The organism is Aliiruegeria haliotis, assembly GCF_003003255.1.
Classification (GTDB): domain Bacteria; phylum Pseudomonadota; class Alphaproteobacteria; order Rhodobacterales; family Rhodobacteraceae; genus Tropicimonas; species Tropicimonas haliotis.
Genome location: NZ_PVTD01000001.1, coordinates 1 through 461373, shown reverse-complemented (window position 1 = coordinate 461373; position 461373 = coordinate 1). Strand labels below are relative to the sequence as shown.

The following is a 461373-nucleotide window of genomic DNA, read 5'->3' as shown; positions in this document are numbered from 1 at the left end:
GCGGGGAAATAGCTCTCGGTCGCGTCGGTCGCGAGAATGCAGTCGAACCCCCTGTCGTTGGCCTCCCGCATGGTCGTCTGCACGCAGACCTCTGTGGTGACACCCGCCACGACCAGTTGGCGGATTTTCCGGGTGGCCAGCACCTCGGACAGGCCGGTCGCGTAAAACGCCCCCTTGCCCGGCTTGTCGATCACCACTTCGCCCGGCAGCGGCGCCAGTTCCGGTACGATTTCGGCGCCGGGGGCACCGGCGATCAGGATACGGCCCATCGGTCCGTCGTCGCCGATCCGCAACGCCGGGTCACCACGCAAGCGCTTGGAGGGCGGGCAGTCCGAAAGATCCGCCCGGTGGCATTCCCGCGTGTGGTAAACCGGCAGCCCCGCGGCCCGGAACCCGTCGAGCAGCCGCCGAACCGTCGGAATGATGGCCTGAAGGGGCGCCACGTCGTTGCCAAGGCTGGCGCCGAAGCCGCCCGGTTCCACGAAATCGCGCTGCATGTCGATCACCACCAGCGCGACCTGCGCCGGGTCGATGGCGAAGTCGAAGGGCTGTGCCGGGATCCGTGCCATCAGCCATGCCCCGCCATGTGTTGCCCGATCTCGGAGACATCCGCGGATGCGATCGGCGTCTCGAAGGCCACCCGCCCCTCGGACATCACGAGGATCCGGTCGGAAAGCTCCATGATCTCGTCGAGATCCTCGCTGATCAGCAGGATCGCCGTGCCGTTGTTGCGGGCCTCGACCAACCGGTCGCGGATCGAGGAGACGGCGGCGAAGTCCAGCCCGAAGCACGGGTTGGACACGATCAGCGCGTCCACCTCGCCCGTCAGTTCCCGGCCCAGCACCGCGCGCTGGACATTGCCGCCCGAGAGCGACGCGATCCGGGCCGCGGGCGAGGATGTCTTGACCTTGAAATCCTCGATCAGCGTGGACGCGTTGCGCGCAATGGCACGGTCGTCCTTCCAGAAGCGGGTGCGCCCGTTCCCGCCCGTGTCGAAGGTCCGGAAGGCAAGGTTCTCCGCTACGCTCATCCGCGGGGCGCAGGCATTGCGCAGCGGCTCCTCAGGCAGGTAGCGCAGCTTGTGCGCCCTGGCCTCGGCGCGTGTTGCGGCGAAGGGCTGGCCGTTCACCGTGATCTCGCCGCCGGTCATGCGGCGTTGCCCGGTCAGGACCTCCATCAACTCCATCTGCCCGTTGCCGGAGATCCCGGCGACCCCGAGGATCTCACCCGACTTCAGGCTGATCTCGTCGATCCGTATGGTCTTCAGGCCGGTGCGGTCCTGTGCCTCCACACCGCTCAGGCGCATGATCTCCCGCCCGTTGGTCGCCGCACGGGGCCGCTTGCTGACCTCCGGGGCCGTGCCCATCATGGCGCGGCTCATCTCCTCGACCGACATCTCGCCGACCTTGCCACCGCCCACGTAGCGCCCGCGCCGCAGGATCGACACCTCGTCGGCAAAGGCGGTGACCTCGCGGAACTTGTGGGTGATCATCAGCACGGTGATCTCGCCGGCCCGGGTCAGGGCGCGGACATGGCCCAGCACCTCGTCGGCTTCCGCCGGGGTCAGCACCGACGTCGGCTCGTCGAGGATGAGGAACCGGTTGCCGAGATAAAGTTGCTTGAGGATCTCCAGCTTCTGTTTCTCGCCCGCGGCGAGCCGGCTGACCGGCAGATCCAGCGGAACCGAGAACGGCATCGTCGCCATGAACTGCGCGAGCTTCTCCCGCTCGCGGCGCCAGTTGATCACGCCGGGCGCGTCGGCGCGGCTGATCACCAGGTTTTCCGCCGCCGTCAGCGACGGGACCAGCGTGAAATGCTGGTACACCATGCCGAGCCCCAGCGACTGTGCGATCTTCGGATCGGTCATGAAGGCTTCGCGGCCAGCAACCAGCAGTTCTCCCGCGGTGGCGTGGTAAAAGCCCATGATACACTTCACCAGCGTCGACTTTCCGGCGCCGTTTTCGCCCAGCAGCGCGTGAAACGACCCCGCCTGGATGTTGATCGAGACGTCGTCGAGCGCGGTGAACTCCCCGAACCGCATGGTCATGTGCAACGCCTCGACGCTGATCGCCCCGGCCTCTGTCGTCAGCGTGCGGGTCATCCCGGCAACCCGGCGATCAGGCTGGCGCTGTCGCTCACCGCGCCAAAGACGCCGCCCTGCATGGTCACCATCTTGATGGCGGCGGCATGGTTTCCGGGATCGGTGGCACCGCAGCAATCCTCCGCGATCACGCATTCGAAACCCCGGTCATTGGCTTCGCGCATGGTGGTGGAGACACAGACGTCGGTGGTGATCCCGGTCAGGATCAGGTTCTCGATCCCCCGCATGCGCAGGATCAGCTCCAGGTCCGTAGCGCAGAAACTGCCCTTCCCGGGCTTGTCGATGATGACCTCTCCGGGCAGCGGATACAGCTCCGGGATGATGTCCCAGCCGGGTTCTCCGCGCACAAGGATCTTGCCGCAGGGGCCGGGATCGCCGATGCCCGCGCCGATCTGTTGACTGCGCCAGCGCTTGTTCGCGGGCAGATCGGAAAGGTCGGGCCGGTGCCCTTCGCGAGTGTGGATGATGTGGTAGCCCTTCGCACGCATACCCGCCATCAGGGCCTTGATCGGCGCGATGGGAGCTTGTGTCAGCGACAGGTCATAGCCCATCGCATCCACATAGCCGCCGGTACCGCAGAAATCGGTCTGCATGTCGATCACGATCAGGGCGGTGTTGCCGGGCCGCAGATCGCCGTTGTATGGCCAGGCATAGGGGTGACTGTCGATCGTTGGCATCAGCTGGGGTCCTTTTCACCGAAGCTTCGGGATGGCGCGGGGAAGCCGCAGACCGTGCCGTCGGTCACGGCGACATCGTCCTCCCATGGCACGCGGTAGGCGCCCGCCGCGAGGTCGGTCATGTAGGTATAGGGGCAGTCCTGCGCCCCACCCTTCACGGCGACATAGCCGCGGTGACCAAACTGGTACGGGTTGTTCTCGACGCCCCAGCCGAGCCGCGCTTCCCGCACCAGATCGGGGCGCACCTCCGCGGTTATGATCTCGTCGGGGCGGCCGGTCTGCCCGTGTGCCAGGACGCTGCCATCGAAGTCCACGATCATGCCCTCGCCCATGCTGTCGAACGTGCCGTCCGATCCGCACATGCAGACATTTGCCGTGACCATCAGGTTGCAGAAGCTGTTGGCGCGGTTGGTGAAACGCCATGCCTCCCGGATCGGCGCCGTGTAGCCTGCGGTGCGGATCATGATCTCCGCCCCCTTGTAGGCCGCCTCGCGCGCCATTTCCGGGAACATGCCGTCGTGGCAGATGATCAGCCCGATCTTCGCACCGCCGGGGCCGGTGCAGACCGGAATGCCGGTGTCCCCCGGCTCCCACGGCTCGACCGGCACCCAGGGGTGCATCTTGCGGTAGTAGAGCTGCACCTCGCCGGTGTCGTCGATGATCAGGCCGGTGTTGTAGGGATTGCCGCCGGGATTGGCCTCCATGATCGAGAAACAGCCCCAGATCGCGTTGTCGATACAGGCCTGTTTCAGCGCCGCCACCTCCGCGCCGTCCATGGAGCACATGATCTCGGGGTTGGTGTCCATCGACAGGCCGTGCAGCATGTATTCCGGGAACACCACCAGATCCATCGTGGCAAGGTTGCGCCGCGCCTTGGCCACCAGCTCGACCACACGGGCGGTCTGCGCGGTCAGCTGGGCTTTGGTTTCCACCACCGGCAGCTGCAACTGCACAAGGCCGATTACCAGGCCGTTTTCCGATTTGTTCAGACCGCCTAGGCCGTTCATCTTGTGGTTCCTTACTTCGTGAGGCTGAGTTCGAGCGGCGCGCCCTGCATGGCGCGGTCGGGGGAGGAGGTCAGGATCAGCAGGCCCAGTGTCAGCACATAGGGTGCCGCGAAGAAGAGGTAGTATCCCTCTGAAATGCCGATCGATTGCAGGGCCGGTCCAAGCGCACCCGCCCCACCGAAGAGGAGCGACGCCCAGAAACAGTTTACCGGGTTCCAGCGGGCAAAAATCACCAGCGCGATGGCCATCAGGCCCTGCCCGGAGGAGATCCCCTCCGTCCAGCTTCCCGGGTAAAAAAGCGACAGATAGGCCCCGCCGACCCCGGCAAGCGCGCCGCCCATCGCGGTGGAAAGCAGCCGCACCCGGTCGGGATCGAGCCCCATCGCGCGAGCCGCGTCTGTGCTGTCGCCCACGACCCGCACCGTCAGCCCGACCCGTGTGCTGCGGAACATCCACGCCATGGCCAGCGCCAGCAGTCCGCCCAGAATGAACAACACGTTGACCTGCAACGCCGCGCGCACCTGCGGCACATCCGACCACCAGCCGAAGTTGATCGACGGCAGATCGGGCGCAACGGGCTGGATGTAGGGCTTGCCGAAAAAGAAGGCGAGCCCCATGCCGAGCAGCATCATCGCAATGCCCACGGCGATGTCGTTCACACCCTTGAACTTGCAGATCCAGCCGTGGAGCAGTCCGAAACAGGCCCCCGAAACCGCCGCGGCCAGAACGCCGGCGAAGGGCGAGCCGGTTTCGTAGGCGATGGCGTAGCCGCTCATCGCGCCGAACACCAGCGTGCCCTCCAGCCCGAGGTTGATCCGCCCCGACCGTTCGGTCAGGCATTCACCGAGGGAGACGAAGATGAAGGGGGTCGAGACCCGGATGGCACCGCCGAGGATGGCCAGCGGCACGCCCCAAAGGCCGATTTCAACCGAGTCCATCAGCGGCGCTCCCAGAAGGCGGGTGTGAAGATACGAAACCGTCCATAGAGCGCCTCGCTGAGAAGGATGATGACAAAGACCATGCCCTCGAACACCAGGATCGTGGCATCCGGCAGGTCCATCCGGCGCTGGATCAGTCCGCTGGAAGCCTCGAACCCGCCCAGCAGCACCGCGACCGGCAGAATCGCCAGCGGGTTGTGACGGGCAAGAAAGGCCACGAGGATACCGGTATAGCCATAGCCCGCGATCAGCGAGGCATTGGCGGAGCCGTGCACGGCGGCGACCTCGAAGAAGCCCGCAAGCCCGGCGAACGCGCCGCCAAGCGCTGTGAAACCGATGACCAGACGCGCCACCGGCAGGCCCTGCACCTGCGCGGCCCGGACGTTGTCCCCGGCGATGCGCGCCGCGAAGCCAAGCGTCGTTCGGTCGATCAGGACCCAGCTCACCAGGCAGGCCAGCACACCCGCCACGACGCCCCAATGGGCGGCGATCCAGGGCATGTCACCGACCCTGAGCGCCTCTGCCAACGGCGCGGTGGAGGGTTTGTTCAGGCTCGCCGGATCGCGGAAAGGGCCCTCGACGAAGTAGTTGAACAGCGCGATGGCGATATAGGCCATCAACAGCGAGGAGATGGTCTCGTTCACCCCGCGTCGAATTCGCAACGCGCCAATGGCACCGATCCAGAAGCCGCCGATGGCCATCGCGGCCAGCGCCATCAGGATCAACCCGGCATAGCCGGGCACGCCCGCGACCGCCGTTCCGGTCACCGCTGCTGCCAGCCCGCCGAGCACGATCGCGCCCTCGCCGCCGATGACGACGAGCCCGAGGCGCGCCGGCAGCGCCACGCAGAGCGCGGCCAGAACCAGCGGGGCGACGCGCGACAGGGTGTTCTGCCAGGAAAAGGCCGAGGAGAACCCCGCCTTCCAGACCAGCCCGTAGAACTCCGCCGGCGATTTCCCCATCACCAGCAGGAACAGGCTGAAGGCTGCGAAGCCAGCGAGGAGCGCGGCGAGCGGGATCGCCACGGCCTCCGCCCGAAGCGCCAGACCCGCAAGGATCCGGGCTCCGGGCAGATGCGCCCGTGTCGGTATCTGGTCGGCGGCGCTCATGTCAGCTGGTGGACCCCATGACACCGTCGACGAGGTAGTCCATGCTCTCCAGCTTCACATCCGTCTCCACGAAAGCTTCGCCGTCGGCCGCGATGATATTGCCCGCGTTGTCCTTCAGCGGCCCCTTGATCGCCGCGAACCCACCGGCCATGATCTCTGCCTTCACGGCCTCGAACTGGGCACGGCCGGCATCGGAAACGGCAGGACCGAGCGGGCTCATCTTGATGAACCCGTCCGCGAGCCCACCGCGCAGGAAGTTCGGGATCTCCTCCCCGGCCATGAAACTGGCGACGAGGTCGGTGTAGACGCCCGCCCAGTTCCACTCCGCCCCGGTAAGATACATGTCGCCGGCAAGGGGGCTCTGGTCGGCATGGTAGCCACAGACATAAGCGCCTCGCGAGACCGCCGTCTCGCAGACCACTTTCGGTCCGTCGACGTGGCAGGTGATGACGTCGCAGCCCTGGTCGGCCAGTGCGTTGGTGGCCTCCGCCTCCTTGACCGCCAGCGACCATTCTCCGGTGAAGATGACCTGGCAGGTGATCTCCGGGTCGACCGCCCGGGCTCCCAGCAGGAAGGAATTGATATTGTTGAGAACCTGCGGGATCGGCTTGGCGGCGACGAAGCCGATCTTCTTGCTCTTGGTGGCATGACCGGCGGCGATGCCGTTGAGGTACTGCCCCATACCGATGTAGCCGAAGTAGGAGCCTGCGTTGGTCGGATTGCCCTCGGCCCAGAGACCGCCGCAATGCTCGAACCGGACGTCCTGATATTTCGGCGCCAGTTCCAGGATATGGGGATTGAAATAGCCGAAGGAGGTCGGGAAGAGCAACGTCGCCCCATCGAAATTGATCATGGATTCCATGGTGTTCTGGACATCCTGGCTCTCCGGCACGTTCTCCTCTTCCAGAACGGTCACGCCTGCCATCGCCTTGACCGCCGCGGCGCCTTCCGCATGGGCTTGGTTGTAGCCGAAATCATCCTTCGGCCCGACATAGATGAAGCCCACGGACAGGTCGCCCGCCGCCTGCGCTGGCCGCGCCAGCCCGCCAAGAGCCGCCGCGCCGAGCGCCGCCGCCGTTGTCCCGAGGAAGCTCCTGCGATCGAGGTTTCTGAAAGTGGTCATGGCATTGCTCCAACTGCTGCCCGTGCGCCGGGTCCGGCGGCACATGTTCGGTTCTCGGAAACGGTAGACCGCCCGAGCGCTGTTGGCGTCTGCTAATAATTCCTCAAAGCGATGCAAAAAATGCACCACTCTAGGCAAGCTGCCGTCAGCGCTGGAAGTTTGGACTATCGAAAGGCCTCCAGCGCCTTCGCCAATCCCTGCGCGAAGCGGGCGGAGGCCACCGGCAGCGTGCGTCCTCGCATCTGCCCAAGGAGCAGGCTGCCCGCGGGCACATCGCGCGTGGAGATCGGGCGGACCGCCAACCCATCCTCGGGGCGCGGCTGCAAGCCGATCGGGATCTGGAAGGCAACCGCGTCCTCGTGGGCCACGTAGTGGCGCATGAAGTCGAAGCTGTCGGATTCGGCGATGGGCCGCAGCGGCCGCGACCCGCGCGTCGCCGCATCCTCCAGCAAGGCCCTGACGCCGTAGTGTCGTGTCGGCAGCACATGCGGATGATCGAGGCAATCTCGCAACCGCACCTCCTCCCGGTTCGCCAGCGGGTGCCCCTCCCGGATCAGCACGTGAATGATCTGCGGCACCGCCATGAGCACTTCGAAATCGACAAGGTGCACAGGCTCGAAAACCAGCGCCAGGTCGCTGCTGAAGGTGGCAAGGTCCCGTTCCGCCGCCTCACGATCCCGCACCGTCACCGAGAAACTGACGCCCGGGTGATGGGTTCGGTAGGCAGCGATCTGCCGAGGCAGGAAATAGGGGATGAGCGCCTGTGAACAGGCGACGCTCACATGGCCGCGTCGCTCGCCGGAGAGGTCGGCAACCTGGCTCTGGACCCGCCGCAGGTCCGATTCCTGCGCCCGGAAATGCTGGACCAGCAATTCCCCGGCCGGGTTGAGCCGGACCCCGCGCGGCAGGCGCTCGAAGATTTCCGAGCCGAACTCCTCCTCGAACCGCTGTATCCGGCGGTTGAGCGCAGACGCGGTGATGTTCATGTCATCTGCCGCCTTGCGGATCGACCCGGCGCGCACGACGCCCTCGATGTAGCGAAATGTCTGAAGGTGTTTCATCGCCCGCCTCGTCCGGTGCATTTTTTGCATCGCTTTTGTGAATTCTTAGCAGTTGCGTTGGGCGCTGCAACATCGAACCTGTGCGCAAGGCCCGGCCTGCCCGGTGCGACAACGAGCGAAGGAACCGAGCATGTCCGATATCCCGATGACCCTCCACGGTCTGCACGCGGCCTACGCCAGAGGGGTCAGCCCGGAGGCGGTGATCCGACAGGTCTACGCTCGTATTGCCGCCGTTGGCGATCCCGCGATCTTCCTCGCCATGCCCACCGAGGCCGAAGCCCTGGAGGCCGCCCGGGCGCTCGGGCCCTTCGACCCGTCGAAACCGCTCTGGGGTGTGCCCTTCGCGGTGAAGGACAATATCGATGTCGCGGGCTTTCCGACGACGGCGGCCTGCCCGGACTACGCCTATACCCCCGATGGCGATGCCTTCGTCGTCGCCCGGCTGAAGGCGGCGGGCGGGCTGTTTGTCGGCAAGACCAACCTCGACCAGTTCGCCACCGGCCTTGTCGGAGTGCGCACCCCATACGGCGCGCCGCTGAACTCCATCGATCCTGAAATTGTTCCCGGCGGCTCCTCGGGCGGCTCCGGCGTGGCGGTCGGCCATGGGATCGTTGCGCTCGCGCTCGGCACCGACACCGCCGGATCCGGCCGGGTGCCGGCGGCGCTGAACAATATCGTCGGGCTGAAACCCACCCTGGGCGCGCTTTCGGCAAGCGGTGTCGTCCCGGCCTGCCGCTCCATCGAGACCATCTCGATTTTCGCGCTGACGGTGCAGGACGCCTATGCCGCCTTCCAGGTCTGCTGCGCGCACGATCCGGCGGATGCCTTCGCAAAACCCTGCCCCGCACCGGCATTGACCGCCCCACCGGCGGCCCCCGTGATCGGCATTCCGAGCGCAGACAGCATACGGTTTCTAGGCGACACGGTGCAGGCGGCGTCATTTGCCGAAGCGGTCGACCTGTTGCGCGGCCACGGCGCCGAGATCCGGGAGATCGACTTCGCGCCGCTCTATGCCGTGGCCGAGATGCTCTATGAGGGTGCCTGGGTGGCGGAACGGTATACCGTGATCGAGGAGTTGCTGCGGCGGAAACCGGAGGCCATCCACCCGGTGACACGGGCGATCATCTGCAAGGCAGAGGCCTTGTCCGCCGCGGATGCCTTCCGCGGCATATACCGGCTGAAGGAACTTGCCCGCGCGGCGGAACCCGCCCTTGCGGGGATCGATGCGCTCTGCGTGCCGACCATCCCGACCTTCTACAGCACCGCCGATCTGGAGGCCGACCCGGTCACGCCGAACTCGAACTTCGGCACCTACACGAATTTCGTGAACCTTCTGGACATGTGCGGCATCGCGGTGCCGACCCCGGCCCGCAGCGACGGGCGCCCGGGCAGCGTGACCCTGCTTGCCGAAGCAGGCAAGGACGCGCTCGTGGCCGCGCTCGCACTGGATCTCGAAGCTGCTGGCAACCGGGCACTGGGCGCCACCACATGGGCGACCCCCGCCCCGGCTACGCTGCCGCCCGCCGCTCCGACGAGCCAGGGGCTCGCGGTCTGCGGCGCCCACATGACGGGCCTGCCCCTCAACCACCAACTGACGGAGCGCAACGCCGTGTTCCGGCGCACCGCCCGCACCAGCGACGCCTACCGGTTGTTCGCGCTGGCCGGCGGCCCGCCGCGCCGCCCGGGCCTCCTGCGCGGGAAGCCCGGCACCGGCGCGCCGATCGCGCTCGAAATCTGGGACGTCCCCTGTGACCAGGTTGGCAGCTTCCTGAAAGGTATCCCCGCGCCGCTGGGCCTTGGGACGATCGACCTGGAGGACGGATCGACGGTGCAGGGTTTCCTCTGCGAGGCGGTTGGAACCGAGGGCGGGGAGGACATCACCAACATCGGCGACTGGCGGGCATACATCGCCCGCACAGGCTGACCGCCGCGCCGCGCCCGTCGGCAAGCAGCCACTGCACGATGAGCGCCCCTTGTGCCGCAGCGGACCGGAACGGGACGGTCGACCCGACCCGCTGCGGATCCGCGCAGAACTTGCAGGGCTTGCACGAAATGTCGCCCGCGCCACCGGTGGTATCCATAGATAGCGCCATCTCCGCCGATCCCGTCCGCACCATCCCGCCCACGAAGCGCAAAGGACACCGGTGTTCTTCGCGCGACGTGGAGATCCCTGCGAGTATCTCCCCTTGGGGCGTGTTGATCGCGGCGCAGCAAGAGGCGCTCGGGCCATTCACTCAAGCCGCCACGAAGACGTGGGACCCCCACGCGGGGCCGCGCGACAGGTCGCGTCAGCTTCCGCACCCACGCCCTCGCATCCCGGCTCCCGGCCGCATTTACGTCAGGGCCGAGCTCAACCTCGCCGCGGCCTCGACGCCGTCGATCACCGGCACGGAGACCCGTGCCCGCACCTCGGCCGCCAGCCGCGACATGCCCCCACAGCCAAGGATGATGCACTGGCTCTCATCCTCGGCAATCGCCAGTTCCGCCTCCCGGGCGATCGTGTCACACGGCGCGGCACCCTCGCCCTCGGTCTCCAGAACCGACAGCTCGCTCGCCCGCACCCGGTCAAGCCAGGGAGCCATCCCGTAGCGCCGGATGTTTTCCTCGATCACCGGGACCGAAACCGGCAACGTCGTCACCACCGAGAACCGAAGCCCGCGCAGCATCGCCATGCAGAACGCCGCCTGACCGATCCCCAGCACGGGACACTCCGCGAGGTCGCTTGCCGCCGCCAGCCCGGTATCGTCGAAACAGCCGATGATGATGCAGTCGAACCGCGCCCCGGCCCGCGCCACCAGCTTCAGCAACGGCGGCTCGGCGCGCCTGCCATCGTCCGGCCCCTGGATCGCCGCCGGGGCGGCCCTCGATGTCCAGCCGGTGAAGTCGACGGACGGCGCAACCGCGCGGGCCGAGGCCAGCATCGAGGCCGTCATCGTCTCGGTGCTGTTGGGGTTTATCAGCAGAACGCGCGGCATTCAGAGCATGCCCTGCCCGGCGTCGGAGCCGCTTTGCGCACGGCGGCGGGACTGCACCCAGACCGCCAGCAGGAACACCGCGATCACGAGGAAAGAGAAGATTGTGGTCAGCGTGCCGAGGGCAAAGATCACCGGCGTCGTGACGTTGGTTGTCATGCCGTAGATTTCCAGCGGCAGGGTGTTGTAGCTGCCGGAGGTCAGCAGCGTCCGGGCAAATTCGTCATAGCTGAGCGTGAAACCGAAAAGCGCCACGCCGATGAGAGAGGGCGCGATGATCGGCAGCACCACGTGACGGATCGTTTGCCAGGCGCTGGCCCCGAGGTCGCGTGCGGCCTCTTCGTAGCTGGGATCGAAGCGGTTGAAGACCGCGAACATGATCAGCAGGCCGAAGGGCAGTGTCCACGTAAGCTGCGCGCCGTAGCCGGAGGTGGACCAGTGCACGTTCAGCCCCGATTGCGAGAAGATCAAACCGACGCCCAGCGACACGAGGATGGAGGGGATCACCAGCGAGGTGATCACGAGGTAGAAGATCACGGTCGAACCCGCGAACCGCTTGCGAAAGGCCAGCCCGCCCATGACCGAGACCACGATCGTCGTGACCATGACCATCAGCCCGAGCACCAGCGACCGCGAGAAGCTCCCCCAGATGTCGCCCACCGCCTGTTGCCGGAAGAGATCCGCGAACCAGTGGGTCGAGACGCCGCGCATCGGGAAGGTCAGCCCGCCCTCCGGCCCCTGGAAGGACAGGATCGCGATGGTCAGCGTCGGCCCGTAGAGGAACAGCAGGAACAGCGCGAAGAAACCGGCGAGGATGTAGAAACTGCGCGGACGTTTGGCGGACATCTCAAAGCTCCTTCCGGATATCGACGAAGCGAAGCAACACCGCGATGATCAGCAGAACCGTCGCCAGCAGCACCACGGCAGTCGCGGCGGCGGAAGGGTATTGCAGCAACGCGATGTCGTTTGAAATCAGCCGCCCGACATTCGCCGACTGGCTGCCGGACATGAACCGCACGGTGATGAAATCGCCCATCACCAGCGTGACCACAAAGATCGAGCCAATCATGATGCCGGGCTTTGCCAGCGGAATGATCACGTTGGTCAGGGTCTGGAAACCGGAGGCGCCATTGTCGTAGGCGGCCTCGATCAGGCTCCGGTCGATCCGCATCATCGTGTTGAAGATCGGCACCACCATGAACAGCGTGTAGAGATGCACGAAGGCCAGGATCACCGAGAAATCGGAGAACAGCAGCCACTCCACCGGCGCGTCGATCACGCCCCAGGAGATCAGGGTCGAGTTCGCCAGCCCGTTGCGGCCCAGGAACGGGATCCAGGAAATCATGCGGATGATGTTCGAGGTCCAGAACGGAATGGTACAGAGCAGGAACAGCGCGATCTGCCATGTGAGAGAGCGGACATGGAAAGCCAGGAAATACGCCACCGTGAAGCCGATCAGCAGGGTGAAAACCCATGTGATCGCGGCGTATTTAAAGGTGTTGAGGAACACCGAATACGTGACCGGAGAGCCGAAGAGAAACTGGTAGTTGTCGAACTGGAAGGCCGGGTAGATGGAAAATTCGGTCGCCCCCCAGAAGCTAACTACCACGATCATGACAATCGGCAGCACGAGGAAGCACAGCAGCACGAGCGACAGGGGCGCGGCCAGCAGCCAGCCTGAAAGGTGATTGTTTCTCAGAATTTTACGCATCGAAGCTCCGGCGAGAGGAATGTCGCCCCTTCTCCGCGAAACAGGAAGGGAGCGGGGCGGCGCGGAAGGGTCGGACGCCGCCCCGGGTCCGGGTCAGGCACCGTCAGGCGGCGATGAACTCGTTCCACTTGCGAACCATGTACTGGTTCTCGTCCATTACGGCGTTCCAGCAGGCCACTGCGCCCATGCGATCGTGGAAGGAACCGCCGTCGCGGGTCTCGCCGGCCTGCGCCAGCGGATCGCCGAAGGGCGAGGTGATGACGTCGGTGGCTTCCTTGCCCTCGAACCAGTAGCCCCATTCGTTCTCGGACATGAAGTTCTTCGAGGTTTCCGGAACGGCCGAGTAATATCCCTGCCGCATCAGGAACCCGCCGACCCAGCCGTCGAGATACCAGTTGATGTATTCATAGGCCGCGTCGAGCTCCAGACCGCTGAGCGACTTGGAAAGGCCGATGCCGCCGCCCCAGCTGCGATAGCCTTCCTTGAGCGGCTGGTAGACGCAGGGGATGCCACGGGACTTCACCGCCGTGATGGCAGGCGACCACATGGACTGGATCACCACCTCGCCAGAGGCCATCAGGTTGACGCTCTCGTCGAAGGTTTTCCAGAAGGCGCGGAACTGGCCGGATTTCTTGGCCTCGGTGAAGATCGCCATCGTCTTGTCGATCTCCTCCTTCGTCATGTTGCCCTTGTCGCCGTACTGGACCTCGCCCATCGCCTCGCAGACCATCGCCGCATCCATGATGCCGATGGAGGAGATGTCGAGGATGCTGGCCTTGCCCGCAAACTCCGGGTTCAGCAGCTCGGTCCAGCTCTCGATCGGGCGACCGATCAGGTCGGGGCGAATGCCGAGCGTGTCGGCGTTGTAGATGGTCGGGATCAGCGTCATCCAACCGGATTCGTTGTCCACGAATGCCTTGCCGTCCGGCCCGTCGACAAAGCCCACGCTGTGCGGCGCGGTGCCCTGGGCGATGGTGCTATCGGGCGTCAGCTTGCCATCGCGAAAGATGCCGACGATCTTGTCGTAATTCTTGATCTTGCTGGTATCCATCGCCTGAAGATTGCCCGTCGGCCAGACCTTCTTGCAGATCCAGTACTCGATGTCGGCAATATCAAAACTGTCGGGCTGGGTCGCGGCGCGCTGTGTCACCGCGTCGGAATCGAGCGCCGTCATTTCCAGCGTGAAACCGAGGTCTTCCTTCACCTTGTCGGCGACCTCATTGAGGTTGGACACGCCGGTGCCGAACTGGCGCAGCGTCACGTCCTTGATGTTCTGCGCCCAGATCATCGGCGCGCCGAGCGTGGAGGCGCCGGCAGCGGTCACCGTCGCCGCAGCGCCTTTCAGGACGCTGCGCCGACTCAACCTAGGGGTCTCGAAATCCTTCATGTCACTCTCCTGTTGCTGTTCGTGTTTCGTCCGATGTCAGACCGCGACCGGATGCAGCGCGCTGTCGTCCCACGACAGGCCCACATCCGCGCCCTGCTGCATCGGTTTGTCGAAATACGCGTCCTCGGGGACGATGGCGGCGATCTCCTGATCGCCTGCGGCCCGGACCGTCAGGAGCACGTGCCCCCCCTGGTACTCCACACCTGTCACCTGCCCGTCGAGCCGTCCCTGCGTGGCCGCCGTCAGGGAAACCCTGTCGCTGCGGATGGCGAAATGCCCCTGTGGCAGCGCGATCACGTTGTGCCCGCCCATGAAGCGGGCGACGAACTCCGTACGCGGCCGGTTGAAGACATTGCGCGCCGGTCCTGCCTGTTCGATCACTGCGTTGTTCATCACCACGATCTCGTCGGACAGTGCCAACGCCTCGTCCTGGCTGTGCGTGACGTGGATGAAAGTGATGCCCAGCTCACGCTGAAGCCGCTTCAACTCCGCCCGCATGCGGATGCGCAGGAACGGATCCAGCGCCGAGAGCGGTTCATCGAGCAGCAGCACCTGCGGGTTGGTGATCAGCGCCCGCGCCAGCGCAACGCGCTGTTGTTGTCCGCCCGACAGCTGGTCCGGCCGGCGGTCGGCATAGCGGACCATATCCACCAGATCCAGCATCGCGCTGGCCTTCTTGCGCCGCACGGTGGCCTCCACCCCCTTCATTTTCAGGCTGAAGGCAACATTGTCGATCACTGTCAGATGCGGGAAGAGCGCGTAATTCTGGAACATCATTGCGGTGCCGCGCCGTGCCGGCGGCATCCAGGACACGTCCGAACCGCCCAGCACGATCGAGCCGTCGGTCGGCGCCTCGTGTCCGGCGATCATCCGCAAGGTCGTGGACTTGCCGCAGCCCGACGGCCCCAGAAGGCAGGCGTAGGAACCGGCGCGAAAATGGTGGTCGATCCGGTTGACCGCCAGGGCCTCACCGTAGCGCTTGGTGAGGGAAACCAGTTCGAGATCCTGTCCGGTGGTCATGTTCGCTCCCGCTTGCCGTTGCCCGATCATTCGCCGGCAGCCCCGGAAAGCGGAAACCCGTTCGCCCCTCCGCGGGACGCCAGACAGCAACTGCCCAGCATCCGAGCGCCCTTTCCCGCCCTTCGTACAAAACGGAGGCTATTATTGTATACAATCCATCGCAAAGTTATCGACACGTCAGGCGAATCTTGCACTCATCCACCCGGACGCCCTATCAGGTGCTTGCAGAGGAGGAAGTATTCGTGACCGGTATCGGCAAAACCACACGCCAACGCGGCCGGGACGTGGCCGAGGGCCTCGCCACGGCGATACACGAGCACCGACTGTCCCCGGGAATGAAGCTCAACGAAGACGAGGTCGGAGAGATCTTTGGCGTCAGCCGCACCATCGTGCGCAGTGCGCTGCAATCGCTGTCGCACGAGCAACTCGTGGTGATCGAACCCAATCGCGGTGCCTTTGTCGCCCGTCCCAGCGTGCGGGAGGCACGCGAGGTTTTCGAGGCCCGCGCCCTGCTGGAGCCACGCACCGCGCATTCCGCGGCCATCCGCACGACGGCAAGGGATATTGCCTTGCTGCGGGGCCATATCGACGAAGAACACGCCGCCATTGACGCCGGGGATCACGGCCGTGCCCTGCGGCTTTCCGGTGACTTCCACAACGAGATCGCGCGGATCGCCAACCAGGCGACAATTGCCGCCTTCATCGGTCAACTTGTGGCGCGCTCCTCCCTGATCATTGCGCTCTACTGGCGCCGCAGACAGGCGACCTGCGAAAGCCACGCGCACCACGCGTTGCTGGACGCGCTCGAAGCGCAGGACGCAGACCGCGCCGAGGATCTGATGAAAAGCCACCTGGTGGATCTTGTGTCGTTGCTCGACCTGACCGAGCCCGCAGATGCCCCCAGCTCTCTGAAGGAGGCTCTAGGACCCCGATGAAGCTGCGTACCATGACCCGGTCGGAACTGCCGACGATCCTCGAATGGGCGGCCGCAGAGGGGTGGAATCCCGGGCACGATGACGCCCCGGCCTTCCACGCCGCCGATCCGGAGGGGTTCTTTGTCGCGGAACGGGATGGGCGGCTGGCGGCGGCCATTTCGGTGATCAACCATTCCGACAGCTTCGCCTTTCTCGGCCTTTACATCTGTCACCCGGAGTTTCGCGGGCAAGGCGTGGGACTGGCGCTCTGGAACCACGCTCTGGAACACGCCGGGTCGCGGATTGTCGGGCTCGACGGCGTGCCGGATCAACAGGCGAACTACCGCCGTTCGGGCTTCGTCGCGGCGTCCGAGACCACCCGTTTCGAGGGCACCCTGCCCGGGGCATCGCGCGCCGGCCTGCGTGTCGCGACCGACGCCGACACGCAAGAGATGATTGCGCGCTGTGCAGCGGCCAATGGCTATGGGATGGACAGGTTCCTCTCTGTCTGGTTCCGGCCGGAAGAGAGCCGCCAGAGCGTTGTTCTGGACGGCGCGGACGGCGGGATGGCAGGGTTTGCCACTTGGCGGCACTGCCGCAACGGGGTGAAGATCGGCCCGCTTGTCGCCGAGGATCTGGCGACCGCGACGGCACTCATCGACGGGATTGCCGCGCGTCACCCCGAGGTGAGGCTGGTGATCGATGTCCCCCGCGAGATGACGTCGCTGGCCGAGCATTGTAAAGCCGTCGGCATGACGAGCGCCTTTTCGACTGCCCGGATGTATCGCGGCACAGCACCTGTACCGGGTGCGGGAATACACACCATCGCCACGCTCGAACTTGGCTGATGATCGGCTTGCCACATGGGCGAATCGACGATGGCTGGTCGGTCGAAGCACACAAATTTTGACAGGCAAATTGTTGATTTGAAAATTTAAATGGCATTCGCCAGAATCGGCAACACACACCCGGCCAGAACATGCCATTTCCCACCGAGGCCGCGTATCAGCTATTGCCAGGCCACCCCCAACCTTGCCGCAACGTGTTTCGCTGCCACACTGACAGTAACGCCAGCCCCCTCGGGCGCCACGCGTGGACCCTACCGCGACCCAGCCATGCGAACAGAGCCTGCGCCCGGTGCAGGGGGCTAGGTCACCAACGCGATATCCCACGTCCTGCTGGTGCCCGATGCCCGTCGCGGCGTGCCCTTCCGTTGCCGCTGCCCCTCACCGGGGGCTTGCACGCGACCCGCCGACTTGTGTGGCGCTGCTCGCCGCACCATCCACCATTGCCCATCGCGCGCGGATCGGGGCGCACCCAACCTCGCCCGTCTGCCTGCCCACGGAACAGGTCCAGCCGCAGAGGCCGCTCGACCCACCGTGCGCGACCTGATCGGCGAGCGTTGCGGCGGGGAGGGCTTCGCCATGCTTGACGCCCTGCTGGACAACATCGAAGAAGAAGGAGCGGCCTGCCGCCGCCCGGGGCCTTTCACGGACATCGCATGACCCAAGACATCACCCGCGCCGAGGGTTCGGCGGACGACTTCACACTCACGATCAACGCCGCCGGTGATCGCGCCGCGCCCTGGACCGCGCGACAGAACGCGATTCTGAGCGATGCCGTATACACCGCCGCGCGGGACACCATTTCCGCCTGGCCCGGCTACGCGCCGACGCCCCTTCACGCCTTGCCCGCCCGGGCCGCCACGCTTGGCATCGCGGCGCTGCACTACAAGGACGAAGGCGGACGTTTCGGGCTTGGCAGTTTCAAGGCGCTCGGGGGTGCCTATGCCGTGGTACGCCTGTTGCAGAAACAGGTCGAGGCCCGGCTTGGCCACCCCGTCCCGATGGCCGAGATCATTAGCGGCGCCCATGCGGAGATCACCGCCGGGATCACAGTTTGCTGCGCCACGGACGGCAACCACGGCCGGTCGGTTGCCTGGGGCGCGCAGAGCTTTGGCTGCAATTGCGTGATCTTCATCCACGCCACCGTCTCCGAGGGCCGCAAATCGGCAATCGAGGCTTATGGCGCAGGGGTGCGCCGGACCGACGGCAATTACGACGACAGTGTCCGCGCGGCACAGGAGACCGCAGACCGCGACGGCTGGTTCGTGGTCTCCGACACCTCCTATCCGGGCTACATGGAGGTGCCGAAGGACGTCATGCAGGGCTACGAGATCATGGCAGCAGAGGCTTTCGACGCGCTTGAACAGCCGCCGTCCCATGTCTTCCTGCAAACCGGCGTCGGCGGTATGGCGGCGGCCGTGACCGCGCAGGCAAAGCGCCGCTGGGGGGCGGATCGCCCGGCCATCGTTCTGGCCGACCCCGACCTCTCGGCCTGTTGGCTGGAGAGCTTCCGCGCCGGTCGGCCTTCGGTGATCGATGGCGATCTCGACACGATCATGGCCGGACTGGCTTGCGGAGAGGTCTCGTCCCTCGCCTGGGAAATCCTGGAGCCGCATGCTGACGCCGCCCTGGCGCTGCCCGACACCTCCGCCATTCGGGAGATGCGGATGCTCGCCGCACCCCTCTCCGGCGACCCGGCCATTGTTGCGGGAGAAAGTGCCGTCGCGGGGCTCGCGGGCCTCGCCAATGTGCTCAAGGTGCCGGGGGCCAGTGCGGCGCTCGGGCTAGGCCCTGCCTCTCGCGTGCTGGTGTTCGGAACCGAAGGGGCGACCGATCCGGAGGTCTATCGCGCCATCATCGAAGGACGGGAGCCATAGGCGGACCCTCTCTGTCCGCCGCCCAGACGGGGCCCATCAACGGCGACGCGCCACGCACCTCCACCGGCGCGGACAATGGCGATGATGCGGCTTGCCCGGGAGCGCGACGCTCAATGCCTGTCCCGCACTTGCACTGACGACCTTGCTTCGGCGCCGGTCCCCGGTAGGTGACGCGCCGAAGTGCAGGTTCGGGACCGAGTTGGGTCAGTCGTGGCCCCCGGACTTGGCATCATGTACCACCTCGGCGAAGCGAAACGCACGCACCGGAGGAGGGCCAATTCAACACCTGGAACACGGTCGAAGCGGGTCATTGGAACGCGCCGCACGATCCGCTTCCAGTCGCGGAGAAGGATAAATTTATATTTACTACAGTGTGTTGAAGCAGGAAATTCACGCGCCGAAAACCCCGCCTTTCTTGGGCTCGGCATGCGAGTCCGCATCGACCACCACTGGTCCGAGACAGGCTCGGGCCTACGGAGACGGACGCAATCGCGCTGGCCCACTTGCCCCACTCCAAACAAACGCGAGCCCACCAAATGTTCCTGCAACGAGCTGTTGGTACAGCCGGAGTGTGCCCCGAGCGGGCTCTGCACCAGTGCGACCGCAAACGCTGGGTTGAAGGCAAGCAGGCACTTTGTCAGTGGCAGAATACGTGCGCGCCCTGCGCTGCGATCCCGGAACGTGCCCGGGTATGGGGCAAGTATATGGCCACCCGGATGGTCCTCTGGCGGTGCTCGGACAGAACGTCCCCGATCTCGACCAGCGACTTCAACCTGGGCCGGACGGTTTGCGCACCGCTGTCGGAGCCACAACCGCGCGGGTATCCGGGCCGACCGGAGCCCGCGCCAGCCCTCCGACCAGGTGTTTCCAAATGCGTCAGTTGGGGTAGACTCCCGCCAGGGAGCACTCCGGTTCCGAGCCTTGGGGAGATCACGATGACCCGCGATGACGTCAATGCCTTCTGTGCCACGCTGCCCGGCGCCGAGGTGAGCGCCCCCTTTGGCCCCGGTCATGACATCTGGAAGGTCGGCGACAAGATCTTCGCAGCCATGGGCGCGCAAGGTGTCGGCGTGTCGGTCAAATGCGCCGATGTCCCGACCGCGGAGATGCTGCGGGAGGCTGGCCCCTTCGAGAAAGCCCCCTATTTCCACCGTAGCTGGGTTCTGGCCCCTTTCGGCGCCGTGGAGCGTGACGAGGTGGAACACCGGATTCGTCTCTCCTACGACATCATCGTGTCGAAACTGCCAAAGAAGGTGCAGGCGCAGCTGTCCGGCGGCGTGTGATCTGCACGGCGGACCTTCAGCCCCGCCTCGACCGAGTGACCGCGGCAGCGCTTGCGAAGGAATGTGGGGCCTGTTTCACCGTTGATAGGACGCGGCTGTCCCCTACGCCGCCCGACACATGGATGGCCGACCGTGTAGCGCCGCATCGGGACTGGCGGTCAGACGACGGGACGGCGCAGTGCTGCAGGGCACCGGACGGCGCATCGGCAAGTTGCCCTGAGCGGTTGTCCGAACCGAAGGCGGATGGCCCGCCGCTCCCGATGCTGGAACGAATGGCGGATCGGCGTTCGCAGCCTCACCGCGTAGGGCGGGGATGCACCGCTCAGCCGACCGTCAAATGGGGGGTGTCGCTCTCCCCGGTGACTTCGCCCACGACACCAGCACCATCGAACCCATGGCGGCGGAAAATCTCCAGCACGCCGTCGAGCGCCGAGGGCGCGCAGGCGACCATCAACCCGCCACTTGTCTGCGGGTCGGTCAGAAGGGCGCGATCAATCTCGGAAAGCCCTTCTGAAAGAGCAACTTCCGCGCCGTAGCTCGCCCAGTTTCGGCCGGAAGCGCCGGTGATGAAGCCCCGCTCCGCCAGCTCGCGCACACCGGCCATGACCGGCACCGAAGCCCAGTCCACCCGCCCCGAACACCCCGCCCCGCGCAGCATCTCCAGAAGGTGCCCGCCAAGCCCGAACCCGGTCACATCCGTCAACCCGTGAACCCCATCGAGTTCGGCCAGTTCGGGGCCCGGCGTGTTGAGCTTCGTCGTGGTTGCGATCATCTGCGCATACGCGGCCCCGCCGAGTTCGTTCGCCTTGAGCGCCGCCGACATCACCCCAGCGCCAAGCGGTTTGCCGAGCACAAGTACGTCGCCCGGCCGGGCGCCGACGTTCTTCTTCACCAAATCCGGATGCACGAGGCCCAGCGCCACGAGGCCATAGATCGCCTCGACCGAGTCGATGGAATGGCCGCCGACAACCGGGATGCCGGCCTCCTTCGCGGCGGCGTTTCCGCCTTCCAGCACCCGGGCGATAGTGGCCTGCGAGAGCACGTTGATCGGCATTCCGACAAGCGCCAGCGCCATGATCGGACGTCCTCCCATGGCATAGACATCGCTCAGCGCGTTCGTCGCCGCGATCCGGCCGAAGTCGAAGGCATCGTCCACGATCGGCATGAAGAAATCGGTCGTCGCCACCAGCGCCTGGCTGTCGTTGAGCCGATAGACCGCGGCGTCGTCCGCATTGTCGGCGCCAACCAGCACCTCCTCAGGCAGCGTGATGGCGGTGGTCTGCCTGAGGATCTCCGACAGGACCGCCGGGGCGATCTTGCACCCGCAGCCCCCGCCATGGGACAGCGAGGTCAGACGGGGTTCGTTCGGCGTGTCCTGGATGGTCATGGCAGATCCTTCGCGAAGGTGGGCCGGGGGCGGGTCGCCCGGCGGTCGGATCCGGGCCTAGCCCTGGCGCCGGGTCCTGTCAACGCAGGCTCCGGCAAACCCGTGTGGCCCGCCGTGCATGGCCCGCACGCGCAGGGGCCAGGCATCTGTGGGAAGCGGCGGCGACGCCCGGTGTGCAGGCAGTCTGGACCGAAACCGCAAGCGGTTGCGACCCGGCGCGCGCGCGATTCATCCGCCCGGCGTGCCGAGGGCCAGAGGCCTCTGGACGCCGTCGGACATAGGGTGCGCGCCATACCGAACGGTGCCCGTGCCGCGCGCAGCGCGGCCACGCCCCAAGGCCCGGAGATGCCTGTGGCATCGATGAGCGAGGGGGAGCCCCCGCTAGAGTGTCGGCACCTCGCCGGACAACACGCGCGCGAACAGCGCCGCATCCACATTGCCGCCGCTCAGCACCAGCCCGACCTTGCGCCCCTGCATCCGCGCCCGCTCCTGCCTCAGCGCCGCAAGACCCGCCGCACCGGCGCCCTCGGCCACATTGTGCGTCGCGGTGAAATAGAGCCGCATCGCCTCGGCAATCTCCGCCTCGCTCACCGCGACGACCCGGTCGGCACCGCGCGAATAGATATCGAAGGCCGCCTGCACCGGCACCCGCACGGCCATCCCGTCGGCGATGGTCCGGGCCGAGTTGGTCTCCACCAGGGTGCCAGCCTCCACCGAGAGCTTGGCACAGGGCGCCTCTTCCGCCACCACGGCCACGATCTCGGTCGCCAGTCCCAGCGCATCCCGGGCAAGGATCGTCCCGCAGATCCCCGACCCGCAGCCAATGGGCACGTAGACCGTGTCGAGATCCCGCAGCGCGCTGAACAGCTCGAAGCCATAGGTGGCCACACCGCGCACCAGTTCCTCGTGAAAGGGTGGCACAATCTCCAGCCCCTCCTCGGCGGCAACGCGGAACGCCTCTTCCTTCGCCATGTCGAAATCCGACCCATGTACCACGAGATCGGCCCCGAACGCCTTCATGGCGGCGTTCTTTTCCACCGAATTGCCCTCCGGAACGTAGACCAGCGCCCGCAGTCCCGACGCGGTGGCTGCCCGCGCCTGGCTCTGCCCGTGGTTGCCGCGGGTCGCGGTGCAGATCCCCGGAACCCCGGGCCGGCTGCGCTTCAGCCAGTCGATAAACGTGATCCCGCCGCGCACCTTGAAAGCCCCGGTGGGGGCGTGATTCTCGTGTTTCACCCAGACCTCGGCCCCGGTTGCCTCGCTCAGGAGCGGCCAGTGATGATGCGGTGTGGGGGGCATCCGCGCGTGAACGAGGGCTGCGGCGGCCTCCAGCTCGGGAACGGTGAAACGCATGGGCGACTCCTGTGGGAAACGCCGGCAGCCAATCACTCCGCGCCTTCCTGGGCAAGGGCCGTTCCTCAGCGGCAGAACGTCCCCATGCCGGTTGAGGCACAGCGGACCGGCCGCCCGTACTGGTCCTCGAAACGTCCAGAGCCAAAGACCTTTTCCTCGATCTTCAGGCCCGGGTTGTGGTGGACCACCCGCCCGTAGACATCCGAGCTGCGCCCGGGCCCGTAGGCATTGTTGGTCACGATTCGCGGGTTTGTGTTCGGCACCCTGTCGCGCGGATCCCAGTCGGGGTTCAACGACTGCGGCGCCACAGGCCCGGGCGTTCCCGCAACCGTCCGTCCGGCGGATACCGCCGGCGCGCGCCTGCCCGTCTCGATGGCGAGGGACTGCTCCAGTCCGGGATCGGGCGCGGCGCAACCGGCAAGCACCAGCGCGCAGATCGCTCCCAACCACTTCGGCATCTGATCCTCTCCAATATCCATTCCTGAAACCTAGCACTGCGGGTTTGACAAACCACCCCCCCAAGGGCCCCATGCAGAGCACGCCTCCCGCGTCCGAACCACCCGGCGCGTACTTCCAACGCCCGGCACGCTGCGCGGGTCGATGCTGCCAAACCTGCCCGCCACGGGCGCACGCCCTGCGCCCCGGAATCCGCCACACCGAGAGGACCCTGCCATGCCCCACGATCCCGGCCCCGCCTTCCGCGCCCTGCACCGCCGCGGCGATCCCTTCATTCTTGCCAATGCCTGGGACGTGGGCTCGGCCCGGCTGCTGGCCGGACTCGGCGCGCCGGCCGTGGGCACCTCTTCGGCCGCGCATGCCTTCACGCTCGGCCGCCCCGACGGCGGCACGGTCACCCGGGACGAGGCGCTGGCCCATGCCGCCGACCTGGTCGCGGCAGTGAATGTTCCCGTGTCCGGTGATTTCGAGAACGGCTTCGGCGACGATCCGGAGACCGTGGCGGACACAGTTCGGCTCGCTGCCGAGGCCGGGTTGGCCGGGATCTGCATCGAGGACATCGCCTTTCCAGCCGGCACCGCCTACGCGTTCGACCTGGCTGTCGAACGGATCGCGGCCGCCGCTGCCGCCGCCCGCGCGTTGCCCCGCGATTTCTTCCTTCTGGCCCGTGCCGACGGAATCATGACGGGCGATTATGCACAGGACGAGGCTTTGCGGAGGATCCGGGCCTTCGACGAGGCTGGTGCGGACGGGCTCTACGTGCCCTTGCCGGAGACGCTGGAAGACCTTGCGGATATCTGCGCCGCGACCGAAAAACCTGTCAATGCGCTTGCCGCAGGTCCGTTCACGGCCGTCTCGCGCCAGAGTTTCGCGCAGATCGGCGTGGCGCGAATCTCGCTTGGGTCCTCACTGGCGCGGGCCACCCACCGGCTGATGGCCGATGTCAGCCGCGCCATGTTCGCAGAGGGCGATTTCACCCCGCTCGGGCAGTCGATCGACAGCGGCACCGTGGCCGCGCTGATGGACCGTGGCAGCGCATGAGCCAGGCTCTGGACAGAGCCCGTCCGGATCGGCAGAAACCACCGCCAAAGGGAGGATCGGAATGGAAGTGAGCAACGCGAAGGTCATCGTTACCGGCGGGGCGTCGGGACTTGGCCGTGCCACGGCGGAGGGGTTTCTGGATGCGGGTGCGGCGGTCACCGTGTTCGACCTTGCTGGGGAGGCGCCCGACGGCGCGGGGTTCCGCAAGGTGGACGTGACCGACCCGGAGGCCGCGGCAGCCGCCATCGACAGTGCCGCCGAGACGATGGGCGGGTTGAGCGTGGCGGTGAACTGTGCCGGAATCGCAACCGGGGAGAAGACCCTTGGCCGCGACGGCCCGCATTCCTACGAGGGTTTCCAGCGGACCGTGACCATCAACCTGCTGGGCAGTTTCAACATCGCCCGGCTCGCGGCCGCGAAGATGGCGCGCAACGCCCCGAATGAGGATGAGGAGCGGGGCGTGATCATCAACACCGCCTCCATCGCCGCATTCGAGGGGCAGAAGGGTCAGGCGGCCTACAGCGCGTCGAAGGCGGGCATCGCGGGGCTGTCGCTGCCGATGGCGCGGGACCTTGCGCGCGACGGAATTCGCGTCATGGCCATTGCGCCGGGTATTTTCTTGACCCCGATGCTCATGAGCCTGCCACAGGAGGTGCAGGACGGGCTTGCCGCCGACGTGACCTTCCCAAAACGTCTGGGCGACCCGCGCGAGTTCTGCGCGCTGGCCCGGTTCATCGTCGCCTGCCCCTACCTCAACGGAACGACGATCCGGCTGGACGGCGCCCTGCGGATGCAGTGAACCAGAGAACCCGAAGCACCCGTCGCGCCGACCAGTGGCTAAATTCAACCGACCGGATCGTGCCGAGGAGGGCTCGGCAATCGGCCACCTTGCCCATCGCCACACCGGTTCGACCCGCTGGGGGCGCTGTGAAGTCGTCCGGCACAGGCGGTCGTTCTGCGGCCTGCCCGAACGGCGAAGGGGCCCCGCAACTGCGGAGCCCCTTGTCATCGTTCGTGAGTGGTTGGGTCAGCCGATCATGCCACGGCCGGGGCCGTAGGTTTCCTCGTAGTGGCGGGCCAGTCGGGCGAGGCCGATGCGCAGCACGATCTTGCCCGAACGGGCCGACCATCCCATGGTCTTCTCGGTGGCTTCCAGCCCTTCAAGGAAGCAGCAACACCGCAACACCATGTCGCCGAGTCCTGGCCCAAGCTCATAGAGTGCGGCCTCAACCCGCTTGCGGGCGCCTTCGGGACCGGACAGCGGGTCGCCACCGCCAAAGCCGCCCCGGGTGCCGGCTGTCAGAAACCGCTCCCAGTTCTGGGTGACGCGCGGCCCCATCTGGGCCAGTTCGAAATCCTCGCGCAGGCGCTCGGCCGCGGCCACCTGTTCGGGCTCCAGGAAGGGCGTTCCATCCTTGTCGCGGCGCCGGGCCAATGACACGACGGGGCTTTCGGCCATGTTGTAGCGTACCCGGCGCGGACGGCGCGTTTCGTCCTCCTCCAGCACGACCTTGTGGCCCCATTCCCGGTGCTGGTCGCCGAAGGGCATCGGTGCCTCGGCAAAACCCTGCCGGCCGACGCTGTCCTCGCTGATCATCCGCTTGAGCGCCGAACGCCCGGAGGAGGTGATCCCATAGGTTGTCACCCGGCCCGCGCTCTTGCAGCTGATCCATTCCTTCAGCGCAAAGGCCTGTGCGACATGGCGGTCGACAACGGCCGTGCGGTTGGTGCCGCCTTCAGGCATTTCCCGAAGCACGGCGGCCTTGTCCATGTCCGGCGCGACGGCCAGCATTGCGCCGGGTTCGGCCATGCGGCGCAGGACACGGCGTCCCTCCCGCGCGATCGTGGCCTCGTCACAGACCGTTCGCGGTGCATCGGCAGGCGTGAAGTGGGCGGTCATATGGTCGATCTCCTCAGGTCCGGGGCGTTCCGATTGCTCGGTCCTGAAATGCACCTCCCCCAGCCGGGACAGGATCTCGTCGACCAGCGGATCGTCACGCCGCTGTTCGAACCGCCGGATACGGCGCAGGATCGTCGAGGCATGGCACCCCTCGGCCCGGGCGACCTCACGTATCGAGAGCCCCTGCTCGGTGTGCCGTAGGTAATGCATCGCGGCCTCTGGAACCCATCCGGGCAACCCGCCCGCCAGATCTTCTTTCAATTGGCCATCCATGCTGCCCCCTTGACGTCTCCTGTTCACCGTTTCCGTGTGATCCTTGCCCCACCTAGGGACGATATGGTTACCCACAGGTTAATTTCAGAACCTGTGGACAGAATTGTTGAAAATTCGCAAACAATTCTAAGTACTGCGCGCGGTCTTTTCCACAGAATCGCAACAGCGACCAAACCTGTGCCACGGTTTCGCCACATTCACGGAGAGACCTGACATGACCGACTTCATCCAAGCCCTAGGCGCGCTGCGCCGCCCTCGCCTGCTGATCCGCGCGGCGCGCCATGGTATTGGCGAGTACAACCACAGCCGAGATTTCAAGCGGGTGATGCGCAGCGACAGCACCCCTGCCCCGGAACGCGCGGTGCGAAAGCTCATGGATGCCGAAGCCGAGCTTGATCGGCGCCGGCGGGAAGGGGATGCCAGCTATTCACCCTCCCGCCATGTGGAGATCATGATCGCCCTGATGGCAGAGGCGCGGAGCCTCCTGCGGGGCCCCATGGCCGCGTGACGCCGCACGCGACGGAGCCTGCCAGCCCCGTCGCCCCCAATCGTGTTTCCCTCGACTTGCGCGGCCTCGTCAGAGTGCCGCGCCTTTTTTCAGGCACCCGCCTCTGCATCATCCCGCCCGGGCACTGCCTGCGCCTTTGGCGTACGTTTCGACAGTTTCAGCCAGATACCGTCCCTGGAGCGCAGCGTCAGGTGCGCGATCGGCACCGCCGGCCGATCCTGCACCAGCTCGAACCGGTAGGCACGCACCAGCATCGACAGGATCAGCGGACCTTCCAGCATGGCGAAGGCCGCGCCGGGGCAGACCCTCGGCCCTGCCGAGAACGGAATGTAGGCGTCCCGCATGGACGCCTTGCCCTCCGGCGTGGAAAACCGGTGCGGGCAGAACTCGTCCGGGCGATCCCAGATCCTGGTATGCCGGTGCATGTACCAGCTGCTGACGATGATCTGGCTGCCGGTCTTGATATCGCGCTCTCGGAAGGTTTCCGGGCAGGTTGTCTCCCGCACCATGTTGGGCACCGGCGGATAAAGCCGCAGTGTCTCGCGGAAAACATCGCGGGACAGTTTCAACCGGCTCACGACCGAGAACCGCGGCGCGTCCATTTCGATCTCGGCCTCGGCCTCCGCCGCGATCCTGTCTTGCCACTCCGGGTAGAGCGCCAGCATGTAGAGCGACCACGCCAGTGCCGACGCGCTCGTTTCGTGCCCGGCGAGGAAAAAGATGGACACCTGGTCTACCATTTCCTCGGTATCGAAACAGGCTCCGGTCTCCGGATCGGGCGTCGTCATCAGCTTTGTCGCAAGGTCATCGGGCGCGGTCCCGGCGGCGATTTCCGCGCTCCGCCGCGCGGCGATCTGGCGGATCAGCGCCCGGATACGCTCCGCCGCGCGCCGCGACCGCCGGGTCAGGAAACTCGGCAACCATTTCGCACGCGGAAAGAAGGTCGCGGTATTGGCCAGCGGCATGGAGCGTTGGTAATCGCGGAACTCCTCGAACACACCGGCGGCCACCTTGTCGGTGATCGGCAGCGAAAACAGGGTACGGAATATGACGTCGGCGGCCACGTGGGAGGTCATCGCCTCCACCTCGACCGGCGAGTCGCCCGCCTGCGCCTCCAGCCGCTCCATCGCGGCGACGGCACAATCCCACATCATCGGGAAGACCTCCCGCAGGCGCCCCCCCTCGAAGGCCGGATCGACGATGCGGCGCTGGTGCAACCAATCCTCCCCGCTCGACAGGAACAGCGAGTTTCCCAGCAGCGACGTCAGCCCGTCCCGGATCCGGGTCGATTTGGGAAACCGCGTCAGGCTGTTGTCCAGCACGGTTTTCACGAGATCGGGTTGGTTCAGCAGGTAGGTCCGGAACAGCGGCGTCCGGAATTCCGCCATCCACGCACCATACAGGCGTTCGGGCTGGGCAGAGAGCACGTCGCGCCGAAACATCAGCGCGTGCCTGAGCAGCGACACGTTCTTCGGACGGGACCGTGGTTTGGGCGGTAACGTGGTCATGGCGCCTGTCTGGATAGCCGCAATCTGCTTCCAACTGGTTGACCTGTTGCGCCTTTCCGCAAGCAGAGCAAGTGAATGTACAGATGGCGCGGCAATTCGTGCCAGCGATCAGACGGGCCGCGACACGGGGAAGGCGGCGCGGCATCTACGCCTTGGTGCAACCGCAGGGCACGCGCGCCGGGCCGTCCAGTGTGGTCGCGAAAGCGGGTTCCTGCGCCATCCGGTCACCGGCTCGGGGCCGTCCGGTCTCGGCTCTAGACGAAGGCGTCGGCCTCCGCGGCCTTGCGTTGCGCAACGAAGGCGTCCAGCTCTTCGCGAACAGCCGGGTCCAGCACCGGTTCTTGGTATTCCGACAACAGGCGCGCGACACGTTCACCCGCCAGCGCCATCGTGTCCCGCGCGCCCTCTTCTTCCCAGGTCTCGTAGGGCTTGTAATCCAGCAACTCGGACCGCCAGAACGCCTCCTTGAAGTTTCGCTGGGTATGGCCGCAGCCAAGGTAGTGCCCGCCCGGCCCGACCTCCCGGATCGCGTCCATGGCCTGCGCTTCCGCGTCGGCGCTCACCCCTTCGCCGAGCCGGTGCAGCACGCCAAGCTGGTCGGCATCCATGACGAATTTCTCGAACGAAGCGACCAGCCCGCCCTCCAGCCAGCCACAGGCATGCAACATGAAGTTCACGCCTGAATAGAGCCCTGCATTCAGGGAATTGGCGGTCTCGTAGGCGGCCTGTGCATCGGGAAGCTTGGAGCCGTTGAACGACCCGGCCGAGCGGTAGGGCAGACCCAGACGCCGCGCAAGCTGGCCCGCGCCATGTGTGATCTGCGCGGCCTCCGGCGTGCCGAACGTGGGGGCGCCGGAGTTCATGTCGATCGAGGTCACGAAAGCGCCCATGATCACCGGCGCGCCGGCCCGGATCAGTTGGGAATAGGCAACGCCGGCCAGCACCTCCGCCAACACCTGGGTCAGCGTACCAACGACAGAGACCGGCGCCATCGCACCACCGACGATAAAGGGCGATATAATGCAGGCCTGGTTGGCGGTCGCGTAGACTTCGAGCGCGCCCATCATCGTGGCATCGAAGGTCAGCGGCGAATTGATGTTGATGAGCGAGGTCATCACCGTGCGGTCGTTCAACCCGCCGAACAGAATCTCGCACATCGCGACGGAATCGCTGGCCCGAACGGGTTCGGTGACCGAGCCCATGAAGGGCTTGTCCGATAGCGTCATATGCGCGTGCAGCATATCGAGATGCCGCTTGTTCACGGCGATATCGGTGGGCTCGCAGACCGTGCCCCCCGAATGGTGCAGCCATTTCGACATGTAGCCGAGCTTCACGAAGTTCCTGAAATCCTCAATCGTGGCATAGCGGCGCCCGCCTTGCAGGTCGCGGACGAAGGGCGGGCCGTAGACCGGGGCCAGCACCAGCTTGCGACCGCCGATTTCGACCGAACGCTCCGGGTTGCGGGCATGCTGTACAAAGGACGACGGCGCCGTTTCGCAGAGTTTTCGTGCCAGGCCACGCGGGATGCGAACACGCTCCCCGTCGACATCCGCACCGGCGGCCTTCCACCGTTCCAGGGCGGCGGGGTTCTCGACGAAGGCGACGCCAATCTCCTCCAGCACCGTCTCCGCATTGTATTCTATGATCTCCAGCGTCTCGTCCGAGAGCATGTTCATGTCGGGGATATTGCGGTCGATGACCTTGGCGCAGTCGATCCTGAGCGCCGTCCGCTCTGCCCGGCGAGCCGCACCGCCGCCGCCACGTCCGCGCCGCCGTGCCTTCTCTTCCGCCATGTCACCCTCCTGAGCGTTTTCCGTCCCTGCGTTCGGATTTAGCCCGGGCGCGCGCATTCTTCCGCCGCGATTTGCGGCGCTTGCGGGGGAAAAGCGACATTGCATCACAGATGACGTCAGGAACGCGAGGGGGCCTCTGCCTGTCCTGTCATGTCCAGCACCACGGCCCCCGCCCGATGACGAGACTCGACCTTGGCATGGGCCTCGGTGATCTGCGAAAGTTGAAACACCTCGTCGATCACCGGACGCAAGCTTCCCTCGGCGATCATCTCCGTGAGGGCATCGAGGTCTTCGCGCCGGTCGCCGTTGACCCCGATCACCACCTTCGGACCCCGGCGGAACCGGTTGGTGAGCGCGGCAAAGAGGGTCGCCCAGTCCATATTGAGCGCCACGAACCGCCCGTCGGAGGCGAGCGCCTTTCGCGCCTCGCTCGGGGTGCTGACGCCGACGGGGTCGAGGATCACGTCCCATGTCTGACCGCTGTCGGCGAAATCCTCGGTCCGGTAGTCCAGCACCGTCTGTGCGCCGAGATCCCGCGCGAGTGCTGCATTCGCGGCACTGGTAACACCATCGACCCTGGCGCCAAGCGCCCGCGCGATCTGCACAGCGTAGGCTCCGACGCCGCCGGTCGCGCCAAGGATCAGCACCCTCTCGCCCGGCTTCAGCTTCGCGAAGTCTCGCAGGAAGACCAGCGCCGCCAGCGCGCCGAAGGGAAGCGCCGCAGCCTCACGAGCCGACAGCGACGCCGGCCTTGGCACAATGGCTGCCCCGGCATCCATCACCAGATATTCCGCATGCGCACCGATTCCACTGAACCCGTACACCGGATCACCCGGCTGAAATTCCGTCACCCCGTCGCCCACGGCATCGATCCGCCCGGCGAAGTCCCCGCCCAGCACCGGCTTGCGTGGCCGGCGCAGGCCGAACATCAGCCGTCCCGGCAACCATGTGAAGGAGGGGAAGGCCGCCGCGCGAAGCCGCCAGTCCGCCGTCGTCACCGAGCTTGCCTCCACCCGCACCCGGACTTGCCCCGGCCCCGGCTCCGGGCGCGCGATCTCCTCGATTTTCAGGACCTCCGGTCCGCCGTATTTCCTGTAGGTCGCTGCACGCATCACGCCGTCTCCTGTTTCCTGCCGTCGGGTTACCCCATGCAGCATCATCGTGAATATTGACCAAATCCGGCGATGTGGTATGCATTTTTGCATGGACTGGACATCCGTGACCTTCGACGGGAACCGCGCCCGGGCCTTTCTTGTGACCGCCGAGGAAGGGTCGCTCTCTGCGGCGGCGCGAGCGCTCGGGATGAGCCAACCGACGCTGGGACGGCAGGTCTCCGCGCTTGAGGAGGAGTTGGGCCTTGCCCTGTTCGAGCGGGACGGGCGCGGGCTGAGCCTCACCCCTGCGGGTATGGACCTGCTGGACCATGTCCGGCAGATGGGCCAGGCCGCAACCCGCCTGTCGCTGTCTGCCTCGGGCCAGTCGCGGCAGATCGAGGGGCCGATCTGCCTGACCGCCAGCGACATCTATGCCGCCTATCGCCTGCCCCGCATCGTCACAAGGCTGCGCCGCCTGCATCCGGGCATCCAGGTTGAAATCGTCGCCTCCAACGCCGTGTCCGACCTGCGCCGCCGGGAGGCGGATATCGCCATCCGCAACACCCGACCCGAGGACCCCGCGCTCATTGCTCGCAAGGTCGCGGACGACACCGCGCGTTTCTATGCCACCCCCGCGTATCTTGAAACCCTGCCGCACCCGATCACGCCTGAGACGCTGCGCCAGGCCGCCTTTGTCGGCTTCGATCACGGGCCGCGCTACATGGAACAGCTCGCCGGTGTCGGGCTCGACCTCTGTCCCGAGAACTTCCCGCTGATTACGGGCGACCACGTGGTGCAATGGCAGCTTGTGCGTGAAGGGGCGGCCATCGGTGTCGTGCCGACCTCGCTGGGGGACAGCGACCCGGCCGTGACCCGGGTTTTGCCTGACATGGAACCGATCACCTTTCCAGTCTGGCTGGTGGCGCACCGTGACCTTGCCACGTCGCTTCGGGTTCGCACGGTCTTCGACCTGCTGGCAGAAGAGCTAGCCAGCGGCTGATCCGCCCTCTGCCGTGACCTCGCGCGCACGGGCTGCCAACCTCCGCGCCTGGTCGCATGTCGAGGGAGCGCAGCGCCGGAGGCCCGCCGCAACGCACCGACCCGACATGTTGCAGGCAGGGTACGGGACCACGACACGACCTCATGGCACTGGCTCGGCACTGGCATACGCCCCCAAATGCGCCACGCCGTCGTCCCGAGCACGATGGATTCCTCCGCCGAGTCCGCCAAGCCGGGGTTGTCACCGGCACGGCCCCGGCCTAATGGTCCCGCATGACCAGCCAAGCCCATGACCGCCTTCTCATTATCGACTTTGGCTCGCAGGTGACGCAGCTCATTGCCCGCCGCCTGCGCGAGCTGAACGTCTATTGCGAAATCCACCCCTACCAGAAGGTGGATGCCGCCTTCATCGAGGCCATGGGGCCGAAGGCCGTGATCCTCTCCGGTGGCCCGGACAGCGTCACGCGAGAGGGCAGCCCGCGCGCCCCGCAGGCACTGTTCGACATGGGTTTGCCGATCCTCGGGATCTGCTACGGGCAGCAGGCCATGATGCAACAGTTGGGCGGGCGCGTGGAATCCGGTCACGGCACAGCCGAGTTCGGCCGCGCCTATGTCACTCCGACGCAAACCCGGCTCGACCTTCTCGAAGGCTGGTTCGAGGCTGACCGGGAACAGGTCTGGATGTCCCACGGCGACCACGTGAGCAAGATCGCACCGGGGTTCGAAGTCTTCGGAACCTCCCCCAACGCGCCCTTCGCCATCATCGCCGACCCGGCCCGCCATTTCTACGCGGTTCAGTTCCACCCCGAGGTGCACCACACGCCAAACGGCGCAAAACTCTACGAGAATTTCGTGAGGCTCGCCGGTTTCAAGGGCGACTGGACCATGGGCGCTTACCGCGAGGAAGCCATCGCCCGCATACGGGAACAGGTCGGCGACAAGAAGGTGATCTGCGGCCTTTCGGGCGGCGTGGACAGCTCCGTCACCGCGATCCTGCTGCACGAGGCCATCGGCGACCAGTTGACCTGCGTCTTCGTCGACCATGGCCTGCTGCGCAAGAACGAGGCCACGGAAGTCGTCGCGATGTTCCGCGACAACTATAACATCCAGCTGATCCACGCCGATGAAACCGAACTTTTCCTCGGCGAACTCGACGGCCAGTCGGACCCGGAGACCAAGCGCAAGATCATCGGCAAGCTCTTTATCGACGTGTTTCAGAAACACGCCGACACGATTCAGGATGCCGAGTTCCTGGCGCAGGGTACGCTCTACCCCGACGTGATTGAATCGGTCTCCTTCTCCGGTGGCCCCTCCGTCACCATCAAGTCGCACCACAATGTTGGCGGCCTGCCCGAGAAGATGGGCCTGAAACTGGTCGAACCGCTGCGGGAGCTGTTCAAGGACGAGGTTCGCGCGCTTGGCCGCGAGCTTGGCCTGCCGCAGAGCTTCATCGGCCGCCACCCCTTCCCCGGTCCCGGCCTTGCCATCCGCTGTCCCGGCGAGATCACCCGCGAAAAGCTCGACATCCTTCGGGAGGCCGATGCGGTCTATATCGACCAGATCCGCAAGCACGGTCTCTATGACGAGATCTGGCAGGCCTTCGTCGCCATCCTCCCGGTTCGTACGGTGGGCGTGATGGGCGACGGGCGGACCTATGATTTTGCCTGCGCCCTGCGCGCGGTGACGTCCGTCGACGGCATGACCGCCGACTACTATCCCTTTACCCACGAGTTCCTGGGCGAGACGGCGACGCGGATCATCAACGAGGTGCCGGGGATCAACCGGGTCACCTATGACATCACGTCCAAACCGCCGGGAACGATCGAATGGGAGTGAGCCTCTCCGGCCACATCGATATCCCCGCCGACCGGCTGCAGGAGATCGCGGCGGCCCTTCCCGAACACATCCGCCTGACACGTGCCGAGCCCGGATGCGTGCATTTTGACGTGACGCCGGATGCCGATGTGCCCGGGCGCTACATCGTGTCCGAACGGTTCGCATCGCGCGCCGCTTTCGAGGCCCACCAGGCGCGGACACGGGCTTCGGACTGGGGGCGGATCAGCGCCGGGATTCCACGCCATTTCGAAATCTCCGAGGACGGGGAATGACCGCGACCCTGCGAACCGCCGCCTGGATGATGGCCGCTGTCGGTTCCTTTTCCACCATGGCTGTCGCGGGACGCGCCGTCTCGCTGGAACATGACACGTTCGAGATCCTGCTCTACCGGTCGATCTTCAGCTTCCTGCTGGTGCTGACGATTGGCGGGATGGCGGGCAGCCTTCGGCAGGTGAACACGCAAAACCTCGGGTTGCACCTGCTGCGCAACCTGTTCCACTTCACCGGGCAGAACCTCTGGTTCTACGCGCTTGCGCTGATCCCGCTGGCACAGGTCATCGCGCTGGAATTCACCACCCCGATATGGGTCGCGCTCATGGCGCCGCTGGTTCTCGGCGAGCGTCTGACGCCAATGCGGATGATGGCGATCCTCTTGGGCTTCGTGGGCGTGCTGATCATCGTGCGGCCCGAACTCGGCGGCATCAGCCCGCCCATGCTTGCCGCCCTCGCCTCCGCCATCGGCTTTGCCGGCACGGCCATCGCGACCCGCAAGCTCACCCGCACCGCTTCCACGACGTGCATCCTTTTCTGGCTGACACTGATGCAAGCCGTCATGGGCCTGATCTGCGCCGGCGCCGACGGTGATGTAACGCTGCCATCGGCCCGCGCAGTGCCCTGGCTGGCAATCATCGGTGCCTCGGGGCTGTCTGCGCATTTCTGCCTGACGAAGGCGCTGTCGCTGTCTCCGGCGGGTGTCGTCATGCCGATGGATTTCCTGCGTCTGCCGGTTCTCGCACTGGTCGGATTGCTGCTCTACGACGAGCCGCTGGACCTGCTGGTGATTCTCGGCGCGGGAATCATCCTTTTTGCCAACTGGATGAATCTGCGGGGCGGCGGGCGCGTATTCCTAAAGAAAACAACGTGAACAACGCTCAAAAGTGATGCACCTGTCGCATCCTGCCGAAGTGAATTTTGTGACCCAGCGTAAAAATTGACCTGAATGAAAACCAATTCGTAGGGTCTGCGTCACAACAATGTCACCAAGTATCGCGCCGGGGCCTTCCCCGGCGCCAACTCACTCAAGGGACGAGGACGTATGAACAAGCTTTTGACCAGCGTTTCAGTCATGGTGCTGACGGCTGGGGGAGCCACCGCAGGTGGATTGGACCGCACGGGACAACCGATCCAGGCACTGTTCGAAGCCGGCGGAGAATCCGGCGGCTATGCCGAACTGGCGTTTGGACGCACCATCCCGCGTGTCTCCGGCGAGGGCGTGGGGATCGGCGCGGTCGGACTGCCAGCGGGAACCAAGTACGACAGTGTCGCGGAATCCTTCAATTCCGTCGGCGGCGCGGTGAAAATGAACTTCTCGGACCAATGGTCCGGCGCGCTGATCTATGACCAATCCTATGGCTCGGACGTCGTCTACCCCGGCGACATGGCTTCCACCGAGCTTGGCGGCACCTCCGCCATCGCCGACGGCGATTCGCTCACCGCCTACCTGCGCTACAAGTTCAACGATCGCTGGAGCGCCCATGGTGGCCTCCGCCTGCAGCGCATCAAGGGGGACATCGGCCTGTCCGGTCTCGCCTACGGATTGCCGGAAGCCACTGCGCAGGCTGCCTTCGCCGCGAACATGTCCGCCGCACAGGCCGCCGCCGCTGCCGGTGACCTTGCCGCCGCAGCAGAGTTCCAGGCTGCCGCAACCACCGCCGCAGGCACCGTGAACGGCTATTCCGTCACGCTCGAGGACAGCACCGCTCTGGGCTGGGTCATCGGCGGCGCCTACGAGATCCCGGAAATCGCCGCCCGGGTCTCCCTGACCTACAATTCCGAAATCTCGCACAACGTGAAGATGAAAGAATCCGGCCCCGATGTGATCGTCGGCGTCGACCCAACCACCGGCGCGCCCATCATCGTCCCGGCACTCGACGGCGAAGACGACGTCGAGGTGAAGTCGCCGCAGTCGGTGAACCTGGAGTTCCGCACCGGCATTGCCGCCGACACCCTGCTCTTCGGCTCGATCCGCTGGGTCGACTGGTCCGAGTTCCGGATAGACCCCACGAATTTCACCAACTACACCGGTGGCGGCCTCGTGGACCTTGAGGACACAACCACATACGCGCTTGGCCTCGGCCGCCGCTTCAACGAGCAGTGGGCCGGGTCGTTTGCCGTCAGCTATGAGGCTGCCGGCGACAATCTGGTGTCGCCGCTTGCGCCCTCCACCGGCCTCTGGGCGCTGGCGATCGGCGCTTCGTACACGGTCGATGCCTTCTCCATCACCGGCGGTGTGCGCCACACCTGGCTGGGCGACGCCAAGCCAGAGACCGGAACCCCCGACGTGGCTCGCGCCAATTTCGAGGGCAACAACGCAACCAGCTTCGGCATTCGTGTCGGATACAATTTCTGATCCACGCACCACTCACAATTTCCTGGATCGGATTGGCCCCGTCCCGCCGGACGGGGCCTGTTTTTTAGGCAAACGCGCGATTCTGCCGGGGTGAAACCGGAAACCGCCCGACATCGGATGGGCGCGCCCTCGGGCGGCGGATATGTTGGGCAGGACCCACGCGGGACCACCCCGCACCCGCACCAATCCGAGAGCCGCATGAAAGAACTGACCCCGACGACCCTTCGCCCGCCGTTTGCCCGTTATGCCCATGGCGTGGAGATCCCCGCCGGTCACCGTTTGATCCAGACCTCCGGGCAGCTGGGAATCGACGCGCAGGACGCCATTCCCCCCGACGCCTACGATCAGGCGATGATCTGTTTTGGCAACATTGCGGAGATCCTCGGCGCCGGTGGAATGTCGGCGGCGGATGTGGCGCATATCTCTGCCTATGTGACCGGCCGGGAGCACATGGCAGGCTACATGAAGGCGCGCGATGCATTCATGGCCCAGACGGGCCGTTTGCCGAGCTCGACCCTTCTCATCGTTTCCGGCTTCACCCGCCCCGAGTTCGTGGTGGAAGTCGAGGTGCTTGCGGCGGCGGTGTAAGGTGCCGATGGCCTTGCGGCTCCGCCCCGGATAGTTGCGCCATTGCAGACACGGCAAGCGATGACAGCGCCACGCGGGCGCGTGGCGCGAAGGCTCTGTGGAATGGCGTGGAAAGCGCAGATACCCTCCGCCGGTGCCGCCCGCCCGGGCACGGCAAAGGGTCACTCCTCCAGGTCCCCGTCCACCTCCGACACCAAACATGGCACGTCGCCGACGGATTCAACCGGGCCGCTCTGCCAGCAACTCTTCCGGACAGAATGCAATGGCCCACGACTGCTCGACGTGCTTCGTCACCATCGGTACGGGCTCCGCCGGTCCTTCGATCGCGGCGGTCAGGCATGATCAAAGGCCCCTCCTGCACATGTCTCGCCCATCCCCGACACCGAGCTTGCCGCGGCGCGGACAGTTTCGGCTGGGACGCTCTGCCAGCATCCCCACCGGACAAAGAAAGATCTGCCCACGGCCGCCCCCAATGCTTCGTCACCTTCGACGCGGACTCCGCGTAGTACCCGCGCTGCCGCATGTAGGCGCCGCCAATGACGGCGGTCAGCTATGACCAAACGCCTCTCCTCCGCACTTTTCGTCTATCCCCGGCCCCGGGCATGGCACGCCGCGGACGATCTCGGCTGGGGCGCTCAGCGAGCATCTCCGCCGCGCAGAGCGGAGGCGCCCTCGACCGTCTCACATGGTTCGTCACCATCGTTGCGGCTTCAGCGCGAAGCGGGCTGGGCCGCCATGTCCGGCGACGGACTTGCGAGCAACCGCCCCCACCGCGAACCGATGAACCGGGCGGCGCCCTTGCGGCATCCGGCCTCCGGGCCACAATCCCGCTGGAACACCGCGCGCGCGCCCGCTACCACTTGGCCCATGACCTACCTGCCCCGCCTGTATGCCTCCGCCGACGCCTGGGCCGCCGCGCCCGAGAAACGCCTGATGCTTTTTGGCATGTCGGGGCTGGGCAAGACCCATGTCTCGAACATGCTGCGCGGACATGGCGACTGGTTTCACTACTCGGTCGATTACCGCATCGGCACCCGCTACATGGGCGAGCTTATCGCGGACGAGTTCAAACGCGAGGCGATGAAAGTGCCGCCCCTGCGGGCGCTCCTGATGTCGGATTCGATCTACATCGGGTCCAATATCACCTTCGACAACCTTGCCCCGCTCTCCAACTACCTTGGCAAACCCGGCGACCCGTCACGGGCGGGGCTGAGCCTTGCGGAATATCGCAAGCGGCAGGACCAGCACCACGACGCCGAACGCGCGGCCCTGCTCGATGCGCCGCATTTTGCCAGGCGGGCCGGCGATATCTACGGCTACCCGCATTTCGTCTGCGATTCCGGCGGGTCGATCTGCGAAGTGGTAGACCCGAACGACCCCAAAGACCCGATCCTGCGGACACTCGCGGAAACGATGCTGCTGGTCTGGATCAAGGGCACCGATGACCACAGCGACGAACTCGTGCGGCGCTTCGAACGGGCGCCCAAACCGATGTGCTACCGCGACAGCTTCCTGATGGAATGCTGGGGTGACTTCCTTGCCGAACAGGATGTCGGCGAAGCGGAGGTCGATCCCGATGCCTTCGTCCGTTTTGCCTATCGCCGCGCCATGGCGGCTCGCCAACCGGCCTATGCCGCGATGGCCAGAAACTGGGGCGTGACGGTCACCGCCGAAGAGGTCGCCGCCGCGAACAGCCCCGCCAGTTTCGAGGCACTCGTGGCCACCGCCCTTGAGCGCGCGGCCTGATCGCCCTATCTCAGACGTTCCCAACCGCGAGAAACCCGATGCCCATCAAGATGCCATCCACCCTGCCCGCCTATGACGTTCTGCAGAACGAAGGCGTGATGGTCATGGGCGAAGGCCGGGCCGCGCGTCAGGATATCCGGGCGCTCAGGATCGCGTTGCTGAACCTGATGCCCAAGAAGATCCAGACAGAGACGCAGTTCGCCCGGCTCATCGGCGCGACGCCTCTCCAGATCGATCTTCACCTGATCCGGATCTCGTCCCACGAGACCAAGAACACTGCCGCCGAGCATATGGCGGAGTTCTACAAGCCCTGGAACGAGATACGGGACGAGAAGTTCGACGGGCTGATCATCACCGGCGCTCCGGTCGAGCATCTTCCTTTTGAAGCAGTGACTTACTGGGAAGAGCTCACGCAGATATTCGACTGGACGCAGACCAATGTGCATTCCACCTTCGGCGTCTGCTGGGGCGGCATGGCGATGATCAACCATTTCCACGGCGTGCCCAAGCACATGCTGGCGCAGAAGGCATTCGGCTGCTTCCGGCACCAGAACCTCGCCCCCGCCTCTCCCTATCTGCGCGGGTTTTCCGACGACCTGCTGATGCCAGTGTCGCGCTGGACCGAGATGCGTCAGGACGAGGTCGAGGCCGTCCCGGCACTGATCCCGCTCATCGGCTCGGACGAGGTCGGCCCGGCGCTGATCGAGGACCCCGAACACCGTGCGCTCTACATGTTCAACCACTTCGAATATGACAGCGGCACGCTGAAGGAGGAGTATGACCGGGATGTTGCGGCCTCGAAGGCGATCAACGTGCCGGTGAACTACTACCCCGACGACGACCCACAGAACGTGCCCACCAACCGCTGGCGTAGCCACGCGCATCTGCTCTACGGCAACTGGATCAACGAGATCTACCAGTCCACGCCGTTCAACCTGGATGCGATCGGCACCGGTCACTGGTAGGTCATGGCGCGCCGCGCAGCCGACCTTTACCCGCCCACGGGACGGTTGCTCGATATCGGCGGACAGCAGGTGCACGTGCATGAGGAAGGCGCGGGCCCGGTCGTGATCCTGACCCACGGGGCCAATGGAAACACCCGCGACTTCACCTGGGACCTCGTCCCGCGCATGGTGGATCGATACCGGGTGATCGCTTTCGATCGGCCCGGGCTCGGTCATTCCCAACCGCTCGAAACCGGAGGCGACAGCCCGGCCGAACAGGCTGCGGTGCTCGATGCGGCTGCGGCACGGCTGGGCGTGCAGCGCGCGGTGGTTGTCGGACATTCCTACGGCGCGTCCGTTGCAATGGCATGGGCCCTGGACCACCCCGAGCGCGTCGGCGCCGTTGTCTCGCTGGCCGGGGCAACGATGCCCTGGCCGGGAGAACTGGGGCCGTGGTACCGCATCGCATCCAACCGGGTCGGGGCGGCGATCGTCGTGCCGCTCGTGGCGGCGCTGTTGCCCCGCGCCCTTGCCCACCGCTCTGTCGGATCTGTCTTCGCCCCGCAACCGGCGCCGGATGGCTATGCGGAGCACATCGGCATCGACCTGACACTCCGGTCCGTGAGCCTGCGCGCCAATGCCCGGCAGGTGGGCGGGCTCAAACCCCATGTCACGGAGATGGCCCGGCGCTACCCGGCGCTCGACCTGCCGGTGGAATTGCTGCATGGCACCGCCGACACCATCGTTCCGATCCAGGTGCATGCGCGTCCGCTGAGCAAACTGTTGCCCGACGCAACACTTACCGAATTGGAGGGCGTCGGCCACATGCCGCATCACGTCGACCCGTCGGCAACGCTTGCGGCCATTGATCGCGCGGCCGGCAGGGCCGGATTGCGCTGACCCGGTCGCGCCGACATACTGTCCCGCGATCAAGAGGGTAAGAAAGACATGTCCAAGCTGCCGTTCGATGGTGCCATCAGCACGTTCTACAAGAAGCATGCCCCGGAGCATGTTCGGGAAGCCATCGCAAAGGCCAATGGCAAGCCGATCCTGAACGAGAGCTATCCCTATGACTCTCGCATGGATCGCAAGGAATATGACGAGACCCTCGCCAAGCTGCAGATCGAACTGGTGAAGCTTCAGGCCTGGGCGCAGAAGTCGGGCGAACGGATCGCCGTTGTCTTCGAGGGGCGCGACACAGCCGGCAAGGGCGGCGCCATCAAGCGGTTCATGGAACACATGAACCCGCGATCCGCCCGCGTGGTTGCCCTGTCCGCACCGACCAGCCGCGAGGCAAAGCAATGGTATTTCCAACGCTACGTGGAACAGATGCCCGCCGGCGGCGAGATCTGCCTCTTTGACCGGTCCTGGTACAACCGGGGCGTGGTGGAAAAGGTGTTCGGATTCTGCACCGACGCCCAACGTCAGGCCTTCTTCAAGCAGCTTCCGGATTTCGAGAAACTGCTGGTCGAGGATGGAATCCGGTTGTTCAAGATCTGGCTCAACATATCCCAGGCCGAACAGCTCAACCGGATGCTGTCGCGGGAGCACGACCCCCTGAAGCAGTGGAAACTCAGCCAGATCGACGTGGACGGGCTGAACTATTGGGACGAGTATTCGGAGGCGATCTCTGAGACACTGCACCTCACGCATGAGATCTACGCGCCCTGGACCGTGATCCGGGCCGACGACAAGCGACGCGCACGCATTGCCAGCATTCGGCTGGTGCTGAGCCAGATCGACTATGCTGGCAAGAAGGAAAAGATCGTCGGCACCCCGGACTCGCTCATCTGCGGAGGTCCTGCCCTGATTCATGCCTAAGAAACGGGGCTATCATCACGGCAATCTGCGCCAGGCGCTTGTCGACGCCGCGCTGGACCTGATCGATGCAAAGGGCCCGCAGGGTTTCACCCTGTCCGAGGCAGCCAAGGCGGCCGGTGTGACCCCGGCCGCGGTCTATCGCCATTTCCAGGGGCGAGAGGACCTGATAGCGGAGGTCGCGCGGCAAGGCTTCGAGATTTTCGCGGACCTTATGGAGTTTGCCTTCGACAAGGGTCAACCCTCGGCGCTGGCGAGTTTCGAGGCCACGGGCCGGGCGTACCTCGCCTTTGCGATGAAATACCCCGGTCACTACAAGGCGATGTTCGAAAGCGGCCTGTCGGTGAACCGCACGCCGGAGCTGGCGGCGGCGGCAACACGCTCCAAGCTGGTTCTGGAGCGTGCCGCGCAGGAATTGTCCGAGCATATCCCGCCCGAGAAACGCCCGCCGGCGCAGATGGTCTCGGCCCATATCTGGTCGATGTCCCACGGTGTCGTGGAGCTCTATGCACGGGGTGTCCCCGGTGGCCGCGCCCCCTTTCCGCCCGAGGATCTGTTGGAGACCGGTATCGGGATCTACCTGCGCGGGCTCGGGCTGCTCCCAAGGGACGAGTAGCGCCCACGACGTCGGGCGAGGCGAAATCGGCGGGCGCACAGTCCCGCTCTCCTGCGCCTGTCCTCGACCACAGGCCGTTCCGGACACTCGGAGCCTTGGGCTATGGCGCGGGCACACCGCCGGGACCTGATCCGATGACGGGCGAACCGATGCGCCGGACGTGCCATCAGACGAGGGATAATCGCCCCGGTTGAGGCCGGTCCGGAGGGCGCGCGAATCAGGTTGTACCTGCCCGAATCGCCGGCATCGATTCGCAGCTTCGGCGCCGGTGGATGTTGGCGCTAACTCCTTGAAAATGCCGCGTTTTAGCAATTCTCACGACATTGAAATAATCCATCCCGACCAGTGGTTTAGTTCAAAAATATCGACCGAAACGCAACAAAGTTTCCGCACCGCAGCAATTCTGCGGTAACGTCGGGGAAACAATCGCGCCAAGGGAGGAATGGATGACCTGGAGGGATTTACTGATGGACTGGCATGACCACATCGACCGCGTCGCAGACATCTTCCCCCATGCCGATCCCTGCGCGCTCGTGCGGTTCCGTGGAAACCGTGAGTTGCTGGCCGAATACATTGCCGACACCCACGACCTGACACCCGCCGAGGGGATCGAGGCGGTCGAGCTTCGGCTGCTGCCCGGCGCGCAGCCAGTGCCACGCCTGATTGCCGCCGAATAGGACCGCGGCCCCGGGCGCGCGGCGTCACGTCAGCGACGTCACCCAGAGAATGGTCGCATCTTCTGCGCTGACCGAAACCACGTTGTGCCCCATCGTTGCATCGTAATAGGCGCTGTCACCGCGCCGCAGCTCGATCGGGGCATAGAACTCGGTAAAGAGCCGGACCACACCAGTCAGGACCAGCAGGAACTCCTCCCCCTCGTGGCGCACCCAGCCGTCGAATTCTTCCATCGAGCGGGCACGGATGCGGGCGCGGTAGGGCAGCATCTTCTTGCTGGTGAGCTTGTCGGCGAGCAATTCATGTTCGTAGGTCGCGGTGGCATGGGCCGAACCTTCGCCGGCGGTGTTGACCACCATGCGGCCGTTGGCCTCCACCTTCGCGGGCGGGGTGAAAAGCTGAGGAACGGAGATCTTCAGCCCGTCGGCGAGTTTCTTGAGCGCCTCGTAGGTCGGCGACATCTGACCGTTCTCGATCTTTGACAGCGTCGAGCGGGCAAGCCCGGCCTGCCCCGCCGCCTGTTCCAGCGTCCAGCCCTGGGCCTTGCGCAATTCCCGCACGCGTTCCCCGAGATCGACTGGCGCGGCCTCTATGGCCTCGCCGCTTTCGCGGGCGATGCGGATCAGCGAGCGGGGGTCGGTCTCGTCATGGCGGTTCGAAGGCATGGGGCGGGTTGTAGGGTGCACGCGGGTCCTGCGCAATGGGGCCGGGGGGCTCCCGCCCGAAACCGCAGCGCTGGCGCGCCACAGTTTCCGTTGGGCCGGGCCCGCCTGCGGCGGGTCCTTGCCGTGCGCATCGGGCCGTCCGCCAAACAGGGTGACGCCCGCCCGGAGCTGCAAGCGCAACAGCCCCTGTGCGTGGTGCCGCCCACACGGCCTGCAACCTTGCGCGGCCACCGCCGCTTGCGTACCCAAAGGCCATGTTGTCGATCCATACCACCCCACCTGCCCCGCCTCCGCCTGACGCCTTCAACATGGCCGCCCATGTGCTGGATCCGGCGGAGCGGCTCGCGGACAAGACAGCGCTTGCGATCCTGTCGCCCAGCCGCGCCTCCCGCTGGCGCTACGGGGCGCTGGCGCAGGCGGTGGCAGGGATCGCGGCCGGGTTGCGGGCGCAGGGCCTGTCGCCGGGCGACCGGTTGCTCATGCGACTCGGCAACGAGGTGGAGTTTCCGCTGGCCTACCTCGGCGCGATCTGGGCCGGGATCGTGCCGATACCGGCCTCCGCCGCCCTGACCGTGCCGGAGATCAGCCGCATCGCGAAGGAAACCCGCCCGGCGGCCATCGTCGCCGCTCCAGAGATCTCTCTGCCGGAGGGGTGCGCGGCGCCGGTTCTGCCAAGCCTCGCGCTGCGGGAAATGGAGGCAACGCCGCCCATCGCCCCCGACCTTGGCCCGCCGGATCGCCCTGCCTACATTATCTACACCTCCGGCACATCCGGGTCGCCACGCGGTGTGGTCCATGCCCACCGCGCGGTCTGGGCGCGGCAGATGATGTGGGAGGGTTGGTACGGCCTGCGGGAGAGCGACCGGCTGCTGCATGCGGGCGCCTTCAACTGGACCTTCACGCTCGGCACAGGTCTGATGGATCCATGGGCCATCGGCGCCACCGCGCTGATCCCCGCCGAGGGCATCACGCCAGCGCAGATCCCGCTTCTCCTCAGGCGTCACGACGCCACGCTTTTTGCTGCGGCTCCGGGTGTTTACAGGCAGATATTGAAGCAAGCAACCCTGCCGGACCTGCCGAAGCTCCGCCACGGTCTTGCGGCGGGGGAAAAGCTCTCCGACCGCCTGCGCGCGGCGTGGGAGGCCGCCACCGGAACCCGGGTGCACGAGGCGCTTGGCATGTCCGAATGCTCCACCTACATCTCCGGCAGCCCGGCCCGTCCGGCCCCGCAGGGAACGCTCGGCTTCCCACAGCAGGGTCGCCGGATCGCCGTGCTTGGCCCCGACCGGAAGCCGGTAACGCTCGGCGCGCCGGGTACGCTGGCAATCTGCCGGAGCGATCCGGGGCTGATGCTTGGGTATCTCGACGCGCCGGAGGAGACGGCCGCCCGCTACGCCGCCGAATGGTTCCTGACCGGCGATACGGTGAGCCTCGGCGCGGACGGTGCCCTGCGATACCTTGGCCGCGATGATGACATGATGAATGCGGGCGGCTACCGGGTCTCGCCGATGGAGGTCGAGACCGTGCTCCAGCACCACCCCGGCATCACCGAGGTCGCCTGCGCCGAGGTCACGGTCAAGGCGGATACGCGTGTGATCGGCGCCTTCTACACCGGTCCCACTGCGCTCCCCGAAGCCGAGATCGCCGATTTCGCGGCCGAAACGCTGGCGCGCTACAAATGTCCGCGCGTCTTTGTTCACATGGAGAGCCTGCCGCATTCCGGCAATGGCAAGATCAACCGCGCCGCCCTGCGCGGCTGGTCACCGTCGCCCGATTGAGGGTCCGGCAGGTCGCCCCGGCGCCAAACGGACCTGCGGGGCGGGCGCGATCGATCTCGCCGGGCAATGCACGACGCACGCCGCCCCTGCACGGAGAACCGCCACGGGCAATCCCCAGACCGAAGCGGATCCGGCCGGTCAGCCCAAAAGCCATCGAAGGCGCGCGGGGCAAACGCCGATCCCGCAGCCCCCACGAACCCACCGGCCACCGTCCTTCGGACAAGATTTCCCTTGGCAGCGGCGTCCAGACTGCTACAGGGGCGGGATGATCAAGCTCGATATCCTCTCCGACCCGATCTGCCCGTGGTGCTTCATCGGCAAGTCGCTCCTTGACCGCGCGCTTCAGGAGCGGCCCGATCACCCGTTCAGCATCGAATGGCACCCGTTCCAGCTGAACCCCGACATGCCCGCTGGCGGCATGGACCGGCGGACCTACCTGGAGACGAAGTTCGGTGGCAAAGAGCAGGCCGTCGAGGTCTATGCCCGTATCGCCGAGGCCGCCGAAGCCGCCGGGCTGGAGATCGACTTCGGTGCGATCCAGCGCACCCCCAACACGCTCGACGCGCACCGGCTGATTCACTGGGCCGGGATCGAGGCGAAGCAGACCCCCGTCGTCGATGCGCTCTTTGCCGCCTATTTCCAGCAGGGCCGCGACATCGGCGATCACGACACGCTGGCCGATATCGCCGACAGCGTCGGCATGGATGCGGCGGCGGTGCATCGGCTGTTGGCTGGGACGGCGGATGCCGAGGATATCCGCGCCCGCGATGCCAACGCCCGCGAAAAGGGTGTGACCGGCGTTCCGACCTTCATCATCGCCAACCAGCACGTGGTCCCCGGTGCGCAGCAGCCCGACCTGTGGCTGAAGCTCGTCGACGAGATCAACGGACAGATGTGACGCAACACGGGATCGTCGGATGAGCGAGGCCACTGCGAATCACAGCCAGCCGCGCGCGCCGCTCGGACAGGCGGAGTTCATCGCCCTGATGGCGATGACCTTCGCGACCGTGGCCTTTTCCATCGACGCGATGCTTCCGGCGTTGCCCGACATCGCTGGCGAGATCAGCGCGGAGACCCCAAACCGCGCCCAGATGATCATCACCAGTTTCGTTCTGGGTCTCGGCGTGGGAACGCTTTTTACCGGCCCGCTGTCGGACGCCTACGGCCGCAAGCCGGTCGTCATGGCGGGGGCGGCGCTTTATGTCCTCGGTGCGACGCTTGCCTGGCAGGCGCACTCGATCGAGACCATGTTCGCCGCCCGGGTTCTCCAGGGGCTTGGCGCCGCCGGGCCGCGTGTCGTCGCCATGGCGATCATCCGCGACCTTTATGCCGGACGCAAAATGGCGCGGCTGATGTCCTTCATCATGCTGATCTTCACCATTGTCCCCGCCATCGCCCCGACCATCGGCGCCGGCATCATCTGGGCGGTGGGCTGGCGGGGGATCTTCCCCTGTTTCATGCTCTTTTCGGTCATCGCCACGAGCTGGATGATGCTGCGCCAACCAGAGACACTGCGACCGGAGAACCGCCGACCGTTTCGGCCACGCCCCCTGTTGGCCGGGATCCGGGAGATCGTCACCCACCGGGTCGTCGCCCTGTCCCTGCTCACGCAGTCGCTGACCTTCGGAATGCTCTTTTCCACGCTGTCCTCGACCCAGCCGATCTTTGACCAGACCTTTGGCCGTGGCGAGAGCTTCCATTTGTGGTTCGGCGCCATCGCGCTGGTCTCGGGCACGTCGGGGCTGATCAACGCGGCCCTGGTGGAGCGTCTTGGCATGCGTTTTCTGATCACCGCGACACTTGGCTGTCAGATCGTCTTCACCGGGATCGCGACGCTTCTGGTCGCAGTGGGCGGATTGCCCGAGATCGCGGTTTTCGGCATCTACGTGCTCTGGACCGCCGGTGTCTTCTTTCAGAACGGCCTGACCATCGGCAACCTCAATGCGCTGGCGATGGAGCCGATGGGCCACCTCGCCGGCCTGACGGCCTCTGTCACGGGGTCCGTCTCCACCGTCGCCGCGGTGCTGGTCGCCATCCCGCTCGGTTTGGCCTTCGATGGCACGCCGGTGCCGCTGATGATCGGCACATTGATGCTGGCCACCGTCTCCTATGCCGCGATGCTCGTGCTGCGCTGGACCGATCCACCCGATCTGCGCCGCTGAACCGCGTGCGCCCCCCGCCACAGGAGCTGGCGCACCGGCCCAGGCAGGCTGGACAGAGCCCTCCCCATCCGGCAGGGACAACCAGATGATTCGAAAAAACGACCTACAGACGGCGCACGGACATTCCGCGCGCCATCGCGACAGAATTCTTGGCAGCCGGATCTGCGGCTGCTTCTGCTGTCTCCGAACATTTGGTTCGGACGCGATCACCGACTGGACGGATGGCGGGGAGACCGCACTTTGCCCACATTGCGAGGTGGACGCCGTACTCGGTGACGGCTCTTTCCAGCCACTGACCGCCGAGTTCCTGACCCGGATGAACCGTCACTGGTTCCGGACCTGACACCCGGCGCGAACAGGCGCCCGACCTCTCCGGTTTCGCACCGACGCGCGCGCCGCCAACGTGCCGGTTTCAGACCCGTGCGACGTCGCAATCGGGGCGGACAGAGGCACCTGTCCGACCGACGCTGGACGGACCAGGGAGGCCAGCATGAACCAGTATTCCCGCGACCGCCGCAAGATCGACCCGGCCCGGGGGGGCACGCTTCCCGATGGCACGCCCAACGACAACGACCGGGTGGAGATCGGCCCGACGCTGCTGGCGCTTCGGGAGTGGGAGGCCGCGGGCCTTGCCCTGCCGGACCTTGCGGCAATGCGGAAATATCGCTGGACCCGCCTGACACAGCATATCGTCGCGCGCGACTATGGTGGCCTGTTGATGTTCGACCCGCTCAACATCCGCTATGCGACCGACACCACCAACATGCAGCTCTGGAACACGCACAATCCGTTCCGCGCCTGCCTGCTGTGCGCGGACGGCCACATGGTTCTATGGGAGTATAGGAACGCGCCATTCCTCGCCGACCATGCCCCGCTCGTGCGGGAGATCCGCTCCGGTGCCTCGATGTTCTATTTCTCCATCGGGGACAGGGGGCCGGACGCGGCGATGCGATTTGCCAGCGAGGTGGAGGAGGTCATGTCTGCCCATGCCGGTGCCAACCGCCGCCTCGCCGTGGACAAGATCATGGTGCATGGGTTGCGGGCACTGGAGGCGCGCGGCTTCGAGGTGTTCGAAGGCGAAGAGGTCACCGAACACGCGCGCTCGGTCAAGGGGCCGGACGAGATCGCGGCCATGCGCTGCGCCATTCATTCCTGCGAGGCCTCTGTCGCGGCGATGGAAGCACGCACGAAACCCGGCATGACCGAAGACGAGATCTGGGCGATCCTGCATGCGGAGAACATCAGGCGCGGCGGCGAATGGATCGAGACGCGGCTGCTCGCCACCGGCCCGCGCACCAACCCGTGGTTTCAGGAATGCGGCCCGCGCGTTCTTCAGAACAACGAGATCCTGGCCTTCGACACGGACCTGATAGGGCCCTACGGCATCTGCACCGACATGTCCCGCACATGGTGGATCGGCGACGGCAGGCCGCGGCAGGACATGGTTGCGGCGATGCGACATGCCCATGAGCACATCACCGAAAACATGGCCCTTCTGCGTCCCGGTGTGACCATCGCGGAGCTGGTCCACAATGGCCACCAGCTCGCGCCGGAATACTGGGCGCAGAAGTATTCCTGCAAGTTTCACGGCGTCGGGCTTTGCGACGAGTGGCCTCATGTGGATTACCCTGACACCTACCACGAAGGCGCATGGGATCATGCGCTGGAGGCCGGGATGGTGCTTTGTGTCGAGGCGCTTGTCGGCGAGGTCGGCGGCGATTTCTCGATCAAGCTGGAAGACCAGGTGCTGGTCACCGATGACGGGTTCGAGCCCCTCACCCGCTACCCGTTCGATGCGCGGCTGATGGGGCTGGTTTCCTGATCGCGCCCCCGGTGCGCGGCCAGCCCGTTCAGTACCGAACCACGAGGCCCTTGTGGTCCGAACCGAGCAATGGCCGGGCCTCGCTCGCCCCGCCCATGCCCCGGGGGATCAGGCTCTGGTCGATCGGCAGCGTGGTCACGCCCTTCAACGGGAAGCTGGGCCGCACGCGCCCGCCCGGCTCCGCGTCGATCGCACGCGCCGTACTGCGCAGGACATGGGACCAGCGCACCATGTTGAAATCGCCACCAAGCACTGCCGGCCCGTCCACCCGGTCAAGCACGGCGAGCAGCTTGCGGTGGCGTTCCGCTTGCGGCGGCCGGGCCGGCCAGGGCCAGCAGAGGTGCACCGATGCCAGCCACAGCGGCCCGTCCGGCGCGGCCACCTGTGCGATCGCCACTCCATGGGTCTCGCAGCAGGTGGTTCCCGCGACGAACGGCCAGCGGGAGGCGATGGCGACGCCGCCGACCTCCTCGTAGGGACACAGGAGCTGGTAGGGCAGGATATCGGCGAGCGACGTCAGCAGCTCCGCGTTGTCCTCGGTCACCTCCTGCAATGTCAGCAGGTCCGGCGCGACCTCCCGGATGTCCCGTGCCAGCGGCGCTGTGTCCTGCATCCGGAAGGACATGTTTTTCTGGTAGTGCACAACGGGCGCGTCCCGCATGGTTTCCCGCCGCAGGTGTTCCCGCGCAATCGTGGCGAAGGCAGCCCCACAGGGCAGCAGCAGCCAGCCGGACGGAAGGCCGCAGGCCATGCCCAGCAACGCCCAGCCCGCGCCGAGCACCGAAACCTGGCTGCGGAACACCGCCAGCGAATCACCGGCCGGGTAAAACCGGCCGAGGAACCCGCCCGCCAGCGCGACAAGGCCGAGCGCCGAGACGCCCCAGTAGATGAAAACGACCAATGCCACCTGCGCCTCCGGGTCCCCGACCGATTACGACTTGTCACCTTCCCGTGACGCGGCTGTCACAGGGCTTGGGATTGATGTGCCCCGGGGCCACCCTGTTGTGCAAGCCCGCCATCATCTCAGAGGTCCCCATGCATCGCATCACCTTTCCCGGCGCCGACGGTGACACACTGGCCGCCCGTCTCGACAGGCCGGAGGGCCCGCACCTTGCCACCGCGGTTTTCGCGCATTGCTTCTCCTGCTCCAAGGATATTGCCGCCGCGCGGCGCATCGCGCAGCGGCTGGCGGCAATGGGGATCGCGGTGCTGCGTTTCGACTTCACCGGGCTCGGCCATTCCGGCGGCGAGTTCGAGAACACCACCTTCCAGTCGAACGCCGGCGACCTGGTGGCGGCGGCGAAATGGCTGGAGGGCGAGGGCATGGCGCCGGAGTTGCTGATCGGCCATTCGCTGGGCGGGGCCGCGGTGTTGCGGGCCGCTGGAGAGATCCCCTCCTCCCAGGCGGTTGTCACGCTCGGCGCGCCTTTCGATCCCGGCCATGTCACGCACAACTTTGCCGACACCCTGCCCGACATCGCCGAGCAGGGCGTGGCGGAGGTCCGGCTGGGCGGGAGACCGTTCCGGATCGGGCAAGAATTCGTGGAAGATGTGCTGGATTGCGACCTGACCGATCGCATTGCCAATCTGGGCAAGGCGCTGCTGGTTTTGCATGCGCCGCTGGACGCCACGGTCGGCATCGACAATGCCGCGCGGATCTTCACCGCCGCCAAACACCCCAAGAGCTTTGTCACGCTTGACGATGCCGATCACCTGATCAGCCGTGCCGAAGATGCGGAATACGCCGCGGAGGTCATTGCCGCCTGGGCTGGCCGCTACCTCGATCTGCGTCCCCCTGCCCCGCCGCCGGGCGCCCCCGAAGGCGTGGTGCGCAGCTCCGAGGCGGACCCGGACGGGTTCCTTCAGGACATAAACGCGGGGCCGCTCCACCACGCCCTTGCCGACGAGCCGCTGGCCTATGGCGGCACCGACCGGGGCATGTCACCCTATGGCTACCTCTCGGCGGCGCTGGCCGCCTGCACCTCGATGACGTTGCGAATGTATGCGCGGCGCAAGGGATGGCCGCTGGAACATGTCGCGGTCGACGTGACCCACGACAAGGTCCACGCCCAGGACAGCGATCTGACCGGCCCCAACCGGATCGACCTCTTCACTCGTGAAATCCGCCTCGAAGGGCCTCTCGATGACGAGATGCGCGCGCGCCTGCTCGACATCGCCGACCGTTGCCCGGTGCACAAGACGCTGGAGGCCGGCGCGAAGGTGAAAACCGCTCTGGCCTGACCGGCGTGGCGAAGTGCCCAGGCCCCTGACCGAGGCTCGGCGGTTGGCGACGGATACCTCCGGACCTTGCAGCCGGCCAGCGTCCAGCCCCCCTCTCGTGGCTTGTCGGGCACCTGCAGGGGGCCGATCGTCGCTGACGATGTGGATCCGGGGCGCCAACCAACCGACGTCCGCGCCTCTCTTGCCGGGCGACAGTCCGAAACCATCGGCCGGTCGCGCAGCCTGCTGCGCCTGCAGCCATTCCGGCCAATCGCGCAATCGGGCGCCGGTATCCCGCCGACATCGCCGAAAAGATCCCGCCCCCCATTTTCATCCGCGCCGCCCCCCCCGCATCGGCCCTCTGGTTGCCTCATCCCGCCCGCGGGCGTAGCTTGTACGGTGTGGTTCCGCTGTGGGAGGCAGAGGCCCTGCAATTCGACGACGATTCTGCGCGGCGCGGCATCTGGCCCCCGCTTACCTACGCCCAGAAGCTCTTTCTGCTGGCGACCCTGCCGCTTGTCCTCGCGGTGGCGGCGATCTCAATCGTGGTCGCGGTCCAGTCCCGCTCGCTTGCCGAAAGCGAGATCAGGGAGCTGGAAACCCGCCTGACGGAGGCCAAGAAGCGGGAGCTGGAAAACTACGTCGCCCTCGCCCGCACCGCCATTTCCAAGGACTACGGCCGCGCCCTGCCCGATGACGAGGCGGCAAAGGAAAAGGTCATCCAGACGCTCGCGGCGATGATCTACGGTCAGGACGGCTATTTCTTCGTCTATGACTACGACGGCACCAACCTCGTCGCGCCACGCCAGACCGAGCTGATCAATACCAACTGGGCGGGGCTGACCGATGCCTCCGGCACGCCGATCGTCGACGAGTTGATTGCGATCGCCCGCCGCGGCACGGGCTACCACTCCTATGTGTGGACCAAGCCCTCGACGGGAGAAGAGGCGCAGATGGTCACCTACGTGGTGGGCCTTCAGGATTGGCAATGGGCACTCGGCACCGGCATCTTCATCGATGACGTGCTGGCCACGGTGGCCTCTGCCCGCGCGGTGACCGAGGCGCGGGTACAGGAGACCTTCGTCTGGATCGCTGTGATCACGATGGCCGCGCTGCTGCTTGTGTTCCTCTCCGGGGTCGGCCTGAACATCCGCGAACGCCGACTGGCCGATGCCAAGCTCAAGGCCCTGACCCAGCGGATCTTCGACACTCAGGAGGAGGAGCGTGGACGCGTGGCGCGCGAGCTTCACGATTCGATCTCCCAGATCCTCGTCGGTGTCCGCTATGCGCTCGAACTCGCGCGGCGCCGGTTGCGCACGGGCGACGACCGGGCCGAGGCCAGCCTGGACTCCGGTATCGACGCCCTCGGCGGCGCCATCCAGGAAGTGCGCCGGATCAGCCGCGACCTGCGCCCCGGCGTGCTCGACGACCTCGGGCTTGGTCCGGCGTTGCAGTCGCTGGTGGAGGAGTTCGGCGAGCGGACGGGCATCGAGACCGAGTTCGAGACCGCTGTCTTTCGCAACCGCCTCGACCAGGAGGCGAAGATCGCCCTCTATCGCATCGCACAGGAGGCCCTGACCAACGTGGAGCGCCATTCCGGCGCCACGCGGGTCAGCGTCCGGATCTTCGGCCATACCAGCGGCGCCACGCTCCGCGTCGCCGACAATGGCCATGGCATCATCACTCCCACGGGGCGCGCGCCCCACGACGAACCGGCGCAGGGTCTGGGCCTGCGCAACATGCAGGAGCGCATCGAGCGGCTGAATGGAACGTTGCGCATTTTCGGTGCCAGAGATGGAACGGTGATCGAGGCGCAGGTGCCCTTGAGCCACATGTTGCCGCCAGAGAGCGGATCGGATACCCCGCGCGATGCCGAAACCGAAAGGAAGAGCGCATGAGCGCCACCCGAGTGCTGATTGTGGACGACCACCCGATGGTCGTCGAAGGGATCGAGGCGATCCTTGAGACCTATGACGATATCGAGGTCGTGGGCACGCTGACCAATGGCCGGGAGGCCGTGGAACGGGTCTCGGAGCTGTCGCCGGATGTCGTGTTGATGGACCTGAACATGCCAGAGGTGAACGGCCTCTCCGCGACCGAGATCCTGATGGAGACGCGGCCCGACCTCAGGGTGTTGATCCTCTCCATGCATGACAGCCCGGAATACATCTCAACCGCGCTCGATCACGGGGCACGGGGCTACGTGCTCAAGGACGTGCCGACAGAGCGGATCAAGGAAGCCATCGACCAGGTGATGGCCGGCGGGCAGTACCTTTGCACCGGGGCCACGACCGCGTTGAAGCCGCGCGACACCGGCGGCCGCGAACCGCTGACCAGCCGGGAGCAGACGATCCTGCTGCAACTTGCACAAGGCAAGTCCAACAAGGAGGTGGCCATTGCGCTCGATATTTCCGTGCGCACGGTCGAGACCCACCGCAAGAACATCAAGCGCAAGCTGGGGATTTCCTCGACGGCCGGGCTCACCCGCTATGCGATGGAAAACGGCGTGTTGCAGGGAACCGGCGTTCGCCTCTGAGCGCTAGCGCGGCTTGTCCAGCTGCCACTGAAGATGTGCCTTCACCATCGGCCATTCCGGCGCCGTGATCGAATAGGCGGCGGTGTCGCGAATTGTGCCGTTGGCCATGCGCGAATGCGCCCGCAGGATCCCGTCCAGCCGCGCACCAAGCCGCTCGATCGCGCGGCGGCTCTGCTGGTTCAGGACATGGGTGCGGAACTCGACGGCAATACAATCGAGCGTCTCGAAGGCGTGGGTCAGCAGCAGCAGCTTGGCTTCGGTGTTCAGGGGACCGCGCTGCACGGCCTTGCGATACCAGGTCGACCCGATCTCCACCCGCCGGTTCACGGCGTCGATGTTCATGTAGGTCGTCATGCCGACAGCCTTCCCCGTAGCCGGGTCGAGCACCGCGAACGGCAGCATCGACCCCGTTGCCCGGAGCGTCAGGCGGCGGTCGATCTCGGCTTCCACCTCTTCGGGCGCCGGCACCGACGTGTACCAGAGGCGATGCAGATTGCCGTCGGCGACAGCCTCCCGGAGGTCGGGCGAATGCCGCTGTGCCAGCAATTCGAGACCGACATAGGTGCCGGAGAGCGTGACGGGATCGGGCCAGGGGCGCATTGTGAACCTGCTTTTGTGTGTGTCCCCGCCGCGTAGCGCGGAACGGGGGCACAGACAACCGGCTGGTCGGGCGCGACGCTTCGGAAACTGCGAAAAGCAGCATTCCGTACGCGCCGGACAACGCAGCGCCGCCCCGCGCGCCGGGCTCAGCTTTCAGGCGTGTACCAGATCGGCGAGGTATAGGCGCGCTCCGTGGTGATCATCGGCACGGTTTCGTCCATCTCCACTCCGAATCGCCTTGCCTCGTAGGCAGTCCAGCGCGGCGTCGGGATCTCGATCACGCGGGCGTAGTAGAACGCCTTCTGGGTCGGGTCGAAATCGGGGTCCTGCCAGACGCCCAGAAGCTCCGGCGCGCCAATGGTGTTGGTCCAGGTCGCATTCGCGACATCCACCGTGTTGCCCACGTCGGGCAGCTCGCCATTGGCATCCAGCGCCCGGTCTCCGGCCCAGACCGCGTTGTAGACCTTCTCCTGCGTCTCGCCATCGGCATCCATCCAGCCCTTGACGACCTGTATCCGGTCGAGATTGCCCGAATACTGGTCGCGCAGCGCAGCCATGAGGAACGTCGGCGCCGCGCCGTCGGGCCCGGCCGACAGATCGCCCCCCATGGGCACGCCCTTGCGATAGCCCGCATCGGCAGGAAGCCGGGTCAGCGTGTCGCCCTCGGTAAAGCTCCAGCCGCCAAAGAACCGCACCAGCATCCGCGATCCCGTGGTGGCATAGGTCTCCTTGCGCATCATCGCGTCAAAGATCGCCTCGCGGGTGTTTTCCTGCGCCCAGACACCGGCCAGCCCACCGGCGGCCTGTTTCCAGCCATAGATGGTGAGGTCGGGATCGGGCGCGGCAATCACCTCGTGCTTCCAGCGATCGGGTTCAGGCTCCACGCCGGAATGCTTGCCGAAGAAGTTGTCCTCCTCGAAACCGGACAGGGAGGTGTGGCTGTCGGTCGAGCCGATCATGCCGAACTTGAACGGGTTCACGCCGAGGGTCGACTCGATCTCCAGCCCCCGCTTCAACGCCGAGCGGGCATATTCGCCGGGCAGCATGTCGGGGGTCTTCAACTCGGTGCCGTTGAGGTTCGCCGCATCCCAGGTGTCGAAGTCGGCAAAGGCGTCCTCGGGGCTCAAGGCCGGGTGGGCCTCCCCGTCGCCCTTGATCTGGGTGGCCTCGTAAAGCGGCTCGAACCGGGCGCGGGCCTCGGCGATCTCCACCGTCAGTTCGGAGCCGTCATAGGCGTTCATCGAGAACATCCGGCCGTTGGAAAGGTTGCCATTGTGGGCGATGGCCAACACCTCGCTGCCAGTTCGCGCCTCGAAATCGGCCAGGTAGGTCCAGAGATCCTCCGGGTTCTTGCTGTCGTATTGCGAGAACGGGATCGTCCGGTTGGCATCGTCGGAATCGCCGCGGAAGAGCACGTTGCGGTGCAGGTTGTTGGCGCCTTCGGTCGTGTATTCATACCCGATGATCGCCGAAAAGACGCCTGGATCATTGTAGCGGTCTGCCAGCGCCGTATAGGCCTGCCAGGCTTTCTTGGTGGCCTTGGGGTTGTCGATCGGAACCACGTCATCCGACAGGGAGGCGACGATTTCCATGGCGGTGTCGAAGGCGAGCGCCGGGTCGCCCGCCGTCAGGTTCTCGTACCATTTCTTGCCAAGCGGGGTCGACAGGATCTCCGGGTCGCCGCTCAGAAGCTGTGGCATCAGCCCGTACATCTCCGCGTGGTCCGACACGACCACGAAATCGAGCGGCCGTGACAGTTTCGCGCGCAGCCCATGGGTCGTCGTGACCTCCTCCCCGCGGGCAAAGCGGAAGGCCTCCTCCTGGCCCAGCTTGTTCATCGTACCGGCGTCGACCGAAACGGCAGTGTGCAGATGCGTGTCGCCAAACAGGGGAACCGTCGGGAAGTCGCGCCCCGCATATGGCGAGTAATCCTCTCCGCCCAGCGTCTCGGTCACCTTGGCCCGGTCATGGGCATATTCGTTGGAAGTCGCGGACAATGGAAAAAGTGTGGTGGTGAGAGCCGCCGTCACCAAAACGGAACGTGTGGGCAAGTTCATCTGTCTCTCCCTGAACAAATTGACTCGGGTAATTCCGCTGCCGATTCCGGCGCGTCGCGGAGATGCTATCATGGCTTGGCCTGCTTTCGCCCCGGCGCCCGGTCGAATCCCCCTCAATGGCAGGGTTTTTTGCCGAAGAATGCGAAAGAAGGTCTGCAATGCAGACCCATCCTCGGAAAGATTGTTCCAATTTGACCGCTGCCTGCGTCATTTTCTCCGCAAAACCCGTTGACGCTCCCGGCGCCCGGTCATAAGGTCCAGCGCACGTAAGCAAAGGAAGCCCTGAGAATGGTCAGCATTCTTGTACTCGTAGGAGAAAGGCGCATGGGCCGGTAACGGACACCATAACGGTACCCCATGCGCCCTCGTCATCCTCGACGAGGGTTTTTTATTGCCGCAAACGCCAGACGTAGATGGAGAAGCAAGATGGCGCAGCAAATGTCCGGAGCAAGAATGGTGGTTCAGGCCCTGAAGGATCAGGGTGTGGACGTCGTGTTCGGCTATCCCGGCGGCGCCGTGCTACCCATTTATGACGAGATTTTCCAGGATCAGGGCATCAAGCACATCCTGGTGCGCCACGAACAGGGCGCCGCCCATGCCGCCGAAGGCTATGCGCGCTCGACCGGCAAACCCGGCGTTGTTCTGGTGACCTCGGGCCCCGGGGCGACCAACGCGGTCACCGGCATCACCGACGCGCTGATGGATTCGATCCCGATGGTTGTCCTGTCGGGCCAGGTCCCGACCTTCATGATCGGTTCGGACGCCTTCCAGGAGGCCGATACCGTCGGCATCACCCGGCCCTGCACCAAGCACAACTGGCTGGTGAAGGACACCGATGCCCTGGCCGGCACGATCCACGAGGCCTTCCACGTCGCCACTTCGGGCCGCCCCGGTCCGGTGCTGGTCGACATCCCGAAGGATGTCCAGTTCGCCTCCGGCACCTATGTCGAACCGCGCGAGGCACCGCAGGGCCACTACAACCCCCGGGTGAAAGGCGATATCGAGATGATCACGGAGATGGTCGCGGCGATGGAGACGGCGGAACGGCCGATCTTCTATACCGGCGGCGGCGTGATCAACTCGGGCAATGTCGCCAGCCAGTTGCTGCGCGAGTTCGTGGAGGCCACGGGCTTCCCGATCACCTCGACGCTGATGGGGCTCGGCGCCTACCCGGCCTCCGGCAAGCACTGGCTGGGGATGCTGGGCATGCACGGCCTCTACGAGGCCAACATGGCCATGCATGGCTGCGACCTGATGATCAATGTCGGCGCCCGTTTCGACGACCGCATCACCGGGCGCATCGCCGACTTCAGCCCGCATTCCGCGAAGGCGCATATCGATATCGACCCGAGCTCGATCAACAAGGTCATCCACGTGGATTACCCGATCATCGGCGATGTCGGCCATGTCCTGGAGGATGCCCTGCGCATCTGGAAGGCGCGCGGTCGCAAGGTGAACAAGGAAGGCCTGGCCAAGTGGTGGGCGCAGATCGAGGAATGGCAGGCCATCAACTGCCTGACATTCAAGAACTCCGACCAGATCATCAAGCCGCAACATGCGCTACAACGGCTGGAGGCGCTGACGAAGGGTCACGACCGCTACATCTGCACCGAGGTCGGCCAGCACCAGATGTGGGCCGCGCAGTTCCTCGGCTTCGAGGACCCGCATCGCTGGATGACCTCCGGGGGCCTCGGCACGATGGGCTATGGCCTGCCGGCCTCTATCGGCGTGCAGGTCGCGCATCCCGAAAGCCTCGTCATCAACGTTGCCGGCGATGCCTCCTTCCTGATGAACCTGCAGGAGCTGGGCACCGCGTCGCAATACGATCTGCCGGTCAAGCAGTTCATCATGAACAACGAGCGGCTGGGCATGGTTCGCCAGTGGCAGGAGCTGCTGCACGGCGAACGCTACAGCCATAGCTGGTCTGAGGCGCTGCCGGACTTCGTGAAGCTGGCCGAGGCATTCGGCGGCAAGGGTATCCAGGTCTCCGATCCCGCTGACCTGGACGACGCGATCATGGAGATGATCCGGTATGACGGTCCGGTGATCATGGATTGCCTCGTGGAGAAGCACGAGAACTGCTTCCCGATGATCCCGTCGGGCGAGCCGCACAATTCCATGCTGCTGGGCGATGCCTCGACGCAGGATGCCATCGGAACCACCGGCGCCGTCCTGGTCTGAGCCAGCGCGACAGGTAATTCGGCCAGCGGGCGTCGGGAAACCGGCGCCCGCTTTCCTTTGCCGACCGGCATGCGGATCCGCCGCCCATGCGCCGCCCCTTGCAACGAATGTCGCGCCGCCCCTTCCCTTTCCTCCCGGATTGGGCAAAGAGGACGCATGACCGAAAAGAAGACCTTTACCCTGCCCGAGGCGCTCGAACGCGCCGCATTCCTGGCCAAGCGCCCGCAGCGCCACGCCGAAGCCGCCGCGGTCTACCGCGCGATCCTCGCCCGCGTGCCAGACCACGCCGAGGCCCGCACAAGGCTCGCCGCCCTGATCGAGGTGATGGCCGCGCCGCTCAACGCCCCGCTCGAACGCATCCGCGGCCTGATGGATCGCGGCCAGTGGGCACAGGCGCAGCAGGCGCTCGATGGGCTGATGCGGGAGAACCCGCAGGTGCCGCTGCTGCCGAACCTCAAGGGGATCGTGCTTGCGCAACAGGGTATGCGCGGCAAGGCAATCGACTGTTTCCGCTCCGCGATCAGTATCGCCCCGGAATATGCCGAGGCCTACAACAATCTCGCGACCACGCTTCGCCAGTCAGGCAAGGCGCAGATGGCACTGCCGATCGCCGAGAAGGCCACCAACCTCCGCCCCGAGGCCCCCGCCTACCGGGCCGGGCTTGGCCAGATCCTCGCGGATCTCGGTCGGCCGGAGGACGCGCTTGCGGCCTTCGAGGCCGCGCTGGAGGTCCGCCCGGACATGCTGGCCGCGCATGACGGGATCTGTGGCCTGCATGCCGCTGCGGGCGATGTCGATGCCCTGCGCGCCGCCCTCGACCGCGCGGAAGGGGCAATGGACGCGCCCGCCGCGCCGCTGCGTATTCGCCGCGCCCAGATGCATGTGATGGCCGGGGAAGATCAGGAAGCGATCGACACCCTCCAACTGGTCCGTCCGGGCAACCTGCCGCCGGAAGCGCGGATTTCGCGGGCCGAAATGCTCGCCAGCGCCGCGGACCGCACAGGACAGACGGAGCTCGCTTTCGACAGCTTCACGGAGGCGAACCGCGCCGCGATGGCCATTGCCCACACGTCGACCGGCGAGGACAACCCATACCTGCAAACCCTCGCGGCCCGCCTCGACGATATTGCGCGCACCGAGTCCCGGCCCTGGCCGGTGGAGGCCGGCGCGGAGGGCGCCCCTGTCTTCGTGCTGGGTGTCCCGCCCACCGGGAGCCTTCTGGCCAATGTCCTGCGCGACCATCCCGGCACGTCGGTCGTTGTCGAGCAGGACCTGCTGCGCCCGGTCCGGAACACCCTAGACGATCCGAAGACCCTCGCGGAACTTGCAGCCCTTTCCGATGACAAGCTCGCGGAGGCCCGCCGCGCCTATTCCCAGGCCTTCGAGGCTGCGTTCGGTGGCCCGCCAACCGGGCTGAGGGTCGATGCGACCCCGCTCAACCTGGGCGATGCGGCACTGATCCACAGGGTGTTCCCCGGTGCCCGTTTCGTCCTGGCCCTCCGTCACCCGGCGGCTGCAGTCTTCGACGCATGGGCCTATCCGTTCCGCTCCAATGCCGCGACCGACAATGCGCTGACCCTGCATGGCAGTGCGCAGCTCTATGATCGGCTGATGTCGCTCTGGACCCGGACGGCCGCGCTCCTCGACCTTCCCGTTGTCGAGACTCGAGAGGACGCACCAGATGCCTCGGTTGAGGCGCTCTTTGGCGGGCTCGGGCTTGAGGCGGCTGGAGATATCCCCCTGTCGCCCGGTGCGGAGCCGCGCTGGAAACGCTACGAGGCGAAACTGGCCGACATTCAGCCGGATCTGGCCCGCTGGATCGCGCATTGGGGCTACACGGAGTAGCCTCGGCAAGCCGCAGATACCGTTGATGGAATCGCGCATGCGCACCCATGAGTTGCGCCAATCTACCCATGTTCCGGCACGCGGCGACTAGGCAGCCTTCGCAAATTGCACCTTCTCCCGGGCGAATGCGCCCGCGCGGGTGAAGTGGCGAATGACCAATGGTCCCAGAAAGGCGGCACGGTGCGGCGGAATTGTCCTTTCGCGGGGCTTCGTGGCGTTGTAAGGAAGGCGACGCATTCATAAAGCGCGCACCACTGTCGAGGAAAGAAAATGTCCGCATTGAAGATCAAGAAGGGCTCGTCGAAGCATTCGGCCTACGATCTGCGTAACCCCAATGCCGAGATCATCGAGACCCATACCCTGGCTGTGGTGGTGGACAACGAGGCCGGTGTGCTGGCGCGGGTGATCGGCCTGTTTTCTGGCCGTGGCTACAACATCGAGAGCCTGACCGTGGCGGAGGTCGACCACACGGGTCACCGCTCCCGGATCACCATCGTGACCACGGGCACGCCGCAAGTGATCGAACAGATCAAGGCGCAACTGGGCCGGATGGTGCCCGTGCACCGGGTTCAGGACCTGACTGTCGAGGGCCCCTCGGTGGAGCGGGAACTGGCGCTATTCAAGGTATCCGCAACCGGCGAGAAACGGCTTGAAGCTCTGCGCCTGGCCGACATCTTCCGCGCGAATGTCGTGGACTCGACGCTGGAGAGCTTCGTCTTCTCCGTGGCCGGTGCCACCGAGAAGATCGAGGCCTTTGCCGACCTGATGCGTCCGCTTGGCCTGATTGAAACCGCGCGAACGGGCGTCGCGGCGCTGACACGCGGGCCGGAGTGACCGGCCCGGCTCAGGCCGGCACCAATTCTGGATATCAAACTCCGGTCAATCGGGCCTGACGCGCGACCGACGCCCGCGACATGGCTCTTGGCGGTCGCGCGGTGTGGCCCGATTTCGTCCTATCGTTGGCGCGCCGCGGATTGCACCGCTGTAAGCGCGAAGGTCATTGCCCCACCTTGCCGTGGCGGGTGTAATACTGGTGCATGTCGTCGCCCACCATCTGGGTCAGGCCTTCGGCCGGGGGCTGCACGATCAGATCCTCTTCCGGCGTGACGACCCGGAAGCTCCAGCCTTCGGCCGGCGAAAGCTGACTGGCGAGATTGGCGGGATCGCCGTCCTTCACCTCTGCGCCGTAGGCATTCAGGATGTAGGTGTTGCCCTCCGGATCGACCAGTTCGTAGACCGGTCGCCCGGCCTTGAAGATCAGCGTCTGTTTCTTGGTGCTGGTGAACCCGGCGTAGGCCTGCGCGCTTTCGCTCTCCGCGAGCGCCTCAGCGGGCAGCGTGGCGCCATAGCGGGCCTCGATGCCGCCAAAGCTCTTCGTTTCGGCGAGGTTGATGGTCTGTTCATCCGTCGCCCAGAACTTCGGCCCATTGAGGAACGCCCCCCTTGCGCCATGCTCCTCAGCCAGCGCATCGACATCCAGCGCCTGCCACTTGTCCTCGGGGCATCCGGCGGAGGCGGAGGTGTTGTAGATGTCGGCCCCGTGGTCGAAGATCAGTCCGATCTCGCAATACCGCATCCCGCGAGCATCCTTGAGATAGAACTCTTCCATGGTGTGCTCGTCCTCGGCAGACGCCGTGGAGGCGGCCAGCGCGGTCGCCACAATCAGGCAATGGGCGGCTCCCGGCCATCGCACTCGCGGAGTTTTCCAGATCATTGTTTTCTCTCCTGTTTCATCGGATTTCCGACCGGAAGTGGACACTCGAGACCGGGCTCCCACCCGACCCGGTTGCCCCCGCCCCAGCCGGCTACTCCAGCCGTGTGTAGTATTGATGCAGGTCGTCACCCACCATGTGCACGGGCGTCTCTGAGCTTCCCCGGATCGTCAGGTCCTCCGCCGGGATCTGCACCTGGAACGCCCAGCCCTCTGCCGGCGAAAGCTGCGTAGCCAGGTTGGCCGGGTCGCCATCCTGCACCTCTGCGCCATAGGCGTTCAGGATGTAGGTGCTGCCGTCAGGACCGATCAGCTGGTAGACAGGCTGTCCGGCCCTGAAAACCATCGTCTGGTCCTTGGCGCTCGTATAGGGCGCGTAGGGTGTCGATCCGGTGCCCGAGCCAAGCGCCGAGAGCGGCAGCGTCGCGGCATAGCGTGCCTCAATGCCGCCGAACGTTCCGGTGTCGCCAAGGCCAATTGTCTGCTCGTCCATGATCCAGAAATGCGGGCCGTTCAACTGGACTTTTCCGACACCGTGAGCGGCCGCAATCGACGCGGTATCCAGCGCCTTCCACGTGTCCTCCGGGCAGCCATTCGAGGCAGAGGTATTGTAGATCACCACATCCTTGTCGGAGATCAGCAGGAACTCGCAGAACTTCATGCCGCGGATGTCGGTCAGATTGACGGACTCCATCTTTTGCTCCGCGACCGCGGGAAGCGTTGCCGCCACGGTACCAACCGCGAACAGAGTCGCCAGGGTTCCGACCGGTTTGATCTGACGCATCACGTATCCTCCCTTTTCAATGTCACTTCCAAAAGCCACAGCTCTGAAAGACTGAATTATTTTCAAACGCCTGGCCGTCTGGTAACGCCCCCGAATTGGCCTCAGAACTGTATCCGCGTGCGAAGTCCCCAAAGGACGACCTGATCCGCGTCCGGGTTCGCCGCCGGATCGCGCACCACTTGAACCGATGGCGTAAGCGCGAAGGACGCAAGAAGTTGCAGCCGATAGAAAACCTCCGCCGTGTACTGGTCCTGAAGCCCATCGGCAGAAGGGTCGCCCCACCCGGCGGCGACGCCGAACATGTCCGTCGACGGGCGGTTTCGGGTCGGGATCTTCACCCCGAGCCCGGCGACCAGATCCTGCTTGAAGATCGATGCGTTCCCGTCCGACCAGCCGCCGAAGGCAAAGGGGTACCAGATATCGTTGAAGAGGTAGCCCGCCTGTAGCGACACGCCGCTGGACGCCTCCAACCCCTTTTCCGCACGCGCATCCTGGTGCCAGACCTGGACCTTGAACGCGTCCCACTGCTGTTTCTCGATGCCCGACGGCAGGTAGCGCAATTCGGCAGCGTAGAAGTACTCGTGCTGCTTGATCGTCTCCAGCGGGTTCATGGTGGCCGTCGAGTTTGCATCGTGGACGCCGCCCAGCACCACGAGGTTGGGCGTGAACTGGTATGCGAGCCCGAAGCCCAGGCCGCGCCCGGGCCCCGGTTTGCTGAGGCTCGACTGCATGCCGGTATTCTGGAACCCCGACAGCGAGCCGGAGAGTGCGTGGGTGTTGTACCAGGCGATGGCGCTCATGTTGCCGAATATGAACCGCAAGCGACCGTCCATGAACGACTGGCGCCAGGCCAGTTCGTTCAATTCCATTCCATTGGACCCAAAGCCGGTTCCGGAATTGATGATACTGCCGAACTGGTAGGCGAGTTGCGAGGGCGGGATGTTCCCGTCCCACGCCTGCCGGTTCCGGATTCGGAACGTCAGCTTGCCGGGACTGGAACCGCCCCGGTCAACCAGTGTCCACGAGCCCTGTATCTGGCCTCTGGTCGCGGCGGCATTGTCCACACCGGTCAGCGTCTCGTCGGTTCGCTGGGCGAGCGTCTGGAAGCTGAAACTCAGTTGCAGGCCCAAATCGTCGTTCAGGCGCCGCTTCCAGGCGTACCATGGGTCAAAGGCCTTCAGCGTCCCGCGCGGCGAGAGCAGACCTCCCCTCACGGCGTCATCTTCGACAAGCGATGTCGTGACACCGTCGGGGCCTTCAAGCGACGCGGGCTGTGTGAATCCCGACTTGGTCGCGGAAGGTGGTTGCGCCACGCTGTCCTGCGCGGCAACCGGTGTGACGCCCGCCACGAGGATGGCAAGGGCTCTCAGCCCGTCGTTCAAAAGTCGCGTTGGCAATGTCCCATCCCGGCTGTGATTGTCAGGCCATACCATCAGCTTAGACCACAGGATCCGATCTATATTACCCTTGCGCGCCACATTCTTCGCTCGCGGGTTGGGTTTTTCGACCGCGCGTGGTTCTATGCCCGGTGGGGACTGCACCGCGAGAGACCTTTGACATGGCCAACCAGATTCCGGGGATCAGAGCCGCCGCGCTTGGACCGCTCTTTATCTGGATGCAGCAGAACCAACGCTCTCTGGATGCCTTGCTCGAACAGGCAGACCTTGGCTACGTGACCGCCAACGATCCTCTGCAAGTCATTCCGCTGCACAACCTGGCGGGTCTGCTCGTCAACGCCGCGCGGGAACACGGGCCGGATTTGTTGCTGAGGGTTGCTAAGGAGACGCCGGCACTGACCGACGCAATGATCGGCCCCTTTCTTGCTGCGGAGCGCACCCCGCGCAGCGCGCTGGCCCTGGTTTCGAACGCGCTGCCCTACCTGTCCTCCCACGAACATCTGGCGTTGGAAGCCGGTCCGGCGGAGGTGACGATCCGCCACTTCTGGGGCACGAGCCTCGATACCGAGGTGACGCACTACCTTCAGCAATTCACTGCCGCGATGCTCGAACTGCTCATCAGCAAAGTGTCGAACGGCAGCGGCTTCAGGCTCCGGATCGCCATGCTCCCGCACCCGACGGCCGGGCTCGATCATCTGCGAGACGGCATGCGCAGCGACCTCGTTCCCGGCAACAAGATCATGATGACCTCCGTAGCCAATGCCATCGTGGACGCACCCTTTCCCAATGCCCCCGGCAACGGCTCGAAACCGGAGATCCCTCCGGGGCTCGAGTGCCTGCGGTCGGCAGCGGGGATGACCGGGACGGTGCGGCTCCTGATTCGCGCCTTTCTGGAAGTCGGCACGCCGACCTCTGCGCAGGTCGCCCGCGCAGCCGGCATGAGCCAGCGGACCTTTCAACGCAATCTCGCCCGGGAGGGAACCAACTTCACGCGGCTGCTCGACGAGGTTCGGCGCGATGCCGCGCTGGATTGGCTGGAGCTGGACACCGGCCGGCTTGCCGACCTCTCGCACGCATTGGGCTACGCGCATCCGACGGCCTTCACCCGCGCCATGCACCGTTGGGTCGGGACGACCCCGCGCGGACAACGCCGGAAGATGCGGCCAGGCACGGCCTGATGGCATGCCGGGCGGCGCAGGCTGCCCTGACCCGGCCCGGTGGGCGCAAAGCCGACAGGCGCGATTTGGATCGGGCCCAAGACCGCTGGATCAGTTGCCCCGGGCTTCCTCGATCGCGGGCCGGATGGTGTTCTCCAGTACCGAGGAAATGATCGGCCCGGCGAAGCGGGTCACGATCCGGCCTTCGCCATCGACCACGAAGGTCTCCGGCACGCCGTAGACGCCCCAGTCGAGGCCCGTCCGGCCAGAGGAATCGGTGCCGCTCAGCGTGTAGGGATCGCCAAGCCCGGACAAGAAGGCCAGCGCCTTGTCGTCCTTGTCCTTGTAGTTGATCCCGTGGATCTCGATGCCTTCCTTGGCGAGTTCCACCAGCTGCGGGTGCTCCACCCGGCAGGGCGCGCACCAACTGGCCCAGAAGTTGACCAGTTTCACATCGCCATTGCGCAGGGCCTCGTCGGTCAGCAGAGGCTTGTCGGCAAGCGGTGCCAGTTCCAGCGTCGGCGCCTGCTGCCCCTTGAGTGCCGTGGGCAGGGAATCCGGGTTTTCCCGGTGCATGCCGGCAAAGAACAACCCCGCCACGGCGGCGAATATCGCCGGAGGCAAAATCATGAGAGGTGATATCCTAGCCATTCCCGGTGGCACTCCCCTGTTGCGCCGAAGCCTTTGCCTGGCGGGATTCCTCCACCTGCCGAAGGGCGGTGCGGGTCTTGCGGGACTGGCGCAATGACACGATGAGAAGAACGGCGATCAGGCCGAGAGAGACGGCATAGGCCGCCAGCACGTCGGCGGCGTACTTTCCAAGATCCGGCATCATGCCATGCGCTCCCGTGCAATCAGCGCTTGCAAGCGGCGCGCGCGCACCTCTGTCCGGGTCCGGATCAGGATCAGCAGGATGAAGAAGCCAACGAAACCCGCGATGCAGAGCAGCAATGGCCAGTAGAAGACATCCGAAACGTTCTCCTCCTTGTCGAGCGAGAGCGAGGCGCCCTGGTGCAGTCCCTGGTTCCAGAACACCAGCGCATAGCGGCTGAGCACGGCGAAGACAGAGCCCACGATGCACAGCACGGAGGTCAGCTCCGCCGCGGTATCGGGGTTCTCCACCGCCGCCCAGAGCGCCATGTATCCGAGGTAGAACAGGAACAGGATCAGGAAGGAAGTCAGCCGCGGATCCCAGGCCCACCAGGTGCCCCACATGGGCTGCCCCCAGATGGCGCCGGTCAGAAGCGCAATGACGGTCATGGTGGCCCCGATCGGGGCGGCGGCCTTGGCGGCCAGCGCGGAGACATGGTGCCGCCGGATCAGCCACACAAGCGAGGTGATCAGCATCATCAGCCAGCAGTTGATGGCAATCATGGCCGAGGGCACATGGACATAGATGATCTTCACCGTCGATCCCTGCCGGTAGTCGTCCGGGGTGAAGAAGAACCCCCACACAAGGCCGATCAGCAGCGTGGCGGCGGTTCCGATGGCGACCCACGGCAACAGGAAGCCCGAAAGGGCCATGAAGCGGCGCGGGTTGGCATATTCCCAAAGCGATGTGGGTCGTGTCAGGCGTTCAGACATGGCGCGGAGCCTATTCGTTCCTCTGGGGGTCCTCAACGTAGCCTAGTCGCACATTTTCACCGCAGGTTGATGCGGATTGCCGCAGCCGAGGCAAAAGGCAGCAGCGCGATGGTCGCCAGCGTGATACCGGCGAGGATCGCGAGCGGTGTATCGAGGGACATGCCCTCCGCCCCGCGCCGTGCAACTTCGGCGCCGAAGATCAACGTTGGCACGTAGAGCGGCAGCACGATCAGCGAGAGCAGCAGGCCGCCGCGCTTGAGCCCCACGGTGAGTGCGGCCCCGAATGTCCCGATGACTGAGAGTGCAGGTGTCCCGATCGCCAGCGATAGCGTCAGCCAGAGGTATCCGCCCTCGGGCAGGTTCAGCAGCACGCCAAGCGCCGGTGCCACCAGCGTGAGCGGCAGGCCGGTCGTCAGCCAGTGCGCCACGGCTTTGGTCGCGGCAACTCCTTCGAGCGGGATCGGGGCGGTGGCAAGCAGCTCAAGCGACCCGTCCTCGAAATCGAGCGCAAGGATCCGGTCAAGCGACAGCAGGCATGACAGCAGCGCCCCGAGCCACAGGATGCCCGCCGCGATCACCGAGAGCGTCGCGGAATTCGGCCCCACCGCGAAGGGTGTCAGCGTCACGACAATCAGGAAGAATGCCAGCGCGAGGCCGAACCCGCCGCCCGCCCGTACCGCAAGCGCAAGGTCGCGTTTCAACAGCGCGATCACAGGAAGGCCTCGTGGAAATCATCCGCATGCTGCGGGGCCTCGGCCTTGAAGGGGCCAAGCTGCAACACCTCGCCCTGCAACCCCAGATCGATATGGGTGGCGATCACGGCGCTCCCCCCGGCGTCGAGGTGGCGCGTGATGGCCGCGGCGAACAAGGCCACGCTGTCGGTGTCGAGCGAGACCGTGGGCTCGTCGAAGAGCCAGATCGGCCGGCCCGTGACCGCCATGCGGGCAAGGCCAAGCCGGCGCTTCTGACCAGCCGATAGCGACCCGCCCGGCCGCTCCACCAGTGTCTCCAGGTTGAAATCCCGAAGTGCCGCGCCGATGTCGGTCATCCCGTGCAGCCTGGCCCAGAAGGTCAGGTTTTCCCCGACGGTCAGCGTCGCCTTGTTGCCATCGGCATGAGAGGCATAGGCCATCGCCTCGGGTCCCGGATCGACGCTGCCCGCGTCGGCCGGTTGCAGCCCGGCCAGCGTCCGCAGCAAGGTCGTCTTGCCGATGCCATTGGGTCCGCGCAACACCAGCGCCTGGCCGGGAGAGACGCGAAAGCTCACCCCTTCCAGCACCCGAAGGCCGCCGCGGGTGCAGGCCAGGTTCGTCACGTGCATTTCCATGGCACCCGGTCTAGCCGAGCCATCGGCGAACCGGAAGGGACCGCGCCCGCGACATCGCGCGCGTCCCCTTCGGTTGGCCGTGGGGACACAGCGCGGGGAGGCTCCGACCATGCGGCATGGCGTGATGCGAGCGCCCAGAGGGGAGTTTTGCGGCACGCGGAAGGGCCTGCTGCGGATGCCACCGGATGCGCGGGGGCCATGAACCGGGCGGGATCGGAACCACTTCCGCCGCGACCATCACCAGGACCCGAAGCCTCGCCTTGGCAGCGAACATCGACCGGCGACACGGATTGCGGGCACCATCGGCCACCCGCCGGGTCCGACCCGGATCGACCGGCCGCGGTTCAGGCTCCGGCCGCGGCATCCTCCGCCGGCAAGGCCAGCACCACGGCCGCGACTCGCCGCCCTTCGCTCAGCAGGACGTTGTAGGTCCGGCAGGCGGAGGGGGTCGCCATCGGCTCTATGCCAATCCCGGCCTCCTCCAGCGCCGTGCGGAAAGCGGTTGGCGGGTGTGCGATCTCTGCCCCGGTGCCAAGTAGGATGAAGTCGATCTTGTCCACCAGCGCAAGGATCGGGGCCGGGTCGACATAGCCCGCCCAGGGCTGCACCCCGTCGCCCGACACGATCAGGCTGCCGTCGTGACGCTCTCCCCCGAGGGTGAAGAAACCGGGGCCGTAGCCCTCGAAAGGCAACGATCCGTCGAAAACGACCTCGTTCACGCGCATGGGGTCCTCCTTTTCAGAACACCGGCAGGGCCGCGATGGCGGAACCGGCGATGATGACATAGGCAACCGTGCGATACAGCCTTGCGTGCCTGGGGTCAAAGATCCGCGCGCCGAGCAGGTTGCCGATGATGTAGGGCACGATCAGGAGGACGCCAATCGCGAAGGCCTGCGGCACAAACAGCCCACGCAGCAGGAATGTGGCGGCCAGGAGAAACTCGAAGAGCAGCAGGAACAGCAACGTGTTGGCCCGGATCCGCTGGGCCGGATACTGGCCGCTCATGTAGGCGAAGACGACGGGCGGCCCGGGAAGGCCGGACGTGCCGCCCAGAAATCCACCCAGTCCACCGACGGCCACCAGCGCACGGCGATTCAGGACGATGTGGTGCCGCCAGCCGGACGCGAGGACGGCGACCATCAGCAACGCCAGTCCGGAGGCGATCCAGCGAAAGAGCGTATCGTCCAGCCGTTCCAGAACCATCGTGCCGAGCGGCAGCATGATGGCACAACCAAGCACGAGCGCGGCGACATCGCGGAGGCGTCCATCGCGGACGGCACGGGGGACAAGCGGCAGGGTCCCCACCAGATCGGCCGCCATGAGCGCAACGATCACCCAGACGGGATCGAGCACCAGCGAGCCGAGGGGGATGAAGATGAGCCCGGTGCCGAAGCCGGCAAAGCCGCGCACGAGGCCGGCGCCGCCGATGACGAGGGCGAGGTAGGCGAGGCCCGGCGTCTGCCAGGCCTCTGCCAGAAGGTCAGGCATCGATATTGGCGAACTGCGTCCCGGCCTTGCCGCCGTCACCGCTGTTCTTCGACCAGTCCCGCTTGACGCCAAGGCGCAACAGGATGGCGGAAGCCACGAAGACCGACGAATAGGTGCCGACCACGACGCCCCAGATCATCGCGAAGACGAACCCGCGGATCACGTCACCGCCCAGAATATAAAGCGAGATCAACGCGATCAGCGTGGTGACGGAGGTCATCACCGTCCGGCTCAGTGTCTCGTTGATGGAGATGTTGAGGACCTGCTTCAGCTCCGTCGACTTGTAGCGGCGCAGGTTCTCCCGAACACGGTCGAAGACCACAACGGTATCGTTGAGCGAGTAGCCCACGATGGTCAGCAGCGCCGCGATGATCGTCAGGTCGAAGCGGATCTGAAGGATGCAGAATATGCCGATGGTGACGGTAATGTCATGCACCAACGCCGCCACGGCACCGAGCGAGAACTGCCACTCGAAGCGCAGCCAGATATAGAAGAGCACCGCCGCGATGGCGAGGACCACGGCAAGGATCGCGGTCTGCACCAGCTCGCCGGAGACCTCCGGCCCGACGCTTTCGACGCTGGGGAAGGTGATCTCCGGATCGACACCCTGCAGGGCTGCCTCGATCGCCTGGATGGTGTCCGGCGTGATCGCCTCGTGGCCCTCCTGCGCCTGGATCCGGATCTGGGCGACCCGTTTGTCCGCGACGAAATCGGCATCGAACACCTCAGTGATCGAGATGTCACCGAGGTCCAGCGGACGCAGCGCCTGCCGGTATGCGCCGACATCGACGGCCTGCGTGCTCTCGGTGCGGATCGTCGTGCCGCCGAGGAAATCGATGCCGAAGTTAAGCCCGACCGCGAAGAACAGCATGACGGACGCCAGCATGGCGAAGACGGAGGCGCCGAAGGTGAGTTTCCAGCGCTTGAAGAAATCCCACTTGGTGTCCTTGGGAACCAGTTTCAGGCGCATATCAGACCTCGATCGTCTTGGGGCGGCGGCGTTCGAACCACATCACGATGATCAGCCGCGTCACGTAGATCGCGGTGAAGACCGAGGTGAGGATACCGAGGCCGAGCGTGATGGCGAAGCCCCGCACCGGGCCGGAGCCAAGCGCGAAGAGGATCACGGCGGTAATGAAGGTGGTGACATTGGCGTCCAGGATGGCCGAGAGGGCCTTCTCGTAGCCAAGCTCGATGGCGCGACTCGGGCCCCGTGCGGTCTTCAGTTCCTCCCGGATCCGTTCGAAGACAAGCACGTTGGCGTCCACAGCCATACCCACCGTCAGCACGATGCCGGCGATGCCGGGCAGCGTCAGCGTCGCCCCGATAATCGACAGCAGGCCGAAGATCAGCCCGACGTTGATGACCAGTGCAATGTTGGCGAAGATCCCGAACAACCCGTAGCTGAGCCACATGAAGACCAGCACTGCGACAAAGGCCACGATGGTGGCGATCTTGCCCGCGTCGATGCTGTCTTGCCCCAGCTCCGGCCCGATGGTCCGCTCCTGCAGGAAGGTCAGCTCTGCCGGCAGGGCACCGGCGCGCAACAGCACGGCAAGCTGGGTGCTGTCCTCCACCGTGAAACTGCCGGTGATGATCCCCGACCCACCCGGGATGTGATCCTGGATGACCGGGGCGGAAATCACCTCGTTGTCGAGGACGATGGCGAAGGGCGCGCCGATGTTCTCGGCCGTGTAGTCGCCGAACTTGCGCGCGCCGGTCGGGTTGAAGCGGAAGCTCACGGCGGGACGCCCGTTCTGGTCGAAGCTGGGCTGGGCGTCGGTCAGTTCCTCGCCGGAAACGACAGTGTCCTGCGACAGGATGTAGTAGACCCCCTCCTCGTCCATCGAGGGCGCGACGAAGTTCCGGGCCCCGGGCGCGGTGTCCGGGTCGGCGGTTCGGCTGACGACGCCGTGGAAGGTCAGCTTGGCGGTAGTGCCGATCAGCTCCTTGAGCTCGTCGGCAGACCCGATTCCGGGCACGGAGATGACGATCCGGTCCTCGCCCTGGCGCTGGATCGAGGGTTCGCGGGTGCCGACCTCGTCGACGCGGCGACGCACGATCTCAAGCGACTGGCGCACCGTGCGGTCGTCGGTGGCCAGTTTCTCGGCTTCCGACAGGGTGATCACCAGCGTGTCACCCTGACCGGAGACGTCGATATCGTTGGACCCCGTGCCGGTCAGGCTCAGGATCGGGCGGGACAGTTCGGAGACGACCTCCATCGCCCGTCCCATCGCTTCGGGATTGGCGATCTTCACATGCAGCTCGCCCGCCGGCCCGTCGACGCGCCGGATCGACCCGACGGTCTCCCGTTCGGCCCGCAACGCGTCCCGAACCTCCGGCCAGTAGCCGTCCATGCGGTCGGCATAGACGTCTTCGACCTTCACCTCGGCGAGCAAGTAGGCGCCGCCCCGCAGGTCAAGGCCGAGATTGACGAGGCTGGACGGAAGCCAGCCCGGCCAGGCACTCATGTCCGCGAGGCGCTCGGGCGTTTCGCCCTCGGCCTCGATCAGCTTCACGGCGTCGTTGTGACGTTCGACCCGCGGATAGAAGGCGTTGGGCATGGCCATGAAAAGGACCAGTACCACCACGCCCCAGATCAGCAGGCGTTTCCAGAACGGGATTTGCAGCATGTGGGGGAGCGCCCTTCAGCAAGTGGTGTTTGGGGCTCAGCCCTCTGCGGGCTCGGTCTTGCTGAGAACCTGCGCGACGGTGGAGCGCACGACGCGCACCTTGGTACCATCGGCGATTTCGACTTCCAGCTCGTTGTCGTCCTTGACCTTCGCGACCTTGGCGATGATGCCGCCCTGGGTCACGATCTGGTCGCCGCGGCGCAGCTCGGACACCATCTTCTGATGCTGCTTCATCTTCTTCTGCTGCGGACGGATGAGCAGGAAGTACATGATGGCGAAGATCAGGATCAGCGGCAGGAACTGCATGATGGCTCCGGGGCCACCGGCACCGGCAGCCTGGGCATAGGCGGGCGTTGCGAACATGGGTGTTACCTCTTGTCTGGGCGGAAGGCGCAAAACCCCCGCGGATTTGGCGCGCACCCTATGGATCGCATGCGCCAAGTGCAAGACGATGACATGTCCGCGAGGCATCTGTCGTCACAGGGGCGCCTTGCGATATGCTGCTGTGCGAGAGGATCACGCGCATGGTTTCGGGAAAACGCATTGCCGCCGCGCGGCTGCTGGCCGCCGCGGGCCTGGCCTTCGGCCTCGCAGGGAATGCGGCCGCGCAGGGGCTCTATGCCAATGCGGCACCGATTCCCGAGGAGGATCAGGGGGCCTGGAACGCGGTCGGCCGACTGAACCAGGCCGGCTGGAACGAGCGTCAGATGTGCACGGCGACCCTGGTGGCGCCCGACAAGGTGCTGACGGCGGCGCATTGCGTCTACGACTTCCGGACCGGGAAACCCTCACGACCAAGTGAAGTCCACTTCGTGGCCGGATGGCGTGGTGGCCCCTTTGCCGCGCATCGCAAGGGGGCACAGATTCGGCTGCACCCCGACTACGACCCCGGCGCCCCGCCGGAGGCGACACGCACCCATTCCGACCTCGCGATCATGACGCTCGACACCCCGATACCGGACGAGATCGCCCAGCCCATCCCGGCCGACGTCGCCCCCGGCGAGCACGAGGCGATCCTTCTGGTCGGCTATCGGCGGGACCGCCCCCACCTGCCGAGCCTCTACGACGCCTGCCCGGTCACCTGGCGGGGGCAAATGTCCTATGCAGTGAAATGCCGGGTTATCGAGGGCAGCTCCGGCGGGCCGGTGGTCGCCCTGCGCGGTGGCGAAAAACGCGTGGTTGGCGTGATTTCTTCCTACGTGGTGATGCACCCGACGATCGGCACCCGGGTGGCGGTGCCAAAGCTGGAGATGCTGCTGAACGAATGAGGGGCGCGGCCCTGCATGGCGCTGGAATTCCGCGCACGACGGCAGGTGGCACGTCGGCTCCTTCGCCTGCCCGTCTGCGCGCTGCACGCATCCTCCCCCTTCCCTCTCCGCCTGCTTTGAGGCATAGCGCGCCCACGTATCAACCGATGGGCCTGAAGGAGAGACCCGATGCACGACATTCGCTTCATTCGCGAAAACCCCGAAGTCTTCGACGCCGGACTGGCGAAGCTGGGCGTGTCCTCGATGTCCTCCGAGATCCTGGCCATCGACAGCGCACGGCGCGAGAAGATTACCGCGGCAGAGGCCGCACAGGCGGAACGCAACGCCGCGTCGAAGCAGGTCGGCGCAGCCAAGGGGCGCGGTGACGAGGCCGAGTTCGAGCGCCTGCGCGCGCTCGTTGCCGACAAGAAAGCCGAGATCGCGCGGCTCGACGAGGAAGCCAAGGCCGAGGATGCCCGCCTGGCGGAGCTTCTCACCACGCTGCCCAACCTGCCCCTAGACGAGGTGCCTGAAGGCGCGGACGAGAATGACAACGTGGAGATCCGCCGCTGGGGCACTCCGCGGGAGTTTGATTTCGCGCCGAAGGAGCATTACGAACTGGCCGCCGTGCAGGACGGCATGGATTTCGAAACCGCGGCGAAGCTTGCAGGGTCCCGCTTCGTGCTCATGTCGGGCGCTGTGGCCCGGCTGCACAGGGCACTGGCGCAGTTCATGCTCGACACCCATACCACCGAGCACGGCCTGACAGAGGTCAACGGCCCGGTCATGGTGCGCGAGGAGATGATGTTCGGCACCGGTCAGCTTCCGAAGTTCGGCGAGGACAGCTACCTGCTGCGCGAAGGCTGGTGGCTGATCCCGACCTCCGAGGTCACGCTGACAAATATCGTCAACGACACCATCATCGAGGAAAGCTACCTGCCGCGCCGCTACGCCGCGCATTCGCTCTGCTTCCGTTCGGAGGCCGGCAGCGCGGGCCGCGACACGTCCGGCATGCTGCGCCAGCACCAGTTCGAGAAGGTGGAGATGGTTTCCGTCACCCACCCCGACAAGAGCCTGGAAGAGCATGAGCGGATGACCCGCTGCGCCGAGGTGATCCTCGAAAAACTGGACATCCCCTACCGCACCGTCGTGCTCTGCACCGGCGACATGGGCTTCGGGGCGCGCAAGACCCACGACATCGAGGCCTGGCTACCCGGGCAGAACAGCTACCGGGAGATTTCCTCGGTCTCCGTCTGCGGCGATTTCCAGGCCCGGCGCATGAACGCCCGTTTCCGCCCCGAGGGCGGCGGCAAGCCGGAGTTCGTGCACACGCTGAATGGCTCCGGACTCGCCGTCGGCCGCTGCCTGATCGCAGTGCTGGAGAACGGCCAGCAGGAGGACGGTTCGGTCCACCTTCCGCAGGCGCTTCACCAGTGGCTCGGCGGCAAGACACGCATCACCGCCGCGGGCGAGCTGGTCTGATACCCCCCTGCCGGGCAGCCATCGGTTGCCCGGCGTCCCTGCCCTACCGTGCAACGACGGCAACCAACCACGCGCCCGCGTCGGAAATGACGCAACCCGCCCCCTTGCATCCGGCGCCCCGTTGCGGGAAATCCCTTTTCACCGACAGACATCAGGATATCCGACATGTTTCCCAGCGTTCCCCCGGAAAAGACCGCCCAAGGCAAGGCTCCGATCTTCCTGTTTGGCGTCGGCGCGCAGAAGGCGGGAACGACCTGGCTTTATGACTACCTCTACCAGAACCCGGCCGCTGTGCTGCCGGTGGAGAAGCAGATGGACTACTTCTCCGTCCGGTTTCAGCCGGAGCGTTTCAAGCACATCCTCGACTTCAAGATGCACAAATTGAAGCGCCTGGCGGATGAGCGCATCAAGATGGTGAAGAAGGGCGACCTCTTCGGCGATGCCGACGAGATCCTGTCGGTGATGGATTCGGTTTTGAACCAGTTCCAGCCCGACCGCTACATCCCGTATTACCAGAGCCTGCTGCGGAGCAAGGAAGGCGCCACGCTGACGGCCGACATCACCCCGGAATACGCCTGTTTCAATGTCGAGCAATACAGAAAGATGCGGACAATGGCCGTCGAGGGCGGGTTCCGCCCGAAGGTCGTGTTCCTGATGCGCGACCCGCTGGAACGCTGCTTTTCGCAACTGCGGATGCTCGACCGTTTCGTCGCCGAAAAAGGCGAAAGGCTGAAGGGCGACCCGGCCCACAAGCGATTCCTGAAGGCGATCAAGACAGACCGCTGCGAACGGTTTACCCGCTATGGCCGAACAGTGAGGTCGCTCGAAAAGGTCTTCAGGAAAGACGAGCTTTTCTACGGGCTCTACGAGGATTTCTTCAACAACGACGAAGTCCAGCGCCTGTGTGATTTCCTGGAGATTCCCTTCGTGGATCCGGATTTTAAACACCGCGCGAATGCCTCCCCCCGCAAGAAAGAGCCGTCAGAGGCCGACAAGGCCGCTGCACGCGAGTACTACGCGGAGGTCTATTCCTTCGCCCGCAAGCGCTTCGGCGAAGAGCGAATCAATCGCCTCTGGACGTTCTGAGCGAACCGGCCCCACGCGGGTAGGCAGGGGAACCGCTCACCGGGCACAGATACCGGACATGCCCGATTTCCGGGTCCGACAGCGGTCGTGAGGTCGGCGGGCCAGTAACTCTCCCCTGAGCCGTGGCACAATGTCGGAACGAGGGTGCACCCGTTCTCTGCCACGGGCCGAACGCGCTCGGAAACCCCGGTTCGTCCCCTGCAGCAGAAAAGGCAAAGAGCGCGTCGATCCGCCCTGGAACCACCGTGCTTGCGATGCTTCGCACGGCATGGCGATACCGGTCCACGACCGAATGTCCGCATCGCAACACATCTCTGGACGGGATGGAACGCAGCCTTGCGCCATGGCGCGGGCGTCCCGTCAGGCGTTTGGCGGCTTCTTCCCGAGGTGCTTGCGCAGCCGTGACGGCGTGGACTTCTTCTTGTCCTTGTACGGGTTCTTGTCCGACTGGCTGCGGAACGTCAGCCGGATCGGTGTGCCCGGCATGTCAAAGTCCTCTCGCAACCCGTTGACAAGATAGCGCTTGTAGCTATCGGGCAACTTCTCTGGGAAGGAGGTCATGATGACAAATGCCGGCGGGCGCGTCTTCACCTGTGTCATGTAGCGCAGCTTCACCCGGCGTCCGCCCGGTGCGGGGGGCGGGTGCGCCTCCAGCATTCCGGTGAGCCACTGGTTGAGCCGCGCCGTCGGCACACGGCGGTTCCAGACCTCGTGCGCCCGGACGATGGCGTCGTGCAAGCGGTCCAGCCCGCGCCCGGTCTTGGCCGAGACTGTGATCAACGGCGCGCCCTTGAGCTGCGGCAGCAGGCGGTTGAATGCCTCCTTCAGCTCCGCCAGCTTCTCCTGCTTCTCGTCTTCGAGGTCCCACTTGTTGACGGCGACGACGACCGCCCGGCCCTCCCGCTCCGCGAGGTCGGCGATGCGGAGGTCCTGCTGTTCAAAGGGAATCTCTACGTCGAGCAGCACGACGACCACCTCGGCGAACTTCACCGCCCGCAGCCCATCGGAGACCGAGAGCCGTTCCAGCTTCTCCTGCACCTTGGCTTTCTTGCGCATACCGGCGGTGTCAAAGACCCGCATATGGGTGCCATTCCACTCCACCGGCAGCGCGATGGCGTCGCGGGTGATGCCCGCCTCCGGGCCGGTCAGCAGGCGGTCCTCGCCGATGATGCGGTTGATCAGGGTCGATTTGCCGGCATTTGGCCGCCCCACCACGGCAACCTGCACCGGCCTTGCGCGGGTGATCAGCGGTGCATCCTCGCCCTCATCCTCTTCCGACACCTCGACATCGACCTGCGGGGCCTCCGCCGCGGCGCGTGCGTCGAAACCATCCGCCAGCGGCATCAGCGCGGCATGCAGGTCGGCCATGCCCTCGCCATGCTCCGCCGAGATGCGAATCGGATCGCCAAGGCCGAGGGAATAGGCCTCGTAGACGCCCGCGTCGGATGCGTTGCTTTCCGATTTGTTGGCGGCGAGCAGCACATGCTCCGACTTGCGGCGCAGGATATCGGCGAAAACCTCGTCGGCGGGGGTCACGCCCTGCCGCGCATCCAGCATGAACAGGCAGACATCGGCCATTTCCACGGCGCGCTCTGTCAGCCGGCGCATTCGGCCTTGAAGCGACTCGTCGGTGGCTTCCTCCAGTCCGGCGGTGTCGATCACGGTGAAGCGGAGATCGCCGAGACGGCCCTCCCCCTCGCGCAGGTCACGGGTGACGCCCGGCTGGTCATCCACCAGCGCCAGACGCTTGCCGACAAGGCGGTTGAACAGGGTCGATTTGCCGACATTCGGGCGACCGACGAGGGCCAGGGTGAAGGACATCTTGCGCTCTTGAAGCAGGGAATCGGGTGCGATCTGTTTCCTTAGACTGTTTCGCCAAGGCATTGAAGTCCATTCGCACGCGCGCGGACCGGTGCATAAGCGCCGGGGTCAGGATCACCCGAAATGCGCAGCCCGATGGCTAGCGATAGGCGATCAGCTTGCCCTTGGTGGTCACGAGGTAGAGCGTGCGATTGACAACGACCGGGTTGGAGGCCGCGCCATCCTCGATCGGCACGGCGGAGACAAGCGCACCGTTGACCGGGTTGAAGCTGCGGATATTGCCATCGTCGGAGGCGACAATCAGGCGCCCGCCTGCCAGCACCGGTCCGTAGTGGGCGAAGACATCGCGATACCGGCGCGGTTTCTCCTTCTTGAACCCCGGCAGGTTCTTGGCCCAGATCACCTCCCCTGTGCCGGCATTGATGCGGACGATCTGCTGCAAGTCGGTGACCGCGAAGACCGAGCCGCCGGCAACCCAAACCGGGCTCAACGCGCCTTCGGTGGCCGTCCAGCGCCGCTCGCCGTTGTTGACGTCGATCGCGGCAAGCCGGCCGGACGGAGACCCGGCATAGACAGTGTTGCCCACGATGACCGGATCGGCAGAGATGTCGGAGAAGCCGGCATAGGCATAGCCGAGGCGCTGTCCGGCGAGCGTCGACGACCACACCCGGATGCCGCCCTTGCGCAGGGTAGCGACAAGCTCGGCGGAGCCGAAGGGAAAGATGGCGACGCGGCTGTTCACCGCCGGGCCGGAGCCGTTCACGGTTGCCGATGGCGACGGCGCGGCGGGGGCTTCCCATTGCAGACGCCCGTCGGAGGCGCGCACGGCGAAGGCCCTGTTGTCTCGGCTGGAGACGTAGATCAGCCCGCCGGAATAGGTGGGTGCACCTGCCACGGGAGCGTCGAACTGCTGGGTCCAGAGGGTCGCGCCGGTGGTCGGGCTGAGCGCGTGGAGCTGCCCGAAGCCGGTGGTCACGAAAAGGCGGCCATCGCCGTAAGCCAGCCCGCCCCCGGAGGCATGTTTCCTGTTCTCCCACTCCGGTGTGAGATCACGCGACCAGATCGGCTGGCCGGAGGTGGTGTGTGCCATCGCGCCGCTGCGGGCATCGAGCGTGAAAACGCGACCACCCACGACAATCGGGTCGGCAGTGATCATTGCCTGCCGGCTGTTGCCCTCGCCGATGTCGGCGGACCAGATACGGGTCAGGCTGGCGCCGAGCGCCGGATGGGCAAGCCGGTGCTGGGCAGAGCCGCCACGGTGGGTCCAGGCGGTGTGGTTGACCTGTCGCGGTGTGGAGAAGGCCACGCTGCGGGACACCGCGGAGGCAGCGCCGCTGCCCTGCGCCGCCGCGCTGGAGGCCGGCACGCCGGCTTCGGAGACCGAAAGCGGGGTGCGCACGTCGTAGCGTTCGCCCGGCAGGGGCGGGTCGCCTCCGCACCCGGCGAGAATCACGGCCACCATGGCCAGTGCCGCGGTCCTACCCAATGCCATCACACACATCCCCCGTCTTTCCGTCCGCCGTGCGCAGGCACGCTCAGCCGGCCTCGTTCTCGTCTTCGGCGCCAAGCGCCAGCATCAGTTGCGAGACGCGCTGAAGCAAGCCCTGCGTGAGCGAAGGTTCCTCCAGCAGCACCCGGCCGGCCTCGATGGCGTCCTCGGTCTGTCCGGCAGCGGCAAGATCAAGCACCTGTTGTTCCATCGCCAGCGCACGGTAGGGAGCGCCCGGCTTCGCCAGCCTGTTGAGCACCTGGCTGCGCAGATCCGCCGTCATGCTCTCGGCGTCGATCAGGACCATCTTCAGCGCCGCAAGATCGCTGTAGGCCTGCGGGGCGGCCGAATCCTCGGCGAGCGGCTTCAGCAGTGCGGCGGCGGCCTCCGGGTCCTCGGCGGCAAGCGCCTCTGCGGCCGTCAGAAGCGCCAGCACGCCTTGCAGCTCCGGCGCGCCTTCAACGCCTTCCAGCCCGGCCATGCGTGCCTCTGGCGTGGCTTCGTCCAGCGCCGACAGGATCGCATCGCCCGTGGACTGGGCTGCGGACCGGTCGCTGGCCTTGCGGTACTCGTTGTAGGACGCACCGCCGACAAGCGCTACGACCACGAGTCCGGCGATCCAGCCGTACTTGCGCAGGGTCGCGTACAACCGGTCCCGGCGAACCTCTTCCGTGACCTCATCGATAAAGCTGTCTGTGTCGCTCATGCGTCCCTGCCTGTTCTGTGGCGCGGCCCCTGCCCCGCCAGGCGCCGGAAGCGCCTGAAAAGGCGGGCGTCCGGTCGCTGTCGAAAACGCCCCCTCTTACCCCGAAGCCCGGCGGGATGCCAAGACCCGGAAGCGCCGGGACACCACGGAGGCAGCGTTCTGCCCCATGGCCGGATGGCGGCTCGGGGCAGTACCTTGAGCCTCTCGGCCGTCAGGAGGTCGCGCCGGGACCCGGCGTGGCCCTTCCGGTGCACCGTTCCCCCGGCGACATCTGCCGTCGCGGCAAGCAGCCCGGAGACGCCGCTCGGGGCGCGCGCCTTGCGCCGCACGCGGCACACCGCGCTTGCGACCCCTTTGACGGAGATGTAATCTACTCCTGCAATTTCAACGTAAAACATATATCTGAAGGGCCCCACCCTTGCGCTCGTAGCGCTTTGGGTCCATCAGACCCGCAGCTTGAACGCTCGAAAAAGAAAACAGAAAGGCATTTCAATGCGGTGGTTTTCAGTGCTGCTCGCCTTGCTTGTCGCGAGTGTCGTGTACCTCTTTGTCATGGAGCGGGACTCCCTGCTTCGTTTCGCCGGAATGGACGGGAATGCCCCCGAGGACGTCGTCGCGGAAACCGTGGACGAGACAGAAGCCTCGGCCGACGACCGGGTTTCCGTTGTCGTCATGGCTTCGACCGCGCGTCTCATCGACAATGCGGTGCAGGTGCGCGGCCGGACCGAGGCCGCCCGACAGGTCGAGGTAAAAGCCGAGACCTCCGGCCTGATCGTCTCCGAGCCGCTGCGCAAGGGCGCCATGGTGGAGGCCGGGCAATTGCTCTGCGAGATCGACCCGGGCACCCGCGAGGCCCAGCTTGCAGAAGCACAGGCCCGTCTGGCCGAAGCGCAGGCCGGCCTTCCGCTGGCGCAGGCACGCCTCACGGAGGCGGAGGCCCTGTTGACGGAGGCGGAGATCAACGACCGCGCCGCGACGAAGCTGATCGAGGGCGGCTATGCCTCCGAAACCCGCGTGGCCTCGACCAAGGCGGCTGTGTCTTCCGCACGGGCGGGGATAGAATCGGCGCGTTCCGGACTGGAATCGGCAACCTCCGGCGTTCAGGCCGCCGCGGCCTCCGTCGCCGCCGCCGAGCGGGAGATCGATCGCCTGAAACTCGTGGCCCCGTTCGACGGCCTTCTGGAAACCGACACCGCCGAACTTGGCGCGTTGATGCAGCCGGGATCGCCGTGCGCCACGGTGATCCAGCTCGACCCGATCAAGCTTGTGGGCTTCGTGCCGGAAACGCAGGTGGAAGCCATCGCGGTCGGTGCCGCGGCCCGCGCCCGTTTGGTGACGGGCACCGAGGTGGAGGGCAAGGTCACGTTCCTGTCGCGCTCCGCCGATCCCGTGACCCGCACCTTCCGGGTGGAAATCGAGATCCCGAACCCCGCGCTCCGCATCCGTGACGGGCAGACCGCCGATATCGCCATTGCCGCCGCAGGCGTCACCGCGCATCTCGTGCCGGCCTCTGCGCTGACACTGGACGACGGGGGCCGGCTGGGCGTGCGGCTGGCAATCGAGGATGCCGACAAGGGCGTCGTGGCGCAGTTCGCCCCGGTGGACTTCCTCAAGGACAAGCAGGAAGGCGTCTATGTCGCCGGGCTCGACACCAATGTCGACCTGATCGTCGTGGGACAGGAATACGTGACCGACGGCGTGCCGCTGGAACTGACGTTCCGCGACGGCCCGGCCACCCAGTAGATCGGACCAGGAGACAGCGCATGACCGGCATCGTCGATTGGGCCTCTCATCACACGCGAATGATCCTCGCCTTCATCGGCCTCGCCATCGTGGCGGGGACGGCGACCTATATCGGGTTGCCGAAGGAAGGCGAGCCCGACATCGAGATCCCGGCAATCTTCATCTCCGTCCCCTTCCCCGGCATCTCCGCGGCCGACGCCGAGAAGCTGCTGGTCAAGCCGATGGAAACGGAGATGGCGGATCTCGACGGGCTGGAGACGATGTCCGGCACCGCCGTGGAAGGCTATGCCAACCTCGTTCTGGAGTTCGAGTTCGGCTGGGACAAGTCCGGCACCATGGCCGACGTGCGCGCCGCGATGGACAAGGCGGAAGCGAACTTCCCCGAAGGTGCGGAGAACTACTCGGTCGACGAGTTCAACTTCTCCGAATTTCCTATCGTCATCGTGAACCTCACCGGCCCGTTGCCGGAGCGCACGCTGCTGCGGATCGCCAACGACCTGCAAACCGACCTTGAGCGACTGGAGCCGGTACTCGAAGCCGCGCTGGCCGGGCATCGCGACGAGATGGTCGAGGTCACCATCGACCCGCTGAAACTCGAAGCCTACAACGTCACCGCCGGCGAGCTGATCAACGCGGTGTCCAACAACAACCAGTTGATCGCGGCCGGGGAGATCCAAGGCGACCAAGGGTCCTTCGCGGTCAAGATCCCCTCTTCTTTCGAGACGACGGCAGATATCTACGCCATCCCGGTGAAGGTAAACGGGGATTCCGTCATCACGCTGGGCGACCTCGCGACGATTTCCCTGACCTACGAGGATCGCGCCGGAACCGCGCGGTTCGACGGCGACAAGACGGTCGCCCTGCAGGTGGTCAAGCGCAAGGGCTACAACATCATCGACACCGTCGCGATGGTGCGCGAAACCGTGCAGGAGGCACGGTCCAAATGGCCGCCGGAACTACAGGACGCCATCGTCGTCGGCACCTCCAACGACATGTCGGTCCAGGTCGAATCCATGGTGCGGCAGCTCGAAAGCTCGGTACTGACGGCCATCGGGCTGGTGATGATCGTGGTGCTGGCCGCGCTCGGCCCGCGCCCGTCGCTGCTCGTTGGGTTCGCGATCCCCACGTCCTTCCTGATGTGTTTCCTCTTCATGTCGCTGATGGATATCGCGGTGTCCAACATCGTCATGTTCGGCCTGATCCTGTCGGTCGGGATGCTGGTCGACGGGGCCATCGTGGTGGTGGAATATGCCGACAAGCGCATTCAGGCCGGCACCGGCCCGATGCATGCTTATGTCGAGGCCGCCAAGCGGATGTTCTGGCCGATCATCTCTTCGACCGGCACGACGCTCTGCGCCTTCCTGCCGATGCTGTTCTGGCCCGGGGTGCCGGGCGAGTTCATGGGCATGCTGCCGGTGACCCTGATCTTCGTGCTGTCGTCCTCGCTCATCGTGGCGCTGGTGTTCCTGCCGGTGATGGGCGGCGTCTCTGGCCGGCTCGCGCGCAGCTTCCACCATGTGGCGGAGGCGATCCGCCCCTGGCCGTGGATCGTCAAGGCCGTGCTCGTGCCGCCCTCGATGTACCTGATCTTCGTCGGCGCCATGCAGGTGCTGAACCCTGCCTACATCCTGCCCGGCGACGCGGGCGCATCCGGGCGCGTGCTCGGCGTGCTGGTCCTGTTCTTCGGCGCCTTCGCCACCTCCATCACCCTTGACGCGGCCAAGCCCACGTGGCGCAAGCGGCGCATTCGCGCCGGTCACCGCCGCACTTTGTTCGGCTGGATCATCAAGATCATTGCCGGCAACCCGATCATGCCCATCGTCGTGGCCGTGGGTGTCGGGTTCTTCGTCATGTCCACCTTCTCCTACTACGGCGCGAACAATCGCGGCGTGGAGTTCTTTGTCGAGAGCGAGCCGGAGCAGGCCATCGTCTACGTCCGCGCGCGCGGCAACCTCTCCATCGACGAGAAGGACGCCATGGTCCGCGAGGTCGAGGAAATCGTCCTGCGGGAGCCGGGTGTCGACAACGCTTTCTCCTTCGCCGGAGAAGGCGGGCTGAACGCGAATACGGGTGGCGCAAGCGGGCCTCGTGACGCCATCGGCCAGATCCAGATCGAGCTTGTCCGTTGGGAGGATCGCACCGATCGGCCGGATCTCGACGGGGATCTGGTCCTTGCGCGGCTCGAAGAGGAACTGGCCAAGGTACCCGGGATCTACACGGAGGTTCTCAACCTCTCCATGGGGCCTGGGTCCGGCAAGCCTGTGCACCTGCGCCTGACCGGCGACAACTGGACGTCGCTCATCGCCTCCGTCGAAGGCGCGGTTGACCGTTTCGAGGCAACCCCCGGCCTGTTCGGCATCGAGGACACGCTGCCCCTGCCGGGCATCGACTGGCAGATCGATGTCGACGTCGCCAAGGCGGGCCGCTACGGCGCCGATGTGGCGACCGTGGGTGCCATGGTGCAGCTTGTCACCCGGGGCATCCTGCTCGACACGATGCGGGTCGACAGCTCCGACGAGGAGATCGAGATCCGGGTGCGCCTGCCCGAGGAGGACCGCCTGCTGTCCACCCTCGATTCCCTGAAGGTGCGCACATCCTCTGGCCTCGTGCCCCTGTCGAATTTCATCACCCGCAAGCCGGTGCCGAAACTGGCGCGCATCGACCGGGTGGATTCGGAACGCTACTACGACGTGAAGGCCGACGTGCGCGCGAACCTTGCCAAGCTGGTAGACGGCGACGGCGAGATCGTCGACATCGTCAACGCGGAGGCCGCGCAAACCGACCCCGCGATCATCGATCGCGTCGCGTCCGAGGGCCTCTCCGTCGTGCCGCTCACCCCGACCGAGCGCATCGCCGAACTGACCCGCTGGATAGAGACCGAGCGTCCCTTCGCCGATGACGTCAGCTGGCAGTGGACCGGCGACCAGGAAGATCAGGAGGAAAGCCAGGCCTTCCTGCAAACCGCCTTTGCCGGCGCGCTGGCGCTGATGTTCGTGATCCTGCTGACGCAGTTCAACAGTTTCTACAATGCCACCCTGGTTCTGCTTGCCGTGGTATTGTCGACCGCGGGTGTGTTGATCGGCATGCTGGTGATGCAGCAGCCCTTCTCCATCATCATGACCGGCACGGGCATCGTCGCCCTGGCCGGGATCGTGGTGAACAACAACATCGTGCTGATCGATACCTACCAGGAATACAGCCAGTACATGCCGCGGATCGAGGCGATCATCCGCACCGCCGAGGCGCGCCTGCGCCCGGTGCTGCTGACCACGATCACCACCATGGCGGGACTTGCGCCGATGATGTTCGGCCTCAGCCTCGATTTCTTCGGTGGCGGCTACACGGTCGACAGCCCCACGGCCCTGTGGTGGAAACAGCTGGCGACGGCGGTGGTTTTCGGGCTCGGGACAGCCACTGTGCTGACGCTGGTGTTCACGCCGTCGATGCTCGCCTTGCGGGTCTGGTTCTGGGAAGGCGCCTATGGTGGGGTTCGCCTGATGCGCGTGCTTGGTGGCGGTCGCCGCGGCCGCGCTGCGCAGGACTGGAAACTCGGCCGCGCCGCCAGCCGCGTTCGCGCGCCGGAACTGGTCTGGATCGACCCACAGGACGTCGCAGAAGAACAGACCACGCCGGTGGATGCGGCGCCGGCAACCGGGTCCGACACCTCCTTCGCGCAGGCCGGGGAACCAACGCCTGCCCCTGTAGATCCCGCGCCGGCCCCCGGCACAATCGACGAGATCTGGAAAACGGATCCGGTATCTGCGGGCACCAAGGCAAAGCCGGCCAACGATCCCGACGACCAGCCGCCCGGCCCCAACGTCCGGGCAGCGGAATAGGCAATCGACGGGGCCGGGCAGGCGCAATGCCCGGCCCTCGTTTCATCTGACGCCGAGGTGATCGCGACGACGACCAGCCACATCTGGCGGGGCATGACAGCCTGCACTCCAGCGACCAAGCATGAGACCTCCCCCCGAGGCGGCCAACTCGCCTACGGCCAATGACTTCGAGCCCGGCCAGTCCATTCGGTTCAGGGCGCCCCGACGCGGCCCCCCACAACAGCAGCCCTGCACGTCCACGCCTCCGGCGCGCAGGGTCATCCACCGGTCGCGTCGACATCGTGATGAGATTCGGGTGGGCGCAACCGTGCCTGTCCCGGATCAGGCCCGGCCAGATGCGGCGCCTCCAGTCACACCGCCGTCCCGCCTCCCGCAGAGTGCCCACCGGACGACGGCGCCAGTTGGTTCAGTGTTGCGTCGGGGTTGGCGGACCCGGACCTACACGGCTGGCGATAAGGTCCCCCGACCGCATCGGCATCGTGGCAACAGTTTTCGGCGCGTAGCCGGGCCCGTCCCGGAATACATCCGGCCAAACGCCGCGCCGACAGTCCCACGGATGTCCGGCATCACACATGATGACCACCGGACCATGGCACCTTTCGAATCAATGTCACATCGCGGTCGCCAGCAACGGCGCTACACGGCGGGCGATGGGCTCACGCAACCGCATCGGCATCGCGACTGCTTCGCTGCGTGTCCCACATCGACGCGTAGCGTCCGCCCTGCGCCAGCAATTCCGCGTGGCTGCCCCGTTCGACAACCTCGCCCGAGTCCAGCACCACGATCTGGTCGGCATCGACGACAGTGGAGAGCCGGTGCGCGATCATCAGGACCGTGCGCCCCCGCCCCATGGCCGCCAGAGATGCCTGGATGTCCTGTTCGGTCCGGGTATCGAGCGCAGAGGTCGCCTCGTCCAACAGCAGGATCCGCGGGTTCTTCAGGATTGTCCGGGCGATACCCACACGCTGTTTTTCCCCGCCCGAGAGCTTCAGCCCGCGCTCGCCGACCTGTGTCTCGTATCCTTTCGGCAGACCCAGCACGAAGTCGTGGATCTCCGCCGCCCGCGCGGCCGCCTCGACCTGTTCGCGTGTCGCCTGCGGATCGCCATAGGCGATGTTGTAGTAGATCGAGTCGTTGAAGAGCACGGTGTCTTGCGGCACCACTCCGATCGCGCAATGCAGCGAATGCTGGGTGACGTCGCGAACATCCTGCCCGTCAATCCGCAGCGCCCCGGCATCCACGTCATAGAACCGAAACAGCAGCCGGCCGATGGTCGACTTTCCCGAGCCGGTCGGCCCGACGATAGCAAGGCTCCGGCCCGCCGGCACGGTGATGGAGACACCTTTCAGGATTGGCCGCTCCGGCTCATAGCCGAAGTGGATATCGTCCAGGACGACCTCGCCCCGGACGCAGTTCAGGTTCGGCGCGCCGGGCTTGTCCACGACCTCCGCGGGCTGCTCCAGCAAGTCGAACATTTCTCCCATGTCGACAAGGCTCTGCCGGATCTCGCGGTAGACCGTGCCGAGGAAGTTGAGCGGCATGATGATCTGGATCATGTAGGCGTTGACCATGACGAAATCCCCGACCGTGAAATCGCCCGACGCCACCCCCATTGCCGCCATCACCATGACCGCGACCAGACCCGCGTTGATGATCACCCCCTGCCCGAGGTTGATCAGCGCCAGCGAATAGGCGGTCTTCAGCGCGGCGACCTCGTATCCCGCCATCGCGGAATCGTAACGGTCGGCCTCCCGCCGGTCGGCGCCGAAGTACTTCACAGTCTCGAAGTTCAACAGCGAATCGACGGCCCGCTGGTTGGCCTCGTTGTCCTGTTCGTTCATCTCGCGCCGAATGCGCACGCGCCACTCGGTGATCGCGAAGGTGAACCAAACATAGAGTGCGATGGTCACCACCAGCACCGCGAGGAACCGCCAGTCGAACAGCACCACCAACACACCGCACACCATGATCAGCTCCAGCAGCAGCGGCCCGATGGAGAACAGAAGAAAGCGCAGCAGGAAGGAGACGCCCTTGACCCCGCGTTCCATGATCCGGCTCAAAGCGCCGGTCTTGCGCGTGAGGTGGTAGCGCAGGCTCAGCGCGTGGATATGGCGGAAGGTTCGCAATGCAAGCTTGCGCAGCGCACCCTGGCTGACCCGCGCGAAGATCACGTCCCGCAATTGCTGGAACAGGATATTGAGCAGCCGGGCGCCCCCGTAGGCCACCGTCAACCCGATCGCCCCGAGCCCCAGGATCGTCGCCGCGTCCGGCGCGTCGCCGGCCAGCGCATCAACCGCCTGCTTGTAAAAAAGGGGTGTCGCCACTGCCACCAGCTTTGCCAGAACCAGGACGGCCAGAGCCGAGACCACGCGCAGCTTCACCCCGGCCTCGCCGTGTGGCCAAAGGTAGGGAACGACGTTCCGCAACACCTTCGCACCGCGCTGCCGCTCTTCGGTCTGGATCTCGTCTGCCATGGCTCGCCCCTGCTCGCTGGCGCGCAGCCTATGCCGCGCCGGTGCCATTGACCAGCGCATGGCAGCCGCTGTCGTGCGCTGCCGTGCAGGCGGGCCCCGGATCCCAGCCTGCCCCCCCTGTCGCCCCCTTGCCCCGCACCCGCCCCGCTGCTAGGGCTGCCGGAACCCGAGAGAAACAATCGACAAACTGCCGTGACCGCCGCACCCCGCCTGGAGATCGACCAGATCACCCGCCATTTCGACGGGCGCGATGTCGTGGCCGGCGTGTCGCTCTCGGTCACGCCGGGGCAGGTTACCTGCCTTCTGGGCCCCTCCGGCTGCGGGAAGTCTACCACGCTGCGCATTGTCGCCGGGGTCGACCGTCAAACCACCGGCCGCATTCTCGTGGACGGCGTGGTTGTCTCCGATGACGGCCGCCACGCGCCGCCCGAACACCGTGGCATCGGGCTCATGTTTCAGGACTTTGCCCTTTTCCCTCACCTGAGCGTTGCCCACAACGTGGCCTTCGGGCTCGACGGGGGGCTGCGCCGTCACGAGGCGCGGGTCCGTGAGCTCTTGGAGCGGGTGGACCTCGGCGGGTTTTTCGACGCGTTCCCGCACCAGCTCTCCGGGGGCGAGCAGCAGAGGGTGGCACTGGTCCGCGCGCTGGCACCGCGCCCGGCGATCATGCTGATGGACGAGCCGTTCTCCGGCCTCGACAACCGCCTGCGCGACGAGATCCGGGACCGCACCTTGGCGTTGCTGAAGGAAGAGAACACCGCCGTCCTGCTCGTCACCCACGAGCCGGACGAGGCGATGCGCATGGCCGACGAGATTGCGCTCATGCGCGCAGGCCGGATCGTCCAGCAGGGTGCGCCCTACCATGTCTACAACACGCCGGTAGACCGGGCGGCGGCCGGGTTCTTCTCTGACATCAACGTGCTCCGGGGGACCTCCCGGGGCGCGCTGACCGACACGCCCTTCGGCCAGTTCCTGACCCCCGGCCTGTCGGACGGTGCCCCGGTGGAAATCGTGATCCGCCCCCAACACCTGCGCATCGATTTCGATCGCCAGGGACGCGGCCCCAACCCGACCGCCAGCGATGGCGTCGCAGCCCGGGGCGTGGTGCAACGGGCGCGTTTCATGGGCCGTGAAAGCCTTGTGGAATTCCGCATGGACCACGACGGCTCCAGCCTGAAGGCAACGGTGCCGGCGGTGTTCCTGCCGAAGCCCGGCACGCCGCTTTGGCTGACACTGCGGCGCGACCGCTGTTTCGTCTTCCCGGCCTGAGTCGCCAAAGAACCGGGGCGCTCCCGCCCGTCGTCGATGCATCGAAGATGCACCGCCTCCCGTTTGGCAGGGCCGCGCTGACGCGCGGTGCGCGCGCCTCTCCGACGCCGTCTGGCCAAACCGGGACAACCAGGGTTCGGTCGCGGCCCCTTTCCCGCACCAGCGAACCGGCGCCCGGGCTTCCGCGCTTCCTCCAGCCGCGCCGAAGCGCACGCCCTCCCGGCGGATGCCCTTGCCCGCCGCCACAGCCGGCCAGGATACCGGCCAATCTCCCCCGGCATCCCGGCTTCCTCCCTGTGCCGGCCGCCCGGCCTGCCACCCCGCCCGCGGCACGCCCACGCCGCGCAGCGGCGCCACCGCCGTTCGAGCTCCGCTCGGCGGCAACACCCCCGTCCGGCTCCGCGCCGTTGGCCGTGGGTTCGCCCCCACCCGCAGGAGATGCCCAAATTCACGCAATTCCATTGCGGATCCGCACCGTTGCCCGCAAGAAAAATTCGCCCCTCGGCGCTCTTTGGGGGTTTGATCTCCCGCGCGAAACTCATAAGTAATCTCCGAAGCCGTCACTATGGGCGGGCGTCACGCCACCGACAGACCCCGCCAAAGGGAGTAGGAATATGCTGAACAACATCGGCCCCATGGGCCTGCTGCTCATCGCAGTCGTCGTCATCGTGCTCTTCGGGCGCGGCAAGGTCTCCTCGCTCATGGGCGAAGTGGGCAAGGGCATCACTGCCTTCAAGAAGGGCGTAAACGAGGGCAAGCAGGAGCTGGAAGACCAGTCGGCCGACGTCGCCCGCGACGTGACCCCGGAAGACGAGACCGCCGAGAAGGACAAGGTCTGACCCTCGCCCGGCCGGGTCCGATCCCGGCCTGGCGAAGGCCTGATCCGGGCCTGATCCGGGCCACGCCCGATCCCTTTCCCTGAACCGAACCGAGGCTGCCGCATGTTCGATATTGGCTGGACCGAGCTGATGATGATCGGCATCGTTGCGCTGATCGTGGTCGGCCCCAAGGACCTGCCTGTCATGTTCCGTACATTGGGCAAGTTCACCGCCCGGCTGCGCGGCATGGCACGGGACTTCACACGCGCGATGGAGGAAGCCGCCGACGAGGCCGGGGTCAAGGATGTCGCCAAGGACATGCGCAAGATGACCAACCCCAAGGCCATGGGGATGGACGCGCTGAAGGATGCCGCCGGGTTCGATTCCTTCGACCCGTTCGGCGAGGATGACGAAGTCGCGGACGAGGACTCCGCCCGCCCCGCCAAGGGCACGCGGACCGGCGGCGGCCCCGAGACCGACGCCCTCAGCGAAGAACGTGCCGAGGCTGCCCGCAAGATCCGTGAAAGCTCCGCCGCCAAGGCCACCGCGCGTTTGGAGGCCGAGGCGGCCGCCAAGGCCGCGGCAGAGGCACCGTCGGCCCCGGCCCCTTCCGCAGATTCCCCGGACAAGACATGAGCGTGACCGCATGAGCGACCGCCCCGAAGAAGAGATCGACGACAGCTCCGCCCCGTTGATCGAGCACCTTGCAGAGCTTCGCACGCGGCTGATCCGCTCCGTGCTGGCCTTCACGGTGGCCATGGTGGCCTGTTTCACCGTCGCCGAGCCGATCCTGAACTTCCTGGTCGAACCGATCGCCGACATCCTGCGCGCCCGCGGCGAGAACCCGCAGCTGATCTTCACCGCGCCACAGGAGAAGTTCTTTGTCCTGATCCGGATCTCGATGATCTTCGGCCTGGCACTTTCCTTTCCCTATATCGGCTTCCAGCTCTGGCGCTTCGTGGCACCCGGCCTCTACAAGTCCGAGAAGAACGCCTTCCTGCCCTTCCTCATCGCGTCCCCTGTCCTCTTCATGATGGGCGCAGCCTTCGCGCAATTCGTCGTCACGCCGCTGGCGATGAACTTCTTCATCGGCTTCTCCGACGCGATTCCTGCGCTCGCCGCAATTCTGACCGGCGAGAACATCCCTGACGACGTGCAGGACAGCGAGCTGCGGACGGTTTTCCTCGGGTCTGTCCGGGAAAGCCTCGACCTGCTGCTGAAGTTCATCATCGCCTTCGGCCTCTGCTTCCAGCTGCCGGTGCTGCTGACCTTGATGGGCAAGGCCGGGCTGGTCTCTGCCGAGGGTCTGCGCGGCGTGCGAAAATACGCCATCGTCGGCATCCTCGTGCTCGCCGCGCTGGTCACGCCGCCGGATGTCATCACCCAGGTGATCCTCTTTGTCGTCGTCTATTCGCTCTACGAAGTGTCCATCCTGCTCGTCACCCGCGTGGAAAAGAAGCGCAACGCCGAGCTGCGGGAGATGGGTCTTATGGATGACGAGGACGACGAGGCCGAGGCCGGGAACGCCTGATGGCCACGGATTTCACCGCCCATGAGCTCGACCGGATCGCCGCCGCCCTGGAGCGCATGGCACCGGCGCCCGCCGGGGCACCGGATTTCTCCGCCGCCGAGGCCTTCGTGTGGCAGACCGGCCCGGATGCGCTCCTGCCGGTGGACAAGGTCAACCGTGTCGACCTCTCGCTGCTCATCGGCATCGAGCGCGCACGCGATACCCTGCTCGAGAACACCGTCCAGTTCGCACGCGGCCTGCCTGCCAACAATGCCCTTCTCTGGGGCGCTCGTGGCATGGGAAAGTCGAGCCTGGTCAAGGCCGTGCACGCCGAAGTTCTGTCCCGGGGCGAAGCGCTGAAGATCGTCGAGTTGCAGCGCGAGGACCTGCCCTCGCTCTCCCGGCTGCTGAAGATCCTGCGCGATGCCACCGATTATCGTTTCCTGCTGTTCTGTGACGACCTGTCCTTCTCCCATGACGATCAGCACTACAAGTCGTTGAAGGCGGTGCTGGATGGGGGCATCGAGGGACGGCCCGAGAACGTGCTGTTTTATGCCACGTCCAACCGTCGACACCTGATGCCGCGGGACATGATCGAGAACGAGCGCAGCTCGGCGATCAACCCGTCCGAAGCGGTGGAGGAAAAGGTCTCCCTGTCCGATCGCTTCGGCCTGTGGCTCGGGTTCCACCCCTGCTCGCAGGACGAGTACCTGGCGATGATCCGGGGATATTGCGATGCCCATGGCGTCCGGATCGATGCCGAAATGCTGCGCGCCGAAGCCATTGAATGGCAGGCAACCCGTGGCGCTCGATCAGGGCGGGTGGCGTGGCAGTATTTCACCGACCTTGCCGGACGGCGCGGCGTGGCGCTGACGTAGGCACATTCCAAGCCGGCAAAACGCGGCGTTTCTTACGGCAAAACGCACGCCAAATGCGGCAGCGCAGAAGGCGTAACCAACAGGGGCGCCGCCCCTCTGCGAAGGGCGGCAGGCGCAAAGCCCCGGCCGGAAAAACGAAGGGAAACAATTTACTCGTTACGCCACAGTCAAATGGTTAACGCGCCGTCACCCTTCGTCCTATTCCGGAATTCCCGACTTTACCACTCCATTTTGCTGCACTGCGGCATTCACCGCAAGTAGTCATTCGGATCGACCGCCTCGACCCCTTCGCGAACCTCGAAGTGCAGGAACGGCGCATTGCTGGCGCGGACCGTTGCGATCGACTGCCCCCGTTTCACGTTCTGCCCCTTCTTGACCTTCAGGTCATCGACATTGGCATAAACCGTCAGGATACCGCCGGAGTGGCGCAACACGATGATCGGCACGTTGTCGGTGTCCTGCGTGATGGCGGCCACGACGCCACTGTCGGCCGCCACCACGGGCGATCCGGCTGCCGCGCCGATATCGATGCCGTCGTTCCGGCCCTTGCGGAAATCGCGGATGATCGAGCCGCTGGCAGGCGCTGTCATCCGCGCATTGCTGGCCGACGCCTTGGTGGCATCCTTGCCGAGGTCGGGGGAATCCGGTGTTCCGGCCGGCGTCGCGGTGGCGGCCGTGGTGGTCTTCACCGCCGGCTCGGTCTTCTCGTCGGGCAACGGGCTGGAGGCGCTCGGCGGCGTGGGCGTCGGGCTGCCCTGCCCCGGTGCCGTGGTCGCGCTCGTGGAGGCGGCAGCGGCGGCGCCGCTCTCCTGTACCACGACCGGGATCAGCAGGAACTGCCCTGTCCGGACGGCAAGGTCCGGGCCGAGCCCGTTCCATTCGGCCAGCGACCTGGCAGAGACGCCGTAGAGCCGCGCAATCGAATAGGCGGTCTCTCCTGCCTCGACCTTGTGGCGCACCGGCTCCTTGCCCTTGGGCGTGGCGGGCCGTGGCGTCGGAGTGCTGGTCGCCCCCGAGGGCGCCGCGACGTCCGCACGGTCGATGGCACCGCCGGCCAGCGTCTGGATGTCCACCGTTCCGGCATTGAGCGCACCGGTCGAGGCCGACGGCTCGGCCACGCGCCGCGGCAGGGCCAGCACCTCTCCGGGGTTGAGCGCCGCCGTAACCGGCACACCGTTGTAGCGCGCAAGCTCCTCGGCCGGGATGCCGATCCGTGCGGCCACATCCTGCACCGTGTCGCCGCGCTTCGCGACCACGACCTGGTAGTTCGGATAGGAGATGATCCCCCGGCTGTCCGGCGTCGGGCGGGATGCCGTCGTCGCCTGCACCGCGGAGGTGGTGTCGAACCCGCGACCCACGTCCCGCAGGTCGAGGTCCAGGTTGGTGGTGGAACAGGCGCTCAGCACAAGCACGCTGGCGCAAAGGCCCAGGGACGGGCGGGCGTTGGGGCGCATCGGCTCTCACTCCTCAAGCGCGGCACCCTCTTTCCGGGGCATCCGCTGGTCTGGATGGCGCGGCAGGTTCCGCGCCGGCAATCTTCACTCGCGTCCGAGCCCTTCGAGCAGCGGCACGAAACGCACCGGGCCCAGCTCGTCGTACTCGTACCCATCCTCGGTCCGCCGCACCCGGATCAGGGTTTGCACGGCGTCGGACTGGCCCACGGGCAATACCATGATACCGCCAACCCGCAACTGCGCCAAGAGCGGCCCCGGAGGGTCTTCGGCGGCTGCGGTCACTATGATACGGTCGAAGGGCGCCTGGTCGGGCAACCCGTGGCTGCAATCGGCGGTCAGCGTGATGATATTGGTCAGGCCGAGCGTGTCGAAAAGATGCTGCGCATGTGTTGCCAGCCGCTTGAAACGCTCGGCGGTGTAGACGCGGCGCGCAAGGTGGGCAAGGATCGCCGCCTGGTAGCCCGAGCCGGTGCCCAGCTCCAGCACCTTGTCACGCGGCCCCACATCCAGCGCCTGTGTCATCGTGCCGACGATGGACGGCTGGGAGATCGTCTGGCCGCAGGCGATCGGCAACGGGGTGTCGTCATAGGCGCGGTCGGCAAAGAGCCCCTGCACGAACAGCCCCCGGTCGACCTTCTCCATGGCCGTCAGGACACGCTTGTCGGTGACGCCCTTCGAACGAAGGGCGAAGAGCAGGCGCATCTTCTGTTCGGCCGTCCAGGTCATTCGATGGCGGCTTTCAGGCTTGCCATCGCATCCCCGGCGGTCAGGTCGGCGCGCATCGGCGTGACGGAGATATAGCCGTCCATGTTCGCCTGCACGTCCGTCCCCGGGGCGGAGGGCTGGTCCTGCCGGCCGCCGCGAATCCACAGGTAGCGGCGCCCGTTCGGGGCGCGGGTCGGCTCGACGGCGAACTTCACGCCCTCGCGGAAGCCCTGGCTGGTGGCCAGAACACCCTTCACCGCGGCGGCGGGGATCGGCGGGAAGTTGATCGAGTAGAAAGTGCGGTAACCGCCCCGACTGCCCCAGTCGGCCTTTTGCAGCAGCGACTTGACCAGCGCGGCACCATGCACGGCGGAGGCCTCGAACTGGTCTTCCAGATCCACGTTGCCCGGCCCGTAGTATTGCGACAGGGCAATCGAGGGCAGCCCCTGCAAGGCGCCTTCCATGGCGCCACCGATGGTGCCGGAATACATCGTGTTCTCGCCCGAGTTGTTGCCACGGTTCACGCCGGACAGCACAAGGTCCGGGGGAGAGTCCTTCATGACGTCATGCACACCCGCCAGCACGCAATCGGCCGGGCTGCCCTCGGCGGCAAAGCGGCGCTCCCCAAGCTGGCCGATCATCGTGGGGTGGCTGTAGCTGATACAATGGCCAACGCCGGATTGTTCGAACGCCGGGGCCACGGTCCAGACCTCGCCGTCCGGGCCAGCGACCTCCTCGGCGATGGCGTGCATGATTTCGAGCCCCGGCGCGTTGATACCGTCGTCGTTGGTGATCAGGATCCGCAGCGGACGGGTTGTGGGCAAGGCGTTGGACATCGGTGTACCTGCGGTGTTTTCGGCGTCCCCGCGCGGTGCGTCCGGGCGGGCTGGGATACCGGCGGCGCGGGGGAGTGACCACGGGCCAGCCGAATCGGTTGTGACGATGTTTCATCCGGGCGGGCAGAGCCGGCAAGCCCCTCGCGGGGGATATGCGGAAAGCGATGCATCCATGCCCGCCCCACCGGCCGCCGCGGCCGCTATTCCGCCGAGGCCACGGCGGGCAGTGCCTTCAGATAGGCGGCGATGGCACGCAGGTCGCTTTCGGGAAGGTGGGTCAGGTTCACCCTTGCCGCGTTCATGCCGGAATAGTTGAGTTCGGGATCGAGAGGATGCAGCGCCTCCACGATCTCCTCGATGGAGCGGACGCCAAGACCATCCTCATGCGGCGTCAGGTTCGGCGCGGTGCCGCTGCCGTCGAGCAGTTCCGCCCCGCCCAGCCAACGCGACAGCCGCGCCCCGCCCAGGGGGGTGCGCGGTGTGTGACAGGTGCCGCAATGCCCCGGCCCCTCGGCGAGGTACTGACCCCGCGCCACCTCCGCCCCCGCATCGGCCAGCGTCACCGCCGGCCCCGGCCGCAGGTACATGCGCCGCCACCCCTCCGCCGCGACAGGCAGGCTCACAGGGAACACCGGGGCATTTCCCGCCACTTCGCCGGGAACGACGGGCAGGCTCTTGAGAAAGGCAAAGAGGTCGGCAACGTCCTGATCCCGCAACCGGACAAAGGAATCGTAGGGGAAGGCCGGATAGTAGGCGTGCCCGTCCGGCGCGATGCCTGACCGCAGGGCCCGGTCGAATTGCGCCAGCGACCAGCCGCCGATGCCGGCCTCGGGGTCAGGGGAGATATTCGGCCCCCGGAACGTGCCGAAATCGCTGCGGATCGGCTCGCCGCCACCCAGTTCCGGCGTCTTCGATGATACCCTGCCCGCCCCGGCATGGCAGGAGGCGCAACCGCCAGCCCAGAAGATCGCCTCCCCATTTGCGCGCGAGACCTCCGCAAGCGCCCCGCCTGCCGACGTCGCGGGCGTCTCCTGCCCGGCGCAGCCCGCCAGGACCAGCAGGCAGAGGGCGGCCAGCTTTCCGATGTTCCTCATGGCGTTACCTGCGTTTGAACGGGTTTTTCTGCAACGTGTAGTTCACCCCGATGGCGACCTGCCGGCTGAGCACATCCGTCTCAAGGCGGCCGCCGTATTGCAGGTCCACATCGATCCAGAACTTCGCCAGCTTCGCCTCCGCGAAGACGCTCCAGCGGTCATTGATCGCCGCTTCCAGCCCGATCAGCGCTTGCGCCGAACCGCCGCCGAACTGGTACCAGAAGGTCTCGCTGGTGCCGTCGGAATTCGTCACCTCGACATGCGGGGTTGTGATGCCGACGCCGACACCGGCGTAGGGCGTGAAAGTGCTCTGGTTCTGCCAGCGGTAGTGGGCATTGGCGCTGATCATGTTCACGCCGTCGGTAAACTCCAGCACCTTGAACCCGTCGGGCATCGGGTCGGCGGCGATCTTGGCATGCACATTGTCGATGCCGAAGCCCCAGTTGGGATGCGACTCCAGCCACCAGATGGCGCGAACGCCGAAATAGGGTGGCATCTTGTAGGCCTCGCCATCCCAGGAGACATCGGCCGTTTCCGCGCCCGCGCCCCGGTTGAAATCGTAACCGACAGTGGACTCGGGCGACTGGTTGGCGCCGAGGTAGAACGACAGGACCATCTCCGCGCGGGCCACACCGGGCATCAGCAGAAGAGTCGATATCGCAAGGGCCGAGGCGGCGCCTGACAGGCGGTGCACTTGGCGGGAACGGCATTGGGTCATGTGAGTGCTCGAACTTGTTCCGGATCAGGGAACCCCTCGGCCCCGGCATCGGCATTGGAGGCGATGGTATCCCCGGCGGACGCAGTCCCCGCTGTCCGTGCCCCCGGTCCGAGGTGTCGCGGACAAGACCGTCGATAGACCTCTGACACCGACGGGCAAGGACAATCGCCGGGAACGGTCGGATCAGCGGCACTAAGCCGCGACCGCATGTGGTCCATCGCCGGACCACGTCAGACACTGCCCGCTCGATTCTCGGGCGGTGCATTGGGCGCCGAGCCATCCGTCCCCGCCGCGCCCGTCCATGTCACCGCGCGCGTCGCAGGATCGCGGCTCCCAGAACACGAAAAAGCCCGGCGCTTTCGCACCGGGCTTTCCGAATGGCATTCTGGTTGCGGTCAGTTGCCGATGAGGTTCGGCACGATCGTGACAATGGAGGGGAACAGCCACAGCAGTCCCAGACCCGCGACCTGGATTAGCACGAAGGGAATCACGCCACGGTAGATATGGCCCGTGGTGACCTCTTTCGGCGCGACCCCGCGCAGGTAGAACAGCGCAAACCCGAACGGTGGCGTCAGGAACGAGGTCTGAAGGTTCACCGCGATCATGATCGTCACCCATTTCGGATCCATCGTGCCGCCGTAGATCACCGGCCCGACGATCGGGATGACGATGTAGATGATCTCCAGGAAATCGAGCACGAAGCCGAGGATGAACAGCACCAGCATCACGATCAGGAAGACCGTGATCTCGCTGTCGTAGCTTCTCAGGAACTGCTGGATGTAGTGCTCCCCGCCGAAGGAGATCACCACGAGGTTCAGCAATTGCGAGCCGATCAGGATGGTGAAGACCATAGACGTGACCTTTGCCGTCTCCCGCACGACGGGTTTCAGCACCCCCTTCGCGAAAAGCACGTAGCAGGCGTAGAAGATGCCGAACATCGCATAGAGATAGGCGGCCTTGGCCACGAGGAAGGCGGCCCAGTTCTCGAAGCTGACATTTTCCTGGTTCACCCGCAGATCGAAGTTCACGCCCACGAGGATCATGATGATGATCGCGAAGGTGGACCAGATGATGATGCCCCCCTTGCCCTCGTCCTCCGCCAGGCGGCGATAAGCGGCCAGCATCAGCGCGCCACCTGCCCCCAGCGCTGCGGCCGGTGTGGGGTTGGTGATGCCGCCGAGTATCGAGCCGAGCACGGCCACGATGAGCACCAGCGGCGGGAAGACCACGCGCAGGAGTTCATTCTGGCCGAGGCGGGAGGCCGCCGTGCGGCATCCGTAGAGCACCATCGCCAGCGGGATCGCGAGCCACAGCACGGTCGCACCGGGCGACGTGACCGGCGAGATGAACAGCCAGTCGACCGCCAGCGCCAGCAGCACCCCTGCGCCGCCAATCAACAGGTTGCGCGGATCGGCGGTGGGCGAGACACCGCGCGCCGTGACAAGCACCAGCGACAGGAGCAGGAAGGGCACGACGATGGCGCTGGAGAGCGGCGGCGCGGAGGCGATCTTGTCGGCCTGACGCGTGGCGATCTCCTCTTCGGAAAGCTTGCGGCTCTCCTCGACACCACCGGCGGCATCGATGTCGGCCTGCTGTGCCATGGCCGCGTCCCAGGCCTCCTGGCCGTGCAGCTCGATCATCGCGCCCTGGCATTGCTCGCTCACGTTGGTGCGCAGGCTTGCGGTCTGACCGGCATCGGAGAAGCTGTCGACAGTGACGTTCTGCGAGCCCATCAGGTTCGCGGATCCCATGAGGATGGTGCCCGCGATCAGTGCTACCGGCACGAAGAGGAACCATGTCAGCGCCTCGCCACGGGACACGGCCTCGCCGTCGCTGCCGCCTTCCATCGGCACCGGCGGCGCCTTCTCCGGGTTCAGGATCGCGTAGCCAAGCGCATAGGCGCCGTATAGCACAGCTAGCATGATCCCCGGCACGAGCGCGGCCTGAAACAGCGTACCCACAGAGACAACCGCCGGCTCCCCGAGATAGGTCAGGGCATCCGAACACCCGACAAGCTGCGCGCGCTCCTCCTGCGCGGCGGAATAGAGGTCGCCCGCAAGCGTGCCGAGCAGCACGATCACGATCGACGGCGGGATGATCTGTCCCAGCGTCCCGCTCGCCGCGATCACGCCCGTCGCCAGTTCCGGCGAGTAGTTGTTCCGCAGCATCGTCGGAAGCGCCAGAAGGCCCATGGTCACGACGGTTGCGCCCACGATTCCAGTCGACGCAGCGAGGAATGCGCCCACCACCACGATGGAGACCGCGAGGCCGCCCGGCAGCGGACCGAAGACCTTTGCCATGGTGGTCAGCAGATCGTTGGCGATCTTCGACCGCTCCAGCGTGATGCCCATCAGCACGAACATCAGCACCGCAAGCAGCGTTTCGATCGAGGCACCGGCCAGCACACGCTCGTTGATCCGGTTGACGATGAAGCTGAGGTTGCGGTCCATCGCCTGCTCCCAGCCCCCCGGGAAGACGGCCTCGGCGTAACGTGGCAACTCCGGGTATCGGAAGACCGAAATGGAATCGGCCGCGACGCCGCTGGACACAAGGTCGCGATAGGCCTCCGACGAGGTGTCGATGGCCTGGTGGATCAACAGCCCCGCGCTGTCGAGCGCGGCGATGATCCCGAAGGAAATGATCCCGGCGCCACCGATGGCGAAGGCCACCGGGAAACCGGACAGAATTGCGCCGAACAGGCACAGGAAGACGATGAGAAGGCCGACTTCGACCCCGTCGAGTCCGAGAAACATGTGCTCTGCCCCTTAGTGGATTTCTGCCACAAGCTCGGCATCGGCATCGCCCAGCTTGTCCTTGTCGAGATGTTTGCCCTCGCTCTCAGGGCCCTCCTTCCACTCAAGGTAGGAGCGGTAGAAGAAGGCGATCGCCTGCAGGAAAACCAAGCCCGCGAAGGCCACCAGCAGCAGCTTGAACAGGAAGTAGGCGTTGAAGCCGTTGGGGGAGAATCCGATGGTCTCCACGTTCCACTTCACGATCCGGGACTTCTTGAGCATCAGTTCGAGCTTGTCGGAGGCGGAGATCTTCGGCGTGATCAAGTGACGCCACATGAAGAACCAGCCATACATCCAGACGAGCACCGCGACCGGCATCATGAAAACGAGCGAGCCCACCATGTCGATGATCTTGCGGGTGCGGTAGCGGACGACGGAATAGACGAGGTCCACCCGCACATGCCCGCCCTGCACGAAGGTGTAGGTGGCGCAAAGGGCCACGATGGCGGCGTTGTAGAGTTTCAGTTCTTCGGCCCACCAAGACACGTCGAAGGTGACGGCCGAACCGAAGCCCATGGAGATCTGCGAGGCCGCGAAGATCCGCTGCATGAAGACGATGACGATCTGTTGCAGCACCATCAGCAAACCGGCCCAGGCCACGAACCGGCCGATCGTGTTGGCAAAGCCTTCCAACCCGATGACCACGCCCCACAGTACCCTGTTCCATACCAGCCCGATGGCTGTCAGCGTGAGGAAGGCCGTGAATACGACAAAGAAGAACTCGACCGAGCCGCCGTAATAGGCGAAGCGCATGATCGCTTCCTTGTTCGACCAGTCCAGCCAAAGGCCCGGATGCGAGATCGCGTAGAAGAAATTGTAGTAGGCCTCGATGATGTTGGCGAAGAACCAACCGACGGCGCTGCCGCCCCATGCCTCGACCAGTCCCATGTGGTCTGTCCCCCGAACGTCTTTTCCAGTGCGCTGTCCGGATCGTTGCCGGAAAGGCGAACGGGCAGGCCCCGCGATCAGGGCCTGCCCGCCGTGCGTGGTGTCAGGCCTTAGCCGAGAACGCGGTCACGCTGGGCGCGATAGGCGGACACGGAGCTGGTGAGCCAGCCGGAGCTGTCCTTCATCGACTGTGCATAGTCGTCGTAGATCTTCTTGAAGATCTCGTCGCCCATGAACTCGTCATAGACCTTCTGCGAGGCGGCCCCCATGGCATCCCAGACCGCATCCGGGAATTCGAGCACCTTCACGCCGCCGGCCTGCAGGCGCTGCAACGCCGCGCCGTTGTTCATCAGGTACTGCGACAGGTTCCAGACGTTGGCGTGGCCGGACGCGATCTCGACCGCAGATTGCTGGGCCGGGGTCAGGCTGTCGAACACTTCGCGGTTCATGGCAGCGGTCAGACCGGCGGCCGGCTCGTGGAAGCCAGCTGTGTAGTAGAACTTGGTGATCTCCTGGAAACCGGCTTTCTCGTCCGCCCAGGGGCCGATCCACTCGGTGCCATCGATCGCGCCGGAGGCCAGCGCCTGGTACACTTCGGAGCCCGGCAGGTTCTGCACGGAGGCACCCATGTGGCCAAGGGCCTTGCCGCCAAGGCCCGGCATGCGGAACTTCAGGCCGTTGAAATCCTCGGGACCGGAGATTTCCTTGTTGAACCAGCCACCGGCCTGCGTGCCGGTGTTGCCGGCGAGGAAGGACTTCAGGCCGAAGATTTCACCCAGCTCGTCGTGCAGGGCCGCGCCGTTGCCGTGGTAGTACCAGTTGTTCAGCTCGGTCGCGGTCATGCCGAAGGGCACGCCGGTGAAGAAGGCGAAGGCCGGATGCTGGTTGACGAAGTAGTAGTCGGCCGCGTGATACATGTCGGCCTGGCCGGCGGTCACGGCATCGAACACCTCGAAGGCGCCGACGAGTTCGCCGGCGGCCTTGACCTCGACCGTCAACTGGCCGTCGGTGATCGCGGTGATGTTGTCCGCGGTTTTCTGGGCGGCGTCGAACACGCCCGCAAGGCCGCGGCCCCAGGATGTGACCATTGTCAGCGTACGCTTGCCCTGAGCGTAGGCCGGTGCGGCAAGGGCGGTTGCGGCTGCTGCCGAGCCACCGAGTGCCGAATTCTTGAGAAATGAACGACGATCCATGAGGTTGTCCTCCCGTTGGTCCTTTTTCGCCCACCTTCTGGCAGGCGGATCGTTTTCGAGTGCGCGGGAGCCTAGCCGCCTCGGCCGGAACGTCAAATACCGACAAGTACGTAGCCGCACTGCAGAAATCAAATATATTGTTCTAATTCAGCGAGATACACCCGGAAACCAATGTGCCGAACGCATGTTCCGGACCCTTTTTATCAGTAATATCAGCCCGACTTCACGCCGTGCCGTGATTCGCTGTCGCGACCAGGGAACGGAACAACCCGAGCCTTCGCCCCCGGAACAAAAAAACGGCCGGAACATCCACGAGGGACGTCCCGGCCGATTGGAAGGCGCCTGTGCGCCTGTCTGTCGGGCACGCCGTTACGGCAGCTCGATCCTGTAGAAATGCACGGCAAGCCTCAGTTTGCCCCCGGTCAGCGATCCGCCGATCGGGGCTATACGGGGTTGGGTCTCCGAATAGACAGTGAAGGGTTGCCCCAGCAGGCCGGTGCAGTAGGAGCCTGCCCCGATCCCCATGCCGCTCCCGAACTGATCTGCCTGCGCCGAGGTGCCGAGTTTCCACGCGGTCAATGTCCCTGTCAGCGGCTCCACGACCCGCGCCGAGCAGGCAAAGAGCATGGAGTCGGCCGGAACAGGCAGTTCGACATCCTGTGCGCCCGAAGTGGTGATCTCGTGCTCTGTCGTGGCAACCCTGAAGCTTGAATGGGCGGCTCCTTGGGAAGTGGCCAGAACATCGGACGCCCAGCGCCCATCGACAAAGATCCCCCGGCGCCCCTCATCCACCAGCCAGCCTTCCCAGCCGGTCTGGGGCCGGGCATAGGTCCAGCCACCGTTGCTGTAGATCGCGATCTCGCCGTCATGCCCCGCCCAAGCGCCGCCTGCCCCGTCGGGCACAGCATAGCACTGCCCGTCGGACGCACCGCCCGGGGGCGAAGACACGCTCCGGCTCTCAAGCCGCAACTGGGCCAACCCGTCCAGCCGGACCAGAGCCTCGTTCACGGTGACATGTTTCTGCGCCTGGCTCGGCTGCAGAAGCGGTAGGTTCAAGGATGCCGTTTCAGCCATGGATCTCGATACTCCTGAAAAGCCCCGGACCGAAGCGGTCCGAAATCTGTGCAACCTGCACGGTGACCGGCCCGTCGGCCGTATCCGCCGCGCGGGCAGAGGCCGAATAGGTCCAGCTTGGTGATGGGACTGTCGCCTCTCGCAGCACCACACCGTTTCGCACCACCTGGACGAGGTAGGATTCCGATGCCTCGCCCAGTGCCACGTCCAACCCCTCCCAGCTATCGCCATCGATCCGGGTTCGCCGGATCCAGGTGATCCCGGCGCCACCGGAGGCCAGAGACGCCGCTCGGAGGTGGACCGGAGCGTAGGGTCTGAGCCCGACCCCCTCGAAACTGTGGACCGCGTGCACGAAGGAGGGATCGTCGAGCGGAAAGGACACCGGTCCGATCCGGACGTGAAGCTCCGCATTTCGCTCCGCGGAGCGGATCTTGACCTGCTCCGGGCCACCGTCGAGCAACACCACCGTACTGCCCTCGCCCCAGGCTTCCGGCATCACGCTGTCGGTGCCCAGTTGCCCGCGCAGAAGCCCGCTCAGTTCATAGGTGTCATTGCCCACAAGGTCCGCGTTCTGGAACTGGAAGATCTCCCACCCCCGGCCGGAGCCGTCGGAGATCGCCATCGCATTGGCACCAGAGAGCAGCCTTGCCCGGCCGACCGATGACAACGTGCCACCGCTGATCCGGACCCGGAGCCGGCTGCCCCGGTCCCATACTCCCGGAGCCGCCCGGTGCAGCGGCGTCTCGGTGAGCCCGATGACCGACTTGGTCTCCACCAGTTCCCGGACCCGATAGTCATTGTCCATCATGGACATGTAGACGACGACCGAGCCCGGCCATGGCGTGGCCGAAACCGCAAGGTGCGGCGAGATCGCGTCCTCGTCTCCCGTCAGCAGCGGCAGGTCCATGAACACGTCATGCACCGGCACCGGCGCCAAGACCGGCTTGTAGCTGCCGGGCGCCTCCGGCGTTGGCCGCACACGATACACACCCGGCTCGATCCGGGTCGCCCTCAGGGATTGCCCTTCGGCGAATTCCACCTGGTCGACGCGAAATCTTCCCGTCGTCTCCCCCGTGAAGGCGATGACATCGCCGGCCTGAATGTGCCGCCGGGAGGGTGGCAGGCCGAATTCCACGGTATCGCGCGCGACACGCGCCTCTGCCAGCCAGCGTTCAACGATCGCGCCCGCTTCACCTGAGGTCAGGCTCAACGGCAATTCCGAGGTCGAGACGGTCGAGGGTCTTTCATCGGGGAAGATGGCTTCGGCGGAACTCGCTTCGAAGTCGCCATCTGCCTGCACGTGGTTCAGTCGGACCGTTCCGGCGGATTCCGCCTCGGGCGATCGCTGCACGGTCACCGCGCTGTCGCCGCGTCCGGTGAAGGCGCATTCTCCGGGTGTGAGGGTCTGCGTCGTGGTCCCGGTGCGCATGCGGAAGGTCAGTTTGCCGCCCCGCTCCATCCCGTCGAACCCATGGGCAAGCATCAGCGGCTGCAAGGCAGCCCGCGCCCCGTCAATGTCCTCGACGCGGTATCCTCGAACGCTCCCATAGAGTGCCGAGGCATCCACCTCCCAAAGGCCGGAGCGGTTGCAGATCTCGGTGACCACCGCTGCCAGAGACTCCGATGACGTGCGTCCGTTCAGCCAGTGTCCGAGAAGGTAGTTGTTGCCATCGCTCCACAGGTCAAGGTTGGCCGGGAACGTCGGGTACGGCCGGACATCCCAGGCCCAGACATGGCTCCGCGACATGTCCAGCATCGGCCCGCCATATAGGTCGGACACCGGGTTGTTCGCCACGTCCGACCAATGCGCATGGGTCGCGCGCAGGTACTGGGCCTGGATCACATCGTCCCGTGCGCCGCTGGAATGGTGCGGCAGCATCGATTCCGAGGATTTGGGATCGACGAACTTGTTCGGCTCATTCGTGCCCTTGTCGACCGCCGCGCAGCCCAGTTCGGTAAACCAGATCGGTTTGCTCTGCGGCACCCAGTCCGTGGGCCCGGCCGCCCGAACGCCGCCGATGCGGTCGTGGTGCGGGCTGCTCCACCACCCTTTCAGATCCTTGTAGCGAAAGACGAAGGGCTCGCCATGTGCGCCGTCTTCGATCGGGCTGCGCACCTGCGCCTCCCGGTCTTCTTCGCTGGCGTAGTACCAGTCGTACCCTTCCCCTCCGGCCACGTTGGCGGCGAGATAATCGGGGTTGTAGATCGACTCCCAATCGCTGTCGGCATGGTCTTCGCCATCGCGCCAGTCCGACAGCGGCATGTAGTTGTCGATGCCGACGAAATCGATCTCGGTACGCGCCCAGAGCGGGTCGAGGTGAAACAGCACATCACCGGAGCCATCCTGCGGCTGGTAACCGAAATACTCACTCCAGTCCGCCGCGTAGCCGATCTTCGTCTCGGGACCGAGGATGTCGCGCACCTCGCCCGCCAGTTGAATCAGCTCTTGCACGGCCGGAAACTCGGTGCGGCTCGACCGGATCTGGGTCAGGCTGCGCATTTCCGACCCGATGCAGAAGGCATCCACGCCGCCGGCCGCCGCACACAGGTGGGCATAGTGCAGGATGAACCGCCGATAGGACCATTCCGGTGGCCCGTAGTACTGGACCGTTTGGCCGTTGATCCAGAAATCCGTGGGCGCAGCATTGCCGAAAAACGCGCGAACCTCGTCCGCCGCCTGCGGGGTCTGGTCGGGCGTGTCGGGCAAACCCGGCGCGACCGAGGTCGTGATCCGTCCCCGCCACGGCAGATGCGCCTGCCCGGGAGCCGCCGTCCATGGGTCGAACAGCAGGTTCCCGGCCATCTGCTCCATCAGGATAAACGGATAGAACATCACCGACTTGCCATCGTCGCGCAGGGCCTTCACAGCTTCGACCACGGACTGATCCGTCGGTGTGCCGCCATAGATGGGCCGTCCGTCGACCTGGGTGATGCTCTGCGCGTCCTCGCGGGTCAAACCGCTGACGCTCCAGGGCATCCTCACGCCGTCGATCTCGGTCTGTTCCACCTTTGGGCGCAGGCTGCACGTGCCACAGCGCAGATCGTCCCCGAACCAGGACACCACCAGCGAGGCCGACCCGCAGTTCGGCAGCTCCTCGCGCAACGCGGTCATCGAGGTCGTGAAGTCACTCTTGCCGCTGGCGGAGTTCACATTGGCCGATCGATTCCAGCCAAGCCCCTGCGAATAGTGCACGGGCGTCGTGGCCAGCGCGTATTCACCCGTCCCGGGGACCAGCGCCACGGCCTTCACGATCTTCGAAAGGCTCTCCGCGCCGTCCGGCACCGAGGCATCGTCGACCGCCCGCATCACCTCGAACGAAAACTGCGGCACCCGGTTTCCGAACCGCGCAAGTTGCAGGTCCTCCAGAACGACATAGGCCGTGCCACGGTAGGCGGGCGCATTCCCCGCGCCCTCGACGGCCTCGATCTTGGAATCCGGCAGCTGGGTCTGACTGCCGGTATAGACCCGCATGTCGAGCTGCTCCCGGCCGATTTCCAACCCGTCCGCCCAGATCCGGCCAACGCGCAGGATCTCGCCCTCGCACAGCGCAATCGCGAGGCTCACCGAATAGGTATAGGTCTTCGTCGTGACACTCTGGCCGCCGCCGCCTTTGCCACCGGATTCGCTGGTGGTCACGCGCTCGCGGAACCGGCTCGACCAGATCACCTGACCTCCCGTCCGGATGCGCCCATAGACGTTGCGGATTGCCGTGCCCTCACTGGCACCGGTCAGACTGAATCGCTCCAGCTTTCCGGATTCCACAACCTGACTGCCGCCACCAAGCAGCCGCTGGTCGATCACCCGACCGAGGCTCGCGCCGATTGCGCGGCCAACGACGGCCGTTCCCAGTCCGAGGAGCGAGCCACCGGCGGCACCGCCCACCGCGGCACCCGCCGCCGCCAACAGAACTGTCGCCATCAGAACTCTCCTTCAGGAAATGCAAAACGCCCGACGATCCGCGACCCCCAGGGCGCCGAGAGAGCCGTCTCCAACACCGCGTGGCCGCTGTAGGCGTGGATGAAGCTTGGCCCCCCGTCCCGCCGCGCCGAGATGCCAAGGTGCTTGGCGACGCTGCCCTTCCGCATCCGAAAGAGCAGAACCTCGCCCGGACCGAACTCCCGATCCAACGGGATGGTCACAAGATGGTTTCGCGCTGCCTGCCAGAGCGTCTCTGTACGGGAGGCCTCCGACCAGTCCGCCGAATAGGCCGGCACGGCACAGGGCTCGTTCCCCTTCAGGCCCCGCCAGACCCCGCGCACCAACCCCAGGCAATCCGTCCCGGCGCCCTTGCACGACGCCTGGTGGCGATAGGGGGTTCCGATCCAGGATCGCGCGATTTCCACCACCTCTTCAGCCTGTTGCATCGCCTGCCTCATGTGTTCTGTCCCGGGAACGGGCTGGCGCTGCCACCGTCGTTGTTGCCGCCCCTGTGGGGATAGGACGTCAGCCAGTCCTCGCCCGGGATATGCGGAAAACCGCGGAAATTGAGGAAGTTGCCGAACTTGGACTGGCAAGTCACCGGCCGCTTGTCGCACCCCGCTTCCAACCGCACCAGGTCGCCCACGTTCACCTCGGCGCGCAGTTCCTGCCAAAGCTCGATCTCGCGCCCGCCGCTGGACGTGGTGTCGCGCTTGATCATCCCCACCAGCCCGGTTCCGGCGCCGCTCAGCACCCGGAACCGGCCCAGCTCGAACCAGCGGTCTTCAAGACCGTCGAGCCCCTCGAACAGGAAACCGCCTGCCCCGGTGATACCCGCGATCGCGACATCGCGGTAGAAGCCAGGATCTTCCAGGGACAGCCCGCAGCGACCATCGCCGAGCACCGCAGAGCAATTGCCCTGGTAGACATGCCCCTGCGGCTGGTTCAACTGCTCGGCCAGCCCGCGCAACTCGGCCTCGAACCGACCATGGCCGTGGCTGATCTCGCCAATCGTACCGGCGAACTGCACATCTCGTGCGGCGAGGTCGCGCCAGTTCACCAGCCAGACCGTGACCGCGGCGCCGTCGTACCGGCCGGCGCGAATGTCAGCCTCCTTGATCGCCTCATGCGACAGCGCACCGATGGCGGAGGCATTGTCCACCGACAGACCGGTCGTCTGTTCGAACGCCGTCGATGTGAACCCGGAGTTGGGCGCAAAGGCGATCCCGTCGAACTCCAAGGCCTCGTCGTGATCGGTGAACCCCAGCACGGCCCCATCCGCCCTGCGGACTTCCCAGCAGCGACAGGTGGTGGCCGCGCCGCCCTGCAAATGTGCATTCAACCGTTCGGCGGATTGCGTGCTCATCAGACCCGCACCTCCACCACCGGCACATCGGGGATCTCCCCGGCCTGGAACCCGTCGACACTGACCATCAGGCTGTCGGTGTCAAACCGCACCGGCACGTCGAACTCGAACCCCGCAGTGATCATCGCGTCATCGGCAGGGGGAGTCGTGAAGCTCAACACACCGGTTCCGGCATCGACCGACCAGTGCTGACCCTCCGCCTGTTCCGCACCGTCGATTGCGACCACAACGGTCCCGGCCACCGGTTTGCAGATCGCCCGGTCATAGCCCTCGGCGCCCGAGGCATAGCGTTTTTGCAGTCGAAACTCGTTCGTCGTCCCGTCACCGACACCGACCGTCTGGTCCGTCGCGGAGACGACCGCCGAGGGCACACAGGATTTGAAGTCCGCCCAATCCTTCCAGCGAAACCCGTGGAGTTGCCCGGAACGGGCCTCGAAGAAGGCGATCAGCGTGTCGATATCGTCCAGCGAGCGCATCCCCACGCCCGCGTCGTACCGGCGCCGGGAATGCCGCCAGGGCGTGTTGCGCTCTTCGAATCCGTTGGCCAGCGCCACGATCTCCGTGCGCCGCTCCGGCCCGCCCACCGAGCCGAAGCTCAGCGACGCCGGGAACCTGACTTCGTGAAATCCCATGAACCTGTCTCCCTACCCTAGCTGTTGCGTTGGCCACGGCCGATCACCCGGCCGAGCTGCGCCGCGATCTGCGACTGGCTCTTCTGGAACCCCGCAACGTCGGGCGTGTTGATGTTCATCACCACCTGGACCGGCCTGCCGCCACCGTTCGCCGCCCGCACGCCGAGGCTGCCGTCGGCTCCGCGCGTCAGCGGCATGATCGCCTCTGGCCCGGCCTCGCCCATCAACCCGGTCGCGCCCCGCATCGGGAAGGCTGTCGGGCCCGCCACCACGCCGCCCTTGGCAAAGGGCATGACGCGGCCGCTGCTGAAACTGCCGCCCCCCGCGAAGGGAAGCGCCCCCTGCAGGATCGAGCTTCCCTGCGCGGCGAGGGTTTGCCCGAAGCCTGCAATGCCGGATGAGATCAACCCGCCAAGCTCGCTGGTCACCGGCTTGATGGCACTGGAATATGTCGCGTTTACAATCGACTGCGCGACGGTCTTCATCGCATCGGACGCCCTGCCTCCGTCGAGGACAAGCCCGTCGAACGCCTTTCGCAGCCCACCCGAGATACTGGTGCTGAGCGCACCGGTGCTGGCATTCGCCTGTGATGTCGTCGACTGCAACTTGCGCAGTTCGGTGTCGAAGGCGGCAACCATCGTGCCGACCCCCCCGAGGCTCGCTTCCAGAGATCCGAGCTGCTGCTCGATGTTCTCCACCTGCCCGCTTTCCAAGGCCATTATCGTTCCCTTTCCGTGTCGGGATAGGCGCCCCGGAGTTCCTCCAGGCGCGCACGTGTGATCGGGGCCGCCGATGTGTCGGCGCCCAGAAGGAGCATCAGCTCCACCGGTGTCAGTCGCCAGAACGCCTCCGGCAAAAGACCGAGCTGTCCCATCCCCAGCCGCATCAACCCCGGCCAGTCCACGCCGCTACTCTCCAGATCGTGGCAGCTCGAAGGCCACCTGCAAAAGCTGTGCCGCCGCCCGGGCGGCCCCCGCCGGCCCACCCGCGATATCGGCGGTCAACAGGTCCTGCGCGGTGCCGGTCCACCCCCCGCCCCGCAAGCCAGCCAAGATCAGCGCGAAGATGTCCTGCACCCCGTTGCGCCCGGTTTCGAACCGCTCGACGAGGTCGATCACGGTCCCCCCCTCCATGCCCGCTTCCAATTCGGCGAGCGCCCCGAGGGTGAGCTTGCACGCCCGGCTCTCTCCGTTCAGATCGAGGCGCACTTCTCCGGCCCATGGATTCCCCATGATCAGAGCGCCGTGAAGTTCAGGACGCCGGCAGAGGACATCGCGACCTCATAGGTCGCCTCGCCATTGTGGTTGCCCGCGTATTCCAGCGACGTCAGCTGGAACGGCCCTTCGATCACGCCGAAATCCGGCACGATCACCTGGAATGCCGGTACGTCGCCGTCGAAGAACACCTGGCGGACACGGGCATCGGTCCCCTCGTCCTTGAACACACCCGATCCGCTCAGCGACGCGCTCTTGACGCCGGCGCCGCCAAGAAGCTCGCGCCAGCCGCCATCGCTGTCCATTGTCGTTGCGTCAACGGATGCGGCGTTGAAGCTGATACGGGTGGCCCGCAGCCCGGCAACGGTCTCAAAATCGCCGCTCCCGGTCATGTCGAGCTTGATCAGCAGGTCTTTCCCGGCTTGTGCGCCCATTGTCTTTCTCCATCAAAAAAAAGGGGTACAGTGTCGGTTCAGCGAACCGGCTCAGTCGTCTTCCAGCCGGGCTTCGAATTGCAGATCGATCCTGCGGCCGCTGCCTGACTTGATCCGCCGGGCATTGGCCCGCCGGAACTGCAAAAGCACGATCCGCCCCCGGCTCATCCCGGGGGTCTGGTGGTGAAGCGCGTCGGAGATCACTCCGGCCACGCGCTTCATTCGGTGGAAACCTCCGCCATCGGAGACGACGGCAATCGTGAACCGGTGTTTCGCGCCATCGCCGGTCTGGTCTCCCGCGGCGCTGGCCTCCTCCGGTCCGAGGGTCACGTAGATGTCTGGCACATCGCCCGTCGGTGCGGCGTCGAAGATTGCGCCGCCGACCTCCGCAGCCAGGTCGGGATCTGCCGACAGGTGCTGATAGACCGCCTCTTGCAGGGCCGCCGCCATTGCATAGCTCATGCCGATACCCTTTCCTCACGCGTCGTGCAGACGAGGTACCGGCCAAGCGGTTCGGCCTCCGCCACTGACAGGATGTGGTAGATCCGGTCGCCCTCCCGAAAACGCTGTTCCGGCAAAGGGCGGCTCTCGGCGCCGACGGGCGAAGCCCGGACCGTCACCCGGAAGGTGACCGACGACAGCTCCAGATCGTTGCCGCCGACCTCTCGGCCAGAGCCCGCTTTCACATCCGCCCACAGGCTGCCCAACTGGCGCCAGCTCTCGGTGTAGCCGCCTGCACCATCGGGCGTCCGCTCCAGTGTCTCCAGCCCGAGTTTCCGTCGCAGCGCCGGTTGAACCCTCGCCATCAGACACCTCCCCCGAGGATGCGGACGTTGCGCCAGCGGTCCACCAGCGAGGAGACGCCGTAGGGCATCACCGCTGCACCCACGCGCATCTCGTGCCGGTACTCGTAGTAGTAGGCCGCCAGCAGCATCACCGCCTGCGCCAGATCCGCCGGCACGTTCGCCCAGCTTTCACCGAACCCGGCGGTGAACTCGATGGAGACGGATCCCTGGGGCGGGATCGTTGGCAGGCGGCTGCCCCTCGCCATCACGACCGGCCGGTGTGTGTCCTGTTGCAGCCGGCACTTGGACGGATCGACGATCGTCTCCCAGTCCAGGCAATCGATAATCCGGATTGCCCGGACCTCCGAAACAGGCGCGACCGGAAGCGTCTGCATCCGTGCGTCGCGCCATGCCATCAGGCTGAGCGCGAAATCCCGTTCCAGCAGGACCTTGCCCGTCCAGGCTTCCACGGCCGCGATAGCGGCCCGCAGGAAGGTCTCCAACAGGCTGTTCTCGGCACCGTCGTCGGCAAACCCGGTGCCCAGACGCAGATGATCCCTGAAATCCGCAACCGGCAATGCCGTGGCGGGCGCTGAGGTCTGCTCGACCAACATCATGCATTCTCCGAAACTTGTGCCCCTCTGGCAAAAAGTGACAGGCGCGCGCCCCGCATCGCTCGAACGGAGGGGAAGCAGCTGGTCAACGCGGATCTGGAAGGCCCAGTGACGCGCACCTGTCCCGCGCACCGCCCCCCAGGGAACGGTGCGCGGATCCCGGTCAGGCCTAGCTGGCCGAGAATTTCAGCAACTTGATCGCCGCAAAATCGCTGACGTCGCCGCCGACCCGCTTGGTGGCATAGAACAGCACGTGCGGCTTGGCCGAGAACGGATCGCGCAGCACGCGCAGGTCCGGACGTTCCGCAACCGTGTAGCCGGACGCAAAGTCACCGAACGCGATGGCATGTTCCCCCGAGGCGATGTCCGGCATGTCCTCGGCAATCAGAACCGGGTAGCCCAGCAGGCGAGCGGGTTCACCGGCGGCCAGACCGTCGGACCACAGGAACCGGCCGTCGCCATCCTTCAGCTTGCGCACCGTGCCAGCGGTCTTGGAGTTCATCACGAAAGTGCCGTTGGCGCGGTACTCGGCCCCGAGCGCATAAACGAGGTCGATCAGCACGTCGGCGCTGGCGAAGGCCCCGTCGGCACCGGAGGCCACGTATCCCAGTTCGCCCCAATCCCAGATCTCGTTGTCCGTGGTCGGGTGCGCCAGGAAGCCCTTGGGCTTGTCAACGCCATCCCCGTTGACGAAAGCCGCGGCCTCGGCCCGGGAGAACTTGTCGGCAATGCGTCCCGCGAGCCAACCGTCGATGTCGAAGGCGCTGTCGTCCAGCAGACGCTGGCTGGCCTTCGGCAGGGCGGACAACTCGTGCAGCGGGATGGTGACCCGTTCAATCTGCGGCGTGTCGGTCTCGATCATGGAGCCCGTCTCGGTGGCCCAGCCGGAGCCCATCTCGCCGTGATCGATCAGGACGTCGAAGGACGTCGCCTCCACGTTCACCACATTGGCAATCGCGCGGATCGAGGCATTCGATTTGAGAACGCTTTTCACGGTCTCCGCGGTCTCCGGGTCGACCAGATAGCCACCATCGGCAGCCACGGCGGTCGAGAGCGCCTTGCCCTCCATCTCCAGCCCACGCATCGCGTCCTCGTCGCCTGACCGAAGATAGGCCTCGAACGCCTTCTGGTGAGGGGCACCGTCGGCCTCTGTGGCGGCGGCAAGGGCGGGACGCCCGGCAATCATGGTTTTCCGATCCAGCATGGTCAGTCGCTCTTCCTGCTTGTGAAGTTTGGATTTGATTTCGGCCTGAAAGTCTCTGAAATCACTCAGAAACCCGATCATGGCCGACTTGACGTCGGGCGCTCCCCGCGCCGGTCGCTCAGCTTCGCTCATGGGGTGGTCCTTCCTGGAAAAGGCGTGTGGAAACTGCGGCGGTCACTGGTCCGCCAGGTCAAGGCGGGCCGCTTCCAGCGCCTCCGCCAGGTCGCGCATCAGGTCGGTCTCCGCGCTTTCGCTCTTCGCGCCGACCCGCGCCTCCGGGAGCATCGGGAACGTCACCAGCGACACCTCCCAAAGCTCCAGATCGTGCAGGAGGCGCTTGCCGCCCGCGCCTTTCTCGGCCCGCTTCGTGCGGTAACCGATCGACAGCCCGTCGATGGCGCCGGCATCAATCAGCGCCGCCGCCTCGCGGCCCTTGTCGACATCGGTGAGGATGCGTCCCTTGACGAAGAGGCCCTTCTCGTCCTCCCGCACCTCGTCCCAGACACCGATCGGCTGCGCGGGATCATGCTGCCACAGCATTTTCACGCGCCGATCCGCGCCCGCCAGTGCTTTCAGCGAGGCTGCGTAGGCGCCTCGCTGGACGACGTCACCGCCCTGATCGACCCTGCCGAACAGGGAGGCATAGCCCTCGATGCGAGTGCCGTCCTGCACCGTCAATTCGTCCCCGAGCTGGCAGAACTTCCGCTCCAGCCCGCAATGATCATCCGTCATTCCGTATTCCTCTGAACTGGCGCCGGGACCGCGGGTCCGCTGGCGGCTTCCACTTCGCGTCCCCGGCCCCTGCGCCGAGCCGCATCCGTCCTCGCCTCATTCCACGGGCTTCGGCGGCAGCCCCAGCAGGCTGCGCTTCTCTGCATCCGTCAGGAACTCTGCGGCACCGACCCGCGACCACTGCGCGTCACGCTCCACGGCAAGCGCCGGAATGCGATCGAGATCGGGCGAGAGCCTGGCCCCCTGCCCGTCGAATTGCCCCAGCCAATCGGAAATCGCCGCCGTGACCCGCGACGCCAGCGGCAGCACGGTCAGGCGGTAGAATGCCCGGTTGGCTTCCTGGTAGTTCGCATAGGTGTTGTCGCCCGGGATCCCGAGCATCATTGGCGGAACCCCGAAGGCCGTCGCGATCTCCCGCGCCGCGGCTTCCTTCGTCTTCTGGAACTCCATGTCGGATGGCGAGAACCCCATCGGCTTCCAGTCCAACCCACCTTCGAGCAACATCGGCCGCCCGGCATTGCGAGCGCCCTGGTGATGCGCCTCCATCTCCGAGAGGAGCCGGTCGTACTGGTCCGCCGTCAGCGTGCCCGGACCGCCATCCGAACTCTGGTAGACGATTGCGCCCGAAGGCCGTGCCGCGTTGTCGAGCAACGCCTTCGACCAGGCGGAAGCACTGTTGTGCACGTCCACCGCCGTCGCCGCCGCTTGCATCGGGGACAGCCCGTAGTGGTCGTCCTGCGGGTGGAAACTGCGGATATGGCAGATCGGCGGGGTGTCACCTGTCATGTCGAAGCGGTGCTTCCGCCCGGCGACATTGTAGTCGTAGGCCACGGGCCAGCCATCGCTGCCGGGCACGATGCTCATCCTGTCGCTGCGCAGCACATGCAACTCGAAGGGCGTGTTGCCGTCGCCGACCGCCTCGACATAGCCGTTGCCGGACAGCAGGATCTGCCCATAGAGCGCTTCCAGCAACTCGGCCTGACCCTGGGCACCGTTCGGGCGGCTCAGCAACGCCAGAACCGGGTGCTCGTCATAGCGCCGTTTGCTGTCCTGACACACAAGCGGCATCGCGCCCGCCGCCTCCGCAATCATCTTGACGCACCGGAAGCCGACCGGGTTGCCGACGAAGCCGGTGCGGGTCAGCGTGCCTACATCGCGCGGCGACCAGACCACGCGGCCCCCACCGCCCCAGGCGATCACCGGCCCGGCGGCCGAGGCCTTTCTCTCGGGGGGGGCGCCCACCGGTTCACTCGGGGCGGGCGTGCCGCCGGACCGTCGCAGGAAATCCAGTACCATGCGCTCTTGCTCCTCTTGGTTGGGGGGCGAGGCCCCGGCATTGCCAGCCCGGCCCCCTGCCGGTCGGCAGGGGGCGGGCACAAGGAAACCGGGCGCGCCCCTCAACTGGCGCACCGCTCGGTTTCCGCATTTCGTGGATCGGACCTTCCGGCCCGGGATCAGAGGGTTCGGATCGTCGGTCGGCGGAATTGCCCGGCCGGCCCGATCAGAAGCTCCGTGATCGCCCAGACCAGCGCATCGAGCCGGTCCGGCGAGCCGCGCCCTTCGTAGCCGCGGGTCGTCATCTTGCACATCTGCTCCTCCAACGCGCCGAGATGGCGCAGGTGGTGGATCCGTCCCTGTTCATAGAGCGCCGCGACCGGCTCGGCGCGCGCAGCCTTGCCCCGTTGCGCCCGAACCGCCCGGAAGGGCAACAGCGGGTCGATCTGGTTCAGAACCGTCTGCACAAGGTCCCCGCCCTGGTTGACCTCTGCCACCAGCCGGTCGGCATCGTGCCTGTCACGTGCCGCCACCGCCGCATGGGCCCATGCCAACGGAGAGGCTGCAGTGACGCTCGCATCTTCCAGCACATAGGCTTGCCAGTCTTTCGGGTCGCCCTGTGTCACCGCGCCAACCACGACGATCCCGCATTCGTCCGAACCTGCGTGGCCGGTCACCGGCGGGTCGACGGCAACCACGATCCGATCCAGCCGGGGCACGTCACCGACCCGCGCGCCCTCCAACAGCTTCGATGTCCAAAGCGCGCCTTCAGTGTCCTCGACCAGCACGCCGTCCAGCTCCTGCCGCCCCAGCCGCGTACCGCCGTAGCGGGCCTGCACTTCTGCCAGAAAGGACTCCGCGAGGTTCGCACGGTTGGCCTCCGTGGGGGCCGTCGTCGTGACCGTCGACTCCCGCTTCAGCAAATCCTTCAGAATGGGCACGTCGCGCGGCGTTGTCGTTACGCACTGGCGCGGATTGTCGCCCAGCCGCAGGCCGAACTGCAGCATCGACCAGGTCTCCTCGGCCTTCTTCCACTTGGCCAGCTCGTCGACCCATGCGCAGTCGAATTGCGGGCCCCGCAGCCCCTCCGGGTCATGGGCGGAGAACACCTGCGCGACCGCCCCGTTGGGCCAGACCAGGCGCTTGCGGCCAGCCTGCCACTGGGGCATGCGGTCCGGCGGCGTGCAGGCAAGGATCCCGCTGTCGCCGAACACCATGACCTCCCGCACCTGGTCGATGGTCTCTCCCACCAGTGCCACCCGCCGCGAGCGGCCACGATCCTCCGGCCACGAACCCTCGACCTGCGCACGGATCCACTCGGCCCCGGCACGGGTCTTGCCCGCGCCGCGGCCGCCCAGGATCACCCAGGTTTTCCAGTCGCCCGACGGGGCCAACTGATGTGGGAGCGCCCAGAACTCGAACAGCCACGGGAGCGCGGCAAGCGCTCCCGGGGACAACTCGTCAAGAAATGCCTGCCGCGCCTCTTGCGGCTCGGATGCGAGCAATTCGGCTCCCGATCTCAACGCGGGCCCCGGCAAGATCGAGCGCCTGCTGCTGAACATTCCCGACGAGCTTTCGGCGAAGGTCTTCGACATTCCGTGCCTCCTCCATCATGGTGATGGACGCCTTCCGCATCTCGGAAAGCACCCCTTGCAGCTTCTTCGCCCGGTCGGTCTTTCCCTTGCCGACCTCGGCGATGATGTCCGTCAGCTCGCGTGAGCCGCTCCTGTAAAGTTCGACGGCCTGATCGAAAAACTGACCAGTGTCTTCGCCCGTGTTCGCGGACAGAGTGATATTATCCATTTTGTTAACCTGCTCTTGCTCATACCCTCCGAGGTCGAGCGAAACGAAAAAAGCACCGTGACCCATGCAGGTCCGGTGCTTGCCCATTTCTTCCAGCTTGACTTATTTCTACTTTAGACCGTTCGCAAAGTCAAGCGCGGCGTGCCCAACTCGAAATGAGCTGCGCACGCCAAGTTACTGTTTGTTAACCATTTCTCACTGGTTGGCGCGCTCTGCCTCGATCTGGCGCCAGCGCTGGACATTGCGGTTGTGCTCGCTGAGCGTGGCCGCAAAGGCATGGCCGCCCGTGCCGTCGGCGACGAAGAACAGGTACTCCGATGGCTCCGGGTTGAGCGCGGCAAAGATCGCCTCGCGGCCCGGGTTGGCAATCGGCGTCGGCGGAAGCCCCTGAATAACATAGGTGTTGTAGGGAGTCGCGCGGCGCAACTCGCTCTGGCGCAGCCCCCGTCCAAGCGGGCCCTGCCCCTCGGTAATGCCATAGATCACCGTCGGGTCCGTCTGCAGCCGCATGCCCTGGTTCAGGCGGTTGATGAAGACGCTCGCCACAAGCGGACGCTCTTCGGCAACACCGGTCTCCTTCTCCACGATGGAGGCCAGCGTCAACGCCTGCTCCGGTGTTTCCAGCGGCAGGCCATCGGCGCGCGCAGCCCAGAGGTCGGCGAGAATCGCGCTCTGCCGGCGGGCCATGTCTTCGAGAATCGCCGCCCGGCTGGCGCCACGACTCACTTCGTAGCTGTCGGGCGCAAGGCTTCCCTCCGCCGGGACCGCGGCCACGTCGCCTGTCAGGAAGTCAGCCTGTTTCAGCTCCTCGACCACCTGCCAGCTCGTTACGCCCTCTGCGAGCGTGATCCTGTAGCGGGTGCTGGGCTGGGCAACGATCGCGTCAAACCCGTCAGGCGCCGCTTCCTCGGAGGGGCTGAAATTCGCCAGTTCCACGTATTTCTGCGTCGCCGGATCAAGTTCGCGAACGATCATGTCGGCCTTTGCGACGCCGATCCGGTAGTTGATCTCCGTCCCGCAGGTGCTGCGCCCGCTGGCCGTGACCGAGGTCACGATCTCGTCCATCGAGGCCCCGGCAGGCACCACGAAGCTGCCCGCCTTCAGCCGGTCGGCACGCTCGGTGTACTCCGCGCCAAGCCGGAAGATGGTGGCGTTCTCGATCGCGCCCAGCTCTTCGAGATTGGCCGACACCGCGGACATCGAGCCACCACTGGGCACCATCAGGCAGATGGCCTGCTCCAACGGGCCTTCCCGGGTAAACTCGCGATTGCCCCAGGCCACGATACTGGCAAGGCAGATGAGCAGCACAATGAAGATCGTCAGCGCGTTGGACGCGAGGGAACGGGCCATCAGTCGGCGACCTTCCCCATCACCAGGCTGGCGTTGGTGCCGCCGAATCCAAAGGAATTCGACAGGGCCACGTTGATCTCCCGCTCACGCTTCGCGTTCGCAGCGAGGTCGATCTCGGTTTCCACGGCCGGATTGTCCAGGTTGATCGTCGGGGGCGCGACCTGATCACGGATTGCGAGAATGCAGAAGATCGCCTCCACAGCGCCAGCGGCCCCCAGAAGGTGACCGATGGAGGATTTGGTCGAGGACATCGTCGTATTGCCCGCCGCATCGCCAAGCAGACGTTCAACTGCACCCAACTCGATCGTGTCGGCCATGGTCGAGGTGCCATGGGCGTTGATGTAGTCGATGGCAGACGGCTCCAGCCCGGCGCGGTTCAGCGCGGCTTTCATGGAGCGGAACCCGCCGTCGCCGTCTTCCGACGGGGCGGTGATGTGGTAGGCATCGCCCGACAGGCCGTATCCCAGCACCTCGGCATAGATCTTCGCGCCCCGCGCCTTGGCGTGCTCGTATTCCTCCAGCACGACAACACCGGCGCCCTCGCCCATGACAAAACCGTCCCGGGCCTCGTCCCACGGGCGGCTGGCGGTCTCGGGCGCGTCGGCGCGCTTGGTCGACAATGCCTTGCAGGCGTTGAACCCGGCGATCCCGATCTCGCTGATCGGGCTTTCGGCGCCACCGGCCACCATGACATCGGCATCGCCGAGCTGGATCAGCCGCGCCGCGTCGCCGATGGCATGGGCGCCGGTCGAACAGGCCGTCACCACCGCGTGGTTCGGTCCCTTGAAGCCAAAACGAATGCCCACCTGGCCGGAAACTAGGTTGATCAGGGCACCCGGAATGAAGAAGGGCGAGACCCGGCGCGGCCCGCGCTCCTTGAGTACGACGGCAGTGTCGGCAATCGAGTTCAGCCCACCGATGCCGGAGCCGATCATCACGCCCGTGCGCAGCCGGCTCTCCTCGTCCTCGGGAGTCCAGCCGGCATCCTTCACTGCCTGTTCAGCGGCGGCGATGCCGTAGAGGATGAAATCGTCGACCTTGCGCCGCTCTTTCGGCTCCATCCAGTCGTCCGGGTTGAACGTGCCGTCCGACCCGTCTCCGAACGGAATTTCGCAGGCATACTTGGTCGTCACCCGCTCGTTGTCGAACCGCGTGATCTCTCCGGCGCCGGATGTACCATCCAGCAACCGCGACCAGGTTTCCTCGACGCCGCACGCAAGGGGCGTGACCATTCCAAGTCCGGTAACTACCACTCGACGCATGTTTTCACCTCGGGCTGTTTTGCTGTTTGACGCCTGATACACGCGCCGCGTTCAGCGCGCAACATGGGCCACGCCGCTCTGCGCGTCCTTCGCACCGCCGGCCGCGCCACTGGCGGAAATCGGCCCGCGCCATGCACGCTCCGCAGGCGGTCGCAGGCCGGCGGAGCGGAGGCGGGATTTCACCATACCCCGCGATGCCCGGCAGATCGCGGCGTGGCATCAAAGCCGAGCCGCCACAGCACTGCCATGCCCCTTGCCCAAGCCAGCCGCGTCCCGATGACCGTGGACCGGCGTTGCCAGGCGATGGCCCCAGCGGTTGTCGCGCGCCCTGCACAACTCCGTGCCGGGTCGCGATCCCCAGATTGGCCCGACAGATCACGCATCACCGGCACAGGGCCACGGCGAAAGGAAACGACCAAAAGAAAAAGGCGCCCCGAATGGAGCGCCCCTCTCGAATTCAGCGGCTGCCTGGAGTCAGGCGGCTTCGGAGATGAACTTGACCGCGTCACCGAACGTCTGGATGGTCTCGGCGGCATCGTCCGGGATCTCGATTCCGAACTCTTCCTCGAATGCCATCACCAGCTCGACGGTGTCGAGCGAGTCGGCGCCCAGATCGTCGATGAACGACGCGCTTTCCGTCACCTTGGCCTCTTCGACGCTCAGGTGCTCCACAACAATCTTCTTCACGCGATCTGCGATGTCGCTCATGTTTCTTCCTCATGCTGGGGCACGATGCCCCGTTTTTGCTCCGCGCCCGTCCGGGCGATTTGACGTGCCCCGGCGCGGGGCGGCTTGTCCCCGTCTTGCGCGGGGTGTCTTCCCTCGGCTGTCCTGACGAACAGGGCCCGGGGCTGAAAACTGCGCCGCCTTTAGCACGTTCCCCTGCAAAAGCAAACGCTTTGACGGCATCTTCTTCCCCTAGCGTCAGGCGCTCGGGGCGACCCCAGCAACATGGGAGGTCGCCGTCCCGTTCGCAAGGGTCCGAAGGCGAATATCCCGCAGCTGCGGGACGATCTTTTCCGATCCGGCAATGCTGCGACGCAGCTTCGGCGCCGGGTCAGACCATCGCCATTCCGCCGTTCACATGCAGGGTTGTGCCGGTGACATAGCCGGCCTCCGGGCTGGCCAGATAGAGGACCGCCGCGGCGATCTCCTCGGGGGTGCCCATGCGCGCGGCCGGGATCTGGCCGTTGATCTTCTCCTTCTGATCGTCGGTCAGCTTGTCGGTCATGGCGGTGGCAATGAAGCCCGGCGCGACCGCGTTCACGGTGATACCGCGGCTGGCGACCTCGTAGGCGATGGACTTGGACATACCGATCATGCCCGCCTTGGAGGCCGCGTAGTTCGCCTGCCCCGGGTTGCCCGTGGTCCCGACAACGGAAGAGATATTCACGATCCGGCCCCAGCGCGCCTTCATCATCGGGCGCATCACGCCCCGGCACAGACGCATGGTCGAAGTCAGGTTCACCTCAAGCACCTTCGCCCAGTCCTCGTCGGACATGCGCATGAAGATCTGGTCGCGGGTGATCCCGGCGTTGTTGACAAGGATGTCCAGCCCGCCCATCGCCGCGATGGCCTGCTTGGGCAACGCATCGACTGCCTCCGCATCGCTCAGGTTGCACGGCAGCACATGGGCACGCTCGCCCAGCTCCGCGGCCAGCGCCTCCAACGGCTCCACCCGCGTGCCCGACAGGCCGACCGTCGCGCCCACGCCATGCAGGGCCTTGGCGATGGCCCCGCCGATGCCACCCGAAGCGCCCGTCACCAGCGCGCTCTTTCCCGTCAGATCGAACATCCGCCCATCTCCTTGTGATTGCTTCTCGTATCCTTCGTCTGCCCATGCCACGGCCCCCGGCATCAATGCAATCGCCATTTCCGTCTCCGGCGCGTGGGGAAACCTTGGGGGCCGGGGACCAATGCGCCGCTGGACGCTGGCCGCAACCGTGGTCCTTTGCCCGTCCTTGGATCGGCCTGTCTGCGGAGGGGCTGCACCTGGCCGACGAGCGCGGACACCGCAGGTGTCGGCCGAGTTCCTCTCCGGGCGATGGACAATCGGCACGCCCGCCGGACCCGATCCCGGGACTGCCGATTGCGTTCACGCCCACCCTCCTGCCACGATGACCGGAACCGACATCGCTGGCGGAAGTCTGATCGCAATCCTCGGCCTTGCGCCCGCGAAACCTGCTGAATGGGCCGTCCTCAGCATACGACACAGGTCAGGCCGCTCCGGACGCCACCGGAGAAGGCTGTCCGGGGCCGGGCAAAGCAGCACCGTGACGGCACCAGCGCGCGACAGGCCAGCATTCCTCCCCACCGCGACGATTGCGGCGGAGATGCTCGCTCGTGCCGCTCCTGCCATTCAAAAAAAGCCCCCCAACACGGGTCTGCACCCGGTATCCTGCCCGTGTGGAGGGGGGATTCCGGAATGCAGATCAATTGGGAGAACCACCGCCGGGAGGCACACGGGCTGGGGCAGATACAGGCGTTCCTGAAGCAGATCGTCTATGGCGGCAACGACGGGATTGTCACGACATTCGCCATTGTCGCCGGGTTCGCCGGGGCCTCTGCCGAGGGTGCGGCACAGATCGGCGCGCTGGCGGTGCTCGTCTTCGGGCTGGCCAACCTTTTCGCCGACGCCGTGTCGATGGGACTGGGCGAGTTCCTGTCGACCCGCTCGCAGCGCGACCTCTATACCTCCCAACGCAGGATCGAACTCGCGGAGTTGGCAACCCACCCGGAGCAGGAACGGCGCGAGATCGTGCAGATGCTGGCGGAACGCGGTCTCGACATCGAGGGCGCGGAACGGGTCTCGCGGGAGCTGATCCGGTGCCCCGAACTCGTTGCCGACATGATGATGAGCTACGAGTTGGAGATGCCGGACATGCGCAACGGCTCACCCGCGCTCGACGGGCTGGTGACCTTCCTGTCGTTCCTGACCTTCGGGGCGATCCCGCTGCTTCCGTATTTCCTGTTCGACCCGACGCGTCCGACCTTCCACGCCTCCGTCGTCGCCACTTTCTCGGCGCTGGTCCTGCTTGGCCTGTTGCGATGGTGGTCGACCCGGGAAAGCGTGCTGCGCTGCGTCGGAGAGACAGTGCTTGTCGGCAGCGCCTGCGCGGTGGTTGCCTATGGGGTCGGGGCAATCGTCGGCGGGTAGCGGCGGAACTGACACCGAACGGGACCGGGTACGCTGGCGGCGCGGTGATCACGCGGCGGCAACACTGCGCGACGCTCCCCATACACACGAGTCTTCCGTTGGCACGACCCGTGTCGCCGTCGCTTGCCCGTGGCCCCTGTCCGCCCCGGTCCCCGTCCGCGATCACCTTGCCCGCCGGCAAGCCCCGGCCGCGGAAACTGCGAAGGGCGGCATGGTTTCCCACACCGCCCCTGCATGTCTTGGTGTTGCCTCCCGGCACGCGCCACCAGGCGGACCTGCGCCCGCCCGGGGGCTGGCCCGCCTAGAAGTGGGCCGAACGCGATCCTGCCGGCTTCTCCAGCGGCGGGGCGAACTTGGTCAGGTCGATCCCTTCGACCGCGGACTTGTACTCCTCCACGCTCGGGGTCCGGCCGAGGATCGCGGAGAGCACGACGACCGGCGTCGAGGCCAGCAGGGATTCCCCCTTCTTCTCTTCCGAGTCTTCCACAACCCGGCCCTGGAACAGTCGGGTGGAGGTGGCCAGGACGGTATCGCCCTTGGCGGCCTTCTCCTGGTTGCCCATGCAGAGGTTGCAGCCCGGACGTTCGAGGTAAAGAATGTTCTCGTACTCGGTCCGCGCGGCGCTCTTCGGCATCAGGTCGTCGAACTCGAAACCGGAGTATTTCTGAAGGATCTCCCAGTCACCCTCGGCTTTCAGTTCGTCGATGATGTTGTAGGTCGGCGCAGCGACCACCAGCGGCGCGTTGAACTCGACCTTGCCTTGCGCCTTCTCCAGGTTCTTGAGCATCTGGGCCACGATCTTCATGTCGCCCTTGTGCACCATGCAGGAGCCGACGAAGCCGAGGTCCACCTTCTTGTCGCCACCGTAGTAGGAGACCGGGCGGATGGTGTCGTGGGTGTAGCGCTTGGAGACATCGGCATTGTTGACGTCCGGGTCGGCGATCATCGGCTCGTCGATCTCGTCCAGATCGACCACGACCTCTGCGAAATACTTCGCGTTGTCGTCCGGGGTCAGCGCCGGCTTCTCACCGGAGCGGATCTCGGCGATGCGCTTGTCCGCCTTGTCGATCAGGCCCTGAAGCGTCTGGGCCTCGTTGTCCATGCCCTTGTCGATCATCACCTTGATGCGAGACTTCGCCAGCTCCAGCGATCCGATCAACGTCTCGTCCTGCGAGATGCAGATGGAGGCCTTCGCCTTCATCTCCGCTGTCCAGTCGGTGAACGTGAAGGCCTGGTCGGCCAGCAGGGTGCCGATATGCACTTCGATGACGCGGCCCTGGAAGACGTTGTCGCCGAACTGCTTCAGCATCTGCGCCTGCGTGGCATGCACCACGTCGCGGAAGTCCATGTGATCCTTCATGGCACCCTTGAAGGTCACCTTGACCGATTCCGGGATCGGCATGGTGGCCTCGCCGGTCGCCAGCGCCAGCGCAACGGTGCCCGAGTCGGCCCCGAAGGCCACGCCCTTGGACATGCGCGTGTGGCTGTCGCCGCCGATGATGATGTCCCAGTCATCCACCGTGATGTCGTTCAGCACCTTGTGGATCACGTCCGTCATGGAGTGATAGACGCCCTGCGGGTCGCGGGCCGTGATCAGGCCGAAGTTGTTCATGAACTTCATCAGCCGCGGGATGTTCGCCTGGGCCTTCTTGTCCCAGACAGAGGCGGTGTGGCAGCCGGACTGGTAGGCTCCGTCCACCGTCGGCGAGATCACCGTCGCGGCCATGGCTTCCAGTTCCTGCGAGGTCATCAGGCCGGTCGTGTCCTGCGACCCGACGATGTTGACCTTCACACGCACGTCGGAGCCCGCGTGCAAAACCTTGCCGTCGCTCACGCCGACGGCGTTCTTGTTGAAGATCTTCTCGACAGCGGTCAGGCCCTGCCCTTCGTGGGAAATCTCCCGCGAAGGCGCAAAGACCGGGGTCGGCTCGACACCGAGGGTTTCGGCGGCGAAGTTCTGGAGTTTCTTGCCGAAGACGATGGCATAGGACCCGCCCGCCTTCATGAACTCGACCTTCTGCGGCGTGAAGGCGGAGGAGACATCCGTCAGCTCCTCGCTGCCGTCCTCGCTGTAGAGCTTCTTCGACCTGGTGTTGATCGTGAGCACGGTGCCGGTCTCCACGGAGTATTTCTGCTCCAGGATCGGGTTGCCATCGTTGTTCAGGATCGGCTTGCCGTCGGCATCCACCTTCTTGACCCAGTTCTTGAGGTCGAGCCCGATGCCGCCGGTCACGCCAACGGTGGTCAGGAAGATGGGCGAGATGCCGTTGGTGCCCGCAACCACGGGGGCGATGTTCACGAAGGGAACGTAGGGGCTGGCCTGCTTGCCAGTCCAGAGCGCGACATTGTTGACGCCGGACATCCGGGAGGATCCAACGCCCATGGTGCCCTTCTCGGCGATCAGCATCACGCGCTTGTCGGGGTGCTGCAATTTCAGCGCCTCGATTTCCTGCTGCGCCTTCTCGGAGATCATGCACTTGCCGTGCAGTTCACGGTCGGAACGGGAGTGGGCCTGGTTGCCGGGCGACAGCAGGTCGGTGGAGATATCGCCCTCGGCGGCGATGTAGGTGACGACCTTGATCTCCTCGTCGATGTCGGGAAGCTTGGTGAAGAACTCCGCCTTGGCGTAACTTTCGAGGATGTCCTTCGCGACCGCGTTGCCTGCCGTATAGGCCGCTTCGAGCCGGTCGGTGTCGGCCTCGTAGAGGAACACCTGCGTCTTGAGCACGTCGGCCGCCTGCGCCGCGATGGCGGCATCCTCCCCCAGCGCCAGGTCGAGCAGAACCTCGACCGAGGGGCCGCCCTTCATGTGGGAAAGAAGCTCGAACGCGAAGTCCGGGGTGATTTCCTCGACGACCGCCTCGCCAAGGATGATCTCCTTGAGGAACCGGGCCTTCACACCCGCGGCGCTCGTGGTGCCGGGAAGTGTGTTGTAGATGAAGAAGTTCAGGGAATCGGCCCGGTACACGCTGTCGGCATCCTTGATCTGCGCGACAAGCTCTTCGACAAGCGCGCCATCGTCGATGGGTTTCGGGCTCAGGCCCTGCGCCTTGCGCGTGCCGATTTCATCCAGGTAGTCGGTGTACAAGCTCATGTTTTTTTCCCGCCGATGTAATGTTGGATCCTGCTTGAACACCGGGTCTCAGAGGCTTCTGGCGCGCCGGGACAAGCTTGCTGTATGCGACGGTATACCAAGCGTCGCCGAATTGCAAGATGATCCGCGAGGCATGATGTCCCACCCGCCCTTTCGTCAAGGGTCAAAATCCGCGCGTTTCCCGCGCACGGCGCCCGTTCGGACGCTGCCCCGCCCGGCGAAACCGCAGGAGGGAGCAAGATCCCGCGCACGGGGAAATGACCGCCCAGCCATGGACATCCGCGCGCCGGCGTTTCATGTCTGGGGACCTTGAGACAGGCGCGAGAGACACATGACCACGATCACCGTTTGCACAACCTGCAGAAACGAGGCTGCACGCGAAACGCGGGAGGGCGACCCGACAGGTGAGGCGTTCCTGGCCAATGTCGAGGCAGCGGCGCAAGGATCCGGCGTGCAGGTGCGCGGCGTGGCATGCCTGATGGGCTGCGCACATGGATGCAACGTGGCGATCTCGGGCACCGGGAAGATGGTCTATGTGCTGGGGCGGTTCGAGGGCACGCCGGAAGATGCCTCGGCGCTGGTGGAATACGCCGGCTCCCACGCGGAGAGCCCGAACGGCGTGGTGCCCTTCCGGCAATGGCCGCAAGGGGTGAAAGGGCATTTCGTGTCCCGCGTCCCGCCTCTCGACGGCGAGGGCTAGCTCCGCGCTCCGGGGCGTCTGCTGGCCACCGGGCCCTTACCCGGCAGTGGCAGCGGTCCCCGCAAGGGCCAGCACCCCGTCGATATCCATGTGGGTTTCCAGGTGATCGGCAAGCGCGTCCAGCGTTTGTTCCACCGTGGCGGCATGGGACCCGCCCGACGGCGTCGCGCCCAGCTTTGAGAGGAACGCCTGCCGAAAGGCATCCGAGGCAAAGAGGCCGTGCAGGTAGCTGCCCATGACCCGTCCGTTTTCGGACGTGGCGCCTTCGGGGCGGGTATCGATTCGGGCGAAGGGCCGGGCGCGGTCCGCACCGTCGCTGCGGCCGATGTGGATCTCGTAGCCTTCGAGCGGCAGGCCGGTGGCCTCATGCAGGGCCGATACGCGGGTCAGGCGTTTGTCGGGGACCATCTCCGTCACGATGTCGAGCAATCCAAGCCCGTCGGTTTCGCCCGGAGGACCTTCGAGACCGTCGGCGTCGATGATCTTCCGCCCCAGCATCTGGTACCCGCCGCAAAGGCCCAGCACCCTGCCCCCGCGCCGCACATGGGCCGCGATATCCTTGTCCCAGCCCTGCTGGCGCAGGAAGCTCAGGTCGCCGCGGGTGGACTTGGTTCCGGGAAGGATCACCAGATCCGCATCGCCCGGCAGCGGCTCGCCGGCGCGCACCAGCGTCAGGCGGACGTCGGGTTCGGCCGACAGCGGGTCCAGATCGTCGAAATTGGCGATGCGAGACAAGACCGGGCAGACGACATGCAGCGAACCGGTCGACGGGCCGGAGGCAAGGTCCAGCGCGTCCTCGGCGGGCAGCAGGTGCGCCTGCGCGAACCACGGGACGACGCCGAACCCCCGCCAGCCCGTATGCGAGCTGATCAGCCGGTATCCGTCGTCGAACAGCCGCGGGTCGCCGCGGAACTTGTTGATCGCGAACCCGCGAATGAGGGCGGCGTCCTTTGGGTCGATTACGACCTGGGTACCGACAAGCTGGGCGATCACACCACCCCGGTCGATATCCCCCACCAACAGCACCGGCACATCTGCGGCCCGGGCGAAACCCATGTTGGCGATGTCACCCGCGCGCAGGTTCACCTCCGCCGGGGAGCCCGCCCCTTCCACCAGCAACAGTTCGGCCTCCGCCCCCAGACGGTGAAAGCTCTCCAGCACCGGCGCCATCAACCCGGGCTTCAGCGCCGAATACTCCCGCGCCTTCACGGTGGCCACGCGCTGTCCCTGCACCACGACCTGCGCGCCGGTCTCGGTCTCGGGCTTCAGCAGGACCGGGTTCATGTCGACGATCGGATCGACCCCGCAGGCCAGCGCCTGCAACACCTGCGCCCGACCGATCTCCCCACCGTCGACAGTGACGCCGGCGTTGTTCGACATGTTCTGCGGCTTGAAGGGCCGCACCACGAGGCCCCGCCGCCGCGCGGCACGGCACAGCCCCGCCACCAGCATCGACTTGCCGACATTGGAACCGGCCCCCTGGATCATCAGTGCACGGGTCATGCAATCCCCTTCCGCGCCCCGGGCCGGTCGTCAGGCGGCACGATCAGTACTCCACGCCTGCCTGCGCCTTGACCCCGGAACGGAACGGGTGCTTCAGCAGCTCCATCTCGGTTGCTAGGTCGGCGATCTCCAGCAACTCCTCCTTGGCATTGCGCCCGGTGAGGACGACATGGGTCATCTCCGGCTTCTGCTCCTTGAGGAAGGCGACCACCTCCGCCACGTCGATGTAGTCGTAGCGCAACGCGATGTTGATCTCGTCGAGCAGCACCATGCGGATCGCGGGATCCACGATCAGGTCCTTTGCCTTTTCCCATGCGGTCTGCGCCATCTCGATGTCGCGGGACTTGTCCTGCGTCTCCCAGGTGAACCCTTCGCCCATGGTGTAGAACTGGCAGGCGTCGGAGAAATGCGACTGGATCAGGCTGCGCTCGCCGGTCTCCATACCGCCCTTGATGAACTGCACCACGGCGCAGGGCATCTGGTGGGCGATGCAGCGGAAGATCATCCCGAAGGCGGCGGAGCTTTTGCCCTTCCCCTTGCCGGTATGGACGATGACGAGACCCTTTTCCTCGGTCTTCGTGGCCATGATCTTGTCACGGGCGGCTTTCTTCTTTGCCATCTTGGCGTTGTGGCGGTCGGTGTCGTCTGTCATTCGGGTTCTCCATCGTTGCCGCCCCCCGGATACCGCGGCAGGTCATCCGCGATGGTCAGCCAGGGCAGGTGTTCGGCGTGGTTGACATGGAAGTCTGGCGTGAAATCCGCCGGCGCGTCCAGTGCGGCGGCATGAAAGTGGATCTCGCCGGGGAATGCCTCGGCCTCGTAGGCCATTGGCGTGCCGCAGGTGGCGCAGAAATGGCGCCGCACGCCGGGGGTCGATTCGAACGTCGCCGGCGTCGCGCCGGTCCAGCGCCAGTGACCGTCGGGCACGCCCAGGTATGCGGTGACCGGCGCGGCGCAGGCCCGGCGGCAACTCTCGCAATGGCAATAGCCGGCCCAGGCCTGCGTGCCATCCGTCTGCCACCGAACCCGGCCGCAGAGGCAGTGCCCGCACCGCGGTCGGGCCGTCGCGGGTTTGACGGGCCGCGTGAAGGTCAGGCTGGTGGGGCGGTCATAGCCGGGATGGGCGGTGGCGTCGGTTCGGACAAAGCCGAGGCGGGCAAAGGCGGCGTGGTTCTCCGTCAGCTCCACGCGGGTTTTCAACACCAGCGAGGTCAGCCCGAGGGCGCGGGCATGCCCTTCGGCTGCTTCGAGAAGGCGGCGCGCAAGGCCACGGTTCCGATGCGAGTCGGCGACGGCGAGCTTGCTGAGATAGAGGTGATCCGGCGTCTCGCTCGCGAACAGGCACGCGATAGGGACCCCGTCCTCCTCGATACAGAACAGGATCTCGTCGCGGGCTTTCGCGGCAATGTCCTGCCAGCCCATCCGGTCCAGCGAGGACGGCGGGTCGATCAGACCCTCCATTCCGGCAAAGGCCGCTCGCAGAAGGTGCAGCACCGCCTCCGCGTCGCTGCGCCCGGGTGACGCGATGCGTTTGACCGCCGGCGCGGTCATGCCGAGGGCTCCGCCGGCCAGGGAACGAACTCCAATTCCGGCCAATGCGCCAACTGCCGCGCCGCTTTGGCCTCGTGTGTTGCCCGGTTGGGCAGCAGCGTGTTGGGCGTCAGCCGGAAGGCAAAGACATCCTGAAGCCCGTAGGGCGCATAGAGCGTCAGGCTGTCGTCCGACTCCAGCCGCAGGCCGATGGCATGGGTCCGGCTGGCAAAGCGATCAATCCCCTCGGCGGCCGACTGCAAGGCCGGATAGGGATGTCCGAAGTGGCGCTCGTACCAGAGGTGAACCCGCGCCTGGTTTCGGACCTCCACCGGGGGGGCACCCGGGATGGCCGCAGCAACCTCGCGTATAATGCCGTCTTCGGCGTCATAGCTGGTGTCGGGGTCGAAGTAGAAAAGGTCGATGTCCTTGACGCCGTGCATGTCCGGCCGGTCGGTCAACCAGTTCCACACGGTATTGTAGATGGCGCCCGAAACGATCCACCAGTCCGGCAGGTCCAGCGCCCGGGCCTTCGCCAGGACCCCGGCCATGCGGGGGGAGGCGCACACGGCGGTTTCGAGCGCCTGCCGCTGCGCCTCTGGCGATGCGCCCTTCAGGCGCAGGTGCCCGCCCTGTGCGCTCATCGCGACAGCTCTTCCAGCTGTGCGCGGGCGGAGTTCGAGCGCGGCACCCAGAGGCCACGGTCGATCGCCTCCTGGAACCGCTCCGCCATCTCCTGAAGCGCCGGGGCGTTCACCTCCTCGACGAAATTGCGAACCTCCTCGTCCTCCAGGTAGGCCTCGTAGACCAAGTCGAAATGGTGGTTGCGGACGGCGCCCGTGGTCGCGGCGAAGGCAAAGAGGTAGTCGACCGTGGCCGCCATCTCGAAGGCGCCCTTGTAGCCGTGGCGGCGAATCCCGGCGATCCACTTGGGGTTCACGGCGCGGGCGCGCACGACACGGGCGATTTCCTCGTCGAGGGTGCGGATCACCGGACGTTCCGGGCGGGAATGGTCGTTGTGGTAGATGCTGGGCGCTGCGCCGCGCAGGGTGGCGACGGTCGCCGCCATGCCGCCTTCGAACTGGTAGTAATCGTCGCTGTCGAGCAGGTCGTGTTCGCGGTTGTCCTGGTTCTGGACCACCGCCTCCACCTGCCCCAGCCGGTTGGCGAAATCGCCCTTCGCGGCCGTGCCCTCCGCCCCTTCGCCATAGGCGTAGCCGCCCCAGGTCAGGAAGGCATCGGCCAGGTCGGCGGTCTGGTGCCAGAGCTTTTCGTCGATCATCGCCTGAAGGCCGGCACCATAGGCGCCCGGCTTGGAGCCGAAGACACGGTAGGCGGCGCGGGCCTCGCCCATATCGGCAGCCTCCCGGCGAAAGCGGGCGGCCGCGGGGTTCTCGTGCTCCGGCTCGTCGAGCTGCATCACGGCGCGGGCCGCGCTGGCCACGAGGTCGATCTGGGCCGGGAAGGCATCCCGGAAGAAGCCGGACACCCTGAGCGTGACATCGACACGCGGGCGGCCAAGGGTGCTCGCGGGGAGGATCTCGAACCCGGTGACCCGGCCCGACATCTCGTCCCATGTGGGCTTCACCCCCATCAGGGCCAGCGCCTGCGCAATGTCGTCGCCGCCGGTCCGCATGTTGGCCGTGCCCCAGGCCGTGAGGGCCATGGCGCGCGGCCAGTCACCGTGGTCTTGCAGGTGGCGATCGATCAATAGGCCCGCCGAGGCCCAGCCCAGCTTCCAGGCGGCGCGGGTCGGGATTGCCCGGCTGTCGACGGAGAAGAAGTTGCGACCCGTGGGCAGCGTGTCGAGGCGACCCCGCGTCGGCGCCCCCGACGGCCCGGGCGGGACGAACCGGCCGTCAAGTGCCGCCAGAAGCGCCCCCATCTCACCGGCTCCGCAGGCCCGGAGCGTCGGACGCAGACGCGCCGCGATCATCGACACTACCGCATTGGAGGCTGGCCCCGGTGCCACTTCGGTGCCTTCGACAAGACATGTCGCGAGGATTTCGAGGCGCTCGACCGTATCGCCGGTGCTGCGCCATGGATCGAGGGATGCGCCATGCGAGGAATTGCGCTCTCCTTGCGGAGATCGCGGAGGGGTGGCGGGGGCGGGCGCGCAAAGCGCGCCCGCCCCCGCCACCCGGTCGCCTGCGCCAGCAGGCGAAACCGACTGTTCGAGGACTGCGGGACGGGGACCAGTCCAGGGCGCTCCCATGTTGCAGTCAAGCGGATCGAAGCCAAGCTCCAGATCCACCGCCATCGCCCGCAGGAGCGACGCGTCCTCCCCCGCTCCGCGATTCCGTGGCACCCGGGTCAGCGCGACGAGCAAATCGGTTTCCAGTCGGCCTTCCGGCGCTTCGCCAAAGATGTGAAGACCGTCGCGGATCTGGCTTTCCTTCAACTCACACAGGTAGGCATCGAGTTTCTGCAGTCGGCTGTCGACCTCGTCTCCGGCCGCAATCCCCGCATCTGCCCCGAGCCCGGTCGCATCCATCAGTGACAGGATCTCCTTGCGCAGGAACGCGATCCGGCGCGAATCCACACCGGCGGCCTGGTAGTACTCGTCCACCAGCACTTCCAGGTCCCGCAACGGGCCGTAAGTTTCGGCCCGGGTCAGGGGCGGCGTCAGGTGGTCGATGATGACCGCCTGGGCGCGGCGCTTGGCCTGCGTGCCCTCGCCGGGATCGTTCACGATGAACGGGTAGACATGGGGCAACGGACCCTGCGCGACCTCCGGAAAGCAACTCTCCGACAGGGCGACAGCCTTCCCGGGCAGCCACTCCATGTTTCCATGTTTCCCCATGTGAACAATGGCATGCGCCCCGAAGCTCGCACGAATCCAGAAATAGAACGCGAGATAATTGTGCGGCGGCACGAGGTCCGGCGCGTGGTATGTCTCCTCCGGGTCGATATTGTAGCCGCGCGCGGGCTGGATGCCGACAACCACGTTGCCATGCTCCAGAACCGACAGCGCGAAGGCACCGTCCTCACAGAACGGATCGGCCTCCGGCGCGCCCCAGCGATCCTCGATCTGCTGGCGGACGGCCAGCGGCAGGGCATCGTACTGGGCCCGGTAGTCCTCCAGCGCATAGCGCACACCGCCGTGGCGCTCGGCCCGGTCGGTCAGCCAGTTCGTCGGACCGGCCAGGATCGCGCGCATCAGCGCGTCCGAGCTTTCCGGCGGGTTTTCAACGCGGTATCCGGCATTCTTCAGGGCCGACATCACGTTGACCGTCGCAGCCGGCGTATCCAGTCCAACTCCGTTGGCCAGACGTCCATCCTTGTTGGGATAGTTCGCGAGCACCAGCGCGACACGACGATCCGGCCGCGCGACCCGCCCCAGCCGCGCCCAGTTGGCGGCCAGTTCCCCGACGAACTGCACCCGGTCGCTCCGTGCCCGATAGGCGGCGATGGCGCATTGCGTGGCCTCGTCGAAATAGGCTTCGGACTTGAAACTGATCGCGCGGGTCAGAACCCGCCCGTCCACTTCCGGAAGCGCGACGTTCATGGCGATGTCGCGGGCGGGCAGACCCCGGTCGGCCTCCTCCCATGCCGCCTCGGAACTGCCCGACAGCACGACCTGAAGCACCGGTGCCCCGGGCGCGTCGAGGACGGTCGCCTCCCGCCCGTTCACCCAGTTCGACGGATCGGGCGAGGACACGGCGAAGCTTGTCGCGTTCAGCACCACAGACGGCGGCGCAGCCTCGAACAGCCGCGTGACCGTGGCCGCGGAGACCGGGTCCTTCAGCGAGGCCACGAAAAGCGGCAGCGGGTTCAGGCCCCGACGGAGCAGCGCCTTGACCATCTGGTTGACCGGGTTCAGCCCCGCCCCCTGCAAAAGCGCACGATAGAACGTGATTGCCACCACCGGCGCGCCCTCGGTCCACTGCGCTTTCACCCCGGCGAGATCGCTCACCCCGTGCCCCGGCCAGTAGAGCCCGGCGCGCAGCAGCGGTTCGGCCTCCGGCGGGCGCAGGCCACGGCCGAGCATGTGCCCGGCCAGCGTCAGGAAGTTCTGCGCGTTCTGCGGCCCGCCCTCGACGCAATAGGCCCAGAGCGCCTGCCAGTCCTCGCGCGAAACGGTGGACAGTTCGAACAACTCCTCGTCCGGCTTGTCATCGCCGGGCAGCAGCGCGAGCTTCACACCGGCCGCCCGAAGCCGCGCCGAGAGCTGCTCCACCGCGTAGCTCCAGTAGGCCGCGCCCCCGAGAACCCGCGCGATCACCAGCTTCGAACGCTCCGCCGTGTCGCTGATGTAGCTGTCGACCGTGTAGGGATGCGACAGCCAGCCGAGGTTGGCCAGACGCAGCTCCGGCGCTTCCGGGCCGAGCACCTGCCGGGCCTCGGACAGGGCGGCGAGTTCGGTGTCGGCGGCAGAAAGGAAGATCACCTCCGCCGGGGTCTGGCCGGGATCGACCGGTTCACTGCCGTCGGAGACCTGCCCCGGCGTCGCCGCCAGAAGATGCATGTCAGAGTGCCTTTTCCATGAAGATCGAGTGCTCGCTTTCGGGGTAGTTTCCGAACCGCTCGCATTTGACAAAACCGTGCCGGTCATAGAGCCGGTGCGCGGCGTCGAGCCGGGTCCCGCTCTCCAGCCGCAGAAGCGTGTGCCCACGGTCGCGGGCTTCCGCCGTCAGGTGCTCCAGCAACCTGTCGGCAATGCCCATGCCGCGCGCATCCGGATCGACGAACAGCGACTTCACTTCGCCATAGCCGTCGCGGTCGGCCATGGCGACACAGCCGAGCGCCCGTCCGCCACGCTCCGCGACGTAGAAATGGATACCCGGCAGGGTCAGCCCCTCGATGGGCAGATAGTGGTTGGAATCGGCGGGAAACAGCGAATCCATCAGACCGTGGCTGGCCTCCAGAAGGCGCGTGGCGCCGGGATCCCGCGGGTTGCCGCGGCGGATCACGAGGTCGGTCATGCCGCGAGGGCCTTTTCGATGGCACTCCGATCAAGCCCGGCCTGCCCGATGACCACCAGCCGCGTTTCGCGGGGCTCAGTGGCGCCGAAGGGACGGTCGAAATAGCTGTCGATACGCGGGCCGACGGCCTGCACCGTCAACCGCATCGGCTTGCCGGACACGGCGGCAAAGCCTTTCAGCCGCAGGATGTCGTGGGCGCGGATCACATCGGCCACCTGCGCGGCAAAGGCGGTCGGATCGGCGATCTCCGGCCTGGTCACGACGAAACTCTCGAACTCGTCGTGGCCGTGGGCATGTTCGTGGTCGTGATCGTCATGATCGTCGTCGTCGTCATCGTGGTGATGATGGTGATGGTGCACCTCGTGGCGGCTCTCCATGTCATCCTCTGCGCCGATACCGAGGCCAAGCAGCACAGCCGCATCCACCGCGCCCATTTCCGAATGCAGAACCGAGACGCCCTTGCGCACCTCGCCACGCAGCTTGTCGGTCAGACTGGTCGCGGCGGCCGCGCCCAGCAGGTCGGCCTTGTTGACCACCACCATGTCGGCGCAGGCCAGCTGGTCCTCGAAGAGCTCCGACAGCGGGGTTTCATGGTCGATCGTGTCGTCGGCCTCCCGCTGCGCATCCACGGCGGCCTCGTTGGCGGCAAATCGGCCCTCGGACAGCGCGGGGCCATCCACAACCGCAACCACGCCATCCACCGTCACACGGGTCCGGATGTCGGGCCAGTTGAAGGCGCGCACCAGCGGCTGCGGCAGGGCGAGGCCGGAGGTCTCGATCACGATATGGTCGGGCGCCTCGTCCCGGTCGATCAGCTTCTGCATGGCGGGCAGGAAATCCTCGGCGACGGTGCAGCAGATGCAGCCATTCGACAGCTCCACCACGTCATCCTCGGCGCACCCCTCGATGCCGCACCCCTTCAGGATCTCGCCATCGACGCCCAGGTCCCCGAATTCATTGATGATCAGCGCGATCCGCTTGCCGTTCGCGTTCTCGATCAGGTGGCGGATGAGCGTGGTCTTGCCCGCGCCCAGAAAGCCGGTGACGACCGTTGCGGGGATCTTCTGTGCCATGTCCTGCGGCTCCTCTGCCTCGTGCGGGTGCGTGGGGTCGCGGGACGCCTGTCGGCTGCTGCGCCCGGAGCACCCCGCCCGGATCACATCCCGCACCGGCAGCGCCGGCGGCACGAGGCAGGTCTCCTGGCTCGCGGGTCACGGCGGGCACCGCCTTCCCGGCGCCCTCCGCGCCAGTGGCCTGGTGTGCCCGCTCTCCGCATACAGTCGCGGGGGCGGCTGCGGTTCGGACGGCTCTGCCGCGCCTCCCGCATTCCCTCTTGGCCCGGGCACGCCCCGGGAACCTCGTGCGGGCGGTTATGGGGCCGGGTTCGAAGAGGTGTCAAGCGCGAGCGTCGATGCAAGCCACGCGCGGGCCGCGTCGACGTCCGTTACAATGAGGGCGCCCTCGGGCAATGCGGGCCGCTCGATCATCACGACTGTCAGTCCAAGCGCCTGTGCGGCGGTCAGTTTGGTGCGTCCGGAGACGCCGCCGGAATTCTTGGTCACCAGGTGGGTGATCGCGTGTTCGCGCATCAGGGCAATTTCCTGCTCCTCGGAAAACGGCGGCCGGGCGCGCACCAGCCGGACATTCGCGGGCACCTCCGTGGCCTCGATGGCGCGCAGGAGAATCGGCAGGTCCGGGCGCAGCAGCGTCTCCGGGGCCGAGCCCTTGCCGGTGGACAGGAACGGGCGCGCGGTTTCCGGCAACGCGCAGAGCGCGGAGGCAATGTCGAAGTGATGTTCCCAGAGCGCGCCGAGGTCCGGCTGCCAGGGCGGACGTTGAAGATGCAGGAGCGACACGTCGGCGTCCTGCGTGGCCCAGGAAACATTCCGGCTGATCATCGCGGCGAAAGGATGGGTGGCGTCCACCACGGCGGCCACCTCGTTCGCGCGCAACCACTCGGCCAGCGCTTCGGGCCCGCCAAAGCCGCCGGTCCGGACCAGACCTGCCATGCCCCTCGGCGCGCGGGTCAGCCCGGCAAGCGAGATTGTCAGATCGATGCTCTCGGGGATTGCCGCGGCAAGCGCCCGCGCCTCGGCGGTGCCGCCCAGAAGGAGCACATGGGGTCGGGTCATGCCGTTCGCCCTCCGCCTGCGGGAGCCAGCGCCACGAGGTCGCCGGCCCGGTTGATCATCAGGATGTCGACCTCCACGCCGGCCTTCGCCACAACAGCCTGCGCCACGTCGCGGGCGCGCCCCGCAACCGCCTGCGCCAGCGGCAGCCCGACGATGCCAAGCGCCTGGTTGGCGGTGTTGCAGCCCGCGATCTCGGCCCGGTCGGCGCCGAGCGCCTCTGCCCAGTCGGCCAGTTGCTCAAAGTCCACCTGGCTGCGCGCCGAATGCAGATCCATCGCGCCCTGCGCCAGCTTGGTGAGCTTTCCGAAGCCCCCGGCGATGGTCAGCCGGTCCACGGGGTGCCGGACGAGGTATTTCAGCAACCCGCCCGCGAAATCCCCCATGTCGAGCATGGCGTGCACCGGAAGGTCGAAATGCGCCTGCGCGACCCGCTCCGATGTCGCGCCGGTCGCCCCTGCCACATGGGTCAGGCCAGCCGCCCGCGCAACATCGACGCCCCGGTGGATCGAGGCGATCCAGGCAGCGCAGGAGAAGGGCCGCACGATCCCGGTGGTACCGAGGATCGACAGCCCGCCAAGGATGCCAAGCCGCGGGTTCCACGTCTTTTCGGCCAGCGCGCGGCCGCCGTCCACGGCGATCTCGATCTCGAAATCGGCGGGAATGCCACGGCGCGTGGCGATCTCCTGCACCGCGCGGGTCATCATCTCCCTCGGGACGGGGTTGATTGCGGGCTCACCGACCGCGACCGGCAGGCCGGGGCGGGTCACCTTGCCCACGCCGTCGCCTGCGTGAAAGGTCACGCCGGCCCCCGCGCGGCCCGGACGGAGCGTTGCCACGATCGCCGCGCCGTGGGTGACATCCGGATCGTCACCCGCGTCCTTGATCACCACCGCACGCGCCCAGCCCTCCCCGGCGGCGGTTTCGTCGAGGTCGAAGGCGACCCGCTGCCCGCGCGGCAGATCGATCTCGACCGGGCTCACCCATTCGCCGGTGACCAACGCCCCGCAGGCCGCCGCCGTGGCGGCGGTGGCGCAGGCGCCGGTGGTGAAACCGGTGCGCAGGGGGCCTGTCGGTTTGCGTGTCATGTCCCCGGTATAGCCTGCGCGGCAATGACGCTACAGGCCCAAAGAGTGGTCCGGGACGTCTCGCCATTGCCGCGCGGCAGCGATAAGGTGCGCGCCATGACAGACACGACCCACGACCCGCTGCCCGCCCATGACTGGCCCGAGTTCCCGGCAGGCCTCGTCTGGCTCGTCGGCGCGGGCCCGGGCGAGCCCGGATTGCTGACCCTGCAAGCGCTGCATGCGATCCGCGAGGCGGACGTGATCGTGCATGACGCGCTGGTCGATCCGCGAATCCTCGACTGGCGCCGCCCCGAGACGGCGCTCGAATATGCCGGCAAGCGCGGCGGAAAGCCCTCGGCCAAGCAACGCGATATCTCGCTTCGGCTGATCGAATTGTCCCGCGCGGGACGGAAGGTCTGCCGGCTGAAGGGCGGCGACCCTTTCGTCTTTGGCCGCGGCGGCGAGGAGGCGCAGACGCTGGTGCAGGCGGGCGTGCCGATCCGCCTGACCCCCGGGATCAGCGCCGGGATCGGCGGGCTGGCCTTCGCGGGTATCCCGGTGACACATCGGGACGTGAACCAGGCGGTGACTTTCCTGACCGGGCATGACCAGACCGGTCTGGCGCCGTCGGCCATCGACTGGGCGTCCCTGGCGAAGGGCAGCCCGGTGATCGTCATGTACATGGCGATCAAGCACCTGGAGAAGATCACCGGCGCGCTGTTGGAGGCCGGTCGCGGCGCCGACGAACCCGTCGCCATCGTCTCCAACGCCACCCTGCCGGACATGCGCGTTCTCGAAACCACGCTGGGGGGCGCCGCGCGGGAGGCCGTGGCGGCGGAGATGCAAGCCCCGGCCATCGTCTGCCTGGGCCGGGTCGTGGCCATGCGGCAGGTCATCGACTGGATGTCCCAGCTTCGCGGCGAGCCGCCCCGCAACCTCGATCCCCTGGGCACCGGCCTTGCGCCCGGAGCGGCCTCGCAAGGCTGATGGGCGCGCGCGGGTTCGTGATCGCTGCGGCCTCATCGGGCGCCGGAAAGACGACGCTCACGCTGGGATTGTTGCGTGCGCTCCGGCAGCGCGGCGTGGATGTGCGCGCGGCCAAGAGCGGACCCGACTACATCGACCCCGCTTTCCACGAAGCCGCCTGCGGCCTGCCGTCCGTGAACCTCGATGCCTGGTCGATGTCGCCGGACACGCTCCGGGCGCGGGCGGCATCGCAGGGCGGCGCGTTGCTGGTGGTCGAGGGCGCAATGGGGGTGCTGGACGCGGGGCGCGACGGGCGCGGATCGGCGGCGGATCTGGCGCAGGTGCTCGGGCTGCCGGTCGTGCTGGTGCTGGACATCGCCAAGACAGGGCAATCCGCGGTGCTGGCAGCCGCCGGGCTGAAGGCGCTGCGCCCCGACCTGCCCCTTGCCGGCGTGATCCTGAACCGGGCCGGCACGCGCGCCCATGCAGAGATGGCATCCCGCCCCCTGCTGGCGGCCGGCATCCCGGTGCTCGGCGTGTTGAGCCGGAGCGCCGCGCTCGCGTTGCCGGAGCGGCACCTCGGGCTGGTGCAGGCCTCGGAGACGGAGGGGCTGGAGCAGTTTCTCGACGCGGCAGCTGCACAGGTTGCCGCCGGGCTGCGGATCACGGCATTGGCGGACGCCGCAGCCCCTCTGGCCCCGCCCGCCACGCCGCCGCGCCGCCTGCCCCCGCCGGGCCAGCGGATCGCGGTCGCGCGCGACACCGCCTTCACCTTCGCCTACCCGCATCTGCTGGACGACTGGCGGGCGCAGGGTGCGCAGATCCTGCCGTTCTCCCCGCTGGAAGATCGCGGCCCCGACCCGCTGGCCGACGCGATCTACCTGCCGGGCGGATATCCGGAACTGCACGCCGGGCGGCTGGCGCAGGCCCACAAGTTCCAGGGGTTGACCCGGCGCGCGGCGGACCGGGGCGTGCTGATCTACGGTGAATGCGGTGGCTACATGACCCTCGGCGAGGGGCTGATCGACGCAGAGGGGCGCCGGCACGAGATGCTCGGCCTGTTGCCGCTGGTCACCTCCTTCGCGACACGGAAACTGTCGCTTGGATACCGATGCCTGACCCCGCTGGCCGGGGCACCATGGACGGGGCCCCTGCGCGCGCATGAATTCCACTACGCGACCATCGTCGAGGAAGGCGCCGCGGATCGGCTCTTCGCAGCCACGGACGCCACCGGGGCTGCGGTGCCGCCGATGGGCCTGCGGATCGGGCGGATTTCAGGATCCTACGCGCATGTGGTGGCACCGGGGTGAGGTAGGTGGTCGCGATCCGGCGCCAGCGCTCATGCGAAAGGCACCACCGGGCAATCGGGCAGACAGCCATTTCGGCGACATGTCTCCACTACCGTCCGGCGGCCAAGGTTCAGGACTCATGGCCAATAGATGACGATTGCGGCGAGTGCCATTGCCGAGAGGAAGGCCATTGGACATCTGTCGTATCAGGTTGCCACGCGTCTCCAGTCCTTCAGTCTGCCGAACATGATCTCGATGCAGTTGCGTCGTTTGTATCGGCGCTTGTCGTACTTCACATTTTCTTGCGCTGCTTTCGATCGGGGATACACGCGCGTATCCCTTTGTCCTTCAATGCTTCTCGGAACCAATCGGCGTCATGACCGCGATCCCCGAGGAGCCATTCCACTTTCGGCTAGCTGCTGAGCGACGCCCGCGCCCCGATGTAGTCGCTGACCTGTCCGGCAGTGACAAACAGGTTGAGGGGGCGTCCCTGGCTATCGTAGATTGCGTGCGGCTTGGCCCCTCTCGGTGATTGTTCCAATCACCTGCCGGTCAATGGCTCACTCCGCCCTTGGTTCGGCCTATCAGACGTCCATACCCCCGTTCGTCGGGAAATTGATCCCCCGGATCAATCTCTGGTCCTCCCTACTTCACGCCCATACTGGTCGCGGTGCGGTGTGCCTTCAGATAGGTGGCGTCGATCATCACAGCCATCTCTTCGCTGTGTTCGGCAGCCAGCCCGACCATCATCTGGGCGAAGGTGCCCGTGTCACTCCAGCGCTCCAACGGTTGAAAAGCGTCTTGTGAGGGTCGTGTTCCTTCGGCGCGTCCCGCCAGCGCAAGCCATTGCGGTTGATGAAGATAATCCCGCTCACCACACGCCGATCATCGACGCGCGGCTTGCCGTGGGACTTCGGGAGATAGGGCTCAGGACGCGCCAACTGCGCATCTGTCAGCCAGAAGATATCAGACATGTTCACAGCTCGATTTTCGAACGATGAATCACGCAGCTCATCCAAAATCAACGGGTCCTGACCCTAGCAATAAGTCAAAAGAGGAAATCGTCGGCGGACAGTTCCTGCGGCGTGACCGCTTTCAAAAAGACAGTCTTTCCGAAAGCATCTTCAATCTCGGTACCGCCACCTTTCGGCTCGAGGTGGTTTGCCTTCAGGTCCTTGAAATTCCGTATGCCTGCGCTCGCTCTCAGGTTGAGCACCTCGCCGGCAACATCCGGACTGAAGTCCAGGATCCTGTCGCCCCCGGCGCTGAAGACAAACACATCCGGGCCCTTGCCGCCCTTCAGCACGTCCCTGCCGGGGCCGCCGTTCAGCCGGTCCGCACCGCCGCCTCCGAAAAGCATGTCGATTCCACCGTTTCCTTTGAGCGTGTCGCTCCCAAGTCCACCGAACAACTCGTCGTTGCCGATGCCCCCCAGAATCCGATCGTCGCCGCTGCCTCCGAACAACCCGTCGGCGCCGACGCCGCCCTTCACGATGTCATCGCCGCGCTTGGCATAGACGATGTCCTTTCCACCCTTCGCACTCAGCCGGTCATTCGCTGACGTCCCGAGGATCTTGTCCGAACCGTTCGTTCCGGAGTACGGGTCGAACTCCACCCTGAGCGTGAGCATCTGGCCATAAAAAATCGATCTACCCAGACCGTCGCGCACGTAGTTGATGATGATCGTGTCATTTGACCATTCGATCATGCTTTTGTCCCAGTCCGCATCGGTCCGCCCAGCGACGATTTTCACTGATTGAATATCTTTCAGGACATTTTTGTGATCCTCGATGACCCAGGCATTGTAGTCGCCGTTCGAGGCGGTGATGGTCTCCAGAAACTCGATGCGAATTTCATTCCGCGTAACGTCCCATTTCTCATCAATTCCATTCTGTTCGAGAAACAGGAAGTCGTCAGGTCCGCGCTCAGGGCGGACCAAGTAAGGGCCGAAAATGACCGAATCCAGATCAGGATGAACACCGGTGACCTTCAATGATTTTCCGTAGAAACCCATTTCACTTCTCTCTGAAGAAACCCAATTGCTTTGCATCAATGCATGTCGACAAGCATACTCGTTTCCCGAAATCTCTCAAAACAAGAGCGGGCGGAGGCTCCCCGACATCGCCCCAATCAACCGCCAGACAGCCGCGTCGCGGAAATCGTCTGACCGGCCTGAATTGGTAGTTTCTCTCCGATGTCACACACGAAAGGGCGACATGGTTCCAAGAAGTCGCCGGAGACCGGGCCTCTCAGCGGTCGTTCCGGGCCGCTGGCAGCTTGCCGCGTCGATCAGGAAAACAATTGGCGTCGCGTGGACCAATTGCAGCGGCACCGCGTCCTATCTCCGGATCGCGATAGCGATGCTCCGACCCGGCATTGAGCGCGAGCAACTGGCGAGGTTGGCGGACCGACCGAAGGCGCGGCCCATTCACAGGGAGCGATAATGGAACGGTAGATCACCTGCCGGAGGCCGGCTCAACTGGCCCTTTCGGTGCGCTTCGGGCGCAGGACATGCGGCATCTCGGGATCGTAGAGCGCCGAATCCGGGAACGCGTGATCCTTGAACACGTGGCCCACCAGCACCAGCGCCGTCCGGGTGAGTTTCGCCTTCCGCACCTTCTCGCGGATATCGCTCAGCGTGCCGCGAACATACATCTCGTCCGGCCAGCCGACGCGATAGGCCACGATCACCGGGCAATCCGCCCCGTAGAGCGGCGAGAGCTGGCGTTCGATTTCCAGCAGGTTGCGCACCGACAGGTGGATCGCCAGCGTCGCACCGGAGGCGCCCAGCGTGGCAAGGTCCTCGCCCTCCGGCATGCCCGTGGACTTCATCGCGGTGCGGGTCAGGATGACCGTCTGCGCAACCTCCGGCACCGTCAGCTCCTGCCCGATCCCGGCGGCCGCCGCGCAATAGGCGGGCACGCCCGGCGTGATGTCATAGGAAATGCCGAGCGCCTTCAGCCGCCGCACCTGCTCCGCGATCGCGCCATAGAGTGACGGGTCGCCGGAATGCACCCGGGCCACGTCCTGCCCGAGGGCATGGGCCGCAGCGATCTCCTCCATGATCTGGTCGAGCGTCAGCGGCGCTGTGTCGATGACCTTCGCGCCTTCGGGCGCGCCGGCCACGACGGCCTCCGGCACCAGCGACCCCGCATAGAGGCAAACCGGACAGGACGCGATCAGCCGCTGCGCCTTGACCGTGATCAGCTCCGGATCGCCGGGCCCGGCGCCTATGAAATGAACCGTCATGCTGTGTCTCCGTCGATGCGCCTGGCATAGCCGCGCGGGGTGTAGATCCATGCGCCACCGGCCCCGGCGGCGATGTCGCCGGACGTGATGCGGCGAGATGCGGAGGACCCGATGAGGACAATGGTCATCATGTCCACCTCGTCCACGTCCAGATCGGCGAGGCGGCGCAGCCGGAGGTGTTCCTCGGGCCGGCCAAGCGAGGTGGCCAGCAGGACCGGGGTGTCCGCGGGGCGGTGTTTCAGCAGGATTTCCCGCGCCTCGGCCAGCAGTGTGCGCCGGCGGCGGGAGACAGGGTTGTAGAAGGCGATCACGAAATCCCCCTCTGCCGCCGCATGCAGGCGCTGCACGATCGCCTCGCGCGGGGTCAGTAGGTCGGAGAGCGAAATGGCGCAGAAATCATGCCCCAGCAGCGCACCGGCCCGCGCGGAGGCCGCCTGCAACGCCGAGATCCCCGGCACATGGGTCAGGGCCACACGCTTTGCCGCCGCCGACACGCCGCCATTGTCGGCGTCCCGGTCCAGAAGCTCCATCACCAGCGCGCCCATGGCATAGATCCCGCCGTCGCCGGAACAGATCAGCGCCACGCGACGTCCCTCCCCGGCGGCTTCGAGAGCATAGCGGCAGCGCGCCTCCTCCTCGCCCAACGCGAAATCGCGGCGCATCCGGCCACGTGCCTCGGGGCCGAGGAGGTCGATGTAGAAACCGTAGCCCACGAGCTCGTCGGCCTCCGCGATGAGCCGGGTGGCCTCCGGCGTGCGCCACTCTGTCTGGCCCGGCCCAATGCCGATCACGGCCAGCTGACCGCGCGGGCTACCCGCGGCGCCGTCTCCGCCGGAGCAGGCGATGGCGCAGGTTGCGTTGGCGGTCTTGGCCTTCCCAGCCACGAGCACGCCATCCGGCCCGGCGGCCGCAAGCGCCGCACCTTCCGCGACCCCGTGGCAGCCCACCTCGGCAAAGACGACGTCGGAGGGATTGGCCAGCCGTGCGGCTTCCTGTTCCAGCCGTTCGGCCGTGTGGAACCGCGCGGGCACGTTCAGGTGACAGGCGACGGCATGAATTGCGGCCTCGTCGGCCTTGAGGTCGATGGAATGAACCGCCTCGACCTCCCCGGCGGAGAGCCCCGCCTCCGCCAGTTGCTGCCCCACCAGCCCGATGACCTCGTCGGGGTCGCAGCCGCGCGCGCAGCCGACGCCAACCACGAACCGCTGGCGCCGGTAGATCAGCGGCGGCGCCCCCGCAACGGAGAGCACGACCGGCGCGTCAGGGTCTGTCGGCAGGGCGTCGACGGCCCCGGAAGCGATCAGGGGCGCCAGCCATGGCGCATCGCCGGAAAGCTGGCCGCGGGTGCCGGAGAGCAATGCTGCCATCACCGGCTTGGCGTCCGCCGGGGTGTCGAGCGTCCAGCCCGCCGGCGGCTCGTCCAGCGCAACCCCGAGAGAGACATCGCCAGCGGTGGTGACCGCCGCGCCAGCCTCCAGCGCGGTCGCGATCCGTCGCGCGAGCGCATTGGCACCACGATGCCCGCCAAGCAGCGGCACCACGGCGGATCCGTCCTCTGCCAGTGCCAGCACCGGCGGCTCCCGCCACTTGTCGCCCAGAAGCGGGGCAAGGGTGCGGATCAGGATCCCCGCCGAGGCGATCCCGACGATGGGATGCCCCGCAAGGAAGAGCCCGCGCAGATGCTCCCCCACCGCATCGAAATCACGCCCGCGGATGTCGAGCCGGGCGCCCGCGGCATCCGCCACCTTCTGGCCCAGCGGCGCAGCGGTGGGCAGGATACAGACCACGACCGGCGGCAATGTCGCCTCAGACATGGGCATCCTTCCCGGGCACGATGATCATCGAGAAATAGGGCGCGGTTTCCGGCGCCTCCGACAACGGGCAGACGTTCTGGTTGGGCAGGCTGGCGTGGGACACGAAGCGCGCCCGCTCCGTCATGCCAAGCCGGTCGAGCACCGCGCGGGTTTTCCCGAAATGACGGCCCAGCTTCATGATTGCGGCGGCATTGGCATCGGCAAGGTGGCGCTCCAGCTCGCTTTCCTCCAGTGTCGCGGGCAGCACGGTCAGCACCTCCTCCCGTGCGATCAGCGGCTGGCTTGCCGCCGCCGTGACCGCACCGAGCGAACTGACGCCGGGCACGATCTCCGTAGGGAAACGATCCGAGAGGCGGGAGAACAGGTACATGAAGGAGCCGTAGAAGAACGGATCGCCCTCGCAGAGCACGACCACGTCCTGTCCCGCCTCCAGCGCCTGCGCGATCTCCGTCGCGGCGGAATCATAGACTTCCTGTGCGGGAAACCTCTCCGACCGCATCGGGATCACGATGGCGATCTCCGTCGCGCCGTCGGGCATGTACTCCGCCACGATGGCCCGGGCGAAGCTTTCGCCGGTGTCGGGCGCGGGATAGGCGATGACACCAGCGGACCGGATCAGCCGGTGCGCCTTGAGCGTCAAGAGCTCCGGATCGCCGGGGCCAACGCCCAGGCCGTAAAGGGTTCCACTCATTTCGTGAGGCTCCACTGGGTAACGGGCATCATGGGTTTCCAGCCGCGATAGGGACCAACCTCGCTGGCGCGGGATACCGCGATGCGGATCAGGTCCCCGCCGTGGCGGTCATGCAATGCCGCCAGCAGGGCTTCGGATTCGAGCGTCACGGCGTTTGCCACCAGACGCCCATGTGCGGGCAGCCGCGCCAGGATCCTGTCGGCCAGATCCTCGGACAGGCCCCCGCCGATAAAGACGGCATCGGGATCGGACAGGTCATCGAGACCGTCGGGCAAGGTCGCCTTGCGCAGATCGAGGCGCGGCGCGCCGAGGCGCACGGAATTGGCGGCGGCGGTCGCGAGCCGGGACGCGGAACGGTCGATCCCGGTGGCCGTCATGTCGCGCGCGGCCCTCATCCATTCGATGGCAACCGACCCGCAGCCAATTCCGATATCCCACAGGTGCTGCCCGCGACGCGGCGCCAGCCGGGAGAGCGTCAGGGCGCGGACCTCCCGTTTGGTCATCTTGCCGTCATGGACGAAGGCATCGTCCGGAAGGCCGGTGCGCGGCGGCACGATTGCGCCCGGCTCGCCGATGCAATCGACCGCCAGCACGTGGAAATCGGGGGCCCGGTCACGCCATTGCGCGGCCGTTCCGTCGATCCGTTTCTCCTGCGGGCCGCCGAGGTTTGCAAGCACCGTCAACCGGCTCGGCCCCATGCCGAGACCGGTCAGAAGCTCGCCGATCTTGCGCGGGCTGCCGCCGTCCTGCGTGAGCATCAGCAGCCGCTGACCGGGAAAGAAGAAAGGAATGGCCTGTTCGGCCGGGCGACCGTGGATGGTCAGCGTTTCCAGGTCCGCAATGCTCCATTTCATCCGCACAGCGGCGTGCTGGAAGGAGGAGAGTTGCGGGTAGTAGGTGATTTCATCGGGCGAGAAGTGGCGCTGGAACAGCGCGCCGACGGAATACCACAGCGGGTCGCCGGTCACGAGCACCGCGACGCGGCGGTCGCGCCAGGTGCCGATTTCCGCCGCCAGTTCCCGGAACGGCGAAGGCCAGCGGATACGCTCGGCGCTCAGGTGCGGCACCAGCTCGTGGTGACGCGGACCGGCGACAACGACCTCGGCGGCCTCAAGACGGGCACGCGCCGCGGCACCGAGCCCCCCCCAGCCTTCGTCTCCCATGCCGATCACGTCCAGCCAGGGCTCTTTCATGTTCCATCTCCTCCCAGCCCAAGGGTTAGTGCGTTGACCGCCGCGGCCGCCATGGCGGATCCTCCGCGCCGACCCAGCAGGGTGACGTATGGCACGCCATGGGGCAGCTCCGCCAGCGCCTGCTTGCTTTCCGCGGCGCCAACGAACCCGACGGGAAACCCGAGGATCAGGGCCGGTCTGGGCCAGCCTGCCTCAAGGCGCTCAAGCAGGTGAAACAGCGCCGTGGGCGCGTTGCCGATGGCGACGATCGCACCGGCGAGATCATCGCGCCAAAGCTCCACGGCCGCCGCCGACCGGGTGGTGGAGAGCGTCCGGGCAAGCTCCGGCACGGCGGTATCGTTCAGCGTCACGCGCGTCCGGACGCCGTCGGGAAGGGCGCGGGCGATGATGCCGCGCCCCACCATCTCCGCGTCGCAGAGGATGGTACAGGGTGGCCGGCCATGATCGTCGGCCATGCCCGCCGATCCAGCCACCGGCGCCGCGCGGTCGCCCGCGTCGCCTGTGGCTCCTCGCTGCAACGCCGCCCGCCCGGCGGCCACCGCCCCGTCGGAAAACCGCAGGTCCTCGACGACATCCACCATTCCGCAGGCGTGGATCAGTCGGATCGCCAGCGGTCGCATCTCTGCCGGAAGCGCATCCAGACGCGCCTCCGCCTCTATGGTTGCGAAACTCTGTGCGTAGATCGCCCTGGGATCCCGCTCGTAGTCCAGCGTCATTCCGGTTTCAGGTGTTTGCGAACGCTTTCCGGGCCCATCGGGTGATCGGCATGGGGATAGGGAGGGTGATGATGGTCGTGCCCGTGTTCGTGATCGTGCGAATGGGCGTGGTCGTGCCCGTGGTGGTGATGGTGGTGGTCATGCCCGGTATCGAGCCTGCAGGCCCCGGTACAGAACGTGTCGCAGAGCGCGCAATCCTCGACGTTGGAGCCCGGAGCGCTCGCCCCCTGCCCCTCCACGTGGTGGTGATGGCTCTCCTGCGGCATGCCGACCTCGGCCTCGAACCCCAGCACCTGCGTGCGGTATTTGCAGAGGCCGCAATTCATGGCGTTGTTGCCGTCGAGGATCTCCGTGATCCGTTCGGCAAAGGTGGCCAGAACCATCGGGTGATCGTTGAGATAACCGGCCTTCACCCACTGCGCCTCGGTGTGATTGGCCGCCACCATGTCGGTGAAGCCGTAGATCCGGTCGATCAGCACCCCGGTGAACAGGAAATAGGGAAAGACGATGTAGCGTTTGAAACCCAGCTTCGCGGCCTGTTCCAGCGCCGGTTCCACCAGCGGGAAGGTGACGCCGGAATAGCCGACCTCGCACCATCCGAAGCCATGCCCTTCCCAGAGCATCCGCGCAACCTTGGACACGTTGGCATTGGCATCCGGGTCGGAGGCGCCACGGCCGATGACCACGAGGCAGGTTTCATGCGCGGGCACCGCACCATGCTCGGCATCCGCCTGTGCAACCGCCTCAGCGATGCGGTCGGACGCGGCCTTGATCATCTTCGGATCGACGCCGAGATCCCGGCCGTAATCCACCTGTATCCCGTGCTCCGCCCCGTAGGCATTCAGAACCGACGGGATATCGTTCTTGGCGTGCATCGCGGCGAAGAGCATGCCCGGCACCGCCAGGATGCGGTCGCAACCGGCGTTGCGAAGGTTGTCGAGCCCGAGCCGGATCACCGGGTTGGCGAACTCCAGGTAGCCGTAGTCGACAATCCAGTCATCGGGCAGCAGCGCGGGCAGTTTCTCCGCCAGCACGGCGAATTCGTCCACCGCCGCCTGGGAGCGCGAGCCGTGCCCGCAGATCATCACGCCGATCTTGCTCATCGCGCGCCCTCCGGGAAAAGGACATTCAGGATTCGGGTCATGGCGTGGCTCCCTTGCTTCGCTGAACCGCGGCAATACGGGGCCGGTACGGGCACCGCAAGGCCCCGCCGCGACGATGATCTGCCGCGCCCCCTGTCTGGGTCGGCGCAGCGTCTCTCCCGTTCAGCCTTGCGGCATCGTCACCCCGTCCCGTAGCAGCGACCGACAAGGCCGGCAAGAACCGACCGTGGGTCCGGGGGCCGCGACATGGGCGCACGCCGGGCGGACACCGGGATCACGACGCACCCGCGGACGCGTGGGGCGCGGCCACGGAAAAACCCCTGGTCACAGTGGCGAACCTGGCCCAGTCGCAGGCCCGATCGCGCTCCGGTCACGTCGCGGTCACGGGCTTGGTCACAGGCCCGGGCAATCCTTGGCTGCCGCGGTGCGGATGCGCTGGCGCCGTTGCAAGGTCTCGCGGCTGCTCCGCGCCGACTTGCTGGTGAGGCCCTTGACCTGCGCCAGCGTCGACGTGGACAGCTGCGCGATACAGGCATCCGGCACCCCCGCCCACCGCAGATCGAACGTCAACTGGGCGCGGAGCTGTTCGGCCCCGGCATTGGTTCCCGGACCGCTGTTCACCGGGGACGCCACTGCCACCGATCCGGCAGGCGTTCCGACCTGCACGGCTGTCGTCCTGCCAGACGCCCCCGTCGACGTCTCGCATCCCATCAGGGGAACACTGGCCAGCAGGGTGGCGAAAAGGAGGTGTCTGCGCTGCATGTGAGGGCCTTTCATATCAGGTCTGTGCGGGAGTGGTGGCGGGGGCCGGGCCATAGGCGTTGGCGCCGGGTTCGGACGGGCGCGTCAGCCACCACAACATGAGGATCGAGGCGACGAGCTGCGCGATCGAGAACGCCACGATGGTCGCCAGCCCGAAGGCCGCAGCCGGTGCGCGGAGGGTGTCGGGATCCGGTACCCCCTGTTCGATGGCGCCATAAGACATCACGCCGAGGAAAACGCTGATCATGAAAGCAAGCGAGATCAGCATCGGGATCAGCAGGTACCACCCCGGCCGGCCCGTATCCTGCAGGCGGCGCCACCCGGCGCTGAGCAATGGCAGGAACATCGCCAGTTGCCAGATGCCGGCAAAGGCGCCTCCGGGCTCGCCCGTCTCGGGATCGACGCCGAACATGGCCTGGTCGAGGACGCTTGCCACGAAGGACACGAGAACGACGAACAGCAGGAACCACCAGTATTCGGACCGGGGCGCCCTCCCGGAAAAGGTCGCGAATTTCGACAGGCATGTTCGAATCGATGTCCGGAAATCCATGGCAGGTCTTCTCTCCTTTGCTCGGCGCCAGCATCGAACGGATTTCGCAGCCCCGTCAATGCGTGACATGCGGATCCGCGGGTCCATCGCCCGTGCTTGCCCGTCAGGCAACGGACAGCACACGGCCAATTGGCCACGCCCCGCGGCCAATGACGGAGATTGACATCGCGCGGCGCGCGCGAAATGAAGGGGCATCTTCGGTTTCCCCGGCGGATGCAAGCGACGGGGAATTAAAAAGGGAACACGGTGTGGCGTACCCATCAGGGACCGAAACCGTGGCTGCCCCCGCAACTGTGAGCGGAGAGCGAAGCCGATAATGCCACTGGGGCCGCCGTCAAGGTGCCCCCGGGAAGGCCGGCCGAGCCGTGACCCGCGAGCCAGGAGACCTGCCGAGGCCACATGGGGCGTACCCCATGGTTTCCACCGGACGCCGGGGTGTGCGTCGGGCGCGAAGCGGGCCCCGGACGTTGTCCCCCCATTTCGAGCCAACTCTCCCCGTCCGTCCTTTCAGATCCGCCGCACTGCGGCATTTTGAGAGAGACGACGTATGACCATACGAAACCTGCTTCTGGCCACCGTGGCCAGCCTTGGCCTGGCAGGAGCCGCACAGGCCCACTTCCAGTTGGCCTACACCGCCGACACGTTGATCGAGACGCCGGGCGACATCCCGGTCAAGCTGATCTTCTGGCACCCGTTCGAGAATGGCCACGTCATGGACATGGGCGAACCGCAGGAGGTGTTTGCCGTGCACCGCGGTGACCGGATCGACCTGATGGACCGCCTCGCGCCGATCACCTTCACCGGCACCTCGAACGCGGCCGCGGCCTATGAGACATCGGTCCCTGTGAAACGTTCGGGCGACTACGTGCTCGTCGTGGTGCCGGCGCCGTATTTCGAGGAGAGCGAGGATATCTACATCCAGCAGCTCACCAAATCCTACCTGAACCGCAACGAGATGCCGACCGACTGGGACCAGCCGCAAGGGCTGGCGACAGAGATCCTGCCGCTGGTCAAGCCAACCAACGTGGTGGTGGGCTCGACCTTCACCGGACAGGTCCTGTCCGAAGGCAAGCCGGTCGCCGGTGCGGAGATCGAGATCGAGTTCATGGCCGCCGAACCGGACATGGAGAGCAACGCGCCGAAACCGGCCACCGCAGCCCCCATGCCCGGCGGAATGATCGTCGCGATTTCGGATGCCAATGGCTATTTCACCTTCGGCATCCCGCGCGCCGGTCACTGGGGGTTCGCCGCGCTCGGCACCGGTCCGCAGACCGAGTTCGAGGGCAAGGAACTGAGCCAGGACGCAGTGATCTGGATCCGCGCCTGGGACATGGAGTAGGCACCTATGCACATCGTTGACGGAGCCCTGTCCAACCCGGTCGTGATCGGCGGCGCCGTGCTTGCCGTCGGCGGGCTGGCGCAGGGGCTCCGGCACCTGCCGATGGAGAAGATCCCGGTCGCGGGCATGCTCTCGGCCGCCTTCTTCGTCGCCTCGCTGATCCACGTTCCGATCGGGCCGTCGTCGGTGCACCTCGTGCTGAACGGGCTGGCCGGGCTGGTGCTTGGCTGGGCGGCGTTCCCCGCGCTCTTCGTGGGTCTGCTGTTGCAGGCGGTCTTCTTCGGCTTCGGCGGGTTGACGGTGCTGGGTGTGAACACGGTGATCATCGCCGGACCGGCGGTCCTCGTCGGTCTGGCCCTCGGGCGCCGCATCCAGACCGCCTCGCTCAAGGGTGCGGCGGTCTGGGGGGCCATCGGCGGTGCGCTGGCGATCGCGCTGACGACTCTGTTCGTGGCCCTCGCGCTGACGCTGACCGGCGACGAGTTCATCCCGGCCGCCAGGCTCGTTTTCCTTGCCCACATCCCGGTCATGGCAATCGAGGCGTTGCTGACCGGCGCCGCGGTGTACCTCGCCAAGCAGGTGAAGCCCGAGCTGTTCGACAATATTGCGGGAGCCCGCACATGACCCGACCAATCCCCGGCCCCACCACCGGCCCCGGCGGTTTCGCCCCTGCATTCCCTGACCGTAGACGCCGTGCCGGGTCGGCGTTGCGCGGGCCTTCCGGCGGGTCGCCGACCCCACCGCGCGGCGCCGCCCTTGCCGGCGCCCTGAAAGGGGCCGCGCCTGCGATCCTCGCCATTGCCATCGCCTGCGCGCCCCTGCCGGCGATGGCGCACAAGGTCATCGCCTCCGTCTTTCCGTCGGGCACGGCCATCGAAGGAGAGGTCGGATTGTCCAACGGGGAGATGGCCGCCAACACGCTCGTGGAAGTCTTTGACAGCGACGGCGCAAAGCTGGGCGAGGCCTGGACCGACGGAGAGGGGTTCTTCCTCTTCCAGCCGACCGAGCCGGTCGCCCACATCTTCCGCGCCGATCTTGGCGCAGGCCACGTGGCAGAGATCACCATGATCGCGGAGGATGTCGCGGAAATCGTCGGCAAGGCCACCGGCCCGGACACGCCCGCAGCCGGCGCGACCATCGCCTTTGACAGCACGCCGGCAGAGGGCGGCACAGCGCCCGCTGCCGGCGCCGCGGCCGGTATCGCCTATGCGCCCACAATCAGCGTCGCCGCGCTCACCGACGACGAGAAAGCCGCCATCGCGAAGATCGTCCGCGACGAGACCCGCCCGTTGCGCAAGGAGATCGCCGCCTACAAGGAGAAGAACGACCTGCAATCGATCCTTGGCGGGATCGGCTATATCGTCGGTCTGTTCGGGATCGGCTTCTACCTTGCGGCACGGCGCAAGCTGAAGGAGGCCAGCGCATGAGCCCGGTCTTCACGACGCTCGACAAGCCGCTGAACCAGACCGGCGGGCGAGAGCAACTGAGCTGGCTGGGACGGATCGATCCCCGTGCCCGCATCCTCGCCGCGCTCGCCTTCGCCATCACCATCGTCGCCTGCGATAGCTTTCCGGTGCTGATCGGCGGGGTCCTGATGGCGCTGCTGCTGCTGGTGAACTCCCGCCTGCCCGCCCGCCGCACGCTCAAGCGCATGGCGACGATGGACAGTTTCATCCTGTTCATTCTCGTGCTGCTTCCCTTCACCGTGCCCGGCGAGCCGATGTTCACCGTGATGGGCCTGACGGCATCCTGGGAAGGGCTCTGGCAAGCCGTGGAGATCGGGTTGAAGGCAAATGCCGTGATCCTGGCCCTGATGGCGCTTGTGGGCACGATGGAGCCGGTCACGCTCGGCCACGCACTGCACGGTCTGAAAGTGCCCGAAACGCTGGTGCATCTGCTGATGTTCACCGTGCGCTACATCGACGTGCTGCGGGAGGAGTACCTGCGGCTACGGCAGGCGATGAAGGCACGCGGCTTCCGGCCTGCAACCAGTTGGCACAGCTACCGCAGCTTCGGCTACCTTGTCGGCATGATGCTGGTGCGGTCGATGGAACGCTCAGAACGCATACTCGGGGCGATGAAGTGCCGGGGGTTCACCGGCCGGATCACGCTGCTCGACCGGCACGCCTACGGCGCCCGCGATGCGGTCTTCGCGGCCGGGATCGCCCTGCTGCTGGTATCCCTCGTGATCGCGGAGGTCTCCCTTGGCGCTGTTTGAGCTGTCCGGCATCCATTTCGGCTACCCGCATCACCCGCCGATCCTGCATGGCGCCGGCCTCGTGCTGGAGCCCGGCGAGCGGCTGTGCATCACCGGGCACAACGGTGCGGGCAAGTCGACATTGCTGCGGATCATGGTCGGCCTGCTGCGCCCCAGCGCGGGAGAGGTGACGGCCTTCGGCCAGCGGCGCGAGGCAGAGGAGGACTTTCACGAGGTGCGCCGCCGCGCAGGCCTGGTGTTCCAGGACGCGGACGATCAGCTTTTCTGCCCGACCGTCGCCGAGGACATCGCCTTCGGCCCGCTCAACCTTGGCGCCAGCCGGGACGCGGCGATGGCGATTGTCGAGGATGTGCTCTCGCGGCTGGACCTCATGCATTTGCGCGACCGGATCACGCACAGGCTCTCTGGCGGTGAAAAGCGCCTCGTGACGCTCGCCACGGTGCTGGCGATGGACCCCGACGTGCTGTTGCTGGACGAGCCGACCAATGCGCTCGACGAAGAAAACGAGGCGCGGCTGGTGCAGATACTGCTGGCCCAGCCGCAGGCGATGGTGATCGTCAGTCACGACCCGCATTTCCGCAGCCGCCTGGGCACCCGCAGCCTGCGCCTTCAGGCCGGTTCCCTGGTGGAACCGGACCCGACTTGTCGCCACGCGGTCGACCACTGAAAGACCGGTGCCACGTAGGCCGGGGCGCTCCCGCCAGGATGGGCGCTGCCGCGCCCCAGCCTGTTGGGCCGGGCGCGCTTCGCGCGCGGGGGGCGCGAGGACGGCACCGGGCAATGCCTCCTGACCGGGGACACCGCGCAAAGACGCTGCGGCGGCACCATTGGCAATCGGGATGCTTTTCTCAGTTTGCCCCCCGCCAGTGCCGTCGTTGCCACGCGCGCCGGACGTCCCATCCCGTGGCCCCTTGGCGGGAGTGCGCTGTGGGAAGCGGCGCCGGTTGAGGCCAGCTATTCACCCAAAATGACCTCCCCCGAAAACCCTTGCGCGGGTTCGCGCGGGGGCGCGGCATCGTCGCCGGTTGTGGTCTGCACGCCAAACTCCGCCGTTTTCCTAGCGGGGACGTCCCCGACCGGCGCGCCTGGTGCCAACGGTCCCGCATGCCGACAGTCGGACGGCCAGATGCCCCGCCCCTTCCCCGGTCATCTTTTCATGGACAGGCCCCGGTGCATGGGCCATGACGAGAGGATGTCCCATGCCTCCCATCCCGCCATCGTCAAGCGCCTCAAACGGTCCGACGGACATCTCCGCAAGATCATCGCGATGATCGAAGAGGGGCGGCCCTGTGCCGACATTGCCCAGCAGCTCCACGCGGTGGAAAAGGCCGTCAACCAGGCCAAGAAGACCCTGATTCACGATCACATCGACCATTGCCTCGCGGATGTCGCCAGCCATGAGGCCCCCGGGGACCTCATCGGCGAGTTTCGCGAAATCTCGAAATACTTGTGACCCGCCTGCACCGCGCAGTCGTCACATCACCGCGCCGACCAGCCAGGGCGTGAATTCGTTTTCGCCATAGCCCAACTCCTCGCTCCGGGAGCGGTCGCCGGAGGCGACCTCCAGCAGCCGCGCGAAGATCCGGGCGCCCATCTCCTCGACCGGGACCCCTTCGGAGATCACCACGCCGCAGTTCATGTCCATGTCGTCGGACATGCGCGCATACATCTCCGAGTTCGTGGCCAGCTTCACCGAGGGCACCGGCTTGAACCCGAAGGCCGAGCCGCGCCCGGTGGTGAAACACACAAGGTTCGCCCCGGAGGCCACCTGTCCCGTGACCGAGGCCGGGTCGTAGCCGGGGCTGTCCATGAAGACGAAACCGCGTTCGGTCACCCGCTCCCCATATTCATAGACACCGGTCAGGTTGGTGGTGCCACCCTTGGCCACCGCGCCAAGCGACTTCTCCAGGATGGTGGTCAGGCCACCGGCCTTGTTCCCGGGCGACGGGTTGTTGTCCATCGAACCGTGGTTGCGCTCCGTGTAGCCCTCCCACCAGTGGAGGCGCTCCAGCAGCTTGTCGGCCACCGCGCCGCTGACCGCGCGCCGGGTCAGCAGATGCTCGGCGCCGTAGATCTCGGGTGTCTCCGCCAGGATCGCGGTGCCGCCATGGCGCACAAGCAGGTCTGCGGTCACACCAAGCGCCGGGTTCGCCGTGATGCCCGAATAGCCGTCCGAGCCGCCACATTGCAGCGCCAGCGACAGGTGCTCTGCCCCGACCTCCTGCCGTTCGATCCGGTTCGCTGCCGGCAGCATCGCCTCGATCCGGGCGATGCCCTCCGCAACGGCCTTCCGGGTGCCGCCCAGCTCCTGCATCACCAGCCGCTGGAAGCCCGGGCCTTCCTTCAACCCGTGCAGCTCCATCATCAGGCTGATCTGGGCCATCTCGCAGCCCAGCCCGATCATCACGACACCGGCAAGGTTGGGATGGGTGGCATATCCCGCCAGCGTGCGTTGCAGGATGGCGTAGCCCTCGCCGCCCATCGCCATGCCGCAGCCGGTGCCATGGGTGAAGGCGACAACGCCATCCACGTTGGGATACTCCGCCAGCCGCTCCGGCGTGAAATGTCCCGCGATCATGCGCGCCGCCGTCGCCGAGCAATTCACGGAGGAGACGACGCCGATGTAGTTCCGCGTTCCAACACGACCGCTGTCCCGGACATAGCCGCGGAAGGTCGCGCGTTCGGCCTCGGGCACGAACTCGGTCGGCACCGCATCCGCGCCCGGCGACAGGTCACGGTCGAAATCCGCCCGGTAGCTGCAATTCTGAACGTGAACATGGCTGCCCGCCGGGATCGCCGCCGAGGCGAAACCGATCACCTGGCCGTACTTGCGGATCGGATCGCCCGAGGCATGCTCCACCAGCGCGATCTTGTGCCCGCGCGGCACCTCTTCGACGGTGGTCACCCCTGCCGCGACCTCTCCCGCCGGCAGCTTCTTCAGCGCGACGGCGACGGTGTCGATTTCGTTCATACGGATGGCGGGCGGGGGCGTTTTCTGGATCATGCGCACCTTGTCGCGCCATCACCGGGCGGCTGCAAGTCCCCCAGGCGTCGCGGGTGCGAGAATCCGGCGGGCACGGGATGCGTTGAACCCACCCACGGCACCGACGGCCACGGCGCCGCAGCGGTTGCCGGCGGCAAGGCAGGCCTCCAGCGGGTCGCCGGAAAGCCAGCGGTGCAGGAAACCGGCGTTGAACGCATCGCCGGCGCCGGTCGTGTCGAGGACCTCGACCGGCTCGGCCGTCACCTCGATCCGCTGTCCATCCCGGCTGGCGCGGGAACCGTCACCGCCGCATTTCACCACGGTGAGCGGGGCCGCATCGCCGGAGGGCGCGGCGCCGAGCCCGGAAAGCCAGTGTTCTTCCGATTCGTTGGGCAGGAACAGGTCCACCGCCCCGATCAGCGGCGCCACCTCTGCGTTCAGCGACTCGTCCCAGCCGCAGTCGAGCGACACCGTCAGGCCGTTCCGCCGGGCCATGTCGAGCAGACCGGGCTGCTCCGCCAGTGTCGCAAGTTCGCCGATATGCAGGTGGCCGATCCCGAGCCGCCGGAGTGCCGTGTCCGAGACGTCGGGAACCGCCGCGCCGACCCTTCGGGTGACGAAGGCGCGGTCGCTGCTGTCCACCAGCGCGACGGTAAGTTGCGGATCCTCACTCTCTGCCGATGCACAAAGCGATGCATCCAGCCCTGCGCCGTCGATCTCCGCCCGCACCAGCGCCCCGAGCGGGCCGGAGGGTAGCTGCGCGGCAAGACAGACGGGTCGTCCGAGCGCAGCCAGATAGGCCGCAGTGATATAGGCCCCGCCGCCAGCCCGCAGCGCGACCCCGTCCGCGTAGATTTCTGTCCCGGGGCTGGGCATCCGGTCGAGACCGGAGAGGATCACGTCGCAATAAACCCGCCCGACGCAGAGCACGGCTTGCGGGCGATCGGGCTCCGGCATCAGATGGCCTCCCCCGTGGTGGCGTCGAAGACATGCAGATCCTCGGGCCGCGCGCAGAGTTCCACCCGCGCGCCGACCTCGGGCGGGACGCGCCCGTCGGCCTTGGCAATCACCTCGCTGCCGTCGACATCGACATAGATCAGCGTCTCCGGCCCCAGTGGCTCACGCACGGCCACTGTTCCGCCCAGAATAGGCACGCCCTTGCCCTCGTGCAGGTCGTCCGGGCGCACGCCGAGCGTGACGCCGCGTCCGGCTCCGGGGCCGCGCTCAAGGGCGACCTCCTGCCCGCTCGCCAGCCGGATCCCCTCGTCGGTGCCGACTGCAGGGAGCATGTTCATCGACGGCGCGCCGATAAACGTCGCGACGAAGGTGTTTGCGGGGGCATGGTAGACCTCCGCCGGGGTGCCCACCTGCTGGATCACGCCATCCTTCATGATCACGATCCGGTCCGCCATGGTCATCGCCTCCACCTGGTCGTGGGTCACGAAAACAATCGTGGTTCCAACACGTTGGTGGAGCTTCTTGATCTCCAGCCGCATCTGCGTGCGAAGCTGGGCGTCAAGGTTGCTGAGCGGCTCGTCAAAGAGGAACACCGCCGGGTCGCGCACCATGGCCCGCCCGATCGCGACCCGCTGCCGCTGCCCGCCCGAAAGCTGGCTGGGCTTGCGCGCCAGAAGGTCCTGCATGTCCAGGATCTTCGCCACCTCCTCGATCCGCGCGTCCTTCTCCGGCCGCGAAAGCGTGGAGGAGCGCAGCCCGAAACCGATGTTCCGGCGCACGGTCATATGCGGGTAGATCGCGTAATTCTGGAACACCATCGCGATGTCGCGTTCCTTGGGCTCCAGGTGGTTGACCACCCGGCCGCCGATCTCGATGTCGCCGGAGGTCGCCTCCTCCAGCCCTGCGATAAGGCGCAGCGTGGTGGACTTGCCGCAGCCGGACGGGCCGACGAGGACAACGAATTCTCCATCCCCGATCTCCAGGTCGATCCCGTGCAGCACGGTCACCTTGTCGTAGGTCTGGACAAGCTTGCGAAGCGCGAGGTTGGCCACGTCAGGACTCCATCAGTTTGGCAAAGGCAGTGTCGAGTGCACGGTCGGCGCCGGCTCGACGGCGTTTGCGGGCTAGGGCAGTTTCGGAAAAGCGGGACAGGGTGGAGGCATAGCCGGTGAGCGCGGTCTCCAGCGCCTCGGGAGCCGGCCCGCCGGGCCGGTTGCGTTTCTCCACGAAGCTGCTGGCGGAGACGGCATCGGCAAAGGCGGCCTCGCCCAGGGTCGTGGGCTGGCCGGTCTCTGCGCAGAACGCCTCCGCGAAGGCGCTGTAGCCTGCGCGCAGCGGTTGCCCGGCCGCGATGACGGCGCGGGCAGTGGCGGCGGCAACCTCGTGGGCCTGCCGGAAGCTCAGCCCCTCGTCGCGCACCAGCGTGTCGGCAAGCTCGGTGATGGTGATGCAGGCGGCGTCGGTGTTGGCCTGCACCCTGTCAGCGTTGATCGAACAGGCAGGCAGAAAAGCCGTCAGCAGCGCGATCACCCGCCCGCCGCTGTCGAAGGCGGCGAAGCCCGCCTGCTGCACCTCGCCCTCGCTGTCATTCATGTCGGTAAAGGGCGTGTTGTGCATCGTGTTCACGATGGTGTCGCAACGGCCGGCGGTGACGGAGGCAAGGTGGCGCATGTGTTCGATCGGCACCGGGTTGCGCTTCTGCGGCATGATCGAGGAAATCTGTACCAGTGCATTGGGCACGTAGAGCTGCCCGACCTCGAAGGAGGACCAGAAGGCCATGTCCTGGATCAGGCGGCCAAGATGCAGGAAGGGCAGTTTCAGTGCCGAGTAGAGCCCGGTGACATAGTCGACGGAGGCGATGCAGCCATAGGAGTTCAGCAGCGGCTCCGAAAACCCGAGCAGTTCTGCCACGCGGTGCCGGTCGACCGGGAAGCCCGACGTGGTGATGGCCGCGGCCCCCATCGGGCAGTGATCCAGCCCGTCCATCGCCTGCTCCAGCCGGGCGATGTCGCGCAGCAGCACCTCGATAGCGGCGGCGAGGTAGTGGCCAAAGGTCGTGGGCTGCGCCGGCTGGCCGTGGGTATAGGCCACGACGAGCGTTTCGGCCTCCGTGTTGGCTTTCTCGATCAAGGCATCGGCAAGGCCGCGCAGCGCGTCCAGCATCGCCTCCGCCCTTGGTTGCAGGGCGAGCTTGAACAGCGTGTGGTCCATGTCGTTGCGCGACCGCGCCGTGTGCAGCGCGCCGCCGAGATCGCCCAGCCGCCGCTTCAGCTCCGCCTCGACGAGGAAGAAGTAGTCCTCGTGTTCTCCGGTATAGGTGAGCGCCGGAATATCGACCTCGGTCTCGATCCGGTGCAACGCCCGGGCGAGATCCACCGCCTTGGACGGCTGGAGGATGCCGGTCTCCGCCAGCATGACGAGATGCGCCCGGTTGATCCGTGCCATGTCGGCGGCGAAATGCGCCTTCACCCCTTCGAAGAGCGGGGCCAGCACCGTGTCGCGATAGGTCGGGTCGGGGAAGGTGGTGGTGTCCGTCATGGGAGCATGTCCTTCAGCCCCGCCCGGACGGCGTCGTGTTCATAGGTTACCAGCTCCAGATGGTTGCCTGCGGGGTCGAGGAATTTGAACGTGATCGCCATTCCGTAGTCGTTGTGCCGGTCGCTGGTCAGGGCCGTGCCGTCGAGCGCCTGCAGGTCGTCATGCGGAAGAGCGGCCGCGAAGGCCAGGAAAGCGTCGGCCCCGGCGTGGAAGGCAACGGTGCGGTCGCCGCCGGTCGGCCTGTCGCCAACAAAAAGCGACACCACATGCGCGCCGCCGGTGCCCGGTGCCAGAAACACCGGATGGTCCGGGGCGGGATCGCTCTGCCGCCATTTCCCGAAGGGCTTCAGGCCAAGAACGCGATGATACCAGTCGATCGCCGCGGGCCTGTCGAGCACGTAGAGATGCACGTGATCCAGCCGATCTGTACGGACCAGCGGCGTCATCCCTTCAAACCCGCCATGACGACGCCACGGATGATGAACCGCTGGAAGATCAGGAACACCACCAACGTCGGGATCGTGGAGATCGCGGCACCGGTCATGATCAGCTCCCAGGCCACGTCGGCCTCGTCCCCGAAGGACGACAGCCCAACGGGCAGCGTGTACATTTCCACCGAGTTGGTGACGATCAGCGGCCAGATGAATGCGGTCCAGTTGCCGAGGAAGACGAAGATCGCCAGCGCGGCGAGCGCCGGGCGCACAAGCGGCATGGCGACGGTCCACCAGATCTCCAGCTCGTTCAGCCCGTCGATCCGCGCGGCCTCGATGAAATCGTTCGGCACGGTCTCGAAGAACTGCTTCATCAGGAAGGTGCCGAAAGCGGTCATCAGCCCGGGGAACATGATGCCCCAGTAGGTGTCCAGCCAGCCGAACTGCTGGCTCATCAGGTACCACGGGATCACCAGCATCTCCGTCGGGATCATCAGCGTCGAAAGGATGGCGATGAAGACGATGTAGCGCCCGGGGAAGCGGAACTTGCACAGGGTGTAGCCGACGAGGCTGTCGAAGAAGAGGTTGCAGATCGTGGTGATCGTGGCGATGACCAGCGAGTTGATGAACCAGCCATAGAAGCGCCCGTCCTCAAGGACAAAGCGGTAATTGTCGAGCGTCGGCTCCTTGGGGACGAGGTTCACGTCATAGACCTCGTGCGGCCATTTCAGCGACGTGGAAAGCATGTAGACGATCGGCATGATCATCGCGATCCCGCCAAGGAACAGGATCAGCCAGCGCAGGATCTGTCCCATGTTGGCGGGGCGTTTCGGCGCCTTGGTGGCCAGCAGCGTCTCGGAGGAGGCCCGGATGGCGGTATCGCTCATTTGCTGTCCCTCAACAGGTAGAGTTGCAGCAGAGAAACCGCCAGCAGGATCAGGAAGAGCACCACCGTCTGCGCGGCGGCATAGCCCATGTCGTAGTTGGTGAAGGCGCTTTCGTAGATCATCAGCACCAGCGGCTTGGTGGCGTTCAGCGGCCCGCCCGGGTTGTTCGTCGTCATGTTGAAGACATGGTCGAAGATCCGCAGGAAGCCGATGGAGCTGAAGACGACGATGAAGACGATGGTGGAGCGCAGCAGCGGAATCGTGATCTCCCACAGGACCGTCCAGTTGGAGACCCCGTCGATCCGCGCGGCCTCGTAATAGCTGCGCGGAATGGCGCGCAGCCCGGCCATGAAGATGATGATCTGGAAGCCAAGCCCGGCCCAGACGGCGGGCGCAAGGACTGACGGCAACGCGTTGGTGGTGGAGTTCAGGAACGCAATCTGCGGGATGCCGACACTGGCCAGCAGGTTGTTGAACAGCCCGATTGGCACTGGCTGGTAGAACCAGCGCCAGACCCAGGCCATCGCCACGGCGGAGGTCATGAAGGGCAGGAAATAGAGCATCCTCAGGAAGCCGTGCATGAAGCGCAGCTTGTCGAGGTGGTAGGCGATCACGAAGCTGATCACCAGCGAGATCGGCGTGCCGAGGATCAGGTAGACAAAGGTATTCTTGAACACTTTCCAGAACACCGGGTCATTGACGAGCTTGATGTAGTTTTCCCAGCCGGTCCACGTGCGTTTGCCCAGCAGGTTCCAGTCCTGGAACGAGATCAGGATCGCATTGCCCGTCGGGTAGAAGCGGATCACGCTGTAGAAGAGGACCGGCACGGCGAGGAACGCCCATGCCCAGACGATCTGCTTCTGGCGGATGGAGAGATTGCGGTACATTGAAGGCCCGGTGCCCAAGTGGAAAGAAGGGGCCCCGCGACGGGGCCCCAGTCGATCAGGAGGAGCTTACTTGTTGTAGTATTCGTCGAGGATCTTCTGCTCTTCCTCGGCGGCGGCGGCGAGGCTGTCGGCGACCGATGCGCCTTCGAGGTTGATCCGCTCGACCGCGTCCACCAGAACCTGCCGCTGGCCGGATTCATTGACGAACTTGGTGGTGTGGGCATATTCGAGGCCCCGGATGAACGGCCCGAAGACCGGGTCGGAGGCGTTCTTCTCGGTCATGCCGACGGACGGCTTGGCGGGAAGCTCGCCCACCGTGTCGAGCCAGATCTGCATCGCCTCGTCGGAGGTGATGTAGGCCATGAACTTCAGCGCGGCGTCGTACTTCTCGCCTTCGGCCTTCGTGGTGACGGCATTCACCCAGTAGGACGAGTAGTTGGACTGCGTGCCATCGGGCCCGGCCGGAAGCTCTGCCACGCCCCATTTCAGCCCGCGCTGCTTGTTGAGAGAGCCGATACGGAAGGACCCGTCGATATGCATGCCGGCGCGGCCGGCCTTGAACGCTGCCTGGGGCTCATCCATGAACCCGAAGGCGGTCACCTTCTCCGTGTTGGCCAGCCCGGTGTAGAACTCCAGTGCCTTGACCCCGGCCTCGCCCGCGTAGTTCACGGTCTTGTAATCGTCGAGATAGGGCTCGCCGCCGAACTGGCGCACCAGCACTTCGCGGAACCAGTGGTGATCCTGTGCGGTCATCCCGGCGGTGATGCCGACCTGTGTCAGGTTCCCGGCCCCGTCGGCCTTGGTCAGCTTCTTCGCGGTTTCCACCAACTCGTCGAGTGTTGCGGGTGGTCCTTCGATGCCGGCCTCCTCGAAGAGCCGCTCGTTGTAGAACAGCGCCAGCGAGCGCACGGCGGTGGGCAGCGCCCAGTAGGCCCCGTCGCCCTTCATCGCCTGCACCATCGGGAAGAACTCGGAATCGATCGTCTCGACCGGAAAGGCCTCCGCAGGCAGCGGCTGGATCAGCTCGGCCTCCACATAGTCATTGAGCCACCCGTAGAAGAGCTGCACCACATCCGGCCCTTCGCCAGCCGGAATCGCCGCGGCGACCTTGGTCCGGTAATCGGCATAGGGGAAGTGGGTCATCTTCACGGTGATGTCCGGGTTCTCCGCCTGGAAATTCTCGATCAGTTGCTCCATCGCGGCGACGCGCGCGTCGAAGAAATACTGCCAGTACTCGATCTCGACCGCGTTCGCGGCGCCCGCGAACAGCGCGGCGGCAGAGGTTGCGGCGGCAAGGGCCGCCCTTTTGAGCGAGGTGATACCCATGTGATGTCTCCCTGTTGACACCGAGCCCGTCACGTCCCGGACGGGTCTGCGGTCGTGGATGCTGGAGGTCTACTGCCCTCATAAAAACTCAAGTCGATTGAGTTATCAAGTGACTTGAGTTAATCCGATTTCATGACCGCACGCAGCGATACAGTCAGGGGTGCAAATGCCGGCCGTTCGCGCAGCCACAACCGCCGCGTGGTGCTCGACAAGGTGCGCGATGCCGGGAAGATCGGACGGGCGGAGATCGCCCGCGCCACCGGGCTGTCGACGCAGGCGGTTTCCAATATCATTGCCGAACTGGTGGCCGACGGGCTGCTGGTGGAGGACGGCCGCCGCTCCGCCGGGCGCGGATTGCCGGCGCTGCTCTATGCGCTCAACCCGAAAGGCGGCTTCGCCCTCGGCGTGGAGATCCGGCCCGATGCGCTGCTGATCTCGGTGCTGGATCTTGCCGGACAGGAGCTTTGTGCGCTGCGGGAGACGCTCGACACGACCTCGCCCGACTGGGTCTGCACCCGAATCAGGGACTTGCGCGACACGGCGCTGAGGTCGGCCCGCGTTCCGGCGCAAAAACTGCTCGGCGCAGGCGTGGTTCTGCCCGGGCCCTTCGGCACGACCGGCCTGTCCGACAGCGCCTCCGAACTGCCCGAATGGCAGCAGCTCGACGTCGCCTCCTGGCTGGCCGAGCGGCTCGACCTGCCAGTCATGGTGGAAAACGACGCCAATGCGGCGGCCATGGCGGAACGGGTCGCGGGCGTCGCACGGGAGTTGCACACCTATGCCTATCTGTATTTCGGCGCGGGGCTCGGCCTCGGGCTGGTGCAGGATCGGCGGCTGATGCGCGGCGCGTTCGGCAATGCCGGAGAGATCGGCCATGCCATGGTGCCCGGTCCGGACGGCGCGGTGGTGCTCGAACATGCGGTCAGCCGGGTGGCGGCACAGAAACACCTCGCGCGGAGGGGCGTGCATGCCACCACCGGCGGGCAACTCGAAACCCTGTACCGCGAGGCCAACCCGCATCTTCGGCAGTGGCTGGACCGCGCGGCCGAGCCCTTTTCCCATGCTGTCGCGATGATCGAGAACCTCCTGGATCCGCAGACGATCATCCTCGGCGGTGCGATGCCGGAAGGAATCCTCGATCACCTCATCGACTCGGTGACGCTCTCGGAGCATTCTGTCTCCAACCGGGCGGATCGGAATGTGCCCCGGCTCCTGCGCGGCCGTTCGGGACCGATGACGGCGGCGCGTGGGGCCGCGGCGCTGGTGATCAACCAGCGGTTCACCCCGCAGATTCCGGCGGGGCATTAGGGAGTGGACGTGGTGCAGACGATGGAAATGCGCGTTGCGCGATGTGCAGATGGCCGGACACAGGACGTTGCCCTGCCCCGGCGTGCGGGACGCTGTTGCGCCCTTTGCGAGGACCGTATTCCGGTGGTGGGGGGGGCATGCGACGGCCACAGAGACAGCCACCTTGCGGCACCGGCGCGCCCGACCGCGTGCGGCCTGCGCACACCGACCTCCGCGCCGCCACCGTCCGCCCTGTACCGCCCGACATGCCCAGATCCACGCAGCCCAGGACCCGCCCATGCCGCTTTCTGATCCTGACCGCATCCTGCGCGAGGCCAGCCAACCGCGCATCCTGCAACTCTGGTGGGCGCTGCGCCCGCTGACCTCGACTATCTCGTTCATGAATTCCGGCGCGCATCCCGACGACGAGACCTCGGCGATGCTGGCCGCGATGACATTCCGCGACGGCTTCGCGTTGTCCTATGCCTGCGCCAACCGGGGCGAAGGCGGGCAGAACGACATTGGCACCGAGATCACGGAGGACCTCGGCGTCCTGCGCACCGCAGAGATGGAACGTGCCGCCGATGTGCTCGACATGCGGCTCTACTGGCTGTCGGAAACGCCCGAAGACGCGATCTTCGATTTCGGGTTCTCCAAGTCCGGCAAGGAGACGCTGGGCAAGTGGGGCACGTCGCGCACGCTGCGCCGTTTCGTGCGCATCGTGCGGGAGGAACGGCCGGACATCCTCTGCCCGACCTTCCTCGACATCCCCGGCCAGCACGGCCACCACCGCGCGATGACAGAGACCGCGCACAAGGTGATGGAGGCCGCCGCCGACCCGGAGTTTTCCGGCAGCAGCCTGCCGCCCTGGCAGGTCTCCAAGCTCTATCTGCCGGCATGGTCCGGGGCGGGACAGGCCTATGACGACGACCTGCCGCCCCCGCCCGCGAGCCTGACCATCAAGGCAAAGGGACGCGACCCGGTCTCCGGCTGGAGCTGGGAGCGGATCGGCCAGCAGTCACGCGCCTTCCACCGCACGCAGGCCATGGGCCGCTGGATCGCCGCCGGAGAGGAGCGCGACTGGCCGCTGCACCTGGCCCGCAGCGTCGTGGACGGTCCGGAGGACGACATCCGCGCCGGGTTGCCGGCCACCCTGCGCGACCTGCCGCAATATGCCGGGGCGCCGGTGCTGACCGGCGCGCTCTCGCTGGCGCAGCGGGATATCGACAATGCGCTCTCGGCCTTCCCCGACAGCCATGGCGTTCTGGACCACGCCAGCAACGCGCTGCGCCACCTGCGGGAAGCCATTGCCATGTGCCCCGACAGGGCCGCCGCCACGGTGATGCACCGGCTGCGCCGCAAGGAACAGCAACTGGCCCGGGTCATCCGCCTCGCCGCCGAGGTCGAGGTGATCGGGCGTGCCGGGGACGACTGGCTGCACCCGGGGCAGGAAACCTCGCTCACCATCGAGACGCGGCAGGGCCTGGCGGAGACGCTGGATGTTTCGATGGAACTGCCCGACGGCTGGAAGGCGACCACGGATGGTCTTCGCCTCGCGCCCTCGGCGCCACCCTCCGATTGCTATCCCCCGGTGCATGACCCCGCCACCCCCCGCGCCCCTGCGCTGCGGGTGAAGGTCACTGCGCTTGGGCAGGAAAGCGTGAGCCACCTGCCGCTGGAGGTCACGCCGGTTGCCCTGCCCGCCGCCACGGCGACGCTCGCACCGTCGACCTGGGTCATGACCACCGCGGCGCCCCGGGTGATTACGCTGACGCTCTCGGACATCCACCCGGCCACCGCCACCCCGGCGCTGGTGCTGCCAGAAGGCTGGCGCGCGGACCGGACCGACCGCGGTTTCGACCTGCACCCGCCGGAGACACTGGACCCCGGCCTGATCGAGATCCCGTTGACGCTCGACGGCCACCCGGCGATGACGGTTCGCCGCATCGCCCACCCGCACATCGCCCCGCGGGCCCGCGCCTTTCCCGCCGCGCTGAAGCTGCGTGTGCTGGAGGTTTCCGTTCCCGAGACCCGCGTCGGCTATGTCGGCGCTGGCAATGACCGTGTCGCGCATTGGCTCGCCGCGATGGGCGCGGAGTCGCGGGAGCTTTCGGACAGCGACCTGACGGACGAGGCCGTTCTGGAGGGGCTGGACACCATCGTGGTCGGCATCTTCGCGATCCGCTTCCGGGAGGCGTTGCAGGCCGCCTTGCCCCGCCTTCACGCCTGGGTCGAGGCCGGTGGCAACCTGGTGACCCTCTACCACCGTCCCTGGGACAACTGGGATCCCGACAGCACGCCGCCGAGGCGGCTGGAGATCGGCCAGCCCAGCCTGCGCTGGCGCGTCACCGACGAAACGGCAGAGGTTACCTGCCTCTCGCCCGAACACGCCCTGCTGAACACGCCTAACACAATCGGCGCGGAGGATTGGGCAGGCTGGCACAAGGAACGCGGGCTCTATTTCGCGAAATCCTGGGACGAGGCCTACGAACCGCTGCTGGAGATGGCCGACCCGGAGGAAACACCGCACCAGGGCGCCCTTCTGGCCGCACGCATCGGGCAGGGTCGCCATGTGCACTGCGCGCTGATCCTGCACCACCAGATGGAAAAACTGGTGCTCGGCGGGTTCCGGTTGATGGCGAACCTGATCGCAAAGCCCGCCTTCCCGCCCGACCCTGACCCGGAGTCCGGATCGGATCACGGAACCGAACAGGACGGGGATCGCACCGACAGCGCGGAGACAGCCACAGAGACGGATTCCGCAGCGGAATGACGCCCCGCCGAAGCAACCTCGCGGGCGGCGCCTGGCTGCTGGCGGACATGTCGCTGAATATCTGGGCGCTCTCCATCGTCAAGGCGATGGGGCTGGACTATCCGCCCGCGCAGATCGTCTTCCTGCGCGCCCTGACCGGGCTGGTGCTGATCGCGCCGTGGATCTGGCGCGACCGGGCCCGGCTGCGCGGGGTCGACGACCTGTCGCTGCACCTGCTGCGGGTCGCCCTCTCCGTCACCGCGCTGGCGGCCAGTTTCCACGCCGTGGCGCGCGTGCCCTTCGCGCTGTTTTCCGCGGTCAACTTTACCCGGCCACTGGTCATCATGGTTCTGGCGGCGCTGCTGCTGGGCGAGACCATCGGCCCGCGCCGCTGGGCGGCAGCGGCGCTGGCATTGCTGGGGGTGCTGATCGCCATCAACCCGTTCAACACCCCGCCGACGGAGGGGCTGGCGACGCTGTTCCTCGCGGTTCTGGCCGGAGCCAGCGCCACGATCGTCCTGCGCCGCCTGCGCGACACGCATCCGCTGGTGCTGATGACGTTCTACACGGTCGGGCTGACGCTGCTCACCGCGCCCTTCGCCGCCGCGGGCTGGCGACCGCTCGAAATGGAGGCGCTGTTGCCGCTGCTCTGTATCGGCCTCTTCGCCCAGAGCGCGCAACTCTGCTTCCTGCGGGCCCACCACCTTGGCGAGGCTGGCTTCCTGTCGGTGCTCGGCTACCTCTCGCTCGTGCTCTCCACCGCCGTCGGCTACCTGGTCTTCGGCGAGGTGCCCCGCCCCGGCTTCTTCCTCGGCGCGACGCTGGTGATCGGCGCCGCGCTCTGGGTCACGACCGCCGCCCGGCGCGCTGCGGCCTGAGGTCGCTGCTCGGAAGGCCGGACTGCTCCACACGAACCGAGGCCCGGCCCGGGTTTCCCGGCCCACACCTCCGAAGCCGGGAGCCGCGACCCAACCCGGCCGCCCAGCGTGCGGACTATCCGCAATCGCCTTCCCGCCGACGCACGAGGCCCGAGTCAATGGGTCAGCCATGTGCGCTGGCGCACGCTGATATGCATTTTTGCATCGAAATCCGGACATTTTCCTCTTTGGATATTTCAAATTATGAAATAGTTACGGCCCGAGAAACCGAGAGACGCCATGACCCCCGAACCCACCGACTGCCTGCTGGGCGATGACATCCAGTCGATCCCGACCGAGTTGCGGATCATGTTCAGCACCATGCTGCTGTTCCGCTCCATCGAGGCGCGGATGGATGAGATGAACCTGGATGATCAGCCAATGTCCAAGTCCGAACGGCACATGCTGGTCCACCTTGGCGTGCCGCGTCGGATGGGCCAGATGGCGGAGGATCTGTACACCCTGCCCTCTGCCGTCACCGCCATTGCCGACAGTCTTGAGGCGCGCGGGCTGCTGCTGCGCGAGCGCGACCCGGAAGACCGGCGCGCCTGGCAATTGCGCCTCACGCCCGACGGCGAGGAAGCCCGGCATCGCCTGATCGATAAGACCGGCGCGCTCTTCCGCGAGATCACCGGCCTCGACCAGGCCGATATCGACCGCTTTGGCGAGCTTGCCGTCAAGGTATCGACGAACATTCTGAAAACCGGATTGCCCAAGGGACTGACACTATGACCGCCCCACGCCTTATTGCGATTGCCCTGCTGTCCGGCGCCGTTGCCCTTGCGGCCGTGGCGCAGGGCACGATTTCCGCCGACCCCGAGCCGGAACAGGCGCTCAAGCCCGTGAAGCTGATGACCGTCGAGGCCAGCAAAACCGCGATCTCGCGCCAGTTCTTCGGCCGTGTCGCGGCGAAGAAGACGGTCGACCTCGCCTTCCAGGTGGGCGGCCAGATCCGCAGCTTTCCCGTGCTCGAAGGCCAGTCCGTCGCCCGCGGCGAAGTCATCGCGCAGCTCGACCTGCGGAACTTCGAACTGGCGCTGGAACAGGCCCGGCTGTCGAAGGAGCAGGCCGACCGGACGGTCGACCGACTGCGCAAGCTGAAGGGCTCCACCGTGAGCCAGGTCAGCATCGACGACGCGGAGACCGCCGCGAACCTGGCCGAGATTGCGGTGGAAAACGCGGAGATCGCGCTGGAAGATGCCACGCTGCATGCGCCCTTCGATGCGCTCGTGGCCTCCCGCTCGGTGGAGAACTTCACCACGATCAACGCAGGCACGCCCGTGGTGCGCCTGCATGACATGTCAGAGCTGCGGGTCGAGATCGACGTGCCGGAAGTGCTGGTCCAGAAGGCCGGGCTTGCCGACGACGTTCAGGTGACGGCACGGTTTCCGGCCTCTGACGAGATCTTCGACCTGGAGGTCCGGGAGCTGAAGGCGGAGACCTCCAACATCGGCCAGACCTACCGCGCCACCTTCGGCATGGCCCCGCCCGAGGGGCTGGGCATCCTGCCGGGATCCTCCGTGACTGTCTGGACGGAGCTCAGCAAGGAGAGCAAGGGCATCGTGATCCCGGCCTCCGCCGTGCACATCGACCCCGACGGCTCCACCTGGGTCTTTCGCTACGAGCCCAAGGGCGCCGCCGAGGGCACCCTGACCAGACGGTCCGTCACCCTCGAACCCAGCGACACGGGCGAGGTTCACGTGCTGGACGGTATCGAGGCCGGCGACGAGATCGTGCTGGCGGGGGTGAACGCCCTTGAGGACGGCATGGCCGCCCGTCGCTTCGTCGGCTTCGGCAACTGAGGGCGCCAGACATGACCATCGCACGCGCCTCCATCGAGCGGCCGATCTACACCTGGCTGATCATCCTCGGCTGCCTGCTGGGCGGGCTCTGGGGTTTCAACTCCATCGGTCGGCTGGAAGACCCGGCCTTCACCATCAAGAACGCGGTCGTCATCACGACCTACCCCGGCGCCACGGCCGAACAGGTGGCGCAGGAAGTCTCCGAACCCATCGAGTCGGAGATCCAGAAGATGGGCGAGGTGGACACGATCACCTCCATGAACCGCCCCGGCTATTCGCTGATCGAGGTGGAGATCAAGTCCACCTATGACGGCACCGAACTGCCGCAGATCTGGACCGACCTGCGCAACCGGGTGTCGGACGCCGCGCTGCCCGAGGGGGTGAACACGCCTTATGTGAACGACAGTTTCGGCGACGTCTTCGGCCTGTTCTACGCGATCACGGCGGACGGCTACACGGATGCGGAAAAGCACGAGCTGTCGAGTTTCCTGCGACGCGAGCTGCTCGCGGTGGAGGGCGTTGCGGATGTCGAGGTCTCCGGCCTGCCGGACGAGGCGATCTTCGTCGAGCCCGACATGACCCGCGCCGCCAACCAGAACATTCCGCCCGAAGCACTGGCGGCGGCGCTGGCGACGGCGGATACCGTGAACGATTCGGGCGCGGTGGAGCGGGGCACCAGCCGCATGATCATCCAGCGCCCGCAGGGCGACGACACGGTGTCGGCAATTGCCGGGCTGACCGTCGGGGTGGGCGGCGAGGTGCTGAACCTCTTTGACATCGCGGATGTCTATCGCGACCGGCAGGACAACCCCTCCCTGCTGATCCGTCACAATGGCGAGGACGCCTTCACCCTGGCCGTGGCCGGGCTGTCCAGCGAGAACATCGTGGAGATCGGCAAGCGGGTCGATGCGCGGCTGGCCGAACTGGACGCCGAGATTCCCTTCGGCGTAGAGATGGACCCGATCTACCAGCAGCACGTGGTGGTCGAGGATTCGGTCAACAGTTTCCTCGAAAGCCTCGCCATGTCGGTGGGCATCGTGGTGCTGGTGCTGGCACTCGCCATGGGCTGGCGCGCGGCGGTGGTCGTGGGCATGACGCTGCTGCTCACGGTGGTCGGCACGGTGTTCTTCATGAACATGTTCTCGATCGAGCTTGAGCGGATCTCGCTCGGGGCGCTGATCATCGCCATGGGAATGCTGGTGGACAACGCCATCGTGGTTGCCGAGGGCATGCAGGTGGCGATGCAGCATGGGCGTAAGGGCCCGCAGGCCGCAGACGAGGCCACGAAGAAGACGCAGGTGCCGCTGCTCGGGGCGACGGTGATCGGCATCATGGCCTTTGCCGGCATCGGCACCAGCCCGGACGCTACCGGCGAGTTCCTGTTCTCGCTTTTCGCGGTGATTGCCATATCGCTGATGCTCAGCTGGATCCTCGCGATCACCGTGACGCCGTATCTCGGCAACAAGCTCTTCCGGGAGATCGACGCCGGCGACCAGGATGCCTATGGCGGGCCGCTCTTCCGGGCCTTCGGCTGGACGCTGGGGCTGGCGCTGCGCCTGCGCTGGCTGGTGGTTGTCGGGTTGATTGCGATCACGGCGCTGTGCTTCAACGCCTTCGCCAAGCTGCCACAGCAGTTCTTCCCCGACAGCAACACGCCCATCTTCTTCGTCCACTACAAGCTGCCGCAGGGCAACTCGATCAACACCACCTCGGCGCATATGGCGCTGGTGGAGGACTGGCTCGGCGCACGCGAGGACGTGGTGTCCTACACGACCTTCGTCGGACAGGGGGCGTCGCGTTTCATGCTGACCTACGCGGCGGAGAACGCAAACCCGACCTATGGCCACCTGATCGTGCGCACGGAAACCATCGACGACATTCCGGCGCTGAAGGCCGAACTGGATGCGTTCGGCGCAGAGATGCTGCCGGAAGGCGAGTTCCGCACCGAGCGGCTGGTCTTCGGCCCCGGAGGCGGCGCCGATATCGAGGTCCGCCTGTCGGGCAACGATCCGGAAGTGCTGCGCGAGCTTGCCGCACAGGCGATGGAGATCATGGATGCCGAAAGCAGCAACCTTACCCAGTTGCGCACCGACTGGCGCGAGCAGGAGCTGGTGCTGCGCCCGATCTATGCCACCGACCGCGCGCAGGCTGCCGGGGTCACCCGGGACGACATCGCCAACGTGCTGCTCTATGCGACCGACGGCAGCCGCGGCGGTACCTACCGGGAGAACGATCGCCTGATCCCGATCATCGTGCGCCAGCCGGCCGAATCCGACCTGTCTCTGCTGGATCAGGTGGTCTTCTCCTCCTCCGCACAGACCTTCCTGCCCATCGAGCAAGTGGTCGACGGCTTGGAGTTCATCCCGGAGAACACCCTGGTCCACCGCCGCGACAGGCAGTTGACGCTGACCGTGCAGGCCGGCGTCGCCGACGGCATCACCGCCGCCGGGGCCCATGCGGAGATCCGGGACGCCATAGAGGCGATGGAGCTTCCGATCGGCTACAAACTGGAATGGGGCGGCGAGTTCGAGGCTTCGGGTGACGCGCAGGCCGCGCTTGGCACGCAGCTTCCGATCTCGTTCCTGATCATGGTTCTGATCTCCATCGTGCTCTTCAACGCACTGCGGCAGCCGTTGATCATCTGGCTACTGGTGCCGATGTCAGTGAACGGTGTCGTGATCGGGCTGGGCATGACGGGCCTGCCGTTCAGCTTCACCGCCCTTTTGGGCCTGCTGAGCCTGTCGGGGATGCTGATCAAGAACGGCATCGTGCTGGTGGAGGAAATCGACCTGTTGCGGTCCGAGGGGCAAGAGTTGAAGCCTGCGATCATTCGCGCCTCCGTCTCCCGTCTTCGGCCGGTGATGCTGGCCGCGGCCACGACGATCCTGGGGATGATCCCGCTGCTGGGCGATGCCTTTTTCGTCTCCATGGCGGTGACGATCATGGGCGGGCTCGCCTTCGCCACGATCCTGACGCTGATTGCGGCGCCGGTGCTCTACTACATCTTCTTCCGCCGCAGCGAGATCCGGGAGATGCGGGCCCGCGCGGCGCGGGAGATTGCACCGCCTGCCCCGGCCTGACGACAGGCCGCGATCGCCACAGCAGAAACGCCGTCCCGTGGGGGCGGCGTTTTTTCCTGCGCAATGCGGGCCCAATCAGCCCCTTGGCAGGCGGGCACATCCGACGGATGGTGGTCTGGCGCCCCCGGCAGCCAGAGGAGCCCAGATGAGACCGCATCCTGCCTTTGCCAAGCGAAAGATCCCGTCCGAGCATGATCTTGGCCCGGTGCGGCTGAAGGCGCTTTGCGTGGACGATCTTGAACGGGATTTCGAAGCGGTGATGGAGAGTGCTGCCGACATCAAGGCGGCGAACCCGACGATGAGCCGGCCGGACGGCCTGACGCTGGACAAGAACCTCATCGACCTTGCCTGGCATCAGAAGGAGTTCGAGTCGCGGCGCAGCTTTGCCTGGGTGATCGAGGATGGCGAGGGTGCGTATCTCGGCTGCCTCTACGTCTATCCCTCCATCACCGGGGAAGACGCGGCCAATGTGCATTGGTGGTGGCGCACCGGTGTCGCCACCGACGACCCGGCCTTCCGAACCGACCTGGCCGAATGGCTTTCGGGCGCCGACTGGCCACCGCTGGATTACAGGTTGCAAAAGGCCTGAACGACACGCCGGGCGCCACGTCCAGTCCTGCGGCTTTGCCCGTGCCGGGCCACCCGCGCGTGGATCGAACCGGGCACGGGGGCGATCATGGATACGCGTGATCCCATCCTCCCGGAAATGGCCCACCGCGCACGTGGCAGCGTCGCCGAAGGCCAGTGTTCAGCTGCTGTGTCCGAATATCGGCGCACACGCATGTGGCACGCCGGAGCGTACCCGGTTCCAGTTGCAGCGCAGCGTTATTTCCTGAGGGATTTCAGAAGGATCGACAGGAGCGGCGCCAGAAGGTTCGGCATCGCCGAGCCGACGGGATCGCGGGCCATGCGGCGCAGGGTGTCGGCCATCTCGCCGACCTCCGACAGGGCGTCGGACACCTCTGCCTCGATGTCCTCCACGGCGAGATCCCGCACCTCGATCACCGGTTCAAGCTCCGCTTCGGCCGACATTCGCCCGGCGATCAAGGCCAGCACACCGGCGAGCCCGAAATTGACCAGCGCGACAATCCCCCCGGCCGCGGCTTTTCCAAGCGAGGCCGCGATCCAGTAGAAAGCGCCGACATTGACCATGACCACGCCGATCCCGGCGATCAGCCCGGCAAAGGCCACCAGCGTTGTCTGGCTACGAAGCACGGCCATGCGGCGGCGGGTGATGACCCGCTCCGCCCGCATCGCGACCGACAGGTTGCGGGCGACCCGGGTGCGGGCGCGGCTGAGGTTCTTTCCCATGGGACCCTCCTATTTCGACATCCGCCCGGCGAGGAAGCCGAGCGCGAAGGCACCGAGTGCCGTGAGAACGGGTTTGTTCTGCGGCAATGCGCCAAGTTCTTCGGAGAGCTGCTCCAGCAGGCGCTCGAAATCGCCGACCGCGAGGCCGTGTTCCGACAGGAACCCGTCAATCGCGCTTTCCTTGCCCGCATCGCCCTTGCGGGACCCGCCGTCGTCCGCCTCCGCGTCCGTATCTGTGTCCGGATCGGGGCGTGCGGCCAACTCTTCCCGCAAGCGTTTGAGTTCCTCTTCGAGTTCCGCCTTGGTCGCCATCGTTCTCCCCTCGCCCGTGAAGGCTACGTTCAACCTTGCCCGTAGCTCACCGGAATATTGAGCTTTTCCATCGATGACCCTACCCCCTACGCCGGCTTCCGGCAATCTTTCCGACGGCTTGCAGGTGCACCGGCACCACAGGGCCGGGACGCGACCACTGCGATTGCAGCCGGTCCCATCGTCGGTGTGGGCGGACTCCCGGCCCGCCAGAACGTGCAACCGCAAGGGACGCGATGGCTGCGGGCGGCCGTTGCCGGGCCGGGGTCCGGTGGGACGGTTCCGCTCTCCCGCGTCGCGCCAAATGCCCAACGGACGTGCGTCGCGCCGCACCGCGCGCAATCTTCGGGCACGTTGCGACTGCACCTGCCTGCAAGCGGCGCCGGGCGGTGCGCTCGGATTGACCGACCTGGCGCACCAAGCCATCCATTCGGCGAACACTGGCCCCGCGCGGATGGCAACGTGGCCCGCGCCACGACGCCCGCGCAGGCCATCCAGTCACCGCCCGAGGAAGGGACCCGCCGTGAGCCGCATTCTCCAGATATCCGACTGCCATGTCGTTGCCCCCGGCCAGCGCGCCAATCGCGTTGTCGACACCGGTGCCGCGCTCGAAGACACGGTGGCGACGATCAACCGCCTGTTGCCGCAGATCGGCCCGGTGGATGCGGTGATCGTCACCGGCGACCTGACCGACAACGGCACGCCGGAGGAATACGCCCGCTCCCGGGACATCCTGTCGGCACTCACCCTGCCGTGGCTGGCGGTGCCGGGCAACCACGACCAGCGCGAGCCCATGCGCCGGGCCTTTGCCGACGCCCGCTGGATGCCGGAGCACGGACCGATCCGGTGGCGGCTCGACCTGCCCGACCTTGCCGTGCTCGCCCTCGATACGCTGGTCGAAGGCGGCGCGCACGGCGCCCTGTCAGAGGCATGTCTGGACTGGCTCGCGGCAGAACTCGCCACCCTTGCGCCGAAGCCGGTTCTGGTTGCCTTGCACCACCCGCCCGTGGCGACCGGTATCCTGCCGATGGACCGGATCAACCTGCGAGAGGCCGATGGGCTGCGCAGGGTGCTCGACGCCTATCCCGGCGAGCGGCGGCTGCTCTGCGGTCATGTCCATCGCTGTATCACCGGCCGCTTCGGCAGCACGCCCTGCCAGATCGCGCCCGGCACCTCGCATGCCGTCACCGCCAACCTGCGGGAGGACAACCCGAACAGCCTGACCTTCGAGCCGAACGGCATGCTGCTGCATGAATACCGGGACGGGTTGATGTCCAACCTTCTGCCCATCGGCGACTTCGACGGCCCCCACCGGTTCGGGGGCTGATGGGACAACCGTCCCGGCCCGCTGCATGTGGGCGTGGACAGCGTGCCCATGCAATCGCGCGCCGAACGATTTCCGCGCGCGCCTGACCCGGTGCCCGAATTGGAAGATCGCCGGCCGGCACTCCCCCTGACGTCCCTGCGACGGTCGCACGGGGGATCGGTCTGTCGGGCCGCGACATCCATTGTCCCGCCCCCGGGTCCTGGCATCGGACGGGGCGGCGGTGTGCTCAGCCGACCACCCAGCCAAAACTCTCTCGCAGGTCGGCGAGGATCTCCGGCGTGCGGGCCATGACCATGTAGCCATCCGTGATCGTCGGCGCATAGTCCCGCCCGTCCAGCAGGCCGATCGAACCGCCGGCCTCCTGGTAGGCCAGCGCGCCGGCGGCATGGTCCCAGGGCATGAGCTTGAGGTCGATGGCGAACTTTCCGGCGCCGAAACACATCGTCCGGTAGGTTTGGCAGGCACAGCGCAGGTCGATCACGCGCCCCCGCTGGAGCAAGCCGATCTGGAAACGTTCGCGCATGTGCTCCGGCAACAGCCACGGGGCGCTGAAGCCCGCGAACTCCGTCGGGCCATCGTCGGGCTCGATGGACAGCCGGCGCGGCGCGCAGTCCGGTGAAGCATACCAGCAGCCCCCGCCCTTTCGGGCGAGGATCCAGTCGTCGCCCAGCGGCTCGTAGAGCAGACCAAACACGGTCTCCCCCCTGTGGGTCACCGCCAGCAGGACACCGAACACCGGCAACCCCTTGGCGAAATTCCAGGTGCCGTCGATCGGGTCGACGATCACGCAGGTCTCGTCCCGGCCGATGAGATCGAGCAACGCCGGATCGTCGGCCACGGCCTCCTCTCCGACCACCGTTGCGCCGGGAAGGATACCGGCCACGGCGGCGGTGATGGATGCCTCGGACGCCTTGTCGGCCACGGTCACCAGATCATCGGCGTTCGCCTTGCTGTCGATCGCACTGGCGTCGAGGTTGCGAAAGCGGGGCAGGATTTCGGACCGGGCGGCGGTGCGCACCGCTTCGATCAGGGCCTGTTCCTGTTGCTGCGTCGGGATCATGGCACGGGCCTTTCACATGGACCAAAAAGGAGGCGCGGCGGGCGACGTCAGCCGCGATCGGCCCATTGATACCAACGATAGACGACAGGCAATACCGCACGTCGAAACCGGCCCAGCGGAAAGCGACCCATGGGCGCGCGCATGAGCGCGGGAAAGGGGCGGCGGGGCGCGCGGCCGAGCGCCAGATCGGCGAGCAACCCGCCCGCGTAGCTGCCCATGGCCACCCCGTTGCCGTGATAGCACATCGCCGCGAAGCCGTTCGCGTGACTGCCAAGCGACCCGACATAGGGCGTGAGATTGCGTGACATCGCCAGCAGGCCAGACCAGAAATGCGGCGTTTCCACATGACGCCATTCGGGGAAGATGCGGTCGAAATCGGTCCGGGCGGTCTGGTGAAAGGCGGCCTGCGCCTCCGCGGTCGCGCGCATCGCGCCACGGATGCCAAAGAGCATCCGGCCATCCGGCATCAGGCGGAAGTAGTGCAGCAAGGTGCGCGTGTCATAGCACATCTGGTGCGAGGTCCAGCCCTGCGCGGCGCGTTCTGCCTCGGTCAGCGGGCGGGTGACGAGCACGTTGGATTGCACCGGAAGGTAGCGCCCGGCGAGCCAGTCCGGCAGGTCGTCGGAGCTGTAGCCGTTGGTCGCCAGCAGGAGCTTGCGGGCGCGGATCTTGCCTTTCGGCGTGCGCGCCGACCAGCCGTTCGCCGTTTCCTCCAGCGCGAGCGCGGCCGAAGCTCCGAAGATGCGGGCCCCTGCGTCCCGTGCCGCCAGCGCCAGCCCGGTGGCGTATTTCAACGGGTTGAGCGCAAAACCGATGGGGGTGGTGACGGCGCCGTGGAACTCCCCGCTGGCCATCCCCTGCCCTGCAAGCTCATCCTTCGACAGCTGCTCGCAGGTCGCGCCATGAAGCGCGCGGACTTCGCGGGCGACGTTCCGCAGTGTCGGCAGGTCGGAGGCACGGTGGGCGAGCAGCGTCTCCCCCTCCGAATGGGTGTCGGCCTCGATCCCGAACCGGTCGAGCGTATCCCGCACCTGAAGAACCGCCTCCCGCTGGGCATCGGCAAAGCACCGGGCGTCGCTTTCACCGAACTTGCGTACCAAGGCGGCATGCCCGATCTTCGCCCCGCCAAGGCAGCAGAACCCGCCATTGCGTCCGGACGCGCCCCAACCGGGGGTTTCCGCCTCCAACAGGGCAACATCGGCCCCGGCCTCCGCCAGATCCAGCGCCGCCGTCAGGCCGGTGTAGCCACCGCCAATAACGAGGTAGTCGCAGGTCAGGTCGCCACGGGCCTCGGGCCAGTCGGGTCGCGCGTCCATGGTCGTGGGCCAGAACCCGCTTTGCAGCGGGCCATCTTCATAGGCGAAGGATTCGTAAATGCGCTTCATGGGCAGGTGTCACCGGGATGGGCTGGCGGCCAGAGGTCGCGCGACGGTTGGGACCGGCCGGCGGTGGCAGGGGTGCCGCCCCCCCGCGCGACCACGCGGCCAAGATGTGCCGGTCCGGGTGCTGTGCCCGAACCGATAGGATCAGGCCTGTGCCGCCTCCCGCTCCTCGCGTTGCTGGCGCGCGATGGCCTGTTTCGACAGCAGCGACGTCGCGATCACGCCGACGGTCACGATGGCGATCATGATCGTCGACAGCGCGTTGATCTCTGGCGAGACGCCGAGCCGCACGGATGAGAAGATCTTGATCGGCAGGGTCGTCGAGGACGGGCCGGCGGTGAAAGAGGCAATCACCAGATCGTCGAGCGAGAGGGTGAACGCCAGCAGCCACCCGGAGATCACGGCGGGCAGGATGATCGGTAGCGTCACGAGGCGGAAGGCCTCGAACGGCGTACAGCCAAGGTCCAGCGCCGCCTCCTCCACCGAGCGGTCGAAGGAAACCAGCCGCGAGGACACCACCACCGAGACATAGCACATGGAGAATGTGGCATGGGCCAGCACGATCGTCAGCACGCCCCGGTCGAGCCCGATGGAAATGAACAGCAGCAGCAGCGACAGGCCGGTGATCACCTCGGGCATCACGAGCGGGGCGTAGATCATGCCGGAGAACAGCGTGCGCCCGAAGAACCGCCCGCCGCGCACCATGACATAGGCCGCCATCGTGCCGAGCACCGTGGCCGCCGTGGACGACAGCACCGCCACCTTCAGCGTCACCCAGGCGGCATCTAGGAAGGCCTCGTTCCGGATTAGCTCCCCGTACCACTTGGTCGAGAACCCTGCCCAGACCGTCACCAGCTTCGAGCTGTTGAACGAGAAGATGATGAGGATCAGCATCGGGATGTAGAGGAAGGCGAAGCCGAGCGTGAGCGAGACGGCGTTGAACCAGGTGATGCGTCTCATCGGAAGGCCCTCCGCTGCTCGGATCGGAGCGTATGTGTCCCGGTGTCACCTCTCTGGTGCGGGCGATTCGCCAGTTGTCCGGCGAGTGCTGCACGCGCGCCTGCCGACAGGGCATTGCCGTGCAATACACGACAGGACCCGCCCGCCGTGGGCGCGCTGCGGTGACCTCGGCAGCCGTCCCGGGCGCATTCGGAGCGTTGCGGGGAACCGCTGAGCATCCGCGATTCGATAGGTCCCGTCAGCGTCGGGCGGGACATGTCGTGCAAAAGGGTCACGCTCATTGCTCCGCCTCCTGCTGTTTCTCCTGATGCTTCTGGAAAAGGATGATCGGCACGATCAGCAGCAGCAGCAGCACCACCGCCACCGCCGAAGCCACCGGCCAGTCGCGGTTGGAGAAAAACTCCTCCCATAGCACCTTGCCGATCATCAGCGTGCCGGAGCCGCCGAGCAGCGAGGGAATGACGAACTCGCCAAGCGCCGGGATGAACACCAGGAAGCAACCCGCGATGACCCCCGGCCGGGACAGCGGGATCGTCACCAGCCAGAAGGCCGAGGTGCGCGAACAGCCAAGGTCCTCGGCGGCCTCCAGCAGCGAGGCATCGAGTTTCTCCAGCGTGGCGTAGATCGGCAGAATCATGAACGGCAGGTAAGTGTAGACGATGCCGATATAGACAGCCGTGTTGGTGTTCAGGATGGTCAGCGGCTCGGCGATGATCCCGGTCCAGAGCAGGAACTGGTTCAGGAAGCCCTCGGTGGAAAGGATCCCCATCCAGGCGTAGACACGGATCAGGAAGGAGGTCCAGAACGGCAGGATCACCAGCATCATCAGCGTCGGACGCCACTGGTCGGGCGCGTTCGCCATGCCGTAGGCGATCGGGAAGCCCACCAGCAGCGTCAGCACGGTGGAAAAGACCGCGATCTGAAGGCTGGAGAGATAGGCCTTCCAGTAGAGGTCATCCTCGGTCAGCCAGACGTAGTTCTCGAAATCGAGCTCGGAGAGGAACTCCCTGAACCCGGCCCAGCCGGTGGAGAGGTCCAGCGTCGGCAGGTAGGGCGGAATCGCCAGCGCAGTGTCGCTGAGCGAGATCTTGAACACGATCCCGAAGGGCACGAGGAACAGCGCCAGAAGCCAAAGGTAGGGGATCAGGATGAGGAATGTTCTGCGGGGGTTCATCACATCACCCCGTCAGGACCACGCCGGCAGTCTCGGTCCAGGAAAGCCAGACCTCGTCCTCCCAGGTAATGTTGCGCCGCGCAATCCGCCGGTTGTTGGCCAACTGCGCCTTGATGATCACCCCTGTGGGCAGTTCCACGTGATAGGTCGACATGTTGCCCAGATAGGCGATGTCGAGCACCTTTCCGTGCACGATGTTGCTGCTGCCTTCCGGATGGTCCTTGGAGATCGCCACCTTTTCGGGGCGGATCGCGAAGGTGCAGCGGGTGCCGTCGGGCACCTCCCCCATCGGGGTTCCGACAATCGGCGGCTCGCCTTCGCGCCAGTGGATTTCCACCTTGCCATCCTCGTGATGCGCGGCGGCATTGCCCTCGATCAGGTTCACGTCGCCAATGAAATCGGCCACGTAGGTGGTATTGGGCGTCTCGTAGATCCGGTCGGGCGTATCGACCTGCACCATGCGGCCGTGATCCATGACCGCAATGCGGGAGGCCACGGTCATTGCCTCCTCCTGGTCATGGGTCACGATCACGAAGGTTGTGCCGGTCTTCTCCTGGATTTCCATCAGCTCGAACTGGGTTTCGGTGCGCAGCTTCTTGTCCAGCGCGCCGAGCGGTTCGTCCAGCAGCAGCAGCTTGGGCGCCTTGGCGAGGGAGCGGGCCAGCGCCACCCGCTGCCGCTGGCCGCCGGAGATCTGGTGCGGCTTGCGGGAGGCAAATTTCTGAAGCTGGACCAGGCGCAGCATCTCTTCGACACGGGCGTCGATCCGGTCCTTCGGCAGCTTGTCCCGCTTCAACCCAAAGGCGATGTTCTCACGCACCGTCAGGTGCGGAAACAGCGCGTAGGACTGGAACATCATGTTCACCGCCCGACGGTTCGGCGGCACCGGGCCGATGTCCTGCCCGTCAAGCAGGATCGTGCCCTCGGTCGGCGTCTCGAACCCGCCCAGCATCCGCATCAACGTGGTCTTGCCGCACCCCGATGGCCCCAGCAACGCAAAGAACTCGCGCGCGTAGATGTCCACGGTCAGGTCGTCGATCGCGGTGAAATCGCCGAACCGCTTGGTGACATTGCGAAACTGGATCAGCGGCTGCGCGTCGGGATCCTTCCAGGGAGCGAATTCGGACGGGCCGGTTCCAGTGGCGGGCGCGGGATCGGACATGGCGGTACTTCCGGTCGGGAGAAGGGACGGAAAAACCCCGCGCCGGTGTGGCGCGGGGCGCTGGTAGTCGGGATCAGGTGCCCGACTTGATCTTGGTCCACAGGCGGGTGACGACGCGCTGGACCTTCGGCGGGTAGGGCCGCGTCGTGTAGAGGTTCTGCAACGTCGCCTCATCCGGGTAGATCGCCGTATCGCCGATCACGTCCTCGACCAGAAACTCCTGCGATGCCTTGTTGCCGTTGGCGTAATAGACGTAGTTCGACGCCGCCGCCATGTTCTCCGCATCCATGATGAAGTTCAGGAAGGCATGGGCCGCGTCGGGGTTCGGAGCGTCGGCCGGAATTGCCATCTGGTCGAACCACATCTGCGCCCCTTCCTTGGGCGCGTGGTAGGCGATCTCCACACCGTTGTCGGCCTCGTCGGCGCGATCGCGCGCCTGAAGGATGTCCCCGGACCAGCCGACGGCCACGCAGATATCGCCATTGGCCAGCGCGTTGATGTATTCGGAGCTGTGGAACTTGGCGATATGGGGGCGGATCGCCATGTAGACTTCGCCGGCCTTGGCGATCAGGTCGGTGTCGAAGGTGTCAGGATCCTCGCCGATGTAGTTCAGAGCCGCCGGGATCATCTCGTCGGAGGCATCTAGGAAATAGACACCGCACTCGGCCAGCTTCTCGATATTGGCCGGGTCGAAGACCAGCGACCAGGAGTCGATCGGGGCATCCTCCCCAAGCACTTCCTGCACCTTGGCGACGTTCACGCCGATGCCCGTGGTGCCCCACATGTAGTTGATGGAGTATTCGTTGCCCGGGTCGTATTGCTCTGTCCGGTCGGAGACGACGTCCCACATGTTGCCGATATTCGGCAGCTTGGACATGTCGAGTTTCTGGAACACGCCGGCCTGGATCTGGCGCTGCAGGAAGGTGCCCGACGGGACCACCACGTCGTAGCCCGAGCCCCCGGCCAGCAGCTTTGTCTCCAGCACGTCGTTGGAATCGAAAACGTCATAGGTCAGCTCGATCCCGGTCTCGCTCTCGAACTTCTCAAGCAGTTCCTCATCGATGTAGTCGGACCAGTTGTAGACGCGAACCTCGTCGGCCATCGCGGTGGTGGCGGCCACCGAAACCGAGAGCAGCAGCGTCGTAACGGAGTATTTCATTCGTAGTTCCCCTGTTGGTTGTCAGGCGGTGCCTGATCTTCGCCTCAGGTCGTGCCTGAGATTTTGTTTTGATCAAACGTTGCGATTCGATGCAAGCTTGCCCTAATCTGACCCGAATGCAAGCGAGTGCGAGACGCGCCTCCTGAGTGGCCGGATCACATCGATGAAGAAAAGGCACAGCCCGTGAACACGCAAGAGGGAAAGACGCCGGAGCACCAGGCAATCTACGAACGGCTGCGCGACATGGTCCTGTTCGGAGAGGTCGCCCCGGGGCAGCCGGTGACCATCATGGGGCTGCGCGATGCCATCGGCGCGGGCATGACCCCGGTGCGCGAGGCCTTGCGGCGGCTCACCGCCGAGGGTGCGCTCGCGGCATTGGGCAACCGCCGCATCATCGTCCCGGAACTGACCGCCAACCAACTGGAGGAAATACGCTTTTCCCGTCTTTCAATCGAACCGGAACTGGCCCGACGGGCTGCGGAGCGGGCCGATGACGCACTGATGGAAGACTTGCGCAGGCTCGACCGCGGCGTGGACGAAGCCATCGCGACCGGCAACATCCAGAGCTACCTCGAACAGAACTATCGCTTCCACTTCCGCCTCTATGCACAGGCCGACGCCGAAGTGTTGCAGACCATTGCCAACGGCCTCTGGATGCGAGTCGGGCCGTCGCTGCGGATCGTCTGCGGGCGGTTTGGAACCTCGAACCTCCCCGATCAGCATGGTGTTGCGATGGATGCCCTCGCCGAAGGCGATCCGATGAAAGTCTGTGCGGCGATAGAACAGGACATCAGCCAGGGGCTCGACCAGATTCGGATGGCGATGGAGGAAACTGCCAAAACGGTCAGTTGAGCGTGGTCGATTGACTCCCGTTGGAATTTGATCATAAATTCGCGCAACGCGTCCGGGCCCTGCCCCCTCGCCCCTCCCCACACCCGACGAGTGCCCGCATCATGCCACGATACACGACCAGCTGGATCAGCGATCTGCCCGAACCTTTCCTGGACTATCTCGGCGAACGCCGGCTGGAGGAGGTCGAGGCTATCATCCCCGACACCGTCGGCATGTCGCGTGGCAAGGCGATGCCGAGCCACAAGTTCAAGCCAGACGAAACCTTCTTCCTGCCGATCTCGCTCTTCTACCAGACCGTCTCCGGCGAATACGTCGACATGGAGATCGAGGACCAGTGGCTGGAGAAGGACGTGGTTCTGCGCCCGGACATGTCCACGGCCAGCGCGGCCCCCTGGGCGGACGATCCGACGCTTCAGGTCATCTGCGACATGGAAACCCGGGAGGGCGAACCGCTGGGCGTCTCGCCGCGCAACGTGCTCAAGCGTGTGCTCGGGCTCTATGCCGACAAGGGCTGGAAGCCCGTGGTGGCGCCGGAGCTGGAATTCTACCTCACCAAGCCCAACACCGACCCGAATGAACCGATCGAGCCACCGCTCGGCCGCACCGGCCGCAAGGGCGCATCCCGTCAGGCCTATTCCATGGTCGCGGTCGATGAATACGGCGACGTGATCGACACGATCTATGACTACGCAGAGGCACAGGGTCTGGAGATCGACACCGTCATCCAGGAAGGCGGTGCCGGGCAGATCGAGATCAACCTGCTGCATGGCGACCCCCTGAAGCAGGCCGATCACGTCTTCTACTTCAAACGCACCATCCGCGAAGCGGCGCTGAAGAACGGTGTTTTCGCGACCTTCATGGCCAAGCCGATGCGCGACGAGCCGGGCAGCGCCATGCACATCCACCAGAGCATTGTCGACACCGCCGGCCGCAACATCTTCTCCAAGGAGGACGGCAGCGAGACGGATGCCTTCCGGCATTTCATCGGCGGATCGCAACACTACCTGATGCACGTCGTTCCGATGCTGGCGCCCTATGTGAACTCCTTCCGCCGGTTCAACGCCGAGGGAATGAGCGCGCCCACGAACCTTGAATGGGGCATGGACAACCGCACGACCGGTCTTCGGGTGCCGAACTCCAAGCCGGGGGCACGGCGCGTCGAAAACCGCGTGATCGGCATCGACACCAACCCCTACCTTGCCATCGCCGCCAGCCTTGCCTGCGGCTACCTCGGCATGCTGAACCGGATCGAGCCGCGGGAAATCGCGCTGCACGAGGTCTACGAGAGCGAAAACAATCTGCCGCAGGGGCTCGCCGCCGCGCTGGAGCTTTTTGACGAGGAACATGAGCTGCGCGACGTGCTGGGACGAGAGTTCTGCCAACTCTACTCCGACATCAAGCACGCCGAACATGATGAATACAAACGGGAAATTTCCCCGTGGGAACGCCAGCACCTGCTGCTGAATGCCTGATGGCCCGCGCTGACGAAAGGATCGCGACAATGAACATGATCACCAACCACCCGCCCACCGCCGAGTTGCAGGCCATCGACGCCGCGCATCACATGCACCCGTTCACCGCCGGCGCCGAACTGGCGCAGAAGGGCGCGCGGATCATCAAGTCCGCGAAGGGCCTCACCCTGACCGACACCGAGGGCCACCAGATCCTCGACGCGATGGCGGGGCTGTGGTGTGTCAATATCGGCTATGGCTGGGACAGCATCGCCGACGTGGCCGCGCGCCAGATGAAGGAACTGCCCTACTACAACACCTTCTTCCAGACCTCCCACGTTCCCGTCATCGCGCTCAGCCAGAAGCTGGCAGAGATGGCGCCGGGCGACCTGAACCACGTGTTCTACGCCTCGGGCGGTTCGGATGCCAACGACACCAACGTGCGCCTTGTGCGGCACTACTGGGCGGCGAAGGGCAAGCCGGAGAAGAAGGTCATCATCAGCCGCGAAAATGCCTATCACGGCTCCACCATGGCCGGCGCCTCGCTTGGGGGAATGCAGCCAATGCACGCGCAGGGCGGATTGCCGATTGCCGATATCGTGCACATCGGCCAGCCGAACTGGTACGCCGAGGGCGGCGAGATGACGCCGGAGGAGTTCGGCCTCGCCCGAGCCCGGGAACTGGAGGCGAAGATCGCCGAACTGGGCGAGGACAAGGTTGCCGCCTTCATCGCCGAGCCGATCCAAGGCGCCGGCGGCGTGATCATTCCGCCTGCAACCTACTGGCCGGAGATCCAGCGCATCTGTGACGCGCACGAGATCCTGCTGATCGCCGACGAGGTGATCTGCGGGTTCGGCCGCACCGGCAAGATGTTCGGGTCGGAAACCTACGATATCCGGCCGCACATCATGACGGTCGCCAAGGGCCTTTCCTCCGGCTACGCGCCGATCGGCGCCTCCATCGTCTGTGACGAGGTTGCCAATACCGTCGCCGAGGCGGGCGATTTCAACCACGGCTACACCTATTCCGGCCACCCGGTGTCCTGCGCCGTGGCGCTGGAGAACCTGCGCATCCTCGAAGAGGAACAGATGGTCGAGAACGTGGCCTCCGTCACCGGCCCCTACCTCAAGGAGAAGTGGGAGCAACTGGCCGACCACCCGCTGATCGGCGAGGCGCAGATCCAGGGCTTCATGGCCTCTGTCGCCATGACCCCTGACAAGGCCGCCCGGGCACCCTTTGCCGCCGACAAGGGCACCGTGGGGCTGATTTGCCGGGGTCACTGCTTCGACAACAACCTGATCATGCGCCATGTCGGTGACCGGATGATCATCGCGCCTCCGCTGCTGATGACCCGGGCGGACGTCGACAGCCTGATGGACCGGGCGGTGAAAGCGCTCGACCTGACGCTGGCGGAGATCAGGGACAAGGGTCTCTACGCGTAATGCGACGTGCTGCCCCGGCCCGTGCGGGCAGCATATCCCACGACAGCGCGTCGCCCGGAGGTTCGACCGGGCGGCCCGCGAGATACGATGCAGGCGTCGGCATCCTGCCAGCCCTTCCCTGCCCGCGATTGGCTCAGCAAGGGCGCGAGAGCCTTGGCCACAGCCGCGCTGCCGGTCCGCGCGGCATCAGCCCCGCACAGCTAACCCGCAGCGCGAACGCGCGCCCGCCCGGTGACATTCGGCCCGCATCACGCCTGACCCAGAACCTCTACGCTCAGGATCGTCGGCAGGTGTTGCGCGGCGGGTTCCCAGCTTTCCCCCTCGTCGGCACTGGCAAAGACGGTGCCGCTGTTGGTGCCGAAATAAACGCCGACCGGGTCCTGCCGGTCGGTCGCCATCGCTTGGCGCAGCACGGTGAAGTAGCAATCCGACACCGGCAATCCCGACTGCTTCTTCTCCCATGTCCCGCCGCCATCGCGCGACCGCCATACGGCCGCCGAGGCGTCGGGCGGAAAACGTCCGACGGAATCGCCATTGAGCGGCAGGGTCCAGATCGTCTTCGGGTCGCGGGGATGCACGGCAATCGGGAAGCCGAACGTGGAGGGCAGCCCCTCTGTCACGTCGTCCCAGCTACGTCCGCCGTCGGTGCTGCGGAACACCCCGTGGTGGTTCTGCTGGTAGAGCAGATCGCCACCGCCCGGCGCAAGCACCATGTTGTGCACGCATTGCCCGACCTCGCCGTCCTCGGCCAGCGGATCGTGACCGGGATGGGGCGCGTGGGCCTCGGCGATCTCGACGTTGGACAGGCGGTTGCGCCGGTCCCAGCTCGCCCCGCCATCTTCGGTTGCAAAGACCCCGGCCGCCGAGATCCCGACCCAGAGTTTCGCCGGATCGGCGGGATCGGAGACGATCGTGTGCAACACGAGGCCAGCCGCGCCGGGATTCCAGCCGGGCCGCGAATCGTGCCCGTTCAGGGCCTCTACCGACGCGAAACTCAGCCCGCCATCCTCGCTGCTGTAGAGCCCGGCCGGTTTGACCCCGGCGTGCAACGTGCCGTGGGACAGCCCGAGCGACCAGATGGTCTCCACCGCGCCGGTGAAGGGCGCTTCGGGCTCGGGCTCCATGCCAAAGAGCTTTGCCTCCTCCGGATTGTCGACGATCCAGCCATTGCGCTGGCCATTGGCGAGCTTGGTGAGCTCCCAGCTCTCCCCCAGATCCGAAGACCGCCAGACGCCCGCGCCCTCCCACTCGCCGCCACCCGCGGCCCAGATCATGCCCGTGTCGGGATCGCCGATCACATGATTGATCGACCAGCCGTCGCAGAAAGGCCCGCGCACCTTCCAGCCCGTCCGGCCGTCCGCCGCACCGACCAGAAACACGCCCTTGGTGGTTCCCACCAGCACCGTCGTGGTCATGTCACTCTCTCCTGTTCACGCGGGGGAAAGATAGCACAGCCGAACGGCATTCCCTAAAACCGGCCCAGCACAGTTGCAGCGCCAATGGCGTCCACGGAGTCCCAGCCATGTCCAAAGGTCTCGACCTGCTCACCGCAAATGACACGCCCGGCGAGTACCCGCATTCCTACTACGCGGCAGCGGCCAGGCCCCTGCCCCCCTTTCCGGAGGCCCGCGGGGCCATGGCCGCCGATGTCTGTGTGATCGGCGCCGGGTTCACCGGCCTGTCGACGGCGCTTCACCTGGCGCAGCGCGGCTACTCCGTCATCCTGCTGGAGGCGCAACGCGTCGGGTTCGGCGCCTCTGGGCGCAATGGCGGGCAAGCCGGCATGGGACAGCGCGTGGAGCAGGACGAGCTTGAGGCGACGCTGGGCAAGGACCACGCGCGCAAGCTCTGGGACATCGCGGCGCAATCCGTGCAACTGGTGCGGGACCTCTCCCGCGATCCGTCCATGGATTGCACCTTCCACGACGGCATCATCCATGCCGACCACCGCGCCCGCTATGTCCCCCACAGCCTCGACTACGCGAAAAAGCTTCAGGACGAGTACGGCTACGACAAGATCCGCGGCATCGAGCGGGACGAGATCCGGGACCTCGTGGGCTCGCCGGCCTATCATGGCGGCACCATAGACATGGGCGCGGGCCATATCGACCCGTTGCAATTCGCACTTGGGCTCGCGCGGATGGCGCAGGCGGCCGGGGTGCGGATCTTCGAAGGCTCCAAGGTGACGGAGATGCCCGAGGGCAGCCCGGCACTGGTCCGCACGGAGGCGGCAGAGATCACTGCGGGGCACGTGGTGCTGGCCTGCAACGGCTACCTCGGCGGGCTGAATTCGAAAGTCGCCGCGCGCGTCATGCCGATCAACAACTACATCGTGGCGACCGAGCCGATGGACCCGGACAGGCAGGAAAGCTTCATCCGGAACAACCACGCGGTCGCGGACAGCAAGTTCGTCGTCAACTACTTCCGCTTTTCGGACGATCACCGGCTGCTTTTTGGCGGGGCCGAGACATATGGCTACCGCTTCCCCTCCGACATACGCGCGCTTGTCACGAAGCCGATGTTGCAGATCTTTCCGCAGTTGAAAGGGGTCAGGCTCGACCATGCCTGGGGGGGCACGCTTGCGATCACCATGAACCGGATGCCGCATTTCGAGCGGCTGGCGGGCAATATCCTGAGCCTGTCGGGCTATTCCGGGCATGGGCTGGCGATGGCGACGCTCGCCGGGCAGATCGCGGCGGAGGCCATTTCCGGGCAGGCCGAACGGTTCGACGTGATGGCCTCTGTTCCCACGCCACGCTTCCCCGGCGGCACTGCGCTGCGCACGCCCTTGCTGGTGCTGGCGATGCTCTGGTACTCGATGCGCGACAGGCTGTGAGGGGCATGGCAGGGCCGAACGGACCGCGCTAGTCTCCCGCGAAACCCGAACCGAAGGAGACCCCATGTCAGACAGATCATCCAGCCCGCACACCGGCGCCGTCCGCTGGGGAATCCTCGGGTGCGGGGACGTGACGGAGGTCAAGAGCGGCCCGGGTCTGCAGAATGTCGACCGCTCCAGCATCGTCAATGTCATGCGGCGCGACGGTGCCAAAGCCGCCGATTATGCCGCCCGCCACAACGTGCCCCGCTCCACGGATGACGCCGATGCCCTGATCCACGATCCGGAGGTCAGCGCGGTCTATGTCGCGACGCCGCCCTCCTCCCATGCTGACTATGCTATCCGCGCCATGGAAGCCGGCAAGGACGTGTTGGTGGAGAAACCCATGGCGATGAACCCGGCCGAATGTGCCGCAATGGGGGACGCGGTCAAGCGCACCGGGCGGAAGCTGTCGGTCGCCTACTACCGCCGCGCCCTGCCACGGTTCGAGAAACTGCGGGAGATCGCAACGGATGGCACCATCGGCGATGTGCGGATGGTCGAGGTCCGGCATTTCCGCCCGACAGGGTCAGGCCCGGACCAGCCCTGGAAGATCGATCCCGCCATTGGCGGCGGCGGTCTGTTCACCGACATGCAATCCCATACGCTCGACTGGCTCGACCATGCCTTCGGTGCCCCGATTGGAGTCACCGGGCTGAAGAAGCAGCAGGGCGGCACCTACGAGGCGGAGGATCTGGTGAGCTACATCCTTGATTTCGGCGCCTTCCCGGCGGTCGGGCTCTGCGCCTATTCCACCGGACGAGACGAGGAGGTCGTGACGATCCACGGCAGCAAGGGCTCGGCCTCCATGGGCTTTTTCCGCCCCTGCGAGATCACCATCGACATGGCGGGCGAGACCCGCACGATCGAATTGCCAGACGAGCCCGCGTTCCATCACCTGTTGGTGGAAAAGGTGGTGGCACATTTCCTCGACGACGCGCCGAACCCCTGCGACGTGAGCGCGGGGAGCCGGACCAACGCGTTGCTGGAAAAGATCAGGTCAGGCATCTGAGGCGCCATTCCGGGGCGCCTGCCCAGGGCTGGGGGCCTCGGATCAGAATTGCAGGATGAGTTCCCGGGTGATGCCGATGCGCAGGCGGAACTGATCTTCCGTGCCGCGCTCCGTGATCGGAGAATTGGCCGCATCGTTCAGCATCCGATCACCGCGCAAGCCGGCCTCGATGCCCCAGAGGTCATTGAAACGGTAGCGGGCCGTCGCCTCGAACCCGGCGCCGAGGATACCGCCATCGGCCTTGAACCTGTCCATCCCGCTGGCAAGGGCTTCCTGGCTGTCCACGCTGAAGTAGGTGTCTGCAAATCCCTGCCCGCCCCAGGTCACACGCGGGCCGAGGCGCAATTCCCAGTTGTCGGTGGGATAGGCAATGCCGTCCATCCCGAACTCGCCGAAGAAGGAATTGTGGCCGAAGGTACCGTAGCGGGCGTCGGCGAATGCCTCGAAGTTTCGTTCGCGATAGACCACCCCAAGTCCCAGCTCCAGGCTGGCGTCGATGTCATCGAGCCCCTTGAGGTCCTCGTAATCGTCGGAATTGCGTGCCCCGATGAACCGGAGCGATCCGCGCAGGCCGAAGGCGCTCGGTGTCGAATTGCCGGACAGGCTGCCGTATTCACCCAGACCGCGCAGCCGCGCATAGTCGAACTTGATCGCGAAATCCGGCCGAACCTCGTATTCGTCGGAGCCGAAATACGCCGGACGTGTCTGCGCGCCCAAGCGAACATCATACCGCAGCACGAAATTGCTGTTCGGGTCGATCTGCGAAAGCGGTCGAGGCCCCTGATGCGACGACGCGGTCACGGCCTCCGCTGTCGGCACGTCCTGCGCGACAGCAGCAGTTGAGCAGGCCAACGCGAGAGAAATCGCGGCAAGGATGCGGATCGAGTAGGTCAAGGAGGTGTCCCCGAATCGGTGTTTCGCAAGCAGATACAATGATCGTAGACTCGCGGCGCTCCGTTTCAAGCTTTGTGCACAACATGCACTTGCTCTGTCATGTAATTGACACGTCGTGGGTTTCGCCTATCCACCCGTCCGCTGGATGGATTGCAGCCAGTGCAGGATTTCCAACACGGGACGACTCGCCATGACGGTGCCGGTATCGGTTTCGACCGGGACCACCTGCTGTCCGTCGAGAAAGGCGCCATAGATCGGCATCGGGCTTCCGTGGGACACCAACACATCCCGCCCATCGATCCGCCGCAGGATCCTGGCGGTCGGAAAGGTGCCCGCGTTGGCCTCCCGCAGCAGGCCAAGGTCGGGCGGCTTGACCGACAGGACCGTCGCTGTTGGCCCGTCTCCGCGCCCCTTTTCGCCATGGCAGGTTGCACAATAGCGAAAGAACAGAGCCTCTCCCGCCATCCCGTCGCTGCCCTGCCCCTGCGCCTGTCCGCCGAAGAGCGCCAGGCCACACAGCACCAAAATGCGACCGTATCTCATGTCAGCGGACCTGGACCGTTTTCAGCCACTCGGTGATCGACATGATCGGTTCGGTCGTGCTCACCGGTGTGCCATCGGGGCCATCGATGACCGCCGAAGGTCCGGCCAGCAATCCCCCGAACATGGGCATTGGCCCGCCATGCGCCGACAGCCCTGCCCGGCCATCGACCAGGTGGATCATCCGAACCGCGTCGAAGTCGCCACCGTTGCGGGCGGCATAGGTCGTCAGGTCCGGCACCTTGACCGACAGCAGCGCCGCCTTCGGCCCCCCGCCCTTTGCATCCACGCCATGGCAATCGGCGCAGGCATCAAGGAACGTTTCCCGCCCAAGCTCCACATCGGCCAGCGCCAGGCTTGGAACGAGTGTCAGGACCGCGAGTGCGAGTGGCTTCATGGCTGGCTCCCTTGCTGCCCCGATCCTCGCGCCGGACCGGGGGGACGTCGTTGATCTGGGTCATGCGGGCGGGTTGCCCCGGGAAACAGGATCTCGCAGGGTGGCGCTGCCGTAAAGAGGAGCCTCCGATGCCGAACCATGTCTATGCCGCGATCATGTTGATGGCGGGTGTGGGGATACCGATCCTCGCGGCGCTGAACGCGGCACTGGGCCAGCGTATGGGGTCACCTTCGGCGGCGGCCGTCATCCTGTTCTGCGTGGCGCTCTCGGTGGCGGTCGTGGCCTGCCTGCTCACCGGGCCACAAGCACTGGCGAAGGCCGCGGGCGCCCCCCCGTACCTGTTTCTCGCCGGCACGCTGGTCGCGTTCTACGTGCTGTCCGTCACCGCGATCGCGCCGCGTTTCGGTGTCGGAAACGCGGTGTTCTTCGTGTTGATCGGGCAGCTGATCTCCGCCGCTCTGATCGACCAGTTCGGGCTCTTCGGAGCGCCGGAAAAGACCATGACGCTGGCCCGTGGCGCCGGTCTCGCATTGATGGCGACGGGCGGGTTGCTGACCCAGAAAGGCTGAGCTTTGAGGATCGGCACGCACTTCGGGTTGGCACGGGCTGCCCGCGCCCACGTAAAGGCAGCAGCGCGGCGGCACACCTGCCTGAACGGTGCTCGGGTCGAGCGCTGCCTGCAAGCTCGTCCGAACCGCGTCGTCATGTCAGGAACTCTGAACGGGCGTGCAGTGGTGTTCAAGTGGATCACCGGAGAGGACGCCGCCGACCATGTCCGCGCCCAGCAGGAGGAGGCCGAAGCCCTCTTTCCCCGGATGGCGAACGGACCGTTCCGCGTGCCGGAGCCATTGGCGTTCCTGTCCGGCGAGGGCCTGTCGGTCATGGCGTTCGCGCCCGGTCGGCGGTTGTCGGATCTTGTCCGCAAGGCGGGTGCGGCGGAACGCGCTCGGTTGCTCGTGCTGGCCGGCGGCTGGCACCGCTGCCACACCGCGGAGCGGCGGCGAGGTGCGGCGTTCGGGGTTCGGTACTGGCTCCGGCAGCGAGAGGTGGCCCTGCCGAAGTTTGCGGACGGAACCGACCGGAAACTGGCGCGGGGCATTCAGCAAAAGCTGGAGGCGCTTGCACCCGCATTGCGAGGCGTCCCGATCACGCAGGCCCGCATCCACGGCGACCTGACGGCCCTGAACCTGCTGGTCGATGGCGATGTCATCTGCGGGGTGGACCTCCAAAGCCGCGCGTGGTGGCCATTGGCAAAGGATGCGGCGCGTTTCCTCGTGCAACTCACGGCCACCTGCCCGGCTGCCGATGGCCCCCGCTTGCATGGCATTGCACAGGCGGACATGGAGGCCTTCCGCGCCTCCGGCGTGCTGGAAGCGGAGCCCGCGCACCTGCTGCCCTGTTTCATCGGCATCGAACTCGCCGCCCGGTTGCAATCGCCGACGCTGGCCGCAGCGCCGCGCGCCCGCACGCAGGCGCTCGCCCGGGCCTATCTTTCCTGAACGATCCGCCCGGCGTCGAGCCGCACGACGCGGTCCATCCGCGCGGCCAGATCCATGTTGTGTGTCGCGATCAGCGCCGAGAGCCCGGTGTCCCGCACGAGCGCCATGAGCGCGCCGAACACCGTGTCCGAGGTCGCGGGGTCGAGGTTCCCGGTCGGCTCGTCGGCCAGCAGCAACGCCGGTTCATTGGCCAGCGCCCGGCAGAAGGCCACGCGCTGCTGCTCCCCACCCGAAAGCTGCGACGGCCGGTGGCCCGCACGTTCGGTCAGGCCGACGCTGGCAAGCAACTCCGCGGCGCGGGCCTCTGCGGCGGCCCGTGGCACGGCATTGGCAAGCTGCGGCAGAACGATGTTTTCGGCGGCGGTGAACTCCGGCAGAAGGTGGTGGAACTGGTAGACGAAACCGACCTCCCGCCGCCGTGCGGTGGTCCGTCCGGCGTCGCCCAGCCCGACCATCTCCCGCCCGGACAGCAGGACCTGCCCCGCGTCCGCCGTATCCAGCAGACCGGCGATATGCAGCAGCGTCGACTTCCCGGCGCCCGAGGGCGCGACCATCGCCACGACCTCTCCCGCCTTGACGCGCAGGTCCACGCCCGACAGCACCGAAACCGCCCCCGGCGTGCCCTTGTTGTAGGTCTTCTCGATCCCGCGAAGGTCCAGCACCACGTCACTCATAGCGCAGTGCCTCCACCGGGTTCATTCGCGCCGCACGCCGGGCGGGGAAGATCGTGACGATGAAGGAGAGGCCCAGCGACAGCACCACCGCCGACAGCACATCGGCGCCTTCGAGTTTCGCAGGCAGCGCATAGATACCGCGGATCGACGGATCCCAGACCCCGCCGCCGCCCACATAGTTCACGAAAGAGAAGATCGGATCGATGTAGATCGCGAAGAGGCACCCGAGGATCACCCCCGCGATCGTGCCCACCGTCCCCACCGACGCCCCGCAGATGAAGAACACGCGCATCACCGACCCTTCGGTCAGGCCCATCGTGCGCAGGATGCCGATATCCCTGCCCTTGTTCTTCACCAGCATGATCAGGCCGGAGATGATGTTCATCGCGGCGATCAGCACGAGGATCGACAGGATGACGAACATCACGTTGTCCTCCACTTCCAGCGCACGCAGAAAGGCGCCGGAGGCATCGCGCCAGGTCCAGACCAGCGCCCGGTCGCCGCCCGCGCTCAGGAGTTGCACGGCCAGATCGTCCACCTTGTCGGGTTCGGCGACCATGATCTCCAACTCGTCGGCCACGCCCTCGCGGTTGAAGTAGCTCTGTGCCTCCGTGAAGGGCAGGTAGACGCGGGTGCGGTCGATGTCATAGCGGCCAGCCTGAAAGACATAGGTGATCTCATAGACATTCACCCGCGGAGACGTGCCGAAGGCCGTCTTGACCCCGTCGGGAGAGATCAGCTTGATCCGGTCGCCCACGGTGGCGTTGAGCTGCTGGGCAACGCCCCAGCCAATCGCGATGCCGTCCTCGAAATATCCGATATCTCCGAGCGCCTTTTCCGGAGCGGCGATCCGGGGAATGGTCGCCAGGTCCTCCGCCGAGATGCCGAACACCTCGACCCCGGCATTGCGCCCCTGGAAGCTGGCCATCACCTGGCCCTTCACCAGCGGCGCGACCCGCGTCACGCCCGGCAGCGCGCGCACCCGCTCTGCCATGGCTGCATAGTCCTCGATCACCCGGCTGCTGTGCCCGGTCTCCGACACTTCCGTTGACTGGTAGAGCGTCACATGGGCGTTCGCGCCAAGGATCGTGTCGACGAATTCGGCGCGAAAGCCCGACCGCACCGCCAGCGTTGCGATCAGCGCGAAAACGGCGAGCGTGATCCCCACAAGGCTGATCCATGTCATCACCGACACGCCACCCTCGGCGCGGCGGGCACGCAGGTAACGCCAGGCGATCATCCATTCATACGCGGCAAAGGGCGGCGGGGTCTGGGCCAAGAAACTGCTCCGGTTTTGCAGCCTGCATGCCGGGGAACGGCGGGGCGGTCAACCGCCTGCAACCGGCTTGAGCCGGACCATTGGCGCGCCCGGCGCTGGCTTTGGTTCCAAATTGCGCGGGACGCGGCTGAAGCGGGTTCCATCCTGCGCCCCCTCCCCGCATGGTCGGCGGCCCAGCGATCGGAGCCCGGCGGAGCATTGCCCAGGGTGCGGCCCCCGACACCAACGAACAGCCGTTCGGGGACATCCGCCACCGCGCCTCGGGACCGGAGCCATCGCCGGGTCGCGGCGCGCTCCGGTCGCGGGCGCTCGGTAGTGCCACGACCTCGGCCCGAGGATCCCCAGTCAGGACGCGGCGGGCATTGGCCAGTATCGGACACCTGTATTCGGTCTCCCGTTGCTGCTCCATGCTGCTCCATGCTTCTCCCGATCCATGCGGAGTCTCCGGCCACCATCAACTCGTTGGCAGCAACGACACGGGGTTTCCGAGCCGTCACGGGGCACGGCCGGGAAACAGGCGGTTGGGCTTGGCGTTCCGCCCACGGCCCGCTAGCAGGGAGCGACAGATTTGCGCGAGGGACAGCCGATGATCACTGAAATCTGCCTGTACGATCTTGCAACGGGCAACGTCACGGTCGCACTACGCAGCCCGCGCCATCTGGAGGCACCGAACTGGATGCCGTCGGGCGATGCCCTGTTGGTCAATGGCGACGGCCTCCTCTACCGGCTGGAGCTTGCGACCAGCGCGCTGGAGCCGGTCGACACGGGCTTTGCGACGCGGCTCAACAACGATCATGGCATATCACCCTGCGGCAGCCGGCTGGCGATCAGCGACAAGACCGAAACCGGCGAGAGCTGCATCTACACCTTGCCCATCGGCGGCGGCACGCCGGAGCGGGTGACGCACAAGGTGCCCTCCTATTTCCACGGTTGGTCGCCGGATGGCGAATGGATCACCTACCCCGGCTTTCGCGGCGCCGAAGCGGAGATCTTCGTCTGCCCTGCCGACGGCGGGGCGGAGCGGCAGGTCACTTTCGGGTTCGACCATTGCGACGGCCCCGAATTCACGCCCGATGGCCGATGGATCTGGTTCAACGGGGAGCAGGACGGCGCCGTCGACCTGTGGCGAGTTCGACCTGAGGGCGGCACGCCGGAACGCATGACGTCGGACGCGCGCGTGAACTGGTTCCCGCACCCGTCGCCGGACGGTCGCCACGTGCTCTACCTCGCCTATGAACCGGGGACCGAGGGGCACCCGTCGGAGCGAAATGTCGAGCTTCGCCTGATGCCGGCACAGGGCGGCAAGCCGGTCGTGCTTCTGGAAATGTTCGGTGGGCAGGGAACGATCAACGTACCGTGCTGGTCTCCGGAGTCCGACCGTTTCGCCTTCGCGCGGTACGAGGTCTGACGACGGATTTCCTTCGCACGTCAGGCATCGCGCGACACGCAGTCAGGGTCGGCGGGCGGTGTTCGTTGCCTCAGGCCTTCCGACGCCGCGCGGCCAGAATGCCGATGGCGCCAAGCAGCAAAAGCCCGGCGCCGGGAACCGGAACCGGCGCAGGTGCCGCCGTGATCACCCGGATTTCGTCGATGTGGCCGCCTCTGGCCCCCATTGCGCCGATCGTGATCCGGGTTCCGGAGGCCGCCACGCTGAACCGGTCCTCATCCTCCGATCGCCGGCCCGTGCCCGCGGGAAGCGACGCCGGCACGAAGGTGTCAAAGGCCACCGCCAGCCCAAACACGCTGTCCGAGGCTGCCAGAAGCTGAGCGGAACCGTAGTTCGACACGATGATGCCGATGATCTCTCCGCCGAAGGTGAACGTGGCGCCGGAGGTCGACCCTGCCGCCCCGACAGGATCGTAGCGGATCAGGTCGCTGGCGTAGGTTCCCGCCGGCAGGTATTGCGGCGTCGGGCTCACTGTCGACAGGCCGGTCAGGCTGTCACCATGGGCGAAGTTCGACCCCAGAAGGTAGTCCACCCGAACCGAGTTGGATGCAACGGTGACGTTCTGCGCCTCGTCCCATCCCTGGACCCGCGTATCTTCCGTGATGCCGATCTGGAAATCCTGCCCCGCCGACGATCCAAGACCAACACCGTTGCCGAGTGCGCCGACGACGGACGCATCCGCCGTCCCCGCGGCAATTGTCAGTGCCATGGCAGCAGCAATTTCGCGGACGTGTCTCACCTTCTACTCCAACATCCAGAACAACCGGCTTCGCGAAAGTCTAGACCGCCGGGTACGCCCGGCGGAAGAAAAATGTTAACGATTTGGGCCGCCGAAACAATCTGTGCACAAATTCACACTATTGAAGACTTGCGGGAACACGCCGGACGAACACTCCCTTGAGACGGCACGGCGAACCCGGACAGGCATCGATGCGCAGGACGGGCGCCCCGGGACAGGCGCCTGCGCGGGCGCCCGCCGCGTGGCGTCAGCTCCGGTGTCGGGGGAATTGCAAGACCGTATGCCGGTGTCAGACGCTCGCGTAGATCTCTGCCACGCGCTCAACCGCCAGTTCCGGAGCCAGTTCCTCGCTCTCGCCGGTGCGGCGACAGGTCAGTTCCACCACACCGTTCTTGAGCCCGCGCGGACCGACGGTGATCCGCCAGGGCAGGCCGATCAGGTCCATGGTCGCGAACTTGCCGCCAGCGCGCTCGTTGCGATCGTCATAGAGCGGTTCCAGACCCTTTGCTGTCAACGCCTTGTAGAGGTCCTCGCTGGCCGCATCCGCTGCCGCATCGCCCTGCTTGAGGTTCACGATGCCGACATGGAAGGGTGTGACACCTTCCGGCCAGATGATGCCGTTCTCGTCGTGGTTAGCCTCGATCAGCGCGCCGAGAAGCCGCGAGACGCCAATGCCGTGCGAGCCCATGTGCACAGGCACCTTGTTGCCCTCGGCATCGGTGACGGTGGCGCCCATCGGCTCGGAATACTTGGTGCCGAAATAGAAAATCTGGCCAACCTCGATGCCACGGGCCTCGCGGCGGCGCTCCTCGGGCACCTGCGCCTCGAATGCGGCCTGGTCATGCGTATCGTCGGTGCGGGCATAGCGGGAGGTGAACTCCTCCAGCACACCCTGACACTGCTCCACGTCGTCGTAATCCACGTCACGGTTGCCGAACGTCAGGTCTGTGATCTCGCTGTCGTAGAAAACGCCGCTCTCGCCGGTTTCGGCCAGCACGAGGAACTCATGCGTGTTATCGCCGCCGATCGGACCGCTCTCGGCCCGCATCGGGATCGCCTGAAGGCCCATGCGCTCATAGGTCCGCAGGTAGCTGACCAGATGACGGTTGTAGGCGTGCAGCGCGGCCTCTTTCGTCAGGTCGAAGTTGTAGCCGTCCTTCATCAGGAACTCGCGGCCGCGCATGACGCCAAACCGCGGGCGGATCTCGTCACGGAACTTCCACTGGATCTGATAGATCGTCAGCGGCAGGTCCTTGTAGGACTTCACGTAGCTGCGGAAGGTGTCGGTGAACATCTCCTCGGCGGTCGGCGAATAGAGCATGTCGCGTCCGTGGCGATCCTGCATCCGCAGCATTTCTTCCCCGTAGCCGTCGAAACGGCCGGATTCGCGCCAGAGATCCGCCGATTGCAAGGTCGGCATCAGGACCGGGACGTGCCCGGCGCGGATCTGCTCCTGGTGGACGATGTCCTCGATCTTGCGCAGCACCTTGAAGCCGAGCGGCAGCCAGGCATAGATCCCGGCACTCATCTGTTTGATCATGCCAGCGCGCAGCATGAGGCGGTGGCTGACAATCTGGGCTTCCGCGGGCGTCTCCTTGAGGACGGGCAGAAAGTAACGGCTCAGGCGCATTGCGGATCTCTCGCTTCTGGAAACGCCCGCCGGTCTAGGCGATTGGCAGGGGTAGCACAAGACGCGGCGGAACAGCCCGGGCACACAAGGGCAGGAACGGCCCTTCGGCAACCGCCCCACGGTGACCGGATCGACCGGGTTCCCATGTCATTCACCTTGCGCCGGCAATCGGCACCTGCCGGCGTTTTGTCAGGCCGGGACAGACGGCACGGGACATTCGGCTGGAATGGCCACGCCACGACGCCTTCTGCTTGCAAATGGCATCGACACGGGCGACACCGAGCACAAAAGGAAGTTTCATGTCCCTGTCCGCCCCTTCACAAGTGAAGATCTGGAGCGCCGTGGCCGCGGCGCTCTTTACGCTGTTGTGGTTCCTCGGGGACGTGATCCTGCCGTTCGTGCTCGGAGCTGCCATCGCCTACCTGCTGGACCCGGTGGCGGACTGGTTCGAGGCCAAGGGGCTGTCCCGCGTTCTCGGCGTCACGATCATCACGGTGCTGGGTATCTTTGTCTTCGTCTTGTCGATCCTGCTGATCATCCCGACCCTGATCGAGCAGACCCACGCGCTTTTCGTCGCGATCCCGAACCTTGCCAGCAACCTTCAGGAGTTCCTGACCCGGCGCTTCCCGTCCCTGGGGGATTCGGAATCCACCATCCGGCAGTCGCTGGCCTCCATCGGCTCAATGGTTTCTTCCAAGGGCGCACAGCTTCTGGAGGGGGCACTGACCTCTGTCTCCGGATTCGTCAACTTGTTGATGTTGCTTGTGATTGTCCCGGTCGTGGCCTTCTACCTTCTGCTCGACTGGGACCGGATGGTCGCCCGCATCGACGACCTGCTGCCACGCGACCACGCCCCGACGATCCGCAAGATCGCCGCCGATGTCGACGCCACGCTCGCCGGTTTCATCCGCGGGCAGGCCATGGTTTGCTTCCTACTTGGAACCTACTACAGCTTCGGGCTGCTGTTCGCCGGGCTCGACTTTGGTGTCGTCGTCGGCGCCTTCGCCGGAGCGCTGACCTTCATTCCCTACATCGGCTCGCTTGTGGGCGGAACGCTGGCCATCGGGTTGGCGCTGTTCCAGTTCTGGGGCGACTGGACGATGATCGCGATCATTGCCGGGATCTTCTTCTCCGGCCAGATGATCGAAGGCAACGTTCTGACACCGAAGATGGTCGGCAGTTCAGTGGGCTTGCACCCGGTGTGGCTGCTGCTCGCATTGTCTGTCTTCGGTTCGCTCTTCGGCTTTGTCGGCATGCTGGTCGCCGTCCCCGTGGCGGCCGTGATCGGCGTTTTCGTTCGCTTCGCCATCGGAGAGTACAAGTCCGGACGCCTCTACAAGGGCGGAGTGGGCGATGCGGACGCCCCCTCCGGCAAAGCGCCAGAGGGCTGAGGCGCCGCCCCGAAGACAGGATCCCGCCGACCTACCCACCGGTCCGGAAGACCTGGCCGGCGACACGGCCAGGCATGCAATCCGCCACACCGATCTCCAAGACCTGTCGGACAGTTTCGCAGGGTTTGGAACGCACCGATTCCGGGCCGTTCAGCGGCACCAGTATGATCTGGCGCAATCACATTGCTGATGCGGGGGCACCCAAGCTGACGAGCGTCTTCAGGAACGAGATGCCAGCAGGTGCATCGTTTGCAAACCCAAAGCGCGCATAACACTCGGGTCTATCAGGGCACTCCGGGAAAAGATGGTGGGTGATGAGGGATTTGAACCCCCGACATCTTCGATGTGAACGAAGCGCTCTACCACTGAGCTAATCACCCGGTGACGCGCCTATTACCGATCCGGACGGGACACCGCAAGGGGGTTTTGCCGCCCTCAGCAATATTGGCCGCGGGCGTGCAAAGGGCGCGCGGTGCGGTCTGTACCAGCAGCGGGAATGCGCTCAGCGCTGCGCCTTGTGCCGGTCCTGCGCAAACGGCCCGGAACAGAGATCTGCGACATCTCGATACGCTCCGTTTGGCATGCAGGGCTCACGCATACCGCACGCCGTGCTACGAAGGCTCCTTTGGGGTGCGTCGACAGGCGATGCGCGGGGTGAGCGCGGCAATCCGGTCCTCGTCGCGACCCGCGCAATGCATTGACTGCACTATCGTACTTTCCCCTACACGCTGACGTCCTGTGCGTGGCAAGCGAGGTGTGAACTGTGCAACCGCTCGCTTCTGCCTCAGTAGTGCTTCCACACCTCTCTGTGGAAGGGCGCAAGTGCCGCGACGGCAGGCCGGACAACGGTGGACGATGTGTGCTTTCGAGCCAGGTTCGAGCAGACCGGCAATCGACTTCGGAGCCCGCCATGAGCGACACCACTATCCAGATTTCAGAGGACTTCTGGAACATCCGCGGCAGTTTCAAGGTGGGCGGTGTGCTGGACCTGGGGACACATGCCTCTCTGGTCCGACGCGCCGACGGCGGATTCGTGCTGCTTGATTCCTGGACGCTCACCCCGACACAGAAGGCGGAGGTCCATGCGCTGACGGACGGCGGCCGGGCGGTGGACGCGATCATCAACCTGCACCCATTCCACACCCTGCATTGCGAGGCCATGCACCACGACTTTCCCAATGCGAAACTCTACGGAACGGAGCGCCACCGGGCCGTGTGGCCCGCCCTGCCCTGGGAACCGGAACTGAGCGAGGGGCCGGAAGTGCCGGAGATCTTCGGCACCGATCTCGCGTTCTCGGTTCCCGAAGGCGTCGACTTCGTTTCCGCGAACGAAAAGGTGCACTTCGCCTCGGTCCTCGCCTATCACCCGGAATCCGGCACAATTCACGTGGACGACACGCTGACATTCATCCGGCCACCCGCATTGATGCGACGCCTCGGAATCGGCGAACGAATCTCCTTCCATCCGACACTTGGAAAGGCGCTGAAACCGGGCGGCGCGGCGGCGTTTCGCGACTGGGCAAGAGGAGTGGCCGACAGGTGGGGCACGGCGCGCACGCTCTGTGCCGCCCATGTCTCGCATGCCTACACCCCAGGTCCGGACGCGCCCACGGTGGCCATGCGCATCCTCGCCGCCCTCGAAAAGGTCGAACCGGTGCTGGCGGCCCACGAAGGTGCGAAGGCCTGAGCAACGGTCGGCACTGCCAGGCACGCGCCGGGTCGGTCAGACCCGGCGCCTGTCCACCCAAAGCGGCGGCTGGGGATATGGCCGCGAAAGCACGCGGTCGATGCGTTCAACGTCAAAGTCGAGTGTGCGCAGAAAGACTCGGCCTGTCGGGCGGAGAGCACAGTCGGGAAAAGCAGATGCGCCAATCGGGAATGGAAGGACCCGCCGGGGTTTTCGGGCAGGAACGTCTTTCAGGCCACGGACGGGGGGATTGCCGTCGAGGGTAGCGACCGGTACCGGCAGTGCTTTCTGCACCGTCCATACCTGCCGTTTCAGACCAAGAGTTGCGTCACGTCGGGACTTCTCACTTCCGAGATGCGCCCGCTGAGGCAATCGTCCGGTCCAGGGGCGCGAGGGGGAGATCGGCACATTCCTCTTCGGCGAGAACGGGCACTGGTGTAGCCTGTCCCGGTTCCCCCGTTTTCAGACAAAAGGAGTTTCCGATGACCCGATGGATCGCACCGGCATTTCTGTGCTTGCTCTGCGCCGTGCCCGCCGGGGCGCAGGACGCCGCCGACAGCGTTGCCCCCGAAGCTGCCACGCGCCTGCCTGCCGCCTTCGAAGGCCTCTCGCCCGAGGCCGAGGCGGCCTTTCGCGTGAAGTCGGACAACAAGTCCGTCAAGGCAGAAGAGTGGATGGTTGCCGCCGCCAACCCGCTCGCCGTGCAGGCCGGGGCGAAGGTCCTTGGCGACGGCGGTTCGGCGGCGGATGCGATGGTTGCAGTGCAGGCAGTGCTGGGGCTGGTTGAACCGCAATCCTCCGGTCTCGGCGGCGGCGCCTTCCTCGTCTGGTACGACGGCGAAACCGGCGAACTCACAACCCTCGATGCCCGCGAAACCGCGCCGCTGGGCGCCACGCCACGGCTGTTTCAGGACGCCGGCGGCGAGCCGCTGAAGTTCTGGGATGCCGTGGTCGGCGGGCTGTCCGTCGGCACGCCGGGCACGCCGAAACTGCTGGAGGAGGCGCATCGGCGCTGGGGCCGCGCCAACTGGACCGGGCTCTTCAGCGAAGCAATCGAGCTTGCGGAAACGGGTTTCCGTGTCTCCCCCCGCCTCGCCGAGCTTGTTGATGGCGATCAGGAACGGTTGCAGAGCGCACCCGCCACCGCGGCCTATTTCATGCCGGGTGGGCAGCCGATCCGCGCGGGAGACAGGCTTCGGAACCCCGACTACGCGGCCACGCTGCGCGCGATCGCCGCCGAGGGGTCGGGCGCCTTTTACGCCGGGGAGATCGCGCGCGATATCGTCACCACGGTGCGCGAAGCCGCCACGCCGGGGGAACTTTCCGCCGTGGATCTGGCGCTCTACAAGGTCATCGAACGGCCGGCGGTCTGCGCCGACTACCGGGATTTCGACATCTGCGGCATGGGGCCGCCGTCCTCGGGCGGGCTGACGGTGGGGCAGATCCTCGGGCTTCTCGAAGGGTTTGACCTGGCCGGCATGGGCCCCGACTCGCCCAATGCCTGGCGGCTGATCGGCGATGCCTCCCGGCTCGCCTTCGCGGATCGTGGACGCTACATGGCCGACAGCGATTTCGTGCCCGTTCCCGCCGAAGGGCTGCTCGCCCCGGATTACCTCGCCAGCCGCGCCGCACTGCTCAAGCGCGGCAAAGCCCTGCCCGAGGTCGAACCGGGAGCGCCGGAATGGGACCATGCACAGCTCTGGGCCGACGACGAGAGCATCGAGTTCCCCTCCACCTCCCACATCTCCATCATTGACGCCTATGGGAACGCGCTGTCCATGACCACGACGATCGAGAACGGCTTTGGCTCGCGCCTCATGGTGCGGGGGTTCCTGCTCAACAACGAGCTGACCGACTTCTCCTTCAAGAGCCACGCCGACGGCGTTCCGATCGCAAACCGTGTCGCGCCGGGGAAGCGCCCACGTTCTTCCATGGCGCCGACCATCGTGCTGCGCGACGGACGGCCCCGGCTGGTCATCGGCTCTCCCGGGGGCAGCCGGATCATCGGCTACGTGGCGCAGGCCATCATCGCGCATCTTGACTGGAAGATGGGCGTGCAGCCGGCCCTCGCCATGCCGCATCTCGTCAACCGTTTCGGCACCTACGACATCGAGGAAGGGACCGAGGCAGAGGGCCTGGCGACGCGGCTGGACGAAATGGGGTTCAAGACGAACCTGCGCGCGCTGAACTCCGGTCTGCATGCCATCGCGGTGCGCCCGACCGGGTTGGCAGGAGGCGCCGACCCGCGTCGCGAGGGCATCGCAATAGGGAAGTGATCGACCGGATCTCGGCCGGGTAGCCGTTGTGTACATGACGGTGTCCCCGTCCTCCGGAAACACTGCCCTAGGAAGTGCGTTCCGTTTCCGAGTGCTGGCTGGCCGCGGTGGTTGGCCATCTGCCCGCCCGCTTCGGTCTCGTCCGCGAAACCGGCAGCGGGCGCCTGCCCCACTTCCGCGGGGCGCGCGCGCGCCCGCGTCGCTCCCGAACCGTAAGCGGTCAACACCGTGCCCACCTTGGCGATCAGGGGATATGCGTTGCGAACGCCCCGGCAAGCAAACGGAGCGGGCCGCACCCTGAGGGGTGACGTCTCGGTCGGCTGTTCATCCGAGGTGGGGCCAGACAACAAACGTCAGACTCACGCCGAAGACCCGGAAGGCTGAGCACACCGCATCAGAATGCCGGTCACACGGTCTGCAATGGGGACCAGATCGGTGCGGGGCGGAGCGTTGCCGAGGTGGCTGCTGCCTTCGGCGTATCGGTGCAAACCGTCCGCAGATGGATGGCACGGGTCAAGCCGGGTGGCGCCTGGCGCTTGTCGATCGCGCAAGCGCGCCTGTGCGCCGCCCGGGCCGCCTGCAGGATCGTGTCGTGGCGGCGCATCTTGATGCGCCGTAGCCTGCGCCTGTGCGGCCCGACTGCCCTGGCCCCATAGCCACGCGCCGATGTCACGAGCCAAGAGATGTGCCTTTCTGCATACCCGCCTGCTTCGCGATGTTTGAGAATTCCTCGAAAGTGAGGTAGGCTTGATGCATCTCTTTTTGCGCGACAGCAACATTTTACGACAGGTATTTCATGTCCAGTCCGGTCCGTCCCTTCAACTGGCCGACACCGCCCCGCCCGCTGACGGGGCCCTCCCTGCCGTCCGGCCTGTCCGCATCCCACGCTTTGCCCCACGACCACGCAACGCCGCAGCCGGGAGGATTTGATGGCACAGGTTGAATACGACGCCCTCGACAAGGGCTCCGTACCGACGGGAACCGACCCGCTGTCGATCGAACTTGTCTACGAAGCCCCCCTGCCCCAGTCCACGGTCGAGGCACGGCTGCGCGCGGCATTGCCGGGGGCGGTGGCGACGGTCGCGGCCGCCTTCACGCCGGAGGGCGACCGGTATCATTTCGTCGATTTCCCCGACATCGCCCCGAAAGGCCAGGAGCGCGAGATCTTTGACTTCGCCCGAAGCCTGCGCAGTGCGATGGAGGCGCAGGAGGCCAACGCCGTGCTGCCCGACAGCCTCTATGGGGCAGATCATGTCGGTGCCGTGGGCGACAGGGAAAGCCTGTTCAGCCTGTGCGAGACGCCGCGCGACAACTCGCTGGCCTTCGGCTGGCACCATCCGCGCATCAACACCCCCGCTGCCTGGACCCACGGGCAGGGCGCCGGCGCCGTGGTGGCCGTGATCGACACCGGCTACAGCGATCACAACGAACTGTCCGGCGTGATCACCACCCAGGGCGAGGTGAACCTTGTCGAGGGGGGCAATGATGCCCGGGACCGCTTCTCGACCGGGTTCATGAAGCACCCCGGCCACGGAACGCTCGTCTGCTCCGTCATCGCGTCGCGCGGGACGGTGAACGGCGCCGGGCACACTGGCGGGCCGGGCGCGGTCACGGGCACGGCGCCCGCGGCCAAGGTGATGCCGATCCGCGCCATCAAATCGGTGGTCGACGCAACGCAGCGGCGCATCCACACCGCCATCGTCCATGCCGCCAACAACGGTGCCGACGTGATCTCCATGGCGCTTGGCGGACCGACCCGCGTCGCCAGCACCGAAGCCGCCCTGCGCGCCGCCGTGCGCGCGGGCTGCGTCATCACCTGCGCGGCTGGAAACTGCTGGCCAAGGGTGGTCTTTCCAGCGGCCTACGCGCAATTCGGCATCTGCACCGCCGTCGCGGCGCTTCGGCCCGACCTGCGCCCTTGGGCAAAGACCGGGCGCGGCCCGGAAGTGACCTTTTCGGCCTATGGCGAACAGGTTTGGGGCGCGGCGAAGAACCGGGCCTCCGACCCGGGCAACGGCATCCGCGCCAGTCAGGGCACGACGCTGGCGACGTCCATGACCGCGGGTGTTGCCGCGCTCTGGGTCGCGCGCCACGGCGGCCGCGGGGCCTTGCTGGCCGAGGCGCGGGCCCGCAACACGACCGTGCAGGCGATGTGGGTGCATTGCGCCACCGCCGCCATGACCCCGCCATCCGCCTGGGGTGGGTCGACCTCCCTGGGCGCCGGTGTGCTCGACGCCGAAGCCGCGCTGGACGCGTCCTTGCCACCGGCGACGGAAGGGGTTGGCGACCCCGCCGACAGTACCGAGCCGACGCTCAATATCCTGCAAGCGCATCTTGCCGGTGTCGACGAGGCCGCGGTGAACGAACTGGACCCCGGCATGGCCGACTACGCGCAGGAGATGCTGTGGATGAGCTATCGCAGCGGCGCCCGCGCCCGCGCATTGGAGGGCCTCGCGGAGGAAGCCATTCTGCCGGGCGACGCCCCGAGCGATGGCCTCGCCGGTCGCCTCTCCGGCAAGCCGGCGCTGCGCGCGGCGCTCGGGCTCTGAGGTCGGGAGCCACGGTATGCTGTTGACCGTCGCCAGATTGAGACCCGCCGTCGAGGGCCACGCCGCCCTCGTCGACCGGGCGCTTGCGGCGCTGTTCACCAATCCCGACCTGCCGATGAACCTCGACGGCCTGACCGAGCTCGCCGGCCCGGACGACGATGTGACGGATCTCCTGCTGGCGATCCTGAACGAGGCCGGGGTGAAGAACGACTTCGTTTCCTTCCTGCGGGCCCGTGGCGTCGATCTGAAGCCCCCTGCAAGCCTTGCAGAGATCTGGGACGCCATCGTCGCCCATGTCGCCACCCAAACGCTCGGTGCGCCGGAAGATGCGGACTTCGACTTCGACGCGCTGGCCCGTTTCGCCGCCCGCGCCAAGGCTTTCCGCTGCCGGATCAAGGTCGCCGGCCACGTCGCGGGATCGGGCGCCTTTGTCAGCCCGCGCATGGTGCTGACAGCCGAACACGTGATTGCCCCTTTCACCGATGTCGTGAAGGATCACGACACACGGGGCGAGGCCGTCGATCCCGCTGACCTGCCCCGGGTCACGATCCTGGATTCAAACGGGCAGGAACACCTTGCAAATGTCGCCTGGTGGCTGCCTGTGCACCCCGAGGAACATGCCGGGCGCCCCCCTCCCGCCGATGCGGGGCAGACCCATTGCGACGTGGCGCTGCTCAAGGTGGTGAAACCGGTGGGCCGGATCCATGGCTGCATCCCCTTGCCCGACCCGCCCATCGCCTGGACCGGCACCCGGCGTTTTGCGCTGGTGCACTATCCCGACGGCGCCGCGCGCGGCTTCTGCCCTGGGGTGGTGCGGCGCAGAGGTGGCGGCGAGTTGCGGCTCTTGCACAACGTGGACACCGAGGGCGGCTCCTCGGGCGGCGCGGGGTTCGACCGCGACTTCGGTTTCCTCGGGCTGCACCAGGGTCGCGTGGACCAGCTGCGCCAGTTGGTGCCGTTCGAACTCTATGCCGGCGACACCGCCTTCCGCAGTGTCCTCGGCGGCGATCTGGCACCGAAATACCTCTGGTCGCTTGACGGGGACATCGACGGCCAGCTCGTGATCGGACGGGCGAATTTCTTCCTCGGGCTGGGCGAAATCCTCGAACATCCCGAGGGAAAGCTGCGCGGGCTGTGGGTCCGGCGATTGCCGGGGGAGCGGACGACCGGGCTGAGTTTCAGTTTCGACATCCTGCGCGCCTTCCTGGCGCTGCAAGAGGACCCTGCCCGCCCGACACCACGCCATGTCTGTCACCAGATCCCGACGGCGATGGGCCAGACCGAAATGATCGATCCGATCGCACGGGCGCTGCTGGGCGAGGATGCCGCGGACGCGGCCCGCCCCGGCGTGCGTGCCGGGGAGACCAGCAAGGTGGCCGAGGAACGCGACCGCGCGGAACGGCTTGTCCGGGCGCTCGACACGGCGGCGGCTGAGGCCGGGCAGATCCACTGGTTCTTTTTTGAACCGCCCCCGGACGAGGGCCAACTGGCCGAAACCGCGCTGATCCAGATCGAACACCTCGTGGACTGGATCACCTTGCAGAAGAACCTGCGCATCGTGCTGGCGGGGTTCGAGGAGTACAAGTTCGCACCGCTGCTGTTCCAGCGGATCGAGGATGCGGCCCCCGCGCGACGCCCCGGGCTGTTGTCGGATCCGGTGGGCACGTTCACCCGCGAAGACGTTCTTGTCACGCTCAAGGGCGCGCTGGCCGACCTGACCCCGACCGCCGATATCGACCAACCGATCCTGGAGGACCTCACCGACCAGGTGGTCCATGGCCTGCAGGAAGCTCGCCCCGGCGCCTATCGCCGCGACGCCCTTGCGACGGCGGTCGACCGGGTGCGCGAACGGGTGAAGCTGCGGATGGGAGACGGCGCATGAAGATGTCCGACGAGTTCCGCGACCTGCGCGACCGCCTGTTCCGCAACGCCGCCCTGCGTGGGGCATTCGATCCGCGCGAAGTCCTGGCCGAGGTGCTGCCCGGCGGCGCGGCCGACAACGTCCTGTTGCGCGGGCACCTGATGTCGGCCCTGAGGGAAGCCTGCGTGGACCTGGCGCGGACGGGAAAGGCGGGCGGCCTGCCCGAGGGTGAGGGTTGGCTCATGCGGCCGGTGCCGCGTCGTAAGGCGCTCGCGGGTTTCACCCCCGGAGCGGATGCGCCGCAGGGCGAGATCCTGGAGGCGCTGAGCGGCGAAGGCGACTTTGCCGATACGGCGCTTGAGGCGATCGTCATGGACCCGCCGGACATCGAGACGCTTGAGCATACTGTGCGCACGCTTGAACGCGCCGGCCCCACTGCACCGGGTCATGGCAAGCTGATGGCGCTTGGCGCCACGCTCAACCGGCTGCGCAAACGCGCCCTCACCGACGAGATCCTCGGCCCAGGCTTCGTCGGCCGCGACGCGGAGATCGCCAAGGTGAAGGCCGTGCTCGACGATCCACAGACCGACGCCCCGCTGGCGACGCTCCACATCGAGGGCATGCCCGGCATCGGCAAGACCTACCTGCTGGAGGAAATCGTCCGCATGTGCCGGGAGCGGGACGACATCGTCACCGTGCGGCTGGATTTCGACCGCTCCTCGCTGCGCACCGGCGCGACCGAGGCGATCTTCGACGAGACCTCCCGCCAGATCGGCGATGCCTTGCCCGAACATGCCGCCGAACTGCGCAGGATGCGCTATGATTTCGCCACCCGGCAGACAGAGATCGGCGCCGCCGGCAGTGAGATGCGGGTGCCCTACGAGATGCTGAGCGCCATGGTCGCGATGCTGGAATCCGGTGGGCACCGGCTGCTTTTCCAACTCGACACGATGGAGGTGCTACAGGGCCATGGCGCGACCTTCGTGGATCGGCTGATGGAGGATCTCGACCGTTTCGCCGAAGCCGGGCGCGTCGGGGTCAGTGTCATCTCGGCCGGGCGCGGGCCGATCTTCCGCGACGGTCACAAGCGGCTGCGCGACCTCATCGGGCTGCGCGCATTGGATGCGGAGATCACGCAGGCGATCCTGCGCAAGAAGGGCCTGCCGGAGGACCTCTGGCCCCGGATCATCCAGCTTTCCAACGGCAATCCCTTACGCGTGATTCTCGTGGCCCGGGCCGTGCAGGAAGCCGAGGGGCTTGGCGACGACGAGATACGAGATGTCGACAATGCCTTCCTCTACCGCGCCATCCTGTCCCGCGTGCCGGCCGACATCCGGGAGATCGCCGCCGAAGGACTTATCCTGCCTCGGCTCGACGTCGAGGCGCTGGTACGGATCGTCGGCCCCGCGCTTGGCGTCGACATCGACGCGGAGCGTGCCCGCGATCTGCTGGAGGTGCTGCGGGGGCAGGATTGGCTGGTCCACGGATCGGTGGCGGACGGGCTTTCCCATCGGGAGACCGCCCGGGAGGAGATCCTGGAGCTGACCTATCGCGAGCGGGCCGAGAGTTGCGCGGCGATCAACGCCCGCGCGGCCGACCATTATGCCGAAAGCGATCCCGCCCGCGCGCTCTATCATCGGCTGCAACTGACCCGCGACGGCCGCGAGATGCCGCCGATCGATCCCGCCGTTGCCCAGCGGATGGCCGAAGACCTCATCGAGGAACTGCCAGAACCGGCGCTCGACGCGGTCCTGCAAGCCCGCGGTGAACGCTCGCGCGGGGCACGCTCCACGGTGGACACGGAAGAGGACACCGCACCTGCCCACACGTCCACCGCCCGGCGCAAACGGCGCAGGAAGACGGCCTACTGGATTGCGGCCAACCCGGAAAGTGCGGTGGGAGAGCTGCTTCTGGTCGAGCCCGCGCCGGGCACCGATGCGCCGTCTGACCGCGACATCGAGGATTTGCGGGTGTTGCTGGAGAGCGGCGACAGACGGGAGGCCTCCGCTCTTCTTCGCAGCCGGTTCACCCGGCCCTTCGCAGCCGAGGGGGAGGCCGGGCTGCTGGCATTTGCCCACCAATGGCGCAGCGGGCAATGGTCCATGGCGGGCATCCTGCTTGAGCTGCTGAGCGAGCACACGCTGCGCGCCGCGCTGGCCCTGGATTCCCACCTGACCGGCCGGATGCTGCTGGAGGCCTGGGCCGAGTTCCGTACCGATGCGCTCGCCGAGCGATTGGCCGAAGACGAAGTATTTCTGGCCACGGCGCAAGAGGCACATGCCGCGACCGGGCGTGTCGGCTTGCAGGGCGGCGCGCTCGACTTCGTGCTGATGGCGGTGGCGGGCCCGGAGGCGCTCTCGGTTCCCGATGCGCTTGGCGTCGCCGCGCCCTTCATGCCCAACGCCCCGCAGTCGACGACGGTCGACATGCAGAACCGGGCCGAGGCACAACGCAATGAATTCGGACTGTTTTTCGCCCTTGGCCAGTCCGGATCCAAGGGCCTCGCGCAGGCCGATGCCGCGCTCGCCATTGCCCCGGTCAATCCCTACGCAGAGCCAATCCGCGCCCTGATCTCGGAGTTGGAGGCCAGCGGCAAGGCCAAGGTCCTTCAGGACCTCGCCGATCTGCGGCCGGTGATCGGAGAGCTGGCCGAACACCTCGCCCCCGAAGTCGGCGGCATCGGCGAGGCGCTGGAGAAGGTCAACGACCGGCCGACGGATATCCTCGAAGTCCTGATTGCCCTCGGTCTCCTTTCCGAATGGGCACGGGGATACACGTTCTACCACCCGATCCCGGAACTGCCGACACTGGCCGTTGCCGCCGAGCGCTGGCAGCAGACGGCCGCGGGGCTCTGGCGCTACGGAGACCGGCAGCCCGCAGATTGGATCCCGGAACGCGCGTTCGATGCCCAGGCGGAGACACGGGCCTGGCGGCTGCTGAACGGTCCCGAGCCTGAACGCACAGCCTTGCGGGCGCTGCGGATCTGGGCCGGGCCGGAGGACGAACCGACCGCCCCTGCCCCCGCCATGCTCGGCAAACGTCTTGCCGGACCCTACGGGGAGATTGCCGGGGCCACGAGCCTTCACGAACGGTTGGAGCGTCTGCAAGACATCGGTGTTGCAAGCGTTTTGCAAGGTCCCGTGGCGGCCTTGTCGGAACTGGGCGTTCCGGCGGCAGAGGTTTTTGGACGTGGCTGAGATCGTACAGCACCGCACGTGCCCGGATGCGCCGAAGCCCAGCGGTCCATGTGAAGGAAAGGATGATGCCGGACACCGTGAACCACATTGGAGCGACCGGGTTGCTGGACCGGATCGACCTGCGACCGTTTGTGGGAAATCGCTTCCGGCTGCCGATGCAAGTCTTGCACCCTATGGCGCGCGCGGTCGCCGGACGACACCGCCGCTACGCAACCTTGGCCATGGGACTGCAGCGCGGGGCCAGTGGCGACCGAGCAGATCGGGGGATTTTTTCGGTTTTCTTGAATTGATTGGAGGATGAACATGACCGATGCGGGTGGCCCTCAAGGCCCGAATGACATTGCCAACACCGCGGCTCGGGACGCAGAGAGTGTCCGGCGCCTGGAGCGGATCGCAAACGTAGGCGGGCTGGATCGTGTTCGCGCGACGCTGGACAACGCGCCTCCGGTTCTGGATGAGCTCGGGATCAGTGCCGACGAAGCGCGGGACATGCTGAACACGCCGCTGAACCAACTGGAAGCCGCGGGCGTCCGGCCCACGGTTCTGGAGGCCATCGTGGAGATTGTCGGACGCCCGCCGCTTGTCGTGCGCGGCGGCGTGGTCGAGGGCAAGACGACACTGGGCACCGATTTCCCTGCGGATGTCGACATGCGGATCACGGCCGTCGAGCCGCTGCTGCCCTCCATCGGGCGAATCGAGTTCGTCAATCACGACATGGAATGGGGCGGCACTGGCTGGGTCGTCGGCGAGGAAACCGCGCACCTGCTGATCGCCACCAACCGCCATGTCGCCGGCATCGTCGCGCGGCGCACGTCCTCCGGGGCGGGTGTCTTCATGTTCGCCCCCGGTGCCGCGCGCTACGGGGCCAATATCGACTTCGTCGAGGAGGTCGATGCGGGGCCGGACTCCTCGGCGCTCTTCAAGATCGAGAAGTTCACCTATCTCGCCGACGATGCCGCCGCCGATATCGCCATCGGGCGGATCGCCAAGCCGGGTTCGGACGCGCATGCGCTGCGTGTGCTGGAACTTGACGACGGCAGTGACAAGGAACTGGTGGCCGTCGTCGGCTATCCGGCGCGGGATTCCCTGCGCAACGACCCCACTCACATGGAGGCTTATTTCAAAGGGCTTTATGACGTGAAACGGTTCTCGCCCGGCTTCCTGCGAGAGGCTGGCGGCGCAACGATCCTCGGCCATGATTGCACGACGCTCGGCGGAAATTCCGGCTCGCCGGTGATCTCGCTCGACAGTGGCAAGGTGGTCGGGCTGCACTATGCCGGCCGCTACCAACAGGGCAACTCGGCCGTGCGTGCGGCCACGCTGCAAGCGGTTCTGGACGGGGCGCGGCCCACGGCGGTGCCCGGAACGGAACTGGCCATGCCCGAACGACCGGACGGCGACCATGACGCGGCACATTTCGCGGGACGGGAAGGATATGACCCCGAGTTCCTTCAGGTCGCACCGGTGCCGCTGCCAGTGACCCCGTTGGCCTTCCCGCTCACCGCCCCATCGGATGCCACCGCCGAGCGGCCTTTCGAGCTGCGCTACCAGAACTTCGGCATCCTATACTGCGGCACAAGGAAAACCGCACTGCTGGCGGCCCTGAACCTCGATGGCGCCCGGAGCCGCCCCCAGAAACGTGGCAATGACAAGTGGTACAGCGACGGTCGACTGCCGGAGGCGGTTCAGCTTGGCAAGGCCGACTACGACCATCCCGAAATTGACAGGGGCCACCTGATCCGCCGCGCGGCCACCAACTGGGGTGACAGCGACGAACAGGCGAAACGCTCCAACGACGACAGCTTCCACTACACGGTGGCCGCCCCGCAGCATGCGGCCTTCAACCGCTCCACGGCGCTCTGGCTGGGTCTGGAAAACTACATCCTCGGCAATGCCCGCACCCATGGCTTCAAGGCCTGCGTCTTCACCGGGCCGATCCTGTCGCCGGACGAGGACGAGCCGGAGTTGAAGGACACCGGCGCACCGATCCCGCTCAGGTATTTCAAGGTCGTCACCATGCTGGCCGAGGAAGAGGGCTCGGGCGGCATCCTCCGCCTGCACACAACCGCCTATGTGTTGAGCCAAGTGGCGGCGATACAGCAGATGCTGAACGAACAGGGCCTGCCGGAATCGGCAGAAGGATTTGCCCTTGGCGAATTCAGGACCTTCCAGGTACGCGTCTCCGACCTGGAGGCGATGAGCGGCTACGATTTCGGCCCGTTGCGCGATGCCGATCCGCTGGCGCGCCGGATCGCGGAGACCGACGACGAAAGCCTGATGCCACGCAAGGTGTTCTCGCTGGAAGGCTACGAAAACATCGTGATGTAGCGACGCTTGAGGCCCCGCGAAACGCATTTCGGCAGGAACCGGCCCTGACGGCACGCGTCGCGGCGTCGGCGACACCGAAGCGCAAGCCTCACGCCGAATGGCGCCGGATCAACTCGCAACCGGCGCCAGCACCGCCATGCACAGCAGGGTCATCGCGGCATAGGTCAGGTAGTGCGCCGTTTGGTCGAGGCCGAAGGCACGCCAGTAGGCCTTGCTTTCCGGTCCGGGGGTGCCCGCAAGATCGCCGCGTTTCTTCAGCCAGTCGATGTGGTAGTGGAGCACGGCCTCTGTGGCGGCCAGCGCCAGCGCCCAGCCCACGCCGATCCCAGCCAGCAACAGCACCGGCACCGTCAGCGCCCCATGCACGCCGGCATGGGCCAGCCCTCCCGGCGCGCCATAGCGGCGCTTTCCCTCGATCATCCACAAGGTCTGCCAATGGTAATCGGCAAGGTAGTGCTTGATCGGCAGCAGGAACAACAACACGGCAAGGGTCGGGTCGATCATGACGATGCCTCCCGGAGCAACTCGTTGGTACGGCTGAGCTTGTCGGCCAGCGTCTGCGCGGCGATCCGGTGCCAGACGGTCAGCGCGGCGGGGTTGCTGCGCGCCAGGTCCGCCAACACGTCCGGCCCAAGACGATAAGCCACCGAGGGAGCCTCCGCGATCAGGTCGGCGGTGCGCGGGGTCTGGAGATAGAAGGCGATCTCTCCCAGAACAGCACCGGGGCGGAACGACCGGATCCGGAACGGGGTGCCATCGCTGCGGCGCCCGATGACGGCAATCCGCCCCTTGTCCACAACGAATACGTCGCTTGAGCCGGAACCCATTTCGACAAGGGTGGCGCCCTCGGCGATCTCCAGCCGCTCCATCCGGTCCAGCAGAAAGGCCGCCATCTGCGCGTCGCCGCAGGCTGCAACCAGCGCGGAACGGGCATCGTCACTGTCTTCCGTGATGCCGGCCTCCCGGATCAGCTGCGCCTCTGCGGCCTGCAATGCGGCGTCCGCACTGGCCGCCAGCCGAAGGGCGGTGCCGGCGGCGCCAACGCCCTGCCGTGAAACGGCATTCGCCAGTCGCGACGAAAGCCCGGCAATTGTGATCTCCGCCCCATGTGCGCTGGCGAGGTATTCAAGCTTCTGAAACGTGGCGACGGCAGCGGAATCGATGCCGCTCACGGAGGCACAATCCAGCACCACCTGCCGCACCGGGGGCTGACCCTCCAGCAATGTGCGGACCGGCGCCACCAGCTTGTCGACGGAACCGAAGAACAGGTAGCCCTGCAAGGTCACGGTGGCGACCCGCCCGCTTGCCCGGTCGAGCGCCGCGGTCTCTGCCGGGCCGCGATCCACCGCGGAGCGGCGCACCGACAGGTCGGCCAAACCGCGCACGGTTTCCAGCCGGGCGTAGTTCACGGCGAAAAACAGGCAGCTCAACAGGATACCGACGAGGATCGCGGGCAGTACGCCAAGTATGAGTGTCGCGAGCACGAGCCCGCCAATGATCGCAAGGTCCTGTCGGCTCTGCTGGCGGGCCTCGCCCAGAAACCAGCGATCCAGGATCTCGTACCCGACAAAAAGGAGCAGCCCTGCGGGGACGAAACGGGGCGCCAGTGCGATCACGTCGTGGCGGATCGCGATGCCGCCCACGAGGACCGCACAGGCAACGATGCCACTGACCCGGCTGCGCCCGCCAAGATGCCGTGCAATCAGGGTCGAGGTGGAGGAGACGAAACTCGGCGCGCACCCCAGGACCCCAGTCAGCAGGTTCACCGCGCCGGTCCCGGCAAGCGCCCGCGACGCCCGAACCTCCCGCTTCAGCCCCAGTTCGATGCCGCTGACGTTGAGCAGGTGGCCGAGCAGCCCGATGAAGACGGCGGCCGCCATCAGCGGCAGCGCCTCGCGCAGAACACCAAGGTCCACCTCCGCCCAGAAGGCAAGCCCGGGACCGGTGCCCGCCCCGGCGGCGCTCGGGGGAGGCGAGAGGAGCCCAGCCTCACGCGCGCCCGAAACACCGATGCCAGAGAGGTCGAGGACGAGGAAAAACGCTCCGATCCCGAGCACCAGCGCCACCACACTGCCGAAATCGGGCCGGAGTGCCGCGCCAGTCCGCAACGCGCCGGCGAAGGCCAGCGCAAGGCCGAGGGTGATGGCCCGATCGCCGGTGAGCGCGGCACCCGGTGCGGTGATCGCCTCCACCGGGTTGGGTACGATCATCTTCACGGCGGCCAGGATCATCAGCGCACCGGCAGCGGCAAGGAAGCCCGCAATCACCGGATAGGGCAGAAGCCGCACGAGGCGACCGGCGTCGAACCGCGCCATCAGCGCCATTGCCGCGCCGGTCGCAATGGCACTTCCTCCAAGGATGGCGAAGGCCGTGGAGACATCGGGCGCCACCGCGAGGGCGGGCAGAAGCACCACGAGAGGCGCCGACTGCACCGCTCCGAAAACCGAGTCCCCGTCGCTGAACCCCAGGCCGAGCGCAGTGGCCAGCACGCAACTCCCCACGAAGAGCACCGTGGCCGCGTCGAGCCCGGCAGCCAGGGGTCCGGAAAAGGCCAGCAACGCGAAGGCAAAAGCCCGGCTGAGCAGGTCAAGACCGGTGATCACCCCCGCGGAGACCGCCATCCCGGGTGCACCGCGACGCCCCGCCACCGGGTCCGTCAGGGTCGGACCCGAGGCTTCGACCTCGCGGGACACGGTCGGCGCGGTCATCGGCAGGCGTGCTCCATCGGATCAGATCGGGTCGGTGAAGGCGCGGGCGGCCGTCAGGAAGGCCGGGTGGCGGCTGGCTCCCCTCGGGGAAATGGCCGCAAGGTGTTCCTGCAACCAGGTCTCCGCCGTCTCCCGTCCGGTCCGTGTGGCCATCATCCGGGCCCGCGTACCGGCAATGAGTGCCGACCAGCCAAGCGCGCCCTGCTCCCGGGCGATCGCATCGGCGCGGTCGAGGCACTCCGTCGCGCCGTCGAGATTGCCCGGGTCGGCCAACAGCGAAATCTCTGCACTGAGGCGATGAACCTCGGCGCTGTAGATCAGGTCGGCCCCTTGATCCAGCATGGACAGGGAATCGGATATCGCCTCCTCCGCACCGGCCGGTTTGCCGTTCCTTGCGCGGCAATAGGCCAGCGATGCGAGGTGATACGCACGCCCGAGCCGCAGTCCGATCCCGTCCATTCCGGCAATGGCGGCCTCGAAATCCGCCAGCGCGGCCTGTGGTCCGCTGTTGCGGAGCTTGTCCTGCGCGAGCCAGAGATTCCCGGCGATGACCCAGAATGGCTGTCCCAACTCCCCCGCAAGTGCCGTTGCCGCCTCCAGTTGGGGCCGCGACGGCTCCTCGGAGAGGGCATAGGTAAACGGCGCGTGACTGTAGATGCGGATGTAGGGCTCCAGGAAGGGTTTTTCGAGGAAGGCTTCGTGATCCAGCGCCTCCCGCAGGGCATCCTGCCACCCTTGGTAGTCCCCGGCAATGAAGCGGCCATGCACCTGGAACAGCAGTGACAATTCGAGGCTGTCCTGGGAGTAGAATGCCGCTTGATCGCGGTGGAGGTGCGGAATGTAGAGCGTCCGCACCTTCTTCGCCAGCGCATGCTGTTCCTCCAGACGCCCTTGCGTGCACATGATCAAGGATTGTGCGGAGGCCGCGAGGACTTCAAGCGACGGGTCATCCCGGGCGATCTCCACCATCCTCCGGGTCAGCTCCTCCACTCGTTTCACGTCGTTGCAGACCTGGTAGTGCGCCCAGATGCCCCAGGCGATCTGGAATTCCGCCTCTCCGCGCTCGCCCCGCTCAAGGCAAAGCTCCAGCGCGCGATTGTAGGCCTCCCCGACGCTCGCATCGGAAAAACCACGCTGCTGGACCATGGCCAGGCCGAGGGTGAACTTCACCATCATCTCCAGCCCGTCCCGTTCGGGACCCTCGGGCACATCGGCGAGGCTGCGGTCGGCCCATTCCAACAGGCGCTGCGCCTCTGCCAGTTCGCCCAGCGTCACGGACCGCTGCGCGGCCTGAAGAAGCCGCGGGATGCCGGCAACGACTTGGCCCGCGCCGAGCAGGTGAGTTGCGGCCGTCACGGGGCTGTTTTCCAGCCGCTCCGGCGCCACGGCCTGATAGGCCGCAAGTGCGGTTTCATGCAGCTTTGTCAGCCGGTTGCGTAAGAGTGTCTGCATCACGGCGTCACGGATCAGCGCGTGGTCGAATGACACGGCCCCCTCGCCGCCGGGCACGAACAAGCCCCGCCGGACAAGCCGGGTGATACGTTCGGAGACCTCCGACTGGTCCCGGCCGATCATCGCCGCAAGCACATCCACACGGACCTCCGCTCCGAGCACGGCGGCGGCCTCCACCAGTTCGCGGGCATCGCCGACATGATCGAACCGCTCTACCAGCGCCTCGATCAGTGTCGGGGGAATCGTGTCGGGCCTGCCGGTCCCGGAACTGTCGCGTTCAAGGATCGCCTTGGCGATATGTTCGAGAAACAGCGGCACGCCCTGCGCGCGCTCCACGATTTCGTCGCGCGCCTGCGGGTCGATGGCTCCGTCGGGGTCCAGTTCGTTGAGCAACTCCGCTGCGCTCTCCAGCCGGATACGGTCGAGCGGCATCGGGATCAGCCCTTCGAAGTCCAGTTCGGTGCCCTCCGGTCGCCGGGTGATGAGCGCCAGCAAGGGCAGATCGGAGCATTGCACGCACAGCGCCGCGATCAGTCGGGCACTGTCACGGTCGATCCAGTGCGCATCCTCCACGAAAAGGACTTTTGGCCCTTCGCGGAGCACCGTGTCCAGCAACGCCAACAGCGCGCGGAAGATCAGCTCGGTGCGCACGACCGGCGCTGGCTGGGCTTCTTCCAGATCGCAGAGCAGCGCAAGGCCCGTCTCTCCCCCGTCTGGCGCCCGCTCGTCCAGCAGGACACGCTGCGCAGCCGGCGTCTCGGCCATGTCCAGCCCCGCCAACGACCGCACGAGGGTGCGGAAGGGGGCGAAGGATTGCTCGCCCCGATGCGCCTCGCAGCGCAGCATCAGCACATCGCCTTCGTCAACGCTTTCATTGAGGAAAACCTGCGCCAGCGCGGTCTTTCCATATCCACCGGGCGCCGAGATCTCGACTGCGGCGGCATGCCCTTCCCGGGCCGCACGCCAGAGCGACCGCAACTGGGCGCGTTTCTGGCGTCGACCGACAAAGCTGCGCTGGAGGTCCGACCCTTCGCTCCGGGAGGCCAGCCAGACCTCGACCTGTTTGCCAAAGCCGCGCAGGTTTCGGGCACCGAGTGGGGAGAGCGCGAACTGCGATGCCTCCAGCCGGCGCCCCGTCTCTCCGGAGACGGCCACCTGCCCTGCCTCCGCCGTTTGCTGGAGCCGCGCCGCGAGGTTTACCGTGCCGCCGACGGCCAGTGCCTCCGCCGCGGCCATGCCGGCATGAGCATCGCCCACCACCATCCAGCCCGTCGCCACCCCGGCGCTGGCGGAGACTGCCCCGCCCCCCGGCAGCGCGATGTCGCCGGCCCGGCCAATGATCTCCAGTGCCGCGCCCACTGCCGGGGCGGCGGAGTTCTTCATCGCCTGCGGATAGCCGAAATAGGCCAGCATCCCGTCGCCCATGTACTTGGCGACAAACCCCCCATACTCCGCCGTGACCGCATTGCAGATCGCGTGGTAGCGGGTGATGACCTCGTACATCGCCTCGTTGCCGAGCGTGTCCGTGAGCCGCGTCGAGCCGCCAAGATCGCAGAAGAGCACCGTCATGAAACGCGAGCGCGCCACGCTGCTCAGGGCAACGCGGGCGCCGCAGGAAGAGCAGAAACGGGCCCCGGGAAGGAGCGAGGCACTACACGAAGGGCAGACGGCAACGTTCATCCGGACTCCTTTTCCAGAAGCCGACGAAGGGCCCAGGATTGCAACGGGTTGTTAATGGTCGCGTCAGCCGTAAGGAAAACGCCACCAAAAGGCGAGCCAGTGATGTCAGGTGGGACGATATCGCCCACCGGCAGGCCAAGCGCGGGCGAGGACACCCGGATTTCCATCTTCAGCGGCTGGGCCATCGCCTGCCCGAGCGACAGATCGTAAATCGAATACTGCCATTGCCCGACGCGGTTGCGCGTGACCATAGCCATCTCGTATCCGGGCCGAACCGCGGCAAGGTTGGCGACCGAATGATAGGGAACCTTGGCACCGGTTTCGACGAACTGGCAGGAGATCAGCTCCTCGCCGCTGCGCTCGTCGCGGATGATGTAGCTCGTCAGGTCGGCATGGATCGCCGCACGCGTTTTGGGATAGCCGTAGCCATAGCGGCCGAGCAAGATCGGCGGCAATGCGTCGAGGTAGAGCTGGATCGGGGTCAGCAGCGGCGGCAAGTCCTGCAATGATGGATCCGTGTGCCGGACCCAGGGGACGGCGCAGATGAATTCGCAATAGTTCCAGCCGAAGGGCATCAGGTTGGGCCGCACGTTGCGTTGCCGACCGAACAGCAGGATCACCGGATGCTCCTCGGGGCCGGTGACATCCTGCGCGTCCAGTTCCAGCCCCTCGGGCAGCATTGCCGCGACGGTGGCGCGCGGGAAGGGCAAGGTGACGATGGGTCCAGTGGTCTGCGCCATGCCGTAGACCGCGCTCCACGGCCAGCCGGAGTTCTGCGGCCGGACGGAGCGAAGCGTCGGACGCATCGGCTTGGGGCCATTGGCCGGGTCGTAGGGCACCGGGTCGGGCAGTTCGCCGATGATCTCCACCGGCTTGCCGGCCAGCCCTGCGGCGGCGCGCAAACCTGACATCGTCGCCGCCTCCACGCAGCCGGCATTGATCGCCGTGAAGGTCCAGTCCCCGGCAAGCCACAGATTGGCAAAACCGGAGCGGTCCGCCCGAAGCCGGGCCGACGTGGATCCCGGCACGGAGAGCACGTAGCGTTCCGTGGGCTCGTAGTTGGCGCGGAAATACTGTGTCTCCCACATGCCGCCCGGGCCGGGCGCCTGTTCGGAGATCAGCATCGACTCGTCGAATTTGCCGTCCGTGTCGAACGCGTCGGGCCAGATATCGGCCCCATGTCGCGCCATCCACTGGCGCGACGCTTCACGGACCTGCGCCCGCGCCCGTTCCGGGAAACCGGTGTCGGAAAACGGCGGGATCACCTCCGGATCGGCCAGCGGCCCGCAGAAATAGGCAATGGAGCCGGGTTTCATCGCCTCGGGCCAGTCCTCCGCCGGATCGAGATGGGTCATGTCGGCCCATGTGTTCATGTCGTCGGCATAGGCAGTCAGGATCGAGTTCCCGTTCGGCCAGGCCAGCGTTCCGACGGTCGGCTTCATCCAGAGCTGCATGGCCTGGGTCGCGGCTGTCTCCACCTTCTCCAGCATACGCCGCCACGACGGGCTTGCCGCCGCCAGTTCCGGCGTCAGTGCCGGCAACGCCCCGATGGAGATCCCCAGCACCACCTCGTCGAAATCGACCCCGCGCCGGAGAGTGTGTTGCTCGACCGGCGCCCAGTCGGTCCATGAGGATTCAAGGTTGATCTTCCGGGCCTTCAGTTCCGCACCCTCTTCGAGTTGATCGTACAGGGGCTCAGACGGCCAGCAATCCAGACCCTTGACCGAAACGAACGGCTCGTAGTCGCCCGCCTTTACCGTCGCCTGGCGATCGATCGCGATCGTCTCGATCGCCCGCCCGGCGGCATCGAGCTTCAGCTCCGTCACCTTGTGGAAAAAGCGGAACTTCACCCCCCGCCGCTTCAGCGCGTAGTAGTAGGGTGTGAAGATGGTGTCGCCCATGCCGGCGTTCATCTTGAAGAAGATCGACTTCTTGTAGGTGAAGAAGAGCCGGAAGGACCCGTGCAGGAACGTGCCCGCCGCGATGGCCCGGTGGGACCGGTCGGTCATCCCCTGACGGAACCCGAAGGCATAGTCGTAGACCGCACGCACCAGCGGGCTGTCGACGGTCTCCGGCCGGGCACCATGACGGGCCAGCCACTGGGAGATCTCCTCCCCGTCAATTGAATCGAACCCGTTGAGCATCACTTCGTCGGCAATCATGCCGCGGACCACCGTCCCGCCGAGATCCAGAACCACGCGGGCCTTGTGCAGGTCGTCGTCCAGCGTTTCCGCGCCAAAGGCCTCCGCCCCTGCCGCCCGGATGGCGCGCAGATCGGACTGGACCTGCTGGCCAAGGGCCCGCAGGGCATCGAAGTCCCGCTCGACGAAGCGCGCCGGATCGCCCGGCAGCCCCTTCAGCAACCCCTTCAGCCAATGCAGGGCCGTCTCGCCCAGCGGGGCCTCCTGATCGCCGACACGGGTGCCGACATGCGCGGTGATATGCTGGGGCATGTTGTCCGACGCAGGCGCCACCGTGGCGCCGTGGCGCGACAACAGCTCCGCGAGGTAGCTCACCAGTTCCTCGATATAGTAGGCGGGTGCAAGGTAGACGCCCTTCGATCCCGGCTTCGCGTCGTTTTCGGCAACCTCCATCGGCCAGAAGTCCCAGGCGCGATCCCGTTCATCGCCAAGCGCGATATTGTTGTGCGGAGTGAATGCAGTTTTCCAGTCTGTATAGGTGCGCGTCTCGCCCGCGGCCTTGAGTTCGCCGAGGCAGGCCTTCATCTGCTCGATGGCATTGTCGTAGAAGCCCGACCAAACGTGCAGCCCATGTTCCTCGATCCGCTGGCCGTCGTCCGGACTCCGCCCGCTGGCGCCCTTGCCGCCCAACCGCCAACCCATCTGGTAGATGGTGACGTCGTGGCGGGCACGATCCTCTTCGGTGGCGGTCAGGGCAAAGGCTGCCGTAACCGCTCCAACACCGCCACCGAGAACGGCGACCTTCTTCCTGCTCTCCGTCACGAGCAACTCTCCTGAAATTCCTGGTTAAACACCGATCAACAAAATGAGGCGCGCAGCGGCATCCCGCCGCCCCCCGGGCACACCGGGCGAAAGGTTAGTCGCAAGTCGCTGTGTGACACAAACTTTTTGTTACCCAACGGCAACTCGCAGGCTCGCGAAAGTGCGGCTGCGCCAGACAGGGAGCGGGCAGGTTTTGGAGTATCGATGTCGCTATGACGGGCGTCCGGGCCCATGCGGCGGGCTCCACCTGCACGCAATCCGTGCCGCCGCCATCGCGCAAGTCGGGACAGGCCCCGCCCCTATTGCAGTGTTATCGGACGGGTTCGCCGGAGCCCCTGCTGGGCCGACGCCGGGCTAAACCAGACCGGTAAGCCGACACCGCAAAATGTCCTGCCGGGCGGCCTGCCCCCGCCGTTCCTGTCGCGCCGAAAGCCCCGCCGACGGCCGGACAACGGCCAACAGCGAGGCCATTGCGGCGCCGTCAGTCTTGTTGGCTGGCGGTGATGAAATCCAGAACTTCCGGCACCATCGCATCGCCCTTCCCGGCCTCGGATGCATCCCCGAGCAGGCCCGACGTAACAGGGGCGAGCGTTGAACCCGCCTTCAGATCCTCCGTCATCCGCAGGAAATACCCCAGGTCCTTCTTCGCGTTGTCGATGGTGAAGGCGAGTTCGATCTCGCCATCGGTCGCGTAGGCCTTGATGAAATCCATCATGCCGGAGCGCAGCGGACCGGCGGACATCACGTCATAGAGCACCTGGCGCGGGATTCCCGCCTTGTCGGCGGTGGCAAAGGCCTCGGACATGGCGCAGGCCGTTGTCATGGCAAAGAAGTTGTTGATCAGCTTGATCGTATGTCCGGTGCCGAGCGCGCCGAGGTGAAAGACGTTCTCGCCCAAGTCGTCCAGAACCGGCTTCACCGTGTCGAAGGCCGCCTTGTCCCCGGAACACATGATGTTCAGCAAGCCGTCGATTGCGTGGGCCGGTGTGCGGCCCAGCGGTGCGTCGAGGTAGGAGGCACCCTTCGCCGCGATATCCGCACCGACCTTAAGCGTCGATGCCGGGATGGAGGTGCCGAAATCGATCACCACCGTGCCCGGGCGCAGACCGGCAAGAAGCCCGTCCTCGGTATAGACACGGCTTTCCACGTTGTCGGAGGTGGCCATGCAGAACATTACGATGTCGGACGCGGCGGCCAGATCGGCCGTCGACGTCACCTCTCGCGCGCCGCGTTCGACGGCTGCGTCCACCGCATCGCGCGATCGGTTGGCGATCACGACAAGCGGGTAGCCGGCTTTCTGAAGGCATTCGACCATGGCCGCACCCATCAGGCCGAGACCGATAAATCCGATGGTTGGCTTGCTCATCCTTGTCTCCCTGTCATTCTTTGAGCGCCCGGGCGCCGGTTCCCCCGGGTTCTGACCCAAGCCCGGCACACAGTCCAGCGGCTTCGCCCCCGGGCCGCCTGACACGCGCCGCCAACCCGCCGGCGACCACCTTCCGAGCGGCAGAAACACACCTTATCGTCAAAGTGCGAAATCACCGCCCGGCCCGTTCAAACGCTCGATCTCCTCCGAAAACGCCCCCATACTGCGCGAATGAAGCCTTTGGCGCCGCAACTTGCTGAATCGCGATACCGGGAATGCGTTTGGCGCTTGGTGCGCGTTTTTACCACTCCCATGCGCCTTTCTATTCGGGTCGGAAAAGAGCAGAAGTGGCCGTGCAAAAGAAGCGAACCTGCGCGTTTCACGGATTCCGGCGTCAAACCGGTGGCAATGGAGTGCGGCGCAAACGGCTTTCTTGGCGAGGGGCCACCCCTCGTGTTTCCGGGGAATCGCCGCGCCCTTCCGGCGCGGCCCTAGCAAGACGGTTGAATCATGGCGATATCCAAAACCCTCGCGGACGAGTTGGAGAAACGGCGCGCCGCGGCCCTTGACGGCGGCGGCGCCAAGAAGGCCGAAGACCGACACGCCAAAGGACGGATGACAGCGCGGGAGCGTCTGGATGCCCTCTTTTCGAAGGGAACGTTCCAGGAATTCGGGCTGCATGCCAAGCACCGCACCCGGCACTTCGGGATGGAGAAGAAGGACATTCCCACCGATGGCGTGATCGTCGGGACCGGGTTTGTCGACGGCCGCCCCGTCGCCGCCTTCTCCCAGGACTTCGGCGTTGTCGGCGGTTCGCTGGGCGAGATCCACTCCAAGAAGATCTGCCACGCACTCGATCATGCCGTGAAGGCCGGTATCCCGGTCATCGGCTTCAATGATTCGGGCGGCGCCCGGATCCAGGAAGGCGTCGGCGCGCTGGCAGGCTACGGCCAGGTGTTCTACCGCAACGTGCAGCTTTCCGGCGTTGTGCCTCAGATCTCCATCATCGCAGGCCCCTGCGCTGGCGGCGCGGCCTATTCCCCGGCGCTGACCGACTTCATCATCATGACCCGCGAGAACGCGCAGATGTTCATCTGCGGTCCCGAGGTCATCCGGTCGGTCACGGGCGAAGTCACCACGATGGACCAGATCGGCTCGGCCAATGCCCATGCCTCGATATCTGGCAATATCCACTTCATCGCCGACAACGACGCCCATGCCGTTGCGCTTGCCCACCGGCTGCTGTCGTTCCTGCCGTCAAACAACATGCAGGACCCGCCGCACCAGGTAGAACCGGACCTGTCGGTCGTGGACGATCCGGCGTTGGATGAACTGGTCCCCGAGGATCCCAAGTCGCCCTTCGACGTGCGCACGGTCATCCAGCACCTTGCCGACGATGCCGACTTCCTCGAAGTGCAGGAGCTCTTCGCCCAGAACATCGTCATCGGCTTCGGCCGCATCGGCGGGATCGTCGTCGGCTTCGTCGGAAACCAGCCGACGGTCAAGGCCGGCACGCTGGACATCGACGCCTCCGACAAGGCGGCCCGCTTCGTGCGGTTCTGCAACGTCTACAACATTCCGATCGTGACCCTGGTCGACGTCCCCGGCTTCCTGCCCGGCGTCAAGCAGGAGCAACAGGGCATCATCCGCCATGGCGCGAAGATGCTGTTTGCCTATGCCTCCGCCACGGTGCCAAAAATCACGGTCATCATGCGCAAGGCCTATGGCGGCGCGTATCTGGCCATGTGTTCGGAAGACATGGGCGCGGACCGAGTGATCGCCTGGCCGACGGCGGAAATCGCCGTGATGGGTGCGGAAGGGGCTGCCAACATCCTCTATCGCAAGGAGATCAAGGAAGCCGAAGATCCGGCATCGAGGTCCAAGGAACTCATCGAGGAGTACCGCCAGGAATTCGCGACGCCGTACCTGGCCGCCGGGGAACTCATGGCGCATGACGTCATCCAACCACGCGAAACCCGCAGCGCCGTGGCGCTGGCGCTTCGCGGGCTGATGTCCAAGCGTGAGACCCGTCCGCCGAAGAAACACGGCAACATCCCGCTGTAAGGAGAGGTTTTTCGCATGATTGAGAACCTGGCAGTCATCGGCACCGGCTTTGCGGTCGTCATGTCGGTGCTGGTCGCGATCTGGGCAGCCTGCGCGGGGGTCGGTACCTTCTTCAACCGCGAGAAGAAGGAATCCAAGCCGACAGAAGCTTCGCCGGCGCCACCGCGCGCCGCCGTTGCGTCCCGCGCCGGCGTGCCGCCCCACCACCTTGCCGCGATCACCGCGGCGGTGGCGGATGTTTTCGGGCCCGGCTACGTGGTTACCCGCGTTGCCGCACCCTCCCACGTGGTCACCGACTGGCCCATCGAAGGTCGCAAGGACACCTTCCAGGGCCGTCGCATTCGCACAGCCTGGGGTCCCACCCGTCTCACCCTCGGTGGTGAAACCCCCAATATCCTGAGAGGACAGAACAAATGAAACGCCTTCGGATTACCGTTCAGGGCATCGCCTACGAAGTGACCGTCGAGGACCTCGACATCGACACTCCGGCAGCTGCCGCACCGGCGCCATCCGCCGCGCCTGCCCCCGCTCCCGCAGCCGCGCCGGCACCGGCGGCCGCTCCTGTCGCCGCAGCCCCCGCGCCCGCGGCCGCTGCCCCCGCCGGCGACGGCGCCGTTCCCAGCCCGCTGGCTGGCACCGTGGTCAGTGTCGACGTTTCGGTCGGCCAGAAGGTTGCACAGGGTGACACGCTTCTGGTTCTCGAGGCCATGAAGATGAACACCAACATCGGTGCCCCGTCCGACGGCACCGTGACCGCTGTGAACGTGGCCGCCGGCGCAACCGTGACCGAGGGTCAGGTCCTCGTCACCCTGTCCTAGGGAGGGGCTCCTCCGATGGATGCCACCACACAAGAAATGTCCAGGCTGCAAGAGCTCTGGTCGCTGACCGCGTTCCCGGATCTCACCATTCAGATGGTGGTGATGTGGGTGGTCATCGCCGTGCTGTTCTACCTCGCTGTCTGGAAGCAATACGAGCCGCTGCTGCTGATACCGATCGCCTTCGGCGCGTTGCTGGCGAACCTGCCGACGCAGGGGCTGGTCAACCTTCCGCACGGCGATCACCCGGGCGGCCTCTACTACTACATCAAGCTCGGCGTCGACTACGAGATCTTCCCGCCCCTGATCTTCCTTGGCGTGGGGGCTCTGACCGACTTCGGACCGCTGATCGCCAATCCGCGCACGCTGCTTCTCGGTGCGGCGGCCCAGTTCGGGGTGTTCGCAACCTTCCTTGGTGCGACGGCCATCGGCTTCACGGTCTACGAAGCCGGCGCGGTTGCCATCATCGGTGGTGCCGACGGCCCGACCTCGATCTTCCTCGCCAACAAGCTGGCACCACACCTGCTCGCGCCGATCGCCGTTGCAGCCTACAGCTACATGGCCCTTGTGCCGATGTTGCAACCGCCGATCATGCGTGCCCTGACCACCGAGGAAGAGCGCAAGATCCGCATGAAGTCCCTGCGGCAGGTGTCGCGGCTCGAGAAGCTCATCTTCGCGGGCATGGTCACCATCGTCGTCATCCTGCTGGTTCCGGCCGCCGCGGCCCTGATCGGCATGCTGATGCTGGGCAACTTCCTGCGCGAGAGCCTTGTGGCCGAACGTCTGGTCAAGGCAGCACAGAACGAGCTGGTCAACGTCGTGACGATCTTCCTCGGCACGTCGGTGGGGATCACGATGACGGGCGAGGCGTTCCTCAACACCTCGACGCTCAAGATCCTCGGGCTTGGCGTCGTCGCCTTCGGCATCGCCACTGCCAGCGGTGTGCTCATGGCCAAGGCGATGAACCTCGTCAGCAAGAACAAGATCAACCCGTTGATCGGATCTGCCGGCGTCTCGGCGGTGCCAATGGCCGCGCGTGTTAGCCAGGTCGAAGGCCAGCGTGCGGACCCGGGCAACTTCCTGCTGATGCATGCCATGGGACCGAACGTGGCGGGCGTGATCGGTACGGCGGTTGTCGCTGGCTACTTCATCGCCGCCTACGGCTGATCCGTTCGGCACTCAAAAAAAAAAAGGACGCGCCCCTGACCATGTCGGGGGCGCGTTTTCATTTCCGCCCGGCTGCAGGCCACCGACGGCCAGACCGGGCGCTAGCTGGCCGCTTCCATCAGTTCAACAAGTTCCGCCACGGTGAGCTCCACCGGGTTTGCCTTCATGGAGGACGAGGCCGCAGCCGCCTCTGCCGCCTTCAGGCGGTCATCGGCGGAAATGCCCAATGCGCCGAGATCCGGCAATCCATTCTGCCCGGACCAATCGGCAAGCCGATCGAACGCCTCCTCTGTTCCGCCTCCGAGCGCCTCCGCGATCCAGCGCCGGACGTCCCAGAACCGTGCCGCAACCGGCTGATCACCGACACGGGCGGCATTGGCCGCAAGTCCATGTGGCAGCAGCGCCCCGCAGATCGCGCCATGTGGCGCCCCGGTCAGCCCGCCCAACGGCCCGGCAAGTCCGTGGATCACGCCGAGCCCCGCGTTGGACAGGGCCAGCCCGCCACAGAGCGACACCCATGCCATCGTCTCCCGCGCCTGCGCATTCTCTCCCCGCATCAGCCGCCGAAGAGCGACCAATCCTGCGGGGATCGCGCTGCGGCAGAGCGCATCTGTAAACGGGTTGGACCGCGCGCACACGTAGGGTTCGATCACCTGCGTGACCGCGTCCAGCCCAGAGGCCAGCGTGACGGCGCGCGGGCAGCTATCGGTCAGCGCCGGGTCGACAATCGCCAGCCGCGGCAACATGGACCTGTCGCGCAAGCTGACCTTGCGCCGGGCGCCCGGCACGCCGATCACCGCGTTCCGGGTCACTTCTGCACCCGTTCCCGCAGTTGTCGGAATGGCAACGAAGGCCAGCGGTGTCCGCTCCAGCGGCAGCCCCTTCCCCACAACCTCCAGGTGATCCATGGTAGGCCGCCTCGCAGGTGTGAGCGCGGAGATTGCCTTGCCGGTATCGATCGCGGCCCCACCACCGATGGAAACGATCAACTCCGCATCCGCCGCCCGCGCCGCGGAGACGCCCGCCTCCACCAGTGTTACGTCGGGTTCGCGGGCCACCGGGAAACAGCCGATCTCCCGGTCATCGCCAACCAGTGCCTCGACCAGCCAGGCGGCGCGCCCCGCATTGGCCCCCGTGACCACCAGGATTCTGCTACCAAGAGCCAGGATGTCCGGGATGGACTGGACGCCAGCGCCTCGGCCGAAACGGATTTCGGTTGCTGTTGCAAAGGTAAACTCGGCCGGCGTCATGGAATTCTCCTGTCGGACAGCGGCCGTTATTGCGACCGCTCGCCCCGAGCGTAGAGCGCGCGGATCAAGCTGTGAATGGGACATGTGGCCCGGGCAGCTTGCGCTCCGCCAAGGGCGATTTGGCCAGATGCCCGGACCGCACGGGTGCGGCCACGGGGTATCCTTCTGGTACACGTGCGACCGGGTGCGGGTCTATGGCACGCTTGCGGGTGACCCTCGGTCCCGCGCCCGCCGGCAGATTGTGCGATATCGGGCGGAAAGGCGGCGGACGTTCGGACACAAGCCCGGGCCGAAGGTCGTTCGCGCACGGCGCGCGCGGGGCGCTTACAGGCAACCGGCAGCGACGGTTGGCCTCCGACGCTCCGTAAAGGGGGGCAAGGTCGGATCAAGACCGCCTCCCCCAGCGCCATTGCATCTCTGACAATCATCCCCCGGTGACTGCTACCGAAAAGCCCTTCCCGAAGCGCCCCGAACGGGCCTTTCAACTCAGAAACCGACCTTGTCGCCCCCCTTTGGGATGCAGGATCTCCCGGGCCTCGTCCGGCGTCGCAATCTCGCATCCCAGATCCTCCACGATCCGGCGGATCCTGGTGACCTGCTGGGCGTTGCTCGCGGCGAGCTGCCCGCGGGCAATGAACAGGCTGTCTTCCAACCCGACCCGCACGTTGCCGCCCATCTGGCTGGCGGTTGTGGCCAGCGGCATCTGCGCGGCACCTGCGCCGAGAACCGACCAAAGGTAATCGTCGCCAAAAAAAGCCGATCCGCGGTGCGCTTCATGAAAAGCAAGGTGTTCACCTCCGGGCCGATCCCACCAAGGATGCCGAACACGCACTGTGGAGAGACCGGTACCGTGAACAGCACGAAACCCATGCAGAATTTCAGCCTGTAGCGGAGGCCGTCATCGTAGCATTCGTGTTCGACCCTGATCCCGTGCGGCGCGAGCATCTCTGCCGCCTCGCGGATGTCGACCAGTGTGCCCACCCCCCGAAATGATCGGTGTGGCGCGCGCAGTCAGAGGCTCTGCGACGGCGGCGCTCTAGCACCTGGTTCGTCAGGAAAGCCGTTTCGGCGCAACCTTCGCGGGCGCCGCAGGCATCCGCGCGTCTCGCCGCTCCGCGACCGGCCAATGCAAGGCGGCGCCCCAGCCAAAGGGGCCGCGGCGTTGATGCCGCGGCCCCTCCGATATGTTTCGCTGCTGGATACCACAGCTGCGCGTTTGGCGCCCCGTCGCGGGACCGCCAGCAGCAGGGCTATCGGCGCATGGTCTTCGTCTCCAGGAACCGCTGGTGCCAGGAGAGTGCCTCGCTGGGCAGCATCGGGGTATGCAGTCCGAGCGCGTTTTTCTTGGCCCGTTCGAAGTAATCCACAAGCAGCGGGCGATAATCGGGATGCGCGCAATTCTCGATGATGGTCTCCGCGCGCATTTTGGGCGGCAGGCCGCGAAGGTCGGCCAGACCCTGTTCCGTCACGATCACCTGGACGTCCTGGGTGATGTGATCGGCGTGGCTGACATGGGGAACGATGGTCGAGATATCGCCCTTCTTGGCAAACGACGGCGAGACGAAGCAGGAGAGGTAGGCGTTTCGCGTGAAGTCGCCCGAACCGCCAATGCCGTTCATGATCCGCGAGCCCATGACGTGAGTCGAGTTGATGTTGCCGAAGATATCGGCTTCGATCATGCCGTTCATGGAGATCGTGCCGAGGCGGCGGATCACCTCCGGGTGGTTTGAGATCTCCTGCGGGCGCAGGATGATCTTGTCACGGTAGAAGTCGAGGTTTTCACGGAACCGGATGGCCGCCTGGTCGGACATGCCAAAGGCGGTCGAGGACGCGCACAGCATCTTGCCGTCATCGATCAGGTCCATCATGCCGTCCTGGATGACCTCGGTATAGGCCAGCAGATCGTGGAAGGGCGAGTCCCGCAGACCGGCAAGCACGGCGTTGGCGACGTTGCCGACACCCGATTGCAGTGGCAGCAGCGTGTTGGTCAGCCGGCCCTTCTTCACCTCCCACTTGAGGAACTCCATCAGGTGGCCGGCGATCGTCTTAGACACATCGTCGAGCGGCGGGAACGGAGCGTTCTTGTCCGGCAGGTTGGTTTCGATTATGCCGACGACCTTGTGCGGGTCACAGCGCAGCGTCGTCTGGCCGATGCGGTCACTGGCGTGGATCATCGGGATCGGCACCCGGTTCGGCGGCAGAGCGGTGCCGTAGTAGATGTCGTGCATCCCCTCCATGCGCTCGTCGTGCCAGGTGTTGACCTCCAGGATCACCTTGTCGGCGCGGTCGATCCAGGTCTTGTTGTTGCCGATGGAGGTGGCGGGGATCAGGGAGCCGTCTTCCTTGACGCCGGTGACCTCGATCACGGCAACGTCGAGATTTCCGAAGAACCCCTCCCAGACCATGGGCGCGACGTGGGACAGGTGGAGGTCGAAGTAATCCATCTCTCCACGGTTGATCTTCTCCCGCTCGATCGGATCGGAGTTGTAGGGCAGCCGGTACTTGATCGCGTCGGCCTTGGCGAGCGCGCCGTCGAGTTCCGGGCCAGTCGAGGCGCCGGTCCACAGGCCGATCTTGAACGGATCGCCGGCGGCATGGGCGGCGTCGATCTGCTTGGCCAGCGCCTGCGGCAGGGCCTTGGGGTAGCCGGACCCGGTGAACCCGCTCATGCCGACCGTGTCGCCGGACTTGATCAGCGAGGCGGCATCATCGGCACTCATGACCTTGGACTGGAGTTGAGCGTTCTTGATACGATCAGACGTGACCACTGCAGGTCTCTCCTCTTTCTGAACCCCCTCCAGCACAGGCGTCCCGACGTGACGGGAGGCCTCCTTGATCCATCGCCCCTTCGCAGCGCCCGGCAAGGGACGGCGCGCTTCGTTTCGGGTCGGCTGGAGCCGGGTGTTATGGCGTTCTGATAGTCCCAAACCGGAACCTCGTTCAACGCGACCAATCAGCATCCTGCGGGCATTTCCTCCCCAACCCACCGGGATCGCCTCAAGAAACTGATTTTAAAATGAAATACCCGTCTTGCATCCGGCGCAACCGGGGCGCATCGAGAGCGAGTTGAAACGTTTTCGCCGCCCAACGCATGGAATTCCGCCGTGGCGATGTTGCGAGTCGCTCCGAAACCGGCATCGGAATGGACAAAACGGCCCTTCGCTTGTGTGAATCCGGCTTTCGGGCGTGCAAAACCACATTTCGAGAGAATCGGCACCCTCGTCTGTGGCACCATCGACGGGCAGCGAGACGATCTCCCTGCGCGGCATCACCACGCCTGCTGCGGATCGTCTACCAGTCCATTGGTTGCCCGGCGCGAACCGCTCCGCGTGCCCGACCTGTCGGCCTGCCGGCAGAAAGCCCAGGCGCCCTCCTTCCGTCCGCCGCAAGGCACTCCGGTCTCTCCCGCGGCAAGCACTCGGATCGTAGTGGGTTCGGTGATCCGCAGTTCAAGGCCGGGCGACGGCATGCAAGCGGGCGGGTTCGGCAGATCGACGGACAGGCCGGACGCGACATGCTTGAACACCGATTTGCCGAAGGACAGGCAACTCGGCCCCTTCGGGCAATTGGAGACGCGCAGGACACGGCCTGAACCGTCGGGATAGAGCGCCGGCCGGACACGGGCTTCGGCACATTTTTCGGTCGAAGATCCCGCCTATCTGTTTTCTTGGTCCTTCGTAGCAACCCTGGTCCAGCCGGAGTCTACTTCAGCGCAACGCGCTGGCCGGACAGACCAAGCTCGAGTTGCAGGCTGCCTTCGTTCACCAGCCACCGGCGGATCTCGTAGGTCCTGGTGCCGGAGCTGTGCATCGGGTCGGCATCAGCCAAAGCCCGCGCCGCGTCCAGAGAGGCCGCGCGATAGATGATCAGGCCCTCGCCCCGGATCTGCTCGCCCGATGGATCGGAGAGCGGCCCGGCAAAGGCAAGCCTGCCGGCGGCCTCCTGTTCCGACTGGTAGGCAAGGTGTTCGGGAAGCATTTCCGCCAGTGCCTCCGGGCCTTTCACCGGCATGCTGCGCACCATGTAGAGTTCCAGCGCAAGCGCCCCGCGCGCCTTCGCTTCCGCTTTGTAGTCAGACCATGCAGGCATGTTTTTCTCCCGAAAATCTACCTCAATCATAAAATATCGATTTTATTTGACAACAATAAATATAATCCCCAAAACAGACAGACCAGAAACGAAAAGGAGCGGCCATGAGGTTCAGAGTCGGCAAAAGCAGTGCCGGGTTTGGCGTCCACCTGGTGGATGGTACGTCCGCAGTGAACATTTCCGCCCTCGATCCGGCCGTCGGTTCGGACCTGATGGGCCTGATCCGTGGCGATGTGGGCATCGCCGAACTGTCGAACGCCATCGCCGGCGCCGCGAAGGTTTCCCCCGCCAGCATCGTCCCGGCCCTGCCCGTTGCCGATCCCGGCAAGGTCATCTGCCTCGGCCTGAACTACGTCGATCATATCAAGGAAGGTGGATACGAGATTCCGGAGTACCCGGCGCTGTTCATGCGCGGCCGGAACTCGTTGATGGCAGCCGATGCGCCGATGGTGCGCCCGACCTGTTCAGAGCGCCTCGACTACGAGGTCGAGCTGATGGTGATCATTGGAAAAGGTGGCCGCCACATTTCAGAGGAGGACGCGCTGGACCACGTTTTCGGCTACACTGTCTTCAATGACGGGTCGGTACGCGACTACCAGCGCAAGACCCACCAATGGACCCCGGGCAAGAATTTCGACGACACCGGCGCCATCGGGCCCGATGTCGTGACCCCGGACGAACTTCCTGAAGGCTGCGTCGGGCTGAAGATCGAAAGCCGCGTGGGCGACGAGATCCTGCAATCGGCCAACACCTCCGACATGCTCTGGTCGGTTGCCCGGACGATCGCGACGATCTCGGAGTATTCCACGCTGGACGCCGGCGACATGATTGCCATGGGCACGCCCCCGGGTGTGGGCCACGCCAGGACGCCGCCGCGCTGGCTACGTCCGGGAGAGGTCGTGGAGGCCGAGATCGAGGGTATCGGTATCTGCGCCAACCCCATTGTCGCGGAAGAGGACCTTGCCACAACGGAGGCAGCCGAGTGAGCGCGCTGACCGGAGACGCCCTCGCGCAGGCCCGGGCCGAGGCTCAGCAGGCCGTGCGCCGTGTCCGCGCCGCCTGCCCCCGGCTCGACGATGCCGCGATCGACCTGATCTTGCGGGACTCGCGCTCGCACTATGCCTGGCAGGACAAGCCGGTGCCCCGCGCGCTGCTGGAAGAGATCTACGACATCACCGCCAATGGCCCCACCAGCATGAACTGCTGCCCGGCCCGCTTCATCTTCGTCGAGAGCGCCGAGGCAAAGGAGAAGCTGGCCAGGTCACTGAAGGCAAAGAACATCGACAAGATGATGTCAGCCCCGGTGACGGTGATCATCGCCCATGATCTCGACTTCTGGAAGGAACTGCCCTTCCTGTTCCCGCACGAGGATCGCCGCCCGCATTTTGAGGGCAAGCCGGAGCATTCGGAGACCACCGCGTTCCGAAATGGCACCTTGCAGGCGGCCTACTTCATGATCGCCGCACGGGCCGTGGGGCTGGATACCGGCGCGATGTCCGGGTTCTCCAACAAGATCGTGGATGAGGCGTTCTTTGACGGCACTTCTCTGCGTTCGAACTTTCTGCTCAACATCGGCTACGCGGACGAAACGGCGCTGTTTCAGAAACTGCCCCGCTTCCCGTTCGACAAGGCCTGCAAGTTCGTCTGAGGACGCCAGGGAGGAACAATGGCAATTCGTCAGAAGACCATCGTCACCATCAAGATGTCGGGCACCGGCGCGAGCCACAGCCTCGTGGACGTCTCGGTGCGCGATCTCACCTCCAGGATCGATGAGCCTGTCGAACGCGGCGGCACCAATCTGGGGTTCTCGCCCACGGAGACCGCCTATGCCGCGCTCATCGGCTGCACCAATACGATCGGCAACAAATGCGCCGACAAGCTCGGCATCGATATCGGCCACCTGTCCTTCGAGATGGAGGTCGACTTCGACCGGCGCGGCGTTTTGCTGATGGAAGAGGTGGATGTTCCCTTCACGGCCATCCGCCTCCGCGTGACCTCGGACGGCCCTGCCAGCCAGCAGGATCTGGATCGGGTTGCCGGAGAGACCGCGAAATACTGCGCGATATCAAAGCTATACGAACAAGCCGGGACCAACCTGGACATAAGCTGGCACACGCACTGAGGCATGATCAGTCTGTAAGGGAGGACAACATGATCAAGAACTGGACACGGACCACGGCCATTGGCCTGCTGGCGGCGACAGCACTCACCGCGCCCGCATTTGCCGCGGAGAAAATCTCCGCCGTCGTCATCGACGGCTACCCCGCGAAGGCGCTCTGGGTGCAGGAGTTCAGCAACTTCTTCATCCCAGAGGTCGACAAGCGCCTCGCCGAGGCCGGCAATTACGAGATGGACTGGCAGGAAAGCTACGGCGGCTCGATCGTGAAGCCGAAGGGTGTACTGGAAGGCGTGAAGCTGGGGCTGGGTGACATCGGCATTGTCACCACCATCTTCCACAACTCCAAGCTGCCGAGCCAGGCGATCTCTGCGGTCACGCCCTTCGTGGCAGCCGACAGCCGCGCGGTCGCCAAGGCGGTTGACGAGATCGCCAAGGAATTCCCGACCATGCAGAAGGAGTTCGAGGAGCAGAACCAGGTCTATCTCGCCACGGGCGTGGTGCTGGACACCTACCAGATCTTCTCCCGGAACGAGATCTCCGGCACGGCTGACATCGAGGGTGGCAAGGTTGCCGGCGCCGGAATGAACCTGCGCTACCTCGAAGGCATCAAGGACGCCGCCGGCGTGCGCGGTGGTCTGACGGATTTCTACAACATGGTGCAGACCGGGTTGACGGACCATGCCATGCTCTGGCCGGAAGCCGCCAAGACCTTCAAGATCGCGGAGGTCGCGCCCTACATGCTGAAGGCCGATCTTGGCGCCGTGAACTCGAAGACCGTCACGGTCAACAAGGACTACTGGGACGGCCTGCCCGACGAGGTGAAGGACGTCCTGCAGGAGGTCGCCGTGCTCTACCGTGATCACGTGGCCGGTATTGCAATGGACCGCGCTGGCGAGAGTCGCGATGCCTATGTCGCTGCCGGCGGCACCATCGTCGAAATGAGCGACGAGGACCGCAAGGCCTGGGCCGAGGCGATGCCGAACCTGGCGGCGGAGTGGGCGAAGACGCTCGACGATGCCGGCGAGCCGGGCACAGAGATGCTGAATGCCTACATGGCCAAGCTCAAGGACGGTGGATTCGTACCGGTCCGTGACTGGTCGGCAGAGCTGACCAACTAGGTGACACCAGGCAAGGTCGGACCCACTCACATGAAGAACGGCACATCCAAGACCGTTATCACCGGCCTGTCGAAACTGGCCAACGGCATCGCGATCTCTGCGAATGCCGTTGGCACCATCGTCGTGCTGTTGCTGGTGCTCGTTGTAAACTACGACGTGGTTGCCCGGGGCATCTTCAACAAACCCTTCCTTGGGGCTGTCGAGGTCGTGCAATTCTCGATGGTGCTCATCGTTTTTCTTCAGTTGCCGGACGTGGTGCGCGTCGATCGCCTCACCCGCTCCGACGGCTTCCTGACGGTACTGGGCGACAGGTATCCACGCACCCACAATTTCATCCGTCGCGTGATCAATACCGTGTCGGCCATCTTCATGACGCTGATCGCGATCGCCATCTGGCCCGAGTTCGTCGAAATGCTCGAGACCAGGGATTACTACGGGATCCCCGGCGTCTTCACCGCGCCCTGGTGGCCGATCAAGCTGACCATTTTTCTGAGCGCCGCGCTCTGCGCGATCATCTTCATCCTGAAAGTCGTCCTGAAAGCGGACAATTTCGAGTTGGTGCGCGTTCCCGAACACGAAGAAGAGGACCCGTCGTGAGCCCCATCGAAATTGGCCTCGCCTCGGTCGTCGCCATTGTCGTTCTTGTCTACATCGGGGTCTACATCCCGATTGCCCTCGGGGTCGTGTCCTTCATCTCCATCTGGATGATGCGCGACAATTTCGATCTGGCGATGAACCTGCTCAAGATCGCCGTCGGCGACAGCGTCATGGAGTACACCTTCGCGACGGTGCCGCTCTTCACGTTCATGGGGTTGATCGTCTCCAAGGCCGGGCTCGGCGCGGATATCTACGAGGTCATGAACTCCGGCTTTCGGAAGGTGAAGGGGGGGATCGGCATGGCCACCGTCGGTGCCAACGCCGTGTTCGCTGCTGTCACCGGCTCATCGATCGCGTCCGCCTCCGTCTTCTCCAAGGTTTCCGTGCCGCAGATGCTGTCCTACGACTACAACCCGCGCTTCGCGGTGGGCGTCGTTGCCGGATCCTCGGTACTGGGCATGATCATCCCGCCCTCCGCGATGCTTATCATCTATTCCTTCGTCGCCGAGCAATCGGTGGGAGAGATGTTCCAGGCCGGGATCGTTCCGGGCCTGATGCTGGCCGCAGCCTATGTCGCCTGGATCTGGACCATGGGCAGGTTCGCCCCGAAATACATCGGCGGACGCTCCTTCGAGGACACCGAATGGATGACCTGGAGCGAGATCGCCGAAAAGACCCTGCCGATCACTTCGCTGATCGTCGTCGTCCTCGGCGGCATCTACACCGGCTGGCTGACGCCCGTGGAAGCAGGGGCCACCGGTTCGCTGCTGGGACTCGTGATTGCGGTGGTCCGCCGCAAGATCAACCTGCACGGATTCTGGCATGCGCTGCTGGAGACCGGCCACATCACCGCCGCGATCCTGTTCCTGATCACCGCGGCGTCGATCTACAGCCGAATGCTCGGCATGGCGGGGGTCCCGAACGCGCTTGGCGATTTTCTGGAAACCGCGCAGTTCAGCTTTTTCTGGATCATGTTCTTCTACGTGGTGCTGATGATCTTCCTCGGCACGCTGCTGGACACGGCGTCGATCATCCTGATCGTCGTGCCGCTCTTCCTGCCGCTGATCGAACCGATGGGCCTCAGCCTCGTCTGGTTCGGCATCGTCACCGTTGTCGGTGCGGAGATCGGGTTGCTCACGCCGCCGCTCGGCATCTCCTGCTTCGTCATCAAGGCGACGCTGGACGATGACCGGATCACGCTAAAGGATGTTTTCATCGGCGCCTTCCCCTTCGCACTGGTCATGCTGATCGTGCTGATCCTGCTGATCCGGTTCCCGTCGCTCAGCCTCGCAATCCTGAACTGAGGGCACGCCCATGCGCAACGTTACCAAAGACAACATCACCGAGGTTTTCTCTGGCTATTTCGCCGAGGACACCGATCACCGAACCCGCGAGCTGTTGCTTGCGCTGGCGAAGCACATCCACGATTTCGCCCGCGAAACCAACCTGACCCATGACGAATGGCGCAAGGGCATCGAGTTCCTCGAATGGGCCGGGCGCATCACCGATCCGGAGCGGAACGAATTCGTGCTCCTGTCGGACGTGTTGGGCCTCAGCTCGCTGGTGGACATGCTCCATTCGCGACCGGATGCGACCTCCTCGTCCGTGCTGGGGCCCTTCCATGTCTCCAACCCGCCGCCGCTGGAAATCGGTGGCGACATGAAGCGCGATTTCGAAGGCGAGGTGCTGCTGGTCGAGGGCACCGTGCGCGACACCTCCGGCAATCCCCTGCCCGGCGCCACGATCGACATCTGGCAGACAGCGCCCAACGGAATGTACTCCAGCCAGGACCCCGACCAGCACATCCATTCCTTCCACGGGCTGATGACCTGCGACGGGAACGGCCGCTATGCCTTCACCACCGTTCGCCCGGTGAGCTACACTGTGCCGGAGGATGGCCCGGTGGGCGAAATCCTGCGGGCCGCCGGTCGTCACCCGTGGCGCCCCTCCCACCTGCACTACATCGTCTCCGCGCCCGGGCACCGCACCCTTGTCACCGAGGTTTTTCCCGACGACGATCCCTACCTCGACGAGGACACGGTATTCGGTGTGCGCGATGATCTGGTGATGACCTATGTGCCGCAACCGGCTGGCTCCTTCCCGGATGGTTTCGAGCTTTCCGGAAAGGTCGAAGGCGCCTACAGCCGCGTCGATTTCGACCTGGTTCTGGCGGCGGAGTAGCGCCTCCCTCCCTTTGGCCACCACTCTGCACGTGGCTGGCCTTCGCCGCAGGAGGATGCACACCCGCACCATGCCGCCGCCATCCAGATTCCCTGACATTCGGCGTCGTTCTGCCCCGCGACATGGCCGTGAACACCGCCCATAGGTGCGCAGAGAAGGTGTTCGAGCGTGTTGGACAATGGACCAGTTCGACACGTTCGGAAGCTGGTGCCTCCACCTGCCGACAGGCCGCTACGCGATCAGGACAGCCCTGCCGCGTTGCTGAACAAGCCGTTCAGGAACGCGCCGGTCTGTTGGTAGTGGCTGAGCAGCCGTTCCGAGGCAAGGTCAGAGTCCCGATCCACCGCCGCTTCGAGGATGGAGCTGTGCTCCGCGCTGACGTCCCGCTTCTGGTAGTCCAGCGCCTTTCCGGCGAGATACCTGTAGCGGATGTTCAGATCATAAAGCTGGCTGCAGAATTTCATCAGGATGGGCGACCGGCAATTGGCCAGAAGGGCCATGTGGAATGCCTTGTGGCGCTCCTCGAAGGCTTCGAGGTTCTCCCGTCCCTCCCGCATCATCTTGTGATGGGCCAGTACCAGCGCATCCTCCCACGCCTCGTCGGCATTGGCGATGCTCTGCCGCAGGGCCATCTCCTCCAGCTCGCAACGCAAGGTCAGGATCTCCATGAAGTTCTCGCGGCTGGTCTCTGCGGCCCGGAACCCACGCTGGTCGAGGCGCTCCACGAGCAGGTCCGAGGTCAGCAGGCTCAGGGCCTCGCGCACCGGCGATGCACCGGTATCGAGAACCGAACGAAGCCGATCGATCTTGAGCTTTTCGCCCGGTTGCAACTCTCCCACGACAATCATGCGCCGCAGCGCCATGTAGGCCTTGTGGGTTGCGGAAGATTCCTGCCCCGAAGTTTCCGACGGGGGTCTCAATGCGCTGCTATCCATGAACAAGATAATATCGAGTTTTTTCCGGGTTTCAATATCCCCTGCAGCACTAGCGTCACAAGATTAGAATATTGTTTATAATAGACCTTTTCGATATCGTCTGTTGTCTATCCGGCCAAATTGAGGGGAGCACCCCAACCTTCTAGGTCTTTTTTCGACAAAATATACGGTTGGAAACAAAAGTCGACAATTACGCGAGCGCTGGCCGAGCCGTGCAGACCGACGCACCGGGAATGGTCCGCGCGGATATCGTGAAGCTGCATTCATTGATAGCCAATCGTGTCGTACCGAGCAGGCTTCTGCCCGCCAGCCGCGCGCTTGTCACCAATCCCGAGGAACCCGGGATCTTCCGGAAGATCCAAGCCTCGGAGAACCCGTGCGCTTGTCGTCATCGTGGAAGCGCTTGCCCTGCAATCCGCAGAGGAACCCGACAGCGATTTCGCGATCAGGGTCGTCAACGGCGGCCAACTCAGCCAGCCACTGGAAAGCCTCGACCGGAGAAAGCTCAATGCCATCAAGGGCGCCAAGACCCGCGGCATTCATCCCCCGGACAAGAACTCAGCGTGGATGGCCTTGTCCATGCCTGTCCCGTCAGGTCGTCTGCACGACGGTGCGTTCGCGGCTGTTCAAACAACCGGCTATCGAGGGCGAGTGGAGAAGTGGAACGCCATCCTCTGTGTGTCCGGCCCACTTCCACAATGCAAGATCCTCGCCTTCCGATCGCGCGCCCAGAGGCAGACGGAAGACATCGCCGATATGGCCACCCGCGACTTGTCGCATTCGCCCCAGAACGCAAAGCTGGCAAGGGAACGGCTGCTGTGGGCTGCCGTTCTACCTCGCCGTGCTCGTGCTGCTGGTGTGATCGCGCCTCCCCTTGGCGCAACGACTTGCTCATGTCCTGCGCCGCTCGAATTCCGCCCATGCCGCCTCGAATGCGGCGAAGTCGAAGCCGTCCTGCGCCGCGGCATCCAGAACGATCCGTTCATTGGCCTGCGTTTTCTCGATGGCAGCGGTGAGTGCGGTCAAGACGTCCGGCGGTACGACCACCGCACCATGGCGGTCGGCGTGGATCAGGTCGCCGGGCTGAACCGTCAAGCCAAAGACCTCCACCTCGCAATCGAAGTCGCGCACATGCACGAAGGCGTGGCTCGGACCAAGCGAGCCGGCGACGACCGGATAGCCCTCCGGCAAGTCTCCGAGATCGCGCAACACGCCGTTGGTCAGCGTGCCTGACAGGCCGAACCCCTTGTGAACATTGGTGTTCAGCTCCCCCCAGAAGGCCCCGACACAGGCCGGAAAATCGACATCCTCGATCACGCAGACCGCTGGCATCGGCGCCTCGGCCATGTAGCGGTAGTAGGCCATGCGACGGGCACGAATGACCTCCGGCGCCTCGGTGGGCGGCTCCTGCGCGGCGATCCGGGCGGTCCGGGCATAGCCGACGATCGCCGGTTCATCCGGGGCGGAGCAGAGCATTGTCCCGCGTGTGAACGCCGCAAACCCGCGCTGGCCCTGGGCCACTTCGATGGCGTTGCAGATCGTGGGGGTATCGACAGCGCGCAGCCGCTGCACAAGTGTTCTGTCCATCTTTCCTCTCTCTCACCGGCTGTCCGGTGTTGTTCAACCCGCGTCCCGGGTCCCGCCGGACGCAAGCACGGCCCCTTCGCAGAGCGCCCCAAGCTTGGCATAGGCGATGTCGGGGTCCACCGCCCCGAACCCCGCGAACGTGCCAAACCCGCAATCCGACCCCGCGACGACGCGATCGGCGCCGACGATCCCGGCAAATCGCTCGATCCTTTGCGCCACCAGTTCGGGGTGTTCGACGAAGTTGGTGGTGGTGTCCACGACGCCCGGGACAAGGATCTTGCCTTCCGGGATCTCCGCCTTGCGGTCCCGGAACACGGTCCATTCATGGGCGTGGCGCGGGTTCGACGTCTCGAAGAGCAGGTAGCGGGCCTTCGCCGACATGAGCGTCGAAAAGACCGTGTCCATGGGGATGTCGCAGCAATGCGGCCCCTCGTAATTGCCCCAGCAGATGTGGATGCGAACCTTCTCCTCCGGCACATCGGCCAGGGCGTGGTTCAGCGCCTCGACATGCGCGGCCGCCACGTCGAGGAACTCCTTATCGCTCAGATCCGTGAACAGCATGTGACGCGACAGCGCCAGGTCGGGACAGTCCAGTTGCAGGTCCAGCCCCGCGGCCACGATGGTTTCGTATTCGGCCTTCATCGCGTCGGCCAGCGCGGCCAGGTAGGCCTCCCGCGTCGGGTAGTGTTCATTTTGCAGGAAGAGCGAGATCACCCCCGGCGATGCCGCGTTCATGAAGCCCCGCGCCGCACCGTGCTCCGCCATTGCCGCCTTCAGGTTGGCGATATCCTTCTCCAGCTCGCCCTGCCCCTTCGAGCGGACCTCGCCCGTGCACATGGGCCGGGCGTATTTCGGGGTGCCGCCATCGTCGGCCAACCGCTGCAGGAATCCCGGAAACATCTTCAGGTCGGCCGGCGCGTTCCGCGGGCTGTCACCGGAAAACCCGGTGTAGCGATCCTTCACATAGGTCGCGTAGGAGATCTTGGAGGTCTCGCCATCGCTGACGATATCGATCCCCGCCTCCACCTGCAGTCGCACCGTCTCGGAGACGGCGGCGGCCATGCAGGCATCGAAATCGGCCTCTGCGTACGGCTCCTCCCGTTCCCGCGCAAAGATGAAATCCACCACCTGCTGGCTGCGCGGCAGGCTTCCCACATGTGTGGTCGCGATCTTCGTCATATCCCGGTCTCCTCCCTCAAGGGCTGGCGCGCCGGACCTCTGTCCGGCACGGCCGGGCCGGGTTCGATGCCCGGTCCGGCCGCACGCCTCTCGTTGATGCTCAGCTTCCGGTCCAGGTCGCCCCGGCCGGGTCCTCCGTCGCGGTGATCCGATAGAGCGAGGCCTCCCCCGTCATGGACGGTGCCAGCGCATGGGCCTGCCCCGGATCCATCAGCGCCGTGTCGCCGGGGTTCAGGACGGTTTCCCCATCCTCCCAACGCAGCTTCCAGTGCCCCCGCACCGGCATCAGGACCGTGTGCCGCGCGTGGGTCTGCATCTCGTCCGGGATGGACCCGCGCGTCAGGAAATCAACCTCGAAGCCCGGCCTGTCCTTGAGCAGGGCGTTTTCGCCGATCACCCTCGCGGGTTGCTTTGCCGCAAGCGCCATGAGATCCCAGTACCGCGCCACGTAGTCCCGGATCACCCCTTCGACGGGAACCTCTGGAAAACCCTTCAACTCTTCCTCCGTCAGCAGCGGCATCGGCTTCACACCATCGGGCAGCACCTCGCCCTTCTTGGTGTCGTAGAGCCGCCCGCTTTCGGCCAGCACCAGGCCGTGTTCGGCAGCATCCTCTATCACCTGCGGCGCCCAGGTCACGCCACCACCGGCGTCGTCGCCCCCCAGCACGGCCATGATCATCCCGTAGTCGGTCCCCACGTTCTCGAAGCCGCGGAAGATGCCGGTAGGGATGTTGAAGATATCCCCCTCCTCCGCAATGAACTCCCCTGCGGTTCCGTAGCGTCCCCAGAAAAATCGCCAGCGGCCCTTCAGGACAAAGAAAACCTCCGCAGTTGTATGGGAATGCAGCGAGTTCCGGCACTTCGGCGGCTGCCCCGCGGCCCCGATGTTGAACCCCGGGGTTTCGGTGATGTGGACGTGCTGGTCGGCGCTTTCGGAGACGCCGCCGCCGATGATGGTGAAATTCTCCTTCTGGTCGGAGCCCGGCGTGTGGGCGTCGATGAAGGCGGTCTTGCAGGGTTTCAGGTCGCCGTAGCGAACGATGCGGTGGTCCATGGAAGTCATGTGGATAATCCCTTGAGGTCGTCGGAAGCGCGGTGGGTCGGCAGAGGTCGCGCCGCTCCCGGCGGTCGCAGGTTCAGCCGCCTCGCGCGCAGGCTGGCGCGGTGGGCGTGGAAGCGCCTCATCCCCTCACTGGTCCCGATCGGATATCGGCTTTGGGGGCGCACTCAGGCCTCCCCGCTCTGCAACAGGATCTGCTTCCAGACAGCGGTCTCGTCGAAGAGCGTCCATTCACGCCGCACCTTGGGCTCGGCGGTGGCCACCTGCCCGAACTCGGCATGCGATATGCCGAGCACGTAGACCTCCGCCCCGGTCGGTGCGCCAAAAACGCCCCAGCCGTCATGGCGGCCGTGCAGCGACCAGCGGATGGCCGCGCGTGGCGGCATATTGGCATCGTCGCGGCCGATCTGGTGATGGATCTCGAAACGCGCGTTCGGAAAGGACGCCCTCAGCCCCATCCAGAACCGGTCCACGGCGCCGAAGGAATACCCCGTCACTCCGCCGGGGTAATTGCCCTCGACGGCACGATCGTATTCGGCCTCGATCACCGCCATGTCGGCCCCCATGATCCGGGTCAGGATCTCCGCGTAACGTCCGCCCCACGCGTTGTCATTTCCGCGCCCCTTGTAGGGTCCCGTGACATCGTTGGCGGGCGTGAGCGGTTTCACGCAGGCCTCCGCCCCGCCCTCCCTGTCGATCAGGTCCGCCGCGTAATCCCTTGGCTCCCAGCCCATCTGACGCACGATCGCGCCCTGGTCCCGGATCAGCCATTCGTCGTCGATGGCGTTGTTGATGGCATGGCAATCGGCAAGGATGCGGTACTGGAGTTTCTTCCCTGTCGCCGTTCCATAGACACCGTCGGCAAGGTGCGTGGCCGTGGAGATGATCCGGTGTGAGGACAGCATCCCTTCCTCCGGCGACCCGGACCAGATCACGTCCTCTCCCAGAAGTTCGCGGTCTGGAAATTCCGCAAGCGTCGCCATGGTTGCGCCGATGACATTCTGGTTGCCAAGCACGACAGAGGCAGGCGAGCGCACGACGATCTCGGGCGCGTAGTATTCATGCAGGGTCGCGATGCCGCGATCCTCCCAGATCTCCTTGGTGATCCCGACAATGTAGTCTGGAAAATCGCGGAACTTCGGGTCGAAGCCTTTCATGTCGTCCATCCTTCCGGAACACGGGCCGAGCCGCGCACGATCAGCGGCGCATCCATGGCAACGTGTCTTGGTTTTGCGTCTTTTGGGGTTTCGATGGCCTCCAGCAACGCACCCACGGTCTCCTCGACCATGAGGTTCACGCGCTGGCGTACCGTCGTCAGGTTGTAGGCCGGCCATGCGGCAGGCGGCGCATCGTCGTAGCCCACGACCGACACATCCTCCGGCACCCGCAGCCCGAGGTCGAACCGAAGAACGTCCATCACGATGGTGGCCATGTGGTCGTTGGCGACGAACACGCCATCGGGCCGTTTGTCGGCGGGAACGTCGAACATGCGCAGGGCGGCGTCCTGCGTCCGCTCGCTGTGGAAATCGCCGACCTCGCGGGCAAAGATCCGACGCCCCGCATCGGCGAGCGCATTGCGGAATCCCGCCTCACGATCGCGTTGGGTCGAGGCCCCGTCCCAGCCGGCAATATAGCCGAGCCGTTCATGTCCGCCTGCCACGAGGAACTCGCCAGCCTGCCGGGCGCCGTTCACGTTGTCCGAAGTCACCCAGGTCAGCCCATCGATGTCCTGTGAGCGGTTGAAGAGCACGACCGGCACCCCGCGCGCCTGGCAGCGCAGCGCGATGTCGGACGACATGGCGACGGAGGCCATGATGATCCCGTCGACCTGGTAGCCCATGATCTCTTCCAGCACGTTGTCGACATTGCCTGTCGGGGAGGCCATGAACACGAGCACGTGGTAGCCCTGTTCCTGCAACGCGTTGGACAGCCGTTCCAGAACATCGGGAAAGAAGTGGTTGTCGAGATAGGCAACCACCAGCCCGATCATCCGGCTGCGTCCCGAGACCATCGCCCGCGCGAGCACATTGGGCCGGTAGCCAAGTTCTTCGGCCGCCTTGCGGACCTTCTCCACAGTTCTGGACGAAGCCGAGGCGCCCGGCGTGAACACACGGCTCACCGCCGACTGGCTCACGCCCGCCCGTTCCGCAACCATCTGTGCCGTTACCCGTGCCGCCATCAATCCGCCGTCCAGCCTCCGTCGATCATCAGCGCCGAACCGGTGACCATGAGCGACGCGTCGGAAGCGAGGTAGACCACCGCGCCCATCACGTCCTCGATCTCGCCCACGCGGCCGAGTTTGATCTTCTCCTCGATCCAGGCGCGGCGCTCGGGGTTCGACAGGGTCTGTTCTCCGAGCGGGGTGCGAATGAACGTCGGACAGATCGTGTTGACACGGATGCCAAGCGGACCCCACTCGATCGCCATCGCCTTCACCATGCCCTCCAGCCCGTGCTTCGACGCGGCATAGACCGACCTGTCGATCCCGCCGACATGCCCCATCTGGCTGGAGATGTGGATGATGGAACCGCGCTTGCGCGCCGACTTCATGCCCTGGGCCGCGCCGACGGACAGGAAATGCGCCGCCCGCTGGTTGATGCCCATGACCGCGTCGTAATCCTCGGGCGTGGTCTCCAGCGCCGCCGAATGGCGCGCCAGCCCGGCCGAGTTCACGACCACGTCGAAGGCGCCTTGCGCAGTGAGCGCGGCGGTCAGGGCGTCCAGGTCGGCCATATCGAGCACCAGCGGTTCGACCGCAAGGCCCGCCGTGGTCATCTCGTCGACGGCGTCCTGCAACCGGCCCTCCCCGCGCGCGGCACAGACCACATGCGCGCCCGCTTCGGCCAGCGCCACGGCACAGCCGAGCCCGATCCCGGAAGAGGCCCCGGTCACCAGTGCGCGGCGCCCGTCGAGCCGGAAGGAAGGCGTGCGGGGCAAGGTCAAAACGCGTGCCTCCCCTTGAGTTCGGAGTAATCGACCATCACGTGCTCGCGGTAGCCTGGCAGTTCGACGAGCGCGGCATAGTAGCGTTCCAAGCTGCCCGGCGGCTGTCGGGGCAGATCCAGCGTGAAGTAGCGGTAAAGCACGTGACCGACCCAGATATCGGGGAGGCTCAGCCGCGCACCAGCCATGAACGGGCCGCCGCCGCGCTCCGCCATGGCGATACCGGCAAGATCCTCGAACCGGCGCAGGGCGTCGTGCACCGCCGACATGTCCCGCTGATCTTCCGGTGTGCGGTAGAATGCCCAGAAGATCGGGAGCGTGAAGGCTCCACAGAGCGTTGCCTTTGCCCATTCCGCCCAGGATTGCCCGCGCGGCGTCGTGGCCAGCCGGCCTTCCGGGTCGTGGTGCTCCACGAGGTATCGCAGGATCGCGGCGCTTTCGAACATCGTGACGTCACCGTGCTGCAACACCGGCACAAGCCCCATCGGGTGCATGGCCAGGTACTCCGCCGTGTCATTGCCGCCAAAGCGCCCGCCAACGTCCCGGCGATCTGCGGAAAGGCCGAGCTCGGCCAGCCCCCACATCACCGCCTGCACGTTGGAGGAACTGGCGCGGCCATGCACGACCATGCCCATCAGCGTTCTCCCACCGGGAAGGGGATCGTCCCCTGCACCCTTGCCTTGTTGAACTCGCGCAGGCGTCGGAACACGTCGACACCCAGTTGCCGGTAGGCATCGAGGATGTCGACCATGACCCAGTTTTCCCGGATCCGGCCGTTTTCCAACCGCCAGAAGTCGAGACTGCGCATGGTGATCCGCTTGCCGGAGGGGGCAATGCCCAGCCAGCCATCGTCGGTCACGGTCTGGATCATGTTCGGCCAGCCGGTCACAGCCGCATAGTTGCCGTCGCCGAAAAAATGATAGTCGATCTCGTCAACGAACTGGCCACGGTCGGGCATTCCTGACAGGAACGGGATCTGGTGCCAGTTGCGGAACCCGGCGATGCCACGCCCGGTGCCGATCCCCGAGGGCCCGTACCAGTTCATGCGCTCGTGCCAGAACCGCTCCATCTCCATCACTTCCGGCCCGCCCTGCGAAGGGTGCTTCTTGAGGTATTCCAGCATGGTCACGATATGCTGACAGGACGCGGTGGAGGTTTCCCGGTCCCATGGCCCCGGCACGACTCCATCAAGCGTCGCGGGACCAGGGACGTGCCACTCACGCCCGAGGCTCGGCGCCATCGGCCAGGCATTCGCCTGAATCATCACCTCCGGAATATCCCAGAGCGTCTGGATCTCCGTTATCCTGCCGGCCTCGAACTTGTAGAATTCGTGGAACCGCATGTGGAGCTGGTGCCCGGTGGGCGGAATGTCGAGCCATGGCGCCACGAAAACCCCGGTGTAGTAGCCGCCACAGCCGACCCAGTCGTTGCCGAAATCGTCCACACCCGCCATCACGATGTAGTCCCGCCGTTCGAGATCCGGCAGCGAGGCGAGCAAGGGCGCATAGCACCGCTCGTAGAGTTCACCGGGTCCGGTGAGATCTCCGAATGGATGGCACATGTGAACCACGGCATCCGCTGCCAAGATGGCTTCGAGCGCGGCGCGCACGGTGGCTGCATCGAAGTCGTACATCGCTGCCCGCAGGGGGGCGATAGCCGCCTTGTTGGACGTGTGCACGTCGCTCATGCGCTCAACCCTTTCACAATCCGCCACGCGGCCCATTGGGCCAGGGGGGCGACGCCCATGTGTTGGAACAGATCAGTCTTACCCGCTGCAACCCGACATTTTGCGGAATTGCCGCCAGCCCTGGACAGAAAGGCGGCCATGCCGGGCGTCGGTGTGTTTCGCGGCGCCATGGACCTCCGCATGCCGCCCGCGCCCCGGCGCCGCAGACGTTGGATTGCCTGCCGAATTGGTCTGCCCACCGCCCGCTGTGACCGCGCAATCGCGGGGAAAGGCAGCCGCTTCCGTCCGACAGGGATGTCGCTTGAGAACAGCCCATTCTCTGCAAGTCTGTGGGACTGTCCGTGGGACGCCCGCTGAGCACGTTCCTCCCCCCTGACGGAGGCTGGTGTCGCCCGCCCGTTCAACACCCGCTGCCGTACCACCTGATTTCGTTTCAAAATGTCCTGCATCGTCTCTCGTCCACACATTCCCGGCGGCGGTGCGAACAAACGCCGCCCGGACCGTGCCTCTACTCCGCCGCGTCCCGGGTTGGCGCCGCTTCGCCATAGGGCACATTGATGCCCCCGTAGCGGCGCACCCGGACATTGCATTGCTCGGCATGGCCAACGAAGCCCTCCAACAGGCTGAGGCGAGAGCCGTATTCGCCGACCAACACCGACGCCTCATCCGTCAGAACCTTCTGATAGCTATGTGTTTTCAGGTATTTGCCGACCCAGAGGCCGCCTGTGTACCGCCCGGCCTTCTTCGTGGGCAGCGTGTGGTTCGTGCCGATCACCTTGTCGCCATAGGCCACGTTCGTCCGTGGCCCCAGGAAAAGCGCGCCGTAACAGGTCATGTTGTCGAGGAACCAGTCGTCGCGGTCCGTCATCACCTGCACATGTTCGGAGGCGATATCGTTGGCCACTTCCAGCATTTCGTCATAGCTGTCGCAGACGATCACCTCGCCATATTCGGTCCAGCTTGCCCGCGCGGTTTCGGCCGTCGGCAGGATCTCCAGGATACGGTCGATCTCCGACATGGTCTCTTCGGCCAGCTTGCGCGAATTGGTCACCAGGACCGCCGGCGAGTTGTAGCCATGCTCGGCCTGCCCCAGCAGGTCGGTGGCGCAAAGCTCCGCATCCACGGTTTCGTCGGCGATCACCATCGTCTCCGTCGGCCCGGCGAAGAGGTCGATCCCGACGCGACCGAACAGCTGCCGCTTCGCCTCGGCGACGAAGGCGTTTCCCGGCCCGACCAGCATGTGGACCGGGTCGATCGTCTCCGTCCCGATTGCCATTGCGCCAATCGCCTGGATTCCCCCAAGCACATAGATTTCATGCGCCCCGCTGAGGTGCATGGCAGCGATCGCGCCCGCGTTGGGCGCGCCGCCGAAGGGGGGCGTGCATGCGACGATGCGCGGGACACCGGCAACACTCGCCGTGGCGACCGACATGTAGGCCGAGGCTACCATCGGGAACTTGCCCCCGGGGACGTAGCAGCCCACGGACTGAACGGGGATGTTCTTGTGGCCGAGGATGACACCGGGCAGCGTCTCCACCTCGATATCCAGCATCGAGTCGCGCTGCGCCTGCGCAAAGCGCTTCACCTGCGTCAGGGCGAAGTCGATATCGGCCAGCTCGCGGTCGCTCAACTGGGCGATCAGCGCGTCGATGTCCTGCTGGCTCAGCCGGAAGGCCGTCGGCGAGTAGTTGTCGAACTTCTCGGACAGGGCGCGCACGGCCGTGTCCCCCCCCTCCTCGATCGCCTTCAGCGTGGTCTCGACGATCGCCCGGGTCTTGGCGTCATTCTCGGCGCGTTCCGCCTCGGGCTTGCCACGTTTGAGATACTCAATTGTCATCCGTCTTCCCCAATAACCGGTACCGTAGCCAGATACCCTGCATTCACTCCGGGCCCGGCGCCTTGCGCTCGCCCCGGTCGTAGGTTTCCCAGCCCTCGCCGCCAAAGACATCGGTCCCGAGCTGGGCCAGAACGTGGGGAAAATCGACCATGACCCAGTTGTCCACGATCTTCCCGTCCACCACTTTCCAGAAATCCATGTAGCGGATTTCCACCCGTTTGCCGGTCGGGGCCACGCCCATGAAGGGGCCGGAATGGGTGGCCTCCTGCCGGCCGAACGCCGCGGCCCACTCGCCCATGTAAAGGCGTGCCTCGTCTATACAGACCTTGTCGGAAAACGCCGCCTGAAACGGGCGTTGCCAATTGTCCTGAAACTCCCGCAGGCCGGACTTGGTGCCGCAGCCGGCATTGCCCATCCAGCGGAAGTTCTCGGCGAAGAATTCGCCGATATCGCCGATGCGATGGTCATTCAGACCGTCGACCATGCCTTCGATCACGGCCCGGGTCGCTTCGGTCTTGCGCATGTCCGTGTCGCGGGAGAGCACGGCCTGTTCGGGGCGGGATCCTCTCATGCGCAGCGCGCTCCCCGCGAGCTGAAGCGATGGCCCGTGGCCTGCAGAGTCTGGCAACGGCACGACCGGACGGGATCGCGCCGAAGGCGCGCCACGCCCAATGGGAAGGGGGGCATCTTCGATGCGTCCCTGACGGGCGGGAGCCCCCCCATTTCGGCCCTGGCAAGCGATTTCATCCCTTCACGGCCCCTGCCGTCAGGCCACTGACAATCTGCCGCTGGAACACCATGACAAGGATGATGAGCGGTGCGGTAATGGACACGGCTGCGGCCACGGCGACGACCTGGTCGGTCGTGGTGGTCTCACGGTTGAACATGCCCGCGATGGCCGGAACCATGGTCTGGTTCTGTGCATCCAGCAGCAGCGAGGTTACAAGGAAGTCGTTGTAAGCCAGCAGGAAGCTGAACAGCCCCGTGGTGATCACCCCCGGCCACATTACCGGCATGATCACGCGCCGGAAGGCCTGGAAATGATTGCACCCATCCACACGCGCAGCCTCGTCGAGCTCGGCGGGGATATTCTGGAAGAAGCTTCGCAGCATCCAGATCGTGAACGGCTGGTTCATTGCGACGAGCACCGCGATCACCGCATAGGGTTTGCCATAGAGCGTTGGCGCGGCATCCCCCAGGAATGGGCGCAGAAGCTCGGCGGAGTTGATGAAAACCGGCAGGTAGCCCGCAACCAGCACCGAAGGCGGCAGGGCGCGAAACACCAGTGCGATGATCAGGATCCCGAACGCCAGCACCGATCCCGAACGCGCCAGCCCGTAGCCTGCCAGCGTACCGACCGTCAGCGAGACCGTGACAACCCCCGCGGTGACGATCATCGAGTTCTGGAAATTACGGTAAAAGGCGCGGTCGATCCAGACGGTCGTATAGTGCTCGGTGGTGAAGCCCCAGATGTCCCGGCCAAGCGGCCCGACCAATGGGTTGAGAAAGCCGAGAACCGTCGGCAGCAGCGCGAAGAACACCACCAGGACCACGAGCCCGGTGATACTCGCACCGATGATCCAGCCAAGCCACACCGGCCCTGACTTGTCCGCGAAGGTCATGACCATGCCCGGCAGGGTGCGCTTGATGCTCCTGCCCATCCAGATGGCCACGCCGAGGTAGGCAAGGATGTCGAGGAGCGAGATCCCCTTGCCATCGGCCAGTGTCTGCGGACCGAAAATGACGTTCAGCGCGCTGGCGTCAAACGCGTCCACGGGGGACTTGAAGCTCATCACGGTGATCCAGACGATCGGGAAGGCGGCAACGATGCACCAGAAGAACAGGAAGCCGGAGGAGAGCAACTTCAGGCTCAGCGGCTGGCGATGGACAGCTTGCATGTCAGTGGCTCCTGCGGTGATCGCGCCATGTGCGCTTGAGCAGTGGGACCAGGATGATGGCGATCCCGATCATCGTCAGCATGGCGCTGGCGGACGCGCGGCTGACAGAGCGGTTCCCGGCCTGGTCCGGCACCAGGAAGTCATAGGTCAGCCATTGCAGCGAAATGACATAGCCCTGTGAGGAGAACCCGACGATCTCTTCGAACGCCCGGTAGGTGTCCATCAGGTGGATCATCGAAACGAAGACGATGAGCGGCATCAGGTGCGGGATGACGATGTACTTCAGGCGCTGCCAGCGGGTCGCGCCGTCGATCAGGGCGGATTCGAGGCTGTCGTGGTTCACCGTCTGAAGCGCCGCGTAGAAGACAATGGCGGCAAAGGGCGCCACGTGCCAGACACGATAGATCATCATCAGGACCTCAATGGTCCAGGCCTGCGCGAACAGGGCGATGTCGCGGTCGAGCATGCGTTCGAGCCAGGCGGTCAGGATACCGTCGCCGCGGAACAGCCAGTTGATGGACAGCGCCCCGATCACCGGCGTGATGATGAATGGCAGGAGCGACACGAAGATCACCGGCCCCTTGACCGAACGGGCAGCGTTGTTGATGGCCAGCGCGATGGCGAGCCCCGTTCCGATCACCAGCGGCAGGGTGATGAAGGTGAAGGTCAGCGTGAAGCGCAGCGCCTTCCAGAAATCGATGGTCTGCAATCCCCGCCAGTCGAACGCCTTGATCGCCGCCCAGGCCCGGTCCGGCTCGAGCACATTGCGGTAGCTCTGCAACCCCACGAAGGTCGTGGTGGTGATGATTTCTCCGTGCTCGTCGAGCTTCGGGACCGAACTCATCTCCGTCACACAGGTCTGCTCCAGGAAGCCGGGGGTACAGGTCTCGACCTCCACGGTCTCATAGACCGGCTGCGTCACCTGGAAGCTCTGCAGGAAAACGCTCACCAAAGGAAAGGCAATGAAAAGAAGCATCATCAGGACGGACGGTCCGACGAAGACTGCGAATGTCTTGAACTTCATTTCTCTGCCTTTCCTCCGGGGAGTACGGGGAGGGTCCCGAAAGGCCCTCCCCGGGGGGACAAACGGGCGTTACTTGACCAGTCCGGCTTCCTTTGCCGCGGTCACATAGGCGGCCTCGATATCAGCCAGGGTCGTGGCTGCATCCTTGGCGCCCGTCAGGTAGTCTGAGATGCCGTTGCCCAGCACGGTGTGCATGATCCCCATCGGGCCGGACCCGGGATAAGGGCGCGCGCCGGCTGCGGCGGTCGCGGCGGCGCCAACGGCCAGCCGACCCGGGGCATAGCCGGGCACGAGCCAGACGGCAGCATCGTTGTTGGCCTTGACCATTTCCTCGTCGATCCCCTCCATGGCGACACGGAACGCGGCGTCGGCTTCTTCGTCGGTCATGTTGGTGGCGAAGACGAGGCCATCCCACCAGAGCGACGTGGCGGGCGCGGCGGATCCCATCGGGGCTGCCGCCATCACCACCTTGCCGACGACCTGGCTCTCTGCCTCGTCATCCATGGCCGCCGCCCGGCTGGCCCAGAGGTTGGACATGGCGATCTTGCCCTGCTGGAACTGCTGCTGGACGTATGTCGAGTCGGACACGAGGTACTCCGGGTCCATGTACTCGGTCAGCGCCTTCATGACTTCCAGAGAAGCAACGCCCTTCTCGTTGTTGATATTGGGCATGTTGCCGTCGGTGAAGAACTCGCCGCCCTCACCGAGGAAGTTGTTGATGAACTCCTCGCCCAGGTTCCAGCCGGTCTTGAATGTGCCGCCAATCGGATATTCCACGACGCCCGCTTCCTTGATCTTGGCAGCAGCATCGAGGACTTCGGCATAGGTCGTGGGCACGGCGATGCCCAGATCGTTCAGGATGTCCTCGCGGTACATCAGGTGCTGGGTGTTCACCATCATGGCGATGGCCATGATCTTGCCGTCGATCTTGATCAATTGGTTCGGTGTCAGGTTGGCACCATACTTCTCAACCAGATCATCGAGCGGACGGATGGAGCCCGCGTTCAGAAGTGGAATGATCGTCGAGTTGGCAACACCACCGATATGGTAGAGCGACGGGTTGGCCGCAAAGGCTTCGGGCTGCTTCTCCCGGAACTCCTGGTCCAGCGAGGCTTCGAAATTGCCGCATTCGGCCATCGCATCGGTCACGGCCTTCCACGCTTCGAAGCCTGCGGAGAGCGACTTCAGCGGCACGGTATTCTCGAAAGCGCATTCCGCAAATGCCACCGAGGACATCAGCGACATGGCGCCAGCAAGGGCTAGGGTTTTGAGCTTCATCTCGTTTTACTCCCTGTGAGTGCGATCCATTGTCGACATCCGGATCGTTGATTTGGGGGGATCACTCCCCGATCCGCGCGCCTGTGTCGGCGGCGAAATGATGGCAGATCGTGTCGGGGACACAGATGGAGACGGTCTCGCCGATCTCCGCGCGATAGGTCTTGTCGGCCTTGACCGACACAAGGGCACCGCCGATCCGGACGGAGATCATTACCGCGTCCCCCAGCAGTTCCTGCGTATAGATCGGAGCATTGATCTGGCCCGCCTCGCCGTCCTGCGCGATCCAGGCGTCCTCTGCCCGGAACCCCAGCACCAGCTTGCCGTCGGGCAGGTTCACCCCGTCGATCAACGTGTGTTCGGAATGGAACATGCCACCGTTCACCTCGCCCTCGATCAGGTTCATCGCCGGTGAGCCGATGAAACTGGCGACGAAGGTGTTGGCCGGGGTGTCGTAGATATCTGTCGGGCTGCCGACCTGCTGGACGATGCCTGCCTTCATCACCACCACGCGGTCGGCGAGCGTCATCGCCTCGATCTGGTCGTGGGTCACGTAGATCGTGGTCACAGCCAGTTCGTGAGAGAGGTTCTTGATCTGCGCACGGGTAGATACACGCAGCTTGGCATCGAGGTTCGACAGCGGCTCGTCCATCAGGAAGACGTTCGGCTCGCGCACAATTGCACGGGCCAGCGCCACGCGCTGGCGCTGGCCGCCGGACAACTCGGCCGGCTTGCGGTGAAGGAAGTCGCGCAATTCCACCATGTCCGCGGCGCGCATGACCTTCTCGTCGTGAGTGGTGGGATCCACTCCGCGGACTTTCAGCGGAAAGCGGATATTCTCGTAGACGTTCATGTTCGGGTAGAGGGCGTAGGACTGGAACACCATGGAGACATCGCGATCCTTGGGCTCCAGGTTATTGACGACCTTTCCGCCAATCGCGATCTCACCTTCGGTCACATCCTCCAGCCCCGCGATCATTCGCATCGTGGTTGTCTTGCCGCATCCGGACGGCCCCAGCAGGACAAGGAATTCGCGATCGGCGATGGTGAGGTTGAAGTCCTCGACTCCAACGAAGCTGCCCCAGCGCTTGTGAACATTGCGGAGTTGGATTTCAGCCATCGGGACCCCTGTTGGTTGTGACACCGCATTTGCTCGATGCATACGCTTGCAAAAAGGTTAGACAGGAATCCGGTTTTCAGGCAAGCTTTTTTGCATACGCATTCAAAACCGGCGCCGATGCTCGGGCATCAAATCAAGACTGCACCGCAAGAGACTGAACAAAAGACAAAATGAACGATCTGCAAAACGCGAAGAGCGTGATCACGAGCCTCTACCGGACGCTGGATGGCGCGCCGAAGGAAGAGATTTCACGCTGCCTTCTGGCGGCTGCGACCCCCGGATACAGGTGGCGGGGCTTCCATCCGTTCAACGAAATCACCGGCGCCGAATCGGTTGCGGAGTGCTTCTGGCTGCCCCTGCGTCACTCCCTGACGCGGTTGCAAAGGCGGCAGGACGTATTCTTTGCCGGACGCAACGAGATCGACGGATTCGAATCGATCTGGGTCGCATCGATGGGCCACCTGATGGGGCTTTTCGATGCGCCCTGGCTCGGGATCCCGCCGACGGGCAAGATGGCCTTTCTGCGGTATTGCGAGTTCAATCGTGTGCAGGATGGAAAGATCGCGGAGACGGCGATGTATTTCGACATCCCCCACCTGATGATGCAGGCGGGATTGCAGCCCTTCCCACCGCAGACCGCCGCCCATCTCGTCCAGCCAGGGCCCATGACCCATGACGGGCTGTTGCACGATCCGCAGGATCCGGCAGAGAGCCAGGCGACGTTGACACTGATCAACGCAATGATCTCCGACCTCGGTCAGTGGCAGCTTGGCCTGCCGCTGGAGGAAGAACTCGCACGCACCTGGGCGGATGACATGATCTGGTGGGGACCGGCCGGGATCGGATCCACCTACACGATCGAACGCTACGCCAAACAGCATTCCGCCCCGTTCCGTGACGGCTTCACCGAGCGATCCGGCACGGGCCACCTCTGCCGGATGGCGGAAGGTCGATATGGCGGCTTCTTCGGGTGGCCGAACTTCGTGGCCACCCCCACCGGTGGCTTCATGGGCATGCCCGCAACTGGCAAGCCCGGCGAGTTCCGCGTCATCGACATCTACCGCCGGGCGGGCGACAAACTGGCGGAGAACTGGATCTTCATAGACCTGCTGCATTTCTGGAAGCAGCAAGGTCTGGATGTGCTGGCCCGAATGGCCGATGTGCCGAGGACCTGAACCATGCAAATTGACGCCCATCATCACCTCTGGGATCTGACCGCGGTCCGGTATCCCTGGCTCATGGAACGTGGCGCGGTGCGCTTCTTCGGCGACCCGACGCCCATTCAGCGGGACTATCTCATAGAGGAGTTCCGGGCCAATGCGCGGGCCATGGGGTTCGGCGCGTCTGTCCACATACAGGTCGGTGCGGCCGATGGGCTGGCAGAGGCCCGGTGGATCCAGACCGTCGCCGACGCCAATCCCGACTGGCCCCTTGCACAGGTGGCCTTCTGCGACCTGACCGCGCCCGATGCTCCGGACATGCTGTCGCGTCTGTCGGCACTGCCCTCGGTGCGGGGCGTCCGCCAGATTGTCGGACGGGCGCCGGGCGAGGACAGCCAGACCGGCACCAACAGCCTTCTGGCCAATCCGGCCTTCGCGGAGCGGCTCGCGCTCCTTGGAGACATGAACCTTTCCTTCGACCTGCAACTGACGCCGGAACTCATGGAGCCCATGGCACGGCTGATCGCCGACACGCCGCGCACGCGCTTTGCCCTGTGTCACGCGGGATCGCCGCACGACCGAAGCCCATCGGGGCTGGCGGACTACGCCCATCGGCTGGAAGCTCTGTCCGCCCTGCCCAACCTCTGGTGCAAGCTCTCCGGCCTTGGCATGTTCGACCACGACTGGACACCGCAGAGCATCGCCCCAATCGTGGAAACCTGCATCGCCCAGTTCTCGCCGGAACGGTTGATGTTTGGCTCCAACTTCCCCGTGGACAGCCTCTATTCCAACTACAGCACCCTCACGCAAGCGATGCGGTCCCTCGTCCCTGAGGAGGCCCACGCAGCGGTCTTTGGCGACACGGCGCGGGCGTTCTACTTCGCCTGATGGTCCACCGATCGTCTGCGGACACCTTGCGGCTTCACGGATTGCGGTTTCCCAAGGGGAAAGGATGGGATATCGCTCGCCGGGACCAACGGGAGGCGGGACATGTCGGACACACCAGAACAAAAACCCCAGAGCGCACCGCTGGACTACCACGAGTTTCCCCGGCCCGGAAAACTGGAAGTCCGCGCAACGAAACCGCTTGCCAACAGCCGCGACCTGAGCCGGGCCTATTCCCCCGGCGTGGCGGAGGCCTGCATGGAGATCGCCGCCGACAGCGCCAACGCAACGCGTTTCACCTCCAAGGGCAACCTTGTCGCCGTTATCTCCAATGGCTCGGCGGTGCTGGGGCTCGGAAACATCGGCGCGCAGGCCTCCAAGCCGGTGATGGAGGGCAAGGCGGTGCTCTTCAAGAAATTCGCCAACATCGACTGTTTCGATATCGAGGTGGACGAGGCCGACCCCGAGAAACTCGCCGAGATCGTCTGCGCGCTGGAGCCGACCTTCGGTGCAGTGAACCTGGAAGACATCAAGGCGCCCGACTGTTTCGTGGTGGAGAAGATCTGTCGCGACCGGATGAACATCCCCGTGTTCCACGACGACCAGCACGGCACGGCCATCGTTGTCGGTGCCGCTGCGACCAACGCGCTTCTGGTTGCCGGAAAGGCCTTCGAGGACATCAAGGTCGTCTCCACCGGAGGCGGCGCGGCGGGCATTGCGTGCCTCGATATGCTGGTGAAACTCGGCGTGAAACTGGAGAATGTCTGGCTTTGCGACCTCAACGGGCTCGTCTACGAGGGGCGCGAGGAGGACATGAACCCGAAGAAGGACAGCTTCGCCCAGGCTTCCGATCTGCGGACACTGGACGAAGTGATCGCGGGCGCGGATCTTTTCCTTGGCTTGTCCGGTCCCAACGTGCTGACGCCGGACATGGTCGCCCGGATGGCCGATCGCCCCATCATCTTCGCGCTCGCCAACCCGACGCCGGAGATCATGCCCGAGGCCGCGCGCGAGGTCGCGCCCGACGCGATCCTGGCCACCGGGCGCTCAGATTATCCCAACCAGGTCAATAACGTGCTCTGCTTCCCGTTCATTTTTCGCGGCGCGCTGGATGTCGGGGCCACGGAAATCAATGACGAGATGAAGCTGGCCTGCATCGATGCCATCGCCTCGCTCGCACGGGCCACGACGGTGGCGGAGACCGCCTCCGTCTACAAGGGAGAGCAGCTGTCGTTCGGGGCGGACTACCTGATCCCGAAACCCTTCGACCCGCGACTGACCGGCGTTGTGGCCAGTGCCGTGGCCCGGGCAGCCATGGCCTCGGGCGTGGCGGCGCGTCCGCTGGAGGACCTGAAAGCCTACAAGGCAAAGCTCGACAGCGCGGTCTTCCGCTCCGCCCTGCTGATGCGTCCGGTCTTCGAAGCCGCCGCCAAGGCCCGTCGGCGCGTGGTCTTTGCCGAAGGCGAGGACGAGCGGGTCCTGCGCACCGCCTCCGCCATGCTGGAGGATACGACCACTGTGCCGATCCTGATCGGCCGCCCGGATGCGGTGAACGCACGGCTGGAGGCCGCGGGGCTCTCGATCCGCCCGGGCGTGGATTTCGAACTGGTCAATCCGGAGCATGACGCGCGCTACCGCGAGTACTGGGAAACCTATCACCGTGTGATGGCCCGCCGCGGCGTGACCCCGGATCTTGCGCGGACGATAATGCGCACCAACACGACGGCGATTGCCGCGATCATGGTCTATCGCGGAGAGGCCGACAGCATGATCTGCGGCACATTCGGGCAGTTCAGCTGGCACCTGAACTACGTCACCCAACTGCTTCAGGAGGGCACGATGGCGCCGGTTGCCGCGCTGTCGATGATGATCCTGCAGGATGGACCGCTTTTCATCGCCGACACCCAGGTGAACCAGCAGCCGACACCGGAGCAGATCGCGAATACGGTCGAAGGATGTGCCCGTCATATCAGGCGGTTCGGCATCACTCCAAAGATCGCACTGTGCTCCTACTCGCAATTCGGCAACCTGGACACGGATTCCGGCCGCAGGATGCGCGGTGCGATGGAGTTGCTCGGCAGCCGGGCGCCGGATTTCATGTACGAGGGCGAGATGCACCTCGACGCGGCGCTCGACGAGGAGATCCGCAACCGGCTGCTGCCGCAATCCCGCCTGGAGGGGGCAGCAAATGCGCTGGTATTCGCCAATGCAGACGCGGCCAGCGCGGTGCGCAACATCCTCAAGATGAAATCCGACGGGCTGGAGGTCGGGCCGATCCTGATGGGAATGGGCAATCGGGCACACGTGGTGACCCCCTCGATCACCTCTCGGGGGCTGCTCAACATGTCTGCCATCGCCGGGACTCCGGTGGATCACTACGGCTGATCGGCCGGAGCTCGAAAATACCGACGCCAAGGCGGGAACAGCCGCTGAGTGGGTTGGCCAATGCCGTCAGGCCGTTCTCCGTGACGAGGGGCCATCGCAGTATGCAAACAGTGTTTGCGCTCCCCTGACGGGGAGCGCGACGCGGGGCGGCGCAGGCGAAATCCCTCACACGGGACACAGGTCTGCCGAGATCCGATTGGCCGTTGTCTCTCCGGATCGCTGTTACTTCGACGACGAAGTGTCCCGCCCACAGCCAAGCACAGCTGTCGCCGCATTGCTCTTGCAAGGATCCGGGTTCAGGAGCTTGGTGACAGGCGTGCGCCGCCCGCACCCGATGGCAGGCTCAGTCCCGTGGCGTGCGCTCGGTCCTGTTCATTCCCGCAAGGTGTCAGGATGAGTCCTTACATCCCTGCTCACCACTGAACGACTGGCGGCACACGCAAGAAGGATGGGCAATGTGCTGTTCGAAGTCGTGAAGCGCGATGCCTTCGGCCCCTTCGAGACATTGCTGCGCTATGCCCTGTCGGGCAATGGATGGCACCGTTGGTGGTTGAGACGTAGCCCCTGCCCCAGAACCGGCATCCCCAGTAGCACTTACTGATCGCAGGGAACTCGCGCTGGACCTTAAAAGACGACCCCCCCTTCATCTTGCGCACGAGATCCGAGATGGCGAGCTTTGGCGGCACCGACACGAACATGCGGACGTGATCGCTCGACAACGCCCCGCGCACGATGTCGACCTCGCTCTCGCGGCCCCCCGTGGTGGCACTTGTAGCGCATCCGCAGGCGCAGCGAGCTGGTCAGAACCTTGTGGCGGCTCTTCTCGACCAGACGATGCTTCTTTCGTGCATCGCATTGCACTGCCGGGCAACGGATAGCGGTGACAAAAGACGCAATGCTTGCCGGAGCCGTTGCAAATGCTAATGCACTCCGGTGAATGAGCCTTCGACTAGCCTACCGCCTGTTCTCGCAAGCGAAAGAACATATCACGCTTCTTCGCGCTGAAGTCGATCCAACTGGAAGCCGGAGAGTTTGCTTCTGGGCGGAGACACTCAACGACACCACTCCGGGCCGTGGTGCGCGTCCCCAACCGCCAACGTTCTGCCAACAGCCCCTACTCCGCAGCCACCGGCGCCACCTTTTCGGCCCGAACAGCCGCGAACTTGAACTCCGGAATTTTGCCATAGGGGTCCAGCGCCGCATTCGTCAGGATATTCGCGGCGGCCTCTACGTAGGCGAAGGGGAGAAACACGTTGCCCTCTGCCACCGCGCGGTCCGACCGGGCCATCACTGTGACACTGCCACGGCGCGTTGTCAGGCGGATGTACTCTCCCGCCTCCACCCCAAGGTCGCGGAGCGTGCGCGGGTGCAGCGAACAGTTCGCTTCCGGCTCCACCGCGTCGAGCACGGTGGCGCGACGGGTCATGGACCCGGTGTGCCAGTGCTCCAGTTGCCGCCCGGTGATCAGGACGAAGGGATACTCCGCGTCGGGCACTTCATCGGGCGGGATCACGTTGGCGGGGGTGAACCGGGCACGGCCATCTTCGCGCGGGAAGCCATCCCCGAACACGATCGCCTGCCCCGGATCGTCCGGAGAAAGCGAGGGGTAGGTCACCGCGCTCTTCTCCAGCCGCTCCCATGTGATGTTGGCAAGCGACGGCATGTTCAGCTTCATCTCGGCAAAAATCTCGCGCGGGTGCCCATAGCTCCAGCCGAGCCCAAGCCGCCTTGCGAGTTCCACCTCGATCCACCAGTCCTCTTTCGCCTCGCCCGGTGGCGACACTGCGGGCCGGCCCATCTGCACCTGCCGGTTGGTGTTGGTCACGGTCCCTGTCTTTTCGTACCAGGCGGAGGAGGGCAGGATCACATCCGCGTAGCAGGCCGTCTCCGTCAGGAAGATGTCCTGCACCACCAGATGCTCCAGCGACGCCAGCGCCGCGCGGGCATGCTCGACATCAGGATCCGACATCGCCGGGTTCTCGCCCAGGATATACATGCCGCGAATGCTGCCCTCATGGACCGCGTCCATGATCTCCACGACAGTCAGACCCTTCCGGGCACTGAAATCCTCCGACCCCCAGACCTCCGTGAAGGCGGACCGCACACCGTCGTCTGTCACGCTCTGGTAGTCCGGCAGGAACATCGGGATCAGCCCGGCGTCCGAGGCTCCTTGCACGTTGTTCTGTCCGCGAAGCGGGTGCAGCCCGGTGCCCGGTCGACCCACCTGCCCCGTCATGAGCGCCAGCGAGATCAGGCACCGGGCGTTGTCGGTGCCATGGACATGCTGGCTGACGCCCATGCCCCAGAAGATCATTGCCGCCTGCGCGCCGGCAAAGGTCCGCGCCACGTCGCGCAGCACGTCAGGTGCAATCCCGCAAGCCTCCGCCATCGCCTCGGGCGGGAACCCGGCGAGGTGATCTTTCATCGCCTCCCAGTTCTCCGTCATCGCAGCGATGTACTGCCGGTCATAGAGCTCCTCCTCCACGATCACATGCATGATCGCGTTGAGCAGCGACACATCCGCCCCGGGCCTGAACTGCAGCATGTGGGAGGCGAAGCGTTTCATCCCGTGACCGCGCGGGTCCATCACGATGAGCTTGCCGCCGCGCTTGACGAACTGTTTGAAGTAGGTCGCCGCGACAGGATGGTTCTCCATCGGGTTGCAGCCGATGACGATGGCAACGTCGGCGTTCTCGATCTCGTTGAAGGTCGCAGTCACGGCACCGGACCCGACATTCTCCAGCAGGGCAGCAACCGAGGACGCATGGCAAAGCCGCGTGCAGTGATCGACGTTGTTATGGCCGAACCCCTGTCGGATCAGCTTCTGGAAAAGGTAGGCCTCCTCGTTGGAGCACTTGGCCGAGCCAAAGCCCGCAACACGCGTGCCCGCCTCCTCGCGCAGCTTCGCCAGACCGTTGGCCGCGGCGTCCAGCGCCTCGTCCCAGCTTGCTTCCCGGAAATGCGTGAGCGGATTGCCCGGATCGACGTTCAGCCCCTTGGGCGGCGCGTCGTCGCGACGGATGAGCGGCCGTGTCAGCCGGTGGGGGTGATCGATGTAGTCGAAGCCGAACCGGCCCTTTACGCAAAGGCGGTTCTCGTTGGCCGGTCCGTTGATCCCCTCAACTGACCGGATACTGCCGTCCTTTACTTTCAACGACAGCTGGCAGCCGACACCGCAATAGGGGCAGACCGTCTCGACCTCGCTGTCGAAATCGCCGCTGTCGCCGGCCTGCGCCGCGTCGAGCAGGGCCGCCGGCATCAGCGCGCCGGTGGGGCAGGCCTGCACACACTCGCCGCAGGCCACGCAGGACGACGCGCCCATGGCATCGCCCTGATCGAAGATGATCCGGGCATCATGGCCACGCGCCGCCATGCCGATCACGTCGTTCACCTGCACCTCGCGGCAGGCCCGAACGCACAGGTTGCAGTGGATGCAGGCATCGAGGTTGACGCGCATTGCCACGTGGCTCGCGTCGAGCAAGGGAACACGCGCCTGCTCCAACGCCGGAAAGCGGCTTCCGGTCACGCCGGTCGCTGCCGCCATCGCGGCGAAATGGGAGGAGGCATCGTGCGCGACCTCCGGCTGGTCGGCGGCCAGCAGCTCGATCACCAACTCCCGTGAGCGCCTTGCCCGGTCGGTATCGGTCTTCACGACCATGCCCTCCGCCGCGGGGCGGATGCAGGAGGCAACGAGTGTGCGCTCTCCCTCGACCTCGACCATGCAGGCACGACAGTTTCCGTCCGGGCGGTATCCCGGCGCAGGCATGTGGCAGAGATGCGGGATGACAAGGCCCCTGCCCTGCGCTGCCTCCCAGATGGAGGTGCCTTCGGGGACCGTGACCTCGGCCCCATCGAGGTTGAACGTGACCATTGCGGTGGGCGATCCGTCAGCCATGTCCCTGCTCCCTCTTGTGCTGGCAGACCGTGCGATGCGCCTGTGTCGAAACCGTTCCGAAGCGTGATCCGGGGGCCGTTCGCATCACACCTCCTCCGGGAAAAACTTCAAGGTCGAGCGGATCGCGTTGGGCGCCGCCTGCCCGAGGCCGCAGATGGAGGCATCCGTCATCACCTGGCACAGGTCCTCCAGCAACGCGCCGTCCCATCGCTCGGCCTGCATCAGCTTCACCGCCTTCTCGCAGCCGACCCGGCAGGGCGTGCATTGTCCGCAGCTTTCGTCCTCGAAGAAGCGCATCATGTTGAGCGCCGCGGCGCGGCAGTCGTCCCAGTCCGACAGGATCACCACCGCCGCCGAGCCGATGAAGGTGCCGAAAGGCTGGAGCGTATCGAAGTCGAGCGGCACATCGTCGACAGAGGCAGGCAACAGCCCCGACGACGGCCCGCCGGGCTGGAACGCCTTGAACCTGTGGCCGTCCAGCATGCCGCCAGCGGCCGCGATCACATCGAGGATCGTGGACCCGGCGGGGAGCAGGTAGACGCCGGGCTCCTTCACCCGACCCGACACCGAGTAGTTCCGCAGCCCGGTGCGCCCGTTCCGCTCCACGCTGTTCATCACCTCCGGGCCGAAGCGCGCCACGCGGGCGACCCAGTACAGCGACTCGACATTGTGCACGAGCGTCGGCTGACCGAAGAGGCCGACCTGCGCCACGAAAGGGGGGCGGTGGCGCGGGATGCCGCGCTTGCCCTCGATCGACTCGATCATCGCGCTTTCTTCGCCGCAGATGTAGGCCCCTGCCCCGCGCCGAAGTTCGATATAGCCAGGCGCGACGATCCCCGCAGCCTCCAGCCGTGAAATGGCACGTCGCAGGATCCACAGCACCGCCGGGTATTCGTCGCGCATGTAGAGGTAGCATTTCTCTGCCTCCACCGCCCAGGCGGCGATCAGCATGCCTTCAAGGAACATGTGGGGGTCGCGCTCGATGTGGTGGCGGTCCTTAAACGTGCCGGGCTCGCCTTCGTCGCCGTTCACCGCAAGGTAGCGTGGCCCCGGATTGGCCCGAACAAACCCCCATTTCTTGCCGGACGGGAAGCCTGCGCCGCCCATGCCGCGCAATCCCGCTTCCGAGATCTTCTCTTGCAAATCTTCCCAGTCGCCGTTCTCCCGAAGCGCGACGAGGGTGCGATAGCCACCGTCGGCAAGGTATTCCGCGTAGCGTTTGTAGTCAGGAATGCGTGGCTCGACCTCCCCGGCGTGCATGGCCGCGATCACCTTCTCCGCCGTGGCATGGTCGACGTGGTTGTGGCCCAACTCCACGGCGGGTGCGGTATCGCAACGGCCCATGCAGGGGGCACGGAGCACACGCACCTCCGCCGGATCGGTTCCCGCCTCCAGGGCCGCCTTCAGCGCCTGGGCCCCTGCCATCTCGCAGGAAAGGGAATCGCACACCCGGATCGTCAGCGCGGGGGGCGGTGTCTCTCCCTCTCGGACGACGTCGAAATGGGCATAGAAGGTGGCGACCTCGTACACCTCGGCCTGCGCCAGCCGCAACTCCTCGGCGAGTGCGCAGATATGGGCGGCCGAGAGATGTCCATGCCGATCCTGAATCAGGTGGAGGAACTCGATCAGAAGATCGTGCCGGCGGGGTCGATCCCCCAGCAGCGCGCGCACCTCCCGCAGCGCACCGTCCTCCGCCTGCCGACCCTTCGGGGTCTTGCGGCTCTTGCCGGTGCCCTTCCGCTTCCAGATGCCTTTCTGATCATCCAATGGTGCCATCAGGTGCCCTCCCTCATCAAAGGAGCGTTGCATCAGCGGAATGGATCGTCAAATCACCGATTTTGAAGAAGCAATAAGCGCGTGTTATCGACTAGACGTCAAGAACCCGCCGCAGCGCCGCGACCGTCGGCAGCCCGGCTCCACGGACCGGCGTGACAAGGCTGACCGACTTCTCCACCACCGGATCGACAAGGGGCAGCGCGACCGTCGCTTCGAACCCGCCGAGGCTTTCCAGAAGGACGCGAGGCACCACTGTCGCGGCAAGACCTTCGACCGTCATCACCAGCGATGCGGTGAAACCACTGGTTTCCGCCACCACATGGGGGTGGACGCCGACGTCCTCGAAAACCTGGTCGAGTATGCGGCGGTTTTGCATCCCGGGTTCCAGAAGGCTCAGCGGCACCTCGGCCAACTCCGCCCACCCGACCTGACCCGTCAATCGCGGCGCCAATGCGCGCGGCGCCAGCAGGACATAGCTTTCCTCGTAGATAGGCTCGATCCGCATGAGGTCCGGGGACGCGCCTTCGGTATAGGTGATGCCCGCATCGAACACCCCGTGCTCGATCCCCTGCTGCACCGCCAGCGAGGAGGCCGCCTGCAATCGCACCGTGATGCCGGGATGCGCCTGCCTGAGCCGCTGCACCAGTCGTCCGGCATAGGCCATCGCCGTGGGGATTACCCCGAGCGCAAGCTCGCCCGAGATCTCGCCACGGACGGCGCGGATCTCCTGCTCAAGAGCCTTGACCTCGTCTAGTACCCGGCGGGCATGCCGCACGACGGTCTCGCCCTCGGTGGTCAGCCCCTGAAACCGGTTGCCGCGCCGGACGATCTGCGTATCCAACCGCTCTTCGATCTTGCGGATTCGCATGGAGAAGGCAGGCTGTGACACCCCGCAGGCCTCCGCCGCCCTGGCAAAGTGCTTGTGCAGCGCGAGCGCGCTCAGAAACTCAAGATCCCGCAGGTCGAGCATTGCGTCCGTCCTCTCTTCTTCCCTGCCATATCGCAGCGCGCGACGTCGGGCTACAGGGACACGGCCGGCGCCGACGCTCAGGTCCATTTGGCCACTTGGTCCAACCCTGCAAATATGCGAGGAAAGTTCCCGAGCGACCGCCAAAGGTGCGGCCCGCAAGAAATTTCTGGAGGAGGTCGCTATGGCCGATGGAACCGGCGGCACGGAATTGCCGCACCTTCCGAGCTATGTGAGTGTGCCGGGACAGACGGACGTGCTCTTCGTGGTCGTGGCCACCTTTGTGATCCTGCTCATCCTCGGGCTCGGGATCTTCTACTTCAAGCTGCATGCGCTTCCCGAACAGATGGCCCATTCCAAGAGCCCCGCGCAGTATCAGCTTGTCGCGATCCTCGCGCTGATCGGGCTTCTGACCCACAACAATGCGTTCTGGATCGGTGCCCTGCTGCTCGCGGCGATCTCGTTGCCCGATTTCCTGACGCCCTTGCGCTCGATTGCCATGTCTCTCCAGAAGATGTCAGGCTCCGAGGCGCCTGAGCCTGAACCGAGTGCCGATGTGACTCGCTATACACGGGCCGCGCAGAGCGATTTCGTCGATCGCGACGCCTGGGAAGACCGCGACGCAGCGGAGGGAGAAAAGAATGCTTGAACTCCTGTTCTGCGCGACCTTCACACTCCTGCCGGACTACCTCTATCGGCGCTTTCGGCAAGGGAAGCGGATCGGGCACGAGATCACGCTCTTCTCTGTCTGGTACGAGCTTCGGATCGGCCTGACGACCTGCCTCATGCTGACGATCGCGCTGATCACCGTGGTGTTCTACTACCACCCGTCCAGCACCAACGTGACGTCCTTCTTTCGTACCGTCTCCATCCTGCCGGAGGGCAGTGGCCGCGTGAAGGAAATCTTCATCGCGACCAACGACGAGGTAAAGCAGGGGGATCTGCTTTTCACCCTGGACGACAGGACGCAACGAGCCGCGGTTGACAGTGCCGAGAAACGCGTGGCCGAGGTCGAGGCGGAGTTCGACACGGCAGAAGCCGAACTCGCCGCGGCGCAGGGTGCCGTGGATCAGGCGCAAGGCGCGCTCACGCAGGCCGAGGAAGAACTCGAAATACGGGCCCAGTTGCTCGCGGAGGGCTCACCCGCGACCAGCCCGCGCGAGGTGGAGCGGCTCGAGAATACGGTCGATTCCCGTCTCGGTGCCTATGAGACGGCACAGGCGCAGTACAAGGCCGTGGAAACGAAGCTGACCAGGTCCCTGCCTGCCAAGCTGGAAACGGCCAAGGCCCAGTTGGAGGAGGCCAATACCGCGCTGTCGAAGATGGAAGTCTACGCCGGGGTCAACGGAGTAGTGCAGCAATTCGGGCTGCAGGTTGGCGACATCGTCAATCCGTTCATGCGCCCGGCCGGACTTCTGGTACCACCGGCGGTCGGGGACGGCATCTTCCAGGCCGGCTTCAACCAACTGAATGCCCAGGTGATCAAGCTGGGCATGATCGGTGAGATGACCTGTCTGTCACAGCCCTTCTTCATCGTGCCGGTCCGGGTGTCGGCCCTGCCTCCTGTTGTTGCGACCGGTCAATTTCGTCCGTCGGACCAGCTGCTCGACGTCCAGGATCGCGCGCGTCCGGGGACATTGCTGGTCCAGGTCGAAGAGGTTTTCGAGGGGTCGACCGATCGGATTGCCCCGGGCTCGAAGTGCATCCTGAACCTCTACACCGACAACCACGAGCGCCTTGCGACCGAAGAGTTCGGGTTCTGGCATGGCCTCTACCTGCACATGGTGGATACGGTCGGACTGGTTCACGCACTGATCCTGCGCATTCAGGCCCTTATGCTGCCGGTCAACGGCCTTGTCCTGACCGGGGGCCACTGAAGCTTCGGCCTGACTTTGCGCCGCCCGATCCGCGCACAAACGGTTCGGGCGGTCAAATGGCGCTGTGGTGCCCGCGAGGGGGGGGTGACAGCCGCCGGGCAGAGCCCGAGCGGCGACAGCGCCGCTTCGCGGCGTGCACCTGCGGTGCGGCGGGTGAGCTTGGCTTCTGCAGCGCGCCGCGCCCGAAGGGCGCCACGCCCAACGGGAGGAGATGCATCTTCGATGCGGCGACGACGGGCGGGAGCCATCCGACCTGCCGTTCCCCTTGTGCAGGCCGATGTGTGGCAGAACACCGATGCCCCGGAAGCTAGCCCTTCCTGACGGCGGCCTCGGCGGCACGGCGCGCCTCCTTCGCCTTCACCTGCAAGCGGCGGTAGTGCAGCGTAGGCTCCGTGTAGCCGGACGGCCAGTTGCCATCGTTGAACACCAGATCACAGGCCGCCTGAAAGGCATGGCTGCCAAACTCGGGCGCCATCGGCCGATATTCCGGGTCGCCGGCGTTCTGCGCATCCACCTTCTCTGCCATCCGCCGCATCGCCTTCATGACCTGGGCTTCGTCAACGATGCGGTGGTGCAGCCAGTTGACCAGCGCCTGGCTTGAGATCCGACAGGTCGCGCGATCCTCCATCAGGCCAACGTCGTTGATATCGGGCACCTTGGAGCACCCCACACCGTGGTTCACCCACCGCACGACATACCCCAGGATGCCCTGACAGCAATTGTCGACTTCGGCGGCAATCTCTTCCGCCGAGAGGTCGCGCTCCAGCAACGGGATTGTCAGCAGATCGTCGAGCGAACCGCGTGGCGCGCCACCGCTCTCCTGGGCGATCTCGTCCTGCCGGTCGGCGACATTCACGATGTGGTAGTGGGTGGCGTGCAGTACAGCGGCCGTGGGGCTCGGCACCCAGGCGCAATTCGCACCGGCGAGCGGATGGGCGATCTTCTGTGCCAGCATATCGGCCATCAGGTCGGGCATCGCCCACATGCCCTTGCCGATCTGCGCCCGCCCTTTCAGACCACAGGCGAGCCCGATGTCGACGTTGCGATCCTCGTAGGTCTTCAGCCACAGCGCGCTCTTCATCTCCGCCTTCGGCACCATCGGTCCGGCTTCCATGGAGGTGGAGGTCTCGTCACCGGTCCGATCCAGGAACCCGGTGTTGATGAAGCAGACACGATGACGCGCGGCGTGGATGCAGGCGGCAAGGTTCGCGGAGGTCCGCCGTTCTTCGTCCATGATACCGATCTTGACGGTATAACGCGGCAGGCCCAGGAGCTCCTCCACGCGTGAAAACAGGTCATCCGTCAGCGCCACCTCGTCGGGCCCGTGCATCTTCGGCTTCACGACATAGACCGACCCCTCAGTGCCGTTGACCGGCCCGCCTTCGCGCGACAGATCATGCATCGCGATCAGGGTGGAAAGGAGCGCATCCATCAGCCCTTCGCCGATCTCCTTACCCTCCGGATCCAGAACCGCTGGCGTGGTCATCAGGTGCCCCACATTGCGTACCAACATCAGCGACCGCCCCTTGAGGACCCTCGGGCTGCCATCCGTCGCGGTATAAGGGATGTCGGGGTTCAGTGCCCGGGTGAAGGTCTTGCCGCCCTTTCTGACCTCCTCGGTCAGGTCGCCTTTCATCAGGCCGAGCCAGTTGCGATAGGCCAGCGCCTTGTCCGGCCCGTCGACGCAGGCCACGCTGTCTTCCATGTCCATGATCGTGGACACCGCGGCCTCGACGATGATGTCGGAGATGCCCGCCGGATCGGCGGCCCCCACTTCCGTCGTGGGGTCGAAGACGATGCGAATATGCAACCCGTTCACCCGCAGCAACACCTCTGCCAGGGCCCCGGTGTCGGGATTGATGACCGTTCCCGCGAAGCCGCCCGGATCGGCGAGCGCGGTCACCGCCTCGCCCAGCAACAGACCAAGGTTCGGCCCGTCGAACGTCACCCCCGTCAACTCTGACCAGGTGCCCGCCCCAAGGGGGACGACCTTGTCGAGATGCGCCTTGGCCCAGTCGATCACCTGCGCGCCCCGCGCGGCATCGTAGCCTGCCCCTTCCGGCAGGCTTCCCAGCGCGTCAGTGCCGTAGAGCGCGTCATACAGGCTGCCCCACCGCGCATTGGCCGCATTCAAGGCGTAGCGCGCGTTGGTGATCGGGACCACGAGCTGCGGTCCGGCGATGGAGGTGAACTCCGGATCGACATTGTCCACATCGATGGAAAACGGCTCGGGCTCCGGCACGAGGTACCCGATCTCCTCCAAAAACGCACGGTAGGCCAAGGGGTTGTGCCCACCGTCGCGGTTGTTCAGATGCCACGAATCGATCTGCTGATGAATCCGCGCCCGGGTTTCCAGCGCCGCCTTGTTGCGGGGACCGAATTCCGACACGATCGCAGCCAGCCCTTCCCAAACCGCCTCGGACGGAACACCCGTGCCCGGCACGGCTTCCTCTTCGATGAACCGCGCCAGATGCTCTTCAACCTGCAGCCCGCTGCGCTCGACATAAGTCACCACAAGGATCCTCCGCGTACTTCCCCAATCCGTCTGTCACGAACCCTAGCAGAACCGTCAGGTGCTTCAATCGACACCGCGCGGAAGGCATCCATCGGGTCACGGCAGGCTCGACCTCATGCGCAATGCCGCAGGCTGCGGCCGCCGTGTTGCGTGCGCCCGCGCCTTCGTTTGCCGGGATTGAAACGACCTCAGAAGCGGATATTCCAGAGCAGGAACGGACCGGCCTTGTTGTAGCTGGTGACAAACTCGTCCTCGGGCAGATCCCAGTCCATCTCCCGGTATCCGAACACAACATCGCCACGGCCATATTCATACCCGATGCCGACCAAGGCCTGCCACGTCATGTCGGACTGACCGGTGCCGATGTCGAAGTTGAACGGCACGAACCAGTTTTCGTTGATCATCGCCCGGCCGTTCAGTCCGACGACTGCATCCCAGTAGGAGGCACTGTCGCTGAACTTGAAAGACTGGGCATTTGCATCCACCTGGAAATCCGTGTCGAGGTTCAGATAGCGCGCGCCGAAGGTTCCGTAGAGTTGGTAGCTGTCGGTCTGCGCCAGCTTGTACCCGCCGCCGAAGGAAAAGATCCGCTCCTTGATGTCGACGTCACCGAATGCGTCGATACCGCCAGCGGGTTCGCCGGGAGCGAGCGCAAAGCTCCTGTCTCCGTCCTTGGTCAGGTGCGCGTAGGAAAACTCGCCAAAGACGAGCCACGGATCCCGGAATGCAACAAGCGCCCCCATCAGTGCGAAGTTGAGGTTCTCCACGATCTTGTCGAACCCGATTGCAAGCTCCTTGCCACCGGCGGTCTCCTTGATCTCGGTTCCCCAGAGATAGAGCTTGAGCTCGTAGACCCAGTCGTTGGTGCCTGCATAGGGCGAAGTGCCTTGTGCCGAGGCCATCGGAGCCATGGTCGACAATGCGGCCGCAACGGCAGTGCATAGAAATCTGTTCATCCCGAAGTCCTTCCTCCCAATTCGACGTGCCAACGAGTATCGACGGTCGTCCCGCCAATTCTACAACACTATCGGCAACAAGAGTATCGGATCGGGCTGCGGCACATGAAAGCACTGCACGGCATCACCGAATCATCTCTTGAAAAGCGATTCGGCGTTCCCTGGGACGGGTCCACGGTTCCTGCAGACATGCCGCCGGTGTTTTTCTCGCCCCGGGGTGGCGAAGGTCATGCACCCGCCCCTTGATCCATCAACACATTCACATTACATTATGACTTGGATGCGGGACCGACATCGGGTCCGTAAAGTGGCGCCGTGCATTTGGACCTGGAACCGTTCCGTGCGCCACCAGCCCCCCGACGCATCGCCGGGCAGGGCACCAGAGGCGATGTTCCTGTAGCGGGCACCAAGTGCGCCCACGACGCATCAAATGTCTCGACCGAGGACTATTCACTTGGGGATCGGGTTGAACTCGCCCCCTCCGGATGCGACCTTTGCCGTTGCGAACTGGATGGAAACGCTATGGAAGACCTCTCAATTCAAGAAGACACCTCCGTGCTGCCCGTGGTCGACGAGCGCACGACGGAGGAAGAACTGGACCAGATCGCCACAAAGGCGACACAGGCGGCCAACTTTCTCAAGGCCATCAGTCATGAAGGTCGACTGATGATCCTGTGCCATCTGGTTTCGGGCGAGAAATCGGTCACGGAGCTGGAGCATTTGCTCTCCGCCCGCCAGGCCGCCGTGTCGCAGCAGCTTTCCCGCCTGCGGCTGGAAGGCCTTGTCCAGCCGCGCCGGGACGGCAAGACGATCTACTATTCGTTGGTCGACGACCGCCCGCGCAAGATCCTTGAAGTGGTCTACGAGTTGTTCTGCGCCGAGGACAGGGCCTAGACGCCCCCCGTGAAGCGGGCCACCGGCCCGCCTCCTCGCTTTGCCGAAATCGCCGCGCCGCATTCGGGCGCACCGACAGCGAATCGCCGTGCCCGGCGTTCCCTGTCAGTAGGGGCCGCGGATGTGTTCCTTGACCTCTGCCTCGTAGAATGCCGCCAGGTCGACCCGCATCGGTTCTGGCAGCGGGGCAAGATCCGAAACTGAGACATTGCGCATCACCTGGTCGGGCGCACTGGCCCCGGGAATGATCGTCGAAACAGCCGGATGATCAAGAATCCAGCGCTGTGCCAGACCGGCCAGCGTCACTCCTTCAGGCAGCATGGGTTTCAGGCGATCGGCCAGCGCCACGGCTGTTTCGAAGGGAATTCCGGCAAAAGTCTCTCCGACATTGAACGCCGCACCGTCGCGGTTGAAGCTCCGGTGATCGCCTTCGGCGAACTGGCTGTCGACGCGGAATTTCCCGCTCAGGACACCGCTGGCCAGCGGCAACCGCACGATGATACCGACACCCCGCGCCGCCGCCTGCGGCAGCAACTCGGAGGACAGCTTCTGCCGGAACAGGTTGAAGATCACCTGAAGCGATTGCAGCCCATTCTGCTCGAGGCAGAGCAGCCCCTCCTCCACCGTCTCGACGCTGGCGCCGAAGTGGCGGATCGCCCCGTCGTCCTGTAACTTGCGGAGCCAGTCGAAGATCACGCCGTCGCGCAGGACATCCGTCGGGATGCAATGCAGCTGAAGCAGGTCCAGCGCCTCAACCCCGAGCCGCTCGCGCGAGGCATCGACTCCGCGTCTCAGGGCGTCCTCGGTGTAGCCGTCCGGGTAGACCCCGGCGCCGCGACCGAACTTCGTGGCGACCCGGATCGGTGCCCCGTCGTGGTGCCGCAGGAACTGGCCGATCAGGTCCTCGCTGCGCCCCTGACCATAGACATCGGCCGTATCGAAGAAGCTCACACCCTGCTGTGCAGCCGTTTCCAGGATCTCCAGCGCGATATCCCGGCGCAGCCCGGACCCCCAGTCGGACCCGAGTTGCCAGCACCCCAACCCGACTTCGCTCACCTCGAAGCCATTTGCGCCTAATTGTCTGGTTTTCATGGAACATCCCTCCGATACCGGGCGCCCACCGACAAGTCCGACGCCCTCGAAACCGGAGTCCTTGTCCTGCGCCCGAACGGAGAGGTCAAATGCTTCCGCGCCGGAACACCCCTGTCCGGGGCGCGGTGGATCGTCACTGGGGCGCGCGCGACTAGTCCGCGGCGGTGATGGCATCCTTGCGGTAGCGATAGGCCGTCTTCCCGGCCAAAGGCGCGTAGGCGGGGTGCTTGCCATGGGCGCTCGGTGCGCCGGTTAACTCTGCGATATCGTCGCGATAGGTGCCGGTGACAAGCTGACGCTCTCGTTCGACACGCGCGTTGATCCGCTGCGTCGAGGCAGGCAGGACAACGACCTCCTGGGTCACTGGGATGTCGTTGGTGATCTCGACGGGTTGCTGGCAGGCCACAAGACCGCTGCCCAGCACCAATGCAGCTCCGAGGCGCATCGCGCGCGCTCCGAGGTTCGCCCCCGGACCCCGACCTTGGCTCGTTGTATCCTCGACGTCCAACACAGTGCTTTCCTTCCATGGCCCGCATCAACTTCCGGCAAGGAAACAATACCGTGCAATGCGCATCCGGTATACCACTGATTTGGCACTGCAAATACCGGCGCCACCGAAAGTGGCAGGGTCAGCCGCGATTGACGCTCGCAATTGCCGCATCCGGGACCATCGGGACCGCAGTGGATTCCACCCGAGAACAGGGCATTTGACCTTGCTCGCCCGCAGGTCGGCGTGCCGCCCCTCGATTGGCAGTGGTCCGCTCTGGGTCCCCGCCGTTTCCGCAGCCGACCACCGGATCCGTCAGCGAACGCCCCAAAGGCGAGATGCTCCAAGCCCGGTCAGCTTGCCTGCGACGAGCGCAGCCGCAGAGAGCCGCACTCCGCGCAGACGAGCTTGCCGACCAGCGGGTCCGCTAGTTGTGGTGCGCATAGAGCGCAGCCACCGCGCAGGAGACCAGGCGCGACTTCTCGTCATCCGCGCGGCTGGTCAGGATCACCGGGCACTTGGCCCCGATCACGATCCCGCCTGCCTCAGCATGGGCGATGAAGGTCAGCTCCTTGGCCAGCATATTCGCCGACTCGAGGTTGGGCGCGATCAGGATTTCCGCCTGTCCGGCGACCATGGACTGAATCCCCTTCGTCCGCGCAGCCTCGATGTCGATTGCATTGTCCATCGCCAGCGGACCATCGACCAGCGCGCCCTTGATCTGGCCACGTTCCGCCATCTTGGCGATTGCAGCGGCATCGAGGGTGGAGGGGATCTTCGGTGTCACGGTCTCAACGGCCGACAGAATCCCCACCTTTGGCTCCGGCATGCCCAGCGTATGCGCAAGGTCGATGGCATTCTGGGTGATGTCGACCTTGGTTTCCAGGTCCGGTGCAATGTTGATCGCGGCGTCCGAGATCAGCAACAGATGCGTCAAGCCCGGCACATCCATGACAAAGACATGGCTCAGCCGACGCCCGGCACGCAATCCGCCGTCGCGCTTAACAACCTGTCCGAGCAACTCGTCGGTGTGCAACTGGCCCTTCATGACGGCTTGGGCACGTCCTTCGTTGACAAGCCGCACGCCGATCGCCGCGGCAAGCCGGTGGCTCGGCTCGTGGATCAGCTCGAACTGAGAGATATCCCGGCCGAGGTCCAGCGCCGCGGCGCGGATCAACTCCTCGTCCCCAATCAGGATCGGGTCGATAATCGTCTGCTCGGCGGCCATCAGCGGCCCGAGCAGGGCGTCCCCTTCTTCCGGCGCGACAACGGCGGTCTTTATCGGGGGCAACGGCCTTGCCTCTTCCAGCAACTTGTCGAAATGAGCGTGTTTTTCGACGATGAGGCCGGGGATATCGCCGACATTGTAGTCCATCGGCTCGGTCGGCGCATAGACCTGCACCTCCCCCGTCGCGAGCTTCTTGCCCCCGGTCGTATCGACACGGCAGGAGAACCGGGCGACATTTTCGGCAAGCTTTTCCAGCAACACCACCCGGATGATCAGTTCATCCCCGGCATGAGCCCGCTCGAAGAACTCCATCCTGTGGGACTTGTAGAGCGTTCCCGGTCCCGGCAGCTTGTTGCCCAGCGCGGAGGACACCAGCGTCGTCACCCACATGGCAGGCGCCACCGGTTCATGCAGCCCGGCATCGCCCTCCAGCTCCTTCATGCGTGGGAAGTGCTTGGGGTTCATGTTGCCTGTGATGTTCGCAAAGACAAAGAAATCGTCCGCCCGGCAGATCCGGCGAACCTCCGCCTCCATGCCGACCTCGAGCTGGTCCCAGGGTACGTTGGTCAGTGTGGTCATTTCGCCATCCTTGCTGTGGGCCCGCATCACCGGACCTGTCAGACCGGGACGTGTGGCCCGGTCTGCCGGAGCGCATTTCGCCTAGGCATGTAGTATGACTAAACCCTGAACTTCCACCGCCCAGCGGCTCAAAAACGCCCGGGTGACGCAAGTGCCACTGAGATCCGGCCAATATGCCGCAGCGCGGCAGCCCGCGGCACGCCCCCTGTCCGGCCATGCCCGCGCGATGCCGAAGGCGCTTTGCGACCTCTGGCGCGCGTGCTAGCACGGTGGCAGGGACGATTTCGACAAGAGGAAGGGCAAACCCGTGAAATCCATAGCTTTCGCCGCATTCACCCTGATGGCCGCAGCTGCTCCGGCGCTTTCCCAGGATGCCCGATATACCCTTGAGCTGAACAACGCCCGTGCGGCGGAAACCGGCTGTCGTCTGACCTATGTGGCGATGAACGCCACCGGGACAGACCTTTCTGCCACCTCCTTCGAGGTTGCGGTGTTCGACCAGGACGGAAAGGTAAATCGCCTGCTCATCCTGGAGTTCGGTGCGTTGAAGGATGGCCGGACCAAGGTGGTTCAGTTCGACCTTGCGGAGCAGGGCTGCGAGGATATCTCCCGCCTACTGGTCAACAGCGTCGCCGAATGCAGCGCCACCGAGGGCACCGCACCGGATTGCCTCGACGTGCTGGAGGCGAGTTCGCGCACCGATATCGACTTCGGGCTGTGAGCCTAACGGAGCAGTTTTCCGGCTGACGCCCCCCTGTGGTCACTGGCGCGCACGGGGCGTTGTTCCTGCAAGGCGAGCCCATGCCTCCGATCCGTGCGGATTGTGTGCAACCGATGCATCGACCGCCGGGGAGGTGGGGCGGCTTGCATGCAGGCATTGCATCCCCGCCCATGCCGCTGCCCGCTATGTGATGCACTCTCTCCGGCGACCTCTGTCGTTGCATTCGCTGCATTGCGGCATTGCACATGCGGCACTGGCGCTGCTACCGCTAACAACTATCCTTTAAGCAGGAACGCAAAAAAAGGATTTTGTCATGACCGAGCAGAACAGTGAGTTCAGAAACACCGCCGCCGACTTCCGCCGGATCGAGCGTGAGGCACAACGGGCGCAGGCCGAAGCCCTTCGTGGCATGGTCTCTTCCGCAGGCTCCGCACTGGGTCGGGTGATCAAGGCTCCGCTGGCGCTCTTCGCGCGGGCAACCGGCAATCGGCTCTCCGGCGACAACACCTACCGGCGACACCTCGCCTCGATGAAGCGCAACAGCGTCACGACGTCGATCCTCTGATCCCGACCTGAAGGCAAAGGGGTTTCACTCACCCCCGACGCCCGAATCCCCGGCCCCCGCCTGTTTTCCACCGGCGGGGGCCGTGTCGTTCTACCACCCTGCCCTAGCGCGGCGGGCGCACCGCTAAAATACCTGTCGCGGCGTGCCCTCCCCTCGGCGGGGCCAGACAGGCGCGGACAGGAATGGCATCACCGCCGCCATGGTATCAGGCATCTTCAAATCTCGTCTCGAGTGCCGCACTGTGCTACGCGGCATTCAGGAGGCCCGTCATGGATGGTTTCACGCGCTACGCGATCTTCTACTACCCCCCGGACGGGCCGCTTGCCGATTTCGGTGCACGCTGGCTGGGCTGGGATCCGCGCACCGGGCGCAGGCTCGCCCACCCGGCACTCCCCGGTCTGCCGCGTCCCGTTGCGGCGATCACGGGGACGCCCCGAAAATACGGGTTTCACGGCACGCTGAAGCCACCGTTCCAACTGGCGCAGGGCTTCGACGTTTCGGAGCTTCACGCCGCAACGGAGGCGCTTGCGGCCTCGCTGGCTCCGGTCCTTCTGGATGAGCTGACACTGGCACGCATCGACGGATTCCTGGCGCTTGTGCCAGAGGGCGAGACGACACCGCTGGCGCTCCTCGCTGCCCGTGTGGTCGAGGCGCTCGACGCCTTCCGCCAGCCCCCCGAGGAAAACGAGCTTGCCCGCCGGCGCGCGCCCGGCCTCAGTGACCGGCAGGAAGTCCTGTTGCAGCAATGGGGTTATCCCTACGTGATGGAGGAATTCCGATTTCACCTGACGCTGACTGGCGGGCTTTCCGACGCAGAGGCCGAGGCCGTGGCGGAGCGGCTTCGGCCGGAGATCGCGCCACTCCTGCCCCGCCCATTCCGGATCCGTGACATTTGCCTCTTTGGCGAGGGTCAGGACGGCCGGTTTCACCTCCTTCACCGTTACGCGCTCACCGGCTGATCCGCTTCCCGACAGGCCGCCTGCGGACTGGAGCCGCGACGTCGAGCCCAGCCTTTCAGCGGCGATCTACGCAGCCTCCGACAGTATCATTCGCGTGGGCCGAATGGCTCGGGGGGCATCGCCCCACCGAGACCTGCGAGGGCCCCAACGCCTCCACGACGCCACCCATCAAGCTGAACCCGCCAGTCCCAGTGCATCGGCCACCGATCGGATGGTCGCAATTGTACAGGGATTGCCCGTCCATCGTCATGTCTCTGCCCCAATTGGGGAGGATTGCTTTGCCTGACAAAGACAAAGGAGACCCACATGGAATGGCTGTCCCAGATCACCGTAGGTGACGTGATCCTGAGCGTCCTCACCTGCTGCCTGATCCACGAAAGCCTCGTGGCTCTCCTGCCCGATGCCGTTGCCGGCCCCGGCGGCTGGCTGATCGATACCGGCGCCGAGGACTGAACACTGCCGGTTGGCGGGTCCTGCCCGCCCAATGGTGCGCAGCCTGTGCGAAGGGGCCTGCTGCTCTTCTCCGTCTTCACGGACTGCAACCGCAGCACAAGCCCGGCGAGCCGACGAGTGTCCGCTGACATACATCCCGAAGGGTCTTGACCCGCACCGGGATACTTCGCCACCAGCGAACTTCAGGCGCCCCCTTCCCTGCCCCCGTCCGGTGACCTGTGATCGCACCACGGGCGCGACCACGGCGGGACACCAACGCTCCGGCGCTGTCGCTTGATTGCCAACACGCGACCCGCGTCAGTTCGGCAGTGCCGCAGACTGCCCCATGCGCAGGTCGAGCACATACTCCAGCAGCGCAGATTCGGAGCGACGCAGGGCATCCATCTGGTCAAGAACCTCAAGCTGGGTGGCCACGAACATGCCGATCACGCCGACAGAGGCCGCCTCCTCGTCGGACCACGGCTGGCCACGTGGGCGCGATCGCACGAATTCAAGCGACCCAAAGGCTATCTCTCCAAGCGCCAGCGGCACGCCGACGAAGCTGCCCGGCTCGCGCCCGGTGAAGCATGTCATTCCGGCCGAAAGCCCGTCATGGTGGCGCAGCCTTGGACCTGACAGGAGCTTCTGGGTGAAGGTCCCCGACAGATCGTACCGTGCGCCCGGGCCGATGGTCGAGCAGCCGTCGGAGCAATAGCGGGCGACAACCACCGCCTGCGACCCCTCGGAGCGCAGGATCGCGCCGCAATCCATACCGAGGGTCTGGCACCCAGCCTGCAACAGACCGGTGAACCGCTCCTCCGTGCTCAGGTGCGGCTCGGTGAATGCGGCGGTGGCGGCATCGCGCAGCGCGTTGTACCGGCGCAGGCGGGCGTGGGCATCTTCGAGGTCGTGAACGAGGGCCTGGCTGGTCAGCAACGCCGCGCGCAGCAGGATCTCGTCGCTGACACAGCGGGCAAGGTCGACCAGTGTGCTGACTTCCTGTCCTGTCCAGTCACGGGGGATGTGATCGATCACGCACAGGGCGCCAAGCACCGCGCCATCCGGCCCGTGGACGGGCACGCCGAGATAGGCCACGGTTCCCAGCAACTCGATGCCGGGGTTGCCCTTCACCATCGGATGTTCCCGCGCACATCGGATTGCCAGGGGTTCCCGGTCACGCTTCACATAGCGGCTGAAAGAATGCGAAAGCGGAACCTGTCGGAGGCTCCGCAACGGCTCGTCGAGTCCCTGTTCACCGACAAAGACCTGGCGCCCTTCCTCCTCCAGAATGATGGAGATCAACGCCACCGGCGCACCCAGCAACCGGGTCGCAAGCCGTGTAATCCCCTGAAATGTCTCCGTGGAACGTGTCTCGTCTAGCCCGAGATCTCCCAGAGAATACGCCGTGTCACTCGCTATGCCGGAAACCACCCCACGTTCGGCCGACATGTCAACCTCATCTAAAAATGCATGAAATTACGGCGGGATACTTTGCGCCATTTCGTTAACGAAAGGTTAACATCGTCAGTCGGTGGGGAGCGCGGGGTCGAAGGCGACCTCAATCAGGCGTGGGCCAGTTGTGGACATGGCGTCGGCGAACCTGGCGATGAAATCCCCGGTTTCGGTGACCCGGACGGCATCGACACCGTGGCCGGCGGCAAGGGCGACCCAGTCCAGTTCCGGGTCCTCGACATTGAACATGCGCTCCGCGTTGCGCCCAACCTCGCGAACCCCGACATTGGCCAACTCGCCGCGCAGGATCTGGTAGCCCCGGTTGGCAAAGACGATCACGGTCACATCGAGCCGTTCCCGTGCCATGGTCCAGAGCGATTGTAGGTTATACATGGCCGAGCCGTCCCCTGTCGGCGCGATCACCTTGCGATCCGGGCAGGCCACGGCCGCGCCGACGGCGAGCGGCAGGGCCGCGCCGATGGCCCCGCCGGGGTTGTTCAGCCAGTCGTGCGCCCGCGCTCCGCGCGTCGCCTGTGCAATTGGGTGACCCGCAGTGATGGCTTCGTTGCAGACGATTGCCCCCTCCGGCATCAGGGCCGCCATGGATTGGCCGACGGTCTCCGGGCACAGCGGCCCATCGGGAAGCTCGGGCAGGTCGAGCGGGATCCTCGCGGCCTCGGCCTCCGCTGCGCCGGTCTCCGTGACCAGCGCCTCAAGCGTCCAGGCGATATCCATGCCCGGCGAGCAGAGGTCCAGCATCCGGCAGTCCGCCCGTTCCGGCGTCGAGGGTTTGTCGGGATAGGCAAAAAAGGCCACCGGCTGGCCTGCCCCGACCAGAACCATGTGGCGGACGTCCCGCAGGATCTCCACGTTGTCCAGCACCGGGTAGTGCAGGCATTCGATGTCGACCGCCCCTGCCCCGCGCGCCAGACGCGGCACGAAAAGGTCGGTCATCAGCCGGCACCCGGTCGTCGCCGCGATCTTCCCGGCCAGTTCCGCCAGCCGCCCGTGCAGTGCCGGGCCATTGACAAAGAGCGCTGCCCCCGGTTCCCGCAGGGCCGCGGCCGCCGCGGCGATCTGATCGGGGCGCGGCCGGTGGAGACGCACCGGCGGCAGCGGCTCGGCCGGACCGTCCGCCCCTTCCCACGCCGTGTTCGCCGGCAGCACAAGCGTTGCGATCCGGCCATTGCCCGACCGCGCGATCCGGACCGCCTCCGCACCGTCGCGGGCGACCGACCCGGCATCCTCGCTCACGCGAACCCAGTCGGAGACAGAGCGCGTCACACCCTCGATATCGCCCTTCAGGGGCGCGTCGTATTTAAGGTGGTAGTCGGCATGTTCGCCGACCACGTTGATCATCCCTCCATGCCCCTTGCGGGCATTGTGTACGCTGGCATAGCCGTTGCCGAACCCCGGCGCGAGATGCAGCAATGTGGCCGCCGGCATGCCGGTCATACGGAAATACCCGTCGGCGGCCCCCGTCACGCCGCCTTCGAAGAGGCTCAGGATGCAACGCATCTGCGGATGGGTGTCGAGCGCGGCAACAAAGTGCATCTCCGATGTGCCGGGATTGGCAAAGCAGACATCCACGCCACTTGCCAGCAGGGTTTTCACAAGGGTTTCCGCGCCGTTCATGCTCTCGCCTCCGCTGCCGGTTGCCGGTCTCGCCGCGCACTCAAGCACAGCGCGCCATGCGGCGCACTGCGAAAATGCGGCTTGTGCTGCGACCAGCGGACGCCACCGGCACCACGGCACCGCCCAATGCAGTTTCTGCCCGCCGCCATATGTCACTGAACGGGATGCGCACCCCGCCACTGCCACGGACACGAGGCCGTTGTGCCCCTCGCCCGGCGTCAACCACGACCGTGGCTCTGGCCCAAAAGGTCGAACCCTGTTTCCCCGCCAGACAGGCAGTCGCACGGAGGGTCTGTTCACTCGCGCCCATTTGTGATGGTTTGCGCGAAAGACCGGGCGTCGGAGGATCGGCATGGAACGGGTTGAACTTGCGGTCGGGCTGGAACTGAGCCGCATCGTGTACGGTATGTGGCGGCTTGCCGATGACAAGGACACGTCGCCTGCCCGTGTGCAGGCGAAAATCGAAGCCTGCCTCGAACAGGGCATCACCAGCATCGATCAGGCCGATATCTACGGCGCCTACGCCGGCGAGCACCTCCTTGGCGCGGCGCTGGCACAGGCGCCACACCTGCGCGACAAGCTGGAGATCGTGACCAAGTGCGGGATTATTGCGCCCATCGGCAAATACGCCGACGTGCCGGTGAAATACTACGATACCGGCGCGGCGCATATCACGGCCTCCATCGAACGCTCCCTGCGCAAGATGAACGTGGAGCAGATCGACCTGCTGCTCATCCACAGACCCGACCCGTTGATGGATCACTTCGAAACCGGCCGCGTGCTCGACGAGGCGGTCGCGTCGGGCAAGGTCCGCGCCGTTGGCGTGTCGAACTTCCTGCCCCATGACTGGGATCTGCTGCAAAGCGCCATGGACACGCGACTGGTCACCAACCAGATCGAGATCTCGCTACTTGCCCACGAGCCGCTGACAAACGGGGAACTGGCCTTCCTTCAGGAACGCGGCGTGGCGCCGATGGCCTGGTCACCGCTGGCAGGGGGCGCATTGCTGTCCTCCGGGCACAGCCAGTTGAACGCCAAGCTCAAGGAGATCGGCCGTCGCGACGGCGTGGACTCCATGCTGGTGGCGGTGGCCTGGCTGCTAGCGCACCCCGCCTGCATCATGCCGGTCATCGGCACCAACACGCTGCAACGGATCGCCACGATCCCGGATGCTTTCAAGGTCAACATGGACCGGCAGACGTGGTACGCGCTCTACACGGCTGCGCTCGGTCATGATGTGCCCTGAGCAGAGGTGGCCCAGAGGACAATGATGAACACCGAGACCTTCACCCCCGGTCCGGGCCGCGAGCGGGCCCTTCGGACAGCACTTGGCGCCTTTGCCACCGGTGTCACGGTTGTGACCTGCCGCACGCCCGATGGCCCGCTCGGGTTCACGGCCAACAGCTTTTCCAGCGTGTCGATCGACCCGCCACTGGTCCTGTGGTGTCCGGCGGTCGCCTCCCCCCGGCACGACGCCTTCGTCGCGGCGCATGACTTCTCGATCCACGTGCTGGAGGCGCATCAGCTCGCGATTTCCGAGCAGTTCGCCGCCGAGGCCGCGAATTTCGACGGAATCGACTGGACGGACGGCGAGAAGGGCGTGCCATGGATCGACGGCTGCCTGACGCGCCTCGACTGCCGGCATTTCGCCGCCCACGGCGCGGGGGATCATACAATCGTGATCGGCCAAGTGGATCGTGTCACCCACGTGCCCGGTGCACCGCTGCTGTTCGCGCTTGGTGCCTACGGTCGCATGGCCAGCGGGCCGTTCTGATCGGAACCCCGATTTCCGTGGCGCGATCCGCGGGTTGCGCGCCCTGTCGGGACGCACCAGACGCCTTGAATCCACCGACATCATCCATGAAATTTCTGCAACGCAGCATCCCAACCTGCCTGTTTCTGCGCCCGCAACAGTGCTGCGCCGCGGAAAAACCGGGCAAACCCCTTGCCTTGTGCGGAATCCGCATAGATGAAGCAGCGCCCAAGGGTAGCAGCATGAATGTTGATGTGAGACTTGCACGGCGTGATTGGCTGGATGATAACGCGGGCTGAAAAAATACCGCGTCCTCCCCTCCGCGCGGCGAAACAGAAGGACAGCACATGACTGCCTCCGAAATGAAAAACGCTATTCTGCACCACCTGGTCTACACGCTGGGCAAGGATGCGGCCCACGCCAAGACCTATGACTGGCGCATGGCGCTGTCCTTCGCCGTGCGCGACCAGATCGTGGATCGCTGGTTCGAGGCCACTCGCCGCACCTACGCGGAGCATCGCAAGCGGGTCTATTACCTGTCGCTCGAATTCCTGATCGGCCGGTTGCTCAAGGATGCCGTCATCAACATGCGCCTGGAGGAGGCCGTGCAGGATGCGTTGGACGCGTTGAAGATCGACTGGCACGAGCTGCTGGAAGACGAGCCTGACGCGGCGCTCGGCAACGGCGGCCTTGGCCGTCTGGCGGCCTGCTTCATGGAAAGCCAGGCGACGCTTGGCCTGCCGGCGATGGGCTATGGCATCCGCTACGAACACGGCCTGTTCCGTCAGAGCTTCGAGGATGGCCGCCAGGTCGAAGAGCCGGAGGACTGGCTCAGCCAGACCCACGCATGGGAATTCGTCCGGCCCGAGGTCGCGATCGACATCGGCTTCGGCGGTCACGTTCAGGAGATTGGCAGCCGCGCCAACTGGTACCCGTCGGAAATGCTGATCGCGATGGCGCATGACACGCCGGTCATCGGCTGGAAGGGCCGCTGGGGCAACACTCTGCGCCTGTGGGAAAGCCGCCCGATGCACGGCTTCGACCTCGCGCGCTTCAACCGTGGCGACTACGCCGCCGCCGCCGAGCCGGAGGCACTGGCCCGGACCCTGTCGCGCGTACTCTACCCCGATGACCATACCGAGCAGGGCAAGGAGTTGCGGCTGAAGCAGGAGTTCTTCCACACGGCAGCCTCCATCCGCGACATCATTCGCCGCTTCGAGAGCGAATACGACGACCTGAAGCTGCTGCCGAAGAAAGCCGCGATCCAGATCAACGACACCCACCCCGCGATTGCAGGGCCGGAACTGGTGCGCATCCTGCATGACGAGCGCGGCATGGATTTCGAGGAGGCCGTCGGCATCGCCCGCAACACGATCTCCTACACCAACCACACGCTGCTGCCCGAGGCGCTGGAAACGTGGGGCGAGGCCCGCATGGGCCGGCTGCTGCCGCGCCACATGCAGCTGATCGACCGGATCGACGACCTGCATCGCCGCGAGACCGGCACCGGCCACGTCAACGCTCACCAGGACGGCAAGGTCCACATGGGCACGCTCGGCTTCATCATGGCCCACAAGGTCAATGGCGTGGCGGCCCTGCACACGGAACTGCAGAAAACGACCGTCTTCAAGGATCTGCACGAGCTTCACCCGGACCGGATCGTGAACCAGACCAACGGCGTGACCCCGCGCCGCTGGCTGCTGTCGTGCAACCCGCGACTGGCCAGCCTGATCACGGAAGGCATCGGGGATGGCTGGGTCGATCACGCCGAGGACCTTGAGAAGATCGAGCCCTTGGTAGCCGATCCCGCATGGCTCGACCGCTACGCCGCCGCCAAGAAGGCCAACAAGGTGGACCTGTCGAACTGGATCGCGGAGACCATGGAAATCGGCGTCGACCCGGACGCGATCTTCGACATCCAGGTGAAGCGGATCCACGAGTACAAACGCCAGCACCTCAACCTGCTGGAAACCATCGCCCACTGGCAGGAGATCCGCGACAATCCGAACGCGGGCTGGGTGCCGCGGGTGAAGATCTTCGGCGGCAAGGCCTTCCCGAACTACATCTACGCCAAGGACATGGTGCGGCTGGCCAATGACATGGCGAGGGTGATGAACAGCGACCCGCTGACCTCGCGCTACCTCAAGGTCGTCTTCCCGCCGAACTACAACGTGAGCCTCGCCGAGCGCCTGATCCCGGCGGCCGACCTCTCCGAGCAGATCTCGACCGCGGGCAAGGAAGCCTCCGGCACGGGCAACATGAAACTCACCCTCAACGGCGCGCTGACCATCGGTACGCTGGACGGTGCCAACGTGGAGATTCGCGAACTGGTCGGCGCCGAGAACTTCTTCCTCTTCGGCATGACCGCGGAAGAGGTGATGGCACGTCGCGCCGAAGCCGGCCACGCCGCCCGGGCCATTGCGGAAGATCACCGCCTCGCCCGCGCACTGGAGGCCATCCGCTCCGGTATTTTCAGCCCCGACGAGCCCGGCCGGTACCACTCGATCACCGAGAACCTGTCCCACCACGACTACTTCATGGTCTGTTCCGACTTCACCGACTACTGGCGTGCCCAACGAGAGGTGGATACCGCCTTCACCGATCCGAAGGACTGGGCACGAAAAGCGGCGCTCAACACCGCGCGGGCCGGATGGTTCAGCTCCGACCGCACGATTCGGGGATACATGAAGGATATCTGGCACACGGACGCTGCGCCGCAGGTCGCTGACGCCGCAGAATGAACCAATAAGCTTGCGGTGCGCACAGGAAGGAGTAGCCTTCTTGCATGACCAACGCTCCCGCCAAGTACCCGCAAATGCCGCTGTCCTACGAGACAGCCGAACAGATCGCCGCCGGCGCATTGGGAGATCCCTTTGCCGTACTCGGCCCGCATGAGTCCGGCGGCGACATCTGGGTGACAACATACGATCCCGGCGCGGTGGCCATGTCCGCCCTGATGAACGGCGACGAGCACCCGCTCGATGCCTTCGAGGGTGTGGCCGGGGTCTTCTGCGGAAAGGTCCCGCACAAGTCTCCCTACCTGCTGCGCGGTCGAAATGCCGCCGGGGAGACCTGGGAGAACGAGGATCCCTATCGCTTCGGACCGGTGATCGGAGAGATGGACGAGTACCTGTTGGCGGAGGGCACCCATCAACGCATCTGGCAGGTTCTCGGCGCCCATGTGATGGAACACGAAGGGGTGGAGGGCACCCATTTCGCGGTCTGGGCGCCGAATGCGAAACGGGTCTCCGTGGTCTGCGACTTCAATGCCTGGGACGGGCGGCGCAACCCGATGCGGCTGCGTGGCCAGACAGGGGTTTGGGAGATCTTCCTGCCCGGTGTCGGCGAAGGTGCCGTCTACAAGTACGAGATCATCGGCGCGCAGGGCCAGTTGATGGCCCAGAAGGCCGACCCGGTAGGATTCGGCGCCCAACACCCGCCCGAGACGGCCTCCATGGTGCGCGACATCAGCGGCTATGGGTGGGACGACGGGAAGTGGATGACCTCCCGCGAGGCCGCGAATGCACATGACGCGCCGATCTCCGTCTACGAGGTCCACCTCGGAAGCTGGAAGCGTGTGACCGACGACGGCAATCGGCCGCTCTCCTACAAGGAAGCCGCGGTCGAACTGGTCGATTATGCGAAGGAAATGGGGTTCACCCATATCGAGTTCCTGCCGGTCTCCGAGTTTCCCTTCGATGGGTCCTGGGGCTACCAGCCCATCGGCCTTTTTGCGCCCACGGTGCGCCACGGGCCGCCGCACGAGTTCCGCGACCTGATCGACGCCGCGCACCAGGCCGGGATCGGGGTGATTCTCGACTGGGTGCCGGGCCACTTCCCCACTGATGTGCACGGCCTGGCGCAGTTCGACGGCACTGCGCTTTACGAACATGCTGATCCACGTGAGGGGTTCCACCAGGACTGGAACACGCTGATCTACAACTACGGCCGCATCGAGGTGGCCAACTTCCTGATTTCCAACGCGCTTTACTGGCTGGAAGAATACCACATCGACGGACTCCGCGTGGATGCGGTGGCCTCCATGCTCTACCGCGACTATTCCCGCGAGGAAGGTCAGTGGATCCCCAACAAGGACGGCGGGCGCGAGAATTACGAAGCCATCGCCATGCTGCAACGGACGAATTCCATCTGCTATGCCGAAGTGCCCGGCATCATGACGGCAGCGGAGGAGAGCACGTCCTTCCCCGGCGTTTCCAAGCCGGTCGATTCCGGCGGGTTGGGCTTCGGGTTCAAGTGGAACATGGGCTGGATGAACGACACGCTGGACTACATCTCCCGCGAGCCGGTGCATCGCAAGCATCACCACCACCAGATGACCTTCGGCATCCACTACGCCTTCAGCGAAAACTTCATCCTGCCGATCAGCCACGACGAGGTCGTGCACGGAAAGGGCTCGATGATCGCCAAGATGCCCGGGCTGGAGGGAGAGAAATTCGCCAACCTGCGCGCCTACTACGGGTTCATGTGGGGCCATCCGGGCAAGAAGCTCCTGTTCATGGGCAACGAGATCGCGCAATGGTCGGAGTGGAACAACAATGACCAGGTGGACTGGAAGGCAACGGAATACCACACCCATGCCGGGGTGCAGCGGCTGGTGAAGGACCTCAACCACCTCTACCGCGAGACACCCGCGCTTTATGCCAAGGATTGCGAACCGGGCGGCTTCGAGTGGCTCGAAGCCAATGACATGGACCATTCGGTCTATGCCTGGATCCGCCGCGGCGGGCCGGAGGACCCCGAGGTCGTCGTGATCTGCAATTTCACGCCAATGGAGCGCTCCGCCTACCGTGTGGGCTTTCCCACGCCGGGCACCTGGCGCGAAGCGCTCAACACCGACGCCGGGATCTATGGCGGCGAAGGTCGGGGCAATCTCGGCTCCATCCAGACGGAAGAGAAGGACTGGCACGGGCAGGATCATTCTGCCGCGCTGACCATCCCGCCACTTTCGACGATCATTTTCGTTCGCGACGACGCGTGACGGCGACACCTTTAGGAGGAAGGACATCCCCATGCCAAATTCCCACACGAGACTGTCCTCAAGGGCGATGGCCTTCGTGCTTGCCGGCGGCCGGGGCAGCCGATTGAAGGAACTCACCGACACCCGGGCAAAACCCGCCGTCTACTTCGGCGGCAAGGTCCGCATCGTTGATTTCGCCCTGTCCAACGCGCTGAACTCCGGCATCCGGAAGATGGCGATTGCCACCCAGTACAAGGCGCACTCTCTCATCCGCCACTGCCAGCGCGGCTGGGGATTCTTCCGGGCGGAGCGAAACGAGTTCCTCGATGTCCTGCCGGCCTCGCAACGCATGGGGGGCGAGAACTGGTACGTGGGCACCGCCGATGCGGTGCACCAGAACATCGACATCATCGACAGCTACGACATCGAGTACATCCTCGTGCTTGCGGGCGATCACATCTACAAGATGGACTACGAGATGATGTTGCAGCAGCACGTGGACACCGGCGCCGACGTGACCATCGGCTGCCTGACAGTCCCGCGCGAGGAGGCCTCCGCCTTTGGCGTCATGGACGTCGACACCTCAGCCCGGATCGTAGACTTCATGGAAAAGCCCGCCGATCCGCCGGGCACGCCGGACGATCCGAACGTCACCCTGGCCTCCATGGGGATCTATGTCTTCTCCTGGAAATTCCTGCGCGAGATCCTGCTTAAGGACGCAGCCGATCCCAATTCCAGCCACGACTTCGGCAATGACATCATTCCCGACATCGTGAAGAACGGGAAGGCCGTGGCCCATCGCTTCTCCGACAGCTGCGTGAAATCCGAACCCTCGGCGCCGGCCTACTGGCGGGATGTGGGGACGATCGACGCTTTCTGGAAGGCCAATATCGACCTGACGGATTTCACCCCGGAACTGGATCTCTGGGACCACGACTGGCCGATCTGGACCTATTCTGAGAGCGTGCCGCCCGCGAAGTTCATTCACGACGAGGAGAACCGTCGCGGCACGGCCGTGTCCTCGATGATCTCCGGCGGCTGCATCATCTCCGGTACGGAGATCCGCAACTCGCTGCTGTTCACACAGGTGCACACAAACTCCTATGCCTCGCTCGATCACGCGGTGGTCATGCCCTACGTGACCGTGAACCGGCATGCAAACCTCCGGAACGTGGTCATAGACCGTGGCGTGGTGATCCCGGAGAAGCTCGAGGTTGGCTTCGACACGGAAGAGGATTCCAAGTGGTTCCGTGTCACCGACAAGGGCATCACGCTCATCACGCAGGAGATGCTTGATCGCCGGACGGCTGCCCTCTCATGAAGGTGCTCTCCGTTGCCTCCGAAGTGGCCCCGCTGATCAAGACCGGGGGGCTGGCGGATGTCGCCGGTGCCCTGCCGGCGGCGCTTGCCGAAAAGGGCGTGGAGATGCGGACCCTGGTGCCCGGCTACCCGGCCGTGCACGCCGCACTGGACGGCTCCAAACCGGTGCTGTCGGACGGCAACCTCTTTGGCGGGCCGGCACAGATCCTGCATGGCACCGCCCATGGGCTGGATCTTTACGTGCTGGATGCCGCGCATCTGTTCTATCGCGACGGCGGCCCCTATGCGGCGCCGGACGGCTTCGACTGGTGGGACAATGCCGAACGTTTCGCCGCGCTGAGCTGGATGGCCGCGACGATTGCCACCGATGGCATCGGCGGCTGGAAACCCGACGTGCTGCATGCCCATGACTGGCAAGGCGGGTTGGCACCTGTCTACCTTCAGCGGCTGGGCGGGGCCCACACCGTGGGATCCGTCTTCACGATCCACAACATCGCCTTCACGGGATCTGCCGGCGCCGACATGATGGCACGTCTGCGCCTGCCGATGGAGGGCTACAACCCCGGCGGGTTCGAGTTTCACGGCCGCATCAGCGCGCTGAAGGCCGGGATCGCCTATTCGGACAAGGTGAACACGGTATCTCCGACTTATGCCGAGGAGCTGAAGACGCCGGAGTTCGGGATGGGTTTCGACGGCGCGCTGGCGCACAAGGGCAGTGATTTCTGCGGGATCCTGAACGGCATCGACACCGACTACTGGAATCCGGCCAAGGATCCGCACGTCGCCGGGTTCTCGACCCCGCGCGGCAAGTCAAAGGCACGCACCGCGCTGATCGAGGAGTTCGGCCTGCCCTATGACAACGGCCCTCTTTGCGTCGTGGTTTCGCGCCTGACAGAGCAGAAAGGGTTCGACCTTCTGCTGCATGCAGTGCCAACTCTGCTGGAACGTGGCGGGCAACTGGTCGTGCTGGGCTCGGGCGATCCGGGACTGGAGCATGCCTTCAGCGAGCTGGCCTCCCGCAATTCCCAGGTCGCGGTCCATATCGGCTACAACGAACCGATGTCGCACCGGCTCATCGCCGGGGGCGATGCGATCCTTGTGCCCTCCCGTTTCGAGCCTTGCGGCCTGACCCAGCTTTATGGTCTGCGCTACGGCACCCTGCCGGTCGTGGCCTCGACGGGGGGCCTGGCGGACACGGTCATTCCCGACGGCGTGGCGACCCGCATGGCCGGCGTTGCCACGGGGATACAGTTTGCCCCCGGAAATGCCGAAGCCCTCAAGGACGCTTTCAATCACCTCTGCGACCTCTATGCCAACCCGGACCTCTGGGCGCAGATGCAGCGCAACGCGATGAAGCACCCTGTTGGCTGGGATGTCTCCGCCGCAGCATATGCCGAACTCTACGCCCAGGTCGCAAGGAACCCGTGAGGCACACGTGAGGCACCCAGAATTTTCCATCACGGCCGGTCGGTCAGCACCGCTCGGCGCAACCTTTGACGGGGACGGCGTGAATTTCGCCGTCTTCTCTCAGCATGCGACCGCGATGGAGGTGTGCCTGTTTTCGGACGACGGCAGGACCGAACTGCAGCGGTTGCGCCTGCCGGAGCGGGATGGCGATGTCTGGTATGGCTATGTCTCCGGCCTGCGCCCGGGACAATTCTACGGGCTGCGGGCCCATGGCCCCTACCGGCCGGATATCGGCCATCGGTTCAACCCCAACAAGTTGCTGCTGGACCCCTATGCAAAGCAGCTGACCGGCCTGCCGATCTGGCACGACGCGCTGATGGGCTACCAGATCGGCTCGAATGCGCGGGACCTGAGCTTCGACACCCGCGACAGCGCCCCTTACATGCCGCGTTGCGTGGTGAAGGATCCGAGTTTCTCATGGGGCGAAGATCACCATCCGCGCACACCCATCGCCGAATCCGTCATCTACGAGGCCCATGTGAAGGGCCTGACCCAAATGCACCCGAAGGTAGCGCCGGAGGGCACGTTCCTCGGGCTCGCCTCCGACCCGATGCTCGACTACCTGACGAAACTCGGCATCACCGCGGTCGAGTTGCTGCCGGTGCAGAGCTTCCTCACCGACCGGTTCCTGCACGACAAGTCGCTGACGAACTACTGGGGCTACCAGACGCTCGGCTTCTTCTCCCCCGATCCGCGCTACCTCTCCGAGGGCAAAATTTCCGAGTTCCAGCAGATGGTTGCGCGCCTGCACCACGCCGGGATCGAGGTCATTCTGGACGTGGTCTACAACCACACCTGCGAGGGCAACGAACTGGGACCGACACTGTCGTTCCGTGGCCTCGACAACCTCTCCTACTACCGCCTGATCAAGGACAAGCGCTACTACATCAACGACACCGGCACCGGGAACACGCTGAACCTCGATCACCCGATGGTACTGCGCATGGTGATGGATTCGCTGCGCTACTGGGTCGAGGTCATGCATGTGGACGGCTTCCGCTTCGACCTGTGCTCCACACTCGGTCGCACCGATCACGGTTTCGACGCCGGCGCGAGCTTCTTTGACGCGATCCGCCAGGATCCGGTGCTGACCCAGGTGAAGCTGATCGCAGAACCCTGGGACATCGGCCCCGGCGGATACCGCCTCGGCGGCTTCCCTCCGCCGTTCCACGAATGGAACGACCGGTTTCGCGACGGCGTGCGCCGGTTCTGGCGCGGCGATCCGGGGCGCGCGCCGGACCTTGCCGGACGGCTGACCGGTTCGGCGGCGGAATTCGACCATTCCGGGCGTCCTGCCACGGCCTCCGTCAACCTGATAACGGCCCACGATGGCTTCACCCTGCACGACGTCGTCTCCTACAACACCAAGCACAATGAGGCGAATGGGGAGAACAATCGCGACGGCCATTCGGAAAACTATTCCGACAATTTCGGCTGGGAAGGTCCCACCACCGACACCACGATCATCGAGGCCCGCAAACGACGCAAACGAGCGATGATCGCGACGCTCATGCTCAGCCAGGGCACGCCGATGCTGCTTGCCGGCGACGAGCTGGGCAATTCGCAGGGCGGAAACAACAACGCCTATGCGCAGGACAACGAGACAAGCTGGATCGATTGGGAGAATGCCGATCTCGACTTCCTGGAGTTCACCCGGAAAATGATCCGGTTCCGCAAGGACCACCCGATCCTGCGCCAGAAGGTGTTCCTGCATTCCCGCGAGCGCCGCATCGACGGGCGGGAGGATCTGTTCTGGTGGCGGGCCGACGGCAAGCCGATGGAAACGCCGGACTGGGTCGACCCCGGTCTGCGCATGGTCTGCGTCGAGATGCGGACGGCCTCTGGCACGCCGGTTTTCGCCGCCACGGAATCGGCGATCTTCGTCGCGTTCAACGCGGGTGGCCCGGCCACGATCACCCTTCCGGTGCCCCCCAAGGGTCAGACCTGGGTCTGGGCCATCGATACAGAAACGCCGGACATGGCCGAGCAACCGCTTCGCAAACGGACCTCCGAGGTTGCAGGGCAATCGGTGTCCGTCTTCGTGCTGGAGCCGACCGAATGACCTCTGCGCTGAAAGAACTGGCCCACCTCGCCGGCATTCACCACGACTACTGGGACCAGACCGGCACCAGGGTGGAAACCTCCGAGGCCACCGCCCGCGCGTTGCTGGCGGCGATGAACCTGCCGGCCGCGACGGACGCGGAGGCCGAAACCACCCTGGCGCGGTTCAAGGCGGCGGAGGCCGCACGTCCCCTGCCCCGCTGGCTGATCCTGGAGCCCGGCGAGATCAGCCGCCATCCGCTTTCGCACGAGGTCCTGGCCGCGCGCCTTCGGCTCGAAGACGGGATCGAGATGCGGTTGCATCCCGGCGAGACGCTGACGCTGCCCGAACTGCCTCTGGGCATTCACCACCTCGATCTCGACGGGCATGGCACAACACTGCTGGTCGCGCCGCGGTCGTTGCCTCTGCCAGAACGCAACTGGGGCGTGACCCTGCCGCTCTACGGGCTGCGGACGCCGAAGGAGGGCGGGCTGGGCGACTATGCCGACCTCGCCAATTCCGTCCGCGCGATCGGCAAACACGGGGCCAGTTTCGTTGGGCTCAACCCGGTCCATGCCGGGTTCCCGAACGATCCCAATGCCTTCAGCCCATATTCGCCCTCGCACCGCAGGCGCCTTGCGACGATCCATATCGCGGTGCCGGGGCAACGGCTGAACTCCTCCGGCACATTGATCGACTATCCCGGAACGGTCGCGGCGCATCGCGAGGCCATGGAAGCTGCCTTCGCCAAGTTCGACGCCGGGGGCGGCAATCCCGCCTTCGATGACTACGTCGCCCGCGAAGGTGCCTCGCTCAGGCGCTTCGCCACCTATCAGGCGCTGGCCGACGTGCATGGCCCCTACTGGGGTGGCTGGCCGGAGACGTTGCGGGATTTTGCCTCCCCGGAGGTCGCGGCCTTCCGCGATGCCAATGCCGATGCCGTGCGGTTCCATGCCTGGTTGCAATGGATGGCCGAGACCCAGCTTGCCGAGGTCGCGGCGATCGCGAAGGCTGCCGGTATGCGCTACGGGCTCTATCTCGATCTGGCCGTCGGCACGCATCCCCACGGGGCGGAGACCTGGTCGGAGGGCCCCTCCTTCGCATCCGGCGTGTCGCTGGGCGCGCCGCCGGACGCGTTCTCGCCGGACGGACAGGTCTGGGCACTGGCACCGTTCAACCCGCATGCGCTGGCCGAGATGGGCTTTCGCCCCTTCGCGGAGACCATCCGCAAGCAGTTCCGCTTCGCAGGCCTGCTGCGCATCGACCACGTGCTGGGATTCGAACGCGCCTTCTGGGCGCCGGACGACCGCACGATCCCGGGCGCCTATGTCGCCATGCCGCGCGACGCCTTGCTGGCCATCGTCCGTATCGAGGCCTCCCGCGTTGGCGCTGCCGTTGTCGGAGAGGATCTGGGCAATATCCCCGACGGCCTGCAAGCCGCCCTTGCCGAATCCGGCATCCTCGGCTGCCGGGTTGCGATGTTCGAGCAGCAGCACCACGGCACGTTCCGCCCGCCGGAGGACTATACCGAGGCCGCGCTCGCCTCCTTCGGCACCCACGACCTGCCCACCTGGCGCGGTTGGCGCTCGGCACGGGACGTGACAATCCGGCACGAACTTGGCATCCTCAACGACACCGACCACCTCAATGGGCTGGACTGGCGCAAGGGTGAGGTTGAGGGTTTCGACCGGATCGCCGAAAATGCGGATGACGACCCGGATGCGATGCACCGCTTCCTGGGCAACGTCAAAAGCCGCCTGGTGGCCATCCAACTCGAAGACCTTCTGGGCCTGGTGGAGCAAGCCAACCTGCCCGGCACCGTGGAGGTTCACCCAAACTGGCGCCGCCGCCTGCCGGTGGCGGTCACGGAGCTGGCCGATCACCCGGCCCTCCCGCATGTTGCACAGATCATGAAAGAGACCGGCCGACAGGAGTAGCCCATGGAACGCATTACCGTTCAGACCCAGCCGATCGACGGACAGAAGCCCGGTACATCCGGCCTTCGCAAGAAGACCAACGTCTACATGGAGCCGCACTACCTGGAGAACTTCATACAGTCGATCTTCAACGGCATCGGTGGCGTGGCGGGCAAGACCTTGGTGCTTGGCGGCGATGGCCGCTACTTCAATGACCGTGCGGCGCAGGTGATCCTGCGCATGGCCGCCGCGCAGGGCGCTGCAAGGATGATCGTTGGGAAGGATGCGCTTTTGTCCACGCCTGCCGCCTCCAACATGATCCGTCTCCGCAAAACCGACGGCGGCATCATCATGTCGGCGTCCCATAACCCGGGCGGGCCGAAAGAGGATTTCGGCGTCAAGTTCAACACCCCCAACGGCGGGCCTGCCCCCGAGGAGGTCACCGACAGGATCTACGCCGCCACGAAGGAGATTGGCTCCTACGACATCGTCGTCGCCAGTGACGTCGATCTGTCCAAACCCGGGCAGTCTAGCCTTGGCGACATGCAGATCGAGGTGGTCGACCCGGTCGCCGACTACGCCGCCCTGATGGAGGAGCTTTTCGATTTCGACGCCATCGCAAAGCTCTTTGCCGGCGGCTTCACGGTTCGCTTCGATGCCATGCATGCGATCACCGGCCCCTATGCCAAGGCGATCCTCGAAGACAGGCTTGGCGCGGCGCCGGGCTCCGTGGTCAACGCGGTCCCCTCGCCCGACTTCGGCGGCGGCCACCCGGACCCGAACCCGATCTGGGCCAGCGAGCTGATGGAGACGATGTTCGGCCCCGACGCGCCCGATTTTGGTGCCGCCTCAGACGGGGACGGCGACCGCAACATGATCGTCGGCCGGGGGGCCTATGTGACGCCCTCGGATTCGCTGGCCGTGCTCGCGGCCAACGCGCATCTCGCCCCCGGTTATGCCAAGGGGCTTTCCGGGGTGGCCCGCTCCATGCCGACCTCGCGCGCCGTGGATCGTGTTGCCGCGCGCCGGGGGCTCGATTGCTATGAAACACCCACGGGATGGAAGTTCTTCGGCAACCTGCTCGACGCCGGGCGCGCGACGCTGTGCGGCGAGGAAAGCGCCGGAACCGGCTCCGATCACGTGCGGGAGAAAGACGGCCTCTGGGCAGTTCTCTTGTGGCTCAACATATTGGCTGTGAACGGGAAATCCGTGCAGCAGATGCTCGACGACCATTGGGCGGAGTTCGGGCGCAACTACTATTCGCGCCACGATTACGAAGGCGTTGACGCGGAGATCGCGGGCGCGCTGATGGAGAGCCTGCTGCTGGAACTGCCCACCCTCGTGGGGCGGAGCTTCGCGGGCAAGACCGTCTCAAGCGCCGACGAGTTCGCCTATGACGACCCGGTCGACGGCTCGCATTCTGCCCGGCAAGGCATCCGGATCGGTTTCGAGGGCGGTGGGCGCGTTGTCTTCCGGCTCTCGGGAACAGGCACCGTGGGGGCCACGCTGCGCGTCTATCTGGAAGACGTCTGCGAGGATCCGGCCGCGATGCACCGCGATCCCCAGGAGGCGCTGGCAGAGATCATCGCCGCGGCCGATGCCATTGCCGGGATCACCGAGCGTACCGGCCGGGACACTCCCGACGTGCGAACCTGAACCGACCAAGGCAGGGGTGCGAGGGGAGCAGTCCCGCGCACCCCTACCAGCACGCCTGCGATGTCGCTCTTGCGTATTCCGCAGGCCATCAGCCGCCCGGCATCAGCCAACTGGCAAACGCTGACGCCGCAGAACCGGCAACGACGAGAATGCTCCCATAGGAGGATCGCCCGATCCATGCGCAAGTCACACGATATCCCCGCCGGTTCGCTTCACAGGATCACGGTTTCCTCAAGCATCCTGCACCGGAACCTCCTCGGCGATCCGGGCACACGCGAAATCGTGGTTTATACACCGCATGGCCATGACGGCGCGGGCCTGCCGTTGCTGGTGGACCTCGTGGGCTACACCGCCGGCGGACCCGCTCATGTGAACTGGAAGAATTTCGGGGAGAATGTGCCCGAAAGGCTCGACCGGTTGATCCACGAAGGCGCCATGCCCCCCGTGGCGGTGGCCTTTCCGGATTGCTTCACGCGGCTCGGCGGAAACCAGTATATAGACAGCACGGCCATGGGCCCCTGGGCCACGTTCCTGACGACCGAGATGCTCGAAGCCGTGGAACGCCGGTTCGGATGTGGCGGGGTCGGACGGCGGGGCGTGTTCGGCAAGTCGTCTGGCGGCTACGGCGCCATCGTGCATGCCATGTTGCATGCCGACACCTGGTCGGCTGCGGCCTGCCTGTCTGGCGACATGGCCTTCGAACTTTGCTACCTGCCGGATTTCCCGGGTGCGCTGCGGGCAATTGCCAAGGCCGGTTCGATCGAGGCTTTCGTGACCGGCTTCGAGGCCGGCCCCAAGTTTCCGGGCGGGCAGTTGCACACGCTCATGGCGCTTGCCATGGCGGCCACCTACGACCCCGATCCGGACGCGTTCTGCGGCATTCGCCTGCCGGTGGACATGGAAACCTGCGAGCTGGACGAAGATCGTTGGGCGCAATGGCTGGCCTGGGATCCGGTGCGCATGGCAGACAACCATGTCGAGGCCCTGAAATCGGTCAAGGCGCTCTGGATCGAGTGCGGCACGGCGGATCAGTACAACCTGCTCTATGGTGCGCGCCGCCTGACGCGGCTGCTGGACGCCCGTGGCGTGAAACATGTCTACGAGGAATTCGACGACACGCATTCCTCCATCGACTACCGTATGGACACCTGCCTGCCCTATCTCGCCAAGGCGCTCACGGACTGAACCGATGGCAGAGCCCCCGGGGCGGGCCGGGCTGCCGCCCTGGTGCGCGGCACCTCCGCGCGCCACGCCGGGTCAGTAGATCTTCGGCACGTAGAGCTCTTCGGGCAACGTGTGCCGCTCGTAGTCGGGATTATACTCCCGCTCCGGCAAATCGACTTTCTCGCTCTCGACCGGTGCGTATGGGATCTTGGTCAGGATGTGCTCGATGCAGTTCAACCGCTCGCGCTTCTTGTCGTTGCCCTCGACAATGTACCAGGGGGCCTCGGGAATGTTCGTGCGCTCGAACATGTCCTCCTTGGCCTTGGTGTACTGCTCCCAGCGGACCCGAGACTGCAGGTCCATGGGCGAGAGTTTCCACTGTTTCATCGGGTCATGAATGCGCACCTGGAACCGAAGCTGCTGTTCGGCATCGGTGATCGAGAACCAGTATTTCAGCAAGATGATGCCGTTGCGCACCAGCATCCGTTCGAATTCCGGCACATCGCGGAAGAACATCTCTACCTGGTCCTCGGTGGCGAAGCCCATGACGCGCTCCACCCCGGCGCGGTTGTACCAAGAGCGGTCGAAGAGCACGATCTCCCCGCCTGCGGGCAGGTGTTCCACGTAGCGCTGGAAATACCACTGGCTTTGCTGGCGGCGGTTCGGGGCGGGCAATGCGACGACACGACAGATGCGCGGGTTGAGGCGTTGGGTGATCCGCTTGATCACACCGCCCTTGCCGGCGGAATCCCGGCCTTCGAACAGAATGCAGACCTTGGCGCCGGTGGCCTCGACCCAATGCTGAACCTTGATCAGTTCCGCCTGAAGGCGCAGCAGGTTTCGGAAATAGACCTTGCGTTCGAGCAGATCGGGATGTGCGTCGCGATAGATCTTGCGGATCTCGCGGCTCAGCATCGGTTCGCTGAACTCCATCTCGAAGGTCTCGTCCAGCGTCTCCTCCAACTCGGCTTCGAGCCAGTCCTTGTGCATGTCGTCCATGGGCGAAGTGTTCGAGGGATCTGTCATTCGGTCATTCCGTCTGTTGGTGGCTGTCGGCACGAGTGGGGATCGCGCCCGCCGACGTCGCAATCCCTCACTTGAAGCACCTGATCGGGGCCCGGGCAATCACGTGTTCCGCCGCACCCTGCACGCATTGCGCCGCCATGGGCTTGCACCCTTGGCGGGCACCGCGCAAAACTCCGGTATCCAACGCAAAGACATCCCCATGCTGCTCAAAATAACCGGTCCCCTGGCCCTTACTGCGTTCGTTGCCTTCGGCGCCTGTACCCATGTGCCCTTCGACGCTCCAAAAACGGTAAGCCGGGCCGTCAGCGCCGACCCTGCCGAACACGCGCAGAGCCCGGTGGCAAAGGCGGTGGCAAGCAATCCCGGCCGGGCGGCGGTGGTTCCATTGCCCGATGGCAACGATGCCTTCGGCGCGCGGCTGCAACTGATTGACGATGCAAAGCGGGCGATCGACCTGCAGTATTTCCTGATCAAGCCGGACGAAGCCGGGGCGCTCCTGACCACCCGGCTTCTGCGCGCCGCCGATCGGGGTGTGCGGGTTCGCTTCCTGTTCGACGACGCGCTGACGACGGCGAAGGACCGCGAACTGGCTCTCCTGGACCAGCATCCGAACATCGAACTGCGGGTTTTCAACCCGCTGTCCCGCTACAGCCCGACCGCGGTGAACTACCTGCTCGACTTCGGCCGGGTAAACCGTCGGATGCACAACAAGTCGCTGACGGTCGACGGGGCGCAGGCCATTGTCGGCGGGCGCAACGTTGCCAACGAGTATTTCCAGATCAACACCTCGTCCGAGTTCGCCGATTTCGATCTGTACCTTGCAGGGCCGCAGGTGGCGCAGATCGGCGAAGCCTTCGACCTTTACTGGAATGATCCGATGGCGGTGCCGCTGGCGAACCTGCATCCGGGTGTCAGATACGACGACCTCCAGGAAACGGAGGCGGAGATCCGGGCAGAGGCGGAGCAAGCCACCGCCGGGATCTACGCCCGCGCGGTCGGATCGGACTACCTCGACGATGTCAGCGTCGGCCGCCTTGTCGCAAGGACCGTGCCGGTGACGGTCGAGGTCGACCCGCCCGAGAAGCTCCGCGTCCCGGTGCCGGAGGGCGAAAGGCGCCTTGCGGAGGCGTTGCTGCGCCGCATGGCAGCGGCCGAAAGCGAGGTAATCCTGCTCACCCCCTATTTCGTGCCGGAGGATTGGGGCGCGCGGTTCTTCCGCCAGCTGGCGGAACGAGGCGTCCGGGTACGGATCGTGACCAACTCGCTGGCGTCCACCAACCACCCCTATGTGCACGCTGGCTACAAGCGGCACCGCCCTGCGCTGCTGGCCAGCGGCGTGGAACTCTACGAGGTTCGTGCCGATGCGATGTCGGTTCTGGGCGAAGTACCGGAAGGTGCCGACATCAGCCTGACCATGCACACCAAGATCGCGGTGATCGATCGCGAGGACGTTTTCGTTGGCTCGATGAATTTCGATCCGCGGTCGATCAAGCTCAACTCGGAGTTCGGCGTGTTCCTGACCGACCGGCAGGTCGCCGGGCGGCTGACGGACAGCCTTCGCGAGGCGTTGGATGACTATACCTACAAGGTGTCGCTGGCCGAGGACGGCAGCCTGCAATGGGCCTACCTCGGTGCCGGAGGCAATGAGCTGCGCCGCACGGAACCCGATGCCAGCGGCTGGCGGAAGTTCCTCGCGGGTGTGACCGCGCTGCTCCCTGTTGAAGGACAGCTATAGCGACGCCTCCCCTGATTACGCGCAATCATCATTTGCCGGCGAACGACACCGCCGGGCCCAGAGCATTGCGTTTTCAAGTGCATTGCCAGTCGCGAACCGCGCGCCTGTCGGACCGGCGGAAGCCCCACCCCGGGACGGGCGCGGCGATCAATCGTCCAGCGCGACCGTCTGGCGAAGTCCACCGTCGGCATCGAGGATCAGGATTTCCTGCGCCCCGGAGGCGTCCGTAACGACCACCGCCCACCAGTCCTGCCCCCGGGTGATGGCCTGAACGGTTGCATCGGCAGGCAGTTCCAGCGTATCGGGCAGGCTGAATTCCGTTGCGGGCGCCGGGGTCTTTCCGGGAAAGCGCGTGGCGAACAACACCACAAGCACGGCGATCCCGACAATCATCGTCGAGGTCAGCACCAGCACGAGGATGCGCAGGAACCGCAGGGTCCGCTCGTCTGCTTCACTGAGGGAAGGCTCTTCCATGTCTGATCCGTTCCGCCTGATCCGGGTCGAGATCACCGCCGATCCCCCCGGCCGCCTTGATAAGGCACTGGCGCGCGACGTGCCAGAGGGCGAGGCGCTGAGCCGCTCGCGGATCGCCAAACTCCTTGAACAGGGCCAGATTCGCCGCGCCGGCGAGGTGGTGACCGATGCCAAGGCCAAGGTGGTCGAGGGTGACGTGATCGAGATCACCGTCCCTGCGGCGGCGGCGGTTGAAACCGTGGCCGAGGACATCCCGCTTGCGATTGCCTACGAGGACGACGACCTGATCGTGATCGACAAGCCGGCAGGCATGGTGGTCCACCCCGCCCCCGGCTCACCCACCGGCACGCTGGTCAATGCACTGCTGCACCATTGCGGCGAGTCGCTCTCCGGCGTGGGTGGCGAGAAACGTCCCGGTATCGTGCACCGGATCGACAAGGACACTTCCGGCCTGCTGGTCGTTGCCAAGTCCGATGCCGCCCACCACGGACTCGCTGCCCAGTTCGAGGCCCACAGCGCGGAGCGGCGGTATCTTGCGCTGTGCAATGGCTGTCCCGCTCGCGCCGACCCGCGGCTGCGCGGTATCCGCGGCACGCATTGGGAGAGCGGCGAGGTGCTGCGTATCACCACCCAGCTCGCCCGCCATCGGCATGATCGACAACGGCAGGCCGTCCTCTGGGACGGCGGGCGACACGCCGTCACGCGGATGCGGGTGTTGGAGCCGCTGGGGACCCCGCCGGCCGCGGGGCTGATCGAATGCCGGCTGGAAACCGGCCGCACGCACCAGATCCGCGTTCACATGGCCCATATCGGGCACGGGCTGATCGGCGACCCGGTCTATGGCGGGCGGCGCAAGCTTTCGGCCCGCGCGGTGGGGCCGGAGGGCAGTGCTGCGGCGATGGCGTTCCCCCGTCAGGCGCTCCACGCCGCCAGCCTGGGATTCGAGCATCCGGTGACCGGTGAATGGCTGGCGTTCGACAGCCCATTGCCGGACGACATGGCCCGTCTGCATGCAGCGCTGTCCGGAACCGGCAGCAGCTAACCCCTTCAGATCTTCTGGAAGTTCCGCCTGTCGGCCCGCATGTTCAGCAGCCGCGTGCCACGTTGCTGGTAGAAGATGATGTCCATCCAGTAGCTCGCGGAATAGGCATCCTTGAGGAACGGTTGGTCGACCACGGCGCAGAGCACGACCTCCGCATCTTCGAAACCCGGCAGGGTCAGCCAGTGAGCAATCTCCGCCCGGCAGGTCTCATCGCCACTGTCGAGCGGCAGCGTGTCGGGTGCCGGGTTCAGAACGCCAATGATCGCTGGCAAGCCACCCGGCGTGGCCGACGAAAGGTGACACAGGACGGGTGCACGCAGGGGGATCCCTGCAGCGGTGGCCGGCTGCCCGGGGCGCGGGTCGATACACCCGGACGCAGCCGGAACCGGTTCCCCAGGGACGGCAGCCCCATAGCGGGAAAACAGCTTTGCTGCCGCCTGCGATTGTGCGAGCCGGGTCGGCAGGAAGGACGTTCCGTCGTACTGGAACAGGTAGGCCTCGAACGTCTGCGGATCATCCCGATCCAGAAAGGTGAATGCCCCGCCGACAAAGGTCAGCCGATCACCCCGCAGGTCGGCATCGAAGCTGCGATATCCCATGAGTATCTCCGTCCGGGACAGCATTCCGGTGATCGCATCCCGCAACCGGTCCGAGCGTTGACCGGCTGGAATGTCTTCCCCCGGCGACGCCGGCGGCCCCGCCAACTGGGATGCGATCCCGACGAACAGGATGAACACGACAAGCATCGTGAGCAGGTAGAGGACTCTCGAAACAATCTGCATCCGCATGGCCAGACACCTTCTTCTGCGTCACCCTCATGCTGGGCTGCACGGGCATGAGAGTTACAAGACAGGCAGATCTTGTCATCCTCGTGGCGACCGCGCGTTCCGCATTCAAGAGCGGTTCGGCGAAACAGCGAATTCGGCCTCCAACCCGATGTGCGGCTGAACACGCGACCCCGCCCCGTCCCGAGATCGAAGCTGGCGGACTGGATTTCAGGTGGCGAGATTTGCGCATTTTGTACGGCCAGCTCAATGCGTTTCGAAGGGTCGACCACTGCGCTCCGACCCGTAGGAATTTGCTCCGAATCGGCAAAAACGGTATCTTTTTGCCGGCCAATCCCGTCTTTCACAAAGGGGGTGACACATGGCAGATTTCGGTCCTCCCGTCTCCGGTTCTTTGCGTGCCTACGGAACGCAAAAGGCGGACACGTTCCATGGCGGCGACTATTTCGACAGGTTTTGGGGGCACGGCGGCGCGGACAGATTTTTCGGATACGCCAACTACGACACGTTTTATGGCGGCGATGGACCCGACCTCGCTTTCGGCGGCAGTGACCGCGACGACCTCTATGGTGGAACGGGCAAGGATCGCCTGAATGGAGGAGGCGGCGGCGACTTTATCAAGGGCGAGGAAGGCCACGATCGGCTGAAGGGCGGCCGCGACATCGACCAACTCTATGGTGGCCCGGGAAACGACATCATCCTCGGCGGGCCCGGCAATGACAATATTTTTGGCGACGACGCCGCCAAATGGCACAGGGGCAACGACCTCATCCGGGGCGGTGGTGGCGACGACCGAATTCATGGCGGCAACGGACGAGACCGGATCTTCGGTGGAAAGGGCGATGACCACATAAACGACGATCGTGGCAATGACCGGATAAACCCGGGAAAGGGCGATGACACGATCATTGGCGGGTCGGGGAAAGACACCTTTGTGTTCAAAAACCCCGACGGTCGGAACTACGGTCACAAGGAGATCTCGGGATACGATCCCACGGAAGGTGACCGGATTGTGCTGATCGGCGCGGATGTATCGTCGCGCAGGCAACTGGAGCGGACGTATGAGGTTGAGGAAATTGACGAAGGGCACATCTACGGGCTCAAGATCAGTTTTGGAAAGGGTGGCTCGCTCATGTTTGTGAATGTTTCCCGCGGACAGGATGTCGAAGCCCTATTGGACAGCATCTCATTCGCCTGACTGCTTTTCGGTTGAAAGCCGGCCCGCAGCACGACCCGGCGCGGGCCCGGTACAAGGTATTCGGATTGCTGCTGGGCAGACCTAAACGGGCCCAGTGCGGGCCACTTCGCGCAAAGGCGCCGACCTGAGGGTCGGGTGCCTCCCGCAGCAGCGTGCGTTCGAACATGTCATTCCGGCCTGTCACCGTCCCCCGCGGCCGGCATCCGCGACGAGTTTGGCGGGACAGCCCGATATTTCTCGTCCACCGCTCCCTGTACCGGGGATTGAAACAATTGCTGAATTGCCTGTGAGGGGCTTAAGCAATCGCTTACACTGGCGTTGGATGATGTCTATAACCGAGTGTCTTCACACGCGTTATCGCAAACATGTGCACTTGAACCGAACGGTTCAGTAACTAGGTACTAGGTAACGGCGGTGTCTGCCAGGACAGGGCGGCACCGTATCCGACAGGCAAGGAGGGACCCGATGAGCAATTACGCGAATCTTCCCGCCCCCTCTCCGGAGCAGGGGCTGAACCGATATCTGCAGGAAATCCGCAAGTTCCCGATGCTGGAGCCTGAGGAAGAATACATGCTGGCCAAGCGCTGGGTCGATCACCAGGACAAGGAAGCCGCCCACAAGATGGTCACCAGCCACCTGCGTCTCGCGGCGAAAATCGCCATGGGCTATCGTGGCTACGGGCTGCCGCAGGCCGAGGTGATCTCGGAGGCGAATGTCGGCCTGATGCAGGCGGTCAAGCGGTTCGACCCGGAAAAGGGCTTCCGTCTTGCGACCTATGCGATGTGGTGGATCCGCGCCTCGATCCAGGAATACATCCTGCGCTCCTGGTCGCTGGTGAAGCTTGGAACCACTTCGGCACAGAAGAAGCTTTTCTTCAACCTGCGAAAGGCCAAGTCTCGCATCGGCGCGCTGGAAGAAGGCGACATGCGTCCCGAGAACGTGGCCAGGATCGCGACGGACCTCGGCGTGACCGAGAACGAGGTCATTTCCATGAACCGGCGCCTGTCCGGCGGCGACGCCTCGCTCAACGCGACCGTGGGTAGCGACGGCGACACCACGACGCAATGGCAGGACTGGCTGGAGGACGAGGATGCCAACCAGGCGGAGGCCTATGCCGAAAGCAACGAAATGTCCGTGCGCCGGGAGCTGCTTCTCGAAGCCATGGACGCCCTCAATGACCGTGAGAAGGACATCCTGACCCAGCGCAGGCTGGCGGAGCCGACGGTCACGCTGGAAGAGTTGTCCGGCCAGTACGACGTGAGCCGAGAGCGCATTCGCCAGATCGAGGTTCGCGCCTTCGAAAAGCTCCAGAAGCGGATGAAGGAACTGGCCCGTGAAAAGGGTGTGCTTCAGGTCGCCTGATCACGCCCTGTCAACACGACAGCAACCGGCCGCCCCCCCGGGCGGCCGTTTTTGCAGGATCCCCGCCAATCCCGCTGTCCGCAGCGCCGCCTTCTTAGGGCACTCCCGATGGGCAATCAGACCTGTCCCGTCAGATCGCCAGCGATCCAATGGGCTCGGATCCACCGCCATCCCCTTGACCGCAGGGCACCGATGTCTTGGCGCCGAAGCACGCAAACCGGATCGAGGCGGCTCCCCAAGTGTTGTGCGCGCGACTTGGCACACGGCGGCATGGCGCCCACCCGACAGATCCCCTATTGCTGACTCAAAGCCCTGAATTGTCGAGGGACCTGCCCCATGGCCAGCGCCACGTTTGCCCCCTTCCAGTACCGGACCTACCGGATGCTGTGGATAGCCTCGCTTGTGACCAACCTTGGCGGGATGATCCAGGGCGTGGGCGCGGGGTGGCTCATGGCATCCCTGACACCGAATCCTGCCATGGTGTCGCTGGTGCAGGGGTCAATCACCCTGCCGCTTGCGCTGCTGTCGCTTCTGGGTGGAGTTTTTGCCGACAATTACGAACGGCGAACGGTGATGCTCGCGGCACAGACCTTCATGCTGCTCACATCCGCCGCGCTTGCCGGACTGGCCTGGGCCGGGATGATCGGCCCATGGGGGCTGCTGGCCTTTACCTTCGCCATCGGGTGCGGGGCTGCGATGCACCTGCCCTCCTGGCAGGCGTCGGTCGGCGACCTGGTTCCTCGGGAGCACCTTCCGCAGGCGGTTATGCTGAACGGCATGGGCTTCAACCTGATGCGCAGCGCCGGTCCGGCCGTCGGTGGCCTTGTCGTGGCGGCGCTGGGTGCGGCAGCGGCCTTTGCCATCAACGCGATCACCTATGTGCCCGTCATCTTCGCCCTTGCCGGCTGGAAACCGACGCGCGAACCCGACCCGCTGCCCCGCGAACCGCTTGGCAGTGCCTTGCGCGCGGGCCTGCGGTATGCCTCGCTGTCGGCGGATCACCTGAAGATCCTCATCCGTGGCTCCGCATTCGGCTTCGCCGCGGTCTCGATCCTCGCGCTCATGCCCATCGTCGCGCGGGATCTGCTGCAAGGCACGGCGCTGACCTTCGGGATGATGCTCACCTGTTTCGGCATGGGCGCCGTGCTGGTCGCCCTGACCCTGCGGCGGGTCCGCGCCCGGTTCCAGAACGAGACCATCGTGCGCACTGCCTTCCTCGGCCTGGCGCTGGGGCTCTTCGGCGTGTCGCAATCCACCAATGTCGTGGCGACCGGCGCGGCGGCCTTCCTGACCGGGATCGCCTGGCAATCCGCGATGTCGCTGCTGAACGTCGCCACGCAGCTGTCGACACCGCGATGGGTGCTAGGCCGGGTCATGTCGATGTTCCAGGTCTTCACCTTCGGCGGCATGACACTTGGCAGCTATGTCTGGGGGCGGGTTGCCGAGGCCGGCGGCGTCGGGGTCGCGCTCCAATGCGCCGCAATTGCCTGTCTGGCAGGCGCCGCGATCGGCCTTGTCATGCGGCTGCCCGCCGAGAGACAGGGCAACCTCGATCCGCACGGGCGGTTCCGGGTCCCCGACGTGGAGCTCGACATCGACATGGAGAGCGGCCCGATCAAGGTGTCGGTCGAATTCGTGATCCCGGTGGCAAAGACCGATACCTTTCTTGAATTGATGGCGCACCGCCGCGTGATCCGGCTCCGCGACGGTGCGCATAGCTGGTCGCTCTACCGTGACCTCGCGCAGCCCGACCTGTGGCACGAGACCTACCGCGTGCCGACGTGGGCGGCCTACCTGCGCCACATGGCGCGGCGGACGACCACCGATGCGGAAAACTACGACCGCTTGTTGGCGTTGCACACGGGCGAAACGCCGCCACTGGCCAGGCGCTGGATCGAGCGTCCGGCAGACCCCGAACACGCACATGCCAAATCGCATCGCGCCTAGGGATGGCGCGACCGGCTTGCGCGGGACGACCGACGAGCCAGCCTGAAACCCGCAAAAGCCTTCAGGTGCGACGCACCGCAACATGGGCCAGCCCGACCGATGTGCCGCCCAATTGGCAGAGCGCCGCGTCCTCGCGACGCCCCTGTCATTCGCGGAGCGATATCAAGGCCTTCCCGTGATCACTCCTGAAGCACGTAGGTACCCGGAGCCGGACAGATCGGGGTGATCCCGGCTTCGGGCGCGCCGATGGCCCGGGCTGGCACCATGCCGTCGCGGCCCTTCGCGGTCAGGAAATCCACCCAGACCGGCCACCAGGATCCCTCCACCTTCTCGTGGTTCTCCACGAAGGTCGCGGGGTCCTCGAAATGCTCGTCGGCAGCCCGGTACCCCATGCGGAAGGATCGGCGCGCGTGGCCCGGCTCCGAAAGGATGCCAGAGTTGTGGCCGCCGGACGTCAGCACGAACGTCTGCTCGTTCTCGTTGAAGAGCCCGATCTTGTAGACCGATTTCCACGGCGCGATGTGGTCCTTCTCCGTGCCCAGAACAAAGAACGGCGCCTCGATGTCGCGCAGGGCGATGGCCCGTCCGTCGACCATGAAACGCCCGCCCGACAGACGGTTTTCGAGGAACAGGCCGCGCAGGTATTCCGAGTGCATCCTGGAGGGCATCCGGGTCGCGTCGACATTCCATGCGGAGATGTCGAACGGCCGCTCCTGCTCTCCCAGCAAGTAGCGGCGTATCGCCTTGGCCCAAATGAGATCCTCCGCGCGCAGCGCCTGAAACGCACCGGCCATCTGCTTCTGATCAAGGTAGCCCTGATCCCACATCATGTCCTCGAGGTAGGCAATCTGGCTCTCGTCGAGGAACATCATCACCTCGCCTGCCTCGGTGAAGTCGGTCTGGGCCGCGAGCAGCGTGACCGATGCCAGTCGTTCGTCGTTCTCGCGCCCCATGGTTGCCGCCGCAATCGACAGGATCGTGCCGCCGAGGCAGTAGCCACAGGCATGCACCTTCTCATCCGGCACGATGGCGCCCACCGTATCGAGTGCCGCCATGACACCCAGCCTGCGGTACGCATCCAGCCCGTATTCGGCAAAGCTGGCATCGGGATTCACCCAGGAGATCGCGAAGACCGTGAAGCCCTGCTCCACGAGGTACCTGATCAGCGAGTTCTTCTGGCTGAGGTCGAGGATGTAGTATTTCATGATCCAGGCCGGGACGATCAGGATCGGTTCCGGGTGCACCGCGCCGGTCGTCGGCGTGTACTGGATCAACTCCATCAACTCGTTGCGATACACGACCTCGCCCGGGGTGCAGGCGATGTTTTCGCCCACGGTGAACCCCTCCATTCGCTCCGGCTCGCCGGTCAGTTCCCGCGCCAGGTCGTCGGACAGGTTCCGGGCGCCGTCCACGAAGTTCTGACCCTGTGTTTCCAGCGTCTTACCAATGACCTCGGGGTTGGTCAGCGGGAAGTTCGAAGGCGCCAGCGCGTCAAGGACCTGCTGCGCCTGAAAAGCCACCCGGTCGGTCGACTTGTGGCGCATACCGCGCACTTCGGTGGTCGCAGCGCGCCACCAGTCCTCCACTGCCAGATAGCTTTGCTTCCAGACAGAGAACGGAGGACTGTCCCATCCCTCGTGCCGGAACCGGTTGTCACCCGGCCGGGGTTCGAAACCATCGCCCAACCCCATCATGCCGAGCCAGAATGTCTGGGTGTTGTCCAGCGCCCGCTCGACCAGTTCCTGCTGCCGCCCGGGCGCACGCGCGAGATGTTTGGCCCAGTCGGTCCAGGCGGCCTGCGACGCGTTGGGTGAGAGGCCGTTGGTCATCTGCGCCGACTTGGCTCGGATGGAACGGTCGAGGTTTTCATATCGCCGGTTTGCAGTGTTCGGCGCGTCGGTCTTCGGCGCTTTGTCCGCACGGGTTGGCCTGGCGGTCGTGTTTGCCGGCGTCCGGCCGGCCGTGGAGGTCACTTCGCCCTCCGCCGGGCGTTTGGCTGCGGATCTGCTCGTCGTCATGGCTACCTCGTTTCTTGTTCACTGCACGAAAGGCGCGACTCGCGCACGCCGCGATGCAGCAACACGGTTATCCTCCCGCGATCCAACGGTGTAACTGCGACCTACGCGCACCGTTAGCGCAACAATAAAACCGTTTTCGTGTAGCCGAAACCACTTCCCAAAGCGTTAAAAGTCCCATTTGACGATTTTGCTGCATGGCGGCGGGTCCAATGCTGCAGCGCCGTCTTTGACACTGGCCCGAAGGTGGAGGATGCTGGCCGCGACCGCCCGGGTCGACGTGCCTTCGACCGGGAAAATTGCCAAGAGAAGGATAATAACATGCGCGTGATCCGCTGGGGTATTCTGGGAGCTTCAAAGTTCGCACGGGAGCATATGGGGCCAGCCATCCACGCCGCCCGCGGCGCCAGGGTAGAGGCGCTTGCGACCTCCTCGCCGGACAAGGCCGCCGCTTTCGAAGCGCTTTTTCCGGGCATTCGGGTGCATCCGAGCTATGATGCGATGCTGGCCGATCCGCAAATCGACGCGATCTATATCCCGCTGCCCAATACCCTGCATGTCGAGTGGAGCCTGAAGGCGATGAAGGCCGGCAAGGCGGTCCTGTGCGAAAAGCCGATGACAATGGAGGCCACGGAGTTCGACAGCCTGATCGCGGCGCGGGATGCAGCCGGCGTCCTGGCGGCGGAGGCCTACATGGTTGTGCAACATCCGCAGTGGCTCCGGACGCGAGAACTGATTGCCGATGGCGCAATCGGTCCCCTGCACCAGGTTCACGGCGCTTTCTCCTACAACAACCGTGCGGATGTGAAGAACATCCGCAACCTGGCGGAGATGGGCGGCGGTGCGATCCGGGATATCGGCGTCTATCCCATCGGGACGACGCGGTTCGCCACCGGAGAGGAACCGGAAGAGATCAGCGCGCAGATCACCTATGAAAACGGGGTCGACGTGTTGTCGCGCACCCAAGCGCGTTTCCCGTCCTTCCACTTCTCGATGCTGCTGTCGACCCGGCTTGCCCCGTACCAGGAGATGACCTTCCACGGCGAAAGCGGCCTGTTGCGGCTGGCCTATCCGTTCAACGCCAATGTTCACGGGGAGGCGCGGCTCGACCTTATCCGCCCGGATGGCTCCATCCTGACAGAACGCTGGCCGGGGCTGAACCAATACGTGGTGCAGGTGGAAGCCTTCGGAGAGAGCCTGCGCGACGGCGTTCCCTACCCTTGCCCACTGGAGTTCAGCGTTGGCACACAGGTCATGATCGATCGCATGTTCGCCGCCGATCCGGGTTGATCGTTTGTCAGGCCGGTGGCGGCCGTAGGCGGGTATACCACTGCAAGGCGGACACCGGGCCGCACCCAAGAGGTGCTAGGTCAATGCGGATGGCAGCAGATACAGGCTCCGCGCGACCGAAACCCCAGCCGCCGCTCCTGCCGCGTGTGTTTGCACAATGCGACCAGCTGAACGGCGGCTCTGTCCATTGTTGCGATCGGGAATGCCCGCGCTGGCAGCGACCTTTGGGGCCGTTGATTGCCCGAGACAGCCGGGTACATTGGGCACGAGACAGCGGAGCGCACGCAATGCAAAACGAGAAAATTGACGGCCGTCTGCACGGCCCGCAGCCCGACCCGGGAAGCGAAGACCCGATACTGCTGCGGATCGTCTACATGCTCATCATCTACTTCATGTTGGGCATTGCCAGCACGGTGCTGATGGTCGCCACCATCGTCCAGTTGGTGATCATGCTGATCAACAACCGGGAACCGAACGAGCGGCTGGCCGATTTCGGCACGGATCTTGGCATCTGGATCGCCAAGGCCGCGCGCTACCAGACCGCCGCCAGCGAAGTGAAACCCTGGCCTTGGACGGACCTGGATTGAGCCAGCACGACGGCGCGTCGCATCCTAGCGGCCATGCGTTATCCGCGAGTGCAGCCAGGCACGATAGGCCGTGTAGCCTTTCGTGTTCGCAACCGTGCGACTCGCCGCCGGCATCGCCTTGAACTGCTCCAGCGTCACACCTTTCACAAACGACAGCTTCAGCCGGATGTAGACATCGTAGCAGTGATCGACCTCGTGCCGCGACAGGATGCGTTCCAATGCGGCATCCGAACAGACGGAATAGAGGGCAAAAAGCTCCTCGCGATAGGTTGTCATCGTTTCGACCTCATCGGTGTGGGGTCGCTCGGGAATGATTTGAGCCGCCTGAATCGAACTGGCGGGAACAGGAATTGCGAGACAGGCTCCAAATACTACCGAGAAGAGGCACGATCTTGACATGGCAAGAACTCCTTCTCTGAATGGTGAAACGATACCACATTTTGGCCCGCACGCCCAAAGTTTGTTTTTTTGAAGCCCCCGTTTCCCGCCGCCGCCCCAAGTACTCGTGGCACACGGCCAGGTGCCAATTGCCGGCATTCGGAAACACCTTCACACCCCTGTTCTGCATGGTTGCCAGCGCGCAGGTTGGTTTGACTTGGCCACGGCAGACAGGTTCCGTTTCAAGGCCTTATCGGCATGTCTCTGCAAGCCCGGCGGGGCCTGACGAACAGGGAAGCAGACGACGCAGGATCGCCTGTGGGCCGGAGCGGCCGCCGAGGCAGAGTTCATCCTCGGCGGCGAAACCGGACCGTTCATACATCCGTCACACCGCCGGGCAGGCGCAGTTCATGGCCAGCACCAGCCCGCCGGCTTGTCCGAGAGCAACACCCCCTACCAACGGGCAATTCACAGTCGAGGGAACTGCCCCGATGCCGATGCTCGTTCGTATCTTGTTCGTCTTGGACAGACGCGGACACCTCACGCCATCCCATGACGCCGGATGGTTGCCGTGCCCATGAAGATGACCATGACGCACGGAGGCTATACCCGCGCCGCAGTTCGCAGGGGAAGCGAGCCGGGCTGGTGGCGCGGCGTCAGCCCTCCATCGCTTCAAGCTGATCGATGAACCCGGAAATCATGCTGAGCCCCTTGTCCCAGAACTTCGGATCGCTCGCATCGAGCCCGAAGGGGGCCAGAAGCTCCTTGTGATGCTTGGAGCCGCCGGCGCGGAGCATGTCGAAGTACTTTTCCTGAAAGCCCGCGTCGCCCTCTTCGTAGACGGCATAGAGCGCGTTCACCAGACCATCCCCGAAGGCATAGGCATAGACGTAGAACGGCGAATGCACGAAATGCGGGATGTAGGACCAGAAGGTCTCGTAGCCTTCCATGAAAGAGAATGCCGGGCCGAGGCTCTCGCCCTGAACGGACATCCAGAGCGCGTTGATGTCCTCCGGTGTCAGCTCGCCCTTGCGGCGGGCGTCGTGCAACTTGCACTCGAAGTCGTAGAACGCGATCTGGCGGACAACGGTGTTGATCATGTCCTCCACCTTGCCGGCCAGCAACACCTTGCGCTGCGCCTGGTCGGTTGCGTCATCAAGCAGCTTGCGGAACGTCAGCATCTCGCCAAAGACGCTGGCGGTCTCGGCCAGTGTCAGCGGCGTCGCCGACAGCAGTTCGCCCTGCCCCGCAGCCAGCACCTGGTGCACGCCATGGCCAAGCTCGTGGGCCAGCGTCATCACGTCCCGCGGCTTGCCGAGGTAGTTGAGCATCACGTAGGGGTGGACCTCGGCCACAGTGGGATGCGCAAAGGCGCCCGGTGCCTTGCCCGGTTTCACGCCGGCATCGATCCAGCCCCGGGTGAAGAACGGCTCCGCGATCTCGGCCATTTTCGGGCTGAACCCGGAATAGGCCGACATGACGGTGTCCCGCGCCTGTTGCCAGTCGACAATGCGGGTGTCTTCCATGGGCAGCGGCGCGTTGCGGTCCCAGACCTCGAGCGTGGAGAGCCCGAGCCACTTGCGTTTCAGGTCGTAGTATCGGTGCGACAGCTTGGGATAGGCCGCGACAACCGCATCACGCAGCGCCTCAACCACCTCCGGCTCGACCTGGTTGGACAGGTGGCGGCCCGTCTGCGGGCTCGGCATGCCGCGCCAACGGTCCTCGATCTCCTTCTCCTTGGCGAGGGTATTGTGAACGCGGGCGAAGAGCTTGATGTTGGCGCCGAAAACACGCGCCAACTCCCGAGAGGCGGCTTCGCGAATAGACCGGTCCTGCTCGGTGAGGAAATTCAGGGTGGTTTCAAGGTTGCAGGTCTCGCCCTTCACCTCGAATTCCAGCCCGGCCATGGTCTCGTCGAACAGGCGGTTCCAGGCGGAGGCCCCGACCGTCGACTGGTCGTGAAGGAACTTCTCCAACTCGTCGGACAGTTGGTAGGGCTTCATCGCGCGCAACTTGTCGAAGATCGGCTTGTAGCGATACAGATCCGCGTTTTCGTTCATCAGCAGGTCGAGCCGGTCATCTTCGATCCGGTTCAGTTCCAACGTGAAGAACACCAGCGGCGTGGTGAAATTGGTGATCGTTTCCTGGCAGTTTCCGAGGAACTGCGCCCGCTCACCGTCGGTGGTGTTCTGGTAGTACCGCAACCCGGCAAAGGACATGATGCGGCCGGCGATCACGTCGATCTTCTCGTAGCGCAGGACGCATTCGAGCAGTTCCGCATGTCCGAGCGAGGACAGCTTGCCCTCGAAATCCTCGGCAAAGCTCAGGCAGGCCTGCTCCAGCCAGTCGAGATCGCGCTTCAACTCCGGCGCGTCCGGGCTGGCGTAGAGATCGCCAAGATCCCATTCCGGCAGGTCGCCGAACCCGGCCTGACCGGCGATATCGGTGTCGAACACGGGACGGGGCTGATACTCTGTCATGTTGGAACCTCTTTTGTGCTTGGCCCAATAAAGGGAGTCTCGGCGGGGGCTTCAAGCGGTGGTTTCGCGTTGCGTGGGATTGCGGCGCAGATTTGACCTGCGGCTCCGCAGGCGTGGTGGCCGTGAAGAGTCTCCAGCCGGGGAAGCACGCAGGGTGCGCGGGGTCGGGGCGCCTGTCAGTCGAACTCCGCGAGCCGCGCGACGTAGCGGGCAAGCGTGTCGATTTCGAGGTTGATGCGGTCGCCAATCGCGACACGGCCCCAGGTGGTGACTTCCTTGGTGTGCGGGATGAAATTGATACCGAAATCGCAGCCATCGACCTCGTTCACCGTCAGGGACGTACCGTCGAGCGCCACCGATCCCTTGGGGGCGATGAACTTCGCCAGCGCTTCCGGGGCACGGAATGTCACGCGGGTGCTGTCGCCCTCGTCGGTCATGGCAACTACCTCGGCGACGCCATCCACATGTCCGGAGACGATATGCCCCCCCAGCTCGTCACCCACCTTGAGCGCGCGCTCAAGGTTGATCCGGCCGCCCTCGGCCCAATCGCCGATATTGGTCTTCGAAATGGACTCTGCCGAGATATCAACCGCGAACCAGTCGTCGCCCTTGTCCACCACCGTCAGGCAGACTCCACTGCAGGCGATCGATGCGCCCAGGTCCACGCCAGCCATGTCGTATGCGGTTCCGATCCGTGCGCGCAGGTCGCCGCGCCGCTCCAGTTGCCTGATTTCGCCCAGGTCGGTGACGATTCCGGTGAACATCTGCGGATCTCCATTGCTTTCTCTCAACGCAGGTATCCCCGGTGCGCAAATCGGGCAAGGGGAAAGCGTGCGGCGGGATACCACGCCCAGCTTCCGCCCCATTCCCGGCATGAAAGGCTGGCATTCTGGTGCGGATCGGCGAAACTGCGCCGGAGCGCCAGAATGGAATCGAATTGACGGCACCGCACAATCCCCCACACGCGGATCCCACGTCCGGCGCCCGGCTCGCGCAGAGCCGGCGGTTCCTGTTCCTTCAGGGGCCTCACGGTCCCTTCCTGGCAACCCTCGGCGACATGCTTCGTGCCGCGGGCGCGGAGGTCTGGCGCGTCGGGTTCAATGCCGGAGACGCGGCCTACTGGCCCGACACGTCCAGCTACATCGCCTTTGACGCGCCCCAGAGCACCTGGCCGGAGACCTGTGCCGCGCTGCTGCGGGACAAGGCGATCACCGATATCGTGCTCTATGGCGACACCCGGCCAATCCACGCCGTGGCGGTCACGATTGCGAAGGCAGCCGGGCTGACCGTCCATGTGTTCGAGGAAGGGTACTTGCGGCCGTACTGGGTCACCTACGAGCGTGGCGGATCGAACGGAAACTCGCGGCTGATGGACCTTTCCGTCGAGACGATGCGGGAAACACTTGCGGAATCGGATCTCGACCTGCCGGACACGCCGACCCATTGGGGCGACACCCGGCAGCATGTCTGGTTCGGCGCGCTCTACCATTGGCATGTCATGTTCCGAAACCGGCGCTACACCCACTTCCGCCCACATCGTGCGCTGCCGGTCACGCGGGAGTTCGTGCTCCACCTGAACCGGCTATTGAGCATGCCGTTTCACTATCTCGACCGGCAGATCGCGACCCGGCGGATCGTCCGGGCTGGTTATCCCTACCACCTCGCTCTCCTGCAACTGGAGCATGACAGCTCCTTTCAGCACCACAGTCCATTCGAGACCATGGGTGACTTCCTCGAAGTCTGCATCGCAGGGTTCGCGAAGGGTGCGCCCCGCCACCACCACCTTGTTTTTAAGGCCCATCCTCTGGAAGACGGACGCACACCGCTCCGCCAGAACATCCGCCGCCTCGCGGCGCAACACGGGGTGTCGGACCGGGTTCACCACGTCCGCGGCGGCAAGCTCGCGGCGCTCCTCGACCATGCCCGCAGCGCGGTCACCGTCAACTCGACGGCCGGGCAGCAGGTGCTCTGGCGTGGCCTGCCGATCAGGGTGTTCGGGACGTCGGTCTATGCCAAGCCCGAGTTTGTCTCGACCCAGCCGCTGGCGGAATTCTTCGCCCACCCCAAACGCCCCGACAGCCGCGCCTATCGCGACTATCGCTCCTACCTGCTGGAGACGTCGCAGGTGACGGGCGGGTTCTACTCCGGCGGCGGGCGGCGGCGGCTGATGCGGCAGGTTGTCGACATGATCCTCGCGCCCCAGGACCCCTACGAGGCGCTGGCAACCGGAAATGCCGCGCCGAGGCACCAGCTTCGGGTGGTCAAGTAGCAGGCGTTGTGGCGGAAATCCGTTCCGCAAAGCACGGCCCGGCCAGGCAGGTGCAAGGGGCAAGGCACGGCATACCCGCACATTGCCGCGCGATCCGTGGATTGGGTGATGGAGGCGCTTCCGCCAGCAACGCCCAAGTTGTTGCTCCTGCAAAGCCCGCCCGGCAACGGCGCCAACCACCGCCCCAACACGCCTGCCGAAAGCTGTGACCGGACGTCCGTGTCGGGTCCCGAACGTCAACCTCGGCACCCGCCTCCAGCCTGCCTCGCTGGGCCAGGAATCGGCTGCGAGACCACCCGGAGCCACCGCGTCCTGCGGGCAACACTCCGAATCGGGTGCAAGCCCACACTTCCTTTTTTGCCGTCGCCCTGTAGGGTTGAACGCAAAACTTGAGGCAGAAATCCGTCAAGGAGCCCGAGCAGTGAATACCAAGACATCCCGCTGGGCCAAATTGCTGGCTCTGTGCCTTGCTGCGTCCATTGTAAGTGGATGCGCCTTGCCGCGGTCCGGTCCGGGCAAGAAAGAGATCTTTTCCGGATCCGTACTCGAAGACGGTGATGCGTTTGTCGTCTCTGTCAATGATCGCGTGACCCGCGCTACCTCCGTGACCCCGATACTCGGGTTTTCCAGCGATTTTTTGAAGGCCGGACTGGTCGGGTCCGACACGATCCGGCCTGGCGACACCCTTGGCCTGACGGTCTGGGAGAACGTGGATGACGGGCTGCTGGCCGATCAGGGCCAGGTCGCCACGCGCCTCGAAGAGGTGCAGGTGGACGGCAGCGGCTTCATCTTCGTGCCCTACGCAGGCCGCATCAAGGCATCCGGCAACACCCCGGAGCGCCTGCGCCAGATCATCACCGAGAAACTCGACGCCCAGACACCCGACCCGCAGGTGCTTGTCACCCGGCTCGCCGGGGACGGCGCATCGGTCTCCGTTGTCGGCGGGGTCGCCGAACAGGGGGTGTTCGCCATCGAACGCCCGACCCGAACCCTCAGCGCCATGATCGCTCGCGCAGGCGGGCTTACGATCCCCAACGAGATCGCGCAGATCAACGTCGTCCGTGGCGGCGCGAAGTCCAAGGTCTGGTTCGACGACCTCTATGCCGATCCGCGACTCGATATCGCCCTTCGCGGCGGCGACAAAATCCTCATCCAGGAAGACACCCGCGCTTTCTCCGTTCTGGGCGCCACCGGCACCCAGAACCGGGTGCGGTTCGAGACACAGACGCTCAGCGCCATCGAAGCGATCGCACAAGTGGGCGGGCTGAATTCCAACCTCGCCGATCCAACCGGCGTCTTCATCTTCCGCAACGAGCCGGAAGCCATTGCCAGGGCCGTGCTTGGCCGCAATGACCTGGTTGGCGACCAGCGGTTGGTCTACGTGCTGGACCTCACCGAACCGACGGGCATGTTCGAAGCCCGCGACTTCGCCATCCGCGACGATGACACGCTCTACGTCACCGAAGCGCCCTTCGTGCAATGGCAGAAGACGCTTTCGGCGATCACCGGCACCCTTAACCCATTGGCCAACTACTCGACACTGGCCAGATAGGGGTCGCGTGAACGACCGCAGCATCGACACGGCCGCCGTGGACTCCCAGCCACGGCGGCTTTTCGTTTTCAACGGTGGTTTCCTGAACCGCCGCATCCGGCGCATCCTGATGCTGTCGGGCTGGCAGGTGACAAACGGGCGGCCCGGGCCGGACGATTGGGTTGGCGTCTGGGGGCGCAGCCCGACCTCGGGACGGGGGGAGCAGGTGGCGCAGAAATGCGGGGCCCGCATCCTGCGGATCGAGGATGCCTTCCTGCGGTCCATCCGCACCGGCCGCGATGGCGAGGCTCCCATCGGGTTGCAACTTGACCGCACAGGCGTCCATTTCGACAGCGCCACCCCGTCGGACCTCGAAACGCTGCTGGCCAGCCACCCGCTGGACGACACACCACTGCTGGATCGTGCGCGCACGGCAATGGCGCGGATCAGGGCCATCGGGCTCAGCAAGTACAACGCCTTCGACCCCGATCTGGCGCCGCCGGCGCCGGGCTATGTACTGGTCGTGGACCAGACCGAGGGCGATGCCTCGATCCGTCACGGCGGCGCCTCCGCCACCAGCTTCCGGGAAATGCTGACGGCTGCGCAGATCGACCATCCCGGCGCGCGGATCATCTTGCGAACCCATCCGGAAACCGCCGCAGGTCATAGAAAGGGCCACTTTGGCCGCGAGCCCCTGCCCGAACAGGTTTCGCTGCTGGAGGCCCCGGTGTCGCCACATGCACTGCTGGACGGCGCCACGGCGGTGTACACTGTCAGTTCCCAGATGGGGTTCGAGGCGATCCTGGCGGGCCACCGTCCGCATGTCTTTGGCCAACCGTTCTATGCCGGTTGGGGCCTGACAGAGGACGACCGCCCGGTCGACCGGCGCCACCGGCACCTGACCCGCGCGCAGCTTTTTGCCGCCGCCATGATCCTGCACCCGACCTGGTACGATCCCTGGCGCGACCGCCTGTGCGCGCTGGAAGATGTGATCGACGGGATGGAGGCACGCGTCCGCGCCTTCAGGGAGGACCGGCGGGGTTATACCGCGACTGGCATGCGGCTGTGGAAACGCGCGCCGCTGCGTCGGTTCTACGGACAGGGCGGGGGGGTGCGCTTTGCCTCCTCTAACGTGGCGCAGAGCGGGCGCCCGGTGCTGGCGTGGGCGAGCCGCATCCCCGAGGGGCTGCCAGAAGAATCCACCCGCGCGCATGTTCCCCTGTTTCGGGCCGAGGATGGTTTCCTCCGATCCAAAGGGCTGGGCGCCGAGCTTGTACCGCCGATGTCGCTGGTGGCCGACGACCTCGGGATCTACTACGACCCCGGCCACGAAAGCCGCCTGGAACAGCTTGTCGGATCGTCGGCAGGGCTTCCGGACTGGGACATCGCGCGGGCTGAACGCCTGATCACCCGCCTGACAACGGCGCGCCTGAGCAAGTACAATATCGGCAGCGCCCAAATACCTGATCTGCCGACCGGGCACCGGATCCTGGTGCCGGGACAGGTCGAAGACGATGCCTCCATCCGTCTGGGCTGTGGCGAGGTCCGCACCAACCTTGCCCTTCTGGACGCCACGCGGGCTGCCAACCCGACCTCCGTTGTCATCTACAAGCCCCACCCGGATGTCGAGGCAGGCCTTCGGAACGGCGCTGTACCTGCCGAACAGCTCGCGGAGCTGGCTGACGTCGTTGTCCGGGGATGCAACCCGATCCCGCTCATCGAGGCCGTGGACGAGGTCTGGACCCTGACGTCACTGCTGGGGTTCGAGGCATTGTTGCGCGGTCGTCAGGTGACCTGCCTGGGCATGCCGTTTTATGCCGGCTGGGGCCTGACACGGGATCATGGCGCCGCGCCGGATCGGCGAATGGCCCGGCCAACACTTGCGGGATTGGTTCACGCGGCGCTCATCGCCTATCCCCGCTATCACGACCCGGTCACCAACACCCCCTGCCCGGTCGAGGTGATCGTCGACAGGCTGGAACACGGGCAGGTCGCGGGCGGTGGCCCGGCAAACCGCGCCCTTTCGAAGCTTCAGGGTGTTTTCGCCAGCCTTGCCCCGCTCTGGCGGTGACACTCTGGGCTGTCAGAGCCCTTCCGCGCCGGGCATGCGACAGTGCAACGGACGCGCCGAGAACCATGGCGTGAAGGTCACGCAGCCCCTGCGGCACGCCACAGCGCCATCACATCCGGTCCGACCTGCTGGACCCGATCCAGCACGAAGCGAGGAGCCCTGTCCAGCGACGTCAGGCCGAGGGCACCAAGACCGGGCAGACCATCGGCGCCCAGCCCAAGCCCGGCGGAAAAGGCAACCAAATCATCCACGAGGCCCGCGGCCAGCACACTTCCAGCGAGGCGACCACCGCCTTCGCAATAGACACGGGTCAGGCCCGCGCCTCCCAGCGCCTGAAACATGGCCACCGGATCAAGCGCATTGTCTGGCCCGGTGGGCACCTCGAACAGCCGCGCGCCACGGTTGCGCCACCTCTCGCGTCGATCCGGCGGCGCGTCGGGTCCGTGACAGATCCAGACCGGCGCCACGTCCAGTTCGCGGAACAGCTTGCTGTCGACCGGCAAGTCGAGCGGTGCCGAGGCGATGACCCGCGTGGGCTGCCGGGCAAGACCAAGACCGCGCACAGTGAGCGACGGGTCATCGACGCGCGCCGTCCCGCCACCGACCAACACGGCGTCATGGCGCGCCCGCTGGGCATGAACCATGCGCCGGGCCTCCGGCCCCGTGATCCACTGGCTTTCGCCCGTCGCGGTGGCGATGCGACCGTCGAAGGAACTGGCGAGCTTGAGGGTCAGCTGCGGACGCCCGCACTGGATACGACTCAGGAAGCCTGCATTGGCGCGGCGCGCCTCGGCCTCCATCAGGCCGGTTTCCACCGCGATCCCGGCGGCACGCAGGCGGGCAAGACCGCCCCCGTCGACGCGCGGATCAGGATCCCTGAGCGCAGCGACCACACGGGCCACGCCGGCAGCCACCAACGCCTCCGCGCAGGGCGGTGTCTTGCCGTGATGCGCACAGGGCTCCAACGTGACGTAGACCGTTGCCCCGCGCGCCGCACCTCCGGCCTGCGCAAGCGCCACCGGCTCGGCATGCGGTCGGCCTCCGGGCTGGGTCCAGCCGCGCCCGACAACGATGCCATCCCTGACGATCACGCAGCCCACCGCCGGGTTGGGCCAGACTTTGCCCAATCCCCGCCGCCCGAGGGCCAGCGCCATCGCCATGAACCGGCGATCGGATGTCATCGGATTACTCCTGCGGACCTTCGGGGGGGCGCAGCTCGCTGACGAACTTGTCGAAATCGTCCGCGGCCTGGAAGTTCTTGTAAACGCTTGCGAAACGGACATAGGCCACGGTGTCGATCCGGGCCAGCGCCTCCATCACAATCTCGCCGATGGTCTTGGAGGGGATATCGGTCTCCCCCATGCTCTCCAGCCGACGCACGATGCCAGAGATCATCTGGTCCATGCGCTCGGGCTCGACCGGGCGTTTCTGCAACGCGATGCGGATCGAGCGCTCCAGCTTGTCGCGGTCGAAATCCTCGCGGCGGCCGTTGGACTTGATGACCACGAGGTCGCGCAATTGCACGCGCTCGTAGGTGGTGAAGCGGCCGCCACAGGCCGGACAGAACCGCCGTCGGCGGATCGCCACGTGGTCCTCTGCAGGCCGGGAATCCTTCACCTGCGTATCGACGTTACCGCAAAACGGGCAGCGCATCCTGTCCCCTCTCGTCTCTGCTCCTGGGGGATACTTCCCCTCTTGTTGCTACGACTATAGGGGGCCGCCCATGGCTTGGGTAGAGGATTTATCCACATACACTATCTTGGTGTTGCCCTTCCGACTCTCACGCGAAATGGACGGCAACCTGACGGCGATGCGGACGGTCGCGATGCTCGAAAAGGTAGATCCCCTGCCAGGTGCCCAGCCGCATCCGGCCCTCGAAAACCGGGATCGAAAGCGTGACCGGAAGCAGGGCCGATTTGATATGCGCGGGCATGTCGTCGGGACCTTCATAGGTGTGACGAAGATAGCGCATGGAGGGGTCGCTGGACGGTGGCACAAGCCGCGAAAAGAAGGCCGTCAGGTCCGTGCGCACCTCGGGGTCGGCGTTTTCCTGAATGGCAAGGGATGCGGAAGTGTGGCGCACCAGCAAAGTCAGAAGACCAGCGGCAGCTCCCTGCCCTTCGAGCCACCCCTGGACGTCGCGTGTGAACTCGTACAGCCCCGGCCCCCAGGTCTCGATTTCGAGCAATGTCTGCATTTCAACCTGTTCCCTGCTCAGAACAATCCCCGGCCACGGAACCGCTGGATACTGTCACGGCACATGGCGTAGCCATGGGAGGCGCGCAAGTTGTATCCGACCTTGCTGATCGAGACCGAGTACCCCTGCTCCGCGGCAGACAGCTCCGCCACCTCCGGGTATTTGACATAGGTGAAGATTACGGATGTCCGCCCGGGGCGAACCTCGCTAGGCCCCATTCCACGCATCACGTAGACCCGGGTCGCGCCCGCCTGCCCCTTCTTCCATCGCACGAAGTCGCCGGCTGCACACCAATAGTCCGAAGGTCCCGCCGTGGCTTTCTGAAAGACCTCGAATACGCCGTCCCGCGCCGGGTTTGCCTCTGCCTGCATGCGGTTTTCCGCCCAGTACATCCTTGCCACCGCAGAGGTTGCACCAAGGCAGAGCAATGCGACGAGTGCGAGCCGAAAACACTGTTTCATGCGATGCTTCCTCTCTGGGGCTTCAGACGCAGATCAGTCCGACCGGCTGCACAGTCCCCGGGCGTGACCGACGCTCCGGTTGAGCCCTGCGCGGCGGGGGTATTGCAAGATGCTTCCGCCCCATGGCGTTCGCGCATCGGGGCCGAGCAGGACAAACTCCATCGACTGGCGGCCGGGCGTCGTCGGGCTGGGACCGAGCGGACGGGTCATCACCATCCTGTCGTTGTTGCGGGCATTCAGTCGGACATGCGAAAACTCACCGGCCGCGCACATGTAGTCGGCCCCCGTCGACCCCGCCCGTCCGAAGACCTCGAACCCCTGCGCGGTGCCCGTGACGGCGATATTGTTGCCGTCGGAATAGCGCTGCACGGCCTGCGCCTCTGCGGCCGGACCGGTCAGTCCCACAAGGCCGATTGCGGCGACGGCCGAGGCCACGAATACGAAGCGTCTCATTCCGTTTCCTCCCGGGATCCGAGGTCGGCAGTTGGCCGCCCTTCTTGCGCACAAGGATGCCAAGGCAGCCCCGGCACCACAATCGGAAACCGCGCGCCGGTGGCAACCTGAGGCAGGTCGAGCGATGCTTGTGGCGCATTGGGCGACGTTGCAGGCACCGGCACCCGGTTCAACTTGGCGACGTAATCCTCTGAATTTGAAAGGCAACCTTTCGCGCGATGATGTCTTCTCGAGGCATATCCATCGGCACAATCGCATAGCGTCGGCGTGGATCCCAGCAGCGAAGATTCCACGGCCAATGCGCGCGCGTGGGAAACCGGGTGCGCCGGAAGTGTCTCTCCCGCCAGCGAAGTCGCACCACCCACGAATAGGAAAAGGCGCGCCGAGATCGGCGCGCCATTGACGTGGTTTCGAAGATATCAACTTGGCAGAGCGAGGGGCGATCGCCCCTCAAACAAATCTAGCCAAAAAGACGATCCCCCTGTTCGTCGATCAGGGATTTCGCCTTCTGCGTCGTGATGTTCCGCGCATCCTCTTCAGAATTGCAGACATCGGCGCGAATGAGCTGATGGCTCCGGGTTTCTCCCTCGTCCACCTTTTCGATCCTGGCGGCGACACGGAAGCCGGCGGCCTCCTTGATCGGCTCGACGTAGATCAGGAACCCCTTGTAGCTCTCTGGCTCGGCCTCCGGCTTCGGGCTTCCGCCAAAGAGCTTCTTGAAGAGCGACATCTGTCCGCCTTCCCTTCTTTATTGGTCGAGGAAGCTGCGCAGCTTGCGCGAGCGGCTCGGATGCTTGAGCTTCCGAAGCGCCTTCGCCTCGATCTGCCGGATCCGCTCACGGGTCACGCTGAACTGCTGGCCGACCTCTTCAAGCGTGTGGTCTGTGTTCATGCCGATACCGAAACGCATCCGCAGAACCCGCTCCTCGCGCGGGGTGAGCGAGGCGAGAACCCGTGTCGTCGTCTCCTTCAGGTTTTCCTGAATGGCGGAGTCGAGCGGCAGGACGGCATTCTTGTCCTCGATGAAATCGCCAAGCTGGCTGTCCTCCTCGTCGCCGATCGGCGTTTCGAGGCTGATCGGTTCCTTGGCGATCTTCATCACCTTGCGAACCTTCTCCAGCGGCATCTGCAGCTTTTCTGCCAATTCCTCCGGCGTCGGCTCGCGGCCAATCTCGTGCAGCATCTGGCGACCGGTACGGACCAACTTGTTGATCGTTTCGATCATGTGGACCGGGATCCGGATCGTGCGGGCCTGATCCGCGATGGAACGGGTGATGGCCTGACGGATCCACCACGTCGCGTAGGTGGAGAACTTGTAGCCGCGGCGGTACTCGAACTTGTCGACGGCCTTCATCAGGCCGATGTTGCCTTCCTGAATGAGATCAAGGAATTGCAGCCCGCGGTTGGTGTATTTCTTGGCAATCGAGATCACCAGGCGCAGGTTGGCCTCGACCATTTCCTTCTTGGCCTGACGCGCCTCTTTCTCACCCTTCTGAACCTGCTGCACGATGCGGCGGAACTCGGGGATGTCGACGCCGATATAGGTACCGACCTGTGCCATTTCGTTCCGCAGTTCGCCCACCTTGTCGGAAGAGCGCTCGAAGAACGCGGCCCAGCCCCGGCCGGGCTTCTCGGTCATCCGCTCCATCCACGTCGGGTCCAGCTCGTAGCCCTTGTAGGCCTCGATGAACTCCCGGCGGTTGATGCGGGCCTGATCGGCCAGCTTCACCATGTTGCTGTCGATCGACATGATCCGGCGGTTGATGCCGTATAGCTGGTCGATCAACGCCTCGATCCGGTTGTTGTGCAAGTGAAGCTCGTTCACCAACTCGACGATTTCGGCCCTGAGTTTCTGGTAGGTCGCTTCCTCCTGCGCGGAGAAAGTGCCGTCCTCGTTCAGGGTGGCCGACATCCGCGCGTCCTGCATTTCCTCCAGGTCGGAGAAATCGCGGGCAATGCGGTCGAGGATTTCCAGAACCTTCGGCTTCAGCGCGGCTTCCATGGCCGCAAGCGACATGTTCGCCTGTTCTTCCTCTTCCTCGTCGTCATCGTCGGCCTTGATGACATTGCCGTCGGCGTCGTACTCGGGCTCGTTCGACTTCTGGGCCGGCTTGGCCTCGACGTTCAGGTTCTCGACAACCGGCTCGTCCGCGGCATCGTCATCGTCCCCTTCCAGCCCGCTGCCGAAAGTGGTTTCGAGGTCGATCACGTCGCGGAGAAGGATCTCCTCGGAAAGGAGTTCGTCGCGCCAGATGGTGATGGCCTGGAAGGTCAGCGGGCTCTCGCAGAGCCCGGCGATCATCGTGTTGCGTCCAGCCTCGATGCGCTTGGCGATCGCGATCTCGCCCTCGCGGGAGAGCAGCTCCACCGAGCCCATCTCGCGCAGGTACATCCGCACCGGGTCGTCGGTGCGGTCGAGTTTCTCGGTCTCCGTGGTGGCAACGGTGACTTCGCGGGAGGTCGAGGTTTCCACGACCTCGGTGGAGCCCGACTTCTTGTCGCTCTCGTCCTCTTCGGTTTCCTCGGCCTCGATCACGTTGATGCCCATCTCGGAGAGCATCGACATCACGTCCTCGATCTGTTCGGAGGACACCTGTTCGGGCGGCAGGACCGTGTTGAGCTGATCGTAGGTGATGTAGCCCTTTTCGCGGGCTTCGGCGATCATCTTCTTGACCGCAGCCTGCGACATGTCGAGCGTGATTTCCTGCTCGGAGTCGTCGGATTTGCGGTCTTCGGTGTCCTTGGCAGCCATTTAGAACTCCTGTCTCGCGGGAGAATGATTCGTTTCGCGGCGAATCAATACGAATCATTAGCGCAGGATCAGCGCAATTCCACCCGACTTACCCATCAGCGCCGGGAATGGAAAGATCCCCGGAAGTTGTATCATTCCGTCTGACCGTCCGATTTGCCCCGCGTCGGGAAACCGATCGAGTCAAGCAGTGCGTCCAGTCCCGAGCGTTCGTCCCGATCCAGCCGGGCCCCGTTCTCGGCAATATCGAACTCTGCCCTGTCGCCATCATTGCTCAACGACGACACCTGCCTGGCCTGCGCCGAGAGGCTCAACCGGTGGTCGATCCATTCCTCGGGCGCCTCGGCAAAGCCCGCCATCGCCTCCTCGATCTCGCTCCGTGATCCGCGCAGGTCGGACAGTTTGGCGATTTGCTCGGACAGGCACAGGCGCGCAATCGTGACGTCGCCGGGCTTTCGCACCGACGGGGCCAGTGAAACATGGCTAGAGGACAGCAGCCTTTCAAGGGGCGCAAGCCCAAGCCGTTCCCCAATGGCGGCCTCGATATCCTCTTGCGTTGCATCCGGGTCACAGGTCAGCAAGGCGCCGGCGATGGCCGCGTGGCCCTCACCGTGGAACTCCATCTCCTCCAGCACATGGGTGAATTCGGACAGGAGAATGGGTGTATGGATCAACGTCACGAGGATCACGGCTTCCCGCAGGGCCGCCGTCGCCGCCTCGTCGGCGCCTACAAACATCGAGGCGCGTGTGCTCTGCACAGGGCTTGCCGCCGGCTTGATACCGCGCCGCCGGTCCTGCCACGATCCCTTTCGCTGGCCGCCCTGGGTGCCGAAACCGCCCCGTTGCTCCTGTGCGTCTCCCTGCCCGGGCCCGTGCCCGAAACCGAACAGCCGCGAGCGAAGCTGGCGCATTTCCTCGGCATAGTGGTTGCGGATGCCCGGGTCCTTGATCTTGCGGATAACCGCGCGCAGCGCCTTGTCCAGCGCCGCCCGTCGCTCCGGGCTGTCGAGCACCTTGCCCTCCGTCTCACGGCGCCAGAGCAGGGACACCATCGGTTGCGCGCCTTCGAGCAACTCCCGCATCGCCTCAGGCCCCTTGGCCTTCAGAAGGTCGTCGGGGTCCTGCCCGTCCGGCAATATGCAGAAGCGCAGCGATTGCCCGGCTTCGAGCAACGGCAGCGCCACGTCGATCAGGCGCATGGCCGCGCGCAGGCCGGCCGTGTCGCCATCCAGCGCGATGACGGGTTCGGGATGAATTCGCCACATCAGCCGCAACTGGTCCTCGGTGATCGCGGTGCCAAGCCCCGCCACCGTGGCCCCGAACCCCGCCTCGCTGAGGGCAATCACGTCCATGTATCCCTCGGCCACAAGGAGCGGCTGGCCCTTGCCCGCCGCCTCCCGCGCCGGACCGTGGTTGTACAGGCTGCGCCCCTTGTCGAAGAGCTCCGTCTCCGGCGAGTTCAGGTATTTCGCGTTGTCGTTGGGATCCATGGCACGTCCGCCGAAGGCGATCGCGCGCCCGCGCGCATCCCGGATCGGGAACATGATCCGGTTGCGGAAGGTGTCATAGGGTTGCCGGCCCTTGTCGGAGGGCTTCGCCAGTCCGCAGCCCAGGATCAGGTCCGGCGCCACCCCCTTGCCGGTCAGGTGGTCCCAGAGCCCCTGCCAGCCATCGGGCGCAAAGCCGATCTCCCACCGCTCTAGCGCTGACGGTGACAACCCACGGGCTTCGGTCAGGTATCGCCGCGCATTCCCCGCCGCCCCGGTTTGCAATTGCAGGCGAAAGAACTGAACCGCCTGCTCCATGACCTCCGCAAGCTGGCTGCGCCGATCCGCCTTTTCCCTGGCCTTGGGATCGCGGGCGGGCATCTGCATGCCCGCCTCCTGCGTCAGGATCTCGATCGCTTCCATGAAGCCGACGTTTTCGGTTTCCTGGACGAACCTGATCGCGTCGCCCTTCTCGTGGCAGCCGAAGCAATAGTAGAACCCTTTCCGGTCATCCACATGAAAAGAAGCGGTTTTTTCCTGATGGAATGGGCACGGCGCCCAGAGGTCGCCCTTCGCCTGGTTGGACTTGCGTGCATCCCACACGACCTTGCGCCCCACGACCTGCGCAAGCGAGGTGCGGGAGCGTAGCTCGTCAAGGAATCCGGGAGGCAGGGACATTGGATGAATATCGCCCCCCCGTGCGCCCGACGCAAGGCGCTCTGCCAGCCTTTTCTGCGAACAGGGTGAATGAGAGGTGGCGGCAGGCGTGCTGGCTGGTCGCGTCCGGACCCTGCCAAACCGACCGGCACGGTCAGGCAGCCCAGTGCCGCGCGTGACCGGCGGGAGCGTTCAGAGCCCCCGGCCCTCTGCAACCTCGGCGCGTGCAGCGACCGAACGCATGGCAACCTCGATCTCATGCGCGGCGGAGCGGGCAAAGGACCGCATCACCATGATTTCGAACCCGCCGTCGATGGGCGTGACCTGAGCCGTGATGTGCCCGAGCAAGCTGCGCGCCGTCTGCCCGACGCCAAATACGTCCGGGCGCAGATCCAGCGGGGTCAACCGCGCCAGCGCCCCTGCGACCGCCTCGCCTCGCAGCCGCATCGCCGCCCAGCCCTCGGTCACATCCACGACCGCGCCATGTTGCGACAGCTCCTGCGGTGGTGCCGTGCCGATCAGGAAGGCCTGTTCCCGCCCCGCCCACAACACTCGCACATGGCCTTGTTCGATGTGCTCCCCCGGTTGCGGAAAATGCACGGCAAGGGCGGCCTGCAAGGCGTGGCCCATCGCCAGCGACTCCCCCGGCCAGGGGGCCAGCCAGTGCACTGCGCCCAGGTCCACCTCCTCCAGCCGCATCTCTCCGATCCGCAGGTCCAGCCCGGAGAGCGGGCTTTCCATCATCAGCCTAGTCACGCGACCGCCCTCCCTCGGGATCGAAGAACACCGGATCACAGACCTTGCAGACCGTGTCGACATTGCGCAGATGATCCACGAGCCTGACCACCTCCCCGTGCCGCGCCCGCCCCTGCTGCAGGAACCCCAGTGCGATATGGGTCTGCAAGGTCGGCGAGAAGCCAGAGGACGTCACGTAACCCCGATCGTTGACCCGAACGGGATCGGCATCGCGGTCGAAGAGATGCGCGCCGGCAGGCAGCGCCACCTCCGGATCCAATGGTTTCAACCCCACGAGTTGCTCCCGCGTGCTGTCCATGAGCCCCGGCCGACAGGAGGCCGCCTTGCCGATGAAGTCCTTCTTCTTCGACATCATCCCCTGTAGCCCGAGATCGAAAGCGGTCGTGCGCCCGTGCAGTTCCGCATGGGTCAGGAACCCCTTTTCGATCCGCAGCACGTTCAGGGCCTCCATCCCGTAGGCGCCGCCTTCCAGCCCCTCCGCCTGTGCCAGCAGCAGGCGAAACAGGCTTGCGGCATGACGCGCCGGCACCGCCAGTTCGTAGGCATGCTCCCCGGAGAAGGAGATCCGGAACAGCCGCGCGGCGATGCCGTCCACCGACACAGCACCGCAGCCCATGAAGGAGAAGCTCTCCGCATCAATCGGCGCGTCCAGCACCATGTTCACCAACTCCCGCGCACGCGGACCGGCGATGGCGAACTGTGCCCAGGCGTCGGTGGTGGAGGTGAAGCGCACCCGCGCACGCGGCAGGAAACACTGTTGCACCATCTCCAGGTGGGCCATCACCTGCCCCGCGGCGGCGGTGGTGGTGGTCATCACCCAGTGGTCCTGTGACAGCCGCGCCGTGGTGCCGTCATCCATGACATGGCCATCCTCCCGCAGCATCAGCCCGTAGCGCACCTTGCCCGGCTTCAGCGTCGAAAGCATGTTGGTATAGACCAGATCGAGCAGGCGGCCCGCATCCGGCCCCTGGAACTCGATCTTTCCCAGCGTCGAGACATCGCAGACCCCGACGGTGCCCCGCACCATCGCAACCTCCCGGTCACAGCTCTGGCGCCAGTGGGTTTCTCCCGGCGCCGGGAAATAGCTCGGGCGATACCAGAGACCGGCCTCGATCATGGGGGTGCCCCGCCTCAGCGACGCATCGTGGGAGGTCGTGAAGCGTTCCGGGGCGAAGCCCTTGCCCCGGGCCCCTGCACCCAGCGCACCGATGGGCACCGGACTGAAGGGCGGGCGGTAGACCGTGGTGCCGGTCTCCGCAATGGTCCGGCCCGTGGCGTCGGCCAGAACCGCCAATGCGGTCACGTTGGAGTTCTTTCCCTGATCCGGTGCCATGCCCTGCGTCGTGTAGCGCTTCATGTATTCGACGCTGTCGAACCCTTCCTGACCGGCAAGCCTGACATCCTTCGTGGTCACGTCGTTCTGAAAATCGACCCAGGCGCGACGTTTGCCCGGAACCTGCCAGAGGGCCACGGCTGTACCGGCCTCCGTGTCCGCCTCCGGCATGTCCAGCGACGGGGCGACATGGCCCAGCCGCTCCAACGCCACCGCCGCCGCCCGCAGCCCATCGGCCAGGCAGCCGCTGGTGTCGAACACCCCTCTGGCGGCTCCGGCCGCGATCAGCCCGGGCACGGCGTCGTCCCTCGGGACGAAGGCGGAGAGGTTCGCATCCCATTTCGGGCGCCCGCCCATGTGACAGGTCAGGTGAAGCGACGGGTTCCAGCCTCCGGAGACGGCGAGGACATCGGCATCGACCCTGCGCAGGGTACCATTCGCCTCGACGCGGACCTGCCGAAGCGAGGTCCGCCCCCGTGTCCCGACCACTTTGCCGCCCGACACCACGGGGAAATCGCCCGCCACGGAGACACCGTCGCGCGGGTCGATCACCGCAGCGACCTCCACCCCGGCGGCGGCGAGGTCCCGCGCCGTGCGGTGCGCGTCGTCGTTGGTCGCGAACACCGCCACACGCCTGCCGGGCGCAACGCCGTACCGCGTGACGTAGCTGCGCAGGGCGCTTGCCATCATCACGCCGGGACGGTCATTGTCCGCGAATGCGATGGGGCGCTCGATTGCGCCGGCGGCAAGGATCGCGGCGCGGGAGGTGATCCGCCAGAAACAGTCCTTCGGCAGATCCGCACCGGGGTGGGCAAGGTGTTCGCCAACGCGTTCATGCGCGCCATATACACCGCCGTCATAGGCGCCGACGACACAGGTGCGCGGCATCAGGCGGACGTTCGGCATCGCCTGCAAGCGTTCAACGCTCCGGGCCACCCATTCGGCAGCAGGCAGGCCATCAATCCGCTCGACCTCGGACAGCAAGCGCCCACCCGGTTCGCTGGACTCGTCGGCAAGGAACACGTCGGCCCCGGCCTCCGCCGCCGCGCGGGCGGCCATCAGCCCGGCGGGCCCGGCCCCGATCACCAGCAGGTCGCAATGGGCGAAGGCTTTCTCGTGCCGCGCATCGTCCGGGTCGCGCCCGAGGCGGCCAAGGCCGGCCGCGCGCCGTATCACCGGCTCGTACAGGTTTTCCCAGAAGCTCTTCGGCCACATGAAGGTCTTGTAGTAAAAGCCTGCGCCAAGGAACGGCGCGAACAGGTCGTTGGCCGCCAGCACATCGGCGCGAAGCGAGGGCCAGCGGTTCTGGCTGTGGGCCTCCAGACCCTCGAAAAGCTCCTGCTGCGTCGCGCGGACATTGGGCACGCGCGACGCGCCTCGGCCGATCTCCACCAGCGCGTTCGGTTCCTCCGGACCGGCAGTCATCACGCCGCGCGGACGATGGTACTTGAAGGAACGCCCTACGAGCCGGATGCCATTGGCCAGCAGGGCCGAGGCCAGCGTGTCACCGGGATGACCGGTGAGCAGCATGCCGTCGAAGGAGAAGGGAAGCGATACGGAGCGGTCAATCCGCCCGCCACGGGACAATCTCATGGACACCTCGGAAAGGTCGGTGTTGGCAGGTGCGGCGGGGCACTCCCGCCCGTCTTCACCCGCCGCAGGCGCGGCGGGATCATCCCGTTGGGCCGGGCGCCGGCCTGCGGCCGGCGGGGGCATGTGGAAAGGGTTGTCATTCTGCGGCAACCTCCCCGGCCAGAACCACGGAGGTGACCTCGTGCGTGACGGTATCGCGGTCCACGACCAGCCAGGCGCCGCAACCGACGCCGTGCCACCAGAGTTCCCGCGACGGGCCGGCAGGGTTGTCGCGCAGGTGCAGGTAGTCGTGCCATACCTCCGGGGCCGCATCGGCGGCAGGGCGGTCGACGGTCACCGCGGCACCCTTAGGAGTGAACTCCCGAAGATCGCGCGGACCGCAGAGGGGACAGGGGATCAGCATCTCTTCACCATGTTCTCGTGCAGGCCCCGGCCGGGACCCGGCCGAGCTTGAAGCGGACGCTGCCCGCGCCCTCATCGGTCAGGATCGGCACCGGGGCGCCCGAGGTCGGGTCCGGCTCGCCAAGGACAACCCCGCGGGTCCAGAGCAGCAGAGAGTCCTTGTCACGGGAAATGATGCCGATCGCGCCCCCATCGCCGTCGACGGCGCAGACGACCGTCCCCGGCTTCACCCAGCCCGGCCAGCCATGGGGATCCTCAACTGTGAAGCAGCGCAGGGTCTGCTCATATTCCACGCCGGGCCGGACGTTCCTTCCCCCCTGCCCCTGCGCGGCAAAATCCACCGTCAGCCCCATCCAGCGGCTCCAGTCGTGGTCGCCGGCCTCCTCCACCAGCGCGACGGTGAGCCGGCGCACCGATTGCGCTGCGTGCTTCGCCAGATGCTCCGCCGAATAGAGGCGTTCGTAGCAGTCGAGTTTCTGGACCTGCGCCGCCGCGCCACCCGCCATCAGGCCGGTACAGGCGAGAGCGGCCAAGACAGCGATATGTCGGATCATACCCATGCCCCGATCACTCCTGCAGACAGACATCGAAGCCGGCCGGCGCGAGCCTGAACGTGGCACTGTCCCGCCCCTCCGACGCGAGCCGGGAGTTGCCCTCGCATTCGGCACCGGGCCGGACGACATGCAAACCGGCGGTGCGAAGGTCGATCCGCCCATCCGCACGCCGGGTCAGTTGGACCCTGCCGCCGTCGCATTCGGCCGAACAGAGCGTGCCACCGGGCTGCATCCAGGCGGATCGCGGATGCTCCCAATCCTCCTTGCAGAAGACCTCCTGCCTGTACCAGACGCCGGCCTCCACGTTCTCTCCGCCAGTGCCTTCATAGCGAAACAGCACACGAAGGAAGAGCCTGTCGCGCTCCTCCCCTGCCTGTCGCGGCTCGGAAAGCGCCGTCACTGCGACAACCGATTGTCGCGGGGCCTCGGCAAGGTGCGCGTCGGAATAGACACGAGCGTAGCAGCCTTCCGGAAAGGTGTCGGCCTCGGCTGCGCTGGCAGAAACGGCAACGGCAATCGCGCTGGCACGCCCTACACGGCGCGACCCGGCAGACGCCCCCCGTGCCCCGGCGGACAGGCCTGCCTGGTACGCGAGGTCCGGGCGCCCGCCAGCCTCTGCCCGCCCCCCGCCCGCGGGCCGTCCCGTTGCTCTGTCAGTGCAGGTTGTGCTGGGCACCGGTCCCCTCCTCGTCCATGAGGCCGACGCCCGTCTCGAACCGATCGAGCCGGAACTTCGCCGCCGCCACATGCGGGCGGCCGGTTGCGATCAGGTGCGCCATGCAATGGCCCGATCCCGGCACAGCCTTGAACCCGCCATAGCACCAGCCGCAGTTCAGAAAGAGCCCGTCAATATGGGTGGTATCGATGATCGGTGAGCCGTCGGGCGACATGTCCATGATCCCGCCCCAAGACCGCAGCAACCGTGCCCGCCCGATCATCGGCATCAGCGTCATGCCGGCCTCCATAACATGCTCGACCATGGGCAGGTTCCCGCGCGCCGCGTAGGACGGGTAGAAATCGAGATCGCCGCCAAAGACCAGACCGCCCTTGTCCGACTGGCTGATATAGAAATGGCCCATGCCGTAGGTGACGACATGGTCGATCACGGGTTTCAATCCCTCTGTGACGAAGGCCTGAAGCACATGGCTTTCGATGGGCAGACGCATGCCAGCCATCGCCGCCACCTGGCTCGACCGGCCGGCCACGACGATTGCCACCTTCCGGGCCCGGATCGCACCACGCGTAGTCTGCACACCCGTCACCGCGCCACCCTCGATATCGATACCGGTGACTTCGCAATTCTCAAGCAGGTCCACGCCCAGCCGGTCGGCCCCGCGAGCAAGCCCCCAGGCCACCGCATCATGACGCGCCGTGCCGCCACGCGGGTGATAGAGCCCACCGTGGATGGGGAAACGGGATTGCTCGTAGTCGAGATACGGCAGCATCTCCCGACAGGCGTCCCGGTCCAGCAGGATTGCATCGTCACCCTGATTTCGCATCGCATTGCCCCGCCGGGCCGCGGCATCCCGTTGACCGTCGGAATGGAACAGGTTGATGATCCCGCGCTGCGAATGCATCACGTTGTAGTTCAGCGCCTGCTCCATTCCCTCCCACAGCTTCAGCGAGTGGGAATAGAACTCCGAGTTTCCGGGCAGCCCGTAATTGGCGCGCACGATGGTCGTGTTCCGCCCGACATTGCCGCCACCCAGATACCCTTTCTCCAGCACCGCAACGTTGGTGATACCGTGTTCGGCGGCAAGGTAATATGCCGTCGCGAGCCCGTGCCCGCCGCCGCCGATGACAATCACGTCGTAGTCCGGCTTCGGCTCCGGCTTGCGCCAGGCCCGGCCCCATCCGCGATTGCCGCTCAGCCCCTGTTTCAGGATCTGCAAGGCGCTGTAGCGCATCCCGCCCTCCGTCTGTTGCCGCCAGCAAAGCAACAGCGCGGCGGAATTGCAATGCGGCGTGCGACGTCGCGGTGACGTCCCGCGACAGATACCGTCCTGACTGCCCTGCGCAGTTGCAATTGCACCGCGCATTGGCGAGGTTGGAGGCAAACGGGTCAACCGGAGTACAGGCAATGCAGACCGGACACATCGCGGCGGCGGCCGCGCTTTCAATCCTTTTCACGGCATCCACGGCGCTGGCCGCGTCTATCTCCGTGGTATCGGGCGTCGACGAGGGCGACATGCTCAAACTTCGCGCTGGTCCGGGCATGGGATACCGGGTGATCGTCGGCCTGCCGAACGGCACGCAGGTGCGCAACCTCGGCTGCGACCGCGTCGGGGGCACCCCATGGTGCAAGGTTTCCCTCAAGGAGGCGCGCGCGCTGAAGGGCTATGTCTCCGGTCACTACCTGCAATCCGCGAAGTGACCCGCGCGGTGCGGCTGTCGGGGTTTGATCTTGTACCCCGGGTATCAAGTCCATAACCATACGGCATGACCGAGATCGAATTGAAATTTCTTCTGGACGAGGATGCGATCAAGCGGCTGAAAGCAAGGCTCAAGTCGCTGGACCTGAACCAGACCGCCGTCCGCGCACGCACGCTGCGCTCCGTCTACCACGACACGCCAGACCACGATCTGCGCAAGGCCGGTATCGCGCTGCGCCTGCGCAAGGACGGGCGGCGCTGGTTGCAGACAGTGAAGGCGGGCACAACGATCAACGGCGGGTTGCTGCACACGCAGGAGGTCGAGGTCCCGGCACCCGGCGGACGACTTGACCTCGCGCTTGTCACCGACGACGCCTTGCGCGACCGCTTGCATGCGCTGATCGGTGAGGCGGACCTCGCCCCGATCTGCGAGACGCTGATGAAACGGGCGGCGACACAGATCGACCTGGCGGATGGCGCGAAGGTGGAACTTGCCATCGACGAGGGCGAGGTCGTCGCCGGCGAGCTGTCCGAACCCTTGCGCGAGGCAGAGATCGAGTTGATCGACGGCGATGTGAACGCGCTCTTCGACGTCACGCGAACACTGTTTCCGGACGGCGGGTTGCGCCTCTCCGACAAGGCAAAATCCGAGCGCGGCTTTCTTTTGGCCAGCACGGGCCAGCCCGCGTCGGAACCGAAACCGCGCAATGCCCGGAATGTGCCACTGTCCTCGGAGATGACTTCGGAAATCGCCGCGCGGGACGTGCTGCGCGAGTGTTTCGCGCAGATCACCGCCAATCTGGACGTGGTGCTTGGCACGGACGCGCCAGAGGGGCCCCACCAGTTACGGATCGGCCTACGCCGCCTGCGGGCGGCCTCCGGCATCTTCAAGCCGATCATCGGGCATCCGGAACTTGTGACGCTCAACGAGCAAGCCAAAAGGATGGGAACGCAGGTCGGCGCGTTGCGCGACCTCGACGTCGCGATCACCGACATTATCGACCCCGAAAGCGCCGAACACCCGGACGAGCCGGGCTTCCCCGCCCTGCGCACAGCGATCGAAACCCGCCGCGAAAAGGTCCGGACAGCCCTGCGCGAGGAGTTGAAAAGCGCCGAGACCCATGCCTTCATCATCAACCTTGGGCGCTTCATAGAAACCCGCCGCTGGCTGACACCCGGCGATTTCGGCCAGACCGCGCGGCTTGCGCGGCCGATCCGGGACCTGTCCGGCAAAGCCTTGAACAAACGATGGAAATCCGTTGTCCGGCATGCGCGGGGGATCGACAATCTGAGCATCGACGAGCGCCACGAGCTTCGCAAGGAACTGAAGAAACTGCGCTATACGATCGAGTTCATGGGGCCCCTCTACCCGGCTAGGAAGGTGGCCTTCTTCGTCAGGAAAATGAAGAAGCTCCAGAACGTCTTTGGCGATCTGAATGATCTGGCGATGGCCGAGGATCTGCTCTGCCAACCCGACAGTCCCGGCGCGCGCAATCCATCGGCACAGCGCGCCGTCGGGCGGGTTCTGGGCTCCCGGGGATCGCGCGCGGAGGCGGATTGGCATCGTGCCAGGGCGCTCTGGGAAGGGGTGCGAAAAACCGGCCCGTTCTGGAAATGACACAAAGTTAACGCGCGGGCACCAAACCGTGCCCATCTTTGCCACCTAGCAGAAACATCGGTGTGGGCGTTTCACAGGCAAATCGGGGAGTTCGATGACCACGAAGAAAAGATCCGGCCTTTCCCGTTTCCTGGCGATTTTCGGAACCCTGCTGTTCACGCTGGTGGTCGGCGCATTTGCCGTCTGGGGCACACTGGCGTCCATGGACATCGGCGCGACGGCTGCTGGTGCGATCTCCACCATGTGGTTGATCTACCTGTGTTTTGCGCTGTCGCTGATCCTGCTGATCTATCAGTTCAGGAGCTGATCGGGCGCCAACCCGCCCCTGACGCCGTTCGCGCCGGGTCCCTTCAGGCGGACCTCCGGCGTCGCGCCGCCCAGACGCCTCCGAACAGTACTGTTCCCATCAGCGGAAGGCTCGCCGGCACCGGCACCGTCGTGACGAGCGGAGCGCCGAAACGGTCGGGGTCGACGGCGGACAGAAGAAAGGCATTCATGTCGGGGCCGCTGGTTCCGAATACTTCCATCCCATAGACGGTTTCGCCCGATGCCAGGCCAAACTCGTTCAGGTCAAATCCGCCCAGGCCGATTTCCTGAGCGCCGCCGATTTCCGTGGTGTTGACAGAGATGCCGGTGCCCCAGAACTGCCGACTGTTGACCGACACGGTGTCGGAGAAGATCGGGCTGTCGAACGTGCCTCCGATGATGAGCTTGACGCTGAACGAATCGTTCATGCCACGTTCGAAAAGCATGATCTCCGGCACGTCATCCACGCCCGTGTCATCGTCCTGCAGGCTGGCGGAAAACAGCATGCGATAGGAGAAATCACCCGATCCCTCGCCATCGATCATCTCTGTCAGGCTGAGGGAGTTGAACGCGTTCAGCAGCGTCGCATCCTGTATCGTCGGGTCGGTGGTTTCCTGGTCCGCCGGGTCGAAGCCGGCCTTGGCGAACGGGTTGTCGTCACCGTCGCTGCCGGTGTCATCGTCGCCCCATTCCGCGTTGAGGCGGGAACGCCCGGTCAGCACCTCGAACCGGCTGAGCGCGGCGAAGGACGCCGCGGAGGAAAACGAGGTCGAGTTGAGCGTGATCGTGTCCACGTAGACATCGTCGGTATAGGCGCCTGAGCCGTTGTTGCCGCCCGTCGGTTGGGAGACGGACATGCCAATCGGGTTGACCGTCAGCGCATGCGCGCCGGTCGCGCACAGAAAGCTTCCGGTCATCCAAAGACAAGCCGAGAGGGTACGCAAAAACATCAATCACTCCAATCCGGTAGAGCTGTCGGCAGGTCTACTGTTAACGATTCTTAATGCTTGATAGTGGCAGCAACTTGTTCCGCTCAAGCCCCTCGTGCCAGAAAATCCCGCAAAGCCCCGGCACTGTGGCAGATTGACGATATCCCCTTCCTTTTGCTGTTTTTCAGGCTGTCCAAACCTCTGGCGAGGGGCCATCGTCCACTGGCTCTCCGCAAGCAGATGCCGGCATTTCCGATGCACATGGTCGCGCGCATTCAACCACGGGATCGGGAACCAGCCCGGACGAATGGCAATGGCGCCTGCCTGGGAAACCCACTAGATTGCCGGGGCAGAGTTCAAAGATGCCGGTGACCCGATGACCCAGTCCGACAACCCAGCCGACCCGTTCAAGAAGGCGCTGACCGAGGCGACCCGCGTCATTGCCGACGATCCGGATCTGGGCGTGGTCTTTACCGTGGACCCGCCGGGCCTGACCAACGACCAGATGCGCCTGCCGCAGGTCTCGCGCCGGATGACAAAGGAAGAGGTGCTTTTGGCGCGCGGGACGGCGGATGCCTTCGCGCTGCGCCGCAAGTATCACGACGCGGGTGTGCATCGTCGCTACCTGCCGTCCGGGCAGATGGCGCTCGATATTTACGAGGCGATGGAGACCGCCCGTTGCGAGGCCGTCGGCGCCCGCGCCATGCCCGGCACTGCCGGGAACATCGACGCCAAGATCGCCAACGAGGCCGCCCGCCGGGGCTACAACCAGATCACCAAGGCCAGCGAGGCCCCGCTGGCAGTGGCCGCGGGTTACATGATCCGCAACCTCGCCACCGACCGCGAGTTGCCCGACGGGGCGCAGAATGTGCTCGACCTGTGGCGCGATCACCTTGAAGGGTCGGCTGCGGACACCCTTCCGGATCTCGAAACCTGCCTCACCAATCAGACGGCATTCGCGAAGTTCACCCGCCGGTTCATCGAGGATCTCGGCTATGGTGACCAGCTTGGCGACGACCCCGACGAGGTCGATGAAGAGGAACAGCAGGAAGAGGCCGAGCAGGACCAGGACGAGCCGGAGAGCAGCGGCGAGGACGACGAGGAAGGCGATCAGGATCAGGACGCCCAACCCGATCAGGAGCAGGACGCGACCGACGATCCGTCGGAGGCGCAGGTCACGATGGACGATTCCGTCGATTCCGAGATGGGCGAGGAGACCGAGCTACCGGAGGGCGAAGCCCCGCTGGAGCCCCCTGCCCCGCCGTCGATCTCCGAAGCCGATCCGAATTACGAGGTCTACACGACCGAGCATGACGAGATCATCGAAGCGACCGAACTGGCGGAACCGGTGGAACTGGAGCGTCTTCGCGCCTACCTCGATCAGCAACTCGAACCGCTGAAGGGCGCGGTGTCGCGGTTGGCCAACAAGTTGCAGCGCCGGCTGCAGGCCCAGCAGAACCGAAGCTGGGAGTTCGATCTCGAGGAAGGCATTCTCGACGCCGGGCGTCTGGCACGCGTGGTGGCCAACCCCACGACGCCGCTCTCCTTCAAGATCGAGAAGGACACGGAGTTCCGAGATACCGTGGTAACGCTGCTGCTCGACAACTCCGGCTCCATGCGCGGGCGGCCAATCTCCATCGCCGCGATCTGCGCGGACGTGCTGGCGCGCACATTGGAGCGTTGTTCGGTGAAGGTCGAGATCCTCGGCTTCACCACCCGCGCGTGGAAAGGCGGGCAGGCCCGCGAGGAATGGCTGAAGGCTGGCCGGACGCAGATCCCCGGGCGCCTGAACGACCTGCGCCACATCATCTACAAGTCCGCCGACGCGCCGTGGCGGAGATCCCGAGACAACCTCGGCCTGATGATGAAGGAAGGGTTGCTCAAGGAAAATATCGACGGCGAGGCCCTGGAATGGGCGCACAAACGGATGGTCGTCCGGCCCGAGGCGCGCAAGATCCTAATGGTGATCTCCGACGGAGCGCCCGTGGATGATTCCACTCTCTCGGTCAACCCTGCCAACTACCTCGAAAAGCACCTCCGCGACGTGATCGCCATGATCGAACGGCGCAAGCAGGTGGAGTTGATGGCGATCGGTATCGGACACGACGTGACGCGATATTACGACCGGGCCGTGACGATCACGGATGTCGAGCAGCTGGCCGGAGCGATGACGGAGCAGCTGGCCGCACTCTTCGACGCCGATCCACGGGCGCGCGCCCGGTTCGCCGGAGTGCGAAAGGCAAGCTGATGCCTGCAGCAACCGAACGGTTCAGCGTCTGTCCGGGGGCTCGCGCGTTTCGCAGATGGTAAACTTGACCTGCACTCCAAGGCCGGCAGGATACTCCCGATGCATTTTCATCTGGGAGGTTTTACATGTTTCGTACTGCTGTTGGGATTCTGGCTTTCGTCCTTTCAACCGGCCCGGCAAGCGCCGCCTGGGACCTTCAACAGGGGAGTGGCGCAGCAACGACGCGTTTCGACGGCGGGCGCTATGATCTGCAACTGTCCTGCCGGAAGGGGCGCGGGCTGGAGCTGACGCTGACCGACGGCACCGGAAGGGGCGACACTTTCCGCGATGTGCGCGGCCTGATGCTCTGGTTCACCATGCCAGACGGCCGCACAGACCGCTGGCCCGTTGACGTCGGCGCCAGTGGGGCCACTCTGAGCGGCAGGGTCGTGGTTTCGGACTTCAATCTCGACTTCTTTCGGCATGGCAAGGGTTTCCGCCTCGATGCGCCGCAGACTGGAACGGTTTTCATGGAAGGCGACATGAAGGGAACCGGCGCTGCCCGCCTCGCCTTCCTGGAACAATGCGGCATCTAGCGGGGCCTGCCCGGCTGGCCATCCCGCCCTGCAAGCGATAGGACGATTTCGCAGCAGCAGGGAGCCTCGCCATGTACCAGTCTTTCGACGTCTCCACCCGCCCCGGCGACGGCCCGCCGCGCCTTGCCGCGCTTCGCCAGCAGCTTGCCCGGGACGGATACGATGGCTTCCTGGTCCCCCGCGCCGACATGCATCAGGGCGAGTATGTCGCCCCGCACGACGCGCGCCTTGCGTGGCTTACGGGGTTCACCGGGTCGGCGGGCTTCTGCGCGGTGTTGCCCGAGGTGGCGGGGATTTTCGTCGATGGCCGCTACACGCTTCAGGTGCGCGCGCAGGTGGACCTGTCGGCCTTCACACCGGTCGCGTGGCCAAAGACCCAGCTTGCCGGTTGGCTGACCGACCAGATGCCGGACGGGGGGAAGATCGCGTTCGACCCGAGGCTCCATACCGCCGAGGAGATCCGCAAACTGCGCGAGGAGGGCAAGGCGCACGGCCTGACCTACCATCCGTCCCCCAACTACGTCGATGCCATCTGGCAGGACCAGCCGGAGCCACCGCTGGGTGACATCCTCGTGCATCCGTTAGAGTATTCCGGGCAGGAGCATGGCGAGAAGCGCACCGCCCTCGCCGCCGACCTGACCGCGAAGGGCCTGTCCGCCGCCGTGCTCACCCTGCCGGATTCCATAGCCTGGCTGTTGAACATCCGCGGCAGTGACATTGTCCGCAACCCGGTGCCGCACGCTTTTGCGATCCTGAACGCGGATGCCTCGGTCGATCTTTTCTGCGCGCCGGAGAAACTCACCGACGCCGCGATGACGCATCTCGGCAATCAGGTGACCTGTCACCTGCCGGAAACCTTCGGCGCCGCACTGGAAGCGTTGGACGGCGAGGTTCTGCTCGACAAGGGATCCGCCCCCTACTGGGTTGCCGAACAGATCACGGGCGCGGAGATCCACTTCGACCGCGACCCCTGCGTGATGCCCAAGGCGCGCAAGAATGCCGCCGAGATTTCCGGATCGGAACAGGCACATCTGCGCGACGGCGCAGCCATGTGCCGGTTCCTGTGCTGGCTCGACGCCGAGGCGCCCAAGGGCAAGCTGACCGAGATCGACGTGGTGAAACGGCTGGAGGCGTTCCGCGCCGAGGACCCGCTGCTGCGCGACATCAGCTTCGAAACGATCTGCGGCTCCGGTCCCAACGGCGCCATCGTCCACTATCGTGTCAGCACCGAAAGCAACCGCCGCGTCACGCCCGGCGAGATCCTCCTGGTGGATTCCGGCGGGCAGTACGCTGACGGCACAACCGACATCACTCGAACGATCGCAACGGGGCCGGTGACCGACGCGCAAAAGGCCTGCTTCACACGGGTCCTTCAGGGCGTGATCGCCATTTCGCGTGCGCGCTGGCCGCGCGGGCTGGCTGGCCGGGATCTCGACCCGCTGGCGCGTGCGCCGCTGTGGATGGCGGGCCAGGACTACGACCATGGCACCGGGCATGGTGTCGGCGCCTACCTCAGCGTGCACGAAGGGCCCCAGCGGATCTCCCGCGTCTCCGACGTGCCGCTGGAAGAGGGCATGATCCTCTCCAACGAGCCGGGATACTATCGCGAGGGCGCCTTTGGCATCCGCATCGAGAACCTGATCCATGTCGTCGCGGCCCCCGCTCTCGACGGCGCCGACGACCGCGAGATGCTGGCCTTCGCCAATCTCACCTGGGCACCGATCGACCGCAGGCTGCTCGACACCGCGCTGATGAGCCGCGCTGAACTGGATTGGCTGAATGGCTATCACGCAGAGGTAAGATCGCGCCTTGCCCCCCTGCTGGATCGTGACGTCGCGGCCTGGCTGGACGCCGCAACCGCACCAGTATAGGTTGAGCGCTAACACTCATCCAATGAACAGCTGTCAGATTTAGCGCCCGTCCGGGCGTATCTGCATTACGGGAGCCACTCATGGTAGACCACATCAAGATCCGCAAGGCCGAGGGCAAATGGGTTGTCCGTGCCGGCGGCGCCGTTCTCGCCGAAAGCACAAACGCACTGGAACTCACCGAGGGTGACATGCCCCCGGTCATCTACTTTCCCCGTGACGACATCGCCATGGCGTTCCTCGATGCCACCGAGACATCCAGCCACAGCCCCCATATTGGCGACGCCCGTTATTTCTCGATCGACACCAAGAGCAAGACGCTGAAAAACGCCGCCTGGTCCTACGAGTGCCCGATCGAGGGCATGAGCCGCCTCAAGGACCATATCGCGTTCTACACAACGGCCTCCGAAGTCGCGGTCGAGCGCCTCTGAACACCTGACCGCCTCGGGCACCGCCGACCGGCCGCGCAAATGGCGCGGCCGTTTGCATGTCCCGGCACAGGCCCCTTGGGTGCCCGGCCTCGAAAACGCCCCATTGCCGACATTGTGGCGAACGGAATATCGGGTCCCGAGGAGGGGCCATTTTTTTCCGACGGAACCCTGTCCCGACCATGCCCGCAAGTCTGACTGCCGCCGAGCAATTCCTGATCGAACTCATCAACCGCGCCCGGCTTGCACCCGATGCGGAAGCCGCCCGCTACGGGATTGATCTCAACGAGGGCCTGTCCCCCCTGACCCTGGAGTCCGGGAGCCGGCAGGTTCTGGCGCCGAACGCGGCGTTGAACGCGGCCTCGGCCGCGCATTCTGCCTGGATGCTGCGCAGTGACACCTTCAGCCATACCGGGTCCGGCGGCAGCAGCCATTCGCAACGGTTCGAGGACGCCGGCTATGGCAGCTGGTGGCGCACCGGTGAAAACATCGCCTGGCGTGGGTCCACCGGCAGCATCGACGGCAACGATGCCATCGCACTCAACCATCAGCAGCTGTTTCTGAGCGCAGGCCACCGCAAGAACCTGCTCGGCGACAGTTTCCGCGAGATCGGCGTCGGCCATGAGATGGGCAGCTTCACGACCTCCAGCGGCGGAACCTACAACGCATCGATGCTGACCGAGGGCTTTGCCCTTGGAGGGTCCGAAGTCTTTGTGACCGGGGTGGTCTACCGCGACCGCGACGGCGACGGTTTCTACTCCATCGGCGAGGGCACCGGCGGCATCACGGCGTCGACACGCTACAAAGACAGCGCCGGCGCATCGCGGTCGGATACCGACAGGGGTGGTGCCCACGATCATGGCGGATACGTTCTGGAACTGGCGTCGCCGGACGGGATGGTCACCGCCACGCTGGGCGACGGCACCGTGACCGCCACTGCAAGACTCGACCTGTCAGACGGCAATGTGAAGCTCGATCTGGTCAACGGCACGCTTCTGAAAAGCTCCGGCAACACCCGGTTGGTCTCAGGCGTGACAAAGGCCGAGCTTCTGGGCGTCGAGGACCTGACGCTCGCCGGGAATGCAAAGGGCAACATGCTCCGGGGCAATTCCGGCGACAACAGGCTCGATGGTGGGAAGGGCAACGACAAGCTCCTTGGCCTCGGTGGCGCGGACAAGCTCAACGGCGGCAAGTGGTCCGACAAGCTGTTCGGCGGCAATGGCCAGGACACGTTGATTGGCGGGCGGGGCAAGGACCGGCTCATCGGGGGCGGCGGGAATGACGCGCTGAAGGGCGGCGGCGGCGCGGATACCTTCGTGTTCAAGGGCCGCTTCGGCACCGATACGATCCGCGATTTCGGCCCCGGCGACAAGGTTCTGCTGGGTGGGCCGGGCGAGGCCGGCACCGTGAACGCCTTCCGCAACGCGCTGAGCCAGGAGGGCCGGGATCTCGTCTATGACCGCCACGATGACGGCGCCAACGTGATCGTCTTTCGTGACACCACGCTGAAACAGCTGACACTGGCCGACGACATCGATTTCGTCTGATGCGGCGGCCTGCCGGTCAGGAATGCTCCTCCGCCGCGGTCTCCGCCAGCGCGCGGTTGTAGGCCTTCAGCGCATCGACATGATAGAGCGCGCCGAGCAGTTCCGGCGGGCCGCCATCGGCCGAAGGCGCGGCGACGGGAAGGAAGGCATGGCCCGACGCCTCGAACATCGGCATGCACACCTCCAGCGTCGTATCGGGCGCCACGTAGGTCCCCTCCCCGATCAATGTCCGGCAGAGCGCTTCCGGGGCGCCGCGGGGGCTATCCTTGGATCGCATGATCACCGCCGCCGAGTAGAGCGACAGCACATATGCCTGCGGTCCTGCGGCGAGGTGCACGCCCTTGTGCTCCAGTTGGGTGAGGAAGAACGACCGGTCCACCAACCGGCTGGCCAGAGCCGTGGACAGCGAGACGGAGACCATCACCGCCAGCCCTGTCTGCCAGTCCCCCGTCAGTTCGAAGACGATCAGCGTGGTGGAGATCGGTGCCCCGAGCACGGCGGCCGCAACTGCCCCCATCCCCGCCAGCGCATAGAGCTCGCCGGTGCCCGAGTATTGCGGGACGATGTGCGTGGCGACATATCCGAAGGCCAGACCCGTCAGTGCGCCGACCATGAGCGCGGGGGAAAACACGCCGCCGCCCATGCGCCCCGCCATGGTGATCGCAACCGCAACGACCTTCAGCACGGCAAAGACGACGGCCTCGTGAAAAACCAGATCGGCACGAAGCGCGGCCGAGGTGGTCTCGTAGCCGACGCCGATGATGTGCGGAAACCCGATGGCCAGCAGGCCCAGCAGCGCCCCCGCAATGGCCGGGCGCAGGAAATGGGGGATGCGGAACTTGCCCTGCAGATGGCTCGCGAAATCATCGGCAAAGAAGATCGCGCGCATCAGCAAAACCGCAACCACGCCGCTCAGCAACCCCAGAAGGAGGAAGGCTGGCAGTTCCACGTAGAAGCTGATCGTGCTTTGCGGGGACAGCGTGAATTCGGTCACGTTGCCGAACTCCAGGCGGCTGATGACCGTGCCCGCGACCGATGCGATGACGATCGGCGCAAAGGCGTGCACGGCGAAATGCCGCAACACCACCTCCAACGCAAAGAGCGCGCCCGCGATGGGCGCGTTGAAACTGGCGGACACCGCCGCGGCGACCGCGCAGCCCAGGAGGTCGCGCCCGGTGATCCCGTTGGCTTGGATCCGGTCTGAGACCCAGGTCGCGATCATGCCGGCTATGTGGACAACTGGCCCCTCGCGGCCCGAGGAGCCGCCCGAACTGAGCGTGATCATGGAGGCGACGGCGGAGGCGATGCCCGCCTTCCGCTCCACCCGCCCCTTGTGCAGCGCCGCGCCCTCGATCACATCCGCGACCGAGCGCACGCGCCCGTCGGGCGTGAACCGTCCGAGGATCACGCCCACCAGCAGCCCGCCACAGATCGGCAACGCCAGCAACATCCACCACGGCAGCGTCTTGGCGTGGCTGTGTATCACGGCGACATCGTCCGCGAGGTAAAGCGTGGCCTGAAGCCAGGTGATTGCACCTCTGAAGCCCACGGCGGCCATCCCGGCGACGGTGCCGACCGCTAGGGCGATGAACCAGAACTGGATCTGGCCCGGTCCCTTGCGCAGCAGCAGTTGCCAACCCCGTGTGAGGCTCTCCTTGCTTTCCTGGTACTGGCGCCGAATCAGATCTCGGGTACGTTCGGGCACGGGCCATCCACTGGCGGGCGGGGCGAGATCGCCGGGGCCCGCCTGCCCCCGGTCGCTCGGGAAATCCGGGGCACATCCGTGCCCCCTGTTCTCCTTTTCCTAGGGGATCGACGTCAGCGGTCCAAGTCCTATGTCCGTGCCATGCGCCTGTCGACCAAGCGAAAACGACAGATGGGACAGGGGTTTCCCCGCCCTGCGGCCTGCCCTAGATTGCCCCGACGCAACGGCAGGAGGCACGGATGACCATCGAACAGGCACTGGCAGATCTGTCGTCGGTTCTTGGCGAGCGTCTGACACGCTCCGCCTCGGACCGGGCCTTGCATGGCCAGTCGGAGAGCTATTTCGCCCAGACCCCCCCGGACGCCGTGGCCTATCCCGAAACCGCCGAGGAGGTGGCCCGCATCGTCACGACCTGTGCCGCCCATGGCTGCCCGGTCATCCCCTTTGGCGCCGGCACTTCGCTGGAGGGGCACACCACGCCGATCCGCGGCGGTCTCACCGTGGATTTTGCCCGGATGAACCGGGTGTTGGAGGTCCATCCGGAGGACATGGACGCGGTGGTGCAGCCCGGGATCACCCGGCAGGCGCTGAACGAGGACCTGCGTGCGACCGGCCTTTTCTTCCCGGTGGATCCGGGCGCCAACGCCTCCATCGGCGGCATGGCGGCCACCCGCGCGAGCGGCACGACCACGGTCCGCTACGGTTCGATGCGGGACAATGTGCTCGGGCTGCAGGTCGTGCTTGCCGACGGACGCATCATCCGCACCGGCACCCGTGCCCGCAAATCCGCTGCGGGCTACGATCTTACACACCTGTTCATCGGCTCGGAGGGCACGCTCGGGCTGATCACGGAGTTGACGCTGCGCCTGCACGGCCAGCCGGAGGCCATCTCCGCTGCCGTCTGCGCCTTCTCCGACATCGGCGGCGCGGTCGATACAGTCATGGCCACGATCCAGATGGGGATCCCGATGGCGCGGATCGAGTTCATCGACACCGAAACCGTCAACGCCGTAAATGCCTATTCAAACATGAGCTTGCCGCTGAAACCGCATCTCCTGGTGGAGTTCCATGGCTCGGATCTGTCAGTCGCGGAAGATGCCCGAAGACTGGGTGAGCTGGTAGAGGAATTCGGCGGCGAAGGCTTCCGCTGGTCCACGCAAGCAGAGGACCGCAACGCGCTCTGGACCATGCGCCACAATGCCTATTTCGCGATCCTCGCCAGCCGCAAGGGGGCGCGGGCGGTGGTGACCGACCTCTGCGTGCCGATCTCACGCCTTGCCGAAGCGGTGGAAGAGACCCGCGCCGACATCGCCGACAGTCCGATCCCCGGCCCCATTCTGGGCCATGTCGGCGACGGCAACTTCCATGCCATCCTGATGATCCGGGACGACGAACCGCAGGAGTTGGAGACCGCCCGGGCGCTCTCGGCCCGCATGGTGGATCGCGCGTTGCGAATGGGAGGAACCGTCACCGGTGAACACGGGGTCGGGATGGGCAAACTCGACTACATGGAGGCCGAACACGGCCAAGGGTGGCAGGTGATGGGCGAAATCAAACGCGCGCTCGACCCGCAGAACATCCTCAATCCGGGAAAGGTCGTGCGGACCAACTGATGGTGGCGCGCGCGCCCTATCCCCGTCCCAGATGCGTAAATCGCGTCCCTAGTGCTCGTCTTGACATCGGTGGGTACCGCGGCTCGCCAAGACCATTGAACAACTCGTCAAGCAACTCGAGCCGAACGATTTAATCATCGTGGCGCACCTCCAGACATTGCTCAGGATGTTGGGCAATGAGTGCATCCCACATGCTCCCTGCACGACCCAAGTTCTGCGGACTCGGGCCGCCGCCCGCCGCAGCCACGAACCGGATTTCGACCCTGCGTGGAGATCCCCGGAATTGCCGGCGGACCGAGCATTCGGGAAAAAACTGCGAAGAAACCGCATGTCGTTCAAGAATGCTGTGCCGGCTTCAGATGTTGGACTTCCCTGAGCGCACCGACACTTGGAGCATACGGCGGCTTCAGGATCTTCCGATGCACGAGCGACAATAATGCTTCCCAACCGCTCCGGATCGCGCGTTCGGTCCCATACCACGGATTTGTTGCCTCAGTCGGTTCGAGCGTCACGTGCCTTCAAATCCGGGTTCAGGTCCCCAAAAGCGAGCGTGCGGCTGCGCGTGCCTCCGAAGTCACCCGATCACCGGAGAGCATACGGGCCAGCTCATCCACCCGCGCGTCGGCTTCCAGCGGGACGACGGTGGACAGCGTTGTCTCTCCCTCGACACGCTTCTCGACACGCCAGTGATGGCCACCAAGTGCGGCCACTTGCGGGGAGTGGGTCACCACGAGGACCTGGGCGCCTTCGGCAAGCCCCTTCAGACGGCGGCCAACGGCATCGGCTGTCGCGCCGCCGACGCCTCGGTCGATCTCGTCGAAGATCATGGTGATGCCGGTCGCCTTTCCCATCAGGCACACTTTCAGGGCCAGCAGGAACCGTGACAGTTCTCCGCCCGATGCAATCCGGTTGAGCGGCCCCGCAGGCGCGCCGGGGTTCGTCGCCACGGTGAATGTCACCTCGTCCGCGCCTTCGGGGCCGGGTTCCGCAGCCGACAGCACGGTCGAGAACACCGCCCGGTCCATCTTGAGCGGCGCAAGTTCCGCGGCCATCGCTGCGTCAAGCCGCGCGGCGGCCTCGGCCCGCAGCTCATGCAAGGCCTCGCAGGCCGCGTGATGGGCCTGACCGCAGGCGGTGGCCTCGGCCTCCAACGCGGCCAGATCCCCCTCTCCCCCTTCAAGGGCGGCCAGACGCGTCCGCAAGGTCTCGGCCAGCGCAACCAGGTCATCAGGCTGCACCTTGTGCTTTCGTGCAAGGTCACGGATTGCAAAAAGCCGCTCCGTGATCCGGTCCATCTCCCGCGGGTCGAAGGCCAGATCCTCAAGGCAGGCCGCGACGCCCTGCTCCGCATCGCCGAGCGCATCCATGGCCCGGGACAGGGCTTCCAGTGGCGCATCGAGGCGCGATCCCGCGCCCTCGGCCGCGCCGTCGAGCCAACGCAAGGCATCCGCAACCAGCCCCTCGGCACCCTCGCCGGAAATTGCCGCATGGGCGCGGGATATGTCTTCGCGAACCTTCTCGGCGCCCTGCATCAGACGGCGGCGCGCGTCGAGCTCTTCCTCCTCGCCCGGTTCAAGTCCCAGCGCATCCAGTTCAGCCACCGCGTGGCGCAGGAAATCCTCTTCGTTCCGAAGCGCCTCGATCCGTTGCCGCGCCTCGGCCAGCTTCTCGTTTACTTCCCGCCATGACGCCCACGCAGCGCGCACGTCGGCAACCCGCTCCGACGCCCCCGCAAAAGCATCCAGCAGCGCCCGGTGGCCGCGGGCATTCAGCAGGCCGCGATCGTCATGCTGACCATGCAACTCCACCAGCGTTTCGGAGATCCGCCGAAGAACCTCGCCGGAGCTGCGGCGATCATTGACCCACGCGGTCTTGCGCCCGTCAGCGGAGTTCACCCGCCGCAGGATCAATTCGTCGCCCTCCGGCAGACCGGCCTCGCGCAAGACCTCGCGGGCGGCATGGTCCTCCGGCAGGTCGAACCATGCGGTCACTTCCCCCTGCGAGGCACCTGCGCGCACCAACTCCGCCCGGCCGCGCCAGCCGAGAACAAATCCAAGTGAATCCAGAAGGATGGACTTCCCGGCGCCGGTCTCTCCGGTCAACACGTTCAACCCCGGCTGGAACGCCAGCTCCAACCGATCGATGATCAGCATGTCACGGATATCGAGCCCGCGCAGCATCCACCACTCCCTCTCAGGCGCACCCCGCGCCGCTCAGCCCTCTATTGCACGGGGCCCAAGCCAAACACCAGAGACAGTGCCCCCGGGGTCTTCTTCTGTCCGGAAATACCCCCCGCAGGCGGCAGGTGCAGCGAGGCGCCCCTGCCCGATCAGATCCACTGACCCTTGATCATCTGGCGATGTACCTGCCGCAGCCAGCTGTCGCCCTTCGCCTGCGCGGTCAACCCGCGCTGCACCAACAACTGGTAGCTGTCGCGATACCAGTCCGTGGCGCGGAAATTATAGGCAAGGATCGCGCCGGCGGTCTGCGCCTCGGCTTCGAGGCCAAGGGCCAGGTAGGCTTCCACCAGCCGGTGCAGCGCCTCGGCCGTGTGCGAGGTGGTCTGGAACTCCTCCACCACGACACGGAAGCGGTTGATGGCCGCCGTGTTGTGATCGCGCTTCAGGTAGTACCGGCCAATCTCCATTTCCTTCGCCGCAAGGTGGTCGAAGGCGAGGTCGAACTTCAGAATCGCCGAGCGGGCATACTCGCTGTCGGGATAGATCTCGATCACTTCCCGAAGCGCCTGCAATGCCTGGAAGGTCAGACCCTGGTCGCGGCCGACCTCGTCGATCTGGTCGTAATAGCTGAGCGCGAGAAGATACTGCGCATAGGCCGCATCCTCATCCGCCGGATAGAAATCGATGTAGCGTTGCGCCGATCCGCGCGAATTCTCGTAGTCGCGATCCGTGTGATAGGCGAACGCTTGCATTATCAACGCACGTTTGGCCCATTCCGAATAGGGATAGAGCCGTTCGATCTCCCCGAACAGTTCTGCCGCGTCGTCCGGATCACCATTGTTCAGGTCATACTCGGCGCGCTTGTAGATTTCCTCAGCCGTGAACTGCTCCAACGGAACGCCACGGCTGGCGCCCACACCAGAACGGTCTCCACAGGCAGCAAGGGCTGCCGCGATTGCCAGAGCGCTGACCAACCGGAGTGTCACACCACGCACCGCCATTCCTAAGATACCCTTGCTCAATTCCTGCCCGCCGCGCCGTTTGGGGGATGCGGTCTGACACCCTCTATCACAGAAAAATCCGGCGCAAAACGGGTCTGCACCGGATTTGATCCACTTCGCAAGAGGATGTTGTCAGGCCACTGCGTCCAAGTCGGCAAGGCTTACACCCACACCGGGAAGGCGCTTTTGCTCCTCGGCGCCGCATGTCACCACTTCCACCGCCCCCGGCGTGGCAAAAAGCGCGCGCAACAGCTTGTTGGTCAGCGTGTGTCCGGCACGTACCCCGGTGTAGCGGCCGAGAATCGGTGCCCCGGCAAGCGCGAGGTCGCCGAGCGCGTCCAGCATCTTGTGGCGCACGGGCTCGTCGCGGTGCCGCAGGCCGCCGAGGGTCAGGACGTCGTCGCCATCTACAACAACTGCGTTTTCCATCGTTCCGCCGAGGGCCAGACCGTTGGCCCGCATAGCCTCTACATCCGAACGGCGGCAGAAGGTGCGGCTGTCGCAAAGCTGGTGCACGAAAGCCCCGTTGGCCATATCCAGCGAACGTGCCTGACGCCCGATCGCGGCATCGGAGAAGTCGATTTCGAAATCGATGTGAAGACCGTCCGCCGGCTCCAGCCGCGCCACCGCGCCCTCGTGTTCCACTTCCACCGGCTTCAGGACGCGATACGCTCTCAGGGGGGCCTCGTCATGCTGCAACCCGACCTTCAGGATCGCCTTCACGAAGGGTGCTGCACTGCCGTCCAGGATCGGCACTTCCGGTCCGCCAACCTCGATCAGGGCGTTGTGCACACCCAGACCGGCCAGCGCCGCCATCACATGCTCCACCGTCGAGATGCTCACCCCTTCGTCGTTAACCAGTCGGGTGCACAGCGGAACATGCTGCGTGGCATCCCACCGTGCGGGCACGTCGGGATTGCCCTCGACGGCGTCGGTGCGCCGGAAGACAATGCCGTGATTTGCAGCCGCCGGCGCAAGCGTGATGCGCGCCGGTCGCCCTGAGTGGAGGCCTGCACCAGTAAGAGTGACCGGGGTTTTCAGCGTCGTTTGCACGGTGTTCTCTTTCTATTGGCCGGACGAAGCTGTCCCGGCACCTTGCAGATACGTGCGCACCGCCTGCACCTCAATTCAAACATTGTAACCGCGTGAAACATGGCATTTCAGGGATCGGCAGATTGTCGCCACCCCTGTTTGACGTCGTCACAACACACTGTTCCCAAAACAAAAAAAGGGGCCAGTCAGACTGGCCCCAATGGAGGTTGGTCGAAAAAGGTTCAGTTGGCTTGACGCCTTAGGAACGCCGGGATCTCGATACGTTCCTGTTCCGGATCCATCTCCGGGTCGTCCTCGAACGCCTGCGACGGGCGGCTGGCCTGTTGGCGCAACTGCGGCGGCTGCTGGCGCGAAGGATGCTGGACCGGGGTCTCGCCCTGGCCCGACATGCGGTGGATGAGGTTGCCGATGCCGAAACCGCGCTTCTCCTGCGCAGGGATTTCCTCAGGCGAGGGCTGCTGGGCGGCTGCGCTGTTCGGCGCCGCCTTGCTCACGGCGGCCTGAAGGCGCTGCAGCGCCTCCGGGCTGGGCGTCCCACGCGGGCGCGGCTGCGGAGCGACATAGGCTTCGCCCGGCTCTTCCTCCATCGCGTCCATCATGCGGAGCGGCTCGGGCGCAGGTTGGTTGTAGGCCGGTGCGGGCAGATCGTCTTCCGCCGTATCTTCGACGACGGGATCGGCCTCAGCCTGCCGTGGGAAGCCCGGGAACAGTCCCGGCTCTTCGGCGGCGGCTTCCTCGGTCACGCGTTCGGCGGCAACAGGGGCTGCAACCGGCTCGGCCTCAGCCACCCGGGCCGGCTCTTCGGCCGCAGCAGGCATGACCGGCTCGCGCAGGCTGCGCTGCGGACGCGGGATGTCCTGCACGACCTCGGAGGCATCGATACCGGTCGCGACGACCGAAACGCGCATTTTGCCTTCCATTTCGGTGTCGAGAGTGGACCCGACGATGATATTTGCCTCGGGGTCCACTTCCTCGCGGATGCGGTTGGCGGCTTCGTCGAGTTCGAAGAGGGTCAGGTCGTAGCCACCGGTGATATTGATCAGCACACCCTTGGCACCGCGCAGGCTGATCTCGTCCAGCAGCGGGTTGGCGATGGCTTTCTCGGCGGCCTGGATGGCGCGATCTTCTCCGTCGGCCTCTCCGGTGCCCATCATCGCCTTGCCCATTTCGTCCATCACGGACCGCACATCGGCGAAGTCGAGGTTGATCAGGCCTGGCCGTACCATCAGGTCGGTCACACCCTTCACGCCTTGGTACAGCACGTCATCGGCCAGCGAGAAGGCTTCGGTGAAGGTTGTCTTCTCGTTGGCGAGCCGGAACAGGTTCTGGTTCGGGATGATGATCAGCGTGTCGACGACCTTCTGGAGCGACTCGACGCCCTCCTCGGCCTGCCGCATGCGCTTGGCACCTTCGAACTGGAACGGCTTGGTCACAACGCCGACGGTCAGAACGCCCAGCTCACGCGCGGCCTGCGCAATGATTGGAGCCGCCCCCGTACCGGTGCCGCCGCCCATGCCGGCGGTGATGAAACACATGTGTGCGCCAGCCAGATGGTCGACGATCTCCTCGATCGTTTCCTCGGCGGCGGCGGCGCCAACCTGCGGACGGGCCCCTGCGCCCAGACCCTCGGTGGCCTTCACACCCATCTGGATGCGGCTCATGGCGTTGCTTTGCTGCAATGCCTGGGCATCGGTGTTCGCGGTGACGAACTCCACCCCCTCGAGCTGTTTCTCGATCATGTTGTTGACCGCGTTGCCACCAGCCCCGCCAACACCGAATACCGTAATCCGCGGCTTCAGCTCTTCCTGTTCCGAGGGCATGCTCAGATTCAATGCCATGGTTTCTCCGCCTGTTATATGCCGCCCCGTCCCCGGGCGGTTTGCTGCCTGTCCGACAATTCTGGGGTCGTTCGACCCCGGCTATTGAGCGACTTTTTCCCAAACATACGCGGGTGCTGCAGCGGCGTCACGAAAAAAGTGCCAAAAAGCCACAAAATATGGAAATTTCGTGAAAGAAACGGAGCTTATCTGCCGAAGCTCACTGCATATTGTGGAGTGCGGGCGCGCACATACCAGCGCGCAGCCAAAGACTTGTCCACGCAAGACAAATGCCGGCTCATCGGCATCGGACCAGATCTGTATGGGCGGCTGCTCGGCCTGCCAGCACCGAATTGACTTCGGTTGCATCGTGTGTGGAGCCTAACGGCCATTGCAGATGAAATCCAGCGCCTTTTCATGGGCATGACAGGAGACCACACGCCGCAGCACCCGCCCGCCTTCGAAAGGCAGCCGGAAGGCCAGCAACAGGACCCGAAACCGTCCGCGTCAGCCCCGCGCGCGCCGTGCCCTCGCCGCGCCGAGCAGGCCCAACCCGCCCAGCATCAGCACTGCACCCGCCGGAAGCGGCACCGGGGCGGGACCGGACTGGACGTCGGCCGTCACGATCGCAGTCGCACGGAACGCCGCCGGTCCCCCTGCATCGTAGAGGTTGAAAGTCAACGTGTTCACGCCGGCATTGAAGTAGCTGGCTTCCGAGGTTCCGTAACTGTGGAGTTCCTGGAAATTCCTGAGAGACTCCGTCATCATCCCATCAACCAGATTGCCGTTCAGGAAGATCTCGCCGAGGTTGTCGACAGCCCATTCGCCGCTCAGTATCGCCGATGACGCGGCGTATCCGGCCAGGTCGAAGGTGAACTCGAAACTGGCGGAGTTGACGGTCTCGGCGTTGCCGATCCAAACCCATTCCGTGGGCAACGACATGGCGGCCATCGTGTAGGCCGGGTGACCCACCGCGATGGAAACATCGGAGCCAGCGGCATCTATGCCACCAGCATCGCCCGCAAGTGTCACCCCTTGCGCCACGGTGGCCGCATTCGCGGCGAAGGGCATGCCAATCGCCAGGGCAATCCAGAACAGTTTCTTCATACGACACACCCCAAATTACCCACTTGGCGAACTCGCTCGCCGCCCCGCGACCGGAATTCTGGCATCCAAACCTGCAATCCGAGCAGAATTTCGACAAATTGGCGGCAATTCTTCACCAGTTGTCGCGGAACCACTTCACCGCCCGCTTCAGTGACCGCGCCGGATAGCTGTCCGCGGGGATCTCGAAATCCCACCATTCATCCTGTGGATGCGCCGCAAAGAGACACAGACCGACCGAGGACGAGAACGCCGGCCCGGTCGCCGCTTGCGGCAGGCCCTGCACCCGCAGGGGCCGCCCAAGCCGCACCTGCTGGCCGAGCATCTTGCTGGCAAGCCCGTCAAGCCCGGGGATCTGGCTGCCGCCACCCGTCAGCACGATCTGCTGTGCGGGCAGGTGATCGAAGCCGGCGGCATCAAGCTGCACCCGCACCTCCTCGAGGATCTCCTCGATCCTTGGCCGCATGATCCCGATCAACTCGGCCCGGCTGACGGTGCGCCGGTCGCGCTCCCAGTCACCGCTGTCGCCGCCGATCTCGATCATCTCGCGGTCGTCCATACCGGTTGCCACGGCGCCGCCGTAGAAGGTCTTGATCCGCTCCGCCACGTTCAGCGGCACCTTCAGCCCCTTGGCGATGTCCTGCGTGATGTGATCGCCACCGATGCGCACGCTCTCGGCGAAAATCATGTGTTTCTTGATGAAAACCGAAAGGCCCGTGGCCCCGCCGCCCAGATCGACGCAGGCCGCACCCAGTTCCTGCTCGTCCTCGACAAGCGCGGAAACTCCGGAAACGTAGGCCGAACTGGCAAGTCCAGCGATCTCCAGATCGCACCGCTTGATGCAGTAGAGAAGGTTCTGGATCGCCCCCGTGTCCACGGTCAGCAGATGCATGTCCACAGCCAGGCTGTTGCCCATCTGGCCCCGTGGATCGCCGAGACCGGAGCGGTGATCGATGGCGAAGTTCACCGGCTGGGCATGGAGCACCTCGCGGTCGGCGCCATAGTCGGGCACATCGCAGGCGGCCATCACGCGCGCCACGTCGTCCTCGCTCACGATGCTGTCGGCAAGATCGACCCGCCCGTCGAGCCCGTAGCTCTTTGGCCGTGCGCCCGAGAAGCAGGCGATCACGTGATCGACCCGGACCCCGGCCATTTTCTGTGCCGCCTGAACCGCGGTCCGGATGGCCCGCTCGGTCTCCTGCATGGCGTCGATCTCACCGAAAGTCACGCCGCGCGACCGGGTCGTCGCCGCACCTATGACACGGAAACTCGACTGACCGGCCAGCGAGCCAACCCCTTCGGTTCCCCGGAACCGGTCCGACCCGTCGAACCTCAGCACCAGGCAGGCAATCTTCGATGTCCCCACATCCAGGATCGCGATTACGCCACGGTCCATGGCCTGTTTGCGCATCCGTCGCATGGTGCGTTGGGACTGATACAGGTCTGTCATCAGGGGCTGCCTCCGGACTCGATGTCTCTTATGCGTCGCAGTTCACGGACTGCGTTTGTGTTGAGCCGCACCGTCAGCCGGCGCGGATTGCGGAAATCGACGATGGTGATGTCGCGCTCCAGCATCTTGCGGGCCTTGTCGAGCGCGATGAGCCGCTCCAGCGCGGCCACTGAATTCTCTTCCGGCAGAAGCAGTCGCTGGTTGCGGTCCAGAACGACGTCCCAACGGCGCCCCCCCATACGGACGAGCCCCCGGACACGCTCCTCGATCGGACCGGCGGCTTCCAGCAGGGCCAGGGCCTCTGGTATGGCTTCCTCCGCGTCCTCGCCCGCCACCAGCGGCAGGTCGGGCCAGTCGCCACGCTCGGTCGTGCCGGCAACCATGTGCCCGGTCGCGTCCAGCAAGCCCAATCCCTGCCCGTGCCGCCAGATCACGGCCGGGACGCGCTCTTCGATCTCGACCGCCAGCACACCGCCGGGGCGCACGCGCAGGCGGGCATCGGCGACGGCATTGAAGGCTTCGACCTTCAGCCGCATCGCGTCGAGATCCATATCGAATGAGGAGATCGGAAAGCGCACCGACAGTTCGTCCCGCACCGCTTCGGAGAGCTCTTCCGAAGCCCCCTCGATGGACATCATCCTGACCATGAACTCGGGGCGTTCCTCGATGGCGCGCTGCGCTTCGGCAAAAGTGTCGGTGATCTGCGCCATGCGATCCGCATCAGAGATGTACCAGAACACCGAGGCCGCCGTGATCGCCAGCGGTACGCCGATCCGCAGGGCGCGGCGATAAACCGGCGTCAACCAAAGCCTGTGCAACCGATAGGACCAGCGCGAGGGCGCAGGATCGTGCACCTTCACCGGCACGGTCGCCGCCATATCGTGGGCTACCTGTCGCACGAGGCATCCTCCACGATCCAGCGGCAGAACGCCCCGAAGTCGATTCCACAATGCGCTGCCTGCTCGGGACTGAGCGATGTGGGCGTCATCCCGGGCTGGGTGTTGGTTTCCAGCAGGATCAACCCGTCGAGCCCGCGCGCCTCGTCCCAGCGGAAATCGGTGCGGGAGATCCCACGGCACCCGAGCGCCACATGGGCCCGCAGCGCATATTCCATGCAGGCATCGAAGATCTGCTGCGGGACGTTGGCGGGAACCTCGTGGCGGGAGCCTCCGGGCTTGTACTTGGCATCGTAGTCGTACCAGCCATCCGTGATGATGTCGGTCACGGTCAGGGCGCGGTCGCCCATCACGGTCGTCGTCATCTCCCGGCCCGGCGCGAAAGCCTCGACCATCACCACGTCGGGCATGGTCGCATCAAGCTGCGGCGGACCATTGGCGGCCTCATGGACAAGGTAGACGCCGACAGAGGACCCCTCGTTGTTCGGCTTCACCACGTAGGGCGGCGCCATCACATGCCGCGCGCGCACCTCGTCGGCCCCGGCCAGCAGGCTTTCCACCACTGGCAGACCGGCGGCCTTGAACGCCTCCTTGGAGCGCTGCTTGTCCAGCGCCAGCGCCGAGGCCAGGACCCCGGAATGGGTGTAGGGGATGCGCAGCCACTCCAGCATGCCCTGGACGCAGCCATCCTCGCCCCAACGACCGTGAAGCGCATTGAAAACGACGTCGGGCGCGACCTCGACGAGGCGCGCCGCAAGATCCGGACCCGCGTCCAGCTCCACCACTTCAAAACCTTCGCCCCGCAACGCGGCCGCGCATTCACGACCGGTGGACAGCGACACCTCGCGTTCCGCCGATGGCCCTCCCAGGAGGACCGCCACTTTCGGGGCTGTCCTGCTCGACATGCCCGCCTCATTCACTGGGCCTTTTGGCCCTTTTATCGAGTGAAATCTGTTATTTGTATGATTTCACTGCCCGCTGCTCCGACCTTTTCCGGCCGGTTTCATTCCGGGGCCGGTTCACCGACCCTCATGATTTCCCACTCTAGCTGTATTCCGCTGTTCTGGTAAACCTTTTTCCTGACCAGTTCCCCCAATCCTTCAAGGTCCCGGGCGGTTGCGTGATCGGCGTTCAGAAGGAAGTTCGAGTGCCTCTCCGACATCTGCGCGCCGCCGAGCCGCGCCCCCCGCATGCCCGCTTCGTCAATGACCTTCCAGGCCTTCAATTCGTGCGTATCATCGTCACGTCCCGTGGAGCTGAACCCGGCAGGATTGCGGAAGGTGGAACCCGCGGAGCGGTCCTTCGTCGGCTGGGTCGCGTCGCGCCTTGAAAGCTGGGCCTCCATGGTCGCGTGAAGCTCTTCCGGCACTCCGGGTTCTGCGTGAAACCGCGCCCGTGTCAGCACCCAGCCCGGCGGCAGCTGGGTCGACCTGTAGGCGAAGGCGAGCGCCCCGGCGTCGAGGGTCACCACCTCGCCCGTGCGGCTCACCGCGACGGCATCGACAAGGTGATCGGCCACATAGCTGCCGTAGCAGCCCGCATTCATCCGCACCGCCCCACCGATCGCTCCCGGGATCGTGCGCAGAAAGGTCAGGTTGAGCCCGGCGTCGGCGGCCTTGCGCGCGACCATAGAGTCAAGTGCCGCCGCGCCCGCAACGACCATGCCATCGGCGCAGGAGATGGCGTTGAACCTCCGCCCAAGGCGGATCACCACGCCGCGAATGCCACCATCTCGCACGATCAGATTGGACCCCACCCCCATCGGAAACACCGGAACGTCGGGGGCGAGCTCGGAAAGGAAATGGCAAAGATCGGCCTCGTCCGCCGGCTGGAACAGCCAGTCCGCCGGACCACCCACACGCAGCCAGGTCAGCCCGTCGAGCGGGCGGTTCGGGGTCAGTTTTCCACGGACCTCGATCTCGGGGGGCTGCGCCATGGGGCCTCCGTCAGGGCTTGGATGCACTGGTTCCGAACTGCCGTTTCACCCATCGCCAGAGATAAATCAACGGCCAGCGCAGGATCGAGGCACCGGCGACGAAGACGACGAGGCCTGCCAACGGCCCGTTCTCGTAGGTGACGTAGCCCAGCAACGGGATGCCGATGGCAATCAGGACGTAGGCCTGGGGCCAGTGACGCCGCCGCGACGGGATCATGGCAATGACCGTCGCTGCAAGCGCCCAGAGACAGGCAAGGACGATGGAATAGCTCATGGTGTGCCCTCCGGCGTGCGGCCCATGGCCTGGTCACGGCTGCGTCCCAACGCCCGGAGCGTCAGGTATCGCAATGGTTTTCGGAACATCGAAATGAAGGCCGCCAGCGCCAAAAGAAGCGGCAGCCAGCCCCACTCCCGCCCAACCATCCAAAGCAGGACCGGGGCGGCCAGAAGCAGGGCAAAGCCCGGAATGAACTGATACCGCATGGGCAGCAGCGCCACGATTGTCGCGGCAACCACCCAAAGACACCCGAGAACAAGAACGCTCATCCGTTCCCTCTCTCCCGGCGCGCGGCCGGGTTCTTGTCAGTCGGCCAGACGATCCGGCAGGTTGTTGGCCCAGGCAGAGATCGTGCCCGCCCCAAGGCAGACGACCATGTCACCCGGCCCGGCCTGTTCGCGCACGAGGCGCTCAAGGTCTTCTTCGTTGCGAACGGCCCGGGCATGGCGGTGGCCATGGCGGATCAGCCCGGCGACAAGGTCGTCGCGGCCCGCGCCCTCGATGGGCTGCTCGCCGGCGGCAAAGACATCGGCGATGCCCACGACGTCAGCCTCGTTGAAACAGGCGCAGAAATCCTCGAACAGGCTCGACAGCCGGCTGTAGCGGTGCGGCTGGTGCACGGCGATAACACGGCCCTCGGTGGCCTGGCGGGCGGCCTTCAGGACGGCGGCGATCTCCACCGGATGGTGGCCGTAATCGTCGATGATCGTCACACCGCCCACTTCGCCGACCCGAGTGAACCGCCGGTTCACGCCCCCGAAGTTCGCCAGCGCCTCGCGGATCTCTCCGGATTTCATGCCAAGGTGTCGCGCGACCGCCACCGCCGCCAGCGCGTTGGACACGTTGTGATCGCCCGGCATTGGCAGCGTGCACCCCTCGATAGTGATGTCGTCGCTCCGCAGCACCACGTCGAAATGTGCAAACCCGGCCTCATAGCGCAGGTTCGTTGCCCGCACGTCGGCCTGGGCATTGAAGCCGTAGGTGATGATGCGGCGGTCGGAGATCCGACCCACGAGCGCCTGCACCTCGGCATGGTCGGTGCAGCACACGGCAACGCCATAGAACGGGATATTCTCCACGAAGGTCTTGAAGCCCGCGCGGAGGTTCTCGATCGTGCCCCAGTGCTCCATGTGCTCGGGGTCGATATTGGTGATGATCGCCACGGTCGCCGGCAAGCGGTTGAACGTGCCGTCACTTTCGTCGGCCTCCACGACCATCCACTCGCCCTGCCCGGCCCGGGCATTGGACCCGTAGGCATGAATGATCCCGCCGTTGATGACGGTCGGGTCGATGCCACCGGCATCCAGAAGCGTGGCGACCATGGTTGTGGTCGTTGTCTTTCCGTGCGTGCCCGCGACGGCGACGTTGGACTTCAGCCGCATGAGTTCGGCCAGCATCTCGGCCCGGCGCACCACCGGCAGGCCACGGGCGCGGGCGGAGTCCAGCTCCGGGTTGCCGGGTTTGATCGCGGAGGAGATCACGACCACCTCGGCGCCTTCCAGGTTGTCCTCTGTCTGACCGATGAAGACCCGTGCCCCAAGGCTCTGAAGCCGGTCGGTGATCTTCGACGCCTTCAGGTCCGACCCCTGCACGGTATAGCCATGGGTCAGCAGCACCTCCGCGATACCGGACATCCCGATGCCCCCGATCCCGACGAAGTGAATGGGGCCCACATCGGTGGGCAGCTTGGTCACTGCACTCATGATCGTCGTTCCGTCCATCATCTCTGCTCGTCCTCGTTCATCCTCACGCCGGACAGTTCTAGGACCATCTCGACAAGTCTTTCGGTTGCGTCCGGCATCCCCTGCGACAGCGCCGCATGCGCCATCTGCATCGCCCCCTCGGGCTGCGAGAGAACCGCCGCTATCTGCTCGGAAAGCACGTCGACTTCAAGCCGCGATTCCGGAATCACGATCGCGCCCCCCGACTCGGCGAGGCCACGCGCATTTGCCGTCTGGTGATCACCGGTCGCCACCGCGTAGGGCACCAGGATCGACGGGCGACCAATCACGCTTATATCGGCGACGGAGGAGGCGCCGGAGCGGGAAATCACCAGCTGGGCCTCGCTCATCCGGCGCGGGACATCCTGGAAGAAGGGCTCGACCTCGGCGCTGATCGCATGCTCCTCGTAATAGGCAGCCACACGCGCCCCATCCTCGTCACGGGCCTGGTGGGCAACGCGAAGGGTCTGCAGGATCTCAAGCGGAAGGGCGGCGATCGCGGGCGGCACGATGTCCGACAGGATCCGCGCCCCCTGGCTGCCGCCGATCACGAGAATCGACATGGGGTAATCGCCGGGCGGGATGTAGGCCGCGCCGGCGCGGTCCATCACCTTGACACGCACCGGGTTGCCGGTGTGGACGCCTTCGACGCCATCAGGCAGGTCGGTGGGCCAGGTGCCGCAGGCGACCGCATCGACCCGCTTCGCAAAGACCCGGTTGACCCGGCCGAGCACACCGTTCTGTTCATGGATCATGCGCGGCAGTCGCAACACCCAGGCGGCGGTCATGGCCGGGATCGCGGGATAGCCGCCAAAGCCTACGACGATGGCAGGCCGGTCGCGCAGCATCCGGAAGATCGCGGCGATTGCCCCGCCGGCAATCCGGATCGGCGCCAGCACCTTCGAAAGCACCCCGCCCCGCGAGAAGGTCGCCGAGGCAACCTGCTCGATCTCGACCACATGCGGGAAGCCGCCGGTATAGCGCGCGCCACGCGCATCGGTGGAGAGCTTCACCCGCCAACCCTTGCGCAGCATGGCCTCGGCAAGCGCCTGCGCGGGGAACATGTGCCCGCCGGTGCCGCCTGCCGCGATGATCATCATGGGCTGCGCCATCAATGCCCCCGACGCTGGAAGATATCCGCCATTTCACCCTGCGGGCGCTTGCGGGTGAAGGCCAGCAGCATGCCGACGGCAATGCCGCCCGCGATCAGGGAGGAGCCGCCATAACTCACGAAGGGCAGCGTCATGCCCTTCGCCGGCAGCAGCCGGACCGCGACCCCCATGTTGATCATCGCCTGCACGCCAAACATGCAGGCAAGACCTGTCCCGGCAAGGCGGATGAACGGATCCCGCTCCCGCATCAGCCGGAAGAGGGACCGCATGACAACCGTGCCGTAGAGCGCCAACACGAGGAGGACGAGGATCAGCCCGTATTCCTCTGCGGCGACAGCGATGATGAAATCTGTATGCGCATCCGGCAGGGACCACTTCACCTGCCCCTCGCCGACACCCACACCGAAGAAGCCACCTTCCTGGATCGCGTTGGTCGCATAGCCAAGCTGCGTGCGCGGATCGACCTCCGGGTTCAGGAAACCATCGATCCGGCGGGCGAAGTGTTCGGAGGAATTGTAGGCCAGCAGGCCGAAACTCACGACTCCGGCGGCGATCACCACCAGCAGCAGGATCGGCGCACCGGCGACGAAATACATCACGCCCCAGGCAAACATCGTCAGCGCCGCCTGTCCGAAGTCGGGTTGGATGGCCAACAGGCCGACGATGATGCAGACCAGCACGAAGGACGCCATCTTTCCCGGTGGGCCGCCGACCTCCTGGCTCGCGGCCATCAGCCATGCCGCCAACACCACGAAGGCGGGTTTCAGGAATTCCGAGGGCTGTACGGATGCAAAGCCGAAGGAATACCACCGCACCGCGCCCTTGCCGAAATCGGTGCCGAAAAACGGCAGCAGGATCAGGGAGATAAAGGCCGCGATAAAGCCGAGCACGGCGAGGCGCCGCACGAGGTTTGGCGACAGCATGGACACGACCAGCATCGTCAGGATCGCCAGCCCGCCAAAGAAGATCTGCCGCTCCACGTAGTGGAACGACGCCAACCCGTTGCGGGCCGCCAGCGGCGGCGACGCTGCAAGCCCCAGCAGCAACCCGATGCCGAACAACATCAGGATGGCCGACAAGGTCCACTTGTCGACCGTCCGCCACCATTTGGGTAGGACCGGATCACCCGCTTGCGCGGGCACGGTTCCATGCACCATTTCCGTCATGGGAATACCGCCACACTGCCTCTGCTCGCCCGGTTGTCCGGGTCTGTTCGGCACGATAGCGGCAATTGTCCATTCCGGCTAGAAAAAAAGGCGTCGCGCGAGGCAGAGAACCTGCCTGACGGGGACTTTTGCAGGGTTGACCCCGGCGCCGCCGCATGGTCAGGGCGGCCCATGCAGGTGAATACGCTCATTCTCGGCGCCGGTGCGGCCGGCCTCATGTGTGCGGCCCATGCCGGGCCGGGCGCCCTGGTGGTGGATCATGCGAAGACGCCGGGCGAGAAAATCCGGATTTCCGGCGGCGGGCGGTGCAATTTCACCAACATGCACACGGGTTCGGAGAATTTCCTCGGTGCCAACCCGCATTTCTGCAAATCCGCACTCAGCCGCTATACGCAGTGGGATTTCCTCGACCTGGTCGGAAAACACGGCATTCCCTGGCATGAGAAGACACTCGGCCAGCTTTTCTGCGACCGGAGTTCAAAGGATATCGTGGCAATGATGGTGGCGGAGGCCGAGGCCGCAGGCGCGCGGATCTGGCTGCGCACCGGGATCGCCGACGTTCGCCACGATGGCACCGGTTTCGTCGTCGCACTTGACCGCGACGGCTCGCGGACGGACGTACGCGCCAGGAGGTTGGTGGTAGCCACGGGCGGCAAGTCGATCCCGAAGATGGGCGCCACGGGATTTGCCTACCGCATCGCCGCGCAATTCGGCCTCCCGGTGACAGAGACCCGCGCCGGGCTGGTGCCCCTGACCTTCAGCGGCACAACGCTCGACAAGCTGAAACCGCTCGCCGGGCTGTCCGCAGAGGCGGTTGTACACGCCGATGGAGCATCCTTCCGCGAGGGCCTGCTGTTCACGCATCGCGGCCTCTCCGGCCCCTCGATCCTGCAAATATCCTCCTACTGGCGGGAGGGGCAGTCGATCCGGCTGGAGTTCATTCCGCCTGCCAAGGCGCTCGATTCACTGAAGGCGCAGCGATCACGGCAGGGCCGGAAAGCGCTCTCCACCGTGCTGTCCGATCATCTTCCCGCGCGGCTGGCGGGCCTTCTGGCGACGGAATCGGGTCTTTCGGGCAACCTCGCCGACCAGAGCGACACCGCGCTCGGCCATCTGGCCGGTCTTCTGGGGGGATGGGAGTTGACCCCCTCCGGCAGCGAAGGCTACCGGACGGCAGAGGTGACGCTGGGCGGAATTTCTACCGATGCGCTTTCCTCCCGCAGCATGGAGGCGACGGCGGTGCCCGGGCTCTATTTCATAGGAGAATGCGTGGACGTGACAGGCTGGCTGGGCGGGTTCAACTTCCAGTGGGCGTGGTCCTCCGGCTGGGCGGCGGGCCATCACATTGCATCCACAGCGACGGGCTAGACAAGTTCGGACTATCTTTCGCAAAAGTGTCGCCCGGGCGGCACAAATGCCTTGAACTGCACCGCCCGACTTCCGATCTTCTTCTGACGTCACTCACCCTGTCAGAAGATCGATGCGCCTGCCTCCAACGCTCTCCCCACGCAATTTGCCCCGCACCCTTGAAGCCAAGGTGCCGCTGAAGGCTGCGCGTGATGTGAAGAACCGGTTGCTCTATGGGCGTCGTGCCCCGAAGTCGGACGAGTGCATCTACGTGGACCCGCGTCGTGTCCGGCTGGTCTATGCCAGCGGGCGACGCCCCGACGCGCCCCGGTTCCGGCGGTTCCACTCCGGCCTTGTGCTGGGAACCGACTGGGATACCTCCGTGCAACCGTGGGAATGGGGGTTCAAGCAGACGGCGATCCTGCGCCATTTCCAGAACGGCGAGAGCTGGCGTGAAACCGGCGTGATCGACTACCTGATGGAAGACGTGCGCCGGAAGGGATCGGCTGACGGGTGTCGCTCGCTCGAGGAGATCGAGGAGCGATACAGAAAGATCGACCGGCTGTACGAGGAGCTTCAGCGCACGCGGCATTTCAAGAACCGATCCGAACTCGACTCCTACTTCCGTCGCGAGCATGGCGGCGTGTTCATCCACGTCACCCGCTATGGCACTCCGCTCAAGGCCGGTGGTGGCGTGCATCGGTTGACCATTGCCAGCATCCTCGAACTGGAGCGCATCCCCGCCCAACTCGGGGTGATCCATCCTGATGCCATCCGCGACGGTCACCTCGACCGGCTGCGCCAGCAGAGCTGAACGTCAGATCCCCAGCGCCGCGTTGACCCGCGCAACGAAATCCTCGCCGCGCCGCTCGAAGCTGTCGTATTGATCGAAGCTCGCTGCGGCCGGGGCCAGCAGGATCGTGTCGCCCGGCTGTGCCTCCGCAACGGCCTGCGCGACCGCCTGTTCCATCGTTCCGCAGACCTCGCTGTCCACGCCAGATCCGAGACCAAGGGCGAAATGCTCCGCCTCGCGACCGATCACATAAGCCTTGGCAACAGACCCAAGATGAGGATGCAATCCCTCAAGACCGCCCTCCTTCTCCAGCCCGCCGCAGATCCAGCGGATGCGATCGAAGGCCTGAAGCGCCCGCGCGGCGCTGTCGATATTGGTGGCCTTGCTGTCGTTGACGAAACGTACGTCGTTCCGTTCCGCGACGATCTGGCTGCGATGTGGCAGGCCAGCAAACCCGTGCAACCCCTGCTCAACCACCCGTGGGGCGATGCCGAGGCACCGTGCGACGGCATAGGCAGCGCAGGCGTTCTGGTGATTGTGCGCCCCGGGCAGGCCGCGGACCTGCCGCAGGTCGATGGACGCCACCTGCCGCCCCTTGCGATATTCCGACAGAAACCCCTTTCGGGCAAAGACCGACCAGCCGGGGCCGGACAGCTTGCGCTCCGATGACACGCGGATCACCCGATCATCGCTTGGCCCGACCGAAAGCTGGTTGGCAAGGAACGCCCCTTCGACCTCGTCCACGCCGACCACCGCCCGATCCGGGCCGCCTTCGGCAAAAAGCCGGCGCTTGGCTGCGAAATAGCCGCCATAGCCGGAATGCCGGTCGAGGTGGTCGGGCGACAGGTTGGTGAAGACCGCAATATCCGGTGTTAGGGCGCGGGCAAGTTCGGTCTGGTAGGAACTGAGCTCCAGCACGATCACGGCACCGTCCTCCGGCGGGTCGATATCAAGCACGCCCCGGCCGATGTTCCCGGCCAGCTGCACCGGCCTGCCAGCGTCTTCCAGAAGGTGCGCGATCAGTGCCGAGGTCGTGGATTTCCCGTTGGAGCCGGTCACCGTCACAACCTTCGGAGGCGTGTCGAACCGGTCCCAGTCGCCACTGGCGAGTGACCGGAAAAAGAGCCCGATGTCGTTGTCCACCGCCACACCAGCTTCAAGCGCGGCGGCGATCGCCTTGTGCGGCACAGGGTAAAGATGCGGAATGCCGGGTGACGTCACCAGCAGGTCGATATCGTCGAAAGCGCCGGGCCGGGTCAGGTCCCGAAGCTCGAACCCTTCCCTCTCCGCGCGCTCGCGTCCCGCGGCCCCGTCATCCCAGCACAGCGGATGGGCGCCCCCTGCGGCAAGTGCCCGCGCGGCGGTCAGGCCGGAGCGGCCGAGACCGAGCACCGCAACCTTGTGATTCTCCAATCCTCGGACGGGGATCATGCGCAACTCCTTGTCTGTCGGCTCGTGTTTGCCCTGCCCTGTGGATGCACGCAAGCGCGGGCCGCGCCTGCGGGGACGGTTCGAGCGGCGCGACCGGGGCTACCAGGGGATGGGTTCGCGGCGGCGGAAGAAGCCGCCCGTCGGACCGTCGTCGGCAAGGGTCGCAAGCCAGAGAGCGGTGTCCGCGCCTTCCTCTGCGGAGATCCTGGCCGCAGGGCCGCCCATACGCGTGCGGACCCAGCCCGGGCACATGGCGTTGATCTTCACGCTGTCGGGAAGGTCCCGGGTGAAGGCCAGTGTCATCGCATTGAGCGCTGCCTTGGCAATGCCATAGGCATTGGGACCTTCGAGCCCCTCGGCAAAGGCGCCCCACCCCGAAGAGAGGTTGACGATGCGGCCGTAGTCGCGGGCGATCATGCCAGGTGCGAGGGTGTGGATCAGCCGGAACGGCCCGTCGACCATGACCGCCATGGCATCGAAGAACCCCTGCGGATTGTCCAGCAGTGACCCCTGCGGGAGGATGCCCGCATTGTTGACGAGCACATCGCAGGATTGGCCACGGAACTGTTCCAGCGACGCCGGATCGGACAGGTCGGCCCGCACCCAGCGACACCCGAGCGCCCGAGCGGCCTCTTCACCTTCGGCGGCATCGCGCGCGGTGATCGTGACCTCTGCCCCTCGCGCGACGAGCCCCGATGCAATGGCACGGCCGATACCACGGTTTCCGCCGGTGACCAGGGCCGTTCTCGCCATCGCCTTCCTCCTCCGCGTCAGCGGATCTTCAGTGTCGCCAGTCCGATCAGCGCAAGGATCAGGGAGATGATCCAGAACCGGATCACGATCTGGGGCTCGGCCCAACCGCGTTTCTCGAAATGGTGGTGGATCGGAGCCATCAGGAAAACTCGCTTCCCGGTCCGCTTGAAATAAGCGACCTGGATGATGACAGAGAGCGCCTCCACCACGAAAAGTCCGCCGACGATGGCAAGGACGATCTCGTGCTTGGTGGCCACCGCGATGGCGCCAAGCGCGCCGCCGAGGGCCAGCGAACCGGTATCACCCATGAACACTGCTGCAGGCGGAGCGTTGTACCACAGGAAGCCCAGGCCGCCGCCGATCAGGCCAGCCACAAAGACCAGCAGTTCACCCGTGCCCGGCACATAGTGCACCTCCAGGTATTGCGCGAAGTCGACCCGGCCCACGGCATAGGCGATGATCCCAAGCGTGCCGGCGGCAATCATCACCGGCATGACGGCCAACCCGTCGAGCCCGTCGGTCAGGTTCACGGCGTTGGCCGAACCCACGATGACGATCATTGCGAAGGGGATGAAGACAAGGCCGAGGTTGAAGAGGGTGTCCTTGAAGACCGGCATGGCGAGTTGGAACGTCAGCGCCTCCGGATGCACCCAGGATGCAAGCGCCGCCGAGAATGCCGCGATCAGGAAACCGAGACCGAGCCGCACCCTGCCGGACACTCCGGCGGTCGTGTTCTTGGAGACCTTGGCGTAGTCATCGGCAAATCCGATGGCGCCGAACCCGAGCGTCACGAAGAGCACGATCCACACATACGGGTTGTCCCAGCGGGCCCAGAGCAGGGTCGACACGAGCAACGCTCCGAGGATCAGCACCCCACCCATCGTGGGCGTTCCCACTTTTTCGAAATGGCCCTCAGGACCATCCTCGCGGATCGGCTGACCCTTTCCCTGCCGGCTGCGCAACAGGTTGATCAGCGGCCGACCGAAGATGAACCCGAAGATCAGCGCCGTGAAGAAAGCGCCACCGGTGCGAAAAGTGATGTAGCGAAAGAGATTGTAGACGTCGCCGCCGTCGGAAAGGTTTGTCAGCCAATAGAGCATCTGCCCGGCCCCCTAGTTCTTGTTTGGCACCGCTTGGCCCAGTTTCCGGATGGCGTCAACGACCCTTGCCAGGCGAATGCCCAACGACCCTTTGACGAGCACGATGTCGCCGCTGCACAGAAGGTCGTGCACCCGGCCCGCCATCTCTGCGCTGCCTTCGGTCCATGTCCCGCGACGCGATGCGGGGAGTGCCTGCCACAACGTCTGCGACCGCGGGCCGACGCAATGGACGATATCGATCCCGGCCATGGCGGGATGGTCTGCCAAGGCGGCGTGCAACGCCGTCTCGCCCGCCCCCAGTTCCAGCATGTCACCGAGGATCGCGATCCGTCGTCCCTGCCCGCGCGGGTGGCTCAGTGCCAGCATGTCCAGCGCGGCGCCGACGGAGGCGGGGTTGGCGTTGTAGGAATCGTCGATCAGGTCGAAGGTTGCGGTTTCGTCCACGAAATCGAGCGCGATCTGCTCCCGCGCGCCGCGCCCCTCGTAGGGCAGCCAGCGGCCGAGATCGGAGGCGGCCACGGCAAGATCGGCGCCAACCGCCGCCGCAACCGCGAGCGCGGCGAGCCCGTTCATCGCGAAATGCCGCCCCGGCGATTGCAGCTTGAACACCAGCGGATGGGACACGCCATCCGCACCGGGAACGCGGGCCTGCACGACGGTGAGGCCCTCCACCAGGTCGGCGGCAATCAACGTCGCCTCCTCGCCCGCACTGCCAAAGCCGATGATCCGTGCACCATGGTCCCGGGCCGCATCGAACAGGATCGGCGCGGTGTCGACATCGGCGTTGAGTACCGCTGTCCCGCCTTCCCGCAGTCCATCGAGGATTGCCGCCTTCTCCCGCGCGATCCCCTCGACGCTTTCGAACGCTTCCAGATGGGCGGGCGCCACGATGGTAACAACCGCCGCGTCGAGATCAGCCATCCGCGCCAGCGGCGCGATCTCCCCGGGATGGTTCATGCCGATCTCGATCACGGCGTAGTCGCTGTCCCGGGGCATCCGGGCCAGTGTCAGCGGAACCCCCCAGTGGTTGTTGTAGCTTTTTTCGGCGGCATGGACCTTTCCTTGCGCCCCGAGGATGGCGCGCAGCATTTCCTTGGTGGAGGTCTTGCCAACCGAGCCGGTGACGCCGATCACCTTTGCCCGTGTCCGCGCCCGCGCCGCCCGGCCAAGCGCCTCCAGCCCCACCAGCACATCGTCGACGATCAACAAGGGCGCGGTTTCATCGACACCTTCCGGCACACGGCTGACCAGCGCAGCCCCCGCCCCCTTGGCAAGGGCGTCGGCGACATAATCATGCCCGTCCCGCACATCCTTGAGCGCCACGAAGAGCGCCCCGGGCGCGATGGACCGACTGTCGATGGAAACCGAAGATACCTCGAACGGCACGGTGGCCCGGCCGCCTGTGGCCGTGGCGGCGGCCTCGCTTGTCCAAAGAGTACTCATGTCAGATGCCCATCCAGTGCGGCCACGGCCACGCTGGCCTGCTCCACGTCGTCAAAAGGATAAACCACCTCGCCGACGGTCTGCCCGGTTTCGTGTCCCTTGCCGGCGATCAGAAGCGCATCACCGGGTTGCAGCGCATCCACACCACGCAGGATTGCCTCGGCCCGGTCGCCAACCTCGGTCGCTTCGGGACACCCCTGAAGAACCATGGCACGAATGTCGGAAGGATCCTCCGTGCGCGGGTTGTCATCGGTCACGATGCCGACGTCCGCATGCGCGGCGACGGCCTCGCCCATCAGCTTGCGTTTGCCCTGGTCCCGATCGCCACCTGCGCCGAAAACGCAGATGAGCCGGCCCATTACGTGCGGGCGCAGAGCCTGCAAAGCGGTTGCAAGCGCATCTGGCGTGTGGGCGTAGTCCACAAAGACCGCCGCACCGTTTTCGCGCGTTGCTGCAAGCTGCATCCGGCCGCGAACGCCCTGCAACCTTGGCAAGGTCGCAAAGACCTCTGCCGGATCGCTGCCGGCCGCAATCGCAAGGCCGACGGCGACGAGCACGTTTTCCGACTGGAACCCGCCGATCAGCTCCAACCGCACCTGCTGCACCGCGCCATTCCAGGCAAAGCGCAGATCCTGACCCGTGCTGTCGAACCGAAGACCGAGCAACCGCAGGTGGCATTCCTGCCCCCTGCCAACACGGATCACTTCAAGGCCAGCAGACTCCGCGGCATTGCACATCTCTGTGCCGCGGTTGGTATCCATCTGGATTACGGCGACGCCGTCCTCCCCCAGAACGCGGTCGAAAAGCCCCGCCTTCGCGGAAAAATATTCATCAAAATCAGCGTGGTAGTCGAGGTGATCCTGGGTGAGATTGGTAAAGCCACCAGCAGCCAGGCGAACCCCGTCGAGCCGTTTCTGTGCCAGCCCGTGCGAAGAGGCCTCCATCGCCGCATGGGTCACACCCTGGGCCGCCGCCTCGGCCAACACGCGATGCAGGGTGATCGGCTCGGGCGTGGTGTGGGCAAGCGGGGCCTCCCACGCCCCCTCCACGCCGGTGGTGCCGATGTTGACCGCCTGCAGGCCGAGCGCCTCCCAGATCTGGCGGGTGAAGCTCGCGACCGAGGTCTTCCCGTTGGTGCCGGTCACGGCCACCATGACCTCCGGCTGGGCGCCGAACCACAGCGCGGCGGCATAGGCCAGCGCGGCGCGCGGATCCTCGACAACAACCACGGCCACCGGACTGGCGGCCAATTCCTCCGCCGCGATGCGAGCGCCCTCCGCATCCGTCAGGATCGCGGAGGCCCCCATTCGCAGCGCATATTGAATGAACTCGCCACCATGGACCTTCGACCCGGGCAGGGCTGCAAACAACGTCCCCGCCTTCACAAGCCGGCTGTCCACCGCCAGCCCGGTCACACGCGCCTCCGCGCCTCCCTGCGCCGTCAGCCCCAGGTCGGCCAGCGATTTCGTCGGAATGTCAGTCATGCCCTGCGCCCCATTCTGCCACCCCGTGGTGCCCGCCCACCGGGCCCGGGGGATTTCCCCCCTTTTGTGGCCTTTTCAGCGCCGGGTCCACCGTTCAATTCGAGGTACGGGCAACCGCCGGCACGACCTTCGGCACCTCTGCGGCACCGACCACCGGCTCTTCCTTCGGGTGCAACCCGAGGAGCGGGGCCACGCGGCGGATCATCTCTGCAGCGATCGGCACGGCCGTCCAACCGGCTGTCCGCCGGGGACGCGAGCCAGAGGTTTCCACCGGCTCGTCCAGGGTCACGATCAGCACGTATTGCGGATCGGAGGCCGGAAAGACACTGGCAAAGGTGGCGATGACCTTGTCGTCATAATAGCCGCCGCGGGGCTTGGGCTTGTCGGCGGTGCCGGTCTTGCCGCCCACCTCGTAGCCCTTCACATCCCCGAAGGACGCCGTACCGCGCGCCACGACCTGCCGCAACATGTGACGCGCCGCCAGCGAGGCATTGCGGCTGACGACGCGCTCCCCGTTCTGCGGGCCGGTCTGCTTGAGCAGGGTCGGTTGAATGCGCGTGCCCCCATTGAGAAGCGACGAATAGCCAGCCGCGAGGTGCACCGGCGAGGAGCTGATACCGTGACCATAGGAAATCGTGATCGTGCTGATATCGGTCCAGCGCGGTGGCAACAGCGGCTTGCCGGTGGGCGCCTCGACCATCTCCAATGGGGTTGCCTCAAGGAAACCCAGCTCTCCAAGGAACTCCCGCTGCCGCTCGCCCCCGATCATCAGCGCCATTTTCGCGGTGCCGACATTCGAGGATTTCACGATGACGTCGGTGACGGATACCGCGCCATAGCTCTTGTTGCGGAATTCCTTGATCTTGAACTTGCCCCAGCGCATGGGCGCATGGGCTTCGATCACCGTATTCTGGTTCACGAGGCCAAGGTCGATGGCCTGGGCTGCGGTGAAGATCTTGAAGACCGACCCCAGTTCATAGACGCCCTGCACCGCACGGTTGAACAGCGGGCTGTCGCCGGCGTCGCCGGTGGCAAGCGGGCGCGGCCGGTCGTTGGGGTCGAAATCGGGCAGCGAGACAAGGGAAATGATCTCTCCCGTGTGGACATCCATCAGCACGGAACTGGCGCCCTTGGCATTCATCAGCTTCATGCCACCATCGAGCACTTCCTGTGCCGCCGCCTGGATGGTGAGATCGAGGGAGAGCTGCAATGGCGCGCCGTTGTTGGCCGGATCGCGCAGCCAGGGATCGAAGGCCTTCTCGACGCCCGCGGTGCCGATCACCTCTGCGGAATGCACCCCTTCGCGACCGAAACTCGCACCACCGAGGACATGGGCGGCGAGGCGGCCATTGGGGTAGAGACGCATCTCGCGAGGGCCAAAGAGGAGGCCCGGTTCGCCGATGTCATGCACGGCCTGCATCTGCTCGGGGCTGATCTTCTTCTTCACCCAGAGGAACTTGCGATCGCCGGTGAACTGCTTGCGCAGCTTGTCCGCATCGAGGTCGGGAAAGATCAACGCCAACTCCTGCGCCGCGCGGGCCGGTTCCACCATCTGGTGCGGCTGGGCATAGAGCGAATGCGTCGACAGGTTGGTGGCCAGGATGCGCCCGTTGCGGTCCACGATATTGGCGCGCTGCGCGACGATATCGGACCCCAGCGCGGCGGCACGCGGCTCGACCGGCTCGGAGGCCGCAAGGTGCCCCATGCGCACGCCGATCACCGAGTAGGCACAGAGGAAACACAAAGCGAGCAGGAACAGCCGCCCCTCCGCCCGATGGCGCATCTTGTCCCGCATCACTTCGTGGCGGAGGCGGCGGTTTTCCTTCTCGATGGAATCGGGATTGGCGCCGGTTTCGCGGGCATGCAGGATGCGCGCCAGCGGGCGCAGGGGCGTGCGGATCATGGAAACTCTCCGTCAATCGCAAGCTGACCGGAGATCGCAATGGAGTTCGCCACATCGAGGAACTGCGGCAGCGGATAGGCCACGCGTTCCACGGTGTCGAACTGCTCCGGAGCCAGTGGCAACAGGCCAAGCCGGTCGAAATTGATCTCCGCGAGTTCGGCCAGCCGGTCCGGACGGTTCAGATAGGCCCATTCGGCCTCCAACACCGCCAGCCGCTCCCGCAGGGCGCCGATCTCGCGCTTCAGCGCGGCGCTGTGTTTTTGCGCCGACTGGGTCTCGTAGTTTTCCTGGTAGGCCCAGAACGCCAGCCCCATGACAACCAGGGCGGAGGTTAGATAGAAAAACGTCTTCATGTCTTTTCCTTCCACCAATGGGCCGGCCCGGGCAGGCCCATGGCCGTCCGGTCGACGGGCGTGGGCGCTGCCTCCGTGCGCTCTGCGACGCGCAGCTTGGCGGACCGGGCACGGGGATTGCGCTCCACCTCGTCCGGGGTCGGCCCGACAGCCTTCCGCGTCAGCAACCTGAACTGCGCAACCTCGGCCTCGGACTCCGGCGCATAGCGATTGGCCCGAGCGGCACTCCCCGAACGGATCTGGAAAAAGCGTTTCACGACACGATCTTCCAGCGAATGGAAGGTCACGACAGCCAACCGCCCACCGGGTTTGAGCGCTCGCTCGGCCGCCTCCAGCCCGCGGATCAGCTCCGCGAACTCGCCGTTCACCGCGATGCGGATTGCCTGGAAGCTGCGCGTCGCGGGGTGGGCCTGCCCCGGCTTGGGGCGCGGCAGGCAGCCGGAGATTACCTCCGCCAGTTGCAACGTGGTCTCGAACGGACGCGCCGCAACGATCGCACGCGCGATCCGGCGCGAGGCTCGCTCTTCGCCGAAGTGATAGAGGTAATCGGCCAGTTCCTGTTCGGAGAGGTTATTCACGAGGTCGGCCGCCGAGGGGCCCTCGCTGCTCATCCGCATATCCAGCGGGCCGTCCTTCATGAAGGAGAAACCGCGCTCCGCCTGATCGAGCTGCATGGAGGACACGCCGAGATCAAGCACGACGCCATCCAGCGGTTCGCCCGCGTGGGTGTCCAGATCCGAGAACGTTCCCTCCATCAGCCGAAGGCGGTCTCCATACTCTTCCGACAGCGGCGCGGCGAGATCGAGCGCCGTGGGATCGCGATCCACGCCGATCACCACGTCAGCGCCCGCATCCAGCAAGCGCCGCGTGTAGCCGCCGGCACCGAAGGTTCCATCAAGCCAAAGGCCGTGCACTGGGGACACGGCCTCGATCAGCGGGTCGATGAGGACAGGAACATGCGGGGCGATCTGGTCTGGGAAACGATCCGCAGCCATGCCTCAGATCCCCTCCTCTTCCAGCAACGACAGGGGATCGACACCCTCGCCAACGAGATCCTCGATCTCGGCCTGACGGGTGGCCTTCTCCTGCTCGTAATCTTCCGGCTTCCAGATATTGAACGTGTCGGCGGCGGCCACGAAACAAACCTCCCGCTCCAGGCCGATCATCTCCCGCAGCTTCTGCGGCAGGACGAGACGACCGGTCTCGTCGACGGTCATCCGCTGTGACTGGCCATGGAAGTACCCTTCGAGCGCCCGACGGCGCGGCGAGCCGCGCGGCATCTTCTTCAACTTGTCGGTGACTTCCTTGAACGCCTGCATGGTGTAGCACTCCAGCCGCCGGTCCTTGGCGGCGGGGCCGTAGTGTATCATGAGACTGGGGGTGCGGGGATCGGCGCCATCAAGGTCACCGTCAACGAGCACGGCGCGGAAGTCGGCCGGAATCGAAACCCGGCCTTTCGTGTCTATCTTGTAGACCTCTTCTCCGCTGAACCACTGCGTCACGTGCAGCGCTCCTCGTTGCTGTTGTCCCATTTCCCGGCCCTGAAACGCGAACGGCGGATCAGACTGCTGCCACTGCCTGATCCGCCGACTCGTCCCATTACTGGGTGCGTCCGATCGCGCGTGCCACCTGGGGGGATGTCTGCTCGCTCACGCGTCGGATCTCTTGGTTCGATGAAAGCGGGTGCCTGTATGAAACCTGACTTGGGGAAGTTCCGGGGCTTTTGCCCTCTCTTGTCTGCCCGTCCTCATCTTGTGGGATCTTTATGCCTTGGGAATTCATGGAAATCAACACCACTTTATGGGAAATGATGTCCGACAGAGGCACAGACCCCTTGTACAGCAGGTGAATTGGAAGGACAAATGGGAACAAGTTGCGCCAACTGAAGGCAGCACCACCACATATAGCGCCCAAGGGTGCATCTCAGGAATTCCCACGAAATCCCAAAAAAAGTGCTGTGAAGGCGCGGATTCCCACCATACCGAAGGTCAAAACGCCCGGGAAACGTCTAAAACAGACGGAATCATTGAGCTATGGCTGTCAGGATGATTCGGGAAGGCGGTGATTGGGCAGCACGTTCCCATGCAATCCCACCACTCCCATGTGCGCCCATGCAATCCCGAGGCCCGCGTCCGCAAGTCCAGGCACGGGCCACCGGCATTCGGCAGGTGTCAGGCCATCCCACCAACCACGAGGCGCCGCGCAATGGCGGCGTAAGCCTCGGACGCCGCGCCATCCTCCAGCACAACCGGCGCACCGGCATCCCCCGCAAGCCGGGTTTCCAGTTCGAGTGGCAGCGCACCGAGGAACGGCATCCCGGCATCCTTGGCTTCGGACGCCACGCCGCCGTGTCCGAACAGGTGCGCCTCATGTCCACAGCTGGGGCATATATAAGTAGACATGTTCTCGATCAGCCCGACGACCGGAACCTTGAGCCGTTCGAACATGTCGATCGCCCGCCGCGCATCGAGCAGCGCAACGTCCTGCGGGGTGGAAACGATGATCGCGCCGTCCACCTTGTACTTTTGCCCGAGCGTCAGTTGCACGTCGCCGGTTCCCGGTGGAAGGTCGATGAGCAGTACATCCAGTTCGCCCCAGGCCACCTGCCCGAGCATCTGTTGCAGCGCCCCCATCAACATGGGTCCGCGCCACACCACCGCCTCGCGCTCCTTCAGCAACAGCCCCAGGGACATAACGGTGACACCGTGGGCATGCAGCGGTTCGATGGTCTTTCCATCCGGCGAGGCCGGGCGCCCGGTCACTCCCATCATCCGCGGCTGGGACGGACCATAAATGTCGGCATCCAGCAATCCGACGCGCCGCCCCTGCCGCGCCAGCGAGACCGCAAGGTTGGCCGACACCGTCGACTTGCCAACGCCCCCCTTCCCGGACCCGACAAGCAGAAGGCGGTCAATCCCCGGAACCGTGGCCGGTCCGCCCTGCTGCGGCGTCGGGTGACGGCCGATTTTCAGGTCTGGCGGCGCCTTCTGTTGCGCGGCCGGTGTATGGGCCGTGAGCACGACCGAGACCGACGTGACTCCGTCCAGCCCGGCCACGACCCTCTCGGCAGCCTGCCGAACCGGCTCCATCGCCTTCGCCGCCTCCGCAGATGGCGCCTCAAGGACAAAGCGAACCGCGCCAGGCGAATCGACGGACAGGGCGCGGACGAGATCGCGTGAGACAATATCGCCACCATCCGGAAGACTTACCTGGCGCAGAGACTTGACAATATCTTCACGGGAAATGGCCATTTGAGGGCTCCTACGTAGCGTCACGAACGCCCAAGACCTATTGCGCCCTGCGCCAGACGCAACCCGCGTTCGCAGAACGCCCCGAAAATAAGCGAAATTGCAGAAATTAGGTCAGTACCACATATGCACTTTCTGCATAGCGGCATTGAGCCCGAGGGGAATTGCGCGATCCGCCGGGACCCCTATTTTGAATATCAACGAGGGCGCTAACGGCGACAATGAAAGCGCTAACAGAGCCCGAACCGAAACAGACAGACGCCAGACCGGCGACACACAAAAAAGGACGAGAGACCGTGGCAACCGCGTACCATACCGAAGATCGGCAGGATCGCGCCCGCATGTCGCTCGGATCGCTGCTGATCGCACCGGTCGCAACGAAATATCAGCAGTTTCTGGCGTATCGTCAGACTGTGAAGACACTGTCGGCACTTTGCGACAGCGACCTGAGCGAGTTGGGCCTGAGCCGCCCGATGATCCGCTCGGTGGCACGCGAAACAGCGCTGGCGACCTAGAACACAGAGTTCCGGAAACCCGTCCTCCTCCCTGGGTTTTTCGGTTCCGCGGCGACACCTCTCCTCCTCCCTGGTGTCGCCGCACCAGACACCGCCCATCCCGCGAGGGCCGGGCAGCGCCGGAACGGCGCAAGACATACGAGATCGGCCCTCTCCTCCTCCCTGGGTCAATCTCGGCGGCGACACCACTCCTCCTCCCCCGGTGTCTCCGCGACTACAGAAGCCGCCTGCGGGCGGTGGCGCCCGAAACGGGCAATACAGTTCCGGAAACCCGTCCTCCTCCCTGGGTTTTTCGGTTTCGGCGGCGACACCTTCCTCCTCCCTGGTGTCGTCGCCATCCTCTTTCGGCCGGCAATCCGGCCACCGTCTCGCGACGGACCACAGTTCAGAGAGCCCGACCTCCTCCCTGGGTTTTCTGTCTTTCGGCGGTGACACCACCCTCCTCCCGGTGTCACCGCCTTTTTTATGCCCACAGTCCAGCCCGCCAACCCCAGAAGCCCACGCAAGGCACCGTGCGGGAATTGCATAGCGGCCTTGCCAAGTCGCGCGTTGAGAGCGGAGGGAAGCTGCATATGTAGGGGTCAACGGGAGCGCTAACAGGACCAGCCTGGCGCAGAATACGCCCCGGGACCGCCCGGGCAGACGAAGGATGATAGAAATGGAAATCGCAACACAAGCCCCCCGCACTGACGCTGCCGCATACGGTGGCTGGTTCAGCAACCTGACCGAGACACTGCGGGCTCATGTCCGGCAGCGCCGAGCCTACAGCGCAACTCTGCGAGAGCTGGATGCCCTCAGCGAGCGCGACCTGAACGACCTGGGCCTGAGCCGTGCGATGTTCCACGAGATCGCCCGCGAGGCCGCGCGCAACGCCTGAGGTCACTCGAATTCAGAGGGCGTCCCCTCCCTGCCTCTCTGACACAAGGCGGCGACACCTCCTCCCGGTGTCGCCGCCTTTTCTTTCGCCAACGCGCAGTGGCATCGCACACCCGCCGATCATCGGCACGACGCACACTGCAAATGCTGCATAGCAGCATTGCCGATTTCAACAGTAGTCATAGACCGTTGGGATCTTATCTTAAGTTCAAAGATAGCGCTAACCGAAGCGCCTCGGACATTCCGGCGAAAGCCGAACAGACTCAAGGATGCAAACCATGGATACCACACTGAACACCGCCGCCGGCTCGATCAACTGGACGAAAGCCCCGCTCGAAACGCTGAAACTGAAGTATGAACAGTACAAGGTGTACCGGACGACGGTCACCGAACTGAGCCAGCTTTCGGACCGCGCCCTCGCCGACCTCGGCGTGAGCCGCTCCATGATCCGCAGCCTGGCGCGCGACGCCGCCTACGGCGCCTAAAGACTTCGACAGAACCAGAAAGCCCCTCCTCCCTGGGTTTTCTGAACAAGCGACGGCACCTTCCTCCCGGGTGCCGTCGTTTTTTTTGACCTCCGCGCAGGACCGAAAATAGCGATAACAGCATAACTCCGTGCAGAAACTGCATACCGGAAATGAAACCTTTGGCGGTACTCATCGCGGGGAATTGGCATACATTCCTTACCGAAGAGAGCGCTAACACCCCTCCCGGTCAGCGCCTCGACCCGAAGCCCGGACGGTGGTCCGGGTACTCAACCAAGGACATCGCACGATGACATATGTTTCCGAAGCCCCCCGCGCCGAAGCCGGCCTGCGTACTGGCTGGTTTACGGACATGGTCAAAGGCTACAGCGCCCGCGTTGCGCAATACCGCGCCTATCGCAAAACCCTTGAGGAACTGCGCTGCATGACCGAGGCCGAGCTGGCCGATATCGGCCTGAGCCGTCTGGTCATCAAGGACGTGGCCAAGCAGGCCGCCGGTCTCGCCTGACGGCAATCCAACGGAATACGGCGGCCGGACCTCCCCTCCCGGGTTCGGCTGACCGATCAAACGGCGGTCCCCTCCTCCCTGGGGCCGCCGTTTCCATTTTCGGGTATTGATAACGCAGATTTGCCCTTCAGGTCGTCCGCCCGCCGGTCGCTCAGGTGCGGAACTCGATGCCGCCACCATCCACCGTCTGGATCGGAAGGCGCCTGTCGGTGCCGGACACCAGGTGGCAAACCTCGAGCAGATCCTCGATATCGACAGGTTTTCGGAGCGCTGCGGAAACCGCCGGCGACATCGCAAACAGCGCCTTGCGGGAGAAATTCGACGAACCGCTCACAATGACCACCTTGCAGGTCGGGTTGCGATAGGTCGCGAGCAGCGAAATACCGCGCGCATCCCGGCCGTTTATGCACATGTCCAGCACGACGAGATCGAAGGGTCTGGTTTCCAGAAGCCTGGCGGCGCCGGTTTCCGACGCGGTCTGAAGAACCTCGTGCCCGGCTTCCAGCAGGACCCGCTCCCATAGGGAGCCAAGGTTCGGGTCATCCTCGACCACCAGTACTTTCATTCACCTTCTCCGCGACTCGGGCGACATAGGTTCGTCAATTGGAACTCCTAGTTACACACAAATTGTCGCAGGTCAAAAGGGGACATCGTCCGCATTGGCCGCCGGCACGATGAACTTCGCGACAACTTTCTTCACTCCGGCGCGTTCAAAGGCGATTTCGAGCTTGTCCCCCTCGATCGCCGTGACGGCGCCGTAGCCGAATTTCTTGTGAAAAACCCGGTCGCCCAGCCCGAAGGACGACACCGCATCGAGGTCGATCACGACATTCCGGGTCTCGCGCGGTTGTGACATGCCCCGAGCCTGTCCGCGCGCCTGCATTCGCTTCCAGCCGGGCGAGTTGTAGACATCGGCGCGCGAGGCCTTCTCCTGAAGATCGGAGCGCACGGGCTGCGCCGCCGCCCCGAAACCACCGCCGTAGAGCCCCGGCGGGGTCAAAACATCAACGTGGGCTTCCGGCAGTTCGTCGATGAAACGCGAGGGCAGCGCGGATTGCCACTGGCCATAGATCCGACGATTCGCCGCGAAGGAGATCGTGCAGACTTCCTCGGCGCGGGTAATGCCCACATAGGCCAGGCGCCGCTCCTCCTCGAGGCCCTTCAGCCCGCTTTCGTCCATCGCGCGCTGACTGGGGAAAAGACCATCCTCCCACCCGGGCAGGAACACGGCGGGAAATTCCAGCCCCTTGGCCGCATGCAGCGTCATCAGGGTGACCCGCGCCTCGGCATCGTCGGATTCATTGTCCATGATCAGCGCGACATGCTCCAGGAAACCTTGCAGGTTTTCGAAGCTTTCCAGTGCTTTGACCAGTTCCTTCAGGTTCTCCAACCGTCCCGGGGCCTCAGGCGTCTTGTCGTTCTGCCAATGCGCCGTGTAGCCGGATTCCTCCAGGATGATCTCGGCCAGTTCGATATGGGAAATCGGCTTGCCGCCCGGCATCCGGGGCGCGATGAACAGGCCCTCCTCGATCACGGCGTCATCGTCGGTCACCGGCTGTGCGGCACCAAGAACGGCGGTGTGCCATCGCTCGATCCCGTCCAGAAGCTCCGCAAGGGACTTTGCGCCCTTCCCCGAAATCTCCTTCGCCGCCAGCAGGATACGCGCGCCCTCGACAAGGGACACGCCATTGGCACGGGCGGCCACCTGAATCTTCTGTTGTGCCTTGTCACCCAGCCCACGCTTCGGCGTGTTGACGATCCGCTCGAACGCGAGATCATCGTCGGTGCTCACCGCCAGCCGGAAATAGGCCATGGCATCGCGGATTTCCATGCGCTCGTAGAAGCGCGGGCCGCCGATCACCTTGTAGGGCAGACCGATTGTCAGGAACCGATCTTCGAAGGCCCGCATCTGGTGGCTGGCGCGGACAAGGATTGCGCATTCGTCGAGCCCGATGGGCCGTTGGCCACGGGTTCCCTGCCCCATCGCTTCCAGCTCGTCACCAATCCAGCGGGCTTCTTCCTCGCCGTCCCAATGCCCGATGAGACGGACCTTTTCGCCGCCATCGGCTGCGGTCCAGAGCGTCTTGCCCAGCCGCCCCTGGTTGGCCTCGATCACGCCGGAAGCGGCGGCAAGGATATGTGCGGTGGAGCGGTAGTTCTGCTCCAGCCGCACGACGGTCGCGCCGGGAAAATCCTTTTCGAACCGCAGGATATTGCCGACCTCGGCCCCGCGCCAGCCATAGATGGACTGGTCGTCGTCGCCCACGCAGCAGATGTTCTTGTGCCCGCCCGCCAACAGCCGCAGCCACAGGTACTGCGCCACGTTGGTGTCTTGATATTCGTCGACGAGGATATAGCGGAACCAGCGCTGGTACTGCTCCAGTACATCGTCATGCTTCTGGAAGATCGTCACGACATGCAGCAAAAGATCACCGAAATCGACGGCGTTGAGCGTCCGCAGACGCTGTTGGTAAGCTGCGTAGAGCGCCGGTGCGTGATGGTCGAAAGCACCGGTTTCGGCCGCCGGTAGGGTTTCGGGTGTCCAGGCGCGGTTCTTCCAGTTGTCGATGATCGAAGACAACGCGCGCGGCGGCCAACGTTTCTCGTCAATCCCGGCGGCGACGATCAACTGCTTGAGCAGGCGGAGCTGGTCGTCGGTATCGAGGATGGTGAAGTTCGACTTCAACCCCACCAGTTCCGCATGCCTACGCAGCAGTTTCACGCAGATGGCATGAAAGGTGCCGAGCCAGGGCATGCCTTCGACCGGCTGACCAAGCAGCCGGGCGACCCGCTCCTTCATCTCCTTCGCGGCCTTGTTGGTGAAGGTCACTGCGAGGATCTCGTTCGGGCGCGCCTTGCCGGAGTGCAGCAGGTGCGCGATCCGCGTGGTCAGCGCCTTGGTCTTTCCCGTGCCGGCGCCCGCCAGCATCAGGACCGGCCCGTCCAGGGCCTCGACCGCCTCCCGCTGCGCTGGGTTCAACTCATCAAGATACGGGGCCGAACGCGCCGACATGGCGCGCTGCGACAGGGGCACGGCGGCCTCGAAGGCCTCGCTGTCATCGAAACTGCTCATGAGCGCACTCTACCTTGCCCCCGCCAGAAGGAAAATACTCTGTTCGCCATGTGTTCCATGCAATCCCACGCCTCGACCTTGCATCCGATCATCGCCAACAAACCCACTTTCTTCCCTCCGAATACGTAATATCGACAAATTTGCCGCGGCGTACCGGATTCTACGATGTTGCCATAGGATCCCGAACCGCCTTACACCAATGCTGCGAGTGCGAAAGGAGCCCCTATGCCCAGTTTCAAGAAGATCCTCGTCGCAAACAGAGGTGAGATTGCCATCCGCGTGATGCGCGCAGCCGCCGAGATGCGAAAGCAGACCGTCGCCGTCTACGCCGAAGAGGATAAACTCTCGCTGCACCGGTTCAAGGCTGACGAGGCCTATCGGATTGGCGAAGGCATGGGGCCCGTCGCAGCCTATCTCTCGATCGACGAGATCATTCGCGTGGCCAAGGAGTGTGGTGCCGATGCCATTCACCCCGGCTACGGCCTGCTTTCCGAGAACCCGGAGTTCGTGGATGCCTGCGCCGCCAACGGAATCGCCTTCATCGGCCCCAAGGCGGCGACCATGCGCCTTCTGGGCGACAAGGCCAGCGCCCGGCAGGTCGCGATCGAGGCCGGCGTCCCGGTCATCCCCGCCACTGGCGTTCTGGGCGACGACATGGACGAGGTGAAGGCGCAAGCGGCAGAGATCGGCTACCCACTCATGCTCAAGGCCTCCTGGGGCGGCGGCGGGCGCGGCATGCGGCCGATCCAGTCCGAGGACGAGCTGGTGGAGAAAGTCCTTGAAGGGCGCCGGGAAGCCGAGGCTGCCTTTGGCAATGGCGAAGGGTTCCTTGAAAGGATGATCACCCGAGCGCGCCATGTCGAAGTGCAGATCCTCGGGGATCACCATGGCAAGATCTACCACCTGTGGGAGCGTGACTGCTCCGTCCAGCGGCGCAACCAGAAAGTCGTGGAGCGCGCGCCCGCGCCTTACCTCTCCTCCGCCCAACGTGAAAAGCTCTGCAACCTCGGCAAGCGCATCTGCGAGCACGTGAACTACCAGTGCGCCGGCACCGTGGAGTTCCTGATGGACATGGAGTCCGGCGAATTCTACTTCATCGAGGTGAACCCCCGCGTGCAGGTCGAGCACACTGTGACCGAGGAGGTCACCGGCATCGACATCGTCCGCGCGCAGATCCTCATCACCGAGGGCAAAAGCCTGATGGAGGCCACCGGCACCGCCTCCCAGTACGACGTGAAGCTTGACGGCCACGCGATGCAATGCCGGATCACCACCGAGGATCCGCGCAACAACTTCATTCCCGACTATGGCCGCATCACCGGATACCGGGGGGCGACGGGCATGGGGGTCCGCCTTGACGGCGGCACGGCCTATTCCGGTGCGGTCATCACCCGCTACTACGATTCGCTGTTGGAGAAGCTGACGGTCTGGGCTCCGACCCCCGAGGACACGATCGAACGCATGTCCCGCGCCCTGCGGGAGTTCCGCGTGCGCGGCGTTGCGACGAACATCCAGTTCGTCGACAACCTGCTCAAGCATCCGATGTTCCTCAACAACGAGTACCACACCAAGTTCATCGACGAGACACCGGAACTGTTCCACTTCCCACGCCGCAAGGACCGGGCGACAAAGCTGTTGCACTACATCGCGGACGTCACGGTGAACGGCCACCCGGATGTCGCCGGGCGCCCGAAACCGCCTGCGGACATCCGCGAGCCGAAAATCCCGCGGCTCCTGACCGACGCGCCCACCCCCGGCACCCGCAATATCCTCGAAGAGTTCGGGCCGCAGGCAGTCGCCGACTGGATGGCGGAGCAGAAGCACTTGCTGATCACAGACACCACCATGCGGGACGGTCACCAGTCGCTGCTGGCCACCCGAATGCGGTCGATCGACATGATCAATGTCGCGCCCGCCTATGCCGCGAACCTTCCGCAGTTGTTCTCGGTGGAATGCTGGGGCGGCGCGACCTTTGACGTGGCCTATCGCTTCCTGCAGGAATGCCCTTGGCAACGCCTCCGCCAGTTGCGCGCCGCGATGCCGAACCTGATGACCCAGATGCTCCTGCGCGGCGCGAACGGGGTCGGCTACACCAACTACCCCGACAATGTGGTCAAGGCCTTCGTCAAGCAGGCATCCGAGACAGGCATCGACGTGTTCCGCGTCTTCGACAGCCTCAACTGGGTGGAAAACATGCGCGTCGCCATGGACGCCGTGGTCGAAAACGACAAGGTCTGCGAAGGCACCGTCTGCTACACCGGCGACATCCTGAACCCCGAGCGCGCGAAATATGACCTGAAGTACTATGTCGCCACCGCCCGGGAGTTGAAAGCCGCCGGCGCCCATATCCTTGGACTGAAGGACATGGCCGGGCTGCTCAAGCCCGCCGCCGCCCGTGTGTTGATCAAGGCCCTGAAGGAGGAGGTCGGCCTGCCGATCCACTTCCACACCCACGACACGGCCGGCATCGCCTGCGCGACGATCCTCGCCGCCTCCGAGAGCGGGGTGGACGCGGTCGATTGCGCAATGGATTCCTTCTCCGGGAACACGTCGCAAGCGACCCTTGGCACCGTGGTCGAGGCACTGGCCCACACCGAGCGCGACACCGGTCTGGACATCGAAGAAATCCGCCGGATTTCCAATTACTTCGAGGCCGTGCGCGGCCACTACATCGCCTTCGAAAGCGGCATGCAGGCGCCGGCCTCCGAGGTCTACCTGCACGAAATGCCCGGCGGGCAGTTCACCAACCTCAAGGCCCAGGCCCGCTCCATGGGGCTGGAAGAACGCTGGCACGAAGTCGCCCACATGTATGCCGAGGTGAACAAGATGTTCGGCGACATCGTGAAGGTGACGCCCTCGTCGAAGGTCGTGGGCGACATGGCGCTGATGATGGTCTCACAGGGGCTGACCCGCGCCGATGTCGAGGACCCCGACCGCGACGTGTCTTTCCCGGATTCGGTTATCGAGATGATGCGCGGCAGCCTTGGTCAGCCGCCGGGTGGCTGGCCGGCTGCATTGCAGGAGAAGATCCTGAAGGGGGAAACCCCGTCTGTCGAACGCCCCGGAAAGCACCTGCCCCCGGTCGATTTCAACGCGGTTCGGGCGGAGATGAAGACGAAGTTCGACTATGCGCCGGACGACGAGGACATGAACGGATACCTCATGTACCCCAAGGTGTTCGCGGACTACCACACCCGGCACGAGGAGTACGGCCCGGTCCGCACCCTGCCCACACATGCCTATTTCTATGGCATGCAGCCGTCGGAGCAGATCACCCCGTCGATCGAGCCGGGCAAGACGCTGGAAATCCGCATGCAAGCGGTCTCGGACACGAACGAGGAAGGCATCGTCAAGGTCTTCTTCGAACTCAATGGCGAGCCGCGCACCATCCGTGTTCCGGACCGCAAGATGAAGAGCGCCGTGGCCGTAAAGCAGAAGGCCGACCCCACGGATGCCGGCCATATCGGCGCCCCGATGCCGGGCTCCATTGCCTCCGTCGGGGTCACTGCCGGGCAGAAGGTCTCCACCGGCGACCTGCTGGTCACCATCGAGGCGATGAAGATGGAGACCGGCCTTCATGCCGAGCGTGACGCCGTGGTCAAGGCTGTGCACGTTCATCCCGGCGAGCAGATCGACGCCAAGGATCTGTTGATCGAGCTGGAATAGGTCCGGCTGCCGAGCAAACCCGACCATTCCCTGAAACGCCCCGCGACGCCACCCTTCGCGGGGCGTTTTGCTTTGACTTTCACAGCCGCGGACTTACCGTTCCGATCTGCGATCCCGTAACTTGATCTCAAGGACAGACCGATGCCCCACCGTCTCGCCCTCGCCCTGACCTGCATGTTTCTTGCCGCCCCCGTGTCGGCCCAGATGGTTGCCGAAGTGCAGTTCCAGAAAGGCAATTACGGCACCACGGTAAACGGGACGATCAAAGGAAACGAGTACTTCGACTACACGCTCGGCGCTCAAGCCGGTCAGAAGATGTTCGTGGAATTGAACGTCGATGCGACCAACGGAAACGGCACTGCCTATTTCAACATCCTTCCCCCCGGCAGCGAAGGAGAGGCGATCTACAATGGCTCGATGGACGGCACCAGCACCACCATCGAACTTCCGGAGGACGGCACTTATACCGTCCGCGTCTACCTGATGGGCAACGACCGCGACACCGACAAGACGGTCGGCTACAACGTCGACCTGTCAATTCAGTAGCCGGTCAGCCGGCGCGCCCTCGCGCTCTGCGTCTCCAGTCCGGTTGCCGGCACCGGGCCTGAAATCCCGGTCGCACCGTACATGCCCTTGCCCTCAAGGAGGGCGAGCGGCCCCACAGCGAGCGAGCTTCGGGTACGAGCCTCCGCACATTTCCCACGGCCCGGAGATTTTCGGCACTCCCGCTTTCAGCCGGGGCGCAGGACGCATTCACTGTCCGCCGGCACGCCGGGCAACATATCCGCCGGTTCAGCAAAAAACGCCCCCCATTTCCGATTTTCCCCTTGAAGCCCGCGCCATCGCCCGTTACATCCCCGCTCACTCTCGGATGCGGGCGTAGCTCAGGGGTAGAGCATAACCTTGCCAAGGTTAGGGTCGTGAGTTCGAATCTCATCGCCCGCTCCAAGAGAGAGACCGGACCGCCGGTCGCAAAGCCAGTGAAGCGCGGGCGTAGCTCAGGGGTAGAGCATAACCTTGCCAAGGTTAGGGTCGTGAGTTCGAATCTCATCGCCCGCTCCACTGGAAAAAGAACCTGAAAATACATCCTTACCCGCGACGCTTGCAGCGCTCCTGCGCGACGAATGCGCCAAAACTGCCTCGCAACCGCAACCGTGCCGCATACATTGATGGGACCGGTGCGCCTGACACCGCTGGGATCGAACGACCGGGATCTCCGACATGGCGTCCATTCGCCTCCCATCGGTCGACGTGGCGGCGCCCTCAGCAAACGCGCTTCACTATTCTGCGGACACAAAGTCTCCCTGTCGCTCAAGGGGACGCCGGGGCGGATCCTGCGTCCGACGGTGCCACGGCCCTCTGATAGAGGTGCCATGTGGTGTGGCCGAGGATTGGCAGGGTGACGATCAGGCCAAGGAACGCAGGCACCATCGACACCACCATGGTCACCGAGATGATTGCCGCCCAGCCCAGCATGACCACCGGGTTTTCCCTGACGACGTTGACGGACGTGAGCATGGCCGAAACGAAATCCATTTCCCGGTCGAGCAACATGGGCATGGCAACGACGGTCACCGAAAACAGGACCGCTGACAGAAAGGCGCCCACGCAGAAGCCGATCGCCAGGAATGTCCAGCCCTGCGGCGTGTAGAAAACCGTGTTCAGGAACCCGTCCAGGTCCGAGAAGGACGAATCCTTCAGGACGATCACCAGCACGGTCCGAAACTGGTAGAACCAGACCCACAGGATGAACAGGGTGACAAAGGCCATCCAGCCCATCTCCCGCTTGCGTTGACTTGCAATGACGCTGAGGATTGCGGACCAGCCGAAGCTTTCGCCCTTCTGCAACCGGCGGGACATTTCATAGAGCCCTGCGGCGGCGAAAGGCGCAACCAGCGGAAATCCAATTGCCGCGGGAATGACCATCCACACCTTGCCGAGCCAGACCAGGCACCAGACAAACAGAATGCCGAACACCGCATAGAACAGGCCGAAAAAGCCGCTCATGACGGGGCGCGCCAGAAAGTCGGACACCCCTGCCCTCAGCGATGCAGTGATGTCGTCCACCGTCACCGTATTGACCTCGGGCAAGCCCGGTGGCTGCGGCGCCGGGTCGTCCGGTGGTGTGGATCCCGTGCTCTCGGATGTCATGACGCACTCCTCCCAAGGCATGGCCGCGCATTGGTCGCTCGCCGACAGCGACGGCGGTGAAACGGCCATCCCCCCTCCGCGCTCAAGTCTGGATCAGGTGTGATGCAAGGGCAAGGGCGAGCGTGGCGCCCGGCTTGGCATGCCGGAGCGATCCCGAACCGGCAAGAATCTGCGCCCCTCCGGCGCGGCAGCGGGACCGGGGAGACACACGGCGCGCGTGGTCTGACCGCAGGCCCTTGGATCGCCCACCCCTCCCCTGTATGCAGGCGCGGCAAGCGAGCGGAGACGACCATGCGCAAGGCGAAAATCGAACGGGCCACGACGGAGACGAAGATCTCTGTCGAGATCGACCTCGACGGCACGGGGCAATACGACTGCAAGACCGGCGTCGGGTTCTTCGACCACATGCTGGAGCAGCTTTCCCGCCATTCGCTCATCGATATGACGATCCGCGCCGAAGGCGACCTGCACATCGACGATCACCACACCGTCGAGGACACCGGCATCGCCATCGGTCAGGCACTGACACAGGCGCTCGGTGACAAGCGTGGCATTCGCCGCTATGGCGCCTGCCTGCTGCCGATGGACGACGCCCTGGTACAGTCGGCGCTGGATTTGTCGGGGCGCCCCTATCTGGTCTGGAACATGGAGTTCCCGACCCAGAAGATAGGCACCTTCGACACCGAACTGGTACGCGAGTTTTTCCAGGCATTCTCGACGCATGGCGGGGTCACCCTGCACGTGGATACGCTGCACGGGCTGAACAGCCATCACATCGTCGAGGCCGGGTTCAAATCCGTCGCCCGCGCCCTGCGAGAGGCCGTCGAGCCTGACCCGCGCAAGGCAGATGCCATTCCCTCCACCAAGGGAACGCTCTGACATGGCGCTGACAGTTGTGGTCGACTACGACAGCGGGAACCTGCATTCCGCCGAGAAGGCCTTTCAGCGCATGGCCGCCGAAACCGGCGCCGGGGAGGTCATCATCTCCGGCCAGCCGGAGGACGTGGCGCGCGCCGACCGCATCGTTCTGCCCGGCGATGGCGCCTATCCGGCCTGCAAGGCGGCGCTGGAGGGCCATTCCGGCCTGCACGAGGCCATCGAGGAATCGGTCATCGGCCGGGGCCGCCCATTCATGGGCATCTGCATCGGCATGCAGATGATGGCGACCGTCGGACGCGAATACGTCGACACCCCGGGCTTCGGCTGGATTGGGGGCGAGGTCGTGGAGATCACGCCCGACGACCCGACGCTGAAGGTGCCGCACATGGGTTGGAACGACCTTGTGGTGACCGGCCAGCACCCGGTTCTGGACGGGGTCGGGACAGGCGATCACGCTTATTTCGTGCACTCCTATCAGGTGGTTGTCGCGGACCCGATACAACGGCTCGCCCATGCGGAATATGGTGGCGACGTCACCGCAATCATCGGGCGGGACAACATGATCGGCACCCAGTTTCACCCCGAGAAAAGCCAGCATGCCGGGCTCAGGATGATCTCGAACTTCCTGACCTGGGCGCCATGAGGCACCGGGCACCGACACGCGCCCGACACGCCGGCATGCCGCCGGGACACGGACCAAGGCTTCGGTCAGTCGGGTCCAGCCAACCAACTGCCGCGCCGGGCGCAAAGCCACAGCGCCAACCCTTTTGGCTTGGAGAAAAAAACACTAGCGGCGACTTCAGGTCACCCACTCTGTGCGGACATTCGCCCCTTCGCACCAGCCTTCTGTCATGCGGCGCTGGCGTCGGATAGATTGGCGTGAATGGGACCGCTGGCCCGGCAATCGTCCACGCCAAATTCCTCCACATCCGGCAAAGACTTCCCCTACGGAAACTTCTTTGAAGAACGCGCGCGACGTGCAACGCTCTAAGGATTGCAAACCAAAGGGAGAGTTCGATGGCCTATTCAACAGTGTCTCACTGGACAGCAACCGAGTGGAACGATGAGCTTGAAGGGGTTGCCCGCGACACCTTCGTGCCGCTGATCATGTCCGTGGGTGCCACCCGGGTTCAGATGATCCGAACCGGCGATCTGACCTTCACCGTGGTCACCGAATACTCCGATGAGGCCACCGCAGACGCCGCGCAGGCCAAGATCGCAGAGATCCGGGCGAAGGCGGCCAAAGAATTGCCGATGTCGATGTCAGGAACGGCTTCCGGCGGCGTATTTGCCAGCGGCTGACCCTTTACGATACGCGTAACCAACATCAAACGCCCCGCTTCTCGCGGGGCGTTTGATGTTGGTGGCTGCGGGCGGGGCGCCGAAACTGACCGGGAAAGGGCGACACGGAACGCGCCCCGTGTCGTCCGCAAAAGCCGCTATTTCACGCGGGTCCAGGTCTGGCTGCGGCAGATCGGGCCGATACAGCCGGAGACCTTCAGGGTGTCACCGGAAATCGCCATCTTGGACTTGTAGGTCTTGTCCTTGTCCGGCGCCCAGATCTTGCCGCCAGAGTACTTTCCGTCACCGGCCGAAACCATGTCCCAGATCATCCGCTTGCCAACCTTGTCGGACTGGATCTGCGAACCGGACCCGTCATAGGCCTTTCCAAGCGTTCCACAGATCTTTGCGCCACAGGGGGCAATCGCGACATGTGCATAATTGCCTGCGTCGCCGGGCTGGGTTTTCCAGGTGCCGACGACCGGATCGGCCGCGGAGGCTGTGCCTGCGACGGCCAGTGCAGCCGCCAGTACCGCATACCGTGCGATGGGTTTCATGTGGTGTTCTCCCTGATACATCGCGGGCAGTCTGTCGCACCCCCGCGCGGGCAATCAACAATGACGTCCCGTCGCTTTGCATTCGGGCGCGTCACATGGCAGAAGCCCCGCGAACGGAACCAGAAGGGCCGCAGACCATGATCCTCTACCCCGCCATCGACCTGAAAGACGGACATTGCGTACGCCTGCTCAAGGGCGACATGGACAAGGCCACCGTCTTCGGCGACGATCCCGCCGCCCAGGCAAAGCGCTTTGTCGATGCCGGCTGCGAATGGCTGCACCTGGTCGACCTGAACGGTGCCTTCGCCGGCAGGCCGGTCAACGGCGACGCCGTCGAGGCGATCCTGAAGGCGGTCGACGTGCCGGTGCAGCTTGGCGGTGGCATCCGGGACCTCGACACGATCGAGATGTGGCTCGACAAGGGCGTCGCGCGGGTCATCCTCGGCACCGTTGCCGTGGAGAACCCCGAGCTTGTGCGGGAAGCGGCTGCGCTCTTCCCCGGCAAGGTCGCCGTCGGGCTCGATGCACGCAACGGCAAGGTCGCGACCCGCGGCTGGGCCGAGGAAACCGACATGACGGTCATCGCTCTTGCCGACCAGATGGCAGACGCCGGGATCGCCGCGATCATCTATACCGATATCGACCGCGATGGCGCCATGCAGGGCCCCAACGTGGCCGCAACAGAGGCATTGGCGCAGGCCACGACCATCCCGGTGATCGCCTCCGGTGGCGTGTCCTCGCTCAAGGATATCGTGGCGCTGCGCAACGCGGTCGGCATTTCCGGCGTGATCTCCGGGAGGGCACTCTATGACGGGGCGCTCGACCTGCGCGAGGCGTTGGCCGCGCTCTAGCTTCCGCTTGCCGCCGCAGTGAGTTTGGACAGCGCGCCGGCCATCTTGCTGAGGTACGGCGCGTCGTCGGCGATCTTCAGGTCGTCGAACATCTCGCCCGGTTCCTCATAGGCCAGCCACACCTTGCCGTCGCCGTCCTCGTAGACCAGCACCCGAAGCGGCAGCAGCAATCCGGCCAGGGGATCATCCTGCATCGCCGGTGTGCCGAGTTTGGGATTGCCAAAGACGAGAAGCTGGGCGCCCGCCAGATCCATGTCGACCGATGCCGCGCCCGCGGCGTGATCGACACGGGCAAACACCGTGGCGCCGGCCTTTTCCACCGCGGCTTCGAGCGCATCCATCGTTGCGCCGACATCCGAGGCAGAGGGCACTTTCACGATATGGTCGTCATCGGCGAAGGCGGCATTCGCCAAAAAGAGGGCGAGGGCAATTGCTACAAGCTGTTTCACGGCAGGTCTCCTCTCGTTTGAATGGGGGTGCAAACCCCTTGGGCCATTACTCTGGCCTCCGCCCGCGAATGGCCATAAAAGATCGCGTGATAACGCGAGGACCACAGATCCCATGCTCAAGACCCGCATCATCCCGTGCCTGGACGTCAAGGAAGGCCGCGTCGTCAAGGGCGTGAACTTCGTCGACCTGATCGATGCCGGCGACCCCGTGGAGGCCGCGAAGGCCTATGACGCCGCCGGTGCCGACGAACTCTGCTTTCTGGACATCAATGCCACGCACGAGAACCGTGGCACCATGTACGACCTGGCGACGCGCACGGCGGAGCAGTGCTTCATGCCGCTGACCATCGGCGGCGGCGTGCGGACGCCGGAAGATGTCCGCAACCTGCTGCTGGCTGGGGCCGACAAGGTGAGTTTCAACTCGGCGGCGGTGGCGGACCCGGACGTGGTGGCCAAATCGGCAGAGCGGTTCGGCAGCCAGTGCATCGTGGTCGCCATCGACGCCAAGACCGTCAGCCCCGGAAAGTGGGAGATCTTTACCCACGGCGGCCGCAAGCCGACCGGCATCGACGCGGTGGACTTCGCAAGGACAGTGGTGGCCAAGGGCGCGGGCGAGATCCTGCTGACCTCCATGGACCGCGACGGTACGCGGGCCGGTTTCAACCTGCCGCTGACCCGGGCCATTTCGGATGCCGTGCATGTTCCGGTCATCGCCTCTGGCGGTGTCGGCACGCTGGATCACCTGGTGGAGGGTGTGACCGAGGGTGGCGCTTCCGCGGTACTGGCGGCCTCGATCTTCCACTTCGGGGATTTCACCATCCGCGAAGCAAAGGAGCACATGGCGGAGGCCGGAATCCCGGTTCGGCTGAACTGAGCAAAGGGGCGCCAGCGGGCCTGCCCGGTGGGACAACTCCAGACAGAAGAAGACACATCATGAGCAGCCTGCACCGGCTCGACGAGATCATCCAGTCCCGCAAGGGCGCCGATCCCACCTCCTCCTGGACCGCGAAACTCCTCGACAACGGGCCAGAGAAATGTGCCGAGAAGTTCGGTGAAGAAGCCGTCGAGGCCATCATCGAGGCGGTGAAAGGGGACCGGGACCGATTGGTGTCGGAATGCGCCGACGCGCTGTATCACTTGCTGGTCATGGCGGCGGCGCGGGATGTGTCGCTGCACGATATCGAGGCCGAACTGGCGCGCCGCGAGGGCACGTCGGGGATCGAGGAAAAGGCGGCGCGCTGATCCTCAGGCCAGCGGGCGCGCGGTTCCGAACAGGCGCGGGATCTCTACCATCGGGCAGCGGTCCTGAATGACCGTCAGCCCATGCGCCCTTGCCAACCGGGCCGCCTCCTCGTTGCGAATGCCCATCTGCATCCAGATCACGCGCAGCGAAGGAAGGTGCTCGATGGCCTCCTGCACCACCGACAGCACGTGTTCCGGGCGTCTGAAGATATCCACCATCTCCACCGGCGCCTCCAGGTCCGCCAAACGCCCCGCGACCACCTCTCCGAAGAGCCGCTTGCCTGCCTGCCCCGGGTTGACCGGCAACACGCGATAACCCTGCGCCTTGAGATAGACAGAGACATAGTGGCTGGGCCGCGCCGGCTTCGGCGATGCGCCGACACAGGCGATGGTGCGGGTCCCGGTGAAGATTTCGCGGAGGGTTGTGTCGATGTCGCTCATGGGGGCAACTCGCAAAGAAAAGGCGCCCGGACTAATGACCGGGCGCCAGGTACGGAACGAGGGACAGTGCAGCGAGTTGCGTTGTTCCAAAACTGCAACTCATAACAAACATATAGGAGGGTCATTTCGGCGTTCCAAGGGGAATCGTGGCAAAAATGCGCGATTCCGGCGTTTATTCAATTTGAAGCGTTGACTTTTGCGTGAGGCCCCGAATCGCCCCTAGTCGAACAGATCCTCGATCTCGTCGACGATCTCTCCGAAGAGCCGCTGCATCGGCGAGCGTTTCTTCTTCTTTTTCTTCTTTTTCGAAGGTTTCTTGCGGTCACCCCCGGGCAAGGCCGCCCCGAACTGGCTGGCCGGCTTGGCGCGGGGCTCCGACGGCAGGGACTTCAGCTGTGTGAGGGGCGCCCCGCAGGCACCGCAGACAAGGTTGTGGCGATCGCCGCCCAGAACCAGCGCCGCGCGCACCCCGCAATAGCAGCAGGTGGCAACCTTGGTCGTCTTGTGCATCCGCCTCTCCTAACCTGTGGCACGCGTTGCATATAGGGCAACCGCGGCGGCATTCGAGACGTTGAGCGAGCCGAACTGGCCGGCGGCATCGATTTTCACCAGCCGGTCGCATGTGGTGCGGGTACGCTCCCTCAACCCCGGGCCTTCTGCACCGAGCACCAGCCCGAGCGGCAGGTTGGCCACGTCGCCCGCCACAGCGCCAAGATCTGCGTCGGCCTCCCCGTCGAGACCGTAGAGCAGGTAGCCCATCTCGCGCAGCTGGCCCATCGTGTCCGCGAGGTTGCGCACGCGCAAATAGGGTTGGCGTTCCAGCGCGCCGGATGCCGTCTTGGCGAGGGCCCCGGTTTCGGGCGCGGAATGGCGCAGTGTGCCGATGACCGCCCGCGCCCCGAACACCTCTGCCGATCGCAGGATCGCACCGACATTGTGCGGATCAGTCACGCGGTCCAACAAGACGACACGCGGGCTGTCCAGTCCCGGGGCGCACAACGTGTCCACGGCTCCCCAGTCCAGCGGCTTCACCTCGAGCGCGGCGCCCTGGTGGACAGAGCCGGGATCGAGTGGCACCGGGAACTTTCGTGGATCGGCCATTTCCGGCTCCATGCCGCTGGCCGAAATCGCGTCGCCGAGTTTGTCGGCGGCGTTCTTCGTCACCACCAGCCGTATCCGCTGGCGCGCAGGGTTCATCAGGGCGTCCCGAACCGCATGCAGGCCGAACAGCCACAGCGTCTCGGCCGCGGCCGCCCGACGCGCGCGTTCCTTTTCAACCACCCAGGTCGGCTTCTTCATGGCTGCGATCCTTCCTGCCGCGCCCACCGATCCCGGCGGGCAGCCTTGTGTTACCGGCCGATATGCAAAGGCCGGAGGCGAACCCGCCTGCCCTACCGCGTTCAGTCCGAAATATCGAGCGCAAGCGCGTGAATGGATGTGACGAGGTCCTTGCCCAGCGCCGAATGAACCGCCCGGTGGCGCGCGATCCGGCTCATCGGCCCGAAGACATCCGCGCGGATGGTGACGTGGAAATGGCTTTCCCCGCCCTCCCGAAAGCCCGCGTGCCCGCGGTGCGCCTCGCTTTCGTCGACAACATCCAGTTCACGCGGCGCGAAGGCGTCGGTGAGCTTTTGCCTGATTTGATCTGCCACAGCCATTTTTAAAGATTCCCTCTGTTCCATCGGGTGCATGACAGATTAAACTCCTGCGTCCGAGTCGGAAAGAACCCGACCGCTGAGAGCAGCAGTTTCGAGAAAGGACCCGATCCATGCCGAAATCCGATCCCTTCGGCTTCGACATCCGCGTCAAGAGCGACAAGAAAAAGCGGTCGCGTGGAAAGCGGGGCATGTCGGGCGCAATCGAGACGTCTCAGCGGGAGTGCGAGCACCCGGGATGCCGTGAAGCCGGTCAGTACCGGGCACCGAAGTCGCCGGATTCGCTCGATGATTTCTACTGGTTCTGCAAGGACCATGTTCGCGAGTACAACCTTAAGTGGAACTTCTTCGACGGCACGTCGGAAGAGGAACTTCAGGCGCAGATCGACAAGGACAAGGTGTGGGAGCGCGAGACCAAGCCTTTCCGCAAAAGCGCGGAGGAGCGCGCCTGGGCAAGGCTCGGAATCGACGACGCCCACCAGGTTCTGGGCGAAAACGCCACACGCAATCCCGGCAAAGGTGCAGGTGGTGGCCGGCGACTGCCGCCGACGGAACGCAAGGCGATGGAGATCCTCGACGCCAAGGATCATTGGACCAAGGCCGAGGTCCGGAAAGCTTACAAGGCGCTGATCAAGGTGCTGCACCCCGACATGAACGGGGGCGACCGGTCAGACGAGGAGCGGCTGCAGGAGGTCGTCTGGGCCTGGGACCAGATCAAGGACAGCCGCAACTTCAAGTGAGTTCCGGCCCCACCTGGCACGCCAAACACGAAGCGGGAGCCGATCCGACCGCCTTGGTGGAGAACCGGGCCGATGGCTTTGCTATGGTGCCGCGAGCCGAAGGGAGACGCGCACGCTCTGGCATGGCCCGCCAGGTTCGGCAGTCGACGCAGCACCCCGGACGCCGCTGGCATGCGCTGGCCGGATTCCCCCCGGGCAGAGGCGCGACCGCTGTGTCGCGGGCTTCGCCTGCTAGGCCGCGCCGAGGAAACCGCGCGCGATTTCCGGCAGGTCGTCGAAATGATCCAGTAGCGCTTCCGGCCCCAAATCCGCGACACCCCTGCCGTCGGGTCCGAAGGTCACCAGAACACATGGCACTCCTGCGGCCCGGGCCGTCTCCCGATCGGTGACCGTGTCGCCGATTAGGATCGAGCGCGCCGCATCGCCTCCGGCCGTCTCGACAGCGGCAAGATAGGGGGCGGGATCGGGCTTGCGCACAGGCAGCGTATCCGCCCCGATCAGCGAGCCGAACACGTCGCGGATCCCCAGGCGATGCAGCAGCAGATCGGCCAACCCTTCGGGCTTGTTGGTACAGATGCCGACCGCCATGCCCTCCGACCGCAATCTCTCCACGGCGTCCATCGCGCCGGGATAGAGCCGCGTTTCCCGGTCGATACCGTCCCTGTAATGCGAGAGCAGACGTGGATACTCCCGATCGATCTCCGCCTGCCCCCCATGCCCGAGCCGTTCGAAGCCCAGTTTCAACATGGCCCGCCCGCCCCTGAAGGCGGTCGCCGCATCTGCCACGGGGTTCAGCAGGTCGCCGTGGCCCAGCCCGTTGAAACAGGCGTTCGCCGCGGCGATCAGATCGGCGCTTGTATCTGCAAGCGTGCCGTCGAGGTCGAAGATCACGGTGCGCATGGGTCCCTTCGGCGGGCTTCCGCCCGTCCTGTAACACGTTGTCGTCGCATTTGATGGCTGCGCCCTTGCGGTACGCTTGCGCAGGGGTATTACGGAAGGCAACCAAAGGAAAGAGCAGCGCCATGCCTACAAGCCTCGTCATCCTGGCCGCCGGCCAGGGCACCCGGATGAAATCGGACCAGCCCAAGGTCCTTCACCAGGTGGCCGGCGCCCCCCTCCTGCACCATGCCATGAAGGCCGGCGCATCGCTGGAGCCGGAACGGACTGTCGTGGTGGCAGGCCATGGCGCGGAGGCGGTTGAGGCCTCGGCCCGCGACTACGATCCCGACGTCATCGTCGTCCGCCAGGAGGAGCAGCTCGGCACCGCCCACGCCGTCGATCAGGCGCGCGACGCACTGGCGGACGTGGAGGGCGACGTGATTGTCCTCTATGGCGATACCCCGTTCATCCGCCCCGACACGCTGGACGCCATGGTCACCGCACGCCAGGAGCATTCGGTGGTCGTGCTGGGCTTCGAGGCCAAGGATCCTGGGCGCTACGGTCGGCTCGTCATGCAGGGAACGAGCCTTGAACGGATTGTCGAGTTCAAGGACGCAACGGATGCGGAACGCACGATAACCTTTTGCAATTCCGGCGTGATCTGCGCTGACGCCCGCGAGATGTTCGACCTGATCACCGCCGTCGGCAAGCAGAACGCCTCTGAGGAATACTACCTGACGGATATCGTCGGGCTGGCCCGTGCCCGCGAGTTGTCGGTGACCGCCGTTGCCTGCCGGGAAGCGGAGACCCTTGGCGTGAACTCCCGGTCCGATCTTGCCGCCGCGGAGGCCGCCTTCCAGGCACGGACCCGCCGCGACGCGCTGGAAGACGGGATCACCATGCAAGCCCCGGAAACCGTATATTTCTCCTTCGACACCATCATTGGCCGCGACACGCTGATCGAACCCAACGTGGTCTTCGGACCCGGCGTGAGCGTGGAAACAGGCGCCCACATCCGGGCGTTCAGCCACCTGGAGGGCTGCCACGTCAGCCGTGGCGCCATTGTCGGCCCTTACGCTCGTCTGCGACCGGGCACCGAGCTTTCGGAGGATGTTCGCATCGGCAATTTCGTGGAGGTCAAGAACGCGATCATCGACGAGGGCGCCAAGGTGAACCACCTCACCTACATCGGCGACGCCGACATCGGCAGCAAGACGAACATTGGCGCGGGCACGATCACCTGCAATTATGACGGTGTCTTCAAGCACCGCACGGAGATTGGCGCCAATGCCTTTATCGGCTCCGACACAATGCTGGTGGCCCCGGTCAAGGTTGGAGACGAGGCGATGACCGCAACCGGGTCGGTTGTCACGGAGGATGTCCCGGCCGGCGCGTTGGCGCTGGCGCGCACGAAGCAGGTCAACAAGCCTGAATTCGCGCGTCGTTTCATGGAGAAACTCCGCGCGGCCAAACGGAATTTGACAGGAGGAACCGGGTAATGTGCGGCATTGTTGGTGTTCTAGGCGATCACGAAGCGGCCCCGCTGCTGGTCGAGGCGCTGAAGCGGCTTGAGTATCGCGGCTACGACAGCGCCGGCATTGCCACCGTGAACAACGGCACGCTGGAGCGGCGGCGCGCGGTCGGGAAGCTGGCGAGCCTCTCGGATCTGCTGGTGCACCAGCCGCTCACCGGAAAGGCCGGGATCGGCCACACCCGCTGGGCCACCCATGGCGCGCCCAATGTCGAGAACGCTCACCCCCACCGTGCCGGCCCCGTTGCCGTGGTGCACAACGGGATCATCGAGAACTTCCGCGAGTTGCGGGAAGAGCTGGCCGCCGCCGGGCTGCACTTTCAGACGGATACCGACACCGAAACCATCGCGATGCTGGTGCAGCATTATCTCGACCAGGGATTGTCCCACCGCGATGCCGCCGGGAAGGCCATCGCGCGGCTTGAAGGGGCGTTCGCGCTGGCCCTGCTGTTCGACGGACAGGACGATCTCATGATCGTGGCCCGCAAGGGCTCACCGCTGGCGCTCGGACATGGTGAGGGAGAGGTCTTCGTGGGCTCCGACGCGATTGCGCTGGCCCCGATGACCAACCGCATCACCTACCTGGAGGAAGGCGACTGGGCCTATCTCACACGTGGCTCCATCGAGATCCGCAACCAGGCTGGCGAACTGGTCAACCGTCCGGTCAAGACCGTGAAGATCGACATGAGCCAGGTGGAGAAAGGCGGCCACCGCCATTTCATGGCCAAGGAGATCGCCGAACAGCCGACCGTGCTCGGTGACGCGCTTGCCCACTACCTGCGTGGAGATGGGATAGAATTGCCGGCCCCGGGGCTCGATTTCGCCGACTTCGACCGCGTGGTGATGGTCGCATGTGGCACCGCGAACTACGCCTGCGTTGTGGCCAAATACTGGTTCGAGCAGATCGCCGGCCTGACGGTGGAGGTCGATATCGCCTCCGAGTTCCGCTACCGCGAACCGCCGATCCCGCCCCGCACGCTGGCGCTCTTCGTCAGCCAGTCGGGAGAGACCGCCGATACGCTCGCCGCGCTGCGCTATTGCGAAGGCAAGGCCTCCCGGATCGCGTCTGTGATCAACGTCACCGAAAGTTCCATCGCGCGCGAAAGCGACCTGGTGCTGCCGATCCGCGCCGGCGCGGAGATCGGGGTGGCCTCGACCAAGGCATTCACCTGTCAGTTGACGGTGCTGTTCCTGCTCGCGCTGAAGGCGGCGGCGGATCGGTCGCGACTGGAAGAGGGCGAGTTGGAGGAGCACCTGGAGGCAATGCGGCGCCTGCCGGGATTGATGAACTTCGCGCTGGCGCAATCGACGGAGGTGGCGGCCGTCGCCAAGGCGGTCTCGGAGGCACGCGACGTGCTTTTCCTGGGGCGTGGGTCGATGTTCCCGCTGGCGCTGGAAGGTGCCCTGAAGTTGAAGGAAATCAGCTACATACACGCCGAGGGCTACGCGTCTGGCGAATTGAAGCACGGACCGATCGCCCTGGTCGACAAGACCGTGCCCGTGATCGTGATGGCGCCCACGGACGGGCTTTTCGACAAGACCGTGTCGAACATGCAGGAGGTCATGGCCCGCGGCGGCAAGGTGTTGCTCATCACCGACCCGGAGGGCGCCCGCGCAGCCGGTGAGGGATGCTGGAAGACGCTGATCATGCCGGAAGTGCCCGGAGCACTGGCCCCGATCCTCTATGCCTTGCCCGCGCAGCTTTTGGCCTACCACGCTGCCGTCGCCAAGGGCACGGACGTGGACCAGCCGCGCAATCTCGCGAAATCCGTCACGGTCGAATAGTCACCGTCGGACTTGTCCGGGCATCGGAACGCGCCAGCACTCACACTACGTCACCAGAGGTGCCCCGCCCCGCGGGCGGCGCACCCCGGTGCGATGGGCTGTCGAGCGCTTCGGCTCCTGCGTTCGATCCGGAGTGCAGCGCCGCCATCTGCGCGAAGGCCGGGCTCCACTGAAAGGGAAAGTCTCCGCGCGTCTGTAGATCTCGGAACAGCCGTCAGTGCGCAGCCGGGACACCACGCCACGCCCCAATCGCCCCCGCTCCGCCGCGATATCGGGAAAGCGGCGACCCGGACACCTTGCCCCCAGGCGAAGATACATCTTGTGCGGGGCCGAATGGCTCGCCTCTTGCCGTGGACGCGTGCAGGCGCGATACCGCGGTCAGGCAACCTGCGGAGGCTCCCATGTCGTCACAAACCCTCGATTCGGCCTTGGCGCTCGACCAGATCGCCGCCAAGGCCATCCCTGGCAAGGCCGAGGACATGGCCGCCTATCACAAGGTGGAGCGCCGCTACCTCGGGGTCGCCAACCCGGAGATCGACGCGTTGGCCCGCCAGTGGCGGCAGGACCTGTCGCTGGAAGACCGGCTGGCGCTTGCCGCAGGTCTCTGGGACAGCGATATCCACGAAGGGCGGCTGGCCGCGGCCAAGTTGCTGACCCAGGCCCGCATTCGTCCCGACGATTCCGGCGCATGGGATCTGATCTGTACATGGGTGCCCGAGTTCGATGCCTGGGCCGTGGCCGATCACGCCGCCATCGCCGGGCAGAAACGCCTGATCTGGGAGCCTGCGCGCATCGACAGGGTGGAGGACTGGACCACATCCGAACATCTCTGGACCCGGCGTGCTGCACTGGTGATGACACTGCCCTGGACCCGGATGCGCAACCCGAAAGCCGCCGATGTTGCGATCCGGGAGCGCGTCCTGGGTTGGGCGGCGGCCTATGTGCCGGACCAGGAATGGTTCATCCAGAAAGCCATCGCATGGTGGCTGCGGGACCTCTCACGTCACGAGCCCGAGCGGGTCCGCCAGTTCCTGTCGGAGCATGGAGAAGGGATGAAGACCTTTGCCCGCAAGGAGGCAGCGCGCCACCTGTCCGAACCGGCCTAGGGCGCGGCCAACCCAACCTCGGTCGTGTCGCTGCAAGCTGCATGCCGATTTGGACGACACGAAAGTGGGTTGCCTTGAGTCCGCCAAGGCGCACAGTTTCACCACAGGCACGCCGCCGCCCACGCTCGCCGGCCCATGTGACGTCGCCACGCCGGGAGTACCCATTGCACCACTCGGTCTCAGTCGCCGAACACCACCAGTTCCGGCAAGCCGGTCAGCGGAGCCTCAAGCACGCGCAGGGCCGGCAGGCTAACACGCGTCCCCGACCCCGGCGCGCCGCCGGACGGGCGGAGTTCCACCTGAACCGACTGGCCACTCGCCGGGTATTCCAACCGCCCCTGCCGGGGTTCCGACACCAGCCCCGTCTCGGCCCAGAAACCGGGATCCGTCGGATCGCCCAGCGACGCGACGGTCGTGCCAAGGCGCGCCGCGCCCGTTGCAGGTGCCGCCGCTGCGGCCTGCCGTTCCGCGCCGGTCGTGGTATCAAACTGCTCCACCGTGCGGGCGGATGGTGGCGGCGGAGGCGAATCAGTACCAGGTGCATCCACCGCAACCTCTGTCGGTCCGATGCTCTGTGATGTGCCGGACAGTGGCGCCCCCGTGCTGGCAGGGCCTTTCGCGCCGCGCGGCACCTGCGCGCACCCCGCAATGGCAATCACCAGAATGCCGTATGCGATCAGCCTGAAAGTCATTGCCGCCTCCTGCTGCCGGGACATGCATGCACGGTAGCTGTGCGCCCGAGTATGCGGCAACGGTCAAGGCAACCCTTGCCTCAATTTGAGGCAATGCGTAGCTTGCACACCATGGAAACGCCTCGCTTCTCCGCCACGGATGCTCCGCTCATCGACCCGTTTCAGCGCGCGGTCACCTATCTGCGCGTTTCGGTCACCGACCGATGCGATTTCCGGTGCACCTATTGCATGTCGGAAAACATGACCTTCCTTCCCAAGAAGGAGCTTCTGACGCTTGAGGAGTTGGACACGCTCTCCAGCGCCTTCGTCCGCCTAGGCGTGCGCAAGTTGCGGATCACCGGCGGCGAGCCCCTCGTGCGGCGGGGCATCATGACCTATTTCGAGTCCATGTCGCGCCACCTCGCAACCGGCGCCCTGGAGGAACTGACACTGACGACCAATGGCAGCCAGTTGCACCGGTTCGCGCAGCCACTGGCGGATATCGGCGTGCGGCGCGTCAACATCTCGCTCGACACGCTGGACGAAGAGAAATTCGCCGCGATCACGCGCTGGGGTCGTCTGCCGCAGGTGCTTCGCGGGATCGATGCGGCGCAGGAGGCCGGCCTGCGGGTCAAGATCAACGCCGTGGCACTTAAGGGTTTCAACGAGCAAGAGCTCTTCCCCATGGTCGAATGGTGCGCCGAGCGCGACATTGATTTGACCTTCATCGAGGTCATGCCGATGGGCGATCTCGGCAACGAGGATCGGCTGGATCAATACTGGTCGCTGAAGGATCTTCGCGGGCGCCTTGCCGATCGCTACACCCTCACCGACCTGGCGGAACGCAGCGGCGGCCCCGCCCGCTACGTGCGCCTTGAAGAAACCCGCCAGAAGATCGGGTTTATCACCCCGCTCACGCATAACTTCTGCGAGAGCTGCAACCGCGTGCGACTGACCTGTACAGGTGAGCTCTACATGTGCCTGGGACAGGAAGACCGCGCCGACCTGCGCGCGCCGATGCGCTCCGCCCCGGGAGACGAGGACGCTCTGGAGGCCGCCATCCGCGCCGCCATCCGGCTCAAGCCCAAGGGCCACGATTTCGACTATTCGCGCCAGACGGTCGATGGCCAGATGCCCCGCCACATGAGCCACACCGGCGGTTGACGCTGTCGCCGCACCAGTCGTGCCCATTTCTCCGGTCGGGATGCCATTGCCCGCAAGCTCGGGAGCGATTGGCGCATTGATTGAGCCGTAGCCGCCATTCCCAACACCGCCTCCCGCGCAAAGGCGGTGGGTCGCTTTGCGCCAAGCCATGGACGGGAACCCCCCACTTTTTTATGATGGTTGGCAATTCTGGAATTCAATCTACGCATTCCCGATGGTCTGGCGCTATTCGCCGGAATGCTCGGTCGATTTATTGATGTGGAGGGATATTTCAATGCCACGAACAAAGGTGAAGCTCGTCGGAGCTGCAATCTGGACGAAGACCCTGGAGGACGCAAAGGATATTTTGAACCAGGCTGTCGCGTATTCCTTTGGCCGGGATGTCCAGAAACTCATGAAGAGCTTCGATATAGACACATATGCTCCAAAGTACTTCGACTTGCTTGGCATTATTCACATATCTCCTCCCACCCACGGATATGAGCCCTACGGACCATCCAACCTGATGGCTGTCGGGGATGGAGAAGCCTTTCGAAAGGACATGCACGAACGTCTCGGAGTTGCGGAGAAAGACGTCAATGCCGCATACGAGGTGACGTTCAATGGAAAGGGCAAGGTTCTCCACATCACCGAGCTTCGCACCCCCTACGCGTTCAGCAACAAGATCGACACCAGCCCGCCTCCTGTCGATTACGGCGGGCATTTCAATTTCAAGGGTGGCGACGACTTTGCAAAAGACCTGACCAAACATGACGATGTCGCATTCGGCGGCAGAGGCAAAGACTATATCGACGGCGGCTCCGGCGACGATGTCCTGTTCGGTGGCAGAGGAAACGACGGCCTCTATGGCGATTTCGGCAACGACAGGTTGGTCGGCGGTGGAGGAAAGGACACCCTGTTCGGCTATCAAGGAAATGATATTCTGAAAGGTGGGCGAGGAAACGACTATCTCCACGGTGGCGACGGTGGCGGACCGGATCGGGCGGACATTCTCAGAGGAGGCCGGGGAAAGGATGTCCTTGTCGGCGGTTCGGGGAACGACAGGCTGATCGGCGGTCCGGGAGCTGACACCTTTGTGTTTCAACATGGCGAGCATGACGGTCGCGATGTCATCGAGGATTTCGAGGACGGCGTTGATATCATCCACATCGCGGGAGTCACGAACACGGTCAACCCACCGGGGTTTCATATCAAGCACAGCAATGGAAACACGATCGCCGAAATCTACACGACTCGCATCAAGATCAAGGATGCCAAGCTGAACAAGAGCGATTTCGAGTTCTCATACCTGAACGAATACTACGCGAGCGACATCAGGAAGACCGCTGGCGAAATGTATTCGGAGTATCTGGACCTCTATATTGAAAACGGTGGGCTTGGCTGACCCGGGGCCTTTTCCCGGAAATGCGCGAGCGATCTAGCGTCAGGCCTTACCCCCATTCTCCGCCGAGATCCTCCCGCGCGCGGTCGATCCAGTGTTCTTTCAACCACGAACACGGCCGCGTGTGGCGAATGATCGAGCCGTGATAGCCCTCCACCGCTTCGCTCATCTTCGGGCGGCCGTGAAAGCACACGACCCGGGCGTTGTCCGGCAGCCGGGGTTCGGCGAGGTAGTTCAGCGGCGGCAAGCGGAGGCAGCCGTGCTTGAAGCTGACAACCTGGTCGGGCGGCAGGTAGGCGAACGCCCCCTTTTCCTGCGCCAGCGTCGAGGTATAGCGCTGCTCCGAGCCGCGGGCCTTCTCCACCTGCCCGGTCGGATCGGCCGCGAGCGTGTCGTATAGCCAGCCATGCTCCGCCGGATCAAAGCGAAATACCGAGCCATGCCCGGTCTTGCGTCCGCGCCGTGCCTCGACCCAGTCGGCCCGCATTGCGACTTTGCCCGGAGCGTGGGCCAGCAACCCATCAAGGTTTCCGGTGACGACCACATCAAGGTCGAAGCCCAGCAACGGCCCTTCGAGGTCCGGGATCAGGCCCGGGCGAAACAGGCTGACCTTGCGCATTGCCCCCTGCCGATTGGCCACCGCGAGGGCGGCGTCCATGTCGGCGAGGTAAGGTTCAACCGGCAGGTCCAGGACCTCGATATCCGGATGAAGGCCGTCGCGGTGCTCGGTCATGCAGAAGAAGCGGGTCGGTTGCGACAGGTTGCGCCGCGCGCCGGAATAGAGCCGGTTGACATATTCCGGCCCGAAGATCGTGCCCCATTTGATGCAGATGACATTGGCTACGGCCATGCGGGTCTCCTTTGAGCCCGTCTAGCGCGTGGCGCGGGGCGGCGCCACCCTGCCTGCGCGCGAAGCGCGCCCGGCCCAACGCTTGGCCTGGCGCCCGGCAGGGCGTCGGCAAGGGGCGGGAGCGCCTCGCCACTGGCCCGGTGCCCGATGCGCTGTTGCCTCGGCCCCTGCCCCGTCGCGTGAACGCAGGGTGTCGATGGGCCGACCTTGAGCCCCAACGGGGCGCTCAGGCCGCCGGCATTCGCTGCTCGACGATCTCCGCCCACCAGGAACAGCCAGCCGGGATAGCCTCGTCGGAGAAGTTGTACTCCGGGTGGTGAACCGCGGCAGTATCGCCGTTTCCGACGAGAATATAGGCGCCCGGACGCTCCTCCGCCATGAAGGCAAAGTCCTCGCCTCCCATGACCAGCGGGGCTTCCGCGCAGGCGCCGGACACCGACTTGGCAACCTCGGCAGCAAACGCGGTCTGTTCGGGGCTGTTCACCATCACTGGGTAGTTGCGGATGTATTCCACCCGCGCGACTCCACCATAGGTGGCAGCCGTGCCTTCCGCGATCTCTTTCAGGCGGGTCTCGGCAAGGTCGCGAAGCTCCGGTGTTAGGGCCCTCACCGTCCCCATGAGCGTCACTTTCTGCGGGATCACGTTGTGGGTCTTGGTGTCGGTTTCAAACGAGGTAACGGAGACCACCAGTTGCTCCACCGGGTTGGCATTGCGCGAGACGATGGATTGCAGCGCAACCACCACATGTGACGCGAGCAAGGTGGTATCGACAGTCTCGTGGGGTTTCGCGGCATGCCCCCCCTTGCCCTCAAGCTCGATCTTGAAGTGATCGGCCGAGGCGAAGAACGGGCCGGTGCGGATATGGAAGGACCCCAGCGGCGTGCCCGGCCAGTTGTGCATGCCGTAGACTTCCTGGATGTTCCAGCGCTCCATCAGGCCGTCGTCGCACATGGCCTTGCCGCCGGCACCACCCTCTTCCGCCGGCTGGAAGATCACCACCGCCGTTCCGTCGAAATTGCGCGTTTCGGAAAGGTACTTGGCCGCACCGAGCAGCATCGCGGTATGTCCGTCATGGCCGCACGCATGCATTGCACCCGGCGTTCTGGATGCATAGTCCAGCCCGGTTGCCTCCTGGATCGGCAACGCATCCATGTCGGCGCGCAGGCCTATCACCTTGCCCGAGGAATCGCTCTTCCCCCGGATCACACCGACGACGCCGGTGCGACCGATCCCTTCCACCACCTCATCGCACCCGAACTCCCGGAGTTTCTCCGCCACCAGCGCGCTGGTGCGGTGGGTCTCGTAAAGTACCTCTGGGTGTTCATGGATATCGCGACGCCAGGCGGTGATCTCGTCCAACAGTTCGGCAAAGCGGTTCTTCACGGGCATTTCGGTGTTCCTTCGGGGTTGGGCGGACGACACGAGATCATTCCGCCACCACCGGGCAGATGCAAGACCATTTCCGCACGTCCCTACGTCACCGGAAACCGACCCTGAAGCGACTGTTTGAAATGCGCGATACCGGCCGGCAGCGGCAGACCTTAGCCTTCACAACGGAGATCACGGCACCGTTGTTCCGCCACGCGAGACAATCAAGCAACAGTCCATCAAACAATGCATACATTACCCGACGTCATACGCCACATTCTCGCCCAAAGTCTTGAAGCCCATTAACCCCCTGTTAAGAAAAACCTCGGCAGGAGCCCTGCTTTCTTCATCAAGCCGCAGCCGTTGGCCAGCCGCTTGACCTGAGACCGCCTGTTCCCTGCCGATGGTTAATCAAATCGTCCGGCGTGTTGCGAGCATTCCGGCAAAAATACCTGGGGGAAGATTATGAGTTGGGGTGACTATACCGCCAAGATCAAGAGCTACGACTACCTAAACCAGTCGCAGGTCGGATTTATCGACACAGGCGACCGTGCAAAAACCTACATTTTCAGTGACAAGGGGCCCGGAACCCTCGGTTTCATCGGCACCAGTGCCGTCAAGTCGGTTCTTCAACGCATTGCCAAAACCAATGACGGAAATACGAACTGGGGCGAAGCCAACAACGGTGACGGCGAAAGCAGCAAGCGCATTGAGCTTTTCGACGAGGACAAGAATGTCTCCGACGATTTCGTGGCGCTGGTGAAAGAAGCGCTGGAAGGTGACGAGGGCCTGACGCTGGTCGACACCGGCCGGTCCAAAGGCAAGGACTTCGTATCGATCGAAGTCGAGGGCAGCCGCAGCACCGATCTGCTCAAGTTCCAGGGCGGCTTCGTGACCCAGGCGCTGGCGGAACTCGCGAGCGACAACCCATGTGATATCGCCGATGCGCTCGGCGACCGGCACATCGACAATGGCGATGGCCGGGTTCAGCTGGGCGTTTACACCTTCGAGCTTGGCAAGGACGAAAAGAAGTACTGGAGCCACGACAAGAACCTGAGCGACGACGTGGTGGCCCTGTTCGACAAGGTGAACAACCAGTTCCACGACGAAGACGCCGTGGCGCTGACCGTTGCGGCCCTGGAAGAGAAGTTCGGGCTCGCCGACTATGACGGGCTGGAGTTCCTTGGTGGCACCGCCGATTGCATCGCGATCGACCTGCAGACCGACAAGGGGCCGGTCGATACGATCATCCTGCGCGGCTCCGAGATTGCCGATACCATCGCCGGTTTCAACCCGGAGACCAAGTCCGGATGGGATCCGAAGGACGGCCGGTCCGCGACAATCGTCTTCGACACCGACACCGAAACGCAGCTCTACGTTGGCGGCGGCGGCAGCACCCAGGGAAAGATCTGGTACGATGCTGCGGGGACCGAGACGCAGGCCCAGTTCGGCAACTACGTCAAGTTGGACGAAGTGGACGACATGATCGGGCTGATCCTCCAGTACGACGGAGAAGCCGGCGTGAACATCATCGCGGGCGGAGAAGCCGGCGACGATTTCCTCACCGCGACGTTCTCCGGTGCTGGCGCGACCGATACGATCATCTTCACCGGCTCCGCCGCAGAGGATGCAATCGACGATCACTACGGCATCGCCTGATCGGCGCAGAGCCACACAGAGTTCGGGGCGCCTTCGGGCGCCCCTTTTCGTTCCGCCGGGCGCCTCAGCCCAGTGTTTTCAGCAGATCGCGCATGAACACTTCGCCGCGTTCGAGTTCGCTGATCTCGAGGTATTCGTTCGGCTGGTGGGCTTGTGCGATGTTGCCGGGGCCACAGATAACGGCGGAGTACCCCCCGTCCTGGTATTGCCCGCCTTCGGTCGCATAGGCCACGACATGTGTACCGTTGTCCCCGGTCAGACGCCGGGCCAGGGCCTCGGCCTCGCCATCGACCTCGGGCTTCAGCGGCGGCACATTGAACTGCTCTTCGCAGGTGAAACCGGTGCCGGGCCGGATTGCCTGCATCTCTGCCTCGATCTGCGCGATACGCGACATGAACCGATCTATCCAGGTCGGGATGTCGTCGCCGGGTACGAACCGGAAATCGAAGAGGAACTCGGCATCGAGCGCCGTGATATTGCCAGCGGTCCCGCCTTGGAATGTGCCTGCATGCAAGGTCGTCCAGGGCGGATCGAAGAGCGCCGCAACCTCGCTGCGCGGTGCGACGGCGTTCTCCGCGTTGCAGGCATGGGCCCAGGCGATCAGGCGGGCGCTTTCCATGACGGCCGACACCCCGGTATGCATCAGCGACGAATGCACCTCGAAGCCGCGCGCTTTCACCAGGTAGCCAAGGTTGCCCTTGTGCCCGGTGACAACCCGCATCTCCGAAGGTTCGCCGATGATCGCGGCGGACGCTTTTGGCAAACCAGCATCCCGCATTGCCTCGATCAGCTCAGGCGCGCCGAGGCAGCCGATCTCCTCGTCCCGGGTCAGGGCGATCTGCAACGGACGCCTCACCCCTTGCCGCGCGGCCGCGGCAATCGCCCAGAGAGCAAGCGCATCGAACCCCTTCATGTCGCAGGTGCCGCGCCCATAGAGCCGGCCAGCCTTCTCCGTCAGGACAAAGGGATCGCTGTCCCATGACTGCCCCTCGACCGGCACGACATCTGTGTGCCCGGAGAGCAGCACCCCACCATCCACCCGCGGCCCAACGTGCGCATAGAGCCCGCCCTTGCCGGGGTCGCCCCCCTCCACGACCACCGCGTCAACGCCGCTCTGCGCAAGCCAGTCCGCCGACCACTGGAGCAAGGGAAGGTTCGCGTTGGTGGACACGGTATCGAATGCGACCAGACGCGCGAGGATGTCGCGCGGGGAAGCGGTTGCGGGCAGGTCTGTCACGGGGGGCCTCATCAAGAGATTCACGGCTGCCGGCTTCTTGGGCGGCACCGACGGCACGGTGCTGCGCGCCAACGCGGAGGTCAAGCCGATCTGCCCGCATTGAAGGCGATTGCCCTGAAGGAAGGCAGGACTTCGCGCAAAATCCGTTGCTCTGAACGTTTCCCATGCTAACGTCTCGGTCATCGGAGGATCGCCGGCCTCGGACGCCGGCCAGACCCAGCCTCCGCAAGAAAAGAAGAACCGACCAACAGGAGCCCTGCATGCGCCGACCGGCCATGTCAGACACATCGCATCCCGGTGCCGCGACTGCGACACCCTATTCTGGGCTGCGCTCCTGCTTTGCCGGACCTTCGGTCCGTTGCCCGGTACGAAAAGAGACCGGCAACACAAAGTCCAACAAGGAGACATTCATGAAACTCACAACGGCCCTGATGGGTGCGGCTGCCGCATTGGCACTGGCACCCGCCGCCTTCGCCGAACGCGGCAGCGACGGCGAGCTTAAGATCATCTACTGGCAAGCCCCCTCGATCATGAACCCGTATCTTTCGGGTGGCACCAAGGATATCGAGGCCGCGGCGCTGGTTATCGAACCGCTCGCGCGTTACGACGCGGCCGGCAACCTGACGCCCTGGCTTGTCGAGGACATTCCGACGGTCGAGAACGGTGGGGTTTCCGAGGACCTCACCTCGATCACCTGGAAACTGAAGGACGGCATCAAGTGGTCCGACGGCACGCCCTTCACCTCCGCTGACGTCCGCTTCACCTGGGAATACTGCACCGCCGAAGGCGGCGGCTGTGCCCAGACCGAGAAGTACAAGGACGTGGTCGATGTGGAGACCCCGGACGAGTTAACGGCGATCGTCAAGTTCTCGACCCCGAAACCCTTCCCTTACCGCCCCTTCGTCGGCGGCGAAGCTCCGGTGATCCAGAAGGCGCAGTTCCAGGACTGCATGGGCCCGAAGGCGCCCGAATGCACGGAGGCCAACTTCAACCCGGTCGGCACCGGCCCCTTCGTGGTCACCGACTTCCGCCCCAACGACGTGATCTCGCTGAAGGCGAACGACAACTATCGTGACCCGGCCAAGCCCGCCTTCGCGACCGTGACCTTCAAGGGTGGTGGCGATGCGATGGCCGCAGCACGCTCGGTTCTGGAAACCGGCGAGTTCGACTACGCCTGGAACCCGCAGCTTGCGCCCGACGTGATCGCGGAGATGGAAGCCGCCGGCAAGGGCCAGGTCGTCGCCGCCTTCGGGACGCTCGTGGAGCGGATCATGGTCAACCTGACCGATCCGAACCCGGAACTGGGCGAGGAGCGCGCCACGGCCAAGCACCCGCATCCGTTCCTGACCGACAAGGCCGTCCGTCAGGCGCTGTCCATGGCGATCGACCGTCCGCTGCTGGTCGAGATCGGCTACGGCAAAGCCGGCACCACGACCTGCAACGTGCTGCCCGCGCCTGAGGTCTATGCCTCCTCCGCCAACGATTCCTGCCTTGTTCAGGACATCGAGGGCGCCAACAAGCTGCTGGACGAGGCCGGCTGGGTCGACAGCGATGGCGATGGCATCCGCGACAAGGATGGCGTTCAACTGTCGCTTCTCTTCCAGACCTCCACCAACGCGGTGCGTCAGGACTTCCAGGCCCTGATCAAGGAGTGGTGGAAGATGATCGGCGTGGAGACCGAGCTGCGCAACATCGACGCCTCCGTCTTCTTCGGCGGTGACCCGGGCTCCCCGGACACCTACCAGAAGCTGTTCGCGGACGTGGAAATGTACGCCAACAACTTCGACGGCACCGACCCGGAAGCCTACATGGCCAACTGGGCCTGCGACGAGGCCCCGCGCCCCGAAACGCAGTGGCAGGGCAACAACATGCCGCGTTTCTGCTCGGAAGAGTATGACGCCATGGTCGCTGAGATGGCGAAGACCGGCGACATCAACAAGCGTGCGGAACTGGCCAAGAAGATGAACGACATGCTCATGCAGGAATATGTCATCATCCCGCTGGTCTACCGTGGTCGCGTCTCCGCGCATTCGAACACCCTCGGCGGTGTGAACATGCATCCGTGGGACAGCGAGACCTACAACGCTGCTGACTGGTACCGCATCAAGTGACCTGAACCCCGCCGCTGCCCTTCCGGGGGCGGCGGCTTCGCCGGCCTCTGGCCGGCCCTCTCTTTCCAGAGACGCCCATGCTCACATTCACGATCCGCCGGTTGATCCTCGCGATCCCGACGCTTCTGTTCATCAGCCTGGTGATCTTCGCCCTGCTGGAGTTCGCCCCCGGCGACCCGATGGCACAGGTTCCGCTGACCGTCCCGCCCGAAGTCAAACAGGCCATGCGCGAGGCGCTCGGCCTTGGACAGCCATGGCCCATCCGCTTCGTGAAGTGGATGTACCAGTTCTTCATCGTCGAGCCGATGTACTGGATCGACGGCATCCTCGGCACCACCTGGGCCGAGGGCCAGCAACGCGTGATCTCCTGGCAGACCCGCGGCCCGGTCATGGACCTCGTGGCCCAGCGGATGCCGCAGACCCTCTGGGTGGTGGGCATGTCCTATGTCATCGGCGTGCTGATTGCGCTGCCCATCGGCATCATCTCCGCCTACCGCCAGTATTCCTGGTTCGACCAGATCGGGACCTTCGTCTCGATGGTCGGATTCTCGGTGCCGACGTTCTTCACCGGTGTCCTGCTGATCGTGATCTTCTCGGTGAACCTCGGCTGGTTCCCGTCGATCTACGACACGACACACGTGGTGAATGACTGGGACAGCTTCCTGTTCCAGGTCCGGCAGATGATCATGCCGGTTTCCGTGCTGGCACTCTACAACGCCGCCCAGATCAGCCGCTTCATGCGGGCCTCGATGCTCGACAACCTCAACCAGGACTACGTCCGCACCGCCCGCGCAAAGGGCCTGTCGGAACGGGCCGTGGTGCTGGTGCATGTGGTCCGCAACTCCATGATCCCGGTGGTCACCGTCATCGCGCTCGGCGTGCCGCAGGTCTTCGGCGGTGCGATTATCACCGAGCAGGTGTTCAAGGTGAACGGCCTTGGCCAGCTGCTGATCACCGCGATCCATGCCAACGATCTGCCAATGGTGCAGACACTCACCTTCATCTTCGCGGTGCTGATCGTGCTCTTCAATCTTGTGGCCGACGTCCTCTACGGCCTTCTCGACCCGAGGATCCGCTATGACTAGGCCCGCCGCACACGGAAGCGATCCGGTAAACCCGTCGTCGCATGACCCGATCGAGACCGTCGCCGACACCATCGGCGAAGCCTACTCGCGCTCCCAGTGGTGGGACGTGTGGCGACAGTTCCGGCACCACACCGGCGCCATGCTGGGCCTGACCTTTCTGTTGTTCATCACCGCCGCGGTGCTGTTCGGGCCGATTTTCTGGGACATCGACCCGACCAAGCTCGACATTCGCGCGAAGGATATCCGCCCGATCTACACCGCGATCTGGGACAGCGGCGCGAAGGTCTCCTGGGGGCATCCTTTCGGGACCGACAACCTAGGCCGGGACACCATGGCCAAGCTGATGGCCGGTGGACGTGTCAGCCTCGCGGTGGGCTGGACGGCCATGTTCCTGGCGCTCATTCTGGGCACGTTGATCGGCGTCGCCGCGGGGTATTTCAAGAAACTCGACGGCATCCTCATGCGGATGACGGACCTGTTCCTGGCCCTGCCGCTCCTGCCGCTCCTGCTGGTCATGATGCTGCTGTTCCGCGATCCGCTTCGAAAGGCCTTCGGGCCGGAGATGGGCATCTTCATCCTGATCGTCGTGGTAATTGGCGTAACCTCGTGGATGCCAACTGCCCGGATCGTGCGCGGTGACGTGCTGGCGTTGAAGGAGCGGGAGTTCGTGCTTGCGGCACGCTCCATCGGGACATCGTCGACGATGATGATCACACGGCACCTGCTGCCGAACGTGCTCTCGCCCATCATGGTGTCCGCAACGCTGGGGCTCGCCAACGCGATCATCACTGAATCCGCGCTGTCCTTCCTTGGGCTTGGCTTTCCGTCGGACTTCCCGACCTGGGGCAAGCTGCTCTTCGACTCCGTCGACCGGATGACCCAGTTCCCGGAGCGCGTGGTCTGGCCGGGCATCTGCATCAGCTTCACCGTGCTGTCGGTGAACTACATCGGTGACGGCCTGCGCGACGCGCTCGACCCACGAATCCGGGGGCGCTGATCGCGACGCCCTGCCCAAATCCCTGCCGTGGCGCGATTGCACAACCCCGGCGGGGATGCCGAGTGCAAGGGAGGGAACAGGCGGCGTTTTCCATGTCCGGCGACGGGAGGGTGGTCCTTCAAGGACCGCGCTCGCCCCGGCAACCGCGACGCGGCGAGAGGCGCATGCATCAGGATGCGTAGCTTCAGGGTTCGGGCCGGCCTTTTGCCATCTCCCAGCGTGTCAGCTCCACCCCGTTGCGCAAAGCTGTCTCGCCATGGAGCACAACCCAACCCCGCCTTTCCAGGAACCGGCGGCACAGATGGCTTGCGTAGGTTGTGAGGTGCGTCAGGCCGCGCGCATCCGTCCACGCCTGCATTTGATCATACAGCGCGGACGACAGGCCGGATCGCCGCCATTGCGGGCGGACGAAGAAGAAATCGAGATGCCCCGCGTCGGTGACGGTCAGGAACCCCTCGGCCCGGTCCACGCTTTCGGCAATCCAGGTGGTGCCGACTGCCAACCGGGGTTCCAGCCAATCCTCCGGTTTTCTCGATGGCGCCCAGGCGGCCGCCTGCTCCGCAGAGTAGTGCGGCGAGGTGCCGTTGCGCACGGCGTCGTAGTAGACATCGTGGCAGGCCTCTACATCCGCAGCCCCGCCCCGCCGGACGGTCCAGGTCACGTCACCAGTGCCTTCACCTTGTATTCCGGGCGGTCCCAGAGCGCATTGGACATCACATCGGCGAGGATCTCCACGGCGGCGTCGATATCCGCCTCACCAATATAGAGCGGCGTGATGCCGAAGCGCATGATATCCGGCGCCCTGAAGTCGCCGATGACGCCACGCGCGATGATCGCCTGCATGGCGGCATAGCCTTCTTCGAAGTGGAAGGAGACCTGCGAGCCGCGCCGCTCCGGATCGCGGGGCGATGCAAGGCGGAGCTGTGGGCACCGGGTCTCGACCCCGGCAATGAACCGCTCGGAAAGCGCGATGGAGCGGGCGCGGACATCTTCGATATCGACCTTGTCCCAGATATCGAGGGCAGCTTCGAGAGCGGCGAGTTGCAGCACTGGCGGCGTGCCCACCCGCAGTTTCGCGACCCTGGAGGCCGGGCGGTAGTCATGCTCGAAAGCAAAGGGCGCCTCATGCCCTTGCCAGCCCTGCAGGGCGGTCTCTGCAACATCCGCATGGGCCGGCGCGACGTAGACGAAGGCCGGCGCACCGGGACCTGCGTTGATATACTTGTAGGTGCAGCCGGCCGCGAAATCGGCGCCACAACCTGCCAGATCGACGGGAAGCGCGCCGTAGCTGTGCGCGAGGTCCCAGACGGTCAGCGCGCCCACTGCATGGGCCTTTTCAGTCAGCGCCTTCATGTCGTGACGCCGACCTGTACGATAGTCGACCTCCGTCAGCATCAGGACCGCGACCTCCTCCGTCAGGTGATCGGCGACCTCTTCCGGCGCGACAGTCACCAGGCGGGTCTGGTCTCCCAGCGTCTTCGCCAGACCTTGCGCCATGTAGAGGTCGGACGGAAAGTTGCCGGTGTCCGACAGGATCACACCGCGCCCCGGCCGCAGTGCGAGTGCAGCCGCAAGGGCCTGGTAGATCTTGATCGACAAGGTGTCGCCCACAACCACGTGCCCGGGCTCCGCACCGATCATACCGGCGATACGGTCGCCAATCGTCTCTGGCTTCATATGCCAGCCGGCCTTGTTCCAACCCGTGATCAGCAGGTCGCGCCATTCGGGCTGCATCGTGCGGGCCACACGCTCGGGCGTGGCCAGGGGCATCGGTCCCAGCGAATTGCCGTCGAGATAGATCATGCCCTCGGGCAGGTGGAATTGCGAGCGGGTCCAGTCGAAGTCGGTCGCCATGGGATCTCCGGTAGTTTGCCTTGCCGGACAGGACGGGGAAATGGCGTGGAGATCAAGGTGGAAATCGAGGCCGAACGGCGAATGCGCCGGTTGCATCTCCGCGATTCCGTGACGCAGCAGGGCAACGCTGGCATTGACGGAGAAGTTCTGGCACTTGGGGTAAACCAGACAGAACCGCGGGGAGACGGATCATGGCAGGCAGCGCTTCGGCCCTCGTTGGACAACCCGAGGGGCGCAACATCTTCTACTACTGGGACGACCCGTCCCAGGTGCCCCCGCGCTTCATGGCGAATATCCGGATTGCCCGGGCGATGAACTACGATTGGGACGTACACCTTCTTGGCGACGATGTCGTCGAGACGGAGATTGCAGCCTTCGATCCGGAGCTTCTCGCCCAGTACCGCCGGATCCGCATTCCGGCCTGCCGGTCGGACATCGCCCGGCTGGTCCTGCTCTATCGCCACGGCGGATGGTATCTGGACGCCGATATCGAGCCGCGCAAGGCATTGGATATCTTTGGCGTTGGTAAACCGGTGCTGTTCTGGCGCGACGACGCCGATGCGGACGGTTTCGGTCGTGTCACCAACATGGCGATGTACCTGCCAAAGGGCCATTCGCTGGCGCTGGATGCGTTGAAAGTGCTGCGAGGCTATATCCGCGAAGAGGTGAATCTTCATTCCGTCTTTCGCCTTTCCGGCCCGGGGCTGATCACCGCGGTTGCGGAACGCAACGGGGTGGCTGAGGACGACTTGCACTCTTTCCTCAAGCACTTCCGGGGCGGGTTCGCCACGTTCCGCCCCACGAGCCATGAAACAAGCTCTTCCTGGATCCTCTTGCAGGCATTCGGAATATTCGACGGAACGAAGCCAAGCTATCCAGCATTTCCGAAGAAAATCGATGCCGACAAGGCGGAGGTCCTGATCGACTTCGCAAAGAGATGGAAGCTGGAGGGCGCCTGCAGGGAGCTCTTCCGACGACGGCCGGCCTACCTGGAAATCTCGGAACTGCGCCAGTTCTCGGAAACCTTGGGTCCTGGGGTGAAGGGGGTGCTGAAAGGTATGAAGAACAGGGGTCTGAAGACCGGATCGGGCGGGCAGAATGCGCGCTGAGCAGGAGAGCAAGATGAACCGCTTTTGCATCCACGGGATTTTCCGGACGGGGACGAACTTTACCCGTGCGATTTTCGAGATGAACTACGACTGCATCGCCGAATACGACAGCTTTGGCTGGAAGCATGCCCCCTACCCCTTGCTGAGCAGCGGAAGCCGGATCAGCTTCCCGTCGATCCCGAGCGTCTTCGTGACCAAGAACCCGGTGTTCACCCTGTCCTCGCTCTTTTCCTACGCGGCCCGAAACAAGCGCAACATCCGCTCGGCGGCGGACGCCGGTATGCTGGCTTTCCTGACGCACCCGATCGTGATCTTCGACGGCGACAATCCGGCCTCGGCCGAGCTCTATTTCTCCTCCCCGGTGGAGATGTGGAACGCGTTGAACTGGAACTACCTGTCAACGGTCGGCAAGAAGCCGACCTCCCACCACATCCGCTACGAGGACCTCGTGAGCGCGCCGGAGGCCACTGCCGTGCCGGTGGCCGAGGCGCTCGGACTGGTGCGAAAGACCGATGACTTCCGGGTACCGGAGAAGAAGATGAAGAACCTCGGCACCAATGTGCACAAGGTCGAGCGATTCCAGTCGGACAAGGCGTTCAACCGAAGCTCGGCCGATTTCGATCGCTACGTCGCTGAGTTTTCTTCCGAAGCATTGCGGATCATCGTCGAGACGACGAATTCAGATCTGGTGGAACGGGCGGGATATGCGGACCTGATGAAACAGGTTGCCGCGAGGATATGAGTCCGGCGCAGGAGACGACGAAATCGCAGATGCCGCGATGGCGGCACCGGGGGCCCTATGCGCAACGTGCCTGACATGCCTGTTTTGAAGTGGCTGGACATTCCGCCACTTTGGTTGCTGCTGTTTGCTGTCCTTGCCCGGATTCAGGCAACCCGGTTGCCGGTCGGCGTGATCGACCACCCACTCGTCGATCTGCTCGCCGGACTCCTTCTGGGCGGCGGGCTGTTGCTGATTCTGGTTGCTCTGGTTCAGCTCCGCCAGAACCGCACGACCATCATCCCACATCAGCCCGCACAGCACATGGTCAGCAACGGCGTCTTTTCCCGCAGCCGCAATCCCGTCTACCTCGGTGACACCCTTGTCCTGACGGGCCTCATCCTCCACTGGAGCGCCTGGCCCAGCCTGGTGCTGGTTCCACTGTTCATGTGGGTCATCACGGACCGGTTCATCCTCGCCGAGGAGAGCATGCTGCGCGAGAAGTTCGGCCCCCAGTGGGACGCATGGTCGGACAAGACGCGGCGCTGGATCTGAGCATAACGACGCGTTTGACGTAATTCGCTGGAAAATGGTCGGGTCTGGTGCCATGAAAGCGCCGGAGAACACCACGAGGGGGGTGCGTCTGCACGCGCCCCCAACCTTAAGAAAGGGACGGAGACGTGAAGATAGGTTCCCCCAGGGAGGTCTTCCCGGGAGAGTCTCGTGTCGCGATGACACCTGACTCTGCCAAGCAACTCCAAAAGCTTGGGTACGAATGCGCAATCGAGAGCGGGGCGGGACTTGCCGCCGGATTCTCGGATGCCGTGTATGCGGACGCGGGAGTTGAAGTGCTGGGCAGCGCGGAAGAACTCTACGCCGCGTCGGATGTCATCGCGAAGGTTCGGCCCCCGGAAGAGGCCGAGATCAGCCTGCTGACGCCAGACAAGACATTGATTTCCTTCTTCTATCCAGCCTCGAACGAGGCATTGATGGAAGCTGCGAAGGAAAAGGGCGCCAGCGTTATCGCCATGGATATGGTGCCGCGGATCTCCCGCGCCCAGAAGATGGATGCGCTCTCGTCGATGGCCAACATCGCCGGCTATCGCGCGGTGATCGAGGCTGGCAACAACTTCGGCCGATTCTTCACCGGGCAGGTGACGGCCGCCGGCAAGGTGCCCCCTGCCAAGGTGCTGATCGTCGGTGCCGGTGTGGCCGGGCTTGCCGCGATCGGTACGTCGACGTCGCTTGGCGCCATCACCTACGCCTTTGACGTGCGGCCCGAAGTGGCCGAGCAAATCGAGTCCATGGGTGCGGAATTCGTCTACCTCGAGTTCGACGAGGAGCAGACCGATGGCGCAGCGACTGGCGGGTATGCAGCCCCGTCAAGCCCCGAGTTCCGGGAAGCACAGCTCGCCAAGTTCCGCGAAATGGCGCCAGAGATGGACATCGTCATCACGACCGCGCTGATCCCGAACCGGGACGCTCCGGTGCTGTGGACGAAGGACATGGTCGAGATGATGAAGCCCGGCTCCGTCATCGTCGACCTCGCCGCCGAGCGTGGCGGCAATTGCGAACTGACCGTCAAGGACGAGAAGATTGTCACCGACAATGGTGTAACCATCATCGGCTACACCGACTTCCCCTCCCGGATGGCGGCGCAATCCTCGACACTCTACGCGACCAACGTCCGCCACATGATGACCGACCTGACGCCCGAAAAGGACGGCGCGGTCAATCACAACATGGAAGACGACGTCATCCGTGGCGCCACGATCACCCATGCGGGCGAGATCACCTTCCCACCGCCGCCGCCCAAGATCCAGGCGATCGCGGCCAAGCCGAAGCCCACGGTGGTGGAGCTGACGCCGGAAGAGAAGCGCGCCAAGGAGCTTGAAGAGTTCAAGGCGCAGACGAAGCGGCAGGTCACCCTGCTGACCATCGGCGGCGCGTTGCTGCTGGGGGTCGGCCTCGTGGCACCGGCGAGCTTCATGCAGCACTTCATCGTTTTCGTGCTGTCGATCTTCGTCGGTTTCCAGGTGATCTGGAATGTCAGCCACGCCCTGCACACGCCACTCATGGCGATCACCAACGCGATCTCGTCGATCATCATCGTTGGCGCGCTCATGCAGATCGGCTCAGGCAGTTTCCTCGTGATCCTGCTGGCGGCACTTTCGATTTTCATGGCCGGGATCAACATCTTCGGCGGCTTCCTCGTGACACGGCGCATGCTCGCCATGTTCCAGAAATCTTAAAGGACGGGGACTATGGAATACGGTTTCACAACGGCGGCCTATGTGGTCGCGGCTGTCCTCTTCATCCTGTCGCTCGGCGGCCTCTCCAATCAGGAGAGCGCCAAGCGCGCGGTGTACTACGGTATCGTCGGCATGGCGCTGGCAGTCTTCGCCACGCTGGTCGGGCCGGGATCCGGTCTCTGGGTGCTCAGCCTCGTGCTGATCGTGGCCGGTGGCGCCATCGGCACGGTCGTGGCCCAGCGGGTCCAGATGACAGAGATGCCGCAGCTTGTGGCGGCCATGCACAGCCTTGTCGGCCTCGCCGCGGTGTTCGTGGGCTTCAACGCCCATTTCGAACTCGGCCGCGTGCTGGCGATGGACGCCACGGCGCGGGAAGCGCTTGAAGGCTTCGCAGCCGTTCTGGCGCACAAGGACGGTGTCGAGCAGAATATCCTGCGCGTCGAGCTGTTCCTCGGGATCTTCATCGGTGCCGTGACATTCACCGGGTCCGTCATTGCCTATGGCAAGCTTGCGGGCAAGGTGACTTCGGCGGCGCAGAAGCTGCCTGGCGGTCATATGCTGAATGCCGGTGCGCTGGCGCTCTCGGTGCTGTGCCTGATCTGGTACTTCAACACCGGCGGCTTCTTCCCGCTATTCGTCATGACGCTGGCCGCGCTGTTCATCGGCTATCACCTCGTCATGGGGATCGGTGGCGCGGACATGCCCGTTGTCGTCTCGATGCTCAACAGCTACTCCGGCTGGGCCGCGGCGGCCATCGGCTTCTCGCTCGGCAACGACCTGCTGATCGTGGTCGGCGCGCTGGTGGGCTCGTCGGGTGCCATCCTGTCGTACATCATGTGCGTGGCGATGAACCGCTCCTTCATCTCGGTCATCCTCGGAGGCTTCGGCGGACCGTCGGGTGAGCAGATGGCGGTCGAGGGCGAGCAGATCGCGATCGATGCCGACGGCGTTGCAGCAGCCCTCGAGGATGCGGATTCCGTCATCATCGTGCCGGGCTACGGCATGGCCGTGGCGCAGGCCCAGCAGAACGTGGCCGAACTGACCCGCCGCCTGCGGGCCAAGGGCAAGGAAGTGCGCTTCGGGATCCACCCCGTCGCGGGCCGCCTGCCCGGGCACATGAACGTTCTGCTGGCGGAGGCCAAGGTCCCCTACGACATCGTTCTGGAGATGGACGAGATCAACGACGACTTCCCGGAGACGGACGTCGTGATCATCATCGGCTCCAACGACATCGTGAACCCGGCCGCGCAGGAAGATCCGAACTCGCCCATCGCCGGCATGCCGGTGCTGGAAGTCTGGAAATCGAAGCAGGTCTTCGTCTCCAAGCGGGGACAGGGTACCGGCTATTCGGGCATCGAGAACCCGCTGTTCTACAAGGAGAACACACGGATGTTCTTCGGCGATGCGAAGAAGAGCCTCGACGACCTGCTGACACGTATCCAATAGGATCCGCACCAGGGACATCGAAAGGCCCGCCTCTGGCGGGCCTTTTCTTGTTCGGCCCCCGTCGACATTCGCAAGGCAACGGCATCAATCCGATCGGTTTGGCCTCCCCGGCCGGAGGGCGGTGACTTGTGAACTCCGAGAGGGTGGTTGGTGTCCAAAAAATCCATGGCATTCTGCTGGTCGGGTCATCCCCTGTGCGCCGAAAATCCGGCGAGTGGCGGGGCGCAGGGCACAAGTTCGCCGCACCGCCTCCGGCCATGGGACGCGTTAACGAAAGATCGGGTATTTTCTTGAATTGCTTAACGATTTGTTAGCAATGTCGGGCCGGGGACGTGGTCTGGAGTGTGTCATGCGTATCGGTTTGTTCGGTCTTTGCCTGGCGGCGATGGCGCTCGTCCCAGCGGCCACGCAGGGGGCGACGCTGCGGCTGGACTTCTCGCTGACCGGGGCCGAGGGCTATTGCGGTCCCGGCTGTTCGGAAACACCAGACGCCCGGATCGATGGTTTCCTGACCTTCTCGGACCGCGATGGCGACGGGGATGTCTACCGACAGGACATATCGGCCGGCCATGCAGCGGTGTCCGGAATGCCCTTCGGACCGGGCAACCAGGGGTTCTCGACGGTGATCGCGGGCGCCGACCACACCGAGACCGTTTCCGAGGCCCCCGTGTTGTCGCTCGGCTATCTCGGATCGCTTGGGAACGGGAAACAGGCCGTTGAAATCTCCGGCGCCGGGGTCTTCGTCTCCACGCTGTTCAAAGGCCCCTATGGCACCATGACGGCGCTCGACACGTACCTTGGAATGTCACTCGACACCCGTCGCGGCGCCCCGCTGGCGGCGCTCTATCGCAGCCCGAACCGGTATACCTACAGCTTCGGCTCCATCAGCTCCCTTGCCCTGACAAGCGACGATTACGTGCTGGCCCCGCGGTCGGTGCAATTGCGCGCCGCCAATGCCGCCCCCGTGCCGCTTCCGGCGACGCTCTCCGCGTTGCTGATTGCTCTGGCGGCATTGCCGGCGTTGCGCCGCCGGCGACGCCACTGAAGAACCCGCCACCCCGCGGATCACACGCAGGACCGGCGACCGCGCCCACTGCGCCCGCCCGTGACTTCACCTGACAGCAAAGTCCATCATCGCGCAAAGAAAAAGGCCGTGGCGGTCTCCCGCCACGGCCCCATGATCTGATGCGAAGGAATTACTCTTCGTCGAGCTTCTCGACGGCGTCCTTCAGGGCGTCCTTGTCGGCGGCGACCTCGTTCACATTGGCCAGCTCGAAGATGTAATCGACAACCTTGTCCTCGAACAGGGGCGCGCGGATCTGCTGCTGAACCTGCTGGTTCTGCTGCACGAATTCGAAGAATTCACGCTCCTTGCCCGGGTACTGGCGCGCCTGGTTCATGATCGCCTGCGTCATCTCGGCGTCGGACACCTGGATCTCGTTCTTCTGGCCCATCTCGGCCAGCAGAAGCCCCAGCTTCACGCGGCGCTGCGCCAGCTTGGTGTGCTCCTCGGTCGGCTCGACCTTCTCGTGGTCATGGCCTTCGACCTCGGGGTTTTCTTCGTGCCACAGCTGGTGGGCGATCTGGCCGGCTTCGGCCTCGACCAGGCTCGGGGGCAGCTCGAAGGAAACAACCTCGTCCAGCTTGTCGAGCAGGGCGCGCTTCATCACCGCACGGGCCGCACCGGCATACTCAGCCTCAAGACGCTCCTTGATCTGCTCCTTGAGCGCGTCGAGGCTCTCGGAACCGAACTGCTTGGCCAGCTCGTCGTTCAGCTCGGCCGCGGCCGGTGCCTTGACGGCCTTGATCGTGCAGGTGAACTCGGCGTCCTTGCCGGCCAGGTTCTCGGCGCCATACTCGTCGGGGAACTTGACGTTGACGACCTTCTCCTCGCCAACCTTCACACCGACAAGTTGTTCCTCGAAGCCCGGGATGAACTGGCCGGAGCCCAGCTCCAGCGGGAAGTCCTCGGCAGATCCGCCTTCGAAGGCCTCGCCGTCGACCTTGCCGACGAAATCCATGGTCACCTGGTCGCCGTTCTCGGCGGCGGCACCTTCGTCACGGTCGGCAAAGCTCTTTGCCTGGTCGGCCAGCCCGGACAGCGCCTCCTCGACGGCCTCGTCATCCGCGGAGACAACCATCTTGTCGAGAGACAGATCCTTCAGCTCCGGCTGTGCGATCTCCGGCAGCGCCTCGTAGGACATGGCAACGACAACATCGTCGCCTTCCTTCCAGTTCTCGCCTTCCATCTTCACTTCGGGCTGCATCGCCGGACGGTCGCCGGAGGCTTCCAGATGCTCGGACATGGCGCCGTCGACGGCTTCCTGCATCGCTTCGCCCAGCAGACGGGTGCCGAACTGCTTCTTGAGCAGCGCCATCGGGACCTTGCCCTTCCGGAAACCCTTCATCTCGATCTCGGGCTGGGCTTCGGTCAGCTTCTCGTTGACCTTGGCGTCGAGTTCATCGGCCGTGATCGTGATCGTATAGCTGCGCTTCAGGCCTTCGTTCAGGGTCTCGGTGACCTGCATGGCTCTTCTCTTCCTTCTTCACATTCGCCCACCGCGCAACGGAAGCATGGTCCCGGGAGGCGCCCGGCGATCCACTCGATCGCCTGCCGCCCGGCCCTGCTGCCCAGACGTCGTGGGCGTTTCCTTCGAAACACCGTTGGTGCGGATGAAGGGACTCGAACCCCCACGCCTCGCGGCGCCAGAACCTAAATCTGGTGCGTCTACCAGTTCCGCCACATCCGCATTCAGAACCGGAAGCGACTGCGAGCCTTTCACAGCGCCGCAGCCGCCCGGTCCAAATTCGCGCCCTTCTAGCAACGTTGACCGGCGGATGCGAGAGGAAATATGGCCCGCAGGTCTCAATCCGCGCAGGCGTCCAGCATTTGGCGGTATGGCGGCAGAGATGTCCATGTCCACGCCGGCTTGTTGGGGGCGCGGGAAGTCGGTCGCTGCCCGGGTTGACCAAGGGCCGAAGCGGCAAGGAGAGTCGGCGACTGGCCGGGTCAAAGACCACCGCCGGGACCGCGCCCGACCTCCCTCGCGAGTCCGTTCACCAACTTGTGGTATACTCGCGAGATTGAGGCCCGGTTTCCGCAGGCGTTCCCGAAAAGGAGACACACCAATGATCATGCGCATCTTCCAGGTCGTGACCCGTCCCGGAAAGGAGGCGGAGTTCAGCAGGTTCTTCCACGAGACGGCAATTCCGATGATGAAAGCCACCGACGGAATCGTTCAGGTGCTTCCGGGCGCACCACGGGACGACAGCCCGAGGAACTTCAGCTTCGTGATGATCTGGAAGGACCTTGCCTCGCTCAAGGCCTTTGTCGGGGAGGATTATCAGAGCCCACATATTGCCCCGGATGAGGCCGAACTGGTCGAGTCGCGGCAGATCAGCCACTACACGCTGGTAGAGGGATAACGCCACCTGAACCGTGCGCAGCAACAGGATTCCCTCTGCCCCGGCAGCGCCCATGCCCAAAACCTGTGCAACTTTGCAACAGCTTTCATCCACATCCTGTGGAAAAGTCGCCCGATGCCCGGCTCTGGCCTATTATCGGGGGAAACGAGCAGTACAAAGTGAGTGTTTTCATGGGCTTTTCCCTTTTCGGGTCGGCCGCGCGGCGCGAGCCGCCAGCGGTGGCCGAAACCCTTTGCACGGGCATTATATCCACAACCCCGCTCTACACCTTTGACGGTGCGCTTCCGGCGGCGAGCATTGTGCCTGGCGACCGGGTGATCAGCCGAACGAGCGGCACCGCCATCGTGCGCGATGTGGTCGTGCGCGAGGTGACCGGACTCCTGGTTCGCATGGCGCCCGACACGCTGGGCCGGGCTCGCCCCGAGGGGTTCACGCTCCTCGCTCCTGACCAGAGACTGTTCCTGCGCAAAGCCACGGGTGCCCCGGTGGATGGGCTCTATGCCGCGCGCGACCTTGTCGACGGCGATACCGTGAAATGGCATGAACCGAAGCGTCCCGTCCGGATGATCCAGCTCGAGTTCGATGACGCGCTGATCCTCTATGCCGGTGGTCTCGAAGTCGAGGTCGCGACCGGACCGCAACGCACCGCTCTGTGAGCCTGCCGGCTTGCGGGCGGCGCCGGCTCTGCCCATAAGGACAGGAAACGCCCCCGACCTGCGAGCTTCGACATGGAAACCGCCACTTTTCTGGACAGTACCTTCTGGATGACAGCCGGGGCGATCTTCGTCCTGTTGATGCTCTCGGGGTTCTTCTCCGGGTCCGAAACCGCCCTGACCGCCGCCTCCCGTGGGAAGCTGAAGACCATGGGCGACAAGGGCAACCGCGGTGCCCTGGCCGCGCTGGCTCTCAGGGAGGATAACGAGCGGCTGATCGGTGGCATCCTGCTCGGCAACAACCTCGTGAACATCCTGGCGACGTCGCTCGCGACCGCCCTTTTCACGCGGATGTTCGGGGACAGCGGCGTGGCCATGGCGACGCTGGTCATGACCTTGCTGGTGCTGATCTTTGCCGAGGTCCTGCCCAAGACCTATTCCATATCCGAGCCGGAAACAGCCGCCTCCCGCACGGCCCCAGTCATCGGACCGGTCATCACGATCCTGTCCCCGGCGGTTGCGGTGGTACGGTTTCTGGTGCGCGGGGTGTTGCGCCTGTTTGGCATGGAGATCGACCCCGATTCCATGCTCTCAGTGCGCGAGGAAATCGTGGGGGCCCTGCAGATCGGCCATTCCGAAGGGGTGGTCCAGAAGGAGGACCGCGACCGCCTTCTGGGTGCGCTCGATCTGGGCGAACGCGCGGTGGAGGAGATCATGCTCCATCGCTCGCAGATTGAGATGATCGATGCCGACGCCCGCCCCGAGGCGATCGTCAGCCAGGTGATGGCCTCCGCCTATACCCGTCTGCCCGTCTTCAAGGGAGAGCCGGAAAACATTGTGGGCGTGGTGCATGCCAAGGATCTGCTGCGCGATCTCGACCGGCTGATGCGGCATGCTGCCTCGCTGGAGGAAGGCTTGTCGAAGTTTGAGGTCCTTAGCATAGCCAAGGAGCCATATTTCGTCCCCGAGACAACACCGCTCGACGACCAGATGCGCGAGTTCCTGCGCCGCCACACGCATTTTGCATTGGTTGTGGACGAGTACGGCGCGCTGGAGGGGCTGATCACGCTGGAAGACATCCTCGAAGAGATCGTCGGCGAGATCACAGACGAGTTCGACGTGGATGCGGAGCATCCCGTGCAGCGCACCGTGAGCGGGGATTTTCTGGTGGACGGTGCGATGACCATACGCGACCTGAACCGCGCCAAGGACTGGAACCTGCCCGATGACGAGGCCAACACCGTCGCCGGGCTGGTGATCCACGAGGCGCAGACGATCCCCACCCCGGGCCAGGTCTTCTCCTTCCACGGCTTTCGGTTCGAGGTCGTGGCGCGGGAGCACAACCGGCTGACGCGGCTGAAGGTGCGCCCGCTCTGAGCCCGCAACCCCGACCGTTCCGGCCGCGGGCGACGGGTCGTTGCAGACTGAAGGACGGGGCTTTCCAACTGCCAGTGCCTCTCTCTGAATGCGGCGCCGCAATCCCGCGATGCGAATACGCCGCCCAGACCGGGCACTAACGTTCGCCAGTCACCCGCGAAGCGCAGCGGCAGTGGTACGCACTCGGGCACAGACGCAGACCCAAACACCGGAATGCGCACCTTGGTCCCCGGCTTCCGATCCATGCATCCGCGTCCCATTGTAATCCGAATGGGCGATGGTCTCTCATCGCCCCCGTTGCAATTGGTCGGGTGCTGGCCAAGCCCGTACTGCGAACTGGCGTCAAAGAGCGAACACCTGTCCCAAACCGCGGATTTCCCTTTGGCTGTCACCACCTTGCGCGATGGGGCGGGATCGAGCCCGGCCGAATTGGCGAAAGCGGTCTCCGCCCCTTGTTTCATGGGCTTCCGGACGCGTGTGGCGCTGTCGCCCCCCCCTGAATAACCCTTTTTCCGAATCAACGGATCGGCGATCCTTCAACGAAACGAGCGCTCATTTCAGCGTTCGTACTGGCTGCATTTTCTGACGGCAAGAAGACGATTGAGCAATTAAATTGGTGGGAGGAAACAAGTGATACTTGCAAGCGCGTCCGGTCTTTCCGTCGTGGAAGGCGACTCATACTACGACACGATCACATTCGCTATCGAACTCAACGAGGTTGCCCGCGAAGGAATCTATGTCCCCTGGCGACTGGCAATGGGAAGTGCTGTTCTTGGGAGCGATACGTCATACTCCGCAAACAGCTATTTCAGCGGCTCCGCATATGTCCGCGCGGGCGAGAGCGTGGCGGAGGTGAAGGTCTTCCCAAGCGGAGATATCTTCCCGGAACGCGACGAGAGTTTCGTGCTCGAACTGCTGCCCTCGCAATTCACAGGCGTAAAAGGTGGCGGACTGACATCTCAATCGACGGCGTGGTCGCTCGACGATGACGGCACTTCAAAGCCTATGTCGATGCATGTCTCCGAACCAATCGTCCTTGAGGGCGATGCCGGATTCAAGCGGGTCGAGTACCAGTTGAGCCTGTCACGCCCCGCAGACAAGGCCTACACCGTCGACTACAACTTCGCTGGCTCGGCCATGGCAGGTGACCACGGCGCCTCCGCAGGAAAGGTGACTTTCTTCAAGGGGCAGAGCGAAGCCACCGTGGCAGTACGGATCAAGGGGGATCGGGCGCCAGAGGGGCTTGAATACCTCGATATGAAAATCAAGACGCCAGACGGAATTCACCAAGCGTCGGGTGGACAGGCCACCATCATCGACAATGACAGCAACAACTCGAGCCCATTTGTCACGATTGCGGACGCCCGTGTCGCCGAGGGCGATTCAAGCTACGGCACTCTCACCTACTCCGTGATGCTGAGCAAACCGAGTTCCCAAACCGTGTACGTTCCTTGGCGTCTGGGCGATGGGACGGCGACATTGGGCGAAGACACTGACTACTTCTCGGGAAGCTACGCCTCGGGGACCGTCAGTTTCAACCCCGGCGACATCCAGAAGACAATCGAGGTGTTTCCATCCGGAGACTATGACGGGGAGCTTGATGAGTCATTTGTCGTCGAGATCCTCAGCCCCGATGGCGCACAGCTGCCCGGGGGCACCACCACTCAGCAGGCCATTGGTTGGGTTCTCGATGACGATGGCCTGTCCAACTCACGCGCCCTTCAGGTCTCCGACGTGTTCGTCAAGGAGGGGGCAAAGGGAAGTTCGACCGCGAGCGTCCGTTTGGAGATGTCCCGCCCGGCCGATCAGCATCTGAAGATCGGCTTCAACACGGTGAATGGCAGCGCAAAAGCCGGTAGCGACTTTGCCTACAAGTCCGGCGCTGTCTGGATCATGGCGGGGCAGACCAGCGCGACCATCGGCCTCGATATCTTTGGCGACATCATAAAGGAACGGGAAGAATCCTTCGGACTCCGGTTCAACCTTCCCAATACGATCCGCAAGGTCGAGGGCGGTATGGTGACGATCCTCGACGACGACAAGGTCAACACACCGAACAAGGAGGTGGGCGGCGCCAAGCGCGACGTGATGAAAGGCACCGGCAATCCCGATGTCTTCGACGGCAAGGGTGGAAACGACGTGCTGACCGGCTACGGCAACGCCGACAAGCTGTCCGGCGGGCGGGGGAACGACAAGCTCTCCGGCGGGGTCGGCAAGGACTTGCTGCGGGGTGGCACGGGCAACGACAAGCTGTCCGGCGGTCTCAAGAACGACCGGCTGTTCGGGGACCAGGGCAATGACCGGCTGATGGGGGACGGCGGGCACGACAAACTGACAGGTGGCCCCGGCCGGGATATCCTGCGGGGCGGGCCGGGCTTCGACGATTTCATCTTTGCGGGCAAATTCGGAAAGGACCGGATTGTTGATTTCAATGCCCGGAGCGGCAAGGAAGACATCGACCTGTCCGACGTGCGGAGCATCAAGTCCTTCAGGGATCTGAAGGAGGATCACATGACCAAGGTCGGAAAGCACGTCAAGATCGATGCCGGCAATGGGAATACCATCATGGTAGAGGGCGTGAACCTCGGCCAGCTCGATCCGTCCGACTTCCTGTTCTGATCGCGCAATGGACCGGCTCCAGCACGGAGCCGGTGATGCCCGTTGCACCGATGAAGTTGCTGCGAGGAGCCCCGGCCGTGTCGGGATCTATCGCCCCTTGAAGATACCGCCGAGGATACCACGCACCACGGCCTGACCGGACTTGGTGCCCAGCTGGCGGGCAAAGCTCTTGGCGAAGGCCTCGCCCACGGAGTCCGACCGTGATGATCGCCGCGCGGGTTTCGATGTCGACCGTCCTACCCGGCTGCCGGAATAGCGTCGTGCAGAGCGGTATTCGCGCTCCGCCATAGGCGCCTCCTCCTCATCGGCCTCGACCTCCGCGGCCTCCGCTGCGGCCTTAGCCGCCCGCTCCGACAGGATCTCATGGGCGCTGCGCCTGTCGCGCGTGTCCTCGTATTTCCCTGCCACGGGCGAGTCTGCAATGGCCGCTTTGCGCAGGGCCGTGTCCAATGGCCCAAGCTGGGACGACGGCGGCCGGATCAGTGTGCGTTCCGCCATCCCGGGCATGCCCTTTCGCACCAGCATCGAGGTCACCGCCTCGCCGGTCCCAACCTCCCGGATCACTTGCTCGATTGAAAACGCGGGGTTGTCCCGATAGGTCTCGGCGGCCTGTTTCAGCGCCCGTCGGTCCTTTGCCGTGAAAGCGCGCAGCGCATGTTGCACCCGGTTGCCGAGTTGGCCGAGGATATCCTCCGGCACATCGGCCGGGTTCTGCGTCACGAAGAAGACACCGACGCCCTTGGACCGGATCAGCCGGGCGACCTGCTCCACCTTGTCGACCAGCGCTTTTGGCGCGTCGTCAAAAAGCAGATGCGCCTCGTCGAAGAAGAACACGAGCTTGGGTTTGTCCGGGTCGCCCACTTCCGGCAATGTCTCGAACAGTTCCGACAGCAGCCAGAGCAGAAAGGTCGCATACAGCCGCGGAGCCGACATCAGCTTGTCCGAAGCCAGAATGTTCACACGGCCCCGACCCGCCGCATCGCACAGGAACAGGTCGTCGAGTTCCAGCGCCGGCTCGCCAAAGAGCCGCGCACCGCCTTCGTTCTCCAGCACAAGCAGCCGTCGCTGGATGGCGCCGACCGAGGCGACCGAAACATTGCCGTAGCGCAGCGACAATGTCTCCCGGTTCTCTCCGACCCAGACCAGCAACGCCTGCAGGTCCTTCAGATCCAGCAGCGGCAGACCCTGCTCGTCGGCGACGCGGAAGGCTATGTTCAGGATGCCTTCCTGTACCTCGGACAACTCCAGCAAGCGCGACAGCATCAGCGGTCCCATCTCCGCCACCGTTGTGCGCACGGGATGACCCTGCTCTCCGTAGAGATCCCAGAAGGTCACCGGGCAGGCGGCGTATTGCAGATCGAGACCGATCGTGTTCGCGCGCTCCATGAACGGCCCATGCAAGTCCGCCGCCGCAGAGCCAGCGGCCGCGATCCCCGAGAGGTCTCCCTTGACGTCCGACAGGAAGACCGGAACGCCCGCGGCGGAGAACCCCTCCGCCAGGATCTGCAGGGTGACCGTCTTGCCGGTACCGGTCGCGCCCGCAATCAGCCCGTGCCGGTTCGCGTATTTCAGAAGCAAGTCCTGCGGTGTCCCGTAGCCCTCGCCACCGCCGCCCACGAAGATCCGGTCCATCTCTGCCTCCTGCTCAGAATTCCATATGGAAAATTGCACGCTTAGGCCCGTTGCGCCAGTGCGGTCGACCTTCGCAACAGTGCAGAGACCCCGCACAACGATCGCCACGTGCCGCAACCTGAAAACGCCGACTTTTTCCAAATGATCAAAATCGTGGCATTCATCACATTCGCTGTTGACGGACATTCGCGATGGTCATAGCGTCTGCCCCGTCAAGTCGGCCCGTCCGACAGGGAGAACAAAATCGGTGCAGTAAGCACCTGGGGAAAACCCCCGCAAAAAGGGTCCATTCGGGCCCTTTTTGATCGTTGAACGCTCTCCCGATCCAACATCTCCGTTCAGTGTGCCTTTGCCGGGTTTCATCACACTCGATCGCCCGAGCTCCGGTGGTTGCGATCAACTGTCGCTTTCGCGCTGCCGCAGCAGCAAACCGGAGACAATGGTCGCCCACGGCGGTGAATGGCTTGCCGCCGGATTGGGACCTGACAGCCCCGTATGTGCGTGCTACATGCCGGAACGAACCCTGTACGAGCCACATAGTGAAAAACAATCATGATCCTTGACGCGCAGAGCAAACTCACCGCCCTGGCCCTCGCCGCATTGCTGGCGGCGACCCCGTCCTTCGCCCAAGAGGCCACGACTGAACAGCCGGCTGAAGAGCAGCCCGCAGAAGCGGCAACCGACGCCCCCGCCGAAGGCAGCAACGACCTGAACCTCGACATGGGCACGCCGATCGATCAGGCGGGCGACGCCGCGAACGAAAACGCCCTAGGGACCACGTATGTGCTGGAGGTTTCCGGCGATTGGGAGGTGCGTTGCGTCCGCACGCCGCTCAAGCTTGGCGACGAATCCGCCGACCCCTGTGCCCTGCATCAGTTGCTGCGCGACGAGTCAAACAACCCTGTCGCCACGATCGAGCTGGTGAACCTGCCAGCCGGTCAACAGGCTGTTGCCGGTGCCACCATCGTCACCCCGCTGGAGACCTTGCTGACGGAGCAGATCACCCTCTCCGTCGACGGCGGTCAGGGCCGCCGCTACCCGTTCACATTCTGCACGCAACAGGGGTGTATCGCGCGGGTCGGCTTCACCAATGACGCCGTCAGCAATTTCAAACGCGGCAGCAAGGGCACGCTCAGCATCGTTCCGGCCACCGCACCGGATCAGCAGGTTGCCCTGAACATCTCGCTGTCGGGCTTCACCGCGGGTTTTGACCGCCTGCAGGAACTCAACGCCCGCAACGCCGAGGCGCTTGAGGCAGCCCGGGCCGCGGCTGACAGCGACAACTGATACTGCCTTCGACGGACTTCGAAACGGCCACGGAGATTCCGTGGCCGTTTCTGATTTGACAACAACCGTGATGGCGCATCTCGGCCTAGTCCGAGAACGTCACACCCAAACACCCACTTCGACAGGCCGCATTTTGCGACTGGAACAGAAGAATACTGAACCGGATCCGGCACGATGCCCCGGCCCCCGATTTCCGGATGCCAGTTCCAACTCCCGCTATCCGGGGCATCCGCGACGGCCAGCGTTTGACAAAACCCTTCCCGCACCCTTTCATCCGGCCGTTGGCGACAGGGATTTTATGGACCCTTTTCCGCCCTGGGCACCCCGGATGGTTCGACTTGAGTGAAATTGCATTGCAAGACCAGGCCACACGCGATCCAAGCTGGCACACACCGCAGGATATCTGGTGGTCCGGCCCAGCCTATGGCCTTGGCAACCGACTGCTGGCGGTGGCGTCGGCACTGGCCTGCACCCGGGATGAAATCATCCATTTCCCCTGGCTCATCAACCCGCCCTGCCCCGGCCGGTATCAGGACGTCCTGGCTCCGCATGCCAGATTGGTATGCACGGACTCACGGCAGGAGGATTGGCCAGCGGTCGACACATCGCCGTGGGATCCGTCGCTGATCTATCCCGCCTTTTGCCAGGCACGGACAACAACTTTACCTCCCGACGCGTTCTGGACAGGCTTTGTTCATGCGGTGCGAAGCCTGCCCTTTCACGATCACCTGATTGCGGCAGCGACCGGCTGGCGGGTCGCGCAGGCGAGCCCCTACCTGGTCGGTGTTCACATTCGCCGGACCGATCGGATCAACCACGTCAAGCTTGGGCTGGTTCGGTTCGAACGATCCTGGCATTCAAAAGACAACGAACTTCCACCGCTTCAGACCGCGCTCTATACACGGGCCACGCCCGAAACGGTGGCCCGTGTGGAGAACACCGCGATCTGGGCCATGATCGCACTGAGGCGGATCTTTCGCAAAGGGCTGAAAGTCGCGGTGTTCGCCGATGACACAGTCCAGAGGGATGCCTTCATCGCCGCGGGTCGGCGGTTCGGTTTCAGGCCAAGCGACTTCGCCGATCCGCCCGCGAATGCCGCGGCACGGAGCCGGCCACGTGTCGGCAAACGCCGGGAAACCGGCCTCAGCGACGCGGCGCTGGAAATCCTGTGCCTGTCGAAATGCGACGCCATCGTGCAGAACAACCGGGCATCGAGCTTCTCACTGGTGGCCGCAATCGTGGGGGCGAAACCGATCCTGTCAGGGACGACGCGCTACACCTTCTGGCACGATTGTGTCGCGGCAACCGGACGGGCGCCGAACGACCCAAACCTCTAGGCAGGACAGGGGCACAGCCCCTTGCCGACGGCTGTCGCGACCTGCACACAGGCCGACCACACAACCGTTCTGGACAGGGGGTTCAGACTTTTCGCAACGCGAGCACGGCGTTCAGACCGCCAAAGGCGAACGCGTTGGTCAATACCACGTCGACGTCGGCATCCCGGGCCTCGTTCGGCACCACATCCAGCGCACATTCCGGGTCCGGCTCCTCATAGCCGATGGTCGGCGCGATCACACCGTCCTTGAGCGCCATCGTGCAGGCGAGCAACTCGACGGCACCGGTGCCACCGATCAGGTGACCATGCATCGACTTCGTAGAGGAAATCATGAGATCGTTGGCGTGGTGCCCCATCGCATCGGCCACGGCTGCACATTCGGTCTTGTCGTTGGCAGCAGTACCGGTGCCGTGGGCGTTGATATAGCCCACTTCCTCGGGGTTGAGCCGGGCATCCTTCATCGCCAGTTGAATCGTGCGCGCCGCATTCTGCTTCGATGGCATCACGATATCTGCCGCATCGGAAGTCATGGCGAAACCGATCACCTCCGCGATGATCTCCGCACCGCGTTTCTTCGCATGTTCGTATTCCTCGAACACGAAGACTGCCGCACCCTCGCCCTGCACCATCCCGTTGCGATTGGCCGAGAACGGTCGACAGGCATCCTTGGACATGACGCGCAGGCCTTCCCACGCCTTCACACCGCCAAAGCACAGCATCGATTCCGATCCGCCGGTGATCATCACATCCGACATGCCGGAGCGGATGAACTGGAACGCCTGCCCCATCGCGTGGTTGGACGACGCGCAGGCCGTGGCCACGGTGAAGGTAGGCCCCTTCAGGTTGAACTCCATCGAGACATGGGAGGCCGCCGCGTTGTTCATCAACTTCGGGACGACGAACGGATGCACGCGGTTCTTGCCGTCCTCGTAGACGGTTCGATAATTGTCATCCAGCGTGTTCATTCCACCGCCGGAATTGCCGAGAACCACACCGGACCGCGCCGCGAGGTCGCCGGCAAAGGTCAGCCCGGCCTGGGCGATCGCCTGGCGGGCCGACAGCAGTGTGAACTGCGTGAACCGGTCGTAAAGGACGATCTGCTGGCGGTTGAACACCTCGTTCGGGTCGTAATCCCTGACCTGTCCGCCGATCTGGATCGCCAGCCTGTCGACGTCGCGGATCTCCAGCGGACCGATGCCGCACTGGCCTTCCCGCATCGCTTCCTGGGTTTCGGCAACGCTCTGGCCAATCGGATTGATCGTGCCCTGTCCGGTAATGACAACCCGCTTCACGAGGCCGCCTGTTCCTTGATCAAGCCATCGACCGCAGCGATGATCGCCGCAACGGAGGAGATGTCGAAATCACTTTTCTCTGGCTCGTTGGCATTGAAGGGCACCTGGATGTCGAAGGCTTCCTCGATGGCGAAGATGCTCTCGACCAGCCCGAGGCTGTCGATGCCGAGATCTTCGAGCGTGGACTCCAAAGTCACATCGGACGGTTCCAGAACCGCCTGTTCCGCGATGATCGCAATCACCTTGTCCTGCACGCTTTCCGACATTCTTTGCAGCTCCCTGCCCATGTGAGGGGCTATTTAGTCCTCTCCGCCCGTCTTTGGAAGGTCCTTTCGCAAGGCCGCGACGTCGCGAAACAGGCGCGGCAGTCGGCGCAGCGCCTTGTAGGTCTCCACCTGCGACGACATCTTCGTCGCGGGGTAGCCCATCATCACCCGCCCCGAGGGCACGTTGGAGAGCACGCCGGTGCCGGCAGTGATCACAACATCCGAGCCGATCCTGATATTGTCGGCAAGCCCGGACTGACCCGCCATAACAACGCGATCGCCAATGACCGTCGATCCGGCGACGCCGGACTGGCCGCAAAACAGGCAGTTCTCGCCCGCGACCACGTTGTGGCCGATCATCACCATGTTGTCGATCTTGGTGCCGCTGCCGATCCGGGTTGCGCGAATGGTCCCGGCATCGATCGTGGTGTTTGCGCCGACCTCGACGTCATCGCCGATCTCCACGCCGCCAAGCGAATGGATCTTGACCCATTGGTGGTCCGTGTTCTCGACCTCGTCGCTCATGGCGGAGCGGGCCTGTTCCATACCGGAAGCCTGCGGCGTGACGAAGGAAAAGCCATCCCCGCCGATGACCGCACCGGGCTGGGCGCAGAAACGCGCCCCGATGTGGACATTGCGGCCAATGCGGACGCCCGCGTCGATCACCGCGTCGGCACCGATGGAACTGTCAGCCGCGACGCTGACATGGCTGGCTATACAAGCGTTTTCACCAATCTTCACGTCGGCGGCAATGACGACGAAAGGCGCGATGGACGCGCCTGCCCCGATCTCCGCCGTCGGGTCGATCACCGCGCTCGGATGGATGCCATCCGGCACGCCCAGCCCCCGGTCAAGCAGGCGGGTCAGCCCCGAGAGCGCGTAGCGTGGCCGCTCGATCAGCACGGCAGCCTGCAACCCCAGCGCCTGCCAGTCGGCATCGCCCCAGAGCACCGCCGCACGGGCCTGCCCGTCCTTGAGCCCCTCGGCATAGGCGGGCGCCATTGCAATCGCCAGCGCGTCGCCCCCGGCAGAGGCCGGTTCGGCAGCATGTGTGATGGAAAGCGTGGTATCCCCGACAGCGGTCGCCCCGAGCGCCTCCGCGATCTCCTGGATGGTGTGCTGCATCGGGCCGGTCCTTGCATGTAACTGTCAGGGCCGAGGTGTAGTGCATCGGGCGGAAGGGCTGCAACCCGTGGCATGCGCTGTGCGCCCGTTGAAGGCCGCAGCGTGGACCTCGGCGCTCCTGCACTGCTATCCTGCTTGACGGAACCGTCGGGGGGGGCGACACGGTATGGAAAACTTGATCGGTGGCTGCCTGTGTGGCCGCGTCCGCTTCACGGCGTTCGGAGCGCCCGACCGGGTCGGTCTCTGCCATTGCCTCGACTGCCGCAAGCATCACGGCGCCCTGTTCTACGCTGCCGCGATTTTCCCTGATGCTGCGGTCCAAGTCGAGGGCGAGACCCGCCACTACGAGGGGCGCCACTTCTGTCCGCATTGCGGCAGCTCCGTCTTTGCCACGACAGGCGCGGAGGTGGAACTGCACATCGGCGCGCTCGACCAACCCGGCCAGCTGGTGCCGACCTACGAATGCTGGAGCATCCGGCGCGAGCCATGGCTCCCCCCGTTTGCGACCAAGACCCAGCACGACAAGAATAGCTCCGACGAAGACTGACAGCCAATCGTACCCGGGACGAACGCACTTAAGAGGACCGGTTGGTGTAGCCTCACTCGGACGCGCGATCGCGCTGGCGAACTGGTGCTGAACGGCCTGCTGCCGGTTCTAACGCAAACGCCCGCGTGCAAGCGGGCGTCGGGCTGGTCGATTCACCTGGGCGCGGCGCGTCGGTCGGGACCCATGGCGGGTCAGCTTTCCGGCTTGCGGATCTGAACTCCGGCGGCCTCCATCGCCGCCCAGATCTTCGCGTCGCGTCCGTAGATATCGTGACGGTAGTTCATACGGCCCTTGGGCTGTGCGAAGGCCGTTCGATATTGCAGATGCACCGGCACCGGCACCTCCAGGTTGACCCGGCTCTCTGCTCCCGAGTTCAGCCGCGCCCGAAACAGCCCCTCGGGGTTGTCGGATTGCTCCGCCAACAGGGCATAGGCCAGGTCGAACGGCTGCCCGACCCGCACACACCCGTGGCTGAACGCGCGTCTGTCCCGCTTGAACAGGCTCTTGGAGGGCGTGTCGTGCAGGTAGATGTTGTACTTGTTTGGAAACATGAACTTCACCTGCCCGAGCGCGTTTCGCTGCGACGGCGGCTGCCGCAACCGGAACGGGAAGGTCGAGGCGGAGTATTTGGCGAAGTTCACGTTGCCACGGCTCACGGTCCGACCACGGGAATCGACCAGTTTCAGATGCCCCACCGCGTTGCGGTTCTTTTTCAGCAGCGGCAGGTATTCCTTTGTCGCGATGGAACGGGGAACGTTCCAGGACGGGTTGATGACCATGAACTCCATCGTATCGGAGAACTCCGGCGTCTGTTGGTCGGATTTGGTTTTTCCCACCACCACGCGCGTGGAAAAGGTCTCCTTGCCGTCATCTATGATGCGGGCGGTGAATTCCGGGATGTTCACCAGGATATGGCGGTCGCCTTTGGGCACATTGGTCCAGCGCTCGCGCTCCATGGCGACCATCACCTGGCTCAGGCGGTTCTCCACCTCGACGTTGAGCTCCGCCATCGTGTCGGCCCCGGCAACGCCGTCGGGCGTCAGGCCGTGGTCGATCTGAAACTGCTGCACGGCCTTCTGGAGCGCCCCGTCATAGTTCCGCGATACTGAGCGCTTCATGTAGCCCATGGCGATCAACCGGTTCCGCAGGGCAACAACCTGGGCGCCCGATTGCCCCGGCTTCAAGGCCTCCGCGTCAACTGTCGCGCCCCATCCGCCATGCGCCAACACCCTCTCCAGCCGCAACTTCTCGGCCAGAAGGGCGGTGTACTGCGGTGTTTTGGGAGCCAGCCCCCGGAAGAACACCTCCGGCGAAGTGGCTGCGAAGGACTCGAGCTGCTCAACCTGATCGCGGCGGGGCAACTGGCGAACGATGCTGCTGTCGATGCGACGCGGAACCATGGCCCCGGACTGGAGATCCTGCGCGAACCGGACGAGCATTCGGGCGGCCAGCACCTCGGCCTTGCCAAAGTCACGCGGCGTCTTCGCAGTCCGGAAAGCCGCCTCAAGGTCCCTCGGGTCATAGCGCTTCACTGGCAAGCCATGCACACCGGCCTTTGAAAGCGCGCGGAACAGGGCCGCGCGGCGGGACGTGTCATCCGGCCCGGTGAAAATCGGCTGGTAGTCGCGCGTGCGATAGAATGCGGCGATCGCTTCGTTTCCATGTGACGCCTCTGCGACGGCCTGCTTGAACGCGGTTACCTGTGCCTGAAGCGGCACGGCGGTCCAAAAGGGGAATGACAGGGCAATTGCCACCAGAAGAGCCGGAATCAATCGGCGGGGCACTGGATACCACATGGCTAATCCTTGCAAAAAATCTCGTCGAACTGTGTTGCCAGATTTCCACGCCCCTCCCACGCTTGTCCACGCACAATCGCGACATGTTGTGGCCGCGTGGCCCGGTGTGGCCTCCGAACACCGCCTATGGTGTGCCTGGAACCGACTGAGCAAATGTCCAGGCGGCAAATAAAAGCTATGTTTGTTAGGCATTTTTAAGCAGGTTTCTGCCTATTTTTCCTGCGACGGCCCGCGTGGTCAAAAAGTGCCCTTGGATGGAGAATCGGTTTGTGGCATCAAACTGGCACACCTGGGGATGAGGTGTAGAAAGACCGCAAACATATGCGGACGGTAAAAAAGCATACGGGACAGGCAAGAACCGATGACCCAAGAAAACGACGCCCCTAGGGGCTTTTCAAGGCGTGGGCTTCTCTCCGCCTTTGCCGCGACGACGCTCGTCGCCGCTCCGACCTTCTCCAACGCCGCCGGCTTCCTCAGAGGTGCGGGAGATATCCGCCGCCTCAAGATGTACAACGGCCGCACAGGCGAGCACATGGACACGATCTACTGGATCGAAGGTTCGTACATCAAGGATGCGCTGAAGGAGATCAATTCCTTCATGCGTGACTGGCGCCGCAACGAGGTCAAGACGATCGACACCCGCACGATCGATATCATGGCCGCGTCGCACAACCTCATGAATACAAACGAGCCTTATACGCTCCTGTCTGGATATCGCTCGCCGAAGACCAACGCCATGCTGCGGTCGCGCTCGGGCGGTGTTGCCAAGAACTCGTTGCACCTGAAAGGTCAGGCAGCGGATCTGCGGCTCGGCTCGCGCTCCATCCACCAGATGGCCAAGGCTGCAAAATCCTGTCAGGCCGGCGGGGTGGGTACCTATCGCGGCTCCAACTTCGTTCACATGGATTGCGGCGCTGTCCGCGCCTGGAACGGCTAGGCACGACAAACACTGCAAGGATTTCCCGACTTGCCAGGTGACCCCCGGGTCGCCTCGGGAATCGCGGCCGGCTGCCACCGGCCGCGTCTTGCGTTTCGGCCCCCGGTTGCGCTCCGCATCGCCTGATCACCGTGAACTGGGTGTCGTCGGCTTCGCCAAAGCTCGACCGGAGCGTCTATTCCACGTGTGGTCCGTCCCCTTTCCAGTATGAAAGAAATCGCTGTGACAAGGGCCGAGCCGTTCCCTAACCATCTCGCCAGTCGCGCTACGGTCTCAATGACGCCAAGCGACCCGGGATAGGGCTAGCTCACGAACCGGCACCGATCAGAGCAGTTTTCCCCAAATGGCCAACAGCGCGTGTCCGGCGCAGGGATGCAGCGACCGGGGGCAGTGACTGTCGGACAGCGGCCACGCTTGCCAATGCGCAGACAAGACGGATGGCGCGCACCCGCGCCGCGCCTGCTCTGCGAATCCCTTTGGCAAGGATACCACCGGGTGTAATCCTTTCTGGCAGGGGCGCGGTCGTTTCCGCGCGGGTCGGAGGGGTTGGCATGCCCGCTTGGCAGAAGATGTGGAACGCCCGGGGCATGTCTGCCCTCGCCACCGCTGTCGCGGTCGTCCTCACACTGCCTGGTCCGTTGGCCGCGGATCCTCCCGGACCACCTACCGCCCCGACGATGACGCCACCGACTCGCCCAATGGCCCGCCCCTATGACCCGGGACGCCCCGATATGCGCTGTACCGTCGACGGGCGCCATTGCATCGCGCTGGAAAGCTACATTCCCGACGTTTGCCGCGTGATCGAGGCGACCGCGGCAGAGGCCGGACTGGATACCGGGTTCTTCGCCCGGCTACTCTGGAAGGAGAGCCTGTACAATGCCTCCGCCGTCAGCCCGGCCGGTGCCGAGGGAATTGCACAGTTCATGCCGGGCACGGCCAGGCTGCGCGGGTTGCAGGACGCGTTCAATCCCGCCCGTGCGATGGAAGCCTCGGCCATCTACCTCGCGGAACTGCGTGATATGTATGGCAACCTCGGTCTCGCCGCCGCCGCCTACAATGCTGGTGAAGCCCGCGTGGACGATTTCCTCGCACGCGGCCGCCGCCTGCCGCCGGAAACACGCCGCTACGTGCGCGCCATCACCGGCTACACCGGCGACGAATGGAAGGACACGCCACCGGAGGATCTCGACCTTCGGCTCGACAAGGAGATGCCGTTTCAGCAGGCCTGCGTCACGCTCGCCAGCAATCGAAGACTGCGAGAGTTCCGGGTGCCGGCGAGCCGCAGCCCGTGGGGCGTCATTGTCGCCTCACACCGAAGCCGCGATATCACCGAATACCGCTATCGGCAGTTTGCGAAACGCAGCGCGACCCTGCGCGGCTTCGACGTCAGCTTTGTCCACATGAGGCTGCCCTCCCGCCACGGACGCCAGTACACCGCGCAGATCGGGGCCGCGACCCGGAAAGAGGCGAACGGCATTTGTGGGACGCTCCGCAAGGCCGGGGTAAATTGCCTTGTGCTTCGGAACTGACCAGGAGGGGGAACGGGCCCGCAACCACAGATCAACCATAGTTGGGCCAGCCACAGGAACACGCCATCAACACGGCTTTGGGAGATACGCAAACTGCGTCTTTAAGGACCCACCAGCCACCGCGGCCAGGCATCCCTCTTGAAATGCCGATGAAGCTTGCCCAGATAGGCGCAAGGTCAAGGACGCCTGCCGCTCGCAAGCACATGCTCTGGTGAAGTCCTCCCGGATACGTACATCCATGCCCGTTCGACACCGGCAGGATGGCAATGCGAGCCCCATCACTCCGCCACAGTCGACAGACGAGGCCCAAGGATGACCCGAACAGTACCGACCCAGACCACCCTTCCCACGCTCACCGAGCTGAAATCACAATCCCGCCGCCTGCGCGAAGCATTGGAGCGCTTCGGCAACAGGCTCGGCCATTCCGCCGCGCTGGAAGCGGTGGCGCAGCAATATGGCTACCGCGACTGGAACACCCTGCGCGCCGCAGCCGACAGGCCAATGCGCAACCGGCCCAAAGCTCCTGTGATGCCGGGCGATACTGTCTCCGGCCAATACCTCGGACAGGCGTTCACCGGCGAGGTCGTTGCCCTGCGCCAGTTGCAGGACGGTGCCCACTATCGCGTGACACTCCAGTTCGATGCGCCCGTGGATGTCGTGAAGTTCGACAGCTTCTCCGCCTTGCGACACCGGGTGAACGCGACCATCGATGCGCGGGGGATCTCGCCGCAGCACACTTCCGATGGACAGCCGCAACTTCGCCTCGACCTGGGGCACTGACCCGCGGCGACGTGAGCCGGGGAATGGACCCGGACCGGGCGTGCGTGAGCGCGCCCGGACAACCCGGCCAGCAGGACGCCTGCCTTGCAGGATCAGGCCGTCAACGGCCCTCGAAATGTGCCGGCCGTTTCTCCAGAAAGGCCACCACGCCTTCCTTGAAGTCGCGCGTGCGGCCACATTCGCCCTGCAGTTTTGCCTCCAGCTCCAATTGCGCATCGAGGTCGTTGCCATAGCTGTCCCGGAGTGCGGTCTTCACGCGGGAATAGGCCTCTGTCGGCCCCTTCGCGAGATGCAGCGCGCGGTTCCACCAGTGGGCGGCAAAGGCATCATCAGGCACAGCCTCCCAGATCATGCCCCAGGCATCCGCCTGTTGCGCCGTGATCGGCTCGGCAAAAAGCGACGCGCCCATCGCCTTGGCAAATCCCATCTGGCGGGGCAGCCAATAGGTTCCGCCCGCATCCGGAATCAGCCCGATCCGTGTAAAGGCCTGAAGGAAAACGGCGCTTTCGGCTGCGATCACAACATCCGCCGCCAACGCCAGGTTTGCCCCTGCCCCTGCGGCGGCCCCGTTCACCGCCGAAATCGTCGGGATTGGACAGGCGTAGATCGCTTCGAGCAGCGGCACGTATTCATCGCGCAGTGTCCGCTCCAGGTCGATATTGCCCACATTCGCCTTGTCGCCCAGGTCCTGACCTGAGCAGAATGCCCGCCCCTTGCCCGTCAGAACCACCACCCGCGCATCCCGCGCCGCCTGCCCCATGGCATCCGCGATTTCGGCGCGCATCTGCGGGTTGAGCGCATTCATCACGTCGGGCCGGTTGAGTGTGACGATGGCGATATCGTCGCGAACGACGTAGCCCAGGGTTTCATAATGCACGGGATGTCTCCTTCGAGATGAACGCGCGCAGCATAGGCAACCACGGGGCCGGGGAAAGACCCTGCGCGACAGGACGGCACGTCATTCCGCCAGGATATCCTTCAACCGCGCCTCTTCTTCCGCCGACAGCCGCTCCTCGGCGAGCGGCGCGGCCTTCCGGCGGCGCTGCACGTAGGCGACTCCGACGCCCCCGGCGAGCAGGAGCATCGCTGGCCCGGCGATCCACAGCAGCAGGTTCGCGCCACTGGTCGTGGGCTTCAGCAGGACGTATTCACCATAACGATTGACGACATAGTCGATAACTTCGTCGTTGCTGTCGCCTTCGACCAGCCTCTCCCGCACCAGAACGCGCAGATCGGCCGCCAGTTCGGCATTCGACTCGTCGATATTCTCGTTGCGACAGACGAGGCACCGAAGCTCCTTCGACAGCTCGCGCGCACGCGCCTCCAAAGCAGGATCGTTGAGAACTTCATCCGGGGTCACGGCAAAGGCCGGCAGCGCGAGCGCCATGGCAGCGGCCAGGATCAGGCGTTTCATTCTGCCGGTACTCCCGTGGCGGCGGACCTGCGCTTGCGGGCGCCCGCCGCCACGCGGTAGCGACGGTCGGATAGCGAGAAGACCCCGCCAAGCCCCATGATGATGCATCCGGCCCAGATCCAGTTGGCGAATGGCTTGATATAAGTCCGGATCGCCCAACCGCCATCCGCCTGCGGATCGCCGATAACGAGGTAGACATCGCGCAGGAAGCCGTTGTCGATCCCGGCCTCGGAGGTCGGCATCTGCGCCACCGGATAGTCACGCTTCTCGGGTGTCAGAACCGCCACCTCGCGCCCGTTCTGGTACACCGCCATGGTGGCCATGGTCGACACGTAGTTCGGACCCGGCACGCGGCTGACGTCCTGCAGTTCGATCTCGTACCCGGCATGCTCAAAGCGGTCACCGATCTGGGCCACGCGGATATCTTCCGATTCCCATGCTGTCAGCCCGGCGATTCCGAAGAGCGTGACCGCAAGTCCGCTGTGCGAGATCGCCTTGCCCCAATCGGCCCCCGGCAGGTTCCGCAACCTACGGAAACGGCTGCTCATATCGCCCCGACCGGTGCGTTTCCAAAGGTCCACGAGGGCGCCGCCGGTGACCCAGAAGGCCAATGCGAACCCAATCGGTGCCAGCATCGAGCGCCCTGTCTGCAAGGTCCAGATCAGCGCCGCGCCGGCAAGGGCCAGCACCAGCACACCCCACAGCGGCTGCAGCGTGCGTTTCAGGTTACCGCGCTTCCAGGGCAGCATGGCCCCGATCGGCAAAGCCAGCGTCAGCAGAACCATGAAGGGTGTGAATGCGGCGTCGAAGAACGGCGCCCCAACGCTCAGCTTGCGTCCGAACGCCATCTCCGCCACCAGTGGCCAGATCGTGCCCACGAACACCACGAAGGCGGCAACCGCAAGCAGAACGTTGTTGAAAACAAGGGCACTCTCGCGGCTGACGAGGCCGAAGACGCCTTTGGCCTCCATCGCGGAGGCCCGCGCAGCATACAGCGACAACGCCCCTCCCATGAAGACCGCGAGGATGGCGAGGATATAGACACCGCGCTCCGGGTCATTGGCGAAGGCATGCACCGAGGTGATTACGCCAGAGCGGACAAGGAACGTGCCGATCAGGGAAAACCCGAATGCAAGGATTGCCAGCAGGATGGTCCAGCTTTTGAGCGCCTCGCGCTTTTCGACCACGATTGCGGAGTGCAGCAAAGCGGCGGCCAGCAGCCAAGGCATGAAGGAAGCATTCTCCACCGGATCCCAGAACCAGAACCCGCCCCAGCCAAGTTCGTAGTATGCCCACCACGAGCCAAGCCCGATGCCGATTGTCAGGAACAGCCAGGCCGCCAGCGTCCATGGCCGCACCCACCGCCCCCACGCGGCATCCACCTTGCCCTCGATCAGCGCCGCGACGGCGAATGAAAAGGCCATGGAGAGCCCGACATAGCCCAGGTAGAGGAACGGCGGGTGGAAAGCGAGGCCCGGGTCCTGAAGCAGCGGATTGAGATCCTCGCCGTTCATCGGAAAGGGCTCCGCAACACGAAGGAACGGGTTCGACGTGAACAGGATGAAACCGTAGAAAGCCACCGAAATGGAGGCCTGCACCGCGAGCACCCGCGCGCGGAGCGTCGGTGTCAGGTTGCCACCGAACCATGCTGCGCAGGCGCCAAAGAGCGCGAGAATCAGGACCCAGAGCAGCATCGAGCCCTCGTGGTTGCCCCAGACGCCGGACACCTTGTAGAGCATCGGCTTCAGCGTGTGTGAGTTCAACACCACCAGCCGCAGCGAGAAATCCGAAGTGACAAAGGCGTAGGTCAACGCTGCAAACGAGGCCGCAACCAGTAGGAACTGAAGGGTTGCCAGGGGTTCGGCAACCGCCATCCAACCGGGCCAGCGCCGCGCGGCGCCCACCATGGGGACAGTCATCTGGACAATCGCGACAAGCGCGGCGAGGACGAGGGCAAAGTGGCCGAGTTCTACGATCATGGCGCGAAACTAGCTGAGGCCCCGCGCCCCGGCAACGGCCCTGCGGCACCATGCCCTCACGATCATGAGAGTGTCGCCCCCGGCGACGGCGTCAGGGGCGCTCCAGGAGCTCCTTGAGCGCCCGGTCAAGGTGGTCGGCCGCAGCCCGGTTACTGTCGAGGCTGGACATGAAGCGTCGCCCCATCAGCAACCGGAGCATCCCATCCTTCAGACGCGGCCAGATCCGGGACAAATGCGTTGGGGGCCCATTGAACCATGACATGAGCCGCTCACCCCGCCCAGGTCATCAGGAGCGCCGAGAGTACCAGTGCCCCGGCAACCGGCACCAAGAATGCGCCGCGACGATAGCCGAAGGACGTCTCCAGCACCTCGAAGTGAAGCACTGCTCCGGTCAGGTAGAGCGCAAGCACCACCAGCAGGATCTCGCTGCTCAGCATCCACACCGGCGCATCGAGCAACGCATAGAGCCACCACCAACCCATCACCATGGCCGCGCCCGCCCATGCGAAGGCCATACCAAGGGACAATGGCGACAGGCGCATCGCCCAAAGCCAGAGAAACGTCGCGGAAATCATCACCGCCATGATCGTCAACGCGCCGTAGGCGATGGAGGCGGTCCCAAGGAACCCTTGCAGCAGGAACGACGTGTGCATAGCCGCAAGAACCACGATGTATATGGAAAGTGCCTGTTTCAATTCTCTATCCTCCACGACGCACTACCCTACCCGATCCCGTGGGAGTCGTTCCCGGATGAGCGTGGTGATCTCGACTATGATCTCGGTGTTGCGGTTCAGGATGGTCCGGGTCGCATCGTCTTTCTGATGGTCACGGAACAGCAGGTAGAACACCAGGAGCACCCAGGGACCGTGTTCGGTCACGAGGGTGATCCAGAAACCCTCAGCCACGACTGTTTCTCCATTCTGACAGGGCGGCGTTGGACGACGGCTCCCCCTCTGAACCTCCGGGGGCCGCGATCCTGCGAAGTTCCCCCTCCGACCCGGCCTGCAAGGATTGGAGAGCCGCGATGCCCTCGGTCAGGTGGCCTGCTCCGGCGAGTGTGGTCGCGATCGAGCGTTGGAAGTCCTGCCCTTTCGCCTGATGGCGGGCCCCGAAGTAGAAGCCGACAATTGCGCCCAGCAGCCACCACAGCGGCTCGGGGACCAGCGCGATGCCCTGCATTCGCGAGGCGAACCAGATCGGATCGACCATTGCCGTGACGAAAAGCCCGATCGTGCCGAGCGCCATGGCCGGGCGGGGAATGCGGTTCATCCCGTCAATCACCTGGTCAAACGCAGAGCGGCGTGGCCGCGCGAACTCGGCTGCGAACTGGGCAAGGGCTGCCTGTGACCGTGCCGCGTCGCGCATTGCTCCCTTTTCCGCGTTTTCCCGGAACAGCTCCACGGTTTCGGCCACCGCGTTCCTGCCGGAGCCAAAGAGCAGTCCTGCGGCCCCCCGGATCATCTCCATGCCGCAACCCGAGCGCGGTGCTCAGCCTCCGTCAGATGAAACCGCGGGGCGACGAATTCTTCGGCCCGGGTGATCCACCCGCCCTTGCCGCCATCGCGGCGCCGCGCGTATTTCCGGCTCGCCGGCCGGCTGTCGGCGAGGGCATAGTAGTAGTTGCGACGTGCAATCCCGTAGGCGTCAGCGATCAAATCGGGCGCTTCGCGCGCGGCCCGCGCCGCCGCACCGACGGTCTGAGGCCCGATCACACCGTCCACGGAGACATTCTGCCCCATCTCGTTCAGCAGACGCTGGAGGATGCGCACGGCGTTGCGGCCCGAGTTGACATACATGTCGAAGACACTCGATTGCAGCACGATGGGCAGATCGTCGATCCGTGGACGGCGGAAGTAGTGCTCGATAAATATCCCGGTCGCCTGCTTTCGGTCCAGGCGTCGCACGTCGCGTGAGGTGATCCTTCCGTCGCCGTCCAGGTCCAGACCAAGCCGTTTCATGGTGCCGATGGTCACGCCGTATTTCGTGGCGCCCCCCGGATCATCCGGATCATTGACGTAGCCACCCTCGCGGGCGACGATCTCGGTTGCGATTGCCTCAATGTCTTTCATGGAGCCTGTTCTCCGGCACTAAATTGATGCCTTCAAAGCTCCGGGATTTGGTTTAAGAAAGATAAACCGGGGCGCGCGCTTGCGGCAGCCACGGTGACATCATGAGAGGGTTGGCGGCTCCAGGACGGCAGCGCCCCTCAGGAACCGCCCTCTTCGCCCTCCGCATGACGGTAGACACCCTGATCCTTCAGCGCATCGACCACTTCCTTGGGCATGTAGGTTTCATCGTGGCGCGCCAGGATCTCCGTCGCCACAAAGACGCCGTCCACCAGGTTCCCCGTGCCGACCATGCCCTGACCTTCGCCGAAGAGGTCAGGCAAGACCCCTGTGTAGGACACCGGCACGGATGCCCCGCCGTCGGTCACGGAGAACGTGATGGTCTCGCCTTGCCCGCGCACCAGCGTGCCTTCCTCGACAAGCCCGCCAATGCGGAAAGTCTCCCGAGATGCGGGCGGTTCGGCCACGACGGCAGACGGGGCACGGAAGTAGTTTATCCCGTCGCGCATCGCGTAGCCGATCAACGCAGTGCTCGTGGCCAATGCCACGAAGGCAACCAGAATCACCTGAATACGGCGCTTCTTCTTGAGGCCTTTCATTCCGTTCATTTTGCACTCCCTTCAGGGGTTGGCTGTCGGTCCTATGGATAGAGCGGCGCCAGCATGAGCCCGGTCGTTTCATTTTGCCCGAGCATCAGGTTGGCGTTCTGGATGGCCTGCCCCGAAGAGCCCTTCGTCAGGTTGTCCAGCACGGTATAGATCGTCGCGCGACCGGCGGCCCGTTCTTCCACGACACCGATATGCACGAAATTCGAGCCGCGCACATGCTTCGTCTGCGGAACTGCGCCAAAGGGCAGCACCTCCAGGAAAGGCTCGTCAGCATAGGCGGCCTTGAGGGCCTCGTGGACGCTCCGCGCCTCGCCCCGCACGTATGTGGTGGCCAGGATGCCGCGATTTCCGGGAACCAGGTGCGGCGTGAACTGCACTTCCACGGTCCGACCTGCGGCCTTGCTGAACTCCTGGTCGAACTCGCCCAGGTGCCGGTGCTTGCCGCCGACACCGTAGGCGTACCAGCCCTCCGAAAGCTCTGCATGCAGCAGGTTTTCCTTCAGTGACCGTCCCGCACCCGAGACACCACACTTCATGTCGATGATGATATCGTCGAGATCAATCGCCCCGGTCGACACCAGCGGGATCAGCGAAAACAGACCCGTCGCCGCATTGCAGCCCGTGCCGGCCACCAGCCGCGCGTCGCGAATCTCGTCGCGGTAGAACTCGGTCAGGCCGTAGACGGCCTCCTTCTGGAGCTCCGGCGCGGAATGTGGCTTTCCGTACCAGGTCTCATAGGCGGCCGGGTCCCGCAGCCGGAAATCGGCGCTCAGATCGACCACCTTCACATTGCGCGGCAACTGGGAAATGACCGCCTGGCTGGTGGCGTGGGGCAACGCACAAAAGCAGATGTCGATCTCGTCGAACGACAGGTCCTCGATCTTGCGCAAGGTCGGAAGCGCCAGATGGCGCAGGTGGGGAAAGACCTCCGACATCTCCATGCCAGCCTTGCGGTCGGCGGACAGCGCCCGCACATCGAGACCGGGATGGGTGGCAATAAGCCGGACAAGTTCAGCGCCCGTGTAGCCGGACGCGCCAAGAATGGCGACGGAATGGGTCATGAGACACCCTCTTCAGAAGTTATCTGGATGTAGAAAAAACGGAAAGAAACCGCAATCACGCGGCGGAGAATTCGATCTTTCGTCGCAGGAACTGCGTCGCGCGGTTCGAGACCGTGCGCGGGTCGCCGGTGGTCAGGAACTGGCTGTCCTGTCCGTCTCCGATCATTTTCGGATGACGCTCAAGGTAATCCGCCAGGCTGTCCGCAACCAGGCTCGCCTGCGAATAGACCTTCACCTCCGGTCCTAGGGCCTCCTGAAAGACCTCCTGCATCAGCGGATAGTGCGTGCAACCGAGGATCGCCGCCTCCGGTCGCGGCATCTTCCGCTTGAGCGCATCCACATGGCTGCGCACCAACGCCTCCGCGAGGATCAGGTCACCCTCTTCAATGGCATCGACCACACCACCGCAGGCCTGCGCCTCGACATCGACGCCGATCGCGCGGAAGGCCAGTTCCCGCTGAAACGCACGGCTCGAAACGGTCGCCGGTGTCGCGAACAACGCCACGTGCTGCACTTCGACCTCGCGCGGCGGCGAGTTGTCGCCCCACTGTCGCTCTGTCAGCGCTTCGATCAGGGGGACGAAGACACCCAGAACCCGCTTGTCCTCGGGAACCCAGTTTTCCTGCATCCGCCGGAGCGCCGCAGCGCTCGCCGTGTTGCACGCAAGGATCACAAGATCGCAGCCGGCCGCCCACATCCGCTCCACCGATTGCGTCGTAAGGCCATAGACATCGTCAGCATCCCGCACCCCGTAGGGCGTATGCGCATTGTCTCCGAAATAGACGAGGGGCACGTCCGGCAGACGCTTTCTCACGGCGTCCAGAACCGTCAAACCACCCAGCCCGCTATCAAATATCCCGACTGCCATCAGTACACACGGGGTCCCTTCTCGCCCTTGTCCTCCCGATACCGGTCCTCAAACTCGAAACCGTAGTCGAGAGACCTCAGCGGCTTCGGTGACAGTTTGTAGGTCTCGTTCCGCAGGAAGTCCATCATCCCCTTGGCATCACTGGCATGCTGCGCCAACGTTTCATGCGCGATGGGTTCGCCGATCACCACCCGGACCGGCTCATCGACCCGCTTGCGGAACTCCTTGATCAACAAGGCCAGCCGCAAGGTCGAATGAAGGTGGCTGGCGAACTGAAACAACCGGCTGTTGTGCCCTTCGAAGAAGATCGGCACGACTGTTGCATTCGACTTAGCGACCATCTTGGCCGTGAAGCTCCGCCAGCCGGGATCCATTGGTCGGGTAAAGGGCCTTGCAGCCGTCGACACAGTACCGCCCGGGAAGACCCCGATCGCACCGCCATTGGCAAGATAGCTCAGCGCCGCTTTCCGGGTCTCGAGGTTCTCCCGCATAGCCTCCTTGGTCTCTTCGAAGGAGACCGGAAGGATCACCTTGTTCAGGTCTACCGCTTTGCGGAACACGCTGTTGGCCAGTATGCGAAAATCACCCCGGACGATGGACAGCATGTGCCCCATCATCAGTCCGTCGAGAATTCCATAGGGATGATTGGCGATAACAATCAGCGGCCCCTCGGCGGGCAGGTTGTCGAGGCTGCCACCGACCACATCGAGGCTGAGACCGTAGCGCGCAACCATGACCCCCCAGAAGTCCTTGCCCTGCGCCACCTCGGATTCGTATCCCTCCGCGCGCTTGATCAATCCGATCCGGCCCGTCGCATTTTCCAGCATCCGCACGACAGCGCGCCCGCCACGAGAGCGGACGGAATTCGCGTAGCTGATGTCACGGGCCACATGCCGGTCGGACATGGAACACTCTCGCCTTTCGTTCGTGGACGGGTTAGCCGGATCCTGCGTTTCAGGCCAGCATATATGCGCGGAATGCGACGAATGGGAGGGGCGAGTGCCGCAGTGGCCCCGGCGCAGGTCACCGCCCAAACTCCCCCAGCACCGTCCTGCACAATCGATAGGCGGGTGAATGCGCCAGTCCGCTCCATTCCGTCGTGCGGGTCGCTCGAATGGCGCCGCTCCGGCGTCGCAGGCTGACTTCCGGGCGGTCATCGCGGGGCAATCTTCAATGTGACCGATTTCGCGGCACTGTGTGGCAGCGCCCTTTGCCGCGACCAATTCCCGTTTCCCGGGCGGCGTCCAAAACCACAATCGCCCGATCAAATCGTCTCAGGGGATTGTGGTTGCGCAGGCTCGGAGTGCATAAGGAGCGTCAACAGCGCAACAGAGAGCATAGCGGATATACCGAAATGGATTGGGACAAGCTCAGAATCTTTCACGCGGTGGCATCCGCTGGCAGCCTCACGCATGCCGGGGATTCCCTGCACCTGAGCCAGTCGGCAGTGTCCCGCCAGATCCGGGCGCTTGAAGAAAGCCTGAACACCACCTTGTTCCATCGCCATGCCCGCGGCCTGATCCTTACCGAGCAGGGTGAACTGCTCTACGAGGCGACGCGCTCAATGAGCAAGCGTCTGGAGGCGGCCTCTGCCCGCATCCGCGACAGCGAAGAAGAGGTTTTCGGTGAGCTTCGGGTGACCACCGCGCATGGGTTCGGATCGCTCTGGCTCGCACCGCGCCTGGCCAAACTCTACGCCAAATACCCCGACCTCAACATTGACCTGATGCTGGAAGAGCGTGTGCTCGACCTGCCGATGCGGGAAGCCGACGTGGCCATCCGCATGAAGGAACCCTCGCAGGCCGACCTGATCCGCAAGCGCCTGATGACCGTGCGTATGCGCCTCTATGCGTCCCGAAAATACGCTGAACAGTTCGGTATTCCCGAAACGGCCGACGAGATGCGCAATCACCGGCTGATCTGCCAGGGAACCTCTTCGACCCAGGTCGCCGCAGGCGCCTCCATGGTTCAGTGGCTGGTTGGGCATGACATCACGTCGCGGCTGAACGTGAACAACTATTTCGGCGTGCTGCAAGGCGTGATCAATCACCTCGGCATCGGTGTGCTGCCCAACTACATCGTGGAAAGCGAGCCCGATCTCATCCGCGTTCTACCGGAGGTCGAAAGCGCCGAAGTGCCGGTTTTCCTCGCCTACCCGGAGGAACTGCGCCAGTCCAAGCGTATCTCCGCCTTCCGCGATTTTGTCGTCGAGGAGATCCAGGCCGCACGCAAGAGGCTCGTCGAAGAAGCGCCCTGACGCCGCAGCCAATCGCCGCCATGGGCAAAAAATCGTTGCCCATGCATCACAGACATGGCTGCTTTTCGCACCTGCGGCAACTTTGGTCTTGAACCGAAGCGTTCAGATTTCTAAATCCTGTGTATCGACGGGCGCTGATGCGTTCGTCTTTACCTCCCTGTTGGACTTGGGCCGAGACTTGATCTCGGCCTTTTTTTTGCGCGCCGACAGAACAGGATGGTGATAATCAAGGCGTTGGATGAACAGTGTCGCTGCTGTATGCTGGCGTCGATTTCATCTCCGGAGACGTTCCATGCTCACCCGAGTCCTTACCTGTTTTTTCGCCGCCACCTTTGGGCTGTCGGCACCATCCTTTGCTGCGAAATGTGGTAACAATGCATCTGGCTTCAACGCCTGGAAGCAGCAGTTCGCGCAGGAGGCGAAGGCCTCCGGGATCAAGCAGCGTGGACTCGCGGCACTTGCAAACACGCAATATGCCAGCGCGACAATCAAGGCGGACCGCGGCCAGAAGAGCTTCAAGTACAGCTACGAAAAGTTCTGCCAGATCCGTGGCTGCAACGTGATCGTGGCACAGGGCAAGAAACGAAAGGCGCAAAACGCCGGGTTCTACCAATCGCTGGAAAACGCCTATGGCGTGCCGTCGGGCGTCATCATCGCGATCCACGGGATGGAAACCGGATTCGGGCGCTTCATGGGCGATTCTAACGTGCTGAACGCAACGGCGACGCTGGCCTACGACTGCCGCCGCCCGCACTTTTTCACGCCGCACCTTCTAGGGGCGCTGACCATGATCGACCGGGGCATGATGTCCCCCAACGCGATCGGCGCCAAGCATGGCGAGCTTGGCCACACCCAGTTTCTGCCGGGCAATGCGCTACGCTATGGTCGCGATGGCAATGGCGACGGGCGCGTGGATTTCAACAACCAGTCCGACGCGCTCTCATCCACGGCCAACTACCTGCGTCAGAAGGGCTGGAAGCCGGGGCAGAGCTATCAGCCGGGCACGCACAATTTCAACGTGCTCAAGCAATGGAACGCGGCCTCGGTCTACCAGAAATCGCTGGCGGTCATGGGGGCCCAGATCGACGGTTGACAGCCCTTCGTCAGACAACGACCAGCCCGATCCCTTTCAGCAGGTCGGCAGCCTGATCTCGCGAAATCACCGCACCGCGCAAATCCCGGGCAAGGTCGCTCAACGCGATCTTGCCAAGCCGCGCGCCGCGCAGGTCGGCATCCTCGAACCGGGTGCCGGACAGGATCGCGCCCACCAGGCTGACCTCGTCCATTTGGCACTGACGCAGGTCACACCCACTCAGATCGGCCCCATCGAAGTTGCACCCTGACACGTCCTGCCCACGCAGGTAGACACCGCTCAGATCCGCATTGGCGAAATTCGAGCGTTCCAATTGCAAGTCGAGTGTGGCGAGACCTTTCAGGACGGCGCCGGGCATTCGGCATCCCGTGAAGCGGACCTCGCTCGCCGTGGCCGCGCCGAAATCGGCCACAGTGGCACTGCATCGGTCGAAAACCACTTCGCTGAGCCTCGAAAACCGGAAGTCGGCCTGCGCCATATCGCAGCCCTCGAAGCTGCATGCGACCATCTCGGACGAACGAAGGCTGACTTCGGCAAAACGACACTTCCGGAATGACACCGCCTCCATTGCCAAATCCGCCAGATCAAGCCCCTCGAAGCTGCACTCTTCGAACGCTGCACCCGGCTTCTCCAGACGAGCAGACGCCTCACGCGTGCCCAGCCGTCGGAAGTCGATCTGCGTGAACATGTTGTCGGACATGGTGGTCTCCTCGGTGCGGAACCGGGCCGTTCCTCTGCTGCGCGCGATTGGGCACGCCAGTCCGGATCACCGGATATGCCCGAAATCGATCACACTCCACCCCGAACATGCGACCGGGGTCTACATGGTTCTCCACCGCGTGATGCGCAGCGGTCTGCTGTCGCTTGCCCGGAAACCCGGCCGATGCCTCGCAAAACTGACACCGGGGCCAAGTGGCGCCGCTCCGCCCTCTTTCCCTTTCGCCCCGCACGGCCTAAAAGCGCAGCCGACAAAGGGGAATGTTCATGCACGATCCAGCCATCACGCCGGAAATCATCGAGGCACACGGCCTCAAGCCAGAAGAATACGCCGAGATCCTGCGGATCCTGAATCGCGATCCAAACTTCACCGAGCTCGGCATCTTCTCGGCGATGTGGAACGAGCATTGCTCTTACAAATCCTCAAAAAAATGGCTGCGCACGCTCCCCACTGAAGGCCCGCAGGTCATCTGCGGTCCGGGTGAAAACGCCGGAATCGTCGACATCGGCGACGGCCAAGCCGTGGTCTTCAAGATGGAGAGCCACAACCACCCCTCGTATATCGAACCCTACCAGGGCGCTGCGACCGGCGTTGGCGGCATTCTTCGGGACGTCTTCACCATGGGGGCTCGGCCCATCGCGGCGATGAACGCGCTTTCCTTCGGGGAGCCGGATCACCCCCGGACGCGCACTCTGGTTTCCGGTGTCGTCGCCGGAATCGGCGGATACGGCAACTGCTTCGGTGTGCCGACCATCGGCGGAGAAGTCCGTTTCCATTCCGCCTACAACGGCAATTGCCTGGTGAACGCATTCGCAGCCGGCCTCGCGGAGACCGACGGAATCTTCTATTCCGCCGCCTCCGGTGTCGGCATGCCGGTGGTCTACCTCGGCGCGAAGACCGGCCGCGATGGCGTCGGCGGTGCAACCATGGCGTCCGCAGAGTTCGACGATACAATCGAGGAAAAGCGCCCCACGGTTCAGGTCGGCGACCCTTTCACTGAAAAGCGGCTGATGGAAGCCTGCCTCGAGCTCATGCAGACCGGCGCCGTGATCTCGATCCAGGACATGGGCGCAGCCGGGCTTACCTGTTCCGCCGTGGAGATGGGCGACAAGGGAAAGCTGGGTATTCGCCTGAACCTTGATGCCGTGCCGCAGCGCGAAGAAAACATGACGCCCTACGAGATGATGCTCTCCGAAAGTCAGGAGCGAATGCTCATGGTCCTGCGCCCGGAGAAGGAGGCCGAGGCCCGCGCCGTGTTCGAGAAATGGGATCTCGACTTCGCAATCGTCGGCGAAACCATTGCCGAGGATCGTTTCCTGATCCAGCACAGGGGCGAAACCGTCGCCGACCTTCCGCTGGCCACGCTCGCGGGATCGTCGCCCGAGTACGACCGCCCGTGGGTCGAAACGCCACCCGCGCCGGAGATGGACCCGGTGCCGGAAATCGACGCAATCGATGCGCTCCGGGCGCTGATCTCCTCGCCGAACTACGCCCACAAGGGCTGGGTCTTCGAACAGTATGACCACATGGTGATGGCCGATACCGTCCGTGTCCCCGGCCAAGGCGCCGGGATCGTCCGGGTCCACGGCACCAGGAAAGCGCTCGCTTTCACGTCCGACGTAACCCCACGCTACGTCCGTGCCAATCCCGAAGAAGGCGGCAAGCAGGCGGTGGCCGAAGCTTATCGTAATCTCTGTGCGGTTGGCGCAAAGCCACTGGCAACAACGGACAATCTCAACTTCGGAAATCCCGAGAAGCCCGAAATCATGGGCCAGTTTGTCGGCGCCATCAAGGGTATCGGCGCGGCCTGCGCCGCGCTGGATGTGCCGATCGTCTCCGGCAACGTCTCGCTCTACAACGAGACCGACGGCGAACCGATCCTGCCCACGCCGACAATCGGCGCAGTGGGTTTGCTCGACGATCTGGATCACCTGATTGGCCGTGAGGCCCGCGAAGGCCATGTCCTCCTTCTGCTGGGCGAGACCGAGGGCCACCTTGGCCAGTCGGCTCTGCTTCACGAAGTCTTCCGCCGTGAGGACGGGGATGCGCCCCATGTCGACCTCGACAAGGAATGGGCACATGGCGAGTTCATCCGTGCCAACCGCGACTGGATCGACGGGTGCACCGACCTCTCCGACGGGGGGCTGGCCCTCGCCGCATTCGAAATGGCCGAGAGCGCCGACGTCGGCGTGATCCTGGACCCGGCGGACACACAAACGCTCTTTGGGGAGGATCAAGGGCGCTACCTGATCACCTGCTCCTACGACAAGGCAGAGGCGTTGATGGTTGCGGCAGGCCAGGCAGGTGTGACGCTTCAGACCGTCGGGCGCTTCTCCGGCGACACGGTCCGCATGGGAGGAAGCGAAGCCCCGCTTTCCGAACTCTCCGCGATCTTCCGTGGAGCCTTCGCGGAGGCAGTGGGCTAGGGCCCTTCTTTCGGCGAGATGCCGCCTTGCAAGCCGCGACCATTGCCCTTCACAAAGGGCGATGGCCACATATGGTTGGGGTGAAGCCCTCGCCCACGGGGCGGCCACGATCGCGGTTCATCGCTGCATCGGGGGGATCGACCTGCCATGTCGGGACCGGACCTCACTTGGCGTTGTCTTGGCGCCCCGAGGTTCGCACCGGGGCCACCAAGCCGTGCCCGAACGCGCCGACTGCAAGTGCACCTGAATTGTGACCACCACCATCCATTGGCATGCGCCTAGGGTCAGGACTCATTTTGGCAGCCAAAAGAAGACGATGGCTGCGATGCAGATGGCAGACAGGAACAGGTCTCCGCATCTTTCGTAGCGGGTGGCGATGCGGCGCCAAGTCTTCAAGCGAGCAAAGGCATTCTCGATGCGGTGGCGCTTCCTGTAGAGGCGCCTGTTGTAGGATGCGGGCTTCTTTCGTTTCGCCCTGGGCGGGATGCAGGTCCGCACACCCTTGCGTTTCAGTTTGTCGCGGAACCAGTCTGCATCGTAACCTTTGTCGCCGAGCAGGCGTTTCGCCTTCGGCAGATCACCCAGCAGGCCGACTGCACCCCGCGCATCGCTCATCTGGCCTGGTGACAGGAAAAACGACAGTGGGCGATCCCGACCGTCTGACACCATGTGCAGCTTGGAGTTC

Annotated in this window: 400 protein-coding genes, 4 tRNA genes, 4 pseudogenes and 2 riboswitches (1 of these 410 only partly in view); of the genes and pseudogenes, 173 read left to right on the top strand and 235 right to left on the bottom strand. The window is 65.1% G+C overall.

Translation table 11 applies throughout. The features are described from left to right. The 8 genes from CLV78_RS02060 to CLV78_RS02025 all read right to left on the bottom strand — a co-directional run. Positions 1-569: the 5' portion of a cysteine hydrolase family protein gene (locus CLV78_RS02060; protein ID WP_106203102.1), read on the bottom strand. It extends 97 nt beyond the left edge of the window; 569 of the gene's 666 nt are visible here — the first part of the coding sequence; it begins with the start codon at positions 567-569; the stop codon falls past the left edge of the window. After that, the gene (locus tag CLV78_RS02055) at positions 569-2101 is read right to left on the bottom strand and encodes an ABC transporter ATP-binding protein (protein ID WP_106203101.1); all 1533 of its coding nucleotides are present in this window, start codon (positions 2099-2101) and stop codon (positions 569-571) included. Before CLV78_RS02055 ends, CLV78_RS02060 begins: the two co-directional genes overlap by 1 nt. Beyond that, positions 2098-2778, bottom strand: coding sequence for a biuret amidohydrolase (gene biuH / locus CLV78_RS02050; RefSeq protein ID WP_106203100.1), 681 nt, complete (start codon positions 2776-2778; stop codon positions 2098-2100). The genes CLV78_RS02055 and biuH overlap by 4 nt, the downstream gene beginning before the upstream one ends. After that, positions 2778-3785: a formamidase gene (locus CLV78_RS02045; protein ID WP_106203099.1), complete on the bottom strand. Its 1008-nt coding sequence runs from the start codon at positions 3783-3785 to the stop codon at positions 2778-2780. Before CLV78_RS02045 ends, biuH begins: the two co-directional genes overlap by 1 nt. A gap of 11 nt (positions 3786-3796) precedes the next feature. Next, positions 3797-4723: an ABC transporter permease gene (locus tag CLV78_RS02040; protein WP_106203098.1), complete on the bottom strand. Its 927-nt coding sequence runs from the start codon at positions 4721-4723 to the stop codon at positions 3797-3799. After that, positions 4723-5832: an ABC transporter permease gene (locus CLV78_RS02035; RefSeq protein ID WP_106203097.1), complete on the bottom strand. Its 1110-nt coding sequence runs from the start codon at positions 5830-5832 to the stop codon at positions 4723-4725. Before CLV78_RS02035 ends, CLV78_RS02040 begins: the two co-directional genes overlap by 1 nt. Before the next feature lies 1 nt (position 5833). Beyond that, entirely contained in the window at positions 5834-6955 is a 1122-nt protein-coding gene (locus tag CLV78_RS02030; protein WP_106203096.1) for a BMP family ABC transporter substrate-binding protein, read from the bottom strand. A 164-nt stretch (positions 6956-7119) separates the two neighbouring features. Next, the gene (locus CLV78_RS02025) at positions 7120-8016 is read right to left on the bottom strand and encodes a LysR family transcriptional regulator (protein WP_106203095.1); all 897 of its coding nucleotides are present in this window, start codon (positions 8014-8016) and stop codon (positions 7120-7122) included. A gap of 130 nt (positions 8017-8146) precedes the next feature. Here CLV78_RS02025 and atzF point away from each other — a divergent pair, with 130 nt between their 5' ends. After that, entirely contained in the window at positions 8147-9940 is a 1794-nt protein-coding gene (gene atzF / locus CLV78_RS02020; RefSeq protein WP_106203094.1) for an allophanate hydrolase, read from the top strand. Between the two features lie 409 nt (positions 9941-10349). On the opposite strand, the gene CLV78_RS02015 is transcribed toward atzF, so the two are convergent. The 5 genes from CLV78_RS02015 to CLV78_RS01995 all read right to left on the bottom strand — a co-directional run bounded on the left by CLV78_RS02015 (position 10350) and on the right by CLV78_RS01995 (position 15106). Continuing rightward, positions 10350-10991 (bottom strand): aspartate/glutamate racemase family protein, encoded by a 642-nt coding sequence (locus tag CLV78_RS02015; RefSeq protein ID WP_106203093.1) that lies wholly within the window; start codon positions 10989-10991, stop codon positions 10350-10352. Continuing rightward, a complete protein-coding gene (locus CLV78_RS02010; protein ID WP_106203092.1) occupies positions 10992-11834 on the bottom strand; it encodes an ABC transporter permease in 843 nt (280 codons plus the stop codon). It abuts the gene before it with no gap. Between the two features lies 1 nt (position 11835). Then, entirely contained in the window at positions 11836-12699 is an 864-nt protein-coding gene (locus tag CLV78_RS02005) for an ABC transporter permease (RefSeq protein WP_106203091.1), read from the bottom strand. A gap of 103 nt (positions 12700-12802) precedes the next feature. Next, positions 12803-14086, bottom strand: coding sequence for an ABC transporter substrate-binding protein (locus CLV78_RS02000; protein WP_106203090.1), 1284 nt, complete (start codon positions 14084-14086; stop codon positions 12803-12805). 36 nt (positions 14087-14122) lie between these two features. Then, on the bottom strand, positions 14123-15106 hold the full coding sequence (locus tag CLV78_RS01995) for an ABC transporter ATP-binding protein (protein WP_106203089.1): 984 nt from the start codon (positions 15104-15106) through the stop codon (positions 14123-14125). A gap of 242 nt (positions 15107-15348) precedes the next feature. Here CLV78_RS01995 and CLV78_RS01990 point away from each other — a divergent pair, with 242 nt between their 5' ends. From CLV78_RS01990 to CLV78_RS01975, 5 genes are all read left to right on the top strand, one after another. Further along, on the top strand, positions 15349-16041 hold the full coding sequence (locus CLV78_RS01990; protein WP_425427904.1) for a GntR family transcriptional regulator: 693 nt from the start codon (positions 15349-15351) through the stop codon (positions 16039-16041). Beyond that, positions 16038-16868 (top strand): GNAT family N-acetyltransferase, encoded by an 831-nt coding sequence (locus CLV78_RS01985; RefSeq protein ID WP_106203088.1) that lies wholly within the window; start codon positions 16038-16040, stop codon positions 16866-16868. The genes CLV78_RS01990 and CLV78_RS01985 overlap by 4 nt, the downstream gene beginning before the upstream one ends. A gap of 531 nt (positions 16869-17399) precedes the next feature. Further along, positions 17400-17525: a hypothetical protein gene (locus CLV78_RS24710; protein ID WP_281261119.1), complete on the top strand. Its 126-nt coding sequence runs from the start codon at positions 17400-17402 to the stop codon at positions 17523-17525. Further along, on the top strand, positions 17522-18742 hold the full coding sequence (locus tag CLV78_RS01980; RefSeq protein ID WP_106203087.1) for a diaminopropionate ammonia-lyase: 1221 nt from the start codon (positions 17522-17524) through the stop codon (positions 18740-18742). Before CLV78_RS24710 ends, CLV78_RS01980 begins: the two co-directional genes overlap by 4 nt. Before the next feature lie 935 nt (positions 18743-19677). After that, on the top strand, positions 19678-20025 hold the full coding sequence (locus CLV78_RS01975; protein ID WP_106203086.1) for an MmcQ/YjbR family DNA-binding protein: 348 nt from the start codon (positions 19678-19680) through the stop codon (positions 20023-20025). Positions 20026-20347: 322 nt separating this feature from the next. Here the strand turns inward: CLV78_RS01975 and selD are convergent, their stop codons facing one another. From selD to CLV78_RS01960, 3 genes are all read right to left on the bottom strand, one after another. Continuing rightward, on the bottom strand, positions 20348-21406 hold the full coding sequence (gene selD / locus CLV78_RS01970) for a selenide, water dikinase SelD (protein ID WP_211300946.1): 1059 nt from the start codon (positions 21404-21406) through the stop codon (positions 20348-20350). Between the two features lie 387 nt (positions 21407-21793). Continuing rightward, positions 21794-22765, bottom strand: coding sequence for a threonine dehydratase (locus tag CLV78_RS01965; protein ID WP_106203084.1), 972 nt, complete (start codon positions 22763-22765; stop codon positions 21794-21796). 65 nt (positions 22766-22830) lie between these two features. Then, entirely contained in the window at positions 22831-23223 is a 393-nt protein-coding gene (locus CLV78_RS01960) for a hypothetical protein (protein ID WP_106203083.1), read from the bottom strand. A gap of 214 nt (positions 23224-23437) precedes the next feature. On the opposite strand from CLV78_RS01960, the gene CLV78_RS01955 reads away from it, so the two are divergent. Then, complete coding sequence (locus tag CLV78_RS01955) at positions 23438-24262, top strand: isocitrate lyase/PEP mutase family protein (protein WP_106203082.1); 825 nt, start codon at positions 23438-23440, stop codon at positions 24260-24262. 61 nt (positions 24263-24323) lie between these two features. Further along, entirely contained in the window at positions 24324-25061 is a 738-nt protein-coding gene (locus CLV78_RS01950; RefSeq protein ID WP_106203081.1) for an SDR family NAD(P)-dependent oxidoreductase, read from the top strand. A 228-nt stretch (positions 25062-25289) separates the two neighbouring features. Here CLV78_RS01950 and CLV78_RS01945 read toward each other — a convergent pair whose 3' ends face one another. Next, positions 25290-26372, bottom strand: coding sequence for a DUF6456 domain-containing protein (locus CLV78_RS01945; protein WP_245924804.1), 1083 nt, complete (start codon positions 26370-26372; stop codon positions 25290-25292). A 277-nt stretch (positions 26373-26649) separates the two neighbouring features. On the opposite strand from CLV78_RS01945, the gene CLV78_RS01940 reads away from it, so the two are divergent. Next, positions 26650-26943: a DUF6477 family protein gene (locus tag CLV78_RS01940; protein ID WP_106203079.1), complete on the top strand. Its 294-nt coding sequence runs from the start codon at positions 26650-26652 to the stop codon at positions 26941-26943. An 89-nt stretch (positions 26944-27032) separates the two neighbouring features. On the opposite strand, the gene CLV78_RS01935 is transcribed toward CLV78_RS01940, so the two are convergent. The 3 genes from CLV78_RS01935 to CLV78_RS01925 form a co-directional block, all read right to left on the bottom strand. Next, positions 27033-28451 (bottom strand): cytochrome P450, encoded by a 1419-nt coding sequence (locus CLV78_RS01935; protein ID WP_106203078.1) that lies wholly within the window; start codon positions 28449-28451, stop codon positions 27033-27035. 254 nt (positions 28452-28705) lie between these two features. Further along, complete coding sequence (locus tag CLV78_RS01930; RefSeq protein WP_106203077.1) at positions 28706-30244, bottom strand: trimethylamine methyltransferase family protein; 1539 nt, start codon at positions 30242-30244, stop codon at positions 28706-28708. A 116-nt stretch (positions 30245-30360) separates the two neighbouring features. Next, the gene (locus CLV78_RS01925) at positions 30361-31356 is read right to left on the bottom strand and encodes an NAD(P)-dependent alcohol dehydrogenase (RefSeq protein ID WP_146136620.1); all 996 of its coding nucleotides are present in this window, start codon (positions 31354-31356) and stop codon (positions 30361-30363) included. A gap of 91 nt (positions 31357-31447) precedes the next feature. Here CLV78_RS01925 and CLV78_RS01915 point away from each other — a divergent pair, with 91 nt between their 5' ends. The 12 genes from CLV78_RS01915 to CLV78_RS01860 all read left to right on the top strand — a co-directional run bounded on the left by CLV78_RS01915 (position 31448) and on the right by CLV78_RS01860 (position 43191). After that, positions 31448-32338, top strand: a complete 891-nt coding sequence (locus tag CLV78_RS01915) for a LysR family transcriptional regulator (protein WP_106203720.1) — start codon at positions 31448-31450, stop codon at positions 32336-32338. A 272-nt stretch (positions 32339-32610) separates the two neighbouring features. After that, positions 32611-34173, top strand: a complete 1563-nt coding sequence (gene guaA / locus CLV78_RS01910) for a glutamine-hydrolyzing GMP synthase (protein WP_106203075.1) — start codon at positions 32611-32613, stop codon at positions 34171-34173. Next, the gene (locus tag CLV78_RS01905; RefSeq protein WP_106203074.1) at positions 34164-34445 is read left to right on the top strand and encodes a putative quinol monooxygenase; all 282 of its coding nucleotides are present in this window, start codon (positions 34164-34166) and stop codon (positions 34443-34445) included. Before guaA ends, CLV78_RS01905 begins: the two co-directional genes overlap by 10 nt. Continuing rightward, positions 34442-35317, top strand: a complete 876-nt coding sequence (locus CLV78_RS01900; protein WP_106203073.1) for a DMT family transporter — start codon at positions 34442-34444, stop codon at positions 35315-35317. The genes CLV78_RS01905 and CLV78_RS01900 overlap by 4 nt, the downstream gene beginning before the upstream one ends. A 171-nt stretch (positions 35318-35488) precedes the next feature. After that, the gene (locus tag CLV78_RS01895; protein ID WP_106203072.1) at positions 35489-36802 is read left to right on the top strand and encodes an OmpP1/FadL family transporter; all 1314 of its coding nucleotides are present in this window, start codon (positions 35489-35491) and stop codon (positions 36800-36802) included. A gap of 198 nt (positions 36803-37000) precedes the next feature. Next, positions 37001-37390: a RidA family protein gene (locus CLV78_RS01890; protein ID WP_106203719.1), complete on the top strand. Its 390-nt coding sequence runs from the start codon at positions 37001-37003 to the stop codon at positions 37388-37390. Positions 37391-38257: 867 nt separating this feature from the next. Then, entirely contained in the window at positions 38258-39136 is an 879-nt protein-coding gene (locus CLV78_RS01885) for an ATPase (protein WP_106203071.1), read from the top strand. Positions 39137-39174: 38 nt separating this feature from the next. Then, positions 39175-40101 carry a homoserine O-acetyltransferase MetA gene (gene metA / locus CLV78_RS01880; RefSeq protein WP_106203070.1) on the top strand — a complete coding sequence of 309 codons (927 nt, stop codon included), beginning with the start codon at positions 39175-39177 and terminating at the stop codon, positions 40099-40101. A 3-nt stretch (positions 40102-40104) separates the two neighbouring features. Next, positions 40105-40980 (top strand): alpha/beta fold hydrolase, encoded by an 876-nt coding sequence (locus tag CLV78_RS01875; RefSeq protein ID WP_106203069.1) that lies wholly within the window; start codon positions 40105-40107, stop codon positions 40978-40980. Positions 40981-41028: 48 nt separating this feature from the next. After that, the gene (gene ppk2 / locus CLV78_RS01870) at positions 41029-41901 is read left to right on the top strand and encodes a polyphosphate kinase 2 (RefSeq protein ID WP_106203068.1); all 873 of its coding nucleotides are present in this window, start codon (positions 41029-41031) and stop codon (positions 41899-41901) included. Then, positions 41894-42514 carry a TetR/AcrR family transcriptional regulator gene (locus CLV78_RS01865; RefSeq protein ID WP_106203067.1) on the top strand — a complete coding sequence of 207 codons (621 nt, stop codon included), beginning with the start codon at positions 41894-41896 and terminating at the stop codon, positions 42512-42514. Before ppk2 (CLV78_RS01870) ends, CLV78_RS01865 begins: the two co-directional genes overlap by 8 nt. Before the next feature lie 446 nt (positions 42515-42960). Next, positions 42961-43191, top strand: a complete 231-nt coding sequence (locus CLV78_RS01860; RefSeq protein WP_146136619.1) for a hypothetical protein — start codon at positions 42961-42963, stop codon at positions 43189-43191. Between the two features lie 24 nt (positions 43192-43215). Here the strand turns inward: CLV78_RS01860 and CLV78_RS01855 are convergent, their stop codons facing one another. Further along, the gene (locus tag CLV78_RS01855) at positions 43216-43854 is read right to left on the bottom strand and encodes a helix-turn-helix domain-containing protein (RefSeq protein WP_106203065.1); all 639 of its coding nucleotides are present in this window, start codon (positions 43852-43854) and stop codon (positions 43216-43218) included. A 254-nt stretch (positions 43855-44108) separates the two neighbouring features. Here CLV78_RS01855 and CLV78_RS01850 point away from each other — a divergent pair, with 254 nt between their 5' ends. From CLV78_RS01850 to dddP, 5 genes are all read left to right on the top strand, one after another. Further along, on the top strand, positions 44109-45632 hold the full coding sequence (locus CLV78_RS01850) for a class I adenylate-forming enzyme family protein (RefSeq protein ID WP_106203718.1): 1524 nt from the start codon (positions 44109-44111) through the stop codon (positions 45630-45632). A gap of 265 nt (positions 45633-45897) precedes the next feature. Further along, a complete protein-coding gene (locus CLV78_RS01845) occupies positions 45898-46530 on the top strand; it encodes a DsbA family oxidoreductase (RefSeq protein ID WP_106203064.1) in 633 nt (210 codons plus the stop codon). Positions 46531-46549: 19 nt separating this feature from the next. Beyond that, positions 46550-47794: a multidrug effflux MFS transporter gene (locus tag CLV78_RS01840; RefSeq protein WP_106203063.1), complete on the top strand. Its 1245-nt coding sequence runs from the start codon at positions 46550-46552 to the stop codon at positions 47792-47794. Positions 47795-47879: 85 nt separating this feature from the next. Then, entirely contained in the window at positions 47880-48137 is a 258-nt protein-coding gene (locus tag CLV78_RS01835) for a cytoplasmic protein (protein ID WP_106203062.1), read from the top strand. Between the two features lie 147 nt (positions 48138-48284). Then, the gene (dddP, locus tag CLV78_RS01830) at positions 48285-49616 is read left to right on the top strand and encodes a dimethylsulfonioproprionate lyase DddP (protein ID WP_106203061.1); all 1332 of its coding nucleotides are present in this window, start codon (positions 48285-48287) and stop codon (positions 49614-49616) included. A gap of 28 nt (positions 49617-49644) precedes the next feature. On the opposite strand, the gene CLV78_RS01825 is transcribed toward dddP, so the two are convergent. After that, positions 49645-50523: an endonuclease/exonuclease/phosphatase family protein gene (locus CLV78_RS01825; protein WP_106203060.1), complete on the bottom strand. Its 879-nt coding sequence runs from the start codon at positions 50521-50523 to the stop codon at positions 49645-49647. 128 nt (positions 50524-50651) lie between these two features. On the opposite strand from CLV78_RS01825, the gene CLV78_RS01820 reads away from it, so the two are divergent. From CLV78_RS01820 to CLV78_RS01810, 3 genes are all read left to right on the top strand, one after another. Beyond that, positions 50652-51857 (top strand): bifunctional alpha/beta hydrolase/OsmC family protein, encoded by a 1206-nt coding sequence (locus tag CLV78_RS01820; RefSeq protein ID WP_245924803.1) that lies wholly within the window; start codon positions 50652-50654, stop codon positions 51855-51857. A 440-nt stretch (positions 51858-52297) separates the two neighbouring features. Next, on the top strand, positions 52298-53734 hold the full coding sequence (locus CLV78_RS01815) for a cache domain-containing protein (protein ID WP_106203717.1): 1437 nt from the start codon (positions 52298-52300) through the stop codon (positions 53732-53734). Continuing rightward, positions 53731-54372: a response regulator transcription factor gene (locus CLV78_RS01810; RefSeq protein ID WP_106203058.1), complete on the top strand. Its 642-nt coding sequence runs from the start codon at positions 53731-53733 to the stop codon at positions 54370-54372. The genes CLV78_RS01815 and CLV78_RS01810 overlap by 4 nt, the downstream gene beginning before the upstream one ends. Before the next feature lie 3 nt (positions 54373-54375). Here the strand turns inward: CLV78_RS01810 and CLV78_RS01805 are convergent, their stop codons facing one another. Further along, on the bottom strand, positions 54376-54972 hold the full coding sequence (locus CLV78_RS01805) for a GNAT family N-acetyltransferase (RefSeq protein ID WP_106203057.1): 597 nt from the start codon (positions 54970-54972) through the stop codon (positions 54376-54378). A 146-nt stretch (positions 54973-55118) separates the two neighbouring features. Further along, entirely contained in the window at positions 55119-57029 is a 1911-nt protein-coding gene (locus tag CLV78_RS01800) for a DUF3604 domain-containing protein (RefSeq protein WP_106203056.1), read from the bottom strand. A gap of 426 nt (positions 57030-57455) precedes the next feature. Here CLV78_RS01800 and CLV78_RS01795 point away from each other — a divergent pair, with 426 nt between their 5' ends. The 3 genes from CLV78_RS01795 (at position 57456) to ilvN (ending at position 61889) form a co-directional block, all read left to right on the top strand. Further along, positions 57456-59210: an acetolactate synthase 3 large subunit gene (locus CLV78_RS01795; protein WP_106203055.1), complete on the top strand. Its 1755-nt coding sequence runs from the start codon at positions 57456-57458 to the stop codon at positions 59208-59210. A 156-nt stretch (positions 59211-59366) separates the two neighbouring features. Further along, positions 59367-61055 (top strand): tetratricopeptide repeat-containing sulfotransferase family protein, encoded by a 1689-nt coding sequence (locus CLV78_RS01790; RefSeq protein WP_158263399.1) that lies wholly within the window; start codon positions 59367-59369, stop codon positions 61053-61055. 270 nt (positions 61056-61325) lie between these two features. Beyond that, complete coding sequence (gene ilvN / locus CLV78_RS01785; RefSeq protein WP_106203053.1) at positions 61326-61889, top strand: acetolactate synthase small subunit; 564 nt, start codon at positions 61326-61328, stop codon at positions 61887-61889. 163 nt (positions 61890-62052) lie between these two features. Here ilvN and CLV78_RS01780 read toward each other — a convergent pair whose 3' ends face one another. The 3 genes from CLV78_RS01780 to CLV78_RS01770 form a co-directional block, all read right to left on the bottom strand. Then, complete coding sequence (locus CLV78_RS01780) at positions 62053-62769, bottom strand: hypothetical protein (protein WP_106203052.1); 717 nt, start codon at positions 62767-62769, stop codon at positions 62053-62055. Positions 62770-62860: 91 nt separating this feature from the next. Further along, positions 62861-63550: a hypothetical protein gene (locus CLV78_RS01775; protein ID WP_106203051.1), complete on the bottom strand. Its 690-nt coding sequence runs from the start codon at positions 63548-63550 to the stop codon at positions 62861-62863. A 101-nt stretch (positions 63551-63651) separates the two neighbouring features. Beyond that, positions 63652-64947, bottom strand: coding sequence for a carbohydrate porin (locus tag CLV78_RS01770; RefSeq protein WP_158263398.1), 1296 nt, complete (start codon positions 64945-64947; stop codon positions 63652-63654). Between the two features lie 161 nt (positions 64948-65108). On the opposite strand from CLV78_RS01770, the gene CLV78_RS01765 reads away from it, so the two are divergent. Continuing rightward, on the top strand, positions 65109-66125 hold the full coding sequence (locus CLV78_RS01765) for an AraC family transcriptional regulator (RefSeq protein WP_106203049.1): 1017 nt from the start codon (positions 65109-65111) through the stop codon (positions 66123-66125). 90 nt (positions 66126-66215) lie between these two features. Here the strand turns inward: CLV78_RS01765 and CLV78_RS01760 are convergent, their stop codons facing one another. The 10 genes from CLV78_RS01760 to yajC form a co-directional block, all read right to left on the bottom strand. Then, complete coding sequence (locus CLV78_RS01760) at positions 66216-66734, bottom strand: DsbE family thiol:disulfide interchange protein (protein ID WP_170111639.1); 519 nt, start codon at positions 66732-66734, stop codon at positions 66216-66218. Positions 66735-66747: 13 nt separating this feature from the next. Further along, positions 66748-66939 carry a heme exporter protein CcmD gene (gene ccmD / locus CLV78_RS01755; RefSeq protein ID WP_245924802.1) on the bottom strand — a complete coding sequence of 64 codons (192 nt, stop codon included), beginning with the start codon at positions 66937-66939 and terminating at the stop codon, positions 66748-66750. After that, complete coding sequence (locus tag CLV78_RS01750; protein ID WP_106203047.1) at positions 66936-67688, bottom strand: heme ABC transporter permease; 753 nt, start codon at positions 67686-67688, stop codon at positions 66936-66938. The genes ccmD and CLV78_RS01750 overlap by 4 nt, the downstream gene beginning before the upstream one ends. A 56-nt stretch (positions 67689-67744) precedes the next feature. Continuing rightward, complete coding sequence (gene ccmB / locus CLV78_RS01745) at positions 67745-68401, bottom strand: heme exporter protein CcmB (RefSeq protein WP_106203046.1); 657 nt, start codon at positions 68399-68401, stop codon at positions 67745-67747. Beyond that, on the bottom strand, positions 68398-69015 hold the full coding sequence (ccmA, locus tag CLV78_RS01740; protein WP_106203045.1) for a heme ABC exporter ATP-binding protein CcmA: 618 nt from the start codon (positions 69013-69015) through the stop codon (positions 68398-68400). The genes ccmB and ccmA overlap by 4 nt, the downstream gene beginning before the upstream one ends. Before the next feature lie 344 nt (positions 69016-69359). Further along, the gene (locus CLV78_RS01730; protein ID WP_106203043.1) at positions 69360-69740 is read right to left on the bottom strand and encodes an Mth938-like domain-containing protein; all 381 of its coding nucleotides are present in this window, start codon (positions 69738-69740) and stop codon (positions 69360-69362) included. Positions 69741-69753: 13 nt separating this feature from the next. Continuing rightward, entirely contained in the window at positions 69754-70503 is a 750-nt protein-coding gene (locus CLV78_RS01725) for a sulfite exporter TauE/SafE family protein (RefSeq protein WP_106203042.1), read from the bottom strand. Then, positions 70496-71473 carry a protein translocase subunit SecF gene (secF, locus tag CLV78_RS01720; RefSeq protein ID WP_106203041.1) on the bottom strand — a complete coding sequence of 326 codons (978 nt, stop codon included), beginning with the start codon at positions 71471-71473 and terminating at the stop codon, positions 70496-70498. The genes CLV78_RS01725 and secF overlap by 8 nt, the downstream gene beginning before the upstream one ends. Position 71474: 1 nt before the next feature. Next, positions 71475-73136, bottom strand: a complete 1662-nt coding sequence (secD, locus tag CLV78_RS01715; RefSeq protein WP_106203040.1) for a protein translocase subunit SecD — start codon at positions 73134-73136, stop codon at positions 71475-71477. A 36-nt stretch (positions 73137-73172) separates the two neighbouring features. Beyond that, complete coding sequence (yajC, locus tag CLV78_RS01710) at positions 73173-73499, bottom strand: preprotein translocase subunit YajC (protein WP_106203039.1); 327 nt, start codon at positions 73497-73499, stop codon at positions 73173-73175. 161 nt (positions 73500-73660) lie between these two features. On the opposite strand from yajC, the gene CLV78_RS01705 reads away from it, so the two are divergent. The 3 genes from CLV78_RS01705 (at position 73661) to CLV78_RS01695 (ending at position 76951) form a co-directional block, all read left to right on the top strand. After that, positions 73661-74404, top strand: a complete 744-nt coding sequence (locus CLV78_RS01705; protein ID WP_158263397.1) for a trypsin-like serine peptidase — start codon at positions 73661-73663, stop codon at positions 74402-74404. A 168-nt stretch (positions 74405-74572) separates the two neighbouring features. Further along, the gene (serS, locus tag CLV78_RS01700; RefSeq protein WP_106203037.1) at positions 74573-75865 is read left to right on the top strand and encodes a serine--tRNA ligase; all 1293 of its coding nucleotides are present in this window, start codon (positions 74573-74575) and stop codon (positions 75863-75865) included. A 165-nt stretch (positions 75866-76030) separates the two neighbouring features. Next, positions 76031-76951 (top strand): sulfotransferase, encoded by a 921-nt coding sequence (locus CLV78_RS01695; protein ID WP_106203036.1) that lies wholly within the window; start codon positions 76031-76033, stop codon positions 76949-76951. 360 nt (positions 76952-77311) lie between these two features. On the opposite strand, the gene der is transcribed toward CLV78_RS01695, so the two are convergent. The 3 genes from der to CLV78_RS01680 form a co-directional block, all read right to left on the bottom strand. Next, positions 77312-78772 (bottom strand): ribosome biogenesis GTPase Der, encoded by a 1461-nt coding sequence (der, locus tag CLV78_RS01690; RefSeq protein WP_106203035.1) that lies wholly within the window; start codon positions 78770-78772, stop codon positions 77312-77314. 139 nt (positions 78773-78911) lie between these two features. Beyond that, a complete protein-coding gene (locus CLV78_RS01685) occupies positions 78912-80264 on the bottom strand; it encodes a PQQ-like beta-propeller repeat protein (protein WP_106203715.1) in 1353 nt (450 codons plus the stop codon). A 43-nt stretch (positions 80265-80307) separates the two neighbouring features. Then, a complete protein-coding gene (locus tag CLV78_RS01680; RefSeq protein ID WP_106203034.1) occupies positions 80308-80967 on the bottom strand; it encodes a hypothetical protein in 660 nt (219 codons plus the stop codon). 492 nt (positions 80968-81459) lie between these two features. Here CLV78_RS01680 and CLV78_RS01675 point away from each other — a divergent pair, with 492 nt between their 5' ends. Together CLV78_RS01675 and CLV78_RS01670 are read left to right on the top strand one after the other, a co-directional pair. After that, positions 81460-82710, top strand: a complete 1251-nt coding sequence (locus CLV78_RS01675; protein ID WP_106203033.1) for an efflux RND transporter periplasmic adaptor subunit — start codon at positions 81460-81462, stop codon at positions 82708-82710. Between the two features lie 20 nt (positions 82711-82730). Further along, positions 82731-86546 (top strand): efflux RND transporter permease subunit, encoded by a 3816-nt coding sequence (locus tag CLV78_RS01670; protein ID WP_106203032.1) that lies wholly within the window; start codon positions 82731-82733, stop codon positions 86544-86546. A 656-nt stretch (positions 86547-87202) separates the two neighbouring features. Here the strand turns inward: CLV78_RS01670 and CLV78_RS01665 are convergent. Continuing rightward, positions 87203-89020 carry an ABCB family ABC transporter ATP-binding protein/permease gene (locus CLV78_RS01665; protein WP_106203031.1) on the bottom strand — a complete coding sequence of 606 codons (1818 nt, stop codon included), beginning with the start codon at positions 89018-89020 and terminating at the stop codon, positions 87203-87205. 192 nt (positions 89021-89212) lie between these two features. Between CLV78_RS01665 and CLV78_RS01660 the strand changes: the two genes are divergently transcribed. The 5 genes from CLV78_RS01660 to CLV78_RS01640 all read left to right on the top strand — a co-directional run bounded on the left by CLV78_RS01660 (position 89213) and on the right by CLV78_RS01640 (position 93495). Then, complete coding sequence (locus tag CLV78_RS01660) at positions 89213-90289, top strand: ABC transporter ATP-binding protein (RefSeq protein ID WP_106203030.1); 1077 nt, start codon at positions 89213-89215, stop codon at positions 90287-90289. Positions 90290-90903: 614 nt separating this feature from the next. Continuing rightward, positions 90904-91128 carry a twin-arginine translocase TatA/TatE family subunit gene (tatA, locus tag CLV78_RS01655; protein WP_106203029.1) on the top strand — a complete coding sequence of 75 codons (225 nt, stop codon included), beginning with the start codon at positions 90904-90906 and terminating at the stop codon, positions 91126-91128. 102 nt (positions 91129-91230) lie between these two features. Then, positions 91231-91743, top strand: coding sequence for a Sec-independent protein translocase protein TatB (tatB, locus tag CLV78_RS01650; protein WP_106203028.1), 513 nt, complete (start codon positions 91231-91233; stop codon positions 91741-91743). Positions 91744-91753: 10 nt separating this feature from the next. Next, positions 91754-92638, top strand: coding sequence for a twin-arginine translocase subunit TatC (gene tatC, locus CLV78_RS01645; protein WP_106203027.1), 885 nt, complete (start codon positions 91754-91756; stop codon positions 92636-92638). Further along, positions 92638-93495, top strand: coding sequence for an ATP-binding protein (locus CLV78_RS01640; RefSeq protein ID WP_106203026.1), 858 nt, complete (start codon positions 92638-92640; stop codon positions 93493-93495). The genes tatC and CLV78_RS01640 overlap by 1 nt, the downstream gene beginning before the upstream one ends. A gap of 248 nt (positions 93496-93743) precedes the next feature. Here CLV78_RS01640 and CLV78_RS01635 read toward each other — a convergent pair whose 3' ends face one another. From CLV78_RS01635 to fabG, 29 genes are all read right to left on the bottom strand, one after another. Next, the gene (locus CLV78_RS01635; RefSeq protein WP_106203025.1) at positions 93744-94949 is read right to left on the bottom strand and encodes a peptidoglycan DD-metalloendopeptidase family protein; all 1206 of its coding nucleotides are present in this window, start codon (positions 94947-94949) and stop codon (positions 93744-93746) included. 84 nt (positions 94950-95033) lie between these two features. Next, positions 95034-95675 (bottom strand): protein-L-isoaspartate(D-aspartate) O-methyltransferase, encoded by a 642-nt coding sequence (locus CLV78_RS01630; RefSeq protein ID WP_106203024.1) that lies wholly within the window; start codon positions 95673-95675, stop codon positions 95034-95036. Beyond that, entirely contained in the window at positions 95672-96460 is a 789-nt protein-coding gene (surE, locus tag CLV78_RS01625) for a 5'/3'-nucleotidase SurE (RefSeq protein ID WP_106203714.1), read from the bottom strand. The genes CLV78_RS01630 and surE overlap by 4 nt, the downstream gene beginning before the upstream one ends. A 230-nt stretch (positions 96461-96690) precedes the next feature. Then, positions 96691-97584, bottom strand: a complete 894-nt coding sequence (locus CLV78_RS01620; RefSeq protein WP_106203023.1) for a cytochrome c — start codon at positions 97582-97584, stop codon at positions 96691-96693. Between the two features lie 4 nt (positions 97585-97588). Next, the gene (locus CLV78_RS01615; RefSeq protein WP_106203022.1) at positions 97589-98302 is read right to left on the bottom strand and encodes an outer membrane protein; all 714 of its coding nucleotides are present in this window, start codon (positions 98300-98302) and stop codon (positions 97589-97591) included. 395 nt (positions 98303-98697) lie between these two features. Further along, a complete protein-coding gene (locus CLV78_RS01610) occupies positions 98698-101055 on the bottom strand; it encodes a TRAP transporter large permease (RefSeq protein WP_106203021.1) in 2358 nt (785 codons plus the stop codon). A gap of 12 nt (positions 101056-101067) precedes the next feature. Then, entirely contained in the window at positions 101068-101982 is a 915-nt protein-coding gene (locus tag CLV78_RS01605) for a TRAP transporter small permease subunit (protein WP_106203020.1), read from the bottom strand. Between the two features lie 110 nt (positions 101983-102092). Next, on the bottom strand, positions 102093-103175 hold the full coding sequence (locus tag CLV78_RS01600; RefSeq protein WP_106203019.1) for a TRAP transporter substrate-binding protein: 1083 nt from the start codon (positions 103173-103175) through the stop codon (positions 102093-102095). A 369-nt stretch (positions 103176-103544) separates the two neighbouring features. Further along, entirely contained in the window at positions 103545-104249 is a 705-nt protein-coding gene (locus CLV78_RS01595; protein ID WP_106203018.1) for a DUF2793 domain-containing protein, read from the bottom strand. Further along, a complete protein-coding gene (locus tag CLV78_RS01590; protein ID WP_106203017.1) occupies positions 104242-108168 on the bottom strand; it encodes a baseplate multidomain protein megatron in 3927 nt (1308 codons plus the stop codon). The genes CLV78_RS01595 and CLV78_RS01590 overlap by 8 nt, the downstream gene beginning before the upstream one ends. Next, positions 108168-108614, bottom strand: a complete 447-nt coding sequence (locus CLV78_RS01585; RefSeq protein ID WP_106203713.1) for an NlpC/P60 family protein — start codon at positions 108612-108614, stop codon at positions 108168-108170. The genes CLV78_RS01590 and CLV78_RS01585 overlap by 1 nt, the downstream gene beginning before the upstream one ends. Positions 108615-108622: 8 nt before the next feature. Then, entirely contained in the window at positions 108623-109534 is a 912-nt protein-coding gene (locus CLV78_RS01580; protein ID WP_106203016.1) for a DUF2163 domain-containing protein, read from the bottom strand. Continuing rightward, positions 109534-110166 (bottom strand): DUF2460 domain-containing protein, encoded by a 633-nt coding sequence (locus CLV78_RS01575; RefSeq protein ID WP_106203015.1) that lies wholly within the window; start codon positions 110164-110166, stop codon positions 109534-109536. The genes CLV78_RS01580 and CLV78_RS01575 overlap by 1 nt, the downstream gene beginning before the upstream one ends. Positions 110167-110183: 17 nt before the next feature. Next, on the bottom strand, positions 110184-110885 hold the full coding sequence (locus tag CLV78_RS01570; RefSeq protein ID WP_106203014.1) for a phage tail tape measure protein: 702 nt from the start codon (positions 110883-110885) through the stop codon (positions 110184-110186). Beyond that, on the bottom strand, positions 110885-111070 hold the full coding sequence (locus CLV78_RS01565; protein ID WP_425427903.1) for a rcc01693 family protein: 186 nt from the start codon (positions 111068-111070) through the stop codon (positions 110885-110887). The genes CLV78_RS01570 and CLV78_RS01565 overlap by 1 nt, the downstream gene beginning before the upstream one ends. 4 nt (positions 111071-111074) lie before the next feature. Further along, on the bottom strand, positions 111075-111398 hold the full coding sequence (locus CLV78_RS01560) for a gene transfer agent family protein (protein WP_106203013.1): 324 nt from the start codon (positions 111396-111398) through the stop codon (positions 111075-111077). A gap of 2 nt (positions 111399-111400) precedes the next feature. After that, positions 111401-111814 carry a phage major tail protein, TP901-1 family gene (locus CLV78_RS01555; RefSeq protein ID WP_106203012.1) on the bottom strand — a complete coding sequence of 138 codons (414 nt, stop codon included), beginning with the start codon at positions 111812-111814 and terminating at the stop codon, positions 111401-111403. 51 nt (positions 111815-111865) lie between these two features. Further along, positions 111866-112276: a DUF3168 domain-containing protein gene (locus CLV78_RS01550; RefSeq protein ID WP_106203011.1), complete on the bottom strand. Its 411-nt coding sequence runs from the start codon at positions 112274-112276 to the stop codon at positions 111866-111868. Then, entirely contained in the window at positions 112273-112620 is a 348-nt protein-coding gene (locus tag CLV78_RS01545) for a head-tail adaptor protein (RefSeq protein WP_106203010.1), read from the bottom strand. The genes CLV78_RS01550 and CLV78_RS01545 overlap by 4 nt, the downstream gene beginning before the upstream one ends. Next, positions 112620-113216 (bottom strand): head-tail connector protein, encoded by a 597-nt coding sequence (locus CLV78_RS01540; RefSeq protein WP_106203009.1) that lies wholly within the window; start codon positions 113214-113216, stop codon positions 112620-112622. The genes CLV78_RS01545 and CLV78_RS01540 overlap by 1 nt, the downstream gene beginning before the upstream one ends. Before the next feature lie 166 nt (positions 113217-113382). After that, the gene (locus tag CLV78_RS01535) at positions 113383-114549 is read right to left on the bottom strand and encodes a phage major capsid protein (protein WP_106203008.1); all 1167 of its coding nucleotides are present in this window, start codon (positions 114547-114549) and stop codon (positions 113383-113385) included. A 42-nt stretch (positions 114550-114591) separates the two neighbouring features. Continuing rightward, the gene (locus CLV78_RS01530) at positions 114592-115149 is read right to left on the bottom strand and encodes an HK97 family phage prohead protease (protein ID WP_106203007.1); all 558 of its coding nucleotides are present in this window, start codon (positions 115147-115149) and stop codon (positions 114592-114594) included. A 96-nt stretch (positions 115150-115245) separates the two neighbouring features. Then, positions 115246-116445: a phage portal protein gene (locus tag CLV78_RS01525; protein WP_106203006.1), complete on the bottom strand. Its 1200-nt coding sequence runs from the start codon at positions 116443-116445 to the stop codon at positions 115246-115248. A gap of 158 nt (positions 116446-116603) precedes the next feature. Continuing rightward, on the bottom strand, positions 116604-117986 hold the full coding sequence (locus CLV78_RS01520; protein WP_106203005.1) for a DNA-packaging protein: 1383 nt from the start codon (positions 117984-117986) through the stop codon (positions 116604-116606). Next, positions 117886-118227, bottom strand: a complete 342-nt coding sequence (locus CLV78_RS01515) for a hypothetical protein (RefSeq protein ID WP_146136618.1) — start codon at positions 118225-118227, stop codon at positions 117886-117888. The genes CLV78_RS01520 and CLV78_RS01515 overlap by 101 nt, the downstream gene beginning before the upstream one ends. A 195-nt stretch (positions 118228-118422) precedes the next feature. Further along, the gene (gene mltG / locus CLV78_RS01510) at positions 118423-119577 is read right to left on the bottom strand and encodes an endolytic transglycosylase MltG (protein WP_106203003.1); all 1155 of its coding nucleotides are present in this window, start codon (positions 119575-119577) and stop codon (positions 118423-118425) included. After that, complete coding sequence (gene fabF / locus CLV78_RS01505; protein WP_106203002.1) at positions 119577-120839, bottom strand: beta-ketoacyl-ACP synthase II; 1263 nt, start codon at positions 120837-120839, stop codon at positions 119577-119579. The genes mltG and fabF overlap by 1 nt, the downstream gene beginning before the upstream one ends. Positions 120840-121313: 474 nt before the next feature. Then, the gene (locus CLV78_RS01500) at positions 121314-121547 is read right to left on the bottom strand and encodes an acyl carrier protein (RefSeq protein WP_106203001.1); all 234 of its coding nucleotides are present in this window, start codon (positions 121545-121547) and stop codon (positions 121314-121316) included. 349 nt (positions 121548-121896) lie between these two features. Then, positions 121897-122634: a 3-oxoacyl-[acyl-carrier-protein] reductase gene (fabG, locus tag CLV78_RS01495; protein ID WP_106203711.1), complete on the bottom strand. Its 738-nt coding sequence runs from the start codon at positions 122632-122634 to the stop codon at positions 121897-121899. Between the two features lie 630 nt (positions 122635-123264). Here fabG and CLV78_RS01490 point away from each other — a divergent pair. Next, complete coding sequence (locus CLV78_RS01490; RefSeq protein WP_106203000.1) at positions 123265-123996, top strand: VIT1/CCC1 transporter family protein; 732 nt, start codon at positions 123265-123267, stop codon at positions 123994-123996. A gap of 301 nt (positions 123997-124297) precedes the next feature. Here the strand turns inward: CLV78_RS01490 and CLV78_RS01485 are convergent, their stop codons facing one another. After that, positions 124298-127090, bottom strand: a complete 2793-nt coding sequence (locus tag CLV78_RS01485; protein WP_106202999.1) for a bifunctional aconitate hydratase 2/2-methylisocitrate dehydratase — start codon at positions 127088-127090, stop codon at positions 124298-124300. A gap of 331 nt (positions 127091-127421) precedes the next feature. On the opposite strand from CLV78_RS01485, the gene CLV78_RS01480 reads away from it, so the two are divergent. After that, positions 127422-127790, top strand: a complete 369-nt coding sequence (locus CLV78_RS01480) for a DUF1636 family protein (RefSeq protein WP_106202998.1) — start codon at positions 127422-127424, stop codon at positions 127788-127790. 36 nt (positions 127791-127826) lie between these two features. Here the strand turns inward: CLV78_RS01480 and CLV78_RS01475 are convergent, their stop codons facing one another. From CLV78_RS01475 to CLV78_RS01435, 9 genes are all read right to left on the bottom strand, one after another. Beyond that, a complete protein-coding gene (locus tag CLV78_RS01475; protein WP_106202997.1) occupies positions 127827-129293 on the bottom strand; it encodes a cobyric acid synthase in 1467 nt (488 codons plus the stop codon). A gap of 43 nt (positions 129294-129336) precedes the next feature. Then, the gene (gene cobO / locus CLV78_RS01470) at positions 129337-129945 is read right to left on the bottom strand and encodes a cob(I)yrinic acid a,c-diamide adenosyltransferase (RefSeq protein WP_106202996.1); all 609 of its coding nucleotides are present in this window, start codon (positions 129943-129945) and stop codon (positions 129337-129339) included. Next, entirely contained in the window at positions 129942-130844 is a 903-nt protein-coding gene (locus tag CLV78_RS24840) for a GNAT family N-acetyltransferase (protein WP_106202995.1), read from the bottom strand. The genes cobO and CLV78_RS24840 overlap by 4 nt, the downstream gene beginning before the upstream one ends. Beyond that, the gene (locus tag CLV78_RS01460) at positions 130841-131467 is read right to left on the bottom strand and encodes a nucleotidyltransferase family protein (RefSeq protein ID WP_106202994.1); all 627 of its coding nucleotides are present in this window, start codon (positions 131465-131467) and stop codon (positions 130841-130843) included. Before CLV78_RS01460 ends, CLV78_RS24840 begins: the two co-directional genes overlap by 4 nt. After that, entirely contained in the window at positions 131464-135291 is a 3828-nt protein-coding gene (gene cobN / locus CLV78_RS01455) for a cobaltochelatase subunit CobN (protein WP_106202993.1), read from the bottom strand. Before cobN ends, CLV78_RS01460 begins: the two co-directional genes overlap by 4 nt. Before the next feature lies 1 nt (position 135292). Beyond that, complete coding sequence (locus CLV78_RS01450) at positions 135293-135748, bottom strand: GNAT family N-acetyltransferase (RefSeq protein WP_106202992.1); 456 nt, start codon at positions 135746-135748, stop codon at positions 135293-135295. Beyond that, positions 135745-136821 carry a cobalamin biosynthesis protein CobW gene (cobW, locus tag CLV78_RS01445; protein WP_106203710.1) on the bottom strand — a complete coding sequence of 359 codons (1077 nt, stop codon included), beginning with the start codon at positions 136819-136821 and terminating at the stop codon, positions 135745-135747. The genes CLV78_RS01450 and cobW overlap by 4 nt, the downstream gene beginning before the upstream one ends. A gap of 99 nt (positions 136822-136920) precedes the next feature. Continuing rightward, a riboswitch (cobalamin riboswitch) is annotated at positions 136921-137124 on the bottom strand. After that, positions 137119-137880, bottom strand: coding sequence for a cobalt-precorrin-6A reductase (locus CLV78_RS01440; RefSeq protein WP_106202991.1), 762 nt, complete (start codon positions 137878-137880; stop codon positions 137119-137121). (Overlaps the previous riboswitch by 6 nt.) Then, a complete protein-coding gene (locus CLV78_RS01435; protein WP_106202990.1) occupies positions 137877-138965 on the bottom strand; it encodes a cobalt-precorrin-5B (C(1))-methyltransferase in 1089 nt (362 codons plus the stop codon). Before CLV78_RS01435 ends, CLV78_RS01440 begins: the two co-directional genes overlap by 4 nt. A gap of 96 nt (positions 138966-139061) precedes the next feature. On the opposite strand from CLV78_RS01435, the gene cobA reads away from it, so the two are divergent. Beyond that, entirely contained in the window at positions 139062-139931 is an 870-nt protein-coding gene (gene cobA, locus CLV78_RS01430) for a uroporphyrinogen-III C-methyltransferase (protein WP_106203709.1), read from the top strand. After that, positions 139931-141220, top strand: coding sequence for a cobyrinic acid a,c-diamide synthase CobB (locus CLV78_RS01425; protein WP_106202989.1), 1290 nt, complete (start codon positions 139931-139933; stop codon positions 141218-141220). Before cobA ends, CLV78_RS01425 begins: the two co-directional genes overlap by 1 nt. Before the next feature lie 116 nt (positions 141221-141336). On the opposite strand, the pseudogene CLV78_RS01420 reads toward CLV78_RS01425, so the two are convergent. From CLV78_RS01420 to CLV78_RS01370, 10 genes and pseudogenes are all read right to left on the bottom strand, one after another. After that, positions 141337-142173, bottom strand: a pseudogene (locus tag CLV78_RS01420) (IS5 family transposase). Positions 142174-142247: 74 nt separating this feature from the next. Next, on the bottom strand, positions 142248-143249 hold the full coding sequence (locus tag CLV78_RS24705; protein WP_158263396.1) for a calcium-binding protein: 1002 nt from the start codon (positions 143247-143249) through the stop codon (positions 142248-142250). Between the two features lie 425 nt (positions 143250-143674). After that, positions 143675-144448, bottom strand: a complete 774-nt coding sequence (gene cobM / locus CLV78_RS01405) for a precorrin-4 C(11)-methyltransferase (RefSeq protein ID WP_106202987.1) — start codon at positions 144446-144448, stop codon at positions 143675-143677. Continuing rightward, entirely contained in the window at positions 144445-146262 is a 1818-nt protein-coding gene (cobJ, locus tag CLV78_RS01400) for a precorrin-3B C(17)-methyltransferase (protein ID WP_106202986.1), read from the bottom strand. Before cobJ ends, cobM begins: the two co-directional genes overlap by 4 nt. Then, positions 146255-146953, bottom strand: coding sequence for a precorrin-2 C(20)-methyltransferase (gene cobI / locus CLV78_RS01395; RefSeq protein ID WP_106202985.1), 699 nt, complete (start codon positions 146951-146953; stop codon positions 146255-146257). The genes cobJ and cobI overlap by 8 nt, the downstream gene beginning before the upstream one ends. After that, entirely contained in the window at positions 146950-148146 is a 1197-nt protein-coding gene (gene cbiE, locus CLV78_RS01390; protein WP_106202984.1) for a precorrin-6y C5,15-methyltransferase (decarboxylating) subunit CbiE, read from the bottom strand. Before cbiE ends, cobI begins: the two co-directional genes overlap by 4 nt. Then, positions 148143-148862, bottom strand: a complete 720-nt coding sequence (locus CLV78_RS01385; RefSeq protein ID WP_106202983.1) for a precorrin-8X methylmutase — start codon at positions 148860-148862, stop codon at positions 148143-148145. The genes cbiE and CLV78_RS01385 overlap by 4 nt, the downstream gene beginning before the upstream one ends. Continuing rightward, entirely contained in the window at positions 148859-149965 is a 1107-nt protein-coding gene (locus CLV78_RS01380) for a sirohydrochlorin chelatase (RefSeq protein ID WP_106202982.1), read from the bottom strand. Before CLV78_RS01380 ends, CLV78_RS01385 begins: the two co-directional genes overlap by 4 nt. Positions 149966-150358: 393 nt before the next feature. Beyond that, complete coding sequence (locus CLV78_RS01375; protein WP_106202981.1) at positions 150359-150727, bottom strand: hypothetical protein; 369 nt, start codon at positions 150725-150727, stop codon at positions 150359-150361. A 16-nt stretch (positions 150728-150743) separates the two neighbouring features. Continuing rightward, positions 150744-151277 carry a DUF805 domain-containing protein gene (locus CLV78_RS01370; protein WP_106202980.1) on the bottom strand — a complete coding sequence of 178 codons (534 nt, stop codon included), beginning with the start codon at positions 151275-151277 and terminating at the stop codon, positions 150744-150746. 181 nt (positions 151278-151458) lie between these two features. After that, positions 151459-151685, top strand: a riboswitch (cobalamin riboswitch). A 139-nt stretch (positions 151686-151824) separates the two neighbouring features. Between CLV78_RS01370 and CLV78_RS01365 the strand changes: the two genes are divergently transcribed. The 6 genes and pseudogenes from CLV78_RS01365 to CLV78_RS01340 all read left to right on the top strand — a co-directional run bounded on the left by CLV78_RS01365 (position 151825) and on the right by CLV78_RS01340 (position 156287). Continuing rightward, positions 151825-152616 carry a DUF4198 domain-containing protein gene (locus CLV78_RS01365; RefSeq protein WP_106202979.1) on the top strand — a complete coding sequence of 264 codons (792 nt, stop codon included), beginning with the start codon at positions 151825-151827 and terminating at the stop codon, positions 152614-152616. A 6-nt stretch (positions 152617-152622) separates the two neighbouring features. Further along, positions 152623-153240, top strand: coding sequence for a cobalt transporter CbiM (gene cbiM / locus CLV78_RS01360; protein WP_106202978.1), 618 nt, complete (start codon positions 152623-152625; stop codon positions 153238-153240). Then, positions 153237-154043 (top strand): cobalt ABC transporter permease, encoded by an 807-nt coding sequence (locus CLV78_RS01355; RefSeq protein ID WP_425427902.1) that lies wholly within the window; start codon positions 153237-153239, stop codon positions 154041-154043. The genes cbiM and CLV78_RS01355 overlap by 4 nt, the downstream gene beginning before the upstream one ends. Beyond that, positions 154040-154834 carry a cobalt ECF transporter T component CbiQ gene (gene cbiQ / locus CLV78_RS01350; protein ID WP_106202977.1) on the top strand — a complete coding sequence of 265 codons (795 nt, stop codon included), beginning with the start codon at positions 154040-154042 and terminating at the stop codon, positions 154832-154834. The genes CLV78_RS01355 and cbiQ overlap by 4 nt, the downstream gene beginning before the upstream one ends. A gap of 58 nt (positions 154835-154892) precedes the next feature. Further along, positions 154893-155501, top strand: a pseudogene (locus CLV78_RS01345) (energy-coupling factor ABC transporter ATP-binding protein); the annotation flags it as partial. Between the two features lie 507 nt (positions 155502-156008). Further along, positions 156009-156287, top strand: a complete 279-nt coding sequence (locus CLV78_RS01340) for a metal-sensing transcriptional repressor (protein ID WP_106202975.1) — start codon at positions 156009-156011, stop codon at positions 156285-156287. A gap of 21 nt (positions 156288-156308) precedes the next feature. Here CLV78_RS01340 and CLV78_RS01335 read toward each other — a convergent pair whose 3' ends face one another. The 8 genes from CLV78_RS01335 to CLV78_RS01300 form a co-directional block, all read right to left on the bottom strand. After that, positions 156309-157838 (bottom strand): UxaA family hydrolase, encoded by a 1530-nt coding sequence (locus tag CLV78_RS01335; protein WP_106202974.1) that lies wholly within the window; start codon positions 157836-157838, stop codon positions 156309-156311. An 18-nt stretch (positions 157839-157856) separates the two neighbouring features. Continuing rightward, positions 157857-158774 (bottom strand): carbohydrate kinase family protein, encoded by a 918-nt coding sequence (locus tag CLV78_RS01330; protein WP_106202973.1) that lies wholly within the window; start codon positions 158772-158774, stop codon positions 157857-157859. Continuing rightward, entirely contained in the window at positions 158774-159826 is a 1053-nt protein-coding gene (locus CLV78_RS01325) for an ABC transporter ATP-binding protein (protein WP_106202972.1), read from the bottom strand. Before CLV78_RS01325 ends, CLV78_RS01330 begins: the two co-directional genes overlap by 1 nt. A 1-nt stretch (position 159827) precedes the next feature. Next, positions 159828-161312, bottom strand: coding sequence for an argininosuccinate lyase (gene argH / locus CLV78_RS01320; RefSeq protein WP_106202971.1), 1485 nt, complete (start codon positions 161310-161312; stop codon positions 159828-159830). Continuing rightward, the gene (locus CLV78_RS01315) at positions 161309-161758 is read right to left on the bottom strand and encodes a VOC family protein (protein ID WP_106202970.1); all 450 of its coding nucleotides are present in this window, start codon (positions 161756-161758) and stop codon (positions 161309-161311) included. Before CLV78_RS01315 ends, argH begins: the two co-directional genes overlap by 4 nt. Beyond that, a complete protein-coding gene (locus CLV78_RS01310; protein ID WP_106202969.1) occupies positions 161755-162630 on the bottom strand; it encodes a carbohydrate ABC transporter permease in 876 nt (291 codons plus the stop codon). The genes CLV78_RS01315 and CLV78_RS01310 overlap by 4 nt, the downstream gene beginning before the upstream one ends. Further along, entirely contained in the window at positions 162627-163517 is an 891-nt protein-coding gene (locus tag CLV78_RS01305) for a carbohydrate ABC transporter permease (protein ID WP_106202968.1), read from the bottom strand. Before CLV78_RS01305 ends, CLV78_RS01310 begins: the two co-directional genes overlap by 4 nt. 66 nt (positions 163518-163583) lie before the next feature. Further along, positions 163584-164843 carry a sugar ABC transporter substrate-binding protein gene (locus CLV78_RS01300; RefSeq protein ID WP_211300925.1) on the bottom strand — a complete coding sequence of 420 codons (1260 nt, stop codon included), beginning with the start codon at positions 164841-164843 and terminating at the stop codon, positions 163584-163586. A 132-nt stretch (positions 164844-164975) separates the two neighbouring features. Between CLV78_RS01300 and CLV78_RS01295 the strand changes: the two genes are divergently transcribed. The 7 genes from CLV78_RS01295 to CLV78_RS01265 all read left to right on the top strand — a co-directional run bounded on the left by CLV78_RS01295 (position 164976) and on the right by CLV78_RS01265 (position 175270). Beyond that, positions 164976-166151: an ROK family transcriptional regulator gene (locus CLV78_RS01295; RefSeq protein ID WP_106202967.1), complete on the top strand. Its 1176-nt coding sequence runs from the start codon at positions 164976-164978 to the stop codon at positions 166149-166151. A gap of 277 nt (positions 166152-166428) precedes the next feature. Further along, on the top strand, positions 166429-168903 hold the full coding sequence (locus CLV78_RS01290) for a PIG-L family deacetylase (protein WP_106202966.1): 2475 nt from the start codon (positions 166429-166431) through the stop codon (positions 168901-168903). Continuing rightward, entirely contained in the window at positions 168900-169760 is an 861-nt protein-coding gene (locus tag CLV78_RS01285; RefSeq protein WP_106202965.1) for a DMT family transporter, read from the top strand. Before CLV78_RS01290 ends, CLV78_RS01285 begins: the two co-directional genes overlap by 4 nt. A 279-nt stretch (positions 169761-170039) precedes the next feature. Beyond that, positions 170040-170531: a MarR family winged helix-turn-helix transcriptional regulator gene (locus CLV78_RS01280; protein WP_106202964.1), complete on the top strand. Its 492-nt coding sequence runs from the start codon at positions 170040-170042 to the stop codon at positions 170529-170531. Beyond that, the gene (locus CLV78_RS01275) at positions 170528-171601 is read left to right on the top strand and encodes an efflux RND transporter periplasmic adaptor subunit (protein ID WP_106202963.1); all 1074 of its coding nucleotides are present in this window, start codon (positions 170528-170530) and stop codon (positions 171599-171601) included. Before CLV78_RS01280 ends, CLV78_RS01275 begins: the two co-directional genes overlap by 4 nt. An 11-nt stretch (positions 171602-171612) precedes the next feature. Then, complete coding sequence (locus CLV78_RS01270; protein ID WP_106202962.1) at positions 171613-174681, top strand: efflux RND transporter permease subunit; 3069 nt, start codon at positions 171613-171615, stop codon at positions 174679-174681. Between the two features lie 145 nt (positions 174682-174826). Beyond that, positions 174827-175270 (top strand): hypothetical protein, encoded by a 444-nt coding sequence (locus tag CLV78_RS01265; RefSeq protein ID WP_106202961.1) that lies wholly within the window; start codon positions 174827-174829, stop codon positions 175268-175270. A gap of 236 nt (positions 175271-175506) precedes the next feature. Here the strand turns inward: CLV78_RS01265 and CLV78_RS01260 are convergent, their stop codons facing one another. Both CLV78_RS01260 and CLV78_RS01255 read right to left on the bottom strand, forming a co-directional pair. Continuing rightward, the gene (locus CLV78_RS01260; protein ID WP_106202960.1) at positions 175507-175992 is read right to left on the bottom strand and encodes a phage holin family protein; all 486 of its coding nucleotides are present in this window, start codon (positions 175990-175992) and stop codon (positions 175507-175509) included. Positions 175993-176001: 9 nt separating this feature from the next. Then, positions 176002-176304 (bottom strand): hypothetical protein, encoded by a 303-nt coding sequence (locus tag CLV78_RS01255; RefSeq protein ID WP_106202959.1) that lies wholly within the window; start codon positions 176302-176304, stop codon positions 176002-176004. Positions 176305-176824: 520 nt separating this feature from the next. On the opposite strand from CLV78_RS01255, the gene CLV78_RS01250 reads away from it, so the two are divergent. After that, a complete protein-coding gene (locus CLV78_RS01250) occupies positions 176825-177628 on the top strand; it encodes a phosphodiesterase (RefSeq protein WP_106202958.1) in 804 nt (267 codons plus the stop codon). A gap of 226 nt (positions 177629-177854) precedes the next feature. On the opposite strand, the gene CLV78_RS01245 is transcribed toward CLV78_RS01250, so the two are convergent. The 6 genes from CLV78_RS01245 to CLV78_RS01220 all read right to left on the bottom strand — a co-directional run bounded on the left by CLV78_RS01245 (position 177855) and on the right by CLV78_RS01220 (position 184525). Next, the gene (locus CLV78_RS01245) at positions 177855-178688 is read right to left on the bottom strand and encodes an inositol monophosphatase family protein (protein WP_106202957.1); all 834 of its coding nucleotides are present in this window, start codon (positions 178686-178688) and stop codon (positions 177855-177857) included. A 47-nt stretch (positions 178689-178735) separates the two neighbouring features. After that, positions 178736-180073: an NAD(P)/FAD-dependent oxidoreductase gene (locus tag CLV78_RS01240; protein ID WP_106202956.1), complete on the bottom strand. Its 1338-nt coding sequence runs from the start codon at positions 180071-180073 to the stop codon at positions 178736-178738. Between the two features lie 141 nt (positions 180074-180214). After that, positions 180215-181030, bottom strand: coding sequence for an ABC transporter permease (locus CLV78_RS01235; protein ID WP_106202955.1), 816 nt, complete (start codon positions 181028-181030; stop codon positions 180215-180217). Positions 181031-181307: 277 nt separating this feature from the next. Beyond that, complete coding sequence (locus tag CLV78_RS01230; protein WP_106202954.1) at positions 181308-182204, bottom strand: ABC transporter permease subunit; 897 nt, start codon at positions 182202-182204, stop codon at positions 181308-181310. A gap of 4 nt (positions 182205-182208) precedes the next feature. Then, entirely contained in the window at positions 182209-183366 is a 1158-nt protein-coding gene (locus CLV78_RS01225; RefSeq protein WP_106202953.1) for an ABC transporter ATP-binding protein, read from the bottom strand. Positions 183367-183439: 73 nt separating this feature from the next. Further along, complete coding sequence (locus CLV78_RS01220) at positions 183440-184525, bottom strand: polyamine ABC transporter substrate-binding protein (protein ID WP_106202952.1); 1086 nt, start codon at positions 184523-184525, stop codon at positions 183440-183442. Between the two features lie 183 nt (positions 184526-184708). On the opposite strand from CLV78_RS01220, the gene CLV78_RS01215 reads away from it, so the two are divergent. From CLV78_RS01215 to CLV78_RS01205, 3 genes are all read left to right on the top strand, one after another. Further along, entirely contained in the window at positions 184709-185377 is a 669-nt protein-coding gene (locus CLV78_RS01215; protein WP_245924801.1) for a GntR family transcriptional regulator, read from the top strand. Between the two features lie 101 nt (positions 185378-185478). Then, complete coding sequence (locus tag CLV78_RS01210) at positions 185479-186849, top strand: glutamine synthetase family protein (protein WP_106202951.1); 1371 nt, start codon at positions 185479-185481, stop codon at positions 186847-186849. A 29-nt stretch (positions 186850-186878) separates the two neighbouring features. After that, positions 186879-188270: an aspartate aminotransferase family protein gene (locus tag CLV78_RS01205; protein ID WP_106203705.1), complete on the top strand. Its 1392-nt coding sequence runs from the start codon at positions 186879-186881 to the stop codon at positions 188268-188270. 248 nt (positions 188271-188518) lie between these two features. On the opposite strand, the gene CLV78_RS01200 is transcribed toward CLV78_RS01205, so the two are convergent. Continuing rightward, the gene (locus CLV78_RS01200; RefSeq protein WP_106202950.1) at positions 188519-189685 is read right to left on the bottom strand and encodes a WD40/YVTN/BNR-like repeat-containing protein; all 1167 of its coding nucleotides are present in this window, start codon (positions 189683-189685) and stop codon (positions 188519-188521) included. 107 nt (positions 189686-189792) lie between these two features. Between CLV78_RS01200 and CLV78_RS01195 the strand changes: the two genes are divergently transcribed. Together CLV78_RS01195 and CLV78_RS01190 are read left to right on the top strand one after the other, a co-directional pair. After that, on the top strand, positions 189793-191106 hold the full coding sequence (locus CLV78_RS01195) for an NAD(P)/FAD-dependent oxidoreductase (protein ID WP_106202949.1): 1314 nt from the start codon (positions 189793-189795) through the stop codon (positions 191104-191106). 64 nt (positions 191107-191170) lie between these two features. Beyond that, on the top strand, positions 191171-192157 hold the full coding sequence (locus CLV78_RS01190) for a Gfo/Idh/MocA family protein (RefSeq protein WP_106202948.1): 987 nt from the start codon (positions 191171-191173) through the stop codon (positions 192155-192157). 42 nt (positions 192158-192199) lie between these two features. Here the strand turns inward: CLV78_RS01190 and CLV78_RS01185 are convergent, their stop codons facing one another. The 3 genes from CLV78_RS01185 to CLV78_RS01175 all read right to left on the bottom strand — a co-directional run bounded on the left by CLV78_RS01185 (position 192200) and on the right by CLV78_RS01175 (position 193988). Beyond that, positions 192200-193051: a MipA/OmpV family protein gene (locus CLV78_RS01185; RefSeq protein WP_158263395.1), complete on the bottom strand. Its 852-nt coding sequence runs from the start codon at positions 193049-193051 to the stop codon at positions 192200-192202. 126 nt (positions 193052-193177) lie between these two features. Then, a complete protein-coding gene (locus tag CLV78_RS01180; RefSeq protein ID WP_106202946.1) occupies positions 193178-193594 on the bottom strand; it encodes a c-type cytochrome in 417 nt (138 codons plus the stop codon). A 1-nt stretch (position 193595) separates the two neighbouring features. Beyond that, positions 193596-193988 carry a c-type cytochrome gene (locus CLV78_RS01175; protein WP_106202945.1) on the bottom strand — a complete coding sequence of 131 codons (393 nt, stop codon included), beginning with the start codon at positions 193986-193988 and terminating at the stop codon, positions 193596-193598. Between the two features lie 128 nt (positions 193989-194116). On the opposite strand from CLV78_RS01175, the gene CLV78_RS01170 reads away from it, so the two are divergent. Together CLV78_RS01170 and CLV78_RS01165 are read left to right on the top strand one after the other, a co-directional pair. Further along, the gene (locus tag CLV78_RS01170; RefSeq protein ID WP_106202944.1) at positions 194117-194557 is read left to right on the top strand and encodes a DMT family transporter; all 441 of its coding nucleotides are present in this window, start codon (positions 194117-194119) and stop codon (positions 194555-194557) included. A gap of 135 nt (positions 194558-194692) precedes the next feature. Further along, positions 194693-195487, top strand: a complete 795-nt coding sequence (locus tag CLV78_RS01165; protein WP_146136616.1) for a phosphotransferase — start codon at positions 194693-194695, stop codon at positions 195485-195487. Here CLV78_RS01165 and CLV78_RS01160 read toward each other — a convergent pair. Then, positions 195475-196161: an ABC transporter ATP-binding protein gene (locus tag CLV78_RS01160; RefSeq protein WP_106202942.1), complete on the bottom strand. Its 687-nt coding sequence runs from the start codon at positions 196159-196161 to the stop codon at positions 195475-195477. The genes CLV78_RS01165 and CLV78_RS01160 overlap by 13 nt on opposite strands. Further along, the gene (locus tag CLV78_RS01155; RefSeq protein ID WP_106202941.1) at positions 196154-197440 is read right to left on the bottom strand and encodes a lipoprotein-releasing ABC transporter permease subunit; all 1287 of its coding nucleotides are present in this window, start codon (positions 197438-197440) and stop codon (positions 196154-196156) included. Before CLV78_RS01155 ends, CLV78_RS01160 begins: the two co-directional genes overlap by 8 nt. Positions 197441-198026: 586 nt before the next feature. On the opposite strand from CLV78_RS01155, the gene CLV78_RS01150 reads away from it, so the two are divergent. Continuing rightward, positions 198027-198848 carry a TolB family protein gene (locus CLV78_RS01150; protein ID WP_106202940.1) on the top strand — a complete coding sequence of 274 codons (822 nt, stop codon included), beginning with the start codon at positions 198027-198029 and terminating at the stop codon, positions 198846-198848. Positions 198849-198918: 70 nt separating this feature from the next. Here the strand turns inward: CLV78_RS01150 and CLV78_RS01145 are convergent, their stop codons facing one another. The 3 genes from CLV78_RS01145 to CLV78_RS23760 form a co-directional block, all read right to left on the bottom strand. Further along, complete coding sequence (locus tag CLV78_RS01145) at positions 198919-199626, bottom strand: hypothetical protein (protein WP_146136615.1); 708 nt, start codon at positions 199624-199626, stop codon at positions 198919-198921. 289 nt (positions 199627-199915) lie between these two features. Then, positions 199916-201256 carry a proline--tRNA ligase gene (gene proS / locus CLV78_RS01140; protein ID WP_106202938.1) on the bottom strand — a complete coding sequence of 447 codons (1341 nt, stop codon included), beginning with the start codon at positions 201254-201256 and terminating at the stop codon, positions 199916-199918. Positions 201257-201407: 151 nt separating this feature from the next. Next, positions 201408-201557 carry a hypothetical protein gene (locus CLV78_RS23760; RefSeq protein WP_158263394.1) on the bottom strand — a complete coding sequence of 50 codons (150 nt, stop codon included), beginning with the start codon at positions 201555-201557 and terminating at the stop codon, positions 201408-201410. Here CLV78_RS23760 and CLV78_RS01135 point away from each other — a divergent pair. After that, the gene (locus CLV78_RS01135) at positions 201556-202647 is read left to right on the top strand and encodes an AI-2E family transporter (RefSeq protein ID WP_106202937.1); all 1092 of its coding nucleotides are present in this window, start codon (positions 201556-201558) and stop codon (positions 202645-202647) included. The two genes, CLV78_RS23760 and CLV78_RS01135, sit on opposite strands and share 2 nt — an antisense overlap. A 305-nt stretch (positions 202648-202952) precedes the next feature. Here the strand turns inward: CLV78_RS01135 and CLV78_RS01125 are convergent. Then, positions 202953-203027 (bottom strand) — tRNA-Val (locus CLV78_RS01125). Positions 203028-203557: 530 nt separating this feature from the next. On the opposite strand from CLV78_RS01125, the gene CLV78_RS01120 reads away from it, so the two are divergent. From CLV78_RS01120 to CLV78_RS01085, 8 genes are all read left to right on the top strand, one after another. Continuing rightward, positions 203558-204334, top strand: a complete 777-nt coding sequence (locus tag CLV78_RS01120) for a hypothetical protein (RefSeq protein ID WP_106202935.1) — start codon at positions 203558-203560, stop codon at positions 204332-204334. A 482-nt stretch (positions 204335-204816) separates the two neighbouring features. Continuing rightward, positions 204817-206610 carry a gamma-glutamyltransferase gene (gene ggt, locus CLV78_RS01115; RefSeq protein WP_106202934.1) on the top strand — a complete coding sequence of 598 codons (1794 nt, stop codon included), beginning with the start codon at positions 204817-204819 and terminating at the stop codon, positions 206608-206610. A gap of 320 nt (positions 206611-206930) precedes the next feature. Further along, the gene (locus tag CLV78_RS24885) at positions 206931-207266 is read left to right on the top strand and encodes a helix-turn-helix domain-containing protein (protein WP_146136639.1); all 336 of its coding nucleotides are present in this window, start codon (positions 206931-206933) and stop codon (positions 207264-207266) included. A 273-nt stretch (positions 207267-207539) separates the two neighbouring features. After that, complete coding sequence (locus tag CLV78_RS01105; protein WP_106202932.1) at positions 207540-209159, top strand: S8 family peptidase; 1620 nt, start codon at positions 207540-207542, stop codon at positions 209157-209159. Positions 209160-209175: 16 nt separating this feature from the next. After that, on the top strand, positions 209176-211041 hold the full coding sequence (locus CLV78_RS01100) for a trypsin-like serine peptidase (protein ID WP_158263392.1): 1866 nt from the start codon (positions 209176-209178) through the stop codon (positions 211039-211041). Beyond that, a complete protein-coding gene (locus CLV78_RS01095) occupies positions 211038-214217 on the top strand; it encodes an ATP-binding protein (protein ID WP_106202930.1) in 3180 nt (1059 codons plus the stop codon). Before CLV78_RS01100 ends, CLV78_RS01095 begins: the two co-directional genes overlap by 4 nt. A 65-nt stretch (positions 214218-214282) precedes the next feature. After that, the gene (locus CLV78_RS01090; RefSeq protein WP_106202929.1) at positions 214283-214507 is read left to right on the top strand and encodes a hypothetical protein; all 225 of its coding nucleotides are present in this window, start codon (positions 214283-214285) and stop codon (positions 214505-214507) included. A gap of 13 nt (positions 214508-214520) precedes the next feature. Next, positions 214521-216545 (top strand): DNA/RNA non-specific endonuclease, encoded by a 2025-nt coding sequence (locus CLV78_RS01085; RefSeq protein WP_158263391.1) that lies wholly within the window; start codon positions 214521-214523, stop codon positions 216543-216545. Between the two features lie 108 nt (positions 216546-216653). On the opposite strand, the gene CLV78_RS01080 is transcribed toward CLV78_RS01085, so the two are convergent. From CLV78_RS01080 to CLV78_RS01060, 5 genes are all read right to left on the bottom strand, one after another. After that, positions 216654-217049, bottom strand: coding sequence for a DUF3307 domain-containing protein (locus CLV78_RS01080; protein ID WP_106202927.1), 396 nt, complete (start codon positions 217047-217049; stop codon positions 216654-216656). Next, the gene (locus CLV78_RS01075; RefSeq protein ID WP_106202926.1) at positions 217046-219253 is read right to left on the bottom strand and encodes a SulP family inorganic anion transporter; all 2208 of its coding nucleotides are present in this window, start codon (positions 219251-219253) and stop codon (positions 217046-217048) included. The genes CLV78_RS01080 and CLV78_RS01075 overlap by 4 nt, the downstream gene beginning before the upstream one ends. 21 nt (positions 219254-219274) lie before the next feature. Continuing rightward, positions 219275-222385 carry an ATP-binding protein gene (locus tag CLV78_RS01070; RefSeq protein ID WP_106202925.1) on the bottom strand — a complete coding sequence of 1037 codons (3111 nt, stop codon included), beginning with the start codon at positions 222383-222385 and terminating at the stop codon, positions 219275-219277. Then, positions 222382-225348 carry an NAD(P)-binding protein gene (locus CLV78_RS01065; RefSeq protein ID WP_146136614.1) on the bottom strand — a complete coding sequence of 989 codons (2967 nt, stop codon included), beginning with the start codon at positions 225346-225348 and terminating at the stop codon, positions 222382-222384. The genes CLV78_RS01070 and CLV78_RS01065 overlap by 4 nt, the downstream gene beginning before the upstream one ends. A gap of 481 nt (positions 225349-225829) precedes the next feature. Then, positions 225830-226774 carry an NAD(P)-dependent oxidoreductase gene (locus CLV78_RS01060; protein WP_281261128.1) on the bottom strand — a complete coding sequence of 315 codons (945 nt, stop codon included), beginning with the start codon at positions 226772-226774 and terminating at the stop codon, positions 225830-225832. A 450-nt stretch (positions 226775-227224) separates the two neighbouring features. Between CLV78_RS01060 and CLV78_RS01055 the strand changes: the two genes are divergently transcribed. The 4 genes from CLV78_RS01055 to CLV78_RS01040 are packed head-to-tail and all read left to right on the top strand — an operon-like array spanning position 227225 to position 230760. Further along, positions 227225-228778, top strand: coding sequence for an acyl-CoA carboxylase subunit beta (locus tag CLV78_RS01055; protein ID WP_106202922.1), 1554 nt, complete (start codon positions 227225-227227; stop codon positions 228776-228778). 15 nt (positions 228779-228793) lie between these two features. Next, complete coding sequence (locus CLV78_RS01050) at positions 228794-229195, top strand: OadG family protein (protein WP_106202921.1); 402 nt, start codon at positions 228794-228796, stop codon at positions 229193-229195. Beyond that, on the top strand, positions 229192-229596 hold the full coding sequence (locus CLV78_RS01045) for an acyl-CoA carboxylase biotin carboxyl carrier protein subunit (protein WP_106202920.1): 405 nt from the start codon (positions 229192-229194) through the stop codon (positions 229594-229596). The genes CLV78_RS01050 and CLV78_RS01045 overlap by 4 nt, the downstream gene beginning before the upstream one ends. A gap of 15 nt (positions 229597-229611) precedes the next feature. Continuing rightward, positions 229612-230760 carry a sodium ion-translocating decarboxylase subunit beta gene (locus CLV78_RS01040; protein ID WP_211300924.1) on the top strand — a complete coding sequence of 383 codons (1149 nt, stop codon included), beginning with the start codon at positions 229612-229614 and terminating at the stop codon, positions 230758-230760. Between the two features lie 101 nt (positions 230761-230861). On the opposite strand, the gene CLV78_RS01035 is transcribed toward CLV78_RS01040, so the two are convergent. The 4 genes and pseudogenes from CLV78_RS01035 to CLV78_RS01015 all read right to left on the bottom strand — a co-directional run bounded on the left by CLV78_RS01035 (position 230862) and on the right by CLV78_RS01015 (position 236099). Beyond that, complete coding sequence (locus CLV78_RS01035) at positions 230862-232010, bottom strand: iron-containing alcohol dehydrogenase (protein ID WP_106202919.1); 1149 nt, start codon at positions 232008-232010, stop codon at positions 230862-230864. A gap of 481 nt (positions 232011-232491) precedes the next feature. After that, positions 232492-232955: pseudogene (locus tag CLV78_RS01030) on the bottom strand (beta-keto acid cleavage family enzyme). A 305-nt stretch (positions 232956-233260) separates the two neighbouring features. After that, positions 233261-234778, bottom strand: a complete 1518-nt coding sequence (scpC, locus tag CLV78_RS01025; RefSeq protein ID WP_281261118.1) for a succinyl-CoA:acetate CoA-transferase ScpC — start codon at positions 234776-234778, stop codon at positions 233261-233263. Between the two features lie 934 nt (positions 234779-235712). Then, positions 235713-236099 (bottom strand): YciI family protein, encoded by a 387-nt coding sequence (locus CLV78_RS01015; protein WP_106202916.1) that lies wholly within the window; start codon positions 236097-236099, stop codon positions 235713-235715. Positions 236100-236203: 104 nt separating this feature from the next. Between CLV78_RS01015 and CLV78_RS01010 the strand changes: the two genes are divergently transcribed. Genes CLV78_RS01010 through CLV78_RS00980 form a run of 7 tightly spaced genes read left to right on the top strand, consistent with a single transcriptional unit; the run spans position 236204 to position 242114 of the window. Then, positions 236204-237085, top strand: a complete 882-nt coding sequence (locus CLV78_RS01010; RefSeq protein ID WP_106202915.1) for a fumarylacetoacetate hydrolase family protein — start codon at positions 236204-236206, stop codon at positions 237083-237085. Continuing rightward, the gene (locus tag CLV78_RS01005; protein WP_106202914.1) at positions 237082-237747 is read left to right on the top strand and encodes a malonic semialdehyde reductase; all 666 of its coding nucleotides are present in this window, start codon (positions 237082-237084) and stop codon (positions 237745-237747) included. The genes CLV78_RS01010 and CLV78_RS01005 overlap by 4 nt, the downstream gene beginning before the upstream one ends. An 18-nt stretch (positions 237748-237765) precedes the next feature. Continuing rightward, positions 237766-238221 carry an OsmC family protein gene (locus tag CLV78_RS01000; protein WP_106202913.1) on the top strand — a complete coding sequence of 152 codons (456 nt, stop codon included), beginning with the start codon at positions 237766-237768 and terminating at the stop codon, positions 238219-238221. A gap of 29 nt (positions 238222-238250) precedes the next feature. Beyond that, positions 238251-239336: a C4-dicarboxylate TRAP transporter substrate-binding protein gene (locus tag CLV78_RS00995; RefSeq protein ID WP_106202912.1), complete on the top strand. Its 1086-nt coding sequence runs from the start codon at positions 238251-238253 to the stop codon at positions 239334-239336. A gap of 30 nt (positions 239337-239366) precedes the next feature. Further along, the gene (locus tag CLV78_RS00990; protein ID WP_106202911.1) at positions 239367-239933 is read left to right on the top strand and encodes a TRAP transporter small permease subunit; all 567 of its coding nucleotides are present in this window, start codon (positions 239367-239369) and stop codon (positions 239931-239933) included. Further along, entirely contained in the window at positions 239930-241237 is a 1308-nt protein-coding gene (locus CLV78_RS00985; protein WP_106202910.1) for a TRAP transporter large permease, read from the top strand. The genes CLV78_RS00990 and CLV78_RS00985 overlap by 4 nt, the downstream gene beginning before the upstream one ends. A gap of 10 nt (positions 241238-241247) precedes the next feature. Continuing rightward, on the top strand, positions 241248-242114 hold the full coding sequence (locus CLV78_RS00980; RefSeq protein WP_106202909.1) for a dioxygenase family protein: 867 nt from the start codon (positions 241248-241250) through the stop codon (positions 242112-242114). Between the two features lie 239 nt (positions 242115-242353). On the opposite strand, the gene CLV78_RS00975 is transcribed toward CLV78_RS00980, so the two are convergent. The 15 genes from CLV78_RS00975 to CLV78_RS00895 form a co-directional block, all read right to left on the bottom strand. Further along, a complete protein-coding gene (locus CLV78_RS00975; protein WP_245924800.1) occupies positions 242354-242977 on the bottom strand; it encodes a GntR family transcriptional regulator in 624 nt (207 codons plus the stop codon). Positions 242978-243940: 963 nt separating this feature from the next. Beyond that, complete coding sequence (locus CLV78_RS00965; protein ID WP_106202906.1) at positions 243941-244636, bottom strand: RraA family protein; 696 nt, start codon at positions 244634-244636, stop codon at positions 243941-243943. Positions 244637-244669: 33 nt separating this feature from the next. Then, positions 244670-245815 (bottom strand): cobalamin-independent methionine synthase II family protein, encoded by a 1146-nt coding sequence (locus tag CLV78_RS00960; protein ID WP_106202905.1) that lies wholly within the window; start codon positions 245813-245815, stop codon positions 244670-244672. A 100-nt stretch (positions 245816-245915) separates the two neighbouring features. Beyond that, positions 245916-246878 carry a cupin domain-containing protein gene (locus CLV78_RS00955; RefSeq protein ID WP_106202904.1) on the bottom strand — a complete coding sequence of 321 codons (963 nt, stop codon included), beginning with the start codon at positions 246876-246878 and terminating at the stop codon, positions 245916-245918. A 164-nt stretch (positions 246879-247042) separates the two neighbouring features. Then, entirely contained in the window at positions 247043-248032 is a 990-nt protein-coding gene (locus tag CLV78_RS00950) for a nuclear transport factor 2 family protein (protein WP_106203703.1), read from the bottom strand. Beyond that, complete coding sequence (locus CLV78_RS00945; RefSeq protein ID WP_106202903.1) at positions 248029-249057, bottom strand: LacI family DNA-binding transcriptional regulator; 1029 nt, start codon at positions 249055-249057, stop codon at positions 248029-248031. The genes CLV78_RS00950 and CLV78_RS00945 overlap by 4 nt, the downstream gene beginning before the upstream one ends. Continuing rightward, on the bottom strand, positions 249054-249818 hold the full coding sequence (locus CLV78_RS00940) for an SDR family NAD(P)-dependent oxidoreductase (RefSeq protein ID WP_106202902.1): 765 nt from the start codon (positions 249816-249818) through the stop codon (positions 249054-249056). The genes CLV78_RS00945 and CLV78_RS00940 overlap by 4 nt, the downstream gene beginning before the upstream one ends. After that, a complete protein-coding gene (locus tag CLV78_RS24360; RefSeq protein ID WP_106202901.1) occupies positions 249815-250453 on the bottom strand; it encodes a glutathione S-transferase family protein in 639 nt (212 codons plus the stop codon). Before CLV78_RS24360 ends, CLV78_RS00940 begins: the two co-directional genes overlap by 4 nt. Then, positions 250453-251505 (bottom strand): ester cyclase, encoded by a 1053-nt coding sequence (locus tag CLV78_RS00930; RefSeq protein WP_106202900.1) that lies wholly within the window; start codon positions 251503-251505, stop codon positions 250453-250455. Before CLV78_RS00930 ends, CLV78_RS24360 begins: the two co-directional genes overlap by 1 nt. A gap of 508 nt (positions 251506-252013) precedes the next feature. Further along, positions 252014-253342 (bottom strand): histidinol dehydrogenase, encoded by a 1329-nt coding sequence (gene hisD, locus CLV78_RS00920; protein ID WP_106202898.1) that lies wholly within the window; start codon positions 253340-253342, stop codon positions 252014-252016. Positions 253343-253385: 43 nt separating this feature from the next. After that, a complete protein-coding gene (locus CLV78_RS00915; RefSeq protein ID WP_106202897.1) occupies positions 253386-253913 on the bottom strand; it encodes an ester cyclase in 528 nt (175 codons plus the stop codon). 172 nt (positions 253914-254085) lie between these two features. Beyond that, positions 254086-255240 (bottom strand): carbohydrate ABC transporter permease, encoded by a 1155-nt coding sequence (locus CLV78_RS00910; protein WP_106202896.1) that lies wholly within the window; start codon positions 255238-255240, stop codon positions 254086-254088. A gap of 1 nt (position 255241) precedes the next feature. Then, positions 255242-256264 carry a carbohydrate ABC transporter permease gene (locus tag CLV78_RS00905; RefSeq protein WP_106202895.1) on the bottom strand — a complete coding sequence of 341 codons (1023 nt, stop codon included), beginning with the start codon at positions 256262-256264 and terminating at the stop codon, positions 255242-255244. 69 nt (positions 256265-256333) lie between these two features. Next, complete coding sequence (locus CLV78_RS00900) at positions 256334-257542, bottom strand: ABC transporter substrate-binding protein (protein ID WP_106202894.1); 1209 nt, start codon at positions 257540-257542, stop codon at positions 256334-256336. Positions 257543-257603: 61 nt separating this feature from the next. Continuing rightward, positions 257604-258659, bottom strand: coding sequence for an ABC transporter ATP-binding protein (locus CLV78_RS00895; protein ID WP_106202893.1), 1056 nt, complete (start codon positions 258657-258659; stop codon positions 257604-257606). A 170-nt stretch (positions 258660-258829) separates the two neighbouring features. Between CLV78_RS00895 and CLV78_RS00890 the strand changes: the two genes are divergently transcribed. From CLV78_RS00890 to CLV78_RS00880, 3 genes are all read left to right on the top strand, one after another. Next, complete coding sequence (locus tag CLV78_RS00890; protein WP_106202892.1) at positions 258830-259834, top strand: ester cyclase; 1005 nt, start codon at positions 258830-258832, stop codon at positions 259832-259834. Positions 259835-259837: 3 nt separating this feature from the next. After that, positions 259838-260707 carry an amidohydrolase family protein gene (locus CLV78_RS00885; RefSeq protein ID WP_106202891.1) on the top strand — a complete coding sequence of 290 codons (870 nt, stop codon included), beginning with the start codon at positions 259838-259840 and terminating at the stop codon, positions 260705-260707. Positions 260708-260809: 102 nt separating this feature from the next. After that, positions 260810-263089 (top strand): NADP-dependent malic enzyme, encoded by a 2280-nt coding sequence (locus CLV78_RS00880; RefSeq protein ID WP_106202890.1) that lies wholly within the window; start codon positions 260810-260812, stop codon positions 263087-263089. 413 nt (positions 263090-263502) lie between these two features. Here the strand turns inward: CLV78_RS00880 and tnpA are convergent. The 4 genes and pseudogenes from tnpA to CLV78_RS00860 all read right to left on the bottom strand — a co-directional run. Further along, positions 263503-263829: pseudogene (gene tnpA / locus CLV78_RS24355) on the bottom strand (IS200/IS605 family transposase); the annotation flags it as partial. Positions 263830-264203: 374 nt separating this feature from the next. Further along, positions 264204-266984 carry a formate dehydrogenase subunit alpha gene (gene fdhF, locus CLV78_RS00870; RefSeq protein ID WP_106202889.1) on the bottom strand — a complete coding sequence of 927 codons (2781 nt, stop codon included), beginning with the start codon at positions 266982-266984 and terminating at the stop codon, positions 264204-264206. Between the two features lie 84 nt (positions 266985-267068). Further along, positions 267069-268760 carry an NAD(P)H-dependent oxidoreductase subunit E gene (locus tag CLV78_RS00865; protein WP_106202888.1) on the bottom strand — a complete coding sequence of 564 codons (1692 nt, stop codon included), beginning with the start codon at positions 268758-268760 and terminating at the stop codon, positions 267069-267071. A gap of 91 nt (positions 268761-268851) precedes the next feature. Next, the gene (locus tag CLV78_RS00860) at positions 268852-269730 is read right to left on the bottom strand and encodes a LysR family transcriptional regulator (protein WP_106202887.1); all 879 of its coding nucleotides are present in this window, start codon (positions 269728-269730) and stop codon (positions 268852-268854) included. A 181-nt stretch (positions 269731-269911) separates the two neighbouring features. On the opposite strand from CLV78_RS00860, the gene CLV78_RS00855 reads away from it, so the two are divergent. Further along, a complete protein-coding gene (locus tag CLV78_RS00855; RefSeq protein WP_211300923.1) occupies positions 269912-270376 on the top strand; it encodes a hypothetical protein in 465 nt (154 codons plus the stop codon). Then, entirely contained in the window at positions 270369-271604 is a 1236-nt protein-coding gene (locus tag CLV78_RS00850; RefSeq protein WP_106202886.1) for an HlyD family secretion protein, read from the top strand. The genes CLV78_RS00855 and CLV78_RS00850 overlap by 8 nt, the downstream gene beginning before the upstream one ends. A 307-nt stretch (positions 271605-271911) precedes the next feature. On the opposite strand, the gene CLV78_RS00845 is transcribed toward CLV78_RS00850, so the two are convergent. Both CLV78_RS00845 and CLV78_RS00840 read right to left on the bottom strand, forming a co-directional pair. Beyond that, on the bottom strand, positions 271912-274119 hold the full coding sequence (locus tag CLV78_RS00845; RefSeq protein WP_106202885.1) for a malate synthase G: 2208 nt from the start codon (positions 274117-274119) through the stop codon (positions 271912-271914). 188 nt (positions 274120-274307) lie between these two features. Then, complete coding sequence (locus CLV78_RS00840) at positions 274308-275075, bottom strand: hypothetical protein (protein ID WP_106202884.1); 768 nt, start codon at positions 275073-275075, stop codon at positions 274308-274310. A 522-nt stretch (positions 275076-275597) separates the two neighbouring features. Between CLV78_RS00840 and CLV78_RS00835 the strand changes: the two genes are divergently transcribed. Then, entirely contained in the window at positions 275598-275969 is a 372-nt protein-coding gene (locus tag CLV78_RS00835; protein ID WP_106202883.1) for an ArsR/SmtB family transcription factor, read from the top strand. A gap of 105 nt (positions 275970-276074) precedes the next feature. On the opposite strand, the gene CLV78_RS00830 is transcribed toward CLV78_RS00835, so the two are convergent. The 3 genes from CLV78_RS00830 to CLV78_RS00820 all read right to left on the bottom strand — a co-directional run bounded on the left by CLV78_RS00830 (position 276075) and on the right by CLV78_RS00820 (position 279355). After that, complete coding sequence (locus CLV78_RS00830; RefSeq protein ID WP_106202882.1) at positions 276075-277061, bottom strand: aldo/keto reductase; 987 nt, start codon at positions 277059-277061, stop codon at positions 276075-276077. Positions 277062-277212: 151 nt separating this feature from the next. After that, positions 277213-277506, bottom strand: coding sequence for a hypothetical protein (locus CLV78_RS00825; RefSeq protein ID WP_146136613.1), 294 nt, complete (start codon positions 277504-277506; stop codon positions 277213-277215). 469 nt (positions 277507-277975) lie between these two features. Further along, on the bottom strand, positions 277976-279355 hold the full coding sequence (locus CLV78_RS00820) for a bifunctional enoyl-CoA hydratase/phosphate acetyltransferase (RefSeq protein WP_106203702.1): 1380 nt from the start codon (positions 279353-279355) through the stop codon (positions 277976-277978). Positions 279356-279662: 307 nt separating this feature from the next. On the opposite strand from CLV78_RS00820, the gene CLV78_RS00815 reads away from it, so the two are divergent. From CLV78_RS00815 to CLV78_RS23750, 4 genes are all read left to right on the top strand, one after another. Then, entirely contained in the window at positions 279663-280076 is a 414-nt protein-coding gene (locus CLV78_RS00815) for a hypothetical protein (protein ID WP_245924798.1), read from the top strand. Between the two features lie 313 nt (positions 280077-280389). Then, on the top strand, positions 280390-280641 hold the full coding sequence (locus CLV78_RS00810) for an RSP_7527 family protein (protein ID WP_106202880.1): 252 nt from the start codon (positions 280390-280392) through the stop codon (positions 280639-280641). A 269-nt stretch (positions 280642-280910) separates the two neighbouring features. Further along, positions 280911-281600, top strand: coding sequence for a DUF1045 domain-containing protein (locus CLV78_RS00805; protein ID WP_106202879.1), 690 nt, complete (start codon positions 280911-280913; stop codon positions 281598-281600). Positions 281601-281906: 306 nt separating this feature from the next. Next, positions 281907-282053 (top strand): hypothetical protein, encoded by a 147-nt coding sequence (locus CLV78_RS23750; RefSeq protein WP_158263390.1) that lies wholly within the window; start codon positions 281907-281909, stop codon positions 282051-282053. Between the two features lie 297 nt (positions 282054-282350). Here the strand turns inward: CLV78_RS23750 and CLV78_RS00800 are convergent, their stop codons facing one another. Both CLV78_RS00800 and CLV78_RS00795 read right to left on the bottom strand, forming a co-directional pair. Next, positions 282351-283481 carry a GAF domain-containing protein gene (locus CLV78_RS00800; protein ID WP_106202878.1) on the bottom strand — a complete coding sequence of 377 codons (1131 nt, stop codon included), beginning with the start codon at positions 283479-283481 and terminating at the stop codon, positions 282351-282353. 75 nt (positions 283482-283556) lie between these two features. Beyond that, entirely contained in the window at positions 283557-285119 is a 1563-nt protein-coding gene (locus CLV78_RS00795; RefSeq protein WP_106202877.1) for an acetolactate synthase large subunit, read from the bottom strand. 352 nt (positions 285120-285471) lie between these two features. Here CLV78_RS00795 and CLV78_RS00790 point away from each other — a divergent pair, with 352 nt between their 5' ends. Beyond that, positions 285472-286365, top strand: coding sequence for an aldo/keto reductase (locus tag CLV78_RS00790; RefSeq protein WP_106202876.1), 894 nt, complete (start codon positions 285472-285474; stop codon positions 286363-286365). A 24-nt stretch (positions 286366-286389) separates the two neighbouring features. Beyond that, the gene (locus CLV78_RS00785; protein ID WP_106202875.1) at positions 286390-286893 is read left to right on the top strand and encodes a flavin reductase family protein; all 504 of its coding nucleotides are present in this window, start codon (positions 286390-286392) and stop codon (positions 286891-286893) included. An 80-nt stretch (positions 286894-286973) separates the two neighbouring features. Here the strand turns inward: CLV78_RS00785 and CLV78_RS24235 are convergent, their stop codons facing one another. Continuing rightward, positions 286974-287219: a hypothetical protein gene (locus CLV78_RS24235; protein WP_106202874.1), complete on the bottom strand. Its 246-nt coding sequence runs from the start codon at positions 287217-287219 to the stop codon at positions 286974-286976. Here CLV78_RS24235 and CLV78_RS00775 point away from each other — a divergent pair, their 5' ends adjacent. From CLV78_RS00775 to CLV78_RS00740, 8 genes are all read left to right on the top strand, one after another. After that, complete coding sequence (locus CLV78_RS00775) at positions 287220-289613, top strand: glycogen/starch/alpha-glucan phosphorylase (protein WP_106202873.1); 2394 nt, start codon at positions 287220-287222, stop codon at positions 289611-289613. A 74-nt stretch (positions 289614-289687) separates the two neighbouring features. After that, complete coding sequence (gene glgB / locus CLV78_RS00770) at positions 289688-291871, top strand: 1,4-alpha-glucan branching protein GlgB (RefSeq protein WP_425427914.1); 2184 nt, start codon at positions 289688-289690, stop codon at positions 291869-291871. Positions 291872-291902: 31 nt separating this feature from the next. Further along, positions 291903-293171 (top strand): glucose-1-phosphate adenylyltransferase, encoded by a 1269-nt coding sequence (gene glgC, locus CLV78_RS00765; RefSeq protein WP_106202871.1) that lies wholly within the window; start codon positions 291903-291905, stop codon positions 293169-293171. Further along, entirely contained in the window at positions 293168-294598 is a 1431-nt protein-coding gene (glgA, locus tag CLV78_RS00760; RefSeq protein ID WP_106202870.1) for a glycogen synthase GlgA, read from the top strand. The genes glgC and glgA overlap by 4 nt, the downstream gene beginning before the upstream one ends. 7 nt (positions 294599-294605) lie before the next feature. Next, positions 294606-296699, top strand: a complete 2094-nt coding sequence (gene glgX, locus CLV78_RS00755; protein ID WP_245924797.1) for a glycogen debranching protein GlgX — start codon at positions 294606-294608, stop codon at positions 296697-296699. Next, positions 296696-298615, top strand: a complete 1920-nt coding sequence (gene malQ, locus CLV78_RS00750; RefSeq protein ID WP_106202868.1) for a 4-alpha-glucanotransferase — start codon at positions 296696-296698, stop codon at positions 298613-298615. Before glgX ends, malQ begins: the two co-directional genes overlap by 4 nt. Positions 298616-298618: 3 nt before the next feature. Next, complete coding sequence (locus CLV78_RS00745) at positions 298619-300250, top strand: alpha-D-glucose phosphate-specific phosphoglucomutase (RefSeq protein WP_106202867.1); 1632 nt, start codon at positions 298619-298621, stop codon at positions 300248-300250. Between the two features lie 177 nt (positions 300251-300427). Then, entirely contained in the window at positions 300428-301435 is a 1008-nt protein-coding gene (locus tag CLV78_RS00740; RefSeq protein WP_106202866.1) for an alpha/beta hydrolase, read from the top strand. 72 nt (positions 301436-301507) lie between these two features. Here the strand turns inward: CLV78_RS00740 and ppk2 (CLV78_RS00735) are convergent, their stop codons facing one another. Then, positions 301508-302440 (bottom strand): polyphosphate kinase 2, encoded by a 933-nt coding sequence (gene ppk2, locus CLV78_RS00735; protein WP_211300922.1) that lies wholly within the window; start codon positions 302438-302440, stop codon positions 301508-301510. Between the two features lie 199 nt (positions 302441-302639). Between ppk2 (CLV78_RS00735) and CLV78_RS00730 the strand changes: the two genes are divergently transcribed. After that, the gene (locus CLV78_RS00730) at positions 302640-304175 is read left to right on the top strand and encodes a phospholipase D family protein (protein WP_158263388.1); all 1536 of its coding nucleotides are present in this window, start codon (positions 302640-302642) and stop codon (positions 304173-304175) included. 147 nt (positions 304176-304322) lie between these two features. Here the strand turns inward: CLV78_RS00730 and CLV78_RS00725 are convergent, their stop codons facing one another. Continuing rightward, positions 304323-304649, bottom strand: coding sequence for a DUF6476 family protein (locus CLV78_RS00725; RefSeq protein WP_106202863.1), 327 nt, complete (start codon positions 304647-304649; stop codon positions 304323-304325). Between CLV78_RS00725 and CLV78_RS00720 the strand changes: the two genes are divergently transcribed. Then, the gene (locus CLV78_RS00720) at positions 304648-305691 is read left to right on the top strand and encodes an RluA family pseudouridine synthase (RefSeq protein ID WP_106202862.1); all 1044 of its coding nucleotides are present in this window, start codon (positions 304648-304650) and stop codon (positions 305689-305691) included. The genes CLV78_RS00725 and CLV78_RS00720 overlap by 2 nt on opposite strands. A 5-nt stretch (positions 305692-305696) precedes the next feature. On the opposite strand, the gene CLV78_RS00715 is transcribed toward CLV78_RS00720, so the two are convergent. Beyond that, positions 305697-306479: a hypothetical protein gene (locus CLV78_RS00715; protein ID WP_106202861.1), complete on the bottom strand. Its 783-nt coding sequence runs from the start codon at positions 306477-306479 to the stop codon at positions 305697-305699. Positions 306480-306837: 358 nt separating this feature from the next. Here CLV78_RS00715 and CLV78_RS00710 point away from each other — a divergent pair, with 358 nt between their 5' ends. The 3 genes from CLV78_RS00710 to CLV78_RS00700 all read left to right on the top strand — a co-directional run bounded on the left by CLV78_RS00710 (position 306838) and on the right by CLV78_RS00700 (position 310983). Next, positions 306838-307674, top strand: a complete 837-nt coding sequence (locus tag CLV78_RS00710) for a calcium-binding protein (protein ID WP_106202860.1) — start codon at positions 306838-306840, stop codon at positions 307672-307674. A 465-nt stretch (positions 307675-308139) separates the two neighbouring features. After that, the gene (rpoH, locus tag CLV78_RS00705; protein ID WP_106202859.1) at positions 308140-309036 is read left to right on the top strand and encodes an RNA polymerase sigma factor RpoH; all 897 of its coding nucleotides are present in this window, start codon (positions 308140-308142) and stop codon (positions 309034-309036) included. A 336-nt stretch (positions 309037-309372) separates the two neighbouring features. Then, positions 309373-310983, top strand: a complete 1611-nt coding sequence (locus CLV78_RS00700; RefSeq protein ID WP_106202858.1) for an MFS transporter — start codon at positions 309373-309375, stop codon at positions 310981-310983. 179 nt (positions 310984-311162) lie between these two features. On the opposite strand, the gene CLV78_RS00695 is transcribed toward CLV78_RS00700, so the two are convergent. Continuing rightward, complete coding sequence (locus tag CLV78_RS00695; RefSeq protein WP_106202857.1) at positions 311163-313001, bottom strand: PHA/PHB synthase family protein; 1839 nt, start codon at positions 312999-313001, stop codon at positions 311163-311165. Between the two features lie 318 nt (positions 313002-313319). Here CLV78_RS00695 and CLV78_RS00690 point away from each other — a divergent pair, with 318 nt between their 5' ends. Both CLV78_RS00690 and CLV78_RS00685 read left to right on the top strand, forming a co-directional pair. Further along, on the top strand, positions 313320-314288 hold the full coding sequence (locus tag CLV78_RS00690; RefSeq protein ID WP_106202856.1) for a Gfo/Idh/MocA family protein: 969 nt from the start codon (positions 313320-313322) through the stop codon (positions 314286-314288). Between the two features lie 287 nt (positions 314289-314575). After that, a complete protein-coding gene (locus CLV78_RS00685) occupies positions 314576-314875 on the top strand; it encodes a DUF4389 domain-containing protein (RefSeq protein ID WP_106202855.1) in 300 nt (99 codons plus the stop codon). A gap of 24 nt (positions 314876-314899) precedes the next feature. On the opposite strand, the gene CLV78_RS00680 is transcribed toward CLV78_RS00685, so the two are convergent. From CLV78_RS00680 to CLV78_RS00670, 3 genes are all read right to left on the bottom strand, one after another. Next, entirely contained in the window at positions 314900-315151 is a 252-nt protein-coding gene (locus tag CLV78_RS00680) for a hypothetical protein (protein ID WP_106202854.1), read from the bottom strand. 758 nt (positions 315152-315909) lie between these two features. After that, the gene (locus tag CLV78_RS00675) at positions 315910-317733 is read right to left on the bottom strand and encodes a M3 family oligoendopeptidase (RefSeq protein ID WP_106202853.1); all 1824 of its coding nucleotides are present in this window, start codon (positions 317731-317733) and stop codon (positions 315910-315912) included. 176 nt (positions 317734-317909) lie between these two features. Further along, the gene (locus CLV78_RS00670) at positions 317910-318497 is read right to left on the bottom strand and encodes a riboflavin synthase (RefSeq protein ID WP_106202852.1); all 588 of its coding nucleotides are present in this window, start codon (positions 318495-318497) and stop codon (positions 317910-317912) included. 245 nt (positions 318498-318742) lie between these two features. Between CLV78_RS00670 and CLV78_RS00665 the strand changes: the two genes are divergently transcribed. The 3 genes from CLV78_RS00665 (at position 318743) to CLV78_RS00655 (ending at position 323604) form a co-directional block, all read left to right on the top strand. Then, on the top strand, positions 318743-320002 hold the full coding sequence (locus tag CLV78_RS00665) for a capsule biosynthesis protein (RefSeq protein WP_483860568.1): 1260 nt from the start codon (positions 318743-318745) through the stop codon (positions 320000-320002). 421 nt (positions 320003-320423) lie between these two features. Next, a complete protein-coding gene (locus CLV78_RS00660; protein WP_106202851.1) occupies positions 320424-321554 on the top strand; it encodes a polysaccharide biosynthesis/export family protein in 1131 nt (376 codons plus the stop codon). 7 nt (positions 321555-321561) lie between these two features. Next, positions 321562-323604, top strand: coding sequence for a capsular polysaccharide biosynthesis protein (locus tag CLV78_RS00655; protein ID WP_245924795.1), 2043 nt, complete (start codon positions 321562-321564; stop codon positions 323602-323604). 77 nt (positions 323605-323681) lie between these two features. On the opposite strand, the gene ribD is transcribed toward CLV78_RS00655, so the two are convergent. The 14 genes from ribD to CLV78_RS00585 form a co-directional block, all read right to left on the bottom strand. Next, complete coding sequence (gene ribD, locus CLV78_RS00650; protein ID WP_106202850.1) at positions 323682-324785, bottom strand: bifunctional diaminohydroxyphosphoribosylaminopyrimidine deaminase/5-amino-6-(5-phosphoribosylamino)uracil reductase RibD; 1104 nt, start codon at positions 324783-324785, stop codon at positions 323682-323684. A gap of 4 nt (positions 324786-324789) precedes the next feature. Continuing rightward, on the bottom strand, positions 324790-325257 hold the full coding sequence (gene nrdR, locus CLV78_RS00645) for a transcriptional regulator NrdR (protein WP_106202849.1): 468 nt from the start codon (positions 325255-325257) through the stop codon (positions 324790-324792). A gap of 127 nt (positions 325258-325384) precedes the next feature. Then, positions 325385-325801 carry a secondary thiamine-phosphate synthase enzyme YjbQ gene (locus CLV78_RS00640; RefSeq protein ID WP_106202848.1) on the bottom strand — a complete coding sequence of 139 codons (417 nt, stop codon included), beginning with the start codon at positions 325799-325801 and terminating at the stop codon, positions 325385-325387. Between the two features lie 17 nt (positions 325802-325818). Continuing rightward, positions 325819-326262, bottom strand: coding sequence for a hypothetical protein (locus CLV78_RS00635; RefSeq protein WP_106202847.1), 444 nt, complete (start codon positions 326260-326262; stop codon positions 325819-325821). A gap of 33 nt (positions 326263-326295) precedes the next feature. Then, positions 326296-326715 carry a hypothetical protein gene (locus CLV78_RS00630; RefSeq protein ID WP_106202846.1) on the bottom strand — a complete coding sequence of 140 codons (420 nt, stop codon included), beginning with the start codon at positions 326713-326715 and terminating at the stop codon, positions 326296-326298. Between the two features lie 460 nt (positions 326716-327175). Further along, positions 327176-327445 (bottom strand): HlyU family transcriptional regulator, encoded by a 270-nt coding sequence (locus CLV78_RS00625; protein WP_106202845.1) that lies wholly within the window; start codon positions 327443-327445, stop codon positions 327176-327178. A gap of 18 nt (positions 327446-327463) precedes the next feature. Then, entirely contained in the window at positions 327464-329467 is a 2004-nt protein-coding gene (rpoD, locus tag CLV78_RS00620; RefSeq protein WP_106202844.1) for an RNA polymerase sigma factor RpoD, read from the bottom strand. 131 nt (positions 329468-329598) lie between these two features. Continuing rightward, entirely contained in the window at positions 329599-331629 is a 2031-nt protein-coding gene (gene dnaG, locus CLV78_RS00615) for a DNA primase (protein WP_106202843.1), read from the bottom strand. Positions 331630-331800: 171 nt separating this feature from the next. After that, the gene (locus CLV78_RS00610) at positions 331801-332364 is read right to left on the bottom strand and encodes a sarcosine oxidase subunit gamma (RefSeq protein WP_158263387.1); all 564 of its coding nucleotides are present in this window, start codon (positions 332362-332364) and stop codon (positions 331801-331803) included. Beyond that, positions 332357-335290: a sarcosine oxidase subunit alpha family protein gene (locus tag CLV78_RS00605; protein ID WP_106203698.1), complete on the bottom strand. Its 2934-nt coding sequence runs from the start codon at positions 335288-335290 to the stop codon at positions 332357-332359. Before CLV78_RS00605 ends, CLV78_RS00610 begins: the two co-directional genes overlap by 8 nt. Before the next feature lie 136 nt (positions 335291-335426). Next, positions 335427-335693: a sarcosine oxidase subunit delta gene (locus CLV78_RS00600; protein ID WP_106202841.1), complete on the bottom strand. Its 267-nt coding sequence runs from the start codon at positions 335691-335693 to the stop codon at positions 335427-335429. 4 nt (positions 335694-335697) lie between these two features. Further along, positions 335698-336252: a hypothetical protein gene (locus CLV78_RS00595; RefSeq protein ID WP_106202840.1), complete on the bottom strand. Its 555-nt coding sequence runs from the start codon at positions 336250-336252 to the stop codon at positions 335698-335700. Between the two features lie 7 nt (positions 336253-336259). Next, positions 336260-336922 (bottom strand): hypothetical protein, encoded by a 663-nt coding sequence (locus CLV78_RS00590; RefSeq protein ID WP_106202839.1) that lies wholly within the window; start codon positions 336920-336922, stop codon positions 336260-336262. Continuing rightward, complete coding sequence (locus CLV78_RS00585; protein WP_106202838.1) at positions 336900-338153, bottom strand: sarcosine oxidase subunit beta family protein; 1254 nt, start codon at positions 338151-338153, stop codon at positions 336900-336902. The genes CLV78_RS00590 and CLV78_RS00585 overlap by 23 nt, the downstream gene beginning before the upstream one ends. Positions 338154-338326: 173 nt before the next feature. Here CLV78_RS00585 and CLV78_RS00580 point away from each other — a divergent pair, with 173 nt between their 5' ends. From CLV78_RS00580 to CLV78_RS00570, 3 genes are all read left to right on the top strand, one after another. Continuing rightward, positions 338327-338620, top strand: a complete 294-nt coding sequence (locus CLV78_RS00580) for an SH3 domain-containing protein (protein ID WP_106202837.1) — start codon at positions 338327-338329, stop codon at positions 338618-338620. A 65-nt stretch (positions 338621-338685) separates the two neighbouring features. Further along, positions 338686-340236, top strand: a complete 1551-nt coding sequence (locus CLV78_RS00575) for a CYTH and CHAD domain-containing protein (RefSeq protein ID WP_106202836.1) — start codon at positions 338686-338688, stop codon at positions 340234-340236. Positions 340237-340330: 94 nt separating this feature from the next. Next, a complete protein-coding gene (locus CLV78_RS00570) occupies positions 340331-340543 on the top strand; it encodes a hypothetical protein (protein WP_106202835.1) in 213 nt (70 codons plus the stop codon). A 43-nt stretch (positions 340544-340586) separates the two neighbouring features. Here CLV78_RS00570 and CLV78_RS00565 read toward each other — a convergent pair whose 3' ends face one another. Next, complete coding sequence (locus CLV78_RS00565; protein ID WP_106202834.1) at positions 340587-341492, bottom strand: exosortase-dependent surface protein XDP2; 906 nt, start codon at positions 341490-341492, stop codon at positions 340587-340589. Between the two features lie 355 nt (positions 341493-341847). Between CLV78_RS00565 and cobT the strand changes: the two genes are divergently transcribed. The 5 genes from cobT to CLV78_RS00540 all read left to right on the top strand — a co-directional run bounded on the left by cobT (position 341848) and on the right by CLV78_RS00540 (position 348137). Beyond that, positions 341848-343719: a cobaltochelatase subunit CobT gene (gene cobT / locus CLV78_RS00560; protein ID WP_106202833.1), complete on the top strand. Its 1872-nt coding sequence runs from the start codon at positions 341848-341850 to the stop codon at positions 343717-343719. A 125-nt stretch (positions 343720-343844) separates the two neighbouring features. Then, entirely contained in the window at positions 343845-344294 is a 450-nt protein-coding gene (locus CLV78_RS00555; protein WP_106202832.1) for a hypothetical protein, read from the top strand. 71 nt (positions 344295-344365) lie between these two features. After that, positions 344366-346165, top strand: coding sequence for an aminopeptidase P family protein (locus tag CLV78_RS00550; protein WP_106202831.1), 1800 nt, complete (start codon positions 344366-344368; stop codon positions 346163-346165). Between the two features lie 80 nt (positions 346166-346245). Continuing rightward, the gene (locus tag CLV78_RS00545; protein ID WP_106202830.1) at positions 346246-346593 is read left to right on the top strand and encodes a DUF427 domain-containing protein; all 348 of its coding nucleotides are present in this window, start codon (positions 346246-346248) and stop codon (positions 346591-346593) included. 179 nt (positions 346594-346772) lie between these two features. Then, positions 346773-348137 (top strand): CAP domain-containing protein, encoded by a 1365-nt coding sequence (locus CLV78_RS00540; protein WP_158263386.1) that lies wholly within the window; start codon positions 346773-346775, stop codon positions 348135-348137. 16 nt (positions 348138-348153) lie between these two features. Here the strand turns inward: CLV78_RS00540 and CLV78_RS00535 are convergent, their stop codons facing one another. Beyond that, positions 348154-349842, bottom strand: a complete 1689-nt coding sequence (locus CLV78_RS00535; protein ID WP_425427899.1) for a chloride channel protein — start codon at positions 349840-349842, stop codon at positions 348154-348156. Positions 349843-350081: 239 nt separating this feature from the next. Here CLV78_RS00535 and CLV78_RS00530 point away from each other — a divergent pair, with 239 nt between their 5' ends. Further along, positions 350082-351455, top strand: coding sequence for an FAD-binding oxidoreductase (locus CLV78_RS00530; protein ID WP_106202828.1), 1374 nt, complete (start codon positions 350082-350084; stop codon positions 351453-351455). A 530-nt stretch (positions 351456-351985) separates the two neighbouring features. Here CLV78_RS00530 and recN read toward each other — a convergent pair. From recN to ftsW, 14 genes are all read right to left on the bottom strand, one after another. Next, positions 351986-353635, bottom strand: coding sequence for a DNA repair protein RecN (gene recN / locus CLV78_RS00525; RefSeq protein ID WP_106202827.1), 1650 nt, complete (start codon positions 353633-353635; stop codon positions 351986-351988). Between the two features lie 149 nt (positions 353636-353784). Further along, positions 353785-354636, bottom strand: coding sequence for an outer membrane protein assembly factor BamD (locus tag CLV78_RS00520; protein WP_106202826.1), 852 nt, complete (start codon positions 354634-354636; stop codon positions 353785-353787). A 132-nt stretch (positions 354637-354768) separates the two neighbouring features. Beyond that, entirely contained in the window at positions 354769-355689 is a 921-nt protein-coding gene (gene lpxC, locus CLV78_RS00515) for a UDP-3-O-acyl-N-acetylglucosamine deacetylase (RefSeq protein WP_106202825.1), read from the bottom strand. A gap of 221 nt (positions 355690-355910) precedes the next feature. Then, on the bottom strand, positions 355911-357527 hold the full coding sequence (gene ftsZ, locus CLV78_RS00510; RefSeq protein WP_106202824.1) for a cell division protein FtsZ: 1617 nt from the start codon (positions 357525-357527) through the stop codon (positions 355911-355913). 486 nt (positions 357528-358013) lie between these two features. Then, positions 358014-358613, bottom strand: coding sequence for a hypothetical protein (locus CLV78_RS00505; RefSeq protein WP_106202823.1), 600 nt, complete (start codon positions 358611-358613; stop codon positions 358014-358016). A 112-nt stretch (positions 358614-358725) separates the two neighbouring features. Then, positions 358726-360060 carry a cell division protein FtsA gene (ftsA, locus tag CLV78_RS00500; RefSeq protein ID WP_106202822.1) on the bottom strand — a complete coding sequence of 445 codons (1335 nt, stop codon included), beginning with the start codon at positions 360058-360060 and terminating at the stop codon, positions 358726-358728. Further along, positions 360060-360959, bottom strand: a complete 900-nt coding sequence (locus tag CLV78_RS00495) for a cell division protein FtsQ/DivIB (protein ID WP_245924794.1) — start codon at positions 360957-360959, stop codon at positions 360060-360062. Before CLV78_RS00495 ends, ftsA begins: the two co-directional genes overlap by 1 nt. Next, complete coding sequence (locus CLV78_RS00490; RefSeq protein ID WP_106202820.1) at positions 360947-361861, bottom strand: D-alanine--D-alanine ligase; 915 nt, start codon at positions 361859-361861, stop codon at positions 360947-360949. Before CLV78_RS00490 ends, CLV78_RS00495 begins: the two co-directional genes overlap by 13 nt. 98 nt (positions 361862-361959) lie before the next feature. Next, positions 361960-362892: a UDP-N-acetylmuramate dehydrogenase gene (murB, locus tag CLV78_RS00485; RefSeq protein WP_106202819.1), complete on the bottom strand. Its 933-nt coding sequence runs from the start codon at positions 362890-362892 to the stop codon at positions 361960-361962. A gap of 10 nt (positions 362893-362902) precedes the next feature. After that, positions 362903-363166: a DUF2484 family protein gene (locus CLV78_RS00480; RefSeq protein ID WP_106202818.1), complete on the bottom strand. Its 264-nt coding sequence runs from the start codon at positions 363164-363166 to the stop codon at positions 362903-362905. After that, positions 363163-363438: a DUF2484 family protein gene (locus tag CLV78_RS00475; RefSeq protein WP_106202817.1), complete on the bottom strand. Its 276-nt coding sequence runs from the start codon at positions 363436-363438 to the stop codon at positions 363163-363165. The genes CLV78_RS00480 and CLV78_RS00475 overlap by 4 nt, the downstream gene beginning before the upstream one ends. A gap of 36 nt (positions 363439-363474) precedes the next feature. Further along, a complete protein-coding gene (gene murC / locus CLV78_RS00470) occupies positions 363475-364872 on the bottom strand; it encodes a UDP-N-acetylmuramate--L-alanine ligase (RefSeq protein ID WP_106203696.1) in 1398 nt (465 codons plus the stop codon). A gap of 17 nt (positions 364873-364889) precedes the next feature. After that, positions 364890-366002 carry a UDP-N-acetylglucosamine--N-acetylmuramyl-(pentapeptide) pyrophosphoryl-undecaprenol N-acetylglucosamine transferase gene (locus CLV78_RS00465; RefSeq protein WP_106202816.1) on the bottom strand — a complete coding sequence of 371 codons (1113 nt, stop codon included), beginning with the start codon at positions 366000-366002 and terminating at the stop codon, positions 364890-364892. Beyond that, on the bottom strand, positions 366002-367168 hold the full coding sequence (ftsW, locus tag CLV78_RS00460; RefSeq protein WP_106202815.1) for a putative lipid II flippase FtsW: 1167 nt from the start codon (positions 367166-367168) through the stop codon (positions 366002-366004). Before ftsW ends, CLV78_RS00465 begins: the two co-directional genes overlap by 1 nt. A gap of 171 nt (positions 367169-367339) precedes the next feature. Between ftsW and CLV78_RS00455 the strand changes: the two genes are divergently transcribed. Next, entirely contained in the window at positions 367340-368536 is a 1197-nt protein-coding gene (locus CLV78_RS00455; RefSeq protein ID WP_106202814.1) for a BaiN/RdsA family NAD(P)/FAD-dependent oxidoreductase, read from the top strand. A 112-nt stretch (positions 368537-368648) separates the two neighbouring features. Then, entirely contained in the window at positions 368649-369329 is a 681-nt protein-coding gene (locus CLV78_RS00450) for a hypothetical protein (protein WP_245924793.1), read from the top strand. A gap of 3 nt (positions 369330-369332) precedes the next feature. Here CLV78_RS00450 and murD read toward each other — a convergent pair whose 3' ends face one another. The 10 genes from murD to CLV78_RS00400 all read right to left on the bottom strand — a co-directional run bounded on the left by murD (position 369333) and on the right by CLV78_RS00400 (position 381026). Beyond that, a complete protein-coding gene (murD, locus tag CLV78_RS00445; protein ID WP_106202813.1) occupies positions 369333-370739 on the bottom strand; it encodes a UDP-N-acetylmuramoyl-L-alanine--D-glutamate ligase in 1407 nt (468 codons plus the stop codon). A 99-nt stretch (positions 370740-370838) separates the two neighbouring features. After that, positions 370839-371492, bottom strand: a complete 654-nt coding sequence (locus tag CLV78_RS00440; RefSeq protein WP_106202812.1) for an SDR family NAD(P)-dependent oxidoreductase — start codon at positions 371490-371492, stop codon at positions 370839-370841. 17 nt (positions 371493-371509) lie between these two features. After that, positions 371510-372592, bottom strand: a complete 1083-nt coding sequence (mraY, locus tag CLV78_RS00435) for a phospho-N-acetylmuramoyl-pentapeptide-transferase (protein ID WP_106202811.1) — start codon at positions 372590-372592, stop codon at positions 371510-371512. 12 nt (positions 372593-372604) lie between these two features. Next, positions 372605-374035, bottom strand: coding sequence for a UDP-N-acetylmuramoyl-tripeptide--D-alanyl-D-alanine ligase (locus CLV78_RS00430; protein WP_106202810.1), 1431 nt, complete (start codon positions 374033-374035; stop codon positions 372605-372607). Beyond that, positions 374032-375519, bottom strand: coding sequence for a UDP-N-acetylmuramoyl-L-alanyl-D-glutamate--2,6-diaminopimelate ligase (locus CLV78_RS00425; protein WP_106202809.1), 1488 nt, complete (start codon positions 375517-375519; stop codon positions 374032-374034). The genes CLV78_RS00430 and CLV78_RS00425 overlap by 4 nt, the downstream gene beginning before the upstream one ends. A 94-nt stretch (positions 375520-375613) precedes the next feature. Further along, positions 375614-377422, bottom strand: coding sequence for a peptidoglycan D,D-transpeptidase FtsI family protein (locus CLV78_RS00420; protein ID WP_106202808.1), 1809 nt, complete (start codon positions 377420-377422; stop codon positions 375614-375616). Then, positions 377419-377775 (bottom strand): cell division protein FtsL, encoded by a 357-nt coding sequence (gene ftsL / locus CLV78_RS00415; protein ID WP_106202807.1) that lies wholly within the window; start codon positions 377773-377775, stop codon positions 377419-377421. Before ftsL ends, CLV78_RS00420 begins: the two co-directional genes overlap by 4 nt. Continuing rightward, positions 377772-378770 carry a 16S rRNA (cytosine(1402)-N(4))-methyltransferase RsmH gene (gene rsmH, locus CLV78_RS00410; RefSeq protein WP_106202806.1) on the bottom strand — a complete coding sequence of 333 codons (999 nt, stop codon included), beginning with the start codon at positions 378768-378770 and terminating at the stop codon, positions 377772-377774. Before rsmH ends, ftsL begins: the two co-directional genes overlap by 4 nt. A gap of 3 nt (positions 378771-378773) precedes the next feature. Continuing rightward, positions 378774-379277: a division/cell wall cluster transcriptional repressor MraZ gene (gene mraZ / locus CLV78_RS00405; protein ID WP_245924792.1), complete on the bottom strand. Its 504-nt coding sequence runs from the start codon at positions 379275-379277 to the stop codon at positions 378774-378776. 669 nt (positions 379278-379946) lie between these two features. Continuing rightward, positions 379947-381026, bottom strand: a complete 1080-nt coding sequence (locus CLV78_RS00400) for an Mrp/NBP35 family ATP-binding protein (protein WP_106202804.1) — start codon at positions 381024-381026, stop codon at positions 379947-379949. Positions 381027-381319: 293 nt separating this feature from the next. Here CLV78_RS00400 and CLV78_RS00395 point away from each other — a divergent pair, with 293 nt between their 5' ends. The 4 genes from CLV78_RS00395 to CLV78_RS00380 all read left to right on the top strand — a co-directional run bounded on the left by CLV78_RS00395 (position 381320) and on the right by CLV78_RS00380 (position 383407). Then, positions 381320-381538 carry a DUF1127 domain-containing protein gene (locus tag CLV78_RS00395; RefSeq protein ID WP_106202803.1) on the top strand — a complete coding sequence of 73 codons (219 nt, stop codon included), beginning with the start codon at positions 381320-381322 and terminating at the stop codon, positions 381536-381538. Positions 381539-382196: 658 nt separating this feature from the next. Then, complete coding sequence (locus CLV78_RS00390) at positions 382197-382415, top strand: DUF1127 domain-containing protein (RefSeq protein WP_106202802.1); 219 nt, start codon at positions 382197-382199, stop codon at positions 382413-382415. 277 nt (positions 382416-382692) lie between these two features. Then, positions 382693-382899, top strand: coding sequence for a DUF1127 domain-containing protein (locus CLV78_RS00385; protein WP_245924791.1), 207 nt, complete (start codon positions 382693-382695; stop codon positions 382897-382899). A 289-nt stretch (positions 382900-383188) separates the two neighbouring features. Continuing rightward, positions 383189-383407 (top strand): DUF1127 domain-containing protein, encoded by a 219-nt coding sequence (locus CLV78_RS00380; protein ID WP_106202800.1) that lies wholly within the window; start codon positions 383189-383191, stop codon positions 383405-383407. 151 nt (positions 383408-383558) lie between these two features. Here CLV78_RS00380 and CLV78_RS00375 read toward each other — a convergent pair whose 3' ends face one another. Further along, entirely contained in the window at positions 383559-383972 is a 414-nt protein-coding gene (locus CLV78_RS00375) for a response regulator (RefSeq protein WP_106202799.1), read from the bottom strand. A gap of 72 nt (positions 383973-384044) precedes the next feature. Continuing rightward, positions 384045-386480 (bottom strand): ATP-dependent helicase, encoded by a 2436-nt coding sequence (locus CLV78_RS00370; RefSeq protein WP_106202798.1) that lies wholly within the window; start codon positions 386478-386480, stop codon positions 384045-384047. A 225-nt stretch (positions 386481-386705) separates the two neighbouring features. Between CLV78_RS00370 and CLV78_RS00365 the strand changes: the two genes are divergently transcribed. From CLV78_RS00365 to CLV78_RS00350, 4 genes are all read left to right on the top strand, one after another. Beyond that, entirely contained in the window at positions 386706-390146 is a 3441-nt protein-coding gene (locus tag CLV78_RS00365) for a pyruvate carboxylase (protein WP_106202797.1), read from the top strand. Between the two features lie 141 nt (positions 390147-390287). Then, entirely contained in the window at positions 390288-390692 is a 405-nt protein-coding gene (locus CLV78_RS00360) for a hypothetical protein (protein WP_106202796.1), read from the top strand. Positions 390693-391019: 327 nt separating this feature from the next. Continuing rightward, positions 391020-391094 (top strand) — tRNA-Gly (locus CLV78_RS00355). A 39-nt stretch (positions 391095-391133) separates the two neighbouring features. Then, a tRNA-Gly gene (locus CLV78_RS00350) sits at positions 391134-391208 on the top strand. Positions 391209-391457: 249 nt separating this feature from the next. Here CLV78_RS00350 and CLV78_RS00345 read toward each other — a convergent pair. After that, positions 391458-392297 carry a DUF2189 domain-containing protein gene (locus tag CLV78_RS00345; RefSeq protein WP_106202795.1) on the bottom strand — a complete coding sequence of 280 codons (840 nt, stop codon included), beginning with the start codon at positions 392295-392297 and terminating at the stop codon, positions 391458-391460. A 291-nt stretch (positions 392298-392588) separates the two neighbouring features. Here CLV78_RS00345 and hisB point away from each other — a divergent pair, with 291 nt between their 5' ends. The 3 genes from hisB to CLV78_RS00330 all read left to right on the top strand — a co-directional run bounded on the left by hisB (position 392589) and on the right by CLV78_RS00330 (position 394478). Further along, entirely contained in the window at positions 392589-393176 is a 588-nt protein-coding gene (gene hisB, locus CLV78_RS00340) for an imidazoleglycerol-phosphate dehydratase HisB (protein WP_106202794.1), read from the top strand. Between the two features lies 1 nt (position 393177). Beyond that, positions 393178-393819, top strand: coding sequence for an imidazole glycerol phosphate synthase subunit HisH (hisH, locus tag CLV78_RS00335; protein WP_106202793.1), 642 nt, complete (start codon positions 393178-393180; stop codon positions 393817-393819). Positions 393820-394193: 374 nt separating this feature from the next. Continuing rightward, on the top strand, positions 394194-394478 hold the full coding sequence (locus CLV78_RS00330; protein ID WP_106202792.1) for a hypothetical protein: 285 nt from the start codon (positions 394194-394196) through the stop codon (positions 394476-394478). 137 nt (positions 394479-394615) lie between these two features. On the opposite strand, the gene CLV78_RS00325 is transcribed toward CLV78_RS00330, so the two are convergent. Further along, positions 394616-395014, bottom strand: coding sequence for a DUF2147 domain-containing protein (locus tag CLV78_RS00325; RefSeq protein ID WP_106202791.1), 399 nt, complete (start codon positions 395012-395014; stop codon positions 394616-394618). Positions 395015-395151: 137 nt separating this feature from the next. Here CLV78_RS00325 and hisA point away from each other — a divergent pair, with 137 nt between their 5' ends. Then, the gene (gene hisA, locus CLV78_RS00320; protein WP_106203694.1) at positions 395152-395865 is read left to right on the top strand and encodes a 1-(5-phosphoribosyl)-5-[(5-phosphoribosylamino)methylideneamino]imidazole-4-carboxamide isomerase; all 714 of its coding nucleotides are present in this window, start codon (positions 395152-395154) and stop codon (positions 395863-395865) included. Here the strand turns inward: hisA and CLV78_RS00315 are convergent. Further along, complete coding sequence (locus CLV78_RS00315; protein WP_245924790.1) at positions 395862-396314, bottom strand: DUF302 domain-containing protein; 453 nt, start codon at positions 396312-396314, stop codon at positions 395862-395864. The two genes, hisA and CLV78_RS00315, sit on opposite strands and share 4 nt — an antisense overlap. A 112-nt stretch (positions 396315-396426) precedes the next feature. On the opposite strand from CLV78_RS00315, the gene hisF reads away from it, so the two are divergent. Then, positions 396427-397188, top strand: coding sequence for an imidazole glycerol phosphate synthase subunit HisF (hisF, locus tag CLV78_RS00310; protein WP_106202789.1), 762 nt, complete (start codon positions 396427-396429; stop codon positions 397186-397188). 59 nt (positions 397189-397247) lie between these two features. Beyond that, entirely contained in the window at positions 397248-397556 is a 309-nt protein-coding gene (locus tag CLV78_RS00305; protein WP_106202788.1) for a phosphoribosyl-ATP diphosphatase, read from the top strand. Positions 397557-397559: 3 nt separating this feature from the next. On the opposite strand, the gene CLV78_RS00300 is transcribed toward CLV78_RS00305, so the two are convergent. The 4 genes from CLV78_RS00300 to CLV78_RS00285 form a co-directional block, all read right to left on the bottom strand. After that, positions 397560-397997, bottom strand: a complete 438-nt coding sequence (locus CLV78_RS00300) for a CoA-binding protein (protein WP_106202787.1) — start codon at positions 397995-397997, stop codon at positions 397560-397562. 219 nt (positions 397998-398216) lie between these two features. Next, positions 398217-398507: a hypothetical protein gene (locus CLV78_RS00295; protein WP_106202786.1), complete on the bottom strand. Its 291-nt coding sequence runs from the start codon at positions 398505-398507 to the stop codon at positions 398217-398219. 9 nt (positions 398508-398516) lie between these two features. Next, positions 398517-399296: a 23S rRNA (guanosine(2251)-2'-O)-methyltransferase RlmB gene (gene rlmB, locus CLV78_RS00290; protein WP_106202785.1), complete on the bottom strand. Its 780-nt coding sequence runs from the start codon at positions 399294-399296 to the stop codon at positions 398517-398519. 101 nt (positions 399297-399397) lie between these two features. Further along, a complete protein-coding gene (locus CLV78_RS00285; protein WP_106202784.1) occupies positions 399398-399655 on the bottom strand; it encodes a BolA family protein in 258 nt (85 codons plus the stop codon). 110 nt (positions 399656-399765) lie between these two features. Between CLV78_RS00285 and CLV78_RS00280 the strand changes: the two genes are divergently transcribed. Then, positions 399766-400392, top strand: a complete 627-nt coding sequence (locus tag CLV78_RS00280) for a J domain-containing protein (protein WP_106202783.1) — start codon at positions 399766-399768, stop codon at positions 400390-400392. A gap of 231 nt (positions 400393-400623) precedes the next feature. Here CLV78_RS00280 and CLV78_RS00275 read toward each other — a convergent pair whose 3' ends face one another. Continuing rightward, positions 400624-401292 carry an HAD-IA family hydrolase gene (locus CLV78_RS00275; RefSeq protein ID WP_106202782.1) on the bottom strand — a complete coding sequence of 223 codons (669 nt, stop codon included), beginning with the start codon at positions 401290-401292 and terminating at the stop codon, positions 400624-400626. A 122-nt stretch (positions 401293-401414) separates the two neighbouring features. On the opposite strand from CLV78_RS00275, the gene glmU reads away from it, so the two are divergent. From glmU to CLV78_RS00260, 3 genes are all read left to right on the top strand, one after another. After that, a complete protein-coding gene (gene glmU / locus CLV78_RS00270; RefSeq protein WP_106202781.1) occupies positions 401415-402770 on the top strand; it encodes a bifunctional UDP-N-acetylglucosamine diphosphorylase/glucosamine-1-phosphate N-acetyltransferase GlmU in 1356 nt (451 codons plus the stop codon). Further along, positions 402770-404587, top strand: coding sequence for a glutamine--fructose-6-phosphate transaminase (isomerizing) (glmS, locus tag CLV78_RS00265; protein WP_106202780.1), 1818 nt, complete (start codon positions 402770-402772; stop codon positions 404585-404587). Before glmU ends, glmS begins: the two co-directional genes overlap by 1 nt. Before the next feature lie 401 nt (positions 404588-404988). Continuing rightward, positions 404989-405693, top strand: a complete 705-nt coding sequence (locus tag CLV78_RS00260) for a DNA alkylation repair protein (protein WP_106202779.1) — start codon at positions 404989-404991, stop codon at positions 405691-405693. 179 nt (positions 405694-405872) lie between these two features. Here the strand turns inward: CLV78_RS00260 and CLV78_RS00255 are convergent, their stop codons facing one another. Beyond that, positions 405873-406385, bottom strand: a complete 513-nt coding sequence (locus tag CLV78_RS00255) for a D-galactarate dehydratase (protein WP_245924789.1) — start codon at positions 406383-406385, stop codon at positions 405873-405875. Between the two features lie 111 nt (positions 406386-406496). On the opposite strand from CLV78_RS00255, the gene moaA reads away from it, so the two are divergent. Together moaA and CLV78_RS24700 are read left to right on the top strand one after the other, a co-directional pair. Then, positions 406497-407528: a GTP 3',8-cyclase MoaA gene (moaA, locus tag CLV78_RS00250; RefSeq protein ID WP_106202778.1), complete on the top strand. Its 1032-nt coding sequence runs from the start codon at positions 406497-406499 to the stop codon at positions 407526-407528. Positions 407529-407664: 136 nt separating this feature from the next. Beyond that, positions 407665-408912: a calcium-binding protein gene (locus tag CLV78_RS24700; RefSeq protein WP_281261117.1), complete on the top strand. Its 1248-nt coding sequence runs from the start codon at positions 407665-407667 to the stop codon at positions 408910-408912. Positions 408913-408958: 46 nt separating this feature from the next. Here the strand turns inward: CLV78_RS24700 and CLV78_RS00240 are convergent, their stop codons facing one another. Beyond that, the gene (locus CLV78_RS00240) at positions 408959-409759 is read right to left on the bottom strand and encodes a glycosyl transferase (RefSeq protein ID WP_106202776.1); all 801 of its coding nucleotides are present in this window, start codon (positions 409757-409759) and stop codon (positions 408959-408961) included. Between the two features lie 226 nt (positions 409760-409985). Next, positions 409986-411149 carry a M20 aminoacylase family protein gene (locus CLV78_RS00235; protein ID WP_106202775.1) on the bottom strand — a complete coding sequence of 388 codons (1164 nt, stop codon included), beginning with the start codon at positions 411147-411149 and terminating at the stop codon, positions 409986-409988. Positions 411150-411593: 444 nt separating this feature from the next. Between CLV78_RS00235 and CLV78_RS00230 the strand changes: the two genes are divergently transcribed. Continuing rightward, positions 411594-412787 carry a hypothetical protein gene (locus tag CLV78_RS00230; protein ID WP_106202774.1) on the top strand — a complete coding sequence of 398 codons (1194 nt, stop codon included), beginning with the start codon at positions 411594-411596 and terminating at the stop codon, positions 412785-412787. 64 nt (positions 412788-412851) lie between these two features. On the opposite strand, the gene argE is transcribed toward CLV78_RS00230, so the two are convergent. Beyond that, the gene (gene argE / locus CLV78_RS00225) at positions 412852-414015 is read right to left on the bottom strand and encodes an acetylornithine deacetylase (RefSeq protein ID WP_106203692.1); all 1164 of its coding nucleotides are present in this window, start codon (positions 414013-414015) and stop codon (positions 412852-412854) included. 419 nt (positions 414016-414434) lie between these two features. On the opposite strand from argE, the gene CLV78_RS00220 reads away from it, so the two are divergent. The 3 genes from CLV78_RS00220 (at position 414435) to CLV78_RS00210 (ending at position 418217) form a co-directional block, all read left to right on the top strand. Beyond that, on the top strand, positions 414435-416135 hold the full coding sequence (locus CLV78_RS00220; RefSeq protein ID WP_106202773.1) for a peptide ABC transporter substrate-binding protein: 1701 nt from the start codon (positions 414435-414437) through the stop codon (positions 416133-416135). Between the two features lie 77 nt (positions 416136-416212). Continuing rightward, positions 416213-417220: an ABC transporter permease gene (locus CLV78_RS00215; protein ID WP_106202772.1), complete on the top strand. Its 1008-nt coding sequence runs from the start codon at positions 416213-416215 to the stop codon at positions 417218-417220. Continuing rightward, positions 417213-418217: an ABC transporter permease gene (locus CLV78_RS00210; protein ID WP_106202771.1), complete on the top strand. Its 1005-nt coding sequence runs from the start codon at positions 417213-417215 to the stop codon at positions 418215-418217. Before CLV78_RS00215 ends, CLV78_RS00210 begins: the two co-directional genes overlap by 8 nt. 184 nt (positions 418218-418401) lie before the next feature. Here the strand turns inward: CLV78_RS00210 and CLV78_RS00205 are convergent, their stop codons facing one another. Together CLV78_RS00205 and kynU are read right to left on the bottom strand one after the other, a co-directional pair. Beyond that, positions 418402-418878: a GNAT family N-acetyltransferase gene (locus CLV78_RS00205; RefSeq protein WP_158263385.1), complete on the bottom strand. Its 477-nt coding sequence runs from the start codon at positions 418876-418878 to the stop codon at positions 418402-418404. After that, a complete protein-coding gene (gene kynU, locus CLV78_RS00200; protein WP_106202769.1) occupies positions 418875-420071 on the bottom strand; it encodes a kynureninase in 1197 nt (398 codons plus the stop codon). Before kynU ends, CLV78_RS00205 begins: the two co-directional genes overlap by 4 nt. Positions 420072-420262: 191 nt before the next feature. On the opposite strand from kynU, the gene CLV78_RS00195 reads away from it, so the two are divergent. The 6 genes from CLV78_RS00195 (at position 420263) to CLV78_RS00170 (ending at position 426641) form a co-directional block, all read left to right on the top strand. Continuing rightward, positions 420263-421180 (top strand): glycosyltransferase family 32 protein, encoded by a 918-nt coding sequence (locus CLV78_RS00195; protein WP_106202768.1) that lies wholly within the window; start codon positions 420263-420265, stop codon positions 421178-421180. 13 nt (positions 421181-421193) lie between these two features. After that, positions 421194-421922 carry a hypothetical protein gene (locus CLV78_RS00190; protein ID WP_106202767.1) on the top strand — a complete coding sequence of 243 codons (729 nt, stop codon included), beginning with the start codon at positions 421194-421196 and terminating at the stop codon, positions 421920-421922. Between the two features lie 75 nt (positions 421923-421997). Next, on the top strand, positions 421998-422453 hold the full coding sequence (locus CLV78_RS00185) for a methyltransferase family protein (RefSeq protein ID WP_245924788.1): 456 nt from the start codon (positions 421998-422000) through the stop codon (positions 422451-422453). 125 nt (positions 422454-422578) lie between these two features. Then, positions 422579-424150 carry a Re/Si-specific NAD(P)(+) transhydrogenase subunit alpha gene (locus tag CLV78_RS00180; RefSeq protein WP_106202766.1) on the top strand — a complete coding sequence of 524 codons (1572 nt, stop codon included), beginning with the start codon at positions 422579-422581 and terminating at the stop codon, positions 424148-424150. 12 nt (positions 424151-424162) lie between these two features. Continuing rightward, positions 424163-425596 carry an NAD(P)(+) transhydrogenase (Re/Si-specific) subunit beta gene (locus CLV78_RS00175; protein WP_106202765.1) on the top strand — a complete coding sequence of 478 codons (1434 nt, stop codon included), beginning with the start codon at positions 424163-424165 and terminating at the stop codon, positions 425594-425596. A gap of 349 nt (positions 425597-425945) precedes the next feature. Further along, positions 425946-426641: a hypothetical protein gene (locus tag CLV78_RS00170; RefSeq protein ID WP_106202764.1), complete on the top strand. Its 696-nt coding sequence runs from the start codon at positions 425946-425948 to the stop codon at positions 426639-426641. 151 nt (positions 426642-426792) lie between these two features. On the opposite strand, the gene tig is transcribed toward CLV78_RS00170, so the two are convergent. After that, on the bottom strand, positions 426793-428124 hold the full coding sequence (gene tig / locus CLV78_RS00165; RefSeq protein WP_106202763.1) for a trigger factor: 1332 nt from the start codon (positions 428122-428124) through the stop codon (positions 426793-426795). 137 nt (positions 428125-428261) lie between these two features. Beyond that, a tRNA-Leu gene (locus CLV78_RS00160) sits at positions 428262-428346 on the bottom strand. 379 nt (positions 428347-428725) lie between these two features. Here CLV78_RS00160 and CLV78_RS00155 point away from each other — a divergent pair. The 4 genes from CLV78_RS00155 (at position 428726) to CLV78_RS00140 (ending at position 433671) form a co-directional block, all read left to right on the top strand. After that, the gene (locus CLV78_RS00155; protein ID WP_106202762.1) at positions 428726-429022 is read left to right on the top strand and encodes an antibiotic biosynthesis monooxygenase family protein; all 297 of its coding nucleotides are present in this window, start codon (positions 428726-428728) and stop codon (positions 429020-429022) included. A gap of 170 nt (positions 429023-429192) precedes the next feature. After that, positions 429193-429678, top strand: coding sequence for a Hint domain-containing protein (locus CLV78_RS00150; RefSeq protein ID WP_106202761.1), 486 nt, complete (start codon positions 429193-429195; stop codon positions 429676-429678). A gap of 72 nt (positions 429679-429750) precedes the next feature. Then, positions 429751-431052 carry an HlyC/CorC family transporter gene (locus tag CLV78_RS00145; protein WP_106202760.1) on the top strand — a complete coding sequence of 434 codons (1302 nt, stop codon included), beginning with the start codon at positions 429751-429753 and terminating at the stop codon, positions 431050-431052. Between the two features lie 630 nt (positions 431053-431682). Next, the gene (locus tag CLV78_RS00140; RefSeq protein ID WP_106202759.1) at positions 431683-433671 is read left to right on the top strand and encodes a Calx-beta domain-containing protein; all 1989 of its coding nucleotides are present in this window, start codon (positions 431683-431685) and stop codon (positions 433669-433671) included. Positions 433672-433758: 87 nt separating this feature from the next. On the opposite strand, the gene CLV78_RS00135 is transcribed toward CLV78_RS00140, so the two are convergent. Then, positions 433759-435303 (bottom strand): helicase HerA-like domain-containing protein, encoded by a 1545-nt coding sequence (locus CLV78_RS00135; RefSeq protein ID WP_106203690.1) that lies wholly within the window; start codon positions 435301-435303, stop codon positions 433759-433761. A gap of 552 nt (positions 435304-435855) precedes the next feature. On the opposite strand from CLV78_RS00135, the gene CLV78_RS00130 reads away from it, so the two are divergent. Further along, positions 435856-436590, top strand: a complete 735-nt coding sequence (locus CLV78_RS00130; RefSeq protein ID WP_106202758.1) for an invasion associated locus B family protein — start codon at positions 435856-435858, stop codon at positions 436588-436590. 338 nt (positions 436591-436928) lie between these two features. Beyond that, positions 436929-437927: a hypothetical protein gene (locus tag CLV78_RS00125; RefSeq protein WP_146136610.1), complete on the top strand. Its 999-nt coding sequence runs from the start codon at positions 436929-436931 to the stop codon at positions 437925-437927. 82 nt (positions 437928-438009) lie between these two features. Here the strand turns inward: CLV78_RS00125 and CLV78_RS00120 are convergent, their stop codons facing one another. From CLV78_RS00120 to CLV78_RS00110, 3 genes are read right to left on the bottom strand one after another with little or no spacing between them, the layout of a single operon-like run. Next, a complete protein-coding gene (locus CLV78_RS00120; RefSeq protein WP_106202756.1) occupies positions 438010-439218 on the bottom strand; it encodes a beta-ketoacyl-[acyl-carrier-protein] synthase family protein in 1209 nt (402 codons plus the stop codon). After that, entirely contained in the window at positions 439215-439484 is a 270-nt protein-coding gene (locus CLV78_RS00115) for an acyl carrier protein (RefSeq protein ID WP_106203689.1), read from the bottom strand. The genes CLV78_RS00120 and CLV78_RS00115 overlap by 4 nt, the downstream gene beginning before the upstream one ends. A 33-nt stretch (positions 439485-439517) precedes the next feature. Then, positions 439518-440609, bottom strand: coding sequence for a UDP-3-O-(3-hydroxymyristoyl)glucosamine N-acyltransferase (locus CLV78_RS00110; protein WP_106202755.1), 1092 nt, complete (start codon positions 440607-440609; stop codon positions 439518-439520). A 166-nt stretch (positions 440610-440775) separates the two neighbouring features. Between CLV78_RS00110 and CLV78_RS00105 the strand changes: the two genes are divergently transcribed. Continuing rightward, positions 440776-441156, top strand: a complete 381-nt coding sequence (locus CLV78_RS00105; RefSeq protein WP_106202754.1) for a GFA family protein — start codon at positions 440776-440778, stop codon at positions 441154-441156. A 191-nt stretch (positions 441157-441347) separates the two neighbouring features. Here the strand turns inward: CLV78_RS00105 and CLV78_RS00100 are convergent, their stop codons facing one another. Further along, positions 441348-442952, bottom strand: coding sequence for a L,D-transpeptidase family protein (locus tag CLV78_RS00100; RefSeq protein ID WP_106202753.1), 1605 nt, complete (start codon positions 442950-442952; stop codon positions 441348-441350). Between the two features lie 361 nt (positions 442953-443313). Here CLV78_RS00100 and mepK point away from each other — a divergent pair, with 361 nt between their 5' ends. The 3 genes from mepK (at position 443314) to CLV78_RS00085 (ending at position 446198) form a co-directional block, all read left to right on the top strand. Further along, positions 443314-443889, top strand: a complete 576-nt coding sequence (gene mepK / locus CLV78_RS00095; protein ID WP_106202752.1) for a peptidoglycan L,D-endopeptidase MepK — start codon at positions 443314-443316, stop codon at positions 443887-443889. A gap of 731 nt (positions 443890-444620) precedes the next feature. Continuing rightward, positions 444621-445418: a lytic transglycosylase domain-containing protein gene (locus CLV78_RS00090; protein WP_158263384.1), complete on the top strand. Its 798-nt coding sequence runs from the start codon at positions 444621-444623 to the stop codon at positions 445416-445418. A gap of 312 nt (positions 445419-445730) precedes the next feature. Further along, positions 445731-446198, top strand: a complete 468-nt coding sequence (locus tag CLV78_RS00085; protein ID WP_106202750.1) for a glyoxalase superfamily protein — start codon at positions 445731-445733, stop codon at positions 446196-446198. Between the two features lie 100 nt (positions 446199-446298). Here CLV78_RS00085 and CLV78_RS00080 read toward each other — a convergent pair whose 3' ends face one another. The 11 genes from CLV78_RS00080 to CLV78_RS00030 all read right to left on the bottom strand — a co-directional run bounded on the left by CLV78_RS00080 (position 446299) and on the right by CLV78_RS00030 (position 455099). Then, positions 446299-447075, bottom strand: coding sequence for an enoyl-CoA hydratase-related protein (locus CLV78_RS00080; RefSeq protein ID WP_106202749.1), 777 nt, complete (start codon positions 447073-447075; stop codon positions 446299-446301). An 81-nt stretch (positions 447076-447156) separates the two neighbouring features. Continuing rightward, positions 447157-447612 carry a cytochrome c-type biogenesis protein gene (locus CLV78_RS00075; protein WP_106202748.1) on the bottom strand — a complete coding sequence of 152 codons (456 nt, stop codon included), beginning with the start codon at positions 447610-447612 and terminating at the stop codon, positions 447157-447159. Further along, the gene (locus CLV78_RS00070; RefSeq protein ID WP_106202747.1) at positions 447609-449591 is read right to left on the bottom strand and encodes a heme lyase CcmF/NrfE family subunit; all 1983 of its coding nucleotides are present in this window, start codon (positions 449589-449591) and stop codon (positions 447609-447611) included. The genes CLV78_RS00075 and CLV78_RS00070 overlap by 4 nt, the downstream gene beginning before the upstream one ends. A 269-nt stretch (positions 449592-449860) precedes the next feature. After that, positions 449861-450286, bottom strand: coding sequence for a hypothetical protein (locus tag CLV78_RS00065; RefSeq protein ID WP_106202746.1), 426 nt, complete (start codon positions 450284-450286; stop codon positions 449861-449863). Between the two features lie 21 nt (positions 450287-450307). Beyond that, positions 450308-450496, bottom strand: coding sequence for a hypothetical protein (locus CLV78_RS00060; RefSeq protein ID WP_106202745.1), 189 nt, complete (start codon positions 450494-450496; stop codon positions 450308-450310). Continuing rightward, positions 450489-451058: a holin family protein gene (locus CLV78_RS00055; protein ID WP_106202744.1), complete on the bottom strand. Its 570-nt coding sequence runs from the start codon at positions 451056-451058 to the stop codon at positions 450489-450491. The genes CLV78_RS00060 and CLV78_RS00055 overlap by 8 nt, the downstream gene beginning before the upstream one ends. Then, on the bottom strand, positions 451049-451660 hold the full coding sequence (locus tag CLV78_RS00050) for a holin-associated N-acetylmuramidase (protein ID WP_106202743.1): 612 nt from the start codon (positions 451658-451660) through the stop codon (positions 451049-451051). Before CLV78_RS00050 ends, CLV78_RS00055 begins: the two co-directional genes overlap by 10 nt. Positions 451661-451797: 137 nt before the next feature. Further along, a complete protein-coding gene (gene ccmE, locus CLV78_RS00045) occupies positions 451798-452256 on the bottom strand; it encodes a cytochrome c maturation protein CcmE (protein WP_106203688.1) in 459 nt (152 codons plus the stop codon). A gap of 41 nt (positions 452257-452297) precedes the next feature. Beyond that, positions 452298-453326, bottom strand: a complete 1029-nt coding sequence (gene argC, locus CLV78_RS00040) for an N-acetyl-gamma-glutamyl-phosphate reductase (protein WP_106202742.1) — start codon at positions 453324-453326, stop codon at positions 452298-452300. A gap of 55 nt (positions 453327-453381) precedes the next feature. Beyond that, positions 453382-454194 (bottom strand): glutamate racemase, encoded by an 813-nt coding sequence (gene murI, locus CLV78_RS00035; RefSeq protein ID WP_106202741.1) that lies wholly within the window; start codon positions 454192-454194, stop codon positions 453382-453384. After that, positions 454194-455099, bottom strand: coding sequence for a lysophospholipid acyltransferase family protein (locus CLV78_RS00030; RefSeq protein WP_106202740.1), 906 nt, complete (start codon positions 455097-455099; stop codon positions 454194-454196). Before CLV78_RS00030 ends, murI begins: the two co-directional genes overlap by 1 nt. Positions 455100-455548: 449 nt before the next feature. Here CLV78_RS00030 and CLV78_RS00025 point away from each other — a divergent pair, with 449 nt between their 5' ends. Then, a complete protein-coding gene (locus CLV78_RS00025) occupies positions 455549-456451 on the top strand; it encodes a LysR family transcriptional regulator (protein WP_106202739.1) in 903 nt (300 codons plus the stop codon). 292 nt (positions 456452-456743) lie between these two features. Then, on the top strand, positions 456744-457544 hold the full coding sequence (locus CLV78_RS00020) for a lytic murein transglycosylase (protein WP_106202738.1): 801 nt from the start codon (positions 456744-456746) through the stop codon (positions 457542-457544). Positions 457545-457554: 10 nt separating this feature from the next. Here CLV78_RS00020 and CLV78_RS00015 read toward each other — a convergent pair whose 3' ends face one another. Beyond that, positions 457555-458244, bottom strand: coding sequence for a pentapeptide repeat-containing protein (locus CLV78_RS00015; RefSeq protein WP_106202737.1), 690 nt, complete (start codon positions 458242-458244; stop codon positions 457555-457557). A gap of 284 nt (positions 458245-458528) precedes the next feature. On the opposite strand from CLV78_RS00015, the gene purL reads away from it, so the two are divergent. After that, the gene (gene purL / locus CLV78_RS00010; protein WP_106203687.1) at positions 458529-460688 is read left to right on the top strand and encodes a phosphoribosylformylglycinamidine synthase subunit PurL; all 2160 of its coding nucleotides are present in this window, start codon (positions 458529-458531) and stop codon (positions 460686-460688) included. 291 nt (positions 460689-460979) lie between these two features. On the opposite strand, the gene CLV78_RS00005 is transcribed toward purL, so the two are convergent. Next, positions 460980-461373 (bottom strand): IS5 family transposase (locus CLV78_RS00005; protein WP_146136609.1); only part of this gene is annotated, 394 nt, incomplete at its 5' end.

Bases quoted from the DNA above. Each gene is read 5' to 3' on its own strand.
- CLV78_RS02055 (WP_106203101.1), bottom strand. From the start codon at position 2,101: ATGACCCGCACGCTGACGACAGAGGCCGGGGCGATCAGCGTCGAGGCG.
- biuH (WP_106203100.1), bottom strand. From the start codon at position 2,778: ATGCCAACGATCGACAGTCACCCCTATGCCTGGCCATACAACGGCGAT.
- CLV78_RS02045 (WP_106203099.1), bottom strand. From the start codon at position 3,785: ATGAACGGCCTAGGCGGTCTGAACAAATCGGAAAACGGCCTGGTAATC.
- CLV78_RS02040 (WP_106203098.1), bottom strand. From the start codon at position 4,723: ATGGACTCGGTTGAAATCGGCCTTTGGGGCGTGCCGCTGGCCATCCTC.
- CLV78_RS02035 (WP_106203097.1), bottom strand. From the start codon at position 5,832: ATGAGCGCCGCCGACCAGATACCGACACGGGCGCATCTGCCCGGAGCC.
- CLV78_RS02030 (WP_106203096.1), bottom strand. From the start codon at position 6,955: ATGACCACTTTCAGAAACCTCGATCGCAGGAGCTTCCTCGGGACAACG.
- CLV78_RS02025 (WP_106203095.1), bottom strand. From the start codon at position 8,016: ATGAAACACCTTCAGACATTTCGCTACATCGAGGGCGTCGTGCGCGCC.
- atzF (WP_106203094.1), top strand. From the start codon at position 8,147: ATGTCCGATATCCCGATGACCCTCCACGGTCTGCACGCGGCCTACGCC.
- CLV78_RS02015 (WP_106203093.1), bottom strand. From the start codon at position 10,991: ATGCCGCGCGTTCTGCTGATAAACCCCAACAGCACCGAGACGATGACG.
- CLV78_RS02010 (WP_106203092.1), bottom strand. From the start codon at position 11,834: ATGTCCGCCAAACGTCCGCGCAGTTTCTACATCCTCGCCGGTTTCTTC.
- CLV78_RS02005 (WP_106203091.1), bottom strand. From the start codon at position 12,699: ATGCGTAAAATTCTGAGAAACAATCACCTTTCAGGCTGGCTGCTGGCC.
- CLV78_RS02000 (WP_106203090.1), bottom strand. From the start codon at position 14,086: ATGAAGGATTTCGAGACCCCTAGGTTGAGTCGGCGCAGCGTCCTGAAA.
- CLV78_RS01995 (WP_106203089.1), bottom strand. From the start codon at position 15,106: ATGACCACCGGACAGGATCTCGAACTGGTTTCCCTCACCAAGCGCTAC.
- CLV78_RS01985 (WP_106203088.1), top strand. From the start codon at position 16,038: ATGAAGCTGCGTACCATGACCCGGTCGGAACTGCCGACGATCCTCGAA.
- CLV78_RS01980 (WP_106203087.1), top strand. From the start codon at position 17,522: ATGACCCAAGACATCACCCGCGCCGAGGGTTCGGCGGACGACTTCACA.
- CLV78_RS01975 (WP_106203086.1), top strand. From the start codon at position 19,678: ATGACCCGCGATGACGTCAATGCCTTCTGTGCCACGCTGCCCGGCGCC.
- CLV78_RS01965 (WP_106203084.1), bottom strand. From the start codon at position 22,765: ATGCGTTTCACCGTTCCCGAGCTGGAGGCCGCCGCAGCCCTCGTTCAC.
- CLV78_RS01960 (WP_106203083.1), bottom strand. From the start codon at position 23,223: ATGCCGAAGTGGTTGGGAGCGATCTGCGCGCTGGTGCTTGCCGGTTGC.
- CLV78_RS01955 (WP_106203082.1), top strand. From the start codon at position 23,438: ATGCCCCACGATCCCGGCCCCGCCTTCCGCGCCCTGCACCGCCGCGGC.
- CLV78_RS01950 (WP_106203081.1), top strand. From the start codon at position 24,324: ATGGAAGTGAGCAACGCGAAGGTCATCGTTACCGGCGGGGCGTCGGGA.
- CLV78_RS01945 (WP_245924804.1), bottom strand. From the start codon at position 26,372: ATGCATTACCTACGGCACACCGAGCAGGGGCTCTCGATACGTGAGGTC.
- CLV78_RS01940 (WP_106203079.1), top strand. From the start codon at position 26,650: ATGACCGACTTCATCCAAGCCCTAGGCGCGCTGCGCCGCCCTCGCCTG.
- CLV78_RS01935 (WP_106203078.1), bottom strand. From the start codon at position 28,451: ATGACCACGTTACCGCCCAAACCACGGTCCCGTCCGAAGAACGTGTCG.
- CLV78_RS01930 (WP_106203077.1), bottom strand. From the start codon at position 30,244: ATGGCGGAAGAGAAGGCACGGCGGCGCGGACGTGGCGGCGGCGGTGCG.
- CLV78_RS01925 (WP_146136620.1), bottom strand. From the start codon at position 31,356: ATGCGTGCAGCGACCTACAGGAAATACGGCGGACCGGAGGTCCTGAAA.
- CLV78_RS01915 (WP_106203720.1), top strand. From the start codon at position 31,448: ATGGACTGGACATCCGTGACCTTCGACGGGAACCGCGCCCGGGCCTTT.
- guaA (WP_106203075.1), top strand. From the start codon at position 32,611: ATGACCAGCCAAGCCCATGACCGCCTTCTCATTATCGACTTTGGCTCG.
- CLV78_RS01905 (WP_106203074.1), top strand. From the start codon at position 34,164: ATGGGAGTGAGCCTCTCCGGCCACATCGATATCCCCGCCGACCGGCTG.
- CLV78_RS01900 (WP_106203073.1), top strand. From the start codon at position 34,442: ATGACCGCGACCCTGCGAACCGCCGCCTGGATGATGGCCGCTGTCGGT.
- CLV78_RS01895 (WP_106203072.1), top strand. From the start codon at position 35,489: ATGAACAAGCTTTTGACCAGCGTTTCAGTCATGGTGCTGACGGCTGGG.
- CLV78_RS01890 (WP_106203719.1), top strand. From the start codon at position 37,001: ATGAAAGAACTGACCCCGACGACCCTTCGCCCGCCGTTTGCCCGTTAT.
- CLV78_RS01885 (WP_106203071.1), top strand. From the start codon at position 38,258: ATGACCTACCTGCCCCGCCTGTATGCCTCCGCCGACGCCTGGGCCGCC.
- metA (WP_106203070.1), top strand. From the start codon at position 39,175: ATGCCCATCAAGATGCCATCCACCCTGCCCGCCTATGACGTTCTGCAG.
- CLV78_RS01875 (WP_106203069.1), top strand. From the start codon at position 40,105: ATGGCGCGCCGCGCAGCCGACCTTTACCCGCCCACGGGACGGTTGCTC.
- ppk2 (WP_106203068.1), top strand. From the start codon at position 41,029: ATGTCCAAGCTGCCGTTCGATGGTGCCATCAGCACGTTCTACAAGAAG.
- CLV78_RS01865 (WP_106203067.1), top strand. From the start codon at position 41,894: ATGCCTAAGAAACGGGGCTATCATCACGGCAATCTGCGCCAGGCGCTT.
- CLV78_RS01860 (WP_146136619.1), top strand. From the start codon at position 42,961: ATGACCTGGAGGGATTTACTGATGGACTGGCATGACCACATCGACCGC.
- CLV78_RS01855 (WP_106203065.1), bottom strand. From the start codon at position 43,854: ATGCCTTCGAACCGCCATGACGAGACCGACCCCCGCTCGCTGATCCGC.
- CLV78_RS01850 (WP_106203718.1), top strand. From the start codon at position 44,109: ATGTTGTCGATCCATACCACCCCACCTGCCCCGCCTCCGCCTGACGCC.
- CLV78_RS01845 (WP_106203064.1), top strand. From the start codon at position 45,898: ATGATCAAGCTCGATATCCTCTCCGACCCGATCTGCCCGTGGTGCTTC.
- CLV78_RS01840 (WP_106203063.1), top strand. From the start codon at position 46,550: ATGAGCGAGGCCACTGCGAATCACAGCCAGCCGCGCGCGCCGCTCGGA.
- CLV78_RS01835 (WP_106203062.1), top strand. From the start codon at position 47,880: ATGATTCGAAAAAACGACCTACAGACGGCGCACGGACATTCCGCGCGC.
- dddP (WP_106203061.1), top strand. From the start codon at position 48,285: ATGAACCAGTATTCCCGCGACCGCCGCAAGATCGACCCGGCCCGGGGG.
- CLV78_RS01820 (WP_245924803.1), top strand. From the start codon at position 50,652: ATGCATCGCATCACCTTTCCCGGCGCCGACGGTGACACACTGGCCGCC.
- CLV78_RS01810 (WP_106203058.1), top strand. From the start codon at position 53,731: ATGAGCGCCACCCGAGTGCTGATTGTGGACGACCACCCGATGGTCGTC.
- CLV78_RS01805 (WP_106203057.1), bottom strand. From the start codon at position 54,972: ATGCGCCCCTGGCCCGATCCCGTCACGCTCTCCGGCACCTATGTCGGT.
- CLV78_RS01800 (WP_106203056.1), bottom strand. From the start codon at position 57,029: ATGAACTTGCCCACACGTTCCGTTTTGGTGACGGCGGCTCTCACCACC.
- CLV78_RS01795 (WP_106203055.1), top strand. From the start codon at position 57,456: ATGGCGCAGCAAATGTCCGGAGCAAGAATGGTGGTTCAGGCCCTGAAG.
- CLV78_RS01790 (WP_158263399.1), top strand. From the start codon at position 59,367: ATGACCGAAAAGAAGACCTTTACCCTGCCCGAGGCGCTCGAACGCGCC.
- ilvN (WP_106203053.1), top strand. From the start codon at position 61,326: ATGTCCGCATTGAAGATCAAGAAGGGCTCGTCGAAGCATTCGGCCTAC.
- CLV78_RS01780 (WP_106203052.1), bottom strand. From the start codon at position 62,769: ATGATCTGGAAAACTCCGCGAGTGCGATGGCCGGGAGCCGCCCATTGC.
- CLV78_RS01775 (WP_106203051.1), bottom strand. From the start codon at position 63,550: ATGCGTCAGATCAAACCGGTCGGAACCCTGGCGACTCTGTTCGCGGTT.
- CLV78_RS01765 (WP_106203049.1), top strand. From the start codon at position 65,109: ATGGCCAACCAGATTCCGGGGATCAGAGCCGCCGCGCTTGGACCGCTC.
- CLV78_RS01760 (WP_170111639.1), bottom strand. From the start codon at position 66,734: ATGATTTTGCCTCCGGCGATATTCGCCGCCGTGGCGGGGTTGTTCTTT.
- ccmD (WP_245924802.1), bottom strand. From the start codon at position 66,939: ATGATGCCGGATCTTGGAAAGTACGCCGCCGACGTGCTGGCGGCCTAT.
- CLV78_RS01750 (WP_106203047.1), bottom strand. From the start codon at position 67,688: ATGTCTGAACGCCTGACACGACCCACATCGCTTTGGGAATATGCCAAC.
- ccmA (WP_106203045.1), bottom strand. From the start codon at position 69,015: ATGGAAATGCACGTGACGAACCTGGCCTGCACCCGCGGCGGCCTTCGG.
- CLV78_RS01730 (WP_106203043.1), bottom strand. From the start codon at position 69,740: ATGCGCGTGAACGAGGTCGTTTTCGACGGATCGTTGCCTTTCGAGGGC.
- CLV78_RS01725 (WP_106203042.1), bottom strand. From the start codon at position 70,503: ATGCCTGACCTTCTGGCAGAGGCCTGGCAGACGCCGGGCCTCGCCTAC.
- secF (WP_106203041.1), bottom strand. From the start codon at position 71,473: ATGCGCCTGAAACTGGTTCCCAAGGACACCAAGTGGGATTTCTTCAAG.
- secD (WP_106203040.1), bottom strand. From the start codon at position 73,136: ATGCTGCAAATCCCGTTCTGGAAACGCCTGCTGATCTGGGGCGTGGTG.
- yajC (WP_106203039.1), bottom strand. From the start codon at position 73,499: ATGTTCGCAACGCCCGCCTATGCCCAGGCTGCCGGTGCCGGTGGCCCC.
- CLV78_RS01705 (WP_158263397.1), top strand. From the start codon at position 73,661: ATGGTTTCGGGAAAACGCATTGCCGCCGCGCGGCTGCTGGCCGCCGCG.
- serS (WP_106203037.1), top strand. From the start codon at position 74,573: ATGCACGACATTCGCTTCATTCGCGAAAACCCCGAAGTCTTCGACGCC.
- CLV78_RS01695 (WP_106203036.1), top strand. From the start codon at position 76,031: ATGTTTCCCAGCGTTCCCCCGGAAAAGACCGCCCAAGGCAAGGCTCCG.
- der (WP_106203035.1), bottom strand. From the start codon at position 78,772: ATGTCCTTCACCCTGGCCCTCGTCGGTCGCCCGAATGTCGGCAAATCG.
- CLV78_RS01685 (WP_106203715.1), bottom strand. From the start codon at position 80,264: ATGGCATTGGGTAGGACCGCGGCACTGGCCATGGTGGCCGTGATTCTC.
- CLV78_RS01680 (WP_106203034.1), bottom strand. From the start codon at position 80,967: ATGAGCGACACAGACAGCTTTATCGATGAGGTCACGGAAGAGGTTCGC.
- CLV78_RS01675 (WP_106203033.1), top strand. From the start codon at position 81,460: ATGCGGTGGTTTTCAGTGCTGCTCGCCTTGCTTGTCGCGAGTGTCGTG.
- CLV78_RS01670 (WP_106203032.1), top strand. From the start codon at position 82,731: ATGACCGGCATCGTCGATTGGGCCTCTCATCACACGCGAATGATCCTC.
- CLV78_RS01665 (WP_106203031.1), bottom strand. From the start codon at position 89,020: ATGGCAGACGAGATCCAGACCGAAGAGCGGCAGCGCGGTGCGAAGGTG.
- tatA (WP_106203029.1), top strand. From the start codon at position 90,904: ATGCTGAACAACATCGGCCCCATGGGCCTGCTGCTCATCGCAGTCGTC.
- tatB (WP_106203028.1), top strand. From the start codon at position 91,231: ATGTTCGATATTGGCTGGACCGAGCTGATGATGATCGGCATCGTTGCG.
- tatC (WP_106203027.1), top strand. From the start codon at position 91,754: ATGAGCGACCGCCCCGAAGAAGAGATCGACGACAGCTCCGCCCCGTTG.
- CLV78_RS01640 (WP_106203026.1), top strand. From the start codon at position 92,638: ATGGCCACGGATTTCACCGCCCATGAGCTCGACCGGATCGCCGCCGCC.
- CLV78_RS01635 (WP_106203025.1), bottom strand. From the start codon at position 94,949: ATGCGCCCCAACGCCCGCCCGTCCCTGGGCCTTTGCGCCAGCGTGCTT.
- CLV78_RS01630 (WP_106203024.1), bottom strand. From the start codon at position 95,675: ATGACCTGGACGGCCGAACAGAAGATGCGCCTGCTCTTCGCCCTTCGT.
- CLV78_RS01620 (WP_106203023.1), bottom strand. From the start codon at position 97,584: ATGAGGAACATCGGAAAGCTGGCCGCCCTCTGCCTGCTGGTCCTGGCG.
- CLV78_RS01615 (WP_106203022.1), bottom strand. From the start codon at position 98,302: ATGACCCAATGCCGTTCCCGCCAAGTGCACCGCCTGTCAGGCGCCGCC.
- CLV78_RS01610 (WP_106203021.1), bottom strand. From the start codon at position 101,055: ATGTTTCTCGGACTCGACGGGGTCGAAGTCGGCCTTCTCATCGTCTTC.
- CLV78_RS01605 (WP_106203020.1), bottom strand. From the start codon at position 101,982: ATGGGACTGGTCGAGGCATGGGGCGGCAGCGCCGTCGGTTGGTTCTTC.
- CLV78_RS01600 (WP_106203019.1), bottom strand. From the start codon at position 103,175: ATGGATCGTCGTTCATTTCTCAAGAATTCGGCACTCGGTGGCTCGGCA.
- CLV78_RS01595 (WP_106203018.1), bottom strand. From the start codon at position 104,249: ATGGCTGAAACGGCATCCTTGAACCTACCGCTTCTGCAGCCGAGCCAG.
- CLV78_RS01590 (WP_106203017.1), bottom strand. From the start codon at position 108,168: ATGGCGACAGTTCTGTTGGCGGCGGCGGGTGCCGCGGTGGGCGGTGCC.
- CLV78_RS01585 (WP_106203713.1), bottom strand. From the start codon at position 108,614: ATGCAACAGGCTGAAGAGGTGGTGGAAATCGCGCGATCCTGGATCGGA.
- CLV78_RS01580 (WP_106203016.1), bottom strand. From the start codon at position 109,534: ATGAGCACGCAATCCGCCGAACGGTTGAATGCACATTTGCAGGGCGGC.
- CLV78_RS01575 (WP_106203015.1), bottom strand. From the start codon at position 110,166: ATGGGATTTCACGAAGTCAGGTTCCCGGCGTCGCTGAGCTTCGGCTCG.
- CLV78_RS01570 (WP_106203014.1), bottom strand. From the start codon at position 110,885: ATGGCCTTGGAAAGCGGGCAGGTGGAGAACATCGAGCAGCAGCTCGGA.
- CLV78_RS01560 (WP_106203013.1), bottom strand. From the start codon at position 111,398: ATGGGGAATCCATGGGCCGGAGAAGTGCGCCTCGATCTGAACGGAGAG.
- CLV78_RS01555 (WP_106203012.1), bottom strand. From the start codon at position 111,814: ATGGGCGCACAAGCCGGGAAAGACCTGCTGATCAAGCTCGACATGACC.
- CLV78_RS01550 (WP_106203011.1), bottom strand. From the start codon at position 112,276: ATGAGCTATGCAATGGCGGCGGCCCTGCAAGAGGCGGTCTATCAGCAC.
- CLV78_RS01545 (WP_106203010.1), bottom strand. From the start codon at position 112,620: ATGGCGAGGGTTCAACCGGCGCTGCGACGGAAACTCGGGCTGGAGACA.
- CLV78_RS01540 (WP_106203009.1), bottom strand. From the start codon at position 113,216: ATGATGTTGGTCGAGCAGACCTCAGCGCCCGCCACGGCATTGCCGGTT.
- CLV78_RS01535 (WP_106203008.1), bottom strand. From the start codon at position 114,549: ATGAGCGAAGCTGAGCGACCGGCGCGGGGAGCGCCCGACGTCAAGTCG.
- CLV78_RS01530 (WP_106203007.1), bottom strand. From the start codon at position 115,149: ATGACGGATGATCATTGCGGGCTGGAGCGGAAGTTCTGCCAGCTCGGG.
- CLV78_RS01525 (WP_106203006.1), bottom strand. From the start codon at position 116,445: ATGGTACTGGATTTCCTGCGACGGTCCGGCGGCACGCCCGCCCCGAGT.
- CLV78_RS01520 (WP_106203005.1), bottom strand. From the start codon at position 117,986: ATGTTCAGCAGCAGGCGCTCGATCTTGCCGGGGCCCGCGTTGAGATCG.
- CLV78_RS01515 (WP_146136618.1), bottom strand. From the start codon at position 118,227: ATGGATAATATCACTCTGTCCGCGAACACGGGCGAAGACACTGGTCAG.
- mltG (WP_106203003.1), bottom strand. From the start codon at position 119,577: ATGGCCCGTTCCCTCGCGTCCAACGCGCTGACGATCTTCATTGTGCTG.
- fabF (WP_106203002.1), bottom strand. From the start codon at position 120,839: ATGCGTCGAGTGGTAGTTACCGGACTTGGAATGGTCACGCCCCTTGCG.
- CLV78_RS01500 (WP_106203001.1), bottom strand. From the start codon at position 121,547: ATGAGCGACATCGCAGATCGCGTGAAGAAGATTGTTGTGGAGCACCTG.
- fabG (WP_106203711.1), bottom strand. From the start codon at position 122,634: ATGTTCGATCTGACGGGAAAGAGCGCGCTGGTGACGGGCGCTTCGGGT.
- CLV78_RS01490 (WP_106203000.1), top strand. From the start codon at position 123,265: ATGCAGATCAATTGGGAGAACCACCGCCGGGAGGCACACGGGCTGGGG.
- CLV78_RS01485 (WP_106202999.1), bottom strand. From the start codon at position 127,090: ATGAGCTTGTACACCGACTACCTGGATGAAATCGGCACGCGCAAGGCG.
- CLV78_RS01480 (WP_106202998.1), top strand. From the start codon at position 127,422: ATGACCACGATCACCGTTTGCACAACCTGCAGAAACGAGGCTGCACGC.
- CLV78_RS01475 (WP_106202997.1), bottom strand. From the start codon at position 129,293: ATGACCCGTGCACTGATGATCCAGGGGGCCGGTTCCAATGTCGGCAAG.
- cobO (WP_106202996.1), bottom strand. From the start codon at position 129,945: ATGACAGACGACACCGACCGCCACAACGCCAAGATGGCAAAGAAGAAA.
- CLV78_RS24840 (WP_106202995.1), bottom strand. From the start codon at position 130,844: ATGACCGCGCCGGCGGTCAAACGCATCGCGTCACCCGGGCGCAGCGAC.
- CLV78_RS01460 (WP_106202994.1), bottom strand. From the start codon at position 131,467: ATGAGCGCACAGGGCGGGCACCTGCGCCTGAAGGGCGCATCGCCAGAG.
- cobN (WP_106202993.1), bottom strand. From the start codon at position 135,291: ATGCATCTTCTGGCGGCGACGCCGGGGCAGGTCTCCGACGGCAGTGAA.
- CLV78_RS01450 (WP_106202992.1), bottom strand. From the start codon at position 135,748: ATGACCGACCTCGTGATCCGCCGCGGCAACCCGCGGGATCCCGGCGCC.
- cobW (WP_106203710.1), bottom strand. From the start codon at position 136,821: ATGGCACAGAAGATCCCCGCAACGGTCGTCACCGGCTTTCTGGGCGCG.
- CLV78_RS01440 (WP_106202991.1), bottom strand. From the start codon at position 137,880: ATGACCCGACCCCATGTGCTCCTTCTGGGCGGCACCGCCGAGGCGCGG.
- CLV78_RS01435 (WP_106202990.1), bottom strand. From the start codon at position 138,965: ATGACACGCAAACCGACAGGCCCCCTGCGCACCGGTTTCACCACCGGC.
- cobA (WP_106203709.1), top strand. From the start codon at position 139,062: ATGACAGACACGACCCACGACCCGCTGCCCGCCCATGACTGGCCCGAG.
- CLV78_RS01425 (WP_106202989.1), top strand. From the start codon at position 139,931: ATGGGCGCGCGCGGGTTCGTGATCGCTGCGGCCTCATCGGGCGCCGGA.
- CLV78_RS24705 (WP_158263396.1), bottom strand. From the start codon at position 143,249: ATGCAAAGCAATTGGGTTTCTTCAGAGAGAAGTGAAATGGGTTTCTAC.
- cobM (WP_106202987.1), bottom strand. From the start codon at position 144,448: ATGACGGTTCATTTCATAGGCGCCGGGCCCGGCGATCCGGAGCTGATC.
- cobJ (WP_106202986.1), bottom strand. From the start codon at position 146,262: ATGTCTGAGGCGACATTGCCGCCGGTCGTGGTCTGTATCCTGCCCACC.
- cobI (WP_106202985.1), bottom strand. From the start codon at position 146,953: ATGAGTGGAACCCTTTACGGCCTGGGCGTTGGCCCCGGCGATCCGGAG.
- cbiE (WP_106202984.1), bottom strand. From the start codon at position 148,146: ATGAAAGAGCCCTGGCTGGACGTGATCGGCATGGGAGACGAAGGCTGG.
- CLV78_RS01385 (WP_106202983.1), bottom strand. From the start codon at position 148,862: ATGACGCTGGACTACGAGCGGGATCCCAGGGCGATCTACGCACAGAGT.
- CLV78_RS01380 (WP_106202982.1), bottom strand. From the start codon at position 149,965: ATGAGCAAGATCGGCGTGATGATCTGCGGGCACGGCTCGCGCTCCCAG.
- CLV78_RS01375 (WP_106202981.1), bottom strand. From the start codon at position 150,727: ATGCAGCGCAGACACCTCCTTTTCGCCACCCTGCTGGCCAGTGTTCCC.
- CLV78_RS01370 (WP_106202980.1), bottom strand. From the start codon at position 151,277: ATGGATTTCCGGACATCGATTCGAACATGCCTGTCGAAATTCGCGACC.
- CLV78_RS01365 (WP_106202979.1), top strand. From the start codon at position 151,825: ATGACCATACGAAACCTGCTTCTGGCCACCGTGGCCAGCCTTGGCCTG.
- cbiM (WP_106202978.1), top strand. From the start codon at position 152,623: ATGCACATCGTTGACGGAGCCCTGTCCAACCCGGTCGTGATCGGCGGC.
- CLV78_RS01355 (WP_425427902.1), top strand. From the start codon at position 153,237: ATGACCCGACCAATCCCCGGCCCCACCACCGGCCCCGGCGGTTTCGCC.
- cbiQ (WP_106202977.1), top strand. From the start codon at position 154,040: ATGAGCCCGGTCTTCACGACGCTCGACAAGCCGCTGAACCAGACCGGC.
- CLV78_RS01340 (WP_106202975.1), top strand. From the start codon at position 156,009: ATGGGCCATGACGAGAGGATGTCCCATGCCTCCCATCCCGCCATCGTC.
- CLV78_RS01335 (WP_106202974.1), bottom strand. From the start codon at position 157,838: ATGATCCAGAAAACGCCCCCGCCCGCCATCCGTATGAACGAAATCGAC.
- CLV78_RS01330 (WP_106202973.1), bottom strand. From the start codon at position 158,774: ATGCCGGAGCCCGATCGCCCGCAAGCCGTGCTCTGCGTCGGGCGGGTT.
- argH (WP_106202971.1), bottom strand. From the start codon at position 161,312: ATGACGGACACCACCACCTTCCCCGACCCGACCTATCGCGACACGGTG.
- CLV78_RS01315 (WP_106202970.1), bottom strand. From the start codon at position 161,758: ATGACGCCGCTGGTCCGTACAGATCGGCTGGATCACGTGCATCTCTAC.
- CLV78_RS01310 (WP_106202969.1), bottom strand. From the start codon at position 162,630: ATGAGCGATACCGCCATCCGGGCCTCCTCCGAGACGCTGCTGGCCACC.
- CLV78_RS01305 (WP_106202968.1), bottom strand. From the start codon at position 163,517: ATGTACCGCAATCTCTCCATCCGCCAGAAGCAGATCGTCTGGGCATGG.
- CLV78_RS01300 (WP_211300925.1), bottom strand. From the start codon at position 164,843: ATGGGTATCACCTCGCTCAAAAGGGCGGCCCTTGCCGCCGCAACCTCT.
- CLV78_RS01295 (WP_106202967.1), top strand. From the start codon at position 164,976: ATGACCGCACGCAGCGATACAGTCAGGGGTGCAAATGCCGGCCGTTCG.
- CLV78_RS01290 (WP_106202966.1), top strand. From the start codon at position 166,429: ATGCCGCTTTCTGATCCTGACCGCATCCTGCGCGAGGCCAGCCAACCG.
- CLV78_RS01285 (WP_106202965.1), top strand. From the start codon at position 168,900: ATGACGCCCCGCCGAAGCAACCTCGCGGGCGGCGCCTGGCTGCTGGCG.
- CLV78_RS01280 (WP_106202964.1), top strand. From the start codon at position 170,040: ATGACCCCCGAACCCACCGACTGCCTGCTGGGCGATGACATCCAGTCG.
- CLV78_RS01275 (WP_106202963.1), top strand. From the start codon at position 170,528: ATGACCGCCCCACGCCTTATTGCGATTGCCCTGCTGTCCGGCGCCGTT.
- CLV78_RS01270 (WP_106202962.1), top strand. From the start codon at position 171,613: ATGACCATCGCACGCGCCTCCATCGAGCGGCCGATCTACACCTGGCTG.
- CLV78_RS01265 (WP_106202961.1), top strand. From the start codon at position 174,827: ATGAGACCGCATCCTGCCTTTGCCAAGCGAAAGATCCCGTCCGAGCAT.
- CLV78_RS01260 (WP_106202960.1), bottom strand. From the start codon at position 175,992: ATGGGAAAGAACCTCAGCCGCGCCCGCACCCGGGTCGCCCGCAACCTG.
- CLV78_RS01255 (WP_106202959.1), bottom strand. From the start codon at position 176,304: ATGGCGACCAAGGCGGAACTCGAAGAGGAACTCAAACGCTTGCGGGAA.
- CLV78_RS01245 (WP_106202957.1), bottom strand. From the start codon at position 178,688: ATGATCCCGACGCAGCAACAGGAACAGGCCCTGATCGAAGCGGTGCGC.
- CLV78_RS01240 (WP_106202956.1), bottom strand. From the start codon at position 180,073: ATGAAGCGCATTTACGAATCCTTCGCCTATGAAGATGGCCCGCTGCAA.
- CLV78_RS01235 (WP_106202955.1), bottom strand. From the start codon at position 181,030: ATGAGACGCATCACCTGGTTCAACGCCGTCTCGCTCACGCTCGGCTTC.
- CLV78_RS01230 (WP_106202954.1), bottom strand. From the start codon at position 182,204: ATGAACCCCCGCAGAACATTCCTCATCCTGATCCCCTACCTTTGGCTT.
- CLV78_RS01225 (WP_106202953.1), bottom strand. From the start codon at position 183,366: ATGTCCGATCCCGCGCCCGCCACTGGAACCGGCCCGTCCGAATTCGCT.
- CLV78_RS01220 (WP_106202952.1), bottom strand. From the start codon at position 184,525: ATGAAATACTCCGTTACGACGCTGCTGCTCTCGGTTTCGGTGGCCGCC.
- CLV78_RS01210 (WP_106202951.1), top strand. From the start codon at position 185,479: ATGCCACGATACACGACCAGCTGGATCAGCGATCTGCCCGAACCTTTC.
- CLV78_RS01205 (WP_106203705.1), top strand. From the start codon at position 186,879: ATGAACATGATCACCAACCACCCGCCCACCGCCGAGTTGCAGGCCATC.
- CLV78_RS01200 (WP_106202950.1), bottom strand. From the start codon at position 189,685: ATGACCACGACGGTGCTGGTGGGAACCACCAAGGGCGTGTTTCTGGTC.
- CLV78_RS01195 (WP_106202949.1), top strand. From the start codon at position 189,793: ATGTCCAAAGGTCTCGACCTGCTCACCGCAAATGACACGCCCGGCGAG.
- CLV78_RS01190 (WP_106202948.1), top strand. From the start codon at position 191,171: ATGTCAGACAGATCATCCAGCCCGCACACCGGCGCCGTCCGCTGGGGA.
- CLV78_RS01180 (WP_106202946.1), bottom strand. From the start codon at position 193,594: ATGAGATACGGTCGCATTTTGGTGCTGTGTGGCCTGGCGCTCTTCGGC.
- CLV78_RS01175 (WP_106202945.1), bottom strand. From the start codon at position 193,988: ATGAAGCCACTCGCACTCGCGGTCCTGACACTCGTTCCAAGCCTGGCG.
- CLV78_RS01170 (WP_106202944.1), top strand. From the start codon at position 194,117: ATGCCGAACCATGTCTATGCCGCGATCATGTTGATGGCGGGTGTGGGG.
- CLV78_RS01165 (WP_146136616.1), top strand. From the start codon at position 194,693: ATGTCAGGAACTCTGAACGGGCGTGCAGTGGTGTTCAAGTGGATCACC.
- CLV78_RS01160 (WP_106202942.1), bottom strand. From the start codon at position 196,161: ATGAGTGACGTGGTGCTGGACCTTCGCGGGATCGAGAAGACCTACAAC.
- CLV78_RS01150 (WP_106202940.1), top strand. From the start codon at position 198,027: ATGATCACTGAAATCTGCCTGTACGATCTTGCAACGGGCAACGTCACG.
- proS (WP_106202938.1), bottom strand. From the start codon at position 201,256: ATGCGCCTGAGCCGTTACTTTCTGCCCGTCCTCAAGGAGACGCCCGCG.
- CLV78_RS01135 (WP_106202937.1), top strand. From the start codon at position 201,556: ATGTCCCTGTCCGCCCCTTCACAAGTGAAGATCTGGAGCGCCGTGGCC.
- CLV78_RS23760 (WP_158263394.1), bottom strand. From the start codon at position 201,557: ATGAAACTTCCTTTTGTGCTCGGTGTCGCCCGTGTCGATGCCATTTGC.
- CLV78_RS01120 (WP_106202935.1), top strand. From the start codon at position 203,558: ATGAGCGACACCACTATCCAGATTTCAGAGGACTTCTGGAACATCCGC.
- ggt (WP_106202934.1), top strand. From the start codon at position 204,817: ATGACCCGATGGATCGCACCGGCATTTCTGTGCTTGCTCTGCGCCGTG.
- CLV78_RS01105 (WP_106202932.1), top strand. From the start codon at position 207,540: ATGGCACAGGTTGAATACGACGCCCTCGACAAGGGCTCCGTACCGACG.
- CLV78_RS01100 (WP_158263392.1), top strand. From the start codon at position 209,176: ATGCTGTTGACCGTCGCCAGATTGAGACCCGCCGTCGAGGGCCACGCC.
- CLV78_RS01095 (WP_106202930.1), top strand. From the start codon at position 211,038: ATGAAGATGTCCGACGAGTTCCGCGACCTGCGCGACCGCCTGTTCCGC.
- CLV78_RS01090 (WP_106202929.1), top strand. From the start codon at position 214,283: ATGCCGGACACCGTGAACCACATTGGAGCGACCGGGTTGCTGGACCGG.
- CLV78_RS01085 (WP_158263391.1), top strand. From the start codon at position 214,521: ATGACCGATGCGGGTGGCCCTCAAGGCCCGAATGACATTGCCAACACC.
- CLV78_RS01080 (WP_106202927.1), bottom strand. From the start codon at position 217,049: ATGATCGACCCGACCCTTGCCGTGTTGTTGTTCCTGCTGCCGATCAAG.
- CLV78_RS01075 (WP_106202926.1), bottom strand. From the start codon at position 219,253: ATGACCGCGCCGACCGTGTCCCGCGAGGTCGAAGCCTCGGGTCCGACC.
- CLV78_RS01070 (WP_106202925.1), bottom strand. From the start codon at position 222,385: ATGAACGTTGCCGTCTGCCCTTCGTGTAGTGCCTCGCTCCTTCCCGGG.
- CLV78_RS01055 (WP_106202922.1), top strand. From the start codon at position 227,225: ATGGCGATATCCAAAACCCTCGCGGACGAGTTGGAGAAACGGCGCGCC.
- CLV78_RS01050 (WP_106202921.1), top strand. From the start codon at position 228,794: ATGATTGAGAACCTGGCAGTCATCGGCACCGGCTTTGCGGTCGTCATG.
- CLV78_RS01045 (WP_106202920.1), top strand. From the start codon at position 229,192: ATGAAACGCCTTCGGATTACCGTTCAGGGCATCGCCTACGAAGTGACC.
- CLV78_RS01040 (WP_211300924.1), top strand. From the start codon at position 229,612: ATGGATGCCACCACACAAGAAATGTCCAGGCTGCAAGAGCTCTGGTCG.
- CLV78_RS01035 (WP_106202919.1), bottom strand. From the start codon at position 232,010: ATGACGCCGGCCGAGTTTACCTTTGCAACAGCAACCGAAATCCGTTTC.
- CLV78_RS01015 (WP_106202916.1), bottom strand. From the start codon at position 236,099: ATGCCTGCATGGTCTGACTACAAAGCGGAAGCGAAGGCGCGCGGGGCG.
- CLV78_RS01010 (WP_106202915.1), top strand. From the start codon at position 236,204: ATGAGGTTCAGAGTCGGCAAAAGCAGTGCCGGGTTTGGCGTCCACCTG.
- CLV78_RS01000 (WP_106202913.1), top strand. From the start codon at position 237,766: ATGGCAATTCGTCAGAAGACCATCGTCACCATCAAGATGTCGGGCACC.
- CLV78_RS00995 (WP_106202912.1), top strand. From the start codon at position 238,251: ATGATCAAGAACTGGACACGGACCACGGCCATTGGCCTGCTGGCGGCG.
- CLV78_RS00990 (WP_106202911.1), top strand. From the start codon at position 239,367: ATGAAGAACGGCACATCCAAGACCGTTATCACCGGCCTGTCGAAACTG.
- CLV78_RS00980 (WP_106202909.1), top strand. From the start codon at position 241,248: ATGCGCAACGTTACCAAAGACAACATCACCGAGGTTTTCTCTGGCTAT.
- CLV78_RS00975 (WP_245924800.1), bottom strand. From the start codon at position 242,977: ATGGCGCTGCGGCGCATGATTGTCGTGGGAGAGTTGCAACCGGGCGAA.
- CLV78_RS00965 (WP_106202906.1), bottom strand. From the start codon at position 244,636: ATGGACAGAACACTTGTGCAGCGGCTGCGCGCTGTCGATACCCCCACG.
- CLV78_RS00960 (WP_106202905.1), bottom strand. From the start codon at position 245,815: ATGACGAAGATCGCGACCACACATGTGGGAAGCCTGCCGCGCAGCCAG.
- CLV78_RS00955 (WP_106202904.1), bottom strand. From the start codon at position 246,878: ATGACTTCCATGGACCACCGCATCGTTCGCTACGGCGACCTGAAACCC.
- CLV78_RS00950 (WP_106203703.1), bottom strand. From the start codon at position 248,032: ATGAAAGGCTTCGACCCGAAGTTCCGCGATTTTCCAGACTACATTGTC.
- CLV78_RS24360 (WP_106202901.1), bottom strand. From the start codon at position 250,453: ATGGGCATGGTCGTGCATGGCCGCGCCAGTTCCTCCAACGTGCAGGCG.
- CLV78_RS00930 (WP_106202900.1), bottom strand. From the start codon at position 251,505: ATGAGCGACGTGCACACGTCCAACAAGGCGGCTATCGCCCCCCTGCGG.
- hisD (WP_106202898.1), bottom strand. From the start codon at position 253,342: ATGACAATTGAGTATCTCAAACGTGGCAAGCCCGAGGCGGAACGCGCC.
- CLV78_RS00915 (WP_106202897.1), bottom strand. From the start codon at position 253,913: ATGAGAGGATCCCGCCCCGAACAGGCCGTGCTCTCCCGCGACACGGAC.
- CLV78_RS00910 (WP_106202896.1), bottom strand. From the start codon at position 255,240: ATGCAAGCTGTCCATCGCCAGCCGCTGAGCCTGAAGTTGCTCTCCTCC.
- CLV78_RS00905 (WP_106202895.1), bottom strand. From the start codon at position 256,264: ATGAAGTTCAAGACATTCGCAGTCTTCGTCGGACCGTCCGTCCTGATG.
- CLV78_RS00900 (WP_106202894.1), bottom strand. From the start codon at position 257,542: ATGAAGCTCAAAACCCTAGCCCTTGCTGGCGCCATGTCGCTGATGTCC.
- CLV78_RS00895 (WP_106202893.1), bottom strand. From the start codon at position 258,659: ATGGCTGAAATCCAACTCCGCAATGTTCACAAGCGCTGGGGCAGCTTC.
- CLV78_RS00890 (WP_106202892.1), top strand. From the start codon at position 258,830: ATGAACGATCTGCAAAACGCGAAGAGCGTGATCACGAGCCTCTACCGG.
- CLV78_RS00885 (WP_106202891.1), top strand. From the start codon at position 259,838: ATGCAAATTGACGCCCATCATCACCTCTGGGATCTGACCGCGGTCCGG.
- CLV78_RS00880 (WP_106202890.1), top strand. From the start codon at position 260,810: ATGTCGGACACACCAGAACAAAAACCCCAGAGCGCACCGCTGGACTAC.
- fdhF (WP_106202889.1), bottom strand. From the start codon at position 266,984: ATGGCTGACGGATCGCCCACCGCAATGGTCACGTTCAACCTCGATGGG.
- CLV78_RS00865 (WP_106202888.1), bottom strand. From the start codon at position 268,760: ATGGCACCATTGGATGATCAGAAAGGCATCTGGAAGCGGAAGGGCACC.
- CLV78_RS00860 (WP_106202887.1), bottom strand. From the start codon at position 269,730: ATGCTCGACCTGCGGGATCTTGAGTTTCTGAGCGCGCTCGCGCTGCAC.
- CLV78_RS00855 (WP_211300923.1), top strand. From the start codon at position 269,912: ATGGCCGATGGAACCGGCGGCACGGAATTGCCGCACCTTCCGAGCTAT.
- CLV78_RS00850 (WP_106202886.1), top strand. From the start codon at position 270,369: ATGCTTGAACTCCTGTTCTGCGCGACCTTCACACTCCTGCCGGACTAC.
- CLV78_RS00840 (WP_106202884.1), bottom strand. From the start codon at position 275,075: ATGAACAGATTTCTATGCACTGCCGTTGCGGCCGCATTGTCGACCATG.
- CLV78_RS00835 (WP_106202883.1), top strand. From the start codon at position 275,598: ATGGAAGACCTCTCAATTCAAGAAGACACCTCCGTGCTGCCCGTGGTC.
- CLV78_RS00830 (WP_106202882.1), bottom strand. From the start codon at position 277,061: ATGAAAACCAGACAATTAGGCGCAAATGGCTTCGAGGTGAGCGAAGTC.
- CLV78_RS00825 (WP_146136613.1), bottom strand. From the start codon at position 277,506: ATGCGCCTCGGAGCTGCATTGGTGCTGGGCAGCGGTCTTGTGGCCTGC.
- CLV78_RS00820 (WP_106203702.1), bottom strand. From the start codon at position 279,355: ATGACCACACTGACCAACGTACCCTGGGACCAGCTCGAGGTCGGCATG.
- CLV78_RS00810 (WP_106202880.1), top strand. From the start codon at position 280,390: ATGACCGAGCAGAACAGTGAGTTCAGAAACACCGCCGCCGACTTCCGC.
- CLV78_RS00805 (WP_106202879.1), top strand. From the start codon at position 280,911: ATGGATGGTTTCACGCGCTACGCGATCTTCTACTACCCCCCGGACGGG.
- CLV78_RS23750 (WP_158263390.1), top strand. From the start codon at position 281,907: ATGGAATGGCTGTCCCAGATCACCGTAGGTGACGTGATCCTGAGCGTC.
- CLV78_RS00800 (WP_106202878.1), bottom strand. From the start codon at position 283,481: ATGTCGGCCGAACGTGGGGTGGTTTCCGGCATAGCGAGTGACACGGCG.
- CLV78_RS00795 (WP_106202877.1), bottom strand. From the start codon at position 285,119: ATGAACGGCGCGGAAACCCTTGTGAAAACCCTGCTGGCAAGTGGCGTG.
- CLV78_RS00790 (WP_106202876.1), top strand. From the start codon at position 285,472: ATGGAACGGGTTGAACTTGCGGTCGGGCTGGAACTGAGCCGCATCGTG.
- CLV78_RS00785 (WP_106202875.1), top strand. From the start codon at position 286,390: ATGAACACCGAGACCTTCACCCCCGGTCCGGGCCGCGAGCGGGCCCTT.
- CLV78_RS00775 (WP_106202873.1), top strand. From the start codon at position 287,220: ATGACTGCCTCCGAAATGAAAAACGCTATTCTGCACCACCTGGTCTAC.
- glgB (WP_425427914.1), top strand. From the start codon at position 289,688: ATGCCGCTGTCCTACGAGACAGCCGAACAGATCGCCGCCGGCGCATTG.
- glgC (WP_106202871.1), top strand. From the start codon at position 291,903: ATGCCAAATTCCCACACGAGACTGTCCTCAAGGGCGATGGCCTTCGTG.
- glgA (WP_106202870.1), top strand. From the start codon at position 293,168: ATGAAGGTGCTCTCCGTTGCCTCCGAAGTGGCCCCGCTGATCAAGACC.
- malQ (WP_106202868.1), top strand. From the start codon at position 296,696: ATGACCTCTGCGCTGAAAGAACTGGCCCACCTCGCCGGCATTCACCAC.
- CLV78_RS00745 (WP_106202867.1), top strand. From the start codon at position 298,619: ATGGAACGCATTACCGTTCAGACCCAGCCGATCGACGGACAGAAGCCC.
- CLV78_RS00740 (WP_106202866.1), top strand. From the start codon at position 300,428: ATGCGCAAGTCACACGATATCCCCGCCGGTTCGCTTCACAGGATCACG.
- ppk2 (WP_211300922.1), bottom strand. From the start codon at position 302,440: ATGACAGATCCCTCGAACACTTCGCCCATGGACGACATGCACAAGGAC.
- CLV78_RS00730 (WP_158263388.1), top strand. From the start codon at position 302,640: ATGCTGCTCAAAATAACCGGTCCCCTGGCCCTTACTGCGTTCGTTGCC.
- CLV78_RS00720 (WP_106202862.1), top strand. From the start codon at position 304,648: ATGTCTGATCCGTTCCGCCTGATCCGGGTCGAGATCACCGCCGATCCC.
- CLV78_RS00725 (WP_106202863.1), bottom strand. From the start codon at position 304,649: ATGGAAGAGCCTTCCCTCAGTGAAGCAGACGAGCGGACCCTGCGGTTC.
- CLV78_RS00715 (WP_106202861.1), bottom strand. From the start codon at position 306,479: ATGCGGATGCAGATTGTTTCGAGAGTCCTCTACCTGCTCACGATGCTT.
- CLV78_RS00710 (WP_106202860.1), top strand. From the start codon at position 306,838: ATGGCAGATTTCGGTCCTCCCGTCTCCGGTTCTTTGCGTGCCTACGGA.
- rpoH (WP_106202859.1), top strand. From the start codon at position 308,140: ATGAGCAATTACGCGAATCTTCCCGCCCCCTCTCCGGAGCAGGGGCTG.
- CLV78_RS00700 (WP_106202858.1), top strand. From the start codon at position 309,373: ATGGCCAGCGCCACGTTTGCCCCCTTCCAGTACCGGACCTACCGGATG.
- CLV78_RS00695 (WP_106202857.1), bottom strand. From the start codon at position 313,001: ATGACGACGAGCAGATCCGCAGCCAAACGCCCGGCGGAGGGCGAAGTG.
- CLV78_RS00690 (WP_106202856.1), top strand. From the start codon at position 313,320: ATGCGCGTGATCCGCTGGGGTATTCTGGGAGCTTCAAAGTTCGCACGG.
- CLV78_RS00685 (WP_106202855.1), top strand. From the start codon at position 314,576: ATGCAAAACGAGAAAATTGACGGCCGTCTGCACGGCCCGCAGCCCGAC.
- CLV78_RS00680 (WP_106202854.1), bottom strand. From the start codon at position 315,151: ATGACAACCTATCGCGAGGAGCTTTTTGCCCTCTATTCCGTCTGTTCG.
- CLV78_RS00675 (WP_106202853.1), bottom strand. From the start codon at position 317,733: ATGACAGAGTATCAGCCCCGTCCCGTGTTCGACACCGATATCGCCGGT.
- CLV78_RS00670 (WP_106202852.1), bottom strand. From the start codon at position 318,497: ATGTTCACCGGAATCGTCACCGACCTGGGCGAAATCAGGCAACTGGAG.
- ribD (WP_106202850.1), bottom strand. From the start codon at position 324,785: ATGACATCCGATCGCCGGTTCATGGCGATGGCGCTGGCCCTCGGGCGG.
- nrdR (WP_106202849.1), bottom strand. From the start codon at position 325,257: ATGCGCTGCCCGTTTTGCGGTAACGTCGATACGCAGGTGAAGGATTCC.
- CLV78_RS00640 (WP_106202848.1), bottom strand. From the start codon at position 325,801: ATGCAGACATTGCTCGAAATCGAGACCTGGGGGCCGGGGCTGTACGAG.
- CLV78_RS00635 (WP_106202847.1), bottom strand. From the start codon at position 326,262: ATGAAACAGTGTTTTCGGCTCGCACTCGTCGCATTGCTCTGCCTTGGT.
- CLV78_RS00630 (WP_106202846.1), bottom strand. From the start codon at position 326,715: ATGAGACGCTTCGTATTCGTGGCCTCGGCCGTCGCCGCAATCGGCCTT.
- CLV78_RS00625 (WP_106202845.1), bottom strand. From the start codon at position 327,445: ATGTCGCTCTTCAAGAAGCTCTTTGGCGGAAGCCCGAAGCCGGAGGCC.
- rpoD (WP_106202844.1), bottom strand. From the start codon at position 329,467: ATGGCTGCCAAGGACACCGAAGACCGCAAATCCGACGACTCCGAGCAG.
- dnaG (WP_106202843.1), bottom strand. From the start codon at position 331,629: ATGTCCCTGCCTCCCGGATTCCTTGACGAGCTACGCTCCCGCACCTCG.
- CLV78_RS00605 (WP_106203698.1), bottom strand. From the start codon at position 335,290: ATGAGATTGTCCCGTGGCGGGCGGATTGACCGCTCCGTATCGCTTCCC.
- CLV78_RS00600 (WP_106202841.1), bottom strand. From the start codon at position 335,693: ATGCTGATCCCCTGTCCCCTCTGCGGTCCGCGCGATCTTCGGGAGTTC.
- CLV78_RS00595 (WP_106202840.1), bottom strand. From the start codon at position 336,252: ATGGGTATGATCCGACATATCGCTGTCTTGGCCGCTCTCGCCTGTACC.
- CLV78_RS00585 (WP_106202838.1), bottom strand. From the start codon at position 338,153: ATGCGCTACAGCGCCTTGCAGATCCTGAAACAGGGGCTGAGCGGCAAT.
- CLV78_RS00580 (WP_106202837.1), top strand. From the start codon at position 338,327: ATGCAGACCGGACACATCGCGGCGGCGGCCGCGCTTTCAATCCTTTTC.
- CLV78_RS00575 (WP_106202836.1), top strand. From the start codon at position 338,686: ATGACCGAGATCGAATTGAAATTTCTTCTGGACGAGGATGCGATCAAG.
- CLV78_RS00570 (WP_106202835.1), top strand. From the start codon at position 340,331: ATGACCACGAAGAAAAGATCCGGCCTTTCCCGTTTCCTGGCGATTTTC.
- CLV78_RS00565 (WP_106202834.1), bottom strand. From the start codon at position 341,492: ATGTTTTTGCGTACCCTCTCGGCTTGTCTTTGGATGACCGGAAGCTTT.
- cobT (WP_106202833.1), top strand. From the start codon at position 341,848: ATGACCCAGTCCGACAACCCAGCCGACCCGTTCAAGAAGGCGCTGACC.
- CLV78_RS00555 (WP_106202832.1), top strand. From the start codon at position 343,845: ATGTTTCGTACTGCTGTTGGGATTCTGGCTTTCGTCCTTTCAACCGGC.
- CLV78_RS00550 (WP_106202831.1), top strand. From the start codon at position 344,366: ATGTACCAGTCTTTCGACGTCTCCACCCGCCCCGGCGACGGCCCGCCG.
- CLV78_RS00545 (WP_106202830.1), top strand. From the start codon at position 346,246: ATGGTAGACCACATCAAGATCCGCAAGGCCGAGGGCAAATGGGTTGTC.
- CLV78_RS00540 (WP_158263386.1), top strand. From the start codon at position 346,773: ATGCCCGCAAGTCTGACTGCCGCCGAGCAATTCCTGATCGAACTCATC.
- CLV78_RS00530 (WP_106202828.1), top strand. From the start codon at position 350,082: ATGACCATCGAACAGGCACTGGCAGATCTGTCGTCGGTTCTTGGCGAG.
- recN (WP_106202827.1), bottom strand. From the start codon at position 353,635: ATGCTGCGCGGGCTCGATATCCGTGACATGCTGATCATCGATCGGTTG.
- CLV78_RS00520 (WP_106202826.1), bottom strand. From the start codon at position 354,636: ATGGCGGTGCGTGGTGTGACACTCCGGTTGGTCAGCGCTCTGGCAATC.
- ftsZ (WP_106202824.1), bottom strand. From the start codon at position 357,527: ATGGCATTGAATCTGAGCATGCCCTCGGAACAGGAAGAGCTGAAGCCG.
- CLV78_RS00505 (WP_106202823.1), bottom strand. From the start codon at position 358,613: ATGAAGAAACTGTTCTGGATTGCCCTGGCGATTGGCATGCCCTTCGCC.
- ftsA (WP_106202822.1), bottom strand. From the start codon at position 360,060: ATGACAGACCTGTATCAGTCCCAACGCACCATGCGACGGATGCGCAAA.
- CLV78_RS00490 (WP_106202820.1), bottom strand. From the start codon at position 361,861: ATGTCGAGCAGGACAGCCCCGAAAGTGGCGGTCCTCCTGGGAGGGCCA.
- murB (WP_106202819.1), bottom strand. From the start codon at position 362,892: ATGGCGCAGCCCCCCGAGATCGAGGTCCGTGGAAAACTGACCCCGAAC.
- CLV78_RS00480 (WP_106202818.1), bottom strand. From the start codon at position 363,166: ATGAGCTATTCCATCGTCCTTGCCTGTCTCTGGGCGCTTGCAGCGACG.
- CLV78_RS00475 (WP_106202817.1), bottom strand. From the start codon at position 363,438: ATGAGCGTTCTTGTTCTCGGGTGTCTTTGGGTGGTTGCCGCGACAATC.
- murC (WP_106203696.1), bottom strand. From the start codon at position 364,872: ATGAGTGCAGTGACCAAGCTGCCCACCGATGTGGGCCCCATTCACTTC.
- CLV78_RS00465 (WP_106202816.1), bottom strand. From the start codon at position 366,002: ATGGCGCAGCCCATGATGATCATCGCGGCAGGCGGCACCGGCGGGCAC.
- ftsW (WP_106202815.1), bottom strand. From the start codon at position 367,168: ATGACGGAAATGGTGCATGGAACCGTGCCCGCGCAAGCGGGTGATCCG.
- CLV78_RS00455 (WP_106202814.1), top strand. From the start codon at position 367,340: ATGCAGGTGAATACGCTCATTCTCGGCGCCGGTGCGGCCGGCCTCATG.
- CLV78_RS00450 (WP_245924793.1), top strand. From the start codon at position 368,649: ATGCGCCTGCCTCCAACGCTCTCCCCACGCAATTTGCCCCGCACCCTT.
- murD (WP_106202813.1), bottom strand. From the start codon at position 370,739: ATGATCCCCGTCCGAGGATTGGAGAATCACAAGGTTGCGGTGCTCGGT.
- CLV78_RS00440 (WP_106202812.1), bottom strand. From the start codon at position 371,492: ATGGCGAGAACGGCCCTGGTCACCGGCGGAAACCGTGGTATCGGCCGT.
- mraY (WP_106202811.1), bottom strand. From the start codon at position 372,592: ATGCTCTATTGGCTGACAAACCTTTCCGACGGCGGCGACGTCTACAAT.
- CLV78_RS00430 (WP_106202810.1), bottom strand. From the start codon at position 374,035: ATGAGTACTCTTTGGACAAGCGAGGCCGCCGCCACGGCCACAGGCGGC.
- CLV78_RS00425 (WP_106202809.1), bottom strand. From the start codon at position 375,519: ATGACTGACATTCCGACGAAATCGCTGGCCGACCTGGGGCTGACGGCG.
- CLV78_RS00420 (WP_106202808.1), bottom strand. From the start codon at position 377,422: ATGATCCGCACGCCCCTGCGCCCGCTGGCGCGCATCCTGCATGCCCGC.
- ftsL (WP_106202807.1), bottom strand. From the start codon at position 377,775: ATGAAGACGTTTTTCTATCTAACCTCCGCCCTGGTTGTCATGGGGCTG.
- rsmH (WP_106202806.1), bottom strand. From the start codon at position 378,770: ATGGCTGCGGATCGTTTCCCAGACCAGATCGCCCCGCATGTTCCTGTC.
- CLV78_RS00400 (WP_106202804.1), bottom strand. From the start codon at position 381,026: ATGGCCATTTCCCGTGAAGATATTGTCAAGTCTCTGCGCCAGGTAAGT.
- CLV78_RS00390 (WP_106202802.1), top strand. From the start codon at position 382,197: ATGGAAATCGCAACACAAGCCCCCCGCACTGACGCTGCCGCATACGGT.
- CLV78_RS00385 (WP_245924791.1), top strand. From the start codon at position 382,693: ATGGATACCACACTGAACACCGCCGCCGGCTCGATCAACTGGACGAAA.
- CLV78_RS00380 (WP_106202800.1), top strand. From the start codon at position 383,189: ATGACATATGTTTCCGAAGCCCCCCGCGCCGAAGCCGGCCTGCGTACT.
- CLV78_RS00375 (WP_106202799.1), bottom strand. From the start codon at position 383,972: ATGAAAGTACTGGTGGTCGAGGATGACCCGAACCTTGGCTCCCTATGG.
- CLV78_RS00370 (WP_106202798.1), bottom strand. From the start codon at position 386,480: ATGAGCAGTTTCGATGACAGCGAGGCCTTCGAGGCCGCCGTGCCCCTG.
- CLV78_RS00365 (WP_106202797.1), top strand. From the start codon at position 386,706: ATGCCCAGTTTCAAGAAGATCCTCGTCGCAAACAGAGGTGAGATTGCC.
- CLV78_RS00360 (WP_106202796.1), top strand. From the start codon at position 390,288: ATGCCCCACCGTCTCGCCCTCGCCCTGACCTGCATGTTTCTTGCCGCC.
- CLV78_RS00345 (WP_106202795.1), bottom strand. From the start codon at position 392,297: ATGACATCCGAGAGCACGGGATCCACACCACCGGACGACCCGGCGCCG.
- hisB (WP_106202794.1), top strand. From the start codon at position 392,589: ATGCGCAAGGCGAAAATCGAACGGGCCACGACGGAGACGAAGATCTCT.
- hisH (WP_106202793.1), top strand. From the start codon at position 393,178: ATGGCGCTGACAGTTGTGGTCGACTACGACAGCGGGAACCTGCATTCC.
- CLV78_RS00330 (WP_106202792.1), top strand. From the start codon at position 394,194: ATGGCCTATTCAACAGTGTCTCACTGGACAGCAACCGAGTGGAACGAT.
- CLV78_RS00325 (WP_106202791.1), bottom strand. From the start codon at position 395,014: ATGAAACCCATCGCACGGTATGCGGTACTGGCGGCTGCACTGGCCGTC.
- hisA (WP_106203694.1), top strand. From the start codon at position 395,152: ATGATCCTCTACCCCGCCATCGACCTGAAAGACGGACATTGCGTACGC.
- hisF (WP_106202789.1), top strand. From the start codon at position 396,427: ATGCTCAAGACCCGCATCATCCCGTGCCTGGACGTCAAGGAAGGCCGC.
- CLV78_RS00305 (WP_106202788.1), top strand. From the start codon at position 397,248: ATGAGCAGCCTGCACCGGCTCGACGAGATCATCCAGTCCCGCAAGGGC.
- CLV78_RS00300 (WP_106202787.1), bottom strand. From the start codon at position 397,997: ATGAGCGACATCGACACAACCCTCCGCGAAATCTTCACCGGGACCCGC.
- CLV78_RS00295 (WP_106202786.1), bottom strand. From the start codon at position 398,507: ATGCACAAGACGACCAAGGTTGCCACCTGCTGCTATTGCGGGGTGCGC.
- rlmB (WP_106202785.1), bottom strand. From the start codon at position 399,296: ATGAAGAAGCCGACCTGGGTGGTTGAAAAGGAACGCGCGCGTCGGGCG.
- CLV78_RS00285 (WP_106202784.1), bottom strand. From the start codon at position 399,655: ATGGCTGTGGCAGATCAAATCAGGCAAAAGCTCACCGACGCCTTCGCG.
- CLV78_RS00280 (WP_106202783.1), top strand. From the start codon at position 399,766: ATGCCGAAATCCGATCCCTTCGGCTTCGACATCCGCGTCAAGAGCGAC.
- CLV78_RS00275 (WP_106202782.1), bottom strand. From the start codon at position 401,292: ATGCGCACCGTGATCTTCGACCTCGACGGCACGCTTGCAGATACAAGC.
- glmU (WP_106202781.1), top strand. From the start codon at position 401,415: ATGCCTACAAGCCTCGTCATCCTGGCCGCCGGCCAGGGCACCCGGATG.
- glmS (WP_106202780.1), top strand. From the start codon at position 402,770: ATGTGCGGCATTGTTGGTGTTCTAGGCGATCACGAAGCGGCCCCGCTG.
- CLV78_RS00260 (WP_106202779.1), top strand. From the start codon at position 404,989: ATGTCGTCACAAACCCTCGATTCGGCCTTGGCGCTCGACCAGATCGCC.
- CLV78_RS00255 (WP_245924789.1), bottom strand. From the start codon at position 406,385: ATGACTTTCAGGCTGATCGCATACGGCATTCTGGTGATTGCCATTGCG.
- moaA (WP_106202778.1), top strand. From the start codon at position 406,497: ATGGAAACGCCTCGCTTCTCCGCCACGGATGCTCCGCTCATCGACCCG.
- CLV78_RS00240 (WP_106202776.1), bottom strand. From the start codon at position 409,759: ATGGCCGTAGCCAATGTCATCTGCATCAAATGGGGCACGATCTTCGGG.
- CLV78_RS00235 (WP_106202775.1), bottom strand. From the start codon at position 411,149: ATGCCCGTGAAGAACCGCTTTGCCGAACTGTTGGACGAGATCACCGCC.
- CLV78_RS00230 (WP_106202774.1), top strand. From the start codon at position 411,594: ATGAGTTGGGGTGACTATACCGCCAAGATCAAGAGCTACGACTACCTA.
- CLV78_RS00220 (WP_106202773.1), top strand. From the start codon at position 414,435: ATGAAACTCACAACGGCCCTGATGGGTGCGGCTGCCGCATTGGCACTG.
- CLV78_RS00215 (WP_106202772.1), top strand. From the start codon at position 416,213: ATGCTCACATTCACGATCCGCCGGTTGATCCTCGCGATCCCGACGCTT.
- CLV78_RS00210 (WP_106202771.1), top strand. From the start codon at position 417,213: ATGACTAGGCCCGCCGCACACGGAAGCGATCCGGTAAACCCGTCGTCG.
- kynU (WP_106202769.1), bottom strand. From the start codon at position 420,071: ATGGCGACCGACTTCGACTGGACCCGCTCGCAATTCCACCTGCCCGAG.
- CLV78_RS00195 (WP_106202768.1), top strand. From the start codon at position 420,263: ATGGCAGGCAGCGCTTCGGCCCTCGTTGGACAACCCGAGGGGCGCAAC.
- CLV78_RS00190 (WP_106202767.1), top strand. From the start codon at position 421,194: ATGAACCGCTTTTGCATCCACGGGATTTTCCGGACGGGGACGAACTTT.
- CLV78_RS00185 (WP_245924788.1), top strand. From the start codon at position 421,998: ATGCCTGTTTTGAAGTGGCTGGACATTCCGCCACTTTGGTTGCTGCTG.
- CLV78_RS00175 (WP_106202765.1), top strand. From the start codon at position 424,163: ATGGAATACGGTTTCACAACGGCGGCCTATGTGGTCGCGGCTGTCCTC.
- CLV78_RS00170 (WP_106202764.1), top strand. From the start codon at position 425,946: ATGCGTATCGGTTTGTTCGGTCTTTGCCTGGCGGCGATGGCGCTCGTC.
- tig (WP_106202763.1), bottom strand. From the start codon at position 428,124: ATGCAGGTCACCGAGACCCTGAACGAAGGCCTGAAGCGCAGCTATACG.
- CLV78_RS00155 (WP_106202762.1), top strand. From the start codon at position 428,726: ATGATCATGCGCATCTTCCAGGTCGTGACCCGTCCCGGAAAGGAGGCG.
- CLV78_RS00150 (WP_106202761.1), top strand. From the start codon at position 429,193: ATGGGCTTTTCCCTTTTCGGGTCGGCCGCGCGGCGCGAGCCGCCAGCG.
- CLV78_RS00145 (WP_106202760.1), top strand. From the start codon at position 429,751: ATGGAAACCGCCACTTTTCTGGACAGTACCTTCTGGATGACAGCCGGG.
- CLV78_RS00135 (WP_106203690.1), bottom strand. From the start codon at position 435,303: ATGGACCGGATCTTCGTGGGCGGCGGTGGCGAGGGCTACGGGACACCG.
- CLV78_RS00130 (WP_106202758.1), top strand. From the start codon at position 435,856: ATGATCCTTGACGCGCAGAGCAAACTCACCGCCCTGGCCCTCGCCGCA.
- CLV78_RS00115 (WP_106203689.1), bottom strand. From the start codon at position 439,484: ATGTCGGAAAGCGTGCAGGACAAGGTGATTGCGATCATCGCGGAACAG.
- CLV78_RS00110 (WP_106202755.1), bottom strand. From the start codon at position 440,609: ATGCAGCACACCATCCAGGAGATCGCGGAGGCGCTCGGGGCGACCGCT.
- CLV78_RS00105 (WP_106202754.1), top strand. From the start codon at position 440,776: ATGGAAAACTTGATCGGTGGCTGCCTGTGTGGCCGCGTCCGCTTCACG.
- CLV78_RS00100 (WP_106202753.1), bottom strand. From the start codon at position 442,952: ATGTGGTATCCAGTGCCCCGCCGATTGATTCCGGCTCTTCTGGTGGCA.
- mepK (WP_106202752.1), top strand. From the start codon at position 443,314: ATGACCCAAGAAAACGACGCCCCTAGGGGCTTTTCAAGGCGTGGGCTT.
- CLV78_RS00090 (WP_158263384.1), top strand. From the start codon at position 444,621: ATGCGCTGTACCGTCGACGGGCGCCATTGCATCGCGCTGGAAAGCTAC.
- CLV78_RS00085 (WP_106202750.1), top strand. From the start codon at position 445,731: ATGACCCGAACAGTACCGACCCAGACCACCCTTCCCACGCTCACCGAG.
- CLV78_RS00075 (WP_106202748.1), bottom strand. From the start codon at position 447,612: ATGAAACGCCTGATCCTGGCCGCTGCCATGGCGCTCGCGCTGCCGGCC.
- CLV78_RS00070 (WP_106202747.1), bottom strand. From the start codon at position 449,591: ATGATCGTAGAACTCGGCCACTTTGCCCTCGTCCTCGCCGCGCTTGTC.
- CLV78_RS00055 (WP_106202744.1), bottom strand. From the start codon at position 451,058: ATGGAGATGATCCGGGGGGCCGCAGGACTGCTCTTTGGCTCCGGCAGG.
- CLV78_RS00050 (WP_106202743.1), bottom strand. From the start codon at position 451,660: ATGAAAGACATTGAGGCAATCGCAACCGAGATCGTCGCCCGCGAGGGT.
- ccmE (WP_106203688.1), bottom strand. From the start codon at position 452,256: ATGAAAGGCCTCAAGAAGAAGCGCCGTATTCAGGTGATTCTGGTTGCC.
- argC (WP_106202742.1), bottom strand. From the start codon at position 453,326: ATGACCCATTCCGTCGCCATTCTTGGCGCGTCCGGCTACACGGGCGCT.
- murI (WP_106202741.1), bottom strand. From the start codon at position 454,194: ATGGCAGTCGGGATATTTGATAGCGGGCTGGGTGGTTTGACGGTTCTG.
- CLV78_RS00030 (WP_106202740.1), bottom strand. From the start codon at position 455,099: ATGTCCGACCGGCATGTGGCCCGTGACATCAGCTACGCGAATTCCGTC.
- CLV78_RS00025 (WP_106202739.1), top strand. From the start codon at position 455,549: ATGGATTGGGACAAGCTCAGAATCTTTCACGCGGTGGCATCCGCTGGC.
- CLV78_RS00020 (WP_106202738.1), top strand. From the start codon at position 456,744: ATGCTCACCCGAGTCCTTACCTGTTTTTTCGCCGCCACCTTTGGGCTG.
- CLV78_RS00015 (WP_106202737.1), bottom strand. From the start codon at position 458,244: ATGTCCGACAACATGTTCACGCAGATCGACTTCCGACGGCTGGGCACG.
- purL (WP_106203687.1), top strand. From the start codon at position 458,529: ATGCACGATCCAGCCATCACGCCGGAAATCATCGAGGCACACGGCCTC.